We start from the raw sequence: 385,025 nt of genomic DNA, 5'->3' as shown, positions 1-385,025 counted from the left end.
GAGCTTAATATCTAAAAGTAATAGTTAATCAACCAAAAAAGACCGTAAAAAAGGTCAACCTATTTCAGTATAATACATAACCAAGAGGCTATTTCATAAATCGAAAAAACTGATTACTAAATTGATTTTTTTTAAAGCACAAAACGAATAAATTTGAATAAACAGCTATTATGCAATTGAAGGCAATTTTAATTTTGACAATTCTTTTAATCAGTAAAAACCTTTACTCTCAAGAAAATAATAGAGAAAAAATCTTCTTTACATCTGATAGTCTATCTTTTATCCATTTATTTTCAAATCAAAAATTTGGTTTTATTTCATACAAAGGAGATTCACCATTATCATATTATAACGATAAAAATCAAATAAAAGGACATATAGATGGACCATATTTTATAATCAATGAATTTGGTTCAGGAGAATATTCGATTCAAAACAAAAAAATTCAATTGAATTTCATTAAGCCGAAACACCCAATTGACAGCATTTCAATAAAAGAATCTGAAAACTTAACTGATTCCATAAAAATCAAAATATCTTTCAAATCCTATGTGAATTCTAAAAACAATGACGGAATTGGAATTGGAAGTACTATAAAATCAAAGGATAGTTTAATCAACATAAATACGATGTTTGAAAGCTTCACAACATTTGGAGTTAAAAAAAATGAACTTCCTTTAAAATTAACAATTAATGAAAAGTATGATTTAGAAATAGTAAGTGACAAGAATCATAATATTACTCTTTTTGTAAATGATTTTAAAAAATTCACGACTGACAATATTGAAAACAAAGTATTTGAATTAAATACTTTAACTGAACAAACGAATGAATAAAAAACGGAGTACAACAATGTATAACCGCAATTACGGCTGATTCGACTACGTCCGAATCCACTCGGAATTGCTAACGTCTGTGCTTAACCGAAAAATTTGCGTACTTTAACCCGTTACTGACGCTTACACAAAACCGTTGAAAGGCTTCAAATAGGCTTTAAACGGAATCATTAATTGACTACATTACTGATTTTATTTTTGTTTTCTGGATCGATGATAAATATATGAATCCATTTGTTTATAGCTAATTGGTTCAAATGCTGATGCTTGTCTAAGATTTGCTGAACCATTTGTTTTGGCGCGTTGATGTATACCGATAAACGCAAGGGGTGATGATAATAATTTTTATCATTCTGGAATAGAGATTGTTGAGGTAACCCACGTTTTAAATCTCCCATATTACCTTCGATAACACCAAATTTTCCTGTAATGTTATGAAATATCTTTGATCCACCACCTAGATTCTCATTATCTACGGTAGAGAAATAATAATGGTTGTTTATCCATTGGGTAACTACCATAGGGCCCAGTAGAATATTCTCAAGTGCTTTGGCTTCTATGTCAAGTTTGTAATCGTAAGAATGTAAAAACACCTCAGTACCCAAATCTATTTGTTGACTTAAAGATCGTGGTCCGATTAGAAATCCTGCATTTTTGGCTAAACCCCATTCTGGTCGTACTTCGGCCCAATTTAATCCCTTTTTGCTAGCGAGTTTTTTAAGGTTGTTTTCATTTCCTAGGCGTTCGCTCAAGCAGGATTGCTGTACTTGCTCTAAATAGGCTTCTATTTCTTTAATACGTTTTAATTGCTTACTATTTTCTGTATGATAATAGAGTTCAATTTTTTCTGTGGTGGTATTGTGTTGGGCACCTATAAATAAGGTGTCTTCTGGGATATTAATATTGTATTGTTCTCTAAGCCCTTTTCTCACCTCAAAAGAATTGGCCAATTTAGCCAAAAGTCTAGCATTGGGTCCACCAGCATGCGCCGCACAGGCACCGCAATCTAAACTAGAAGCAAACGGATTGTTGGTACTCGTACTGCCGTGCCCAGCAAAAATTACTAATGGAGCAAATTTTTTCCACCCCATCATTTCAAAAGCGTTTTTTACAATTTCAATTTTTGTATTAAGTGCAACTGGCTGGTTGCTATCAAATAGTTCAGGTTCTGCAATTTGTTCTTTTTTTACAATTGGTTTTCCCAGCTTATAACGGTGAGCTGGTGTTACCGTGCTTTTAATTAAATGAAATCCGTAAAGTAAGCCAGCACCTTCAACAAATCCAAATGCAGCTGGTAACATATTTTTTAATCGCTTGAGAAAGTAATCGTAAAACCCGATGGATTCTTTTTGTTTTTTGTAGCGTTTGAATTTTTTATCCTGGTTTTTTAAGGGTGTTTCCTTTGCCGTGAATGCAGGATCTAAAATGGGCGGACAAGCATTATAGGTTTGCTGAGTATCTGGACATTTATATTTCATGGCAAGACCAAAAAAACCTGCATAACCAAAGGTTTCATTTCGTTGGTTACTTTCAATAATACGACGAATTCGTTCAGATCGCGTATCAATGCAAAACACCCATTGAGCATCTAAATCTTTAGTAGTTTGGCTGTCTAGCTCATTATTTTGGGTAAGGCCATTCTTAATTTTTTCCTCAAAAGCTATTTGCCAAGACTGTTCCCAGGCGTTTAACCAAATATGACTTAGGCTTGAAGTCTTGTTTTGATGTGAATCAGATGTTACTTCAGCTTTAAAGAGTAAATCATAATCTATAGCATAAGCTAATCCTAGTCGAACCGCTAAAAAATCTAAAGGGGTTATGGGGTATTCTTTTTGCCAATCTGGTTTATTTTTTTCTCGGTGTTTAATGTACCCCAACCAGCCTGGAAGCGCTAATAATTGAGATTTAAGAATAATTTTTTGCTTTTCTTTCGGATATCGATTTAGAACAAACAATATATTTTCCTCAGCGGTTTTAGGCAACTCAGTTATTTTGCCTTTACGGATTTGTTTATCGGTTGCAGCTAATTTTTTCCAGGCAGCGTAAAAGCCTTTTTCTCTAAAAGGCATAGCCCATTCGGCCACCCCCTCATCTAGAAAACTACTCAGCCATTTTATATGTAATTGATCTAATGCATCATATTTTTTTTGCAGAGTTTCAGATTCCTTAGCCAATTGCTCAAAACAAGCTTCAGGATGATCAACGATTCCGTTTTGTAGCAATAACTGTTTTAATATATCTTTACTGATCTCAGCATTTTCGTAAGCTCTTTTAAACTGATCTGCATTAGGGTAGGGGTTAATCTGTAATTCTTTTTTAGCACTTAATACCGCATCTTCAAAGGGCAAATGCTGGTAACCTGAAAGTTGATTTGAAGTAACAAAAGCATATAGCGGTTGAGTATCTGCGATTTTGTTAAGTAAATTTGCTATCTCATTTTTGATGGATGAATCGGACATAAGCTAAAAATTAAGATTTAGAGGAGCTGGGTTTAGGTTGAGATAAGTTTAATAACATTACGTAAAGCCAAGGTAATTTTTTATATAAGCCTAATTTCATTATAAAAAATCCAAGTAAAAACACACCGGCTACAAAAAGATGTACAAAACCGATTGGTTCAGGTTGTGCGGTAAAAGGCATATCTTTCATAAAATAGCTTACAAGGGCATACAATACGGCATAAGAAGAAATACCAAAAATGAAAATCCAAAAGGCAGAAAATATTTTTTTTAGCCAACTAACATTTCTGTATTTTAAGATGTTATAGGTGCTTTGTGCTACCGTAATAGCTACAATTATGGTTAAAAAAATTGCGCTATTGGTAAAACTTGTTTTGGCGGTTAATAAAGAAAAAAAGCTACCCCCTGCAAGTGCAAATATGACCACCCAAATCACTTGCATTGTGTTTATTTTTAAATGCTCTATTTTAGGAATATTTAGTTGTTTAATTTCACTGCCTGCAGATAAAAACAAATAAGCCTTGTAAAAGCCATGCAAAATTAAATGGGCTACTGCCGCATTGTAAAAACCTAAACCACATTGCATTAACATAAAGCCCATTTGAGCAATGGTAGAGCAAGCTAGTTTTTGTTTAACATTGGTTTGTATGAGTTTGTTGAACTGTGCGATAATGGCTGTTATACCTCCTATAACAAACAAAAAATAGTGACTTGTTGTAAATACCATTAAAGGGGCAAGTAAAGCCAATAAAATACCTGCGCCGTTTACAAAACCTGCGTGCATTAACGCCGAAGCAGGGGTAGGGGCAGTCATGGCATTTAGCAGCCAAGATTGAAAGGGATAAATAGCCGACTGAATGAAACATACCAACAGTATACCTATAACAGCGAAGTTTAATACCAAACTAGGCGCTTCTTGAAAATGATTTAAAATGCCCGGTAGTGTGAATTGCTGCGTATAATAAGCTAAAGAGAATAATGAGATGAATAGTATTAGGCTTGATATACTAAAGTAGATTAAGGCTATTTTAGCCGACTTTTGGGCTTGCCACCAATTTTTTTGTAAACCAATTAATCGGCTCATAAAAAATCCCATACCCAACCAACTTAAACATAAAATCAATAAATGATGGGCGGTAACCAACGAGATTACACTAAGCAAAAATAGGAAGCTATTGATATAAAAATTTTTAGCATATTGAAACCCCTGTAAATAATACGTAGCATAGTGGGTTACAATTGCTCCAAATAGTAAAACAACAGAAGCAATAAGTAAGCTAAAGGAATTAATATGATAAATCTCGCCAAAAATTAAATTGATGGGTGTAAATGCACTAAATGTTGCCGCCAAAAGAACGCAGAAAAAAAATGTCCACAAGAAATAGGAGTAAAGACGTTCAGGCATTTTCCTTTGTGTGTTAACAATTTCACCAGTTGCCATAAATCTATTTTTTATTTTTTTCTATACTAATATGAAGTTCTCCTTTAAGCTCAAAATCAGTATGGTTTTCTTCGTTCTGTTCAATAAATTGTTTTAGTAGTTTTCTTTCCTTTTCCAATTCGGCAATTCTTGCTTTAAAAGGTGAAAGATCTGTTTGGTGATTTTTTTCCCAACTTTGAAAACTTTTTAGTTCGTGAAAACTGATTTTTTTATTGATTAGGGCGAGAATGATTTCTCTTGCCTCATTAGCCGTGAAGGTTCCATCAACTAATTTGATGCTTAAGTTACTTTTGGCCTCCTGTTCCATAGTTTACTTTTATTTGGAGGCAAAGATTTAAAAAATGATTAATAAATTTTTATTTATATTTGTTATGTAAGACATTAATAATATTTATGAACTATACCTTGCATCAATTAAACATTTTCTTAGAAATATCTAGAACAAAGAGTATTACACAAACAGCCGAAAAACTTTTTCTCACCCAGCCGGCTGTTTCTATTCAATTAAAAAAATTTCAGGAACAATTTTCTATTCCCTTAACGGAATTAGTAGGCAGGCAATTGTATATAACCGATTTTGGTTATGAAATTGCCGCGGCAGCTAGCAAAATTATCAATGAGGTACACGCCATCAATTATAAAACCTTAGCCCACGCAGGTAAATTAACTGGGAAATTAAAAATATCGGTTGCTTCAACAGGTAAATACGTGATGCCCTATTTTTTATCTGGTTTTTTACAACAACATCCAGGAATAGATTTGGTTATGGATGTAACCAATAAAACCAAAGTAGTGCGCAGTATGGAGTTGAATCAAGTCGATTTTTCTCTAGTGTCAACGCTACCAGATAAACTTAGTCTACACTCTATAAAACTTATGTCGAATCAATTATATTTAATCGGTAACCAACAAATTGAGATTGATTCAAATGCACCTTTAAAGGAGTCATTAAAAGCGCACACTCTAATTCATCGAGAACCCGGATCGGCTACGAGAGATGCTATGGATGTTTTTCTAAAACAACATGATTATATAGTCGCAAAAAAATTAGAACTCACTTCGAATGAAGCCGTAAAACAGGCGGTTATTGCAGGTTTAGGGCTTTCAATTATGCCCTTGATAGGAATTAAAAACGAATTGCAAAGCAGAGAGCTGCAAATTATCCCTATTCAAGGACTCCCAATAACTACCCAGTGGAGATTAATTTATAGAAAAGCAAAAAAACTATCTCCTGCGGCCCAGGCCTTTTTAGAGTTTATAGAATTGGAGCATAAAGAGATAATTGCAAATAAATTTGCGTGGATTAAAGATTACGCTAAAGCGGAAAAAAATAAATTTTAATTTTTTATTTCTTTTTGATTAAAGTTTTAACCCCTTGAACGATTAAGAAAACCGCAATTCCTGCTATTAAACCATAAATCATTTCTTTTAAAATACTAGGAATTGAAGGTAAGAAATCATTCAAAGCATGAAATTCATGCGTAAAAATTCCTCCCGAAACCATAAGAAGCGCAATGGTACCGATTACCGATAGAGACTTTACCACTTTTGGTAAACTGTTTACTAAAAGTTCACCTAGTTTATATCTGAAACCAGACTCTTCTTCCTGGTTTTGCATCAAGGCAAAACCTGCATCATCCATTCTAACAATCAAGGCTACAATACCATAAACACCCACCGTAGCCAAAAGTGCTATAATGCTTACGACTAAAATTTGAATGCTAATACTTTCATTTTCAACGGTACCTAAGGCGATAATTATGATTTCTACAGATAAGATGAAATCGGTAATTATAGCCGACTTGATTCTTTCTTTTTCTATCGATAAAACCTCTGCCTCCGATTGGGCTTGTTTAAGATTTTCTTTTTTAGTTTTTTTATTTGGCTTTAAAAAATGTATTATTTTTTCTGCGCCTTCATATGCCAGATAAAAACCTCCAATCAGTAAAATAATTCCTATAACTACAGGAACAAAAGCGCTTAATAAAAATGCCAGCGGTAGTATAATAAGCTTATTTATAAAAGATCCTTTTGTGATTTTCCATAAAACGGGAATTTCGCGTGAAGACACAAAGCCCGAAGCTTTTTCTGCATTAACTGCCAAGTCATCTCCTAAAATTCCTGCTGTTTTCTTGGCAGCCACTTTACTCATTACCGCTACGTCATCCATTAAAGCGGCGATGTCATCTAATATTGCAAAAATTCCTGAAGCCATGATTAGGTTTTAGTTTTAAATGAACCAAAAATAAAAGAATTAACTCAATTCAGGTAAAAGTAGAATGAATAATTGACAGATTATTGATCGTCTAAAATTATAAAGCGCTCTTCAACGGCCATAGTCTTTAGGTTCTGACCTATATGCTTAGTCATTTCTGCAGGACCGCAAACGCAGAAGTATTGCTGTTTGTTTTGAATTTTATGTCTTAAAAAATCTAAGTCTAAGTAAGCTTTTTTATACTCACTTCTATCTTCTTTTGTAAGTATAAATTGCATTCTCTCTTCTAGTAATATACTCAATCCATTTTCTGGTATTTTATCTTTTGAAGTTTTGTTTGCGTAAAGTAATTTTATGTTCTCTAATTTATTTTTCTGCTCTAGCATTCTAAAAATGGCTAAAAATGGAGTAATTGCCGTACTTCCGGCAATAAATAATCCTAGTCCCTTATAGGTTAATTTACCATAAGGTTCTTCTAATTACAGTTGTTCTCCCGGTTTTAAATCATTTAATGCTTTAGTAACTCCGTTATGTTCAGGATAGATTTTTATGATCAGTTATAAGCTGTGATCATCGGTTAAACTTGTGATTGTAAACGCTCGTTTTTTATCTTGCCATTCTGGCTTATTTATCGCCACGTTGGTAGCTTGCCCAGAAATAAAATTGTAATTATTTGGTTTAGATATTTTAAAACGTTTAACATTATGCGTTGATGTTTCAATGGATAGGATATCAAGTTTATATGCCATAAATGTGCCATTTTAAGTGAATATTAAAAATCAAGATAAAGACCTGGCTTAAATGAAACCCCACTCATCTTGCTCACCTGTTTTGGGTTGAATATTTTTAACCCAAGGAGCAAACAAATTTTTAAACTGTTCAATTTCAAGGTTTAAAACCTTTCTTTGATTTTCGATTGCAAATCCGCTTAATTCTAAACTTTTTATATCGTTTTTTAGTTCTCTTATAGCTTTTCGAACCAGCCAGGCGCTTTCCATTTTATAGCAATAGGAGTCTATTTGTTGAGCACTAGTAAGTTTGGCTAAAAGTACGTTTGCGTTTTTGCGCATATAATGCAGGCTATCTTCAAGTAGGTTTTTACGGTAAACCGATTTTGAATTTTCATTTTGACGACTGCGGTATTCTAGTTCATTTATCATTTGATGAATTTGATAATGAATAATCCTAGCCTGTTTAATCAATGGTTTTTTAGTATCACTAGTTATCATGACTTTAAAATTTGTGTTAATTTAATTAAAAATACACAAATAAAAAGTGATGCTAGTAATTATTTAACAGCATTTATAAGAAGCGTTGCAGTTGCTGGATTACTGGCCAGTGGTACATCGTGCACATCGCAAATGCGTAGCAGCATCAATACATCTGGTTCATGTGGGTGTTTCTCTAAGGGGTCTCTAAAAAAGAGAACCATATTACATTTGCCCTCGGCTACTCGGGCAGCGATTTGGGCATCTCCACCAAGAGGACCAGAAAGTAAGCGCAATACTTCAAATCCTGCCCTTTTAACTTTTTTACCGGTAGTACCAGTAGAAACCAAACTGATGTGTTCTTGATGGAAAAAATCGGCATGTTCATTAAGAAATTGAACCATTTCGGCTTTTTTTCCGTCGTGTGCTATTATCGCTATTTCCATATTATTTTATAATTAGCTTTTTTATAGTGTGGTTTTTTAATCCGCGAAAGCGTAAAAAATAGAGTCCAGTAGCAAATGACCTAAAATTAACTTGTAACGTATTGGTCTTATGTTTTGGAATGTAGCTCTTTAGCAGGTTTCCATTAATATCTAATAAATCTATCTTTTTAAGAAGTAAATTGCTAGACCATTCTATTTTAGTAGAATCTTGAGTTGGATTGGGACTTACAATAATTTTACTTTCTATTTTGGGTTCTTTAATGTCTAAACTTGAATTTGGTAGACTTAAGGCTACAGGTCTGTGGTCACTTAGGTTCTGATCATATTCTTGCCATCCGTTACTTAAATAATTTTCTAAAAGTAGGGTACTGCAATTGGCTTGTGGGTTTTGAAAACTGGCGAACAAGGGTTGCGTAATTGCGATATGATCTAGATGCGAAGGCCAGTTAGGGTAAGACCACTGGCTGCTTGAACCATTTGCAATTGCTAAATCGTTGAATAGGTACAAGTTAGCATTATTTAAAAATGGGGCAAAAACATTATTGGCTGGAGCATCTGTAAGCACATCATTAAAATCACCTAACAGAATTACCTTTTTTCCCATTAAGTTGCCTGTTATGTATTGATCAATAAGAGTACTGGCCTGCAATCTTCTGTTTTCTTCGTCATTGTTGTCGTTTTGATTTAAGTTGCCATCTCCGCAGCATTTAAAATGATTGTTTATAATATAAATTTCTTCGCCTAAATAATCGATTTTTAAAATTAATGGAGCTCTTGGAAAAGCTTGCCAGTATTGATTGGAGGTGTAAATTTCATAAACATCTAACACTTGAATTACGTTAGCATTATACAAAAATGCCAATCCCGCAAAATCTGAAGAGTAGGTAACAGCATTATATTTAATTAAATTATTTGCCACTTGATTAAAAGCACCAATATCATCTATTTCTTGGAAAGCAATAAGGTCTGCATCAAGCTCATCAACAAACTCTGTTAAATAGTTTATGGATTTGTATCCGTTTTTAGGAAACCATTCAGTATTCCATGTAAGTACCTCAAAGCTTTGGCTACTGCCATAGTTTATGGGTTGCACGTATTGCGCAAATAGCGCTTGAGAACATAAATATAAAACTAAGGTTATAAAACTTAGGCGATGTTTAATCATATTTAGCAGCTTTCTTGGGGGCACTCGTTTTTAATATAAATTCTCTTAAATCTTGAGTAGATTGAATTAAATCTTGCTCACGTAGGTACATCATGTGTCCGCTCAAGTAGGTTTTAAATTCAATTCTATCTTTTAAATTTCCACTAGGATCTAATTGACGCATACTATATTTAGAATGAAAGTAGGTAGTAGCACCATCATAAATACCGGTTTGATAAAGCACATGCAAATACGGATTTTGAGCCATGGCTTTTCGCAATTGTTCGCGGATTTGATTGTTATTTCGGTCCCAAGGATGAACTGGTCCGAACATATTATATTTATAGTTGGTTTTAAACTGTAATTCTTCTTGCATATAATAATTAATTGCTGGAGTAAAGGCTTGCAGCCAAGCGATTAATTCTGAATTGTAATCGGGTTTTTCTCCAGCGGTATATTTGTCTAGACCTTTATATCTGCTATCTAACCTACCTACACTCAATTCGGGTTGGTTTTTTAAAAGTTTTTTCCAAAATGCCTGGCTTGGCAATGCAAGTTCATAGGCCAAAAATTCTTCTTTGTCTATTCCTGTAAAATTAGCCAGTTGTTGTGCAATCTCATCTTTTTTGTTTTTACTTAAGGCATTTCCTATGGCTAATGCAGGTAAAAGGTTCTGCATGGCATAGTCTTCTACAACTGGAAGTAAATCTTCTAATTTTTTCTCTTGCAGATTGGCAGGCAATTGGTTGTGATACCAAGCGGTGGCCGTATAATAAGGTAAAAATAAGGCTTTTGAAAGTGGCGTGTCTGACTCAAAACTTAAATAGTCTGCAGGAGAAACGAGAATCACACCATTTAGGTACATCCATTGTTTTTGTTGCAGTGCATAAGCCAATCCAGACACTCGTGTACCACCATAGCTTTCTCCAATTAGGTATTTGGGCGCGATCCATTTATTTTTGCGCGTAACAAATGTATTAAGCCAATCGGCTAGGTAATTTATATCGGCATTAATTCCAAAAAATAAATCGCGATTGGGAGAAGCATCCTTAGTTTTAATTATTCTAGAATATCCCGTATTTACAGGGTTTACGTAAACTATATCGGCAATATCCAGCAGGGTGTGCGGATTGTCTTTAATCCCGTAGGGTTGAATAGGGTATCCTTCTTTATCAATCTGCAATAATTTAGGACCGGTAAAAGCTAGATGCATCCAAGCTGATGCAGATCCAGGGCCACCATTAAAAGAAATAAGAAGAGGTCTGTTTTGTTTTTCTTGTTTTCCTTTTTTACCTATATTCTTATAATAATAAGTATAGTGTAGACTTGCCAAAGCCTTACCTTCTGAGTCATAAACCGGGAGCATTCCTACTTCTGCTGTATAAGAAAGCGTCTTATTTTGGGTTTTTATTTGATGTTGGGTGGTTATAAGCGTGTCTGTGGCCAATTTTAAATCTTGAGCAAAAGTATTCAATGATAAAAAAAAGAGCCCTAAAGTAACTAGTTTATTAAAATTCATATTCTTTAATTGTGCATTTTAATTTAAAAATCGGTTTTTATATTGAAATTAGTACTTTTTAATCCGTTTTTTATTGTAGTTACGTTTTGCTATTAATTTATCTGTGGGATAGTGAAAATCTTTAAAAAATGCTCAAAACTATTCTTTGCCCCTACAATTACTTCATCGTGGTTCAAGGCAGCTTCATTTTCTTTTAAGAATCGTGTAAATTTGTTCCAATCTTTAATAGCTGATTTATCGGTGCTAAAAAAGTAAGCTGGTAAAAAAGGTTTTAATTCGGGACAATCTAGCATCTGCTTAGCAATAAACGAACCGCCAAGGCTTGAGCCCTTGATAACGTATTGAGCACCTATACTCTGGTCTTTGTTCTTTAAATTAAATGAAGAATTTAAGGTTTCTATGTTGGCATTAGCTTGCTTTAAATCTTTAAGTAAAAGTTCAAATTTTATAGGCTTGTACTTTTCTTCATGCTTTAATATAGCCTTTTCAACACTGCTATATGCTGCATAGTTTTGTTTCAACAAATTAAGGTATTCTTTAGCAGAAATAGTATGATTTATAATTTTATAGGCTAGATTCTCGTTTTCAACGGCTTGATGTAGTTCTTTAGTTTCTTCTTTAAGACGAGTGGTTATCATTTACTTTTTCTATTTCTTCTTTTATTTTGTTGATGTTTGATTTATGATTTGTATTATCTGATTTTAATTCTTCTAGATAATCGTAGATTTTATTAATCGCAATTTTCTGATTTCTTTGTCGTTCCCTAAGTTCTACTTTCGCTTCCATATTAAATAACAAACGCTTGAACAACGGAGCTAATTTCTCACTCAAATAAGGTAAATGCTTTTTTAAAATATAGCCATCGGCTCCAGCCAAAATAGTTTCTGCGGCCAGTTCTTCATCGTTTATAGTTCCGGTTAAAAAATAAAATGGTATATCAGAATCGATTTCTTGAGTTTTTCTCAGTACGTCTAAACCGGTACAATCTGGTAGGTTGTAATCAGAAAAAACTATATCGGGGACAAATTCTTTAAGACTTCTTTCAAATTCTTTCAAATTATCGGTATGTACCAATTGAAAGTCAGATAAAACTTTTTCCAATTGAAATTTAAATAATTCAATATCGGTAGGATTATCCTCAATTAAGACTATTCTAAAAGATTCATTTATCATTTAAAAACAAATTATAAACAAATATAAAGTAATATTAGCTAGCTTGGTAGTTGTATATAAAAAATGCTATACTTATCTAGCTCGGAATCGATGAATATTTTGCCATTATGCTTTTTTACTATTTTCTTTACAAGAGCTAAACCAATTCCTTCCCCTTCAAAATTTTTGAGCGCCGCACTAGAACGCTGAAATAATTTAAAAATTTTCTTTTGCGCCGAAGGGTGAATCCCAATACCATTGTCTTTTACGAAGTAGGCGTTTTTTTGTGGTGAATAACCAATAACTATTTTGGCATCTTTTTTATGCTGGGTATATTTTAACGCATTATCAATTAAATTGGTAAAGACTTGTTTAATTAAAATGAAATCTCCAGTAAGGTCTGGAATTTCCTCTTCAATCTGAATGCGGATGCCTTCTTGATTTGAGAAATTGATCTCTTCTAGGTACCCCAGCACTAAATCGCGCACCTTGATGTTTTGCCCTTTGATTTCCTTCAAGTTGAGGGTGGCCAATTTCAAAATGCCATCGATGAGATTGTTCATTGAATCAACAGAGTGCAGTATTTTATTTCCGATTTGTTTTGTAGACGCATCAATTTTGGGTTTTTCTAAAAGCATATTAGTAAAACCTTCAATCCCCCTTAGAGGGGAGCGCAAATCGTGAGAGACGCTATAACTAAATGCCTTGAGATCCTTGTTGTTTTGCTTTAACCTTTTATTGAGCGTTCTAATTTTATTTTGCTGCTGTTGGAGCAAATGATTTTGCAATAGCTCTTTGATGATTTTGATTGATTTCAAATTCTCTTCACTCCATTCTTCGCTATGGCCTTTAACCTGTTTTGACCATTTTGCGAAAGAAGTTCTAGGGTTTAAGTAAGCAATACCATCAATAATTTTTTCGGGTTTCTTGGGTTTACCACCCCAGTTGACTTGTTGTATTTTTTCTTTTCGAAGCCAAACGATAGTATTGTTTTGCTCCCCATTCAAATTTAATGATAAAAGTCCAGCCCAAGAATCAGCCGCTGTAAAATATTTTGGATAATCTAAACTCAATTTAGAAGAAACAATTCTACCCGATTTTTGATGCTTTAAAAATTGTGAAATTCTAATTTGAAAATCTTTATTGATTTTTTCACCAATGATTTGAGTTCTATTTTTTTGCAGGATGATTAGAGCTTGGGCATTGAATAGATCTAACAAATTATCAGCTTGACTCAAAAAAGCATTTGACCAATCTTTTTCCTGGTCTATTTGAAATTTTAATTGCTCTACAATTTTACTTCTTTCTTGGTTGGCCTTTATAGCGGCTTTGTAATTGAGGCTATTAATTTTATTCGTAAATATTTCTACCAATATACTGCACAATTGCCTTTGTGTACGGTTTATAGATTTAGGAGCACTGTGATGACAAGTTATAAGTCCCCATAATTTTCCTTCGATAATTATAGAGGTAGTAAGCGATGCATTTACCCCCATATTTTTTAAGTATTGTAGATGTACTGGAGAAACCCCTCTGAGTTCTGAATTACTGAGATCTACTATTTTTTGATCTGTAGGGTTTAATTGGGGCGTAATGGCAATGGGCTGATAGTCTACATCTGCAATTATGCGTATTTTTTGTTTTAAAAATAAAGCCCTTGCTGGTTGAGGAATATCGGTGGCAGGATAATGTAATCCTAGCCAGCTTGTTTGGTTTTTTTGTTTGCATTCTGCTATGACTTCACCATTCCAATCTTTATTAAAGCGGTACACTAATACACGATCGTAATTAAATATTTTACTAACTATGTTTGCGGCATTTTGGCATGCTTCAAGTGCAGAATCTGAAGAACCCAAAGCTTCTGTTATGGTAGTTAATTGATCTTGAAGCTCAATAGGGTCTGAAATGGTAAATCGTTCTACTTCAAGTAAAATGCCTTGTTTGGTTTTATAAGCAACAAAAGAAAATTGGGTAGCATTAACTTTTCCACTAAATTCAAGACGATTTTTACTGCCAAGATTAAAATTTGCAATGCTTTGCTCTAGTTCTTTTCCTATTAAGAAGCTAATTTTTTTACCGATAAATGATTCCATAAAGGCTAAGTATTCCGATGCATTTTTTGCGCATTGAATTACCTTTAAGGATTCTTTATCAAGAACTAACAGCGTGCCAAAAGGCTGAATGTGATTGATTAAATGTATAGGCTCACGATCACAATTGGATAAAATAATGTCTTTGTCCTTTTTCAATTACTTTTCTTTCAATTTAAAATAAAATGTACTACCTGCACCTGGTTGAGAATCTACCCAAATACTACCTTTATGCAAGCTAATGATTTTTTCTACGTGAGCTAATCCTACGCCGGTTCCTTCGTATTTTTCTTCTGTAGGCACACGGTTGAAAATATCAAAAATTTGTTTTTGATTTTCTTTAGGTATACCAATTCCATTATCTGTAATTGAAAAGACGTGGTATTTACCATCTTGATAAGAAGAAATTCTAATTTCTGGGTCGCGATTTTTATCTTTATATTTTATCGCATTACTTAACAAATTTTGAAAAAGTAGGCGTAGCTCTACCTCATAGCCCTTAATTTTTGGTAAGTCACCTACAAATACCTTAGCCTTTGTTTCTTTAATACGCTTGCTCAAATCATATTTTACAATTTCGACCAGTTCTTGGGTATCTATAAGTTTTTTTTCAGAATTTCTACCAATTCGAGAATGTTCTAACAATGCTTTGATCTGCTCTGAAAGTCGGTCGCAAGCTTGATCGATATAGGTAATATAGGTTTTTGCTTTTTCATCTAATTCTTTAGCGTACACTTTGTTTATAACATCGCTAGCAAACTTAATTGTGGCTAAAGGCTCTTGTAAGTCATGTGAGCAAATAGACACAAATTGCTCTAAATCTTTATTTGTACGTTCTAGGTTTTTCTTTTGTTTGCTTAAGGCTTTTTGTGTTTTTTTAAGTTCGGTTATATCTATACAAGTAAATCGGTTAAGAATAGGCTTATCGAATTCATCATATTCTACCGTAAAATTAAGCATTATTGGAATGGTTTTTCCTGTTTTTGAACATATTTCAAGCTCAACATTTTTAAGCTGGCTTTCTTCTTTAAATAGTTTTTCAAATTTAAGCGCCTTGAGTTGTTGCTTATTCTTGTAAAGATTAAAGAAATTGATGTTTTTTAATTCTTCCTTACTAGCATATTCTAAGGTTTCTGCAGCTTCTTGATTACAATGAATTATTTTTGATGTAACTGGGTCTACACTAAAATGCATTACCGGGTCTTCTTCGTAAAATGATTTAAATCTTTTTTCGCTAAGCATTAGTTTGCGTTTAGCTTCTTCTAAAGACTCTATGTTAATATAAGTAATTACTACACCATTTTTATTACCATTAGAATCAAAGAATGGAGAAACCCGTTGTAGATAATTTGTCTCATCTTGTGTTAATATTTTTTTCTCGATTACACCACCGTTTTTCAACACGTGTTTACACTTTTCTACAATTCTATTTTTGAATCGTTTGTTAAAAGCACCAGTAAAATGATGAATAGGACGTCCAATATCACCTTCTATAAAATTAAAATGTTTATTAATTGCAGGTGTGAATTTACGGATACATAACTCTTTGTCTAAAAAAATGGTACCTATATTGGTGCTTTCTAGTAAATTGTTCATATCTGAATTTAGTTGCTCGAGATCATCAACCCTTTGTAAATTTTCTGCATTTACCGTATTAATTTCCTCGTTAACGCTTTGCAATTCTTCATTGGTACTTTGCAATTCCTCATTAGAAGCCAATAGTTCTTCGTTCGCGGCTTGAAGCTCTTCATTACTAATCTCTAAATTAGATAAAGATGTTTGAAGCTCAAGTTTTACATCTTTTAATTCTTCCTCTAACTGCTTTATATATTCTTGTTCAACAGTTTGGTTGCTGACTTCAATTCTAGTAGCCTTTTGATTTTTATCAAATTCCTCTTCAGCAAAGCAGATAATAAAATGAGTAGAGGAGTTACCTTCTAGATTTTCTATAGGTTTAATGATTAATTTCACCGTTTTATCCTCGGTTAAATCTCCTACTTTCAATTGAGAAAATAGCTGCATTTCTCTGGTTTTTCTAGCTTTATACACCCCAGATTTTATTAACTTTTTAAGACTATCATTCAACATATCTAATAGGTTGACGCTAAATCCTTTTTTGGGTAATTGAGCATATCGCTTAAAATCTCCTATGCCTTGAAGGATAGTAAATTCATCATCGATATATACGGCGGCTGAGTTGAATTGTTCTAAAATCAACTCATTGAAAAGATCTAAAAACTGTAAATTATTTTTAGTTTTATTACGTGTTGAATGCTGAATTATAGAAGTATCACTTTTGGGCGTGGTTTTAATCATTTTTTGAGTATTGTTCCTAAGATCAGGGGTGTTTTGTAATCTTCCTGTTGGATTTTGATTTTGAAAAATTCTTAATTTGCGATCAACATATTTAAAGTGTTCATTATGAGAATGAAGGGTTTCACTTGTGCCTAAGATTAAAAACCCCTCTTTATTTAAACAATAATGAATAATATCTAGGCTTTGATTTTGTATTTTATTCTGGAAATAGATAAGTAAATTTCTACAGAAAACCATTTCCATTTGCCCGAAAGGGGGATTTTTTAAAAGATTATGTTGAGAGAAAATTATGTGATTTCTAATTTTTTCAATCACTCTATAACCTTGATGTGTATGCGTAAAATATTTATTCAATAAATAAGGGTCAATTCCGGCGGCAATGCTTTCGGGATAAACACCTGTACTAGCAATATTTAAAAATTCCTGAGATACATCTGTAGCGAAAATTTTAACTTTGACATCTTTTTCTTGGTGCTCAATCTCCTCGTTTATGAGCATAGCAATCGAATAGGTTTCTTCTCCAGTGCTGCAAGCTATGTCCCAAATTTTTAAAGTGTCTTGTGGTTTTAGTTTTGCAACCACCATAGGTATAATTTCATCTTGCAATTTTACCCACACTTCTTCGTCTCTAAAAAATTCCGTCACTCCAATCAAGAATTCTCTAGCGAGTAAATGTAACTCCTCTTGGTTTTCTTCTACATAATTTAGGTACTCATGAAATGACTTGCACTTGCAAACTTGGAACCTTCTAATGAGCCTTCTTGAAAGCGTTGCATATTTATAATTAGAAAAATCTAAATGTGTTTTTTGATCTACCAAATGTAGAATTTCTTTTATAGCTTCCTTGTCGTATTCAACTTCTTGATATTTCAATAAGGGGTTTGCAAAACTGTTTTGAATGAAATGCCTAAGCTCTTGTCCCATTTGATCTACTGGTAGAATAAAATCAGCTAAGCCAGTCTTTATAGCACTTCTTGGCATGCCATCGAATTTAGCTTCTTCAGGATCTTGAACCATAATTAATCCTTCACCTTCTTTTATGGATTTAAGGCCACGTGTGCCATCACTACCCGTTCCACTTAGGATAATTCCAATTGCTTTTTCTTTTTTGTACTTCGCGAGGGAGTTAAAAAAAATGTCTATTGGGAAATTCATGGTATTTCCCTTCGGTTTAGCTAAAAGCTTAAAACAACCGTTTATAATCTCTGCGTTATTTTGTGGAGGGATGAGGTAAATATGCTTAGGCTTTATACATTCTTTATCTTCAATTTTTTTTATTGTAAGATGGGTGAATTTTTCTAGCAACTCTGCCATCATACTTTCAAAATTGGGGGAGAGATGCTGAATTATTACATAGGCGTTTATATCAGATTTCGGAAGATTTCTAAAGAAATTTTGTAGCGTTTCGAGACCACCGGCACTGGCTCCTATAGCTATAATTTGCGGCTTTAAAGGCTCGGCATAACTTGTAAAAGTTGATTCCATCAAATACAGGCATTTTATAACTCACAAAGTACGAATTATTTTGTTTTGAGCCTCTTTTCTGTATTTATTTAACCTATTAAATTTAGGAGCTAATTTTTTAATGGGGAATATACTTATTCACCATTTCAATATACTTTAATTTAGCTTGATTGGGTTCTAAATTTTCAACCTGAAATAGAGCGTTCATTTTAAATGCAGTAATCAATTTTTCTTGATGCTCATCTTTATGGTTAAAACGCTTGCTACCACTGGTGGCTTTTTTATAATAGGCATAAAACTCTAGCATCAAGTCGGGAGGGAAGCGCAACTTGGTCTTTCGAGCTTTATTGTAAGCTTCCATAAAAGACTTGTCTAGCTCTTCTTGAGACATTTTCTGGGTCATATCCAGTTAAATTTTAGCTATTATAGATTCTCCTCCGCGTACCTTTTCGTTTAATTCGACATGTATAGGTGTTCCCAAGGGTAAAAATAAATCAACTCGTGAGCCAAATTTTATAAATCCGCTATCGCTTCCTTGTTTCGCTGTATCTCCTTCTTTAGCATAATTTACAATTCGTTTTGCCAGTGCCCCAGCTATCTGTCTATATAAAACCTCACCTATGTTTTGGTTTTTTACGACTACTGTGGTTCTTTCATTTTCTTCTGAAGATTTTGGATGCCAAGCAACAAGAAACTTTCCCGGATGATATTTGCTAAAAACCACTTTTCCGCCTATAGGGTAACGAGTCACGTGAACGTTAATTGGCGACATAAATACCGAAACCTGAATTCTTTTTTCTTTAAAATATTCTTTTTCGTAAACCTCCTCAATTACTACTACTTTACCATCTACGGGAGAAACAACGGTACTACTATCTATAGAGGTATTTCTTTTGGGATTTCTAAAAAACTGAGCGACTATAATGAAAAAAAACAGCGATACGAGAAAAATAAGCAATTTTACCCACGTGGTTGAGAGGAGTGTCAAGCTCGCGATATTAATCGCTAAAAATAGGGCAGCGCTTACACCCAGAATTTTAAAACCTTCTTTATGAAACATATTTTATAAAATATAAATAGGTATATGCAAATGTAGCAGTATAAAGTATACTATCCAAACGATCTAAAATGCCGCCGTGGCCTGGCATTAAATTTCCACTATCTTTAACACCAGCTTGCCGTTTTAGTTTTGATTGGATCAAATCTCCCCAAGTCCCGAATATTGAAGATAGGGCACCTAAAATCATCCATTGTGCTGAAGTTAGTAGTGGTAAATAATTGGCTAGAATAATAGCTGCAATAAGCGTAAAAATAAATCCGCCAAGGAAACCTTCGACTGTTTTCTTAGGCGAAATGCGTTCAAATAACTTGCGTTTACCTATGCTTTTACCCACTAAATAAGCAAATGTATCGTTGGTCCAAATCATTATAAAAATTCCAAGAAGCAGTAAAGGTTCATAATCACCGTTAAAAAAAGGAATACGCGTAATAAAAATAAACGATGAGATTAGGTAAAAAATAACCACTAGGTATTTTTTTTCCTCAAAAAGAGGTATTCTACTCACAATAACTAAATCTCTTAATAAGAGCGATTTAATAAGTAGGGTAAGTACTAACAGGGTGTTGAGTATAAGCGTACTGCTTGGTAGATATGTACCACTATCCAGCACAGAGAAAAACAAGTAAAATACAACAAAAATCAGGTAGGATAAATAGCTTTTTAATCCTAGTAGTTTTTGCAATTCATATACGCCAAATAACCCAAAAATGAAAAACAATCCTTTAAAGAGATAGGGGTCTGGCAGCCATAAAACTACCAATAAAAGTATAACATATAATGCACCAGACAAGGCGCGGGTGAGGGTCTCTTTCATGCGATTTACAAATCTTCTACAAGCAGCAAATATAGGTTTTTAGATGTACTTCCGTAATTCAGGAAATCGTTTTCTTGATTTTCGCCAAAGGTTTTTATAGTGGTGATATTGGTAGGAATCCGGTTTTTACTTTTATTCTTTATGCCAGATAAGCCTTCGCCAATACTATTAATCAATTGGCTTGTGCGTGCAATAATTATGAAGTTATTGGGTAAACTTGCAAGTTTCTTTTCTTTTATTTGGTTTGATGATATAAGTAAGGCACCAGTATTGCCAATTAAGTACTCACATCCCGATATAAAGAAGGTGGCTTCTTTTTGATTAGTGTAGTTTAAATTAAAGTGTGTTAATTTGTTTTGGAGCTCTTGGTCAAAGCAAATAACCTCTTCTTCATGCCAATTATTCTCTTTTAAAATTAATCCAAAAGTTTCTTGCATTTCTTGCTCATCTGTACAATAAAGAAACTTACCGCCATTTTCTTTAAACTTAATCATAAAGCTTTCGTCGGTGGGAAGTTCTTCCTCCGGCATGAATTTGCTTTGGTTTTTGTTGTGTTTTTGATCTTCTTCTGTTTTGGCAGAAGTCACATAACCAATAAGTTTACGAAATAAGTTCATATACGTGTTAACAAACGTTTAATAGCATCTCGTTCAAAGATAAAAAAACTTGATTTATACACGTGATAAATCAAGTTTTTTTGTGTTTATAGAAGCATAAAATCAGTCTATTTACTTAGTAGACTCTTCTTTTTGCTCTTTATAGAATTCTTCGGAGGGTTTTTCAACAACTTTGCTATCTTTTTTAGCAAAGGGTCTTTCCCCAAAAATCTTCTCTAGATCATCTTTAAAGATCACTTCTTTTTCTAATAGTATTTCGGCTAGTTCGCTTAGTTTCTCCTTGTGTTGCTCTAGCAAATCAATAGCTCGTTGGTATTGAACTTCAATAATATTAGAAATTTCTTTATCGATTAATTCTGAGGTTTTTTCGCTGTATGGTTTTGTAAAGGTGTACTCAGATTGTCCACTGGAATCGTAATAGGTTAGATTACCTATTTTTTCATTTAATCCGTACACGGTAACCATGGCTTTGGCTTGTTTAGTCACTTTTTCAAGGTCGCTTAAAGCTCCGGTAGAAATTTTATTAAATATTACTTTCTCGGCTGCACGACCACCCATAGTTGCACACATTTCATCAAGCATTTGTTCTGGTCTAACTATTAGGCGTTCTTCTGGGAGATACCAAGCCGCTCCAAGAGATTGGCCTCTAGGAACAATGGTAACTTTAACCAAAGGAGCTGCGTGCTCTAGCATCCAACTTACTGTGGCGTGTCCTGCTTCATGATAAGCGATGGTCTTTTTCTCTTCTGGTGTAATAATTTTATTCTTTTTCTCTAGCCCGCCTACTATTCGATCTACAGCATCTAAGAAATCTTGTTTACCTACCGCTTTTTTTCCTTTTCTAGCAGCAATAAGCGCAGCTTCATTACAAACGTTGGCAATATCTGCTCCAGAGAAGCCTGGTGTTTGTTTGGCTAGGAATTCAATATCTAATTCATCATCTAGACGTTTTAATGGTCTAAGATGTACTTCGAAAATTTCTTTACGCTCTCTTAAGTCGGGTAGGTCTACGTAGATTTGCCTATCAAATCGACCAGCTCGCATAAGAGCTTTGTCAAGAACATCTGCTCGGTTGGTTGCGGCTAGAACAATAACATTGGTATTGGTGCCAAAACCATCCATTTCAGTAAGCAATTGGTTCAGGGTGTTTTCTCTTTCGTCATTAGAACCAGAAAAATTGTTTTTACCTCTTGCCCTACCAATGGCATCAATTTCGTCTATGAAAATGATTGAAGGTGATTTTTCTTTTGCTTGCTTGAACAAATCTCGCACACGTGAAGCTCCAACCCCTACAAACATCTCAACAAAATCAGATCCAGATAAAGAGTAAAACGGCACTTTGGCTTCTCCTGCCACTGCCTTAGCCAATAAAGTTTTACCTGTTCCTGGAGGACCAACCAAAAGGGCACCCTTAGGTATTTTGCCTCCTAATGATGTATATTTTTCTGGCTGCTTTAAAAAGTCAACAATTTCTTGCACTTCTTCTTTTGCTCCTTCTAGACCGGCTACATCTTTAAAAGACACCTTTACATCTGTATTTTGGTCAAATAATTTTGCTTTAGATTTACCGATGTTAAAAATCTGACCACCAGGGCCACCGGCTCCACCTCCGCTCATTCGTCTCATTATAAAAATCCACAACCCGATGATAAGAATAAAGGGCAGGAGTGTCCATAATAACTCCCCCCAAATATTGCTTTCGGTTTCAAAGGAAATATTTGCTTCGACATCATATTCTTTTTCAATTCTTTCAATATCCTCCTGAAATTTTTCAAGACTTCCAAAGTTTACTGTGTAGTGTGGGGTTTCCCCTACAGCCAATACACCAGGGTTATCTTTGCCTTTTTTTGCTAGCGATTCTTCCGCCTCGGGTGTAAGGTATACATTAGCTTTTTGAACATTCCGAATAACCACCAATTTCTTGATATTTCCATTCTTAAGGATTTCTTCAAATTTAGCCGGACTTATTTTTTCGGGTTCATTAAAGCCCCCTCCGCTAAAAAAGTTAATACCCAAAAATATAAGAATAATACCTATATAAATCCAATAAGAATTAAATTTAGGTTTTTTGCCTTGTGGCTGATTTTTTTGCTGTTGTTGTTTAGCCATTATTTATTGTACTAATTTTTTAATAATTGGTCTCAATTGCAGTAGTTTTAGCATCGCCCCAAAGACTCTCTATGTCATAAAACTCCCTGGTTTGTTTCTGGAAAACGTGCACGACAATATCCACGTAATCCATAAGAATCCATTCGGCATTGTCTGTGCCTTCAATGTGCCAAGGTTTATCTTTCAAACTTTTACTAACTACTTTTTGTATAGAATTTACTATTGCATTGGCCTGGGTGTTTGAGTTACCACTGCAAATTACAAAGTAATCACAAACTGTATTTTCTATTTCTCTCAAATCCATTAAAACAATATCATTTCCTTTAACGTCTTCAATCCCTTTAATTATGTGGGTCAGTAATAAGTCTGTGTTGCTATTATTTTTTGTCATTCAATTAATTTTCAAATTTTGGCAAAGTTATAACTTTTAATGCTCTTTTAGCATAGTTAACAAAAAGTTATATTTACTTTAGTGCTTTATTTTACATATGCAAATAATCAAAGTTCATACCACCCCTTCAACCAATACTTATCTCAAAGAATTTTATCGAGCCTACAAACAAGACGATCCTGTTTTGGTAAGTTGTCGAAATCAGACGCAAGGAAGAGGGCAGCTGGGCGCAAAATGGGAATCTATTGCTCATAAGAACCTAGCATTTAGTTTGTTAATGCCCAATTTAAATTTACCGATTAAAGATAGTTTTAAAATAAGTATGGTTGCAGCAATAGCTATTCATTCGGTTTTACAGGAAGTAGTTAATGCTAACTGGAAGATAAAATGGCCAAACGACATTTTGGCAGATAGTAAAAAAATTGCGGGAATTTTAATTGAAAATATTATTGTAGGTAAACAAATTAAAGGAAGTGTTATAGGTGTGGGGGTGAATGTAAATCAATCTGATTTTGGAGACTTACCCAAAGCTAGCTCATTGTGTTTGCTTAAACATAAACTATTTAATCTAGATGTTTTAGAAACGAAATTGGCGAACCATCTAAAAAATGAAATGGAAAAATCTTTAAATGAATCATTTGATTTGTTAAGCGCAAAATATCACCAAACCCTGTTTAAAAGAAATGAGGTTGCTGTTTTTGAATTTCCAGATGGAGAAAAGACCACAGGCATAATAAAAAGCGTCTCTCCAGAAGGCCTTTTACAAGTACTTTTAGAGGACGCCAGAATTCGTGAGTTTAACCTGAAGGAGGTAAAATTACTTTATTAGAGTTTGCTTAAATTTTCGGCAAGTGTATTAATAAAGTTTTTAAGTGGTGATTTTATCATCATACTCATCATGGGGTTAAAATTCCCTTCAAATTGAAGCTGTACATAACTTTTATTTTTGGCTTGACCATCTTCCTCGATTAAAGCAATTAATGAAAAAGGTAGTTTTTCACTTTTTGCTCCTAGCGTTATTTTATCATAAGCTTGCTTTTCTTTAATCAGTAATTTAATTTCTGGCATTCCCTTTAACTGAAAAAGAAAGCTTTCGTCTCCAGTGGTTTCAAATTTTTGAATAGAAGAAGGCATGATTTTTTCAAAATTATCTACTTTTAATAAAAATTGAAATAGCTCTTCTTGGCTTTTATTTACTTGTACTTTATCTGTCTCTAGCTGCATGATTTTATTTATTTGGGTTCCACTCTGCGGGGTTGGTGCGCCAAGTTTTTAAGGTTTCTAATTCTTTGTTGTTTAAATAATTGGTTTCGTAAGCTTGCTCAATAAGATTTTCATAATTACTTAAAACGTGCACATTTAGGTTTTTTTCTAAGAAATTTTGGTGAGCTACATCAAATCCGTAACTAAAAATAGCGAACATTCCCTTTATGGTTGCGCCACCATTTTCTAAGGCTTGAACAGCGTTTAAACTACTCTTACCTGTGCTAATTAAATCTTCAATAACTACAACTTTAGCACCTTTTTCTAATTGGCCTTCAATTTGATTTTGCCTCCCATGTTTTTTTGCTTCTGGTCTAACATAAACAAAAGGCAAACCTAAGTATTCTGCTACAAGCATACCAATACCTATAGCTCCAGTAGCAACTCCTGCAATTACGTCTGGTAAACCATAGTGCTGCTCTAATTGTTTAGCTATATTTTCTCTTATATAATTTCTGATGGGAGGATAAGACAAAATTATCCGGTTGTCACAATAAATTGGCGATTTCCATCCGCTTGCCCACGTAAAAGGTTCTTGTGGTTCTAATTTAATTGCTTTTATTTGTAAAAGTAATTCGGCTGTTTTTTTGGCCGTGTCTTTATCTAAAATCATAATGATGTATAAAATATTTGTAAATGATCATCCTATTTTGCTGTCGGCAAATCCAGAAATGGAATCTCCCTATACTTCTATTCCTATTCAAGCCGCTAAGATAAAACGTATTATTAAAAAAGTAGACAAAGGCGAACTAAAATATGTGAATCTTTATCATAAAAGCGATAAGAAGGCATTAAACTACTTTAAAAAAAAGCTAAAAACAATTAAAGCCGGGGGAGGGGTAGTAACCAATAAAAAACAAGAGATTCTATTTATTTACAGAAATAAAAAGTGGGATTTGCCCAAGGGAAAAGCCGAAAAAAATGAGACTATGGAATTGACAGCCTTAAGAGAGGTTGAAGAGGAAACAATGGTGGAAGGCTTAAAAATAGATCATTTTCTTACTAAAACGTATCATATTTTAAAACGAACTGGCACTTATAAGTTAAAAGAAACCTTTTGGTATAAAATGAGTACTGATTATGATGGAGCTTTATATCCTCAATTAAATGAAGGTATTACCAAGGTGAAGTGGAAAAATGCAGAGAAAACACAAAAGGCACTACAAAAATCTTATGCCAATATTGTTGAATTACTCGGTCAAAAAAAAGTTTTACTCCAATCTGAAAATAGGGTAAAGTAAATGAGCTTTCTCATAGTGTTTAGATTGCTTGTGTAGCCAGTCTAATTGTTGATAGGCACTAGCTTTAAAATCTGGGTTAGCTGCTTTTTTTGCCTCAAAGGCTCTTTTTAAATCGGGATTTTTTCTTAGTAGTTTAGCTGCTGTTTGATCAAAAACATAAGAAGAGAAATGTTCTTTTTGCTGTAAGATACTATCAAAGAAATTCCAATTAAAAAATGAATCTGGAGCCGTTGGCTCTAAAGTTTCTAAAATATAATTTATGCCAGGTTGTCTTGCAGGTACCCAAATATCTCCTTTTCTTACTTGCTTTAAAATTTTCTTTTTATGGATTTTTGTTTCGTAATGCAAATAATGCCCTTCAAATGGCTTGTTGAGTGTTTTAAAGTCTATTACTCTATATGCTGTTACTTCTAATAGAGTGTCTTTTTGGGCAGGTTTAAGAATTATTTCATTCGCTTTAAGTCTTGCAATTACACCTTGCCAAGCTTGAGGGATTAAATAAGCCTTGGGCACGCGTATACTGTCTTTAGCGATATAATGGTTATAGAATGGTATTTCTTTCGTGTAAGGTTGAGAATCATCATAGTACAATTGATCTAACCCAGTTACCTCACTTTTTTGGATATAACTTTTAAATCCTTTAAATAATAAAGTTGAAGAAATTGATTTATCTGACTTAAAATTGGTTTTATGCCATTTTTTATTTTGATGAAATTCTGTATTCTTTTCTTTTAACCTGTTTATCTGTTGAGGGTATTCTTCGCTGATTTCTAGGCAAGATAGCATATAATCATACGTGGCTTGAACCCTTTTTTTGTAATCTTTAAGCATATGGGTTTCCACCGTTATTCCCAAAGTGTTGAAGAGGCTAGCATAACCTACCGAATACCTGGGGAGGTCGAGAAATTGATCAAAACCTTGTTCTGGGGTTTTTCCAAATATATTTACATATGGAGTCACATCCCAATTTTTAGACCCTAACTTTGTCTTTATTTCTTGTTGAAATTCATTTTTTAAAAACCTGCCCAAGGGGCCATCTAATTTTTGTTCTTGCGTGATTAAATGCGTTAAGGTGTATTGGTAATTTGCTCCGTTGGTTACATGGTTGTCTATAAAAATAGCTGGATCTAGATAGTGAAATATTTTAGTAAAACCCAACGCGTTTCTACTGTCGGCTTTGATGAAATCTCTGTTTAGATCGTAATTTTTAGCGTTTCCTCTAAAACCATAGGCTTCTGGACCGTTCTGATTGGTTCGGCTGTATTTATTTCTATTTAATGCCCCTCCGATATTGTAAATTGGTATGGTGGCTACAATTGTATTTTTTGGGGTGTCAATTTTATTTTGCGCAAGATCTCTAAAAAGCATCATGCTGGCATCAATCCCGTCTGTCTCACCCGGATGAATACCATTATTGATAAGTATAACTTGTTTTTCTTGAAATGCTGATGGGGTAAATTCCGCGTTCGGGTTATAAAGGACTAGGTGCAAAGGTTTACCACTATCAGAAAATCCCATTTCGCGTATGGAAACCGATGGAAATTGTTGAGCAAGATTTTGATAAAATGTTATTACTTCTTGATAGGTTGCTGTTTTTGAGCCATTTGATTTTTCGAAAGTTGTATTGAAATCAAATTTTTTTTCTGCTTTGATATATTTTGAGAAATCACAACTAATAAAGCTCGACAGCCCAAATATTAGAAAGATTAAATAAAACGTATTTTTGCTTTTCATTGCTTTTTGTTTATTCGTACGGCATTTGGTACTAAAACGGTGTAATCTCCATTATTTCGAATGACATCCCGGACTATAGAGGAAGAGATGTAGCTTTTTCCACTTGATGTAAGTAGAAATAAAGTTTCTATACTAGATAATTTTCTGTTGGTGTGTGCTATTGCTTTTTCAAATTCAAAATCGGCCGGATTCCTTAAGCCTCTTAAAATAAAATCTGCATTTTGTGCTTTGCAAAAATCGATGGTTAAACCTTTGTAGGGCATTACCTTGATTTTTTTCTCGTGCTCGAAGGTTTTATTTAGAAATTCAATACGCTCATCTAGACTGAACATGTATTTTTTTTCGGCATTTACGCCAATAGCCAGAATGATTTCGTCAAAAAGTGTAAGACCGCGTTCTATTATATCGTAATGTCCAAGAGTTATAGGGTCAAACGACCCTGGAAATACTGCTCTACGCATATTTTTTAGTATAAAGTTAATAAAATATTATCGATTGCTAATGGCTCTTTCTATACAAGCACCAAATACTTCTTTCAGGCTTAAATTGGCTGCCTTTATTTGTTGTGGTAGAATACTAGCTTCGCTCAATCCTGGGCAGGTATTTACTTCAATAAAATGAGGTTCGCCCTGGTGGAATATAAATTCGGCTCTACTTAAGCCTTTTAATTTAAGTTTCTTGTAGACTTTAATAGCCAATTCCTGAACTTTTTGGGTGTCTTTATCTCCAATTCTTGCAGGGGTAATCTCTTGGGACTCCCCCAAATACTTAGCCTTAAAATCAAAAAATTCATTTTCACTTACAATTTCGGTGATGGGTAGGGCTATAATCTCACCTTGGTATTGTATTACGCCTACTGAAACTTCTGTACCCGATAAATACGATTCAATAATAACTTCATCGTCTTGTTTCAAAGCGTGATTGATAGCCGATTCAATTTCTGATTTCTCTTTTACCTTAGTAATTCCAAAACTACTTCCCGCCTTATTGGCCTTTATAAAGCAAGGCAAGCCAACCTTTTTGATTATCTCTTCTTCATCAATAGAATCACCATCATTATAAAAATAATTTTTTGCTGTGGGTATTTGGTATGCATTTAAAACACTAATACAGTCCCTCTTATTAAAACTAAGGGCTGCCGGATAATAATCACAGCTGGTTTGTGGAATATTGACTGTTTGCAAATAGGCGGCAAAAAGGCCATCCTCGCCTGGAGTTCCATGAATGATATTAAAAACCGCATCAAATTGTGTTTTGACTCCATCCTTGATGAAAGAGAAATCTCTTTTGTCGATAGGATACTTTTCACCATCGGGCATAACCACTTCCCAAGCATTGGTTGTGATGTGTACAGCAAAAGGGGTGTAGTGGTTTTTATCGAGATGTTTTATAACTAAGGAGCCACTATTGATAGAAATTTGAGCCTCGTTGGAATAACCGCCCATGGCGACAGCAATTTTTTTTTTCATAAACCAAATTTATAACTAACACAAAAATACGGGTGTTTTTATATCTTTGCCTAATAATTTAATAGAATAATGAAATTATTTCGATTCCTATTTAGTAAGCTCTTTGTTTACCAGTTGCTTATAGCCTTATTGGTTGTTTTTATAATTGTGTTTGCTGCTTTAAGTTGGTTAGATAGCACCACTAATCACGATCAGCGTATAGAGGTGCCAGATCTTTCAAAACTTTCTTTAGAGGTGGTAGAAGAGGAACTAAAGGCTTATGGTTTGCGCTATGTAGTTGTTGACAGTTCAAATTATAATCCAGATTATCCAATTTATTCGGTTATAGAGCAAAACCCTAAACCTGGTAAAAATGTGAAAGAAAATAGGAAAATATATCTTACTCTTAATCCTTCGGGGTACGCTAAAATTGAAATTCCCGAGATTGAGGGAAGAACAAAAAGGCAAGTGATTCCTACTTTGAAATCAATTGGCTTTGAAATAGGAGAGATTACCTATAAGCCCAATTTAGCAAAAGATGCCGTTATTGGTTTGCGACACAAAGGAAAAGCCGTAAAAGCGGGAGAACGTTTACCAAAAACATCTGTAATTGATTTGGTTTTAGGAGATGGGAGTAGAAATTATAATAGCGAGGAATAATGACACAAGATCCTACAGGAATAGATAATGGTAATGACGATTTGTATGAGCATTACGCTTTTACAGCTTCAAAGGGGCAAGATCCTTTAAGGGTGGATAAGTTCTTAATGAATTTTATTGAAAATGCCACTAGAAACAAAATACAACAAGCCGCACGTGACGGTAGTGTTTTTGTAAATGGCGAACCAGTCAAACAAAATTATAAGGTTAAAGCAGGCGATGAGGTAAAAGTTTTACTATCCCATCCGCCTTATGAATTTTTACTCACTCCAGAGAATATCGCTTTAGATATTGTATATGAAGATGAAACGCTTTTAGTTGTAAATAAGCCTGCGGGAATGGTAGTTCATCCTGGACATGGCAACTATTCAGGTACTTTAATTAACGCTTTGGTGCATCATTTTGACAATTTGCCCAATAATAGTAGTGAAAGACCAGGTTTGGTACATCGCATCGATAAAGATACTAGCGGTTTATTAGTTGTTGCGAAAACTGAACAAGCTATGGCGCATTTGTCGAATCAATTTTTTCATAAAACCAGCGAACGTAAATATATAGCTTTAGTTTGGGGTAATATAGAGGAAGATCAAGGTACGATAGAAGGCAATATAGGTAGGCATCCCAAAAATCGTTTACAGAATATGGTTTTTGAAGGAGATGATTCCGAAAAGGGAAAACCAGCGATTACTCATTTTAAAGTTTTAGAAAGATTGGGGTATGTTACTTTAGTCGAGTGTCAATTAGAAACAGGAAGAACACACCAAATTCGTGTGCATATGAAGCATATTGGTCATACCCTGTTTAATGATGAACGTTACGGAGGAGAGCGCATATTAAAAGGGACTTCTTTTACAAAATATAAACAGTTTGTAGATAATTGCTTTAAAGTGTTACCACGTCAAGCCTTGCATGCGAAAACTTTGGGGTTTGAGCATCCCGTTACCAAAAAATGGATGAGTTTTGATTCTGAAGTGCCGCAAGACATTAAAGATTGTGTTGAGCGATGGCGAAAATATTCAAAAAATCAGAAGGAACTATTGTGATTTTTAGCTAGAAATAATTTAAGTTTGTCGCTTTTTTTAATTGAGTTATGACAAATATTAGATTAAGTTTTACCGTTAATTTTGCTATATTAATTTTTGTATTTACAGTCTTGTGCATCAGCAATGACCTTTATGCCCAGGAAAAAGACACCATTAATTTAAATGAGGTTGTTCTTAAAACCCATTTAGGAAGAACTTTTAAAGAAGAAGGTAAGCTTACGCGCTTAATTACTCGTTCAGAAATAGAATCCTTACCCGTTCAAACATTAAGTGAAACACTTGATTTGCTACCTGCTCTAGATCTTAGACAACGTGGAATGTCAGATTTGCAGACCGATATCTCGATTCGTGGAGGTACTTTCAATCAGAACATGGTTTTGCTTAACGGCATAAATGTTACCAATCCGCATACCGGGCATAACACGCTTAGTCTACCCGTTTCCTTTTTTGGAGTAGATCAAATTGAGGTTTTAAAGGGGGCTGGAGGTAAGCTTTACGGATATAATGCCTTTAGTGGTGCCATCAACTTCACTACAGGTTTAAATAAAAGTCCGTTACAGGTAGAACTTATGGGGGGAGATTTCGGATTTAAATCCGCGCAAGCGAAAACCTATTTCGCAACGGGAAGTGAGTTCGAACATCATCTAATGGCGGGATACCAAGAAGGAGATGGACACCAAGAAAATACAGATTTTGAAAGTCTAAATTTATTTTATCACGGTAAATATCAACAAAATAAGACCCAATTTGACTGGATGGCAGGGTATGCCAATAAAGGATTTGGTGCTTTTAATTTTTATACACCCCGATATTCAAATCAATTTGAAGAGGTGACCACCCAATTTGCAGCAATTAAATGGAATCAAGACTTAGGTAAATTGCAATTGAATGCAAATATATACGGACTGCGTAGCAATGATAGGTTTGAGCTTTTTAGAGAAAACCCACCTACTTGGTATACCCAACACAATAAACACCAAACCGATGTTGTGGCCGCACAGATAAGGGCTAATTATACTAGCGCATTAGGTAAAACTAGTTTGCATAGCGAATGGAGGCGAGAACTCATCAATAGTAATGTGTTAGGTGAACCACAAACTTCTGTAAAAGAAGATGAAAATTTACTTTATACCGCTACCAAAGAAGCTGAATTCAATCATTTTTTTGCTCGCAATATTCTGGATGTAACATTGGCTCATCAATACAATTGGAAAGATTTGACACTGAATATAGGGCTTAAAAGTTTACATGTTGAGGGAGTGACTAAATTTTACCCAGGAGCAGATTTAGGGTATAAGATAAATCGAAGCAACTACGTGGTGGCCTCGGTGAACAAATCGATGCGTTTACCTACGTTTACCGATCTTTTTTATAAAGGACCTACCCAAATAAGCAACCCTAATTTAAGAGCTGAAGAAGCTTTAACTTATGATCTTACTTATGCTTTCAAAAACTATAGCTTGAAGGCTCAAGCAGCTATATTTTATCGCGATGCGAAAAATTTAATTGATTGGACTTTACAGCCAGGAGATGAGGTTTTTAGATCAATGAATATTGCTGAATTGGGAAGTTTTGGGGTAGAAGTAGAAACTGATTTTAACCTGGCAGTAATTTTTAATACTAAGTTTTTAAATAATCTAAGATTAGGTTATAGTTACTTAGATAATGCAGACGCTAATGAAGATTTCGAATCTACTTATGCTTTTGATTTTCTAAAACATAAACTTACTGCCAATTTGGTAATTAGCCCTTTAGAGAACATGCAATGGAGTATAGGTGGGTTTTATCAAAAACGCAACGGGGGTTACCAACGTTTTGTCAATGAGGAAGCCATTGGTTTTGTGCCTTACGACGATGTGATTACTTTGAATACGAAAATATCTTATAAGTATAAAAAACTTACTTTTTTACTTGATGTTTTTAATATTTTAGACCAAGACGCCTTTGATTATGGCAATATCTTACTGCCAGGCAGGTGGGCCAAATTTGGTGTTAGTTTTAGTTTATAACTTAGATTTATGGTAAGATTGTTTTAAATTACTGACTTTGTAAATCTAAAATCAGCCATTATCGTAAATTAGGAAAAAATTAAATTATGAAGATAGTAATTTCACCGGCTAAATCTTTGAATGAAAGCCAAAATTGGCCTATACAAAAATCATCACAGCCTGTATTTCTGGAAGAAGCAGCTCAAATTAACAGAAAGCTGGCTCGTTTTTCGAAAAAAGAATTAGCCGATTTAATGAATATCAGCGACCAATTGGCAGATTTAAATTACACGCGTAACCAAGATTTTGAAGCTAAACCTACAGCTAAAAATGCTAAACCGGCTATTTATATGTTTGATGGTGATGTTTATTCTGGATTAGAGGCAAATACAATAGAAGAAAAACAAGCCGATTTATTGCAAAATAGTTTGCGTATTTTATCTGGACTTTATGGAATTCTTAAACCATTTGATTTAATACAGCCTTACCGACTTGAAATGGGAACAAAGTTAAGTATCGAGCGCAACAAAGACCTTTATGCATTTTGGAAAACCAAGATTACAAAGCAATTGAATGAAGAGTTACAAGAAAACGAACTTTTTGTTAACCTGGCTAGCAACGAATACTTTAAGGTGATAGATAAAACCAAATTAAAAAGTCAAATAGTAACGCCTATATTTAAAGATTTTAAAGGAGATAAGCTTAAAACTATTGCATTTTATGCTAAAAAAGCCCGCGGTGCTATGGCGCGTTACTTAATTGACCATCAGGTGAGTAAATTTGAAGATTTACTGGGCTTTACTGGGATGGATTATACTTACAGCGAGGAACATACTGATAGTTCAAATAAACCAGTTTTCATTCGATAATAGGAGTATAGGTTAATTTACGTAAATCAGATTCTATAGAGTAAACCATCTTTTTTTATTTTGAAACGGTAGTCTTTAATACTTCAAAAGAAATTATTCCTATATCTAAAATAGCTTTATGCAAGTTGCCATTTACATAATGGTATTCTGAATCATTTTTGGAGGATTTAATATATTTGTGACGCGATTCTTGTTGCAAAGTAAGAAATTTACCTTGTTCTTCAGAATAAATTTCTTTGACTCCAGCGGGCTCTTCAAAAAGAAGCTGTACACTAGAATAGTTTATGGCGCGATTAATTTTATGACTCTTATTACTATCATCTGTAAAAATATAAGTGTTTTCTTTTTTACGGGTGAAGCTATGCGTTCTAGTTTTGCCATTGACTACTATGGCAACTTCTGCAAAAAGCAATTGTTTGTTGAGATCTGTTTTAACTAAATAATTGTATTCAACGCTAAGCGGAGTAATTATTCTTGTCTTAATGCTTGTATTGCTTATATAAAATAAGGTGTCGTCTTTTTTGTAGTGCTGTGCAGTAAGTTTACCTAGGTTTTTATCTTTATATACAAGCTCAAAAACCAATTTTTGGGCTTGCCCCGAGCTTAATATTGGAAATATAAGAAAAAGAAAAACAAGAATTAATAGGTGATTTTTATTAGGATGCATAGGGCTAGGTTATCCCACAAATATAAAGTTATCTCTATAATAAAAAAATAAGAATAAGTATTTGATTATCAAAAAATAATAACTAGTTTTGCAATCCGTTTGGCAGCATTTGGAAAATCAAGCGGAATAAATTTTTATTTTTAAACAATCTTCTGTGCACCAGCTGTTTAAATTTCCAGGGTGTGTAGAATACAAATGAATAGATCAGCAATGGCTGAAGAAAAAAACAATCTAGAGATTCAAGAAGTAGCCGGGATGGACGCTTCTTCTCAACCAGCTCCTAGCGAGCAACAACAAAATCCAGAACAATTTTTAAAGGAGTTTAACTGGCACAATTATGAAGAGGGTATCGACCCAATTGATGATGGTAAGTTAGATGAGTTTGAGAGACTTGTAGAGGAAAACTTTGTAGATACACTTGATGATGAAGTTGTTGAAGGTACGGTAATTAATATCACAGATCGTGATGCAATTATTGATATCAACGCTAAGAGTGAAGGGGTAATCTCATTAAATGAATTTAGATACAATCCTAACTTAGCTGTAGGCGATAAAGTTGAGGTTTTAATCGATGTACGTGAAGACGCTACAGGACAATTAATTCTTTCTCACCGTAAAGCCCGTGTAATTAAAGCTTGGGATCGTGTAAATAAAGCGCACGAAGAAGGTACCATTGTAAACGGTTTTGTGAAATGCCGTACAAAAGGTGGTATGATTGTAGACGTATTTGGTATCGAAGCTTTCTTACCTGGTTCGCAAATAGATGTGAAGCCAATAAGAGATTACGATGCTTACGTAAACAAAACTATGGAGTTTAAAGTGGTGAAAATTAACCACGAATTTAAGAACGTAGTAGTTTCTCATAAAGCGCTTATCGAAGCTGATATCGAAGAGCAGAAAAAAGAAATTATTGGTCAATTAGAAAAAGGACAAGTGTTAGAAGGTGTGGTTAAAAACATCACTTCTTACGGTGTGTTCGTTGACCTTGGTGGTGTAGACGGTTTGGTTCACATTACTGATTTATCTTGGTCTAGAATCAATCATCCAAACGAGATTGTAGAATTAGATCAGAAATTAAACGTGGTAATCTTAGACTTTGATGAGGCTAAAACTAGAATCCAGTTAGGTCTTAAGCAATTGAACAAGCACCCTTGGGAGGCACTTGATGCCGACTTGAAAGTAGGTGATAAAGTTAAAGGTAAAGTAGTTGTTATTGCAGACTACGGTGCGTTTATCGAAGTTGCTGAAGGTGTTGAAGGATTAATCCACGTTTCTGAAATGTCTTGGTCTACTCACTTAAGATCTGCACAAGATTTTGTAAATGTAGGCGATGAAGTTGAAGCACAAATTTTAACTTTAGATAGAGAAGAGCGTAAAATGTCTCTAGGTATTAAGCAATTAACACCAGATCCATGGACAGACATTACGACTAAATACCCTGTTGGTTCAAGACATACCGGAATTGTAAGAAACTTTACAAACTTTGGTGTTTTTGTTGAATTAGAAGAAGGTATCGATGGTCTTATTTATATCTCAGATCTTTCTTGGACTAAGAAAATTAAGCATCCATCAGAATTCTGTAATGTAGGTGATAAGTTAGATGTTGTTGTTCTTGAACTTGATGTTGAGGGACGCAAATTGAGCTTAGGTCACAAGCAAACAGAAGAAAACCCTTGGGATAAATATGAGAAAGATTTCGCAGTAGGTACTAAGCATACAGCAACAATTGCAGATGTTGTAAGCAAAGGAGCTACTATTGAGTTTAATGAAGATATTACTGCTTTTGTTCCTACTCGTCACTTAGAAAAAGAAGACGGTACCAAGTTAGGTAAAGGAGATGAAGCTGAATTTGTAATCATCGAGTTCAATAAAGAATTTAAACGTGTCGTTGCTTCTCATATGTCTATTCACAAAGAGGAAGAGGCTAAGATAGTTACACAAGCAGCTAAAAAAGCTCAAGAAGAGAATAAGCCTACTATTGGTGATGCTAACGCAGATCTTCAAGCTTTAAAAGATAAAATGGAAGGTAAAAACTAATTTTACTTAAATATTTTATTGTCCTTATATTTTAAGACCCTCAAGCTTTCGCTTGAGGGTCTTTTTTGTAAGCAAATTTTTTTTCTTTTATAAGTTTAATTCATTTTTTGAATTACCCAAATTCAAATTTTTCATATTTGAATATTCGATTAGGCTATTATTTTATTTAATTATAGGTATGGGGAGCATTCTAAACCTTTTTTTTTAGGCTTTTAATGACAATGCACTTTATAAGGTTATTGGAAGTAGAGTCGATGTACTTTAGCTTATATATTGCTAAATCATATTTTACTAGTTAAGTCAACTTCGCTGCTAATGGCCTCAAAAGACTTTTACGGAAGTAGGACATAATGCAAAAAACCTTTTCCTGTCTGAATATAAAAAACAATCAAACAGAAAAAGGTTTGTAATAAAATGAAAAAATAGAAGCTGTTATTGCCCTTGCATTTCTAATTGCTTCATTTGCATTTCTTGAATATATTCAAAGTACTCGTTAATTCCGCCTAAAGAAACGATGAAGGCAATGCTAGAGATTAAAACTAATAAGCCTATAATTAAGCCAATAATTGCAATAATTTTGGCAGTTTTTACTTGGCCATAGTTGTCGAAACCATCAGGATTTTGACGGTATAAGCGTGTGTCTTTATTGGCTAAATAAAACGCTACGCCAGATAATATCACGCCGCCTAATCCTGCACTAAAGCAACAGGCTATAAAAGATAATATACCTAAAATTAAAGATAGAGTAGCATTGGGTAATTTACGATTTTCTAATTCCATTTTTTAAAATTTGAGTTAAGTATTTAGTTGATAAATATTAAAGTTAAAAATATAAATGATAAAGTTTATAACCGTAGCTAACAACGATAGTTATCGTTGTTAGAAAAGCTAAAGGTGTTATCCATTTATGGTAGTTTTTAAAAGGGTAAATCCTGTTTACAAGTAAAAGTAATAAAAAAATCAATAAAGGATAAAGACCAGGATACATCAAAAAGCTCTCTTTAAGGTTGCCTTCACTTAGTAATAATACAGCCCGCTGACCGCCGCAACCTGGACATGGGAAAGCGAAAAACTTTTTGGTATAACAAGTAAGTAGATAATCTTCCAAAATATCTATTTGTTGTAAATGCTCACTTTATGGGTAAATGCGTTTTGATTCTCATCTACAATTTGTACAATATAAATTCCTGCCGCTAGGTTTTGGGTTGAGAAGCTATAATTAGAATTGCTTCCTAGATGGTTTTTAAAAAGAATTCGCTTACCCATCATGTCAAAAACACGTATTGCCGTTATGCTAGCGTTATTGGGGTTGCCAATATTTAACGTCTGCAAACTGTTATTTTGGGTAATAATAAAATTGCTTCCTTCTAATTCGTCAATACCCAAGCGTTGATCTTTAAAAGCTAAATAAAATCTGTTGTGATGATTCCCTGCTGGTAAATTGATATTAAAATACTTGCCGTCATTTATCTTATTATACATTTTATATTGGGAATCGTAAATGTAAATATGTTCTAAATCAATGTTTTCTTGATTATTGATTTTAAAAGTAATCTCTTTATCTTCATTCAAAGAAATATAGAGTGGTATATGCTCGTTCTTGTCGAAGGGGCGAATATCAATTACATAATTTCGGTTGTTATTAAAAATACCGGCATCAGAATTTACGGCGTCTATATTGGCCGCATCCATCGCCATGTCAACACCAGTTGTGGCGGCATCATTAAAGACCACGGCAACTTGACGTGTATACAGGTTATCAAACACAAAATTAAGACGTATTAGGGGTATGCTGTCTGTGGGGCTAGAGCTGGTCACTGTCTTTCGTCTATCAAATTTAGTATTGTCTTTCCCTTCGGGTTGGTAAACGCGATGGGAGTTGTTGAATCTAATCGCTTCTAAAGTGCCAGTATCGGGTGCTTGTACAAAAAAGCCTTGAGCAATGGGTATAAACTTTCTATTTAAAGTGAGACTGCTTGTTCCGTTACCACTACCAATAGGATTACCGCTAGCGTCATAATTGTAAAACACCGCATTGGTATAGGTCCCTGCACCTATACAACTGCCATTGGGAGAGAATGTCGCATAACCACCGTTGTAATCTCTAAGATTGTGCGATTGTACACTGGGGTCACTGTCCCAGAAATAAGCCACACCAGTGGTAGCATTTCGCTGTGAGGTGCTCAAGTTACAATCAGTATTAGGGGACGTTCCAGTTGAATTTTCAATTAAAAACTTAGATAGAAAGATCGCAGAAGGGTAGGGATTACCTAGTAAGGCAATGTCATTAGTAGAAGTAAAGGTGGTTACTTCAATGTCTCCGTTGTTGGGTCTACCTCTAAAATCATAACGTTGCGCAGAACCGGGGTTGTTTTGTACGCCATAAAGTGTAAAATTGTCGTTTCCGCCAACCCCTTTCATAGTAAAACCTTCACCTGGGTTAATATTATTTGCATCTTGGACAGATATCCAGTTAGAGTATGCGTTGCCTGTTTGATTGATGTATTTAAAAATCCAATATTTAGCCAAATTTAAAACAGCAGCCGAGTTATTTGCAGTCGTATTAGTCGTCGTACTGTTGTATCCCGAAATTATATTTACACCAGAACTTTTTAATCTAGAATTGGGAGTACTCAATTCATTAATTCCAAAAGATAAATTTCCCACAGGATTAGCACCGCTAACTAGGCCAACGGGTGCACCCCAATAATTATAGGCATACTGGTCGGCAGCTCCTTCTTGAAAAACAGATAAAGTACCATTTCCTTCATTGTCTACATTATCTTCTTGTATAAACTGAGCGTTATTCCGTAAATAAATGTTGGCAATTTCTGTATCTGAGTTGCGGGTAAGTAGCAGTTTCCCGGTACTAAAGAGATAACCTCCTTCAACGTAAATAAAGTTTGTAGGACTTTCGGTATTATCATCCCCCCCCTTTACGGATATTTGAGCAGAGATAAATCCGTACATAAATAAACAAAAAACAAATATTATTGGCCGCATGACTAGGTATTTTATTCAAAAATAATATATTTGATTTGAAATTAGATAGAAATTAATCAATTAAAATTTTTATTCCAAAAATTAACTGTTATGCTAAAGCTGAAATACATTTTGCTTTTTTTAGCCTTAATCGTTTTGGTGAGTAATTTGTTTATAGAAAAGTATAACGTTTTTCTTAATATTGCTGGCATTATTTTATTGATGTTGGCTTTGTACCAAATTAATATTGGCTTGAGCAGTAATAACAAAGAAAAACAGCCTTATGAATTTTAAGCCAGGAGATGCAGTTGAACTTATAGATGAAAATCTTAGCGGTTGGGTAGAGGATGTTTCTGGCAGTAGTTTAACCATTCAAACGTCAGATGGTTTTATTTTACAGGTAGAATCTGATGAAGTAATAATATTAGAAAACGCAAGTTTAAAGGTTACCGAGGCAGAATTACGACAAGCTTTAAAAGAAAAGCAACCCAGTAAACGGAAACAAGTTATAGCCAAAAGAAGGGAGAAAACTATTCCTGCTATAGAAATTGATTTGCATATTGAAAAATTGACTCGGCGTGTAGATCGATTGGACAAGTACGATATACTTAATCTTCAGATTGATACGGCTAGGCATCAATTAGAAAAGGCGATAAAAAATAGGAATCAACGCTTGGTTTTTATTCATGGTGTTGGAGAAGGAGTCTTAAAACAAGAGCTTAGAACCTTATTTAGCCGATATAACCAAGTGGCATATGAAGATGCAGACAGCACCAAGTATGGTTTTGACGCGGCCACAGCCGTACATATTTATCAAAAACCAATTCCCTAGCCTGGGTTGATCTCGGTGGTTACGTTGGCGCTTTCTTCAAAACTTCCAAGAATTAGCTCTTCAATACTTATGCTTTCATTGGCGTTTAAATTTTTGAACGTAAAGTTTTTCGCTGTTACAACGGTTTTAAATCTTCTAAGAATAGTATTATCCTTATAAAGATTTAGAATTAATTCACCCTGGTCTGCGAGATCCAAATAATTAGGGATTCCATTATTGTTGGTGTCATCGTCGGTAGGGTTTAAAATTACGTCCTCACCGGCTTCCGCATTGAGATCCTCATTACGTGTTAAAATACCATCATTATCATCATCTTCGTCCAAATAATTAGGGATACCATCTTCATCTGTATCCGGAAAATTTAAATTGTCTAACGGTTGCCCGATTAGGGAAATTTCTATCGAAGTGCTTACGTTGTCATTATCGTCATCTATATCAAGATAATCGGGTATGCCATCACCATCGGTATCTTGGTTACTGCTTCTTCCTTCTTGATTATCAGGTATGCCATCACCATCTGAGTCTTCGGTTAAAATTGCTTGTGTAATAAAATCAACACTTCCTCCATTGTCAGCTTCATATTCTTGAGTGATATTATTATTTGCTGGTGGTACGCTATTACAGAAATAAGAAGCGCTTATAGGTTGAGAAAATGCCCTGTAGGTTAATATATTGCTAGAACTTATAGGGTAACTCTGAGTGCGTTGCTCACTTAGATCGCTTATAATAGGACTAAAATTTGAATCATTAAACTTAAAAAATATACTTTCATCGGGACTGGTATTAATACTAAAGGCCACCGTTGTATTGTTGTTTTGACAATAAACAAGCTTATTATTTTCATCAAATAAAAAGTTGGTCACAATGAGGTCTCCGTCGTCGCAGGCTTGTAATACCACTGCAAAAGCTAAAAGTAGGATTATTTTTTTCATAACCACAAATTTAATTATTTGAGTAATTTAAAAGGTGTAAAAAGAATTTTAAATACTTATTTTCGCAAAAAAAATATTTTCGCCCTATGAGAAGTGTATATTTAGATAGTGCCGCAACGACACAAGTTAGACCCGAAGTAATTAAGGAAATGACTAACGTACTTGAAGATAGTTTTGGTAATCCGTCTTCAACGCACGCTTTTGGTAGGAAAGCCAAGGCTTATATGGAGAAAGCAAGGAAGGCCATCGCCAAACATTTAAACGTTACAGCTGCAGAGATCATTTTTACTTCTGGAGGGACCGAAGCCGATAACCTAGCCTTGAATAGTGCTGTTCGTGATTTAGGCGTTAAAAGAATAATTACCAGTAAGGTAGAGCATCACGCTGTCTTATATACGGTTGAACAGCTTAAGCATTGCTATGATATTCAAGTAGAATATGTAGATATTAAACCTTGCGGTCAAGTAGATCTTGATCAATTAGAGGAATTGCTAAAACAAGATAGCCCAAAGACTCTGGTAAGCTTAATGCATATTAATAATGAGATAGGAACTATTTTACCTTTAGAGAAAGTAGGGCAAATGTGTAAAGCTCACGGCGCTTTATTTCACAGTGACACCGTACAAAGTATTGGGCATTTCGATATAGATTTAAATGCATTACCAGTAGATTTTACCGCGGTAAGTGCTCACAAATTTCACGGCCCTAAAGGAGTAGGTTTTGCTTATGTGCGAAAAAATTCAGGTTTAAAACCTTTAATTTTTGGTGGCGCTCAAGAGCGCGGTGTTAGAGCCGGGACAGAAAGTGTTCATAATATAGTAGGAATGCAAAAAGCTCTAGATTTGGCATATGAACATCTAGAGGAAGAGAAACAATACATTGAACAACTAAAAAAAGATTTTATCAACTCCTTAAAAGAAAATGTGCCTGGCGTGAAGTTTAACGGCAGTTGTTCGGACTTTAATAAAAGTACTTACACCCTAGTAAATGTATGTTTACCTGTAGTTCAAGAAAAAGCAGCGCTGCTTTTGTTTCAATTAGATTTAAACGGAATTGCTTGTTCTAAAGGAAGTGCCTGTCAAAGTGGAAGCACTAAAGGTTCACACGTACTTTCTCAAGTTTTAAGCGATGAAGACCTTGAAAAACCCTCCATTCGTTTCTCCTTCTCGGCATATAACACCAAAGAAGAATTAGATTACGTAGTTGAGGTGCTTAGAAAATTTGTAGTTGAACACCAGTAAAAATCACTACCTAAAAAATTATTGAAAACCGACTAAATTTTACTAGTCGGTTTTTTTTTTTACGGATTTACTCAGCGCTAAAAAATAACTTGTCTTCATACGTTTTGGCGATTGCAAAAAACAAATAGAGTAAACAAAGCATTTAATCAAATTTAAAAACGCATACTCATTCTAAGGTTGAATACTCTAGGCGTTAAATAATTAGGGACCGAATATAATCGTTTGGAATAGACATCACGAACATAGGTATTAGTAATTGAGTTTTGACGATCAAAAATGTTGAAAATTTCAAAACCGATACTTAAATCCTTAAAAGATTTGAGCCAATTGGGTCCTTCTTCTTTTTCCTTTTTAGAAGAATCTACTAAAACGTATGAGAAACCAGCGTCTACTCGATGATAATCATCTAATCGAACTTGGTAAATATAGGGGTCGGCATAATTGGGTACACCTCCGGGTAAGCCTGTGTTATACACCATGTTTAAGTATAACTTAAGTTTTGGAATATTAGGCACATAATCTTGAAAAAGAATGGCGAATTTTAGGCGTTGATCGGTTGGTCTTGAAATATAGCCTCTATTTTCAATATTTTCTTCTGTTTTTAAATAGCCGACACTCACCCAGCTTTCGGTTCCTAAAACAAACTCACCATTTAAACGAAGATCGGCACCGTAAGCATAAGCTTTTGCATTGTTTTGCGCGGCATAACGAATACGAACATTTTCTAGGGTGTAGGGGTTTACATCGCTTAAATTTTTATAATAAGCCTCGGTAATTAACTTGAAAGGTCTATTTCCTAGCTTAAAACTGTAATCATTTCCAGCAACAATATGAATAGCTTGTTGTGCCTTTACTTTTGGATTTACCGAACCCGTTTCACCGCGAAGTTCTCTGTAAAATGGAGGTTGGTAATAAAATCCGCCCGAAAGGCGAAAGAGCATATCTTTTTCCCAGTTGGGTTTTAAAGCTACTTGTGCTCTAGGGCTTATTACATTGTAGGCTTGTTTGTTAATGCCTTTTCCTTGTACTTGCCAATAGTGGCTTCTTACACCTCCATTTAGCCAAAAGTCGGCCTCCTTTATTTTAGTTTTATAGCTGTATTGTGCAAAAGCCTGAATTCGATTAATTTGGGTTTCGTTATAGGAGCGAATGGAGTAGTAGGGGGCCAAAGGGGCTTCAAAAGCTTCGTAAGGCTGATTATTTTCAAAACCTTCTAGTGGCGGACGAATGGAATAGCCAGCGGAGTCTATGATTTCATATTCCTGAATACGATCACGAATATTTTCGTGTGTATATTTTAAACCGTAGCTAATTTCACTATTTTCTATGGTAATTTTACCTTTATGTTGAAAATTAACAATAAGCGCGTCTAAATCATTACGTGCGTGGGTTAATTGACCGCCAACGCCTTCTGTAAACTCAACTTCACCTAAATCGTCACTACCAATATTTGTATTGGGCTGTCCTAATCTGTACTCGGCCAAAATGTCAAAGTATTCTTGCTCTTGGGTGTTATAGATCGATCCGATGAAACTGGTCTCAAAATTGGCATTAAGCTGGTAATCTGCCTTTAAGGCTGCCAGGTAAGTTGTATATCGATCTTCTTCTTGACCTTCGTAAAATACTTGAAGTGCCTGAGCTTCTTGTATAGTACCAAATTTTGTCTCCTTGAATTTAGGTTCATAGCGGTATTCATTAAGCGAAATATTACCCAAAAAGCTTAAGCTGAATTTTTTTGAAAATTGATAAGTAAGATAAGTTTGTGCATCTGCAAAAATGGGATTAAAGTCTACCTCTGTTTCTTTACTGTTTACAAACAATCCATTGTTGCGATAACGTAAACCTAATATAGCAGTTAATTTTTTATCTTTAGAAATGCCTTCAACACTGGCACTAGCACCCAACATGCTCAAATCAAGTGATGCACCAAAATTAGTTGGCCTACGATAAGTAATATCTAGGACAGAGGATAATTTATCGCCATATTTAGCTTGGAAACCTCCCGCCGAAAAATTGACATTTCTAACCAAATCGGTATTTACAAAACTAAGACCTTCCTGCTGCCCAGATCGTATCAAAAACGGTCGATAGACTTCGATTCCGTTTACATACACAAGATTTTCATCATAATTTCCTCCTCTTACAGCATATTGGGTACTAAGCTCATTATTAGAGGAAACACCGGGTAATGTCTTTAGTAGGTTTTCTACCCCAGCATTGGCACCAGGGATTCTTCGAATTGTTTCCGGTTCAATTGAGGTAATGCCTTCAATCTTGTTGCGGCTAACTCCCGTTATAACCACACTTCCAATCTGCTCAACATCTGTTTTAAGTACCGGATTAAATTCTTTGGTCTCACCAGCTTTGAGTTTAAATTGCACCTGCATAGGTGCTAAACCTAAATAGCTAAATTTAACAGTGGTAATTTTATTGGCCGGTAAGGTTAAGGTATAAAATCCATTTATATTACTTTGGGTTCCGTTGGTTGGTGTGCTGATGTTCGCCCCCACAACAGGTACGTTGTTTTCATCTAAAATTACACCTTGTAATTGTGCTTCTTGCCCCAAGGAAATAAATCCGTAAAGGAAAAAGAGCCATAAGAAAAAATTCTTCAAAAGATTAAGATTTAGTTTTCCTGTAAAATATGCCTTCAAAGGTAGTGCTATTTCCTACATTATCTATAACAATTAATTGTAAATGGTTTTCAGTATCTACAACGGCACCATCTTCAAAATAGTGTGTAAGCATATTGGTTTTGTAGTCATACTCCATTAAAATAAATTTACCGTTGACCGTAGCGCGGTAAGCTTGGATGTTTGTCAATTCATCTTCAATTTTAAATTGAAGTACTTTTTCTTTACTCATCCATTTTTTATTTACAAAATTTACCGGTTCTATTTTTGGGCCTTCCCAGTCTTGCTTTAAAGTATACTTACCAAAAGTTCGGGTTCTTATGGTGAAACGATTTGGTTTTTTATAGGTTTTAACATAATAGGCTTTCCCCCAGTCTGTTAATCGGGCGATATACATTTTTTCTTTGTCTTCTGTTTTATAACCACTCACGTCAATACCAAGAGTGAAGTTCTTATGAAGTGGTGTCTTGTCGTTATGAATTTTAATGTAATCTTCCTCTGCTTTTATATCGAGGTAAGTATCATCATAGAGAGCGTTTTTTGGAATGTATATATCATAAATGCCCTCCTCAAAAGCGATGGCATGATTGGCCTTAACTAAATAATTTGTTTTAAGAGGGGTAGGGGTTTTTATTTCTTTTTTATCTCTTTTTTTAGCTTGAATAGGTAGTGTGATTTCGGTGGTGTTATTGGCGAAATCGGTAATTATTATTTTATAGTTGTAGTCCAGTTCTTCTTCTAAATTTATCAACCCATTATTGCCGGCGTGTTCTAGCAAACTGAGTGGGTTATTTTTTTCGATAAAAAGTTTTTGAATCTTTTTTTTATCGCTTTTGTAAAATTCATAGTCGATAAAACGATTGATGTATCTGCTTTCTGCAAACGAAAAAATATCGAAGCTTGCCGTAAAAATTTTTTCTCCGTTTAAATAAGTTTGTATTTTATAAATACCGTTTTTATTGTAGGCATTATTGAGTAAATCGCGACTTATCACTCCAAATCCAATCTTTCCATACGCCTGAAGTGGTTCAGTGGTGTAGCGGTGATTTCCTTTGTGTATTGGCCTTAGCTGAATTCTACCTTGTTGACTTTCTATATGGCTATTTTCATCTAAAGTATAAGCATAAAGCCCTTCTAGAAGTGGGGCATGATTATCGGGAACTGTAAATCCGAATTTTAAAGCATTCATTGGTTTTTGTGCTTCATCACGGATTTCAAAATGCAAATGGGGCCCCCCACTACCGCCGCTATTTCCGCTAAGAGCGATAAGTTCTCCTTGTTCAACGGGCAGTTCATTGGCCTTTGGAAAAACTTCTACTTCATACTGTTCTTTTTTATACTGTACTTTACGGATGTATTTTTGAATATGCGGAGCAAATTTATTTAAATGGCCGTAAACGGTCGTCAGACCATTAGGATGTTTTATGTAAATGGCTTTACCATATCCAAAATGAGAAATTTTAATACGACTTACGTAACCTGAAGCACTGGCTAAAACATTTAAACCAATACGTTGATGTGTTTTTAAATCTAAACCACTATGAAAATGATTGCTTCTAAGTTCACCAAAAGTTCCTGATAAAATTAACGGAATTTCTAGTGGGCTTTCAAAGTAATTCTCTTTACCGGCACTTCCAGTTGATTGTGCCTTTGTGTTTAGGCAAAAAAACAATGTGAGTGAAAAAAAGAAAATGCTATAAAATATACGCATAGTTTGAATGAGTAAAAGTGTTGATTTTCAAATTTAAAAAATATAACCGTAGTAAATTACAAAGCTTGAAATTAAAAATATAAAGAAAATCTATTGAGGTTTCAATTAGGAATATTAACTTTGTACAAGAAGCAATAAGTACTTTGTAGATGACAAAATTGATTGATGTTGTTGAAAGCCTGCGTGTTAAAGTTAGTCGCTTAATACAAAAAAATCAATTGTTGGAGCAGAAAAACGAAGCCTTAAGAGAGGCCTTAGCTAAAAAAAAGCAAGAGGTGACTTTGTTAGAAACAGATTTGATCCAACTAAAGCAAAAAAATGCTACTTTAAAATCTGCAAATGCCTTGCTTGGCAGTAAAGAATATAAAAGAGAGACAAAACTCAAAATAAATAGCTTGATAAAGGAGATAGATGATTGTATTTATCATCTATCAGAATAGAAAAGGAGTATGAATGATAAGCTGAAAATTAAACTTTCTATAGCCGATAGGGTTTACCCCTTAAGCATAAAACCCGAGCAAGAAGAGGGTTTACGCAAAGCGGCTAAAAGTATAGAGGGGGTGATCAAGCAATTTGAGCAAAGTTATGCGGTTCGAGATAAGCAAGATGTACTCGCAATGTGCGCCTTACAATTTGCAGCAAAACTCGAACAGCAATCAATAAATAGTGATAAAGAGATAGAGTGGTCTAAAGAAAAGTTGGTTGAATTAGAAAACAAAATAGACCTACATTTATCTGAACGTTCTTAAAAATAATTTTTTTTACTGCCTGTATTGGTTATTTATATTTGATAAACTCAACACTTATTCTTTTAAAAAGGGTGAGTCTAAGTTGTAAAAGCGCGCCGTCTAGAGCGGATTATTGATCAGCTTGTTAGCCCTAAACTTGTTTAAAGGAGTTTATACAAAATCTTTGCCGATACAGGCTTTTTTTATTTATATATATAACAATTATGGAAATATTAAGTATTATTATTGGCGCCCTGGGGGGTGTTATCATAGGTGCAATTGCGGTTTATTTTTGGTTAAAGTCAAATCAAGAAAAAGATGCTAATTCGATTGTCGCCGAAGCAAAAAAAGAAGCTCTTGCCATTGTAAAAGAGGCAAATGCCGAGGGTGAAAGTAAAAAGAAAGATAAAATACTTCAGGCTAAAGAGAAATTTATTGAGCTAAAAGCCGAACACGAAAAAGTAATCTTATCTCGTGATAAAAAAATAGCCGACGCAGAAAAAAGAACACGTGATAAAGAATCTCAAGTATCTAATGAACTTTCAAAAAACAAGAAGTTAAATAAAGATTTAGAAGCTAAGCTTAAGGATTACGACTACAGAACTTCTTATTTAGAAAAAAAGCAAGAGGAAATAGACAAGATTCACCAAAGTACGGTAAAACAATTAGAGGTGATTAGTGGATTAAGCGCAGAAGATGCCAAAGCTCAACTCATCGAATCACTAAAAGAGTCGGCAAAAACCGATGCGATGGCTATTATACAAGACACTATAGAGGAAGCTAAGATGACAGCTCAACAAGAAGCCAAAAAAGTGGTTATTAGTACTATACAGCGTATAGGAACCGAGGAAGCTATAGATAATTGCGTTTCTGTTTTTAACTTAGAGAGCGACGATGTTAAAGGGCGAATTATTGGTAGAGAAGGAAGAAATATACGAGCCTTAGAAGCCGCTACTGGAGTAGAGATTATTGTAGATGATACCCCAGAAGCTATTATTCTATCTTGCTTTGATTCGGTTAGAAGAGAAATTGCTAGACTTTCGTTGCATAAATTAGTGACCGATGGTCGAATTCATCCGGCCCGTATAGAAGAAGTGGTTAAAAAGACCAAAAAACAAATTGAAGAAGAAATCATTGATATAGGAAAACGTACTGTAATCGATTTAGGAATTCACGGTTTACACCCAGAATTGATCAAAACGGTGGGCCGAATGAAGTATCGATCTTCTTATGGGCAGAATCTACTACAACACTCAAGAGAAGTGGCTAAACTTTGTGGTGTTATGGCCTCTGAGTTAGGGTTAAATCCTAAATTGGCTAAAAGAGCCGGACTTTTACATGATATTGGTAAAGTGCCCGAAACCGAAACAGAAACACCACACGCTATTTTAGGAATGCAGTGGGCAGAAAAATATGGTGAAAAACCAGATGTTTGTAATGCTATAGGAGCTCATCACGATGAAATAGAAATGACTTCTTTATTGTCGCCAATCATACAAGTGTGTGATGCTATTAGCGGAGCAAGACCAGGAGCTAGAAGACAGGTCCTAGATTCATATATTCAACGTTTAAAGGATCTTGAGAATATTGCTTTTGGATTTAATGGCGTGAAAAAAGCCTATGCTATTCAAGCTGGTCGAGAATTACGTGTAATTGTTGAGAGTGAGAAAGTGAATGACGAGAAGGCTTCAAATTTGTCTTTCGAAATTTCACAAAAAATTCAAACAGATATGACTTATCCTGGTCAGGTAAAAGTTACCGTAATACGAGAAACCCGCGCAGTCAATATTGCAAAATAAACTAAGGATTTTCAAATAAATCAATCCACTTTAAATGTATTTTAAAGTGGATTTTTTGTTTAGAAAATTCAATAAAACAACGCGGTTAAAGTTTTTGCGAAATAAGAAATAGAAAGTAATTACTTAAAATAGAAAGATTAAATTTAATTGCTTAATATATGCCAATATAGCGACTTACTTGATTTTATATCCACAAAAAATAAAGTATCTTTATCCTTAAAAAGTAAAATGAAAGCAACAACAGGAATAGGTATAGCCATTTTAATTTTATTTAGTGCTTGCCAAGAAAATTCTCAACAACCTAAAAAAGATAAAGACACCCCGATCAAGCAGTGCTTTTAAATGACTGGGAAGGGCCTTATGAAGGTGTACCGGCTTTTGATAAAATGAAGGTGAACCAAATCAAACCTGCTATCAAGCAGGGTATGGTTTTGCACTTAGAAGAATTGGATAGCATAAGCAATCTAGAAAGCGAACCGAATTTTGAAAACACTATTGTAGCCATAGAAAAGGCGGGTAAGGCTTTAGATAGGGCCTTTACATACTATGGTATATATAGCAGCAATAAATCTTCAGAAGAATTTAGAGCAGTACAAAAAGATTTAGCCCCTCAAATAGCCGAGTATCAGTCTAGTATTCTTCAAAATGAAAAATTGTTCAAAAGAATTAAGCAAGTTTATGATAACGCACAAAAAAATCCGCTTGACGAGCAAAAACAACGCACACTAAATTTAATTTATGAGCGATTCACTATGAATGGTGCCAATTTATCTAAAGAAGATAAAAAACGTTATGCCCAAATTCAAAAAGAGTTATCTGCGCTATATACCGATTTTTCAAACAACGTATTAGCCGATGAAGAAAATTATGTTACATTTTTAAATAAAGATCAGTTAGATGGTCTTCCTGATTCATTTGTAAAAGCGGCCGCCACTACGGCAGAAAAGCAAGGAAAACCAGGAGCCTATGCTATAGTGAATACAAGATCGTCAATAGATCCTTTTTTAACTTATTCAGATCATCGGGATTTAAGAGAGAAGGTTTGGAAGAATTATTATTCTCGTGGCGACAACAATGATGCCTATGATAACAAAAATATAATTGCTCAAATTTTAAAATTAAGAGATGAACGGGTGGCATTATTAGGGTTTGATAATTATGCATCTTGGAGGTTGCAAAATAGAATGGCAAAAACACCTGAAGCAGCGATGAATTTAATGCTTAATGTTTGGCCAAGGGCAGTAGATAGAGCTAAAGAGGAAGTTGCCGATATGCAAAAACTAGCCGATAAGTTAGGACACGAAATTCAAATAAAGCCTTGGGATTATCGTTACTATGCCGAAAAAGTAAGAAAAGAAAAATATGATTTAGATGGTGAAGAAATCAAACAATATTTAGTGCTTGATAACCTTAAAGATGCTCTGTTTTTTACGGCTGAAAAATTGTTTGGTTATCAATTTGAGCCAGTGAAAGAAGGCAGTGTTCCTGTTTTTCATGAAGATGTCGAAGTTTATGAAGTGCGCCAAAAAGATAGTAATAAGTTAGTTGGGCTTTGGTACTTAGATCCATATGCAAGACAAGGAAAACGCTCGGGAGCTTGGGCTACTACTTATCGAAGTAGAACCAAGCTAGAAGGTAATAAGCCTGTTTTAGCATCGAATAATTCTAACTTTATTAAACCTGCGCCAGGTGAACCTGTTTTGATTTCTTGGGATGATGCCGAAACCTTTTTTCACGAATTTGGCCACGCACTTCACTTTTTATCGGCCAAAGTAGATTACCCAACTTTAAATGGAGGGGTTCGTGATTATACCGAATTTCAATCGCAGTTATTAGAGCGTTGGCTATCTACAGATGAGGTTATAAATAGATTCTTGCGTCACTATAAAACAGATAAAGTTATACCTCAAGAATTAGTGGTCAAAATTAAACAAGCCGCAACCTTTAACCAAGGCTTTGCCACAACAGAATTCTTGGCATCGGCACTGATAGATATGAAACTGCATATGACAGACCCTACCGATATAGATGTTGCTGATTTTGAAAAAAAGACATTAGATAGCCTCGGATTACCAGAACAAATAGTTATGCGTCATCGCACGCCGCATTTTGGGCATATATTTTCTGGTGAGGGCTATGCTGCCGGCTATTATGGTTATTTGTGGGCAGATGTGCTTACATCAGATGCGGCAGAGGCTTTTGCCGAATCTCCAGGCGGATTTTATGATGAGCAACTAGCAGATAAATTGGTTAATTATTTATTTGCTCCTAGAAATGCTATCGATCCTGTCGAAGCTTATCAGTTATTTAGAGGAAAAGAGGCCGATGTAAAAGCGCTTTTGCGTGACCGCGGATTTGCTAAAAAAACCAAAAAATAAAAATTGATTTTAAGAAAAAAATATTTGCTTATTCTGTGCGGAATTCTATTTTCAAGTATACTCTATAGCCAGAACAATAAAATTCCGCCCGAATTTGCTTATATAGATGAGCATGTAGATTTAATAATCTTAGACATTAGATACGCGGGTAAGCATAACTTTGTAGGGCGACCCATCAAAGGTTATAAGCAACCACAAGCGATAATGTCTAAAAAAGCCATAAAGCAATTAAAACAGGCTAGTGAATATTTTTTAGCCAAAGGATATATATTTAAGGTGTTCGATGCATATCGCCCGCAGCGAGCCGTAAATCAGTTTTTTAATTGGTCAAAAAAAAGCGAAGATACCTTGATGAAGAGCGAATTTTACCCAGATTTGGATAAGAAAAAGCTATTTGCTATGGGTTATATCGCAACAAAATCTGGGCATTCAAGAGGTAGTACCATCGATTTGACACTGGTAGATTTAAAAACTGGTAAAGAATTAGATATGGGTAGCCCCTATGATCTTTTTGATGAAATTTCTCATCATAATGCCATAGGGTTAACCAAAATACAGAAGATGAACAGAAAAATGCTAAAAGACGGAATGAGAAAATTTGGTTTTTTATCTTATGCAAAAGAATGGTGGCATTATACGCTTAAAAACGAGCCTTTTCCTTCTACTTATTTTAACTTTATCGTGAGATAAGCCCGATTACCCAATAATTTTTAAACTACTGTACCCCTGACCGTTTTGATTGATTTGTATTTGTGTTGATATACGCTCTTTTAAACTGGTTACGTGGCTTATAATACCAATCATTTTATTTGATTTGGCTTGTAACAATTCAAGCGTGTCTAGGGTTTGATCTAAAGTTTCGGGATCAAGCGTTCCAAAGCCTTCATCAATAAAAAGGCTGTTTATTTCTACTTTGTGTGAAGCTAAATCAGACAAGGCTAAAGCCAAAGCCAAACTCATTAAAAAGGTTTCTCCGCCCGATAGCGTTTTAATTGATCTGCGTTGACCACCCATATGCTGGTCTATGGCGATTAAACTATCGTCTTCTTGAGGAAGGGGTTTATCCATTTTATATCTATCCGTCAAATGCGTTAAGCGTTTGTTAGCTAAAATTAATAATTGACTTAAAGTTAAGTCTTGAGCATAGTCATTGAATTTATTTCCAGTAGCATCACCAATTAAATCTCGCATTGTCTTCCAGCGTTTATTATTCTTGGTTTGATCGTTTATTTCTGTTTTTAGTTTATTTATTTTATCAGTAAAATTAGCTTGATTTCTGAGTATTCGATTTAATTCGATTAATGCCTCGTCATTTGCTTGCAGGGCATTTTGATGCGTTTTAAGTAATTTTGCTAATTCGTCAAGGCTTAAAGCACTAACCTCTGCTTTAAGCTCATTATTTTGATTCCGTAAGTCTTTTAAACTTGTTTTTAATGCTAAAATAGCATTCTTCAAGTTTGTCTGTTTTTCTTGATATTCTATAAATTTAGAATGCTCTAAAATATCTTTTCTAGCTGCATTAATGGTAGAATAGCCTAATTTTGATAATTGCGGGTCTAGCACTTTTACTAAATTTTCGTGCTTTTCAGCTATCGCATTATATTCCTTTTTAAGATTCTTTTGGGTTGATGTTAATTGTAAAAGTTCTAGGTTTAACTTATCATATTGTTTTTCGGTTTGATCAATTTCTTTTTCAAAATTTTCACCCTTGAAATGTTGATTCATTTCCTCTTTAATAGTTTTTCCTTGTTTCAATAAACTAACTAAATAGGTTATATCTTCAATTAACTTTTTAAGCGCTTTTTGCTGTTGTTTTATTGACTTGTACCTTTTTAATTTTTCTTGTCTTTCCTCCAGTAAATTTATTGAATTAGTCAAATCGTTTGCACGGATTTGATGGATGTCTTTTGAAAATAATTGCTCAAATTTTTGCCTTTCAGCATTGAGTTCCTTTTGCTTGGTTTGAATTGTAGTATCTATAGCTTTTAATTCCTCTTTTGCAACCTTTAACTCTGTTTGTTGTTCTGTTAATTGTTGCTGCTGATCTTTAATTTTCTCCTTTAAAGTCGCAATTACTTTTTCTTCTGTTTTTTGTACAGGGGTATGATTGGCAAAGGGATGATCTAAACTTCCGCATAAAGGGCAAGGCTCACCGGTTTGCAACTCTTCGCGGTAATGACTTAGTTTTTTTTGTAAAAAGGCAATTTTTTCCTGTTTTTCTTCAATGTCTAATTGCAGTTCAAGCTTTTCGATTTCGTTTTTAGCGATAGTAATGGTTTGAGGACTCGAGGCTATGCTTTTTTCTTTTATTAACTTCTCTTTTTGTTTCTGTTTAATGTCTTTTTGAATATCGAGAAAACGTAAGTAATTTAATTCCCCTTGACGGATTTTATTTAAGCGAAGCGTGATTTGATGGTCTTCGTGATCCAAATCATTTATTGTGTCAAAGCCAAATTTCTGCTCGAGAGCTTTTAATTCAACTTGATTTTTACCAAAAAAATCTTCAGTTTCTGCTTTGGTTAGCTGAGGGTTTTTGGTTTTTAGCGCAATAGGAAAGGGCTCTAGATTAAACGTAATTTGATTGACCAGGCTTTTAAAGTCATTCAAGGTTTTTTGCCGATTTGACTCCAATTTACGGATGTGCTCTTTATACTGTTGGAGTTGATTTCCAAAATCTGAGGATGAGCTGTTTAGGTTGAAAATTGTTTGAAAATGATTCTGATTTTCTACCCTTTTTTCCTGATTTTGTTGAATACTATTTTGAATGTCATTTATCTTGTCATTGTATTCTTTTATTCGATCAAAAAGGTTTTTCTCTTCGTTGATTTTTGCTGCCGTTTCCTGCAGAGCCAAGTGTTTTTCTAGCGTTAAACCTTCCTCTTTATTGAAGTTTTCAAGATTAAGATTGTGCTCTTTTAATTTTTTTTCAGTTTCATTTAAATTTTTAAGAATCGCTTGACTTTTTTCTTTAATTCTTTTTTGCTCTTTTAAAATATCTATTTTTTCAGTTAATTTCTCTTTATAAATCTTCTTTTGGGCGGCCTCTTCCTGTTTGAGTTTAAATTCGTCATCAGCAATTAATTGTTCGCTTAAGGTATTGATTTTATTTTTTTGCTGCTGTATTTCTTTTTCTAATTCACCGTATTTTCTATAAGCTAATTGACCTAATTGTCTATATATTCCTGTACCAGTTATTTTTTCTAAAAGCGCACCACGTTCTTTTTTATCAACCTGTAAGAACTTAGCAAATTCACCTTGTGCTAAGACTACAGATTTAATGAATTGTTCATAATTTAGTCCTATTAATTTCTCGTTACAGTGAGGCACTTCACTTTTTTTGAGATCTAGGGTTTTGTCCTCCTTAACAGAGATAATGCGCATTTCATAATCACGCAAGTTACCTGTTCTTGCGGTTGAAATCTCCCACCGAGAAGCGAAAATTCCCTTTTCACAAGAATATGAAACTTGCGCATAAGCATCTGTTTGATTGCGAGTAAGAATAGCGCCTTTTTTGATAACTTCTGAAGTACTTAATTTGCCCAATCGTGGAACCTGATTAAAAAGTGCCAGAGAGATCGCATCTAATAAACTTGTTTTCCCACTACCAGTTGGCCCAGTTATGGCAAATAAGTTGTTTTGAATAAAGGGCGACTGGGTAAAATCGATATGGTGTTCGCCTTTGAGCGAATTAATATTTTTAAAGCTTAGCTGTAAGATTTTCATAGCTTATAGATCAATCGTTGGTATTTAATAGTTCATACAATTCATCAAAAGTCTGTCTTAATTCAACCCGTTCTTCGGGTAAATAGCTCTCTTGATTTAATAAGGAATCAAATACTTCTTTAGGTTTGAGATCTTTAAGGCTTTGCCTGTTAGAAAACACATCTCCCGTTTGCAATTGTTGATTGCTAAATTGAGCACGATGCTTTATAATTTCAAAATTTGGTAAACTAAAATCACTTATAAGCGCATCGAGTTCAGTTAACTTTTGAAGACTATAATTTTCTTCTCGTAGCTCTATTTCAATTAAGGTGGTTAAGGTACCCTGCCAGATTAATTTGGCTAGTTTGTCTTTAATTTGTTCAAGCGTACCAGTAATTTTTTTTAGGTTTCTAAACTTTGGGATGGTGAGACTTTTTGGAGTAAAACCATTTTTAGTATCGATAATTAATACGCGTTTCTCATCTTGGCGTTCACTAAAGGAAAGTTGTATGGGTGCCCCGCTATAATAAGTAGGCACTGTTGCATGAACTTGTTGGGGCTGGTGAATATGCCCCAAAGCTATGTATTTAAAATAGGTGTTAAACTGTTCGGCCTTAAAGGCAGCTTGATTACCAATTTGAATATCTCTTTCACTTTCAGATGTACTTACGCCAGCTGCATATAAGTGGCCCATAGCAATTGCAGGAATTCCATTGTAATTTTTTTCACACCAATTGGCCGCTGCATCAAACTTTGATTGAATACCTTTTCTTATCGCTATTAAGCGATCTTCATAAGTGTTGCCATCGCTTGCTTGTCTTATATCTGCATCACGCAAAAAGGGTAGGGCGGCTACAACAATTTCTGGATTTTTAGAGTTGGGTAAAGTAATAATGCAGTCTTCAATTTGTTCTGGTAAACCTCCAATTACATTTAAGTCTAAAGCGTTAAGCAGTTCTTTGGGTGCATCTAGCATACTAGGGGAGTCATGATTACCTCCTGTAATAATAATCTTACAGTTTAAATTCTTTATAGCTAACAAAGCTTGATAATATTGCTTTCTAGCTTCTGCGGAAGGATTTGCCAAGTCAAAAACATCACCAGAAACAAGAACTAGCTCTATTTTTTCATCTAAAATAATATCGCACAACCAACCTATGAATAAATCAAAATCTTGGTATAGGTAATGTTTATGTAAGCGTTTACCAATATGCCAGTCTGCAGTATGTAAAATTCTCATAATTTAATTTGACCATAAAAGGGAAGTTAAACTTTTTATTTTAGTTAATAAAATCTGTAGGTTTATAAATCGGCTTTTCCCTTAACCCCTTTAAAAAATAATTGTAAGCGATTCAAATCTTGCTCTAGTTTTCCTGATGGGTAAAAGGTAGTACCTATTCTAACTACCTTTCTTTTGTAATCAAAAGCCACAGGTATAATTGGTATGTTCGCTTTTAAGGCAATAAAATAAAAACCAGTCTTCCACTGGCTTACTTTCTTTCGGGTTCCTTCTGGAGCCAAGGCCAGTCTAAACTCATTTTCTTCTTTAAACATTTTAGCGATAGCATCAACCTTTTTTTGTCCTGGTGTGCGATCTAATGCATGGCCTCCCATTTTTTTAAAATAAGCACCAAATGGCCATTTAAAAAGTTCTTTTTTGGCAATAAAATGAATGGGTATATTTATTATTCCGCGCGTAAGAACGCCAATATAGAAATCGTGCCAACTGGTATGAGGAACAACAATTATGATTGATTTTTTAACTTTGGGATCAAAACTTCCCTCAATTTGCCAGCCAAGTAATTTAGTAAAAATAAATTTATACATAAAGGAAAATGAAAAGAAACAAAAATACCATAAAAATAAAATAGCAGGTGAAAAACCACCTGCTATTATTAAAAATATGATAAATACTATTAAGCGTTATTTCTAAAGACCAATTGGTCGTCAAACGCATCGATTAATATAATACTCTCTGGGCTTATTTTGCCTGCCAAAATCTCTTTTGATAGGGTATTTAAAACCTCTTTTTGAATGGTTCTCTTCACCGGTCTTGCTCCAAATTGCGGGTCAAAACCTTTTTGAGCTAGCAAATTAATTGCCTCATCTGTAGCATCAATGGTAATGTTTTGCTGCGCCAGCATTTTACTTAGGCCTTTTAATTGTAAGTCAACAATAGCTTTGATGTTTTGTTCAGTCAACGGTGTAAACATAACAATATCATCAATTCGATTTAAAAACTCAGGTCTTACTTGCTGTTTAAGAAGGCCAAGAACTTCAATTTTAGCAGCTTCTGTTGCAGATTCTATATTCTGGGTAGCTTCAAATTTTTCTTGAATAATTTGACTACCCATATTAGATGTCATTATAATTATAGTATTTCTAAAATCTGCTAACCTTCCTTTATTATCAGTCAAACGGCCCTCATCCAGTACTTGCAATAAAATATTGAATGTATCAGGATGTGCTTTTTCGATCTCATCTAATAAAACCACAGAGTATGGTTTACGCCTTACCGCTTCTGTAAGTTGGCCTCCTTCATCATAGCCTACATAGCCTGGAGGTGCCCCAACCAATCTACTCACGGCGTGTCTTTCTTGGTATTCGCTCATATCTATTCTAGTCATGGCAGCCTCGTCATTAAATAAATACTCGGCCAAAGCCTTGGCTAACTCTGTTTTACCAACCCCTGTGGTACCTAAGAAAAGGAAGCTCCCGATAGGCCTTTTTTGATCTTGTAAACCGGCTCTGCTTCTTCTTATAGCATCACTAACTGCTTGAATAGCTTCTTCTTGCCCAACTACTCTTTTATGAAGTTCTTCTTCAAGTAATAATAGTTTTTCGCGTTCACTTTGGAGCATTTTTGTAACTGGAATTCCAGTCCATTTGGCAACTACTTCTGCAATATCCTCGTTGGTAACCTCTTCTTGTATTAGAGATTTGGCTCCTCGTGCCTTTTGTTCGGCCATTTCTTTTTGCAGTTTATCAAGCTGTTCTTGTGCCTGTTTAATTTTTCCATAGCGTATCTCGGCAACTTTTCCGTAGTCACCTTCACGTTCCGCTCGTTCTGCTTCTAATTTAAAATTCTCAATATCGGTTTTAGCTTGTTGAATGTTATCTACAATTCCTTTCTCGTTTTGCCATTTAGCGTTTAGTTCGCTACGTTCTTCTTTAAGATTGGCTAAATCCGCTTTAAGCGATTTTAATTTTTCTTCATCTTTCTCGCGTTTAATGGCCTCTATTTCAATTTCTAGTTGCATGATTTTACGATCAAGTACATCTAACTCTTCTGGTTTAGAATTGATTTCCATTCTAAGCTTAGAGGCTGCTTCATCCATCAAATCAATAGCTTTATCGGGTAAAAATCTATTGGTGATATAGCGTTGAGACAATTCAACCGCGGCTATAATAGCTTCGTCTTTAATTCTTACTTTATGGTGTGTTTCATACTTTTCTTTTATACCCCGTAGTATTGAGATAGCACTTTCTGTATCGGGTTCGTCTACTGTAACGCGTTGAAACCTTCTTTCTAATGCTTTGTCTTGCTCAAAATATTTTTGGTATTCATCTAGAGTGGTTGCCCCTATAGCTCTTAATTCGCCTCGTGCTAAAGCTGGTTTTAAGATGTTGGCAGCGTCCATAGCACCTTGGCCTCCACCAGCTCCTACTAAGGTGTGAATTTCGTCTATGAACAACACAATGTTTCCATCGCTAGAAGTTACTTCTTTAATCACTGCCTTGAGTCGCTCTTCAAATTCTCCTTTATACTTGGCTCCGGCTATTAAGGCGCCCATATCTAAAGAATAAATAATTTTATTTTTTAGATTTTCTGGTACATCGCCTGCTACAATTCGATGTGCTAAACCTTCGGCAATGGCCGTTTTACCAGTACCAGGCTCTCCCACTAGCATCGGATTATTTTTAGTTCTTCTGGAAAGAATTTGCAAAATTCTGCGAATTTCCTCATCGCGCCCAATAACGGGATCTAATTTTCCTGTTTCGGCTAACTCATTGAGATTTTTTGCGAATTTATTAAGCGAATTATAGGTTTCTTCGGCACTTTGTGAAGTTACGCGTCCACCTTGGCGTAATTCTTCTATGGCAGATTTTAAACCTTTTTCTGAAGCTCCTTGGTCTTTTAAAATTTGTGCAATTTTAGAATTCGACTTGAAAATGGCTAAAATAAGGTGCTCTATAGATACATACTCGTCGTTCATTTTCTTCGCCAAACTCTGGGCTTCAGTCAAACTTCTAGAGGCCTCTCGCGATAGCATAATATCGCCACCGCTTACCTTGGCAAAACTTTCTAGAATTTTGTTTAATAATTGGTTAAACAGCACCAAGTTAATTCCTAGCTTTTTTAGAATAAAGGGTGTAACATTTTCATCAACAGTAGAAATTCCTTTAAATATATGCTCGTTTTCAATTTGTTGATGACCCAATTGATGTGCAAGTTGCTGTGCCTGTTGTATGGCTTCTTGCGATTTTATTGTAAAATTGTTTAGATTCATAATTTTAATTTTTATTTGAATTTACAAATTTCATGCCTTAACGAAATCAAGACAAAAAGTCAGTTTTTTATTTTGATTTAATGACAAAATGACGTAAATATACCCGGTTATGGGTATGGTAAACCAACCGCTTTGTTACTAATTTAGCAAAAAAAGTTGTATGTCTCTTGTTAAGGTTATGCTTGTTTTGCTTATTGTTGTGCTAAACTTATCTGTTTCTACAAATAAGATTATCAAAAAATTAGATGGTGAGTCAATAAATAATGTAGTTGAGCAAATCAAACAAACCGAAAGCTGTTTAATAGTTTATTATCGTACTTCTGTTTATACTAGTGTTGATTTAAGAAGGGCAGTGTTAAGAAAGCCCTAAAATTTATGCATGGTTCTTTTTCTTAGCGCAACTACAACTTCTCTTATTTATTTTGTAAATTTACCTTTAAAATTTAACTATGGGATTTTTCGATAAATTTTTAAAAGCGGATGAAGATACCTCAAAAACACCTAAAAAATCTATAGATTGGCTAGAGGTAAAGAAAGTAAATGATGTAGAAACTATACTAGAGACATCTAAAAGGCAAACGGCAATTGTTTTTAAACATTCAACAAGGTGTCCTGTAAGTAGGATGGCTTTGAACCGTTTTGAAGCTGAAGCTGATTTTGACAACAGTCAAGTTGCTTTCTTTTTTTTAGATTTAATTCAATACCGTGAAGTCTCTAATCTAATCGCAGAAAAGTTTCAAGTCACCCATCAATCTCCCCAAATTATCATACTCCAGAATCAAAAAATTATAGGACACTTCTCCCATCATGAAATTCAAGCTGAAGTTGTTGCTGATTTAATTAATTAAACCGATTTTGCCTTATTATGCTAGCTAACCTTTCTTTGATATTGGTAGCTGCATCAAAAAGCATTTGCTCTGACGTAGGGAAACCCACAAAATTATTTTGAGTTAGCGCCAATTGCTCTTTACTAAGTGCACGCTTGTCCCCATTAAATCTTGTGAAAATGTTTTCAAAAATAAATTCGGTGTCTAAAGGAAACGATTGAATTACTTGATTGGTTTGGGTATCTAAATAATCCACCCTTCCCTTAACATAAATAGCTTTAAACTGATTGGTAGTTAGTAGTTTAGCTTTAACATTTCTTGTTTGGTTCAATTCGATTTTATTTCCTTCGTCGTCCAAGATATAGTTCCCATTTCTATCTTTTTGATACCCCTTATGTATTGTGATTTCTTTTTGTATTACTTCTTCTCTTTCATTTAATTTCTCGGGACTTACTTCAATAGTTTTAAAATCTAAATGAATTCCGTAGTCGTAGTTAATTTCTGGATTAATGTATGCATGGTAACTTTGCCAAAAATTATCTAAATCATATCCGCTAAAGTTAAGAATATCTTTTTCTAGAGCTTTAGGGATTACCTTATCGCTATGATTTTCAACACTCAAATAAATAAAATCGGTACCTTTAATATGGGCTTGATTCAATAATTCAATGGTATTTTTATAATTTGGGGCCAATTGATTAATTAACTGTAATTTTTCAAAAGCCAGTCGCGCCGATTCTTTTGGCCTTTCATTTAGCAATTCCTCCGACTGTCTGTATAAATTGGCTATGTATTCGTTTTTAGCCTTAATGATATCATTAGTATAATCTTTGAAGTAGAATTTTGCCGTCTTTCCGTTTTGAAAATATAATGGAGTTAGCGCCTTAATTTTATTTTGTATAGCGTTCAATTGTGCGTAACTGTCATAAATCTCTTCCTTATGATTGCCTAATCTATCTTTTTCTAAAAATTTTAATCGAGCTTCTTTCTCCTGAACAAACTTTTTATGCGCCTGTTCTAATAACTTTATGTAAGCTTCATTCGATTTTTTTTCTTTATTTCTTTGCAATTTAGAAGTGGCAATATAAATGGCTTGCTCATAATTACCACTGTTTAAGGCTTTTTCGGTTTTTTTTAAGCCACTACAACTCATTATGATAAGGCTTGCAAGTAAATATATAAAATAGTTGATTTTCATTTTATGTTTTTTTATTGAAGAACGAATAATAATTTAGTGTTTAAATTTATAAATAATCCGCGTTTAGTAACGAATTTTGGGCCAAAATAGCGAAAAAAGATTTTTTAGCTCTACCTAAGTTTTTGATAGACTATTCGCATTTGTGATTCAACTGTTTTCACACTTATATTTAATTCTTTAGCAATATCCATATAGCTTGCACGGCTCATCCGTAATTGTAGATTTTTATACAGGCCGGGGTCAATTTAGAAATACTATACTGTAGCGCTTTGCTTTTTAGACCGATCTGCTCGTTGTAGTAGTAATCCTGATTTTCTATGGTCTCAAATTTTAGAAAGTCAAAAGTGCTAACCTCTTTTTTGTGTTTGCGTTGGTGCATCATATATTCATTGAAGGTCATTTTTACAAACTTGATATAACGCTTTTTTTAATTTTTATTAGATCTTTCTTTTGCCATAATTTCACAAATACATCTTGATTGAAGTCTTTAATAGTATATAAATCAATAGTAACTTGTGTTAAATTGTAGCCCAAGTCTGGGTAGGAATAGGAAACTTGGTTTTTGAACTCAGGCCAACACCAAGTACAATGTCGACTGCAATTTGAATTGAGCAAATCTCCATTTAACTTTATAGCCTCAAGAGATATAATACATCAATCAAATATTAGAGGTCTCTTTAAAAATGACTTGATGCAAAAGATCAAGCAATTGCATTTAGTCAACTTTCAAAGACTACAGGCTTTTAATTGTTAAATTCGCAAATTTTGGCGCTTATTCTTGAATTTATTGTATAATAATTGTTTTATAGTTTATTTCGTTAATAATAATTTGTTTTTTTCAATCATTTTTAATATACTATTCGTGTAGAAGAACAATATTATCGAAAGATTTTTTAAAATTAATTTATTAAAAAACGGGCAGTTTCTGTCTTAAATAAAAATTACTATATGATGAAAAATAAAAGAGTAGGAATTATTGGTGCAGGGCCAAGTGGATTAGCCCAATTAAGAGCATTTGAAGCCCTTGAAAAGAATGGAGTAGAGGTACCCGAAATTATTTGTTTTGAAAAGCAAGAAAATTGGGGAGGAATGTGGAATTACTCTTGGCGCACTGGTGTTGGCCGTTATGGTGAGCCTGTTCACGGCTCTATGTATAAATATCTTTGGTCTAATGGTCCAAAAGAATGCTTAGAGTTTTCTGATTATACTTTTGATGAGCATTTTAAGAAGCCCATATCATCTTATCCTCCTAGACCTGTTCTTTTTGATTATATAGAAGGGCGTATTAAGAAAAGTAATGCAAAAAAATACATTCGTTTCAACACTACGGCACGCTGGGTAGATTATGATGAAACCAGTCAAAAATTCACCTTGGTCTTAGATAATTTAAAAGAAAATAAAACCTATAGTGAAGAATTTGATTATCTGGTGGTAGCCTCTGGTCATTTCTCTACGCCAAACATGCCTTATTTTAAGGGAATTGAAGATTTTCCAGGAGGTGTAATGCACGCTCATGACTTTAGAGGGGCAGACCAATTTAAAAACCAAAATTTATTATTAATTGGTAGCAGCTATTCTGCCGAAGATATAGGGGTGCAATGTTACAAACACGGAGCTAAATCGGTAACTTTAAGTTATAGAAGTAACCCTATAGGAGTAGAGTGGCCAGAAGGAATTAAGGAGGTTCCTTTACTTACTCATTTTGAGGGAGATACTGCCCATTTTGCCGATGGTACATCAGAAAAATATGATGCTGTGGTAATGTGTACAGGATACCAGCATAAATTTCCTTTTTTACCAGATGAATTAAGACTAAAGACTAAAAACAACTTATACCCAGATCAAGTGTATAAAGGTATTTTCTTCAATGATTTACCTCAATTAATTTATCTAGGGATGCAAGATCAATATTATACTTTTAATATGTTTGATGCCCAAGCTTGGGTGGCCAGAGATTTTATGATGGGTGAATTAGAACTTCCTGAAAAAGATCAACGTAGAAAAGATATGAATGTTTGGTTGGACAGATTAAACACTTTAGAAGGCTGTTACGACTCAGTCGACTTTCAATCAGATTATATTAAAGATCTCCTGAGCCTTTCTGATTATCCTGAATTTAATGTAGATAAGGTAGCCGAAATGTTTAAAGAATGGTTACGCGATAAAGAAGAAAATATACTGACGTATAGAGATAAAACATTTACTAGTGTATTAACAGGAACTAAGGCAGAAGAACATCATACTGAATGGATGGACGAACTCGACGACAGTAAAGAACGCTATTTAGCATTTCAAAATAAAGTAGATAGCGTACTAGAAAAAGCTGAATAATTTTACAAAATTTAGTTTTAAAAGCTCAAAATGTTGATAAACGTTTTGAGCTTTTTTTTTGAAAATCATTTAGCTCTTTAATATTAAGCAGGAACGTTTATCATAGATTTTAGTCTAATAAATTAATAATTACAATTACCTTTGTGGCATCAATTAAAAACAAAATAAATGCCCACATTGTTTAAAAATAAGTGGTTTTTACTGAGTATAATGGCTCTTACTTGGGGTAGCTCTTTTATTCTAATTAAGAAATCTTTACTTGTTTTTACACCTTTTCAAATTGGTGCATTTCGGGTTGCTTTAAGCGGATTGATTTTAGCTTCTTTAGGAATACCCGCAATGCGTAAAATGTCTAAAAGAGATCTATTATGGGTAATTCTTGCAGGTTTTTTTGGCAATTTCTTGCCCATGTTTTTATTCCCTATCGCTCAAACTAAAGTAAGTAGCTCTTTGGCTGGTATAATCAACAGCCTCGAGCCAATTTTTGTTTTAATGTTAGGCTATTTACTATTTAAAATAAAAAGTCAACCAACTCAGGTAATGGGAGCGGTCATTGGCTTTTTGGGGGCAGCTACCTTATTATATTTTTCAGAAGTAAGTACGCAAGAAAGTCAAATTGGTTTTACTCTGCTTATGGTTTTTGCTTCTGCTTCTTATGCTTTATCAGCTCTTATCATAAAATTAAAGCTACAGCACGTAAAATCAATTCAGGTGTCCAGTAGTGTTTTTACCTTCTGGATGATGCCTTCAATAATTATCTTATTGTTTACCGATTTTTTTAATGTTTCGTTTTCTTCAGAAGCACTTGAGGCATTAGGGTATTTAAGTTTCTTAAGTATTTTTGGCACTGCGATAGGAATTGTGCTATTTTATAAGTTAATTCAAGATACCTCTGCTGTTTTTGCCAGCACGGTATCTTATTTGCTTCCTATTGTTGCGGTAATCTGGGGAGTGATAGATGGTGAGCAATTTAATTTTTATTATCTATTAGGGGCAGTTTTAATATTAATAGGAATTTATCTGATACGCGAGAAAAAGAAAAAACCAATTGTCACAATCCGTTAAGCAAACAGAAAATATCCCAATTAAAAGTAAGCTAATAGTCTAAACGGCAATTTTATTGATTAGCTTTTAGCAAACCATCAATTTCTGTAAAACCTGATTTCTGGGTGTGCTCTTATGCTGTTGCTCTATTTTTATCAGCGATATTAATATCGCAACCAGCTTCAATAAGCATTTTCACTATTTCAATGTATTTTTGAGATCCATCGCCTAGGATAACTGTTTCTAAAAGCGCTGTCCACCCTAAATTGTTGATATGGTCTATAGGAAAGTTTTCAATTTTAAGTAACCGTTTTATAATTTTTACGTGTACTCTTTCACAGGTTAGAATTAAGACCGTACCGCTGTAACGATTAAGTTATAAAAAAATCACGCTATCGGTTGTTTAGCAGCAAGCATTTAATACTTCGTAATAATCAGCGGCAGCTACAAGAAGAAAAGACGTTTCTATTCGATTGTCATGTGCATTTACATCGGCTCCCAGTTTTATTAAAAGTTTAGCGACCCCAAAATTATTATTGTAGGTTGCCGCCATTAGCGGATTTTATTGCCGTTCATTTTTTTGGTCTCTTGAGATATTTTGTTCGATCAGCTCTTTAATTTTTTGCAGCTTTAAAAATTGATTGCATATTACAGAGAAAAAAATAGCCTGCTATAAGCAGGCTTGATTTTTATTAGTATTAAAAAAATATTATAAATGAGACAAAATTTTAGTACCACATTCGCCGAAACCAATTCTAACATCTTTGTTTTCACAAAAGCCTTTCAAAATAACCGTATCATTGTCTTGTATAAATTTGCGATCATTTCCATTATTCAATTTAATCGGTTTTTCACCATTTTCACTTAATTCTAGCATAGAACCAAAAGTGCCTTCTCTAGAACCTGAAATAGTACCGCTTGCTAACATATCTCCACTATTTATAGGGCAACCGTTTATAGTGTGGTGCGCCAATTGCTCACTCATATTCCAATACAAATATTTGAAATTTGATTCGCTAACTAAAGTAGGGTCATCATTTTCTGGTTGAATAAAAACCTCTAATTTGATATCAAAAGTTTTCTTTCCTTCAGTTTTTAAGTAATCTAAAAGTTTATATTCTGATTTTTTAGTAGGACCCTCTGTTCTAAAAGGCTCAAGTGCATCTAAGGTAACAATCCAAGGGGAAATAGAGCTTGCAAAATTTTTACCTAAAAAAGGACCTAAAGGCACATACTCCCAGCGCTGAATGTCTCTCGCACTCCAATCATTAAAGAGAACCATTCCAAATATGTGATCTTCAGCTTCTTTCGCGGGTATAGATTCACCAATATTGTTGGCGTCTGTAGTTATAAAAGCCATTTCAAGTTCAAAATCTAAGGCACGTGTAGGACCAAAAATTGGGGTTTTGGCTCCTTTTGGCATTTTTTGCCCCAAAGGTCTATTAATGGGAATATCACTTGGAATTATAGATGAGCTTCTACCATGATAAGCAATAGGCATGTGGTACCAATTGGGTACCATAGCATTTTCTTTGCCACGAAACATTTCACCAACATTGCGTGCGTGTTCCTCACTAGAGTAAAAATCGGTATAATCACCAATTTGTACAGGAAGTTGCATTTCTATCTCATCTATGGTAAAGAGAATAACACGTTGATGCTCTTGGTTATTTTGTAGTGTAGTGTTGTTAACATCAAAGATTTCTGCGATGCGATTGCGCACAGTTCGCCAAGTTTTCCTACCATCAGCTATAAAATCATTTAGTGTATCTTGTAAAAAGATATCATCCGTTAAGGGAATACCCTTGAAATAACCCAATTGATGTAGTGCTCCTAAGTCTATTGCATAGTTACCAATTCGTGTTCCTATGGTAATAATATCATCTCGCGTAAGAAATACTCCGAAAGGAATATTTTGGATAGGAAAATCAGAATTTTCTGGCACCTCTAGCCAAGTTTTTCTTTTTGGATCATTTGCTGTTATATGCATTTTTTTTAATTCTAAGATGGTTAAAATAAAGCTATTCAAATATATTATTTTCCATGTATTAACCGAATGAATTTCTTATTTTTGGTAAAATTTTTAACGAAATATAAAATCATGTATAAAGATAAAGAGATTTTTGATCTTATTCAACGTGAGGAAGAAAGACAATTAAATGGTTTAGAGTTAATTGCAAGTGAAAACTTTGTAAGTAAAGATGTGTTAGCCGCCGCAGGATCTGTGCTTACTAATAAATATGCAGAAGGCTATCCCGGGAAACGCTATTATGGAGGGTGTGAAGTGGTAGACGAGGTAGAACAATTGGCCATTAATAGAGCCAAAGAATTGTTTAATGCAGAATATGTTAATGTTCAACCGCACTCAGGTTCACAAGCAAATACTGCTGTTTTCTCTGTTTGTTTAAAACCAGGAGATACGATTTTAGGATTTGACTTATCACACGGGGGGCATTTAACACACGGTTCGCCTGTAAATTTTTCGGGAAAACTTTATAACCCTGTTTTTTATGGAGTTGAAAAAGAAACGGGGCTAATAAACTATGAGCATGTTAAAGAAATGGCGCATAAAGAGAAACCTAAGCTAATCATAGCCGGAGCCTCAGCTTATAGTAGAGAAATTGACTATAAAAAATTTAGAGCAATAGCCGATGAAGTAGGGGCCATTCTATTGGCCGATATGGCTCATCCTGCCGGATTAATAGCTAAAGGTTTAATTCAAGACCCTTTACCTCACTGCCATATTGTTACCACAACTACACATAAAACCTTACGCGGACCAAGAGGTGGCATGATTTTAATGGGGAAAGATTTTGAAAATCCATTTGGTTTAAAATTGAAAAGTGGTAAACCCAAAATGATGTCTTCTCTTTTAAATAGTGGTGTGTTTCCAGGAAATCAAGGCGGACCTTTAGAACATATCATTGCAGCCAAAGCAGTGGCTTTTAAAGAGGCTCTTTCTGATGAGTTTTTGCATTATATGGTTCAGGTTAAAAAGAATGCTAAGGCTATGGCAGATGCTTTTGTTGAAAAAGGCTATGATGTTATTTCTGGTGGTACAGATAATCACATGATGCTTATAGATTTAAGAAATAAAGGCGTAACAGGAAAACAAGCCGAAGAAACATTGGTGAAAGCCGAAATTACAGTGAACAAAAATATGGTTCCTTTTGATACACAATCTCCTTTTGTTACTTCTGGAATTCGCGTGGGTACACCGGCGATAACGACTAGAGGATTAAAAGAAGAAGATATGCCAAAAGTGGTGACGTTTATCGACCAAGTAATCTCAAACATTGAAAATGAGGCCGTGATTAAGGAAACAAAAGAAAAAATTAAAGAAATGATGAGCGAAAAGCCGTTGTTTAAAATATAATTATGAAAAAATCAATTTTATTTCAAGTATTTTTACTGCTATTAGTAATCTTGCCTGTGTCTAAGCTTCACTCCCAAGAGTCAATCGATTCAGGACTTCGTAAGTTAATAGAAGCTCAAAGTGGCAATATGATAGAGAATGCATTATCTCAAATAATTGTCAATATTCCCGAAGAAAATAGAGAAGCTTTTAAAGCTGAAGTAAAAAATATGTTCGACGCAATGTACACCGATGTTATCGCGGTATATAAAGAGCATTGTACAGAAGCCGATTTAAAGAAGTTACTCGCCTTTTATGAAACACCTGCTGGTAAAAGAATTTTAGGAAAGACTTCTGAAATTATGATGGAATCGCAAGCCATCGGGCAACAAATGGGAGTAAATAAACTTTACCCATTGATGCAGAAATTCATGGCCGAACAACCAGTTGTTGAAGAGGATTAAGCCATAATTTATTTCTACAATAACTAAAAAGAGGCTGCTTTGTGATTTGCAGCCTCTTTTTTTAATACTCTGTTACAGACCCCCAGTTTTCACCGTTTTTTATTCTGTACAATTGCATTTCAGAAATTCCAAACTGTTTAGCAATCATTTTCATACGAGTCCTTCTATTAGGATCATTAATTTTTCGCTTGATTAATTTTACTTTAGATTCTGTTAGTTTAGCGTGAGAGGGTATTTTTCGCTTAATATTCTTAAATTCGGGGTTGGTGAATTGATGACGTTCTTTTTCCTTTTTCGTAGCCCATTTTAGATTATCCACCTGATTGTTTTTCTTGTCGTAATCGATATGAATTACATATTGGTCATCTTCTTTTTTTTCTAGAAAATGTTGGGCCACTAATTTGTGAACATAACGACTGGTCTTTTTACCATTGCTTTTTTGAACTACGGGTAAGTTTTGGTAACCATTGATAAAGTATTTTTTAACCAATACCTCTTCTGGCCCTTTGCAATTTAGAATTCGACCATAATTGGAGATTTTATATTTCTCTTTCTCAGATATTTTTTCGTCGAATTCAATTACTTTCCACGTTTCGTTTTTTAAATTTCTAATCATAGTCATGATCTTCGAGTCTTGCTTTAATTGAAAATAATTGGCTTTTAGTTAGATTAAATCTCTAACCATTACGGGTAACTATTCTCAAATTTAAAACAAACTTCGCTTCGACAAGCGTTGTTAAGAAACTTTAACGAAATAATAGCTAATTGTTAATTTTTAATCTTTTTTTATTACTCAAAGTCTGTTAAAGCCTCAAATTAATCACTAAAAGATGTACTTTCATATGCACCGCTGTCGGGTAAATTGACATCTCTGGGTATTCCTAAAAGATCTAAATTGCCTGCAGTTACGGGGTTGGCTAAAGCGTTTGCTGCAGATTCCTCTCCAATCTCCATTTGATTTAGAGAAGAGTCCTTAAAATCAGGATCTTCGTTTAATTTAATTTGGGTGTACAAATTAGAATCGGTAAAATCATAAAAAGGATCATCTGCATACTTATTTTGGTAGTCTCTAAATTTAATTAAGGTGTTTTCAAATTTAAAGTTGAAATCAGTATCTGGATGAGCATTGAATAATAGTTCTCGGCTCTCATTACCATAAATGATACAATTAGTGAAATCTGCTTTTTCTAATGGTGCTAAAAATAACTGACTGGGTGTTTCAAAGACATTTTCTATAAATACAGCAGGAAATTGCCGAAATCCTTGTCGCCAATAATTAGCAAAAGTACAATTGTTGAATTGGTAATTTCCGCCCAGGCTTAAATTTAAAGCCATTTGGCCACAATTATTTATAACTAAATTTTCTGCTGTAACATAGCCCGTTCTAGCTAATAAACCAATATTAGATACATTATAGATTTGGGTGTTGTTCACCTTTAGAGTGGGTGTATTAGATCCATCATTTCCATCTACACGTATTCCTACGCTGGCATTTTTAATGGTAGTATGTTCTATTATATTGTTTGTGCTTCCTTGGGTAAACCACAACGCCCCCCATTGTCCTGGTACTTCACTAAACTCGGGTTCAAGACGGTTTCCTTCCATAATGATTTCATTCTCCATTTTTTTTAAATCAGAGCTTAATAAACCCTTGGCTTGTAGTGAAGCTTGATTACCAACTAAAATTCCGCTTTGTTGATGAAAATGAAGTCTTGCGCCGGCATCAATATTCAATGTTTTTTGAGGGGGTACGGCAGCATATCCGTAAATTACGTATGGCTTTTCATTGGTGAAATTTAACTCGGTATCATCTAAAAAAAAGCCCGAAATTAATATTTCATTTCCTTCATCATCAAAACCGAATGATAGTGTTTCTGTACTGCCATCGGCAAATTTCTCGGGATATAGGAAGTGTGCATCTTGAATTAGAGTTACCAGTTCTACACTTTGCTCTTTCTCGGTACCCGAAAAAACGAGGGCATCGGTATACAAAAATTGGTTTGCACTATTGGTGAAATCTTTTATGGCTGCGGTGGTTTCAATAAAAACAAAAATACTGTCTTTGGCATAAATAGGAATATTGCTAAACTTTTTCCCAGGGAGGCCATCTACGTTAAGTCTATATTTAGATGCTTCACCTTGAGCTAATTTTATTTCGGGTATATGAATATCTTCTTTTGAACGATTGTAAACCGTTAATCTGTAGGTGCTAGATGCGGTTTGGGTGAAAACAGTGTCTAGGTAAACAGTATCTTTAGAGAAGCTTAAATTCCCCGAGCTTGGTATGGTGTCAAAATCTTTTCTGCATGAACTCCAAAAAATCAAGCTTAAAAACAATAGAATCCCATATACCTTTTTCATTTCTGCTATGTTTAAATTAATTTTAATTACCTTTCTTCAATTTCAATTTCAAAAAGAGTATCCCAATGTTTACCCGTTACAAATAGAGTATTTGTGTTGTTGTTAAAGGCTATACCATTTAAAACTAAATCTTCATTATTTAATTGTGCTGCATTTCCATTTTCTTTTTTCAACCCGCGCAAATCAATTAAGCCTTCAATGGCTCCAGATTCTGGATTAATAATTGCAATACCGTCTTTTTGCCAAGTATTGGCATAAATTTTTCCGTTTACCCATTCTAACTCATTTAATCGTGTACTCAAACTTTTGTGTGTTACAGGCTGTATGTAGCTCTTTTCTTCAAGCGTTTTACCGTCTAACATCCAAATTTTTGCGGTACCATCGCTTTTATAAAAGTTTTTTCCGTCATTGCAAATTCCCCAGCCTTCTTTACTGGCACCATATTTAAAAGTACCTAGTTTTTCGAGTTGGTTTACATCATATATAAAACCTTGACCAGCATGCCAAGTAAGTTGGTAAACTTTATTGTCTAGTATACTTATACCTTCGCCAAAATAACGTTTATCTATCTCAATTTTTTTTAGCACCTTTCCCGTTTTATAATCTACCTTACGTAAACTAGAGAACCCATTGCGCCCAGTGCCTTCGTAGAGAGTATCTTTATAAAACTCTAAACCTTGTGTAAATGCTAAGTTATCGTGCGGATATTTGTTTTTGATTTTGTAGGTGTAAATCTTTGGAGGCTTGTTGTTATGTAGCACAATTTCTTGTGTAACAGCATATTTCTCGCCAGCTGAATATATTTCAGCTTTAAGCTCATTTTTTCCTAGCGGAGTTGTGAGTTTAGAAGATAATTGATTGGTTTTTGAGGAACCTAAATATTTATTCGAATAGTAAAATTGTATACTATCAAAACTAGTGTTTGTAGGATTATTGAGGGTGAATTTTACCGGATTATCACGTTGTAATAAGTCGTTTTCAGCTTTAACTTGAATACTCATTTTAGCAATTTCTTCTTTTTTTGAACTCGAACAAGAAAATAGGCTTGTGGCTAATAAAATGAATGTCAGGTTTTTAAATGTTTTCACGAGATTTTGCTTTAAATTTGTTAGCGAATTTAGTCAAATCTATTAAAAAAATCCTTGCGAAAATAGATAAACCTTGTATATTTGCAGCGGCAAGTCCCACACAACCAGCTCCTGTTGAATCCTCCAGGGCGGGAACGCAGCAAAGGTAAACGGTCGTAGCGGTGTGATGTGGGTAGCTTGCCATTTTTTCATGACTTAAGTCAAAGTTTTTCTTCCATTTATTTTATTCTAATTCTTTAATTTTTCTCTTAAAAAAGTAGATATTTGCCCTCTATTATTTTAAATATGAGCAAGCAAGTTGTATTGATTACAGGAGCGTCTTCAGGAATAGGAAAATCTATAGGTATGTTTCTAGTGCAGAAAGGGTACCTGGTTTACGGAACGAGTCGTAATCCTAAAGAAAATGAATTTGATGACATTAAGTTTTTAAAACTCGATGTTACCCAACCAGAAAGTATAAAATTAGCAGTTCAAGAGCTAATCAAAAAAGAGGGCCAAATAGATTATTTGATTAATAATGCAGGAATGGGAATTACGGGTCCTTTAGAAGAAACGCCAGATCATGAGATAAAAAAAGTATTCGATACAAATTATTTTGGAGCTTTACGGGTGATTAAAGCCGTTTTACCGCATATGCGTTCTGAACAAAGTGGTTTTATAATCAACATAACCTCTATTGCAGGATATATGGGTTTACCCTTTCGGGGGATTTATTCGGCCACAAAGGGAGCGCTTGAGCTGACTACCGAGGCCTACCGGATGGAACTAAAAACTTTTAATATTAAAATGACCAATATCGCACCAGGTGATTTTGCTACCAATATTGCTGCAGGCAGATACCACGCGCCAGTAATTCCTGGTTCGCCCTATGAAAAAAAATATAAGGAAACCTTAGCCTTGATGGATGAACACGTAGATAAAGGTCAAGACCCCATATTTATGGCGAAAAAGGTTTATGCTGTTATGCAAGAAAAGAATCCTACGATACACTATAAGGTAGGCGATTGGCTGCAAAAATTTAGCATTGCTCTCAAACATATTTTACCAGATAAATGGTATGAAAAAATGTTAATGAAACATTATAAAATGTAAATTTGTAAAAATTAAAAAACAACACAACATGAAATTTTTTATAGACACAGCAAACTTAAATCAAATAAAAGAAGCTCAGGACTTAGGCGTTCTTGATGGGGTTACTACCAACCCTTCTTTAATGGCTAAAGAGGGTATTACAGGAGAAGATAACATTAAAAAGCATTACCAAGCCATCTGTGAAATTGTAACAGGCGATGTAAGTGCAGAAGTTATTGCGACAGATTATGACAATATTATTAAAGAGGGGGAAGAACTAGCCGCATTACATGATCAAATTGTGGTCAAAGTTCCTATGATAAAAGACGGCATTAAGGCTATACGTTATTTTAGTCAAAAAGGAATTAAAACCAATTGTACGCTTGTTTTTTCGGCAGGACAAGCATTACTAGCAGCAAAAGCAGGAGCAACTTACGTTTCTCCGTTTATAGGAAGATTAGATGACATCTCAACAGACGGTCTTAATTTGATAGCCGAGATAAGACATATTTATGATAACTACGCATTTGATACCGAAATTCTAGCGGCATCGGTAAGACATACCATGCACGTAATTGATTGTGCAAAAATTGGTGCCGATGTTATGACAGGACCCCTTTCTTCTATTGATGGACTCCTTAAGCACCCTTTAACCGATATTGGTTTAGAAAAGTTTCTAGCAGACTATAAAAAAGGCAATCAATAAAAGTTTTTTTTAAAGAAATAAGAAAATCAGTCAAATTTTGGCTGATTTTTTTTTGCATTCTAACTCATTTAAAAAACTTATTAACACCGGTTAAAAAGTTTTTTAGCCAAGCTGAGATATCTTGTTTACTTTTGAGCATCTAAATTGAAGAAGAGCGAAGTTTTTTAAACTCAAGTACATTAGGGGAATCGTGTGAAAATCACGAACTGTTGCGCAACTGTAAGCAGGATTAAACCTGTCAAGTCAGATTACCTAACTTCTTCAAAGAGGATTTGTTTTCGCATAAAAAGCAAATTCCGTTGTCTTTTGTTTCAAGGTAATTCAGCCAAAAGCAGATAACGTATATTTTGTTTTTTGTGTTTTTGTTTCACTTAAATAAATATACACAATGAGCATTTTTGACAAAAGAGTAAATTACAAACCATTTGAATACCCAGAGGTAATAGAATTTACAGAGGCGATTAACAAATCGTTTTGGGTGCACACCGAGGTAGATTTCACCGCAGACGTACAAGACTTTCAGGCTCAACTTACCTTAAATGAAAAACAAGTTTTAAAAAAGAGTTTACTGGCAATTGCTCAAATTGAAGTGGCTGTAAAATCATTTTGGGGAGATTTGTATCACCACTTGCCCAAACCAGAATTTAATGGCTTGGGGAGCACTTTTGCAGAATGTGAATTTAGACATTCAGAAGCCTACTCGCGTTTGTTGTCGGTTTTAGGCTATAATCAAGCCTTTGAAGAGCTAATGAATGTTCCTGTTATCAAAAAACGGTTTGAATATCTATCTCAGGCACTTCAATTTACACAAGAAAAAGACAAAAAGAAATACCTTTTCTCCTTAATCTTATTTGCCATTTTAATAGAAAATGTTTCCTTATTTAGTCAGTTCGCCATCATTCTCTCATTTTCACGATTTAGAGGCTTAATGAAAAATGTAAGTAATATCATTGCCTGGACTTCTATAGACGAACAAATTCATGCCAATGCGGGTATATTTATTATCAACAAGATCAAAGAAGAGTTTCCCGATTTCTTTACGGAAGAAACCAAACAAGAAATTACTGATATTGTTAAAAAATCAATTGAAGTCGAGGCAGAAATTCTCAACTGGATTTTTGCAGAAGGTGCAGTAACGCATTTAAACCAATCAGATTTACTAAATTTCATGAAATTTAGGACAGACGATAGCCTAAAAAAAATAGGAATAAACCCCATTTTTAATATAACCGCACAAGAATATCTCCCAATGCAATGGTTTGAAGAAGAGATATTTGCAAATTCTTTAGATGATTTCTTTGCAAAGCGACCGGTAGATTATACCAAGCACGATAAGCGTATTAGCGCATTAGATTTATTTTAAACATCACATAAATCCGTAAAGAAAAACAGATGAAAAATTTAAAAGAACGCATTTATAAATCAAGAACGCAGCTGTTTAAAGTAGTTTTTCCCAATACCACCAACCACTATGATACGCTTTTTGGAGGTACTGCCATGCATTTAATGGATGAGGTTGCTTTTATAACGGCTACCCGGTTCAGTCGAAAAAAAATGGTGACCATTTCTTCTAGTCAAATAGATTTTAATGAACCTATTCCTGCCGATACTATTATTGAACTAGTTGGAGAAGTTGTTCGCGTTGGCCGAACAAGTATAAAGGTAAACGTTACCATTTATCAAGAAGAGATGTATGAAGAAAATACTCGAAAAAAATCAATAGAAGGCCTGTTTACTTTAGTGGCCATAGATGAAAATAAAAAACCAACTCCTATACTGGATTAATTATTAACGATATGAAAAATATATGGTGGCTCAACGAGGAAAGTGAGCAAATATTAAATAGAGGCTATTTGCTAAAAGGAGAAACGGTATCTGGAGCCTTAGAACGTATAGCTTCAGCAGCGGCCAAACGATTAAAAAAGCCAGAATTAAAAAAAGAATTCATCAATATAATAGAGAAGGGCTGGATGAGCCTAAGCTCACCAATATGGGCTAATATGGGTACCGAGCGTGGCTTGCCTATTTCTTGCTTTAATGTACATATGCCAGATAACATTGAAGGGATTACCCATAAATTGGGAGAAGTTATTATGCAAACCAAAATAGGAGGTGGTACTTCTGGCTATTTTGGTTCACTACGAGGTAGAGGTAGCACTGTAACTGATAATGGAAGAAGTAGTGGTGCTGTTTCTTTTATGAAGCTTTTTGATACGGCCATGGATACCATTTCGCAAGGTGGGGTAAGAAGAGGAGCCTTTGCGGCGTATCTTGACGTAGACCACCCCGATATTCTCGAATTTTTGCAAATAAAAGATATCGGTAATCCACTGCAAAATTTATTTTATGGCGTTTGTGTTCCCGATTATTGGATGCAAGAAATGATTGACGGAGATATGCAAAAAAGAGAAATATGGGCTAAGGTGTTAGCGTCTAGACAGCAAAAAGGTTTACCCTATCTCTTTTTTACAGATAACGTAAATAGAAGCAAGCCTCAGGTATATAAAGATAAAAACTATTCAATAAATGCTAGTAATCTATGCTCTGAAATTATGCTACCTAGTACGCCTGAAGAATCTTTTATCTGTTGCCTTTCCTCTTTAAATTTAGAACGTTATGAGGAGTGGAAAAATACAAATACCATAGAATTAGCGGTATATTTTTTAGATGCTGTCTTAGAAGAATTTATAGTAAAAACTAAAGAGAATCATTACCTAAAGGCTGCTCACAATTTCGCTAAGAGGCATCGTGCTTTAGGCTTAGGAGCAATGGGTTGGCATTCTTATTTACAAAAAAACAATATTGCTTTTGAAAGCTTAGAGGCTAAGCAAATAAATTACAAAATTTTTGAGCATATTAGCAAGAAAGCCAAAGCTGCTTCACAAGAGTTGGCTGCTATTTTTGGAGAACCGGAACTACTAAAAGGTTACGGATTGCGCAATACAACTTTAATGGCAATTGCCCCAACTACCTCCTCATCGGCTATTTTAGGACAGGTTTCTCCGGGTATAGAACCTTACAGCAGTAATTATTATAAAGCTGGTTTATCAAAAGGAAACTTTATGCGTAAAAACCGTTATTTAAAGACATTACTAGAAAAAAAAGGCATTGATAATGAAGAGATTTGGAGAAGCATAATGTTAAATCACGGCAGTGTGCAACATCTAGACGAATTAACTGCCCACGAGAAAGAGGTGTTTAAAACTTTTAAAGAAATTAGTCAATTAGAAATAATACAACAAGCTTCTATTAGGCAAAAATTTATTGATCAAGCCCAAAGTTTAAATATTAACATTCCGGCGAGCTTACCTATTAAAGAGGTAAATAAATTGATAATTGAAGCCTGGAAATTAGGTGTTAAAACCTTGTATTACCAAAGAAGCCAAAGTGTTTCTAAAGAATTTGTAGGTAACCTAGTGAATTGTGCTAGTTGTGAAGGTTAAAGAGTGAAAGAATTTTAAACGAGAAGTTACTAAACTTCTCGTTTAAAATGCATTACATTTTTTAATTGAGCTATAAATTTAAAAATTCTAAAACATAATTTTCAAAATCTGGATCATTTATTTGAATGTCACCCCTTACAATTTCCCCCTTTTTATTCACAAAAAGTAATTTATTAAGATAGTTATTGTATAAGCTTTTATCGCACTTTAATTCTTTGATTTGGTATTCAAAATCTTGATTGTAATCAAAGTTTTTAATTGTCTTTTTCCAAATAGTAGGTTCTGTTGCGTCTATATTTACTCCTATAAAATCAATTTCGGGGTACTTATTTCTTAACTCATTAATTGTATGATGTAGTTCTTTATGATGGTTGGATGAATAAACCGACCAGTAAAATATGATACTATTTCTTTTTACAATTTCCTGGTAACTTTTGTTTTGATTTTTAGGGGTAATAAGTTCTTTGTCTTTTATGTTTTCACCGATGAAAAAAGAGCGATGAACCTTACCCAGTGCCTTGAGCTGATTGATTAAATCATTAGAGAAGCCTAAGGTTTCAACCAGACTAAGCGTGCCACTTATTTGCGTGTCATTTTCAGAAAATATAATCTGGTTTTTTGCAAATTTTTTAATAAAGTGTTTCCTTAAATTTTCATTCTTAAAAAGCGAATCGGCAAGCTTAAGTCTTCTCTCTAAATTTTCTACATTGCTTAAACTAAAACAAGGTTTACCTAAATTGTGCTTAATACAATATTCTAAAGATCTATTTTTTAAATAATTATCAAGAAATCGCTGGTAAATGTAATGACTCGTTAAATCTTCATCATTAAAATTCACCTGTTTTCTGTAATCAAAGAAGTCTTGAGGTATTTTTTTTCTAAATTCTGTGAAGTATTTATTTATTAAAAAAGCGTAGCGTTCCCGCAAGTCATAATATTCATAATCAATTCCTTTTTTTGCAACATTGAGAAAAGCATCAGAGAACTCATGAACCTCATTTAGCGCATTCAATTTAGCCAAGCGTTCTTGATGTATAGAATCTGTTTTTTTTAAAAATTCTTGCGGACTAATTTTATAGTAAGATAAAATAAGATCATTATTTTGTTCATTTTGCAAGAACATTTCCATCAATAAATTATTCTTTTCAGCTCCTTTGCCAGAGTACATTAAAGACTCATCAAACTCAAGCGTATTTAATCTAAGTAAGATGCTGTCATTTTCTTCAACAAATAAAATTTGACTTTCAGGCTGATGCCTAATGGTAAGCAGGCCTAAATCATTATTTTTAAAAACGTACTTAAACCGATTTCTCTTATCTAGAAAGATAGTATCAATAAGCTCTCCTTTGCGCTCAAGGGTCAAAAAATCTTGATTTGGGTTTACAATTTCACCACCCAAATAGCTACCCGTAATCTCACTTGTTTTTGTATTGTCTTGACAACTAGCAACTAATATAGCTACTAACAAAACGCGATAAAAATAATGCCACATAATTTACATACTAACTAAGCCTTCAAATATAATGTCTTCGTTAAAAGTGCTTTGTTAAGCTGACGTTAAATACAAAACTTAAAAGTTAATTTTTCTTTTCCTAGCTTTATTTACCTACTTTTGCAAAAATTTTACAATCATTATGTTATCAGTATCTAATCTATCGGTTCAGTTTGGTAAGCGTGTATTATTCGATGAAGTGAATACCGCTTTTACCCAAGGAAACTGTTACGGAATCATTGGCGCAAACGGAGCGGGAAAATCTACTTTTTTAAAAATACTTTCTGGAAAAACAGAACCTACTTCGGGCCATGTACACTTAGAACCAGGTAAGAGAATGTCTGTTTTAGAACAAAATCATAATTTGTTTGATGAATACTCGGTTTTAGAAACAGTTTTGCGAGGAAACAAACCTTTGTTTGATATTAAATCTGAGATAGATGCGCTTTACGCAGACTATACCGATGAGAATGCAGAACGAATAGGTGAACTTCAAGTGGCATTTGAAGAGATGGATGGCTGGAATGCAGAAAGCAATGCGGCCGCGCTACTTTCAAATTTAGGTATACCAGCCGATTTGCACTACACCTTAATGAAAGATCTAGATGGTAAACAAAAAGTACGTGTACTTTTGGCGCAGGCTCTATTTGGGAACCCAGATGTATTAATTATGGATGAGCCTACCAATGATTTAGATTATGAAACCATTTCCTGGTTAGAGCATTTCCTAGCCAATTATGATAATACAGTTATAGTAGTATCTCACGATAGGCACTTTTTAGATGCGGTTTGTACGCATATTTCTGATATTGATTTCGGAAAGATTAACCACTATAGCGGTAACTATTCTTTCTGGTATGAATCTTCACAACTGGCAGCTAGACAACGCGCCCAGCAAAATAAAAAAGCCGAAGAAAAGAAAAAGGAATTACAAGAATTCATTCAACGTTTTAGCGCCAATGTAGCCAAATCAAAACAAGCTACTTCGCGTAAAAAGATGATTGAAAAATTAAACATAGAAGAAATTAAACCTTCAAGTCGTCGCTATCCTGCTATTATATTTGAGCGTGAACGCGAAGCAGGAGATCAAATTTTAAACATTGAGAATCTAGAGGCTTCTATAGATGGAGAAACGCTGTTTAAAAATATTAATCTTAACCTTAGTAAAGGAGACAAGGTTGTTGTTTTTTCAAGAGACTCTAGAGCAACTACGGCATTTTATGAAATTATTAATGGTAATCGCGAAGCCGTTAACGGGAAATATGAATGGGGAATTACCACCTTACAATCTTATTTGCCTTTAGACAATGCTTCGTTTTTCGAAAATGAATTGTCTTTAGTAGATTGGTTAAGACAGTATGCTAAGACAGAGGAGGAGCGAGAAGAAGTTTTTATTCGCGGATTTTTAGGTAAAATGTTATTTAGTGGCGAAGAGGCATTAAAAACTTCAAATGTTTTGTCTGGAGGAGAAAAAGTGCGCTGTATGTTAAGCCGAATGATGATGATGAGAGCCAATGTCTTGATGCTAGATGAGCCAACCAACCACTTAGATCTAGAATCGATTACCGCTTTTAATAATTCATTAAAGAACTTTAAAGGCACGGTTTTATTCACGACTCATGATCACGAATTTGCTCAAACAGTTGCCAATAGGGTAGTAGAGTTAACACCAAATGGGGTAATAGATCGTTACTTAACATTTGATGAATATATGAGTGATGCAAAAATTAAAGAGCAACGCAATAAACTTTATCAAAAATAATTGGGGTGCAACCCGCTGGTAATTAGTTACCAGCGGGTCGGGTCATCCGCTATATCTTTTTGGCAAGAAAAGCCAAAAAGGATGCCGCTGCTACCCCTTGCACAATAAAAATCCTTTCTTGTTAAATAAAGAAAGGATTTTTTTATTTTAGGCAAATCAAAATAGCGCTATGAAACACTTCCCTAAAGGACATAAAAAATTATTGCGGGCTTGGGCATTTTATGATTGGGCTAATTCTGTTTACAGCTTGGTAATCTCATCGGCCATTTTTCCCATATTTTATGGAGCCCTTACTTTAGTAAAAGACGAACAAGGAAACATTTTAAATGATCAAATTGATTTTCTTGGTTTTACTTGGAATAATGATACCCTTATAAGCTATGTTACTGCATTAGCTTTTTTAACCATATCCATTTTAAGTCCGTTGCTTAGCGGTATAGCCGATTATCTCGGCAATAAAAAACGTTTTATGCGTTTTTTTAATTATCTAGGCGCCTTCTCGTGTATTGGCTTATTTTGGTTTAATCTAGAAATACTTTGGTTTGGTTTATTTTGCTATTATTTGGCCTTAATCGGGTTTTGGGGTAGTATAGTTTTTTACAATTCTTACCTTCCAGATATTGCTTTTCCTAAACAACAAGATCAAGTAAGTGCTAAAGGATATGCCATGGGATATATTGGTAGTGTTATTCTCTTAATCATTTGTTTAGTACTCATAATGTTTTACGAATTATGGGGTTTTGAAAGCAAGGATTTTCCTACACGCCTGTCGTTTATTTTAACCGGTGTTTGGTGGATCGGCTTTAGCCAATATACCTATTTGTACTTGCCACAAGGCAATAAAAAAGCATACACCCGAAAGAAAGATGTTTTTTTAAACGGATTTAGAGAGTTAAAATTAATTGCAGTTAAAATTAAACAAAACCTTAGCTTGCGCCGTTATCTCTATGCGTTTTTTCTTTATAGCATGGCGGTGCAAACCATTATGTTAATTGCTACTTATTTTGGAATAGAAGAATTAGACTGGGGAGGGCAAGATGCTACCGTAGGATTAATTATTAGCATTTTACTAATTCAATTAGTCGCTGTTCTAGGAGCGCTCTTAACCAGTAGGCTATCCCGTAAATATGGAAATATACAGGTTTTAATGGGTATAAACTTTATTTGGGTTGCAATATGCGTTTATGCTTATTTTATTAATACACCGCAACAATTTTACGTTGCCGCTGCATGTGTAGGATTGGTTATGGGGGGTATTCAATCGCTTTCAAGAAGTACTTATTCTAAATTTATCCCAGAAAAAGCAAAAGATACTGCGTCTTACTTTAGTTTTTATGATGTTTCCGAAAAGATAGGAATTGTTATTGGTATGCTTTCTTACGGTTTTGTAGCTCAAGTAACCGGTAGCATACGCTCGGCGATATTATTTTTAATTCTATTCTTTATTTTAGGGATAATACTGCTAACAAGAGTTCCTAGAAAATAACAAAATATTAAGAAATTTTATTTATGTTTGTTTTACCATAAAACTCAACTTAATGAAAAAAATAAACCTACTTTTAAAATCTTTATTTATTGTAACACTTTGTTTAGGTTTTTCTTCTTGTGAAACTGAACCTTTAGAGGGAGAATTCGGTAAATTAAACCCACCAAACAACACTAATTCTGGAAGCTTTTCAGCAGAGATAGATGGGGTTCCTTATACTGCTACATTTGCTAAAGCTTGGAGTATACCTACTCTAACTACGCCTCCGGGTGAAGTCGTGCAAATAAATGCAAATGATGGACGCATTTCTAATTCGATGACTTTTATGATAGTGGTAGAGGATGTAAATATGGTTCAGTTGAGCTCCTACCCATTAAGTATAACTGGTTTAGGTAATAATGATTTTTGGGCAACAGGAGCAGTTACTTTTACAGAAGATATGCAGAGTTTTGAAACGCCTGTAACTTGGGCGACAAATGAAACTTATGGTGGTACTTTGACCATTACAGAAATTGATAGAACCAATGAGATAATTAAAGGAACTTTTGAATTTAATGCTGAATTAGAATTTGAAGACGATGATAGCCCAAAACTAATTAGTGTTACCAAAGGTAAATTCAATATCCCATATGAACAGGGTCAATAAATTTTTAAAGCTATTTTAAAAATTATAAAAGCGCTTTTTTAGATGTCTCGCTATTCATCAAAAAGCGCTTTTACCATGGTAAGAATTCCTCTGAACATTAAAAATACAGATCCGGCGCAAGCCAAAATACCTAAAAGGAGAACGGGTATGTAAAAATCGTTTTCTTGATTATTAAAGGCAGAGTAAATAACCGAAGGTCCTATAAAGGCTAGCGGTAACGCAAAGGCTAAATAGCGTACGCCGCGCATTAAAGTGGTTTTATTGGTTCTTTTTGTCATAAACTATTTTTTTTGGATTGCTTCAATTGCTTGGCGCACATTTTTGAATTTTTTTAAAACTTCATCGGCTTTTGTTGGAGAAACATTAGTTGCATCACAAATCATTTTTATAGCACGCTTTTTTAACTTGGTATTGCTTAATTGCATATCTACCATCTTATTTCCTTGAACTCTTCCCATTTGAATCATAACACTGGTGGTTAACATATTTAAAACCATTTTTTGGGCGGTTCCGGCTTTCATTCTTGAGCTTCCTGTTAAAAATTCAGGACCAACTTTAACGGTAATAGGAAAATTGACTATTTTACTAATCGGGCTGTTGGGATTACAGCTTATAGCTCCCGTCTTAATTTTATTTTCATTACAAAATTCAAGTCCGCCAACTACATAAGGAGTTGTCCCTGAAGCCGCAATACCAACTACAATATCTTTTGCGGTGATATTAAATTTTTGAAGATCTTTAGCCGCCTGTTGCGTATCATCTTCGGCTCCCTCTACAGCATTTCTTATAGCTTCATCACCACCAGCAATGATACCTATAACTAGTTGGGCAGATACACCAAATGTGGGCGGACATTCACTAGCGTCTAAAATACCTAGTCTACCGCTGGTGCCAGCACCTATATAAAACAATCGGCCACCCTCTTGTAATTGTTTATTAATTTGAAGGGCAAGACGCTCAATAGATTCTAATTCTTGTTCAACCGCTAGAGCTACTTTTTGATCTTCCCGATTAATATTTTTTAAAATATCTGCTAGCGGCATTTTTTCTAAATTATCGTACAAACTAGCCGATTCGGTTAATTTTTCAAATTCATTCATTAGGGATGATAAAATCTAATTCATATTCTTGTGAAATAGAAAAAAAGCCTAAAGCCCTTTTCTCTGGATTATCCTGGTTTACAAAATTACCATTTATTTTTGAAGGAGGCGAAGAAAAGGGATTACCGCCTGCTCCTGAATTAGACTGTTGCAATAAAATATTTAAAAAACGTTTATAATCTTGGCTTATTCCTTGAATTTTGAAGGTAACGGTGTCTGTAGCCTTCAATTCTTCGCTATAATATACGGCAGTGGTATTGCCATTAAAAAGTTCATCATCTGTAACGCTAACCTCATTGAGTTGGTTGGTAGCCGAAGTAAGAAATAAATAGCAATCTCCCGCTGTATCAGGATCTGTAAAAAAAGCATTGAGAGCAATATTATCATCTGTAAAGCTTCTTTCTGTAAGTTGAATGGAATCAATTGGTACAGTTTTGAATAGTTTTGTACGAGCCGAATAAGTTTGCGCTTGATAGTTTACTATAAGCTCATACTCTGTATTTTCATAAAAGGCAATGGGTAGGGAGTAAAGGCCGTCATTTTTAAAAGGCACGTTTTGAGCAGAATTATTCACTTGCAATATTATTTCGGCATCATTAACAGGAATTGTTAACTCATCATAGAAATTATTTGTCAAGCTTAATTTAACGCGTAAAGTACCGTTTGCTTTGTTGGCATACTGTATAGCATTAGCTTCGATCACTAATTCTTGCTTGGCTTGTGGCAGTGCTAAATCAACCACATCTTCACAAGACAGGAGTAATAGCGCTAATGCCATTAGGAATAATTTTTTGAGCTTCATAATTAGAATTTAAATTGATAAGCTATAGCCGGAACTATTCCGAATATAGATAGTTGAACGGCTTCATTACGTCTAGAGTCTTCATTTTCTCTGAAGCTAATGTTAGCTGCATTTTTTCTTCCGTAGATGTTATAAATGCTAAAGACCCAAGAACTTTTAAAAGCTCTATCTCTGTTTTTTTTAGGAGTTAAGGTAGCCGAAAAATCGAGATGATGAAAGTCAGGTAAACGGTTGGCATTTCGAGTATCGTAATTAGGTACCAATAAACCTAAATATTCATATTTTCCTGTTGGGTAGGTAGTAGGCCGGCCAGTTTGGTATACAAAGCTTGCATTGAATTTCCAGCGTTCATTGAGATTATAATTAGCAACTACCGAAAGATCGTGTGTTTTATCCCAACCTGTGTTGTACCATTTACCATTATTTACCCCGGTCTCTGTTGGTGTTCTTCCTGGTGTTCTCTGCTCAGATTTTGATAAAGTGTAGGCTACCCATCCTTGCCATTTACCTTTAGTTTTTTTGAAAAGCAATTCCCAACCGTAGCTGCGTGCTTCGCCAGTTAAAATTACACGCTCAATCTGGTCATTGATAATTAAATTTGCGCCGTCTATATAATCGACTCTATTTTTAACTTGCTTATAAAACAATTCGGTTTCTAAACTAAAATCATTCCAAAGCTTAATGAAGCCTCCAGCCCATTGATCGCTTTTTTGTGGTTGAAGATATCTGCCGCTTGGTGCCCAAATATCGAGTGGAGTAGGAGCATCATTATTGCTTATAAGATGAAGATGCTGGTTGATGCGCTGGTAACTAACTTTAATCGATTCTGTTTCGCTTAAGCGATAGCTGGCCGAAAATCTAGGTTCTAAATGAAAAAAACTTTTTACAATTTCGTTTTTTTTCTGTTTTTGGTAAGCTGTTATCGGAGCCCCTTCATATATTCCAAAGTCTTCATTAAATATAAGCGGATTGTTATTAGCGTATAAAGCCACTTGGTCTTGACCCAATCGATGAAAAGTATTTAGTCTTGCTCCATATTCTAAAGTGAGTTTTTTACCGATTTTTTGGTTGCTGGCTAGATAAATAGCATTTTGCCAAGCATATTTGTTGACTAAATCTGTGGTGTTAAAGCCAGCATCTGGCCTAGAGGCTTCCAAAAAACCTGGATTAAAACGATAATAATTGCTTTGCAAACCATATTCTAAGCTAAATTTTTCATTAAGTCGATGGCTTAGATCGTAACCCAAGCCAAATTCTGTAATACCGTTTTTATAATTAAAGCCAATCACATCTAAATTTAAATCGTATACATAATCAGAGAAATAGGTTCTTAGATTGCCTTTGAGAGTATCGCTCCACGTAGATAAAAGGTTGAAGCTAATTACAGAATTACCAAAAATATTTTTAAAAGAATTATTTATATTAAATACATCTCTACCAAAATACGAGCTTATTGAAAGTTGATGTCGAGTATTAAAAATATGGGTTAATTGCGTATTGATATCATAAAAATAAGCACTATTTGGATTATCGGCAAGTTTTAAAAACAAGTGCGCATAAGAACTTCTACCTCCAATTAAAAAACTGGTTTTGTCTTTTTTTATAGGACCATTAATAAGTATTTTGCTGCTCACCAATCCTAAACTACCCTCGGTTTGTAATGTTTTGAAATTACCTTCTTTTTGTGTAATGTTTAAAATAGACGAAACGCGATTCCCGAATTTTGAAGGAATCCCACCTTTATACAAGGTAAGGCTTTGGATGGCATCAGGCTGTAGTACAGAGAAAAACCCGAAAAGGTGAGAGTCATTGTAAAGTGTGGCGCCATCAAGAAGAACTAAGTTCTGATCGGCAGCACCGCCGCGGACATTAAAACCGCCCGCGCCTTCTCCGGTATTACTAACCCCTGGAAGTAAAATTAAGGACTTTAAGAAATCTTTTTCACCCAATACCACAGGAATAGATTCTAGGTCTTCTGCTTGTAAACTGTTTACGCTCATTTGAGCTTGTTCTAATTTTGATTGTCGAACATCTTGGGTAATAACAATTTCTCCTAATTCTTGAGTGTTCTCTGTTAATTCTATATTAAGATTGACCGATTGATTTAAGTTTAAGTCTAAATATTTTGTGTCGAACCCTAAACAAGAAATTTTTAATTTATAATTTCCTTTAGGAAGGCTAAAGGAAAACTGTCCTTCAAAATCGGTTACATCGCCTTTAGACGTATTTTCAGGTCTTATATTTACGCCCAAAATTGGTTCTTGTGTGGAAGCGGCAATAACTTTACCAGAAATTTGATAACTCTTTTGGTTGTTCTGGGCAAAACAATTAAGATGAAAATAGAATAAAAGTAGAGATAGGAGGATTTTCAATTTTTTAGCGTAAATATACTTTGTTTTAAACTAAAACAAGCGTTAATATTTAGATATAGATGAAAAATTTTTAGTGGTAATTAGGCTTGCATTTAATCACATAAAAAGTCAAAACACTGAAAATCAATATGTTAAAATTGTATTAAATATTAAATTAACCTATGTGACTTATCAGTAATTTTGTTATATCTTTGCACGGCAAAAATAGAAGGCGGTTTATGGTTTTCATAGATAGTAAAAGTCCTTCTGAAACTTTAAGATTTGAAGAAAAAGATGATAAAATTAACCACGGTAGCTATTTTGGGTGCTGTGTTATTTTTAAGTTTTTCAACAAAGAAAGAGGCAATCCGTTTAACGGCTTCAACCGATAATCTTCCAGATTATTACACGGTAAAATCTTCTCAAGAATTGTTAGCCCAAGGAAAAATAAATTATCCCATTTTAGGAAAGGGTTATTTAGGATTTAAAGAAGCAGTTGCATTTAAAGAATCTGGGGGCGACTATTCGGTAATTAATCAGTTTGGTTATTTAGGAAAATATCAATTTGGGTCTGGTACTTTAAAACTGGTAGGGGTTTATGATAGCGTTGGCTTCTTAAATTCTCCAGCTATGCAAGAAGCTGCATTTTATGCTAATGCTTCGCGCAATAAGTGGATTCTTCGTAGAGAGATAAAAAATTATGTAGGAAAAAAGGTTAACCAAGTACATATAACCGAATCGGGTATTTTAGCTGCGGCTCATTTGGCTGGGCCAGGGAATGTAAAAAAGTTTTTACGGTCTCAAGGTAAAAATAGTTTCTCAGATGCTTTTGGATCTAGTATTTCTTTTTATATGAAAAAGTTTGCTGGGTATGATACTAGTTTTGTGAAACCCGATAGAAAGGCAAAGGTAGATCTAAAACAATTAGACGTAGACTTTACCGCTTACATTAATTAAAATGTTCTTTTTGAAATATAAAAATAGTGGGCTTTTTATGAAGGTCCACTTTTTGTTTTGACCATTCTTTTACGGGTAAGGTTTTTATAAACTCTTCGCTGGTGCTGATATTGCAAGCGATACAAAGTTGAGTGTTAGGGTTTAAACTACTTAATAATTGGTCTAAAAATTTGTTGTTTCTATAGGGAGTCTCAATAAAAATTTGAGCCTGCTGATGCTCAAAAGAATGTTTTTCTAATCGTTTAATGGCCGCTTTTTTTTCACCTTTATCAATGGGTAAATATCCATTGAAAGCGAAATTTTGGCCGTTTAAACCACTAGCCATCATGGCTAATAGGATGGAAGACGGACCAACTAACGGAATTACCTGAATGTTTTTCTGGTGCGCCAGTTTAACAATTTGTGCACCTGGATCTGCTACACCTGGGCATCCTGCTTCACTCATAAGCCCCATAGGTTCGCCGCTAAGGCAAGCCTCTAAAAAATAAGGTATATCTAAGGAATCGGTAAATTTATTTAAAACTTTAAATTTTAATTCTGCTTGAGTTTTATTAGGAGCAATTTGCTTAATGAATCTTCGTGCTGTTTTCTCGTTTTCGGCAATAAAATGAGTAATTCTGTTAACTTGCTCAATTACTAGTGGAGATAGTACATTGATTAAATCGTCATTGCCTAAACCAGTAGGAATCAAATATAAACCTGCCGCTGATTTTGTCATCAAAAATCCTTATTTATTTTCTTTACAATCTCATCTGTAGCCTCATCCAATAAAGAGTAAACATGCTGGAAGCCATGATCTCCGCCATAATAAGGATCTGGTACATCAGCATTTTCACCCACAAACAACTCGTTTAAAATTAAGTGTACTTTTTCCTGATCTTCATTTGTTCTTGCTAGCTTAACTATATCTTTATAATTAGAGTTATCCATAACATAGATAAGATCAAAGCGGTCAAAATCCTTTACTTTAAATTGTCTTCCACGCTGTTGACTAATATCTAAATTGTGTTTTCTGGCAATGGCTATAGATCGTTTATCTGGCGCATCATTAACGTGGTAATTTGAGGTACCAGCAGAGTCTACAAAAACTTTATTAGAATCTACTTTGCTTTTAAGTAAGCCTTCGGCTAGAGGTGACCTACATATATTTCCTAAGCAAACCATTAAAACACGCATCATCTTATATAGTTAATCGTTTATCAAGCTCTTCTACAAATTTCTTAAATTGCTTATCTGTAGTCGATAAATTATTTACCGTTTTACACGCGTGAAGTACGGTGGCATGATCGCGTCTACCAATTTGCGAGCCTATACTAGCTAAACTAGCTTTGGTTAATTTTTTTGCAAAAAACATGGCCAATTGTCTAGCTTGAACAATATGTCTTTTTCTGGTTTTTGATTGTAAAGTAGCTACATCCATTTGAAAATAATCACTAACCACCTTTTGTATGTAATCTATAGAGAGTTCTTTTTTGGTGTGTTTTACGTAATTTTCAACAATTTTACGTGCCAAATCTATGGTGATTTCTTTTTTGTTAAAAGAAGAGTGAGCAATTAAAGAAATAATGGCTCCTTCTAATTCACGAATATTGGTTTGTATATTGTTGGCTAAATATTCAATTATATCCTGAGGCATTTCTACACCGTCACGATACAGTTTGTTTTCAATTATTTTTACGCGGGTTTTAAAATCTGGATTTTGTAATTCCGCCGAAAGGCCCCATTTAAAACGCGATAATAAACGTTGTTCAATATCTTGCATATCAACCGGTGCTTTATCACTGGTTAGAATTACTTGCTTTCCATTTTGATGCAGGTGGTTGAAAATGTGAAAGAAAACATCTTGCGTCCCCGATTTACCCGATAACAATTGAATATCATCTACAATAAGAACATCTATAATCTGGTAAAAATGGATAAAATCATTTCTGTTGTTTTTACGAACAGATTCTATATGTTGTTGGGTGAATTTTTCGGCAGAAATATATAATACAGTTTTTTCAGGATACTTTTCTTTTACCTCTACCCCTATAGCATGGGCCAAGTGCGTTTTTCCTAAACCTACACCACCAAATATTAAAAGAGGGTTGAAAGATGTTCCTCCAGGTTTGTTTGAAACGGCCATTCCAGCATTTCTAGCTAGGCGGTTAGATTCTCCTTCTAAAAAATTCTCGAAACTATAATTAGCATTTAGCTGCGAGTCTATTTTAAGGTTGCGAATACCCGGAATGACAAAAGGGTTTTTAAGCTCTGGCTTTTTGCTTTTTGTGGGGCGATCTATTTCTTGTGGAGAAACAGTTGAACGCTGAGCACTAGGAATCTTCTCGGTAAACGGACTTTTATTGCCGTAAGTATTCTCCATCTTGATAACATAGACCAGTTTGGCTTGCTTACCTAATTCTTTTGTGAGAGAAACTTTTAATATGTTTACATAATGCTCTTCTAACCATTCGTAAAAAAACTTAGAGGGTACCTGTATGCTCAAGGCATTATCTGTTAATTTGATCGCTTTTATCGGCTCAAACCATGTTTTGTATGCTTGAGGTGTAATGTTGTCTTGTATAAAAGCCAAGCAATTATTCCAAACTGATTGCGCAGTTTTACCCATTCTTGTTATTTTTATTTTAGGTTAGTACTTAAATTAATGCTAATAAGTAAATTACAGGAAAACCCCTTTTACTTATTTGGGAAAACAAATATGTGAACAAAAAAGCTAATAAAAAAACCATTATGCTATTGAATATTTGGTTTTTTTTCGCCATACTTAAAAAGAGAAATGATAAACAAATTTATTACTATTGTATTTTATGAAAAAATCATTAAGTAGCTTCAAAGTACGCTATGCCGAAACCGATCAAATGGGGGTAGTGCACCACGCTAATTATGCATTATACTTGGAGGCAGCGCGATTAGACTGGTTAAATCAATTTGGTATTTCTTATAAAAAAATGGAAGAGGAGGGCATATTTTTACCCGTTTACGAATTGTCTTCAAAGTTTATAAAATCTGCCTTTTTTGACGATGAAATCACGGTAGAAACACGTTTACGTGAGAAGCCAGGTGTGAAGATTATTTTTGACTATACTATATGTAATAATCTTAAAGAAATTATTCACGAAGCAAATATAACGTTGGTCTTTATGGATGCTAAAACCAAACGCCCCATAAAGTGTCCAGATGCTATTTTAAAGGCTATGGGGTTTTAAATTTTATTCGTTTATTTTTTTGATTTTAACACCATAAACCTTGTTGAATTTTTCAAACACTTTTTCACTCTCCGTTTTTCTTACACTAAAAGTAATTTTACAAGCAATAAGAAACTCTTGTGTAAGGGGTTCAATTTGTTCCTCCTTTAAAATGCGCATAACTTGGTTCATTAAGGGATATTCAAAATTAATTTGAAAGCTGGTTTTTATGGTTTTCTTTATAATTTTTGAAGCTTCTAAAGCCATTTGCGCACTTGTTTTATACGCACTAATCAATCCGCCTACACCTAATTTGGTGCCTCCAAAATAACGAACAACAACTACTAATACTTGGGTAACATTAAAAGCCTGTAATTGACCGTAAATGGGCATACCCGCCGAGTTATTTGGTTCTCCATCGTCGTTAGCTCGGTAATTTTCGTAGCGTATACCAAGTTGCCAAGCATAACACCAATGACGAGCCTTATGATGTCTAGTTTTTAAATCGGTTAAGATTTCTTGAATTTGCGCTTCATTTTGTACAGGGAAAGCATAACCGTAAAATTTACTTCCCTTTTCTTTATATAAGGTTTCTTTTCCAGGCTCTAGCAAAGTTAGGTAAGCGTCTTCTTTCAAATCTATTGGTTTGTAAAGGTGATTAAAATTAAACTAATTATGGCCAAGAGAATTCCCCACCAGTTTTTACGTATGAGTTTCTCTTTAAAAAAGATGATGCCAATAAGTGTTGATAATAGCACAATGATAACATTGTTTACAATAAATACCATTGAAGCGTCTTTAAAACTCCTTAAAGCGAGCACAAAAAAGTACACCGAAAAATAATTAGGAATTCCCAGTGCAATTCCTCCAAATAAGTCTTTCTTTTTAAAAGGTATGGCTTTTCTTTTGTATTGTATTGTTCCGGCAATACTACCTATTATTGCTGCAAAGAAAAATATACTCATCGAGAATAGGGCAACATCACTATTGGCTACTTGATGCTCTTCTACAAATTTTATTAGGGTTTCAATTATTCCGCTTCCAAAGAAAACCCCTAGTGGAAATATCAGGGTTTTTAACCTTATATTTTTTACTTTGTTTGATTTTAAAGCACTAAAATAAACCGCAACTAGAGCAGAAATAATCCCTATTACCTTTAGTAAGTTTAAAGATTCTTGATAGTAAATAATAACAAACACCACCGGAATGGCTAGACTCATCTTACTGGCTACAGAAACGGCAGATAAACCGCTTATACGTGTAGTTTCTGCCATAAGTTTAAAAACGCTTATGAATAAAACCCCAAGTAACAGCGCGCTTAAAAAGAAGGATTGTTGTAGCCAATCTGTTACCTTAAAATCTCTTTCTAATAAAAGATAACCTGCAAAAAATGCCGTGTAATAATTAATCACAATAGCGTATAGCGTATTGATATTAAATTTACCAAAAAGTTTAAATACGGTATAAATTAAACTTGAACTTATAATACTTAAAAGCAAATAGATCAAAATAAGTCGGCTTTTATATTGAATAGTTCGGTGACATCTTCTTTTGCTCTATCCAATAACCAGGTTTGGTAACCTAGTTGCTCTGCTGTGGCGATATTTTCTGGTAAATCGTCAATAAATAAAGCTTTCTTTGGATTAATCTGATGTTTTTGTTGTATGTGTAAAAATATATCTTCATTAGGTTTACGCAGATTTATAAGATGGGAAAGATAAAATCCGTGAAAACAGCCTTTAAAGTCAGTATAATTCGGTTCATTATTTTTAATGAAATCGATATGAAGTTCATTGGTGTTACTTAGCAAGATTAACTCAAATTGATTATCGTTATATAAGGCTTGAATAAATCGAAGACGATGATTGGGTATATCTTGTAAAATTTGGTTCCACGCGGTTTTAAATTGATATGGTGATAGCCCCTTGAAATTACTCAGATAAAAGGCGGTAAAATCTTTGGTGCTTATTTGCCCGGTTTCGTATAAGTGATTAATTCGATTTATTTCGCTAAGACTAGCTTTGCAAGGATATTGGCTTAAAGCATCGTGAGTAGCCATTTTGTTTAGGTTAATGAAGACATCTCCAAAGTCAAATACAATATGCTTAATCATTCGTATATAATTTTATACGATTATCTGCCAATTTAAATTCTTTCTTTAAATTACCTTTTACAATAGGTGAGGCAATACCAGATTTAAAGTTTTTAGCTCCAATAATTTCAAAAGTTTCATCCCAAAGGTTATGTGAAATAAATGAGTTGATTGTTTGCGTGCCACCTTCGACAATTAAAGATTGTATATTGTTAGCGTGTAATATGCTAGTAATTTGCTCGGGAACATTTTTTTTAAAATCAATTTTAAAATATTCAATGTGCTTCTGGGTATTACCTTTTTTAGGATCTTCGGTAAAAACCATAACTTTTTGATTGTCTTTAAAGATTTCCGAAGTCAAATCTACTTTAAGTTTGGCATCAATTAAAACTTTAATTGGGTGTTCGCCAGACCACAACCGTGTAGATAAACTAGGATTGTCTTTTAAGGCAGTATTTGTTCCCACCAAGATAGCCTGCTCTCTAGCTCTTAAACGGTGAGCCCACTGTTTGCTAAACGCATTGCTAATCCATACAGGTTTTTTTTGATTTTGATTTATAGGAGCAATAAAATTATCTTTTGTTCGCGCAAATTTTATAATTATGTATGGGCGCTGCTTTTGGTGAAAGGTAAAAAATCTTTTATTAAGCTCTTGACATTCTTTTTCTAATACGCCAACGGTAACATTACAACCCGCTTCCATAAGCTTTTTTATACCATTACCAGCCACTTTAGCGAATGGATCAACAGTACCTATTACTACATTTTTAATACCTTTGGCGATAATTAAATCGCTGCAAGGGGGTGTCTTACCAAAGTGACTACAAGGCTCAAGACTAACGTAAATTGTCGATTTAGAGAGTAACTCTTCATTCTTAACTTGATGTATTGCCCGCACTTCTGCGTGGGCATCACCAGCTTTTTGATGCCAACCTTCTCCAATTATTTTTCCTTCGTGTACCACTACACTTCCTACCATTGGGTTCGGATAGGTTTGACCTATGCCATTTTTTGCCAGTTGTATGCAGCGTTTTATATATTTTTCGTGTACATTCACGGTCTAAAATTACTAAGTTTTTTTGGAATGAGCTCAATAAATATTAGAAGGATACAGGAAAGTGATAATGAGGTTGTGGCTCAGATTATTCGAAATTGTTTAAAAGAAAATAAAGCTGATTTGCCTGGTACTGCTTTCGCGGATTCAAGCCTAGATTCTTTATATGACTTTTACCAAGATTCAAATTCTTGCTATTTTGTAGCCACCAAGGGTAAAAATGTTGTTGGAGGTGTCGGAATCGCCCCTTTACCCAATGCAGTAGATGTGTGTGAACTTCAAAAAATGTACATTAGTAAAACTATGCGAAGGCAAGGTGCTGCAAAAATGTTAATTGAGGCTTGTTTGTCATTTGCCGAAAATGCACCGTTTAAACAATGTTATATAGAAACCATGCCGCAAATGCTACCTGCTCAAAACTTGTACAGACAATACGGCTTTGACTTTATAGACCAAGCGATGGGTGCAACCGGGCATCACGCATGTACGGTTTATATGCTTAAAGAATTATAAAATATGCAATTAAATAAGTACAAGAATTATTTTTTTAATCAGTTAAACGCTATTTATCCTGAAACTGAAATTTCGAGTTTTTGGAGCTGGTTAACCGAATTCTATTTGAACAAAACAAGAATAGAACTTGCTTTAAATCCGCATCAGCTAACAGATGAAATGAAACAAAATTTTGATGCTGCTTTAAACCGGCTTAAAAATCAAGAACCTATACAGTACATTCTTGGTGAAACATATTTTATGGATTATCCTTTTTCTGTGTCTCAAGAAGTGCTCATACCACGACCAGAAACCGAAGACCTAGTGCGATGGATTATAGAAGATTATAGAGAAGTTGACGGATATATATTAGACATTGGTACGGGTAGTGGCTGCATTGCTATTGCCTTAGAGCTTAGTTTGGGCAATGCTCGAGTAACAGCTTTAGATGTCTCTGAGAAAGCTTTAAAAATTGCTAAAGAAAATGCAAAAAGAAACCAAGCCAAGGTAAATTTTATAAAACAAGATATATTGTCGACTCAAGCGTTAAATCAAAATTACCAGGTCATTGTATCCAATCCGCCTTATGTGCGCGAATTAGAGCGGTCAAAAATGCAGAAAAATGTATTGAATTATGAACCTGATTTAGCCCTATTTGTAACCGACGATTCTCCGCTTTTATTTTATGACAAAATAGGTCGGTTAGCCTTTAGGCATCTTAAGAAAAACGGTAGCTTATATTTTGAGATCAATGAATATTTAGCAAAAGAGACGCTAGATTTACTTCATAAAATCGGGTTTAAAGACGTTGAATTAAAAAAAGACCTCTACGGTAAGGACCGAATGATAAAAGCAAGTTTATGATTAAAAATTATAGCCCAAATAAACTTAAAAGTATTGCTGTATTTTGTGGTAGCAATACAGGAAGTGTAGAAAAAATAATTAAAAAAAGTTACGCGCTAGGGGTTCATCTCGCACAAAACGATATTAAGTTGGTTTTTGGCGGCAGCAAACTAGGTTTAATGGGGCAGGTAGCAAATGGAGCGCTAGAGCATGGCGGTTTAGTGTATGGGGTAATTCCGCAATTTCTTAAAAGCAAAGAGATAGTTCACACTCAACTTACAAAACTGATAACAACTAAAGATATGCACGAGAGAAAGTTAAAAATGCAAGAATTGAGTGATGGCTTTATTATGCTTCCTGGAGGGTTTGGTACTTTAGAAGAGTTTTTCGAAATTTTAACTTGGGCACAATTGGGTTTACATCAAAAGCCAATAGGTATCTTGAATACCGAAGGGTATTTTGATGATCTCTTGAAAATGATAAAAGCTATGGTTGAATCTGGTTTTTTGAAGCAAGAGAATTTAAATTTAATAGTTGTCGCTAAAAATGAAGCCTCGTTATTAGAAAAGATGCACCTTTTTGTACCACCCAATAAACCCAAATGGATCACTAAAAACCAAACCTAAATATAGATAAATGAATAATACAAAAGAACAAAAATTAGAGGCCTTTGGCCGCTTATTGGATATTATGGATGACTTGCGAGAGCAATGTCCTTGGGATAAAAAGCAAACTTTAGAAAGTCTAAGACATTTAACTATTGAGGAGGTTTATGAACTAGGAGATGCGATTTTAGATAATAATTTAGACGAGCTAAAAAAAGAATTGGGAGATGTTTTACTACACATTGTTTTTTATGCTAAAATAGGAAGTGAAAAAAATAGCTTTGATATTGCCGATGTAGCGCATGCCATTTCAGATAAATTAGTAGCGCGTCATCCTCATATTTATGGAGATGTAAAGGTTAAAAACGAAGAAGAGGTTAAACAAAATTGGGAGAAACTTAAGTTAAAAGAGGGGAATAAAGGTGTACTTTCTGGGGTTCCTAAAACATTGCCGGCATTGGTCAAAGCAAATCGTATTCAAGATAAAGTAGCTGGAGTGGGATTTGACTGGGAAACGCCTGAACAAGTTTTTGAAAAAGTAAAAGAAGAATTACAAGAATTAGAGGATGCAAAAAATAACAAGTCGCAGAAGGAGATAGAAAATGAACTTGGCGATGTTTTTTTCTCTTTGGTGAACTATGCTCGTTTTTTGAAAGTAAATCCAGAAAATGCACTAGAGAGAACCAATAAAAAATTTATCAAACGCTTTGGTTATATAGAAAATAAGGCTAAAGAAAATAAAAGAAGTCTACATCAAATGAGCTTAAATGAAATGGATGTATTTTGGGAAGAAGCTAAACAAAATGACTAAAAGACCCGCAAACTAGGAATTAAACCATATTTTATTTATTTTCATCTGTCTTTAAGAATAATTTTACTACAAATGAGAGAAAATTTTATTTTATTAATAATATTTTTAAGTTGCTTTAATCTTTTAGCGCAAAACGATCTAGATTTAGAAATTTGCAAGGCAGAAAGGTTAGCCGCAAAAAAGCATATAAATTTTAAAGCCAGTGGAAATACGGGTAACTACGATATTAATTACCACATGCTAGATTTAGATCTAGATCCAAATATATCCTACATCTCGGGAGAAATTACCACTCAGCTAACCGCTACTTCAAATACAATGCAAATTATATTTGATTTAGCCGCAAATATGCAAGTGAACGCGGTAAACCTTACTAATGGAGCTTCGTTGAGTTTTTCTAGAGTGGGAGATGAATTAATTGTTCAACTTCCCAATTTACTTATGGCGGGTCAAAGTATAAGTTTGACGGTCGATTATGAAGGTAATCCAATAAGTTCGGGTTTTGGTTCTTTTGCTCAAACCACTCATAATAATCGAGGTATAATATGGACGCTATCAGAGCCATATGGTGCTAAAGCTTGGTGGCCTTGTAAACAAGATTTAAACGATAAAATAGACAGTTTAGATGTTTACCTTAATGTGCCCAAATTTAATACCTTTAATGAAGAAAATATAGCTGTAACCAATGGGGTGGAGCAAAGTAGTGTAGTTAATAACGGTATAAAAACAACACATTTTAAACATAAATACCCTATCCCAGCCTATCTAATTGCGGTAGCGGTAACCAATTATAGCACAATTTCAAATAACTATAGCCATAACGGGATTACTTTCCCGTTAATAGATTATGTTTATCCAGAAAATTTGGCTTCTGCAACTGTAGAGTTACAGCAGACGCCTCTTATTATGGATTTGTTTTCGAATAAGTTTGGAAGTTATCCTTTTTCAAACGAAAATTATGGCCACGCTCAATTTGGGTGGGGAGGTGGCATGGAACATACTACCATATCTTTTATGGGTAATTTTAGCCGTAGATTAATAGCCCACGAACTAGCTCACCAATGGTTTGGAAACCAAATAACCTGTGGTAGTTGGCAAGATATATGGCTAAATGAAGGTTTTGCGACTTACTTGTCGGGTATGGTTATAGAAGATTTTGATGGAAGTGCCGATTTTAATAATTGGAAATCTTCAAAAGTCAATCAAATTACAAGTGCCCCCGATGGTAGTGTTTACATACCGGCCCAAGACACCCTAAGTGTTAATCGGGTTTTTAGCAGTAGGTTAAGTTATGGTAAAGGCGCAATGGTATTGCATATGCTAAGAAAGAAATTAGGTGATACCGATTTTTTTGGCGCGTTAAATGCTTATTTAAATGATCCAAATTTACAATATAACTACGCAAAAACCGATGATTTTAAACAAGTTGTAGAGCAATTCACGGGTCAAAATTTAACCGAGTTTTTTAATGATTGGGTTTATGGAGAGGGGTATCCTAGCTTTAGCATAAATGCCACTCAAAATGCTAATCAAGTACAACTTAGCCTAAGTCAGTCCCAAAGCCATAGCAGTGTTAGTTTTTTCGAAGCACAAGTTCCTATACGTTTTAAAGGTAGTAATAATCAGGTACTAGATGTGGTAGCAGATCATCAACAAAATAATCAAATGTTTACGTTTAATGTTCCGTTTACAGTTACTCAAATTGAAATAAATCCAGAGTTTGATTTAATTGCAAAAAATAATACCGCAAATCTATCGGTAAGCAAAGTAGAGAAAGAAGAAATAAAGGTTTTTCCCAATCCGGTAAAAGAAATTTTATATGTTACAAATCCGCAAAAGCTTAAAAAATTAAAGTTGTATGATTTGTCGGGTAGAGTATTGGTGAAAACTTCATCAGCTTCTGTAGATGTAAAACATTTACCAGTTGGAGTATATATTCTTCAAGTTCATTTAAAAACAGGTGAGGTTATGCAGGAGCAAATTCGTAAAGAATAATGCTGTTATTTACCGTGGAGTTCCTTCAGTAATTCAGGATTCATAACATGTTTACCATCAAAAGCGTGAATACTTAATTTTTTACCGAATAGCGCTCTCGCTTTTTGTAATTGTAAATTAAGTTTTTCTTTGGTAAGGTATTGGTCTTGTCTGCCATAAATCAAGAAAACTTTTGTTTCTGCACTCAAGTGTGAAAACGCTTTGACGTCAAGTTCCGCTGGTATGCTCCCTGAATGAATAAAAATTTGCTTCGGATTTAATTTTCGTTTAGCTATCCAACGCAGCGCTATAGAAACCCCTTGAGAATATCCTAAAATATTTAAAGGCAACTCACTTTGTTTATTTTCAACTCTATGAACGGCATCTAAATACTGAAATAAGTTTTCTAATTCTAGCCAAGTATTTTCTTTTGTGAGCCAACTGGCACCAACATGTTTAAAGTCTGATTTTTGATAATATTTTGAAGGGGCTTGCGGAACAATAAAGTAATTCTTTTGCTGATCAAATGAATTAAAGTAACGAGCAAAGTATTTGCTGAGGTAACCCATACCATGGAAGCAATACCAAAACTGCTCAGTCTGATGTCCTAAAAGGTTGAGGGTAGAATAGGTGTTGGTGTGTTGGTAAGAAACTTTTTTTTCATGACTACTCATATCTTATCCATTTTGTATTTTTACCTTTTCAAAATGCGAATTAAACGTATTTTAATTACATAAAAAAATGAAAATAGATACAACAAAGTTATTGGCAGAATTAAACGCTCGATGCGAAAATACTTTGATGGAAACACTAAGTATTGTTTACACAGCAATTGGGGATGATTTCTTAGAAGCCGAAATGCCGGTAAACTCAAAAGTTTATCAACCTGACGGTGTCTTACACGGTGGGGCAATGGTGGCTTTAGCCGAAAGTGTAGGAAGTGCGGCCAGTATGATTTTCCTAGATAAGGAAAATTATTATATAAGAGGGATAGAAATCTCGGCCAATCATGTTAAAAGTATTCGCGAAGGGCTAGTCAAAGCTAAAGCTAAGTTCTTACATAAGGGCCGCACCACTCAAGTTTGGGATATAAAATTAACCAATGAGCACGGTCAATTAATTTCTGCAGTTAAATTGACAACTCTAGCTATTCCTAAAAAATAACTTATGGAAAGTAACCTTTTCTTTAATTCTATAACCAAGCATTTAAAGGCTCAAAAACCTTTGGTTGTATATCGAAAACCAGGTCAGTCCCTTGTGACCGCTCAATTACAACAGAAGTTAGCAAAGCAAACTTTTAAGCGGCATCAACAAGAAGGTTTTATTTTTGCACCATTTTATAAAGATGAAGCCAGCTACTTTTTTTCAATTAGAGATGCCGAAATTTTGAAGTTAACTAGTTTTGATAAATCTTCAATAGATTATGTAGAGCCCACAGTCTTGCCAGTAGAACAAGAACTTTTGTTTCAAAAGCAGCAGCATATAAAACTTGTTTCTGCAGCGATTGATGAAATTAAGCAGGGTGGTTGCCAAAAAATCGTAGTTTCACGAATCGCAAAATATGCGGCTAAAGGTGAAGCATTAACCTATTTTAAACGTTTGCTTTATAAGTATGACTCAGCCTTTGTATATATGTGGTACCACCCCGACGAAGGGCTATGGTTAGGCGCTACCCCTGAAGTTTTAGTTAGAACGCATAGAAATAAATTAAAAACAATGGCCTTGGCAGGAACTCAAAGTGCCAATGAAACTCAAACAACTTTTGTATGGGGAGAAAAGGAGAAAAAAGAGCAAGCCTTTGTTACTTCTTTTATAAAAGATAACTTAAATACTATCGATGGAGTTGAGCAAATTGAAATTTCAAATCTAAAAACGCAGGTTGCGGGAAAAGTTGCGCATTTAAAAACTGATATCAGTGCTAAGTTTAATCCAGAAAAAATGAAAGAAATTATAAAGCAATTGCATCCTACACCTGCGGTTTGTGGAACACCAAAAGATGAAGCTAGTTGTTTCTTAGCCGAAAACGAAAATTATAAACGCAGTTATTATGCAGGATATTTAGGAGAAATAAATAAACCGGTTACCCAAGACCGCAATCCGCGAAAGCGTAACGTAGAAAATTCAGCTTTTAGAAGCTTGAGTAAAGAAACTGATTTATATGTAAATTTACGTTGTATGAAATTAAATGAAGGTTGTGTTCATCTGTATTTAGGAGGAGGAATCACAGATGAATCAGTTCCAGAAATGGAGTGGGAAGAGACTTTAAAAAAAGCCAGTACTCTAGCCTCTATTTTATAGTAAGCTTTGCAATTATTAATCTTTTTATACAGGGTATTTTACTAATTTTGAAATAAAATTTAATTTATGCAAATTTCGAGCATTCCATTAGCTCAGTCGGTTGTCTTGTTATGCTTGTCAAAGGGTATTAATCATATTGTGATATCTCCCGGTTCAAGAAATGCCCCGCTTACTATAAGTTTTTCAAATCATCCTGAAATTAAAGCTTTTAGTGTTGTAGATGAAAGATCTGCTGCTTTTGTAGCTCTGGGGATGGCACAACAAATAAAAAAGCCTGTAGCGTTATTGTGCACTTCTGGTAGTGCTTTACTAAATTACTATCCTGCTATAGCTGAAGCTTTTTATAGCGATGTACCTTTGGTGGTAATTTCTGCAGACAGACCCGTAGAGCGTATAGATATTGGTGATGGGCAAACCATTAGACAAAAAAATGTCTTTAGCAATCACATTTTATACGAAGCCAATTTACATTCTGAGGTGGTTACAGATGTATACCCTAACGATGAGAAAATTCAGCAAAAATTTGGAGAGGCGAAGTTGCATAATCAGCGTGAAATTAATTTAGCTTTAAATACGGCTATTGAGAAGAATGGACCGGTTCATATCAATGTACCTTTTTATGAGCCGTTATATGGTCTGGTAGATCAACCTACAGTCGCTCCTTTGATAATTGAACCCAACTTAGCTAGTAAAAAGTTAGAGATGCAGGAGGTGAAACCTTTTGCAGATAAATGGAGCAAAGCCAAGCGTAAACTAATTATTGTTGGCGTTTTGCCGCCTAATAGCATAGAGCAGCAATATTTAGAAATTTTGGCGAAAGATTCGTCGGTGCTTATTTTTACTGAAACTACATCAAACTGGCACCACCCAAATTTAATCTCTCGCATAGATAAGCTAATTGCACCACTTGAAAATATACCTAATCCAGCTGAAGCTTTTGAAAAATTACAACCAGATATTTTAATTAGTTTAGGCGGTCTTATTATTTCAAAGAAAGTAAAAGCATTTCTAAGAAACTATAAACCTAAAGAGCATTGGCATGTAGGAACCAACCAAGCCTTGAATACCTACTTTTGTTTAAATAAACATTTTGATGTGACCATAAATCATTTTTTTAGTGTTTTTTTTCCAATGGTTAAAGAAGTAGAAAGTGATTATCAAGCGTTTTGGATAAATAAAAAGAATCAAAGGGATACTCACCATAAGGAATATATGAAAAATTTACCTTTTTCAGATTTGAAAGCTTTTGAGTTATTGGTACAAACTTTACCCGAAAAACAGCTGGTTCATTTTTCTAATAGCAGTATCATTCGATACGCCCAACTTTTTAAATTTAAACCTCATCAATATATTTATTGTAATCGGGGAACAAGCGGTATTGATGGAAGCAGTTCTACTGCGATTGGCGCCGCCATTGTTAGTGGTTATCCTACGACCCTAGTCACAGGTGATCTCAGTTTTTTTTATGATTCTAATGCTTTGTGGAATAATTATATTCCGCATAATTTTAAAATTATTTTAATCAATAACGGTGGAGGCGGAATTTTTAAAATTTTACCAGGAGCACAAGAAAATCCTACTTTTAAAACATTTTTTGAAACCAAACATCAATTAAATGCATCTCACCTTTGTAAAATGTTTGGTTTTGAATACCATCCGGTGCACGAAGAAACAACATTGACAGACTGCTTGTATAATGTTTTTCAACAAAATGATAAACCCCAATTGGTTGAAATTTTCACAGGGAATGAGCCCAATGATGTTTTGTTAAAAAATTATTTTAAATACAAAACGAATAATTTGAAAAAAACTTGATTAAAAAGAAAAATAAATTTATCTTGAGCATTATATTAAAATACTAACAAATAAAATTATGAGTAAATTTGATGAAAAGATGGGTGATTACATCAAACACCTAGACGAAATAGAAGGTAATCACGACATCGACCTATTACGTAAAGTGGCAAAGGGTTTAGGACCATCTATTTATAATAGAGATGCTTCGACAGTATCAGGATCAGACGATAAAGAATTACAAACCGTTAAAAATAACTTCTTAATTAAAAAGTTAGGTTTGCCTGATTCTGATGATTTGATGGATGCTATAAACAAGGTTATAGATGCCTACGGACGTTCAAAACCAAATAAATATAGAGCTGTTGTATACTACTTGTTAACGAAACATTTTAACAAAGAATCTGTTTACAATTAATTTTGTTTAAATCATAGAAGAACGAAAAGAACCTTTTTTAGGTTCTTTTTTTGTTTAATGAAATTTACCAAAATCATTATGTGTACATTTGTACAAAATTTATAGCTATGCTTGCAATTGGGCAAACACACAAACTTATTATAGATCGCGATACCCCTCCTGGGCTTTTTTTAAGAGATGATTCTGGGTTAAAAGAAAACGAAGTATTACTTCCTAACAAATACAAGCCAGAAGATTTTGAAATTGGTGATGAAATAGAGGTTTTTGTTTATTTAGATCACGAAGAGCGGCCAGTAGCAACTACTTTGACTCCTTATGTAGCCTTAGATGAATTTGCTTATTTAAAATGTGTAGAAGTAAATAAACTAGGTGCGTTTCTAGACTGGGGATTAGAAAAACATTTATTTGTACCTTTTAAAGAGCAAGCCTATCCTATGAAAGAAGAAGATTGGTATCTTGTTTTTTGTTACTTAGATGAAACTTCAGAAAGGTTGGTTGCTTCAAGTAAAGTATTACATTTTTTAGATAATTCATCTTTAACTGTAGCTCCTTTTGAGCAGGTAGACCTGTGGATAGCCAATAAAACGGAATTAGGGTTTAATGTAATTGTAAATGATATACATCAAGGCTTAGTTTATCATGATGATGTTTTCCAAGATTTAAAAACTGGAGATAAGCTTAAAGGTTGGGTTAAAAAAACAAGGAAAGACAATAAAATTGATATTGTACTCAAACGACCAGGCTATAGAAGCATAGAGCCTAATGCCGATAAGATTATACACGAATTACAGCTTCAAAATGGCTTCTTGCCTTTGCATGATAAATCAGAACCTGAGCAAATAAAAAAGTTTTTAGCTATGAGTAAGAAAAGCTTCAAACGCGCAATAGGTACGCTTTATAAAAAACGAATGATAGAAATAAAGCCAGAAGGAATTTATCTTATAGAGAATTAAGCCATCGGCGTAAATCTTCATTGGTTTTTTTAAGAAATTTAGGAGCATCAAATCGGTAACCAATAACTACAGAAAAGTAGCGCACAGCGTCATCAACTTTCGCGTGTGAACTACTTGATTGATTTTGAACTTGGGTATAAGCCCGAATACCAGAGTAAAAAGCATCTGTTGTATACCCCAAACTTAGGTCTAAACTACTAGTAGTGAGTAGATGCGTAGAACTACTCGCCCTGTCACTAGTGTGAAAGGCTCCTAAGCCTAACGAAAATCCGCCGGCAACTAAAAAGTGTTCATTAATAACCCAATTATAGTGATAAGCTGGATTTATAGCTATGGTGTAAAAATTTGCATTTTCTATTTGATCTAAAACCCGAATTTTACGTAGTGCTGTAAACGAGTAAGAAATGGCTGGTATAAAACTACCAGCACTAATCATTTGTCTTTGATTTTCGAAATTTTTAGCCCGAAAAGAAAAATTAGGATTAAAATTAAATCCGGTTTTACCTTTTATTTTTAGCGAACTGGCATTTGGTAAATGAGAAGAAGCGTTGTCTACTGCCCGTACCTTAAAACCATTTTGTTTATAGAAATCAATCTCTTGAATCCACGGTCCTGGATATAAATTTAAAGAAAAGGAAAAAATTTGTCCATCTTCCTTATCTCGGTTACTATTAAATATTTTTGGTGCGAAGCCAAAACTAAATGCTAATAAATCATAATTAAAAGACAGACCTAAAGTTGTTTTTCTATTTGGTATAACCTCAATATTAGTTTTTAATTTTTCATTATATAAAGAAAATTCATTACTCGTATTAATCAGATTGGTTCTAATTAAAACCTTATCTGGGTATTGCCTAAAGTATTGAGTTTGGGATAGACTGTCCTGTGCACGAATACAGAATATAGTTGAACATGCTAAAACTAGAATACAAAGTAAATCTCGTTGAAACATAATTAATTAAGATAAAAATTGAAATTTCTACCTCTTGCATTTTTGTTGCCCATATAATTTCCTCTATAAAAATATCCATATGGATTTCGAATAAAGGGCCTACTCATATCTTCGTAAGCTTCATTTTTAATACCTCCGTCTCTAGTTTTTCTAGGATCTGTGTCTACACTAAATTCCGTTTGACGTTTAAAATTGCTTCTTGAGTCATAATAGACTTCAACCCTTTGTTTAATTTGCTCTAGCTGTCTAGTAGGCAATTGCATAGAGTAGTTTGCCTTATTTTTATTATAGTGTTTTTCTTCAGCTAAAGCAAGCATATCAATCTTTTTAAAAGTAGAAAATTGATGCATTTTTATTGGCGGTATACTAAAGTTACGTTCTTTTGATTCTATAGCGCTTAAAAAAGTGCCTAATGCAAGGCTATGGTTTTTCAAGCGCAAGGGCAATTCTAAGTTGTAATTTGCCTGTGGAATCTTTTGTGCTTGTTTTAGCTCTTGCCCGTTTACAAACATGGCTATTGACATAAAAAGAAGTAATAAAAATTTTTTCATAATCAGCTTTTCGCGGAATAATTTTAAAGCAAAAACTATGCTAAAGATATTAATAATAGAGTAACTGTACTTAATTATTAGCTATTTTTGCTATTTATCTAGTCTTTATGAAATTGTTATTACTTTTAAGACATTTGTAAATTGATATTAGAATTAATAAAATTAAATCTTATAAAAAAATTTAAGCATGAGTAAAATAAATTGGCAGACCGCAAAAACATATGAAGATATAACTTATAAGAAAAGTAACGGGGTAGCTCGAATTGCATTTAACCGACCCGAGGTTAGAAATGCGTTTAGACCCAAAACTACATCAGAACTTTTAGATGCATTTCACGATGCACAAGAAGATACGAGTATTGGTGTAGTTTTACTGTCTGCAGAAGGGCCATCACCCAAAGATGGTGTGTATAGCTTTTGTAGTGGCGGAGACCAAAAAGCACGAGGGCATCAAGGTTATGTTGGGGAGGACGGGTACCATAGATTAAATATTCTTGAAGTACAACGCCTCATTCGTTTTATGCCAAAAGCAGTGATTTGTGTGGTACCCGGCTGGGCAGTAGGAGGTGGACATAGCTTACATGTGGTATGTGATATGACTTTAGCTAGTAAAGAACACGCAATTTTTAAACAAACAGACGCAGATGTAACCAGTTTTGACGCAGGTTATGGCTCAGCTTACTTAGCGAAATTGGTAGGACAAAAAAAGGCACGCGAAATATTCTTTTTAGGGCGTAATTATTCGGCTCAAGAAGCCTTTGAAATGGGAATGGTGAATGCCGTAGTACCGCATGATGAATTAGAAGATACCGCCTATGAATGGGCACAGGAAATTCTAGCAAAAAGTCCAACCTCTATTAAAATGTTAAAATTCGCAATGAATTTAACCGATGATGGAATGGTAGGTCAACAAGTTTTTGCAGGGGAAGCAACTCGATTGGCTTATATGACAGATGAAGCCAAAGAGGGTAGAGATGCTTTTCTAGAAAAAAGAAAACCAAACTTTGATAAAAAATGGTTGCCTTAAATAATGAAAGATTTTGTAAATAATTCAATTGACCTAGATGATTTACCTGATTTTGAATCGGTTTATTTAAAAGGGAGTGTAAAAACTTATTTTAAAAAGATGGTCTTGCAATGGGCCATCTTTTGCCTCGTTTATAGCTTGATTTTATTAGCCCTTGTTAATTTAAATTGGGGCATTCCTATATGGGTTTTCAAGATAAGCAGTCTTTTTGCTTTTTTCCTTGTTTTATTAGGTGTCTTTTTAAGTTTTAAACGCTATAGGAGTATAGGTTATGCTTTAAGACAGAAAGATGTGATTTTTCAAAGGGGTTGGTTGATGAAAAAAACTACTGTCATTCCCTTTAACCGTATACAACACGTGGCATCAAAGCAAAGCTTTTTAGATAAAAAACTGGGGCTGGCTGTGCTTAGGATATATACCGCAGGAGGTTCAGGTAGTGATATTAGTATTGTAGGTCTTTTGCCTGAAGAAGCCTTAAAAATTAAAGAATTTATAATTCAGTTAATCGATGCCGAAGAAAGAACAGAATAAGCTCTTTGCTATACCACAGAACCAAAATAAACTGGGTATTTTGTTTGTTTTTCTTTATTCTTTATACAAATTTACTCGGGGCCTTATTGCCATTTTTCTTTATAGTGCACTCACCCAAAAGCTAAGTAATTACTGGTTTTATGTCACTTTGGGTTTAAGTTTATTATTCTTAATAGTGTTGGTTTTTAGTTACTTATCTTATAAGAATTTTAAATTTCATATTGATTATAAAAATTATAGGTTTGTTCTCAAACAGGGTGTTTTTTCCACGAATACCCTAGATATTTCCTTACAAAGAATACAACAAGTTTATGTTAAAAGGTCGATTATTCACCGAATTATAGGGGTTTGTAGTTTGGTTGTAGAGTCTGCCGGTAGTTCAGATAAAGAAATTGAAATCAAGGCATTATCAGAAGATAAAGCATTGGCCTTACAACAAGAATTATTAGCGCTTAAAGCGGAAGAATCTTCTGTAAATAAAGAATTAAGTAATGACTTGTTAAAGGAAGATTTAAATGAAAATGATTTTGAACAGGCCGAGGATTCTTTATTAAAGAATAATGTCGAGTGGACTTATAAATTAGGTCTTAAGAAGTTATTATTATTGGGATTAACCAGCAACTACTTCAGAGGTCTAGGATTAATCATAGTGTTTATAAGTACCGTATATGGTCAATTTTCTCAATTTGTTGATGATAATGCATATTGGAAAGGGGCAGAGGAGTATTTGGAAAAAGAGTATACTAGTGTATTTGAAATAACTTTGGTATTGGTTCTCAGTTTTTTCATATTATTTGGCTTAAGTATCCTAGTAAGTATTATAGAAACTATTTTAAAATATTTTGAGCTTAAGATCACCAAGAAAAAAGAATCTTTAGAAGTTGAAATGGGTTTAAAAACCAATACAAAATGGAGTTTAAATCCGAATCGAGTTCAAATAGTAACCCATAGCTCGAATCCATTACAAAGTCGGTTCGATTTACATCGGCTTCAATTAGCACTAATTGGCAGTGATGATCAGGTAAAAAAAAATAGTCTTATTATTCCTGGTTTAACTTTAAATAAGTTGCTGCAAATTCAAAACTTTTTGTTTTCAGTAAAATTAGAAAAAGGAGAATTCGTTAGAATGAATCCTATTTGGCTGGTTAAGCGATTAGTTATAATTTCACTACTAACTGGGGGTGCATTCTTTTTAAATTATTTTGTAGGTTGGTTTAGAATAGAATTGCTGGCCCTAATTCTAATTCCTGTTGGATTTATTCTGTTAATACTACAAATTTTTATTTTTCAGCGTTCTAAATTGGCTATTACTCCAAATTTTATAATAAAAAGCGAAGGTGTTTGGTTTAAAAAAAGAAAATATATTGAGCTTTTCAAGATACAAGCTATTAGCGTTCATGAACCTATTTTCTTAAGGAAAAGAGAGTTGGTTCATATTACTTTTCATACCGCTGCTGGAGATTTACGTTTTAATTATCTTCCCAAGAGTTATTGTGCTCAATTGAATTATTTGCTCTATCGTGTAGAATCATCGCAACAGGCTTGGATGTAAAAAAGCCTTCAGTTTAACTGAAGGCTTTTTAATTTATAATATCCGTTTTAAACTATAGCATAGATGGAAATTGTTTTGGATTTACTTCATTAAAAATTGAATATACTTTATCAAAAACATCATCAACAGAAGGCTTAGAAAAGTAGTCCCCATCTGTACCGTAAGCAGGTCTATGTGCTTTGGCGGTCAAGGTTTGCGGTTTACTATCTAAGTGAACATAAGCATTTTGTTTTTCTACTATTTGCTGAAGTATATAAGAAGAAGCTCCGCCTGGAACATCTTCATCGATAACCAATAACCTGTTTGTTTTAGCCACACTTTTTACAATATCGTGATTTAAATCAAAAGGTAGTAGCGATTGTACATCTATAATTTCACAATCTATACCTATTTCACTTAATAATTCCGCAGCGTCTTCAATTATCCTTAATGTTGATCCGTATGAAACAAGGGTAATATCTTTTCCTTCTCTAATGGTTTCAACTACACCAATAGGTGTTTTAAACTCTCCAAGATTATTAGGTAACTTTTCTTTTAAGCGGTAACCGTTAAGACATTCAACAATTAGAGCCGGTTCATCACTGGCTAGCATAGTATTGTAAAATCCTGCAGCTTTGGTCATGTTTCGGGGTACCAATATGTGAATTCCTCTTAAAAGGTGAATAATACCTCCCATAGGTGATCCGCTATGCCATATACCTTCTAATCGATGGCCTCTTGTTCGTACAATTAGTGGCGCTTTTTGTTTTCCTTTTGTTCTATATTGCAAAGTTGCCAAATCATCGCTCATTATCTGCAGAGCATACAATAAGTAATCTAAGTATTGAATTTCTGCAATAGGTCTTAATCCGCGCATAGCCATACCAATTCCTTGTCCAAGAATTGTTGCTTCGCGAATACCCGCATCGGCCACTCGTAATTCGCCATACTTTTCTTGCAAACCTTCTAAGCCTTGGTTAACGTCACCAATGTTTCCGCTATCCTCCCCAAAAATTAGGGTTTCTGGTTTACTACCAAAAATAGCATCAAAATTATCTCGAATTACTATTCTGGCATCAACAAGCTCTGCCTCCTCATCATAAGTTGGTTCTACACCTTCAATATTTAATGCTGTTGAAGCGCTCTCACTATACAAATGACTACTATAGTCCAATTGGGTTTTAGAACTAAACTCTTTTGTCCAATTTAATAAAGTCGATTTTTGTGAAGGGTTTTCTTTTATTATCAAACGTAAAACATTTCTGGCTGCCTGTAAAACCTGGTGTTTTTCAGGGTTTTTATGAGAGGCTAATTTTTTTGTAACCGCTTCAATTTTTTGCTTTGCTTGTGATGCTGGAGCTAATTGATTTAAAATATCAATCAATTGCTTTTGAGCAGTTTTAGCGGGCTCAATAACTTTCTCCCAAGCAGCTTTTTTGCCTTCACGCACAGTTTTTTTCGCCTCTTTTTCTATGGCTTCTAACTCTTCTTCATTCGCAAAATTATTAGCAATAATCCATTGACGCATTTGTGCGTTGCAATCAAATTCCTTTTCCCATTCTAAACGCTCTTTTGATTTGTAACGCTCGTGAGACCCTGAAGTAGAGTGCCCCTGAGGTTGCGTGAGTTCGCGTACGTGAATTAAAACAGGAACATGCTCTTCTCTTGCAATTTTATCGGCTCTTTGATAAGCTTCAATTAATTCTGGGTAGTTCCAACCGTTAACGCAAATTATTTCATATCCCTCGCCTTTTTCATCGCGTTGAAAGCCTTTTAATATTTCAGAGATGTTTTGTTTTGTAGTTTGATGTTTTGCATGAACAGAAATACCATATTCGTCATCCCAGACACTTATTACCATAGGAACTTGTAAAACGCCGGCGGCATTTATGGTTTCCCAAAAAAGACCCTCACTTGTACTAGCATTTCCTATGGTTCCCCAAGCGATTTCATTGCCTTTATTAGAAAACAATTCTTGATCTATACCTTCAACATTTCTGTAAATTTTAGAAGCTTGAGCTAATCCTAGTAAGCGAGGCATTTGGCCTGCAGTAGGTGAAATATCTGCACTTGAATTGGCTTGATTAACTATAGGTTTCCATTGGCCATCCTCTTGCAAACTATGGGTTCCGAAATGTCCACCCATTTGACGCCCTCCCGACATTGGTTCTTGTTCAATATCGGTATTTCCGTAAAGTCCTGCAAAAAACTCTTCTACAGATAATAGGTTTAACGCCATCATAAAGGTTTGATCACGGTAATAACCCGATCTAAAGTCACCATTTTTAAATGCCTTAGCCATGGCCAGTTGAGGCACTTCTTTACCATCACCAAATATCCCAAACTTGGCTTTTCCTGTTAAAACTTCTCTACGACCGAGTAAACTGCATTCGCGGCTTATTACGGCTGTTTTATAGTCTTTTAAAACTTCTAACTTAAAGTCTTCAAAGGAAAGGTCTATATTTTCTTTTACTTCTTTCTGCATGCTTAAATCTTTTTGAGAACGGCACGAAGATAAGAAATTAGAATCAGATTTTCAATAGAAAATGATTTGAGGTATTAATAATAATTTCTAATAAAGGCTTTTTGATTAAAATTATCATAAAAAAACAATTTAAAAAGCCTTAATTGTTGCGTAATTCTAAAAATCGCAAATATTTGTTAGCATTTTCACACTACTAATTTTTCTAATTATTTTGATTTGTTATGTGTAACTTGGGCGCGTAAAACTTAATACCAACGTCTTTTAAAAAGGCTTACAAGTGTTTTTAAATCTAAGGCAACAATAAACCGTATTTTTTGATCGTAATTGTATTGACTGGGTTCCCAACCTAAACTCGATTGCAGTGGGAAGAACACCTCAAAATAATCTTGGACTAGACTAAGCCTTATACCAGAATCATATAGAAATTTGGCATCTTTATTTTTATTTTTGACTATGCCGGCATCGGCGTAAGCGTGAATCCAATTCCAAATACTAAAACTTCCATTAATTGTGCTTATCCATTGGTTGGCAAAACCTGGTTGAATTTTTGACTTGAAGCCGCCTTCGGCCGCAATAAACTGCTGACTAAATAGACCGCTGGTTTCACTTCTGCCGTAATAATTGTAGTCAAACATATAATCTGACGGGCGGTCAAGGGCAAAGCTAAAGTAATCTTCATTACGGGTATCATTAAACAAGAACGCCCCGGCAAACACACGTAGTTCTAACTGCCTATTGTTTAAAAATAATTTACGCCACTTTGTTGTTACTGAGATTTTACTGAATTTCTTAGCCACTTGGTAATCAAAATTTGCAGTAAAATAATCGGCAAAGTTTCTATCGCTATAATTGTACTGTAAATTCATTACACTATAATCAGGATTTTGATTGGTGGCAAATAAGCTCTGGTCTTTACGAACATTTACACTTCGAATGCTTAACGATTGTCTTTGGTTACTGCGTAAATAAGGATTTCTAAAATTTAAACTAAAGTAAGGTACAACACGGTAATAAAAAGCATCTGGAGCATAAGACATTCTGGTACCACTTATCCCCAGCCGAATGGCATGTAATTCTTGGTTTTGAAAAAATGTATTGCTAGAGACACCAATAGAACCAATTAATGCATTACTATTTAAACCGATTTTTGGAGAAATATTAAAATTAAAATTTTGAGGTAAAACAGCACGATTATGCAATTTAGGACCTATAATGAAGCCATCATATAAATTATAATCAAATTCTGGAATTAAAAAAAGCTGCTTGTAATAGGGGTCTTCAATATCCATAAGCAACCTTACTTGGGGTGGCTTATTAAAAACTCCTTTAAGACTTTTATAATTGTTTCTCTGATTATATTCAGGTATAATTTGTTCATGATTTAAACCTACCCGGTCTATAGCGTCTTTAGAAATATGAATCTTACCTTCTCCGTTTTTAATTTTTAACCAACGTTTGCTAACTATTTTCTTGCCATTTAATCCGTACACGGGAACGGGTAAATTTTTATGATTTTTACTAATTACGGCTACTTGTAAAGAATCGTTTTTAATAGTTATCTTTTTTATTTTAAAGTCAATGGGTAGATTAGTTTCAATATACTCATTAAAAAACCAATCGATTGGCTTTTTTGTATATGTTTTAAATGCACTCTTTAGTTGGGAAAGGGCCAAAGAGTCTTTTTGTTTATTTTGATAAAATGCCGATATTGATTTTTTGAACGTTTCTTCATTGGCCAGATAATCTTTTAAATAATTTAATCCTAAACCAGCTTTGTAGGGCGTTGCAATATTTTTATTAAATTTTAATAATGAATCTTGAGTGGTGGTTATGGCTTGATCAAGATTAATGCGTGCCATATTTTGGTACAACAATGCATACCGCTTATTAAAATCTAATTCGGAGGCATGGAACCAACGAATACCTATAAGTTCACTAAAAGCGCCTAAAAGCTTGGTGTCTTCATAATAGGTTTCTACATAATTCATCATTAAATGCACCAATAAAGCTTCTTTAATCCAATTTTCTTTTCTAGGCTCTAAATTTAATTGTCCTTTAAACAGTTTATTGGTAATGGTTTTAAACATTTTAATATCATATTGAAAACCATCGGGGAAGGGGCGTATGAATTTTGGGAGTTGATTTAAACCATATACAGGGTTATCGGCATAATCGGTTCTCGTAACCAATAATTTATCTTGATTTAAAGGGCCCAGATTTTTATTTAGGTAATGTAAAATGCGGTGTACAATAATATTTCGAAAAGGCTGGGGTACCTCGTCATCTTCTATATTAGAAATCACCTGCATTAAATCGGTATCGAAATACTCATAATCTGGGTTAGTGGTAAGATGAATATCTAATTGTCTGAGGTTTTTTCCGCTAAGGCGGATATTTTTAGTTTGTGCTAAGTGATTATTATGTACCTCTTTTAAATGAGAAAAAATATAATAATTTTCGGGCACCTTAAAATCAACGGTTAAATCTATAGGCGCCATATAAAAATCATCTACATTTTTATGGCTATAAACCTTCCAACTTTGAGTATATACTGCAGGGGTAAGCAACCAATATCGTAAAATAAAATCTGAATCTTTATAGCCATAGCGAGTGAATTTACTGTGGGGTATTTTCAAATTATATTCGAGATTAATCGAAATTTGCTTTTGCGGAGGCAATTTTTTTTCTAATTGAATAACCAAGAGGTCAGGTTGATTTTTGGGTCGAAACCAATTCAAATTAGAATCAAAATTTCGTATACTTAAAATTTTTGTATTACCTCTTTCTGAAGCTTTAGCGTAGTGAAAATTACGCTGATAGTCTTCTCTAAATCTATAGGCAAGAGGTGTTTGTTTATTTTTAAAAGCATTTATCCAATCATTAAGATAAATTACCTCGAGACTATCTTTTGAATTGTTTTTAAAAGTTAAGTTTTGCGAAACTCTCATTTTCTTTTCTGCAGTATGAAGTGTAACTTGAGCAGTTATTTCGTGCTGGGCAAAAATAGAAGAGCCTTTAATTAAAATAAGAAAAAAAAAGAGGTGCTTGTGCATAAAAGAAAACAATGGGTACTTACTTATAACAAGCAAGTACCAGAAATTTTTTTTAGAAATTCGGACTTAAGTTAAATTCATCGTAGAACTTATTGAGTATTTCAATAACCTCTTCTTCGGTGTCAACCAATTGTATTAAATCCATGTCGCCTGCGCTGATATTATTAAAAGAGTCTAACAATGTCTTTTTGACCCAGTCAAATAAACCGCCCCAAAATTCGCGTCCAACTAAGATGATCGGAAATTTATCGATTTTATGGGTTTGTATTAGCGTGATGGCTTCGAATAATTCATCTAATGTGCCAAAACCACCTGGCATTACTACAAAACCTTGAGAATATTTTACAAACATTACTTTACGAACAAAGAAGTAGTCAAAATTTAAGTTTTTATCTTTATCGATATAAGGATTATCATGCTGCTCAAAAGGCAAATCTATGTTTAAACCAACCGAAACGCCCCCCGCTTGGTGCGCGCCTTTATTTCCAGCTTCCATAATACCGGGTCCACCTCCTGTAATGACACCGTAGCCGTGTTCTACAATTTTGGCAGCAACGCTTTGTGCCAATTGGTAATATTTGTGATCTTCTTTAGTACGTGCCGATCCAAATATTGAAACACAAGGACCAATTCGGCTCATTTTTTCATAGCCTTCAACAAATTCACCCATTATTTTAAAAATGGCCCAACTATCATTGGTTTTAATCTCATTCCATCCCTTGTGTCTTTTTTCGTTTCTCATATTCATTTACTTAATAAAGTTATTTTAATTTGTTAGCTTTAAGCTCTTTTGCCAAGAATTGGGCAGTATAGCTTTTACTTTGTTTTACTATCTCTTCTGGAGTACCTGTAGCTACAATTTCACCACCGTTTTTACCTCCTTCAAAACCTATGTCAATAATATGATCTGCCAATTTAATTACATCCATATTATGCTCTATAATCAATACAGTATTCCCTTTATTCACCAATTTATTCAGCACCTTCATCAATACATTTACATCTTCAAAATGCAGTCCAGTGGTGGGTTCGTCTAGAATGTAAAAGGTATTACCAGTGTCTCTTTTTGATAATTCTGTAGCCAATTTTATACGTTGCGCTTCGCCACCCGATAGGGTAGTACTTTGTTGTCCTAAACTGATATATCCTAGACCTACATCTTGAATGGTTTTGAGTTTCCTGTAAATCTTAGGAACCGGTTCAAAAAAATCTGTAGCTTCATCGATGGTCATCTCTAAAACATCGTTAATAGATTTTCCTTTGTATCGAATTTCGAGTGTTTCTCTATTAAACCGTTTGCCTTGGCAGGTTTCGCATTCCACAAAAACATCGGGTAAAAAATTCATTTCGATAACTCGTAAACCTGCTCCGCGACAAGTTTCGCACCTTCCTCCTTTTACGTTAAAGCTAAACCTTCCTGGCTTATAACCTCTTATTTGGGCTTCGGGCGTTTTAGCAAATAAACTTCTAATTTCAGAAAATACTCCTGTATAAGTCGCAGGATTTGATCGTGGTGTCCTGCCTATTGGAGACTGATTAATGTCTATAACCTTATCTATATGTTCAAGCCCCTTTATGTTTTTATAGTGTTTTGGTTCTTTAACCCCATTAAAATAATGCGCATTCATGATGGGGTACAGCGTTTCATTAATAAGGGTTGATTTACCACTTCCTGAAACACCGGTAACTACAATCATTTTTCCTAGGGGGAATGTAGCTGTAATATTTTTTAAATTATTACCCGTGGCGCCTTTAAGGATTATTTTTTTGCCGTTACCATCTCTCCTTTTTTCTGGTATTTCAATCGCAACCTTTCCATTTAAATAAGATGCCGTTAGGGTATTCTGTTTTAATAATTGTTTGGGACTTCCTTCGCTTATAATTTTACCGCCATTTCTACCTGCCTTAGGACCTATGTCAATAACATAATCAGCACGTTCAATCATATCCTTATCGTGCTCAACTACAATTACAGAGTTACCTACGTCTCGTAAATTGAGTAAAGAATTGATTAATTTTTCATTGTCACGTTGGTGCAAGCCTATACTAGGTTCATCTAATATATAGAGTACCCCGACCAATTGCGAGCCTATTTGAGTTGCCAAACGTATACGTTGTGCCTCACCACCAGATAGACTTTTCGCACTTCGGTTAAGATTAAGATAATCTAGCCCTACATCAAGTAAAAACTGTAGGCGGGTTTGAATTTCTTTAATAATTTCTTCGGCAATTTGAATTTGTTTTTTACTAAGCTGTTGTTTTATTTCAGCAAACCATAGGCTTAGGCTAGCGATATCCTTTTGGGCTAGCTCAGCGATGTTTAAATGATTGACTTTAAAATATAAACTCTCCTTACGCAACCTAGTTCCTGCGCAAGTGGTACAACCAATTCTATCCATAAAAGCCTTGGCCCATCTTTTTAATTTCCTAGAATCGTTGTCGTTAAAAGTTTTATCTATAAAAGGTATTACACCTTCAAAATCTATTTTATGTGATCGTTTAACACCTAAATCCTTAGAAATTGAGGTGAATTTTTCTTTACCTCCATGCAATATCAAATTGAGTGCTTCTTGAGGTATTTTTTTTATGGGATCGTTAAGTTTAAAATCATAGCGTTGCGCTATAAGTTCTAACTGTTTAAAAGCCCAGTTTTTTTTGTAAGCACCATAAGGTATTAAGCCGCCTGCTTGAATAGACTTCTTATTGTCTGGAATTATTTTTTCTTGGTTTACTTGATACAACTCGCCTATACCATTGCAAACAGGACAGGCTCCTTTAGGTGAATTAAATGAAAAGTTATTAGGCTCTGGATTAGGGTAAGAAATACCCGTAGTAGGGCACATTAGAGTCCTACTAAAATAACGCTCTTTTTTATCTCCCTGTTTAATAATCATGAGTACATCCTCTCCCTGGTCTAAGGCAGTGAGTATACTATTGTATAGTCTTTTTTGCGTATTTTCTGTTTCGTCGATAGCTAATCGATCTATGACAATCTCAATATCATGGGTTTTATACCGATCTAGCTTCATGCCTTTTTCTATATCGACAATCTCACCATCGACGCGTACCTTTACAAAACCCTGTTTAGCAATTTGTTCAAACAATTCACGATAATGCCCTTTACGGGAACGGATAACTGGAGCAAGAATGTTAATACGTTGCCCTAGATAATTTTTAGTAATTAGTTCTTGAATCTGTTCATCACTATAACTTACCATTTTCTCTCCCGTTTCATAACTATACGCATCAGAAGCTCGCGCATATAAAAGTCGTAGGAAATCGTAAATTTCGGTAATTGTACCAACAGTACTTCGGGGACTTTTACTCGTGGTCTTTTGTTCTATAGCAATGACAGGAGAAAGCCCTTCAATTTTATCTACATCAGGTCTTTCAAGACCACCTAAAAATTGTCTGGCATAAGCCGAAAACGTTTCTATATACCTACGTTGGCCTTCTGCATATATGGTATCAAATGCCAAGGATGACTTACCCGAACCGCTGAGACCGGTTATTACCACCAATTGATCTCGCGGAATCTTGACATCAATATTTTTTAAATTATGCACTCGAGCGCCCAGTACTTCTATAAAATCTTCAGAGTTCTTCATAACAAATTTTGCAGACCGCTAATTTAGCCAATATTAGCTTATAGTGAAAATACCAATCTTAAACCTTTAATAAAATTTTTCATTTATTCCCTCAGGATATTCTTTATCTAAAAGTGCCAGCTTTTCTTGGGAGTGCTGTATTAAATCCGTAAAGAAAATTTTAAACTCATTCTGCATAGGTAAATAATGATTTTGCATAATGGGAACGGCTTCTGATAATGGTGCCTTGGTAGGAATGCGACGTGACATTTGATCTAGTATTTGAGTAATTCCCGATATACTTTGGTAACTTTTGAGCCAATTTTGCTTAATCATAATAGGGTAAAACTGATTCACTTTTTGCGGTAAAACCGATTTATGTTGGTCAAGTAAAATATAAAAATTCTCAATAAAATCATCTAGGTTAACAATGCTATACTCGGCCCAATTAACGGCTAAGAAGTGGTCGTACAGCACATCGTTAATCACCTTATTATAGTGTCTAAATTTGTTAAAAAACCTATGAGCACTTTGATATACAACAGGATGACTATCAGTAAAACTATCTATAGAACGATGAAGTAAAATTCCTTTTTTAATAGCGGTGCTATAATTTTGATAGTCATTACCTTTTACCGAATCTGCCATAAAATTGCCTAAAGCCACCATTGGCCTTGCTTGAGATAGATAAATATGTGCCAAATAATTCATAGGCACAAGATAGGTGAAAGGCTTTGTTTAAACAAGTATTTTGCAAGCTTACAATACAACAGTATATTTGTTTTTTTAATTAATACAAAATCGATGACACTTATAAAATCAATTTCAGGAATAAGAGGTACAATTGGTGGTAGGGTAGGAGATAATCTTACCCCCATAGATGCCGTAAAATATGCCGCTGCTTATGGTACCTGGCTAAAAGAAGATAGGAATAAAGAAACTTATAGAGTTGTAATTGGCCGAGATGCCAGAATATCTGGGGCTATGATTCAGCAATTGGTCATGAATACTTTAGTAGGATTGGGGATACAAGTAATAGATCTAGATTTATCAACTACTCCAACCGTAGAAATGGCGGTAAAATTAGAACATGCAGACGGTGGCATAATTCTTACAGCAAGTCATAACCCAAAACAATGGAATGCCCTAAAATTACTAAATTATAAAGGTGAATTTTTAAATGCAACTGATGGTAAACGAATTTTAGAGATTGCCGAAGATGAATCATTTACTTTTGCCTTAGTTGAAGAATTAGGGAAAATTACCAAAAATCAAGCTTATATAGATTTGCATATCGATGAGATTTTAGCCTTAGATTGGGTAGATGTAGAAACTATTAAAGCCGCAGATTTCAGAGTTGTAGTAGATGGGGTAAACTCTACAGGAGGTATAGCGGTACCTCGCTTACTTGATCGCCTAGGGGTTGATACGGTTAAATTGTTTTGTGAACCTACAGGGGAGTTTCCGCATAACCCAGAGCCATTAAAAGAACACTTGACAGACCTTAGCGAAAGGGTGGTTCAAGAAAATGCAGATATGGGAATTGTTGTTGATCCAGATGTCGACCGGTTAGCTTTTATTGATGAAAATGGTGCTATGTTTGGTGAAGAATACACCCTAGTAGCTGTAGCGGATTATGTTTTAGGTAAACAAAAAGGTAATACGGTAAGTAATTTATCTTCTTCTAGGGCATTGCGTGATATTACTCAAAAACACGGGGGATCGTATTTTGCCAGTGCCGTTGGTGAAGTAAACGTTGTAGCTTTGATGAAAGAAAAACAAGCGGTTATAGGAGGAGAAGGCAACGGAGGGATTATTTTACCAAATTTGCATTATGGTAGGGATAGCCTTGTAGGTATTGCCCTTTTCTTATCTCATTTGGCCAATAAAAAACTTAGTCTTTCGGAGCTTAGAAAAACCTATCCGAGCTATTATATGAGCAAGAATAAAGCGCAGCTCACACCTGAATTAAATGTTGATGCTTTACTTGATACGATGGCTAAGCAATATAGCGGAGAAGAGGTGAGTACCATAGATGGGGTGAAAATTGATTTTGAAGAAAGTTGGGTACACCTTAGAAAATCAAATACAGAACCAATTATTCGAATTTACACCGAAGCCAAAACGCAGAAAGAAGCCGATCAATTGGCAGTGCGTTTTATAAAAGAGTTGGAAAGCTTAAATTAGTAATACTATTTAAGATGGAAAAAGCCTTTCGGGATCATTTCGAAAGGCTTTTTTTTGAATAATAAGTTAGTTGATTAATTCACAATCGCGGGACTAATTGGATTGTTACTTTGTACTACGACAAAGGTGTTGGTGGCATAAAAAGCGTCACCATTAGCACCGTTGTTGGTCCAGTTTTCATAATCATATTCAAAATTAAAGGACTGACCAGCCCAGGTACTTTCCATTTCATCAATTCTTATGGGAACCTCCATACCAGGGCACCAACCAGCGCGATCAGGTTTCCAGTTTCCTGGCTCTTGATTACTTACAGGGTTTTGTGCACAACCAATGGGTCCCATATCGTGCGTATATTTTTGAGTACCATTTATTTTTATATAATGGGTTCTGTAGCACCATTCTGCACAACCTCTTCCGCCACTATCATAAGGTGTCGCATGTCCCCAACCAGAAATAGTAGAGCGCAAATGTATTTTTTCGGCTTCATTAGGTATACTTACCGACTTATCGAGATCAAAATTATGTGCTTTTCCGTAAGGAACTCCCGAAGATGACCAATCATCATAAGCAATAATCGGTACTATGGCTGAATATTTATAATCAGGTGTACCATAAATAAAATCGAACTCAACCGATACTAGGTAACCTTTACTATTCCAACATTCTGTACGAATACGCAATTCATTATTTCCGGTAAGTAAAGATTTAAAATCGGTAACATCATATTCAAAACCACGAGGAAGTTGGCTGTTGTCATTCCAGTAAGGGGTTATAAACCTGCCCATTTCATAAAATTCACCAGTTGCAGGGTCTTTTACCTTTACATTAGCAAAAACATCCCATTCATCACAGCCACCGGCTGGACATCTTAATTTTACAAACATTTTAATTTGGGAAACTTTATCAATATCGGTAGGAAAATCAAAACTCTGAACCGCTGATTGGTCGTGCCCATTACCAAAAGCTACCCGCTTATCTGAAAAGGTGCTCATCGTTATGGTTTTCTCTTTCCCTTTTGCTTGCAAAGTGATAATTTTTTCGAATTCATCACCATTCACAATTTTTAACTCACTGTTTTGTATGCCAGTTTGGGTAGGTGTAAATTGTACGTAAATAGTTTTTGTAGTTTCTTTATCTTCATTTGAAATATCAATGCTTTGCGATAAATTTTCAAGATCAAATCCAATTTTGAAATCTCCCATCGTTGTAATTTTAATAGGAGTGTTGAGGTTTGCATATTGCAATGAAAAATTTCGATTACTATTACTTCCCAATTCAGTGTCTTCAAAAGTTAAACTGTTAATATTAGTTGAAATTACCAATGTTTTATCTTCTTCGGTAACAGAGGAAGATTCATCATCACTACAAGAGAATAATACAGCAGTAAAGCCCAGAAAACAAAAAAATAGCGTTTTCCAAATGTGGTTTTTAAAAATCATTTTAGTTCAAGTTTAGTTGTTGTCGAATGTAAAAATTTTTAACTTAATAGTAAAAATTTATGCAGGATTTTTAGCATCAAGTTCATTTAATTTGTGTTTCCATCTTTTGTGTGTCCATAAGTAATAAGCAGGATTTTCGTTAATTTGTTTTTCGAGCAAATCGTAATAGATATCCGTTAATTTAAAATCTTCGTATTGGTAAGGGGTATAAGTTATAGGTTGTAATCGAGCCTCATATTTTCCTCTTTTGGTTTTATTAACGTGGAGATAAACTACGCTAAGATTTAATTTTTTTGCAAGATATTCTGGTCCCACAAAAGAGGGGACTTTATGATTGAAAAAGTTTACATAGTGTTTTGCTTTCTTGGGACGAGGAGATTGATCGGCAACCATACCATAACTGCTTAGGGTTTGATTTTTTTTATTTTTCAAAATTATTTTAGGAACTATTTTGCTAGGCAGCATGTGGGTGTTGTATTTTCCTCTAATTTTGCGAATGAGCTTGTCAAAATGTTTATTTTTAATAGGCTTATAAACACCGTAGGCTTTAAAAGTAATAGCATGAAAATGCAAAGCGTGAACCCACTCATAACTGGCATAATGACCCATTAATAAAATGTAACTTTTTTTCTGAGCTTCTATTTCTTTGAGCACTTCTGGATTTAAAATCTTAAATCGGGTTTTTAATTGTTTGTCGCTCATTTTTAAGGTTTTAATCATTTCTAAAAATGAATCGCAAAAATGATGATAAAATTCTTTGCGGATTTTATTTCTTTCCCTGACTGATAATTTTGGGAAAGCTAACGCAAGATTATAATCTACCACTTTTCTTCTATACCTAATAATGTGATAAACCCAAAAGTATACAAAGTCAGAAATCAAATAAAGTAATGGAAATGGTAATATGGCTAGAACCCATAAAAAAGGGTAACTAAAAACAAAAATCAATCGTTGCATGTAGGCGCATTTTGTTGCAAAGATATGCTATCTTTGAACACAAACCAATGTTACATGAATAGTATAGAATTAGTTACCCTATTATTTATTGCCATCAACGTAATTGTATCTTTTAAAGGCTTTCAAGATGCCAATTTTTTTAATCGTTATAAATTTATGATAGGGCCTTTACAAAATGGAGAACGCATTCGTTTCTTAAGTTCTGGGTTTTTACACGTTGATCCTACACACCTCCTGGTGAATATGCTTACCCTATATTTCTTTGCTAATGTGGTAATTTATGATCTTGGTGTATTTGCTTTTATTATAATATATTTAGGTAGTTTAATTGCGGGTAACTTATTCTCGTTTATAATGCATAAAAATAACAGCTATTATAGTGCCGTAGGTGCAAGTGGAGCGGTTATGGGAGTGCTATATTCGGCTATTTTATTGCGTCCAGATATGATGTTGGGCTTATTTTTTATTATACCCATTCCGGCATATGTTTTTGGAATAGGGTACTTACTCTACACCCTTTACGGAATGAAGGCCCAAAATGATTTAATAGGGCATGATGCGCATTTTGGTGGAGCTATGGCAGGTTACTTTATTAGTCTTGTTTTAGCACCAAGCCTATTACAAACCAATTTACTTATGGCTATATTGTTATTAATTCCTTTAATTCTGTTATTTTTTCTTAAAAGAATAGGTAAACTATAATCTTCTGTTTATTTTAGATAAGTAACTAAATGTTTTGAATTATGAAATCTAACAGTTTATTATTATTTATTTTAATTGCTCTTTTGTTTTCTTGCAAAACAGATCAAAAAAATTCTCGTGTTGAAGATGCCCGTATTGAGGGGGTCGAGCCTGAAGAGCAAGAACCAGAAGTGACTATCGATGAGCATACCAGTCGTAATTCATTAGATTGGGCTGCCACCTACGAAGGGGTTTTACCCTGTGCAGATTGTGGCGGGATAGAAACGACAATTATTCTAAATGAAGATATGACCTATCAAAAGCAAGAAATTTATTTAGATGAAAATGAAGAACCATTTATTTCTTCAGGTAAGTTTGTTTGGAATAAAGATGGAAATGAAATTGAACTTAAGGAAGAAGACGGACCCACTTATTATAGGGTTTTAGAAAATAAGCTTATTCAGTTGAACCAAGCTAAAGAGGAAATTGAAGGAGATCTTGCTGCTTTTTACTATTTGATGAAAAAGTAAGATTTTTTAATACCATAACAAAAAATGTTTAAACCTACTGTTTCCAGCCTCCTAATTTTAGTTCTCTTTTGTGCAGGCTGCACAAAAGAAGATGAAAATATTACAGAATTTGATGGTTTATTCAATAGAAGCGCAGAGCCTGTATTTGAAAGTTCTTTTGGCTTAGCAGCCGATCATTCTGTCCTTATGGAGATACACTTTTTATGTATTTCACCGCAGAAGGCGGAATTGCAGTAGTCTATTCAATAGATAATGGTAAATCATGGGTGAATCCCAGTAACAATATTACTGATGATTATCTGGCGCTTAAAAAAAGATCCTCAGCATGGGATAATACCTTAGAAACTCCCGATGTGGTAAAAGTGGATAACTTGTTTTATATGTACTATACAGGTTATAGGGAAGGAGAGTCTGATAATGAACATGTTCAAAATTATGAAATAGGATTGGCAACTTCTCAAAACGGATTCGACTTTGATAGAGTTTCATCGTCTGAGGATGGTCCTGTAATTAATAGAAATATTACAGACCCTTCAGCTTTTGATCATCATGCTTTAACTAGTCTAGGTGTTATTTTTGAAGAAGGATTATTTTACATGGTATATGCCGATTGGAATGTTTCACAAAACTGGACGGCTACAAATGCTGGTATAAGAATTTTAGGAGCAACATCAAGTGATGGTAGGGTATGGACTAAAATAGGAGAGCCACTTTTAACTAGTGCAGATATTGGTTTTAGCCCAGATGTTAATGAAGCAAGTTTGCTAAAATCAAAAATAGATGGGTATTGGTTAATTCCCTTCTCTACAGATAGAAGTATAGGATTAGCTAGGTCTAAAACTTTTTTTGGAGATTTTGAAGTGTACCCCAATGCTGTTATAAAACCTGAATTTTATTGGGATAATGAAGTAACAGCTCCAGATGGTATTATTCAAGATGGGAAATTGCGTTTATGGTTTCACGGCGTTAAAGAGCCCAATTACTGGCCTTGGGTGATCGGCTATGCAGAGCAAGATTATCCCTTTTTGTGATAGCTTAAAGGTCATAAAATAAAAAGGCGCTTGAAGTAACAAGCGCCTTTTTATTTAAATAGTATTTCAACAAATTATTCACCTAATAATTCTGCAACTTTATTTTCTAAAGCCTGGCCTCTTAAATTTTTGGCGACAATTTTGCCATCCTTATCTAAGAGAAAGGTAGAAGGTATAGATCGTACTTGATACATTTTAGCAATAGGGTCATTCCAATATTTTAAATTAGAAACATGGTACCAGTCAAGTTGGTCATCTTCAATAGCTTTCACCCAAGCATCTTTAGTTTTATCTAATGAAACTCCAATAATATTTAAACCTTTATCGTGGTATTTATTATACATTTTTACCACGTTCGGATTTTCCATTCTACAGGGTTTACACCAAGCCGCCCAAAAATCAATCAGGGTAACTTCACCCATTGCATCTTTTAAACTAAGGTCTTCGCCTTCTGGTGTTTTAGCGGTGAAATCAGGAGCCATACTTCCTTCAGAGGTAGCTTCATTAGTTTTTATAAAAGTTGCTATGCGTTTACCGGCTGGTGTGCTTTGGGCCTTGTCTGAAAGCCCTTCATATAAACTTTTGATTTCTGGAAGGCTAGAACGGTTCATATTGAGCATATCAGAAAGTATCATTACAGATACCAATGAATTAGGGTTATTCTTTATAAGCTCTTTTCTAAACTTACTTTCCTTTTCAATAAATGCATCACGCTCTTCATTTAACTGACTCGCTAATGCTGGATTTTCCTGTAATTCTGGGTTTCTAAACTTTTCAGATAGAGCTTTACCAGCTTTTTGTTGCTTATTAAGAAAATGCATATACTCTTGTAGCAAATCCTGGTTATCACCTCCTTTTAAGTCAGTTTTACTTAAACTATCGGCATGTATTTCACCCTCAATTTTCTCATTTTCATAAACAAATAATACGTTCCCATTGGCATTATTTTCTAGCTTTAATATCCCTAGGCCTTGATAATCAGTTTTAGGGAGAGCTAAATTAATCTTTCCATCTTTAACCAGTACAGTGTCTTTTGGCTCAGGCGAACCGTTATCATTTAAGGTAGAGAAATATACAGCAGAACCCTCTTCAGCATCTATACTAGCCATCAAAGTATTATCGTTATCATTATTTTTAGAACCACAAGCTATAAGGCCTAAACTTGTGAAGAGTAGAAATAGTTTTTTCATTGTTGTAAAATTTTTATTCTTGCAAATATATTTACTTTAAAGTACAATATAAATTTGACGATATAAATTCTTGTTAATTTTAAACGCTTATTTTTGTAATCTCTTTTAAGAGCTTTAATTTTAAATATGGTAGGTAATTTGAGACAAAAAACAAAAGAAGATTTTCCATTTTCTATTCAAGTTGGTTTTAAAAAGGTTATAGACGCATATAAGGCTCGGTTAACAACCGAGAAGAAACCTTTGGCTAAAAAATATTTAAAGGAATTACTTGATTATATTGAGGATTTTCCGGAGTTGGAAACGGGCGTTGAAGACTTGGAGCGACTATCTGATTATGAGCAACCTATTATTACCTTATTAGACGATTTGTTTCCAGATCTTTTAACCGAAAATGAAATTAAAGCCGCAGCGGTTCCTAAAACCGACATTTTCTTAGCTATTTCTGCTCGGTTCGAACGAATATTGAATGAGGCCGGTAAAAATTTTGAATTAACACCCAGAAATTTTGATAAGCAGTTAGATTATGTAAGTGGTTGTGTACTTATCTTAAATACTTTTTATAACTATAAAATAGATTTTAGTCGACCAATCTATTATGATATACCAAATAAAGAAGGGATTATAAAAACCTACCGCTTATCTGTAAATGCAGACTTTATTCAGTTTCATAAAACCGATAGCGCTCCAAAAATTACCGATGCCGATGTAGATGAGTTGTTATTGAACCCAGATGATCTCAAGATTTGGAAAGAAAAATTCCCGCCAAATAGTTATATTTTTAAGGGTTTTACCTTATTGAATCTTACAGATATAACCATTGATGACGGTATTTCAGATTTGAAATCTGAATTGCTGAATAAGAAATTGCCAGAATCTACAATGGCGAGCCTAATAGAGATTTTTAGATCTATTTTTAAAATACCAGATTTACAAATAGGCTTTACTTTATATGACCAAGCAAACAATAAGTTTGTAAGAATGAGCCAAGATAAAAGCTCTTATATCAATAGTTTTATTTTAGATCAGGATGATTGTGTCAATTGTCCAAAAGCTTTATGTCAGCAAGGAATAGACCAGTTGATAGAAAAAAAAGAAAATTTTGTCATCGCAAATGTTGAGCAATACGCTACCAAAACCCAACATAATTTACTTGCCGAAAATTTACTGGCTAAAGGTATAAAAAGTAGCATTTTTGCACCTGTAGCACGAGGTAATGACTTAATGGGAGTGCTTGAACTAGGCTCGTTGCGTAAAAATGAGCTAAACCGTATTAATGCCTCAAAACTAGACGATATACTACCTTATATTGTAATGGCTGTTGAACGGAATAAAGCAGAATTTGAAAATAGGGTTAAAGCAGTAATACAATCGGAGTGTACTAGTATTCACCCAAGTGTTCTTTGGGTATTTGAGCAAGAAGCTGAGCGCTATATTAGTGATTTAGAAAAAGATGGTATCGCTTCATTCAGAGACATCGGATTCAAAGATATTTATCCGTTATACGGACAAATCGATATTGTAGGATCATCTGATGAACGAAATAATGCTATCCAAAGAGACCTATTGAGTCAATTGCAAATCATTACTAAATTGGTAGAAAAAGCTTTTGAAATAGAATCAATACCTATTTATGAGCAAATTATTTTTAGGATTAATGAATTTAAAAAAGAATTAAAAGAAAATTTAAATGCATCAAGTGAACAGCGCATTATGAATTTTATTTATGATGAGTTAGATCCTTTGATAGAACACATTTATAACAATGAAGAAAGTTTAAGATCAGAAATAGATGAGTATAAAGAAGATTTAAACTCTCAATCTGGGGTTATATATAACCATAGAAAAAATTATGATGATACTGTACAGCGCATTAATCGCAGTTTATCGCGCTATTTAGACAGGCAACAGCAAGAAGCCCAAAAAATGTATCCTCACTATTTTGAGCGTTATAAAACTGATGGTGTAGAGCATAATATGTACATTGGAGCCGCTATGGTAAATAATAAGCCATTTCATAAAGTTTATCTTTATAATTTGAGGCTTTGGCAGTTACAAACCATGTGCGAGATGGAGAATAAATTTTATTCTATTCAAGAAGGTTTGCCATTAAAACTAGACGCCGCATCACTCATTCTGGTTTTTAGTTCAACCTTATCGATCAAATACAGAATGGATGAGAAAAAATTTGATGTTGACGGTACCTACAACGCCAGATATGAAATAATCAAAAAGCGAATAGATAAAGCATTTATTAAAAACACCGAAGAGCGTATAACACAGAAGGGTAAAATTGCCATAATTTACTCGCAAAAGGCTGATGAGTTAGAGTACCTACGATATATCAATTATTTACAAAAAAAGGGTTATCTAGGCGAAGAAATAGAAAAACTAGAACTTGAAGACGTGCAAGGAGTAATTGGTTTAAAAGCTTTACGCGTTAGAGTTTTGTATCATCTACCAGATGAACCCAACCAAATTAAGTTCACCTATGAAGATATGATGAACGAAATAAATCCGTAAAGTAAACTAAATAACCAATTTAATCATAAAGCTTGATTATTTAAATACTAAGTAAACTTATTTTCTATTTGCTAGATTGAAGCTAATTTTAAATTGTGCTAAAAGCTAAGGTAAAGGCTATAACCGATATGATTATACCAGTCATAAATATGGTATAAGTCCATCGTAATAGCTTATATTTTCTATTTAAAACTATTCCTAAAAGATAGAGATCCTTGGTTAGAGCCTCGTAGATATAATCATTATCTTTTAGAATTTCGTCAATCGCCCATTTATATTGGTCAAATTGCATTTTATGAAAGTTACCAAAAAACAGGATGTTTACCTCCCTGTTTTTTACTTGCTCTTTGGTGAATTCTCCTGTACCAACATTGGGCCGAGTAGACATTATTGATAAAATCATGGAAGCGACACTAAAACAAACCAAAACCAAAGTAGGCATCATTAAGTGGCGGTTTGAAGCTGCATCTAATTTGGGTATAATATTGGCAAGAGCTAATGAAATTATAATGGCATTTACAGAAAGCAAAATGTTAGCTTTTGTGTCTGCAATATCACTTAATTTTATATGATTGCGCAATGCCGTGCGGTATAGGGTTTGAATTCCGCGGTCTGGATTGTTACTTTTATATTTGGCTTTTAATTTTGCTTTAACTCTTTCTTTGTCTAATTTCTTTTTAAGCTTTTGCTGACTTTGAAGCAGATTTAAAAGGTTTTCTTCTTTTTGTATTTTCCAGTTTTTAACGGCATATGGGGTATAAAACTGGTGTTTCATTGTAAAAAGCTCGATGTTTTCTGCAATCCATTCTGTTGGCGAACAGTTCTTGATATTTAATAATTTGAGCTCTTGCCTTAATAATTCGCTTATATCTTCAAAATAGTCTTTTGCTAGATGAGAATAATCGGCATCTTTTATAATTTTATCTCCTAGTTTTTTAGGTTCAAGATGGCTTTTTGTTTGTTCTATATAATGACAAACGCTTTCTATTAAGTCTGGATCTGCCTTTACCTTAGTTAAAAACTCCCGAGCAATTTTGATACTTTCATCCTCGTGTTGTTTATAAGTCTGGGTGTAACCAGTGTCATGTAGCCAAGCAGCTAAGATAAGAGGCTGATGCTCTTTAACATGAATTTCAGAATTTTCAATTAATTCTTTGGTACTTTTAACAACGCGCTTTGTATGATTGAAATTGTGATAAACAAATGTATTAGGTAATTTTGTAGCGAATAAATCAAAAACAAAAGTTTCTGTTTGTGCTATTAAATCTTTCATAAGATGCCTCGTTTATGTAAGCAAAGTACAAAAAAAGTAAACTATATTTATATTTATGAATAAAAATAACATACTTCTAACAATTTCCGTATTATTTCTTTTTGGTTGTGCCTCTTATGAACCAAAATATAGAAACCAACAAGAATTTTTAGACACCAGCTATCCGGCTCATAAAGAACTGGCGCATCGCTTTTTACTTGTTGGCGATGCTGGCTATGCCGAAGAAAATGGGAAATCTGATGGTATGAAAGTTTTTGGCCAAGCTTTAGAAGCATTTAATGTAAAAAATTCACATACTTTATTTTTAGGGGATAACATATACCCAGACGGAATGCCAGAAGTAGGAGATCCTGGTAGAGATGAGGCTGAATATCGTATGGGAGTTCAAATTGAGGCGAGTACACCAAGTCTTGGAGAGGTAGTATTCATACCAGGAAATCACGATTGGTATCATAACAGAATTCATAGCCTAAAAGAACAGCGTGATTTTATTGCCAAACATATGCCCAATAAAAAAGATACTTGGGCACCCAAAACAGGATGTGGTTTTGAGGTGCGGGATATTTCAGATGATGTGGCCTTAATTATTTTAGATACGCAATGGTATTTAGAAAACTGGGATAAAAGCCCTACTATTAATGATAATTGCCCAGAAATTAAAACAAGAGAGGCTTTCTTGCAAGAATTTGAATCAGAATTAAAGAAAAATCAAAATAAGAATGTTGTTGTGGCTACACACCACCCGCTTTATACTAACGGTGTACATGGCGGTACTTATCCAATTGAAAGGCATCTTTATCCTTCACAAAAAACCATACCATTACCCATTCTAGGTTCTTTAGCTGCGTTGATACGCACAACTGGCGGAGTAAGTATTCAGGACGCTCAAAACGAGCGTTATAAATCTATGGTTGATCGTTTATCTACTATTGCTCACGAATACGAGAATGTAATTTTTGTTTCGGGGCATGAGCACAATTTGCAGTACAATATTTTTGAGGGAGTACATCAAATAGTTTCTGGATCTGGTTCTAAATTATCTTATGCCAACTTAAGAAATACAGGGCTATTTGCCTATCCTGGTCAAGGCATAGCGGTATATGATATTTTTAAAGATGGTTCTACCTTTGTTCGATTTTATAATTTAAAAGAAGGAAAGTTAAATGAAATTTATCGAAAAGAAGTTTTTCCACCCAGAAAAAGTCCAGATCGGTTTATAAAAGATTTTACAAAATATAAACAAAAATTCATCAAAGCATCAATCTATAAAAACGCAGACCAAGAAAAAGAAAAAAACAAATTATTCACCAGTATTTGGGGGAATCATTACAGAGATCTCTATTACCAGGAGATTCAAGTGCCAGTTGCTTTTCTAGATACACTCTACGGCGGATTAAAAGTTGTTCGTGCAGGAGGTGGCCATCAGACTAAATCTTTGCGATTGGAGGATAAACAAGGAAGGGATTATAATTTACGAGCATTAAAAAAGAATGCACTTCAATTTTTACAAACGGTCGCCTTTAAGGATAAAAAAATTAAAGATGATTTCAAAAATACTTTAGCTCAAGAAGCTATTGAAGATTTTTATACGGCTGCACATCCTTATGGATTTCTTGTTGTGCCTACACTGGCTAAAGCTATTGGTGTAGCTCATACCAATCCTAAATTGTTTTACATTCCAAAACAAGCCACTTTAGGGAACTATAATGACGAGTATGGCGATGAAATATATATGCTTGTTGAAAGGCCTGAAGATGATTGGGTAGGTTCTGGTAAATTCAACAATCCGAATAAAGATATTCAAAGCAGTTCAGGTTTATTTGAGCACCTTAGAAGGGATGAAGAGTATAAATTAGACGAGTCTGCTTATATACGCGCCAGATTGTTTGATATGCTTTTGGGCGATTGGGATAGGCACCAAGATCAATGGAGATGGGGTGAAAATAAAATGCCAAATGGTGATAAAGTTTTTTATCCTATACCACGAGATCGCGATCAAGTATTTTCTAATTACGATGGTGCTTTTTTTGCCACGGTTAGAGGAATAGCGGGTTTTGCCAATCAATTTGGGACTTATGAGCCCATGATTAAAGATTTAGCTTGGTTTAATTCGGCTGCAGCCGGATTAGACCGTACTTTAATTCAAAATCAAGGAAAAGGAGCTTGGATTCAACAATCTAAATTTATTCAACAAAATTTGAAAGATGAAGACATCGAAATAGCTTTTAAAAGACTTCCTAAAGAAATATATCAACACGAATCAACTAAGTATATACTAGAAACCTTAAAGAAAAGAAGAGATAATATAGCCGAAATAGCCATTAATTATTATGCTTTTATAGCCAAACTGGCAATCGTGACCGCCACAGATAAAGATGATTTTATTGATATTACTAGGCTAAAGAATGGAGATACGCGTATTGCTGTTTACAGAAACATAAAGGGAAAAAGAAAATACTTGGTTAGCGATAAGGTTTATAGAAAAAGCGAGACAAATGAAATATGGGTTTATGGTTTAGATGATGACGATGAGTTTTTAATTGATGGGAAGGGGCGAAACCCAATTCATTTAAAAATTATTGGAGGCCAAAATAATGATATTTACAAGGTCTATAATAAATATAATTTAAAGATCTATGATCATAAGTCTTTACCTAATACCTTTGATGAAGCCATAAATGCAAAAATTAGATTAACGGATAGTTATGAAATAAATAATTTTGATAAGGATAAACGTATATATAACGCATCTACCATATTACCCGCCTTGGGCTATAACCCAGATGACGGTGCAATCATAGGCCTGCAAGGTACCTATACCATCAATAAATTTAAACGTAACCCATACTCTTCTCAATACAAATTAAAAGCCGGATATTATTTTGCTACAAAGGGATTTGATTTAGAAGGGAGAGGAGAATGGGCGAATATCTTTGGAAACTATAATTTATGGGCCAAAGGCCGAATTACCAGTCATAATTTTGCCGTAAATTATTTTGGTTTAGGAAATAATACGCAAAACCAAGAGTACACACAAGATAAAAGTTTTGACTTTAATAGAGTTAAGTTAAGTCGGAGAGAAGTAGAGGTCGGAGCTATAAATAGAACTCCTTTCGGCAGTATCTTTGAAGGTAGTTTAGGTTTTGAAACCGTAGAATTAGATGACTCACCTAATCGTTATATTTCTGAAATAGCTTCACTAAGCGATCCTAATTTATTTGAACGGAAATACTTTGCAAAATTCGATGCCAGTTATACCTATGAGAGTTATGATAATTATTTAAACCCATCACGAGGAATGAAGTTTAAATTAAATCTAGGTGCTACCCTTAATACCAAAAATACAGAAAGGTATTTTGGGAGAATAGAACCCTCCATTTTATTTTATAATGCTATTTCTACCAATAGAAAACTGGTATTAAAAACTCATTTAAATTCAAAAGTCCTTCTTGGTGATGATTTTGAATTTTATCAAGGAGCGCAACTAGGTGGCGACAATGGATTAAGAGGGTATAGAAATGAACGGTTTACAGGAGAATCTTTTTTAGTTACCGGTGCAGATTTGCGGTATAGTTTTAATCAATTTACAACACGATTTTTGCCATTTCAAATTGGGGTGTTCGGTGGTGCCGATTTAGGTAGAGTATGGTTAGATGGAGAAGAAAGTAGTAAGTGGCATCCAGATTATGGTGGTGGTGTTTTTATTACCTCGGCCAACGCTGTAAACGGTACTTTAAATCTATTTCACGGAGATGAAGGTTGGCGCTTTAGTTTCGGTTTTGGAGTTAGTTTCTAAATAAAAAAGAGTCAGGCATAAACAAGTGCCTGACTCTTTTTTTGATATTAAATAAATTCTATGTTTTTTGCTGAAAAGATATAGTTTCAGATCTGAATTTGTTTTTGCCAAAATCTAATGTTCTTATAGGGAAAGGTATATTGATGTCATTTTCATCAAAAGCTTTCTTAAGCGCTACAATAGCCTTATGCTTAGCAAAAAGAACATCCCGTTGTTTAGAGACATCGGTCCAAAAACGAATTATGAAATTAATGGAGCTATCACCAAATTCTGTATAAGCCAATTCAACTTCTTCTAAGTTTTCCTGACTAAATAATTCAGCGATTGTCGATTTAGCGATTTTCTCAACACTTTCTAAATCGGATTCATAACCTACTCCGCAAGTCAGTGAAACACGTGATCTTTTGGTGTTAGAGAAATTTTTAAAAGGATTTTCAACAATTTTCACATTAGGTATAACCACCAAATTATTATCTGATTGCTTAATGACAACATTACGTAAATTTACTTCTATAACCTCACCTGCAAAACCATTTGACTCAATCCAATCTCCAACTTCTAATTCTGGTCTAAAACTAAGTATAACTCCAGAGAATGTATTATGTAGGGTGCCTTGAAGGGCCAAACCTATGGCTAGACCAACTACCCCAGCACCAGCTAACACAGAGGTTAAAACTTTGTTTAAATCTAAAACGCCCAAGGCCACGAAAAAACCAATAGAAATTACAATGACTTTAACAACACTTGTTGAAATGTTAATGATAGAGCGTGCTACATTTTTATGCTCTAACAGTCGTTTAATTATTTTAACGATGTATTTTGCCAAAAAGTAAAAGACGATTAATACTAAAATTGCCAAAATTATATTTGGCAATTTTAGTATTAGGGCATCCAACCATCCGCCTAATTTATTCCATAAATCGGCTACGGCATCTGTAATGTTAAAAACCGAGTCTAATTTCATCTAAGGAGATTTATGCATCAATAGCTTTATGGGTGTCTTCGGTTTTCATTGACCAAGCATCTAGCATCCAACTGGTTTTTTCTAATTCACCAATATATGCTCCAATCATATCAATTGTACCTTCATCTTCGGCTTCATCAGCTTTCTCAACTACCAAACGCATTTGCTTTAAAATCTTACCATGATCCTCTAAAAGTTCTTTTACCATAGCTTTATCAGTTTTTTTAGAAGTCGATTCTTTAATGTTTGACAAATCTAAATATTCTGAATAGTTACTGGAGGGTTGGTATCTAAGGGTTAAAATACGTTCTGCAATTTCATCAATTTTTTCCTTTGCATCGTTATACATATCTTCAAACTGCTCGTGTAAATAGAAAAAACTAGTACCCACAATATTCCAATGAAAGTTTCTTAACTTTTGGTAATACATATGGTAATCGGCCAGCAAAACATCCAACTGTTTCACTGTTTTACTTGTCTTTTCGTTGTTTAGATTTAAGTAGCTCATATTTTCATTTTTAATTTTAAACAAATATAGTATAAATAAAAGTTATTGATATATTATTTAATATAAGATTAACTTATTGTGTTAGCGTTTTAATTTATCAAGAAGTTCTTGAGAGATTTGGCCGCTATAGGTGCCATAGGCATCCGTCAATAATCCTTTTTTGCCATTTTTGGTTGTTATAGCGTAAAGTATAGAATTATCTGAAGGGTTAGACATTCCTTCAAATCTATATACTTTGTCTATTTCAAATTCATTTGGTTTATAATTCTCTTTGTCTTTTTTATTTTCGATGTGCTCATCCAACAAATTAAAATCATAGGTATACCCTTTTTCCTTTAATTGATTCATCGCTTGTGATAATGTTTTATATTCCATAATTTTTTTGTTTGAATTTAGTATAAAGCTCAAAGAATTCAAATTTAATCGTACTGTTTAGTATAAATTTAACGCAAAAAAAAGGCAATGAAATTCATTGCCTTTAATAATATTATGTGATGCTATTTTTAGTTGTTGAGCATTACTGGCATTACAAGCATGGTTACGTGTTCACCTTCATCAAGACCATCCTTAGGGGTTAGAATTCCTGCTCTATTGGGTAAACTCATTTCTAACATTACTTCTTTGGCATTTAAGTTATTCAACATTTCGGTTAAAAATCTTGAATTAAATCCAATTTGCATATCGTCTCCTTGGTAATCACAAGTAAGTCTTTCTTCTGCTTTGTTGCTATAATCAACATCTTCTGCAGAAATATTTAATTCTGCACCAGCAATTTTAAGCTTTACCTGATGCGTTGTTTTATTTGAAAAAATTGAAACCCGTTTTACAGAATTTAAAAATTGGGTGCGATCAATTATGAGTTTGTTCGGATTTTCTTTAGGTATTACAGCTTCATAATTAGGGTATTTACCATCGATTAATCGGCAGACCAATTCAGTTTCATCTAAAATAAATCTGGCGTTAGATTCGTCGTAAGACAATAAAACATCACTATCACTATTCCCCAAAATACTTTTAAGTAAATTTAATGGCTTTTTAGGCATAATATAAGATGCTTCTGTTTGTGCAGATACATCTTCTCGCTTATACTTTACTAATTTATGCGCATCTGTAGCTACAAAAGTTAGGCCTTCTGGTGAAAACTGAAAATAAACTCCACTCATGACAGGTCTTAAATCATCGTTACCAGATGCAAATAAGGTTTTGCTTATGGCTGTTGCTAAAACCTCTGCAGGAACCTTGGTGCTATTGGGTTGATCTAGTTCTACAGCTTTTGGAAATTCATCACCATCGGCATAAGCCAAGGCATATTTACCGTGGCTAGAGCTAAGCTCTAACGTATTGTTTTCTGCTACGAAAGTAAGTGGCTGTTCAGGAAAAGTTTTTAGTGTATCCAATAATAGTTTAGCTGGTATAGCTATTTTTCCTTCGGCATTAGAATCTACTTCAAGTTTGGCAGACATAGTAGTTTCTAAATCTGAAGCCGATACTACAAGCTCAGATTGATTAAGCTCAAATAAAAAATTATCTAAAATCGGTAAAGTATTGTTATTGTTTATTACACCACCTAAAACTTGTAATTGTTTTAATAGGTAAGAACTAGAGACTATAAATTTCATATTTTCAATCATTCAAAAGATTTATCTATTACAAATATATCTTATTCTATTAATTAAACTCTAGATAGCAGAAGTATTTATTAACAGAGATTTTCACAATTACATAAGGTTAGATAATTTAATTTTATGAACGCTAGGAGTTAATCTAAAAAATAAATTTAACTACATTTGCTCTAATTATAAGATTAATCACACCAATGAGTCAAAGAATTCTTTTAAATGCTAAAGAAATTGAAATAATCTTACAGCGTTTAGCTTGTCAATTACTTGAGAAACACGCAAAATTTAACAATTGTGTGCTTATCGGGATTCAACCTAGAGGTATATATCTGGCCGAGCGTATTGCTGCAATTTTAGAAAAACAATATGGCATTGAAACTTTACAATTGGGCCAATTAGATATAACTTTTTACCGAGATGACTTTAGGAGAGGGGAGAAACCTCTTGAAGCCAATAAAACGCATATTGATTTTTTAGTAGAAGACAAAAATGTAATTTTTATTGACGACGTTTTGTATACGGGAAGAAGTATCCGCGCGGCTCTTACGGCCATTCAATCATTTGGTAGACCAAAAGAAATAGAACTTCTTACTCTTATTGATAGACGATTCAGTAGGCACTTACCCATTCAACCAGATTATAACGGGGTACAAGTAGATGCTATTAATCAAGAGCGTGTTGAGGTAAACTGGAAAGAGAATAATGGGGAAGATAGTGTATATATAGTAAAAAATAAAATATGAGTGAGCTTAGTGTAAATCACTTATTGGGTATTAAATACCTAAAAAAAGAAGATATAGAGTTAATTTTTAAAACGGCTAAGCATTTTAAAGAGGTTATCAATAGGCCTATAAAAAAAGTACCTTCGCTTAGAGATGTTACAATTGCTAATTTGTTTTTTGAAAATAGCACAAGAACAAGATTATCGTTTGAATTAGCAGAGAAGCGGTTAAGTGCAGATGTAGTTAACTTTTCGGCAGCTTCTTCATCGGTTAAAAAAGGGGAAACTCTAGTAGATACTGTAAATAATATTTTAGCAATGAAAGTAGATATGGTGGTTATGCGTCACCCTAACCCTGGAGCCGGTATCTTTCTTTCAAAGCAAGTAGATGCCAGTATTATTAATGCTGGAGATGGCGCTCACGAACACCCTACACAAGCCTTATTAGATGCCTTTTCAATACAAGAGGAACTGGGTGATATTGGCGGCAAAAGAGTACTGATTGTTGGGGATATACTTCATAGCCGCGTTGCTTTAAGTAATATCTACGCACTAAAAAAAATGGATGCAAAGGTAATGGTTTGCGGACCAAAAACGCTAATCCCAAAGCATTTACATAAACTAGGTGTAAAAGTTGAAACAAATCTAGATAAGGCTTTGGCTTGGTGTGATGTGGCTAATATGTTGAGGGTTCAAAATGAACGTATGGACGTTAATTACTTTCCGAGTACCAAAGAATATGTAAAACAATTCGGCCTCACAAAAAAGCGACTGGAAAAGCTAAATAAAGAACTTGTGATTATGCATCCGGGACCCATTAATAGGGGGGTAGAATTATCTAGTGAATTAGCTGATTCTGATCAAGCTATTATCCTTGACCAAGTTGAAAATGGTGTGGCTGTTAGGATGGCAGTAATTTACCTATTGGCAGCTAAAATAAAACAATTATGATTGTAGAAAATAAAGAGAACTATTCATTGTTGCGCGATGAAAAAAATGATATCAGGTCTTTTGTAAGTTACCTGAAGAATTGCATACCCAAAGATTTTAGCAATAAGAACTTGGTTGTTGATATTCTAAAATACGGAACCTTAGAGCTTGAAGAATTACTTCTATTTTTAAGTATATCTAATCAACACAGAAAACAAAAATGCTCTTTTGTTTTAGTGAATGATACTATAATGATTGATCGGGTGCCAGAAGAATTAATTGTTGTTCCAACCTTAAAGGAAGCCGCGGATGTGATTCAAATGGAAGAAATAGAACGTGATCTAGACGCATTTTAATACACTATTTATGCAGCTTACTGTACTGGGTTGTTATTCGGCAACCCCAAGAACTTTTAATCATACTACATCACAGGTTTTGCAAATCAAAAACCATCTATTTTTAATAGATTGTGGTGAAGGCACTCAAGTACAGTTAAGAAAAAACAAAGTAAAATTTTCACGTATAAAACATATATTTATATCCCATCTACATGGTGACCATTTTTTTGGTTTGATAGGACTTATTTCTACCTTTAATTTATTGGGCCGAAAAACAGATTTACATATATATGGCCCTAAAGGAATTAAAGAAATAATTGTTCTACAATTAAAATATTCAAAATCTTGGACTTGTTATAATTTATATTTTCACGAACTTGAATCCGAGGAACCTCAGGTACTTTTAGAAGATGATAAAGTAATTGTTGAGACTATACCTCTAAATCATCGTGTTTATACTAACGGTTTCTTATTTAAAGAAAAGCCGGGCGATCGAAAGCTTCTGATGAATGAGGTTTTAAATTATGAAATAGATAAAGCCTATTATAAAAGTATCGTAAAAGGCAAAGATATACTTCTTGAAAATGGCGATTTAATTCCCAATGAAAAATTAACCGCACCACCTAAACCTACAAAAAGTTATGCATTTTGCAGTGATACGGCATACTACCCTATAATAGTTGAACAAATAAAAAATGCAACCGCTTTATACCACGAAGCAACTTTTCTAGAAAGCCACGCCTATCTTTGTGCTTCTACAATGCATTCTACGGCCAAACAAGCAGCCATAATCGCCAAAAAGGCACAGGTTCAACAATTGATTCTAGGGCATTATTCTACCCGCTATGATGACATTAATAATTTTAAAATTGAAGCGCAGGAGTTTTTTGAGAATGTGATTTGTGCTCAAGATGGTCTAACTATTACTTTTGATTAAATTTGTTTTTCCTTAACTGATAATCTTGTAAATTGCAGTATGGAAAATAAACTACACGACTACCGAAAATCCTATGAAAAATTTTCTTTAGATCTCGATAAAGAAAATAAGGATCCTATGTTGCTCTTTGCGGAGTGGTTCAAAGAGATTGATCAAAATAGTTTAGCAGACGAAGTGAACGCGGTTAACTTAACAACCATAGAAACAGATGGTTTTCCTAAATCACGAGTTGTTTTACTAAAATCTTTTTCTAAAAATGGCTTTGTTTTTTACACTAATTATAATAGCAATAAAGGGCAGGCCATAGCCGAAAACAATAAGGTGAGTCTTAGCTTTTTTTGGCCTCAAGCTGAACGTCAAGTGATAATTAAGGGTTTGGCCCAAAAAGTAGATGCCATAGAATCTGATGCCTATTTTTATTCTAGGCCCAAGGGAAGTCAAATGGGCGCAATTGTATCTAATCAAAGTCACGAAATTCCTAATAGAGAGTATTTGGAGGCTAAGTTAAGTGCTTTAGAAAAAGAGGTTACAGAAAATAATAAAGAAATAAAACGTCCAGATCACTGGGGAGGTTACTTAATAAAGCCTACAGAAATAGAATTTTGGCAAGGTAGAGCCAATCGTTTGCATGATAGATTTTTATTTAGCAAAAATGGAGAGAACAATTGGAGTAAAAAACGCTTAGCCCCTTAAATTTATGAAAAGTTTAATTCTTGTTCGTCACGGTAAATCTTCGTGGAAAGAAAATTTGCCAGATAAAATGCGCCCCCTAAAGAAACGGGCTTTTAGAGATGCAAATTTAGTTTTGGATGCACTAAAACCCAATTTAAAGGTCACAAGTAAAATGCTAGTGCTAAGTAGTACAGCCACTAGAGCCATAACAACAGCTCAATTGTTCAAACAAGGATTGAATGTCTCGGAAAGTGAATTTAAAAGACTAGATGCGTTGTACACTTTTAACCATGAAAATCTAATTGATATAATTCAGCAACAGCATAATAAATACAATACTATTATTTTATTTGGTCATAATCCAGCGTTTACAAATCTTGTTAATCTTTGGGGTGATAAGTCAATTATTAATATTCCTACGACAGGTTTAGTTAAAATAGATTTTCCAGACACAGAAGATTGGAGTAAATTAAAACAGGGTAGTGTAGATTATTGCTTATATCCTAAAAACCTTCGAAATGAGTAAAAAGACTGATTTTAAGTACACCAATAGAGAAATTAGTTGGCTTCAATTTAATGCCCGCGTTTTGCAAGAAGCGGCCGATAAAAGTGTGCCGTTAATTGAGCGATTAAGGTTTTTAGGTATTTTTTCTAACAATTTAGACGAATTTTTCAAAGTACGCTACGCTACGGTCAAGAGAATTATGCAAGCGGGTAAAGGAGCCAAGAAAGCTTTAGGCGGAATTAGTGCAAAGAAATTATTAAAACAAATCACTCAAATAGTTATTGAGCAACAAGCCCAGAGTTTAGAAATATTAAAAGCAATTCAAGAAGAACTAGAGGTCAATAACATATTTATCATCCGTGAAAACGAAGTAAATCAAGAACAAGCAGCTTTTTTAAAAGATTATTTTCTACAAAAGGTAAGTCCAGCTTTAGTTACAATAATTTTAGATGATCTTGAAGAAATGCCTAGTTTAAAAGGTAGTGCGGCCTACTTAGCTATTACTATGCATTTAAAAAACCCCGATGAGGTAAATAGAACCAAGCGTTATGTGCTAATTGAAATTCCTAGGGGTATAGATAGATTTGTTGAGTTGCCTTCTAATGACGACCGGAAATATTTAATTATTCTAGATGATATAATACGTTATAATCTAAAAAATTTACTGAATATTTTTGACTTTAAAAGTATAACGGCACATATGATTAAAATTACCCGCGATGCAGAATTGGATATGGCGGGTGATTTAGATAAAAGTTATATTGAAAAATTGTTAAGCAGTATAAAAGATAGGATTATAGGTGAGCCGGTGCGCTTTGTTTATGATAAAACCATACCGCGTGAAACGCTGAAGTATTTACTTACTAAAATGGGCTTAGATCATTCAGATAGTATTATCCCTGGGGGGCGTTATCACAATAGGCGGGATTACATGAAGTTTCCTAGCCTAGGAGCGAAACATTTATTATATAAAAAGGTACCCGCTTTACCCATTAAAGATTTGCCACTACAAGAAAGTCTTTTAAAAGCTATTGCACAAAAAGACTATCTGCAATATACGCCTTACCATACCTTTTCTTATACGGTTAAATTCCTGCGAGAAGCAGCAATCGATCCTAAGGTGAAGTCTATTAAAATTACTATATATAGACTCGCAGAAGTTTCTCATATCGCCAGTTCTTTGGTAAATGCTGTGAAAAATGGAAAAAAAGTAACAGTATCAATTGAGTTAAGAGCGCGTTTTGACGAGGCCAACAACATCCGTTATGCTGAACAGATGCAGCGTGAGGGGGTAAATTTAATATTTGGAGTTCCTGGTTTAAAAGTACATGCAAAGGCCTGTGTTGTAGAACGTATAGAAGGAAAAAAGAAAAAGAGGTACGGATTTATTAGTACGGGAAATTTTAATGAAAATACGGCGAAAATTTATACAGATTTCACGCTGTTTACTTGTAATCAAGATATCTTAAAAGAGGTGAATCAAGTCTTCGATTTTTTTGAAACCAATTACAAGGTTTCTAAATACAAACATCTTATAGTTTCACCGCATTACTCTCGCAATACATTCACAAGGTTAATTCAACAAGAGATAGATAATGCAAGACAAGGCTTGCCTAGTGGAATTCAATTAAAACTGAATAGTTTATCGGATTATAAGTTGATTGACAAGCTATACGAAGCCAGTAATGAAGGAGTTAAAATTAAATTAATTGTTAGAGGTATTTGCTGCTTAATTCCTGGAGTGCCTGGAATGAGCGAAAATATTGAAGCCATAAGTATTGTAGATAAATATTTAGAGCATCCTAGATTATTTATCTTTAATAATGCCAATCTGCCTAAAGTTTATATATCGTCGGCAGACTGGATGACTAGAAATTTAGATTATCGGGTTGAAATTTCTTGTCCCGTTTATCAAGAAAACCTTCAGAGGGAGCTTATCGAGACCTTTGAGATTTGTTGGAAAGATAATGTAAAAGCCAGGAAATTCTCTGCACAAGAAAACAACCTTTATGTACCGCAGCAAGAGCCTGCAGTACGCAGTCAATTTGCAACTTATGACTACTATTTAGAAAAGATAAATTAAAAAAACTACATTGTTATGCTTAGCATAAAGAAATACGCCGCAATAGACATTGGATCAAATGCAGTACGTTTGCTTATTGCAACCATAACTGAACCCCACGAACAACCCCCGATCTTTAAAAAAACTTCATTGGTTCGGGTTCCTATTCGTTTGGGTGAAGATGTTTTTTTAAAGGGAAAAGTTTCAGAGTCAAATAAAAAGAGAATGCGTGACACCATGCAAGCCTTTTCATTATTAATGAAATCTCATAAAGTTATTCAATACAAAGCTTGTGCTACTTCGGCGATGCGTGATGCAGAAAACGGCCAAGAATTGGCACAAGATATTAAAGCCGAAACAGGTATAGATATCGAAATTATAGATGGTGACCACGAGGCTGCCATGATTGCCACTACAGACTTGAGAAATCTAATTCAAAATGATAAAAACTACTTGTATGTCGACGTAGGCGGAGGAAGCACCGAGCTCAGTTTCTTTACGGAAGGAGAAAAATTGGCTTCAAAATCTTTTAAAATAGGAACAGTGCGTTTACTCAATGACAGAGTTGAAGAAAGTTTGTGGAATGAAATGAAATTATGGATACAGAATGTAACGAAAGGATATACAAAGATTTCCTTAATTGGTTCTGGAGGTAATATCAACAATATATTTAAGAGCAGTGGTAAAAAAATAGGCAAACCTTTGAGTTACTTTTATTTAAGTTCTTATTATCAACTGCTAACCTCCTTAACCTATGAAGAGCGAATTGTTAAGCTTAATCAGAACGAAGATCGTGCCGATGTGATAATACCAGCGACTAAAATTTATTTGTCTACTATGAAATGGAGTAGGGCACGTAAAGTTTATGTGCCTAAAATTGGTTTAGCCGATGGTATTATTAAATATATGTACAATGAAGAACAGCAACAAACTATATTTTAATCTTTAGGAGGTATTTTCCTAAAACGCAAATAAAAAATAGTCAGCATCATTAATAAACCAAATCCTCTAAAATAGAATCCTTCTATATGCCAAGTGAATAAATTCGCTACGAAAAGAAAGAGGCAAAACAGTAATAATAACAGCGAGGTTTTTTTAGTCATTCTGATTTTATTTTTTTTGAAAAATACATATAGTGAAATTTTGGTTTTTTTGGCTGGGTGTTTGATGATCTTCTTCAAAAAAATCAATAAGCTTAAAGTTGTTTCCAAAAATTTTTTTTAAAGAGTCTTGGTTATGTTGTTTAACCGGTAAGCCACTACATTTTTCTGGACCATTTTTACTAAAGCTAGCAATGGCCAGATAGCCATTCTCAGCTACATACTCAGCAGCTCGTTTAGCATATTCATCAATTTGATTTTCGTCGTTAAGAAAATGAAAAGCTGCCCGATCATACCACAAATCAAATCTATTTGATGTTTCAAAATTTGTTATATCGCTAATTATCCAATTGATTTTATTAGCATTTGCATTTAATCTTTTTTTCGCTCTTTCAATCGCCTTTTTGGATATGTCGAGAACATTTGCATTTTTAAACCCATTTTCAATAAGAAAATCGGCAACAAAACTATCGCCGCCTCCTATGTCAATTATGACCGAATTTGCATTCAACTTTACACGCTGAGCTACCTTTTTAAAAGTATCTACATTGGGCTGGTACCAACTAACGGTATTCAAGGGTTTGTTTTTATAGACGTCTTCCCAATGTTGTTGCATTTTGTTATCCATGAATGCTATGTGTTTTACCAAGTTTTTTCATTATTTCTGCTTCATACTCCAAAAGTTCGTTCCACTTTTTATTTACGGTTTCTAAATCACCATATTTTCTGGCAAATTTTAAAAACATAGTATAGTGGTTAGCTTCACTAATCATTAATTTTTTATAGAATAAGCGCAAATCTTTATCTTTTAATTGCTCAGATAGTAACTTGAATCTTTCACAACTTCTAGCTTCTATTAGTGCAGCATAAAGCAAACGATGTACCATTTGGTTTATTCGGCTTCCTCCCTTTGGGAAAAATTTAAGTAATTCTATAACATATTCGTCCTTTCGATCTCTTCCTAAAGCGAAACCTCGTTCTAAAATAAGATCGTGAACCATTTTAAAATGACTCATTTCTTCTTGAACTAGACTTATCATTTCTTTAACTAAATCTTTATATTCAGGAAAACTAACAATTAATGAAATAGCCGTAGACGCTGCTTTTTGCTCGCAAAATGCATGATCTATTAAAATTTCCTCTATATTTTTTTCGGCTATATTCACCCATCTTGGGTCTGTTGGTAATTTAAGTCCTAACATATTATTTTATATCTAAATCAAACAATTTTCTTAGTTTTTCTAGGTTGGAATTCTTTTGCACTAATTTGTCAAATTTTTCACGGCTTGTGAATGCATATTTTTTGGCGACCTCTTCATTAACCGCAATTGATAAATCTACAAACGAGTTTTTTACCTGATTACGAATATAACTAATTAGCGGTCCTTGTGCTCTTTCTAGTTCAACCTTCATTGTACTGTTGGGAAGTGTGATATGTAAGGTTTTATCTTTAAGACTAGGCCTATCGGTTTCTAGAATTGAGGCTAGAATTTTTTCCCCTTTCTTTTTTAATTTTAGAACATATTCATCCCATGCCAATAGGGCTTCGCTCTCCGTAAAACTTTCATTTAATTTTTTGGGCTGGTTTTCTTCTCGTTGCAGTTTTTTCTGCTTCAGTTCCTTTTTCTTGTCGATACTCTTTAAAGATAAACCAGAAACGGATTTTGGTTTAGTTTTGCTATTAACTTTATTTAAGTTAGAAGCGGGTGGTGGGTTGTGATCTTGCTTGTAAGGTGTTTTTTGATCTTTTACATTATCAACTTTAGCGTGGACGTGTTCTTGTGTTTCAATAACCTGTTTTTGTTCTTTTTTAACCGAAACAAAGTTACTGGCAGGAATTATGTAGGGTTCAGCGTTTTTTTTTTACCTTCTGTAATCGAAGCGAGTTGCATTAAGCATAATTCTACCAAAAGTCTCTGGTTCTGCGCTCCCTTATACTTGAGATCACAGGAATTTGCTAATTCAATTGCTTCTTTTAAAAAATCAGTGTTCGCTAGTTGGGCTTGTTCAAAATATTTCTTTTTAATTTGCTCCCCTACTTCTAAAAGTGCAATTGTGCTTTGTTCTTTACAAATAAATAAATCTCTAAAATGGGCAGCTAAACCTGCAATATAATGTTGACCGTCAAAGCCCTTAGCTAGCACCGAATTAAATTGCAAAAGAAGTTGCGGTATATTTTGGTTAAGGATGTGCGTGGTTGCCTCAAAATAAACATCATAGTCTAAAACGTTTAAATTTTCGGCCACAGCTTGCCTAGTCAAATTTGAACCACTAAAACTAACAACCCTATCATATATTGAAAGTGCATCGCGCATGGCCCCATCTGCTTTTTGGGCAATTATGTGTAAAGCATCATCTTCGGCCTGTATTCCTTCTTGTTGAGCTATTTTAGCCAAATGATTTTTAGCATCTAAAACACTTATTCGCTTAAAATCGAATATTTGACAGCGCGATAAAATTGTTGGAATAATTTTATGTTTTTCGGTAGTCGCTAAAATAAAAATGGCGTGGTTTGGAGGTTCTTCTAAAGTTTTTAAAAACGCATTAAAAGCACTAGTAGAAAGCATATGTACCTCATCAATAATATAAACCTTATACTTTCCCGTTTGAGGGGGAATGCGTACTTGATCGGTTAGAGAACGAATATCATCAACAGAGTTGTTTGAAGCCGCATCAAGTTCAAAAATGTTAAATGCAAAATCTTGCTCTATTTCGTTTTGCGCTTGTTGATTGATTTTCTTTGCTAAAATTCGAGCACAAGTAGTTTTACCAACACCTCGAGGCCCTGTAAAAAGAAGTGCTTGAGCTAAATGGTTGTTATTAATCGCGTTTTGCAATGTATTGGTAATTGCGCGCTGACCTACCACATCCTCAAAAGATTCTGGTCTATATTTTCTTGCTGATACTATAAAATGTTCCATCATCGCAAATATAGCAGATTATTTTAAAATTATGCTTTCTCAAAATGACTTAAATTTAGAAGCATAAAAAGTAAATTTGAGCTGTCTAGGTTAGCTTTTAAATTAAATATTATCTTTGCAAAAAAGTAGGCCGTCTTATCGCTTTTAATTTATTAAAAGAGGAAAGTCCGGACACCACAGAGCAGTATAATGGTTAACGGCCATCAATTGTGAAATTAGGACAAGTGCAACAGAAAGAATGTACAGGTTATGCTGTAGTGAAATCAGGTAAACTCTATACGGTGCAATGTCATGTAAACCGACTTTAAGACTTGCTCGGTCATTGTTGGAGGGTAGACAGCTAGAGGTTTTTGGTAACAAAAACTCCAGATAAATGATAAGATTTTCTTTTTAGAAAAACAGAATCCGGCTTATAGGCCTACTTTATTTTTTAAAAAAACTAAAAACAGATCCGCCATAGCGCCGTTCGTCTATGAAATTGGCTAAACTTGATAAAGGCGTGGTTTTTGGATGCTCTATTATAAGTATTCCTTCGTCTTTAAGGTGTTGTTGGTTAAATACTAACTGTACAAGTTCTTCAAATTGGTCTGTGGTAAAATCGTAAGGAGGGTCTGCAAAAATTAAATCAAAAGTTTGATTAGCGATTTTTAAATAGGTGTAAACATCTTTTTTTATAGTATTAATTTGAATTCCTAAAGATGCGCTGGTTTCATTTATAAATTTTATGCAATTATAGTGCTTGTCAACTGCCGTGATTTCAGTGCAACCTCTTGAAGCAAATTCGTAGCAAATATTACCAGAACCAGCAAATAAATCCAGTACGATTAATTCTGTAAAATTATAAGTATTATTTAAAATATTAAACAGGCCTTCCTTGGCGATATCGGTTGTTGGCCGAATAGGCAATTTCTTAGGAGCTATTATGCGTTTACTTTTAAACTTTCCTGAAATGATTCTCATAACTTTATGAATATAAATGAATGAAGCTCTGTTTTGTTTCTAGATTTTTAGTATCTGTTATTTCTTTTTGTATTTTAACGTTTACAAAATATTTATACATTAATTTGTATAAAGCACTTTCTTGGTTAAGAGGAGATAAGAATTGCAATGGAATTTCTTGTGGTGAGATACTCAATTGTTCAAATACAAAAAGCGTATAGTACAAAAAGTCTTCATTTGAAATATAAGGGTACACATTACACAATTTTAATTTATCTCCCTGATATATGCACAGAAAAAAATAATCTGTAAAAGCAGTAACTGTTGTAGTGAAATCTTGCGCTATATTTTTTTTTGCTATCTCGTGTGTTTTTTCTATTATATTTGAGGCCAGATGATTAAAGTTGAAATCGCCAAAATTTTCTATAAAAAAGTTGTTAATTGCTGTAAAGGGTATAAAAATTAAACTTAGATCTAGAGGTTTAATAGTATCTGAATATACCTCGTCTGTAGCTAGAATTTTAATATTATATTGTAAATATTGAGCGGCGCTTAATTTGGTATAGTAGGGGGTAGGGACTACAGTAAAAAGTCTGTTAGCGTAAGTCACCTTGAGTTGTTTAATAGCTTCTCTGAAATCTTTTATTTGAGGAAGGAATTCCTGCTCGAGAAGTTTTAGTATTTCTGCTATACTTAAGCTGTTTGTTGACCATTTCTCTTTTTGAAAAAGAATACCATTTTGATCTTTCACAAAAAAAGAAAATCCATCTTGAGCAATCAAGATGGATAAACTATAATTTATTTTAGTAGGTGTATTATTCACTAGATCCGTATACTTTTGGCCAGTTTCCATTGGTATTAACTTCAGTCATTGAACCAATCTTAAGGTATTCACCGTTTACACCATCTACAGAAATCACTTGCTTTTCCTGCATTACTAAATCAGGATCTTGATCGGCTAAAATTTTATCTTTAGCTACTTTCACCTCAAATACCGGAATAATAGCATTTCTTTTCTTTATTTTCCCCGCCTCAATTTCAAATGTTACAGAATTATCGGTGGTGGGTACATATTTTAAATTCTTGTAATCTTTTTGCTTAAACAAAGAATCTTTAACCGGTACATAACCTAAAGTATCTATAAGCGTAATACTTTTATACTGGTCTACACCATATGTTTTTTTGTACTCTTCATCTAGAACGGTAGTGTCTCTACGCTGAGTTACTGTAAATTTTGCGGTGTCTATAAATTTTACCAACCCATCAAAATCATCAGAGAAAACACCAGTAACTTGTTTATGTGCCAATTGTGCTTCTCGAATATCTTTTAATTTATTAATTACCTGTTGATAACGCTTTTCTTTAATTTTGTTAAACTGAATGGGGTCATAAATTGAATTAAAGGTTAGGTAACCTAAAAACCCAATTACCACCCATAAAATTAATTGAATAACAAGTTTCATATGATTTCTTTTTATTTACTAAACGTGTATGTGCACAAATCTACAATTTTTTTTTGTTCGCAAAAGTTTCATTGGTTAAAAATGCGTTTTTTATCTTTGAAAATTTAAGCCTCATTTATGACAGCCCCAGAATTTTTTAAACTTCTAATTAAATCTTTTTCTCATTCCCCTAATTTAAAACAAGAAAGCGCCCTCCAAAAATTAAGCCATTTTCTTGTTTCTAAAGATAATGAATTAATGTTTGTGCTAAAGGGGTATGCAGGTACAGGAAAAACAAGTTTAATTGGTACTATAGTCAAAAGCTTATGGCATATCAATGCTACTCCTATCCTTATGGCCCCAACGGGAAGAGCGGCCAAGGTTATGGGTAATTATTCAAATTACCCAGCACAAACCATTCATCGTAAAATTTATTACCCTAAAAAATCGAGTGGAGGTAAAATAAGTTTTACATTACAAAAAAATAAGCATAAGAACGCGGTTTTTATTGTAGATGAAGCCAGTATGATATCTGATTCAACATTAAGTAATACGGGTCTATTAGATGCTTCACTGCTTGATGATTTAATTGAATATGTTTATAATGGTCAAAATTGTAAGCTCCTATTTATTGGAGATACCGCACAGCTTCCGCCAGTACATCATAACCTTAGTCCGGCATTAGATGCCGAAACACTCTCTAGACAGTACCATAAAACGGTAGACGAAATAGAATTGACTCAAGTGATGCGCCAAGAAGAACTGTCTCTTATTCTTGAGAATGCAACCGCTTTACGAGAGCAAATAAAAGATGGTGATTTCGCTAATTTCCAGTTTAATAAAACAGGAAAAGATTTTATTCGCCTTGTAGATGGTTATGAGATTATGGATGCTATTAACGCCTCATATGATAACAAGGGGCATGAAGAAACTGCCATCGTAGTTATGTCTAATAAAAGAGCCAATATTTACAACGAACAAATTCGATCTCGAATTTTATTCCGCGAAAGCGAAATTGCTGCAGGAGATTTTTTAATGGTGGTAAAAAATAACTACTTCTGGCTTAAACCTAATTCTGAAGCAGGCTTTATTGCCAATGGTGATATCATTGAAATTCTCGAGATTTTTGCCGTGAAAGAATTGTATGGTTTTAGATTTGCCGAAGTTAAGGTGCAAATGGTTGACTACCCTAAAATGAAGCCATTTGAAACGGTTATTATGTTAGATACTTTGCAAATTAATGCAGCTTCTTTACCCTACGGGCAGGCCAATACATTGTATAATGAAGTGATGAAAGATTATGCCGATGAATCTACAAAATACAAGAAATTTCTTAAGGTTAAAAACAACCCCTATTTCAATGCTTTACAAGTAAAATTTAGTTATGCTATGACTTGCCATAAAGCACAAGGAGGACAGTGGGATACTGTTTTTATAGAACAACCTTTTGTAAGGGATGAAGTAGATAAGGAATACTTAAGATGGCTATACACCGCTTGTACGCGTGCCAAAAAGCAAGTTTATCTTATTGGCTTTAAAAATAGTTTCTTTACGGATTAAAAAGCGTAAATTTCGCCAAAAATAGTTAAAGTATGAAAGTAATAGCGATGATTCCGGCGCGCTACGACGCCAGTCGTTTTCCAGGTAAATTAATGCAAGATCTTTGTGGGGCTAGTGTTATTTTACGTACCTACCAAGCCACTTGTAATACCAATCTTTTTGATGATGTGATTGTGGTTACCGATAGCGATATAATATTTAACGAGATTATAACTAATGGAGGTAAAGCGTTTAAGAGTATTAAAGAGCATGCCTGCGGAAGCGACAGAATTGCCGAGGCCGTTGCTCATATTGATGCCGATATAGTAGTGAATGTACAAGGAGATGAGCCTTTTACCTCTTCTTCTATACTGGCGGCGCTTCTTGAAGTATTTAAAAATGATTCGAGACAACAGGTAGATTTAGCTTCTTTAATGACTCCGCTGCACGATAAACAGGATATTGAAAATCCTAACAATGTTAAAGTGATTGTAGACAGAGAACAAAAAGCGCTTTATTTTTCAAGATCTGTAATCCCTTTTGTTAGAGATGAGGATAAAAAGATTACACATTACAAACATATAGGGATTTATGCTTTTAGAAAACAAGCATTACTAGACTTTGCCAAGCTACCTATGCTCGATTTAGAAGCCGCGGAGAAAATTGAATGTCTTCGTTATTTAGAATATGGTAAAACTATAAAAATGGTAATTACCGATAAACCTGTAATTGGTATTGATATACCAGAAGATCTCGAAAAGGCAAGAAAAAAATGGGCTAACTAATTTTTTACTTTTTAGTTATAGGGATAAGGTAGCTTAAAGAATAACCGTAACCAACCCCTATAGAACTATTGGCGTTAACGCGATGAAAACCTGGAATATAGAGATTTCCAAAACCATCTGGTTCTTTTTGGTTTAGCAATACTTTTAATTGAAGATGTATGCCAAGAAATAAATTGTTTAAAATTTCGGCTTTTGCGCCACCCTGTATTTCAACCCAATGAGCAGAGAGATTTTTAAATTCACGATTTACTGTTCTTAGGTCTCTTGGAAAAAATAAATCTGTATTGTAAATTTCAAAAGCATCTAATTGCTGAGTAAAATTGGCATAGCCATACCTAAAGCCGGCATAAATTTCATTTTGCATATTACCCCAGTTCTCATAGGCATTATAATTTACACCTAATTTAATATACTGGCCTTGTGTATTTCCGTATAGGTAATCCTCGTCGTAAACCTTTTTTTCATTTCCTATTTCCCCAGCCAAAAATAATTTTTTGCCAATTCTATAATCAGTGGTAATTTCGACCCCTTCATAGTCATCATCTAAAAAACTTCGGGTTATTTTTGCTAGATCTAATCCAACACGTATACCAAATTTGTCTTGTGTTTTGCTAGTGGTAAGAGAGTCAGTTTGTTGTGCAAAACCTAACAAGCTACAAAAACAAATATTAATGATAAATATAAAGGTGAGTTTCTTGTTCATTTAGAATGTTATTGGGTTGTATAACTTCAATATTTTTAATCCAGTTTTCATCTTGATTTTCTTGGGTTAAAAATGCTTCTAATTCATAAAAGACTACTTTAAAACCGCAAGCTCTATTCACATATTCTTCTACTGGCGCGTAGGTGAATTGTAAGCTATCAGCATTAGCGTTGTCAATCCCCTCGGGATTGGCCGGAATATCTTTTTTAAAAATAAATTTGGTATTGTTTTGCCCGGTTTGAAGTGGAATTTTTACGATAGAATCAGTAACAGGTGCATCAAATAAAGGGTTGAAATTTAATTGGTCATAAACTTGAAGCCGATTAACTGTTTTGGCTTCAATAGGGTTTTCGATGTCTAAAAACTTAATGACTAATAAAGGTGTAGTAGGGGTAGCCCCGGAGCAAATATCATCTTTTTGACATCCGTAAAAACTGATTATCACCAATAATAAAATACCTATAATTGATCTATTTCTCATCGCAATTCAAGTTGTACAACGTTTTCAACGTGATGGGTTTGAGGAAACATATCTACGGCTTGTGTTTTTGTAACTTGGTATAAGGCATCTAACATTTGTAAATCTCGAGCTTGAGTGGCCGCATTACAGCTTACATATACAATACGCTGGGGTTTTATATTAATAATTTGCTCAACCACATCTTTATGCATACCCTCTCTAGGCGGATCGGTAATTATAACATCGGGTGTTCCATTTTGTGCAATAAAGTCTTTTGTAAAGACTTTACGCATATCGCCTACAAAAAAATTGGTATTTTTTATATTGTTATTTTTGGCATTCGCCTTGGCATCTTCGATGGCTTCGGGAACCACTTCAACGCCAACAACTTTTTTAGCTTCTTTAGCAACAAACTGTGCAATAGTACCCGTACCGGTATATAAATCATAAACCAATTCATTTCCCGTTAACTCAGCAAAATTACGCGTTATTTTATAGAGTTCATAGGCTTGAGCAGAGTTGGTTTGGTAAAAAGATTTTGCTGTAATCTTAAACTGCAAGCCTTCCATTGCCTCGATAATATAATCGCGACCAGCAAAGCACAAAACCTCTTGATCATAAATAGTGTCATTTCCTTTTTCATTAATGACGTATAAAAGCGATGTGATTTCTGGAAAATTATTTTTTAAATAATTTAAAATTAGATTTATTTTCTCTTCATCTCTATAATAGAATTGTACCAAAACCATCACTTCACCTGTAGAGGAGGTCCTTATCATTAAAGTGCGTAAAAGACCCTCTTGCTTGCGCGGATTGAAAAAGCTGACGCCCTGCTCACTGGCAAAACTTTTCACCCCATTCCTTATAGCGTTGCTAGGGTCTTGTTGAAGGTGACATTTTTTAATATCTAGAATTTTATCCCACATGCCAGGAATATGAAAACCAAGCGCATTCCTGTCTTGAATTTCTTTTTCGCTATTTATTTCATCCAAGGTCAACCAACGGCTGTCGCTAAATGAAAACTCCATTTTATTTCGATAAAAATATTTTTTTTGGCTCCCTAAAATGGGAATAATCTCTAATGGTTCTACTTTGCCAATGCGGGTAAGCTGATTGAACACCTCTTTTTCTTTGAAATGTAATTGAGATTCATAATTCATATGTTGCCACTTACAACCTCCGCAAGTACCAAAATGTTGACACTCTGGTTCGGTTCTTCTGTCAGATAATTTTGCGAATTCCGTTGCTTTGGCGAAATAATAAGCTTTTCTTTTCTTGAAAGTTTGCACTGTAGCGATATCGCCGGGAACGGCATTATCTATAAAAATAACTTTACCATCGGGTGCTTTTGCAACTGCTTTCCCTTTTGCTCCTGCCTCGGTAACTGTTACATTTTCAAATATCTTGTTTTTATTTCTTCTTGCCATAGCTCAAAAATACTAAGTTTTGTGATGAAGAGGTTTAGATTATCCTAAACATTTAGTATTTTGCAAACATATCAAAAAAATGGGTGATTTCTCCCCAATAAGCAGGAATCAAATTAAGTTTAAGAAAGAAAAAAGAAAAAAGCATGTCAGTTGTAACAATTAAATCATCTCAACAAGCAATTGAGTTAGAAGAAAAACACGGTGCCCATAATTATCATCCATTACCTGCCGTATTAAAGAAAGGTGAAGGAGTTTTTATGTGGGATGTAGAAGATAAAAAATATTATGATTTTTTATCGGCCTATTCAGCGGTGAATCAAGGTCATTGTCATCCAAAAATTATTGGGGCTATGACTAAACAAGCTGAAACTTTGACGCTTACCTCACGTGCATTTCATAATGATGTACTTGGTAAATATGAGAAATTTGCAACCGAATATTTTGGTTTTGATAAGTTACTCCCAATGAATACAGGTGCAGAAGCGGTTGAAACTGCTATTAAAATTTGTAGAAAGTGGGCTTACGAAAAGAAAGGGATTCATGAAAATGAGGCGCAAATAATTGTAGCTGAAAATAATTTTCACGGTAGAACAACAACTGTAATTTCTTTTAGTAATGACGAGGGTGCACGAAAGAACTTTGGGCCTTACACGCCTGGTTTTTTAAAGGTGGGTTATGATAATTTGGAACAACTGGAAGAGGCACTAAAAAATACACCGAACGTAGCCGGTTTTTTGGTCGAGCCTATACAAGGTGAAGCTGGGGTATTTGTTCCAAGCGAAGACTATCTAAGTGAAGCGCGAAAACTATGTAAAAAGTATGGTGTATTATTTATCGCCGATGAAATACAAACTGGTATTGCCAGAACGGGATCTTTATTAGCTGTTTGCGGTAATTGTACTTGCCAGAATAAATGTGAGCAACAATCTGAAACTTATGTAAGACCAGATATTTTAATTTTAGGAAAAGCGTTGTCGGGTGGAGTGTATCCTGTTTCTGCAGTTTTAGCCGATAATGAAGTTATGGATGTAATACAGCCTGGGCAACACGGTTCTACCTTTGGAGGGAACCCTGTGGCTTGTGAAACTGCTATCGCGGCACTTGAAGTGGTATACGATGAAAATTTAATTCAGAATGCACGCAAGCTCGGAGATTATTTTAGAGCCGAAATGAATAAATATATCGCAAATTCTAAAGTAGTTAACTTGGTAAGAGGTAAAGGTTTATTGAATGCAATTGTTATTAACGACACAGAAGAAAGTAGTACTGCTTGGAATATATGTGTTGATTTAAAAGAAAACGGTTTGCTGGCAAAGCCTACACACGGTAATATTATTCGCTTTGCTCCCCCTTTGGTTATTACCAAAGAACAACTGGATGAGTGTATAGCTATTATTACCAAAACCTTGTCTAAGTTTGAAGGCCAAATTTAATGAGTAATAATATAAAGAATAAAAAAGGGTGTTATTAAAACACCCTTTTTTATATCAGCTAGTTATCAATAGTTCTAAGTTTTTTTAACTTGGCTTCCCAAGTACCTAGCTCTTGTTTTTTTCTTTCTATATTTTTTAAAACCTCTTTAAATAGCGGATTGCTCTCATCTGCATTTGAAAAGAACTGCATATTATTTTCTAGCTGTATAATCTCTTGATCGGTTTCTTCGATACGTTTTCTTATAAAAAATTCTTCTTTTCTCAACTTATCTGCACTATCAGCGTGATCTAAAGATTGTAGTTTATTTTCATACTTTAACAGCTCTGATTCTCGTTTTGAGATATCTAACTGTTTAAATAGTTGATCTAGGGCTTTATTGAATTTACCTTCAATGTACTTCATTTTAAAAGGAACGTGTCCTAAATCTTTCCAAATGTTAATTTGCTCTTTTATAAGTACAAGAGCTTCTTGGTGGTCTTGAGGAAGAGTTAAGTTTTTTACCTTTTCAAGCAACTCTTTTTTCTTTTCAAAAGCCTGCATTTCATCTTTATTTTCTTCATTTTGTTTTTCGTGAAGTCTATTGAAATAATGGTTGCAAGCTTTTTTAAATCTTTTCCATATTTTATCACTATCTTTTCTTGGGACGTGTCCAATTTTTTTCCACTCACTTTGAATACGTTTCATTAGGGGAGTGGTTATCTTAAACTCTAGATTATCCTTATTTTCTTCGGCTATTTGAACCAGTTCAAGCTTTTTATTCAAATTTTCATATTGTTCTTTTTTTAAATTTTTATAAAAAGCATTTTTCTTTCGGTTAAAAGCCCTAACGTTTTCCTTAAAGCGTTTCCAGCTTTCATCTGCATTTTTCTTGGGTACTTTACCCGCTTTAAAAAACTCCTCGCGTAAGGATTCAATTTTTTTGATGTTGGCTTGCGCTTGTTTGTGAGAGGCGATTTCTTCTTGGGCAATATTTTTTATATTGTCAATTATTTCATTCTTTTTTTCAAGATTCTTCTCGCGTCCTTTGTCTAGTTCTTCAAAATAAGCTTGCCTGTTTTCGTGAATTTTTTTTGTTGCTGCACTAAACCTTTCCCAAATATCCTCTCTATATTCTTTGGCAACCGGTCCTACTTCTTCTTTCCACATTTTATGTAACATTTGTAGCTCTCTAAAAGCTCTATTAATGTTAGTCTCTTGTGTAAGTTCTTCCGCTCTAGCGATCATTTTTAACTTTTGATCTAAGTTGTGTTTAAAGTCTAAATCTCTAAACTCACGGTCTAAATGTAAAAAATCATAAAACACCTCAACGTGGTGGTGGTAAGTTCTCCAAATATCTTTATAATCTTCTCTAGGTACTGGTCCGGCTTTTTTCCAACGCTCTTGTAATTGTTTGAATTTGGCGAAGCTATTATTCATGTCGGCACTGTCGCCAATCATTCCTTTTAGCTCTTCGATAATGGCTAAGCGCTCTTTAAGATTTTGATTTAAGTTTTTCCTTAATTCTTCAAAATGTTTGTTGCGCTGTTCTTTATATTTAAAGTAGACTTCGTTAAAACGCTTTTTAGTAGGACTTGAATAATGAAAATCTATAATATTACCGCCTTCTTCTAAGAAATCTTCCTTTTTCTGCTCCATTTCTTCATCAAATTTGCTATCAAATTCTAATTTGATTTCTTGAACGTGGTCGCGTATTGCTTGAATTTTCTCAGATTTTAAAAGCTCATCCAGCTCCATGACCAACTCATTCATAGTCATGGCGTGATAGTCTTTCATTTCAATTTCATGGCGTTTTTGTAAATCCTCATCTTCACTCTCTTCGGCCAAAGTCTCATCTAACTCATCATGTATTTTATCTGAATCTTGTTTTGGTTCTGGATTATGGTCTGATGTAGCACTGGCGTTAGTCTGGGCGTCAGTTATTTGCTTCTCCACTTCTTCTGTATCGTTACCAGATGGTTGCACATTTTGCTGAGAGTTTTTAGAATTTTCTATGTTTTCTTGATTCTCAGTACTTTTTCGATTTGCTTCTTTATCAGACATATTTTTCAATGTTTAGGTTCGTAAATAATGTGGAAAGATACTATTAAAGGCTTGTTTCTGCAAAAAAAATGTAATTTTAAAGACCTTAGGTTGTTTATCACTTAAAGCTTAAGAAATGAGCATATCTAAAAGAGGTGAAATTATTCCTGCCAAATAGACCAAGATCGATTAGCTTGATGCAGTAGCATCGCTTGACCATTAGCAATTTTTGCTCCTCTTATTTTACCTTTTGCTAGAAACTCCGTTAATGTAGGGTTGTATACCAAATCGTATAAGAGATGAGTTTTACTTAAGGCATCATAGGGTATTTTAGGAGATTGTTTGATATCTGGATAAGTGCCTAGTGGTGTTGCATTAATTATAAGTTTATGGTCATCAATATCATTTTCATTTAAATCCTCATAATTCAACTGGTCTTCTTTAGGCGTTCTACCTACAAACTTATATTCAATCCCCATAGCTTCAAGAGCGTAGGCTACCGCTTTTGATGCACCTCCTGTACCTAATATTAAAGCTCGCGAATGATTGCTTTCTAATATAGGAAATAAAGCTTTCATAAATCCGAAGGCATCGGTGTTGTAGCCAATTTTTTTATGATCTATTACTTTAACGGTATTTACTGCTTTTATTTTAGAGGCTTCATCAGATAATTCATCTAAGTAGGGAATAATACTTTCTTTAAAAGGTATGGTAACATTAAATCCGTCAAGGTTGTTTTTTGTTAATAAATTGGGCAATTCATTTATTTCATTTAGCTCAAAATTATTATAAGTTGCATCAACATTTTCTTGGATAAACTTATCCTGAAAAAAAGTTTTAGATTTTGAGTACCCTATATTCTTACCAATTAATCCGTATTTTTTCATCATTTTTATTTTTTGGTTTTTGTTCCGTAAAGACCTAAACCGTACACCAATAATATCCCTAAAAGGATAAAAATTAAAGCGATATAATTCTGAGTATCTTGAAAATTAGGAAGATATCTGTCATAGTTATCTATGATAAAATTTCCATTTGCATCTGTTAACCGTTGCCCTTGCATATCCAATTTATAGACTTTTTCTTTCCATGGCCAAACAACACCTAAAGAACCTGTTATAAACCCTATTATTGTAGCAAAAGTTATATTTTTATAATGCTTTAGTACATAGCCAAGTAGGTGCGAGAGTGTGACTAACCCAACTACAGATCCTGCAGTAAAACTAGTTAATATTTTTAATAAATGCATTCGTTTTTGATCTTCAGTAAAACTAAAGTCTAGCGATGCAAAATCTTTTAAAGTATCAAAAAGCGCATTTACAGAATCAACTAAAAGCAGTACATAATTGCCTACTAATATAAGGATAAATGACCCAGAAAGACCTGGTAAAGTCATTCCCGAAACCCCAATAACACCACAAAAAAAGACAAACCAAAGGTTGTCATTCTCAGTTGCGGGTTCTAAAAGACTAATGCCGCCTCCTAATAATAATCCTAAAGTAATAAAGAGCACATGCCGAAGAGATTTAATTTTAAAATCTTTTGCAATGTAAAAAATGGATCCGATTATCATACCAAAAAAACCCGACCAAACGTATAACTCATAATGAAGTAAAAAGTAATCTAATAATTTAGAAACCGAAAAATAACTGATAACCATTCCTAGAACCAAAAGACCTAGAAAAGAGGCGTTTATATAGTTTAAAAAACTTTTATAGCGTTTCTTGTAGAGTAAGAGTAGGGCTTTTCGATTAAATTTTTGGAGCGAGTAGATAAATTCTTCATAAAATCCTGCTACAAAGGCAACAATGCCACCAGAAACACCAGGTACTTTATTAGCTGCACCCATAGCCAATCCTTTTAAAACGAGAAAGACTTTATCTTTAAAACTTCGCTTATTTTGCATTTTTGGTTTGTTTTTTAGCGGCTATTCTTTCTAAAAACAAGATACTAAAAAAACCAAGAAGCATTAACAAAATACAACTCCATGTTTTTGGCTCTCCGATAAAGTTATTTGGCAATACAGATTGTTCTGCTAAAACAATTGTTTTTTCTCTTATGGTAATTGAATCTATGGTGTTTTTCCAGGGCCAAATTTTGTTCAAGGATCCTGCAATGAATCCCGTTAACAAGGCCAAGGTTAAATTCTTATAATTTTTAAAAAGCCATTTTAGTACTCTTGAAAAACTTAGCAATCCCATTATAGCCCCTAGGGCTACCGCTAGTATCCGTTTAAAATCAAAATCGTGAACTGCCTGCGTGATGGTTTGATAGCTACCTAATAATACTAAAATAAATGCACCGCTTATACCTGGTAAAATCATTGCACAAACAGCAAAAGCGCCAGACAAAAACAAATACCAATAACTAGAATTCTGTGTGGCTGGAGGTAAAATGGTTATTCCGTAAGCGATAGCTGCACCTATAATTAATGTTATAAGGGTAGCACCTCGCCAATTATTTATTTCTCTGCCAACCAAAATTATACTCGCTAGAACCAAGCCAAAAAAGAATGACCATACCAATAGAGGTTCTGTTTTTAAAAGAAAATTAGCCAGTCGCATAAAGCTAAAAATGCTAATTAAAATTCCTGTTAAGAGGGCTAGAAGAAATCCACCATTTAATTTTTTCCAAAAAGACCAAAAACCTTCCGTTTGCCACACTTGAAAAAGCCTAAAATTAACATTGGAAATACTAGAAACAAGTTCTTCATAAATTCCAGTGATAAATGCAATTGTACCTCCAGAGACACCGGGAATTGTATCTGCAATTCCCATAGCGATTCCCTTAAGACTAATTTTAATGTAGTCTTTAGTATTTCTACTCATAATTTGATAATTTACTGCGATGGAAAATTAGTATGGCTTATTGGTAAGATTTAATAATATCTTGAATACTAGGTCTGTCAAATATCGTTTTAAACAGCGGATATATTACAGTTAAAAATTCTTTGTTAATTTCAAGCGCTTTTACCAAGTATTTATAGCCTAGAGTACCTTTATTGTTTAAAAAGTAAAGTGCCGCTAACCTATAAATCACTTCTTCTGATTCCGGATAAAACTCTTCTGCCTTTTTCATCACGCTTAAAGCGGATTCTACCTCCCCAATTTCAATTAAAACGTTAGCGTGAGCAATCCAAGTTTCTAATTCGTAATTGCCTAGTTCTATACTTTGTTTATAACCTTTTTCTGCTTCTTCTAGAAAATTTAATTTATGATTGATTTTTGCATAAAGTTTCCAGTACCTTACATTTTCTTGATCAATTTCAATTGCTTTTTCTATAAAATATAGTGCTTTACGGTAGTTTTTTTGTTTATAGAAAAAATCAGTAATAGCTAGCCAAGCTTTATCTAGTAAAGGGTCTTCGGTAGTAGCTTTTTGTAAATAATGTAAAGCCACATCTAAAATTTCAAGTTTTTCATAACATTTACCTATGCGTAAATAAGCATAAGCAGAAGGGTCTTCTAGCTCTAAGGTTATTTGATAATTTCTTATTGCTTCTTGAATTCTATTCATTTTTTCAAGCACCTTTCCCTTTTCAAAGTAAGCACCCATAAAATATTCATCGGCCAATAAAGCATAATCAAAAGCTTCTAAAGCTTTATTTAAATTACCTTCTTTATTATAAGCCTTTCCCAATTGATGCCAAGCAACCTCACAATACGGATTTTTATCTAGGTAGTTTAATAAAAATTCGATGGCTTGTTTATTTTCACCTAAAACATCAAAACAATATATTACATTATGCAAAGAAGCATAATCTTCTGGGTCATCTTTTAAGCAAGCCATATAATGTATTTTAGCATTATCAAAGTCTTCCTCAAACATATATTCCATAGCTAATAGGGCGTGAACATCTGATAAATCTTTTGACAAATGAAGGGCTTTTTTTAGTAACTGTATAGCGGTTTTATGGTCGTCTCTTTTAGAATAGATATTAGCTTTTTGAATATAAATCTCTTCGTTAGAAGGCTCAATTTGTTCAAGCTTATTTAATATTTGATTGGCATCACCCAGCTTATTCTCCATAATGCTAACCTCTACTTTAAATAATAAAAGTTGCGTAGATTGCGGGTGCTGGTCAAGACCTAAACGAATAGCTTTTTTGGCTAAAGAAAGCTTGCCTAAGTCAAGATAATGATGAATAATATTTTCAAATTCTATGGAATCAAAAAACAAAATATCATTTGTTTTGAGCATCGATTCAAATCGATTGATAGAGAAATTGGGTTCTTCGTTATGATTCAAAAACATAGTTCAAAGCTTGTTAAACATAAAGTTAAGTTCAAAAAATAATAAAATAAAGGGTTTTAAGTTATTCTTGTTAACAAAGTAATTAACAAAACTTATACCAGATCATCTAAAATACCTAAGATAATTTTACATCCTTTTTCAATATCTTTATGGTTAATTGTTAGTGGTGGAGTTATTCGTACGGCGCGTTTTTCGAATAAAAGCCAAAATAAAATTAAATATTCTTTTTTCGCTCTTAAAATCAATTCATTAGCCGTTTCTTCATCTTTCATAATTAAGGCTAACATTAGGCCGGTGCCACGTATCTCTTGTATTAATTGATGCTGCAACAGCTTCTTGAAGAGTTTTTCTTTTTCTATAACTGCCTTTAGAAATTCTGGTTTTTCCACAACTTTTAAGGTAGCCAAGGATGCTGCCGCTATTAGCGGATTACCTCCAAAAGTGGTGATGTGCCCCATTTTGGGATTATCGCTTAGTAAATTCATCAATTTACGTTGCGCAACAAAAGCGCCAACGGGTAGGCCGCCAGCCATTCCTTTCCCGATTACTAAAATATCGGGTATCACATTATATTTTTGAAAAGCAAATAAAAATCCTGTTCTTCCGAAACCTGGCTGTATTTCATCTAAAATCAATAAAGCCCCAACTTCTTCACAACGACTTTTAACTTTTTTGAGATAATTGTTTGTGGGCTCTATAACACCCGCTCCTCCTTGAATGGTTTCCAATATAACGGCAGCTGTGTCGGAGGATATTTGATTAAGTTGATCGGTTTTATTAAAAGCAATATGCTTAATTTCTGGTATTAGTGGGTAAAATGGTGCCTTTCGCTCTTCAAAATCCATTAAACTTAATGCGCCCATAGTATTACCGTGATAAGCGTTTTTGGCTGCGATAATTTCTTTTCGCCCGGTCGCTCTTCGCGCCAATTTAATAGCACCTTCTATGGCTTCTGTTCCACTGTTAACTAAATAGGTTGAAGCTTGCGGAATAGGTAATAGTTGTGCTAAATGTTTAGTGTAATCTACAGCCGGCTTTTGGGCATACTCTCCATATACCATCACATGCAAATATTTATCTGCTTGTGTTTTTATAGCTTTTATTACTTCGGGATGACAATGCCCTATACTACAGGCTGAAACTCCTGCAACAAAATCTAAATGGGCTTCATTATTGGTGGTGTAAATGTAACTTCCTTTGGCATAGCTTATTTCTAATCCAAGCGGGTGAGGAGTGGTTTGAGCTTGATATTTTAAAAAATCTAACTTCACTAATAAACAATTATAAATTGATTAATTTTCTTCGGGTTCAGTTTCGTAAATCATTTTATCCTCCTCACGAGGGGCGAGCAATTCTTTATTCAACCGGGAACTTTCATGAATTTTTTCTTTTATCTTTTCACCTTTTTGATTATTGAAGAAATTGGGTTCTTCATTAGATGGTAAAGGTATTCCTTCTATTTTTGTTAGGGTGGGAGTAGGTTTATCTTTAAAAAGGTCATTTTTTGATTGTAAACGCTCTTCTCCTCGCCAATTAAAACCTTTTAGCTTACGAGCATTTTTAGGAAGGTCTCCTTCTCTATAAAGGATTTGTTTCGGATTTTTGTAATAATAAATCTTAGTAATTTCTTGGTCTTGAAATTCTATTTTAATTGAAGAAGAAATAACGGTATTTATCCCGATGAGTTGTTGCTTATCATCTCTACTGTAAAATATGGTTTCTGTGTTTTTGATAAAGTTAACTTCTTTTAGTTCATCGTTTTCAAATAATCCGAACATTTCTTTTCCCTTGACTTGATTGTATCCGCCAAGGCTATCTTTTTGAATCATAAAAGCGTTATAAAAGACTTTTAAACTATCGAGTTTGTTGGTTTTTGGATGGTTGAGTAGGTGAATGGTGTCTCCTGTTAATTGATTTTCACCAGAAAAGACAACTGGTTTTCCCAAAAGTTTTGAAATACCTAATTGCTCATTTACAACAATAGAATCACATTTCCCGTTCATATCCTTTTTATAAAAACGAGTATCTCTAAATCCGCGAATAAGTCGCTGTTTAGTAGGTCCGGTAATCATTAAGGTATCGCTATGCACAAATAAAGTGTCATTTTCTTGTTTTATTGCACCCAATGCTCTTTTTGTTATAAAAACGGAGTCTTTTTCGCGGTACACCTCTGCATAATGTCCCGTGAGTACAGAGTGATTAATGGTATCTGTCACCCGAATGTTATTAGTAGCCGAAGCAAAATTTTTACTTCGGTTAAAATAAATGCTGTCTCCCTCTAATTTTCTATTCTTATAATTTACGGTAGAATTTTTTACAAAATAGCCTTCATCTCTTTGGGTATCATAAAAACCACGCTCACAATAAATTTGGGTTTCTTTTCCAGTAATGGTAGAAGGACCATACAAATAGGCATGTTTGCTTTGTGTAAAGTAGTTTAGCTGACTAGAATTAATAGTGTATTCTGGATTTTTAACCAGAACATCGTGCAAAAAGCTTAATTTTTCTTGCTCTAGAAAATAACGACCTACCTTACTGGTTATTGTAGTTGCCGAATCCCTAACAGTTCCTCCACTTCTATAAAAAACTTGTTGCACATCACGTTTAAAAAATAACGTATCTGTTGTGAGTCTGCTGGTTTTTGTTTGTAGATTAACTTGATTGCTGGCAAATGCAAATTGCGTTTCCCCGTCATACTCGGCATATTTACTAGTTAATGTAATGGAGTCGCCTTGCTTCATCTTTACATTTCCTAGCGCCTTGAAAAACTGATCTTTTTCATAAAAAATGGCTTGATCACACCAAACATTAATTCCTTCGTGAGTGAAAAATACCTGATTGTCTACTTTACTAAAGAGTAGGGCGCCGGGGTATTTATCCTCATCGGTTATGGTTCTATCGCTGGTATAATCAATTTTGTTTTCTTGCGCATAGCCAATGGTAATGCACGCAAATAAAATTAAAAAGAGAGATGAATTTTTCAAGCTTTAAAGTGTTTCAAAAATTTTCTATTGGCAAAAAACGCTCCAATTTTTATTTGAAGCGTTTTTTATATTCTAGCGTATAATAGTTTGTTTTCTATCTGGTCCTACCGAAACAATTTTTATAGGGACTTGTATAAAATCTTCTATATACTCGATATACCTTTTAAAATTATCTGGAAAATCATCTTCCTTATTTATTTGTGTTAAATCTTCTTCCCAGCCTGGTAATGTTTCATAAATTGGTTCAAGACTCTCATCCTCAATGGTGTAGGGGAAATGTTGAATTTTTTCACCTTGATACGTATATGCGGTACAAATTTTTAGTTCCTCAAACCCACTCAATACATCGCCCTTCATCATCATGAGTTGGGTAACCCCATTAACTTGTACGGCATATTTTAAAGCTATTAAATCTAACCAACCACATCTTCTTGGGCGACCAGTAGTAGCTCCAAATTCCCTACCTACTTTTGCCATTTTTTCTCCATTTTCATCAAATAATTCTGTGGGAAAAGGGCCACTACCAACACGGGTGGTATAGGCTTTAAAAATACCCATAACTTCTTGAATTTTGTTAGGAGCCACGCCTAGACCGGTGCAAGCACCAGCAGCAGTTGTATTGCTTGAGGTGACAAATGGATAGGTGCCAAAATCAATATCTAATAGGGAACCTTGAGCACCTTCGGCCAAGATAGTTTTACCAGATTGTTGAGCTTGATAAATATATTCTTCAGAATCGATGAACTGCAGTTCTTTTAGTCGTTCTACGGCTGTAAAAAATTCGGTTTCTAGCTCTTCTAAATTATATTGAATGTCCACATCATAAAACGAAATCATCGCTTCGTGCTTATCGGCCAATTGTCTATATTTTTCTTTCCAGTTATTGAGTTCTAAATCACCTATACGTAAACCGTTTCTCCCGGTTTTATCCATATAAGTTGGTCCAATTCCTTTTAATGTAGAACCAATTTTAGCCTTACCCTTAGCGGTTTCTGAAGCCGCGTCAAGCAAACGATGTGTTGGCAAAATGATATGTGCTTTTCTCGAAATCAGTAAACTTTTTTTAAGTTCTAGATCAAACTGATTTAAATTGTCAAGCTCTTTTTTAAAAATCACAGGGTCAATCACTACACCGTTACCCACTAAATTTATAGTATTGGGGTGAAATATACCAGAAGGTATAGTGTGTAAAACGTGCTTAATACCATCAAACTCTAAAGTATGCCCTGCATTTGGCCCACCTTGAAAGCGAGCAATGATATCATAATTTGAGGTAAGTACGTCAACAATTTTTCCTTTACCTTCATCTCCCCATTGGAGTCCTAATAGCAAGTCTACTGCCATAAAATATGTTATTTAGGTGTTTTTTTTGTTCCGTAGAAATAGAGTGAATGGTTATTTATCTCTATATCGAAAACTTCTTCTATTGTTTGTTTAATTGATTGTATTCGTGGATCGCAAAACTCAATCACTTCACCGGTATCGGTGAGTATTACATGATCATGTTGTTTGTCAAAATATGATTTTTCGTATTGAGCCTGATTTTTTCCAAATTGATGCTTTCTAACCAGTCCGCATTCCAATAAAAGCTCTATTGTGTTATATAGCGTAGCTCTACTTACCCGATAATTCTTATTCTTCATGGTAATGTACAGCGATTCGATATCAAAATGATCTTCACTTGCATATATTTCTTGAAGAATAGCAAAACGCTCGGGGGTTTTACGGTGCTTCTTTTCCTCTAAATACTTAGTAAAGACATTTTTTACAATGGCTTGATGATTTTCTTTTGACTGATTTGCTTCCATAATTAAAAATGCAAATTTAAGCTTTTATTCACGGGTTACTTTGTTTATTCCCTTAATTTTTTTCAAGCGCTCCATTAATTTCTTCAAAATGGTTTTATTTTTCACGATCACGGTGATTTTTCCTTCAAAAACCGAGTGATTACTTTTAAAGCTGATCTCCTGCATATTAACGTGAAGGTTGTTTGATATTTCCTTAGTGATGTGACTCACTAACCCCAAATCATCTAAACCGGTTAACTTTATTACAGCTTTAAATTCTTCTTGAGTAGAGTCTATCCATTTCGCACTTATAATACGGTAAGCGTAATTACTTTGTAATTGGATGGCGTTAGGGCAATCTTTTTTATGAACTTTTATCCCTTCTGTGGTGGTCAAAAATCCGAAAACATCATCACCAGGTATTGGGTTACAGCAATGTGCAAGTTTGTAAGGTAATTTGTCGTTATCTTTGCCAAAGACCAGTAGGTCATATTGGGTAGTAATTTCTTCCTTATGTATATCTTCTGGTATACTGGGTTTTCTTATCTTGTTTTTAAAATAATTTACAAATGCATTACTACGAGAGGCACTAAATTCTTTTAGGGCCACGTTGTCAATGGAGCCAATACCTACTCGATAAAATAAATCTAAACTGGTTTTTAATTTAAAATACCTTACCAGCTGGGTAATAGTTTGCTCGTTAAAGGGAATTTTTAAAGATCTTAGTTTTCTTCTTAAAGCGGCCTTGCCGTTCTCGGCTAAGATTTTTCTATCTTCTTTTAAAGCCGATTTAATTTTAGAACGCGCTCTTCCCGTGGTGGCATAATCAAGCCAATTTTTATTGGGCTTAATATTCTCTGAAGTAATTATCTCTACTTGATCTCCACTTTTTAAAACGTGACTTAAAGGTACTAATTTGCCATTCACTTTAGCTCCTCTAGTTTTTAAGCCAACATCAGTGTGAATGCTAAAAGCAAAATCAAGCGGAGAAGCTCCTTTAGGTAAAGATTTAATTTGACCTTGAGGGGTGAAAACAAAAATTTCCTTCGAGTATAAATTTAACTTAAATTCTTCGACAAAATCTACAGCATTACCCTCGCTATTTTCTAGTGCCTCCTGCAGTTTGTTGAGCCATTGTTCTAGATTTTCATCCTCTTGCTCGGCTCCATGCTTGTATTTGTAATGGGCAGCATAACCTTTCTCTGCAATTTCATTCATACGCTCGCTGCGTATTTGAACTTCTACCCAGCGCCCTTTTGGCCCCATAACGGTGATATGCAGTGCTTCGTAGCCAGTTGATTTTGGTGAAGAAATCCAGTCGCGTAATCGAGTAGGGTTAGGTCTAAAAAAATCTGTAACTATAGAATAAATTTTCCAAGCCAAAAACTTTTCCTGATCTGGGGTGCTTTTATATATAATGCGAATAGCAAATTTGTCATAAATCTCCTCAAAGGCAATGTTTTGTTTGATAATTTTCTTACGAATCGAAAAAATAGATTTGGGTCTTCCTTTTATTTCAAATTCAATTGCTTCTTTTTCTAAAGCATTAGAAATAATGTTTGAAAATTCTTGAATGTAGAGATCCTGGTCTTCTTTACTTTCTTTCATTTTATCAAGTATTTCTTGATAAACTTCGGGTTCGGTGTATTTAAGACTTAAATCTTCTAATTCGGTTTTAATATTGTAGAGGCCAATTCGATGTGCTAAAGGGGCATAGATATACAATGTTTCTGATGCTATTTTAACTTGTTTGTCATCACGCATCGACTCCATTGTCTGCATATTGTGCAACCTATCTGCAATTTTTATAATGATAACCCGAATGTCATCATTCAGCGTAAGCAACATCTTTCTAAAATTTTCGGCTTGCAGCGAGATATCTTTTTCGGGCTTAAGATTGGTTATTTTAGTAAGACCCTCAACAATCTTAGCTACCACGTCGCCAAACATCTCGGCAATGTCTTCTTTGGTATAGGCCGTATCTTCAACAACATCGTGTAGCAAGGCTGCTGCAATTGACGTGGCATCTAAACCAATTTCTGATGCAACAATTTTGGCTACCGCAATTGGATGAAAAATATAAGCTTCGCCAGATTTTCTACGTTGCTCTTTATGTGCATCTACCGCAACATCGAAAGCCTTACGAATGAGTTTTTTATCTTCATCACTCAACTGTCGATAGCTTATACGCAATAGCTCCTTGTATTCTTGGGCTATTTTCTTGTTTTCTAGTTCTAATTCTTGTTCACTTATCATAAATCTAAGATACTAAAAGTCTATGATTTTTCTAAATTATTAATTCGTTGTAAAAGGCTTGGGTGCGAATAATATATAAAAACGTAGTAGGGGTGGGGCGTTAAATTGCTAAAACTACTACTGGATAATTTTTTTAATGCAGATATTAAGGGTTGTGCTCCATAAGTTTGTTGAGCATAATCATCGGCTTGATATTCAAATTTTCTACTTAACATATTCATCAATAAACCGGTTACCACAGAAATTGGAGTGTAAAGAATACCAAATGCAATAAGACCAACGTGAAAACTGGGCTGACTTACACCTAGCGCTTCAGAAAACAATGGATTTCCTACAAAAAGCGAGAACAACCACAAAGTAAATCCTGTGGTGAGCAAAGAAATAAAGAGGTTAAATAAAATATGCCGCTTTTTATAATGCCCCACTTCGTGTGCTAAAACCGCCACGATTTCTTCTTCGGTTAAGTTATTAACAAGAGTATCATACAAGGTGATTCTTTTTTCTTTTCCAAATCCTGAAAAATAAGCATTGGCTTTTGTACTTCTTTTAGAGCCATCTATAATATAAATATTAGACAAAACAAAACCTACCTGCCTGGCATAGATTTCGATTTTATCACGTAAACTACCTGGATTTAACGGCGTTTGTTTATTGAATAAAGGCACAATAAGTTTACTGTAAAACATATTGATGAATATAGAAAAAATGCCTATCAAAATCCACGCATAAATCCAGAAATTCTCGCCGGTAATTTGATATAGTTTTATAATTAGGGCTAGCATAACCCCACCTAAAATACCTGTCAAAACCCAAGCCTTTAACTTATCTATAAAAAAGGTTTTTTTGGTAGTTTTATTAAACCCGTAGCGCTCTTCAATAACAAAGGTACTATAATAGCTAAAGGGAGTAGTTAGTAGATCGTTTACCAACATAATTACTCCAAAAAATATTAGCGCCACAATTATAGGATGCTCGCTAAAATTTCTGGCAAAAGAATCAACCCATGCAAAACCATCTAAGAAGAAAAAAGCCAAAGTAATTAGCAGCGAGAAACTTGCGGTAAGTACACCAAATTTATAACGTGTTTTTTTATATTCTTGTGAGCTTGAATAGGCTTTGTCATTATAAATATCCTGTAGTTTTGGCGGTAATTTATCCTTAAAATGTTTTGCGTTTAGAACACCCAATATTTGATCGAATACAAAATGAAAAATCAAAATACCAATGAGTAAATAAAACAAAATGCTTGGGTTCATAAAATAATATATGATTTATGGTGCAATATATTTAGTAATATAAGAATAACCAAGGTTTGTTTTAAGTGGTTATATGATAATTGTCAACTAAAAATTTTATTGTTAAGCATTGCTGTAAAATCCATTAAAACCGATGTCTTTTCGCTTAAGCGGATAATTATTTAAAGTCGCGTTGACGCTTTGCTTCAAAGATTAATATTCCGGCAGCGACCGAGACATTCATGGAGTCAATTTTTCCTTGCATAGGGATATGAATGTTTTTTGTTGCCGCTTTTCGCCAGGCTTCACTTAAGCCTTTGTCTTCTGTACCTACTACCAATGCAGTTGAATTCGTAAAATTTTGTTTGGTATAGATTGATGAATCTTGTAAAATTGCCGTGTAAATAGCAATTTCACTGTCTTTTAAATAGTTTATAATCTCAGTTGTAGTTCCGCTAGCAATCTGATTGGTAAATACACAGCCTACACTTGACCGAATTATATTAGGGTTATAAATATCGGTTTTAGGATTGGCTATACAAACCGCATCTACATTAGCGGCATCTGCAGTACGTAACAACGCACCAATATTCCCTGGTTTTTCAGGCGCTTCGGCGACTAGTAAAAGCGGATTTTCCCGTTTAAATTCTAAATCTGCAAGCAGATGTGGTTTAGATGCAGCCACCGCAATTAACCCTTCTGTGCTTCCACGATAAGCGATTTTTTTATATACCTCTAAACTAATTTCAATTTTTTCAAATGCCTCAAATTTTAAGCTTAAATCTTTATCATTTCCTAGTATTTGGTTACAATAATACAGCTCTAATAATTGGTAGCCAGCCTGCACCGCAAGTTCAATCTCACGAGCACCTTCAATTACAAATTTACCTTCTTTTAGTCTTGTTCTCGACTTTTCCTGTAATTGAATTAAACGCTTAATACTCTTGTTTTGGGTGCTGGCTATACTTTTATGATTCATAAGCGAGTCGTAGACTATTTTTTATATTTATTTTTATAACGATCGTAAAGCTTGGTTTGGTGTGTTTCTAAACTTACCGCTCGGCCATCAATAAATGCATGCGTTAATTTGTTTCCGCGTATATCTAGAGCATCACCTTCGCTTATAAACAAAGTAGCCGATTTGCCTACTTCTAGTGATCCATAAATGTTATTAATGCCTAATATTTGCGCATTGTTATAGGTTATGAGCTGTAATGCTTCTTCTTTTGAGAGTCCATAAGCGGCACAAGTACCTGCATAGAAGGGAAGATTTCTGGCATTCATTCGCTCCATATCACCACTAGGTTCAAGTCCAACTAGAAGTCCGGCTTTCATTAATTGAGTGGCCAATTTAAAAGGAGCATCATAATCCTCATCGTCTTGTCTTGGCAAGCTATGCGGACGATTAACTAATACTGGAATTTGAGCTTTTTTAAGTTCGCTAGCAAAACTTAAAGCTTCATAACCACCCACCACTACAATTTTAGGAATTTGTAATTCTTCTTTGAATAAAAGAATATCTGTGATTTGCTGTTTTGTGTTGGCGTGAATGTATAAGGTTTTTTCCTTGCTAAAAACAGGTTTAACCGCTTCAAATGCAATGCTTTTTGTGGTTATATCTTTTGGCTTATAACTCTTTGCTTGATTAAAGTATAGTTTAAGCTTGTTGATTTCTTTGGTGTAATTGTTTAAATCTTTTGTAATTTTTTTCTTTTTATCTAAGTGACTAATTCTTTTATATACAGATGGCCAATTAAGATGTATTCCATGGTCTTTATTTATATAAGCATCTTCCCAGTTCCAAGCATCAAGTTGAACAACCGATGATGTACCCGATATACGTCCGCCTCTAGGTGTAATTTCGGCAATAAGAACACCGTTTGGACGCATAGATTCAACCACTTTACTTTCGGTGTTGTATGCGATTAAACTACGTATATGGGGTAAAAAACTACCGGTTTCATTTTCATCTTTAGAAGCTTTTACTGCATCAATCTCTACCAATCCTAAAGTGCTATTAGGTACAACAAAACCTGGATAAATATGTTGGTTATTGGCTTTAATTATTTTTGTTTCAGAATCTAATGGATGATTTTCATTATTTTGACCGATGTATGTAATCTTGCCATTATTAAAGTCTATACGAGAATCTTGAATAACGCCTCCTTTACCATTGTGTAGAGTGGCCCCTTGTATGCTAATGGCTTTTTTTTGTATTGCTCCAGGGGTTTGTTGTGCTTTTACGATTATTGTAAATAACAACAAAATTATTAGTAGGCTATTGGAATAGAATGATTTCATAATTTTAAATTCTTTCTTCTAAAGTGTCGCAATGCATTAGTATTTTTTCATCTTCAACAACATCTTGCGTTTCTAACCCGCTTTGATTGGCATCTAAAGTTTTTTGTATCAATTTATTTTTCAAGGTATTGTTTTGAGCACGAAGTAATTTGTCTTTCTCTAAATCAAAATACAATTTACCATCTACAAAAGTTTTTTCCGCTTTAGCGTAGATAGATAAAGGATGATCACTCCATAATACCAAATCGGCGTGTTTCCCTTCTTTTATACTTCCCACATAATTATCAATATGTAATAATTTGGCGGGGTTAAGCGTTACTGTTTTCCAGGCTTCTTCCTCACTTAAACCTCCGTATTTAATAGTTTTGGCAGCTTCTTGATTTAGCCTTCGGCTCATTTCGGCATCATCAGAGTTAATGGCAGTTACAACGCCTTGATTGTGTAAAATAGCGGCATTAAACGGTATGGCATCATTTACTTCATACTTATAAGCCCACCAATCAGAAAAAGTTGAGGCACCTGCTCCATGTTTCTTCATCTTATCGGCAACTTTATATCCTTCTAAAATATGGGTGAATGTATTTACGGTAAAACCGAATTGTTCGGCCACTTTCATAAGCATATTGATTTCACTTTGAACATACGAGTGACACGAGATAAAACGCTTAGAGCGAATAATCTCTAACAAAGTCTCTAATTCGATATCTTTTCGATAGGTTGGATTGTTGTTTTTCTCATGCTCGTAGGCTAAAGCCTGATTAAAGTAATCTATATAAACTTGTTCGACCCCCATACGGGTTTGCGGAAATCGATAACCGTTTCCCCAATTGGATTGTTTCACGTTCTCACCCAATGCAAACTTGATAAATTTAGGGGCTTGTTTAAAGATAAGCTCATCGGGTTGATGCCCCCAGCGTAATTTTAGTATAGCCGATTGACCACCAATTGGATTGGCCGAACCGTGTAATAACTGGATAGTAGTTACGCCACCAGCTAAGTTTCTGTAAATGTTTATATCTGTAGGATCTATAACATCTTCCATTTGCACTTCTGCGGTTGAATTATGACCAGCTTCATTAACAGCAGAGGCTGCAATATGTGAATGTTCGTCGATAATTCCTGAAGTTAAGTGTTTGCCCTTCGCATCTATTATAATGGCATTACGACTTGATAAATCTTGTCCTATTTTATGAATTAAACCGTCTTTAATTAAAACATCATAGTTTTCGATAATTCCCAGCTCCTCATTGGTCCATAGGGTAGCGTTTTTAATCAAATATTTTTTGGTTTCTGGTAAGGTTTTAAATCCATAGGCCATATTAGGAAAAGAAATAGAAGCAAAGTTTGGTTCGTTTTCTGGTTTCTGCTCTTTCTTTTCTTGCTCCTCATTAAATTCTGCATTATGCATAGCAGTTAATTTATGTTGCTTCCCATTTGGAGTGTTTAACCATAAATTTAAATGCTGTTTTTGGTTAGGCGCTTTAATTAGTAACCTATACATGCCCACTTCAGTGGATTGCGGAATTTCAAAAATTATAGTGTGATCATTAGCTAGTTGCTTGTGCTTAAAATCTATTTTTTCTTCATTCCATAGCAATTTAGTGGGTTGTTTTTTTTCAGGTCCATAAACTAACGAAAGCGGAAAGTCTTTATGATTAACGCTATACTTGCCAATTATGTTAATCGTTTCAAGCGCGTTTAAGTTATGAAGCTCTCCTTGTACAACATGGGCTAATACATTGCTATTTTTATTGAAATAGGGTGTATCTGTGATGAAAAAGTTAGCTAACTTCTCTGTATGCAAGCTTCCTATTTTATTATTTTGCTGAAGCAATTTGGCGGGCAAGCTTGTTAATGAAGCCAAAGCAACCTCTTGAGGTAGGCCGTATTTTATAGCCAACAATAAATTGCTTTTAAATAAACTGAGATCATCTAATCCGTAGGTTGTTATGGTAAATGGAATTTCATTTTTATGCAGTAGCATTAAATTTGCCGGTGCTTGATCCCATCTTTTCAGTTTCTTGAGACTAATTTTTTCTGCAACGTGTGGATGACTAATTGTGTATGGTTTAGGAAAGTCAAGGGGTGCAATTATCGTATTCCCCATTTTTCTTAACGTACTTAAATTTTCAAACTCAAACCCGTTACCCTTGACTAAATATTTTTTACCAAACTCTTCGCCTATTTTTATAGCCCGGAGTTCATCTAAACCATTGTCGGTAATAAAAATTTGAGGTAAATTTTCTTGTTTTATCAAAGCCTCTAGTGCTAAATCTTGATAATCTGAAATATTGTTTTTATACCAATTGGCATCTAAATAAGTTTGTCTAATTAATGCCATTGCTCCCATAGTAGAGGTAGGATACATTTGATTAGAGAGAACGCTTTTATCAAAAGAAAGAACTGTACTTGCTTTTTTCTTTATTATACTTTGTATTGCGCCTTGGTTTTTAACTAAGCTTACAAGACTAGAGGTGCCGCGCATAATTCCATCGGGATAATGTGTATTAACTACACCAAAACCAATTTGCAGAAGTTTCTTAGCTTCCTCTTCTTCATATTTAAAAAACTGGCTGGCATTAGTCTCTGGTCGTATATGGTCATTCCAATAATGGCCTGCCCTAGTGGCATCATAACCGTTACCTTTTTTAGCCTGTTTTTTTGTAGGCTTTTTGATACCAAATTCACTGGTTAAATCAATAAAAGAGGGATATAGGTGTTTACCATCTAAGTTTAAGGAAATATAATTGTCTTCAACAGTAATTTGTTTTGCTATTTTCACAATCTTGCCCTTAAAAACAAGTAAATCTCCTTTAAAAGGTTTTTCATTCGGATTGTGAATAATTCCATTTTGATATAAGGTATAGGCATCGTACCTGCTTTTTACCCCATCGTTTTTAGGGAAATATTCTTGGGCTTGCGCTGTAGTAAATAGAAGCAATACCCCAAAATAGGTTAAAAGATTCCTCATTCTCTTTAAATTAAAGGCCTAAAAATAATAAAATAAATTAACCTAGCTCTTTTGAATTCTTCCATTAAATACGCTCGATTCATTAATTAGGAACGAGATCGTTTTACTTAACAAGCGAAGGTTTAATAAGTAGAAGGAGTTTTATTCTGATAAAAATCATTAACCAATAAAGCAACGACATAATTATAACTTTTCATTCCCATTGGTTGATTGTTGGCTTTTAAAAATTGATTATAAAATGACTTAAAAAGTGGTTCCAACGGATTTTTATGCGCCTGCCAGAAATCACTTACATCTCGGTAATTTTGGAGTACACCAGCATTAAGCAAACCAATTAAATTATCGGCTTGACAGGGGTCTTTTTGCATAAGATCGCCTAAGCAATATTGCAAAGCAAAAGCATAACCAGCATAACGTATGGCAGTATTGTTATGATTCATACTTACTTTGCAAGCCATAAAATTAGCCTCATTTTCTTTAGCATACCCAATTTGATGGCCCATCTCATGACTGGTAGTGGTGGGTAGCTTAAATAAAGGTATTTGCATATTAACTTGCGCCTCGTTAGTTAATGGATTTAAATAACCATTAAACCCCATATAGCTTAAGGGAATACTTAGTAATGAGGGCTTTATACTGGGATTTTCATAAATGAAATTTGCATTGGTTTTGGCCAAATGCTGGTAGCCTTCTGTCATTAATCGCCCAACCTCAAATTTATGAAAATAAAATACTACTGGTTCGTTTTCATTTTGGGTGAGTTGTAACTGAAGTTCATTTGTTTTTTCAATTAAATGCTCGGTATAATTTTTTAATTCGGGTAAATTATAATCTGCTTTAAGCTGAAGGCTGTGGTGCAAAGGTTGCCTATAAAAATTATATCCCCAAAATAAATGGAAAAAAAATATTAGGATAGAAAAGAAAGCTAATAACTCTACTGCCCATTTGCTAAATGCACGAAATTTATTTTTAATACGCTTATAAATCCAGCGAAGACTGATAAAAATAAGCACCCCATATAAAACATCACCTACAGAAAAGGGTATAAAACCAAAAGCCAAACGAAGTAAACTGGCGAGATAAGGATAAATACCTTGACTGTAATATTGTTCTACCCATTGTGGTTGTGTTTTTAACAACTGCAATAACATAATTTGAATGGGTAAGAAAATTGCAAAAGCAATGAGAACTTTTCTTTTCAAATTTTTTATTTCAAATGTAAAGAAAAACCAATAAAAACGGGTATATTTTTATTCTTCTTACAGAAACAATACCTTTGTGAAATATATAAAAATACAGAGCATGAACGAAGAAATAAGAAATTTAGAACCTAAAGCGATTTGGAATAATTTTGCCGATTTGAATGCTGTCCCAAGGCCTTCAAAAAAAGAGGAAAGGGTGATTGCCTTTATGAAAGCTTTTGGTGAAAAATTAAATTTACCAACACAAGTTGATAAAATTGGAAATGTAGTGATAAAAAAGCCAGCTACACCAGGATATGAGGACAGACAAACTATTGTATTGCAGTCTCACCTTGATATGGTTCATCAAAAAAATAACGACACCGAGTTTGATTTTGATACGCAAGGAATAGAAATGTACGTTGAAGGAGACTGGGTGAAGGCAAAAGGAACTACCCTAGGAGCCGATAATGGCTTAGGAGTAGCAACTATTATGGCTATTCTTGAAAGCGATACCATCGAGCATCCGGCAATTGAGGCTTTATTTACCATTGATGAAGAAACCGGAATGACGGGAGCAAAAGAATTAGATGACAGTATTCTCGAAGGCACTATTTTACTTAATCTAGATACCGAAGAAGATGATGAAATTGGTATTGGGTGTGCCGGTGGTATAGATCTTACTGCTACGCGAAATTATGATCAAGAAAATTCGCCAGCAGATTCTACAACTTTTAAAATTATTGTGAATGGTTTAAATGGAGGTCATTCGGGTATGGATATCATTAAAGGCTTAGGAAATGCTAATAAATTAATGAATAGAATTTTATTGGCTACTCAAGAAAATGGACTTCGTGTTGCCCAGATTCAAGGGGGTGGCCTTAGAAATGCTATTCCTAGAGAAAGTGTTGCAAAGGTAGTTGTAGCCAATGATCAATTAGACGCATTTAAAGCAAGCTTTAATGATATTGCACAGGCCATCAAGGCCGAATATAATGGATTAGAGGAAGAATTAAATATACAATTTGAAGAGATCGAAAGCATTAAAGAAGTAATGGCTGTTGCCGATCAAAAATTGGTATTAAATAGTTTAGCCGCGGCACATAATGGAGTGTTTAGAATGAGTCCTGCCGTTGAAGGTTTGGTTGAAACTTCAAATAATATCGCTAAGGTAAGTTTAAGTGCCGGTAAAATTAAAATACTCTGCTTGACGCGTTCTTCTGTTGAATCTTCGAAGCATAATTTGGTGTCTGGCTTAAAAGCTAGTTTTGAATTAGGCGGTTTTAAGGTGGATTTAAGTGGGGATTATCCGGGTTGGGCCCCTAATCCAAATTCGCAAATGGTGAAAAATCTTGCAGAATTATATGTAAGGCAGAATGGCGAAGAAGCCAATGTAGCCGCATGTCACGCAGGATTAGAATGTGGAATCATAGGTAGCCACTATCCAAAAATGGACATGGTTTCTTTTGGGCCTACAATAAGAGGTGCACATTCACCTGATGAGCGGGCGAGTATTTCATCTACACAGAAATTTTGGAAATTTTTATTAGAAGCATTAAAAGAAATACCAAAAAAATAAAAACTAATTAAAAAAAGCTTAGCATTTCGCTAAGCTTTTTTTTGTAAAAATTTTTCGCCGTAGATATTACTATAAGGATTGCCTGTAGTTACAAAAAATTCACCATTAACGTATCGATAGTGATTGTCTTAATTTTTAATTTTTTCTAAGTCTTCGTGGTCTAAATTTATAGTTACGCTATTTAAATTCTCTTTTAACCGCTTAACATTGGTAGACTTGAGTATAACTGCATTTCCTCGTTGTACAGGTTAATTAATCAATACCTGTGCGGCATTTGCTCGTTGCTGGTCAGCTATTGAGAGGGTAGTTTCGTTCTCTAATAGGGAAGGTTCGTTTTCGGCCTTTATTTCTGGTATTCGGTTTTGACTTCATAAAGGTGAGTATGCCATCAATAAAATATTATTTTCTGTACAAAATTTATGTAATTCATTTTGTTATAAATAGGGGTGGAGTTCTACTTGATTCATTTCCGGGATAAACCTCTGTTTTATCCAGTAAATCTTTTAATTTCTTTATACTAAAATTTGAAACCCCAATATGTTTAACCAGGCCTTGCTTTTTTGCCTCAAACATAGCTTCCCAAGTTTTGATTATAGGAGCTTCTTTTAAAGAAAGATAATCATTTTTATTTTAAAGGTAAGAACTAGTCCGTAAAGGCAAAGTAAAAAAGTTAAGTTTAATATTTAGTTCGTGGATGATAATTTTCCATTACGGTTTTTAAATGTGATCTATCTAAATGCATATATACCTCTGTAGTGGTAATGCTTTCGTGGCCTAACATTTGCTGGATGCTGCGAAGATCTGCGCCATTTTCAAGAAGGTGAGTGGCAAAAGAATGTCTAAAGGTATGCGGACTTATATTTTTTTTGATGCCAGCAAGTTTGCAGAAATTTTTAACGAGGGTAAATATCATAGCTCGGGTAAGCTGCCTGCCTCTTCTGTTTAAAAACAATATGTCAACGCTTTCTTCTTTTACCGGATCTAAAACTCTTATTTCTTTTATGTAGTAAATTATGTAGGTAATAAGACTTTCTGTTACTGGAACCAAACGTTGTTTGTTACCTTTTCCTGTAACTCTTATAAAACCTTCTTCAAAAAATAAATCTGATAACTTGAGGTTTATTAGCTCAGAAACTCGCAGACCGCAACCATATAAGGTCTCTAAAATAGTGCGATTCCGTTCACCCTGTGGATGACTCAGATCAATGGCAGAAATAATAGCATCTATTTCTTGAACACTCAGTGTGTCGGGTAATCTTCGACCAATCTTAGGTGTTTCTACTAATTCCATCGGGTTATCTGTTCGATAATTTTCGTGCACCAAAAATTCAAAAAAGCTCTTTAATCCAGAAATTATACGGGCTTGAGAACGTGCATTAACAACTTTGTTTAACTCAAATAAAAAACTATGAATGGTGGTATTTTTAACCTCAACGAGTGATTCCGATAAATTATCTTGTTCTAAAAATTTGGTTAATTTAACAATATCTAACTCATAATTAATGATAGAATTATAGGATAAACCGCGTTCTAACTTGAGGTAAGTCTTGTAGTTTTGAATGAGTTGGCCAGATTTCATACCGTAAAAATAAACATTTAATGGGTATTTTAGATATTAGGGAAACTTTAGTGAGTACTTAATATATCTTTAAGATACTGCGCTGTAAGTTTGCTATAAATCTTTAAAAAATAAATTATGAAAAAATTAGTTTTAACTGCCATAGTTGCAGCAGCAGGAATTTTTGGCGCTCAAGCTCAAGCCAATTCAGATTTGGTTAAATTAGGTGTAAAAGGGGGAGTAAACCTGGCTACAGTAACTGGAGATGATTTTGATAGCCCAGATTCTAGAACGAGTTTTAATGCTGGTTTTGTAGCAGAAGTTCCTTTTTCTGAGCGCTTTTCTGTACAAGGTGAAGTGTTATACTCTGGTCAAGGTTTTGATGCAGTTCGTGTAGATCAAGATAATTTTTTAGATAATGATGAAAATATCGAAGTGCAATTAGATTATATTCAAATTCCTCTTCTTGCAAAAATATATTTGGTTGAAGGTTTAAGCGTAAGTGCAGGACCACAAATTGGTTTCTTAGTAAATAACGAAATAGATTATAAACCTAATAGCGACGGTGGCGACATTGATCTTGATGGAGCTTTAGAACCAGAAGATATTGACATTAGTTTAGCAGCTGGTCTTGAGTATGCTTTTGATAACGGATTTTTTATAAGTGGGCGCTATAACTACGGGTTTAGTGAAATTATAAAAGATGTAGATGTACACAACTCTGTTTTGCAATTCGGTATTGGGTATACTTTTAAATAATATGAATTTATAGAATGAAAAAAAAGCGATTGAGTTACTCAATCGCTTTTTTTAATGGCTTAAATTTTTTAAAACTTATAAATAAGTCCAAAATTTATATCATTTGTATCAATACCAAAATCAAAACGTTTGGTAGCTTCGGCTCCATCACTATCCGGTTTAGCCGAACTATAACCTAGGATTCCAACACTTGCCTCAATAGCAAAGTTGCTTGATAAAAAGTAACTAACACCAGGCATAACCCCAACATTTAAACCGTTTACTTTATTGTCAAAAATATCTTTGGTGTGCCCATATCCCAAATTTAATTCACCATAAGGGGTAAAACGTTTACCAGGTAAAAGATAATATCTACCAAATACTCCTACTTCAAAAGTAGAATTATCTACGGTATCACGACCTCTTGCATCTTCTGCGGTACTTTTACTATACCCCAATTGTGCACCTACTGCAAAGAAGTCATTTACAAAATATCCAAAACGTGGGATAATATTAAAATTACTGGTTTTAGAGTCATCTGGATTTTTTGTGGTGCTGTAACCTACAGAACCAGAAATAAACATGTCTCCAGAATTAAATCCTGGATTTTCTCCAGTTTCTTGAGCTTGAGCAAAAGTCAAGCTAAATACTGCCATTGCGCTAAAAATAAACTTTTTCATCTTTTGTGTAGTTTTAAATTTAGCGCAAAGTTAAACACCATATTTTAAATTTTATTTATAGAAATTGTGTTCATTTAATTCAAATTAAAGGCTAATTGATTTAAAAATTTATGTTTTTGGGGATGAAAGGAAATTTTGGAGCGTAACAATTATCAAAAATTGATTTTTTTAAGAGATTTTAGGAATATGAAATTTAACAAAAAATTAAACTATAAAAAAACTTGATAAACTTTGTATAGGCTTAGACTGCAAAGCTTAATAAATAAAGGCTTACAGAAAAAGATTACAATTTCTTTTGTACATTCGCTTAAAATTTAAATTAATCTAAAATGAAGAAATTATTTTTAGCTTTATTAGTTTTTATGGCTGGGCTAAGCATTTCTTATGCGCAATCAATGCAAGCTGGAATTACAGGAGGTTATTTAAACGTTGAAAGCAACAATAAAGATGAAAAAGGGTTCTACGCAGGTTTGTATATTGAGGCACCCTTAAGTAATAGTTTTGCTTTAAAACCCAGTTTGCTATACGGAAATGTTAGCGACAATAATTTACTCTATTTTCCTGTTGTTTTAAAATATTATTTATTATCAAATTTAAATGTGCAAGCGGGTCCGCAAGCTACTTACATTTTTGATATACCTAACAGTGATTTTAAAGATAGATTGGGCTTAGATTTAAGTATAGGAGCAGGCTTGAAACTTTTAAAAGATTTTACAGTGAGCTTAGATTATGGTTTTAAAATTGCAAAAAACAGTGAAACCTTTCAGTCAAGCGATTTTAATAGTTTAATGATAGGCTTATCTCTAGACTTATAAATCGAATAAAATGAAAATTCTTATCATAAACGGACCCAATTTAAATTTACTGGGAACACGTGAACCTCAGATTTACGGAACTTCAAATTTCGAGAATTATTTAGATAAATTACGTCAAGAATTTAAAGAGATAAATATTGATTATCTTCAATCTAATTACGAAGGTGATTTAATTGATGCATTGCAAATTGCAGCAGAAAAGGTAGATGCTATTATTCTCAACGCAGCTGCCTATTCGCATACCTCTATCGCATTGGCAGACACTGTAAAGGCCATACAAACACCAGTTGTCGAGGTGCATATTTCAAATATTTATGCGCGCGAATCTTTTCGTCACCATTCTTATTTAAGCCCGGTTTGTAAGGCCAGCTTGTCTGGCTTCGGACTTAGAGGCTATGCTATGGCGATATACTATTTAAAGCATGAAAACAACTAAAGCTTATTTAAATTGGAGCTCAGGTAAAGATGCCTGCTTAGCTCTTTATAAACTACAACAGTCTAAATCCTTAAGCGTTAACCTTTTACTAACAACCTATAACGCAGACCTAAATCGGGTAACCATGCACGGTGTACCTATCTCATTGGTAGAAGAGCAAGCTAAATCCCTTGGTTTACCTTTAGATTTTCTTAGCTTAAAAGGAGATGTTTCAATGACCACCTATAATGCAGCGGTTAAAAAAAAAGTTACTTCGCTTAAAGCGGAAGGATTCACAGCGAGTGTTTTTGGAGATATCGCATTAAAAGATTTAAAAGAGTATAGAGAAAAACAATATCGACCATTAGGGGTTGAACCGATTTTTCCGCTATGGGAAGAAGACACACAAAACCTAGCCAATTATTTTATCGATTTAGGATTTAAAGCAATAGTAATAGCAGTAAGTGCTAAAAAGTTAGATGCTTCTTTTTGCGGTAGAATTTATGACAGGGAATTTCTAAACAATCTACCAAAAGAAGTTGATCCTTGTGGAGAAAATGGGGAGTTCCATACTTTTGTTTATGACGGACCCAATTTTAAATTTCCTCTACCCTTTGAATTAGGAGATAAAATCATGCAAAGCTATCAGCCTAGTAAACGTAACGATAAAGACGATTGCTTTAAAAACCAAAGCTTTTGGGATAATCAATTTTGGTTTCAAGAATTAAAACAAATTGATTCATAACTTAACTTAAAAGTTTACTTTATTATTTTAGAATACCAATCGTTATTATAAGAAAGTTTTAAGAAGGCTTTTAAAAAAATTAAGTTTTGTATTAACCATATTTGTTCATAATTTAAAAACAAAAATATTATGCGAAACAAACTTTTATTTCTACCCCTTTTAATCTTTAGCTTATTTTTTAGCGCTTGCAGCGATGACGATGTAATAGATAGAATTAGAACCATTAATGATATCCCAGTAAGTGTTAATAAAACAGTTGACTATTTACCAATTAATGCATTCAACTTCCCAATTGAAACTAGCATTAATCTGCGTGCAGAGTTAGAAAAAGAGCTAGGAACAGATGAGGCTATAAATCAAGTTGAAGAAATAGAACTCGACGATATCGATATTGTTTTGGTTAGCGCCGATGACCAGAATAATTTTGATTTTGTAGACTCTGTGACTTTGAGCGTTCGTAAAGATGGACTGGATATTATGCAGGTGGCCAGTTTAGATAATGTGCCAAAGGGAGTCGAGCGAATTAGTTTAAATACCACAGATGCTTATTTAGACGAATATATAAGCTCCGAAGATTTAAAATTAATTGTACAATTTACAAGTACAGAAGATGCAAATAATATTACGGTTACTTTAGATATGGAATTTGATGCTAAAGTAAACCCATCTTTATAGTTTAAAATAAGTGAATCAAAAAAAGCCGAGAAGTTTTAAACTTCTCGGCTTTTTTTCTTTATAAACCTAGATTATAAATGAATAACTTCATCATAAGCATCTGCTGTAGCCTCCATTACCGCTTCACTCATAGTAGGGTGAGGGTGAACGGCCTTTAAAACTTCGTGCCCGGTAGTTTCTAATTTTCTACCCAATACAGCTTCGGCAATCATATCGGTAACACCAGCACCAATCATATGGCAACCCAACCATTCGCCATATTTAGCATCATAAATCACTTTTACAAAACCATCTTTCTTACCTGAAGCGCTAGCTTTTCCTGAGGCAGAGAAAGGGAATTTACCCACCTTAATTTCGTAACCTTGTTCTTTTGCTTGCTTTTCAGTTAATCCTACGCTGGCAATTTCGGGTGAAGCATAAGTACAGCCAGGAATATTGCCGTAATCTAAGGCTTCAACCTTCATTCCTTTTATTTTTTCAACACAAAGAATTCCTTCAGCGGAAGCTACGTGAGCTAAAGCTTGGCCTGGAGTAACATCACCAATAGCATAATAACCCGGAACATTTGTTTGGTACCATTCATTTACCTGAATTTTATCTTTATCGACTTGAATACCAACTTCTTCCAATCCTATATTTTCAATGTTCGTTTTAATTCCTACGGCACTTAAAACGATATCTGCTTCTAAAATTTCTTCTCCTTTTTTGGTTTTAACTGTAGCTTTTACACCTTCTCCAGAGGTATCTACTTTCTCAACAGAAGCATTGGTCATAACCTTTATACCTGATTTCTTGAATGATTTTTCAAATTGCTTTGAAACATCAATATCTTCAACTGGTACAAGATTTGGTAAATATTCTACAATAGTAACCTCGGTTCCCATGGCATTATAGAAATGGGCAAATTCAACACCTATAGCACCAGAACCTACTACAATCATTTTTTTAGGTTGCTTTTTTAAGGTCATAGCTTGGCGGTATCCAATTACTTTTTCACCGTCTTGCGGTAGGTTTGGTAATTCTCTAGATCTTGCACCCGTAGCAACAATAATATGATCTGCTTCGTAGGTTTTAGTTTGGTCATCTTTCGCAACCTCTACTTTTTTACCTTTCAATAACTTTCCGAAACCTTCAATGACATCAATTTTATTCTTTTTCATTAAAAATTGAACACCCTTACTCATCCCGTTGGCCACATCACGGCTTCTTTTTACCACGGCATCAAAATCTTTATCGGCTTCTTTAACTTTTAAACCATAATCTTCTGCATGCTTTAAATAGTTAAAAACCTCGGCACTTTTAAGCAGTGCTTTTGTAGGGATACAACCCCAGTTAAGGCAAACCCCTCCTAGACTTTCTTTTTCTATTACAGCGGTTTTAAAGCCTAATTGAGAAGCTCTAATTGCGGTAACATATCCACCCGGACCGCTTCCAAGTACAATGACATCATATTTACTCATAGTATTGTTTTTTATCTGTAGTAATGTGCTGCGAATTTAAACAATAATCCCCATAACCAAAAGAGTAGACTTTAATATCTACCACATGTTATAGGGATTTTTTTTATGCCTCACCTAAAACTCTTTCAGACTTAGCTTTTCAGATTCGAGTGCACGAGTTAATAGATCATAAGTTGATAGATCTTTTTTAGGGTCTTTTGCAAAGTCTGAAGGTAATACAACAAAGCGAAAAACTTGATTATCTGTAAAACCAAAATCAAGGTTACTTAAATCAAAATTACCATCTATTAGCAATTCAACATCTAAATCGGTGTGGTTGTAAACATATTGAATAGTCCCCTCTGGTAAAAAAAAATTTTGTGGGATAAGACTCCACGTTTCAACACTATTTCCGTTAACATTTTGCACTTCTAAACGATAAACCAGTATAGCATCAGACGGCTCTACAATAATTTCTGGCGGTATATCCAGTATACGTGTAAAAAGATTAGCATTGAAATCATAATTAAAGTCTACGTTTTCATACTCAAAGGTTTGCCCTAGAATATTGGTTCCGTCTATGCCTGGTGGACCCATAGGTCCTCGATCGCCTTCGCAACTCCATAAAATAGGAAAGGCTAATAATAATAGTAATTTTTTCATTCTTCTTCTTCTTTAAAATTTATACTTATTGAGTTTACGCAATATCTTTTTCCCGTTTGGGTAGGGCCATCATCAAAAACATGACCTAAATGACTGCCGCAAGAAGCACACAGTATTTCAGTTCTTATCATTCCTAAAGAGGTGTCTTTTTTATATTCTATACTTCCCTCAATGGCTTTGTCAAAACTAGGCCAACCACAATGAGCGTCAAATTTAGTGTCACTTTCAAACAATAAAGCATCACAGGCTTTGCAATGGTATTCACCAGATTCAAAATGCAAATTATACTCTCCTGTATGCGGTCTTTCTGTTCCTTTTTGTCGCAAAATTCGATATTCTTCTGGCGTCAAAATAGATTGCCATTCCTTTTCAGTTTTTTGTACTGAATAATTTACCTCTTTATTCATGATTTTTTTATCAATTTTATTATTTTCATTTTGTTTTTGGGCTTGAGAAGTACAACTTACAAATAATATTGTAAACCCGATAAAAATTAAATTTTTCATATTTTTTCTTTTAGAAGAAACAAGTTTCGTGCCGTTTTATACATACTCTTATGGAGTATTTATTGTTAAAACATTAATAAAGGAAAAACGAATATTGTCATATTTTTCTATATTGGAACAAAATTTAAATTACCATGAAAAACAAATTTGTAATTTTTTTAAGTTTTATTTTTCTGATTTTGAGTGGCTGTAGCCAAAATCCGTTTACGGGAAAAAAAACATTGGCGTTAGTGCCTAATGCACAAATTTTACCAATGGCCTTTCAACAATACGACCAGTTTTTACAAGAAAATCAGGTTGTTAACAATACCTCAGAATCTAGGATGGTTAAAACAGTTGGACAAAAAATTGCTACCGCTGCGCAACGTTGGCTGAATGCCAATGGTTATCAAGGATATCTAGAAGGTTACCAATGGGAGTATAATTTGGTTAAAGATGATCAAGTAAATGCTTGGTGTATGCCAGGAGGTAAAATAGTGGTTTACACAGGAATTTTACCCATAACTAAAAGCGAGGCAGGTTTGGCTGTAGTAATGGGCCACGAAGTAGCACATGCTTTAGCCAATCATGGTCAACAGCGTATGAGTGCGAGCCAATTACAACAATTAGGCGCTGTGGCTACCGCCGTTGGATCTCAAGCAGCGGGTGTAAGCGAAGAAAATGCTGCTTTACTTAATCAAGCTTATGGTATAGGTACACAAGTAGGTTTAATGTTACCTTATAGTAGGAGTCACGAAACAGAAGCTGATAAAATAGGACTTACATTGATGGCTGTAGCAGGTTATGATCCTCACGAAGCAGCCGATTTGTGGCGACGCATGAAGGCTCAAGGCGGACAAGCTCCTCCAGAGATTTTATCAACTCACCCTTCTAACGATACGAGAATTAATAATCTTGAGGTATGGGCCGATGAAGCTATGGCTGAAGCCAAAAAATTTGGAGTCACCACATTTAAAAGATAGATAAAAAAACCTTCTGAAGCTTCAGAAGGTTTTTTTTATTCAGGAAAAGTAGCTCGAACAATCTTTTTTGCCTCTGACTCGTGGGCCTTTGGGACAAATAGTTGTACCTGATTAATATCGCCGCCATAGAAACCAGCTCTTAATCCAGATTCATAATTATTTTTTTTAATACTATTGATGCCAGCTTTTTCCAGAATATTCTGTATATATTGAATGTTGACATCGCTTCCAGTATATATCAAAGTTAAGATTGTGTCCATTTTTTATTTGTAAAATACAATAATTTTATGATTCTGGCAATGGTTGTAAAAGTTGTTTATCGATTAAATCCTCAAATTTTTCTCTTTCACGTATAAGGAAAAGCTCTTCTTTATAAAGCATCACTTCGGCTGGCCTTAATCTAGAATTATAATTACTTGCCATTGAAAAGCAATAAGCTCCAGCATTCTTAAAGGCTAGATAATCACCTTCGTTGATTTCACTTATTTGTTGGTTATTAGCAAAAGTGTCCGTCTCACAGATATATCCTACAACCGAATAAAAGCGTTTGTGGTTCTTGGGTTGAGAGATATTTATAATTTCGTGTTTTGCTCCATAAAGCATCGGTCTAATTAAGTGATTAAAGCCAGAATCAACTTGAGCAAAAACGGTCGAAGTGGTTTGTTTAATTGCATTGGTTTTTACAACAAAATAACCTGCCTCGCTTACCAAAAACTTTCCAGGTTCAAAAGTAAGGGCAAGTTTTTTGCCATAAGACTCACAGAAATCCATAAATCGTTTGCTTAGCTGTTCTCCTAAGTTTTCAATATCTGTTTCTATATCATTTGGTCCGTAAGCCACCTTGAAACCACTACCAAAATCAAGAAATGATAAATTTTTAAAATGTCTGGCGGTATCAAATAAGATTTCGGCTGCTCGAAGAAACACTCCAATATCTAAAATATCGCTACCCGTGTGCATATGGAGCCCGTTTATATTCATTTTAGTATTGGCAACTATGCGTAAAATATGCGGTAATTGGTGGATAGAAATTCCAAATTTAGAGTCTATATGGCCTACAGAGATATTAGTGTTTCCGCCAGCCATAATATGTGGATTTATACGTAAACAAACCGGTACTTCGGGATAGATATTTCCAAATTTTTCTAATACATTTAAATTGTCAATATTTATCTGAACGCCTAGCCTTACGGCTTCTTCTAACTCTGTAAAACATACTCCATTTGGCGTGAAAATAATCTTTTTCGGATCAAATCCTGCGTGTAACCCTAATTTAATCTCTTCTATGGATACGGTATCTAATCCGCTCCCACATTTCTTTAAAATGTTGAGAATATTTAAATTGGATAATGCTTTTACAGCATACCTAATTTCTAATCGTTCAATAGAATTGAAGGCATTTTTTAGGCGGTAAAATTGTTGCTGAATCTTTTGCGTATCATAAACATAAAGGGGAGTGCCAAACCTCTCGGCTGCCTTGATTAAATGTGAATTTTTCATTTTTATTGGGGTATAAACTAGATTTTATTTCAATCAAAGCCTAAACCGCAAAAAAGTGGTCTTTTTTAAAATTTAATAATATTAAAGGGTATAAGAAATGGTGTTTATTCTTATAAAAATTAAGATTTTTTATTTTTAAAAAGCACTAATATTGGGGTATTAAGCTAATTAATTCAGTTCTTTTTATCTCAACTGGGCGTCAAGTTCTTTAGCCAGTTGTCTTTGTAATTTATTCATTACTTTATCTATTTGTTTATCAGTCAAAGTTTTATTTTTATCTAAAAAAGTAAAACTTACTGCATAACTCTTTTTGTTTTCTGGTAATTCTTTTCCTTGATAAACATCAAATAAATCAACAGACTGCAAACATTTTTTCTCCGTTTTTAAAGCCAGCTCGTAAATTTGCTTGAATTTTACAGATTCATCCACCAAAAGGGCAAAATCTCTTCTTGAAGAAGGATATTTAGGAATAGGTTCATACTTAACATTTGTTTTGCTAATTAATTCTATTATCGCATCCCAATTAAAACTAGCCGTTAGTACCTCTTGTTCTATATCAAATTCTCTTAAAATTGACTTTTTAACAACTCCAAAACTTACAAATTTGATATTCTTTATACTATAAGTTAATCCTTCTGATAGATCATTAGAATCAGTAGGGGTAGTATTGAATTTGGTTATGTTTAGTCGAGACAATAAGCACTCTACTATACCCTTTAAGTAGAAGAAATCGGTTGGTTTCGTTGTCTCAACCCAATTATCTTCTTTTCTGTTTCCTGTAACAATTAGTTGTAATTGCTTATTTTCTTTGTATCCTTTTTTATTTTGATAAATCTTCCCGAATTCAAAAAATTTAAGATCGGTATTCTGTCGATTTATATTATAGGCGATAGCTTCCAATCCGCTAAATAGCATAGATTGGCGCATTACACTTAGTTCTTGACTTAGTGGATTTAGGATTTCTACATTTTCTTCTTTTACCAGATCTTTATTTAGAGCGGTATAATCTTTGGTTAGTGAATTGGCCATCATTTCATGATAACCTTGGGCCACTAATTGTTGAGCGATAAGATTTTGTATTTTAAAATCTTCATATCGGTTAGTGTTGGCTATGGTTGCATTTAGTTTTTCGCTAAATTCAATATTGTTATACCCATAAACCCTTAAAATTTCTTCAATTACATCAACCTCTCTTTGCACGTCTACACGATAGGCAGGAATTGTAAGGCCTAAACCGGTTTCTGTAACGTTATTGACGCGAATATCTAAAGATGCCAAAATAGACTTGATTATGCTAGGATCTAATTCTTGCCCTACTAAGGAGTTTATTTTTTTAAACGTTAAAAATACTTGAAAATCATTTATTTTTTTTGGGTATATATCATCTAAATCACTAGAAACAAAGCCTCCTGCAATTTCTTGAATTAAGAGCGCTGCTCGTTTTAAGGCATATTCTGTAATGTGAGGATCTACACCGCGCTCAAATCGAAACGAAGCATCAGTGTTTATAGCATGTCTTTTAGCTGATTTTCTCACGCTTACCGGATTAAAGTACGCGCTTTCTAAAAATATGGTAGTAGTTTTTTCAGTTACCCCAGAATTTAAACCTCCCATAATCCCTGCCATACAAATAGGGCCGTCTGCGTCACAAATCATAAGATCTTCTTCGTGAAGCTCACGCTCTACACCATCTAGCGTCGTAAATTTTGTTTTCGCAGCAAGCGTTTTAACCTCAATCTTTTTACCTTTAATAGCTTTAGCATCAAAAGCGTGAAGGGGTTGACCAAGCTCATGCATTACATAATTGGTGGCATCAACAATATTGTTTTTCGGTGTGATTCCTATTGCTTTTAATTTGTCTTGTATCCATGTGGGAGATGCTTTTACTTCAACATCAGAAAGGGTAATACCGCAATAACGAGGAGTTAATTGATAATCTTGAACTTCAATTTGTACGCGGTGACTACGTTTCTCTACGTAAAAACTGCTTACCGAGGGTGTATTTAGCGAACCGTTGATGTCGTGTCTTAGCAAACCAGCTTTTATATCTCTTGCGACACCAAAATGACTCATAGCATCAGCGCGATTAGGGGTAAGGCCAATCTCAAAAACCTTATCATAGGTTATTTCAAAAACCTGATTTAAAGGTGTGCCTGGTTTTAATTTACTATCTAGCACTAAAATCCCTTCATGACTTTGTCCTAATCCTAATTCATCTTCGGCGCATATCATTCCAAAGCTATGTTCACCTCTTATTTTACCTTTCTTTATTTTCCAAGCCTCTCCTTTATCATCATACAATTGGGTCCCAATGGTAGCCACTGGCACCTTTTGACCTGCGGCAACATTAGGGGCACCACAAACAATTTGTAAGTTTTCCTTTTCACCGATATTAACTTGGGTAAGCTTTAATTTATCGGCGTTGGGATGCTGGATACAAGAAATGACTTCGCCTACTACAATTCCTTCTAAACCGCCTTTTACAGACTCATAATAATCAATACCTTCTACCTCAAGACCTAGGTCTGTAAGTAAAACCTCCATTTTTTCTGCACTCCAATCTGTTTTAATAAATTCTTTAATCCAGTTATATGAAATTTTCATAGGTAATCATCTTGTTTTATGGGGAGCAAATATAAAATTTATTTTCTCATTAAAGCTTTAAAAATACATTGGCTTCGGTAGAATTATACAATATTATAAATTATTGTTTAACTGATATATTTCCAATTTTTTTTGTTTTTGGTAATATTCAAATAGGTGTTTTTTACCCGGGTATGTTCAGTGAGTTCTAATCGAGCATCTTTTTCAATAATTTTCTTTGCCCATTGACGGACTTGTTGTAAAATATCTTGATCTTGAACAATATCTGCAATTTTCATTTGTAGTATACCACTTTGTTGGGTGCCCATTAAATCTCCAGGTCCACGCAGTTTTAAATCAACTTCAGATAGTTTAAAACCGTCGTTAGTTTGAGTCATTGCTTCTAACCTGGTTTTGCTATCATTAGATAGTTTTTGCCCTGTAATTAAAATACAAAAGCTTTGTTCTGCGCCACGGCCCACCCGTCCTCTTAACTGGTGTAGCTGCGATAAGCCAAAGCGCTCTGCACTTTCAATCACCATTACACTTGCATTGGGTACGTTAACACCCACTTCTATAACTGTTGTGGCTACCATAATTTGGGTTTCTCCTTTTACAAAACGATTCATCTCAAACTCCTTGTCAGCTGGTTTCATTTGACCGTGAACCACCGAAATTTGATATTCTGGCATAGGAAAATCTCTAGCAATACTTTCATATCCATCCATCAAGTCTTTATAATCCATATGTTCACTTTCTTGAATCAATGGGTAAACAATATAAACTTGTCTACCTTTTTTAATTTCTTTTTTGAGAAAATGAAATACTTTTAACCTATTATTATCATAACGATGAACTGTTGTGATAGGCTTTCTACCGGGTGGAAGTTCATCAATTATAGAGATATCTAAATCGCCATAAAGACTCATAGCAAGGGTTCTTGGTATTGGCGTAGCGGTCATGACCAAAATGTGAGGTGGTAATTGATTTTTGGTCCATAATTTTGCACGTTGAGCAACTCCAAATCGGTGCTGTTCATCAATAATAGCTAAGCCCAAATTTTTAAAAATCACCTTATCCTCCAAAAGTGCATGAGTACCAATAAGTATTTTAAGCTCTCCAGACTCCAGACTTTCATGAATTTTTTTGCGGTCTTTTTTCTTAGTTGATCCAGTTAACAACTCTATTTCTATATTCATAGGTGCGCAAAGTTCTAGTAACCCCTGATAATGCTGAGTGGCTAGAATTTCTGTTGGCGCCATTATACAAGCTTGAAAATCATTATCTAAAGCCAATAAAGAAGATAAAAAAGCTACCATTGTTTTTCCAGAACCAACATCACCTTGTAAAAGTCTATTCATTTGAGCACCAGTGCCCATATCGTTTCTAATCTCTTTTACTACTCGTTTTTGAGCGTTAGTTAGTGTAAAGGGTAAATGTTGCTCATAAAACTCTGTAAATAGGCTACCTACTTTTGTGAAGTCATAGCCTTTAATCTTTTGTTTTCTTATTTTATTCTTTAGTATGAGTTGCAGTTGTACATAAAATAACTCTTCAAATTTTAGTCTATATTTTGCTTGAGCTAATAACTCAGCGTTTTTTGGAAAGTGTATATATAAAAGGGCCTTTGCCTTAGGCATCATATTTAGCTCTTTTAGAAGGTAATCGGGTAAAGTTTCAGAAAATTGCTTGTAAGATAACTTAATTAGATTCTCTATGGCTTTAGAAATAACCTTATTACTCACGCCACGCTTACTTAATTTTTCTGTACTAGGGTAAATGGGCTGCATCAAGCCACTTAGACTTTTTTTCTGTTCTTCAAGGCTTTTAAGGTCTGGATGGGGTATAGAAAATTGCCCGTTGAACCAATTAATTTTACCAAATATAACATATGCTGTGTTTAATTTTAGCGATTCTCTTATCCATTTAATGCCCTTAAACCAAACCAATTCTAGGCTACCGGTATTGTCTGTAAAACTAGCAACCAAGCGTTTGGTTTTACCATGGTCAATAGTCTTTAAATGCGTTATTTTACCTACAATTTGCACTTCTGCATCATTTCTTTGTAGCTCGTTTATTTTGTAATATTTAATTCTGTCAATATACCGGTTAGGAAAGAAATTCAATAAATCTGAATACGTATAAATACCCAGTTCTTCCTTTAATAGTTTAGCCCGATTTGGACCAATTCCTTTGAGGTAATCTATTGGAGTTAATAAATAAGATGAATTCATAAGGCTAAGATAGTTTTTGTAAAAAGTTTTCGCAACTACAATGCCCTTAAAATAGGTTAATTTAAACCAATTAATTTTGTATTTTTCAACACCAAAACGCTTTTATGAAAAAGATTTATTTGTTGCTTCTTCCTCTTTTCTTTACGGAATTGATTTATGCCCAAAATCAGCCGCATTTAGATATTAAAAATATAAATGCTTTTTTAAAAATTAAACCCGTTAAAAAGCAGGTTGTAGGTGAGGTAGAACTTCAATTTATGCTAAATCAAGCATGCGATTCTATCTTTTTAGATGCTAAAAATATGGAAGAAGTAGTTTTGAAAACCTCGAAAATATCAGTAAAAACTACATCTGAAAAAATATGGTTTTATAATGATTTTAAAGCAGATAGTTTATATTCTATTCAATTTAAATATCTGGCAAAACCCCAACAAACTTTATATTTTAATAACTGGGATATCCCAGAAAAAGCTCAAGTTTTTTCGCAAGGACAAGGCAAATATACCTCTCATTGGTTACCTAGTTTAGATGACATGAACGATAAAATAGAGTTTGATCTAAGTTTTGAGGCACCTCGAGAGTATACTTTAATTAGTAACGGAAAATTGATAAGCAAGAGTGTTTTTGAAAAGGTGTCGCGCTGGACGTATGATATGCAAAAACCGATGAGCAGTTACCTTGTAATGGTTGCTTTAGGGAGATTTGATTTTGAAAAAATTCAGAGTAAATCGGGTGTACCTATATACTTGTATTTTGCCCCCAGGTATCATAAGTTGGTTGAGCCTACATACCGATATACCAAAGAAATATTCGATTTTTTAGAGTCAAGTATTGGGGTAGCTTATCCTTGGCAAAATTACAAACAAGTACCTGTTAAAGACTTTTTATATGCCGGAATGGAAAATACAGGAGCCACCGTTTTTTCAGAACAATTTTTAACCGACTCAATAGGTTTTATCGATCAAAATTATGTCAATGTAAATGCTCATGAATTGGCTCATCAATGGTTTGGCAATTTAATTACCGAAACCAGCTCAACCCATCATTGGCTTCATGAGGGGTTTGCTACCTATTATGCGTTGAAAGCAGAGCGAGAAATATTTGGGGACAATTATTTCTTTTATTCTATGTACCAAACCGCCGAACGATTATCTGAAGCGAGTGAATCGGGTAGAGGAGAAGCGCTTCTAAATACAAAAGCGAGCTCACTCACCTATTACCAAAAGGGAGCGTGGGCGCTATTTTTTTTAGAAAATAAATTAGGCGAGTCAGTTTTTAAAAAGATAGTGAAAAGTTTTTTAGAAAAATATGCTTACCAGAATGTAAGAACCGAAGATTTTATAAAAGTAGCCGAAGAAATCTCAGGCAAGGATTTAAGTGGGTTTGAGAAAAAGTGGCTATTAGCAAATACATTTCCTTCTTATGAGGCAATGAGACTTTTAAGCACCATTGAATTTATGCAAAAATATTTAGCGTTAAATGCATTAAGAGAACTACCACTTGAGCAGAAAGTTGAAGATTTAAAGGATGCATTAAGCGCTCCTGTAAACGATTATTTGGGTCAAGAGGCAGTAATTCAATTGAGTTTAGAAAATATCCATTCACCCGTAGTGGTTGCTTTACTTAAAATGGCGCTTAAAAGCGAATCTTTACTGGTAAAACAGAGTGTAGCACTGCATATTGATAAAATTCCGTCCACTTTGAAAAAAGAATATGAGCAATTATTACACGAGAAATCATATACTACACAAGAAGCGGCTCTTTTAAATTTATGGATCAATTTTCAGAGCAACCGAGCAAATTACCTAGAGCTATTAAAAGATAAGCAAGGTTTTTACAATAAAAGTTTACGCCACCTTTGGCTTGGGTTGCATTTGGCAACTCCCGCTTATAAACCGGAAAATAAAACGGTAATTTTTCAAGAATTGAATCAGTATACCAATGCTATTTATGATATTAGTATTAGAAGAAGTGCCTTTTCTATAATAAGGCAAATTAATTTATGGTCAGATGAAAGCTTACTCAATTTAATAAAAGCTACTCAGCATTATAATTACCGTTTTTATAGCTTTGCACGTAATATGATTAAAGAATTAGCAAAAAATGGAGCGTTAAAAAAACAGATAAATGCTCTAAGCCAACAAGTAGAATTTAGAAATAAACAATTTTTAAAAACAATTTTAGATTAATGAAGGCATTGGTTATCTCGGGTGGGGGTAGTAAAGGCGCCTATGCAGGTGGTGTAGCTGAATTTTTAATTCGTACACAAAATAAGAAATATTCTATTTTTGTTGGTTCATCTACGGGTAGTTTATTAATTCCTCACTTAGCTATCGGTAAACTAGATAAGCTGTACAATACTTATACACAGGTCACGCAATCTAGTATTTTTAGTATTAATCCTTTTACCATTAAGAAAAAAGAGAATAGAGAGTATGTAGGCATTAACTTCATTAATACGCTAATTCAGTTCATAAAAAATAAACGTACGTTTGGAGAAAGTAAAAATCTACACAAACTCATACGTCAAAAAATCACACCAGAAGAATTTCGATTGATTAAAGAAAGTGTAACCGATGTAGTAGTTACCGTTTCAAACCTTACCAAAAACAAGGTGGAATATAAATCAATTAAAAATTTTAACTATGATGAATTTTGCGAATGGATCTGGATTTCTTGCAACTACACGCCATTTATGAGTTTGGTGAAGAAAAATGGTTGTGAGTATGCCGATGGAGGTTTTGGTTCACTAGTGCCTATTCGTGAAGCAATACGGCGTGGTGCTACAGAAATTGATGCAATTGTGCTAGAATCTGAAAATATGGAGCATAATAAAGTACTGGGGAACAACCCTTTCTCGCTTATGGTAAACCTTTTCGGATTTATGCTCGATCAAGTCGAACGCAGTAATATAATTGAAGGAAAGTTAGCAGCCATAAATAATAATGTCACCTTAAATCTTTATTACACGCCTAGTAAATTAACAGAAAACTCATTAATTTTTGATAAAAAACTAATGTCAGAATGGTGGCAGCAAGGTTATTTATATGCACAAAAAAAAGCAGCCCATTCAGATGAGAATGAGCTACGATAAAAATTTTTTGTTTTAAAATTTAATGGCTTACCAAAGCCCCTTAACTTCTTGTTTAATGTAGGCCAAACCAGTTTGACTAGGTGAACTTTTTTCCATCATTTCAGATAAAATAATTTCTCTTAACTTAGTGGGAGAGTCAACACTCTCGCTCATATTGGTTTTTCGAATAAGGGCAATGGTTGCGTTTTTGGTAGCTCTAATCGCATTCCAGCAACCTTCACTTACATAAATCTGTTGCGAGATATTGTGTTCAAATTCCTGTTCTATGTGCTGTATGAGTAAATTTTCATATTCATTTTTGTCTTCACTAGTTGGTTTTATTCTAATGAGTAAACTTCCTGGGTCTATGCGCTCTAACAAAAGTGTTAAACGCTCTAAAGCCTGTAGTCTTACGGGTAAGGTTTGTTTGCTGTTTTGTTTGCGTATTTCAAATAATTGTTTTTTACTTTCAGCCCTAAAATAGCTGTTAAAGAAATAATAATTAATTAAGGCAACTAAAATTGCTGGTAAAAGATAAAAGGCTAATTGTATTAAGTTTTCTTCCATAATTAATATCGTACAGTGTCTTTTTTAACGTCTTCTTCAGATTTTTCTTTTTGATAATTTCCGCCTAAGTAAGGGCAATTTTGAATTGCCTCCATACCCTTAAAATCAACCTTAGTTTTATGGTATTCGTAAGCATCGGCTAGTGTCTTTGTAAAATCTTGATCGCTAAGGTTAATGTTTACATCATCCATAGTAAACTCACAAGGGTGCTCATATCCACAAGCGTGTGTAATTTCTAAAACTTCTTTTCTAAAGTTTTTAAAATAAAAAAGATTTCGTTTGGCTTTGTCTTTTACATCAATACCTCGTTGCAACCATTTGTTTTGTGTAGCAATACCAGTAGGACAGGTGTTGTTATGACAGGATTGGGCCTGTATACACCCTATACTAATCATAGCTTCGCGAGCAACGTTTATACAATCTGCTCCCATGGCAAAAGCCATAATAGCCGAGGAGGGAAAACCTAATTTACCACTACCTATAAAGAAAATATCTTTGGTGAGATCATAATCTTTAAATATTCTATACACACTTTTAAATCCATAGGCCCAAGGCACAGCAACGTGATCGGCAAAACTAGGAGGTGCAGCACCTGTACCTCCTTCACCGCCATCAATACTTATAAAATCTGGTCCTTTTCCTGTTTCTTTCATCAATTCAGCCAATTGCTTCCAACCTTTAGTTTTACCAATTGCGGCTTTTACACCAACTGGTAGGCCTGTTTTGTCTGCAATGTCTTCGATGAAATCAACCATTGAAGGAACATCGGTGAAAGCCGAATGATATGGGGGTGAGATAACATCCTTATTTAAGGGGACATGTCTAATTTCTGAAATCTCTTTGGTAATTTTAGAAGCTGGTAAAACACCTCCTTTACCGGGTTTAGCTCCTTGTGATAGTTTAATTTCTATTGCCCTAATTTGAGGGTTGTCTTCGCACAGTTTAACGAGTTTATCCATACTAAAATTTCCTTCATCGTCACGAATTCCGAAATAACCCGTTCCTATCTGTAGCATTAAATCGCCGCCTTTTTTATGGTATGGGGATACACCACCTTCCCCTGTGTTGTGAAAAGCATTGGCCATTTTTACCCCTCGGTTTAGAGATTCAATAGCTTTAGCCGATAAACTTCCAAAACTCATAGCAGAAACATTGATTGCCGAAGCAGGCCTATAAGGTCTTCTTCGATTTTTCGAAAGTCCCATTACTTTAGCACATGGTAAAAAATAAGGGTCCTTTACATTTGGATGGTTCTCGGGCAATCGGTAGGGCATCATCGCATTATTGATAAAAATATAATTAGTTGCGTAAATGTCACGATCACTTCCAAAACCCTCGTAATTATTCTGATTTTTCGCCGAAGCGTAAATCCAACCGCGTTGAATCCTATCAAAAGGCAATTCTTCACGGTTGTTTGCTACAATATATTGACGAAGCTCGGGACCAATACTTTCTAACATATATCTGAAGTGTCCGACCACGGGAAAATTCCGTGTGATAATATGCTTTTTATTAAAAAACAAATCTCTTATCGCAACTATAAGCACAACAACAAGAAGCCATTGCCACCAGGCAAGGTTACCTAAAAAATCTAGAATAGCATCCATTAAATTTGAATTAAAGCAAAATTTTATTTTTTGGACTAAGGTATTTAATTTATTCGGTAAACTAAAAAGTTTTTATTTTAATATCTCTAGAACATTTATGAGTTTAATTTTTAATTTTTTGATAAATTCACGCCTCAAAAAAAATGCATTGTGAATAAATTTATAGAAGGACTTAATGAAGCGCAAAGAGCTCCTGTTTTACAAAAAGACGGAGCAATGATTGTTATTGCTGGTGCTGGATCTGGAAAAACTCGTGTACTTACATTTAGAATAGCACACCTTATGCAACAAGGGGTAGACCCTTTTAATATTCTTGCTCTTACTTTTACTAACAAGGCAGCTAGAGAAATGAAGGCTCGAATTGCGAAAATTGTAGGTGCAAGTGAAGCTAAAAATTTATGGATGGGTACATTTCACTCTATCTTTGCTCGTTTGCTCCGTATTGAAGCCGATAAGCTGGGGTACCCTTCTAATTTTACAATCTATGATTCCGAAGATTCCCAAAGATTAATTAGAACTATAATTAAAGAGAAGAACTTAGATAAAGACATTTATAAGTACAAGCAAGTATTTTCTAGAATTTCTTCTTTTAAAAACAGTTTAATTACTGTTAAAGCATATTATGCCAATCCCGATTTGCAAGAAGCCGATGCTATGGCGAAAAGGCCACGACTAGGCGAAATTTATGATGAGTATGTAAAGAGATGTTTTAAGGCCGGAGCAATGGATTTTGACGACCTCTTGCTCAAAACTAATGAATTATTAACTCGTTTTCCTCGTGTTTTAGCTAAATATCAAGATAGGTTTAGGTATATTTTAGTTGATGAGTACCAAGATACCAATCATTCGCAGTATCTAATCGTTAGGGCGTTGAGTGATAAATTTCAAAATATTTGCGTTGTGGGCGATGACGCTCAAAGTATATATGCCTTTCGTGGAGCTAATATCAATAACATCTTGAATTTTCAAAAAGATTATGAAGACGTTAGAACCTATCGCTTAGAACAAAATTACCGCTCTACTAAAAATATAGTCAATGCAGCCAACTCGGTAATAGACAAAAATAAAGTAAAGCTAGAAAAAGTGGTGTGGACTGATAATGATGATGGTCCTAAAATTCAAGTCAACCGACTTCTAAACGATGGGGAAGAGGGTCGATTTGTTGCTAGCTCTATATTTGAAAACAGAATGAATAACCACCTGAGTAATGGCGACTTTGCCGTACTTTACAGAACCAACGCACAAAGTAGAGCTATAGAAGATGCGTTAAGAAAGCGCGATATTCCTTACCGTATTTACGGAGGAACTTCATTTTATCAAAGAAAAGAAATCAAAGACGTTTTGGCTTATCTAAGGGTTATAGTGAACCCGAATGACGAAGAGGCCTTAAAAAGAATTATCAATTATCCCGCTAGGGGTATTGGGGCGACTACTCTAGATCGTTTAATTCTAGCAGCAAACTCATATGATAAATCTATATTTCAAATCATTGAGCATTTACACGAACTCAATACCGGAATCAACTCCCGCACAAGAGGTAAATTAACCCAATTTGCTACGATGATAAAGAGTTTTCAGGTTACAGCAAAAAATTCTGATGCTTTTGTGCTTACCGAAATGGTAGCTAAAAAAACGGGATTGGTTCAAGAACTAAAAAAAGACGGGACGCCAGAGGGAGTTGCGCGTATTGAAAACGTTGAAGAATTGCTTAATGGGTTAAAAGATTTTGTCGAAGAACAGAAAGAACTCGCTGATGCTACGGGTAATATTTCTGAATTTCTTGAAGATGTCGCCCTAGCTACCGACTTGGATAATGCAACAGACGATGAAAATAAAGTAGCGCTAATGACCATCCATTTAGCAAAGGGCTTGGAGTTCCCATATGTTTATATTGTAGGTTTAGAAGAAGATCTATTCCCTTCAGGGATGAGTATGAATACGCGATCTGAACTTGAAGAAGAGCGAAGGTTATTTTATGTGGCTTTAACTAGGGCAGAGAAAAAAGCTTATTTAACCTACACGCTGTCTCGTTATCGGTGGGGAAAACTTATAGATGCCGAACCTAGCCGTTTTATAGAAGAAATCGACGAGCAATATAAAGAATATCTTATGCCACCCGATGAACTAAGAGGTAATTCATTTGTAAATCCTGATTTGTTCGGTGAGGTCGATAAAAGTAAATTAAGGCAAAATAAGCCAACTCCAGGAGTTCCCCCTCCTGCTCATAAGCCTAGTGAAGAGCAACTTCGAAAATTAAGAAAAATAAGACCTCAAAATAGCCAGAGCGCTGCAAGAATTGATAAAGAAGTACTTCAATTAGAAGTAGGTACATTGGTCGAACACTTACGTTTTGGGCGGGGCAAGGTAGTAGGATTAGAAGGGGGTGGTCAAGATAAAAAAGCAGAGATAAATTTTGAAAATGGAGGACTCAAAAAATTATTACTTCGCTTTGCCAAGCTTAAGGTTTTAGATTAGGTGTTAATTATTTTCTAAAACAATATAGAGTTTTTTAAATTTTAAAAAAATATAATACTTCAAACAGACTAAAAATCTTATTTTGATTAAAATTTAGAAGTTGATAATTTTTCGTCTTTTGTCTATAAAATTAATTTAGTGTTATGAAAATGTGAAATTTTAAAGATTTTCTTATTGATAAGAAAATTTTAATAGTATTACTACTATATTTGCAAGTAAAGATAACTTTATGAAAAAACTGGTTAATCAATTACATTTTGTCATACCACCAGTTATTTACCTTAAAAATCCGTTAGAAACTGCTCTAGGACGTAAGATCATTAAGCATAGTATTGAACTAATGCAAGAAGGAGGTTTAGACGGTTTTACATTTAAGAAACTTGCTAATCAAATAGGATCTAATGAAAGCTCTATATACCGTTATTTTGAAAACAAACACAAGCTTTTACTATATTTAATATCTTATTATTGGCGTTGGGTTGAATACAATCTTGTCTTAGAAACCCAAAGTTTAACGGAGCCTACCGCAGTCCTTTATAAAACAATAGAAGTTATAACTGGGTCACCCCAAGATTTACCACATCATGATACCATTTCTATCAAAAAATTACAGGCGATAGTGGTAGAAGAATATGCAAAAGCATTTCAAGTTCGCGAAGTAGATGCAGAAAATAAAGCCGGGAATTTTAGAGTGTACAAGGAATTAGTAGAACGCATAAGCACCATTATTCAGACAGCTTTACCTGAATATTCGTTTAAAAAGTCTTTAGCTCATCAACTTGTACAAGGTACCCTAAAGCAACAATTTTTGCGAAAGCATTTCCCTAATTCAATTGAAGGTGAAGACAAAAATAGGGTGCAAGATTTTTTTATGGATTTATTTAATGATAAAGTAACGCTCTATGGAAAAAAATAGAATTCCAGCTTTAAAGAAAATAGTTGATTTGTTAGCCCTAGATAGAAAAGATATTTTTCAAATATTATACTATGCTATTTTCGCTGGGATTATCAGTTTAAGTTTACCGCTAGGTATTCAGGCTATTATCAATTTATTACAAGGTGCTCAAATTAGTAGTTCTTGGATTATATTAGTCATCATTGTAACTTTGGGTGTAGGTTTTGCAGGAGGTCTTCAAATACTACAGCTAGATATTATAGAAAATATACAGCAAAAACTATTTGTACGCACCTCATTTGACCTGATTTACAGGATTCCTAAAATAAGGGTAAGAGAACTTATTGATAAATATCCCCCAGAATTAGCCAATCGTTTTTTTGATGTTATAAACTTACAAAAAGGATTGCAAAAATTACTTTTAGATGTACCTGCAGCAGTTTTACAAATATTGTTAGGATTATTACTATTAAGTTTATACCACCCATTCTTTATTGTGTTTGGATTTCTATTGGTCATTTTGTTTTATATTTTGTTACGTTTTACCTTTGATAAAGCATTAGTTTCTAGTCTACAGGAGTCAAAAAGTAAGTATAAAGTAGCTTATTGGGTTCAACAAGTAGCCAAAAACTACATAAGTTTAAAAATTGCCTCCAATAATATAGAATTAAATAAGAACAATCAATTAGTTGAATCATACCTGAAGCATCGGCAAAATCATTTTTCTATTTTAAAAAGCCAATTTAAAATAATGGTTGTTTTTAAAGTTACGGTAACTGCTGGTTTACTAATTATAGGAGGATTACTGGTGCTTAACCAGCAGATGAATATCGGACAGTTTGTGGCAGCAGAAATCATTATTTTGTTATTGATTAATTCTGTCGAAAAACTAGTATTGGGTCTTGAAACAATTTATGATGTTTCTACAGCCATTGAAAAATTAGAAGAAATAGGTGAAAAAAAATTAGATTTTAACACCGATACTTTAAGTCCAGAGATTAGCCTTTTTCCATTACATATTTTTAGGCTACATAGCAGTAAATTGAGCGTAGCTGATTTAGTCATAAACCGTGGGGACCAAATTAATGTGGTAGGGAACGATTTAAAAACCCGAGATCTTTTCTATTACCTTACCGGAGTTAAAAAGTCGAAAGATGGGAAAATATATTTTGACGGACGTGAAATCTATACAGTGTCATTAAAAAATTACCGTAATTATCTTGGCTTAGTTTTACGCGATGACCAGATTTTTGAAGGTACTTTATGGGAAAATCTAACCTTAAATAGGAAAGGCATTAAAGAAAAAGACGTTTTTTCAATACTTACATATTTCAGTTTAATAGATGAAATACAGACTTTACCATTTGGCTTGCAGCAATATATTGTACCCAATGGTGATGTGATAACCTTTAAATTGGAACAGCTTATTTTTCTACTAAGAGCACTACTTAAAAAGCCCAAGATGCTTTTTGTTGAGCACGAATTTGCAAATCCTGATTCGTATTTAGAAAAATTAGTTACTTATACTCGAGAAAATGAAATTACTTTAGTCATATCAAGTAACCAAAAACTTTCGAGCCAATTGAAAATTGTTGAGATTAAAGAATAGAAGCTATGCGTAATTTTAATGACGATGCCTTTGATGCCAAAAAAGAATTGGCCAGTTTTAGTGCCTACCAGCTCTTATTTAAAAATAAACATAGCGGCTACCTTACCAAAATTTTACTTTTTAGTTTTTTACTGCTATTTGTATTTATGTTTTTACCCTGGACACAAACCATTTCAGGTAGCGGCTATGTTACTACTTTAGAGCCAAATCAGCGTCCGCAGACTATACAATCTATTATACCGGGTAGTATTGAAAAATGGTATGTAAGAGAGGGAGATTTTGTAGAGGTAGGCGACACCATTTTAAAGATTAACGAAATTAAAGAAGCTTATTTTGATACCTTGCTTTTAAAGCGAACAAGTGAGCAAATTGACGCTAAATCTGGTGCGGTTATAGCGTATCAAGATAAAATCACCGCTTTAAACAATCAATTGAGAGCTTTACAACAAGAAAGGAGACTAAAGACCGAGCAAAACGAAAATAAAATTAAACAAATTCAACTTAAGTATAAAAGCGACAGTATTGCTTTAGAGGCAGCTAAAATTGATTTAGCGATTGCTAAAAAACAATACGAACGAAATGAAGAACTCGAAAAAGAAGGACTTAAGTCTTTACAGGACGTAGAGGAAAAGCTTTCTAAGTTTCAAAAAAATCAAGCCTATGTCATTGAACTCGAAAATAAATTACTTACCTATAGTAACGAATTATTAAATGCGCAGATTGAAGCCAACAGAATTCAAGCTGAATTCGACGATAAAATTAGTAAAGTGCAGAGCAATATATCTAGCACATCAAGCACACAGTTTGAAGCTAAGGCACAGGTTAGTAAATTAGAAAATACCCTAAGCAATTACCAAGTGCGTCAAAATCTCTATTATGTAACTTCTCCAATAGCTGGATTTATTAATAAGACCATAAAAACTGGTAGAGGGGAGGCTTTAAAGGCAGGTGAAAAAATAGTAAATATTATGCCTCATAACCCAAATTTAGCAGTAGAAACTTATATAGAACCTCTAGATTTACCATTGGTTAGGTTAGGAAGCGAGGTGAGAATACAATTTGATGGGTGGCCAACAATTATTTTTAGCGGATGGCCGAATGCTTCTTATGGTACTTTTGGAGCAACGGTGGTCGCAATAGATAATAACATTAGTCCTAATGGTAAATACCGCTTGTTATTAGCACCAAAAGAAGATGAATCTTGGCCAGATGCGCTACGCGTAGGTTCTGGAGCTCGAACCCTTGCTTTATTAAAAAACGTGCCGGTGTGGTACGAAATTTGGCGAAATTTAAATGGTTTTCCTCCAGATTACTATGTTTCTGATAATAAATCCGTAAAGAAATAAATGAAAGCAATTAATTTTATTTGTTTTATGTTACTATTTGTCCTTACGCCAATTAAGGTAACAGGTCAAGAAGAAATTTTTGGTATAGACGAGTATTTAGCACTTATAAAAAAACATCATCCAGTTATAAAACAGGCCAATCTTAAATTGTCTCAAGCCGAAGAAAAACTATTAAAGGCGAGAGGCTTGTTCGATCCTAAACTTGGTGGTAAGGTAAAACAAAAAGATTTTAAAGGTACAGGGTATTATGATTTGTGGCAAGGTGAAATCAAAATACCAACTTGGTTTGGTGTTGAGCTTCAATCGCAATATAATTTAGCCGAAGGTTATTATGTAAATCCCCAAAACATAACCCCAGAAGAAGGCTTATGGTCGGTAGGGGTTAGCCTTCCTTTAGCTAAAGACTTGTTGTATGATGACCGTAGAAATGCACTAAAACAGGCAAAAATATTTCAAGATTCAGAAAGAATACAGCGCGATATCAAAACCAATGAAATTTTAACTAAAGCCTTGAAGGCCTATTCTTATTGGATACTTTATTATGAAAATAAACAGGTTTATAAAACTTTTTTAGAAAATGCCATTATAAGAAATCAAGGAGTGGTTAAAAAGGCTTTAGCGGGAGATATCCCCACAATAGATACCCTTGAAACTCATTTATTTGTAAAAAATCAAGAATTGGCTTTTAACGAAGCCAAACTACAAGAACAAAAAGCTAAATTGGTAATATCTAATTTTTTATGGGTAGAAAATGTTCCCTTAGCCATAACAGAAGAATTAGTTCCAGAATCTAATATAAAGATGGCTCAACTTGTACCCAATCTTATCGGTTTAAATAACTTTCAAGCAAACCAGCATCCTCAAGTTCAATTGCTAGAGAATGACCTTACTGCACAAGACTATAACCTGCGCTTAAAACGAAATAATTTATTACCCGATTTACGCATCAAATATAATTTTTTAACCGAGCATTGGAGCGACCAACCTGTTTTTAATGAAAAAGATTACACTTTTGGTGTAGCTTTTAAATTTCCCTTATTCTTAAGAAAAGAGCGGGCAGATGTACGCATAGCAAAATATGAGATCGAAAAAATAAGCTATGAAAAATCTGCACTTGCTTATCGTTTAGAAAATGATATTAAGGCCCAACGAGTGTTAATCAATACACAGATAAAACAGCTAGAAATTCTACAAGAAATAGTAGATGGTAGTGAAACACTAGTAAAAGCGGAGCAACGTTTGTTTGCCCTAGGAGAAAGCTCTATATTTTTAATCAATAGCCGAGACAATAAATTTATAGAGAACAGAATTAAACTAAATAAAGTTAAAAATAAATTAAATTTAGCCTACGCGGAATTGATTAGCCTTTTACAACCAAAAATTGATTAGCTTTAAGGTATCTTTAAAATAGCAAATTTTTAAAATTCAAAATTATGGCAGAATTGATAAAAATCTACGAAGAAAATCCATCACCTAAGGCTATTAAACAAGCAGTTGATATTTTAAGGAATGGAGGTTTGATTATTTATCCCACAGATACCGTTTACGGTCTAGGTTGTGATATTACCAATACGGCAGCTTTAGAAAAAATAGCACGCATAAAAGGAGTAAAATTAGAGAAGTCGAACTTTTCTTTTATAGTTGAAGATTTAAGCAATCTTTCGGAGTATGCAACGCTAAACAATCAAAATTTTAAACTTTTAAAAAGAAATTTACCAGGACCTTATACTTTTATTTTGCCTGGATCTAGTAAACTACCCGCAGTTTTTAAAAAGAAAAAAACGGTTGGTATTCGTGTGCCCAATAACGCTATAGCTAAAGCTATTGTAAATGAATTGGGTAATCCTATTGTTTCTACTTCTATAAAGGATGAAGATGAATTATTGGAGTATACTACAGACCCATCTCTTATATTTGAAAAATGGGAAAAATTAGTAGATGCTGTGATAGATGGGGGTTATGGAGATAATCAAGCGAGTACTGTAATTGATTTAACAGGCGAACAGCCCGAAGTTATTCGAGAAGGAAAAGGTAGCTTAGAAATTTTTTAAACAAAAAATTAAAAATAAAAGGCAACTTAAAATGAGTTGCCTTTTATTCTATAGTGCGGCTTTTTTAATTTCATCTACAATTTCAGGATTTACCAAAGTTGAGATATCACCCATATTTTCTGTTTCTTTAGAGGCTATTTTACGCAAAATTCTTCGCATAATTTTTCCGCTTCTTGTTTTGGGTAACCCCGATACAAATTGAATTTTATCAGGTTTGGCTATCGCTCCAACATTTTTTACAATTTCATCAATAATTTCCTGTTTAAGCGCTTCACTTTTCTCTATCCCATCGTATAATATAACAAAAGCATATAATGCGTTACCTTTAATATCGTGGGGAATCCCAACAATGGCACTTTCAGAAACAGCTTCGTGTTCTCCGATTGCATTTTCTATGGGTGCAGAACCTAAATTGTGACCAGAAACTATTACCACATCATCTACCCGCCCTGTGATTCTATAGTTGCCTGTCGCATCGCGATAGGCGCCGTCTCCAGTAAAATAATAATTAGGGTAAGTGCTAAAATAGGTTTCTTTAAATCTTTGGTGATCATTCCAAATAGTACGCGCCATTGCGGGCCAAGCCGACTTGATGACCAAGTGACCCTCTGCCTTTTGTCCGTTAAATTCGATTTCCTCTCCTTGCTCATTCATCAATGCAGGCTCAACTCCTGGTAAGGGTAAAGTAGCAAAGGCTGGTCTTGTGGCAGTAACACCCGCCAATGGGGCTATCATAATGCTTCCTGTTTCTGTTTGCCACCAAGTATCAACAATAGGGCAATTTGTTTTACCTATATTATCGTTAAACCAATGCCAAGCTTCTTCATTGATAGGTTCTCCTACACTTCCTAAAACTTTTAAAGAGCTTAAATTATGTTCTTCAACGTGCCGCAAAGGCTGTTTTGCTAGTGCACGAATTGCTGTTGGCGCAGTATAAAAATGGGTGATTTTAAACTTCTCTATGATTTCCCAGAACCGATTATAATCTGGGTAACTGGGTACTCCTTCAAACATAAGACTTGTAGCTCCAGACGCTAGCGGGCCATAAATAATATAAGAATGTCCCGTAATCCAACCTATATCGGCGGTACACCAATAGATCGCGTCAGCAGCGGTTTGAAATACATTTTGAAAGGTGTAACTGGTTCCAACCATATAACCTGCTGTTGTATGTACCATTCCCTTTGGTCTTCCAGTTGAACCCGACGTATACAAAATAAATAAAGGATCTTCAGCATTAACGGGAGTGGCTTCACAATCTAAGCCAACTTGTTGCATTTCATCAAACCAGAAAGTATCGCGATTGGGATGCATTTGGGTAGGGTTGATGGTTCTGCGATATACAATTACATTTTCAATGCTAGGTGTGTCTTTTAAAGCCTCATCACAGATTTCCTTTAACGGAATTGATTTTGTGCCACGAAAGTATTCATTGGCCGTAATTAATAACTTACAGGAGCTATCGTTAATCCGGCTGGATAAAGCCTTACTTGAAAATCCTGCAAAAACGATAGAGTGAATAGCCCCTATGCGTGCACAGGCGAGCATAGCTATAGCCAATTCAGGAATCATTGGCATATATATGCAAACACGATCTCCTTTTTGTATTCCTTTGCGTTTTAAAACGTTAGCGAATTGCTTTACTTTAACTAGCAACTGTTTGTAGGTTATAATTCTAGATTCCTCATTAGGGTCATTCGGCTCCCAGATAATTGCATTTTTATTGGGTTGAGATTCAGCATATCTGTCCAAACAGTTCTCGGTTATATTTAGTTCGCCATCTTCAAACCATTTAATATTCGGTTCTTCAAAATCTGCTTTTAAAACTTTTGAATAGGGCTTTCTCCATATGAAGTCTTTTGCAATAGCATCCCAAAACGTTTCGGGGTCTTGAATACTTGCTTTGTAAGCTTTTTTATAAGCGGCGAAAGATTTTATTTGATGATTCATAACAAAGAATTATATTTAAAATTTAGGAAAGTCTTTATAATTTAAAATTTCTTGATCTTTCCAAACAGAAGGGAAAAATTTCCGCTGCTGGTATTTAGGATGAAGATACTTCATCCATTCAGATCCTCCCGTAGCAGCCTTAGCTTCACCTTTTTTATTTAAATAATGTTGAGCAGTATTAAGGTGTACTATAGGCCAAAGCACATTATAGGCATTATCAAATTCTCTTACAGCTTCGAGTAAAGAATCTTGTACAACACCATATTTATCAAGACGTTCAGCCAAGGTGTTTCCTTTTACGCTATCGGCTAAAGTAATAAAATCGGCTAAATATTTTTCCTCAAACTGTCTTAAAGTTAAAGATTTTTTGCCCGTTTTACGGTTGTGTCCGGCATCTTTCCAGTAAATGTGTTCAAAATAATCTTTTGTGGTAGGATTATTAGGTAAACGTTCACGCCCCTTAGCATTTATTAGATTGATTAGGGGGGTACAATATATTTCTAATAATCTAAATTGTGCACTTTGAAACCCACTTGCCGGTGTTAAGGTTGCTCTAAAAACATTATAATCGTCGTAATCCATTCCAAAGCGCATTACATCAAAAGAAGTCATTAACATTCCCGTATACCGATTTAATCGCTCTAGTTTTTCTTTGAAAATTTCTTGTTCGGGTAAATCACCATGAACCAGTTGCTTAATTTCATGAATCATTAGTTTTAAAACCAATTCGGTAATTTGATGATACATGATAAAGATCTCTTCATCTTTAAAATCTGTTCTTGGCTTTTGTAGGGTTAAAAGGGTGTCTACTTGAATATAATCCCAATAATTTATAGGTTTGGCTTGTAGCAATCCATTCAAATAATTCTCGGGGTTTTCTCCCAAATTATTATATTTTTCTTCAATTTGCTGAATCACTTTATCCTGGGTACTCATAGGGTTTTTATTAATGGTTAAAAGATAAAATTAATTTTAAATTGCTAGAACTTATCGAGCAATAAAAATTCTTCATTAATTTAATTCTGAAATGTAAGGCTTTCTTGTTATTTTTACCAAGAAATTTGAAAATTATGGCAGAGGAAAATAAAATAGAAAGAATAAAATGCTTAATTATTGGCTCAGGACCCGCAGGTTATACGGCTGCGATTTATGCCGCAAGAGCAGATATGAAACCTGTGGTATACACAGGTATGGAACCTGGAGGCCAATTAACCACTACAACAGAAGTAGATAATTTCCCTGGTTATCCCGAAGGAATCGATGGTCCAACTATGATGGTGCAATTGCAACAACAGGCAGAACGTTTTGGTACCGAAGTAAGAATAGGTATGATTACCGAAGTGAAATTAAGCCAAGAAATTGGAGGTGTTCACAAAGCTTGTGTAGACAACAAAACTTGGATAGAGGCACAAACAATTATTATTTCTACCGGTGCAACGGCAAAATATTTAGGTTTGCCTAGTGAACAGCGTCTACGTGGAGGTGGTGTTTCGGCTTGTGCGGTTTGCGATGGTTTCTTTTATAAAAATCAAGATGTGGCTATTGTAGGTGGTGGTGATACAGCAGCAGAAGAAGCTACTTACCTAGCAAATATATGCAATAAAGTAACCATGTTGGTAAGAAAAGACGAAATGCGTGCCTCTAAAGCTATGCAACACCGTGTTACTTCGACAAAAAATATAGATTTGCGTTATAATACAGAAGTAGATGAGGTTTTAGGAGACCAAGTAGTTGAAGGTTTGCGTATCGTTAATAATCAAACTGGAGAAAAAGAAGAAATAAAAATAACAGGTCTATTTATTGCTATTGGTCATAAGCCTAATACCGCTATTTTTAAAGATCAATTAGAGATGGATGACTCGGGTTACTTAATCACAAAGGGAAAAACTACAAGAACCAATATACCTGGTGTTTTTGCTAGTGGTGATGTTCAAGATAAAGACTACAGACAAGCCATTACAGCAGCAGGAACAGGTTGTATGGCAGCTCTAGATGCCGAGCGTTACTTGGCCACAGTTGCAACACTAGAAGAAGAGGTTTCGGCTTCTTAGGTTAGGGGTTGAATAATTTTAAAGAATTTTAGAGAAAATCCGTAAAATTAACTTTACGGATTTTTTTATGCCTTTATAATATCATAGTATTCAATAAAAAAATGTTCTAAAGCCAACATATTCTTATTGAAAAAAGGAATTACAATTTCCCAAGAATTTTTGTTATGAATACTAACTTTTTCTTCTAATGGAATATAAATATAACCGATATATTTACCCGGCATCACCTCGTAATTTATATCAAAAATAAAATCAGGGCTAACCTCATCTAGTAATAGTTGCTTTAAACTTATAAATTTATTCCAATAGATTTCTTGCTGGCTAGAATCAACTGCATCTATCTTAATTCCGAGATTTGCCCCTTTTGTATCAAAATTAAACTTTAGATCAATCGCTTTAATTTTTGTATCATATAATATCCATTTTTTCGGACTTTGTTTTCCAAATTGGGTCCAAAATTCTTCTCTAATTTTTTTTGATTCCGACTTGCTAAACATTGATTATAAAAAATAAGCTGTAACAATCCCAACCAAGATAGCTAAAACCTTAGATAGATTGAATTGATGGTTTTTAGATGATTCAAATAAAATAGTAGTAGAAACGTGCAATAAAATACCAATAACAACTGCCTCAATATATATATTAAACTTTGCAAATCCTGTGAAATATTGCTGGGTTAAGCTTCCTAATGGTGTCATTAAAGCAAATATAAAAAGGAACAAAAAAACTTTTATGCGAGAAAGCGAAGAGTAAAGTAAAAAAGAACTAATTATTATTGCAATTGGAATTTTATGAATTACCACACCCCATAATAAGTGATTATGTCCGTGTAAAGGATAGCCTTCTAAAAAAGAATGTAAACATAAGCTAATAAAGAGCAAAATAGGGAAGTTAGTTTCACTTTTATCAATATGAATATGCCCGTGTTCGGCTCCCTTAGACAAAAATTCTAAAAACAATTGCAATAAAATACCCAACATTGTACATACACCTACTAATTTGTTATAGTCTTGGTAAACATGTGGTATAAACTCAAATACAGTAATCGCCAACAAAAAAGCACCACTAAAAGATAATAGTAATTTTATCGCATTGGCATTGTATTTTATAAGCCTAGCTATTAATACACCTATTAAAACAGCTAGAATGGGTAAGAAACTACTCATCTGCGAGATTTACAATTAATATCATTCTTGGTGATTCGGTTACGTCAAAAGTATTTAATTGGTAATCGCCAAAAACATTGACTAAATTAAGCCCTAGCTTATTAAAAAAATGTTTAAAATCAACTAACTCAAATGCTCTTACTCGCTCAGTAAAATGAAAATATTGCCCCTCAGACTCAAAGCTGATATCTTTATATATAAATTTAGAATCTATTCTTCGTTTTATATGAAAAATAATCTCTTCAACCCGTTTAGTTTCTTCTTTAATCAGATTTTTTTGAACGTGATTTTTATTCACAAAATCGATAACGGCACAAGCCTTTGGTTTAAGTTGCTCTTTAAAAGCTTTTAAAACCATTTCATTATCTTCATCATCTTCAAAATAACCGAAACTCGTAAACAAATTAAAAATGGCATCAAACTTGGCAGGCAGCGCCAAGCGCATATCTTGTCTTTTAAAATGCAAAGATTCATTGGCATATTGCTCAGCAAATGCTATATTATTGTAAGAAAGGTCTATAGCCGTTACTTCAAGCCCTATTTTATTTAAAAAATTGGCGTGTCTTCCTCTACCACAAGCCACATCTAAAATATGTGTACCACGTTTTAAACCTAGGTATTCAACCAGATTATTCATAAAAAAAGCAGCCTCTTTTTCATCTCTATGCTTATAGAGTTTATGGTAATGAGGGGTATCAAACCAATGTGCGTACCATTTTTTATCGTCAATTCTCATAGCCCACAAAAATAATGTATTTTTGCCGTAAGAGAATTTATATATGCAAAATAATTTTGAAATGGTGGCCAAAACCCTATACGGATTAGAGGAGGTTTTGGAAACTGAGTTAAAGAACTTAGGCGCGATTAACGTTAAAAAGGGTGTTCGAAATGTTAGGTTCGAGGGAGACAAAGGTTTTATGTATAAGGCAAATTTAAGCCTGAGAACCGCAATTAAAATTTTAAAACCCATTAAGCAGTTTAAAATATTTAATGAAGACGATTTATATAAAAAAATATACGCTGTAAAGTGGGAGAATTTTATAGATAATAATGGAACATTGGCGGTTGACGCAACTGTGCACTCAAGCCGATTCACCCATAGTAAATTTATAGCGCTTAAAACTAAAGACGCAATAGTTGATCGGTTTAGAGATCAGAGCTCAAAAAGACCTAATATTGATTTAGATTATCCAGATTTAAGAATAAACATCCATATTGAAGAAAGTCTTTGTACAGTTTCACTAGATAGTTCTGGGCAATCGCTTCACAAGCGCGGATATAAAACGGCAACTAATATTGCCCCAATAAATGAGGTACTGGCAGCCGGTATGCTTTTACTGAGCGGGTGGGACGGTCAATCACATTTCTTAGACCCAATGTGTGGTAGTGGTACATTATTAATAGAAGCTGCAATGATTGCGTGTAATATACCACCCAACTTAAATAAAAAAGAATTCGGTTTTGAACGTTGGAAAGATTGGGATGTTGATTTATTTGAAAAGATAGAAGAGTCGGTTTTAAATAAAATACGTGGTTTTGAGTATACTATTATTGGATACGATAAAGCCCCTTCTGCAGTGCGAAAGGCACAAGATAACGTTAAAAATGCAAACTTAGAAGAGTTTATAAAAATTGAACAATTAGATTTTTTTAACAGCGAAAAACCAGTAGATGGCCATTTACACATGGTATTTAATCCCCCTTACGGGGAAAGGTTATCGATTGATATACCTCGCTTTTACTCTAGCTTAGGAGATACTTTAAAACAAAATTATCCAGATACTCAAGCTTGGTTTATAGTATCTGATTTTGAAGCGATAAAAAATGTAGGTCTACGACCTTCTCGAAAAATAAAACTATTCAATGCAAAGTTAGAAGCCAGGCTTTTGAAATATGAGATTTATTCTGGAACAAAAAAAGTGCATAAGATTAAGCAATAAGAACGATTAAAAGTATATAAAGCGGCTAATTCTTAACAGCCGCTTTATATACTTTTAAGCACCTCTCACGAGCTTCTTTATGTTCTACCACTGGAGAAATATAGTTTCCTGTTTCCAGTTCAGGTATCCATTTTTTAATGTAATTTTTATCCTTATCAAATTTTTCTAATTGGCTATGCGGATTAAAAATTCTAAAATAAGGCGCAGCATCAACACCACAACCCGCAACCCATTGCCAATTACCTACGTTAGAAGACATTTCATAGTCAAGAAGTTTTTCGGCAAAATATGCTTCGCCCCATCGCCAATCAATTAACAGATGTTTGCATAAAAAACTACCTACCACCATTCGTACTCTATTGTGCATTAACCCTGTTTGGTTCAATTGCCGCATGCCAGCATCAACCATTGGATAACCGGTTTTTCCCTCTTTCCATTTTTTAAACTCTTCTTCATTATTTCGCCAAGCGATATTATCGTATTTTTTCTTAAAGGCATTGGTTGCTGTCTCAGGAAAATGATACAAAATCTGCATAAAAAACTCTCTCCATATCAATTCTTTTAGAAAGGTATCATCTTTAGCTTGCAGCGCCTTCTTTAGTATTTTTCTTAACCCGACACTTCCAAAGCGTAAATGCGGACTTAGGTTTGAAGTAGCCCTCTTTGCCGGTAAATCTCTATTTTCTGGGTATTCATTTAGGGTAGTAGGGGTTACATCATATTCAGGAAAAGATATTGAAGATTTTTCAAAGCCAATATCCGAAAGGCTTAAATTGGGTAGCCGGGAGTTCTTATAATAATTATCTGTGTATGAGTTGGAATAAAAAGGTTCTGCCATCTCCTTCTTAAATGCGGAGCGCCATTTTTTCATGTAAGGGGTGTACACCAAATAAGGTTCGCCATTGTCTTTTACAATTTCCTCCTTTTCAAAAATTACCTGATCTTTATGTGTAATAAAATCTATTTTATGAACTTGGAGTAACTCTTCTATTTTTTTATCTCGCGAAATTGCATAAGGCTCATAATCCCGATTGGTAAATACTTGCTTTACATCATACTCTTTTATTATTTGCTTAAAAATGGTGAGTGGTTCTCCATAAAATATTGCAATTGAACTACTATATTCATCCTGTAAAACAGACCGCATAGATTGTAACCTTTCATAAATAAAAGTGACTCTGGGGTCTTGTTTAGGTAAGTCACTTAAAATTTGCGAATCGAAAATAAATATAGGCAATACAGGGTAATCAGACTTTAATGCTTCTAACAAACCTTTGTTATCATCAAGTCTTAGATCTCGTCTAAACCAAAAAAAATTTATTTCTTTTGACATATTTAAAGTTTTACCGAAGACAGACCACCATCTACCTTCATAATTTGGCCAGTAATCCAACTGCTATCTTCACCTAGTAGAAATTTAACCATTGCCGCAATATCACCAGGTTTGCCGATACGCTTCAAAGGATGTCGCTCATTCATACTTTCTAACTTCTTTTCGCTATTTAGCATTTTATCGGCTAGACCTGTATCGGTTAAAGATGGCGCAATAGCATTGACGCGAAGGGTAGGGGCATTCTCGGCAGCCAAAGCACGCGTAAAACCTTCAACAGCTCCTTTTGATGCTGCTACGCTGGTATGAAATGGCATACCCAATTGTACCGCTACTGTGCTGAAGTATACAATGCTAGGATGATTTCCTTTTTTTAGTTTAGGTAAAAGTTCTTTAGTAATGTTTACTAATGAAAGAAAATTCTTTTGTAAATCTTCCTCGAAATCATCGGTTTTAAGTCGGTTAAAGGGTTTTAGGTTTATAGTTCCTGGGCAATAAACCAGTCCGTCAAGATTATCAGGTAAATTAAGTGTGTTGATGTCATCCTGAAAGGCATCAAACTCTAAATGTTTTGCTTTGGTTTCTGATAATTTACCTTCGCTACGTGAGGCGACAAGAACATTATGCGTATCGTGTAGCAATTTTACAGATTCAAATCCTATACCTTTACTACCTCCAATAAATAAAATTGTTTTTTCCATAATAATTAAAATTTACCAAATAGTTTTTCCAACTTTTGGGTTCTGTAACTAAAAATCTCTTCTAATTTTGGCTGAACCAATATCGGATGAACCAATTGTCCAAGAATTCCTAAGGGTAATTTGTAATGCACAATATCTTCCATTTCTACACCTCCGGGAATTTCGTTTATAAAATGCTTGTGATGCCATAGTGAATATGGGCCAAACCTTTGTTCGTCGACAAAATATTTACCTTTTTCAACATGAGTGATTTCTGTGACCCATTTGGTTTTAATGCCAGCAATAGGCGTTACGATATACTCAATGATTTGTCCTGCATACATCGGTCGATCTGCTCCTGATTGAATATGAAACCCCATATAATCTGGAGTGATAATTTTAAGATTTTTAGGATCTGATAAAAAATTCCAAGCTTGCTCTACCGAAATGGGAAAACGCTGTTTACTTTGTAAAGTATAAATTTTCATATCTCAAAAGTACAGTTTTTATTGTTTAATAAAATATCTAAATAGTTAAACAAAAGTTATTTTATTATGCGGTTGTTTTTCTTAAATATTGTCTATTTTTGATAAAAAAACATGCGTTTACTGTACTTATTTTTGATTAGTAGTTTATTCATCGGCTGTAAAACATCACAAATATCATCAAAACAACCTAGTGCAATTAAGTCTATTAATTGGCTATCTGGGTGTATGGAAGAAAGTGCTTGTGAAGCCGAAATAATGGGTAATAAAAAAATGATTCTTTTAAAAGATGAGGTAAGTAACCAAATTTATCCGCAATTTGTAGCCGATAGTAGTAAGCAAATCATAAAACTTACTAGCCGAATTAATGCCGACAAGATGCATCTAGACCAACATTATTTTGAGGATATATATATCGAGCTTCCTAATAAGTATTATCCCATTAAGGCCATCAATATTGAGCTACTTCAGTACAAGGTTTTGTTACACAAATCTTGTTACTGTAGAGGAGAAGCTGGCTATTATGCTATACGAAATGGTGAACTAAAAATCAATCAGAAAAATTTAATTCTTTCTTTTGATGTTCCAGAAACCAATATTCGTTTGAATAGTATCCAAATTGAATTTGATTCTAATCATTAATTGGCTGGTTCAAATTAGGTCTGTTCTCACGATTGACTAAGGACCACGCGGTATGAAATATTAATTTTGTGCGTAAGGCAAGAAGTTCATAATTTATTTTGTCTGGCGTATCGCTAATGCGATGATAATCTTCGTGAGTCCCGTTAAAATAAAAGATTACAGGGATATTATTTTTAGCAAAATTATAATGATCACTTCTGTAATAAAACCGGTTGGGGTCATTGTCATCATTAAAAGTATAATCTAGATTTATTTGCGTGTATTTTTTATTGGCTTCCTCTGATATGTCGTGCAAGTCAATACTCAATTTATCGCTACCAATTAAATAGAGATAATTAGGATTATTTTTATGAGCTTCGTCAATTCTTCCTATCATATCAATATTTAAATTGGCAATGGTATTACTTAATGGGAAAACAGGATTTTCAACATAATAACGAGAACCTAATAATCCCTTTTCTTCTCCAGTAACATGTAAAAATAAAATAGAACGTTTGGGACCGTGCCCTTGCTCTTGAGCTAATTTAAATGCTTTGGCGATTTCTAATATGGCCACCGTACCAGAACCGTCATCATCTGCACCGTTAAAAACATTACCATTTTCATCTATACCTTCGTGATCTAAATGTGCCGAAATAACTAATACTTCCTCTGGTTTTTCGCTTCCGCGGATAAATGCCAATACATTTTCAGAATCTTTAAATTTATAGTCGAAAAATGAAGTAGGGATAAATTGAAAATATTCTTCATTTCCCCAAGCTGATGGAATATTTAATTCTTGATAAACCTTTTTTAAATACTGAACCGCCTTTTTTTGGCCTGGTTCTCCGGTTTCTCTACCTTCGAATTTATCTGAAGCATATATATATAAATGCTTTTTAAGGTTTTCTTCATCTATAGTATTTGCGTACTTCTCTTCTGTAGATATTTCTGTTGCGGTGTTATGATCTTTTATTTTACAAGATTGTAAACAAAAAACAAAAAAAATAAAAAGTAAGAGTGGTTGCTTAACGAGTTGAGCCATATCGATTTATTGTTTAAAAGCAACGAATTTACAATTAAAGGAGCTAAAAAAAAATTCTTTTTTCTTGAATATATTTTTGAGAAACCAAAAAAGCGTTTATATTTGCAACCGCAATCGGGTGTTAAGCTCGGTAGACGCTCAGGAGAAATGGCAGAGTGGTCGAATGCACCGGTCTTGAAAACCGGCGAGGGTCACACCTCCGGGGGTTCGAATCCCTCTTTCTCCGCAAAAGAAAACCCACAGTTTTTACTGTGGGTTTTTTGTTTCTTGCATTTTTAATTTCATTTTAAAATTGCTCATTATATTCTTAGGGTCATAATAGAAAAATGTTTTGGGCTTGCAGTGCTGTTCTTACTTTAGGAGACCAAATGCTGCTTTGAACTTCGCCTATATGCTTTTTATTCAATAGAAACATGGCTACACGAGACTGCCCTATACCGCCGCCCATACTAGGCATCAATAAATCGTTGAGTAACAATTGATGAAAATAATAATCTTTCTTATATAATTGATCTCGTTTTTCCAATTGCTGCAATAATGTTTTTGAATCAACCCTGATACCCATTGAAGATAATTCAAAGGCTTGTTGTAATACGGGATTCCATACCAAAATATCGCCGTTTAAACCATTGTATTTAGCACAAGTAGGGGTAGACCAATCATCGTAATCTGCCGCTCTGCCATCGTGCGTCTCGCCATTGCTTAAGGAACCACCAATACCAATTAAAAATACAGCACCATATTCTTTTGCTACTTTATCTTCTCTTTGCTTGGCTGGTAGGTGTGGGTAGCGTTGTAGTAAGTCTTCGGTGTGAATAAACGTTATTTCTTGCGGTAGTTTAGTTTTTATTTTAAAACGATCTTCAACTTTTTTTTCGGCTTTAAGCAGGGCTTTATAAATCTTTTTTACGGTTTTTTTGAGGGTTTTTAAGTTGCGGTCTTCTTTTTCAATTACTTTTTCCCAATCCCATTGATCAACGTAAATAGAGTGAATTGGACTATAATCTTCATCGGGTCGTATTGCACGCATGTCTGTGATTATGCCCGTGTTTGGTTTAAAATCTAGTTCTTTTAACCTGTGCCTTTTCCATTTTGCTAATGAATTTACCACAACAGCCTTTTCATCGTTTAGGGCTTTAATAGGAAATTGAACACATCTTTCAATCCCATTCAGGTCATCGTTTATTCCAGTATTTTCAATAACAGCCAATGGCGCCGATACGGGCGTTAGCTTTAACTTTTTTTCCAATTGCTTCTTGAAAGTTTTTTTTAAGAAATGCAATTGTGTTTCTGTTTTTAGAATGTCTGTTTTCATAATTTATTGGATTTAGATTAGTTTATAAACAAAAAAAGCCTGCTAAAAGTAGCAGGCTAGATGATTAAATAATAATACACAATACCGCTACCCAGAGGCAGTTAAATTATTATTGTTATTATTATTTAGAAAGTACATCTTTAAGTAGTATTTTAGTTGTAGTTGGTTGTAATAATAATCAAATATAGAAAATATTTTTAAAAAGTTATAAGATTTGATATTTTTTTTATCATTAAATATTACATAAACACACGCACATCCCTAAACCAATGCTTTATTAAAACGCTCAATATTCTCAGGATTTCCATTTATGAAGACTAAATCGTGCTGCATAATTTTCTCTTCTGGGCCAACATTGTCTATCATAATTCCCTTGCGTTTGATGGCCAATATATTGACACCAAAGTTTTCACGTAAATTTAGTTGAGATAAGGGTTTTTGAATTAATTTTCCACTATCTCGAATAACGCGCACGCAAGTTATATTAAATTCTGGATGGGTCGGTTTTGGATTATAAGTGCGTATCAATTCTTTTTTATTTTGTAATAATTCGTAATTATCGGCACGAATGTATTCAACAAAATGATGGATATCTTCTTCGGGAATCAAGAAGTTATGCATTACCCGAGAGAAAATTTCAACAGAGGTTTCAAACTCTTCAGGTATAACTTCATCTGCCCCTAATGAAATTAATTGGTTGATCTGTTTTATGTATCGAGTTCTTACAATTAAATGCACAGATTTAGATAAACTTCGTATGGTGCCAATTATAGCTTTGGTCGCTTTATCATCAGAGATGGCAATCACGACTGTCCTTGCATGAACCACATTAACTTTTTCTAATATATGCGAATGACTTGCATCTCCATAAATAATAGGAATATTATTCTTTTTTTCTCTTTTTACCGTTTCGGCATTATACTCAATTACAACAAAAGGAATATTACACTGATAAGCCGCTTTTGCTAGATTAGAACCATTAATACCATAGCCAATAATGACCAAATGATTTTTTAATTCTTTATCATCAGTTTCTAATTCTTCTTCATGCTGTTGCGGATTTTTTTGTAGAGCGCGAACTAGTTTGTTGCCTAGAACTGAATCCGTAAAACGGCTTGCATACAGAATCACAAAGGGTGAAATCATCATAGACACTATTGAAATAGCTAGGAAATACTGGTTTGTAGTGGTTGAGAGTAAATTATTTTCTATGCCCACCTTAGAAAGTATAAATGCAAATTCCCCAACTTGAAAAAGTGCAAATCCAGTTAAAATAGCAGTTCGCATTTGATACCCTAATAACCTAATACACAAGGCAATTAAAGAAGATTTTATAAGCAACAAGGCTAATACAACCAATATAATTATTAAGAAATTCTCAAGAAAAAAATTAATATCGAGCAGCATACCAATTGAGATAAAGAAAAAACTCGTAAACAGCTCTTTAAACGGTAATATAATATTGGTAGCTTGGTGACTAAATTCCGATTCAGATATAATAAGTCCCGCTAGAAAAGCACCCAAAGCTAGCGATAATCCAGTCTCAGAGGTAAGGAAAGCTACTGCAAAACAAATGGTTATGGTGGTAAGTAAAAATAGTTCTTTGCTTCTTGTTTTAGCCACGGCATATAACAGTTTGGGAACCACATATTTTGCGCTTATTATGGTTATAATAACCACGACAGCTGTCTTAAGCAACAATAGCAATATACTTTGGGTAACATTGTCCGATTGACCGGCAATGATAGGTGTAAACAGCATCATGGGTACTACAATGATATCCTGAAATATCAAAATAGCCAGCGTGTTTTTACCGTAATTGGTGTTTATTTCATTTCGATCTTGGAGTACGCTCAATACAATTGCTGTGCTGGAAAGCGAGAATAAAAATCCAACAAAAATTGATTCCTCCCAAGAAAACCCCAAAAAATAATAAAAACTTCCTGCAATTAGAATACTCAGTAAAACCTGAAGCCCCCCACCTATAAAGACTGTTTTTTTTATTGAGGCCAATTGTTTTATCGAAAGCTCCATTCCAATGACAAAAAGAAGCATAATAACGCCAATTTCAGAAATTATTTCTATTTGTTCAACGGCAGTAACCAGACTGAGTACACTGGGGCCAATTATGATACCAGTAAACAAAAAACCGATAATTGAAGGTATTTTAAGGCGTTGAAGTAAAAAAACAATAATTACCGAAAACCCCAGTAAAATCAAAATGTCTTGTAAAATAGGGATATGCATAAAGTTCTGTAAGAGCTAAAAAATTGTAGACGCAAAAAACTATTTTTTGCGCATAATTAGTGTTAAAATTTACAGAATTTTTAATTATACAAACGCCTATTTATCCTTTTTAATTCGATAAATAATTTTGACTATTTCATTTGCAAGCAATGGAATTAGTCCCAATGTTAAAACAATGCCCCAATCGTTTAAACTCAAAGAACTCAATTTAAAAGCTTCGCGTAAGAATGGAACTTCAAGTAAAACCAATTGTAAAACAACTCCTAAAACAATAGCTGCACTAAGAATTTTGTTGGAAAAGAGCCCCAGGCTGAAGATTGACTTTTGATAATGTCTAAAAGCCAAAGCATAAAATAGCTGCGCAGTTATAATACTCATAAATGCCATACTGCGAGCATAATCTATAACGGTTTGAGGAACGCTCGAGTCAAAAGGAGAATAGCCCTTTATCGAGTAAGCATAAGTATAGGCCGTAAGTGTAACCAAAGCAATTAGGCAACCACCTGCCAATACTCTAAGCCCTTGCTTATGCGCAAAAAAACTTTCTTTAGGAGGTCTAGGTTTATGTTGCATCACCGAGGGGTCATCGGGATCCATTCCTAAGGCTATAGCTGGGAGTGAGTCAGTTAATAAATTGATCCAAAGCAATTGAGTAGCTATTAAAGGAACAGGCATACCTAGTACAATACTTACCAACATAGCTATAACCTCTCCTAAGTTACTCGTAAGTAAAAATAAAACCGATTTTTTAATATTGCTGTAAATATTTCTTCCCTGCTCTACAGCACTTACTATAGTAGTAAAATTATCATCGGTTAGAATAATATCCGATGCGTTTTTTGCCACATCTGTTCCCGTTATTCCCATGGCTACGCCAATGTTGGCGTGGCTTAATGAAGGGGCATCATTTACGCCATCTCCAGTCATAGAGACTATGTGCCCTGTTTCTTGAAGCCGTTTAACAACATTAACTTTATGTTGCGGAGAAACTCTTGCAAACACGCGTAAAGAATTTATTTTTTCTTGCTGTTCTTTTGAGCTTAAAGAATCCCATTCGTGACCTGTTATAGCTTGATCATCGGTTTGAAGAATACCCAAGTCTTTTGCTATAGCAGTAGCTGTTTGTTTGTGATCTCCAGTAATCATAAAGGTTGCTATACCTGCTTGATGAGCTTTTGCTATAGCTTTTTTGGCTTCTTTTCTAGGTGGATCTATCATACCCACAAAGCCAACAAAAATGAGTTCTTTTTCCCAATTCTCTTTTTCTATTTTTTTAGGGTAAGGCTTATATGCTGCTGCTAAAGTACGTAAGGCTTTTGCAGACATTTGTTCGCTTGATTTTAAGATTTCTTGTTTCTTCGTCTCCGTGAGCTCTTTCACTTCTGTACCAATTTGTATATGCGAACAAGATGGTAATATTTGATCAATTGCTCCCTTTACCAATAATTCGGTTTTTGCATGATTGGTAACGATTACCGACATCATTTTGCGATCGGAATCAAATGGATATTCATCTATTCGTTGGTAATTTAAATTAATTTGTTCACGATTGATGTTTAATTGATCTGCAAAGTCGAGTAGGGCAATCTCGGTGGGGTCTCCGGTTTGCTGATGCTTAGTTAAAGTTGCATCATTACACAATTGCATTATTTTACTTAACTGAAGTAAATCAGCTTTTGCTGAAGTATTTATCCTAGATACAAAACCAGAATTAAAAGTGTAAGCTTGCATTACCTTCATTTGATTCATGGTTAAAGTACCGGTTTTATCACTGCAAATAATATTAACAGAGCCTAAAGTCTCCACCGCCGGTAAGCGCTTTATAATGGCGTTCTTTTTAGACATTTTGGTTACTCCAATAGATAAAACAATGGCAACAATGGCTGCTAAACCTTCTGGAATAGAAGCAACAGCCAAAGAAACCGCAGTCAAAAAAAGATCTGCTAAAGGTCTACCTTGCCAAAAACCAATTATAAAAAATAAAAAACATACGCCTAAGGCAATTTTACCTAAAGTTTTTCCCAACTCAGATAAACGAATTTCTAAAGGAGTTTTTGTTTCTGTAGTATTAATATTCTCGGCAATTTTACCTACTTCTGTTTTTCTTCCAGTAGCTACAACAACACCTAATCCACGCCCATAGTTAATTAATGTTGACATGAAAACCATGTTTTTTTGTTCACCTAAAACAACGTGATTACCAGAAGGTAAAGTTTTAGCATCTTTATAAACAGGAACAGATTCCCCCGTAAGGGCTGCTTCTTCAACTTGTAAATTTACACTAGTTATTAACCTTATATCGGCGGGTATGATTTGCCCTGTTTCTAGCACCACGATATCGCCAGGTACCAAAGTGAACGTATCTACAATTTGTCTAATGCCTTCACGTATAACGGTAGCTTTTAAAGCTGCTAATTTTTGTAGTGCTTGTATAGCTTTCCCCGCTTTTACCTCTTGATAAACCCCTAAACCTGCATTGATTAAAATAACCCCCGAAATGATTATAGCGTCAATATATTCGCCCATATATGCGGTAATAGCTATGGCTACCAACAGCACATATATTAATGCATCCTGTAATTGTGCTAGAAAAAGGCTCAACAAACTTTTTGATTCGTGAGTACGCCATTTATTATAGCCGTGAGTTTTTATTCTAGATTCAACCTCTGCTTTACTTAAGCCTTGTTTTTTATCTACATTAAATTTTTTTAAAATAGCGTTTATTTCTTCTTGATAAAACAACATAGATTTACTGAGATTAAAGAGCAAATTTAATAGTTTAAGTTTACTTTTTTACTGATATAAATCAATGCTGGCCAAAATCATTTCTTTTGTTTCTGGCTTCAATTGTAAAGACTTATCATTTAATAAAACATCTTGATGGTATAGGTTAAGATGGGTTTTTATGTTACATTTTAAAGCTTTGAGGCTTTGCAAAAAAGAACGCATCGCCATCTCACCACGTGGTTCTTTTGGAGTAAAAGTTATGGGGAGTACTTTTTTTTGGTAAAACTCACCCGATGCCGTACACCATTCTAATATATTTTTGAGTGCTGCAGGTATATTATGAAGATATTCTGGAGTACATATGATAACCAACTGTGCCTGGTCTATATTTTCTTTTAGTTGTTGAATTTGCTTTTGCGGATTTTCTAGGCGTTTTAAACTAAATAGCGGAATATTATTAATTTGATTCTCAATAGTGAAGGTTGTTGGGTTTTCTACTGCAATCCCTATAGCACGCAATAACTTATGGTTGGTCCCTTCCTCTTGAGTTGACCCAGATATTCCTAAAATACGCATGAGCAAAAAAGTTTTTTCTGAATTGCTTAAATTAGCAAAAAATAAATTTATGGGCGTATCTAAACAAATTAAAAATTCTTTTTTATTGCTGAGTTTATTTTCAACTTTTGTCTTACAAGGTCAAAAGCTAACTGCTTTTAAAATTTATAATGAAAAAGGCAAAAAGGTAACCTTTAAAAGGATGATAAAAGACCTATCAAAGCAGGAGATTGTTTTGTTTGGGGAATTGCACAATAACCCTATCGCTCATTGGATACAATTGGAGTTGATCAAAGAGCTTGATAAGAAAAGAGATTTAACCTTAGGTGCCGAAATGCTCGAAACCGATAATCAGTCTCAATTAAATCAATATTTAGCTCAAGAAATTGACCAAAGTGGTTTAGATAGCCTCGCCCGATTGTGGAATAATTATCATACCGATTATAAACCTCTAGTTGATTTTGCCAAAGAAAACAAAATAACATTTGTGGCAACAAATATACCCAGGCGTTACGCCAGGATGGTATACCGCAAGGGTTTTGAGGTGTTAGACTCTTTGCCAAGTAAAGAAAAACAATTTATAGCACCTTTACCTATTGCATATGATCCTGAACTTCCTGGATATAAGAAAATGATGAAAATGATGCGAGGTCATAGCAATCCAAATTTTCCTAAAGCACAAGCAATTAAAGATGCTACTATGGCACATTTCATTTTAAAAAAATATTATCGTCCTAATTTGTTTATACACTTTAATGGGGCTTACCATAGTGATTTTTATGATGGCATTTATTGGTACTTAATCCAGCAAAATAAGAATTTAAAAATTAAAACTATTAGTACAACAACAGAAGCAGAGGTAAAAAAACTAGAAGATATACACCAAAAAAGAGCTTCTTATACTATAGTTGTGGATGAAGATATGACTACAAGCTATTAAATGAGCTCTCTAAGATTTTAAAAAACTTAGAGAGCTTTTTAAGGTCTAGGCCGATAAAAATTCTCGCAGTACATACTGTAAAATTCCACCGTGTTTTAAATACTCAATTTCAATTTTAGAGTCCAATCGAAGTTCAACTTCAAATTGCGTGTTCTTGCCTTTTTCATCTGTAGCAGTTACAGACAGAATTTTTCCTGGGGTTAATCCGTTTTCTATACCTGTAATGGTATATTTTTCTTTTCCGTTTAGTCCTAATTTATTTGCATTTTCACCACTTTTAAATTTTAAAGGTAATACACCCATACCAACTAGATTTGAACGATGTATTCTCTCAAAAGAACTAGCTATTACCGCCTTAACACCTAATAAGTTGGTGCCCTTAGCAGCCCAATCACGAGAAGAGCCAGAACCGTACTGTGTACCAGCTAACACAATTAATGGTGTTTTGTTGGCTTTGTATTTCATAGCTGCCTTATAGATACTCATTTCTTCGTTTTCGGGAAAATAATTTGTGTATCCACCTTTACGCTGAGCAATCTCATTATTCATGCGCACATTAGCAAAAGTACCACGCATCATCACTTCATGATTTCCTCTACGAGAACCGTATGAGTTAAACATTTTTCTATCTATTCCTTTTTTAAGCAAATATTCACCCGCTTCACTTCTGTCAGAAAAAAGCCCGGCAGGAGAAATATGATCGGTAGTAACCGAATCACCAACTTTAACTAGAACCCGAGCATTTGTTATATTGGACAAAGGTTTTGCTTTTTCACTTATATCTTTAAAGAAAGGAATCTCTTTGATATAAGTAGAATCTTCTCGCCATTCATAATTTAAACCTGAAGGCGCTTTAAGCTGTTTCCACTGCTCTTCACCGTCAAAAATAACAGCATACTCTTGTTTATAGTCTTCTTGCGTAGTAGCCGATTTAATCGCATCTTGAATTTCTTCCTCATCGGGCCATATATCCTTTAAATAAACCGGATTTCCGTTGGCATCTCGGGTTAAAACATCTTCCAATAAGTTGATATCAACACGTCCAGCAATTGCATAAGCCACGACAAGCATAGGTGAGGCTAAAAAATTCATTTCCACCTTATTATGTATTCTAGCTTCAAAGTTCCTATTTCCACTTAAAACTGAAGCTACTAATAAATCGTTCTCGTCTATAGCCTTTTCAATATGGGGAGGTAGGGGACCTGAGTTTCCTATACAGGTAGTGCAGCCATAACCAACAACATGAAAACGCAAGGCTTCTAAATCCTCTAAAAGTCCGGCTCGCTTTAAATAATTAGTAACAACTTTTGAACCGGGGGCTAGAGAGGTTTTTACCCAAGGTTTTACATCTATACCTTTTTCTATGGCTTTTCTAGCCATTAAACCTGCACCCAGCATAACAGAGGGGTTAGAAGTATTGGTGCAAGATGTGATAGCCGCAATTACAATAGATCCATCACTTAAAGTATATTGTTCATAATCTTGTTTGATTTTTACCGCATGTAATTTATCATCCTTTTTAACCTTTATGTCGGGGTTTGCAGGATCTTTTTTTATTTTTTTACTGAATTGAGTCCCAGAACCGCCTTCGGCATACCAAGTTTCTCTCTTTTCTAAATCTAAGTAGTCGCGCCCGTGGGCATCGGCCAGTATCTCACTAAATTTATTTTTTAACTCACTAACGGGTATTTTTTGTTGAGGTAATTTTGGCCCCGCAACACTAGGCTCTAATTGAGAGAGATCTACTTCAATTACATCACTATAGTTGCTTTGTTCTAATCCTTCTCTCCAAAATCCATTTTCTTTGCAATACGTTTCTACCAAATCAATCTGTTCTTTACTTCTATTGGTAGCTGTCATATATTCAAGCGTACGTTGATCTATAGGGAAGTAGGTCACTGTACAACCAAATTCTGGAGACATATTGGCTATAGTTGCTCGGTCTGGAACCGTAAGATGATCAAGACCTGAACCAAATACTTCAACAAAATCGCCTACAACCCCGTAATTCCGTAAAGTTTCAGTTATTTTTAAAACCATATCGGTAGAAGTTACTCCTTTTGGTTTTTGCCCTATAAGTTTTAAACCAATAACCTTAGGACTCGAAAAATAAATGGGTTGCCCTAGTAATGCTGCTTCGGCATCTATACCGCCAACACCCCAGCCCAAAACGCCTATTCCGTTAACCATTGGTGTATGTGAATCTGTACCTACTAGCGTATCTGGAAATGCCCAACCATCACGTTCAACAATTCCTTTAGCCAAATATTCTAAATTCACTTGATGACAAATACCCATTCCTGGGGGTACTACGGTAAAATTATCAAACGCATTTTGCGCCCATTTTAATAACTCATAACGTTCTTTGTTTCGTTTATACTCGTAGGCAACATTCTTTTTATAAGCATAGTCGGTTCCAAAAAAATCAACTTGAACAGAATGATCGATAACTAAATCTACAGGGACCTTAGGATTTATTTTAGCCCCATCTTTTCCTTTACGGATTGCCTCAGAACGTATGGCGGCAATATCAACTACGGCAGGTACGCCGGTGAAATCTTGCATAAGAACTCGAGCAGGCTTAAAGGGAATAGGGTTTTTACTCCCCGAAGGATTCCAATTGATTAAATCAAGTATGTGCTTTTCATCCACCAGAAAATCATCGTAATTACGCAATGCATTTTCCAATAAAATCCTAATTGAAAAGGGTAGCTTTTTAATTTGCTCGTATTCTTTTTCAAGTTCTTTTAAGCTGATGTAATTAAGCTCTTTACTGTTGATTTTCAACTTGTTTGTTATAGATCTAATTTTCTCTTTCATGGTTCTGGTTTTAACGGTTAATATGTCAAATGCTTAAAATCTAAAGCCTAGGCTAAATAAAAATCGGTTATCTTCGTCGCTCATATAGTAACCCAAATTCGCGGTTAAGGCATTAAAGCCGTTAATAAAGATAGAGCCTCCATAGCTGGTATGCCATTTATCTGAGCGATCATCTTCTAACCATACTCGACCGTAGTCAAAGCCTGCTGAAACGCCTACGCGTATAGGAATAAAGTTGGTTTTAAATTTGGTTAATCCTACTCGTAAGTCGGTAGTTTGGTAAAAGCTTGTTTTTCCAGTAAACCGCTGGTTTCTAAATCCTCTTAAACTTGTATCTCCGCCTACGGTAGCAGCGTGATAAAAATTATAATTGTCTCCTAAGATTAAATTGGCTTCGGCTTTGGTGGCCAAAGTTGCCGCACCACTTTCATGAATAGGATAAACAAATGATAATAAGGGATTAAGATACGCAAATTTATTGTTAAAATCTTTATTTATAGAAGATTTATAACCGGCTGTCAAACCTAGTTCCATACCTCTTCTTGGGTACCCTATAAGACTTCCTTTATTATTGTAGTTAATAGCCAACTCTCCGCCGGCATATATTTGGTTTTCAAAAATAGGGTTATCCTCATTAAAGTTCGCACCGGTAAATCGATTGCTGTTAAAACTAACTTCATTAGCTTCTAGAATAGCTTTTATGCTTGCTCTTAGTGCATTTCCTTTTGTATAAATAAGGGATGGTGCTAGATGCCATTGCTTCATATTAACACGGTTGTAATCTAAGGTTACTTGATCTGAGTCATAATTACTCGAATTACCCATACCAAAATAATTTGTGGCAAAATTATTTCCAGTAATTCTTGCATCTATACCAAGATTCCAATTGTAAATTACGTGTGCGAACTCGGCATCATAATTGAATTCAAGCCCCTGGGTTGCGCCATAATAATCAATACTTAAGGTATGCTGACTACTAAAAGGGTTGCGTAACAAGTCATAACGGGTGTACACATTGGATATTCCTGCTTTGAAACCAGCATCTCTATTATAACCTAAACGAGGTAGAACTACATTTGAATCGTAAATTTTCTTTTTAGGATCATAGTTGTTTATATCGTAAGAATTGGTGAGTCTTTTACCACCAACATTTTTAAAGGTATTATCTTTAGATTTGTAATCGTAGACTTTAGTTCGTTTTTTATTCTCAAAATCATAAGTATCGTTTTCTTCACCGCCAAAAATTTTCAGTTTAATCAAGTTATCTCCATTCCCCGAAATGTGTATACGATCATCTCCGTCTAGCGTATAAAGCCAAATCTCTTTAGTATCCTTTTTATGGTAGGTAATGTTTTTAATTTCTACCCCTTCTTCTAAAATTTGAATTTGGGTTGCACCATCAGGTAATCGTTTTATAAAAACCTCATTATCTTCGTGCGTGGCGATAATAACTTCGTGTTTTTTAAAATAGTTATAATACTTTTTTGCAATCTCTAAAAGGTTATCGCGACGTTGCTTTAAGGTAGATTTTATTTGCTCAATGCTTTCATCTTGAACATCGGGAAGTAAATCCGCGAAAGCTTTATCAATTACCGAATCACTTAAGTTTTTTTGAATATATTTTACTTGATTTTCCCAGTCTTTCCAAGTTGCACGATTTATAAAAGCTTGGTCTAAATGGTATCCTGCATAATTCAACCATTTTAGATTTTTTGGTTCTGGTGTGTAGCTTTGCATAACGCGTAAATTAGGTATTCCTAATTTTAATAAAGCGATGATTGGTCCATCATACTTGGGAAAAGCTTGATCTCTATCTCTAGGTATAGCTTTGTATAAATCAATGCTATCGTTAGACTCAAATTTCGCCCATCGCCATTGGTCTGAATGCCTATCCCAGTCGCCTACCAGCATATCAAAAAGTCGAGATCTTATATAGGTGTTTTCATCAATCCTTGCGTTTTTATTATCTCTTAATTCGAGAAGCATATCTTTTGTACTGATAATATCATCGGCTTGACCAAAAGTTTTAAAAGCTTTATTTTCATCTCCTACGTGCTCTTCAAACATATATAACTTGTCACCATAGCTAGCGTTAAACCTACCAAGTCTTTTTTGTTTAGGAACATATACTATTTTAGGATTGGCATGGTAAATGTCTACTGCATCTAATAAGTGTCCTACAGCAAATGGAGCATAGGGGTGAGCCGTAGTGTAGTAGTCTTGCACAATTTCTTCTGCTATAGTATTTTTCATGTAATCTTTAACATAATGATCGGGAATGGATGACTGAATAAAGCGCACCGCACTTTTTCTAAGTTCCCTAATGTTATACTCATTTTCATTATCATCAATTAACCTTAAAGTTCTTGATTGATTCCCACCACCGGCTCTTAAGGCTCGAACATTATGAGGTAAATTTTCTAAGTTTAACACAGGAGCTTCGATTTTTCGACCATAAATAGAACGGTAATGTTCTCCCCAAGCCCAAACATAAAAGTCAGATTTATTAATTTCTTCTTGAGAGTAAATAGAAGCTTTATAGGTTTTCCCGAATTTTGAAATGGGGTGGTAATTTACCTCCTTAAGTGTTTTGCGCTTACTAGGAATAAGGTGAGAAAATACCAATTGAGAACTTCCGTTTCTCATTTCATAAATTGCAACTTTAGTGTCGCCATTTGCATAAGCAATTAGTTTGGCAAAACCAGGCTTTGAGCTACCAAAATGTCCATCATCAGTATCGGGTCTAGTTTTTTTACCAGATTTAAGCGATCCCGCAATTACTTGTGGTATACCATCATCGCTTAAAAATTGTAAATTGGTATGATTACCCGATACAAATATTACATCTTCAAATTGACTAGCAAGCGTTTCTAAGCGTCCCACCAATTCTTGCATTGGTTTACTATAATAATGCTGTTTAGAAAAGCCGCCCATTCTTCCTAAGAACCCTTTGCGTTGAGCGCTCAAAACCGGGTGATGTATAGCTACAATTACAGTTTTGTTTTGTTCATCTTTAAGCTCATCTTTAAACTGAGCAAAAAATTGCTCTCGCGTTTTTATTTCACATTTATTATTTATGTAAATATGATCATCCCAATTTTCAAGATACCATTGTGAGTCGACCATAACCAATTCTACTTGATCACTCAAGCTTTCGCGCTCTATAGGACAACCATCATTTGGCCAAAACTCGGCCTTACTGTTATCTTGCAAGAAAGACTCTAAATCGTCTATATTTTCGTGCCCATCTTTGTTCCATTCGTTTTTACCAGGGGTATAAATTATTTTACCTTCAAAACTTTTTAATGGTTTAATTAAATGATTCGTTAAAAAGTCTTTCTCTTTTTCACGTTTGTTCTCTTTCGGAGAAAATCCATTTTCACGAGTAATATTTCCTAAAGCCACAAAAACCGGGTTTATTGCGTTTTTTGCGTCTTGGGTTATAGCTTTTAAAACAGGCAGAGAATAAGTAGGATCTACATTTCCAGTATTTGCGGTAAAGTAAAGGGTATTTGCAACCTTGTTATTTTCTTGAGCAAAACTTGAGAAATGAATTGCCAGTAATAAACAAAAAATAGTCGAAGCCCGATGAAGCTTATTTAGTATTTTCATGAATTTTTAATTTGGTTGTATGCTCGTAAAAATCTTAAATTTTAATGAACCAAAAATTTTATTTAACCATTTATAACATTTTTTGTTAATAGTGTTAAAAGATTTTATCATTGACGCGCTTGTTTACTAACTTTAACTAAAATTAAACAACTCGACCTCTGCAAATATTCTGGGGCTAGACTAAATTTGCGCGAAAACTCTAAGAATTGACTCAACAAACAACTAATAAAGAAAAAGCTAAGCTAAATAAAAAAGGAAATACTGCTTTGTATAAGCGTATACTACGATTTATTGCCAAATTCTTTTTGGTGATTTTTATCTTATTTGTGCTTTTGCTTTTATTTATACGTTCACCTTGGGGTCAAAATATTATTGTTAATCGCGTAGTTGATTACGTGAGTGGCAAAACAAAAACCGTTGTTCAACTTGATAAACTCTTTATAACTTGGCAAGGAAATATTAATCTAGAAGGACTTTATTTAGAAGATAAGAAGGGAGATACATTGCTTTACACCCGGCAACTAGAAGCAGATATTCCTTTGTATCCTATTTTATCCAACAATAATCTAAACATTAACGCTCTAGAGTGGGATGGGGCCTTAGCCAATATAAAAAGAAAAGACACCTTGGCAGGGTTTAATTTTCAGTTTCTAATTGAGGCTTTCGCGGATTCAAATCAACCCCAAAAAAATATGCAGCCAGAAAATAAAAATGAACCACTTAAAATTAACTTAGGCGATTTTTATTTTTCAGATTTTAATTTTACTTATCAAGATGCAGTTTTGGGAAGTGATTTAAAAGTTAAATTTAATGCCTTAGATTTATCCATGCAGGAATTTGATCTTGAAAAACAAGATTATTTTATAGACAAATTGCACTTTCAAAAAGCATTGATTAATTATGTGCAGAGTGAGCCGCAATTTATGGTTCAAGATTCTACCCAAAGCGGTTTGCCGCATTTAAAAATGAACGAGATTCGACTAAAAGAAGTAAGGTTTAATTATTTAGATAAACCGAATCAGCTTAAAGCGGATGTGAATCTTATCAATTTTTTATTGTCCAATGGAAATTTAGATCTAAATCAACAAAAGATTCAAATTGACGAGCTCAGATTGGTTGACTCAAAATTAGACATTGATTCAAATAAGCCGAATAATCCAAAGAAAGAATCAAAGGAAGTTGATAACACTACCGATGCAAGTATATGGCCAGACTGGGAAGTGAGTTTAGCAAATATTGATTTTAAAAATAATCAAATAAGTTATCACGAAGCCAGTAAGCCAAGACAAGAAAATGTGTTTAATCCGCAAGCGATGACTTTTAAAGCTCTTTTTGTGAAAGCTAAAAATTTAAACCTTAAGAGAACCAAATCGGTGGGTTTGCAATTAGAAAGACTTGCATTTAAAGAATCTAGTGGTTTTAAAGTAAAAGAAGCTTCTTTTGTTGCCCAAATCACTGATGAAAAATTAAAGGTAAACCACATAAAACTGGGAACAAACACGTCTAATTTAAAGGCAAATATTCAAATTGACTATACCAATTTAGATGATTTTATAAACGATTATACTCAAGCAGATTTTAGAGTTAATGTAAGCCAACTAGAAACTCAATGGGTAGAAGCTTATTATTTTGCTCCAGAATTAAAACAAAACAAAGTTTTTTCTCAATTGGGTGAAAATCCGCTTCAAGCGAAACTAAAAGCCAATGGAAATTTAAATACTTTAAATGTAGAACAAGTAAAAGTGTATTGGGGAGATCAGTTTAACAGCAGTTTAGAAGGTGTTTTTTCTAATATAAACAATATTGATCAGTTAGAATTTGATTTACCTATTTTTGAAATTACCACCAGAAAATCAGCGATTGAGCAATTCATAAAACAAGAAGATTTAGGTTTTAATTTACCAGATAAAATTGAACTTAAAAGTACTGTAAAAGGTAGTACAAGTGCGGGAGAATTAGATGCGTTTTTAGATACGAGCTTAGGATCGGTGCAAGTTGAAGGAGAATTCAATCTTCATAAGGTTTATGGTTTTGAAGGAGAAATAAAAACAAACTCAATTCAACTTGCCCAATTATTAGATAATGAAGACTTTGGTAATTTAAGTTTTACAACACAAATCAAAGCGCAAGGCGAGCAATTGAACAACCTTGATGCCTTGCTTAAAACCAATTTTACTGAGTTAAGTTATGCTAATTATGATTTTTCGGCTTTAAGTTTAACGGCGAACATTAAAAAAGGTAAAGGCAATATTTTTGCAGTTTTTCAAGATGATAATTTGAACTTTGAAGCCCAAACTCAGATGGTTTTAGATTCGGTTAAAAGCCAAGTGAATTTTAATTTACATCTAGAGGGAGCCAATTTATATGCGCTTGGGTTAACCGATCGTGATATACGTACAAAATTTGATTTAAGCGGATATTTTAAAGGCAATATGCAAAAATATCAATCTGGTTTAAACTTAGATAACACCGTAGCAGTTTATGATAACCGACCCTATTATTTAGACGATTTAGCTGCTTATCTTGCCGTTGACCAAGACAATACGTTAATGAGTGTTGCTAGTAATTTTTTGCAAATTAATTTAGACGCAAACGATGACCCTAATGTTATAGATGCTGCGCTTCGCCAACACATTAATCAATACCGTGGAGATTCATTACAAGTTAGTGAAAATGAAACGCCCGTAAAGATTAATTTAACAGGTAGATTTAAACCCACACCTATTTTCAAAGACATTATTTTTGATGGTATTAAACAAATGGATAGTTTGCGTTTTTCGCTTGCTTTTAACGAAGAGAAAAACACCTTAAAAGGTAACATCAATTTACCTCATCTTAATTACAGCAATAATAAATTAAGTGATTTTAAATTAGTTATTGAAGGAAATGGAAAAACAGCCGATTTAGAGTTGGGGTTTGGAGCCATTGAGGCAGGGCCATTTCAAATAGGTAAAACAAAGCTTTTAGGTAATTACAAAGATGAGAAGCTGTACTTTGGTTTTCAAGCATTTCAAGAAGACAATTTAACCTATAACATTCAATCGGTATTTTTCCAAAAAGACGGTTATAAACATTTTAAAATTCTTCCTGAAGATTTAAAATTAGAAGGCAAGAATTGGCAGGTGCCAGCAGAAAATGAGGTGGTTTTTAATGACCAAGAAATTAATGTGCAGCAAATGCGTTTTAAGCATCAAGAGCAGGTATTTAAATTTTACACCGAACGTATCGAAAATGATTTTGCGTTAGCTCTCGATTGGAAGAGCTTTAAGATTGAGAATTTATTTCATTATTTAAACCCAAAGAATTCGGTTGCAACCGGATTGCTTGATGGAGAAGTGAAATTTATCAATCCGTTAAAAGAAAATGCGCTTACCGCCGATTTAGAGATTGCTAATTTACATATTCTTGAAAATGAAATAGGTAATTTGAAAGTCGATGCTCAAGCGAATGATTATAAAACTTACGATTTACTGGCCGAATTAAAAGGTGATCACATAGAAGCGCAACTAGAAGGAGACTACACTATTAAAGAAAATACGTCGCAGTATGATTTTAATTTGAATCTTGAACGTTTAGATCTTCAACTGGTGCAAAAGTTTGCAAACAGCAGTATTAAGGAAGCATCGGGAGAAGTTGCTGCACAAATCAAACTCTCCCAAGAGGAAAACCAACTAGCTTATAAAGGAAACATTAATTTCCTAAACGCTCAAGTGGTACCTCGCGCTTTAAACACCCCTTATAAACTTGGGAAAGAAAAAATAGGCATTACTAAAGAACAGATAGATTTTAATGCATTTACAATAAAAGATGAACGAGAAAATCAATTTGTAGTAAACGGACAAATTTTGACAAAATCTCTATTTAATCCTGAGTTCGACTTGAGTGTGAAAGCACAAGATTTCTTAGCATTAAATGCCAACGAAGAAGATAATGATTTATTTTTTGGTAAAGCAATTTTTGACCTTTATGCACAGGTAAAGGGAGACTTAAATTTTCCAAAAATTCAAGCCGATTTAAATGTGAAAGAAGGTACAGCCATTACTTATATTTATCCTAATGTAGCGGCCAATCGTGTGACGCAAGATGGGGTAGTGGTCTTTGTAAATAAACAAAATCCTGATAATATATTAACCCAAAACGCAAAAGCTGAAAAAAGCAGCCTTATCACAGGCTTAGAACTTAAAAGTAAGTTACTTGTGGAGTCAGGGGCTTCTTTTAAAGTCATTTTAGATGAACGAACTAATGACAATTTAGAAGTTGTAGGTCAAGGTGAACTGCTATTTAACATTTTTAAAAACGGTAGAACTACACTAACAGGAAGGTATAATATTAGCGACGGGCATTATGAAATGAACCTTTATAACCTGGTAAAACGCAGGTTTGATTTAGCCGATAATAGCAGTATCTCTTGGGTGGGAGATCCTACAGATGCGCAATTAGATGTTACAGCCATTTATGAGGTAAAAACATCCGCTTCAACGCTAATGGCCAGTCAAACTTCCAATGCCTCCTTAGAAGTCCAAAATCAGTTTAAGCAGCGCATTCCTTTTCAAGTATATTTAAATGTAGAAGGAGAATTACTCAAACCTAAACTTAATTTTAGATTAGGAATTCCTGAAGACCAAAGAGGAGCATTTGGCGGAGCTCTTTACGGAAGAATAAACCAACTCAATCAACAAGAAGACGCGCTAAACAAACAAATTTTTTCTTTATTGGTCTTAAATAGATTTTACCCCAGCTCTGGAAGCGATGGTAGTTCAGGCGGACCAGCCACCGTGGCAAGAGATAATATTAACGATGCATTATCAGACCAATTAAATGTATTTTCAGAAAAGCTGGTAGGCGATACAGGAATCGATTTAGATTTCGGTTTAAACTCGTATACCGATTATCAAGGATCGACCTCAGAAAGTCGAACCGATCTAAATATTTCGGCAAGTAAAAAGCTTTTTAATGACCGATTAATAGTACAAGCCGGTAGCCAAGTTGGCGTAGAAGGAGATGCTAGACCAGGAGAAGAAAATCCTGTTATTGGTAATGTAAGTATAGAATATTTAATATCACCTTCAGGAAGGTGGCGCTTACGCGGATTTAGAAAAAGCGAATATGAAAATGTGATAGACGGTCAAGTTTTTGTAAGTGGTATTGCTTTAATTTTTAATCGAGAGTTTAATCAATTTAGAGAATTATTTAAAAAAGAACTCAACAAAGAAAAAACATCAACGCCTGCACCCAAAAAAGAAAATGAACAAAAATCAAGTAAGCTCAAGGCTACAGAAACAATAAAAGAAGACCAAAATGACTAAAAGAAATTCTTCATACTTAGCGTTTTTAGGGTATATGTGTTTAGCATTGATGTTACAGGCGTGTTCGGTCAAGAAATTTATTCCACAAGGCAAAACGCTTTATACTGGAGCAGATATTAAACTCAATGATACGCTCTATGCTTCTTTCAACCAAGATAAAAATCTTAAAAACGCCTTGAATGCTGTGCTTTATCCAGAACCAAACACCAAATTTTTAGGTGGTTACCCTAATCTGTATTTTTATTATAAGGGACAAAAAGAAAATCCGGGATTTATTTATAAATTTTTAGCCAAAAAAAGAGGGGAAGAACCGGTTTATTTTGAAGATGAAAACGTTAATCAAACAGTTGAACTCATAAAAAACAGACTTGAAAACCACGGATATTACTATTACACGGTAAATTCTAAAGTAGATCAAGATACTACGGCAAAAACCACATCGGTAAATTATCAAATTGCGGCAAAACGCCCTTATACCATAGCAGATTATTTGGTAGAAGAAGACTCTATACATCCGCAGCAATTATACAAAGACATTAAGAGTAGCTTGCAAAATTCTTTAATCAAGAAGGGAATGCGATTTAATTTGCAACAATTCAAGGCAGAACGTGAGCGCATCGACAAGTTTTTAAAAGAAAAAGGCTATTATAATTTTAATAGTGATTTTTTGATATTTGAAGCCGATACCAATCGTTATGATAAACAAAAGTTCGACTTGTTTTTATCTTTAAAAAATAATACACCTAAAAGATCAAAATACCCCTATGTTTTAGATAGTGTTTTGGTTTTTCCTAATGAAGGCATCAAAAAAGAAAAAAGGAAGCTATTGCCCGAAGTTTATAATAACATTTATTATTATCAAGACACTCTCTTCTTTAAACCTAAACGTCTTGCTCCTTTTATAAAGATTAAACCAGGAGAAACTTATAGCCCAGATAAATCTAAAAGCACCAGCAGACGTTTGGCTTCGACGGGAGTGTATAAATTTGTAAATATTGTTTATAAAGAAAAAGACACGGTTTTAAACGAAAACAATCAATATGAATTGGTTGCCGAAATCAGGTTATCCCCATATAAGAAAAGGGCAATTCGAGCCAACCTGCAAACCGTAACTAAATCGAATTCTTTTGCAGGCCCGGGTATAGGCTTAGATTACATCAATAAAAACTGGCTAAAAGGCGGAGAGGTTCTAAAAACGGGTTCAACTTTTTCTTATGAAAGACAATTTGGTGGGCGACAAAAAGGTTTACAGAGTTTACAATTGGGCTTAGAAAGCCAAGTTAGCTTTCCTCGATTGTTATTCCCTTTTGATATCAACCATAGGTTTAAATATAGCACGCCAAAAACCAATATAAGAGTAGGTTATGATTATTTAAACAGAAGCAAACTTTATAGTTTAAACTCTATTTCTGCTTCATTTGGGTATTTTTGGCAGGCAAACAAATACGTAACTCACAGCTTGAACTTACTTAATTTAGATTACGTTAGATTAGGAAAAACTACGCCTGAATTTGAAGCCATTCTCGATGAAAATCCATTTTTAAGAGAAAGTTTTGAGCAACAGTTTATCTTAGGTTTAACGTATTCCTTTACCTATAATGAATTACTAAGCGAAAATAAAAAAAGTGGCATTTACTTTAATCTTAATTTTGATACCGCTGGTAATAGTTTGGGTTTATTTGGTAAACAAGAAAAAGGAGAGGAGGTAAAAAAGTTCTTGGGGCTAGCCTATGCACAATATGCCAAAACCGATATTGATGTTAGTTATCATCTAAATTTAAATAAAAATCAATTTCTCATAGGGCGGGTTTTTGCTGGTTTGGGTGTTCCATATGGCAATTCAAATACTTTACCTTTTGTAAAACAATATTTTTCTGGAGGTCCGTATAGCGTACGTGCCTTTAATATTCGTTCATTGGGTCCTGGAACTTACGAAAGCAGCAATGAAGAAGGATTTTTTGATCAGTCGGGTGATATACGTTTAGAAGCTAACTTAGAATTCAGATTTCCTTTGTTTAACTATGTAAATGGTGCTATTTTTGTTGACGCTGGTAATGTTTGGCTTATGAATGAAAATGAAAAATTACCCGGAGGTAAATTTACCAATGATTTTATAAATGAATTAGGAGTAGGCTCTGGAGTAGGGGTGCGAGTAGATATTCAAGGATTTGTATTAAGATTTGATCTCGCATCGCCTTTAAAGAAACCGGCCCAAAACTGGAAATTTAACTACTCCAAACCCGTATTTAACTTTGCTATTGGTTATCCTTTTTAATTATGAAAAAAAAATACTTTATTTCCCATGTTTTTGTTTTACTTTCCGGAGTTATACTGGCTCAAAACAAGTATGCATTTAATAGCATAGACAGTTTACAAGAACCTGTAAAAATAACTACTTGGGATTTAGCTAAATATGATGCTTCTCTCGCTTGGGGCGGATTCAAAAATGTTTTTGCGAGTCCGTTTAAATGGGATCAAGACGATTGGGCCACTGCTGCAGCAATTGGTATAGGGACAGCAGGTTTACATATTTTAGACGATGATGCCAGCCGGTATTTTAAACGTCAAGAAAAAGATATTCCTTCTATTATTCGCGATTTTGGTTGGTATTTTGGTAGTCCACAGAATAATTACGGAGTAAATGGAGGTATATATTTAGTAGGCCTATTTACTAAAAATGAAAAAATAAGAAGAACTGGAATATTAATGATTACTTCGGCAAGTGCCGCAGGTTTGGTGCAAACGGTTGCTAAAAAAGTCACAGGTAGAGCAAGACCATCAGATGGGGGAAAATTTACCTTTAAACCTTTTAAGCCCGGAGGCGGCTACCATTCTTTCCCTTCAGGACACACCATTTTGTCTTTTACCACTTTTTATTCTCTATCAAAACAATTTGATAATCCCTGGGTTAAAGGCGGACTCATTACAGCTGGTATGATTTCTCCCGTTTCACGACTCTGGGCGGGCGCACACTGGCTTACCGATGTAGCGCTTAGTGTAGCTCTTACTGTTGTGGTTGTAGATAGCGTAGACAATTACTTGGATAAGCAAATGAAAAGTGACACTGAATTAGAGCAAGCCAAAAGAAATCGTATTTCGTGGCGCTTGCAAATGGGTCCCAGCTCAATTGGTTTAAGAGGTACGTTTTGAATGCTTTTTTCACTATTAATTCTCTGTAATTGCTACAAGGCCCTATCTTGGTCTCGGTGAAAATATCCGCTTAAAGCTTTTGAGTTAAATTCAATAGTCCTTCTAAAACTTAAAGCTGCTATAATTAATTTAATGTAGATACTTTTGGTTAGTATCCTAATTTCTGCTTTTTTACTACTAATTTCCTTCAGTAAAATGACAAAACCTTAATATTATATCTTTGTTTTAAATAAATTGATTAAATTTTACCTTTCTATTAACAAACAATAGTAAATTTTACTAACTAAAACTAAATTATATGTTGGTTAAGGTATTTGGCAGCGCTGTTTTTGGCGTTGAGGCCACCACGGTGGTGGTAGAGGTAAATGTGGTAAGTGGTATTGGTTATCACCTAGTAGGTTTACCCGATAACGCAATCCGCGAAAGCAGTTTTAGAATTGCCGCCGCTTTACAAAACAATGCTTATAAGCTTCCTGGTAAAAAAATTACCATAAATATGGCTCCAGCCGATTTGAGAAAAGAGGGTAGTGCTTATGACCTAACTTTGGCCTTGGGTATATTGGCCGCCAGTGAACAAATCAAAGCCGATGAAATTGACAAATATTTAATTATGGGAGAACTTTCTTTAGACGGAAGTTTACAGCCCATTAAGGGCGCGCTACCCATTGCTATAAAGGCAAAGGAAGAAGGTTTTAAGGGTTTTATTTTGCCTAAACAAAATGCAGCTGAAGCAGCTATTGTAGACGGCTTAGAAGTGTACGGCGTTGAAAATATTACGCAGGTAATTGAATATTTTGACCAAGACATTCCTTTAGAGCGGACTATTGTTGATACCAAAAAACAGTTTTATGAGAGTCTAGAGCATCCAGAGTTTGATTTTGCCGATGTTAAAGGACAAGAATCGATTAAACGCTGTATGGAAATTGCTGCTGCTGGAGGGCATAATATTATTTTAATTGGTCCGCCAGGTTCAGGAAAAACTATGCTTGCCAAACGTTTACCTAGTATTTTGCCCCCTATGACGCTAGATGAGGCTTTAGAAACTACGAAAATTCATTCGGTAGTGGGTAAAACCAAAAACAGTAGCGGACTAATGGCTCAGCGCCCCTTTCGAAGTCCTCATCATACCATTTCAGATGTAGCGCTTGTAGGAGGCGGAAGTTATCCGCAGCCTGGAGAGATTTCATTGTCTCATAATGGGGTATTGTTTTTAGATGAATTACCAGAATTTAAACGCACGGTACTTGAAGTAATGAGACAACCTTTAGAAGACCGTGAAGTTACCATTTCAAGAGCTCGGTTTACGGTAACCTATCCTTCTAGTTTTATGCTAGTGGCTAGTATGAATCCGAGTCCTGGTGGTTATTTCAATGATCCCGATGCCCCAGTAGCTACCTCACCGGCCGAGATGAGTCGGTATTTGAGTAAAATTAGCGGTCCTTTATTAGACCGTATAGATATTCATATTGAAGTCACGCCCGTTCCGTTTGAAAAGCTAAGCGATGAACGTCGAGGAGAACCTAGTACAGCAATAAGGAAAAGGGTGACAGATGCTCGAGAATTACAAACCCAACGTTTTTCAGAAATACCCAACATTCATTACAATGCTCAGATGGGCGTAAAGCAAATTAGAGCGTTTTGTAAATTAAAACCAGATAGCAAGGAATTGCTAAAAACCGCTATGGAAAGGTTAAATTTATCCGCTAGAGCTTATGATCGCATATTAAAAGTTTCACGCACAATTGCCGATTTAGAGCAAAGCGTAGACATACAAAGTCATCACATTAGCGAGGCTATACAATACCGTAGTCTCGATCGTGATGGCTGGTTAGGGTAGATGACTAAGATTAACATTTTTTAAAACAAAATTGAATACTCCTTAATTATTTAAAAGCGATTTAATTAATATATTTAGACGCCATTTTAATCGTGTACTATGAGAAATTTAATAATAATTCTATGTTTACTGAGCTTTGTAGGGTGTAAACAAAAAGAATCTGAATTAACTACTTCTAAGGCTAAAGCCGAAACGATAGAAGACAGTAGTTTGGTAGATGAAATTAGTGAGAATTTATTACCTGATGAAGTAGTGATTTTAAATGAAAAACAGGCTAATGAACTTTTAAAAATGCCATTAAAATGCGTAGATCAAGAATTTCCTAATAAATTAAGTCAAACCTTAGGAAGTGAAAGTGATCTTAAAACTCCAAAAGCCTTACATCCTAGTTTTTACGGTTGTTTTGATTGGCATTCCTCGGTACACGGGCATTGGAGTATGGTTAGTTTACTTAAGCAATATCCACAAATTAAAAATTCATCGACCGCTCGAGCTTGGTTAAAGACCAATTTAACCAAACAAAATATAAAAGAAGAAGTAGCTTATTTTAATAAACCCATTAATAAGACTTATGAACGAACCTACGGTTGGGCTTGGCTATTAAAATTAAGCGAAGAATTATATACTTGGGAAGATTCTATCGCTCCTGTTTTACATCAAAATTTAGAGCCATTAACCCAAAAAATCGTACAGAATTATAAGGATTACTTACCCAATTTAAGTTATCCCATTCGAGTTGGAGAACATCAAAACACGGCTTTTGGTTTAAGTTTGGCATATGATTATGCCCTAAGCTTGGAAGATGAAGCGCTTCAAAAATTAATTGAAACTAAAGCTAAGGCCTTTTATTTAAATGATAATGCATGTCCATTAGCCTACGAGCCAAGTGGACACGATTTTTTTTCTCCGTGCTTAATGGAAGTCAACCTTATGCAAAAGGTTCTCGAAAAGGAAACTTTTAGGCTATGGCTGAAAGAATTTATGCCAGAGTTATTAGATAAATCATTTAGTTTAGAACCAGTGAGCGTAACCGATCGAACCGATGGAAAATTGGTTCATTTAGACGGACTAAATTTTAGCAGGGCTAGTGTTCTCTTTGAATTGGCAAATGCCTACGATGAGTTTAATTACCTAAAACCAATTGCAGAAAGGCATTTATCTGCTTCTTTCGATAATATAGCAGGAGACTCTTATGAGGGCGGACATTGGCTGGCGACCTTTGCTTTATACGCCATTAATCAAAGAGAGCAATAGATAGTATAAATCGCTACTATGGCGGTCTTAAAAAAAATAATCAGGGTAGGGTGGATTTGTTTTAGTTTATAATTATTACTAACAATTGAGTTATTTGATTTTAAAAGGAAACTCACTTATTTAAACAATCTGTTGAACGATTTTTAGATAAATGATACTTATATAGGTTTCCAAAAATTATATTTTAAAATAGAATTTATCTTCAATGGTTTTTATTTTTTCACTTCTCAATTTAAACTTTTTATAAATATATTTGAAAATTATAAGAATTTTAATTTTGGATTACAACCTCAGCTTTTCTATTATCGTTAATTTTTGCTAAAAAATTAGCGCTTATTGAACTTTTTATTCTCTGAGTTTAATTTTTTACCGTATTTAAATAAATACTTTAAATGATACTTCTAACACACTCAAATATAGAATATTAGATATAGTATATAGATTTTATCTATAGGGTATTTTTGATTATAATTTAGTTCAGATAATTAATAAATAGTATATCTTATTAGCTATCAAATTTTCGTCAAGTTCTTATCCAGGTTGTAAAAAATGGAGAACAATTTTATTTATACTTTTAAAAAAAATTCAAAATCCAGGTTAACCTGATAAACTTAATTTAAAACTTTAAAAAAATAACTTTTTAATTTTTTGTAGCCATTTTTCTTTTTCGAAATAAGGAGGATAGCGAAAAGGCGGATCCCAGTAATTTTTGCGAATAACCTGAGACTGTAAATGACTAAAACAAATAAAACTATTTTTGCCATGGTAATGCCCCAAACCGCTTTCGGCTATTCCGCCAAAGGGTAAGCGGTCGTTAACAAAATGAATCAACACATCGTTTATCACTAATCCGCCCGATAAAAAACTTTCTTCGATTAACCGAATGTTATCCTTGTTTCGAGAAAAAATGTAACCAGCTAGAGGGTTTTTATTCTTTTGAATCACCTTTTTAAGAGAAGCTATTTCTTCAAAACCTAAAATAGGAAGAATAGGCCCAAAGATTTCTTCATTCAAAATAGGGTGATTATTTGGCGGTTCGTCTACCAATGTTGGCGCAATAAAACGATAGGTTTCATCGTACTGTCCGCCATAAAGCACTTTTAAGTCTGCTAAATAATTTGTAAGTCGGTTAAAATGTTTTTCATTTATAATGTGGGCATAATCCTCAGATTCCGGGTTTAAATTTTGATAAAATTGCTTGAGGTGTTTGGTAATCGCTTCAATAAGTTTACCCTTCACTTTTTGCTGTACCAAAATATAATCGGGAGCTATACACGTTTGCCCGGCATTAATAAATTTCCCCCAAGCGATTCGTTTTGCACTCAGGTCTATATCGGCTGTTTCATCTACAATACAAGGGTTTTTCCCGCCTAGTTCTAGTACGCTGGGCGTAAGATTTTTGGCAGCTGCTTGTTGAATTATCCTTCCCACTTTTGTACTACCGGTAAAAAAAATAAAATTCCAGTTAAATTGTAAAAGTTTTTGCGCTACCTCTTGGTCGCCGATAACCACCTTCACGTGTAAGGGCGCAAAAACCTTTGCGATTATTGTTGCTAAAATATTTGATGTTGCGGCGCTATGTTCAGAGGGTTTTAACACCACTCTGTTTCCTGCAGCAATTGCTCCAATAAGCGGATTCATAGCTAATTGGAAAGGGTAATTCCAAGGAGAGATAATTAATACTTGCCCATAGGCTTTAGGAACAAGTTGAGCACGAGATGGAAAATTCAACCAACTTGATTTTACCTTCTTAGGTTTTGACCATTGTTCTAGTTTTTTGATAAAAAGGTTTATTTCTTTATAAACCACTAAAACTTCTGTCAGCATAGTTTCAAAGTATGGTTTATGAAAATCTTCTTTAAGGGCAGCTATTATACTTGATTCCTTTTTCTGAATCTCATTTTTTAAATTTTTTAAAAGCCTTATGCGTTCCTTTACGGAAATTGATTCGTTGCTAGCAATAGCTTCTGATTGATTTTTAAATACCTCGTTTAATTCCTGCTGATTCATAATTGTTATTTCAATTGTTGTAAAATAACAAATTAAAAAGTAGCAGCTATTTTTTTACGGATATTTAACTTAGATGCCGAACGGCGTTCCAGAGAGGATCTTGGGGTAGTGGGGCGTCAAAACTAATTTTCTCTTTTTTGACAGGGTGCATAATACTTAGCGTTTTAGCGTGTAAATGAATACTGGCATCTTTATTACTTCGATTGAAGCCATATTTTAAATCTCCTTTTATCGGGCAACCCATAGCAGAAAGCTGGCTCCTTATTTGGTGATGCCTACCGGTTTCCAAATCGATTTCCAATAAATTATAGTGATCTAATTTCTGTAAAAGCCGGTACCTTAATATTGCCTTTTTGCTATTGGGTACTTCGTTTTTGTGCGTATAAGATTTATTTTGTTTAGGGTTTCTAAGCATATAATGCACCAATTTGCCTGCTGTATTAAGTTCGCCTGGTTTTACGATAGCCCAATAGGTTTTTTTATTTTCTTTTTCGGCAAATTGTTTATTAAGCCGTGGTAAAGCTTTGGAGGTTTTGGCAAATAGTACTACTCCAGAAGTGGGCCGATCTAAACGATGCACCACACCCAAATAAACGTTTCCGGGTTTGTTGTATTTTTTTTTGAGGTAAGCTTTTACAATTTCGCTTAGCGGAATATCTTGGGTTTTATCGCCTTGTACTAAATCGCCTGCTTTTTTATTAATCACAATTAGGTGATTGTCCTCATAAATAACCTCTAGATTATCTATTGTCGAATGAATTTTCATGGCTTTTGCTTTTTAAACTTTTTTTTCAAAGCGTTTTCAACATGTATAACCAAATAAAGAATAGCTGCCAATAACGCGAATAGGCTCAAAGCTGTGGCTAAAACCTGTTGTTGTCTTAGCCAGAAATGCCCTAAAATTCCAATTATCAGTAAAAATAAGCCTATTTCTATGCTCCGTATTGCCGCACTTTTCTGAGCAAAATCCCAAGCTTCTTGGCTTTTCATAGATCGATTTGTTCTATAGCCGTAAAGCATATTTATTTTTTTAGGCGGTTTGTATTTTAGCAGTAAGCCAACCACCAAGAATATTATGCCTAGCAGCGCATCTAGACTTAAAAATATACTCATTTTTTAATATTGTTCATCTGAGTTGGGAAAGTCACCAGATTTTACATCATCATTGTACTGCTTGAAAGCCTGCGTCATTTCGGAGTATAAATCGAGATATCGTCTTAAAAATCTAGGATTAAACTCGTGGGTCATTCCAATCATGTCATGAACTACCAAAACTTGACCATCAACCCCTGCACCAGCACCAATACCAATCACGGGTATTGAAATGCTTTCGGCTACTTCTTTTGCCAAATGGGCGGGTACTTTTTCTAATACGACAGCAAAGCAACCTAGTTTTTCAAGCATTTTTGCATCGCTTTTTAGTTTTTCTGCTTCTGCCTCTTCTTTTGCTCGTACCGTGTAGGTACCAAATTTATAGATAGATTGCGGCGTGAGACCTAGATGTCCCATGACAGGTATACCAGCATTTAAAATTCGTTTAATTGAATCTTTTACCTCTTTACCACCTTCTAGTTTTACCGCATGTCCTCCGCTTTCTTTCATAATACGAATAGCCGATCGCAATGCTTCTTTAGGGTCGCTTTGATAGCTCCCAAAGGGTAGATCAACCACAACCAAAGACCTATCTATACCGCGAATTACAGAAGAAGCGTGGTAAATCATCTGATCAAGGGTTATTGGAAGTGTAGTTTCGTGCCCAGCCATAACATTTGAAGCAGAGTCGCCAACTAAAATAACATCTATTCCCGCACCATCTACTATTTTTGCCATGGTATAATCGTAGGCGGTTAACATCGATATTTTTTCTTTACGTTGCTTCATATCGACCAACGATTTTACCGTTACTCGTTTGTATTGTTTTTTGGCAGTTGACATAAGTTTGGTTTAAAATTCTGTGTAAAAATAAGCAATTAGTTTACCACAACCAATAATTGCATCCGTAAAGAAATAAAGCATTTATCACTTAGAACAAATCAATAAAGAGCAAATTTTCTTATTTTCGTTTTCTAAACACCTGGGTTATGAACTACATATTATTTGATGGCACCTTTAGAGATCAATTGTTGCCTTTTACTTTTACCAAGCCCGTAGCCGATTTGCGCATAGGCATTTTAAGCATACGCGAAAAATGGGAACGCTATTTACAGACTACAACTACCACCATTACGCAAGAATATTTAAGCGATAAATGGCCTATGGTTGAGCTTGAAGAAAATATATTGATTAATGCTGCCTTTTGTCCTTCGCTAAGTTTAGTAGAGCAAATAAAACAATTAAAGCCAAATGAAGTTTTAGTTCACGAAGAAGAATACATCGCTTTTTGGACCAAAGAAGATGAAGAGGTTATTCTTGAAGATCTTGAGCATGTGCAAGCCAAGGAAGAACCTTTATTTATTGCACATACTTGGGATATATTTAAAAAGAATGCAAAAGCCATTAGCGAAGATTTTAATTTGTTAACACAGGGCCGTACCTCAGAAAAGATACCGCACAGTGTTTACTGTGAAAATCCAGATTTGGTTTTTGTTGAAAAAGGAGCTCAGTTGCACAATGCTAGTTTAAATACTCAAAATGGTCCTATTTACATTGGTAAGAATGCCGAAATAATGGAGAATTCTGCTATAAGGGGACCTTTTGCTTTATGCGACAATGCCACTGTTAAAATGGGTAGTAAAATTTATGGAGCCACAACTATCGGTCCGCATTGTAAAGTAGGAGGGGAGGTAAACAATTCGGTAATGATGGGGTACTCTAATAAAGGTCACGATGGTTTTTTAGGTAACTCAGTATTGGGTGAATGGTGTAATTTGGGGGCAGACACCAACAATTCTAACCTTAAGAACAATTATGCCGAGGTGCGCCTATGGGATTATCAAACCGAGCGTTTTGCAAAAACCGGATTGCAGTTTTGCGGTTTAATGATGGGTGACCATTCTAAATGTGCGATAAATACTATGTTTAATACAGGAACGGTTGTTGGGGTAAGCAGTAATATTTTTGGTGCTGGTTTTCCTAGAAACTTTGTTCCTAGTTTTACTTGGGGAGGCAACCAAGGTACCACTACCTACCAAACCAAGAAAGCTTTTGAGGTCTGTGAGATTGTTATGCAAAGACGTAATATTGTCTTTACCGAAGAAGATAAAGCTATACTAGAAAATGTGTTTGAGCAAACCAAAAAATACAGACGCGACTAAAGCCACCTAAAATTAACCAAATGGCAGAACCTTTATTTTTTTCATTTAACTCAATACTATTCAAATTTTAAGTCTTAGTCGATAAACTCTATATCTAGAATATTCCGAAGCCGATGCAGACTTTCTCTAGCCAATAATCTAAAGGTTAAGGCTATAAACAAATAGCAAATGAATAAAATTTGCCCTATTGCAACCAAAAATAATATGAGCCAGTTATTTTCTGGCACAAGTAAAAGCTCTACAAAAAATCCGACTATTGGTAAAGTGTAAAATTAATAAAGCGCATATTTAAAAAACGGATGTATTTTCACCTTCACCGATCCTTCTTTTTCTTTTAAATTGCCTGTTAAAACACAAAATGCGCCCCTGCCTATGCTAGCTGATATCAGCTTAAAATGTGTGCTATTTACCTCACCGCGAAAGGATTTATCGGTGTATTGAGAATATAACCGCTTAGAATATTCTGTGCGTCGGTTTAAGCGGTTTATACTTCGCTCTTTCGTGTCAATTAAACGGAATTGCCATGAGATTTCGGGAAATATTTTCATCAAAGATCTATAAAAATAGCCAACATTTTGTACTAAGCCTTAGCGTTTAAACCTTAAAGTAAAATGAATCTATTAATTTAGATAAGCGTTGTGAATGACGATAAAGATACTTGTTGTACATCTATTATTTTGTAGTCTCGCCGCCCATTGCCGTAAACACGTGATCTACAGGCTCCCATAATTCAATTTTGTTTCCTTCGGCATCCATAATATGTACAAACTTGCCGTAGTCATAACTGGCAATTTCATCTAAAACTTGAATGCCATCAGCTTTAAGCTTGTCTACCATAGCCTCAATATTCTGAACCCGGTAATTGATCATAAACTCTTTTTTTGAAGGCTCAAAGTATTCGCTTCCTTTTTGAAAAGGACTCCATTGTAAATAATTGATTTCATCAGGCCTATTAGCATTCCTAAACTCAAAGCTAGAACCCCATTGGTTCACCTTTAATCCTAAATGTTGAGCATACCATTCTTTGGTTTTTTCTATGTTTTCTGAGAAGAAAAAAATACCCCCTATACCGGTTACCTTAGGTTCGAGTTCGTTTGGCTTTGCGCTTATATCTTTATCCATTTTTCGTTTTTTAGCAAATATACTTTTATTTTTTAAATGCGATAAGTCAACTAAAACTTAACTAATTTACCTTGGATAGCGAATTATTAGACTTTAAATAAGCAGATATCAAGAAAATATATCAACATAAAATTTCATTAATATAAGATGATTTTTTAAGTTAAGCATAAACTGCTGAGCTTAGGATTACAAACCCAGCAGTTTGCAACCATAAACCCAGCAGTTTGTAATGACAAGCACCGCAGTTTGTAAACATAAACCCAGCAGTTTGTAAAGACAAGCACTGCAGCTTTTTCCATTTCTTTAATTACCTTCAAAATATTGCTTTATGGGTTTTTAAATTTGGTTATGATTAAAATATCGTAGTTTTTTTATAAGAGAAGTTAGGGGGGGCGCTATATTTATAAGGGTAGATTATAGAATTATATATATAAATCAAATAACCAATTGATCGATTTAATTTTTCTTTACGGAAGCAAGTCGTTTACTCAAATGTGTAATAGCTAATTAAACTAAAACGCGTTAGGGATTGCAGTGAAAATACTTTTTGGCGTTTAGCCTAAAAGATTGTAACGAAAAGCCCGACCCGAAGGGAAACGCCCTAAAATAATTTTAATTAAATCTTTTGAGTGACTAATATAACTTTTTGATTTTCATGGTTGGTTATACAAAATATGTATATTTCTCCACCTTCCTGAATACTGAATTTTTTACGGATTTGAGCTACGCTTAACGGAAAATTGCGTGTACTAATATTGGCCTTTTTGATATTTAGTTTTTTAAAGGCTTTTTTATTAAAAGCCTCGCGTTGAATTACTTTAAATACTCTTCCTGGGAAATCGATTAAAGATTGACTCGTGTAAAGATGGGTATGTTGTGCTAACTTTTGTAGTTCTAAACCTTGACTTATGTGGTTAAAAAAACCAGCTTTTAATAGACTAACATTTGGCTCGTATAAATATTTTAAAACGGGACCTAGCCTTGCTTTGCTACCGCTTTCTTCGTCTAGATTGGCCTTATAAAATGCGGTGTGGGTTGAAAAGAAATTTACACAATGTACTTGAGGTAAGGTTGATTTTGCTATGTGTTCTTTTTTAAGTACCCAAAGCAATTCTTTAAGCTCATTGTTTACGGCCACGCAGTGTATATGTTGCACTCCTTTTAGTTCTTTTAAGCCTAACTTGATATCTAACAATGGCGATGTTTTGAGTAGAATACAATTGGTTTTAGAAAATAACAAATCAAGGTGTTCTATAATATTAGGGGTACACTCTGCTAGACTAAATACTTTTTGCCCTGCGTGGTCTCGGCGAGCAGGGTCTAAATACAGACAATCCCAAGTGTTTTGCGTTTGGTCTAAATAAGCTAAACTATCGGTAGTCAAGCTGCTTATATTGGGGGCACTTAGTTTCTGAAAATTGGCTTGCGCTATTTTGGCTAATTCTTCTTGCGTTTCAAAATGTGTTACTTTTTTAAAATACCGGCTAAAATAAAAGCTGTCGACGCCAAATCCGCCAGTCAAATCTGCTAGGCTATCCCCGTTTACGCATTGAGCCTTGTAATCGGCAGTAATTTCTGATGACGTTTGTGCTAAATTTAATTGTGGAGGAAAATATATGCCTGGGGTAGCATACCAAGTAGGTAATTTTAATTTTGCTTTTTTTCGTGCCGCTATTTGCTGTGCTATTTCTTGTATACTTACTTGCTTAAAAGGACTACCTTTAAGGATTAACTCTGGCAAATGGTCTTGTTCGTGTTCTTTGATAAAGCGTTGAATGTTCTCCTCAAAAATAGCTTGATTCATTATAGGTCTTTGGTTAATTTTTTTACAATCTTGTATTCACTCAGCGTTTCTTTAGCTATCACTTTAATTGCTGTGTAAACGGGAATGGCAATGACCATTCCCAAAATGCCAAATAATAATCCTGCGATAAGTATAATTAGAAAAATCTCTAAGGGGTGTGATCGCACACTTTTTCCGAATATAAGCGGCTGATTGATAAAGTTGTCAATAAGTTGAGCAATGGCATATCCTGCCATTACAAAACCAAGCTTGGGTAAAATTACAGCCGAAAAATCTGCCCCTAAATTACTCGAAATAACAAATAGTGCCATCAAAATACCAGCTACCATAGGGCCTAAATAGGGTACAATGTTTAAGAATGCACAAATTAAGGCAATGGCAACGGCGTTATCAACTTCGAAAGTGACCAATAAAACCGTATAAATAATAAACAATACTAAGATTTGTAAGGTTAAACCGATAAAATACCTTGAGAGCAATATTTTTATTTTTTCAAACATTAACTTAAACCGCGATTCTTCTCCTTTGTTTGAAAACACCAAAATGCTGTTTAATAACAACTTACTATCACTTAATAAGAAAAAGGAAATAAAAATGATAGAAAATACGCCAATAATACCATTACCTAAACCACTAAAAATATAATTAACGGAGTTTGGAATGAATTGAAAATCAAAATTCTTAATGAAATCGGTTTGTTTTAAACCCGTGAGAATATCAATTTCGTTAACTCCAAGATAGGCTTTAATTTGTAGATTTAAATCGTTTAGGTCTGCTTTGAAGGCATTAAAGTCAATACGACCTATATTTTCGCTTTGTTGGATTATGATAGGAATAAAAAGACTAACCACACCTATAATAATACATAAAACAGCACAGAGCACAAACACAACAGCTAAACGGTTTGGGAATTTCAGCTTCTTTGTAAGCAAGAATACCATAGGTCTGCCAATTAAAGAAATAACGGCAGCAATGGCAATAAAAGCAATTACCGATTGAATCTGGTATAAAAACCAAAGCAGTAGTATTATACCCACCAAAATAGCAACAGCTCTTAAAATTCCGTAAGTGATTGTTTTTGAATTCATAGTTGATTCATTTGTTTTGTAACTTCATACAATGTTATACTCAGCGCTTGTGACACATTCATACTAGAGTTTAAGCCAAACATAGGAATATGCACACAGTTATCACAAAGCCCAATCCACTCCTCAGCAAGACCATAACGCTCAGCTCCAAGAAGAATTAGTAGTTTTTGACCTGAATTGAGTTTAAAATTTTGTAAAGACTGACTGTCTTTAGTTATTTCTAGTCCTATTATCTTAAAACCTTTGTCTCGGTATTTTTGAATAAGCGCGGAGTTTAAGTCCACTGCCTGATAATTTAAATGTTGTTGAGTAGCTCTTGCGGTTCGTTTAAACCGATTGCTATTCATTAAATCATCACATTTTGAGAGTAAAATCTCCTCAATATTAAAAGCTTCGGCTGCTCTAAAAATACTTCCTAAGTTAGCCGGACTCGTGAGTTGATGAGCCACCAAAACAATTGGAAATTTTTTGGTTTCAAAACTGGTTTCCTCGTGAGTTAGTTGCTGCGGCATAATTAATTTTTAAAAGCATAATGTATAATATTGGCACCCATTTTTAATGCCTTTTCACGAACTTCTGCTGGATCGCCGTGCACAGCAGGACTTTCCCAACCATCGCCTAAATCAGATTCAAAAGTATATAGTAAAATTAATCTGTTTTGATCAAAGATACCCAGAGCCTGTGGGCGTTTACCATCATGCTCATGTATTTTGGGCAGCCCTTTAGAAAAATTAAAAGGTTGCTGGAAGAGTTTATGACTGGCGGGTAATTCTTGTAGTTCTTTTTCGGGGAATAATCGTTTTAATTGTGGTAACAGGTATTTATACATACCATAATTGTCATCTATATGTAAAAACCCACCGCCTAAAAGGTAACGTCTTAAATTTTCGATTCCTTTTTCACTAAAATAAACATTGCCGTGCCCCGTCATATGTATAAAAGCATAGGAAAATAGAGCAGGATCTGTTGGTTTTACTTGCCCAATTTCATTATCTATTTTTGTTCGGATGTTTTGATTGCAAAACTGAACTAGATTTGGTAAAGCCGTTGGATTACCATACCAGTCGCCACCACCATTATATTCCAAAACGGCTACTTTCTGTGCGTAGGTAAAGCTACAGCATATAAACCCTAAACAAAGAAATACAAATTTTCTCATAACTTTAATTATTCGTGTAAAAGCGCAAAAGTGTGTACGCCAACTACACCCGCAGTTTCGGTACGCAGCCTACTGTTTCCTAAACTAACAGGCTTAAAGCCTTGATTAACGGCTTGTTGCACTTCTGCCGTTGAAAAATCACCTTCGGGACCTATAAGCAGCAGGTAATCTTCTTCTAATTTTACCGATTGACTTAACAGGGCTTTTTCTTCATCATAACAATGGGCTATAAACTGATGAGTGGCCTTAGCCGATTGAATGAATTTACTAAATGGAACAAGTGCGCTTATCTCGGGGAGTTTATAATGCAAAGATTGCTTTAACGCACTCACCAAAACTCGTTGGTAACGTTCTAACTTAATTTTCTTGCGCTCGCTATGTTCACATAATATAAAACTAATTTTATCTATTCCTATTTCGGTAGCTTTTTCTAAAAACCACTCGATGCGGTCATTCATTTTAGTGGGAGCTATGGCTAGGTGCAAATTGTATTTTCTGGGCGGTGCTTGGGTTACGCTTAAAACTTTGGCTTTTGTTTTTTTACTGGCAATTTCAATCAATTCTGCTTTAAACATAAAGCCTTTTCCATTGGTTACATGAACTAGATCACCCTGGTTCTTTCGTAAAACGCGTACTAAATGCTTATGCTCTTCTTCATTAAAATAAAAATGAGTGTCTTGGGGTTGAATATGATCTAGATAAAATAATTGCATGTTATATGTGGTAACGTGCTTTAGCACTTGTTTTTACGTCGGTAAATTGGCCATTTAGAAATTTATAATAACCCACAATGCCAATCATTGCGGCATTGTCTGTGGTGTATTCAAATTTAGGTATATGGCAAATCCACTTTTTATTTTGCTCCTGTTTTTGAAGCATAGTACGAATTGCCGAGTTAGCCGAGACACCGCCTCCTATAGCTACCTCTCTTATTTGCGTTTGCTTTACTGCTTTTTCAAGTTTTTTCTGAATTATCTTAACTACAGTAAACTGAAAAGAAGCGCATAAATCATTCAAATTTTCTTTTATAAAATCTTGATTTTCTTTTTGCTTTTTTTCTAAAAAGTACATTACCGCAGTTTTTAATCCGCTAAAGCTAAAGTTTAATTCTTTTACATTAGGTACAGGAAATTCAAAAGCTTTCGGGTTTCCTTTTTGAGCAAGTTTATCAACTATAGGCCCAGCAGGATAATCTAGTCCAAACATTTTACCGCACTTATCATATGCCTCACCAACGGCATCATCTAAGGTTTCTCCAATTACCTCCATAGAGAAATAATCATCAACTTTTACAATTTGAGTATGCCCTCCACTTAAAGTGATTCCTAAAAAGGGAAAATTTGGTTTGCGGTGACTTGCATCATCTATAAAATGAGCCAATAAGTGCGCTTGCATATGGTTAACCTCAATGAGAGGAATATCTAATGCCAAAGCCAAAGATTTTGCAAAAGAAGTACCCACCAATAAACTACCCATTAACCCAGGACCGCGAGTAAAAGCTATCGCACTTAATTGTGATTGGTCTATTTTAGCCTTCTTTAAAGCCTGGTCTACCACGGGTACAATATTTTGCTGATGCGCTCTAGAGGCTAATTCGGGGACCACGCCTCCATATTCTTCGTGAATTTTTTGAGTAGCCACTACATTGCTTAAAATACCAGAATTTTCTAACACAGCCGCCGCCGTATCATCACAAGAAGATTCAATTGCTAAAATGTAGGTGTTTTCTAAAGACATTATTATATATTAGGCATAAAAATTGGTACAATTTAAATTAGGTATCCTATTTTTGTAATGGTTTTAGGGTTACAAATAGGAGCCGTAAACAAAGCTAGAGAAATCTTTTAAAATATTCTAAAAACTACCGCCTTATAAAACGAAAAATTAAAATATTAGCCAAGATATTACTCGGCTTGCTCCTGTTTTTTTTGTTGTTGGTTATGTTTTTTTCAATAGCCAGCGTACAAACTAAAACGGCGCAGTATTTAACCGATTTTCTTCAGGAGAAATACAATGCTAAAATTAAAGTGGCTAAATTACGACTTTCGTATGATGGTAGAGTGGTGTTGAACCAAGTTTTTATAGAAGATCATCACCAGGATACATTGGTAGTAGCCAAAGAATTAAGCACCTCATTGCTCAATATTCAGGGACTAGTCAGCGGTAATGATTTAGATTTTGAAAATACCCACGCTCGCCAATTAAAATTATACCTCAAGCGGTATGAAAATGAAGAAGAAGATAATTTTAGTGTTTTTATTCAAAAGTTTGATAGTGGGAAAAAGTCCAGCGAAGATTTTTCATTAACCATCGATGAGATAAATCTCACCGATAGTTATTTTTCTTACACCGATTTTAATCTTCAAGAGGAGCCTATTTTGGCTTTTGAAGAGCTCAATGTTCAAGCCAATAATTTGCTTATAGATAATAGTGATGTGTTTGTGCAAATCGCCAGCTTGCGCGGAATTGAAGCAAAGGGTATACAAGTAGATTTTTTACAAACTAATTTTGCCTATACCCAACAGCAAATGCGTTTAGATAATTTGGTGTTCAATACAGATAAATCTTCAATAGAGGCGTCTAGGGTTTATTTGAATTATGAGCAAGTTGAAGATTTATCTGATTTTGAAAATAAGGTTAATATAGATGCGCAGTTTGAAAATTCTTTAATACATACCCAAGATTTAAATAAGTTATACAACGAATTTAGCAAAGGTGACGAATTAAAATTCTCTGGAAATGTGTCTGGGGTTTTAAATAATTTACACCTTAATAATTGGAAAATGAGCGGAATGAATCGCACTAATTTATCGGGCGATTTAACCTTAAAAAATATATTAACAGGCAATGCCAATAGCATTCGTGTTATGGGTAATTATGATTATCTAAATACCAATTATTATGATGTGGTAAACTTGTTGCCTAATCTTTTAAAAAATAGAATACCTGAACGTCTACAGCAATTGGGGCAAGTTAAGCTTGAAGGGTATTTAGAAGCGGGTCCGCAGCAAGTGGTTACCAATGCTACGCTAAATAGCCAGTTGGGAGGCGGGCAGTTTGCCTTACGTATTAAAGAACTCGAAAATATAAACAACGCCTCCTACCAAGGAAATCTTGTTTTTACCGATTTTAACTTAGGCGCTTTACTTAACAATAAACAATTGGGCAAGGTGAGTATTGAAGTAGATGTAGATGGTAGCGGATTTTCAGCCAATCAATTGAATTCTAAGGTAAAGGGCAAAATTTCTTCTTTCTACTTTAACGGGTATCGGTATAAAAACATTCAATTATCAGGGACTTTAAAAAACCCTTATTTTAATGGAAAATTAATTAGTAATGATCCTAATTTAAAATTGAATTTTGAAGGACTTATTGACGCTTCCTCTACCACAAATATTATTGATTTTGATGCACAAATCGCTTACGCGGATTTAAGTGCGCTTAATTTTGTAAAAGACACGACTGCTATTTTTAGTGGCAATTTAAACCTAGATCTCAAAGGGAAAAATATAAATGATGCCGAAGGAGTAGTTCTATTGTCTGATGTGCGTTACCAAAATAATCAGGATAACTATGCTTTTAACCAGCTTCAATTACAAGCAAAAACCAATGAAAAAGAGCGAATTATCAAAATTACTTCACCAGATGTAGTCAACGGCGAAGTGCGTGGTAACTTTTTGATTGAAGAAATACCTAAACTTTTTAAAAATGCCATTGGTAGTATTTATACCAATTATGAACCCGAAAAAGTTACCCCCAATCAAGAGGTATCGTTTGAGTTTGACATTTTTAATAAAATAGTAGAAGTGGTGGTGCCAGGAACACAAATTTCTGCAAACACTTTTATAAGAGGAAATTTAACTTCAGAAGAGTCGGCCTTCAAGCTAAGTTTTAAATCGCCTCAAATCAATATCGAAAAAAATAACTTTTACCAAATAGATTTGCAGGTAGATAACGACAACCCACTGTTTAATACTTATTTAAGAGTAGATAGTATTCAAACAGGTTTATACACCGCCAGAGATTTTAATTTAATCAATGTTACCTTAAAAGACACTTTGTTTTTCAAGACCGCTTTCACCGGTGGAAATAGAAATGATGATAAATTTGATTTTAGTTTATACCACACTATTAATCAAGAAAATCAATCGGTTGTAGGCTTTAGAAAATCTGATTTCCAGTTTAAAAAGGCAAAATGGCTGTTAAATAAAGAAAACTTAAAAGATAAAAAATTAATATTTGACCATGACTTTAAAGGCTTCAGTTTAGACACCTTAAGCATTACCCATTTAAATGAAGAGATTCGCATAAGCGGTGAGCTTACCGATAGCACTTACAAAAATTTTGAATTGAAATTTAAAGATGTCGATTTACAAAAAATTACTCCAGATATAGATAGTCTTCAAATGAGAGGAACCGTAAACGGAAACTTGAATTTTCTCCAAAAAAAGGGAGTGTACTATCCTAAGAGTAAAATTAAAATAGAGAATGTAGCCTTAAACGATGTAAATTATGGAAATCTAATTCTAGACATCTCAGGTAATGAATCGCTTACTGACTACAGTATTTTAGCAGAATTGAAAACCAAAGAAAAAATGTATTTAAAGGCTAATGGAGGTATCAATGTTAGTCAGCAAAATGCGTATATTGATCTTCTTGTTGATGTAAACGATTTTGATCTAGAAGCTTTTAGTCCTATAGGCGGAGAGGTGCTTACCGATTTTCGCGGCACCGCAACAGGAGATGCGCATATTTTTGGCGATTACGCCAATCCAGATATTAATGGTAGCCTTACCTTATCGCAAGCCGGACTTAAAATACCTTATCTTAATGTTGATCTCGATTTTCAGCCGCAGGCAGAAGTTAATCTTCGTAAACAGCAATTTATATTTAATGACATTAGGCTTACCGATACCAAATACGATACTCAAGGTGTTTTAAATGGAAGTATTAGTCATAAAAACTTTCAAGATTGGGCGTTAAATTTACAACTAAACGCACCCAACCGTTTGCTGGTTTTAGATACCAAACAAACCGAAGAATCTTTATATTTTGGTACAGGTTTTATTAGTGGTAATGCTAGTATCACCGGACCTGTTGAAGAATTGTATATCGCAGTAAATGCAAAAACAGAGAAAGGCACTATTTTTAAAATACCGCTTAGCGATTCTGAAAGTATTGGTGATCATTCTTTTATTTATTTTTTAACTCCAGAACAAAAAAAGGCTAAAGAAGAAGGCACTCCCGTTATTATTAAACCCGTAAAAGGCCTTGAAATGGCATTTGAACTAGACGTTACCAAAGATGCCGAAGTTGAAGTAGTTGTTGATCAAGAGAGTGGCAGTACTTTAAAAGGGCGTGGGGCAGGAACTTTGTTGATTGAAATAAATACCAATGGTAAATTCAATATGTGGGGAGATTTTGTTGCCTACGAAGGGATTTATAATTTTAAATATGCTGGCCTTATTCAAAAAGAATTTGAAGTAGTGCCGGGTGGTAATATCACTTGGGACGGTAGCCCCACTCGAGCAAATTTGAATGTAAAGGCACTATACAAAACCAGTGCAAATCCTGCTATTTTATTAGAAAATCCTACCATAAACAGAAGCATACCAGTAGAAGTATACATCAATTTAAACGGTGAACTTACCTCGACCGATTTAAGTTTTGAAATTGATTATCCTAACTTGAGTAGTGTGGTGAAATCTGAATTAGAATACCGCATCAGCGATAGGCAAAATACAGAGATACAAGCCTTAAGTTTAATTTCGCAAGGTAGTTTTTTCGCTCAAGGCGGATCAGGTCAAAACGCACCAGGTAATTTACTAATTGAAAGGGCCTCAGGATTATTTGATGATATTTTTACCGATGAAGATGGAAAATTTAAAGTAGGAATAGATTATGTTCAAGGAGGAAGAACTCCAGATCAAGAAACAGCCGATCGGTTTGGGGTTACACTGTCTACCCAAATTAGCGAACGGGTTTTAATTAACGGTAGAGTAGGAGTGCCTATAGGCGGAGTAACAGAATCTGTAGTGGTAGGAGATGTTGAAATTGATTTCTTACTAAATGAAGACGGAAGTTTGCGCGCTAAATTATTCAATCGGGAAAACGATATTCAATATATTGGGGAAGAATTAGGCTACACACAAGGGGTAGGTTTATCTTATTCGGTAGATTTTGATACCTTTAAAGAGCTTATAAGAAAGATTCTAAACAAAGAATTAGAGAAAACCGAAACCAAAAAGCTTAGAAAGCGAAAAAATGAAAAAGAAAACAAGATCGAGCTACCAAGCTATATTGAATTTCCAGGCCGATAGATTATATTTAAAAAATTCGTTTTTATCTAAGTTAGCTTCTTCCAAAATTTTAAAATTATCAATCCGCACACCAAAGCGATTAAAAAACAGATAATACTATGTATTGGTTTTTGATAAATCAAGTAACCTGTACCAAATAAAATGGCATACACACCAACAACACCACTAAAAAAAGCCAGTATTTTATGTTTTAGGAAGTCAAATTTTTTACCGGCATCAAATACTTTTTCTTCAAATTTTTGTAGGGTTTTAGTGTCGGTTGGTCGGGTAAACAAACTTACCAATACCCAACAAGTGGTTGTAATAACCACCCCAACAACCAATTGATAATGGCTGGCCAATTCAAACCAAGGTGCTTCTAGTTTTGCGTTGATAAAAAATACTACCGCAATCAAGAATGAAACAAGCATGGCTGTGATTTCAGAATACGGGTTTATCCTGTACCAAAACCAACGTAAAATAAACAACAGCCCGGTGCCTGCACCTATTTGTAAAAGCAAATCAAATGCTTCTTTAGCTTCTTCTAAAAACAAACTCAATAAGGCGGCTAAAAGCATCATAATCACAGTCGAAATTCTTCCTAATCGTACTTTTTGTTTTTCAGTGGCTTTAGGGTTTACAAAACGTGCATAAAAATCATTAACCACATAACTGCTTCCCCAATTGAGATGGGTAGAAATAGTACTCATAAATGCTGCGATTAGAGAAGTAACTACAATTCCTAAGAGGCCAGAAGGTAGAAAACTCAACATGGCTGGATAGGCCAAATCATCTTTAATAAAATGCTTATCAAGACTAGGAAAAGCTTCTTGCAAACTAGCAGTACTGGGATAAATTATAATAGAAGCTAAGCCAATGATAATCCAAGGCCAAGGTCTTAATGCATAATGAGCTATGGTGAAAAATAAGGTAGCTCCTACTGCGTGTTTTTTATTTTTGGCGGCAAGCATACGCTGGGCAATATAACCGCCACCGCCTGGTTCTGCACCAGGGTACCAAACGCTCCACCATTGAACGGCTAAAGGTACAAGTAAAAGCGGCACATAAACTTCTGGCTTGGTAAAATCTGGAAAAAAAGGCATCTTTAGTTGTACCATCTGATTGTTAATCAGGGCATCTAAACCGCCTATTTCAGGTAAATTAATAATGTAAATGCTAGCCCAAATGCTACCGACCATTGCGATAAAAAACTGAATAAAATCTGTGATTAATACTCCCTTTAATCCGCCAAGAAGTGAGTAAACAACTGTTATTAAAGAAGACACCAAAAGGGTTTGTAAAGCAGAGAAGCCAAACATCACGTGGCCTATTTTAATGGCAGCTAAGCATACGCCAGCCATAATAACTATATTGAAAAATACGCCTAAATAAAGGGCACGAAAACCACGTAGAAATGCGGCACTTTTTCCGCTGTAGCGTAATTCATAAAATTCTAAATCGGTTGTGATATCACTCTTACGCCATAATTTGGCATAAAAGAAAACAGTTAGCATTCCGGTAAGTAAAAAACTCCACCAAACCCAATTACCAAACACCCCATCATTCCTTACTATTCCCGCAACTAGACCTGGTGTGTCGGCGGCAAAAGTGGTGGCCACCATAGAAACTCCCAAAAGCCACCATGGCATATTTTTACCAGATAAGAAATAACTATCTACGTTCTTTTGACCTTTGAAATAAACTAGAACACCAACGCCAAGGCTTATTATAAAAAATCCGATAATCAATAACCAATCTAGACCTGCTAGTTGCATAAATGAGATTATTTAATAGCTATAGCGCTAATTTCTACATTTACAAATTTGGGTAAATTAGCAACTTCAACTGTTTCACGGGCAGGTGCAGTCGATTCATCATAATAAGTGGCATACACCTCATTAATTATACTAAAGTTATGCATATCACTTATAAAAATGGAAGTTTTCACCACATTTTGAAGTGACATTCCAGCGGCCTTTAGAACGGCCTGTAGGTTTTTCATAACAAGATGCGTTTCCTTGCGTAGATCTTGGGTTTCTAGTTCTCCCGTTTCCGGATTTATAGCAATTTGTCCGCTTACATAAAGCGTGTCTTTTACCAAAATAGCCTGATTGTAAGGTCCTATAGGTTGTGGGGCATCTGGGGTTTTAATTATTTCTCTCATAATGATTCTTATTTTATAAGCGTCTATCTCTTTCTCTATTTTTATCGTATTTTAAATCTTGTAGCACATTAGCTTTAATACCTATAAAAAAGTACCAAGATTCGCGATCACCAAAAGGCGTCCAATTAAAAGATAGTCGCCAACTTTCTAAATCACGTTGAAAACGCAATTGAGTAAAAGTAAAACCCGGATTAACAAAATCGAAACCCGAGGAGGCACCAACCTTCCAACGAGGAGACAACTCTACATCTCCACTAAACATAATAGAGTGCCCCGAAATCTCGTTATTTCTTCTTAGGTTATCATAGGTCATACTATAAGCAATGCGTAAATTCCAAGGAATACTATAATTATAACGCTTAGTTTCATTTTCTACCACTTCTTCTTCCTCATCTTCATAGAGTTTTCCGTCAAAATCTGCCGATCTTCCAAATAAATCATCTGGTCTACCACCATTTCTAAACGATTCATTTTCAAGATCATCTGTTTGTTCATCTTGGTCCCGCTCAAAATCTTTATTTGAGAAACTATAACTAAAACTCGCCTGTGCCCTTGTTAATCTAAATAGACTACCACCATTATTGATATTCCACTTGTCGATTCTCTCATTACTATTGTTTAAAGCGTATGGATCTAAAGCACCGTTAAAATTTATGGTAAGTTTATCTTGTACGACAGGCAGTGAACCTCGAACTACAACTGGTTGTAGCTTTAAAGAATCGGCTGCCATATTGTAGGAAGTTCCTAAACTAAAATTTGAAAGCAACTTTCTTTTAATTGGTTCTGTTGCGGTGGTATCTCGTGAGGTTATCTTTGCTTCAAAATCATTGGTTACATTAAACCCAATACTACTAGCATATCGGTTTCCGGGCGCTCCAAATAAAGAGCCTTCAAATCTAGAATAACTTACATTTCTAGCCTCTAGGGTAGAAGTTGCTGGCACCAAATAAGTGTCGTAAAATTGATCAAAAGAGGGGGTGAGTGTATAACTTAAAGATGGTCTAATTACATGCCTAATAGCCTGAATTTTTTTATCTTTTCCAAAGTTTTTTTGGCCGTATACAGTTGTTCCAATACTAGAACTAAAATTATAGGTTCTAAAAGAATCAAATCCGTTAAGGGTATCGCGCACAACAGCTTGCGTATCTTGATCATAGCGCTGCTCAATAGTTTTAAAAACCCAATTTTCTTCAAAATTTGTTCCTGCACTTACACTAAAATGCTTAAACAGTTTAAAATTTGTGGCAATGGGTATACTATGCTTTATACCGCTTTGCATATCTCTAAACATTTGTGGCTTAAAGAAAAGAGAATCGGTCGTTTTTATTCTATTTTCACCTCGTAAACTGTACTGGAAATTAATATTTTCAAAAATACCTTTCTTGGTTCCATTTTTAGGAGCAAAAGGATAAATTCTAGACATACTTGCGTTTAAGCTGGGTAAGGTCATATTGATTTCCTGTGTATTGGTATTTTGATTGTGGGTGGCAGCAATGTTTAAATTAACCTCTGGGAAACCACTAAAGGTTTTACTGTAAGATACCGATGAACTCAGGTTGTTATTCAGAAAATTCGCGGTGTTGGTTTGATTGATACTTTCTTGATAATATTGGGAGCTTCCAAGGTTAACAGAGGCTTGAAATCTGCTTGACGGATTAGCTTTTGCGTCTTGTGAATGCGACCAGCGAATGTTATAAATAGAACTTTCTGAATAATCGGGAAAACCAGGTTCGCTATTGAGTAGTTTTTCATATCTAAAGCTAAAATTACCCCTAAATTTATACCGCAGCGCATAATTTGATTCGGCTCTAAAGCCAAAACTACCGTTGGTGTAATAATCACCTAAAACGGCTAAATCAACATATTCATTAATATTAAAATAATAACCACCATTTTGTAAAAAGTAACCTCTGTTTTGGTTATCTCCAAAAGAGGGTAAGATAATACCCGAAGAACGTTCATCGGTTAAGGGAAAGTAGCCAAAAGGCAACATTAACGGGGTAGGCACATCGGCGATGTACATGGTTACTAAACCCGTAATCACCTTTTTTTCGGGAACTAATTTAACCTGTCTTGCGTTAAAATAATATTCGGGGTTGTCTATATCTTTTGCGGTGGTAAACTTTACATTTTGCATAAAGTAAACCGAATCGTTTTCTTTTTTGGTTATAGCTCCTTTGACATTAAATTCGCCTTGCTGCGTGCGCGAATTGTAAACCAAAGCCTTTTGAGTGTCAAAATTGAATCGGATACTATCGGGTTCAACAATATTTTGACCCTGAGAAAAAACGGGTCGTTGCGTATAATTTCCTAGAGAATCTTTGATACCAAAAGCATAAACTTCATTGGTAGCATTATTTAATATTATTTTTCCAGCTTCAAGCGTGACATCACCATACACAATTTTGGCCTCGTTATAAAGATAAGCTTTTTTATTTTTAGCATCCAGCATCATATAATCTTTAGCCGTACTAATCACATTATCGGTTAAAAAAGATTTAGTTTTAGTACTGTCTTCTTGATTTATAGCATTATTAGAATTTACTACAGGCGTGGTTTTTAAAAGACTATCGCTTAAAGGGAATACCGCCTCTCGCTCTGCTGGAATGCGCAAGGTACGGGTGCTATCAATTTCTTGAGCTTGCGTCGAATTAAAAAACAAGAAAAGAAAAAAACAAGAGAAAAGTATATGGTATAAGTTTGTTTGCAATGCTTATAGTGCTATTTTTGTATTGTTTGGCTTGCTTTTTGAAAAGCCAAAATTACATATATTTTTTTAAGGGTTGTTCTTAATTTTTAAAAATAAACAAATCGGCAAATAAAAATTAGCTTAAGCTATTCATTATGAAAAAGTTTTCACTTTATTTCTTTCTCCTTTGCGGAATTTTATTGCTAAACCAGGAATTCGCTTGGTCGCAAAATAAAACCTTTGTAGTGGTCTTAGATGCAGGTCACGGAGGTAAAGATCCAGGAAATCGAGGAAACGGTTACAAAGAGAAAGATATTGCTTTAAAGGTGGTTCTGGAAGTAGGGAAGATCTTAAAAAAAGATAAAGATATAAAAGTACTTTACACAAGAACGACAGATACACTTGTAACCTTAGACGATAGAGCGAAGATTGCCAATGACGCTGATGCTGATTTATTTGTTTCTGTTCATTGCAATGCTCATAGTAGTAACGCACAAGGTACAGAAACTTTTGTTTTAGGTTTACATCGTAATGAAGACAACCTAAAGATTGCGATGAAAGAAAACTCTGTGATTTATTTAGAAGATGATTATGAAGTGGTTTATGATGGTTTCGATCCAAGTTCTCCTGCATCGTACATAGGTATGACCTTGATGCAAGAAGAATATTTAGATCAAAGCATCCTATTAGCTGATTATGTGCAAAAACAGTTTACAAACACTCTTAAACGTGTAAATCGTGGCGTAAAGCAAGCTGGTTTTTTGGTGCTTCGCAAGACCTTTATGCCCAGTGTATTAGTAGAAACTGGTTTTTTAACCAATAAACAAGAAGGTCGTTATTTAAATTCTCCTGCAGGCCAGGCCAAAATGGCTATTTCTATAGCCGAAGGAATAGTAGATTATAAAAACAGTATAAACCTTAGCGCTACAGAAGTAAACTATAAAAAAGAAAACCAAGGTAGAAAAGAAGAATACCCTTCTGTTACCTTTATGGTGCAAATTGCAGCGGGTAGCAAGCCACTTGAATTAGCTCCATATAATTTTAAAGGTTTAAAAGGTGTGTCGCGTAAATTAGAAGGCAAGCTCTATAAATATTACTATGGTAATACTAGCAATTATAAGGAGATTCAACAATTATTACAACAGGCCAAAAGCGCTGGATTCTCCAAAAGTTTTTTAGTTGCTTTTAAAGGAGGGGATAAAGTAAGCGTTAATGACGCGTTAAAAACTAAGCGGAAATAAAAGCATTTTCTATTTTTAATTCCTAAATTTGTTAATTCTTAAATCCGCTACAATTGAAAATATCTAAAGAAGTTAAAACAGCATTACTGGCCTTATTGGCTATAGCCCTATTGATATTTGGGTATAATTTTTTAAAAGGAAATAACTTACTAGAAAATAACAGAACATTTTACGCGGTATATGAAGATGTTGAAGGGCTCGCTCCTTCATCCCCAGTTACCATTAACGGATTGCAAGTGGGTACGGTTTCGGGCATTCGATTCTTAAATAAAACAGGAGCCATTTTGGTGAGTATGAATGTCCAAAATGAGTTTCAATTTTCAAAAACAAGTAAAGCTCAAATCTATGGTGGCGGTATTATAGGTGGAAAAAGTTTGGCCATTTTACCTGAATACGATGGCCCTATAGCTAAATCTGGAGACACTTTACCTGGAGAAATAGATGAAGGTTTATTAGAGCTAGTGAACGATAGACTTACGCCATTACAAAATAAAGTCGAAAAAGCCATCAGTAGTACAGATTCAGTTCTTTTTGCGTTTAATGATATATTAAACGCTGAAACACGAAAAAACCTTAAGCAAAGTCTTGCAAACTTTAATTCTATTTCAGAAAATTTCAAAAATATTACAGGGAGAACAGATAATATGCTTAAAAACAATGAAGATAAGCTTAGTAGAACTCTTAGTAATATTGATAAAACCACGGCTAATTTAAGCAAACTAAGCGATAGTCTTTCGCAAGTTGATATTGCACAAATTACACGTGATTTAGAAACCGCAATTCACGATTTTAAAAGTATTGCCAGTGAACTGAACCAAGGAAAAGGTACAGCTGGTAAACTTTTAAAAGACCCTACTATTTATGATAATATGGATCGTGCAACCCGACAATTAGAACAATTGCTACAGGATTTAAAACTAAATCCTAAACGATACGTACATTTTTCGTTATTCGGGAAAAAAAATAAAGCTTACGAAAAACCAAAAGACTCTCTTAAATAAATTTAAAATATGGCAATTATAGGACAAATACTATTTTTCATCGCCCTTGTATTGGGCGTTGGCTTTTTTACCCTAAATATCAAGAAGTTAATTCGCAATATTAAACTAGGTAAAACAGTTGATTGCACCGACCGAAAAGGTGATCGTTTTAAGCAAATGGCAAAAGTTGCTTTAGGACAATCAAAAATGGTGGTTCGGCCAATTGCCGGTATCTTACATATAATAGTATACGTTGGTTTTATTATTATAAATATTGAAGTTATAGAGATTATAATCGATGGTCTTTTTGGTACGCACCGGGTTTTGTCTTTTATGGGTGGTTTCTATAATTTTTTAATCGGTACTTTTGAAATATTAGCATTATTGGTATTTGTGGGGGTAGTGGTATTTTGGCTTAGAAGAAATGCCATAAAAATAACACGTTTCTGGGCCAACGAGATGAAAGGTTGGCCAAAAGATGATGCCAACTATATTCTTTATTTTGAGATGATACTTATGGGCTTGTTTTTATTAATGAATGCCGCAGATTACCAATTACAACTTTCTGGTGCTGCACATTATGCCCAACAAGACGGATCTATAGTCGGCGCTTTTCCTGTGAGTCAATATATAAGTCCGCTTCTAGCGGGATTATCAGAATCAAGCTTAATTTTAGTTGAGCGTTCGGCTTGGTGGTTACATATTTTCGGTATTTTGTTTTTCCTAAATTATTTATACTACTCAAAGCATTTACATATTTTGCTTGCCTTTCCTAATACCTATTTAGCTAAGTTACAACCCAAAGGGGAGATGGATAACTTAGAATCGGTAAAACAAGAGGTAGCCTTGATGATGGACCCTAACGCTGATCCATTTGCAGCTCCAAGTGGAGACGATGAAGCAGCAGAGCCCGAAAAATTTGGAGCAAGTGACGTATTTGATTTGAATCAGGTGCAATTGCTTAATGCCTACACCTGTACAGAATGCGGTAGGTGTACATCAGAATGTCCGGCCAACCAAACGGGTAAGAAATTATCTCCGCGTAAAATTATGATGGATACTCGTGATCGCTTGCAGGAAGTGAGTAAACAAATAGATGCTAAAAAAGACCCAAAGGAAGATGGTAAACAATTATTAGATGATTATATAACCCGAGAAGAGCTTTGGGCATGTACAACTTGTAATGCTTGTGTACAGGCTTGCCCTATTGGTATAGACCCTTTATCTATTATTTTAGATATGCGAAGGTATTTAGTTATGGAACAAAGTGCAGCGCCTAATGAATTAAATGTTGCCATGGGTAATATAGAGAATAATGGAGCACCTTGGCCTTATAATCAAATGGATCGATTAAACTGGGCTAACGAAAATTAAAATAGAATATAGCGATGAATACAGATAATATAAATACAGAGAAAATTAAAGTACCTACCATGGCCGAATATATGGCGCAAGGAAAAAAACCAGAAGTTCTTTTTTGGGTCGGTTGTGCGGGTAGTTTTGATGATCGTGCAAAAAAAATAACCAAAGCTTTCATAAAACTTTTAACCAAAGCAAAAGTCGACTATGCCGTATTAGGAACCGAAGAAAGTTGTACAGGAGATCCGGCTAAAAGGTCGGGGAATGAGTTTTTGTTCCAAATGCAAGCAGCGATGAATATTGAGGTGCTAAATGGCTATGAGGTTAAAAAAATTGTTACCGCTTGTCCGCATTGCTTTAATACCATAAAAAATGAATACCCAGAATTAGGCGGAAATTATGAAGTTGTACATCATACTCAATTTTTAAAAAGTTTGATGGAAGAAGGTCGCCTACGCGTAGAAGGCGGTAAATTTAAAGGAAAAAGAATAACTTTTCACGACCCTTGTTACTTAGGCCGTGCCAACAACGAATATGAAGCGCCACGTGACTTGCTTAGAAAGTTAGAAGTAGAGCTACTTGAGATGCGTAAGTGCAAAAGCCAAGGGCTATGTTGTGGTGCAGGTGGTGGCCAAATGTTTAAAGAACCAGAAAAAGGGAATAAAGATGTGAATGTATTAAGAACAGAACAAGCTTTAGAAACTAAACCTGAAGCCATTGCAGCCGGTTGTCCTTTTTGTAATACGATGATGACAGACGGAGTAAAAAACAAGAATAAAGAAAATGAAGTAGAAGTGCTTGATGTAGCCGAAATGATAGCACAAGCACAAGATCTGTAAATCAAAAATATGTGGGTAGAATTTAACGCATTAGCCGATGAATCAAAAATATGGATTTATCAGGCAAGTAGGTCTTTTACGGATGTAGAACTACAAGAATTAGAAATGTCGCTAAAAAACTTTGTAGATAACTGGGCCGCGCACGGCACTGGATTAAAAGCTAGTTTTTTGATAAAATACAAACGCTTTATCATTCTTGGCGTAGATGCCGCTAGTGCACAGGCTAGTGGATGCAGCATTGATACCTCTGTTCGATTTATTCAAGAACTTGAGACAAAATATGCTGTCGATTTACTCGATAAAATGAATGTTACCTTTAAACAAGGAGAATATTTGGCTTATAAACCATTAATTGATTTTAAAAAATTAGTGAAAAACAAGTCAGTTTCTGGTAAAACCATCGTGTTTAACAACTTAGTCAATATTAAAAAAGAATTAGAGACAGATTGGGAGATTCCATTAGAAGAAAGTTGGCACAATCGATTTTTATAACCGTTTAAAGAAGTTTCTACTATGCCCAGATATTTCTTAATTGCTTTCGCTACCCTTGTATGTATGCAATTTTCTTTAAATGCGCAGCAAAAAAATCCGCTTGAAGCTAAAAACCCAATTTTACAAAAAGCCTGGGTAGATTCTGTATACCAAAATTTAACGCTTGATGAAAAAATTGGACAATTGTTTATGGCTGATATTTTCTCAAGTAAGGGAAAACCAGCCGAAAATAATCTTGCTGCACTGATAAAAAACTATCATATTGGTGGTGTAATTTTTTCTAAAGGTGGGCCAGGACGGCAGGCAAAAATGCACAATCGGTTACAAGAAAAAGCTAAAGTACCTTTATTAATTGGCATGGATGCCGAATGGGGTCTGGCTATGCGCTTAGACTCTACTTATTCTTTTCCGTGGAATATGACTTTGGGTGCTATTCAAGATCCAGATTTAATTTATGAAGCAGGAAAACAAATCGCTAAGCATAACAAACGTTTAGGCGTTCATTTTAATTTTGCACCTGTAGTAGATGTAAACATAAACCCAGCAAACCCAATTATTGGTAATCGTTCTTTTGGTGAAAATGTGCAAAAAATCACCCAACAAGCTATTGCCTTTATGCAAGGGATGCATAGTGAAAATGTTTTGAGCAGCGCTAAACATTTTCCCGGACACGGCGATACCCATACCGATTCTCATAAAAGTTTGCCTTATCTAGATTTTACTAGACAGCGATTAGATAGTGTTGAATTATTCCCCTTTAGGGAATTAATAAAGAATGGTGTTTCAAGTATAATGGTTGGCCATTTAAATGTACCTGCTTTGCAAGAAGACAATATTCCCACCTCTTTAAGCAAGGCGGTTATAACCGATCTTTTAAAAACTAGATACCAGTATAAAGGTTTGATTTTTACCGATGCTTTAAATATGCGCGGAGTAGCTGACTTTGATGAACCGGGCGAAATAGACCTTGCAGCATTCAAAGCAGGAAATGATATATTATTGATCTCAGAAAATATTCCCGCAGCTCACCAACGATTAAAAGCAGCTTATGTTAAAAAAGAGATTACTGAAGAGCGTTTGGCACATTCAGTAAAAAAGATTTTAATGGCTAAATACAAAGCCGGTCTACATGAATATAAACCTATCAAATTAGAAGGTTTACACGAAGATTTGAATGCACACGAAAATGATGTGATTTATGAAGAATTGATAGAGAAAGCTATCACTTTAGTAAAGAATGATAAAGCCATTTTACCGATACAGGATTTAGAAAAAAAGAAAATTGCCTATGTAAAATTAGGTAAGGATTCTGGAGAAGCATTTTTGAAAACATTGAATAAATATACGCAAGTAGATGAAGTTAAGGCAGATAGCCTTAGTGAATTGCTAGAAAAACTTAAAGCTTATAATTTGGTAATCGTAGGGCATCATACAGATAATGCTAATCCTTGGAAATCATATAAATACACTTTAAACGAGAAGATTTGGCTGTATGAGATTGCCAGAAAAAATGAAGTAATTCTAGCTTCTTTTGCGCGCCCATATTCTATTATCGATTTGAAAACCACCATCAATATAAATGCTATTATTTTAGGATATCAAAACAGTAAACTGGCACAAGAAAAAGTAGCTCAAGCTATATTTGGCGGTCTAAGTATTCAAGGAAAATTGCCGGTAAGTTTAGGTAAAGAATTTCCAGAAGGTACAGGTTTTATATTGTCTAAGGTGCACAGACTTTCTTATGGTACACCAGAAAGTGTAGGTATGCGCAGTATCAATTTTAAGGAAATTGATAGCATACTAAACGATATGGTCAAAAAAAAAATGGCCCCCGGAGCGCAAGTACTCATTGCGCGAAAAGGAAGGGTGGTTTATGATAAAAATGTAGGTTTTCATACTTACGAAAAAAAAAAGCCTGTAACTAGCCAAAGCATCTACGATTTGGCATCGCTAACGAAAATTTTGGCCACCTTACCTTTGGTAATGGAGCAATATGAAAAAGGAATCTTGAATCTTGATACCACCTTGGCAGAGCTTATTAAAGATTTTAAAGATTCTAATAAGGCGAATATAGACGTAAAGAGCATGTTGAGTCATTATGCTCAATTGAAAGCCTGGATTCCATTCTATATAGGAACACTAGACAGCCTTACGAATAAGGCTTCAAAAATTTACTTTCGCAAAGAAAAAGATCTCTTGCATAATATTCAGGTAGCCGATAATATGTTTATGCGAACAGATTATGCCGATACCCTTTTTAATATCATTAAGGAAAGTCCGCTACGGGCTAAGAAAAATTACAAATACAGTGATTTACCTTATTATATTCTTAAACATTATCTCGAAGAATATTATGAACAGTCTTTAGCCGATTTAACTCAAAAGCATTTTTATGAGCCTTTAGGAGCTAATTTTACAGGTTATTTACCGCTCAATCGGTTTAATAAGCAACAAATTACTCCATCAGAAGATGATAATTATTGGCGAGAGCAGCGGGTGCAAGGTTATGTTCATGATCAAGGTGCTGCTATGCAAGGTGGCGTTGGAGGGCACGCAGGATTATTTAGTAACGCCAATGATGTAGCTAAACTTATGCAGGTTTATTTAAATGGGGGTACCTATGGCGGTAAACGTTTTTTTAAATCATCTACCATAAGCAGTTTTAATACCTGCTATTATTGCGATGAAGACGTACGTAGAGGAGTTGGTTTTGATAAACCTCAGTTAGGATCGGTAGGTCCAACCTGCGGCTGTCTATCAATGAACAGTTTTGGTCATAGTGGTTTTACCGGAACTTATGCTTGGGCAGACCCAGAAGAACAAATAGTTTACGTATTTTTATCGAATAGAACTTTTCCTGATGCAGGAAATCGTTTGTTGATTACAGAAGATGTACGCACAAAAATTCAAGCAATTATATATAAAGGAATTATTAACTAGAAATTGAATAAGTGAATATAGGTATAGTATGTTATCCAACCTTTGGTGGAAGTGGTGTTGTTGCAACCGAGTTAGGAATGGCTTTAGCAAAAAAAGGACATATTGTTCATTTTATCACCTATAAACAACCGGTTAGGCTCGAACAATTGTCTAGTAATATTCATTTTCACGAGGTGAATGTGCCCGAGTATCCGTTGTTTCATTACCAACCCTATGAATTAGCACTTTCGAGCAAGCTGGTAGATATGGTAAAATTACATAAAATAGACTTGTTGCATGTGCATTATGCTATTCCGCACGCATACGCGGGTTATATGGCCAAGCAGATGCTAGCACAAGAAGGTATTGAATTGCCAATGGTAACCACACTTCACGGAACAGATATTACTTTGGTGGGAAATCACCCTTATTACAAGCCAGCAGTTACATTCAGCATAAACAACAGCGATTATGTAACCACAGTGTCTGAAAGTTTAAAGTTAGACACCCTTAGATTATTTGATGTGACAAGTCCTATACAAGTAATTCCTAATTTTATAGATTCACAAAAGTATCTTAATCCAATTAATGAATGTCAACGTTCTTTAATGGCTCAAGATGATGAACGCATAATTACCCATGTTAGTAATTTTAGAAAAGTGAAAAGAATAGATGATGTGGTTAAAATATTTTACCACATACAAAAAGAAATGAAGGCTAAACTCATTATGGTAGGAGAAGGCCCCGAAGTACAACCCGCTAAAGAATTAGCTCATTCGTTAGGTATAAGAAATAAAATTTTATTTATGGGAGCTAGTAATGAAGTAGAAAAGATTTTGTGCCTTTCGGATTTGTTTTTACTACCATCTAAAAATGAAAGCTTTGGTTTAGCGGCTTTGGAAGCAATGATAAACAAAGTACCTGTAATTTCATCGAATACCGGTGGTATTCCTGAAGTGAATAAAAACGGTTTCTCAGGTTATCTTAGTGATGTTGGAGCGGTAGAGGATATGGCTAAAAAAGGAATCCATATCTTAAAAAATGATGAAAACCTGCAGACATTTAAGAAAAATGCATATCAGCAGGCTTTGGCGTTTGATCTTGAGAAAATTATCCCTCAATATGAAAGTGTATATCACAAGGCAATAAACCGTAAAAAGGCTTAAAATTGGTAACGTACACCTAAAGCGATATCCGGAATAAAGTTGTTCATTACATCGTAGTCATTAAAACCTATCTCAGGTCTAAAATCTAGCGAAATCATTAAAGGTATATCAAAGTTGTATTCAATGCCTATATCACCAGCTACAAATAGAAACATACCATCGTTTGGGCGGTAACCATTTTTAAAATAGCGATTATCTTCTACGCTGCCCAAGCCACCACCTACACCAGCATACCAGTTGAATCCGCCTTCAATATTCCAAACCCATTGATATAAACCAGTTAGTTTAAAAGCATCAAAATAGCTATCATTTCTCCAACCCAAATCGGCTTCAAGCCTGTTATTAGGCGACCCAATTTGCCTTTGATAACTTATTTCAGCACCAAACCCGTCGCCGCCACCTAAACGAAGACCTAGAGCATTTTTAGCGATTAAACCGCTATTCTGAGCATTAAGACCTGTAAATGAAAGAATCATTAAAAGAATTCCAGAGAAAACAAATCGTATCATACTTTTTTTTATTCAAATATATATATTTGGCTAATACTTAGTACTCATGAAAATTTTAAAAAAATCACAATTGTTAGGTTTGCAAAATACCTTAGAAGGTGAAATTTACACTGGTGATTTATACAAAAAAATATATGCTACCGATGCCTCTGTGTATAGAGAAATTCCCTTGGCTGTGGCCTTTCCTAAATGCGATGCCGATGTAGTTTTACTGATTAAATTTGCGCAAAAAAATAAAATTGCGGTAATACCTCGTGCTGCAGGTACATCCTTAGCGGGTCAAACAACAGGAAAAGGCATAGTAATTGACTGTTCCCGGTACCTTAATCGCGTTATAGAAATCAACGCTGAACAAAAAAAAGCCGTGGTGCAAGGTGGGGTAGTGCGAGATGAATTAAATCAGCTTTTAAAACCGTTTCAACTTTTTTTTGGTCCAAATACTAGTACCTCCAACCGTTGTACAATAGCCGGAATGATTGGTAATAATAGTAGTGGTACTACTTCAATTCAATATGGTACCACACGCGATAAACTGATTGCTTTAAAAGTAGTTTTACATACTGGACAAGTGATTCGTTTAACATCAAAAAATGTTAGCGAGCTCCAACACCTGCAACAGGACCAGACTTGGGAGGGTAATTTATATCGACAAATATTAAGTTTATTACAAAATTCAAATAACCAAAAGAATATTCGGGAAGTTTATCCACATCCTGAAATTCACAGGCGCAATACAGGATATGCCCTCGATATCTTGATGAATCAAAAGCCTTTTAATGAAAAGGGAGAATCTTTTAATTTAGCTAAATTAATTTGTGGTAGCGAGGGTACTTTAGCTTTTATTTTGGAAGCTGAATTGGCTTTAGATGATTTACCTCCCGCTAATGAGGCTATGCTTGCCGTACATTTTTATAATGTGACCGATGCGCTTGAGGCTGTAGAAACGGCCATGCAGTCGAATTTATACATGTGTGAATTGATGGACAAAACCATTTTAGATTGTACCAAAGGTCATCTTACTTATCAAACGAGTAGATTTTTTATACAAGGTGACCCTGGAGCCATATTGCTATGTGAGTTGCGAAGTGATTCATCAGAAGGCCTTCAAAAGCAATTGAATGTTTTACAAGAAAAACTTAACCAACATACAAAAGCTTATGCCTCGCCTGTTTTATATAACGAAGATATTCTCAAAGCAATTGAATTGCGAAAAGCCGGCTTAGGTTTATTGGCTAATCTAAAATTAAATAAGAAGGCAGTGGCTTGTATTGAAGATACAGCGGTACGCTTAACCGATCTAGCCTCCTATATTAAGGACTTCACTGCCATTATGAATAAATACCAGCAACAAGCTGTTTATTATGCTCACGCTGGAGCGGGAGAGTTACATTTAAGGCCAATATTAGATCTAAAGCAAAAAGAAGATATTGTGTTATTTGAAAAAATAACCCGCGAAGTAGCCTTGTTGGTAAAGCAATATCGTGGTTCCTTTAGTGGTGAACACGGAGATGGCAGAGTGCGTTCTCCATTTTTACCCGAAATTTTAGGACCTCAAGTAATGAATTTAATGCAACAGGTTAAAGAATGGTTCGATCCAGATAAAATCTTTAATCCACATAAGATCATTCAACCTAAAGCTATGACACAAAGTCTACGCTATGATGTTGAAAAAGCAAAACCTGCTGATTTACCTACAGCGTTTAATTTTGGGCGTGATTTCTTGAATGAAGTTGAGCAATGTAATGGGAGTGGTGACTGCCGAAAGGGAATAGGGGCAGGTGGAGTAATGTGCCCGAGCTATCGGGCTACGAAAAATGAACGAGATACCACACGCGCAAGGGCCAATTTGTTACGTGAGTTATTAACCTATCCAGACCAAAAGAATCCGTTAAACAATAAGATGGTTAAAGAAGTTTTAAGTTTATGTGTAAGTTGTAAAGCTTGCAAAAAAGAATGCCCATCGAATGTAGATATGGCGACTTATAAAAGTGAAGCTTTATTTCATTTTTATAAAAACAATTCCAGGCCATTATCAGATTACGTATTTGCCTACCAGCATAAATTACTTAAAGCCTCTCAAGCATTCAATTGGTTTATTCAGGTAAATTGGCTACAAAAATTACTAAAAAAAGGCTTAGCAATCGCTCCAGAACGGGAATTGCCTGTGACTGCTAAAAAATCGCTAAGGGCAATGCTTAAAAGTAGGCATAAGCAACAAATTTCAAATCAACAAGCAACGCCTGTTTATTTATTTATCGATGAATTTACAGATTTACTTGATCCTATGATAGGTTTTACAGCTTCGAAATTATTGGAAAGATTAGGATATGATGTGGTTGTAACTGCCCATAAAGCTAGTGGACGTGCATTTTTATCTAAGGGCTTTCTTAAACAAGCCAAAAAACTGGCTGTTTTTAATGTAAATCACTTTACAGAGATAATGCCTCACAATGCAGTATTAGTGGGTATAGAACCAAGTGCTATTTTAACTTTTAGAGATGAGTACATTAAATTGCATCCTAATCCAAAAAAAGCTAAGCAACTTGCCTTAAAAACTTTTTTATTAGAGGAATTTCTGGCAAAAGAAATCGATAGAGGACATATAAAGACTAATGCATTTTCTAGAGAAAAAAAGACGATTAAGATTCACACGCATTGCCATCAAAAAGCTTTAGGACAGTCTCAAGACACCTTTAAAATATTAAATTTACCCAAAAACTATTCCGTAAAGCTAATGGCTACGGGATGTTGTGGCATGGCGGGTTCATTTGGATATGAAAAAGAAAATTATGCCATAAGTCTAAAAATGGCCGAGCAAAACCTGATGGGAAAATTAAAAAATTTAGATGAAGAAACCCTAATTGTAGCTAACGGTACAAGTTGCCGAGAACAGATTAAACATTGCAGCCCTATAAAAGCAAAGCACCCCATCGAGGTGCTTTATAATGCTCTTTTATAATAATCTACTTGCTTTTACTTAAAGTAATAGTTTACTATAGTTTGAGAAGAACTTTGTGATCCGCTAGTAGGAAAACTAGGCGCTATTTGTCCTATTGCATCACTAAAATTATAATTTAAATCGCTTTCGCTAAAAATAAGACCAATGTCTTCTGCGAAGAAATTCACTTGGGTAAATACCTCTTGTTGGGGTAAGATATTTACGGGAATAAATAAATTGGCATCAATTTTCAATTCTAACACCAAAGATGTCTTCAAGATATCCTCATACGTAATACCGCCCGCATTAAATTGTTCGATAAAAGCATTCTGAATGGTTTTTAATTCTACATCAATAGTAATCGGTACAGAAGAGCCTTCGATTACAATGTTTTGGTCAAGTTGTTGTTTAACGCTTGATAAAACGCCTCCTGTAGATTTATTTTTATCGTAAATAATTAGGTTTTGTATGGGTATGTTCAAATCAGTACCGGTGTCTAATCCGTCAGGGCTAAAAGAAAAATTACCATTATAAATCAACTGCCCGTTAGATTTGATTAAGGTACCTTGACTTAAAATACCAGTGGCTAAACCTTGATTGATATCGCCTTCTAGGCTAGACGTAAAGCCAAAACGGTTATCTCCTAAGGCGTTAGCGGTTAATTCTTCTATAATTATATTTTCGGCAAGACCTGTACTTTCATCTGTATTCTTATTTTCATACTCCCAAACATAATTATTGGATAAAGGAAAATAGTTTCCAGAATTTACATCGTTTACGTTATCCTCGTCTGAAGAACAACTGGCTAAAGCTAGGCCTAAAAAACCAAGCAAAACAAATTTTAATCGCATCGTTTTATTTTTTATAAGTACAAATTTAATTAAAATTTACCGATAAACACCTAGTAGTAAACACTTCTTAATGAATGAGATTATTTTAGGTTTGAATTTTGGCATTAAAAAATTACATTTGTAAAAATTGACTATGGCAGGAAATACTTTTGGCAACTTGTTTAAATTAACCACTTTTGGCGAATCTCATGGTGAGGCGCTTGGCGGTATTCTAGAGGGTTGCCCTGCTGGTGTTAGTATAGATGAAAATTTTATTGCAGACGAACTTGCTCGACGCAAACCTGGTCAATCGGCCATAACTACCCAACGCAAAGAGCAGGATAAAGTTCATTTTTATTCGGGTATTTTTGAGGGGAAAACTACAGGTACGCCAATTGGTTTTGTTATTTATAACACCAACCAGAAGTCAAAAGATTACGATCATATAAAGACGGTTTATCGTCCCAGTCACGCTGATTTTACCTACGATAAAAAATATGGCATTCGCGATTATCGCGGAGGAGGTCGCTCAAGTGCCAGAGAGACGGCTTGTCGCGTGGTAGGCGGTGCTATTGCCAAGTTGTATTTAAAAAATATTTCATTTTTTGCCTATACCACTCAGATAGGATCCATTCAATTAGATGCAAACGAAGGCCTAAATATAGAGGAACGTGAAAAAAATCCGGTAAGGGTGCCTCACGCTCAAAAAGCAATTGAGATGGAGCGTCTAATTAAAAAAATACGTAAAGAGGGAGATACTATTGGGGGTGTTGTGGCTTGTGAAATTAAGGGGCTTCCGGCCGGGTTAGGCGAACCGGTTTTTGATAAACTGCACGCTCAATTGGGCAAAGCAATGCTATCAATCAATGCGGTAAAAGGCTTTGAAATAGGAAGTGGTTTTGCTGCGGCTACTATGCGCGGTTCAGAGCACAACGATCTTTTTAATACCGATTTAAGTACCCAAACCAATTATAGTGGCGGCGTACAAGGTGGCATTAGCAACGGTATGCCCATTTACTTTAGGGTTGCTTTTAAACCTGTTGCCACACTTATGCAAAAACAAAACACGGTTGATATTAACCAAAAAGCGGTGGTTATGCAAGGCAAAGGTAGACACGACCCTTGTGTGGTTCCGCGGGCCGTTCCTATAATTGAAGCGATGGCAGCATTGGTCGTTGCCGATTTTGATTTGTTACAAAAAAGATTTACTAAATAATAATTTATATTTAATGAAAAAACTTGCACTGCATTGGCAAATTATTATCGGTATGGTGGCCGGTGTGCTTTTTGCCTTAGTACTTAGTAATTTTGGTTGGGGACCCACTTTTATACAGGATTGGATAAAACCTTTTGGAAACATTTTTATCAATGCTTTGAAACTAATTGCGGTACCCTTAATATTAGCTTCTCTGATTAAAGGAGTATCAGATTTGAAAGATATATCAAAACTCTCCCAAATGGGCTTGCGTACTATTTTAACCTATGTGTTAACCACGGTTATAGCGGTAAGTATAGGTTTGGGTGCAGTGAATTTAATTAAGCCCGGACATAGCATCACCGAAGAAACTCGAGAAGAATTGATTGCCAATTATGATGGCGATGCCGAATTAAAACGTAAAGACGCACAAAAACAAAAAGAAGCGGGTCCGTTGCAAGCTCTTGAAGATATTGTACCCTCTAACATCGTAGGTGCGGCCGGGAAGAATGAAAATATGCTGCAGGTTATTTTCTTTGCCATCTTTTTTGGTATCGGACTCATTTTAATTCCTGAAAAACAAGCGCAACCCGTGAAAGATTTCTTTGACGGATTTAATGAGGTGATTCTTAAAATGATAGATATCATTATGCTTTTTGCTCCCTATGGAGTTTTTGCGCTATTAGCAGCCTTGGTAGTCGAGTCACCTAGCACCGATTTATTTGCCGCATTGGGTATGTATACGCTCACAGTAATCTTAGGCTTGCTGCTCATGATCTGTTTTTATATCCTCATTGTATGGTTATTCACCAAACGCTCGCCTAAGTTTTTTGTAGATGGCATCTCACCTGCACAATTATTGGCATTTTCAACCAGTTCTAGCGCGGCAACCTTACCGGTAACTATGGAGAGGGTAGAAGAGCACTTAGGAGTTGAAAAAGAGGTGAGTAGTTTTGTTTTGCCTATAGGAGCTACCATTAATATGGATGGTACAAGCTTATACCAAGCCGTTGCGGCTGTTTTTATTGCACAAGCTTTTGGTATGGATTTAAGTTTGGGTGCCCAATTAGGCATAATTGCTACCGCTACTTTGGCATCAATTGGCTCGGCTGCGGTGCCGGGTGCTGGTATGGTTATGCTGGTGATTGTTTTGGCTCAAGCGGGTATTCCAGAAGCTGGCTTAGCGCTTATTTTTGCGGTAGATAGACCCTTAGACATGTGCAGAACAACGGTAAATGTGACTGGAGATGCTTCGGTTTCTATGCTAGTAGCCAAAGCAGTAGGAAAATTAAAAGACCACCCCTTTGTAAAAAATTGGGATGATCATTATAAGAAATAACCGCTTAGCAAGAAGCATTTTCTTTATTAATTAATAAAATTTATATCTTTACAGCTGTAATTCAGGATTTATGAAAAAAATACTACCCTTTATTTTATGCAATCTGCTGGCTTTGGCAAGTTTTGCGCAAATAGGAATTAATACCGATAGTCCAAGCCCGGCGGCTGCACTTGAAATAAAAAGCAGTTACAATAATAAAAATTATGGCGGCTTGTTGATTCCTACAGTAGACGCTACCGAGCGCGATAAGATCTCGGACAAAGCCACCACTGCCGACGGAGGCATGCTTATTTATTATGTAGAAGGCAACACGCGTTGTTTACAAATCTATGATGGAATAAACGGCAGTTGGGCAGACGTATATTGTATGCCAACCAACTATGCTCCCATCGCGAGCAATGTGTTTATCTCAGGTATAATTGAAGACACCCAAATTTTAACGGCGAATTATACTTATAGTGATATTGAAAATGATGCAGAGGGAACTACCACTTTTGAATGGTTTATTGCCGATGACGCTCAAGGAACCAATACAACTTCTTTAGGGGTAACAACCACTGGTACCTACACCCTGCAAACGGCAGATGTAGGTAAATTTATCTTTGTACGCGTAACCCCTGTTGCCTCAGCAGGAGAATTTATTGGTAGCCCAGTAGATTCACCATTGCGTGGCCCTATAGAAGCTGCAGGCGGCGTAGCCAGCGATTTGTTTATATCTGAGTATGTAGAAGGAAGTAGTTACAATAAAATTATAGAAATTGCCAATTTCACTGGGCAAGATGTAAATTTAAGTGAATATCACCTTAGAATATTTAGACAGACTGGTAACCTCACAGGTCCAATTTCTCTAACATCTAACACGTTAATAGACGGTGATGTTTTTGTTATTGCTAATACTGCGAATGTTTTAGCCACTGGAGAGGTTGACACCCAAACAGGCAGTCTTAATTTCAATGGTGATGATTCGGTTTTATTGTATTATCAACCCCTAGGAGGAACAGAAACCTTAATTGATATTATAGGTCCAGATTCATTGGTAAACCCGCCTAGCAATAACCCAAATTTTGCTAAGGATGAAACCCTGCGCAGAAAACCTGGTCTTGGTCCAAGTACGACTTATGATAGTAATGACTTTGATAGCTTTTCTATAGACGAAGTATCAGATATCGGTTCACACACTTATTAATATGAAAAATTTTTATTACATCTTTATATTTTTATTGTGCCATATTGCCACGGCTCAAGTAGGTTTTAATACCGATAATCCTTCTACGGCCAGTACCCTGCATATAGAAGCAGAATACAGCGCTGGGGTATTTGGCGGTTTAAAGTTACCCGTAGTCACCCTAACTCAAAGAAATAATATTAGAGTCGATGCTGAAACTATGCGTGACGATGGTTTAATGGTGTATGTTCACGATGAAATTAGCAACACCTACTGCTGGCAAATTTATGATGCCAAAATAGGAGAGTGGCATAACATTCAATGCTTTACCAAAAATTGCGGTGGCGGAGCTTTGTTTACAGAAGATTTTGAAGCTTATGCTTTAGATACTGGAATTACTGGTACAAACTCTGCCAGTGGTGATTACCCTACTACCAATTTTATATTAACTAGTTTTACAGCTGGTACTAATACAGCGAACCATCCTGGAACGCTAGTTGATGCCGATGATTATGCTAAGGTTGCAGGTATTTCTAACGATAAATATTTATCTTTTAGAGATACTGGGGGGCCATTACGCTATACCACCCAACCAGCGATTGATATTGTGGGCTATGCTAATGTAAGCTTTAGTATAGACATTAGTTCAACCAACAGCCTAGAATACGATGATGCCAACCATACCGGTGATTTTAACTGTACCGGAGGCAATGATTATGTTGATGTAGAATATTCTCTTGACGGTGGTCTAACCTATATCGAAGTACCTAATTATAACGGTCAAGGTAACGCCAATCATACTTTTATAGGTGATATACCCCCAACAACCCTTAGCGTGAGTAATTTAGTAGGGAGTAGTTTAATTATAAGGGTACGGGTACAAAACAATGAGGATACAGAATATATTTCTATAGATAACGTGAGCGTTACTTGTGGAAATTAACTTTCTTTAGACAAAATCTGCTTGCGAATGCAAGCAGATTTTTTTTGAACTTATTTAAACTATTTATAAAAATTTAGCGGTTTCCTGTTCAGTAGGCAATCTGCAGGTATTTTTTTTCCCGAACCAACGGTATCGGTTTTTAGCTACAATATCATAAATCGTATTTCGAAAACCCGTAGGCAGAAATTTAAAATAGCTTATTACTTTCGGCCAACCTTTTAATTCGGCTGCTATTGCTAAGGCGGCATCAGATTTTATTTCATAAGTATTTCCTGGATCAATATATACAATAGAATCAATTTTTTGGGTATCTATTCCGCGCTCAGCGAGCATTTGCATTCCCAAATCGCTTTGTAGAGAAGCAAACCGAAAAACGTCTTTGGTATCCCGCTTTATAATAAAATCTACACTAGTGTTGCAAAGATTACAAACGCCATCAAACAAAATAATTTTTTTATTTACTGGTAATTCCTTTCTCATTTTTTTGCTTTTTGAACTAACTCTAATTGTTTTAGAGGAGTTTCGGTGGTAAACATTCCGTAATTTACCAATGCTTTTCCTTTTTCGATACGGTCTATTGTTCCAATAGAGCGACTACCTTCTAAACGCACCCGATCATTAATACCAAACGATGCCAATTGCTTTACCGTTTTCTCTTTTGCTTTTTTCTCTTCTTTCTTTTTTTCTTCTTTTTTCTTCTGTCTTATTTTCTCTATTTTTTGCTGTGCTTCTTGTGCCAATTTCTTTTTAGCTGTAGCCTGTTTTTGCTTTTCCTTTTTATTGGCTTTTTTGCGCTTAGAATTTTCTATAGCTACTAGTTTAAGAAATTCTGCTACCATTGCTTTTTTCTTCTTGTTTTCAAAGAATCCTTTGGCTAAGTCTTCAAATTTTTGACCTAAATATATCAACTTTTGGTTACCATCATACAACTCTTGAAAGCCTTCTAACTTTTCTTGAATCCGTTTGTTGGTCTCGTCTAGTTTTTGTTTTTCCTTTTGCGCTACAAGTTCTTTTTCTTTAAGAGAGGTTGTGGTTTTAACCAATTTTGAGCGTTCTTGTTGCAATTTAGCAATGCTTTTATCAAAACGCAATTTGCCGCGTTCAACCTTCTTTTTAGAGCGATTGATTAAACTAAAAGGGATACCATTTTTTTGTGCCACTTCAAAAGTAAAAGAACTTCCTGCTTCACCTAGATGCAGCTTAAACCGAGGTTCTAAGGTTTGGGCGTCAAAAAGCATATTAGCATTGCTAATGCCTGGCGTTTCCTGGGCCATACGTTTTAAGTTGGCATAATGCGTTGTGATAATACCGTATGACTTTTTCTCATAGAACACCTCTAAAAAGGTTTCGGCTAATGCACCACCTAATTCAGGATCACTTCCCGTTCCAAATTCATCGATTAAAAACAAAGTATGCGCATCGCATTGTTTTAAAAAATACCGCATATTTTTTAAACGATACGAGTAAGTACTCAAGTGGTTTTCAATACTTTGATTGTCGCCAATATCGGTTAAAACTTTATTAAAAAAGCACATACGCGAGTATTCGTGTACAGGTATTAACATACCCGCTTGTAGCATTATTTGTAAAAGCCCCACGGTTTTAAGGGTAATACTTTTACCGCCCGCATTGGGTCCAGAGATTACTACGATATGATTTTGTTCGTTTAATTGAATACTTTGCGGGTAGGTTTTGACTCCCTTAGCCTGATTACTAAGTAACAGCAACGGATGATACGCATCCTTTAAGTCTAATTCTTGATCTTCAGAAAGAATAGGCAAAACGCCATTCATACGCTTGGCATATTTAACCTTAGCCGCCGTTAAATCTATAAAACTTAAAAAATCTTGATAGGCCTTTAAAAGGTTTACATGTGGCCTTATGGTATTGGTTAAAGCCTTTAAGATGCGTCTGATTTCTTCTTTTTCTTCAAACACTAAATTCCCCAATTCACGTTCAAGATTCAAAGTGCGTTCGGGCTGAATATATATGATACTTCCCGTTTTAGAGCTTCCTAGCACGGCGCCTTTTACTTTTTTTCTATGCATGGCCGTTACTGCCAAAACCCGAATGTTATCGACTACACTTTCTTTAATATCGGCTAAAAAGCCCAAGGAATTATAATGCCCTAGTGCCGAATTAAAACTACTGTTTAATTGGCCTTGAACCGCTTGTATAGATCGCCTAACTTGTTGAAGCAGGCTAGAAGCCTCACTGCGCACCTCGCCATACTCATCAACAATAGCCGATATGTCTTGCTCAATTTGAGTAGTAAAATAAACCTCTTGACTGCGCTGATATAAATTAGGATAAAGTTCTTGGTATTTATGGAAATACCTAAGCTGAATATTTGTAGTTTGCGCCAAAGAAAAAATCTTTCGAAAACTCAGTAATTCAAGTACACTATTTTCTAATTTTAAAAGCTTGATTTCTTTGTCTACTGCATCAAAGCCGTGATTAGGAACGGGTTTTTCTTCAAAAGCAGAAGATTTATATTCTTGGGTTTGAAACAGCGATTGTTTACTAGCTTCAACGCTTGGGTATGGCTTTAGATTCAAAGCTAAATCTTTACCGTTGCTGGTAATACAAGCTTCGGCTAGTTGTTCGCCAATTTGATTAAATTCTAAATCTGTTAGTGTTTTTTCTGAAATCTTAATCATAGTTTTTCTACATTCGTAGTCGGTACAAATTTAAATAAATTATTGATGGAATTTACCTTAAGTGAGCAATGGACAAAGGTATTGGAAAAAGAATTTACAAAAGATTACTTTACGGATTTAACTTCATTTTTAAATGATGTTTACCGCAAAAAAACTTGTTACCCCTCTCCTGAATCTATTTTTAGAGCATTTAATTTGTGTGATTTTGATGAAACCAGAGTAGTTATTTTGGGGCAAGATCCTTATCACGGGCCTGGCCAAGCCGATGGATTAGCTTTTTCTGTACCCAATGGTATAAAGGCACCTCCTAGTTTGCGCAACATAATTAAAGAAATCGAGGAGGATTTACAAGTGAAACCTCATATCACAACCGATTTAAGTGCGTGGGCGCAGCAAGGTGTACTTTTGTTAAACGCAAGTTTAAGCGTAGAAGAGAAAAAACCTGGTAGCCACTTAAAAATGGGGTGGGAGCAATTTACAGATGCTTGTATACAAGCTATTTCTAGAGAAAAAAGTGGTGTAATTTTTATGCTCTGGGGCGGATTTGCTCAGAAAAAGAAAACATTAATAGATGTTGAAAAACACCATGTACTCCTTAGCGGGCATCCTTCTCCTTTAAGTGCCAATAGAGGCTATTGGTTTGGAAACAAGCATTTTAGTAAAGCTAACGAAATTTTAATCCGTAAAGGAGAAAATCCTATACAATGGTAGGTTATTCAACACCATACTTTTCTGAGTCTGGTTGATTTTCCAATTTATTTCTACTAAAAAGAAATAAAATTAAATTTAAAAACAACAATACTGCTAAAACAATTAAAAAAACAATCATAATCTCTGGCCTTTACTCACTAGATGCAAAAAAGGCGCAAAGGTTGCGTTAATTTTTAAACTACACAAATATCTTGGTGCTTTGAACGTGAATTTATTAAACCTAAGGCTAATAACTCTTTCTGAATTTCCTCTAATTCAGCCTCACTTAATTTATTTTGACTCCACTCCGTTTGGTTAAGCCATTTTTCAACATCCGTTTTATCGAGTTTATATTTTTCGGCAATTTCATCGACTAAATTGGTTTGTTCTTTCAAATCGGCTGATAGCTGATTAATAACGTTTAGAAGACTTTCAAGTAATTCTTTATTATTTAGTATAAATGCTTCTTTTGCTACCAATACAAAACATGGCCAAGGCGTTGGAATGTCTCCCAGGCGCCTAAAAATTTTTTGATCTACAAAAGGCTTAGTTGTAAAATGTTCCCATAAAAAATACTGGGCTTGATCTTGGGGTAGAGCTTTCAAGGCTCCGTTTAAATTCTTTACGTTTTCAAAAGTTAACTTTTCTAAATCCCAATTTTGTTGTTTGGCATGCACAAAAGCCATGAGATGACTACCCGAACCGCGCCGGCTTATGGCCGCTTTCTGACCCCGTAATTGTTCTACATTGGTAAAAGTAGAATTCTCAGCCACGTGAATTCCCCACATAAGTGGCGTATCAACAAATTTTTGTAAAATTAGAAAGGGGTAGTCTTGTTCTATAGCCTGTATAGCACTTTCTGTAAGCATAATTCCAATATCTATGCGATCATTGGCTAGGGATTTAATTAATTGGCCCGAACCACCATAAAAGTCTTCCCAAACCACCTTAATGTCTTTAGATTTAAATTTTCCCTGCTCCATTGCCTTGTGCCAAGGAAAGTTGAAATGCTCGGGCACACCACCTATTTTTATTTCTTTCATGCTTCGTGTTTTTCTTTTAAATAGGCATAAATTTCAACCTGTGAGCGTATTGGTTTTTCTCCTCTATCTTTGGTTACATACCTATTATTTTCCAAGTGATCTTGAATACGTGCTTTTTGATTATCTTGAAATTGCAAATTTAATATTATACGAAGCTCTTTAAAAATAGATTCGTCAATAATTGGTAAAAGTACTTCGATTCGTCTATCTAAATTACGTTCCATCCAATCTGCACTTCCCATATACATTTTAGGGTTTCCATTATTATGAAAAACATAAATTCTACCATGTTCTAAATAATTATCAAGAATACTGGTTATAAAAATATTTTCGCTAAGTCCTTTTACTCCTGCACGCAGACAAGTAAATCCGCGTACCAGCAACCTTATCTTAACACCGCTTTGACTCGCTCTATACAGTAAGTTAATAATTTCTTGATCTTCTAGTGAATTTAGTTTAGCTTCTATTTTGGCTTCATTACCCGCCCGTGCGTTATCAATTTCTTGCAATATTAATTGCGTAAAGGTTCTACGAGTGTTGAACGGAGATATGAGTAGGTGATTCGCCCGGGGTATAATCAATTCTCCTTCAAGAACTTTAAATAATCTATCCAATTCTTTTGTGGCTTTTTCGTGAGCGGTAAAAATGCCATGATCACAATAGATTTTACTGGTTTCGCTATTAAAATTGCCGGTACCTATGTAGGCATAGCGGCATTTCTCGCCATTTTCAATACGATTGATTAGAAAAACCTTAGAATGTACTTTAATTTTAGGATAGCTATAGATTACCTTGGCTCCTAATTTTTCAAATTTTCGCCCCCAAATGATATTGTTTTCTTCGTCAAAACGTGCTTTAGCTTCAATAAAAACCGTAACCGTTATGCCATTTTTAATTGCTTTAATCAAAGAGCTGGTTAGTTTAGATTCATCGGCAACACGGTAAAGAGATATTTTAATATCGGTAACCGATTGGTCCTGGGCGGCTTGCTCTAAGAATTCTTCAACTACAGCAAAATCCATATAAGGAAAATGAACCAAAACATCTTTGTTTTGCACCACTTTAAAGTAATCTTCTTTATTAATAAAAGCTCTGTGTTTTAAAGGCTTTAATTCCTCTTTTTTTAAATTTAGCTTATTTTCAGGAATAGGAAAATCAAAAAAATCACTAAAGTTATGGTAACGGCCACCAGGCATTAGGTCTACTTTACCTAATTGAAGATGCTTGCGCAAGGCTTTTAAGGGTTTTTGAGGAACGGTGGCATCGTAGAGTAGGCGGGTAGGTTGCCCATTGGTGCGTTGAGCTAAAGAATCATATATTTTTTCGGCTAATTCACCATCGTATTTATCTTCGATGTACAGTTCGGCATCACGCGACATTTTTATTTCGTAAATCCCTTCAATTTGTTCTCCAGGGAATACTTCATTCATCTTCAATCTTATAATATCATCGATAAACGTTATATAAAAACCTTTACTTTTATCATTAAAAACGTAAAACCTACCGAAATCTGGAAAGGGTATATTGACAAGACCTGCGTTATTATCTCCCTTAAAATTTACAAAGAAATATATGGTGTCATTTTCTAAGAAGACAGGCTTTTCATCGTTAAAGGAAATAATTTGAGTAACTAATTTAGGTTTAAGTACGTTTTGAAACAGTTGCTTTGCTTCATTAGTTTGTTTTGAATTATAATCTTTCTCATTTAACAGAAATATTCCATTTTGAGCTAAATCGGGTATTATTTCATCGTGAAAAACTTTTCCAAAATCGGCTTGCATGGTTTTAACCTTGGTTAAAATTTGCTTTACCTTTTTGTTGGGTTTAAAAACTAATTTTTTTCGTAAACTTTTCTCAACTTTTTTAATTTGGCGCAACTGAGAAACCCGAACTCTAAAATACTCATCTAAATTAGAGGAAAAAATCGCCAAAAACTTAATGCGTTCATATAACGGATTCACACGATCTTGAGCCTCTTGCAAGACGCGCTTATTAAAATTTAGCCAATCTAAGTCCCTGTGTTTATAATTTTCGTCGTGGCTTTCTTTCATTTTTTGAATTTGCTCAAAACTACTAATAAAAAGGAGGGGATGTTTTTAATAGTTTGTTAAATCAGTTTAGTTTTACCAATTGGTTAAGCGTGTATAAAATAAGCCTATCTACACTTTCTTTGGGTTGTTCACTAAAATTTCCCGTTGCTCTATTGGCTATTATTGCATTGATTGCCGCGGCTCTATGACCTAATATTTTACTTAGCCCAAATATGGCACTGGTTTCCATTTCTAGATTGGTGATTATTTTATTATCGCACTTAAATTCGACCAATTGGTCTATAAAGCTAGGGTCCTGCAATTTTGCGCGAAGCACACGACCCTGCGGACCGTAAAATCCTACATTTGACCCTGTGATTCCCAATTTAATACCTTGGCCTTCAGCTAAAAGCTTTACAACCTGCTCATCGCCATCAATAATATAAGGTTTAGGTTTACCCGGATGAATTTTTAAGTGATTTTGAATGGCTTCCGTAAAGCTAGAATTAATCGCCTTATCGCTTTCATAATAAAAAATCAAACCATCAAAACCCAATCCTTTTTCAGAAACAACAAACGAATCAACTGGTATACTCTTTTGTATAGATCCAGAAGTACCGATACGCACAAAAGTCAATTGCTTATGTTCTGATTTAGGAATACGCGTTTTTAAATTGATATTGGCAAGTGCATCTAGCTCATTGATTACTATATCTATATTATCTGTGCCTATACCAGTAGATATAACGGTAAATCGTTTTCCTTTGTATGTGCCTGTTTTGGTGTGAAATTCTCGTTTATCAACGCTGTGCTCAAGGTTATCAAAATGTTTTGCTACTCGGTCAACCCGATTAGGATCACCTACCGTTATTATGGTATCGGCTATTTGATGGGGTAGTAAATTGAGGTGATAAACGCTACCATCGGGATTTAAGATTAACTCACTTTCTTTAATTGCTTCCATTCTAATTATTTATTATCCGCCTACGCGCTTTACATTAAACCCCCTTTGTTTAAGTGATTCCATGATTTGAGGTCGGTAATCACCCTGTATAATAATTTCTTCATTTTTAAAAGAGCCACCTACACCCAGTTGAGTTTTTAGTTCTTTTGCTAATTGTTTAAAGTCTTCTTGTGCTCCAGTATACCCAGAGATAATGGTAACAGGTTTGCCTTTTCTTTTTTCATATTTACACAATAATGGCTCTTCTTGAAGCCACAAACCATCAGGCTCTTCTGTAGGCTCATCATTGTTTTCCTCGGGTTGATGATCGGGGAATAATTTTTTTAATTGATCTTCTAAATCCATATTTATTTTTTATCAATAAGACCAATTTCAACTAAGCGTTGGTGTAAAAACTCACCAGCGGTAATATCTTCGTACTGCTTAGGATTATCTTCATTCACACATTCTTCTAAGCAATTTAGCTTCATGCTACTTCTAGGATGCATAAAAAAGGGAATGGAGTATCTAGGATTATCCCATTCTTCTTTAGGCGGATTAATAACTCGGTGAATAGTTGAGCGCAACTTATTATTGGTATGGCGTTCTAGCATATCACCAACATTTATCACTAATTCATCCTCATTAGGTATTGCGTCTATCCATTGTCCATCTTTTCTTAAGACCTGCAAGCCTCCAGTAGAAGCACCCATTAACAACGTAATTAAGTTAATATCACCATGGGCACCTGCTCTTACTGCACCCTCTGGTTCACTCGTAATAGGCGGATAGTGAATAGGTCTTAAAATACTATTTCCATCTTGTACCCATTGGTCAAAATAATGCTCGTCTAACCCGATGTATAGAGCCAAAGCTCTAAGTACATAAATTCCAGTTTTTTCAAGCATTCTATAAGCTTCCATTCCGGTTTTATTAAAATCTTGTAGTTCTTTTACTTCTACATTTTCAGGATACTCTTCTTCCAACTGGTCAGGGTCTGTTGGCTCTTGCCCAAAATGCCAAAACTCTTTTAAATCGCCTTCTTTTTTACCTTTAGCATGCTCTTTACCAAAAGATATATACCCGCGTTGGCCGCCTAAACCTTCAATCTCATATTTCTGTTTTACCGCTAAAGGCAGATCAAAAAATGCTTTAACTTCTTTATAAAGTTCTTTTACTAAATTATCGCTAAGAAAATGATTACTTAAAGAAACAAAGCCTATTTCTTCATAAGCCTTACCTATTTCCTGAACAAATTTTTCTTTCCTTTTAGGATCATCACTGATGAAATCTGCCAAATTAACGCTAGGTATATTCGTGTATGCCATGATTATTTTATTAAAAAATGAATACACAAATATATTAAAATTATAAGTATAAAATGGCTTGATAATTAATTTGGAAGAAACCTAGCAACTTTCAAATATCTTTATAAATTTGAGATTGATTTTTTAAAGAGAATTTTACGAATTAATATATGGATTTTTCAAATCATAATCTCACTCCTGATGAGCTTAAGAAGCTTTATGTTAAAATGCTAAAGCCAAGGCTGATAGAGGAAAAAATGCTTATTTTATTAAGGCAAGGCAAAATATCAAAATGGTTTAGCGGTATTGGTCAAGAAGCCATCTCTGTTGGCGTTACCCTAAGTTTAAAGCAAGATGAGTATATTTTACCCATGCATAGAAATCTTGGCGTCTTTACTTCTAAAGAAGTGCCCTTAAAACGATTATTTGCACAATGGCAAGGTAAGGCTAGTGGGTTTACCAAAGGGAGAGATCGCAGTTTTCATTTTGGCACGCAAGAGTATAAAATTATTGGAATGATTTCTCATTTAGGGCCGCAATTAGGCGTAGCCGATGGTATTGCACTAGCACATAAAATAAGAAAAGAACAGAAAGTTACAGCCGTATTTACCGGAGAGGGAGCCACCAGTGAGGGTGATTTTCACGAAGCATTAAACATTGCCTCAGTTTGGAGTTTGCCCGTTTTGTTTTGTATAGAAAATAATGGTTACGGACTATCTACGCCTGTTGCAGAACAATATAATTGTAAAGATTTAGCTGACCGCGGAATAGGTTACGGAATGGAATCTCATATTATTGATGGAAACAATATTATTGAAGTTTATACGCAAGTTTCAGCTTTAGCTGAAAGCATTCGTAAAAACCCTAGACCAGTATTATTAGAATTTAAGACTTTTAGAATGCGTGGTCACGAGGAAGCTAGTGGAACCAAATACGTGCCAAAATCCTTAATGGATGCATGGTCTAAGAAAGATCCCATCGAGAACTTTAAAACCTATTTACTTAAAACTGGTGTTTTAAATCAACAAGAAATTGAACATCAAGAAGATCTTATTAAAGCCGAAATTAATCAGCATCTTGAAATTGCCAATGCAGAAGCGCCAATTCATTCAACAATTGATACTGAGTTAGCAGATGTCTATGCATCTCACGAGCCCAATATTATAGCACCCAAAACCAATATTAAAGAAGAAATGCGCTTTGTAGATGCCATTTCATTAGGTTTGAAACAAAGTATGCAAAAATTTGAAAACAGCATTATCATGGGGCAAGATATTGCCGATTATGGAGGTGTTTTTAAAATAACCGAAGGCTTTTTACAATTATTTGGTAAAGATCGGGTACGCAATACCCCTATTTGTGAGTCAGGAATTGTAAGTACGGCAATGGGATTATCTATAAATGGTTATAAGAGTATAGTTGAAATGCAATTTGCAGATTTTGTAAGTTCAGGATTTAATCCCATCGTAAATTATTTGGCTAAGGTTAATTATAGATGGCAACAAAATGCAGATGTTGTTATACGTATGCCCTGTGGCGCAGGTGTAGGTGCCGGACCCTTTCATAGCCAAACCAACGAAGCTTGGTTCACCAAAACCCCAGGTTTAAAGGTTATTTATCCGGCCTTCCCTTATGATGCCAAAGGTCTGCTGGCGGCGGCTATAGAAGACCCTAACCCGGTAATGTTTTTTGAGCACAAGGCGCTGTATCGCAGTATTCGTCAAGAAGTACCGACAGATTATTATAGCTTACCCATAGGAGAAGCCTCTGTTTTAAGAAATGGGGATGATGTAAGTATCATAACCTTTGGTGCTGGTGTTCACTGGGCTATTGAATGCTTAGATATAATGAAGAACCTTTCGGCGGATTTAATTGACTTACGTTGTTTGCAACCAATAGATTGGGAAACCATTTTTGATTCCGTAAAGAAAACAGGTAAAGTGCTAATTTTACAAGAAGACACTATGTTTGGAGGCATAGCATCAGATATTTCGGCAACAATAACAGAAAAATGCTTTGAATCTTTAGACGCTCCTATTTTTAGAGTAGCAAGCTTAGACACTCCGGTTCCGTTTGCAAGTGATTTAGAGAGAAATTTCTTAGCGAAGAAAAGGCTAGAGGAGAGCTTAGAAAAATTGATGGCATATTAATAGCATTTTAACAAATTATAGTTAAAAAATATTAATTTATTACAAGCCATTAGCAGCTTAAGGTATATTTGGATTGAACCAAATAAATATAAATATGAACAGAATTGTAATTTTGCTTATTTCTGCTTTACTTCTTCAAGCCTGTGGTACCACCAAGGTAGAACGTCAAGCAGAACGAACCTTTAAAGGAGATTGGACCTTAACTGATATCAGTTATCCAGGAAGTTCAGGATTTGTAGATGTCAACCTTTTTCAAGATGCCAAGGCCAACTGTTTTAGAGGCTCTAATTGGTCTTTTGTATCAAACAACAATCAGGGACAGTATAGTTTATCAGGAGCTAATTGCGAACAAGAGATTCGAGAAATAGTTTGGACGGTTGAAGAAACCGATGAAAATTCAGGACTTTACTATTTTACGCTAAAGGTTTTAAAGGACGGTCAAAAAGCAAGATTTGTTAAAACTGGATTTAAGCTTCGTCTAACCCAATTATCGGAAAGTAATATGACTTGGGAGCAGACGGTTTCCTTTGAAGGCAAACCTTTTGTAATTCGCATGGATTTTGTTAAAAATAATTATTAAAAAAACGTATTATGAAAAAATATAGAAATCAATCGCTTGCTATTTTATTGTCAACTGCATTTATTTTTACAGGATGTGACGCAATTCAAAACGCTAATAACACACAAAAAGGAGGTGCCGCTGGTGCTGCCGGTGGAGCTGTAATAGGTGGGATAATTGGAAATAACGTAGGAGATGGAAATAATACCGCACTAGGAGCCATAATTGGTGGTGTTGTAGGTGGCGCAGCTGGTGCATATATCGGAAATAGAATGGATAAGCAAGCTCAAGAGATTGAGCAACAAGTGCCAGGAGCAGAGGTTACCCGTGTAGGAGAGGGTATAAGTGTAACTTTTGATGAAAATAGCGGTGTTTATTTTGCTACCAATAAGAGTAACATCAATGAGAAGTCTAGAGAAACTCTAGCTAAGCTAACCGAAATATTTAAAGAATATCCTAACACTAATATTTTGGTTGAAGGACATACCGATAACACGGGAAGAGCAGAATACAATATGAGTCTATCTAAGGAAAGAGCTATGTCTGTTACCAATTATTTAACTTCTAAAGGCTTATCGTCTTCACGTTTTACTACAAAATGGTACGGAGAGGAGCAACCAAAATATGATAATTCTACTGTAGACGGGAGAGCTAAAAACAGACGGGTAGAAATAGCAATTGTTGCCAATGAAGAGTTAAAAGAAGAAGCTAAGAAACAAGCAGAATAATCTTGATTTATAACATAAAAAAGTCTTCGCAAATTGCGAAGACTTTTTTTTTATATCACTATATGCATTTAATGATGAGTTGCCATTTTTTCTTTCTTCTTTTGCAATTGCCTCTTTACATCATTCACACATTCGCTAATGGCCATTTCGAAATTTTCTTCATTTGCCGATGCAAAAATTAATGGTCCAGGTAAGCTGACTTTAATCTCGCAAATTCTACCTTTTTCATTTGTTGTTGAGTTTTCTGTTTTAAGATATACTTCGGCTCCAACAATAAAGTCAAATCTTGTTTTTAGTTTATCTAATTTGTCTTTTATAACTTGTTCTAATCTGTCGCTCGCTTTAACGTGAACATAATTGAAATTGATATCCATATTGCTTATTATTTTAAATTTACTCTAAGATACGTTTTACCTCAGAAATTTCCTATTTTTTAACTACTATTAATACTGATTTTTATCAGCATTTGCTATCGGTTCTCATTCGATTTTATAGCTTTTTTATCAAATCCCTTTGAATCAGAGCTAAAGAGTTTGGTAATATCCGCTGTTTTTGTGGCCTGTAGCGCTTGGTTACCACGAATAGCTATGGGATACACTAAAGTTTCAGGATGCTTATTCAAAATTTTAATTGCATCGTGCTGATCTAATTTAGGTTGAGAATCGCCATAGATTTCCTTAAAAACAGGATGCTGTTGGTTAATCATTTCTGGCAATGACTTATTTAAAAGTTTACTTACTTCAACCCATTCTGTATCCGATATATTATTTTTTTCAAGGTTTATGCTTAACACTTTTATTTCTGCTGCTTGTGCTGTAGCAAAACACTGTTTTCCTAATTCAATATCTGGATGATAAAGCAAGACCATTTGCCTGTCATCTCTTGCTAATAATGCCATAGTTTTATTTTTAAAGTTAATAGAATAGAAAGTAACTATTTTTAAACTTATTTACCTAATGCTTTATAATAGCTTTAAGAAAAATGATAGGTATTTTAACGCATTAAATAAATCTTGATATCAAGAAATTAATCTCTTATTGTCAAATAATTAAAATACCTTTGCAAAAAATTACAGATGGGAAATTTTAAGCAATTAGGAGTAAATAAAAATTTGGTACAAGCTTTATCGGAAATTAATATCAAAGAGCCTTCAGCAATTCAAGAAGCCAGTATCCCGGTTTTACTTGATGGTCCTACAGACTTTGTTGGCTTGGCTCCAACGGGTACCGGAAAAACAGCTGCTTACGGAATACCTCTATTGCAACAAATTGATACACATATGAAACAGATACAGGCTGTAATTTTATCTCCTACCAGAGAACTGGTTTTGCAAATAAAAAAACAACTCTTTAAATTCACGAAATACGCTGAGCCTAAAATATTTGTTGAAGCGGTTTACGGCGGTGAAAAAATCGAAATTCAAATCAAAAATCTAAGCCGACCAACTCATATTGTTGTAGCCACCCCAGGTCGATTAGTAGATTTAATAAAACGCAAAAAAATAGCTTTGAAAAACGTAAACCTTCTTGTTTTAGATGAAGCGGATGAGATGTTAAGTCTCGGATTTAAAGATGAACTAGATTTTGTTTTAAAGTCTACTCAAAATCAAGGGCAAAAGTGGCTGTTCTCGGCTACAATGCCTGGAGCTATACAGCAAATTGTAAAACAATACTTAAGCCCTAAAGCACCCCAGATAAGCACAATTAAAAAATCTGTGGTTAATGAAAACATTACCCATCAATATGTACCCGTTACTCGCGAAAATAAAAACGATGTACTTATTCAGTTATTAGATTACAAAAAAGATAAGAAAGGTATTGTTTTTACCAGAACAAAAAAACAGGCGCAACAAATTAATGAATTATTGAAAAAAGAGGGCTTTTCTATTGCTGCACTAGAAGGCAATATGCAACAAAAAGAAAGAGAGAAAGTAATGCGTGCTTTTAAAAACGATAGTCTTCAATTTTTAATTTCTACAGATGTTGCCGCACGCGGTATAGATGTGAAAGACTTAGATTTTGTATTACATTATCAATTACCCGACCAAGTGGTGTACTATACCCATCGTAGTGGAAGAACAGCGAGGGCTGGAAAAACTGGTTTTTCGATAGCTTTGATATTACCACACGAAATGCCCGAAATGAAGGAGATTTCACAAAAATTAAATTTTAGCTTTAAAAAATTAAAGTAAAACCTATGATTAGCGAGCAGAGGTAAAAATCTTTGCCTGCTGTATAAACGGGTAGGGAGCTTTGAAGCCGGTAAATTTACCTAAAATTTTTCCATCCTCAGTTAGATAAATAAGCGCGGGATAGGCTCTAACATTGAATTGTTGTGCTAAATAGCGACCTTCTTCTTTTTCTACATTGTATTTTAAATTTACAAAATGTTTATTGTAAAAATCGCCCACCTCTTTGTCTTTAAAAGTTTCCTTTTTCAGTTTTTTACAAACTCCACACCAAGAGGCATAAAATTCAATAAAAATTAATTTATCTTCTTTTTTTGCTACATCCATTGCTTCTTCTATATCTCCTTTAAAGAAATCGATTCCCTTTTTTAAATTAGAATCATCTGCACTTAATCCGTAAAGGAAGAATAAAAGAATCAAAACTTTATTCATAACTAAATTATTCATTTAAACTAAGGGTTAATTTTAAGATAGTTGAGTGCTAACCTAATTTGAACATAGGGAATTTTTCCCTCAAAAAAATCGAAATAGGGTCTTAGCTGCTCTGGGTTATTTAAAGCCTGCTTAGCAATTTTTATTTGTTTAATCGTAGATAAATCAACCCATTGTTTTAAATCTATGGCTTCACCTTCTTCAAATAGTTTTGCTAAATGCGAAAATATAGTGGTCTGGTTTAAACCACGGGTAATTGCAATTTCTTCAACTGTTTTGCCTTTTTTGTAAAGGGCTAAGGTTTTTATATAGGTACTTATCTTTTTCTTACTCTTTTTTTGATCTAGGAAAGTTTTAATCACCTCTATAAATTCAGGTCCATAGACTTCTAATTTGCGTTGACCAACGCCGCTAATACTCAATAAGTCTTCTTCTGTCTGCGGTCGTTCGCGATCCATTTCTCTTAGCGTTGCATCATTAAAAATAACATATGCCGGTACGTTTTCTGCTTGAGCTATTTGTAATCGCAGTGCTTTAAGCAAAGTAAACAAATCTTTGGGTTTGCTTGTTGTTTCTGAAATGACTTTACTAAACTGCTTTTTGTCTTCTTGAGGTTTACTTAGTTGTACAGGGTAGGTGTCAAACAACACTTTTTTAGAAAGTTGAGTTAACTTTAAATGGTTGTTTTGATGGAAAGCAATTTCACAAAATCCTTGGTTTATCAATTGAGTTAAATAGTACTGCCATTCTTGCCATGCTATGTCTTTTCCCGTTCCGTAGGTTTTTATTTTATAATAGCCTTTTTCTCGGATAGATTGATTTTGAGACCCTCTTAAGACATTAATCACCATTGAAGCGGGTTCTTGTTGTTTAAGTCTAGCAATACAAGACAGTATTTTTTGAGCCAATATTCGTCCATCAAAAAAAACAGGTGGGTTTTTACAATTATCACAATGACCGCAATCTTTCTCTATGAATTCACCAAAATAACTTAATAGGATACGACGCCTGCAATGCGTAGCTTCTGCAAATTCCTTCATTCTATCTAATTTGGCATTTTGCAACTCTTCATTTCCAGCTCCTTCGGTAAATTTACGCAATTGAATAATATCGGCGTAAGTATGAAACAACAACGCGGTTGATGCCGAACCGTCTCTTCCAGCACGCCCTATTTCTTGATAATAGCCTTCTATATTTTTGGGCATATTGTAATGAATAACATAGCGCACATTACTTTTATCTATGCCCATTCCAAAAGCTAGGGTAGCACATATAATCTTGGTTTTATCTCGAACAAAATTTTCTTGAATACGGTTACGCTCTTCAAAATTTAACCCCGCGTGATAAGCCTCGGCTTCATAGCCTTTATGTTGTAATTTAGCAGCTAAACCTTCTGTTCCTTTGCGACTTAAACAATAAATTATTCCGCTTTCGCCGGATTTATTCTCGATAAAATCAAAAATTTGCTGCACCCGATTAACCGCAGGTCTTGCCGTCAAAAAAATATTAGGTCTGTCAAATGAATTTAAAAATAAACGAGCTTGTGTTATATTTAGTTGATTGAGAATATCGGTTCGCGTAGCTTTATCGGCTGTAGCGGTTAAAGCTAAAATAGGAACTTTTGGAAGTTGATTTTTAAGAAAACCTAATTGTTGGTAACTAGGTCTAAAATCATGCCCCCAAGAAGAAATACAGTGAGCTTCGTCAATCGCTATTCCCGAAATATACTTGCTATTAAGTATAGGTTGTAGGCCCGGCAAACTTTCTGGCGCTACATACAACAACTTTATTTTTTTTTGTACAACTTGGTTTAAAACCTCTTGTTGGTCGGTTGCAGATTGACTGCTGTTAAAATAAGTTGCCTCTATACCATTCACATTTAAAGCATCAACTTGATCTTTCATTAAAGCAATTAGAGGCGAGATTACCAGCACTAAACCCTCAAATAACAATGCGGGTAATTGAAAACAAATTGATTTTCCCCCTCCGGTAGGCATAATTACAAGTCCGTCTTGGCCACTTAAAAAATGTTGAATTATTTCTTGCTGGTTTTCACGAAATTGATCATAACCAAAGTACTTTTTTAAAGCAGTATTAGCTTTTTCTTCTAAAACACTAGCAGTATGCATCTAAAATTATTTTAACTAGCAATATAATAGAATAAATATAAAATATAAAGAAAGCTCGGGCTTTTGAATGGGAACAACTTGTATTTACGGGTACATTTTTTAAGCTAATTTTAGTATTTTTTAATCGCCTGTTCTCAGAAAGCACTTGTACCTTTAGCCTAAATTTAAAGAATATGAAACAACCTATATTAGAACCTTTTGATTTAAAGGGCCTGCAACTGGCTAATCGAGTGGTAATGGCACCAATGACTAGAAGTCGAGCTAATAATGACAAATTAATTCCTACAACTGACTTGCATGGTAAATATTACGAACAGAGGGCTAGCGCAGGTCTTATTATTTCTGAAGGGGTTAATGTCTCTCCCCATGGGGCTGGCTATATTTATGTACCTGGTATTTACAATGATTCTCAAGTAAAAGCCTGGCAAAAAGTCACCCATAAAATTCACGAAGCTAAAGGTGTATTTTTCATGCAATTATGGCACGTAGGGCGTATTTCTCATCCCGATTTTTTAAACGGTGAAAAACCACTTGCGCCGTCAGCCATAAATCCTAACACACAATCATTTACTCCAGAAGGTTTCAAAGATACAGTTACGCCAAAAGCAATGTCGCTGGAAGAGATAGAACGCACAAAAAACGACTTTGTTCAAGCGGCCAAAAATGCATTTCGTGCTAATTGCGATGGGATAGAGATTCATTCTTCTAATGGTTACCTTTTTCACCAATTCTTTAATAAATGTTCCAATGTTCGTGACGATCAATATGGGGGAAGTATTGAGAATCGCGCACGATTTTTCTTTGAAGTTTTAGATGCTGTTATTCGAGAAGTGCCCGAAAATCGGGTAGGGGTAAGGTTTAACCCAAGCGCACATAACATTTTTGGTATTGAAATAGATGAAGAAACAATTCCTACCTTTGAGTACATCATTAAGCGATTAAATAATTATAATCTAGCCTACGTTCATTTATCTGAGCCTTTTACTGATGTTTCTGAAGTGTCTTATGCGGTTTCTAATATCGCCGAACATTTTCGGCCTTTATATCAAGGAAATTTAATAATTAACGGAGGATTTGATCTACAAAAAGGCAATGCATTTTTAGAAAAGAAATTAGCAGATTTAATTTGTTACGGTAAACCTTTTATTTCTAACCCAGACTTGGTAGAGCGATTTGAGGAAAAACTTCCACTAACCGATTGGGATCAAGAAACTTTTTATACTCAGGGCGCTCAAGGATATACAGACTATCCAATAGTTTCTAAAAAGCATTTTCTTAATAAATTGTAACAATTTTGAAAATACCGGATAAGAAAATACATATTATAGGATCGGGACTTAGCGGACTAGTGGCAGCTATAGTCCTAGAAAGATTTGGTTATCAACCGATTATTATTGAAAAAGAAAATCACATCGGTGGCCGTTTACAAACTAAAAAAATAAAAGGCTACCAAGTAGATGTAGGTTTTCAAGTATTGTTAGAGGCATATCCAAAATTACAAGAATATGCGAAATTGGATCAGTTGCAACTGAAATCATTTGAACCGGGCGCAAGCATTTACTTAAATTCTAAATGGGAAGTATTAGGTGACTTCACACGAAGTCCAAAACTTATTTTTAGAACTTTATCCTCATCTGTAGGCAGCATTAAAGACAAATTAAAAATTTTTAAGCTCAGTCAATCCTTAAAAAAGAAAAGCATTGGAGAAATTTTTAATTCTCCAGATTTAAAAACCATTGATTATTTAAAAGATTACGGTTTTTCAGAAGCTATAATTGACAGTTTTTTTATGCCTTTTTTTGGTGGTATCTTTTTAGAAGATGAACTAAAAACTAGTAGTAGAATGTTTGAGTTTATCTATAAAATGTTTTCTGAGGGTAAGGTGAGTATACCTAAAAATGGAATAGCTACACTTCCTAAACATTTAGCAGGTCAATTAAAAAACACCGAAATATGGATGAATACAGCCGTAAAAGAGGTGAAAAGCAATAAGATTCTTCTTGAAAATGATGAAGCAATACATTCGGATTATACGATTATTGCAACCGATGCCAGTAATTTAGTACCAAACCTTAAAAATCAAAAAACAAGTTGGCATTCTTGTGATAATTTATATTTTATCACTAGAGAAAAGAAGATAGATTCTAATTATATTGGATTACTTCCGCAAAAAGATGCTCTCATAAATAATATTGTATTTATAGAAGAAAAAAAAGCCAAGAAAGAAGGCCACTACTTACTATCGGTTACGATTGTAAAAAAACATGGTTTAAACCAAGAAGAATTAATTAAAAGAATTAAAAAAGAATTAATGAGTTATGTAGGAATTCAAGAACTAGAATTCCTCACTCATTTTTTTATACCAAAGGCATTGCCCATTTTACAACCTGTAGAATATGATATTATGCCAAGTGAAACCTTATTAAAAGATGGTATTTTCTTGGCAGGAGACCAAATGCTTAATGCATCTGTAAACGCAGCGATGTTAAGTGGCGAACGGGCAGCAATGGGAATAATCGAATTAGAAAAATTAAATTATTAAATTATGAGTATAGTAAAAGCTTATGGTGCACAGTCGCCAACTGCTGCTTTAGAGTTATTAGAAATTGAAAGAAGAGATTTAAAACACGATGATGTAAAAATTAAGATTTTATATTGCGGTGTCTGTCATAGTGATATTCATACCGTTAGAAATGACTGGAAAGGATCTAAATATCCTGTGGTTCCAGGACATGAAATTGTAGGAGAAGTGATTGCTATTGGTAACGGCGTAAAGAAATTTAAAATAGGTGATAAGGTAGGAGTAGGTTGTATGGTAGATTCATGCCAGAACTGCGAACCTTGCAAACAAGACCTAGAACAATTCTGCGAAAATGGTATGGTGGGGACTTATAATGGTAAAGACCAAAATCTAGGCGGCCATACATATGGTGGTTATTCTGAAAAAATTGTGGTCAAAGAAGATTTTGTTTTAAGCGTACCTGAGAATTTAGATTTAAAGGCTGTAGCACCACTATTGTGTGCAGGCATTACCACCTATTCACCACTTAGACATTGGAACGTAAAAAAAGGTGATCGAGTAGGAGTAATTGGTTTAGGAGGATTAGGACACATGGGGATAAAATTTGCAAAGGCCATGGGAGCCCACGTGGTAATGGTTACCACTTCACCAAACAAATCACAGGATGCCAAAAGGCTTGGAGCCGATGAAGTTTTAATTTCAAAAGATAAGCAAGCCATGGAAACAATGGCTAATAGTTTTGATTTACTGTTAAACACCATTCCTGTAAAACACGACATCAATCCGTATCTCAGATTACTAAAAATAGACGCTACTATGGTAATGGTGGGTGCAATTGAACCGCTAGAACCCGTTCACGGAGGAAATTTAATACTGGGAAGAAAACGTGTAGCTGGCTCACTTATTGGTGGAATTAAAGAAACACAAGAAATGCTTGATTTTTGTGGGGAACATAATGTGGTTAGTGATATTGAACTAATTGATATGCCCTACATAAATGAAGCCTATGAGCGGGTTATTAATGCCGATGTAAAATATAGATTTGTTATTGATCTCGAGAGTTTAAGAAATTAAATAGATACCACTAACTCAAATTTATAAAAACACGCTGCCAATTTATTTTGTAATTTTGCAGAAAATGTAAAACTATGCATATTCATCATTTACTTGATAATAACTCCGTACTCAACACCTTCATTTCAGAGCTACGTGACATAAACATACAAAAGGATAGTTTGCGCTTTAGAAGAAATATTGAGCGAGTAGGTGAAATTCTAGGCTATGAACTCAGTAAGAAACTAAGTTATACTCATCAAGAAATTCAAACTCCTTTAGGTTCTAAACAAGTAAATACTTTAAAAGATAAATTGGTGGTATGTTCAATTTTAAGAGCTGGACTTCCGCTTCATCAAGGTTTATTAAATTATTTTGATAAGGCCGAAAACTCCTTCATATCTGCTTACAGACACCACTTAAATCAAACTGATTTTGAAATACGGGTAGAATATATGGCTTCACCTGCAATTGATAAAAAGACTTTAATTATTGCCGATCCTATGTTAGCTACCGGCCGATCATTTGTTAATGTTTATAATGCCATAAAACAAATGGGTAACCCGAAGGAGATTCATTTAGTAGCAGTAATAGGTGCAAAAGCGGGAGTAGAGCTATTGCAAAAAGAGTTCCCCAACAATACCCATTTATGGATTGCTACAATCGATGAGAAATTGAATGATCAAGGATACATAGTCCCAGGTCTTGGCGATGCAGGCGATTTATGCTATGGAAAAAAAATGCAACATTAATCTATACTCTAAAACTTTTGAAAAAAACATTTGCTTTATTTATTCTCCTTAGCGGGTTCAATTGGTTACAAGCACAAAGATTTACAAGAGATCAAATAAATGATTCTATTAGAGAAATATCTTATTTTTCTAATCATTTAGACAATTACTTTATTGTTGGAGCACCCATAAATAAAAACATAAACAGCCAAACATCAAACGCTAAATATCAGGTTAGCTTTAAACAGATTTTAACCAAAGAGCCTTTACCGTTCGATACGTATGTTTTATTAACTTATACACAAAAAGCGTTTTGGAATATTTTTGAAGATTCGTTTCCTTTTCGGGATTTGAATTTTCACCCTTCTATAAGCCTAGGTAAGTTTGTATTTGATAAAAATGAACAATTACGAGGGATTGCAAGTATTTCAATAGAGCACGAGTCAAATGGTCGCGATAGTATATATAGCCGTAGTTGGAATAGGCTAAGCGCAGCTTATATTACACAATTGTCACCTCAAACTAACATAAGTTTAAAGATTTGGCTGCCATTTGTTAGTAAAGAAGGAAATCCAGACCTATTAGATTATGTAGGATTGGGTGAAATAAACCTCGAGCATAAATTAATTTCAAACAAACTTTCTTTAGCTCTGCGCGCTAGAAAAGGACTTGACTTTGAATATGGATCTTTGAGAACAAGAATTTATTTTAATCCGTTCAAACGAAATATTGCTAATCAGTTTTTAATGGTAGAATGGTATTTAGGTCAAGCCGAGAGTTTATTAGACTATAGACGCTCGCAAAGCATGATACGCATAGGCTTTGTAATAAAGGGTAAGGAATTCGCTTGGTTTTAATTCACATATTATTTTTCTAATTGCCCTAATTTTTTCATAATCTCATTAGCTTGAAAAGTTTTTTCGTCGCTTAACATCCTATTGGTAGAAGCTAATTTATGGGCTTCGCCCATAAGTTTTTCATATTGCGACTGTAGTTTTTCTTTTTCTGATTTTTTCTTAAATAATCCGAACATTTTTTTCTTTAAATCTAGTAGATTTTACTCATATGGAGAGATTTCCTCCTTAAAATTTATGATGATATTGCTAATTGTTCAAGTTCAAAAAACCTTATAATTTATATTATGTAAAATAGAAATTATTTAAAGTTAATTTTTAATTATTGAGTTTCCCCTCATATCCTATAGGATCCCGTAAATTTGAAAATAAATATAACCGAACAGCTCCATTATTCACCACTTCTAATTTGGCATTCCAGTTTTCATTATTTTCTTTATCTTCTATAATGAATTCGTAACGTGTTACTTTTTTATCCGCTAAATAGCGTTTTACTAAATCTTTTGGTTTACCCGATAACAGAATGCCGCTTTGCCCTATACGTAATCCTCGCTGAGATTCACCAAAATATGGCAAATTACTTTCAAAAATAGAATCCTTAAAACTAATTTTATACTGATCTTGACTCACATCAATTCGATTAGCTGTATGTCCTTGCATCATCATATTAGTTTTAGACAAAACCTGCTGTAAGGCTTGACCAGCCGTTGGTCTAACGGTTTTAATATGTGCCGTAAAATTGTTAATTTTTATAGGATTAGGAATTTCACTGGGAATAGCATCTAAAGAATTACAGCTCCAAAGTATTACCCCTAGAAAAGGCATAAATACTAAAAATATCTTTATTTTATCTCTATTGCTCATCTTCTTTAACTACCAGCATTGTTGCCTTAAAACCCGTGGCTAAATTCCATATATTTTTTGACAATACCACACCTTGATCGTTATACAGTCTAAATTCTGCGGTGTTGGGACCAGATAATCCTTGATTTAAAGCTAAAATATCTATCTTATTAAAACCTGGCTTTAAATTTACGTGTACTTCTGTAAAACTACCTTGTAATGTAATTCGAGGAACTTGAATTTCTCCATTTACAATTATTTGTACTTGATCGCCATCAACCGCCATATGGTCTCTACAAACTATCTTCACAAACTTACCTGAACTTTTAAATTCTCCGAAATTTTGATTTTTCTTAAACTTTTCGGGAGTTTTACTTCCCTCCTGTTTTGCCAGATATTTTGGATCAAAATCTTGGGTTTGGTCTATAAATTGCTCTTGTTTCTCCATACTAAATTGCGGTGACTCATCTTGCAACCATTTCTTACGGGTATTTTTATATAAAGTATTATTAGGATTAGTTAAACTAGGTGAACTTCGACTAAAACCACGCGTGTTCAAACTTTTTGAAGAAGTATTAAGTGATTCGCCAGAACGCACAGTATTTTCGTTATCAAACTGGCCATACACCGAAGTTAGACTTAAAAAGCACAATACAAAAAAAACTCTCATAAGACTACAATTTAAATTATTTAAAGATAATCAAAAATTAGTCCAATATTAATTTTATGTTGGCTTTCTTATTTTAACATAATTATAGCAGTTTGAAAATACGTTTCTTTAAACTTGTGGGTTATTTAAGTTATAAAACCAAAAATAAAAGCAATGAAAAAATTATTAAGTTTTACGTATTTAGGTTCAATTCTAATCCTGAGTTCTTGTGTTTCAAAAAAGAAATATACAGCACTTGAAACCGAATTAAATGATACTAAAAGTACTTTAATGCAGACTCGGGTAGATAAAGAGGACTGTGAAAACAAATTTGCCAAAATTGAAGCTAAGGTTAATGGGTATTACGCCAAGATTAATAGCTTGCAAGCAGAAAATGAAGAAAAACTTGATTTTGTTGAAGATTTAACGGTAATGTCTGAAAAGTCAAAACAAAATATGCGTTCTACTTTAAAACAAGTTGATCAAAAAGAATTAGCTCAAGCAAAAACGCTAGAAGATTCTATCAATTTAGCTATATCTCACAACCTTAAAAAGAATTTGGGCGGAGAGGAAGACGATATTGATATTAATGTAGATCAAACGGTTGTACAAATAAGTATATCAGATAAGCTATTATTTAAAAGCGGAAGTTACTGGGTAAATCCCAAGGCCTACCCCCTACTAAAACGCATTGCAAAAGTTGTAAATTCTGAGGAAGCTATGGAAGTTATGGTTGAAGGCCACACTGATTCTCAAACCATAAAAAAAGAATCTTATTTACAAGACAATTGGGATTTAAGCGTAAGGAGATCTACTTCTATTGTACGTTTACTTCAAGACAAATTTAATGTGGATGGTAAAAAACTAATTGCTGCAGGACGAAGTAGTTATTTACCATTAGCAGATAATTCAACGCGTGATGGTAGAGAAAAAAACAGAAGAACAAGAATTTTAATTTTACCAAATTTAGATAAGTTTTTAGCCATGCTTGAAGAATAATAGTATAGTTGAATTAAATTTTAAACAAAAAAAGCTCTTTAAGAGCTTTTTTTGTTTAAAACACCTGTCATAAAAACCTGAATAATTGTCATATTCAAATATATAATTCTACTATTTTATCCTTGGCATCACTTTTGAACAAATTTGCGTGAGTGGGTAAAATGCTCACCATTAGTAAAACAAGAAAAATAATTTTATGAGTCAAGTTAAACAAAATGACACGGTTAAAGTACATTACACAGGGAAATTAGAAGACGGTCAAATTTTTGACAGTTCGTTAGAGCGTGAGCCAATTGAGTTCACCTTAGGACAAGGTCAAATTATACCTGGTTTTGAAAACGGGTTAATTGACATGAAAGTAAACGAAAAGAAAACCATTAATATTGCACATACAGAGGCTTATGGAGAGGTTCGCGAAGAGCTTTTTCAAGAAGTACCTAAAAATCAATTACCGCAAGAAATAGAGCCTCAAGTGGGTATGGGATTAGTATCAAAAAATCCTGATGGAACTGAGCGCCAATTAAGAGTGGCCGAAGTAAAAGATGAGTCGATCATTGTAGACGCAAACCACCCATTGGCTGGTAAAAATTTAGTTTTTGATGTGGAAGTAATGGAAATTAAATAATTGCTCTCCAAATCAACATTTCTAAATAAATAAACGCAGCCTAAGGGCTGCGTTTTTTAAACCCGGGATATTCTTACAAAAAAAATTTGGAAATATCAAAAAAAAATTGTATAATGTCCTGTTTAATAAATCATTTAATACGTTTAGCATCATATGAGACAGCTTAAAATTACCAAGCAGGTTACTAATAGAGAGTCAAAATCTTTAGATAAATACTTGCAGGACATTAGTAAAGTAGATTTAATTACCGCCGAAGAAGAAGTAGAATTAGCACAGCGTATTCGTGAAGGTGATCAACGCGCGCTCGAAAAACTAACTAATGCCAATTTAAGATTTGTTGTTTCAGTAGCCAAACAATATCAAAATCAAGGTTTAAAACTTCCCGATTTAATTAATGAAGGAAATGTTGGTTTAGTTAAAGCCGCTAAGCGTTTTGATGAAACACGTGGTTTTAAATTCATTTCTTATGCGGTTTGGTGGATTCGTCAATCTATTCTTCAAGCATTAGCCGAACAATCACGAGTAGTACGCTTACCGCTGAATAAAATTGGGGTGATTAATAAAATAAATAAAGCATTTTCGCATCTAGAACAAAGCTTACAACGACCACCTAGTGCAGAAGAAATAGCGAAAGAGTTAGATATGTCGGTTAGCCAGGTAAAGACCGCCTTAAAAAATTCGGGACGCCATCTTTCTATGGATGCTCCTTTTAAAGATGGTGAAAATGACTCAAATTTGTATGATGTTTTAAGCTCTGGAGAATCTCCTAATCCTGATGATACTTTAATGCAAGATTCTTTAAGCATTGAAATTAATCGAGCATTAGACACATTATCAACTCGAGAAGCTGATGTCATTCGTCTTAATTATGGAATTGGCAATCAACCAGCGATGACCTTACAAGAAATTGGAGATACTTTTGACTTAAGCCGTGAACGGGTTAGACAAATTAGAGAAAAAGGAATTAGACGATTAAAACATCAGTCTAAAAATAAAATTTTGAAAAAATATTTAGGATAATCTAAAAAAAAGCTGTGCTTAAAAGCACAGCTTTTTTTATGCTTTGCTCCAATTATTCAAAATACTCATCTGTTCCTCACTCAATTTAAATGAAATAGCTTCTTTAAACGCCGACAATTGGCTTGTATTTGTAGCACTCGCGATTGGAGCTGAAATGACTGGTCGTTGCATAATCCAGCGCAAAGCTACCGCTGCTAAACCCACTTGATGTTCGTTCGCAATATTTTCCATTTGATTTAAAATACTTAAATTTTTGTGATTTAAATATTTTTGGGCAAACTGTTTTCTTTTAGTACCTTCAAAATCCATTTCGGTTTTATACTTTCCTGTTAGAAATCCGCTAGCAAGCGAAAAATAACTAATCACTCCTAATTTATGCTCCTTGCAAATCGCTTGTATTGATTTTTCAAATTCTTCACGATCAAGAAAGTTATATAGCGGTTGAAAAACTTCGTATTTGGGTAAATTTTCTGTCTGACTTACCTCTAAATTTTCCATTAATCGTTCGGGTGAAAGATTTGAAGCTCCAATATGTCTTACCTTCCCTTCTCTTATCAACTGCTCATAAGCACTTAAAGTTTCTGAAACTGGAGTTTTATTATCATCATAATGGGTGAAATAAAGATCGATGTAGTCTGTTTTTAGGCGGTTAAGTGAATCTTCTACCGCTTTTAAAATATATTTTTTTGAGATATTTTTTTCACCGCCAGGGCTCATATTGCTGCCTACTTTAGTAAAAAGACTGATTTTATCTCTGTTTTTATTCCGCTGCATCCACTCCCCTATGATAATTTCTGACTCACCACCTTGGTTTCCCGTAGCCCACCTTGAATAAACATCTGCAGTATCTATGGCATTAAAACCCAAGCTAACTAATTCATCTAATAATTTGAAGCTTTGGTATTTATCTACTGTCCAACCAAATACATTACCGCCAAACACTATTGGCGGTATTTTTATACTAGTGGTTCCTAAATTTTTTAACTCCATTTTGCCTTCTACTTTTTAGTTTGTGCTGGTCTTACTTCAATTTTACTAGGTAGAGTTCTTGGATGCATTTTAAATAAATTAACTACTATCTCACCTAAATCTTCTATTTGTATTTTCCAAGCTTCTTGTTCTTCATTAACATTAGGGTTATTCCCGTTAAAATGGGTAGAAACAGAACCAGGCATAATGGTTGATACCTTAATGCCTTTATCTCGTACATCAAGCATCATGGCTTGTGTAAAACCAGTAACTCCAAATTTACTAGCATTGTAAGCCGCCCCTCCTGCAAAAAAATTACATCCGGCTAAACTAGAAATACTTATAAAATATCCTTTTGTTTTACTCAAAGCATCAATACTTGCTTTAGCCGAATAAAATACTCCGCTTAAGTTGGTATCAATAGTTTCTTTCCACTGTTCTTCTGTCAATTCGAAAATGGGAGCAAAATGGCCTAAACCTGCGTTAGCTATTACATAATCTAATTGGCTAAACTGTTTTAAGGTTTGTTGTACGGCCTCCTGTTGTTCTTGAAAGTTACGTACATCTGCCTTTAGGCCTATTGCTTTTGCCTGATCGAATTTTGCATTTAATTTGGCTGCGGTTTCTTCAGCTTTGCTAAGCGACCTACTGGTTATAGCTACGTTTACGCCTTCCTTAAGTAAAGCTTCGGCTATTCCTAAACCAATTCCTTTTGATCCTCCAGTGATTAAAGCTGTTTTACCCTTTATTTTCATCATTTTTTAGATTTTATTTTAAATATAAGTTGACTAATTTGAAATGCCACAATCATTAGTTAGTTTAGTTTTTTTTTAACGAATTCAAAAATCCGTAATGGCTTTAAGTAAAAATAAAATATCTTATTGATTATATTGCTGTGTTAAACTCTGCAGAAAATTTATGTATATTTAAAGGCTAATCCAGTAATTTGTACTAAAAAACAAGCATGAAAGTTTGGTTAAAAAAAATATTATGGCTCTTTGCTGGCTTAGGCATTGTTTTTATAGCCTTTTATTTAAGCATATATTGGGGTGCGTTTGGAAAAATACCCTCAAAAGAGGAATTAAAAAATTTAAAACAAAGTGTCGCAACCGAAATAGTTGACGATCAAGGCTCTTTATTAGGCAAGGTATATATTTATGACCGGCAGGCTGTATCTTTTTCAGAATTTCCTCCTCATCTTGTAAATGCTTTAATTGCTACAGAAGATTCGCGATTTTATGATCACGATGGTATTGATGCTAAAAGCTTATTAAGGGTATTCTTTAAAACTATTTTATTATCCGATAAGTCTTCTGGTGGCGGTAGCACATTAACCTTACAATTGGCTAAAAATCTTTACGGAAGAGAGGCATACCCGGTTTTTAGCATTGTAATCAATAAACTTAAAGAAAGTATTGTTGCCCAACGTATTGAAGATTTATATTCAAAAGAAGAAATTATTGAACTGTATTTAAACACAGTTCCTTTCCCAGATAACACTTATGGTGTTGAAAGTGCTGCCTTTAAATTCTTTAATACCAAAACAAAAAATTTAACAGTGGCGCAATCCGCCACGCTAATAGGCAGTTTAAAGGCAAATCATAGCTATAATCCAAGATTATTTCCAGAACGTTCGCAGTTAAGGCGTGATGTGGTCTTGAAACAAATGAATAAATACAATTATTTAAGTACTAAAAAAACAAACCAATTAATTGCTCAAAAAATCAAGTTAGATTACCAATACTTTTCCCCCAACCAAGGTGTTGCGGGTTATTTTAGAGCAAAGGTTAGACAACAAACTGAGCAAATAATACAAAAACATAAACTTAAACAAGCTAATGGCGAACTGTATAATATTTTAACCGATGGTTTGCGAATAGAAACTACTTTGAACAAACCTATGCAATTAGTTGCCGAACGGGCTATGAAAAAACATATGTCGCGTTTACAAAGTCAATTTGAAAAAGGCTATGGTAAAAATGCACCTTGGCTTAGGAATAAGACAGCCTTCAACTGGGCACTGCAACAATTACCTTATTATAAAAAACTAAAAAGTCAGAATTTAAGTTTGACTGAGATTAAAGATTCCTTAAACAGAAAACAAAAGGTTAAGGTTTTTGATTGGAAGGAACCGACTGTCAAAAACCTTAGCATTTTAGATAGTATTGAGCATTATTCCAAATTTTTAAATTTGGGTTTTGTCGCCTTAGAACCAAATACTGGGGAAATTAAGTCTTATCTTGGAGGTATCGATTACACTTATTTTAAATACGATCATGTAAGTCAAAGCAAAAGACAAGTAGGATCTTTATTTAAACCGATTGTTTATACAGCCGCTATTGAAAACGGATTAGCCCCTTGCCACTACTACAACCCTAGTGCGGTAACTTATACCGATATGAAGAATTGGACCCCGAAAAATGCCTCTAAAAAAGATAAGGAGCCCGAACATATTAATTATTCTCTAGAAAGAGCTTTAAGCGAATCTATAAATACTATTGCCGTAAAAGTATTGCAAGAAGTGGGAATTGAAAAAACAATTGAACAGGCAAAAAAAATGGGGATTCAACAGGAGTTGCCAAAAGTACCCTCAATTGCATTAGGGGTTACCGATGTGAAACTTTTAGATATGGCTCGGGTTTATTCAACTTTTGTGAATGATGGAATGGCACCAGAACCTGTATTTATAAAAACAATTAAAAATAAAAGAGGAGAAATTATTTGGAGCCAAGAGCAACAAAATAAAAGCAATAAAAAAGAGGCTGCATTTTCAAACTTTACAAGACAAGTTATGCTTTCGTTTATGCAATCAACCGTAAACAAAGGAACTGCTAGACGATTGCGAACAACCTACAGATTAAATAATGCCATTGCCGGAAAAACAGGAACCACTCAAAATAATAAGGATGCTTGGTTCGCTGCAATTACACCAAAACTAGTTTGCTTAACTTGGGTAGGAAATGATAATGCCAAAATTAACTTTAGTTCTACCGCTATCGGTCAGGGGGCAAATGCTGCTCTACCAATGTTTGCTGAGTTTTATTCGGCTCTGTCAAAAATTAAAGAATTTGATGCGATAACCCAAGCGCGATTTGAACCAATATCAAAAGAAGTGAAAAAGGCCATTGAATGTGATGATGAAAAAAAAGATGGACTTCTAAAACGAATATTTGGAAAAAATAAGGATGAAAAAACCTTTCACGAAGATAAACAGAAAAAGAAAAAGGGAATTTTCTCTTGGTTTAAAAAGAATTAAAGTTTTTATTTCTTTTTGGTAGCCTTTTTGTTCTTTATTTCAACCCTATGAATGGTGGCTGGCTTCCACTCCCCCTCATTAGATAAAAATATTTTTCCATCTGGACTAAAAGTTATGCCCTCTGGTTGCGGATGCTGATCAGGATCTAAAACAATTAATTTTTCTGCTTCCCAGTTACGATTTAAAATCAAGAGCTTTGGGATTTTAGCATCTAACATATAAATATCTTTTGTTTGAGGATGAATGGCAATTTCTGATGTTCTAAAAATTTTTTTACTACCTACATCTTTAAGTTCTTTAAAAATGGGATTATCAAACTTCAATTTGAATATCGGTTCTTCTATAAACCTTTTCGAAGTTAGATCAAAAGCATAAACACCTTTATATTTTTCATCCTTGTGCCCATTTTGTTTTGCTGCCAGCCATAACTGATTTTTAGCAGGGTTATAGGTAAAACCTTCAATATCATGTTTTGGAGATAATTTAGTTTGGTAAGTATTGATATTAATAGAATCTGATAAATAGCTTTTAATTTCAAATATTTTACCAGCACTAGTTACGGTGTAAAGATCATTACCATTAAAAGCGATGCCTTCATAATCATCTTGCGGACCAAATTCAATGGTTTGTTCAACCTTACCAATTACTATATTGTACAAATAAATAAGCCCCATTTCATCTTGTACACAGGCTAATTGTTTATCGTTGAGATAAACAATTCCCGATACTTCTTCTAACTCTCTTGGTAATTTCCAAGTGTTTTTAATAATTACCTCAGAAGGATTATCGTAGTCAATTTTATAATGATCTTTAAAATTGAAATAAATAATTCCTACAAAAGCTAAGATACCGATGGTAATAAAAAACGGTGGACTTTTAAAATAAGATCCCATACACTAGCTAATTTTTTTTAGTTTTTCAGAAATCTCATAAAGCCATTTCATTTGTTCATAAATTAAAATAGCTTCTTGAATTTTTTCTGTTTCGTTTTGAGTCAAAGTTAATTTATTTAAAGAGTAACTTAAATCGTTATAAGCATTTTTTAACGATTCGGTTTCTTTTTTACTAACTAATCTAGTTGATTTTCCTTCTAAATTTTGGAGAGTGGTGGTTAAATTATCTGCTATAGAGGAAGCGATAAAATTAAAAGATTCTGACATTTGAGTTGTCTTATGCGTATTTATAAAATTACCTAGGCTTGCTAACGAAGATATAAAGGTTTGGTTTAAGGCAGTGTATTTGTATAATTTTTGATAAGCGTCTTGCTTAGACTTAGGTTCTTGCGCCATACGCTGTAACGCTGCGCTAAGATTTCCTTGCGTTATAAAAGCAAATTTTCTTGCCAGTTTATATTCATCGTCAACTTCATTTTTGGTTGAATATAATTTTCTAATTTGATTAAAATAAGCCAAACTACCTTTTATAGCTTCCTTAACCTCCTTTTGATAATTAGCGTGTTCCCAAGTGGGCCACAAAAAGAAATTTCCACAAAAAGCTAAAGATGCACCAATTACAGTATCTAATAACCTATATTGAATTACACTTAAAACATTGGGCTGCAAAAGAGCATAAAGAAAAACAACATTAAGCGTTATAAAAGCAGCAGCCCCTATATAATTTTTTTGAATTAAAGTGAATGCTATCACTAAACAAAGCATACTAAGTACCAAGAATAAAATTGGATCATGAAATAGATACACAATTAAAAAAGCGATAGCACCGCCAAGCAGCGTGCCCAAAATCCGTTTTACAGATCGTTCTTTTGTTAAACCGAAATTTGGTCTTAAAATAACCAGAGTAGTTAAAACAATCCAATAAGCATTCTGTAGAGCAAACCACTTGCCAACTATGACACCCAATACCATCAAAACAGCCAAACGTAAAGCATGTCTTAGTATAATATTTTTAAAACTCAGTTGATTTTTATAAACTTTAAAACTATAGTCTACCGGTGTAAGAAAACGATTTATGCTTTTAGAAGTTAATTTAGCTAACTTGTCTTTGCTTTTTAGGTTTAGTACTATACGTTCAATATGACTAAGTTTTTCATATATGCTAATTTCCTGATTAAACCATGTTTTAAGTGTCGCTTTTGATTCTATATCACTTTTTAAAGATGAATCATTTTGCAAAACATCTCTTAGTTTCTTGATTTTTAAACGTATACCATCTTTTTTATCAAGCTTTACTTCAGATAGGAAATAGGAAGAAAAATGTAATAGTCGTTTAGCTAAATCCGATTGCAATTCTGAAAATAATTTTATAATTTGAGGAGTAGTCTTTTTAAAATCTGTAAGCCAATTATAATCAATTGGATTGGCTAATGCTACTTCAAAAATATCAATAAGCTCTGTGAAAATTAATAAATTACGCCTATTGGTGTTTGACTGTCCATAGATTTTTCTATTGCTAATTAAGCTCTCGCGCAAACTCTCGTGCAGTTCATTTATTTCTATATGAAGTTGATTTTGTTTTTCTAAATACTTAGTTAGATTTTTTGGCTTTTCAATTATTTTCTGCCGTAAAACCAAAAATTGAGCGGTTTTATTTGCCAGGTTACCTAGCTGCCTTTTTATATAGCTATGGGGCCGAATGATAATATATAGCGTACTAACTAAAATATACCAGCAACATCCTAAACCTAAAAATAGAAGGTGCAAACCAAGACCTGTTTCTTTACTAAAATTGGCATAACTTAAAACGATTGCTAAAAGCCCAGAAAAACTAACTAAAGATGCTCTAAAACCATATACTGCGACACTCGCGGTAAAGAAAACAAAGAGAAAAAGACAAATTAAATTCAACGTTAAATTGAATTGGGTTATCTCTCCTATAAGCGAACCTAAAACAGCCAAAATTGCCGCTGAAACCATACCGTAAAACCGATGTTTCAAATTCCCCTGTATATCACTTGGAGCAATTAAAAACACTCCTAATGCCATGGCTATTCCATAAGGCATAGCATCAACCAAATAAAAGAAAAAAACCGGCACAAATATCGAAAATAATAACAGCCAGGCTTTTATAAAATCGGTATCATTGATAATATTTTTAAATCTTTTAAACATCGTTCCTAATCCAAAGAATTATATTTTTATTGGGTTTAATTGATGTCGCAAACTTATTATAAAATATTGGTTATGTACTTGTTTAGCGAGTAAAGTACTAGTATTTTTACATAAATTTAAAATTTAATGCAGTATAAAGAAACAGCGCGTTGGGCGTACCATTGGTTAAGGGATTACAATTGGACTGACGCTATGGCGCAATATGGTAATTTTACGTTCAATCTTATTCTTCTTTTAATTTTAGGTTATCTTTTTAACTTCTTAATCCGTAAAATTCTAATCACAAGTTTTGGTAAACTGGTGAGAAAAACCAAAACCGTTTTTGACGATTTTCTTTTTAAAAACAATGCACTTACCCACCTCACTCATTTGATTACGCTGTTGTTTTATCGCTCAATGTTACCTTATCTTTTAATCGATTTCCCTGCATTGAGAGATGAATCAATTATCTTATTAGATCTTGCTAGTATTATCATTAGCATTTGGTTCATACGCAGTGTCTTAAGAAGTTTAAGAGATTTTCTACGAACGCTAAATAGTTTTAAAGATAAGCCTATAGAAAGCTACATACAAGTGGTTATGATTTTTATTTGGCTTTTTGGAGGCATAATAATTTTCAGCTTGCTAACAGGAAAATCGGTTTGGCAATTTTTAACCGCATTAGGAGCTTTATCCGCCATAATTTTACTGATTTTTAAGGATACCATTCTAGGATTTGTAGCTAGCATTCAGGTAGCTGTAAATGACACTGTTCGAATTGGTGATTGGATCACTATGGAAAAGTATGGAGCAGATGGAGATGTTATAGAAATAAATTTATCATCTGTTAAAATAAGAAATTTTGATAAAACCATTACCAGTATACCTACATATTACTTGATATCTGATTCATTTAAAAACTGGCGAGGAATGAGTGTTTCGGGTGGTCGTCGAATTAAGCGCGCCGTAAATATCAAAACAAATTCTATCCGTTTTTTGAGTTCTGAAGATATAGAAGATTTAAAAAAAATTCAATTAATAGCCCCCTATTTAGATGAAAAATCTAAAGAAATAGAGCAATACAACACGCAATATAATATTAATAAATCGCATATAGTGAATGGGCGAAACCTCACCAATATTGGTGTTTTTAGGAGATATATAGAATTATACCTTGCCAACCATCCTAAAATAAATCATGAAATGATAGCAATGGTAAGACAGCTCCCCCCTACGGCACAAGGAACACCCTTAGAAGTATATGCCTTTTCGGCAGATAAGGTTTGGTTGAACTATGAAGGTATTGTCTCAGATATTTTTGATCATGTACTAGCAGCATTACCATACTTTAAATTAGAAGTTTACGAATTACCCAGTAGTTCAATTATGGAAAAGAACGAGAAAAACACTTTTGTTCCGCCCCAAAATCAATCTTAAAATCTATGTTTTAACTTGTAGAAGCTAATATTTGAACTTACCTTTGCAACTTTTAATATTTGCCTCAAATAAATGTCAAATAACAAGAATTTTAAGAAAAAGCCCCGTTGGAAATTACTGCACCAGTATTATTCATACACTGGATTTTACTCGTTTGTAGGAAAATCTCTGCTTAAAGCAGCCATTCCTATTGCCGTTTTTGTAGTTGGACTTATTGCTGTTCATTTTTTCGTAATAGATATCAATGATGTATTGGCTTATATTACTGCTAATTTTCCGCCCGTTGGGGTGTTAAGCGTTTTCTTTTTGTCTGAATCTATATTAGGACTCATCCCGCCTGAAATCTTTATTGCTTGGGCAGGAAAATCATTGCATCCTAATTGGTATTTGTTTACTTTGGCCTTATTGTCTTATTTAGGCGGAATAGTGTCTTATTTCGCTGGACGCGGAATTGCAAGTATTCCTTCGGTTTTTGTTTACCTTGAAGTAAAAATGGCCAAGCATATTAAAAATATGCGAAAATGGGGAGGATTTTTAATTGTGGTAGGAGCTCTACTACCTGTTCCGTTTGCTATTTCGAGTATAGCAGCCGGTATAATTAAATTCCCTTTTGGCAGTTATTTGCTTTTTGGTCTATTGCGCTTTTTACGCTTTTTCATTTATGGTGTAATGATTTTTGGCGCCCTAAACTAAATACTAATCGCATAGAAAACTTTAAAAACAAATTAAAAAATAAAAAACTAGCGGTTAATCCGCTAGTTTTTTATTTTTCTAAATGAGATTATTTGTTAATCGATAAATAATTCATTGATTCTAGAACGCAATTTTCGATTGTAATCCTCGTACAGCCAGTCACGGTAATTTTTAGTATTATTAATAATGCAGTAAGAATAGCGCTTCACTCGGTCTCTAATATCATCGGCTAATTCTCTTGCCAAAATTCTAGCGTCAAACACATCTTCACTATTCTCTATACACATTTTGGCATGCTGCTCTATTGAAGCTTCTAAAACCTTTTTTGATTTCTCGCCATTATTCACCGCCTTCTCATATGCTGCTTTTATATCAAACTCAATATCTTCTGAGTTTTTAAACATTTCCCTTACTTCAGCGGGCATCTTGTACTTAAACTCTCTTTCTATCTCCTCATCACCAGTAATATTCTCTAAGAAGTAGTCTGGATTTTTAAATATAAGCTGCCAATCTACTGGTGCATCCCAAAGCCCAAAACGCGCGGCATTGTTTCCCAAATCAATAACATTAAAAGTGTCTTTCCCTGGTAATTTACGAGAACCACGACCAATCATTTGGTAATAGAGCGTTAAAGATTTAGTAGCTCGATTTAAAATAATATTTTCAACAGTAGGCTCATCAAAACCGGTAGTTAAAATACTCACTGAGGTTAGGATAGCATCGGGTTTATTTTTAAACCACTTAAGAATTTCTTTTCTTTCTTTTTTAGAATGGGTGTTGTCTAAGTGTTTGATTTCATATCCAGCATCTTTAAAAGTTTGATAGACGTACCACGAAGTATTTATCCCGTTATTAAAAATTAGGGTCTTTTTACCTTTACAATGCTCCTCATAAGCCTGAACAAGCTTATTTTGCATTGACATATTTGTATAAAGATCTTCAGATGATTTTACGGTGTAATCTCCATTAATACCTACCTGTAACGAGGTTAAACCTACATCATAGCTATAAGTTTTTGCTCGCGCTAAGAATCCTTGCTGTATTAATGATGGAATGGAGTTACCAACTATTAGTTCTTGGTAGTTGTCTTTCATCGGCAACTTAATGTTAGAACTTAAAGGAGTTGCCGTAACACCTAAAATAAATGAGTCTTCAAAATACTTAAATAATTTTGTGAATGAATTATAATGCGCTTCATCTATAATCACTAAGCCAACATCGGCTACTTCTAATTTATCATCATTTAAGCGGTTATTCAAAGTTTCAACCATTGCAACAAAACATTGATAATCGTCTTGATCGGGAAGCTCTTTTACTTTTGAATTAATAATCTTGTTTTTTACCCCAAATCCTTTCAACATTTTTGAGGTCTGCTTACATAGCTCAATCCTGTGCGTTAAAATAACAACCTTTTTGTCTGTTTGATTAATATAACGCCGAACAATTTCCGAGAATATAACGGTTTTTCCTCCACCTGTTGGCAATTGATATAGCAAATTAAAGTTGTCTGGTGCTTCATCTAAGTAAGAAAATATTTTATTCAAATCTTCTTGTTGATAGCCATACAATTCTTTTTCGGTATTGCTTTTCTCAATTTTGTCTTTCGTATTCTCCACCATAATATCGGTCATTAAAGAAGTCTTAAATGTTAATCCTGTTAAAAATTTAATCCTGCAAAATTAAGCAGTTTTAAAGGAATTTGCAGCCTATTTTAAAAGAAATTATAGTTTTAAATTTATCGGTTTGTAAATCAAAACATTAATCTGTACCTAAAAAAAATTAGATGATAATTTTAAGTCTAGCTTGAACATTTTTAGACATAAACCCTTACTTTTGCATTTCTAATAACATTAAAAACTAGCTACATTGAATAATCCAAAAGCACAAAAACTTATAGCCAAAATTTTAGATGAGCTTAATCAAGTAGGAATCATTGCCAATACTCTAGTAGCCGACTTGAAAGAGCTACGTCCATTTGCGGTTGAAGAAAAAAGACCGGTTGTAGCCAAAGCTTTGCGTTTAGCTTATGAGCATATTGAAGAAACTTTTACTTTTGATATTCCTATTCCAGAAGAAGAGCCTATAGAGGTTTCGGAAGAAGATGAGCTAGAAGAAGAAACCATGGAAGCTTCTGAGACGGAGAGTGAATTTGATGCTGATCAAAGCATGATTTATTTCATTAATCTTATTAAAGATAGCGACAACAAATTGAATATAGAAGAAATTAGAGAGTATAACGAAGCTTTGCAAAATTACGAATTCTAGTAATTTTTTAAATTTATAAGATAAAGCCCGTTAGTTTAACGGGCTTTATCTTATAATTATATTTCATTTTTTTCGGCCTCGGCTAATCTTTTTTCCCAAGCCCAGGCGCTAGTTAAGGCTTCTTCAAGACTGTGTTTAGCCGTCCATCCCAGTTCTTGGTTTGCTTTTTTAGTATCTGCAAATGCTGCCTCTACATCTCCTGGTCTTCTACTTGTTAAAACATAATTTAAGGCTTGTCCCGTTACTTTTTCAAAAGCCCTTATGACCTCCATTACCGAGCTTCCTTTTCCTGTACCTATATTAAAAACCTCGTAGTTTTTAGCTTGTTTCCCTTTAATTAATCGTTCTAAAGCTACCATATGCGCTTCGGCTAAATCCATTACGTGAATATAATCTCGAATGGCTGTCCCATCTGCGGTATCGTAATCATCTCCAAAAACAGATAATTTCTCTCGTTTTCCTATAGCGGTTTGTGTTATAAAGGGTACTAAATTTTGTGGCACTCCCATAGGTAACTCTCCAATGCGCGCAGAAGGATGTGCCCCAATTGGGTTAAAGTAACGCAAAGCGATAGCTTTAAACTGTTTTTCACTTTTGCTAAAGTCTTTTATAATTTCTTCTCCTATCTGTTTAGTATTCCCATAAGGCGACTCTGCCGTTTTTACAGGAGCATTTTCGTTTATGGGTAATAAATCGGCTTGACCGTAAACGGTACAAGAAGAACTGAAAATAAAATTATTAAGATTTCTTCTTCGCATTTCCTGCAAAAGAAAAACAAGCGTATTGAGGTTGTTTTCATAATACAATAAAGGCTTCTCAACACTTTCGCCCACGGCCTTCGATGCTGCAAAATGAATTACACCCTGTATGTCTGGATGTTCATCAAAAAACTGCTGTACCTTTAAAGGATTTCTTAAATCTAATCTTGAAAATTTAGGAGATTTATTGGTTATACTACAAATTCCTTCTAAGGTTGTAAAGCTAGAATTTGATAAATTATCAATGATTATGACTTCATAGTTTTTTTGAAGTAATTGAACAACCGTATGTGATCCAATGTAACCAAGACCTCCTGTTACTAAAATTTTCATGTTTCTTATTTTAAACAAACATACTAAATTATGCGAGTAATTATTTAGTTTGTTATACTATTTATGCATATTGAATATTGTATCTTTGCATTAAAAAATTATGGATAGATTTATTCGGGTTTTCAGGTGGATAAGCATTTTAGAGGCTATATCTTTCTTAGTATTACTATTAATTGCAATGCCTTTAAAATATATGTTTAATAGTCCAGAAATGGTTAGCACAGTTGGTATGGCCCACGGCGTACTTTTTGTTTTATATGTAATGGGTGCATACTGGATGTATGAAAAACTAAACTGGTCATTAAAAACATTAGCTATTGTGATAATTTGCTCTATTTTACCCTTTGGCCCATTTTATGCCGATAAAAAATTTTTACCCAATACTAAATAATTATTTTTCTGTTTTAAGCCGATCTCGCACAAACTCGACCTTGCTTTTACCGTGAGGGATTGGCTTTCCATCTTGGCCTAAGTTAACCATGATTATCTGATCTACAACCAGAATAGTTTCTCTTGTCATCATGTTTCTGGCTTCGCTTCTTAGCGTTATAGAAGTTTTTCCAAACTTCACGACTTCAATACCTATTTCAATAATGTCTCCTTGTTTGGCAGAACTTTTAAAACTAATTTCGCTCATATAAGCGGTAACCGTTTTAGGGTTTTCTAGTTGTACTACTGTATAGAGCGCGGCCTCTTCGTCTATCCAACTTAAAAGTCTACCGCCAAAAAGGGTGGCATTAGGATTTAGGTCTTCTGGTTTAACCCATTTACGTGTGTGAAATCTCATTTTTTATATTTAATTTTAACATTGCGTCTTCTATAATTTGTTGGTGATCAAAGGCTAAAGAAAAATCTTGCCTTATGGGTAAAATCTCCCAGCTTACTTCTTTAGCATCATCGGCAGCTTTTGCTATGGGTCTTTGTGTTAATAAACAAGCAAAAGCGATACTGATAATTCTTTTTCTCGGGTCACGATCTACTTTATCATAAACCCCAATTTGCGTCCAATTTTTAATCTTTAATCCTGTTTCTTCTTTTAGTTCTCGTTCGCAAGCCTTTTTAAGGGTTTCTTCAGGTTCTAAGAAGCCCCCAGGTAATGCCCAGCTGTCTTTAAATGGCTGATTTTTTCTCTTAATTAACAAGACAGATATGCCTGAATTAGATTTGTAAAAAACCACAGCATCGGTTGTGACTGAAATCTCCTCTCTCATATTAATTCAATAGGATTTTTAATATTAATATGGTATTGCTTGTTTAATTTTTTAATAAAATAGGACAGTAATAGCTCTTTATTATCATTGTCACCTTGATGTATAAAAAAATATAATTTTTTAAGGCCTTTACAATACCAGTTTTCAATTTTATCTAACCACTCATTTATTCTCTCATAATCAATGGTATCATTCATAGCATTGAACCGAATAAACGCAGTTTTTGTGGTTAATCGCATATGTAAAACAGATCTTTCGCCTGGTGTATCGGTTATAACGCTACTTATATTATGGGCTAACAATAAATTATTCAATTGGTCAGCATAATCTTTTTCTTTAAACCATGAGCGATTTCTCAATTCTAATGCTAATGGTAATTCTAATGGCCAAAGTTTAATAAAATGTGCGAGTCGCAGTAAGTTGACTTCATTTGCTTGAAAATTCTCTGGCATTTGCAAAAACGTTACCCCTAAATTAGCGCTTAAATTGGCTATACCATCGATGAAGTAATTCAGTTCTAATTCACAATTATCAAGTCTTTTATAATGCGATATTTGCCGAGGTACTTTAGGGCAAAATTTAAAATTATCGTCTACTTGTTCTTGCCATTTTTGATATTGATTGGGCGACCAATTTCTATAAAAAGAGGCGTTTAGCTCTACAGCATTTAATTTTTCTTGATATTCTGATAGCTTTGTTTTTTTACCATTCGGCTTTAAGCTAGTCCAAGTTGAATCTCCGATTCGAATTTCTTCAAAAGACTGCGGTTTGTGCTTATGCAAAACATTTTGCGTTTGCTTATGATCTTTAGGAAGATATAATTTTTCAATTTCAGAAAATTTTATTTTACCAAATTTCATTTTACTTATTCTGGATATTCTATCCTAAGATGGTAAATATTCTTGAGCTTTCGTTTTAAAATCTTCTTAATATTTTGTATTTCTTTAAAAGTGATTTCGGCATTTAAAAATTGCCCTTGATCCATTTGTTTATTAATGATTTTTTCTACAAAATCATCAATAAGTTGTGCGGTGGGTTCTTTTAAACTCTTGCTAGCGGCTTCAACGCTGTCACTCATCATTAATATAGCTGTTTCTTTACTAAAGGGTTTAGGACCAGGGTATTTAAATTGCTCTGCCGCTACGCCTTTTAAATTGTTCTCAGCTTCTTTTTTGGCTTTTTGATAAAAATAATAAACCAATGTAGTACCGTGATGCGTTCTGATAAAATCAATTATTCGATCAGGTAAATTATGTTTTTTAGCGATCTCTATTCCGTAAACAACGTGGTTTATAATAATTTCTGCACTTTCAATTGGCGATAGTTCATCGTGTGGGTTTACCGAAGTAGTTTGGTTTTCAGTAAACATAGTAGGATTGGTCATTTTTCCTATATCGTGATAAAGTGCTCCTACCCTAACCAATAACGCATTTGCTCCAACTTCATTTGCCGCTGCCTCGGCTAAATTGGCCACATTTAAGCTATGGTGAAAAGTTCCGGGAGCCTTATTTGAAAGTTCTTTTAGTAAATTACTGTTGGTGTCTGATAATTCTAAAAGTGACATATCTGAAACCAATCCAAAAAATTTCTCGTAAGCGTAAATGAGAGGCTGAACGAATAAAGTAGCTAATCCACTTAATAGGAATACCAATAAAGTTTGGTAATCTATTTTACTTAAATCACCTTCTTGAATAATGGTAAATGCCGAATAAGCAAAAATATATACCGCGGTAATTTGCCCTACAGAAATAAATAAGTTAGCTCTCTTGTATAATTCAGAAATGGTTAGAATAGTTACAATACCAGCGATAATTTGCAAAAACATATACTCGTAACTATTGGGCACAATAAAACCAAGAATTAAAACTGTTATCACGTGAGTAAATAAACCCAGCCTGGCATCAAAAAAAGCCTTTAAGGTTAATGGAAGTATACAAAGAGGCACCACATAAATATAGTCTACATTTAAACGAAAGACAGTTACCGTTAGAAAAACACTAATTAAAATGTTTATGAAAATAAAGGTGACTTTGGTATTGCTCTCAAATATTTCTTCTCTATATTTTTTAATAAATAAAAATAACATCAATAAAGCTAAAGCCACCAATAAGGTATGGCCTATTAATACAATATAATAACTGGTAGCGCCCCAAAAATTAGATTCATATTCTTGACGTAATGAAACCAGTATCCTAAATTTATCCTGATCAATAACCTCCCCCTTTTCGATAATCTTACTTCCTTTTGAGATACTACCCTTGGTAAACGATAAAGCCTCTAATTTAGATTGCAAATCATGCTGAGTTAAATTTTCATTTAATCGAACATTGGGTTTAAGTATATTAAAAAATAACTCTTTATAATAAGGGCGGTAAGCTTCTAGTTTAGCTTTTTCTAATTGCACATCAAGAAAATCTCCCAAATTCTCTTGTTTTAAAATCTTTTTGTATGCCACCTCTTGCGCTTCATTGCCTTTTTTTAAATAAATAACACTATTGCTATTAAATCGGACGTTTTGAACAAGTATACCGTATCGATAGATTTTATTTAAAATTTGATTACCAGACTGTTGCAGAAACTTTTTCTTTACATTACCAATTGTATCTGGAAAAACCTTATCGAATTGTTGTGGAAAACTGTTATATACGCTTTGTGTAGCTATTGAATCATAATCGTAATAAGGAATATGATTCGTTCTAATTTCTTCTCTCTCAGCAGCAATCTCATCATCGGTTTTTAAAATTGCAAAATCAAAAGGAGCATAAAGATTTTCATACTGCCAAGGCTTACCCTTGATTAATTCATATTTAAATTTATTACCCTTAGGAAACAGATATACAATAAGAGCAACCGTAAAGAGGTACAAAAACAATTTATAAATCAGTGCCTGCTTCTTATATATTGTGTCAACTACTTTTTTCATTTTCAATACTTATCTTTCAAAAGTAATAAAAATAAGCTTGTATGCTTAAAAAGCATTGTGTTGTTGAACAGAAAATCGTTAAATTCGTGACTTGAAAATAAAATACAGGAATATGAGTAAAGAAGTTGTTATTGTAAGTGCGGTAAGAACCCCTATAGGTAGTTTTTTAGGAAGCTTGTCAAGCATTCCGGCCACACAATTAGGAGCGATTGCCATTAAAGGCGCTTTAGAAAAAATAAATTTAGACCCAAAGGAGGTGCAAGAAGTTTTAATGGGAAATGTTGTTCAAGCTGGTAACGGTCAAGCACCAGCTAGACAAGCTGCGTTAGCGGCCGGCATCTCAGAAAACGTACCTTGTACCACTGTAAATAAGGTTTGCGCTAGTGGAATGAAAACTGTTATGCAAGCTGCACAAAGTATCGCCCTAGGTGATGCCGAAGTAATTGTAGCTGGAGGTATGGAAAACATGAGTCAGATACCACATTATTTGCATTTAAGAAAAGGAACTAAATTTGGTCCTGCACAAATGATTGATGGAATGCAAAAAGACGGTTTGGTTGATGCATACGATCAAAATGCCATGGGAGTTTGTGCCGATTTGTGCGCTAACGAATATGAATTTTCTCGAGAGGATCAAGACCAGTTCGCTATAGAATCTTATGAGAGATCTAAAAAAGCTTGGGAAAGCGGAAAGTTTGACAATGAAATTGTACCTGTTGAAGTACCACAGCGCAAAGGCGAGCCCGTTATAGTTAAAGAAGATGAGGAGTATAAAAATGTTAGAATGGATAAAATAGCTGCGCTAAGACCTGCTTTTACCAAAGAAGGAACGGTAACTGCGGCTAATGCTTCAACTATAAATGACGGTGCAGGTGCGGTAATTTTAATGAGTAGAGAAAAAGCCGAAGCATTAGGTTTAAAACCCTTGGCCATCATAAAAGGCTATGCCGATGCAGCACAAGAACCTAAATGGTTTACAACAGCACCAGCTAAGGCGCTTCCAAAGGCTTTAACCAAAGCAGGTGTAAGTCAAGATGAAATTGATTATTTTGAATTTAACGAAGCTTTTTCTGTAGTTGGTTTAGCCAATATGAAAATTTTAGGTATACAAAACGATAAGGTTAATGTAAATGGCGGCGCGGTTTCTTTAGGACATCCTTTAGGCTGCAGCGGTGTAAGAATCCTTATCACTTTAATTAATGTTTTAGAACAAAATAATGCCAAACTAGGTGCAGCTGCGATTTGTAATGGTGGTGGTGGCGCCTCTGCTATGGTAATTGAAAGAAACGCTTAAGAATTTATAAATGCGTTACGGAATTTGTACTTTAAATAGTGTTGCTGTTAGGCTAGAACCTAGCGAAACCAGTGAAATGGTCACCCAACTTTTATATGGTGACCATTTTAAGCTTATTGAAATTAGAAGAAAGTGGGTGAAAATAAGAATTGCCTTTGACGGATATGAGGGATGGCTAGACATACTTCATTTTAATGAAATAAGCCAAGTGCAATTTGAAGAAATTGAAAAACAAAGTCCTGAATTTGCTGCCGACTTAATTGATTATATTCAAGATTCTTTTAAGCAACTAACTCCTATAACATTAGGGGCTAGCGTTAAAAACTTACACTGGTTTAAGAGTGAGTATGAAGGTCGAAGAATAGCAGGGGTTCAACCAAAGAAAAATCTGCTTTCCACCGCCACGTTATACTTGAATGCTCCTTATTTATGGGGTGGCAAAACACCTTTCGGGATTGATTGTAGTGGTTTTACACAAATGGTGTATAAATTAAATGGGTATACTTTAAAAAGAGATGCCTCTCAACAAGCTAAGCAAGGTGAAGCATTAAGTTTTGTGGAAGAAAGTGAACCTGGCGACCTTGCTTTTTTTGATAATCAAGAGGGTAATATTATACACGTGGGAATTATAATGCCCGATAATTATATTATTCACGCCCACGGGAAAGTACGAATTGACAGAATTGATCACACCGGAATATTTAATGTAAATACTAATAGGTATTCCCATAATCTAAGAGTTATAAAAAAGATTATATAAAAAAATCGGGTTATAAAACCCGATTTTTTTATGATTACTTCACAAATTTATTAGTCTTGTAAAGCTTTAGCTTTTTGGGTTTCCCCTAACAAACTATATATCTGTTTTAAGGTTTGGGTAGCCTGTTGACGTAAGCCAGTCCCCTTCTCTTCCTTTTCTAACACCTTTTCTAGATAAGGCACTGCCTTTTTGTATAACTCAAGGCGCTGTTCTTGTAATTTATTGTATTTTCTAGTGTCGGCATCAGACATTCCTAGTTTGTTCATTTCCTCAACAATTGGCTTCTCTTGATCAAGTATCGCTGAAGCAAGATTTACATAAGCATTAGTAAAGTCTGGGTCTAACTTAATAGCTTGCTTATAGTAATTAATGGCTTTTTGTGTAGCCCCCATACTCATTGAGCTTACACCAAGATTATAGTACAATACAGGATTGTTTGGTTCAATTTCAAGAACTCTTTCTACTGTTTCAGAATATTTATCCATCTTATCCATTTTGTGATAAATATCGGCTTCAGATAGCAATAATGCAGTATCATTCGGGCTTTCTTCTTTTGCCTTTGCAATAGCAGTCATAGCTTTTTCTTGATTGCCTTGCTCAACATAAATAAGGGCGATGTTTTTAATAATCTCTGGTCTTTTCGATTCAGATTGCTTTGTTTCAGGTTTGATATGAGTTCCTGATTTTAAATAAATATCTCGTTGATTTTTGTTAGCAAAAGATTCTACTTCATTAGTTTCTTTATTTACGGCTGTATAAATAGTACTAGTACCTTCATACCCCATTTCGTCAAGCTGTAGGTAATACTCTAATGCCTTGTCATAATCTTTTCCTGCCACAGCTAGACTAGCTGCATTATACAAGCTCAATGTATCGCTTTTGTCTAACTCATATAAGGCAATCAATTTTTTAGAACCTTCACTAAATTTTGAAGCTTTCTGATCTTCAACAGCAGAATTAATCATTTTAGCTTTAAGCAATGCTAATTTCTGTTCTGCATCTTTTTCACCTAAGTCAATTGCTTTTTTAAATGCCTTAGCAGCAATGACCAATTCTGATGTATTGTCTGTAGTGGCCTTTGGATCTCCCATAAAAGCATTTCCTTTTGCTAAGTAAAAGTCTGCTTTAACTTTATCTTTTTCAGTTGCCACCATGCTTTCCACAGATTGTAGTAAGTTTTTTGCTTCACTATATTTTCCTGCTTCGGTAGCCTTAAGCGCATTCTTTATCTCTTTTTTCTGAGCAAATGCGCCCACGGTTAAAAAAGCTAAACCTATAGTAATTATACTCTTTTTCATAATTAATAAATTGCTAATAAATTATTTTTCATCATCTGATTCAATAGTTGTGCCATTTTCATTGGCCCCATCTTGAGCTTCATTGTCAAGCCCAGATTCAATTGGGTTGATTTCCTCTAATGTTTCCTCTTCCTCTTCATTTGCCACCTTTGCCACCGCAGCAATAGAGTCATCACCTTTTAGGTTAATTAAACGAACTCCTTGAGTAGCCCTTCCCATAGTTCTTAAGTTTTTAACCTCAATACGAATGGCTAATCCAGATTTATTAATAATCATTAAATCGTCATTATCGGTCACGCTTTTTATGGTAACCAGCTCACCCGTTTTCTCGGTTATAGAAATGGTTTTAACCCCTTTTCCACCTCTATTGGTTACACGATAAATATCTTCACCATTCTCAGGATCTTGAATAAATGTTCGTTTACCATATCCGTTCTCTGAAACCACTAAAACAGTTTCTTCGTCAGGATTTTCAATGGTAATCATGCCAACCACTTCATCTTTATCATGACCCAAGGTAATTCCGCGTACACCGGAGGCATTTCGTCCCATAGGTCTGGTTTTATTTTCTTCGAATCGGATACATTTACCGCTTTTAAGAGCAAGCATTACATCACTGTCTCCATTAGTTAATTTTGCAGAAAGCAATTCATCACCTTCTTTAATAGTTATGGCATTAATACCATTGGCTCGAGGTCTTGAATATTGCTCTAATGATGTTTTCTTAACCTGACCTTTTTTAGTTGCCATTATGACATAATGTCCGTTTATGTAATCTTCATCTTTAAGGTCTTGCGTACAAATAAAGGCTTTTATTTTATCTTCTGGATCAATATTAATTAAGTTTTGGATAGCTCTACCTTTGGAGGATTTGCTACCTTCTGGTATTTCGTAAACACGCATCCAATAACATTTTCCTTTTTGGGTAAAAAACAACATATATTGATGGTTGGTCCCTACAAATAGATCTTCTAAGAAGTCCTCATTACGGGTAGTACTAGCTTTTGATCCTACACCACCTCTCTTTTGGGTTTTGTATTCAGATAAAGAAGTACGTTTAATGTAACCTGCATGAGAGATAGATATCACAACTTGTTCATCGGGGATCATATCTTCGATACTCAAATCGCCTCCAGCGAAATTAATCTCAGATCTGCGTTCATCTCCATATTTTTCTTTTACTTCAAGCAATTCTTCTTTAATAATCTCCATTCTCTTTTCCTTGCTAGCTAATATAGCTTTCAATTCCTCAATGGTTTTCATTAAATCTTCATATTCTGCCCTTAGTTTATCTTGCTCTAGACCAGTTAACTGTCTTAATCGCATTTCAACAATGGCCTTGGCTTGGAGTTCACTTAACTCAAAACGATCTATTAATTTTTGTCTCGCTTCCTCGGCATTTGATGAGCTTCTTATTAAAGCAATAACTTCATCAATATTATCTGATGCTATAATTAAGCCTTCTAAAATGTGAGCTCTATCTTGGGCCTTCTTTAATTCGAACTCGGTTCTTCTTACCACTACTTCGTGGCGGTGTTCTACGAAATACTGAATCATATCTTTTAAATTCAGCATTTGCGGTCTTCCCTTCACTAAAGCGATATTATTCACACTAAAAGTAGACTGTAGGGCCGTATGTTTATATAGTAAATTAAGGACTATATTAGGGATTGCATCACGTTTAAGTATATATACAATACGCATCCCATTTCTGTCAGACTCATCTCGAATTAACGAAATACCTTCTATTTTTTTGTCGTTAACCATGTCTGCAGTTTTCTTAATCATATCTGCTTTATTGACTTGGTAAGGAATTTCTGTAACCACTATACACTCACGTCCTTTAACCTCTTCAAAAGTAGCTTTGGCACGCATCACTACACGTCCTCTACCTGTTTTAAACGCTTCACGAACTCCATCATACCCATAAATAATACCACCTGTAGGAAAATCAGGAGCTTTTACATGTTCCATAAGTTCGTCTACTTCAATTTCAGGATTATCGATGTAGGCCACGGTCCCATCCACAACTTCGGTTAGGTTATGCGGTGGCATATTTGTAGCCATACCCACGGCAATACCACTTGCCCCATTCACCAATAAATTCGGAATTCGAGTAGGTAATACAGTAGGCTCTTTTAAGGTATCGTCAAAGTTTAAAGAATGATCAACCGTATCTTTATCAATATCGGCCAACATCTCTTCACTAATTTTTCGCATTCTTGCCTCTGTATAACGCATCGCAGCGGGGCTATCTCCATCTACAGAACCAAAGTTACCCTGACCATCTACCAACATATAACGTAAACTCCACTCTTGCGCCATACGCACCATAGTATCGTAAACTGAAGTATCTCCGTGAGGGTGATATTTACCTAACACCTCTCCCACAATTCTTGCTGATTTTTTATAGGCTCGGTTTGAGAGTACACCTAACTCATACATTCCAAACAAAACTCTACGGTGTACGGGCTTTAATCCGTCACGTACATCGGGTAAAGCACGGGAAACAATAACCGACATAGAATAATCTATGTAAGCCGATTTCATTTCTTCCTCAATATTAATAGGAATTAACTTTTCTCCTTCAGCCATAAATCTAGTATATTATAGTTTAATTTTTCTAACGTGCCAATGTAAGCAAATTTGGCTTGGTTTTAAAGCCTTTTGCCGCAAAATTATTAACAAAGTTTTATAGGCTTTCGAATGTAATTTTGTCACGTATTTTTTTGATTTCTGCCATTTATTTTGTCTCTTAGCATGTAGCCTAAAAAAAGGAATGCTTTTTGAAATAGGTAAATTGAATTTTTGAGAAAAGGAATATTTTGAATTATGGACGATAATTTTTCACCCCGAGTAAAAGATGTAATTACATACAGTAAAGAGGAAGCTCTGCGCTTAGGCCACGATTTCATAGGAACAGAGCACTTGGTGCTAGGATTAATTCGTGATGGAAACGGAAAAGCTATAGATATTTTAGAAGCATTAGAAATTGATTTAGATTTACTTCGGCGTAAGGTTGAGATTTTAAGTCCGGCAAACCCCGATAACGCATTTATAAGCAACGAGAAAAAAAACCTTCATCTTACAAGGCAAGCAGAACGCGCTTTGAAAACAACTTTTTTAGAAGCTAAACTTTTTCAAAGCTCAACAATTAACACCGCGCATTTATTGCTGTGTATTTTAAGAAATGAAAACGACCCGACCACCAAATTATTAAACAAATTGAAAATTGACTATGATAATGTGAAGGGAGAATTTAAAGCTATGATAACACAAGATAACGATTTTATAGACCCCACCCCCACTGCAAATTTCCCGAATGAGGGTGCCAGTGAAGGTGATAGTATGCGTAAAAACCCGTTTGACACAAATAGTGGATCAAAAACAGGTAAAGTAAATAAAAAATCGAAAACACCAGTTCTCGATAATTTCGGTCGCGATTTAACCGCTATGGCAGATGAAGGAAAATTAGACCCCGTAGTAGGTCGTGAAAAAGAAATAGAAAGAGTTTCGCAAATATTAAGTAGACGAAAAAAGAATAATCCGCTACTCATAGGTGAACCAGGAGTGGGTAAAAGTGCCATTGCAGAAGGTTTAGCTTTACGGATTGTACAACGTAAAGTTTCGAGAATTTTGTTTGATAAACGCGTGGTAACCTTAGATTTAGCAAGCTTAGTGGCGGGTACAAAGTACCGCGGTCAATTTGAAGAACGTATGAAAGCAGTGATGAATGAATTAGAAAAAAATGATGATATCATTCTTTTCATTGATGAAATTCATACCATTGTGGGAGCCGGTGGAGCAACAGGCAGTTTAGACGCTAGTAATATGTTTAAACCTGCATTAGCACGTGGTGAATTACAATGCATAGGGGCCACAACTTTAGACGAATACAGACAACACATAGAAAAAGATGGTGCATTAGAACGTAGATTCCAAAAAGTTATCATAGAACCTACTACGGTAAATGAAACCATAGAAATTCTAAATAACATTAAACCAAAATATGAGTCGCACCACAATGTGACCTATACTCCCGAAGCTATTGAGGCTTGTGTCAAATTAACAAATCGTTACATGACCGACAGGTTCTTACCCGATAAAGCCATAGATGCATTAGACGAGGCAGGATCGCGTGTACATATCACCAATATTGAGGTGCCTAAACGCATTTTAGATCTCGAACGCCAACTTGAAAAGGTGAGAGAAACTAAAACCTCTGTGGTAAAAAAACAGAAATATGAAGAGGCTGCTAAGCTCCGTGATGACGAAAAGAACTTAGAACAAGAACTACAGGTTGCACAAGAAAAATGGGAAGAAGAAAGTAAAAAACACAGAGAGCTTGTAAATGAAGAAAATGTAGCTGATGTGGTCTCAATGATGACCGGTATCCCTGTTAATCGTATTGCCCAAACCGAAAGCAATAAATTAGCCAATTTACCAGACCGAATCAAAGGAAAGGTTATTGGCCAAGATCAAGCAGTATCTAAAGTAGTTAAAGCCATACAACGTAACCGTGCAGGCTTAAAAGACCCTAACAAGCCTATTGGATCATTTATCTTTTTGGGACAAACAGGTGTAGGTAAGACTCAGTTAGCCAAAGTGCTAGCCAAAGAACTTTTTGATAATGAGGATACGCTTATTCGAATAGACATGAGTGAATATATGGAGAAATTTGCTATTTCACGTTTAGTTGGTGCTCCTCCAGGATATGTTGGTTACGAAGAAGGCGGTCAACTAACCGAAAAAGTACGAAGAAAACCTTATGCCGTTATTCTTCTTGATGAAGTTGAAAAAGCACATCCAGATGTATTTAATATGTTGCTTCAAGTTTTGGATGATGGTTATTTAACCGATAGTCTTGGACGTAAAATAGATTTTAGAAATACGATTATCATCATGACGTCAAATATCGGTGCGCGTAAATTAAAAGATTTTGGTCAAGGTGTTGGGTTTGGCACCAAAGCGAGAAAAGAGCAAGCCGATGCTAATACAAAAAGTATTATTGAAAATGCGCTAAAGAAAGCTTTTGCACCAGAATTTTTAAATCGAATCGATGATGTGGTTATTTTTAATGCCCTAGAGCGACAAGATATTCATAAGATTATAGATATTGAGCTTGCTAAACTATTTACTCGCGTTAAAGATTTAGGTTACAATCTAGAGCTCACAGAGAAAGCCAAAGATTATATCGCCGATAAAGGTTTTGATCAGCAATATGGTGCTAGACCGTTGAAAAGAGCAATTCAAAAATACGTTGAAGATGCCTTGGCGGAAGAAATTATAAATACCAAATTAAAAGAGGGAGACCATGTAGTTATGGATTTAAATGAAGACAACAAACAACTTGTTGTAAGAATCACTAAAAAAGAAACACCAGAACAACAGGAAGACTCTTAGTTTAAGGTATAATAAAATTAAAAAGCCTCAACTTTTAAAGTTGAGGCTTTTTAATTTTAAACCTTACATAACTAAACTTAATTCTTCTGTTTTTTATGGATTGTATAATCGGATTCTGTAAGTATAACTGTATTAATTTTATTATATAAAAATTCCTTCAGCTCCTCACCTCGTAAAATCCTAAATTTAATATTTTCTTTTAACTTTAAACTGTCTATATAATTATCAAATTGATAAAATTTATTATTATGATAAATTAGGATTTTAGAATTAACATTTTTTCTATTTTTCTCTACGAATATCATATTTCCTAAACTAGAGTTATCTATTAAAACCGCATTTTCTATCGATTTATTAAATATAAAAGATGTCTTGGTTGAGTCTATTTGAGAGAATAAATTGTAACTCACAAAGAAAAAGCCTAACATTAAAATAATTTTATTTTTCAAAATATATAATTTTACAATTAAGCTCTAAGTTAATGAATATTTTTAACTGCAAAACAACAAGTCTTCATCAATTGTAAACTGATTTATAAAGTCTACCGCTTTATGGATCTCATTTGCCATTACCTTATCTTGTTTAACCACGGGCACCTCAGTTCTAAACGCCGTGATTAATTGCTCTACAAATGGAGAAGATTTTAAAGGCGCTCTAAAATACAAGGCCTGAGAGGCGTTAAAAAGTTCAATTGCCAACACTGTAGCTAGATTATCAACCACTTTAATTAATTTTGTAGCTGAGTTAGCCCCCATACTTACGTGATCTTCTTGACCATTTGAAGAAACGATAGAATCTATACTTGCCGGGGTACAAAGTTGTTTATTTTGACTCACAATACTAGCTGCAGTATACTGCGGAATCATAAAACCGTTATTCAAGCCTGGGTCATTCACCAAAAACATAGGAAGCTGTCTTAAACCCGAAACCAATTGATAAATTCGTCTTTCAGAAATATTGGCTAATTCCGCGCAAGCAATAGCTAAATAATCCATTCCCAATGCTAATGGCTGTCCGTGAAAGTTGCCTCCTGAAATAATTTCATCTTCTTCAACAAAAATATTCGGATTATCGGTTACACTATTAATCTCAGTTTTTACTGTTTTGTGTACAAAACGCAAGGTATCTTTACTAGCTCCGTGAACTTGCGGGATGCATCGAAAAGAATAAGGATCTTGTACACTTTCTTTGGTTTGTTGTGCAATTTCACTTCCGTCAAGGAAATCAAGCATACGTTCGGCCGTTTTAATCTGTCCTCGATGTGGTCTCACATAATGAACCAACTCATTAAACGGTGATAAATTACAATCAAATCCGTCTAAGGAGGCAGCACTTATGGCATCTGCCATATAACTTAACTTATAGGTTTTTATTAAAGCATAAACAGCATGTGCACTCATAAACTGGGTTCCGTTTAGCAATGCTAGTCCTTCTTTTGACTGTAAAACCAGTGGTTCAAGATTATGTTTCTTTAAAATTTCTTCACCTGTTAATCGTTCGCCCTTATACCAAGCTTCTCCTTTACCTAAAAGAGGTAAACATAAATGCGCTAAAGGTGATAAATCTCCAGATGCCCCTAAAGATCCTTGTTCATATACAACGGGTAAGATATCATTATTAAAAAAAAACATCAATCGCTCTACGGTAGACATAGAAACACCTGAATGCCCATAGCTTAAAGATTGAATCTTCAGCAAAAGCATAATTTTCACTATTTCAGAATCAATAACATCACCGGTCCCGCACGCATGAGAAACTACTAAATTCTCCTGCAACTGAGCCAATTTTTCTTTTGAGATTTTCACGTTGCAGAGAGAACCAAATCCGGTATTAATTCCGTAAAAAGGTCTTTCGCTTTCAGCTAGTTTATTATCTAAGTATTTTCTAGCCTTATTTATAGCGCTTTTCGCTTCTTCACTAAGATCTATTTTATAAGATTGAGTTATAATTTGCTGTATTTTAGGTAGGTCTAAAATATCTTTACTGATGTAATGTGTTTGTTTCATTTTAAATTTTAAAATTAACCCATCGCTGGGTTGTAAGGTCAATTATTTTGAATTCTTTGTTTCTTGGGGTTTTTCAAACAGATAACGTAAGGCTTTACCTTGATGAGCAATTATGTCTGAGGCCAAAAGCGCATCTGGTATGGTATTTTGTATGGCTAAATCTCCTGCTAAAGCATGGATATAGACACCAAAAACACAACTAATGGCGGGGTCATAACCTTGGGCTAATAATCCCACTAAAATACCCGACAATACATCGCCACTTCCTGCTGTTGCCATGCCCGGGTTACCGTTAGTATTTATATAAACATGTTCACCGCTAACGGTCAAGGTGTAAGTACCTTTTATTACCACACTAACTCTGTATTTTTTTGAAAAAGCTTTAACTTTACGGATTTTATCAAAGTCATCATCCCATTCTCCAATTAAATTTAAAAGCTCCTTAGGATGTGGGGTTAATATAGATTTCTCTGGAATTAATTTTAATAGCTCAGGAGCTTTACCGAGCATATTGATACCATCTGCGTCTATTACTATAGGAGTTTTTACTTGATGTAGCAAGGTTGTAAACATCTCGATAGATTTCTCTTCTTGCCCTGCTCCTACACCAAAACAAATTCTATCCTTATTTGAGAACTCAAAATTATCCTCTACAAGATATTCGTCGTGTGCTACGGTTTTCACCATCACCTCTGGATTAGCCGTTTGTAAAGGTATATAAGCACAAGTAGGTACTACAGCAGTAACTTTTCCAGCTCCTATTCTTAAGGCTGCCTTTGTGGCTAAAATCACACTTCCAATCATACCATATTTACCACCAATTACATAAGCATGCCCATAATCTCCTTTATGAGAAAAACGCGATCTAGGTTGGTATAAAGCAGCCGCTTGTTCTTTAGTAATTAAGGTTGCAACCGCTTTTTGATTGTGTAAAAATTGCTGATCTAAACCAATATCTATAATTTGAATATTGCCAGCATAAGGTGCAGTTTCGGGTAGAAAAAATGGCAATTTTGCAGCTTGAAAAGTAAGGGTGTAATTAGCCCTTAAAATAGGTTGTTGTGAGATGTAACTATCTAATTGCATACCCGATGGCACATCTATAGCAAAGGTATAAGCGCCAGCTTCATTTATATGAGTTATAATATTATTTACCCAAGAAGCTAAGGGTCGGTTTAAGCCAATTCCAAAAATAGCATCAATTACCACATCATTGGCTTGAACGGTGGGAAGATCAGATTCTTCGTTCACCATCACAGGCCATTTATTCAATAGCTCTTTAATGGCATTATAATTAGATAAAAATCCTGCTGTTCTTTGTTCTGAATAATTTATGATAAACACCTGTACGGCGTATCCTTTTTCAATCAATTTTCTTGCTATGACTAAGCCATCTCCGCCATTATTTCCAACACCGCAAAAAACTTTGATTTGCACGGCAGCTTTTCCCAATCTAGCATGAATTTGTTCAAAAGCACTAGTACCAGCTCTTTCCATTAACTGTATCCCGTCAATTTCCTGGTTTTTCTGGGTGATTTCTTCGGCTTGATATAATTGTTTTGCACTAAAAATTTTCATAATCTGGTTTTGTACAAATATACTATTCTTTATAGGAATTCATATTTAATACTAAGCTAATAGGAGGAGCAAATGCCGATTTTTCTTAAAGCTAAATACTTGGTCATGCTGCTACAAACAACTACCTTTGCTAAAATTTTTTAAATCAATGAAAAAAACAGCTTTAAATTCAATACATAAAGATTTGGGGGCAAAAATGGTTCCCTATGCTGGTTTTGAGATGCCTGTATCTTATGCTGGAGTTAATGAAGAACATCAAAACGTACGCGAAAACTTAGGTGTTTTTGATGTATCTCATATGGGAGAATTTTTAATAAGCGGACCAAATGCGCTGACCCTAATACAAAAACTTACCACCAATGATGCTTCAAAGCTAGTAGATGGCAAAGCACAGTATTCTTGCTTGACAAACCACAAAGGCGGTATCATAGATGATTTGATTATTTATAGGTTTAATAGTGAAAAATATCTATTGGTTGTAAACGCGTCTAATATCGAAAAAGATTGGAACTGGATAGCAGAAAATAACACCGTAGATGCAGATATTAAAGATATTTCTAATGAGTATTCTTTATTGGCTATTCAAGGTCCTAAGTCTATTGAAGCGATGCAAGCACTTACCCCTATTGATTTAAGCGCTATAAAGTTTTATAATTTTGAAGTAGGTGAATTTGCCGACGCAGAAAATGTTATTATTTCGGCAACTGGATACACCGGAAGTGGTGGATTTGAAATTTATTTTAAAAACGAAGAGGCTCCCGAAATTTGGAAACGTGTTTTTGAGGCAGGAAAAGACTTTGGCATTCAGCCAATTGGTCTGGCTGCGCGAGATACCTTAAGATTAGAAATGGGTTTTTGTCTGTATGGTAATGATATAGATCAAGAGACAACCCCCATAGAAGCTGGTTTAGGTTGGATTACAAAATTCAATAAATCGTTTATAGGAGACGAAGTGCTTAAAAAGCAAAAAGAAGAAAAACCAAGTCGTAAATTAATTGGTTTTGTATTATCTGAAAAAGGTATACCGCGCAAAGGTTACAGCATAATTGATGAGCAAGGTGAAGAAATTGGAGTGGTAACTAGTGGTACCATGTCTCCTTCAACAGGTAAAGCAATAGGGATGGGATATGTAAAACTTGAACACGCCAAAGAAGGTACACCCATAAAAATTCAAATAAGAAAGAAAAGTGTGGCTGCTGAAATAACCAAGCCTCCTTTTTACAAGAAATAGTAGATAATTCATATTACAATCAAAGCTGTTTATTTTTTGTTTATGCCTTTGAATCTTCAAAGATTGCGCAAAGCAGAGATAAACAGCTTTTACATTAAGTAGACTTATAGTATTAATAACAACAAAAACATATTAATTTTAGGAGCTAGCGGCTTTATTGGTAGAACGCTTTACAAAGAACTATCCCCTTACTTTAACGTTTACGGTACTTATCGAACTCCAGCGCGCTATTACAATGAAAATCAACAATACATTCATTGGAATTTTCATTATGACCCAATACAAGATTTACTTCATAGCATTCAACCTAAAATAATAATACATTGTTTAAAAGGCGACTTTAAGGCTCTGCATGAAAACTATCAAGCTTTATTGCATTATATTAATAAAAACGAAACAAAATTCATTCAGTTTTCTACCGCAAACGTATTTGATGCATTTACTAATTACCCTAATTACGAATACGATAAAACTTTTTCTACCAGCATATACGGCAAGTTTCAAATACAAATAGAGAATGCTCTTTTTCACTTACCAACCTACAAGTATATAATAGCCAGAGTACCTATGCTTTACGGATTAAATTCGCCTAGAATCCAAGAAATTTTGAAAAACTATAAAAACAAGGAAGCTATAGAAGTATTTCCTAAGGTTATTATAAATGCGGCCAGTGTAAATATGCTAAGTTTACAAATTCATTTTATGATCAACCAGCATTATGGTGGAGTTTACCATTTGGGCAGTAAAAATTTAGTTCACCATGAAGATTTAATTTTAGAAATATGCGAGAAATTAGATTTAGACAATCCGTTACTAAGAAGAGTCTACAATTCAAATCAAGATAGGTATTTAGCCTTATTAACTAAAAACAAGTTACCGGAACATCTTCGATATGACTTAGATAAGGTGATAACAGATTCTACTAATAGTATAAAGTTTTAGTACAAATTTAATCTACGCTAATTATTTCCGCTTTAAGCGAAAGAAATAAAACCTATGTAAAACTATTTTTACACAAATTATAATGAATTTACCTATTTATAATGCTCATCCTTTCTTAATTTTAAGGCAAATAAAAAACCTGAAGCGATGAGAAAATTGAACGAACAAGAAATAAAAGATAAATTAAAAGATTTAGAGGGTTGGCAGCATCAAGAAAATGCGATACAAACCAAGTTTGAATTTGAGAACTTCAAAGAAACATTTTCTATAATGACTCGAATAGCTTTTGAAGCCGAAGCTTTAAATCACCATCCTGATTGGAGCAACGTTTATAACGAATTAAGTATTTCGCTCTCTACACACGACGCTGGCGGAGTAACAGAAAAGGATATACAATTAGCACAAATTATAGAAGCTATAATTGACACCGAGTAATTTTAAACAAAATTTACCTAGAATTTTTAGATTTTGTTAAATTTGCCGACTAGAACAATGGATACAAATTATGGGAAGAGCATTTGAATTTCGTAAAGCACGTAAAATGAAAAGATGGGCGGCAATGTCTAAAGCCTTTACACGTATAGGTAAAGATATTGTTATGGCCGTGAAAGAAGGCGGACCCGATCCCGATTCAAATGCCCGCTTGCGCGCTGTTATACAGAATGCAAAATCTGTAAACATGCCTAAAGACAATATTGAACGAGCAATTAAAAGGGCTAGCGATAAAAATCAAGGCGATTACAAAGAAGTTTTGTTTGAGGGCTATGCTCCACACGGAATTGCTATTCTGGTTGAAACAGCAACCGACAATAACACAAGAACGGTGGCTAACATCCGATCATACTTTAACAAATGTAACGGGAATTTAGGCACCTCTGGTTCTGTAGAGTTCTTGTTTGACCACACGTGCAATTTTAGAATTAAAGGAGACGGGTTAGATCCCGAGGAATTGGAGCTTGAATTTATTGACTTTGGTGCAGAAGAGGTTTTTGAAGATGAAGACGGTATTTTGATCTACGCTCCCTTTGAAAGTTTTGGTGCCATTCAAAAAGAATTAGAAGATCGCGGTATTGAAATTTTATCTTCTGGTTTTGAGCGAATTCCCACTACAACCAAAAGCCTTAGTCCAGAGGAACAAGCGGATGTAGAAAAACTAATAGAAAAAATAGAAGAAGATGATGATGTACAAAACGTATATCATACTATGGAAGAAAGCACCGAAAATTAATTGGTTATAATAAAAAAAGGAGTCAAAAATTGACTCCTTTTTTTATAACTAAATCTATTTAATACTATTGTAATTCTTTAAATATAGAGTGCATTAAGCGCTTCTTATCATTTAGACTCTCCTCCATTGAAATCATTGTTTCTGTACGATAAACTCCTTCAATATCATCAATCATAAAAATGATTTTTTTGGCATGTTCGGTATTTTTAGCTCTAATTTTACAGAAGATGTTAAATTTTCCTGTGGTAACGTGTGCTACCGTTACAAATGGTATTTCGTTTATGCGTTCTAATACAAACTTTGTTTGTGATGTTTTTTGTAAAAACACCCCCACATAAGCAATAAAAGAATAACCTAATTTTTTATAATCTAGCGATAACGACGAACCCGTAATTATACCTGCCTCTTCCATCTTTTTAACTCGTACATGAACCGTGCCTGCAGATATATCTAAACGTTTTGCAATATCTGTAAATGCAGTTCTAGAATTATCGATCAAAATATCTAATATTTGGTGATCGATATCGTCTAACTTAAACTTTGCCATAATTTTTCTTTTACGTAATATCTTAAATTTCTTCCACTAAAGAATATGCAAAAATAGTACTTTATTTTTGATAAATCATAAAGAAAAATTAAGTTTATGTTAAATTAAGTGAGAATAAACCATTTGCACCGTTTAAGAATTTCAATTCATCACCTACTTTGAGCAACTTTCCATTCAATACACTTAATTCGAGTTGCTTAGCGCAAATATACCTTAGCCCTTTTCTGCTTAATTTTAATCCTATTTCTGCTATAATAGGTGTAAAATGAATCTCCCCCTCTATTAAACGTTCTTCGTACTGTATACCTATTTGAAAACTTTTTGATTCTTGTTCTATATTATCAATTATCAAATCGTAAAATTGTTTTTCATTTTCAGGAATATTAAGATAGTTTTTCTCTGTAAATTTCTTGTAAGCATGGCTATTTATTAAATCTAAGCCTCTCCATAAAGCTTTAAAAACAAATTGTCGCACTTGTTCACGTTCATAATCATCAGGAAAATGTCCTGCTTCAAATAATATAGTAGGAATTCCCCTATTCATTAAAGTATCTCCTATACAATCTAAGTTAAAGGTGTCATCGTAGCGACCAATTCCGCCAGGTAAATCTTGACTTAGTTCTTTGTACATACCGGCTATAATTTGCATAGCCTTTAAACGCTGAGAATTCACCTCTCTAGCTTCATTGAATGCAGGGGCTAAAAAAGATAAAGTAGCTGGTTTATTAAATCCTTTTGTACCAAAAATAGTTCTTTGGTCATGTAAATTAAAACAAAAGTCTGGCGCATAATTGATGTATACATTCTTTAGAATTTGACTTTCTACTTGAGTTAAGTTTTGGGCATCTCTATTAAGATCTACCTGATTTGCATTTTGCCTGGTATAGGCTTTCAAGCCATCGGGATTTAACACAGGAATAACTAAAATATTCAAGTTCTCAAAAAATGCTGAAAATGTTTCTTTTCTTAATTTTTCAAATAGGTCAAAAACAGCTTTTGTGGTCGTACTTTCATTTCCATGCATTTGCGACCACATTAATACTTTAATTGGACCATTTCCAAGTTCAACTTGGTAGATTTTCTCATTTTTTTCAGAATGCCCTATAACCGATACCTTAAAATCTGTAGGTAAGTTTTGAAGGTATCCAATTAAATTGGCATAGGATAAATAACGCCCGGTTATTTTATTGTAATGTTCTAGGCTCATTTTGAAATTGCATTTTACTGTTTACAAAAGTAAACATTCTTTAATTTACATTTGTAAACAAGAATAATTTTAAAAAATGTTACAAATGTAAATCTATTATGCTGTGGGTTGCTTAGCTGATTGGAAAGTATCCTAATAGACTATTTTTATTTTCTAATTATCTATAATTTAGCTTATTAAATGTTTTTAATTAAAGTTTTGGTTTAATACGTATTGAGTAATTAACTTTAGGGTTTGATAGTATTATATTTATTTGTTACATTTGTAAACAATCAATTTTAAGTTAATTGTTTACAATGGTGAACGTAGAAAAGTTTACAAAACGACTCGATAAAATTTTAGAATATTACGACCTATCGGCCGCCGCCTTTGCCGAAGAAATTCAAGTAGGTCGTTCTTCCATATCTCATATTTTATCTGGCCGTAACAAACCTAGTTTAGAATTTGTATTAAAAGTAACCAATCGGTTTCCCGAAGTGAATCTGTATTGGCTGCTCAACGGAAAAGGAAATTTTCCAAGTAGTAAAGAATCAAATACTTCCACTCCCCCAACTTTAGAGCATAAAAATATACCTGAATTATTCCAAACGAATCAAAATTCAGAAGAAGCAAAGGAGTCAGACTTGAATACCCCTGAAAGCCTTCTAAAAAACAAATCTATCAGTCGGATTGTTATCTTTTATAAAGATGGAACTTTCGAAAGTTTTACTAATTAATTGGCGTTATATTGCTTAAATTAGCGGTTAAAAAAGTTCAATGAAAAATACATTTCTTTTACTGATATTTTTAGCTTTGGCTTCTTGTTACAGTCCTAATCGTAATTGCACCGATTTTAAAACGGGCAGTTTTGAGTTTGAAACCTATCTTAATGGAGAGTTGGTTAAAACCCGATTTGTGCGCAATGACAGTATTGAAATTGATTATTTTAAAAATGAAATAGATAGTAGTAGCATAAGATGGATCAATGATTGTGAGTACATACTTAAAAATTTAAATCCGAAAAATATGGCTGAAGAAAAGCCATTACATATGAAAATACTTACTACCAAAGGCAATACCTATACCTTTGAATATTCAATTGTAGGAGAAACCAAAAAGCAAAAAGGAACTGTTATAAAAGTAGATTAAATAGAATAATTTTCTTTTTATACAAAACGCTAGCGATTATCGTTTCTTTTATCTTTTAATAAAGCATTCTGTTCTTGTAAAAGTAATTTTAAATCACTTAATAGCTCTATATTCTTTGGGGTTGATACTTGCTTATTTCGTGTATCCTCTGCATTCTTACGAAGTTTATTAAAAACTCTAATCACTATAAAAACCGTAAATGAGATTATTAAGAAATTAAGTAGAACCGTAAGCAGCTCACCATACCCGATATAAACCTCTTCTTTAATTACATTGTCTCCTTTTTTAAGAGCATGACGTAATATTATTTTTTTGTCTATAAAATTTATGCCGTCGGTAAGTAATGACAAGGGTGGCATAATAACCTTTTTTACCATTACATCAATTACTTGGTTAAAAGCGCTTCCTATTATCACACCAACAGCAATATCAATCATATTGCCTTTTATGGCAAATTCTTTAAATTCTTCTAAAATATTTTTTCCTTTAAAGAGCATATTTTATTCTTTATTATTTTCTTCCTCGTCAAATAAACTGGCTTGTTTCTCTTCTTGTGCTTTAGTTTGTTTCTCTAACGTACCAATATCTAACTTGTTTTTTTGTAGATCATCCTTTAAAGAAGCATCTGCTTTTGATGAAGGAACAATAGGTTCAATTAATTGCAATTGAGTAACTTTTTCTGTGGTTAATTGGTTTCCTTGGGCTTTTATACCTTTTACGGCAATAAATTCCTCTAGGTTTACAACCTCATTTGGTCTTTGTTCTTTACCTCTTTGTTTCCTATATTTAATTTCTAATACTGGAATTAAATCTGTCGAGATTAATTCTAATTGTGATTTTTGATGATCTGTAATTATTAACTCTTCTTTTTCCTCATTCTCGATAAAAAATCGTTTAACATAATACCTTTCTTTCTCCCCTTCCCAGTAAACTGCAGTCAATGGAATTTCTGGATTCCATTTTTCTAGAACTACATAATTATCATCAAAGCGTGTAATCAATTCGGGTTTAATGGTAGAAACAACTCCCTTTTGAGTAACTAAAAGGATACGATCTTCTCCTTTAAATTCTCCTAACAATTCTCCTCTTTCTTCAACATTTAATCGTTTAATAGTTTCATCAAACCAAATTTTTCGTGGTTTTAAAGTAGATACGCCCTCTTCTTTAAGTTCAACTTTTTTAATTGGGTGTTTACTGACTAAATTACCTTTTGCCGTTCTTCCTTTAATTAATTGGTCGGCAAAATCTAATTCGAATCGTAATTTTTTAATCGCTCCTATTTGTCGAAGATAAATGGCTACCTTTTCTGCTTCTCCATTAGGATTAGCCGAAAAGTAAAGAATTTTTGTTCCTGGTTTTCCCTTACCAACACTGTACTCTTTATCTCTCGTTATAGAAGTAACCGCAAATCTTTTTACATAAGCGTTGCCACCTGTACCATTACGGTAAATTAAATTGTAAATTGTTCGTTTGTCTTTTTTCTTAAAAACAGCTACATGTATAATATTTTTACCGATGAAGATTTTGCTATCTACCCTTGTAACCTTCATAATGCCATCTTGTGTAAAGCAAATGATATCATCTATATCACTGCAATCACCTACATACTCATCCTTTTTTAGTGAGGTACCTATAAATCCTTCTTTCCGATTGACGTAAAGTTTTGTGTTTCTGATAACAACTTTTGTAGCTTCAATATCTTCAAAGAGGCGCAATTCTGTCTTACGCTCTTTGTCTTTTCCAAAGTTCTTTTTTAGACGATTAAAGTAATCAACAGCATAATCTATAAGGTTCGCTAAACTATGTTTTATTTTTGCTATTTCATCTTCTAATGCTTCTATCTTTTGTTGAGCTTTATCTAGGTCAAACTTAGATATGCGTTTAATTTTTATTTCGGTTAATCGTATTAAATCCTCTCGAGTCACCGCTCTTTTTAAATGTTGTATATGTGGCTCCAAACCATCATCTATAGCCTGAAGAACCCCTTCCCAGGTGTCTTCATTTTCTATATCGCGATAAATTCTTTTCTCTATAAAAATCCGCTCAAGCGAAGCAAAATGCCATTGTTCTTCGTGCTCATCAAGTTTTATTTCTAAATCTTTTTTAAGTAACTCAAGTGTATGGTTAGTACTTAACTTTAGAATTTCAGAAACACCTAAAAAATGAGGTTTATGGTCTATGATAATACAAGATAATGGTGATATTGAAATTTCGCAATTGGTAAAAGCGTAAAGCGCATCGATGGTTTTATCTGGAGAGATACTGTTAGGCAAGTGAATTAAAATTTCAACCTGCTCGGCAGTATTGTCTTCAATATGCTTTACTTTAATTTTACCTTTCTCATTGGCTTTAATGATAGATTCTATTAAAGTGCCCGTTGTGGTGCCATAAGGAATCTCATTTATTACTAAAGTATGCTTGTCTAATTGATTTATTTTAGCGCGTATTCGCACCTTACCTCCTCTAAGACCGTCGTTGTAATTGCTAACATCCATAATTCCCGCTGTAGGAAAATCTGGATATAATTTAAAGCGCTTACCTCTAAGGTGTTGAATGCTAGCATCTATCAACTCATTAAAATTATGAGGCAGTATTCTGGTACTTAAACCAACTGCAATTCCTTCTGCCCCTTGAGCCAACAGCAAAGGAAACATTACTGGCAAAGCAATAGGTTCTTTTCTTCTACCATCATAAGAGGCTTGCCAATTGGTAATTTTTGGATTATAAATTACTTCTAATGCAAATTTTGAGAGTCTTGCTTCAATATATCTTGGTGCTGCCGCCCGATCGCCAGTTAAAATGTTACCCCAGTTACCTTGTGTATCAATGAGCAAATCTTTTTGCCCTATTTGAACTAAAGCATCTGCGATACTAGCGTCGCCGTGAGGGTGGTATTGCATCGTGTGTCCCACAATATTAGCCACTTTATTGTACCTGCCATCATCTAAGTCTTTCATAGATTGCATAATACGTCTATGAACAGGTTTGAATCCATCTTCAAGCGCTGGTACTGCTCTTTCTAGAATTACGTAAGAGGCGTAATCAAGAAACCAGTCTTTATACATACCCGTAACCCGAGTTATTTCTTGATTATTATTGGTCTCAAAATTATTTTCTGGTGACTCTTTTTCGCTCATATTAATTGGCTTCAAATGTTTTGTTCTCTAAAATTCTGTGCAGTTCATTCTGCAAGTATCCAATTTTCTTTTTGCTTAAAAAGCTAATATTAAATTGAATAGCTCGCTTGCGTTTAGTTGTTTTTGAACAAATTTGTAATTCTAATATTTTAATAAAAAAATAGTTCTTTATTTTAAAATTATCTAGTTTCTGTTTAGGGAATTCGGCTTTTTTGTTTTTATAATTCCAATACTCCGACAAAAATCCTCCTCTATTGGTAAAACTTAAGGTTGCTCCTAATCCATCATATTCAAAATATTTTAAATTAAAATAGCAATAGATAATAAGCAACACGAAAAATAAATTTATACTGGTAAACCAATCCGTAAAGAGAAAATTTTGCAAACTAAAATAGAGTATGCAAACCGCAATGTACAACAACAGTATTAAAAAGTAAATCACTGGCACGTATCTGGTTAGCTTTAGATTATTAAAGCGCATATTTTTAGGCGGATTCTTCAATGGGATCTAACTCTACTTTTAAATTTTCAATTATAAAGTTTTGCCTATCGGCAGTGTTTTTACCCATATAAAAACTTAACATTTCTTCTATACCCATATCTTTATCAAGCATAACCGGGTCTAATCGAATATCTTCTCCTATAAAATTTTTAAACTCATCGGGAGAAATTTCACCTAAACCTTTAAACCTAGTTATTTCTGGATTTCCTTTTAGTTTATCAATAGCAGCTTGTTTCTCTTCTTCAGAATAGCAGTAAATAGTTTCTTTTTTATTGCGCACTCTAAACAAAGGAGTTTGTAGAATATACAAATGGCCTTCTTTTATTAATTCTGGAAAGAATTGTAAGAAGAAGGTAATTAACAGTAATCTAATATGCATACCGTCTACATCGGCATCTGTAGCAATTACAATATTATTGTAACGCAAATCTTCCATAGAATCTTCTATGTTCAAAGCGGCTTGAAGCAGATTAAATTCTTCATTTTCGTAAACAATTTTTTTAGTTAAACCGTAACTGTTTAAAGGTTTACCTTTTAGACTAAAAACGGCTTGCGTATTTACATCTCTAGACTTGGTAATACTACCACTTGCTGAGTCTCCCTCTGTAATAAACAAAGTTGTTTCTAAGTTACGTTCTTTTTTAACATCGCCTAGGTGTATTCTACAATCACGCAATTTTTTATTATGCAAACTAGCTTTTTTTGCTCTTTCACGAGCTAATTTACGAATACCCGATAAATCCTTTCGTTCTTTTTCGGCTTGCAAGATCTTCTTGTGTAATTTCTCTGCCGTTTCCGGATTTTTATGCAGATAATTATCAAATTTTCGTTTTACAAAATCTACAATATAGGTTCTCACTGTTGGCAGGTCACCACCCATTTCTGTACTACCCAATTTAGTCTTGGTCTGGCTCTCAAAAACAGGCTCCATCACTTTAATGCTTACCGCAGAAACGATACTTTTTCTAATATCACTGGCGTCAAAATTTTTGTTATAAAATTCACGAATAGTTTTGACTATAGCTTCTCTAAAAGCCGCCAAATGTGTACCTCCCTGTGTGGTATGTTGTCCGTTAACAAAAGAATGATACTCTTCGCTATACTGCGTCTTGTTGTAAGTAATCGCTACCTCAATATCATTACCTTTGAGGTGTGCAATAGGAAACAATCGATTTTCTTCATTTATATTCTCTGCTAATAAATCTTTTAACCCATTTTCAGAAAAGTACTTTTCACCATTGAAAACAATGGTTAAACCCGGATTTAAGTATACATAGTTTTTTAGCATTTTCGACACATACTCGTGTCGATACTTATAATTTTTAAAGATTTGCTCATCTGGTATAAAACTAACTTTTGTACCTTTTCTTCTTGAGGTCTCTTCTAAAAACTCTTGTTCAAGTAATTCTCCTTTCTCAAATTCGGCAGAAGCAGACTTCCCATCCCGGGTCGATTCTACTCGAAAATAGCTGGAGAGCGCATTTACTGCTTTAGTACCAACACCGTTAAGACCAACAGATTTTTTAAAAGCTTTGGTATCATATTTACCTCCAGTGTTCATTTTAGAAACTACATCTACTACCTTCCCTAAAGGTATACCCCTACCGTAATCTCGTACAATTACTCGGGTTCCTTGTATAGAAATTTCTATAGTTTTACCCGCACCCATGACATATTCATCAATAGAGTTATCTAAAACTTCTTTTAAAAGAATATAAATTCCATCATCGGCGCTAGAACCATCACCAAGCTTACCGATATACATACCAGGACGCATACGAATGTGTTCTTTCCAGTCTAAAGATCTAATATTGTCTTCGGTATACTTTGTTTCCTCCATAATTTACTTGCTTGATGCTAATATAGTAAGCTTTCCCTAAAAATGAAACCGTTTATTGAAGTTTTAAAACCTTAAAATAGAAGTTTTTTTACAGGTATTTCCGTAGTAAATCAATTAAGGTTTCTTTGTTAAAAGGTTTAATTAGAATATCTGTTATGCCAACTGTATCAGCTAGACTTTGAATTTCTTTTAATTCTGATGCAGTTACCGCAATAATTGGTATTTCTCGATTAGTTTTTCTTATTTCTCTGGTGATATCAAAACCGTTCATTCCCGGAATGTTAATATCTACCAAGAGTAAATCATATTTATTCTTATGAAAAAGCGCAAGACCTTGATTACCTTCTGATGCGATATCTAGTTCAACCTCTTGATTGGATAGAAATTTAGAAACAATCATTTTATTAATCTCATTGTCTTCTATTAATAAAATTCGTTTTTGTGGCAATCTCGAAACTTTCTTAGCCTTATTCTCACGCAAATCGGGTTGTACAGCAATTGGCGTTTCTAAATCGAAGTAAAAAGTAGTACCCTTACCTGTTTTACTATCTATATTTATTTTAGACCCTAAAAGCTCCACTAAATTTTTAACAATAGACAAACCTAAGCCTATCCCCTCTAAGCTTTTCTTCTCTGCAGATACCTGTGTAAATTCTGTAAAAATCTCTTGATGCTTTTCCTCTGGAATACCTGGGCCTTGATCAATAACTTTAAAACGTAATTTGGCTTTATCACTTATCTTTTCTTGCAGAGAAACTTCTAGTCTAACTTCTTGCTTTTGCTGACTAAATTTAATTGCATTTTCTATAAGATTGACTAAAATTTCAAATAGAATAACTTGATCTAATTTTAACAAATCAGGAACACCTTTTTCTAATTTCCATTTTACATCAACCCCTTTTTTATCTCCTATAAAGGATACCGACTGTATTACATTTTCTATAAACCCTTTTATTTTGGTTTCTCGTGGTCGTACCACAACTTTATTATTGTCTATTTTACTAATTAGCAAAACATTACTTATAAGACCCAATAAGTAATTACCCGAAAATTTTAAGGATTTTAAAAGCTTTTTATTACTGTTTGAGGTATTTTCATCTTCCAATAACAATGAAGTTATTCCTATTACCCCGTGTAAAGGAGTCCTTATTTCATGGCTTATACTGTTTATGAACTGGGTCTTTATCTTTGCAGCTTGTAAGGCTGCTTCGCGAGCTTCTTTTAATGCCCGGTTATTTTTAGCTAGACCAGAAATCAATTTCTTTTTAGCTATATTTTGCCTGTATATAATTACTGAAAAGACCAATAATACACTAAACGCAACTGCATAAATCACAATTAATTTTCTTCGATTATCCGCCAAAGAGCTAACCAGTAAATGTTCTCTTTCTGAATTGTTTAGGGCGCGTTCGTATTCTCCTATTTGAAGTTTCACTTTTTCGGCCCGTAAACTTTGAATGGCTTTATTATCTAAGAATAAATTATTATAAGCGATATATTTTTTAAGTTCTTCGTGGGCCCTTTCGTAATTTTCTTGAACTTCGTATAATTTAGTAGTTTGCCAGTGAATATCTCTTAAATGCTCTAAATTTTTAGTCTTTTTAGCATACCCAATACTTTTATTAAAATAAATTTCGGCTCGTTCAAAGTTATTTGTTTCTAAATAGTATCGACCCAATATATAACCACTAGTGGATTGAGTTAAAGTTTCTTCGCCATCTTGAGGAGGCCACTTTAAATAGTTATTTAGTTTTGAAAGATAAGGTTTTACCTGATTTGTTTTCTGTTGATCTAGAAAATTCCAACAAAGATTAATCGTTAAAGTTTTTATGAAAGGTGAGTTAATCTGTTCTGCAAAACTTAACGCCTCTGTATAATAGTTTTCAGCTTTTTGGTAATTACCATCCTTTAAGGCCGCTATTGAACCCAAACCATTGTACAGGTCAATAATAAAAAGCGTGTCCTTATTTCGGGTAGTAATGTCAAGAGCTTTTAGGTATTTTGTTTCGGCCTCTTGATAGTCACGAGAGGTTTCATCGATTAGTCCTAGAAAGTAATAAGCCTCCGCAATATATTCATCAGATTTTTTTTCACGCGCTCGCTCTAAAAGCAAAATTGCTTGCTTAACCCCATCTAAATAACGGTTTTCTTCAAGGTGCCCATAACAAATTTCTAATTGTTTCCGTAATGCTTCATTATCAACTTCATTTTGAGCTACTGCGGTACATATCAAAAAAAGAGTAGTAAAAAGAGTGAATGTTATTTTTTTTAACATCAAAAAAATTTAATCAGAAACCTTAATTTAGCCTTGTAAATATAGTAGTTTTAAACCTTTAATCGCAGTTCTTTTTAGAAATTGTACAAAAAAAGCTCAAATTAGAATAAAATTGAGCTTTTTTCACAGATTTATTTCGCTCTTTAAACATTAAACCTAAAGTGCATTACATCACCATCTTGTACAATATACTCCTTTCCTTCTACTTTTAATTTACCCGCTTCTTTTATTTTGGCCTCGCTACCATAGGTAACATAATCATCATAAGCAATTACTTCTGCTCTAATAAAGCCTTTTTCAAAATCTGTATGTATAACTCCTGCAGCTTGAGGTGCTGTAGCCCCTACGGGTATAGTCCAAGCTCTAACTTCTTTAACTCCAGCAGTAAAATAGGTTTGTTGATTTAATAGTTTATAGGCAGCTCGAATTAATTTGGCAGAACCCGCTTCATCTAAACCAATATCACTTAAAAACATCTGCCTCTCTTCATAATCATCCAACTCGGTAATATCTGCTTCAATACCTACCGCCAAAATTAAAACTTCGGCATTTTCGTCTTTCACAGTCTCCTTTACTTGATCGACGTACCTATTACCCGATACAGCCGAAGCTTCATCGACATTACATACATATAAAACAGGTTTGTCAGTAATCAACTGTAAGGGTGTAACATAATCATGGCGGTCATCTTCATTTACAACAATTCCCCTTACCGATTTGCCAGCCTCTAAGCCAGCTTTAAGTAGTAATAAAGTATCTTGCTCTTTAATAGCTTCTTTATTACCCGTCTTTGCCGCACGCTTAACCTTTTCTAATTTTTTTTCGACGGTTTCTAAATCTTTTAGTTGCAGCTCAATATCTATGGTTTCCTTATCTCTAATAGGATTAACATTGCCATCTACGTGCACTACATTATCATCATCAAAGCAGCGAAGTACGTGCAAAATAGCATCGGTTTCTCTTATATTTCCTAAAAATTGATTCCCTAGTCCTTCACCTTTACTTGCTCCCTTTACCAATCCCGCAATGTCTACTATCTCAACTGTAGCGGGCAAAACACGTTCGGGATTAACCAATGATTCTAATTTCTCTAAACGGTGGTCTGGTACATTAACCACTCCTATATTTGGCTCGATCGTACAAAAAGGAAAATTAGCACTCTGAGCTTTGGCATTGGATAAACAATTAAACAATGTCGACTTACCTACATTGGGTAAACCTACTATACCTGCTTTCATTTTTTAAAATTTTGAGTTGCAAATATATTAAATGATTTAAACATAAGCTTTAAAATAACCTTAGGCTTTACTTATTAATTATTAACATTTTTAAGTTGTATTTTTGAAGAAACAAAATAAAATTGCTATGAAAAAGATTTTAATAACCGCTTTATGTTTAAGTTTTTCTTTGGGAATTATGGCCCAAAAAGACCGATTAGAAAAAACGGTTACCACTAAAACAAAAGTTAAAACTAATAAAGGAGAAGAAGTAGCTATTAAAAAACAAAAAGTAAGTGAAAATCAAGACCTAAAACTCTCTGAAACTGGTGCAACCAACCAGATGCTTATGCGAGGTGATAAGGTGATACAATCTTCTACTCTATTTATTGAAAACGACATAAACTTTAGTATAGAACCAGATGACAAAGGCTATGTTATAAAAAAGCAATCTGATGGTAAGATGGTAAATTATGGAGTTATTAGAAAATTACCGAAAAAAGACCTTTATTTATTACACACCCCAAAATTTGACGCAGTGGGATATTTTGATTTATCGGGGAATTTTGTAGTGGGTAGTTACGATGACAATACCGATGAGGTGGTTCTTAAAAAATACAAACTAAAACGATAACTAAAAAGATTGAGGGAAAAAGAAAATTGAAAAAAAAACGGATAGTTATTTTACTATCCGTTTTTTATGAGATACAATTTAGCTCCCATGCATAAAACTCTGTTTTTCTAGAAGCTTTTCTTCACTTTCTACGTGATTCTCATCAGGAACACAACAATCTACAGGACAAACAGCGGCACATTGTGGTTCATCGTGAAACCCTTTACATTCTGTACATTTATTGGGTACAATATAATAGAATTCATCACTTATAGGTTCTTGGGTTTCTTCGGCATTAGCCTCTTTACCATCAGGTAAAACAATTTCTCCAGACAAGTCGGTTCCATCTGCATAGCGCCAATCATCTGCACCCTCATATATAGCGGTATTGGGACACTCTGGTTCACAGGCTCCACAATTTATGCATTCATCGGTGATTATAATAGCCATAATTAATAGTTTATATTACGTAACTTTGCACAAAAATAAAGCCATTGGCATAGATAACCAAATAAATATGGATTTAGAAACTCGAATAAACTCTTTTGTTGAACTGGGTAAATTCTTAAGTGATTACTTAAACGGTATAGCACAACATAAATTACATGAAAAATTAGATCAAACGGTAAGTTCAGCCATTCATCACAACGGCTGGTTTACAGAAGAAAATATAAAATTTGCTTTAAAGAATTGGGCCGACTTGTTAACGCAGGAAAAATTGAAACAATGGCTTGATTCTTACCAGTTAAATACTCCTACCCAACCTAAAACCATAGCGGTGATTATGGCAGGGAACATTCCGTTGGTTGGCTTTCATGATTTTTTGTGTGTGCTTTTAAGTGGAAATAACATTTTAGTGAAGCAATCAAGTAACGACCAAACATTACTTCCTGTTTTGTCTGAATTTCTTATTTCAAATAATGATAAGTGGAGTTCTAAAATTGAGTTCACAAAAGAAAAACTAGAATTTTTTGACGCCGTTATTGCCACAGGTAGCAACAATACGGCAAGATATTTTGAATACTATTTCTCTAAAAAACCAAATATAATTCGTAAAAACCGAAACAGTGTAGCCATAATTTCTCGTGATGATACCAAAGAAGAACTTAAAAAACTGGGAGAAGACATTTTTAGATACTACGGTTTAGGCTGCAGAAATGTTTCTAAAATTTATATTCCAGACGATTTTAAAATAGACCGTTTTTACGAGGCTATTTTTTCTTGGCAAAATTTGTTAGACAATCATAAATATGCCAATAATTACGATTACAATAAAGCTGTTTACTTGATGAGTGAATTTTCAATTTTTGATAATGGCTTTTTATTGTTAAAAGAAGATACAAATTTTTCTTCACCCATAGGCACACTGTTTTTTGAGCGTTACCACCGGCTTGAACAAGTAAAGGATTTATTAAACGAACATCAAGAAAAACTTCAATGCATCGTATCTAATCAATTAGAAGAAAACCACATAGCTTATGGCCAAACACAAAAACCATCGCTAAGCGATTACGCCGATAATGTAGATACACTAAATTTTCTAAAACAACTTTAATGACGCCTAAGCATAACTTTTGTGCAGGTCCCGCCAAGCTGCCAGATGTTGTTTTTCAACAAGCTAGTAAAGCTGTAGTAAACTATAACGAAAGCGGTTTATCTATTTTAGAAATATCGCACCGAAGCACAGCTTTTACAGCGATTATTGAAGAAGCCAGAGCATTGGTGCTCGAACTTTTAGGGCTAAATACTAAAGATTATGTCGCTTTATTTTTACACGGTGGGGCAAGCGCACAGTTTCACCAAATCCCTTTTAATTTTCTAAACAAACGAGCAGGTTATTTAAATACGGGCGTTTGGTCGCAAAAAGCCATTCACGAAGCTCGTTTCTTTGGCGAAATAGTTGATTTAGGCAGCTCAAAAGACCAGCATTTTTCCTATATCCCTGAAAATATTATTCAAAATAGAAATGATTTAGACTATATTCACTACACGAGCAATAACACCATTTACGGAACGCAAATTAAAAATTTCCCTAAACAAAAAGTCCCGGTAGTAGTCGATATGAGTAGCGATATTTTTTCTAGATCTTTAGACTTTTCCCAGTTTCAACTCATTTATGCCGGAGCGCAAAAAAATTTAGGCGCAGCGGGCACTACCCTAGTAATATTAAACAGAAAAGCCTTTTCTCAAGCAAATCGAAAAATACCCAGCCTTCTAAACTACGACTATTTAATCCAGAAAGAAAGTTTGGCTAACACGCCAACCGTTTTCTCTATTTATGTTTCTTTACTTAACTTACGTTGGCTTAAAGCTCAAGGCGGAATAAAATCCGTTGAAAAACGAAACGAAATAAAATCTAATTTACTGTATAATTATCTTGATGAATCAAATCTATTTATCCCTTTAGTTAGGAAAGATTCGCGATCAAAAATGAATATTACCTTCGCTTTAAATAAGCCCGATTTAACTTCTGTTTTTGATAGATTTTTAGAGCAACATAAAATGATTGGACTAAAGGGACACCGAAGTGTAGGTGATTATCGCGCCTCACTTTATAATGCCCTAGAATTAGATAGTGTTAAAGCTTTAGTGTCTTGTTTGCAACAATTTGAAGAAAATTATGAAAATATTAAATATTAAGGTTTTACAAGAAAACCATGAACGCTCACTACAGTCTTTAGGTATTGAAGTGGTTACCAAAACTATTGCCCATAATCAAATCGTGAAATATTGTGCCCATCATGATTTTGACGGCTTATTGGTTGACGCAAATTATAAGATTACTACTACACTACTCGACCAATTAAATTCTTTAAAATTTATTATCGTAGTGGGTAAAAGTTTAGCGCATATCCCTTTTGAATATGCAAAAAAAATAGGTATACAAATTTATATTACCGAGCAAGCCTATATTCAAACCGAGGCAGAGCTTATTATTGCTCACAGCCTTAGTTGTTTAAGGAATTTAAAAGATTGTAATAGAGAAATGCCTTTAGAAGGAGATATCCGTTTTACTCAAATGCGTAAACTATTTAGTCAAGGAGACACCTTATGGGGTCAAACCTGGGGCTTTTTAGGATTTGATGCGGTGGCAGAACGCGTGGTACAATTATTACAAAACTGGGGAGTAAAATTTATGGTCGCAGGCGAAGCTAAACCTTATACTATAAACAATTCTCAAGGGCAGAAGAAAGAATCTTCTATCGAGCCTAAATCTTGTTCTGAAGAAACGCTTTACCTTGAAGCGGATATTATAAGTGTTCACAAATATGATGATGACGAATATTTGATTGATGCATCAAGTTTAAATCTAATGAAAAAGACTGCAGGTATAATTAACACCTATCACCCTAGAGCTATAGATGAAGTTGCTCTGATTGATGCTTTAAATGATGAAAAAATTGGATTTGCCGCGCTCGATGTTTTTGAAAATCAACCCAAACCCGAAATCCAAGTACTTATGCAACCTAGAATATCGCTAAGCCCTAGTATAGCTAAACATTCTAAACAAGCAGATTACTTGGCTTCAAAAATGGCTACCCAACAAATTATTAATATATTTGAGGATTTAAAAAAGTAAAAATGAATAAAGTTTTAATTTTACTAAGTTTTTTGGTATTTGGCTTAACCTGTTTCGCACAAGTACAGACGGGAAAAGCTTCTTTTTATGCCGATAAATTTGAAGGAAGACGAACGGCCAACGGCGAAAAGTACACCCATACTAAAGCCACTGCTGCACATAGAAATTTACCCTTTGGTACACATTTGAAGGTAACTAATCTCGCCAATAATATGGCAATTGTTGTTAGAGTTAATGATAGAGGGCCTTTTGTTAAAGGTAGAATTATAGATTTATCTAAGTCTGCAGCAACACAATTGGGTTTTATAGATGAAGGTGTGACTGATGTAGCAATTGAGGTAATTAATCAACAAGATGCTGGGGTTACAGCACCTATTATTGCGAGTAATGATGAGCCTGTAAAAGAAGAAGAGATTGAGAGTGCAGCTACAAATACCTCTAAAGAAAATGACACCCCAAATAAGGTTGAGGACCTAGAATTTTACGAGCTAGCCATAAAAAAAGTTCAACCCGATTGGTATGGTGTGCAAATAGGAAGTTTTCAAGAACTAGCCAATCTGATAAGATTAGCCGATAATTTAAAAGCTAGTTATCAAAAAAATGTGGTTGTACAGGTAAAAACTATACAAGAAGTAAAGGTGTACACTTTGGTATTAGGCAAATTTTTGCAAAGAGATAAGGCTGAGCGATTTAGGAATAAAGTGCAGAAACAGTATCCTGGAAGTTTTATTGTAGATTTTAAAGCTTTTAACTAATGCGTAGATTGGTTTTTAGATTGAAGTTTTTACTTTTTTTGTCTTTATTTGCTTGTACATCATTAAATAAGTCAATCCAAGGTACTCAGTCAGCCAATCCAGATTTTAGTTATGAAGTTGTCATTAACGATTCCGAATTCAAGAAATGGATGCAAACGCAAACAAACTTTCAAAATAAGGAAGTGTCTTTTATGAGAACTGAGCTTCTGAAAAAATTATCTAATTATAGAATTTGGGTCAAATCAAATCCTGAAAAATCACAAAACATAAATTATTTCAAAAACAAAACTTACAGTCAAGAGGTAGATTCTGTGGTCTATCAATACTTGATTTATTTTGAAGAGAAGCATAACATTACATTATGAGAAAGCTGAAAGAGCATTGGGGAATTACTTCAAATTTTCAATTGGTAATTATTTTTATTGTTTTTGGACTTACTGGTTCGACTGCTGTGTATGTAGCCAAACCCATTTTAGATTTCTTAAACTTAAGCAGAGAGAATTTTCCAGACAATTTTATATGGGGTGGATTGCTTTATTATATTTTACGTATTTTACTAATTTTCCCAGTTTATCAAGTGTTGTTAATTGTTCTGGGCAGCCTATTCGGACAATTTAAGTTCTTTTGGGCTTTCGAGAAGAAAATGCTAAAGCGTTTGGGACTCGGCTTTTTATTTGAGAAAGAATAAAAAAAACATCCCGAGTTTTCGGGATGTTTTTTTATTGTCAATTCTGTTAATTAAGCGTGTTGAAGATCATGTTTTCCTTCCTTAATCTCTTCAATCACCTTAGCGTTAAAGGCTTCTAAGTCTCCAGGATTTCTAGAAGTTACAAGTGCTTCATCTACAACAACCTCTTTATCAACCCAAAGGGCACCTGCATTTTCTAAATCTTTTTTAATTGACTTGTAAGATGTCATTGTTCTACCCTCAACCACATCTGCATTAATTAAAGGCCAAGCTCCATGGCAGATAGCAGCGACAGGCTTGCTTTGTTTAAAGAAGTCTCGGATAAAGATAAGAGCATCCTCCTCTACTCTCAACAAATCTGGATTAATAACTCCACCTGGTAAAACCAAAGCATGATAATCTTTTGCACTAACTTCTTTTAATGGTTTATCTACATTAAAAGATTTGCCCCAATTTCCATCTTTCCAACTTTTGATACTTCCTTCTTCTAAGCTTACAATTTCCACATTAAAGCCCTCATTTTTCATGGCATTTAAAGGAGATTCCAACTCGCTTTCTTCAAATCCGTTTGTTGCTAAAATAGCTACTTTCTTTTCCATAATAATTTTTCTTTTTTCGATTCACTTCTAAATTAGAAAGAATGAATGAAAAAGGCTATTAAAGCTATTTTAAAAAATAAATCAAAGAAGTTAAATACTATTAAAATGAATAGTTATGCACTCGAATCTGACAAAACATCTAAATCTTTTTTGTTTTGTTCAATGATTCGCTTCTTTTCCTTCAATTCTTCCAATTCTTGATAATAGGCAGGTTCAGCAAATTTATTTGGTTGAATAGTATCGTTTTTAAACAAAGCGTATTGCACGGTAAATTCGGCTCCGAAAAACAAGATCAAACAAGAATAATAAATCCATAATAATATGAGTACTACAGAGGATGCGCCACCATAAATAGATGCAGGATTAGATTGACCAAAATAATAGCCTAGTGCATATTTACCTATCAAAAATAGCAAGGTAGTAAGCGAAGCTCCTATGAAAGTAGTCCGCCATTTAATAATAATATCAGGCAATAATCTAAATATACTAGCAAATAAAAATCCGATAAAGGCATAACTCAACAAAAAATTTAAAAGCTCTACCGTATAGTTAGTTAATTGCGGTGCAAACTGCCCCAAATACTCACTTAAATATGATATTGCAGAACTAAGAATTAAGGATACTAAAAGTAAAAAAGCAATAAAGAATACCATTCCCAATGAAATCACTCGATCTAAAATAATTCCTTTTAAATCATCATTTTTGGTTCGAACGCTCCAAATATTATTCATTGCCCTTTTAAGTTGAAAAAAAGCACCAGTAGCACCAAATAATAACATGCCTAAACTAATGATAATCATCAAAGTTTTATCTTGACTTAATTGTGCTTTTTCAATCATATCGGCTATAGCTTCTGCAGTATCGGCTCCTATAAAGTTGGCAATTTCATTTAATATTTTTTCTTTGGCATTTTCTCTATCAAAAAAATAACCAGTAACACTTATAACTATTACCAGCAAAGAGGGTAATGAAAATAACGCATAATAGGCTATAACCGCACTTTGTTCAAAAGGGTTATTGCCTATCCAACGCTGATAGGTTTGTTTTAACAAGGCTAATCTTTTCATTACCGTCACCTTCATATTACGCTATTTTACACGTTTAACAAAACTACCTTCTCGACGTTGTTTTTCTTCCATTAGTAAAGCATACTCTCTACCGGTTTGTCCAGCTACAGAGGTGTTCTCCTCTGCCCTTCTAATTAAATAAGGTATTACCTCACGAATAGGACCATAAGGCACTAGTTTCACTGTATTGTAACCGCTTAATGCCAAATTGTAAGAAATATGATCACTCATACCATATAATTGTGCAAACCAAATTCGCGGATCGTTCTTTTCTATTCCGCGTTCTTCCATTAATCGCATGGCAGAGTAGGTACTTACTTCGTTATGCGTACCAATATATAAGCTAATTTCATCTAGGTTTTGAATACCATAATAAAGCGCCGCATTAAAATTAACATCTGTAGCTTCTTTATCTTCGCATATTGGCGTAGGGTAATTCATTTTTGATGCTCTTATATTCTCTTTTTCCATATAAGCACCACGCACTAATTTAGCGCCAACCTTAAAACCTCTATTTTGAGCGCGCACGTGAAGATCTTTAATATACTGCAACCTGTCCCAACGATAACATTGCAGGGTATTAAAAACTATAGCTTTTTCTTTGTTATATTTAGCCATCATTTCTTCCATTAAATCATCTGCGGCATCTTGCATCCAAGACTCTTCGGCATCAGCCAGTATGACAACGTCCAATTCGTGTGCTAAAGCACAAATTTTATCTACTCTATTCTTTACACGCTCCCACTCTTCTTTTTCTTCTTGAGAAAGCTGCTCATTGGCCGAAACTTTTTCCCAAATTGCAAACCTCCCAATGCCAGTAGGTTTAAAAACGGCAAAAGGAAGTTCATCATTTTCTTTAGTAAAGGCTATAAGGTCTTTTTTAATTTCTAAATCCTTATCAAATTCGGCTTCTTCATCTTTACCTTCACTCGAATAATCTAAAATACTAAAAACATTCTTTTCATGCATTTTACGAATGGTAGGCAAGCAGTCTTCCTTGGTTATTCCTCCACAAAATTGCTCAAAAATAGTTTTCTTAATTAATCCCTCAATGGGTAAATGCAAAGCAAGTCCTAGTTTAGTTAATTTTGTGCCTACACTAACTAAGGCGGGTTGATTCATTAATTTAAAAATAAAGAGCGCTTTCTTTAAGTCTTTGTCACTTTTTAATGCAAAAGCCCTCTTGGTATTATTGAAGATTTTTGTAACCATTACAGATATTTAATTTTTGCAAATATAGGTTTCGATTTAGGAATAATATATTTTTCTCATTAATTTCGAACCATAATTAACATGCATTTATAATGAAAGCCATCCCCTCGGTAAATAACACAGTTTATTTTGTTGAAGAAGCCTATGAAAAACTAAACGATTGTCTGGCGACAAATTCCTTTTCTAAGGTTTTTATATTGGTAGATACACAGACCCAGATAAATTGTTTACCAAAATTTTTGCCTTTGCTACAAACCAATATAACTATTGAAGTGATTGAGATAGACAGTGGTGAACAAAATAAAACTTTGCAAACCTGCAAAGGAGTTTGGGAAGCTTTAGCCGATTTAGGGGCAGATAGAAAATCTATTTTAATTAATTTAGGTGGCGGTGTAGTCACCGACCTTGGCGGATTTGTTGCTTCTACCTATCAACGTGGTATAGCATATATTAATATACCAACTAGTTTATTAGCCATGGTTGATGCTTCTATAGGCGGTAAAACCGGAATTGATTTGGGAAATTTAAAGAATCAAATAGGTTTGATTAATGATGCTAAAATGGTGCTAATAGACCCAGAATTTCTAGCCACCTTGCCTGCTAACCAGATGCGTAGCGGTCTAGCCGAAATGCTCAAACACGGACTTATTGCTGATAAAGATTATTGGAAAAAAATGACCGATTTGTCTCAGTTAAATTTAACTCATTTAAATGAACTGATTTACCGAAGCATTGAAATAAAGAATAAGATAATAAGCGAAGATTTATTCGAAGATGGAATTCGCAAAACTTTAAATTTTGGTCATACTTTAGGCCACGCCATTGAAGCTTTTTATTTAAAGCGGCCTAATGTAAATTTACTACATGGTGAAGCCGTTGCTGCCGGTATGATAATGGCTGCCTTTTTATCGTTTAAGTTAACACAATTTCCAAAATATGAATTGGAAGAATTAAGTAAAGTGATTAAAAAATACTACGGCATTCTTGATATTAAAGAAGAAGACGTACCAGAAATCCTAGATCTTTTAAAGCACGATAAGAAAAACAGCCACGGAAAAGTTCTTTTTGTACTTTTAAACAATATTGCACAACCTCAAATTGATTGTGAAATCCCTGAAAACTTACTTAAAGAAGTTTTTGCCTATTACCAACAAGTTTAATTACAAGATCTGAGCTGCGTGATCTTTGGTTTTAACCTTATCAATAACATTTTCTATAATTCCATTCTCATCAATTATAAAAGTTTTTCGATGAATACCTTCATATTCTTTCCCCATAAATTTTTTGGGTCCCCATACACCAAAAGCATTAATTAAACTCTTATCTTCATCTGCAATAAGAGGAAATGGTAGCTCATGTTTTTGTTTAAAATTCTCTTGACGCCTAGCCGAATCAGCACTCACGCCCAATAAAGCGTAATTTTTATTTGTAAATTCTTCAAAATTATCGCGCAAATTACAAACCTCATTGGTACAGCCAGGAGTACTTGCCTTTGGGTAAAAGAAAACCACTAGTTTTTTACCGCTATAATCTTTTAATTCATGGGTATTACCACTTTGATCTTTAGCTTTAAAATCTGGAGCCTTATCTCCTACTTGTAATGTATTCATATTTATTATTTTTGTTTAAAAATAGACAAAATGAATAAGCAAGAAAAGGTAGAATTTGTTATAAATACGTTAAAGCAACTCTATCCAAATATTCCGGTTCCTTTAGATCACAAAGACCCTTACACCCTATTAATTGCGGTACTTCTCTCTGCCCAAAGCACCGATAAAAAAGTTAATGAAATAACCCCCCAACTATTTGCCTATGCAGATAACCCTTATGACATGGTTCGCTTATCTGTAGAACAAATTAGAGAAATTATTAAACCTGTAGGACTTTCTCCTATGAAGGCAAAAGGCATATATGGATTATCAAAAATTTTAATTGATGAATATCAAGGAATGGTGCCAAAGAGTATTAAGGCTTTAGAAAAATTACCTGCCGTAGGCCATAAAACGGCTAGTGTGGTAGTGGCTCAGGCATTTGGAATTCCTGCTTTTCCTGTAGATACACACATTCACCGGCTCATGTACAGGTGGAATCTAAGTACAGGAAAAAATGTTGTACAAACCGAACGTGATGCAAAACGCTTATTTCCTAAATCTTTATGGAATGATCTACACTTGCAAATTATTTGGTATGGTCGGGAATATTCTCCCGCACGCGGGTGGAAACTTGAAAAAGATATTATCACCAAAACGATAGGAAGAAAAAGTGTTATCCAGGCCTATTATAAAAAGAGCAGTAAAAAATAAATTTACTGCTCTTAATTTACTATAAACTCATACCTTTTATCATCCTTATCTAAAACCCTTAAGGCCTTAGAATAATTCAATAAAAAAGCTATTGTTTCTTTTTTTGGCTTACGAGAGCCCGTATTTTCGTTATTTTTTTTAGGATTATTTAGGTAAAGCTGCGCCATTTATCTTATTGGTTTTGTTCTAGATAAAAACGGCAATATTACTTCTTTATTATATTAATTGGTCAAAATAATATTATGGGCTTCTATAACCTTCCTAAGATTAATTAAAGCATAACGCATTCTTCCTAATGCTGTATTAATGCTAACATCAGTTTTTAATGCAATTTCTTTAAAACTCATATCCTTATAAATTCGCATAAGTAAAACCTCTTTTTGATCCTCAGGTAATTCAGCTATTAAATCAGTTACATCTTTTTCTATTTGATCTTTGATTAGTGCATTCTCAACGTCTAAACTTGAATCTTTTAAAACGTCAAAAATATCAAAATCTCCCGTTCCTTCGAACTTAGGCATTCGTTTGTTTTTCCTAAAATGATCTATAACTAAGTTGTGAGCAATACGCATAACCCAGGGTAAAAACTTTCCTTCTTCATTGTATTTACCTCGTTTTAAAGTGCGAATTACCTTAATAAAGGTATCTTGAAAAATATCCTCGGTTAAATCACGATCAAAAACTTTAGAGAAAATAAAATTGTAAATTCTAACTTGATGCCTTTCAATTAAACGAGACAAAGCCATCTCATCGCCATTAATATACTCCTTTACCAATACAGCATCACTGGTAGTATTATTCCTTTTCATACGTGTTACTTTAGTTATAAGCCATCAGAAGAAAGCTTATTTTGATTATTAAGTTATTATAGTTGTAAGTAACAGTATGCTATAGGCAAAAATTATTGGTTTATACTAGTGTAAATATATAAAAGAATTTTAATCCCACACATAAAAGATAATCTTTTTAACACTTTTTGAATGGAGTGCTTACTTTTTTTCTCGTTTAGGTTTAATTAACTTTGACCCTTTATTCAAATACGGCATGAAAAAATCAAACCAAGAAATAGACCCAAAGAAAAATATCATCATTAAAGGAGCCAAACTACATAATCTAAAAAATATTGATGTTGTAATTCCTAGAAACAAACTGGTGGTTATCACCGGTCTTTCTGGCTCTGGTAAATCAAGTTTGGCTTTTGACACCCTTTATGCAGAAGGTCAAAGAAGATATGTAGAGAGCTTATCTTCTTACGCGAGGCAATTTTTAGGCCGCTTAGATAAACCCAAAGTAGATGATATAAAAGGGATAGCACCCGCCATTGCAATAGAACAAAAGGTAAATGCTACCAACCCTCGTTCTACCGTAGGTACATCTACAGAAATTTACGATTACCTCAAACTGCTTTATGCTAGAATAGGCAAAACCTACTCTCCTATCTCTGGAAATGAAGTTAAAAAAGATTCGGTGGCTGATGTAGTTGAATATATTAAAGGGTTACAAGACCGCGAAAAATTACTTCTTCTAAGTCCTGTTTTTGTCGAAGAAGGCAGAAGCATTCAAGAGAAATTAAAAATTCTTCTACAACAGGGTTTTAGCCGAGTGAAAATAGATCAAGACGTATTGCGAATAGATGAAGTTGAGAATCTAAATTCAAAGACCAAAGTTGAATTGGTTGTAGACCGTGTGGTAAAAAAGGATGATGAAGATTTTTACAATCGACTAGCAGATGCGATTCAAACCGCATTTTATGAAGGAAAAGGAGAACTATTTGTAGAGCATGTCAAATCGAACAAACGTAGACAATTTAGCAATCGGTTTGAATTAGATGGGAAAACCTTTCTAGAGCCGAATATACACTTATTTAGTTTCAATAATCCATTCGGTGCCTGCCCTACTTGTGAAGGCTACGGTGATGTGATAGGTATAGATGAAGATTTAGTTATACCCAATACCTCCTTATCTATTTATGATAATGCAATTTTCCCGTGGCGCGGAGAAAGTTTAAGTTGGTATAGAGACCAACTAGTAAATAACGCAAGCAAGTTTAACTTCCCTATTCACAAACCATATTTTGAACTGTCAGATAAGCATAAAAAGTTAATTTGGGAGGGTAATAAGTATTTTGAGGGCCTAAATGATTTTTTTGCCCATTTAGAAGCCAAAGCTTATAAAATACAAAACAGGGTTTTATTGTCTCGCTATCGCGGAAAAACAAAATGCAAAACCTGCAATGGATTGCGTTTAAGACCAGAGGCTAATTATGTAAAGGTTAGCCACACTCCTATTTCGGAATTGATTGAACTTCCTTTAAACGAATTACGCGAATTTTTTGAAACTTTAAATCTTAGTACCAACGAAAAGAAAATTGCCAAGCGCCTTCTAAAAGAGATTCAAAACCGTTTAAATTTTTTATGTGATGTAGGGTTGAGTTATTTAAACTTAAATCGAAAATCAAATAGTCTTTCTGGGGGTGAATCGCAGCGAATCAACTTAGCCACCTCATTAGGAAGCAGCCTCGTAGGATCTATGTATATATTAGATGAACCCTCTATTGGTTTACATGCTAAAGACACAGAGCGTTTAATTGGTGTGTTACAAAAGCTACGCGATCTTGGTAATACCGTAATTGTTGTCGAACACGATGAAGATATTATGAAGGCTGCCGACGAAATTATCGATATTGGCCCAGAGGCTGGAACCCATGGCGGACAAGTGGTGGCAACCGGTAATTTTAAAAGCATTCTCAAAAGTGATTCGCTAACAGGTAAATATTTAAGTCAAAGACTGCAAATTGAGCTTCCAGAAAATCGACGTAAGTATAAAAATTATATCGATTTAAAAGGATGTAGGCATAATAACCTAAAAAATATAGATGTGCGCTTTCCATTAGGGGTTTTCACCTGCGTTACCGGAGTATCGGGCAGCGGAAAAAGTACCTTGGTTAAAAATTTACTATACCCAGCTATTTTAAAAGAAACCGGAGGATATGGAGCGAAAATTGGACAATTAACCGAGGTTTCGGGAAAATTTGAAAACATTAAAAATGTAGAATTTATTGACCAAAACCCTATTGGTCGCTCTTCTCGTTCAAATCCTGTAACCTATGTAAAAGCTTATGACGCCATTAGAAGTCTATTTGCAGATCTTCCTTTAGCGAAAGCTAGAAATCTTAAAACCAAACATTTTAGTTTTAATGTTGACGGAGGTCGATGCGAAACCTGTAAGGGAGAAGGCGAAGTTACCATTGAAATGCAATTCATGGCTGACGTTCAATTAGAATGTGAAACTTGTAAAGGAAAACGATTTAAGAGAGAAATTTTAGAAATAAAATTTGAGCAGCAAAATATTGACGATATACTCAATATGACCATTGATGATGCACTTGATTTTTTTACTTCAAAAAAACAAAGCAGAATCGCTAAAAAACTAAAACCTTTACAAGACGTAGGCTTGGGGTATGTCCGCCTAGGACAAAGTTCATCCACTTTATCAGGTGGAGAAGCACAACGAATAAAACTAGCCTCATTTTTGGGAAAAGCTACGAGTAAAGATAAAGTCCTGTTTATATTTGACGAACCTACAACAGGGTTACACTTTCATGATATTAAAAAATTACTCAAATCTTTTCAAGCATTGATTGAAAAGGGACATAGTATAGTAGTTATAGAGCATAATATAGATCTCATTAAATGTGCAGATTATATTATTGATCTAGGCCCAGAAGGGGGAAAAAATGGAGGCTACTTATTGGCAGCAGGTACACCTGAAGAAATAATTAAAAACAAAAAAGGATTTACCACTAAGTATTTAAAAGACAAACTAGTAATGGCATAGAAATTGTGTATTATAAATTATATTTTCATAATATTTTATTTAGTTGGTTATAGGAAACAAGTGCAATTTCAAGTGAAATCTGCACTTGTTTTTTTACCTTATGCACCCTATTGTTAAAATTTTGGCACGTTAATTGGATTTCTGTTAATGAATCATAAAATTACAAGCCATGAAAACACTTATTAAATTTACAATTGCATTTTTATTACCCATAGGCTTGGCTTTTGCTACAGACAAAGTTCATCCTAAATTCTATCACAATCAGGGTCCAATTATTTTTATCGAAAACAATATCGAATTTGCGGTATTTCAAGATGGGCAATTTGATTTTAATTACTTACCTAATAGAAGAAGATACAGCTATTTTAATCAGCACATTAATATAACCTATAACGGGGGCTATAACTACACGCCGCATATTCGGGTTAACCGGTACGGAAGTATAATTCAAATTAGAAACACACCTATTTTCTACGATTTCTATGGTCGAGTAACCCAAATTGGACAGATAAATTTAAAATATAATCGTTTCGGTTATTTAAAACGAATTGGCAATATGCACATTCGTTATAATAGGCATTTTAATCGTTATTACCTTAACGGATTTATAAATAGGTATAACAAAGGCTATACTTATAAACCTTGGCATCGAAACTTTAGAAGGCCAAAGTATGCTCATCATCCTGATTATAGACTACCAATTAGTGATCGTAGAACTAAGCATCCTAAATACAGAAAGCCGAGAATAAAGCGAGATAAAAGAAGAATTGCCAACCAGAACAATTACAGAGCAGAAAGACAAAAAAACCATAGGCGTGATGCTCAACCTAATAGAAGGCATTTGAATCGTCGTAAGGCACCAATTAAAAATTTAAGGGAAGATATAGATAATAAACCCAATACCGCACAGAAAAGAAGCTACCACCAAAAAAGACCTTTGGGTACTAGCACTAGAAGTAATCGCTAAAAAAAAGCTCCATTTAGGAGCTTTTTTTGTTTTGAAAATGCTTTAATTTAAATATAATCCCTTTAAGAAATAAGCTTAGTTCTTCTGATGGCTTTATAAATAAAATTCCTATAAAATAAACTATAGCCAAACTTATAGATTGAATAATAAGATTTATAAAAGGATTAAAGGGTAACGTAATAAACCTTGAACTAAACAATAATATAAAGATAAACACAATAACATAAAATGTTTTCCTGCTAAAGGGATGAAACTTGTAAAATTTATAAACCATAAAAATTTTTGCTAAATCGTACATTAAAAAAACAATGAGTGATGCAACAGCCGCTCCAGTTAAACCAAAGCGCGGAATAAGATAAATATTGAGTCCAATAGCTAATAAAATTACAAAGACCCCTGTGATTAAAAGCAATTTATAAAACCGAGAATTTAAAATGATGCTGTTAGAAATGCCTAAAAGATTATCTAATAATTTAATACTACTAAGCATACATAAAATCTCGAAAGCTAAGGTATAAACCGGTGGTAGTAACCGATATATTTCGCTTGCGTTTACCAAAATCAATAAAAAAATAAAACCACTTATAACCAATAAATTTATACTGCTTTTAGTATACAAGCTTTTTAAATTTTCATTTTGATTTTCGTTTAAGTACTTTGCTGTAAGCGGTAAGGTAATTTGATGCATTGCTCGTGAAGGTACGGCAATTACTGAGGCCATATATACACCAATTCCATAAATAGAAACTTGCTCAATAGGCATAAAATGTTCTATCATTACCTTATCTAAATCTAATAAAGCAGTAGCCACAAAACCAGCCAAAAGCATCAAAGCCGAATAGGTGAAAATTTTCTTATGATTTTTGGGTAAACGCAAATCAATTTTTGGAGGTAACAGGTAAAAAGCGTATAACTTAATTATTAGGGTGCGCAGCAAATAGACGATTGTTAAGGCATATAAAAACTGCGTAACATTGAGTAATTTTACATATACCATATACAATAAAACACTGATTAAAAAACGATGAAAAACCTCCTTCATAAAATTACCGAAAACGCTTTTTAATTTAAGCTTGCTCCAAGCAAAAAACAACTCAAAATAAGCGACAGCAAAAGCAATTATAAAAATTAACCAGAAATAAGGTTTTATCCAGTCATCGGTAATTAAAAGTATAAATTGATCCTTAAAAATAGCAGTAATAATCCCTAATATTAGGGCTACTCCCAAAGGATAAAACAATACCATACTTAACAATTGGTTTTGCTCATCACGCTTTTTAAAGGAAGAGTAAAATCGAATTATAGTATTGTTTAAACCAAACCCTATAAAGGGCCATAACAAAGTTCCGGCCGATAGCAAAAAAGTAACCAATCCGTAATATTGAGGGCTTAGAATTTTCGGATATAAAATTAATACATTAAAAGCCCCAATACCAAAACCTAAATAAGTTACAAGGGTGTTCTGTAAAGATTGTTTTAAAACCACTCCCATCACTCTTGTTCATTTAAAAAAGAAGCTAAATTTCGGGTAAGATTTCTGCGATGAAAATCTTCTATTTTGTTGGTAGAGTTAAAATTGGTTTTGCCCTGTAAAAAACCATTAAATTGATTGCGAATATAAGCTTTAATTTTAGCCTTCTCTGTGTATTCAAAGGCTGGCTCATACCCTACTTGTTCAAATATTTTATTAACATCCCAGTTTTGAGGTCCTATTGCCAAAATAGGTCGTTGGGCTTTTAAATAAGCAAATAATTTGCCCGGAATAATACTAGCATGTTGGGGAGAGTTAATTTCAATTAGAGTTAATAAGTGCGCTTCATACATAAATCTAAATGCTTTTTTTACAGACACATAACCCTTATTGATTAAACAATCGCTTAAACCTGATTCAACTATTGATTTTACTACCTCTTCGCTAACTTTACCACTTAATTGAAGTTCAAAATATTCTAAAAACTTATCGTTTTCTTGCCTCAATTCAGCTAAAGCTTGCCAAAGATTTTTAGGATTTCGATTGGTTAAGAGAGATCCTACATGGGCCAAAATAAATTTATCTTTTTTAAGCGTAATCTGTTTTTTTATATCCCCATCATAACCATTAGTAATAACCCGAATAGGACGCCTGCTTTTGTTTTTAAATTCTTCCGCAGTCCCATAACTCGTAGTAATAATAGCATCTGCCTGCTGCAATACAGTTGTTTCTAACCTTTCGTGTCTTTTTTGAGATGCGGGTAATAAAAATAAGTCTTTATGATACCCTATATGCGTCCAAGGATCTCTAAAATCGGCAAACCAGGTTATATTACATTTACGCTTTAAAGCTAAACCAATTAGATGCAAACTATGTGGCGGACCTGTAGTAATGACTTTTGAAATGTTATTTTCCTTTAGATAAGACTCGAGGAATTTGGTTGCTGGCTTCACCCAACCTACTCTTGCATCGGGAATAAATAGATTTCCACGGATGAATAGTAACAATTTTTCTATGAATCCCTGTTTATCTTTTTCTGAAATGATTCCACTGCTAAGGGTTTGCGTTTGGCGCTTATTGAATATCTTAGCCAAGGAATATGGTTCTCTAATAGGATATTTCACCACCTTAACTTGGTTTGGAACCTCTTTTAGTAACTCAGCATCTTGCAAGGGATAAAAAGGGTTTTCTGGTGCAAAAACAATGGGTTCATACCCAAAATCTGGCAGGTATTTTACAAACTTCAACCAACGTTGAACGCCAGGACCTCCAGCTGGTGGCCAATAATATAGTACAATGAGAACCTTAGTCAATTGAAGTACCTTTTTTCTTCATCCATTTAAAATAGATTCCGCCTAAAAGCAGAAGTAGAACAAACACACCGCTAATTAAAGTATAGGTACTACCCTTCTTAATAACTTGTGGTTCAAATTTAAAGATAAGCTCATGTTCACCTGCAGGAAGCTCTGCTGCTCTCAAGGTATAGTTTACTCTAAAATGCGGAATTAACTCTCCGTCTAAATAAGCGTTCCACCCGTGCGGATAGTAAATTTCAGAAAATACCGCCAATTGATCTTTATTGGTTTTATATTCATAAATCAATTCATTGGCTTTATAGCTCTTTAAATAAATTGTATCTTGAACCGAGGGCTGAAACGATTTTTGCTTCAATTGTGCTGCAAACTCTTTGTGAATCACAGCTGTATTCTTAGTATTCAGCGTGTCGAGCATACTTATCACAGCATCGGCATCTTGAGTCACTACCACTTTCTTAATGAACCAGGCGTTACCGTTTGCATCCGGATTTAGCTGTGCTAAATCTTCTCCTTGGTTATTCATCAAAATATATTTGGTATTAAGCATATTCAATACCTCCTGATTTCCTTTACTAATGTGATACTCAAATAAATCTTGCATTCTTTGAGGCTTGGCTGCGTGGTATCCGCCTATAGAATGATGAAAATAAGAAGCTATCGAGGAGTTGAATGGACTATTAGCAAGATCTAAGACACGGTAGTGTGTTTCATCCTGCAAAACTTGTTGATTAGCAGCATTAGGTTGGAATGGTTGCTCCATAAATCGCTTTGCTACAAAAGCATCGTTATTCACGTATCGTCTATCTACAGCTACCAAATCAAATACTATTATTATTCCGAGTATCAAAATACTAGTATTTTTTTGCAATTTCTGCTTTAAAAACAACCATATTGTTCCGGCAACGGCCAGAACTAAAATTAGGCTTCTTAAGCTGTCTTCAGTAAAAATACGCTTGCGATCTTCCTTTAAAGAACGAACAAAATCTGGTCCAAATTGTTCTATGAAAATTCTATCTTGAGCACCAGAAAAGTCAAAAAACAAGCCTTTGAGCAGTAAAAAACCTAAGGCTATACCACCTGTAATAAAAGTTGACTTTTTAAGAGCTTCAAGCATTTCTGTTCGGCGGTCTTTTGGTTTAAATAAAACCGAAAGGCCTATAATTCCCAAAACGGGGACACATAATTCAAGAAGCACTTGAATACTCGAAACGGCACGAAATTTATTGTACAAGGGTACATTATTTACAAAAAACTTTGTAATCGGAGCCAAGTTATCACCCCAAGAAAGTAGTAATGCTAAAATACTACCTCCTAACAACCACCATTTTAATCTACCTTTTACTAAATACAAGGCAAAGACAAATAGAAAAATTACGCTAGCACCAATATAGGCTGGTGCGCCGATATAAGTTTGATCTCCCCAATAGGTTGGTGCTCGTTTTACAAATTCTTTTGCTTGGGCAGGTGTAGCTCCCATCTGTAATAAACTATTGTAAGTAGCCGAATCAGTGCTGAGCTTTTCGGCACTAGCACCGCCCATAAAACGCGGAATAAACAGATTAAAACTCTCAAGAATTCCGTAACTATATTCAGTAATATAATCGTAATCTAAGCCCGAATTTTCTTTTTCGCTACCATCAGGATTTAAAGTTAATATAGATGGGCCTCGGGTACTAAAATCTGTATATTCTTTAGTGGCAAGCAAATTAGTGGTATTAGCTCCTATAGCTAGTAAAACAGGCACAATCATTATTCCTACCCGACTAAAGAAAGATTTAAGTTTATTTTTTTTATAAAAATCGATAAGGTAGGCCACTCCTAAAATTAAGGTCAAGGCTAACAAATAGTATGTCATTTGAAAGTGATTGGCATTAATTTCTAAAGCCATACCTGCAAATAAAAGTAAACTACCCCAAAAATACTTTTCTCTAAAGACTAGCATAATCCCAGCAAGCACCCAAGGCATATAAGCAATAGCGTGTGCCTTGGCGTTATGCCCTACCCCCAAAATAATAATCATATAAGTACTAAAACCGAAAGCAAGGGCACCCAAAATAGCCAATTTATAATCTATTTTTAACGCTAATAATAAAATATACAGACCAATAAAATATAAGAATAAATAGTCGGCAGGTCGAGGTAAAAATCGAATGAGACGGTCTATTTGTTTTACATAATTATAAGGATAATTAGCTCCAAGTTGGTAGGTTGGCATACCGCCAAATGCAGAATCTGTCCAGTAAGGCTCTTCATCAAAAGATTTGATGTGGTCTTTCTGTTGTTTAGCCATTCCAATATATTGCACAATATCACTTTGCTGAATAACCTTACCTTGTAATACTGGGTTAAAATAGGCCAAGGCCAATATTATAAACAGAGCCAAGGCACCTAAATGGGGTAAAAACCGCTTCATTGCTAAATTCATAAACTAATATTTTCGAGCTGACAAGCTAATCAATTTCTTCGTAATCGATATACTCTCCTACTTTCTTTTCAGACTTTTCTAAATTTTCCTTTTTTGTTTGTTGTGGACGATTAAAATCTGCTTGTTGTTTAAACTGATCCTGCATTTTCTGATTTACTTTGTTCAGTATATACTTCAGTAAAAACGGTTTAAGCCACTTAAAAATTATTTTAAGTCCAAAATAAACCAATAAAATAATTAATACAGTCTTCAATAAGCCCATAAATGATGCGTAAGCCATTTTTTTTGCTGCAAAATTAGGGATTGTTCTATTAAAGCCTATTTATTTAATTAAAAATTACCAAAAATATATACCTTTGGTCGTTTAACAAAATACTATGAAGCAACTATTTTTAACGATTAGCTTGAGCCTGTTATGTTTTCACGGATTTGCTCAGTATACAGAAACCATAAACTCAAACCGACCTGGAGCCTCTCAAGGAGCATTTTCTGTAGGTCACAAGGTCATACAGTTCGAGATGGGTGGCCTATATGAGCAAAACCAACACGATTTAACGCAGATTGATGCAACACAATGGGGTGTTGATTACGAGTTCCGTTTTGGGATCTTAATGGAGCAACTTGAACTCAATTTAAAAGGAAGATACTTAAGCACAACCGAAGAATATATTCAAGGTGGTCAGAATATAGAAAACAGTTATAGCAACTTTCAATCGAACACTTTGGCAATAAAATATCTGATTTATGACCCTTATAAAAAACGAGCATTTGAGAAACCGAATATTTACAGTTGGAAAGCTAATAATAGCTTTCAATGGCGTGATTTAATTCCTGCGGTTTCAATTTATGCCGGTGCCAATATACTTTTAGGAAAAAACAATCCTTATTTAGCGCCTGGTGTGGGCAAACTTACTCCTACCGCTGCTTTAGTTACCCAAAACAATTGGGGAAAATGGGTATTTGTTATGAACTTTATTGCAGATAGATTTACTAGCGATGATCCTTATTATTCAGGAATTTTCACAATGACGCATACCCTTAACGCCCAGTTCTCTGTATTTGCTGAGTACCAGGCTATAAAAAACGATTTCTACGCAGATGATTTAGTGCGCTTGGGTGGCGCCTATTTATTTTCTAAAGATTTGCAGCTAGACCTTTACGGATTAACTAATTTTAAAGACACTCCTATTCGTTGGCAAGTAGGTTTAGGTCTTTCTTACCGTTTGGATAGTAAACACGAAGATGAAATAATAATGGAAAAGAAGCAACCTAAGCAAAAGAAAAATAAAAAGGTGAAAAACAGTGAGCTAGTTGATCCCGAAAGCGAACTAGATTAATTACAGCATAAAAAAATCCGCTTAAAGCGGATTTTTTTCTTAATGAAATTCTGTTTATATTAATCACCCATTGCAGCAGCAACTCCTGCAGATAATCTTTTATAAGTACCATTTTCTAAACGCTCACGAATAGATGAAAAGGCTTCTAAAGTTTCTTCGATATCTTTCATAGTATGTGAAGCTGTAGGTATCATTCTAAGTAGTATTAAACCTTTTGGAATTACGGGGTATACTACAATACTGCAGAATACACCGTGATTTTCGCGTAAATCCTTAACCAAGGCCATTGCTTCGGGTATACTCCCTTTTAAATAAACTGGGGTTACACAACTTTGCGTAGTACCAATATCAAAACCTCTTTCTTTAAGTCCGTTTTGCAAGGCATTTACATTTTCCCATAGTTTCTCTTTCAATTCAGGCATGCTTCTCAGCATATCCAAACGCTTAAGCGCACCTACTACCAATTGCATTTGCAAAGATTTTGCAAACATTTGCGATCTTAAATTATATTTCAAATAATCTATCACCTCTTGATCGCCAGCTATAAATGCCCCTGTGCTTGCCATAGATTTTGCAAAAGTAGCAAAGTAAACGTCAATTTGATCTTGTACTCCTTGCTCTTCACCAGCACCAGCACCAGTCTTACCTAAGGTACCAAAACCATGCGCATCATCTACAAACAACCTAAAGTTGTACTTTTCTTTTAAAGCAACAATTTCTTTTAATTTTCCTTGTTCTCCACGCATACCGAATACACCTTCAGAAATCAGTAAAATTCCGCCACCGGTTTGTTGTGCAATTTTTTCGGCTCTTTGTAAGTTTTTCTCAATACTTGCTACATCATTGTGTTTGTAGGTAAATCGTTTACCCATATGTAAGCGTACCCCATCAATAATACAGGCGTGCGCATCTACATCATAAACAATTACATCATCTTTACCCACCAAAGCATCAATGGTACTCACCATACCTTGATACCCAAAATTCAATAAATAAGCCGCTTCTTTACTAACAAACTCGGCTAACTCATTTTGAAGTTGTTCATGCAAATTGGTATGACCACTCATCATTCTTGCTCCCATAGGATAAGCTGAGCCATACTGTTTAGCTGCCTCGGCATCTACCTTTCTAACTTCAGGGTGGTTTGCCAACCCTAAATAGTCATTCACACTCCAGGTAATTACTTCTTTACCCTGAAATTTCATTCGGTTACCTATTTCTCCTTCTAGTTTAGGGAATACAAAATAACCTTCAGCTTGGTCTGCCCATTTTCCTAATGGCCCTTTGTCTTTATATATTTTATCAAATAAATCTTTCATAGAATAATTTTTATAAAACAGAATGCAAAAATAATCAAATAAATATCAATTTGATTATTTAACAAGCAATTCGTGAATTTAACATATGGAATAAATTTAAAAGCATCCTTATCGGATGCTTTTAAATTACTTAATGTACTGAATTTTTTCAGCATCAACTAGATTTTCAGAATCTGAGAAACCTTGTTCTTGCATCCAATCGTCACTGTAGATTTTGCTCATATAACGAGAACCGTGATCGGGAAAGATAATAACTACTTTGCTATTGGCATCAAAAATTCCTTCATCGGCCAATTGCTTAACCCCTTGAAAAGCGGCACCACTAGTATACCCTACAAAGAGTCCCTCGGTCTTTGAAATCATTCTGGCTGTGTGGGCGCTCTCTTCATCAGAAACTTTAACAAAACGATCAATAACATCAAAATCTGTCGCTGTCGGGATTAAATTTTTACCTAAACCTTCAATACGGTACGGATAAATTTCATTTTCATCAAACTCACGCGTTTCGTGGTACTTTTTTAATACCGATCCGTAAGCATCTATACCTATAATTTGAATATCGGGATTTTGCTCTTTTAAAAATCTTGCGGTTCCAGAAATGGTTCCTCCTGTCCCACTACAAGCCACCAAATGGGTTATTTCTCCTTCAGTTTGTTTCCATATTTCTGGACCAGTGGTGTTGTAATGCGCATCAATATTTAATTCATTAAAATATTGATTGATATAAACAGAACCTTTAATTTCTTGATGTAATCTTTTTGCTACCTCATAATACGACCTTGGATCATCGGCACTTACGTGAGCTGGACAAACATATACTTTAGCTCCTAAGCTTTTAAGCATATCTATTTTATCTGCAGATGATTTTGAACTAACCGCCAAAATGCACTCATAACCTTTGATCACAGAAACCATTGCAATACTAAATCCTGTATTACCCGATGTGGTTTCAATAATGGTATCTCCTGGTTTTAATATCCCTTTGCGCTCGGCTTCTTCGATAATATAAAGGGCTATTCTGTCTTTTGTCGAGTGACCGGGATTAAATGCTTCTACTTTGGCATAAAAATCTCCAGTTAAATCTTTAGTTATTCGGTTTAATTTAATGAGTGGTGTATTTCCTACTAGCTGTAAAGCGTCATTATAAACCTTTAAGTCTTCTTTCATAAAATGTGAAGTTCTTATTAACTTTCCTTTCGTGTTTTGAATCCAAAAAATTAAGGAATTCTCAAAACAAGGCAAATTTACATGTTTTTTTTTAATTATTGGTTAATTCCTTCCAAGTCTAATAAAAATGTATAGTCCTCGGCTAGCTCTTTTAGGCTCTCAAATCGCCCTGAAGCACCACCGTGCCCTGTATCCATATTTGTATTTAAAAATAATTTGGTCGTATTACGTTTATGGGTTCTTAATTTAGCAACCCATTTGGCCGGTTCCCAATACTGCACCTGAGAATCATGGTACCCCGTAGTGATCAACATATGCGGATAGTCCTGTTCTTTCACATTATCATAGGGCGAATAATTTTTCATATAATCATAATACTCTTTTTTATTAGGGTTTCCCCACTCATCATACTCGCCAGTTGTTAATGGTATACTATCATCGAGCATTGTGGTTAATACATCTACAAAGGGTACCGCTGCAATAATACCGTGATACAATTTTGGAGCCATATTGGCCACGCCACCCATTAACATACCTCCTGCCGATCCGCCGTAAGCATACAGGTGTTTTTCCGAAGTGTATCTATTGGCGATTAAGTGTTTTGAAACCGAAATAAAATCGGTAAAGGTGTTCATTTTATGAAGCAGCTTACCATTTTCGTACCAATTACGCCCCATATACTCCCCGCCTCTAACATGGGCGATAGCATATACAAAACCACGATCTAATAAGCTTAAACGATTACTAGAAAAATAAGGGTCGGTGGTATGTCCATAACTTCCGTAAGCATATTGCAGCAGTGGTGTGCTGCCATCGCGTTTTAGACCTTTTTTATAAACTAGGGATATCGGAATTTTTGTCTCTTCATCGGCAATGGCCCAAATACGTTCTTCTATATAATTATCTTTATTAAAACTTTTATCCAACACAGCTTGTTCTTTCATTAAAGTAGTTGTCTTTGCTTGCATGTTAAAATCAAAAACAGCAGCTGGTGAGGTCAAACTAGAATAACTATATCGAAGTACAGGGGTGTCAAAGTCAGGATTTGCTCCAGTATTTGCAGTGTATGTTTCTCCTTTTAAAGGCACATAAAAATCTTCCTGCTCGTCCCATCGCATCACTCTCAATTTGTTTAAGCCTTGAAAACGCTCGGTCACCACTAAGTAATCTTTAAAAATATCTACATCTTCAAGCAAAACTTCTTCACGATGAGCAATAACTTCTTCCCAATAATCGTAACCTGTTTGTGTAATAGGTGTACGCATTAATTTAAAATTGTACGCCTGATCTTTATTGGTTAACAAATAAAAATGATCTTCAAAATGAGCCAAACCATATTCTACACCCCGTTTTCTTGGTGCGAATAGTTCAAAAGAATCATTAGGGGTATCGGCATTTAAAATACGGTACTCATCGCTTAAAGTGCTGCTACTCCCAATAACCAGATAGGCTTGTGATTTTGTTTTGTAGATATAAGTGTTAAAGGTCTCATCGTCTTCTTGATAAACCAAAGCATCGTTATTTGACGATTTACCTAATTCATGCTTGAAAATCTGATTTGATCGTAATGTTTTCTCATCTTTTCGGGTATAGTAAAGGGTTTTGTTGTCGTTGGCCCAAATTGAACCTCCTGTGGTAGATTCTATCTGACTGGGGTACACTTCTCCTGTAACTAAATCTTTAACGTATAGGGTGTATTTACGTCGGCTTACAGTGTCTACTCCATAAGCCACCAAGTTGTTATTCGGACTCACATTTATGCCTGTCAAATGAAAATAACTATTCCCTTTTGCCATTTCATTGCAATTAAAAAGTACCTCTTCATCTGCATCTAACTCGCCTAGCTTACGACAATATATTGGGTAATCACCTCCCTTCTCAAAGCGTACATAATACCAATATCCATTTTTTTTATACGGCACAGAAGCATCATCCTCTTTAATACGCGATTTCATTTCCTGAAATAATTTTTCTTGAAACGATGAAGTATGCTCTGTTTGCGTTTTATAGTACTCGTTTTCGGCTTCAAGATAAGCTAACACATCTGGATGATCTCGTTCATTCATCCAAAAATAATTATCAACACGTTCGTGCCCGTGAATACTTAAAGTTTTAGGTATTTGTTTCGCTCGTGGCGGATTTATTTTCGTTGAGATCATATGCTATTTTTTAAACGCCGCAAATTTAAACTATCCCACGTATTTTATTAAATTCTTAATCATATTATTAGGTTAAATTTATTAATTTGCACCACATAAAAAAAGTTAAGTTATGTTTGGAGATATGATGAATAAACTGCAAGAAACGCAGAAAAAAGTTGAAGAGACCAAGGAGCGTCTTAAAAATGTTAGTTTACAAGAGTCTACTACAGATGATTTATTAAAGATAACCATCTCTGCAGCTAGAGAAATTAAACATATCGAAATTGCTGATGAATTACTTGAAGACAAGGAGCAATTAGAAGATTATCTTATTCTTACGCTTAACAAGGCAATTCAAAAAGCAAACGATATGCACGAGGCCGAGATTGCTGCAGTAGCCAAAGAAGGTATGCCTAATATCCCAGGAATGGATATGTTCAAATAATTAACTAGAAAACAAAAAAAGAGGCGCTAAGCGCCTCTTCTTTTGTTTTAAACCCTTGTATTCAAACTTTCGATTTCTTGCAGAACAAACTCGTGCATCTCCTGTGTATAATCTAGGTGCGTTACTAGACGGAGTTTACCCTGGCCCATGGAACTAAGACCAATTTCTTTTTCTCTCATAGCTTGCAAAAAAGTTTGTTCAGGCATTGAGTTTTTTAGGTAAAAAATAACAATATTGGTTTCTACCGGTTCAACTTTAGCTACATAGCTAGCTTTTAACAGCAAAGCACCCAACTCTTTTGCTCGCCTATGGTCTTCTGCAAGTCGAGCTACGTGATGATCTAAAGCATAAGTTCCTGCAGCCGCCATATAACCTACCTGGCGCATACCTCCGCCTAAAACTTTACGTACTCGAATAGCATTTTTCATCCATTTTACATCGCCAACCAAAACCGAACCCATAGGCGCACCTAATCCTTTTGACAAACAAATTGATATGGTGTTGAACAATTTACCATACTCGGTTGGCTGTTGACCAGTGGCTACCAAGGCATTGAACAAGCGAGCACCATCTAAGTGTAAACCTAATTGATGTTGATCGCAAACTTTTCTAATTTTTTTTATTTCCTCTAGATCATAACAAGCACCTCCCCCTTTATTGGTAGTATTTTCAAGACAGACTAAAGAGCTAAGAGGGCTATGATAAAAATCGGGCGGATTTATGCTTTCTTCTACTTGCTTGGCAGTAATCATGCCGCGATCGCCATCTATTAATTTGCAGGAAACTCCACTATTGAAAGCAACCCCACCTCCTTCATAATTAAAAACGTGAGCCCATTTATCACAAATAAGCTGTTCTCCTGGATGAGTATGTAACTTAATTGCTGCTTGATTGGCCATAGTGCCAGTAGGAAAAAATAGAGCACAATCTTTATCAAAAAGTGCTGCCACTTTTTTTTCTAGCTCATTTACGCTGTAATCTTCTTTATATACATCATCTCCCACCCGAGCATTGAGCATGTGTTCTAACATATTCGGCGTTGGTCGAGTAACTGTATCGCTTTTCAAATCTATTCGCATCGCTATTTTTAGCTAAAAATAAGAATTGTGATGAAAACATTTTTAAAAAGCTTGGTAAATCTTAAATTTGAAAAAAAAATAAATCCGTAAAGTTATGCAAATTACCCAAGACAACATAAAAGAACTCAATACACGTGTAACTGCCTTAAACCAATATCTTTGACTTAGACGCCAAAAGAATTGAAATAAGCAACCAAGAAGAAAAAACCTTTGCACCAGATTTTTGGGATAAGCCTCAAGAAGCACAAAAAGTGGTTCGGGCTTTAAATCAAGAAAAAAAATGGGTACAAGATTTCGAAGAAATAAAAGAATTAACCGAAGAGTTAGAAATTTTATTTGAGTTTTATAAAGAAGGTGAAGCAAATCAAGATGAGTTGATTAAAAAATACGAATTGTGTCTTGATAAAATTGAAACCCTTGAGTTTAAAAATATGCTTTCTGATGAAGGCGACGATCTCACCGCTGTATTACAAATAACAGCAGGCGCGGGCGGAACAGAGAGTTGCGACTGGGCATCAATGCTCATGCGGATGTATATTATGTGGGCAGAAAAGCACGGGTACAAAGTTAAAGAACTCAACCATCAAGATGGCGATGTAGCCGGAATTAAAACAGTTACGCTAGAAATTGAAGGCGACTTCGCCTTTGGTTGGCTCAAAGGTGAGAATGGTGTACATCGTTTAGTTCGTATTTCTCCTTTTGATAGTAATGCGAAAAGACATACTTCTTTTGCATCGGTTTACGTTTACCCGTTGGTCGATGATTCTATTGAAATCACCATTAATCCCGCCGATATCGAAATTACGACAGCACGCTCTAGTGGCGCAGGTGGACAAAATGTAAATAAGGTAGAAACCAAGGTACAGCTAGTTCATCACCCTACCGGTATACAGATAAGTTGCTCAGAAACACGATCGCAACACGATAACCGCGAAAGAGCAATGCAAATGCTAAAATCACAATTGTATGAACTTGAATTACAAAAACAATTAGAGCAAAGAGAAGATATTGAGGCCAGCAAGAAAAAAATTGAATGGGGTTCGCAGATTCGTAATTATGTGATGCATCCTTACAAACTGGTGAAAGACGTGCGAACGGGAGAGGAAACAGGAAATGTTGATGCGGTGATGAACGGTAACCTTGATGCATTTTTAAAAGCATATCTTATGCTTATGGGGCAAAAAGAGGAATTGTAATAGAGCAGAATTCTTATTATATTTCCCCATACCAGTCTTAATAATTTATAAACAAAAAAAAATGATTAAAATTTACCATAACCCTAGATGCAGTAAATCTCGAGAAGGCTTGGCCATTTTACAAGAGTCTGGTCAAGATTTTCAAATTGTAAAATACCTAAATCAACCCCTTCGCGAGGAAGAAATTAAAGATCTTTTGCAAGCTCTAGATTGTGATCCTATCGACCTAGTAAGAACAAACGAAAAAATCTGGAAAGAAGAATTTAAAGGTAAAGAATTAAGTAGAGATCAAATCATCAAAGCAATGCATGAAAACCCGAAACTAATTCAACGCCCAATTATTATGCGAAAAGATAAAGCGATAATTGCCCGACCACCAGAAAAAATAAAAGAATTTTTATGATTATTTTAGTAGATTCTATAGACAAAACTTTTTAACTTTAAGCGTTAAATATTTAAAATGTTTATGATGAAAAAGTATGCATTTTTTCTATTTTTCGGTTTATTAAGTCTTGGCTTACAAGCCCAGCATCAACTTTTATTAATGGAGGCTACTCCCAAGATAGAAAAAAAGGCTGATTTTGAATCTAAAAAAATTGCTAAGCTCTTAGCTTTAGGTCC

The 385,025-nt window shown here is 34.4% G+C and carries 335 protein-coding genes, 1 tRNA gene, 3 other RNA genes, 1 pseudogene and 1 riboswitch (1 of these 341 only partly in view); of the genes and pseudogenes, 148 read left to right on the top strand and 192 right to left on the bottom strand.

Features of this window, described 5'->3' with window-relative positions; genetic code table 11:
- Positions 1 to 170: 170 nt before the first annotated feature.
- Entirely contained in the window at positions 171 to 836 is a 666-nt protein-coding gene (locus FT993_RS11660) for a hypothetical protein (RefSeq protein WP_147862714.1), read from the top strand.
- 170 nt (positions 837 to 1,006) lie between these two features.
- Here FT993_RS11660 and FT993_RS11655 read toward each other — a convergent pair whose 3' ends face one another.
- The 3 genes from FT993_RS11655 to FT993_RS11645 are packed head-to-tail and all read right to left on the bottom strand — an operon-like array spanning position 1,007 to position 5,043.
- On the bottom strand, positions 1,007 to 3,295 hold the full coding sequence (locus tag FT993_RS11655) for a DUF2309 domain-containing protein (RefSeq protein ID WP_147862713.1): 2,289 nt from the start codon (positions 3,293 to 3,295) through the stop codon (positions 1,007 to 1,009).
- Between the two features lie 10 nt (positions 3,296 to 3,305).
- Entirely contained in the window at positions 3,306 to 4,736 is a 1,431-nt protein-coding gene (locus tag FT993_RS11650) for a proton-conducting transporter membrane subunit (RefSeq protein ID WP_147862712.1), read from the bottom strand.
- A 4-nt stretch (positions 4,737 to 4,740) separates the two neighbouring features.
- Positions 4,741 to 5,043, bottom strand: coding sequence for a hypothetical protein (locus tag FT993_RS11645; RefSeq protein ID WP_147862711.1), 303 nt, complete (start codon positions 5,041 to 5,043; stop codon positions 4,741 to 4,743).
- 86 nt (positions 5,044 to 5,129) lie between these two features.
- Between FT993_RS11645 and FT993_RS11640 the strand changes: the two genes are divergently transcribed.
- Positions 5,130 to 6,077, top strand: a complete 948-nt coding sequence (locus FT993_RS11640) for a LysR family transcriptional regulator (RefSeq protein ID WP_147862710.1) — start codon at positions 5,130 to 5,132, stop codon at positions 6,075 to 6,077.
- Positions 6,078 to 6,081: 4 nt separating this feature from the next.
- On the opposite strand, the gene FT993_RS11635 is transcribed toward FT993_RS11640, so the two are convergent.
- The 17 genes from FT993_RS11635 to rsfS form a co-directional block, all read right to left on the bottom strand.
- Positions 6,082 to 6,951, bottom strand: a complete 870-nt coding sequence (locus FT993_RS11635) for a DUF808 domain-containing protein (RefSeq protein ID WP_147862709.1) — start codon at positions 6,949 to 6,951, stop codon at positions 6,082 to 6,084.
- 80 nt (positions 6,952 to 7,031) lie between these two features.
- Positions 7,032 to 7,382 carry a hypothetical protein gene (locus tag FT993_RS11630; protein ID WP_147862708.1) on the bottom strand — a complete coding sequence of 117 codons (351 nt, stop codon included), beginning with the start codon at positions 7,380 to 7,382 and terminating at the stop codon, positions 7,032 to 7,034.
- Between the two features lie 126 nt (positions 7,383 to 7,508).
- Positions 7,509 to 7,700 carry a hypothetical protein gene (locus FT993_RS11625; protein ID WP_147862707.1) on the bottom strand — a complete coding sequence of 64 codons (192 nt, stop codon included), beginning with the start codon at positions 7,698 to 7,700 and terminating at the stop codon, positions 7,509 to 7,511.
- A 48-nt stretch (positions 7,701 to 7,748) separates the two neighbouring features.
- Positions 7,749 to 8,180 (bottom strand): hypothetical protein, encoded by a 432-nt coding sequence (locus tag FT993_RS11620; RefSeq protein WP_147862706.1) that lies wholly within the window; start codon positions 8,178 to 8,180, stop codon positions 7,749 to 7,751.
- A gap of 59 nt (positions 8,181 to 8,239) precedes the next feature.
- Positions 8,240 to 8,605, bottom strand: a complete 366-nt coding sequence (locus tag FT993_RS11615; RefSeq protein WP_147862705.1) for a methylglyoxal synthase — start codon at positions 8,603 to 8,605, stop codon at positions 8,240 to 8,242.
- 1 nt (position 8,606) lies between these two features.
- The gene (locus FT993_RS11610) at positions 8,607 to 9,770 is read right to left on the bottom strand and encodes an endonuclease/exonuclease/phosphatase family protein (protein WP_147862704.1); all 1,164 of its coding nucleotides are present in this window, start codon (positions 9,768 to 9,770) and stop codon (positions 8,607 to 8,609) included.
- Positions 9,763 to 11,268, bottom strand: coding sequence for a S10 family peptidase (locus tag FT993_RS11605; RefSeq protein WP_147862703.1), 1,506 nt, complete (start codon positions 11,266 to 11,268; stop codon positions 9,763 to 9,765). Before FT993_RS11605 ends, FT993_RS11610 begins: the two co-directional genes overlap by 8 nt.
- A gap of 92 nt (positions 11,269 to 11,360) precedes the next feature.
- Positions 11,361 to 11,906: a biliverdin-producing heme oxygenase gene (locus tag FT993_RS11600; RefSeq protein WP_147862702.1), complete on the bottom strand. Its 546-nt coding sequence runs from the start codon at positions 11,904 to 11,906 to the stop codon at positions 11,361 to 11,363.
- A complete protein-coding gene (locus tag FT993_RS11595; RefSeq protein ID WP_147862701.1) occupies positions 11,887 to 12,441 on the bottom strand; it encodes a response regulator in 555 nt (184 codons plus the stop codon). Before FT993_RS11595 ends, FT993_RS11600 begins: the two co-directional genes overlap by 20 nt.
- Positions 12,442 to 12,479: 38 nt before the next feature.
- The gene (locus tag FT993_RS11590; RefSeq protein ID WP_147862700.1) at positions 12,480 to 14,669 is read right to left on the bottom strand and encodes an ATP-binding protein; all 2,190 of its coding nucleotides are present in this window, start codon (positions 14,667 to 14,669) and stop codon (positions 12,480 to 12,482) included.
- The gene (locus FT993_RS11585; RefSeq protein WP_147862699.1) at positions 14,670 to 18,311 is read right to left on the bottom strand and encodes a chemotaxis protein CheB; all 3,642 of its coding nucleotides are present in this window, start codon (positions 18,309 to 18,311) and stop codon (positions 14,670 to 14,672) included.
- A 97-nt stretch (positions 18,312 to 18,408) separates the two neighbouring features.
- On the bottom strand, positions 18,409 to 18,693 hold the full coding sequence (locus tag FT993_RS11580) for an acyl-CoA-binding protein (protein WP_255504490.1): 285 nt from the start codon (positions 18,691 to 18,693) through the stop codon (positions 18,409 to 18,411).
- Between the two features lie 6 nt (positions 18,694 to 18,699).
- A complete protein-coding gene (locus tag FT993_RS11575; protein WP_147862698.1) occupies positions 18,700 to 19,350 on the bottom strand; it encodes a phosphatidylserine decarboxylase family protein in 651 nt (216 codons plus the stop codon).
- A complete protein-coding gene (locus FT993_RS11570) occupies positions 19,340 to 20,164 on the bottom strand; it encodes a phosphatidate cytidylyltransferase (RefSeq protein WP_147862697.1) in 825 nt (274 codons plus the stop codon). Before FT993_RS11570 ends, FT993_RS11575 begins: the two co-directional genes overlap by 11 nt.
- A gap of 5 nt (positions 20,165 to 20,169) precedes the next feature.
- On the bottom strand, positions 20,170 to 20,781 hold the full coding sequence (locus FT993_RS11565) for an LUD domain-containing protein (RefSeq protein ID WP_147862696.1): 612 nt from the start codon (positions 20,779 to 20,781) through the stop codon (positions 20,170 to 20,172).
- A gap of 111 nt (positions 20,782 to 20,892) precedes the next feature.
- Complete coding sequence (gene ftsH / locus FT993_RS11560; protein WP_147862695.1) at positions 20,893 to 22,890, bottom strand: ATP-dependent zinc metalloprotease FtsH; 1,998 nt, start codon at positions 22,888 to 22,890, stop codon at positions 20,893 to 20,895.
- A 19-nt stretch (positions 22,891 to 22,909) separates the two neighbouring features.
- Entirely contained in the window at positions 22,910 to 23,281 is a 372-nt protein-coding gene (rsfS, locus tag FT993_RS11555) for a ribosome silencing factor (RefSeq protein ID WP_147862694.1), read from the bottom strand.
- A gap of 97 nt (positions 23,282 to 23,378) precedes the next feature.
- Between rsfS and FT993_RS11550 the strand changes: the two genes are divergently transcribed.
- Positions 23,379 to 24,110, top strand: coding sequence for a biotin--[acetyl-CoA-carboxylase] ligase (locus tag FT993_RS11550; protein WP_147862693.1), 732 nt, complete (start codon positions 23,379 to 23,381; stop codon positions 24,108 to 24,110).
- On the opposite strand, the gene FT993_RS11545 is transcribed toward FT993_RS11550, so the two are convergent.
- Complete coding sequence (locus tag FT993_RS11545; RefSeq protein WP_147862692.1) at positions 24,107 to 24,505, bottom strand: SRPBCC family protein; 399 nt, start codon at positions 24,503 to 24,505, stop codon at positions 24,107 to 24,109. The two genes, FT993_RS11550 and FT993_RS11545, sit on opposite strands and share 4 nt — an antisense overlap.
- A gap of 4 nt (positions 24,506 to 24,509) precedes the next feature.
- Complete coding sequence (gene pyrE / locus FT993_RS11540) at positions 24,510 to 25,157, bottom strand: orotate phosphoribosyltransferase (RefSeq protein WP_147862691.1); 648 nt, start codon at positions 25,155 to 25,157, stop codon at positions 24,510 to 24,512.
- A 1-nt stretch (position 25,158) separates the two neighbouring features.
- Between pyrE and FT993_RS11535 the strand changes: the two genes are divergently transcribed.
- Complete coding sequence (locus tag FT993_RS11535) at positions 25,159 to 25,785, top strand: NUDIX hydrolase (RefSeq protein ID WP_370450899.1); 627 nt, start codon at positions 25,159 to 25,161, stop codon at positions 25,783 to 25,785.
- Here FT993_RS11535 and FT993_RS11530 read toward each other — a convergent pair.
- Genes FT993_RS11530 through FT993_RS11520 form a run of 3 tightly spaced genes read right to left on the bottom strand, consistent with a single transcriptional unit; the run spans position 25,756 to position 28,988 of the window.
- Positions 25,756 to 27,519, bottom strand: a complete 1,764-nt coding sequence (locus FT993_RS11530) for a M14 family metallopeptidase (protein ID WP_147862689.1) — start codon at positions 27,517 to 27,519, stop codon at positions 25,756 to 25,758. The two genes, FT993_RS11535 and FT993_RS11530, sit on opposite strands and share 30 nt — an antisense overlap.
- Positions 27,516 to 27,980, bottom strand: coding sequence for a pantetheine-phosphate adenylyltransferase (gene coaD, locus FT993_RS11525; RefSeq protein WP_147862688.1), 465 nt, complete (start codon positions 27,978 to 27,980; stop codon positions 27,516 to 27,518). Before coaD ends, FT993_RS11530 begins: the two co-directional genes overlap by 4 nt.
- 27 nt (positions 27,981 to 28,007) lie before the next feature.
- Positions 28,008 to 28,988 (bottom strand): D-alanine--D-alanine ligase, encoded by a 981-nt coding sequence (locus FT993_RS11520; RefSeq protein WP_147862687.1) that lies wholly within the window; start codon positions 28,986 to 28,988, stop codon positions 28,008 to 28,010.
- Positions 28,989 to 29,057: 69 nt separating this feature from the next.
- Between FT993_RS11520 and FT993_RS11515 the strand changes: the two genes are divergently transcribed.
- The 4 genes from FT993_RS11515 to yaaA all read left to right on the top strand — a co-directional run bounded on the left by FT993_RS11515 (position 29,058) and on the right by yaaA (position 33,527).
- The gene (locus FT993_RS11515; protein WP_147862686.1) at positions 29,058 to 29,627 is read left to right on the top strand and encodes a PASTA domain-containing protein; all 570 of its coding nucleotides are present in this window, start codon (positions 29,058 to 29,060) and stop codon (positions 29,625 to 29,627) included.
- Positions 29,627 to 30,670 (top strand): RluA family pseudouridine synthase, encoded by a 1,044-nt coding sequence (locus tag FT993_RS11510; protein ID WP_147862685.1) that lies wholly within the window; start codon positions 29,627 to 29,629, stop codon positions 30,668 to 30,670. Before FT993_RS11515 ends, FT993_RS11510 begins: the two co-directional genes overlap by 1 nt.
- 47 nt (positions 30,671 to 30,717) lie before the next feature.
- Positions 30,718 to 32,679 (top strand): TonB-dependent siderophore receptor, encoded by a 1,962-nt coding sequence (locus tag FT993_RS11505; protein WP_147862684.1) that lies wholly within the window; start codon positions 30,718 to 30,720, stop codon positions 32,677 to 32,679.
- A gap of 86 nt (positions 32,680 to 32,765) precedes the next feature.
- On the top strand, positions 32,766 to 33,527 hold the full coding sequence (yaaA, locus tag FT993_RS11500; RefSeq protein WP_147862683.1) for a peroxide stress protein YaaA: 762 nt from the start codon (positions 32,766 to 32,768) through the stop codon (positions 33,525 to 33,527).
- A gap of 55 nt (positions 33,528 to 33,582) precedes the next feature.
- Here yaaA and FT993_RS11495 read toward each other — a convergent pair whose 3' ends face one another.
- Positions 33,583 to 34,194: a DUF6134 family protein gene (locus FT993_RS11495; protein WP_147862682.1), complete on the bottom strand. Its 612-nt coding sequence runs from the start codon at positions 34,192 to 34,194 to the stop codon at positions 33,583 to 33,585.
- Positions 34,195 to 34,404: 210 nt separating this feature from the next.
- Between FT993_RS11495 and rpsA the strand changes: the two genes are divergently transcribed.
- A complete protein-coding gene (rpsA, locus tag FT993_RS11490; protein ID WP_147862738.1) occupies positions 34,405 to 36,231 on the top strand; it encodes a 30S ribosomal protein S1 in 1,827 nt (608 codons plus the stop codon).
- Positions 36,232 to 36,663: 432 nt separating this feature from the next.
- On the opposite strand, the gene FT993_RS11485 is transcribed toward rpsA, so the two are convergent.
- The 3 genes from FT993_RS11485 to FT993_RS11475 are packed head-to-tail and all read right to left on the bottom strand — an operon-like array spanning position 36,664 to position 39,234.
- Positions 36,664 to 37,011 carry a CCC motif membrane protein gene (locus FT993_RS11485; protein WP_147862681.1) on the bottom strand — a complete coding sequence of 116 codons (348 nt, stop codon included), beginning with the start codon at positions 37,009 to 37,011 and terminating at the stop codon, positions 36,664 to 36,666.
- Positions 37,012 to 37,054: 43 nt separating this feature from the next.
- The gene (locus FT993_RS12610) at positions 37,055 to 37,339 is read right to left on the bottom strand and encodes a DUF2752 domain-containing protein (RefSeq protein ID WP_187240809.1); all 285 of its coding nucleotides are present in this window, start codon (positions 37,337 to 37,339) and stop codon (positions 37,055 to 37,057) included.
- 5 nt (positions 37,340 to 37,344) lie between these two features.
- Positions 37,345 to 39,234: a T9SS type A sorting domain-containing protein gene (locus tag FT993_RS11475; protein WP_147862680.1), complete on the bottom strand. Its 1,890-nt coding sequence runs from the start codon at positions 39,232 to 39,234 to the stop codon at positions 37,345 to 37,347.
- A gap of 90 nt (positions 39,235 to 39,324) precedes the next feature.
- On the opposite strand from FT993_RS11475, the gene FT993_RS11470 reads away from it, so the two are divergent.
- Positions 39,325 to 39,507, top strand: coding sequence for a hypothetical protein (locus FT993_RS11470; protein ID WP_147862679.1), 183 nt, complete (start codon positions 39,325 to 39,327; stop codon positions 39,505 to 39,507).
- Positions 39,497 to 40,045, top strand: coding sequence for a Smr/MutS family protein (locus tag FT993_RS11465; RefSeq protein WP_147862678.1), 549 nt, complete (start codon positions 39,497 to 39,499; stop codon positions 40,043 to 40,045). The genes FT993_RS11470 and FT993_RS11465 overlap by 11 nt, the downstream gene beginning before the upstream one ends.
- Here FT993_RS11465 and FT993_RS11460 read toward each other — a convergent pair.
- A complete protein-coding gene (locus FT993_RS11460) occupies positions 40,042 to 40,977 on the bottom strand; it encodes a hypothetical protein (RefSeq protein WP_147862677.1) in 936 nt (311 codons plus the stop codon). The two genes, FT993_RS11465 and FT993_RS11460, sit on opposite strands and share 4 nt — an antisense overlap.
- 86 nt (positions 40,978 to 41,063) lie before the next feature.
- Between FT993_RS11460 and FT993_RS11455 the strand changes: the two genes are divergently transcribed.
- Positions 41,064 to 42,218, top strand: a complete 1,155-nt coding sequence (locus tag FT993_RS11455; RefSeq protein WP_147862676.1) for a cysteine desulfurase family protein — start codon at positions 41,064 to 41,066, stop codon at positions 42,216 to 42,218.
- Between the two features lie 152 nt (positions 42,219 to 42,370).
- On the opposite strand, the gene FT993_RS11450 is transcribed toward FT993_RS11455, so the two are convergent.
- Together FT993_RS11450 and FT993_RS11445 are read right to left on the bottom strand one after the other, a co-directional pair.
- Entirely contained in the window at positions 42,371 to 44,833 is a 2,463-nt protein-coding gene (locus tag FT993_RS11450) for a TonB-dependent receptor (protein ID WP_147862675.1), read from the bottom strand.
- Positions 44,834 to 44,837: 4 nt separating this feature from the next.
- Positions 44,838 to 46,562: a M23 family metallopeptidase gene (locus FT993_RS11445; protein WP_147862674.1), complete on the bottom strand. Its 1,725-nt coding sequence runs from the start codon at positions 46,560 to 46,562 to the stop codon at positions 44,838 to 44,840.
- Between the two features lie 149 nt (positions 46,563 to 46,711).
- On the opposite strand from FT993_RS11445, the gene FT993_RS11440 reads away from it, so the two are divergent.
- The 6 genes and pseudogenes from FT993_RS11440 (at position 46,712) to FT993_RS11415 (ending at position 52,157) form a co-directional block, all read left to right on the top strand.
- Positions 46,712 to 47,002 carry a hypothetical protein gene (locus FT993_RS11440; RefSeq protein ID WP_147862673.1) on the top strand — a complete coding sequence of 97 codons (291 nt, stop codon included), beginning with the start codon at positions 46,712 to 46,714 and terminating at the stop codon, positions 47,000 to 47,002.
- 9 nt (positions 47,003 to 47,011) lie between these two features.
- Positions 47,012 to 47,311 carry a cell division protein ZapA gene (locus tag FT993_RS11435; protein WP_147862672.1) on the top strand — a complete coding sequence of 100 codons (300 nt, stop codon included), beginning with the start codon at positions 47,012 to 47,014 and terminating at the stop codon, positions 47,309 to 47,311.
- A gap of 45 nt (positions 47,312 to 47,356) precedes the next feature.
- Positions 47,357 to 47,463, top strand: a non-coding RNA gene (gene ssrS, locus FT993_RS11430) — 6S RNA.
- Between the two features lie 51 nt (positions 47,464 to 47,514).
- Positions 47,515 to 49,089: a ribonuclease Y gene (rny, locus tag FT993_RS11425; protein ID WP_147862671.1), complete on the top strand. Its 1,575-nt coding sequence runs from the start codon at positions 47,515 to 47,517 to the stop codon at positions 49,087 to 49,089.
- Between the two features lie 228 nt (positions 49,090 to 49,317).
- Positions 49,318 to 51,467 (top strand): annotated as a pseudogene (locus FT993_RS11420) (M3 family metallopeptidase).
- Between the two features lie 3 nt (positions 51,468 to 51,470).
- On the top strand, positions 51,471 to 52,157 hold the full coding sequence (locus tag FT993_RS11415; protein ID WP_255504489.1) for a M15 family metallopeptidase: 687 nt from the start codon (positions 51,471 to 51,473) through the stop codon (positions 52,155 to 52,157).
- 6 nt (positions 52,158 to 52,163) lie between these two features.
- Here FT993_RS11415 and FT993_RS11410 read toward each other — a convergent pair whose 3' ends face one another.
- The 4 genes from FT993_RS11410 to clpB form a co-directional block, all read right to left on the bottom strand.
- The gene (locus tag FT993_RS11410; protein ID WP_147862670.1) at positions 52,164 to 55,190 is read right to left on the bottom strand and encodes an AAA family ATPase; all 3,027 of its coding nucleotides are present in this window, start codon (positions 55,188 to 55,190) and stop codon (positions 52,164 to 52,166) included.
- 10 nt (positions 55,191 to 55,200) lie between these two features.
- Positions 55,201 to 56,409: an exonuclease SbcCD subunit D C-terminal domain-containing protein gene (locus FT993_RS11405; protein ID WP_147862669.1), complete on the bottom strand. Its 1,209-nt coding sequence runs from the start codon at positions 56,407 to 56,409 to the stop codon at positions 55,201 to 55,203.
- Between the two features lie 62 nt (positions 56,410 to 56,471).
- Positions 56,472 to 56,996 carry a 1-acyl-sn-glycerol-3-phosphate acyltransferase gene (locus FT993_RS11400; RefSeq protein WP_147862668.1) on the bottom strand — a complete coding sequence of 175 codons (525 nt, stop codon included), beginning with the start codon at positions 56,994 to 56,996 and terminating at the stop codon, positions 56,472 to 56,474.
- 89 nt (positions 56,997 to 57,085) lie between these two features.
- Positions 57,086 to 59,680, bottom strand: coding sequence for an ATP-dependent chaperone ClpB (gene clpB / locus FT993_RS11395; protein ID WP_147862667.1), 2,595 nt, complete (start codon positions 59,678 to 59,680; stop codon positions 57,086 to 57,088).
- 160 nt (positions 59,681 to 59,840) lie between these two features.
- On the opposite strand from clpB, the gene FT993_RS11390 reads away from it, so the two are divergent.
- Together FT993_RS11390 and ytxJ are read left to right on the top strand one after the other, a co-directional pair.
- Positions 59,841 to 60,050: a hypothetical protein gene (locus tag FT993_RS11390; RefSeq protein WP_147862666.1), complete on the top strand. Its 210-nt coding sequence runs from the start codon at positions 59,841 to 59,843 to the stop codon at positions 60,048 to 60,050.
- A 79-nt stretch (positions 60,051 to 60,129) separates the two neighbouring features.
- Positions 60,130 to 60,528 (top strand): bacillithiol system redox-active protein YtxJ, encoded by a 399-nt coding sequence (gene ytxJ / locus FT993_RS11385; RefSeq protein WP_147862665.1) that lies wholly within the window; start codon positions 60,130 to 60,132, stop codon positions 60,526 to 60,528.
- Here the strand turns inward: ytxJ and FT993_RS11380 are convergent.
- Complete coding sequence (locus FT993_RS11380) at positions 60,521 to 61,705, bottom strand: hypothetical protein (RefSeq protein ID WP_147862664.1); 1,185 nt, start codon at positions 61,703 to 61,705, stop codon at positions 60,521 to 60,523. The genes ytxJ and FT993_RS11380 overlap by 8 nt on opposite strands.
- 110 nt (positions 61,706 to 61,815) lie before the next feature.
- Positions 61,816 to 61,896: a LuxR C-terminal-related transcriptional regulator gene (locus FT993_RS11375; protein WP_255504495.1), complete on the bottom strand. Its 81-nt coding sequence runs from the start codon at positions 61,894 to 61,896 to the stop codon at positions 61,816 to 61,818.
- Between the two features lie 760 nt (positions 61,897 to 62,656).
- Here FT993_RS11375 and FT993_RS11370 point away from each other — a divergent pair.
- A complete protein-coding gene (locus FT993_RS11370; protein WP_147862735.1) occupies positions 62,657 to 64,036 on the top strand; it encodes an NAD(P)-binding domain-containing protein in 1,380 nt (459 codons plus the stop codon).
- A 168-nt stretch (positions 64,037 to 64,204) separates the two neighbouring features.
- Positions 64,205 to 65,101, top strand: a complete 897-nt coding sequence (locus FT993_RS11365; protein WP_147862662.1) for a DMT family transporter — start codon at positions 64,205 to 64,207, stop codon at positions 65,099 to 65,101.
- A gap of 112 nt (positions 65,102 to 65,213) precedes the next feature.
- On the opposite strand, the gene FT993_RS12605 is transcribed toward FT993_RS11365, so the two are convergent.
- The 3 genes from FT993_RS12605 to fahA all read right to left on the bottom strand — a co-directional run bounded on the left by FT993_RS12605 (position 65,214) and on the right by fahA (position 67,070).
- Positions 65,214 to 65,429 carry an ankyrin repeat domain-containing protein gene (locus tag FT993_RS12605; protein ID WP_147862734.1) on the bottom strand — a complete coding sequence of 72 codons (216 nt, stop codon included), beginning with the start codon at positions 65,427 to 65,429 and terminating at the stop codon, positions 65,214 to 65,216.
- Positions 65,430 to 65,483: 54 nt separating this feature from the next.
- Complete coding sequence (locus FT993_RS11355) at positions 65,484 to 65,633, bottom strand: ankyrin repeat domain-containing protein (RefSeq protein ID WP_147862661.1); 150 nt, start codon at positions 65,631 to 65,633, stop codon at positions 65,484 to 65,486.
- Between the two features lie 156 nt (positions 65,634 to 65,789).
- Positions 65,790 to 67,070: a fumarylacetoacetase gene (gene fahA, locus FT993_RS11350; protein ID WP_147862660.1), complete on the bottom strand. Its 1,281-nt coding sequence runs from the start codon at positions 67,068 to 67,070 to the stop codon at positions 65,790 to 65,792.
- 111 nt (positions 67,071 to 67,181) lie between these two features.
- On the opposite strand from fahA, the gene glyA reads away from it, so the two are divergent.
- Positions 67,182 to 68,456, top strand: a complete 1,275-nt coding sequence (glyA, locus tag FT993_RS11345; RefSeq protein WP_147862659.1) for a serine hydroxymethyltransferase — start codon at positions 67,182 to 67,184, stop codon at positions 68,454 to 68,456.
- A 2-nt stretch (positions 68,457 to 68,458) separates the two neighbouring features.
- Positions 68,459 to 68,899, top strand: coding sequence for a DUF2059 domain-containing protein (locus FT993_RS11340; RefSeq protein WP_147862658.1), 441 nt, complete (start codon positions 68,459 to 68,461; stop codon positions 68,897 to 68,899).
- A 61-nt stretch (positions 68,900 to 68,960) separates the two neighbouring features.
- Here FT993_RS11340 and FT993_RS11335 read toward each other — a convergent pair whose 3' ends face one another.
- The 3 genes from FT993_RS11335 to FT993_RS11325 all read right to left on the bottom strand — a co-directional run bounded on the left by FT993_RS11335 (position 68,961) and on the right by FT993_RS11325 (position 72,348).
- Positions 68,961 to 69,515, bottom strand: a complete 555-nt coding sequence (locus FT993_RS11335; RefSeq protein ID WP_147862657.1) for an HNH endonuclease — start codon at positions 69,513 to 69,515, stop codon at positions 68,961 to 68,963.
- 200 nt (positions 69,516 to 69,715) lie between these two features.
- The gene (locus tag FT993_RS11330; protein WP_147862656.1) at positions 69,716 to 71,260 is read right to left on the bottom strand and encodes a hypothetical protein; all 1,545 of its coding nucleotides are present in this window, start codon (positions 71,258 to 71,260) and stop codon (positions 69,716 to 69,718) included.
- Between the two features lie 26 nt (positions 71,261 to 71,286).
- Positions 71,287 to 72,348: a glutaminyl-peptide cyclotransferase gene (locus FT993_RS11325; protein ID WP_147862655.1), complete on the bottom strand. Its 1,062-nt coding sequence runs from the start codon at positions 72,346 to 72,348 to the stop codon at positions 71,287 to 71,289.
- An 87-nt stretch (positions 72,349 to 72,435) separates the two neighbouring features.
- Here FT993_RS11325 and ffs point away from each other — a divergent pair.
- The 6 genes from ffs (at position 72,436) to FT993_RS11295 (ending at position 77,568) form a co-directional block, all read left to right on the top strand.
- Positions 72,436 to 72,534: signal recognition particle sRNA small type (gene ffs, locus FT993_RS11320), an RNA gene on the top strand.
- A 99-nt stretch (positions 72,535 to 72,633) separates the two neighbouring features.
- Positions 72,634 to 73,440, top strand: a complete 807-nt coding sequence (locus FT993_RS11315) for an SDR family oxidoreductase (RefSeq protein WP_147862654.1) — start codon at positions 72,634 to 72,636, stop codon at positions 73,438 to 73,440.
- 28 nt (positions 73,441 to 73,468) lie between these two features.
- Complete coding sequence (gene fsa, locus FT993_RS11310; protein WP_147862653.1) at positions 73,469 to 74,125, top strand: fructose-6-phosphate aldolase; 657 nt, start codon at positions 73,469 to 73,471, stop codon at positions 74,123 to 74,125.
- Positions 74,126 to 74,266: 141 nt separating this feature from the next.
- Positions 74,267 to 74,400: riboswitch (cobalamin riboswitch) on the top strand.
- Positions 74,401 to 74,513: 113 nt separating this feature from the next.
- Complete coding sequence (locus FT993_RS11305) at positions 74,514 to 75,488, top strand: ribonucleotide-diphosphate reductase subunit beta (protein ID WP_147862652.1); 975 nt, start codon at positions 74,514 to 74,516, stop codon at positions 75,486 to 75,488.
- 29 nt (positions 75,489 to 75,517) lie between these two features.
- Complete coding sequence (locus FT993_RS11300; RefSeq protein WP_147862651.1) at positions 75,518 to 75,910, top strand: acyl-CoA thioesterase; 393 nt, start codon at positions 75,518 to 75,520, stop codon at positions 75,908 to 75,910.
- An 11-nt stretch (positions 75,911 to 75,921) separates the two neighbouring features.
- On the top strand, positions 75,922 to 77,568 hold the full coding sequence (locus FT993_RS11295) for a ribonucleoside-diphosphate reductase subunit alpha (protein ID WP_147862650.1): 1,647 nt from the start codon (positions 75,922 to 75,924) through the stop codon (positions 77,566 to 77,568).
- A 70-nt stretch (positions 77,569 to 77,638) separates the two neighbouring features.
- On the opposite strand, the gene FT993_RS11290 is transcribed toward FT993_RS11295, so the two are convergent.
- Positions 77,639 to 79,060 (bottom strand): hypothetical protein, encoded by a 1,422-nt coding sequence (locus FT993_RS11290; protein ID WP_147862649.1) that lies wholly within the window; start codon positions 79,058 to 79,060, stop codon positions 77,639 to 77,641.
- A gap of 142 nt (positions 79,061 to 79,202) precedes the next feature.
- Here FT993_RS11290 and FT993_RS11285 point away from each other — a divergent pair, with 142 nt between their 5' ends.
- From FT993_RS11285 to FT993_RS11275, 3 genes are all read left to right on the top strand, one after another.
- Entirely contained in the window at positions 79,203 to 80,822 is a 1,620-nt protein-coding gene (locus FT993_RS11285; protein WP_147862648.1) for an ABC-F family ATP-binding cassette domain-containing protein, read from the top strand.
- 169 nt (positions 80,823 to 80,991) lie between these two features.
- The gene (locus FT993_RS11280; protein ID WP_147862647.1) at positions 80,992 to 82,308 is read left to right on the top strand and encodes an MFS transporter; all 1,317 of its coding nucleotides are present in this window, start codon (positions 80,992 to 80,994) and stop codon (positions 82,306 to 82,308) included.
- A 52-nt stretch (positions 82,309 to 82,360) separates the two neighbouring features.
- Positions 82,361 to 82,954 (top strand): DUF6252 family protein, encoded by a 594-nt coding sequence (locus FT993_RS11275; RefSeq protein WP_147862646.1) that lies wholly within the window; start codon positions 82,361 to 82,363, stop codon positions 82,952 to 82,954.
- Between the two features lie 50 nt (positions 82,955 to 83,004).
- On the opposite strand, the gene FT993_RS11270 is transcribed toward FT993_RS11275, so the two are convergent.
- From FT993_RS11270 to FT993_RS11255, 4 genes are read right to left on the bottom strand one after another with little or no spacing between them, the layout of a single operon-like run.
- Positions 83,005 to 83,232, bottom strand: a complete 228-nt coding sequence (locus tag FT993_RS11270; RefSeq protein ID WP_147862645.1) for a DUF6095 family protein — start codon at positions 83,230 to 83,232, stop codon at positions 83,005 to 83,007.
- A gap of 3 nt (positions 83,233 to 83,235) precedes the next feature.
- On the bottom strand, positions 83,236 to 84,054 hold the full coding sequence (gene murQ / locus FT993_RS11265) for an N-acetylmuramic acid 6-phosphate etherase (protein ID WP_147862644.1): 819 nt from the start codon (positions 84,052 to 84,054) through the stop codon (positions 83,236 to 83,238).
- On the bottom strand, positions 84,047 to 84,832 hold the full coding sequence (locus FT993_RS11260; protein WP_187240808.1) for a DUF4249 family protein: 786 nt from the start codon (positions 84,830 to 84,832) through the stop codon (positions 84,047 to 84,049). Before FT993_RS11260 ends, murQ begins: the two co-directional genes overlap by 8 nt.
- Before the next feature lie 26 nt (positions 84,833 to 84,858).
- On the bottom strand, positions 84,859 to 87,228 hold the full coding sequence (locus FT993_RS11255) for a TonB-dependent receptor (RefSeq protein ID WP_255504487.1): 2,370 nt from the start codon (positions 87,226 to 87,228) through the stop codon (positions 84,859 to 84,861).
- Between the two features lie 273 nt (positions 87,229 to 87,501).
- Here FT993_RS11255 and FT993_RS11250 point away from each other — a divergent pair, with 273 nt between their 5' ends.
- A complete protein-coding gene (locus tag FT993_RS11250) occupies positions 87,502 to 88,164 on the top strand; it encodes a transglycosylase family protein (RefSeq protein WP_255504486.1) in 663 nt (220 codons plus the stop codon).
- On the opposite strand, the gene FT993_RS11245 is transcribed toward FT993_RS11250, so the two are convergent.
- The 3 genes from FT993_RS11245 to dnaA are packed head-to-tail and all read right to left on the bottom strand — an operon-like array spanning position 88,157 to position 90,772.
- Positions 88,157 to 88,882 (bottom strand): SAM-dependent methyltransferase, encoded by a 726-nt coding sequence (locus tag FT993_RS11245; RefSeq protein WP_147862733.1) that lies wholly within the window; start codon positions 88,880 to 88,882, stop codon positions 88,157 to 88,159. The two genes, FT993_RS11250 and FT993_RS11245, sit on opposite strands and share 8 nt — an antisense overlap.
- Positions 88,882 to 89,343 (bottom strand): low molecular weight protein-tyrosine-phosphatase, encoded by a 462-nt coding sequence (locus FT993_RS11240; protein WP_147862640.1) that lies wholly within the window; start codon positions 89,341 to 89,343, stop codon positions 88,882 to 88,884. The genes FT993_RS11245 and FT993_RS11240 overlap by 1 nt, the downstream gene beginning before the upstream one ends.
- A 1-nt stretch (position 89,344) precedes the next feature.
- Complete coding sequence (dnaA, locus tag FT993_RS11235) at positions 89,345 to 90,772, bottom strand: chromosomal replication initiator protein DnaA (protein ID WP_147862639.1); 1,428 nt, start codon at positions 90,770 to 90,772, stop codon at positions 89,345 to 89,347.
- A gap of 199 nt (positions 90,773 to 90,971) precedes the next feature.
- On the opposite strand from dnaA, the gene FT993_RS11230 reads away from it, so the two are divergent.
- A complete protein-coding gene (locus tag FT993_RS11230) occupies positions 90,972 to 91,370 on the top strand; it encodes a thioesterase family protein (RefSeq protein WP_147862638.1) in 399 nt (132 codons plus the stop codon).
- A gap of 3 nt (positions 91,371 to 91,373) precedes the next feature.
- Here the strand turns inward: FT993_RS11230 and FT993_RS11225 are convergent, their stop codons facing one another.
- From FT993_RS11225 to ribD, 4 genes are read right to left on the bottom strand one after another with little or no spacing between them, the layout of a single operon-like run.
- Positions 91,374 to 91,985 (bottom strand): YigZ family protein, encoded by a 612-nt coding sequence (locus tag FT993_RS11225; protein ID WP_255504485.1) that lies wholly within the window; start codon positions 91,983 to 91,985, stop codon positions 91,374 to 91,376.
- 2 nt (positions 91,986 to 91,987) lie between these two features.
- Positions 91,988 to 92,857: an EamA family transporter gene (locus tag FT993_RS11220; protein WP_147862636.1), complete on the bottom strand. Its 870-nt coding sequence runs from the start codon at positions 92,855 to 92,857 to the stop codon at positions 91,988 to 91,990.
- Positions 92,854 to 93,462 (bottom strand): HAD-IA family hydrolase, encoded by a 609-nt coding sequence (locus FT993_RS11215; protein ID WP_147862635.1) that lies wholly within the window; start codon positions 93,460 to 93,462, stop codon positions 92,854 to 92,856. Before FT993_RS11215 ends, FT993_RS11220 begins: the two co-directional genes overlap by 4 nt.
- Positions 93,455 to 94,498, bottom strand: a complete 1,044-nt coding sequence (gene ribD / locus FT993_RS11210; protein ID WP_147862634.1) for a bifunctional diaminohydroxyphosphoribosylaminopyrimidine deaminase/5-amino-6-(5-phosphoribosylamino)uracil reductase RibD — start codon at positions 94,496 to 94,498, stop codon at positions 93,455 to 93,457. The genes FT993_RS11215 and ribD overlap by 8 nt, the downstream gene beginning before the upstream one ends.
- A 27-nt stretch (positions 94,499 to 94,525) precedes the next feature.
- Here ribD and FT993_RS11205 point away from each other — a divergent pair, with 27 nt between their 5' ends.
- From FT993_RS11205 to FT993_RS11185, 5 genes are all read left to right on the top strand, one after another.
- Positions 94,526 to 95,008: a GNAT family N-acetyltransferase gene (locus tag FT993_RS11205; RefSeq protein ID WP_147862633.1), complete on the top strand. Its 483-nt coding sequence runs from the start codon at positions 94,526 to 94,528 to the stop codon at positions 95,006 to 95,008.
- Between the two features lie 3 nt (positions 95,009 to 95,011).
- Entirely contained in the window at positions 95,012 to 95,851 is an 840-nt protein-coding gene (gene prmC, locus FT993_RS11200; RefSeq protein WP_147862632.1) for a peptide chain release factor N(5)-glutamine methyltransferase, read from the top strand.
- On the top strand, positions 95,848 to 96,456 hold the full coding sequence (locus tag FT993_RS11195) for a TIGR00730 family Rossman fold protein (RefSeq protein ID WP_147862631.1): 609 nt from the start codon (positions 95,848 to 95,850) through the stop codon (positions 96,454 to 96,456). The genes prmC and FT993_RS11195 overlap by 4 nt, the downstream gene beginning before the upstream one ends.
- A gap of 10 nt (positions 96,457 to 96,466) precedes the next feature.
- Positions 96,467 to 97,246 carry a nucleoside triphosphate pyrophosphohydrolase gene (mazG, locus tag FT993_RS11190; RefSeq protein WP_147862630.1) on the top strand — a complete coding sequence of 260 codons (780 nt, stop codon included), beginning with the start codon at positions 96,467 to 96,469 and terminating at the stop codon, positions 97,244 to 97,246.
- Positions 97,247 to 97,318: 72 nt separating this feature from the next.
- Complete coding sequence (locus FT993_RS11185) at positions 97,319 to 99,241, top strand: M1 family aminopeptidase (RefSeq protein ID WP_147862629.1); 1,923 nt, start codon at positions 97,319 to 97,321, stop codon at positions 99,239 to 99,241.
- Positions 99,242 to 99,246: 5 nt separating this feature from the next.
- Here the strand turns inward: FT993_RS11185 and FT993_RS11180 are convergent, their stop codons facing one another.
- Complete coding sequence (locus tag FT993_RS11180) at positions 99,247 to 99,894, bottom strand: alpha/beta hydrolase (protein ID WP_147862628.1); 648 nt, start codon at positions 99,892 to 99,894, stop codon at positions 99,247 to 99,249.
- Between the two features lie 67 nt (positions 99,895 to 99,961).
- Here FT993_RS11180 and FT993_RS11175 point away from each other — a divergent pair, with 67 nt between their 5' ends.
- The 5 genes from FT993_RS11175 (at position 99,962) to FT993_RS11155 (ending at position 104,683) form a co-directional block, all read left to right on the top strand.
- Entirely contained in the window at positions 99,962 to 100,384 is a 423-nt protein-coding gene (locus FT993_RS11175; RefSeq protein ID WP_147862627.1) for a hotdog fold thioesterase, read from the top strand.
- A 3-nt stretch (positions 100,385 to 100,387) separates the two neighbouring features.
- On the top strand, positions 100,388 to 101,518 hold the full coding sequence (locus FT993_RS11170; RefSeq protein WP_147862626.1) for a chorismate-binding protein: 1,131 nt from the start codon (positions 100,388 to 100,390) through the stop codon (positions 101,516 to 101,518).
- 66 nt (positions 101,519 to 101,584) lie between these two features.
- Entirely contained in the window at positions 101,585 to 103,333 is a 1,749-nt protein-coding gene (menD, locus tag FT993_RS11165; RefSeq protein ID WP_147862625.1) for a 2-succinyl-5-enolpyruvyl-6-hydroxy-3-cyclohexene-1-carboxylic-acid synthase, read from the top strand.
- Positions 103,334 to 103,391: 58 nt separating this feature from the next.
- The gene (locus tag FT993_RS11160; protein WP_147862624.1) at positions 103,392 to 103,730 is read left to right on the top strand and encodes a DUF2853 family protein; all 339 of its coding nucleotides are present in this window, start codon (positions 103,392 to 103,394) and stop codon (positions 103,728 to 103,730) included.
- A gap of 107 nt (positions 103,731 to 103,837) precedes the next feature.
- Positions 103,838 to 104,683 (top strand): S1 RNA-binding domain-containing protein, encoded by an 846-nt coding sequence (locus FT993_RS11155; protein WP_147862623.1) that lies wholly within the window; start codon positions 103,838 to 103,840, stop codon positions 104,681 to 104,683.
- On the opposite strand, the gene FT993_RS11150 is transcribed toward FT993_RS11155, so the two are convergent.
- On the bottom strand, positions 104,670 to 105,635 hold the full coding sequence (locus FT993_RS11150; RefSeq protein ID WP_147862622.1) for a DUF4421 family protein: 966 nt from the start codon (positions 105,633 to 105,635) through the stop codon (positions 104,670 to 104,672). The two genes, FT993_RS11155 and FT993_RS11150, sit on opposite strands and share 14 nt — an antisense overlap.
- 2 nt (positions 105,636 to 105,637) lie before the next feature.
- A complete protein-coding gene (locus FT993_RS11145; RefSeq protein WP_147862621.1) occupies positions 105,638 to 106,186 on the bottom strand; it encodes a hypothetical protein in 549 nt (182 codons plus the stop codon).
- A 187-nt stretch (positions 106,187 to 106,373) separates the two neighbouring features.
- Here FT993_RS11145 and FT993_RS11140 point away from each other — a divergent pair, with 187 nt between their 5' ends.
- Genes FT993_RS11140 through FT993_RS11130 form a run of 3 tightly spaced genes read left to right on the top strand, consistent with a single transcriptional unit; the run spans position 106,374 to position 109,296 of the window.
- The gene (locus FT993_RS11140) at positions 106,374 to 107,213 is read left to right on the top strand and encodes a 1,4-dihydroxy-2-naphthoyl-CoA synthase (RefSeq protein ID WP_147862620.1); all 840 of its coding nucleotides are present in this window, start codon (positions 106,374 to 106,376) and stop codon (positions 107,211 to 107,213) included.
- A 3-nt stretch (positions 107,214 to 107,216) separates the two neighbouring features.
- On the top strand, positions 107,217 to 107,744 hold the full coding sequence (locus FT993_RS11135; RefSeq protein WP_147862619.1) for a PH domain-containing protein: 528 nt from the start codon (positions 107,217 to 107,219) through the stop codon (positions 107,742 to 107,744).
- The gene (locus FT993_RS11130; protein ID WP_147862618.1) at positions 107,722 to 109,296 is read left to right on the top strand and encodes a PH domain-containing protein; all 1,575 of its coding nucleotides are present in this window, start codon (positions 107,722 to 107,724) and stop codon (positions 109,294 to 109,296) included. Before FT993_RS11135 ends, FT993_RS11130 begins: the two co-directional genes overlap by 23 nt.
- 52 nt (positions 109,297 to 109,348) lie before the next feature.
- On the opposite strand, the gene FT993_RS11125 is transcribed toward FT993_RS11130, so the two are convergent.
- The 5 genes from FT993_RS11125 to FT993_RS11105 form a co-directional block, all read right to left on the bottom strand.
- Complete coding sequence (locus tag FT993_RS11125) at positions 109,349 to 111,760, bottom strand: thiamine pyrophosphate-dependent enzyme (RefSeq protein ID WP_147862617.1); 2,412 nt, start codon at positions 111,758 to 111,760, stop codon at positions 109,349 to 109,351.
- A gap of 245 nt (positions 111,761 to 112,005) precedes the next feature.
- On the bottom strand, positions 112,006 to 114,708 hold the full coding sequence (locus tag FT993_RS11120) for a metalloprotease (RefSeq protein ID WP_255504484.1): 2,703 nt from the start codon (positions 114,706 to 114,708) through the stop codon (positions 112,006 to 112,008).
- Between the two features lie 157 nt (positions 114,709 to 114,865).
- The gene (locus FT993_RS11115; RefSeq protein ID WP_147862615.1) at positions 114,866 to 115,555 is read right to left on the bottom strand and encodes a TIGR00730 family Rossman fold protein; all 690 of its coding nucleotides are present in this window, start codon (positions 115,553 to 115,555) and stop codon (positions 114,866 to 114,868) included.
- Between the two features lie 19 nt (positions 115,556 to 115,574).
- Positions 115,575 to 118,421, bottom strand: a complete 2,847-nt coding sequence (uvrA, locus tag FT993_RS11110) for an excinuclease ABC subunit UvrA (protein ID WP_147862614.1) — start codon at positions 118,419 to 118,421, stop codon at positions 115,575 to 115,577.
- A 66-nt stretch (positions 118,422 to 118,487) separates the two neighbouring features.
- Positions 118,488 to 119,111, bottom strand: a complete 624-nt coding sequence (locus FT993_RS11105; protein ID WP_147862613.1) for an ACP phosphodiesterase — start codon at positions 119,109 to 119,111, stop codon at positions 118,488 to 118,490.
- A gap of 93 nt (positions 119,112 to 119,204) precedes the next feature.
- Between FT993_RS11105 and glmM the strand changes: the two genes are divergently transcribed.
- Positions 119,205 to 120,587 carry a phosphoglucosamine mutase gene (glmM, locus tag FT993_RS11100; protein ID WP_147862612.1) on the top strand — a complete coding sequence of 461 codons (1,383 nt, stop codon included), beginning with the start codon at positions 119,205 to 119,207 and terminating at the stop codon, positions 120,585 to 120,587.
- Between the two features lie 74 nt (positions 120,588 to 120,661).
- On the opposite strand, the gene FT993_RS11095 is transcribed toward glmM, so the two are convergent.
- Complete coding sequence (locus tag FT993_RS11095) at positions 120,662 to 122,026, bottom strand: peptide-N-glycosidase F-related protein (protein WP_222708312.1); 1,365 nt, start codon at positions 122,024 to 122,026, stop codon at positions 120,662 to 120,664.
- Positions 122,027 to 122,083: 57 nt separating this feature from the next.
- On the bottom strand, positions 122,084 to 123,007 hold the full coding sequence (locus tag FT993_RS11090) for a lysophospholipid acyltransferase family protein (RefSeq protein ID WP_255504494.1): 924 nt from the start codon (positions 123,005 to 123,007) through the stop codon (positions 122,084 to 122,086).
- A 30-nt stretch (positions 123,008 to 123,037) separates the two neighbouring features.
- Here FT993_RS11090 and FT993_RS11085 point away from each other — a divergent pair, with 30 nt between their 5' ends.
- From FT993_RS11085 to FT993_RS11075, 3 genes are all read left to right on the top strand, one after another.
- Complete coding sequence (locus tag FT993_RS11085; protein ID WP_147862610.1) at positions 123,038 to 123,685, top strand: rhomboid family intramembrane serine protease; 648 nt, start codon at positions 123,038 to 123,040, stop codon at positions 123,683 to 123,685.
- 41 nt (positions 123,686 to 123,726) lie between these two features.
- Positions 123,727 to 124,194: a copper resistance protein NlpE gene (locus FT993_RS11080; protein WP_147862609.1), complete on the top strand. Its 468-nt coding sequence runs from the start codon at positions 123,727 to 123,729 to the stop codon at positions 124,192 to 124,194.
- Between the two features lie 203 nt (positions 124,195 to 124,397).
- Positions 124,398 to 125,225, top strand: a complete 828-nt coding sequence (locus FT993_RS11075) for a hypothetical protein (protein ID WP_147862608.1) — start codon at positions 124,398 to 124,400, stop codon at positions 125,223 to 125,225.
- Between the two features lie 74 nt (positions 125,226 to 125,299).
- Here FT993_RS11075 and FT993_RS11070 read toward each other — a convergent pair whose 3' ends face one another.
- A complete protein-coding gene (locus tag FT993_RS11070) occupies positions 125,300 to 126,415 on the bottom strand; it encodes a TlpA disulfide reductase family protein (protein ID WP_147862607.1) in 1,116 nt (371 codons plus the stop codon).
- A gap of 138 nt (positions 126,416 to 126,553) precedes the next feature.
- On the opposite strand from FT993_RS11070, the gene FT993_RS11065 reads away from it, so the two are divergent.
- The gene (locus FT993_RS11065; RefSeq protein WP_255504483.1) at positions 126,554 to 128,935 is read left to right on the top strand and encodes a GAF domain-containing protein; all 2,382 of its coding nucleotides are present in this window, start codon (positions 126,554 to 126,556) and stop codon (positions 128,933 to 128,935) included.
- An 88-nt stretch (positions 128,936 to 129,023) separates the two neighbouring features.
- Here the strand turns inward: FT993_RS11065 and FT993_RS11060 are convergent, their stop codons facing one another.
- Entirely contained in the window at positions 129,024 to 130,208 is a 1,185-nt protein-coding gene (locus FT993_RS11060) for a Pycsar system effector family protein (RefSeq protein ID WP_147862605.1), read from the bottom strand.
- 55 nt (positions 130,209 to 130,263) lie between these two features.
- Between FT993_RS11060 and FT993_RS11055 the strand changes: the two genes are divergently transcribed.
- On the top strand, positions 130,264 to 134,004 hold the full coding sequence (locus FT993_RS11055) for a BamA/TamA family outer membrane protein (RefSeq protein ID WP_147862604.1): 3,741 nt from the start codon (positions 130,264 to 130,266) through the stop codon (positions 134,002 to 134,004).
- Positions 134,005 to 134,062: 58 nt separating this feature from the next.
- On the opposite strand, the gene FT993_RS11050 is transcribed toward FT993_RS11055, so the two are convergent.
- The 4 genes from FT993_RS11050 to dnaN form a co-directional block, all read right to left on the bottom strand.
- On the bottom strand, positions 134,063 to 134,968 hold the full coding sequence (locus FT993_RS11050) for a mechanosensitive ion channel family protein (RefSeq protein ID WP_147862603.1): 906 nt from the start codon (positions 134,966 to 134,968) through the stop codon (positions 134,063 to 134,065).
- 10 nt (positions 134,969 to 134,978) lie between these two features.
- Complete coding sequence (locus FT993_RS11045) at positions 134,979 to 135,476, bottom strand: Dps family protein (protein WP_147862602.1); 498 nt, start codon at positions 135,474 to 135,476, stop codon at positions 134,979 to 134,981.
- Between the two features lie 81 nt (positions 135,477 to 135,557).
- Complete coding sequence (locus tag FT993_RS11040) at positions 135,558 to 135,851, bottom strand: phosphoribosylpyrophosphate synthetase (RefSeq protein WP_187240807.1); 294 nt, start codon at positions 135,849 to 135,851, stop codon at positions 135,558 to 135,560.
- A gap of 128 nt (positions 135,852 to 135,979) precedes the next feature.
- Positions 135,980 to 137,095, bottom strand: coding sequence for a DNA polymerase III subunit beta (dnaN, locus tag FT993_RS11035; RefSeq protein ID WP_147862601.1), 1,116 nt, complete (start codon positions 137,093 to 137,095; stop codon positions 135,980 to 135,982).
- A 197-nt stretch (positions 137,096 to 137,292) separates the two neighbouring features.
- On the opposite strand from dnaN, the gene pyrR reads away from it, so the two are divergent.
- Genes pyrR through FT993_RS10995 form a run of 8 tightly spaced genes read left to right on the top strand, consistent with a single transcriptional unit; the run spans position 137,293 to position 144,202 of the window.
- Complete coding sequence (gene pyrR, locus FT993_RS11030; RefSeq protein ID WP_147862600.1) at positions 137,293 to 137,838, top strand: bifunctional pyr operon transcriptional regulator/uracil phosphoribosyltransferase PyrR; 546 nt, start codon at positions 137,293 to 137,295, stop codon at positions 137,836 to 137,838.
- Positions 137,835 to 138,767: an aspartate carbamoyltransferase catalytic subunit gene (locus FT993_RS11025; protein ID WP_147862599.1), complete on the top strand. Its 933-nt coding sequence runs from the start codon at positions 137,835 to 137,837 to the stop codon at positions 138,765 to 138,767. Before pyrR ends, FT993_RS11025 begins: the two co-directional genes overlap by 4 nt.
- Positions 138,764 to 139,102: a ribonuclease Z gene (locus tag FT993_RS11020; RefSeq protein ID WP_147862598.1), complete on the top strand. Its 339-nt coding sequence runs from the start codon at positions 138,764 to 138,766 to the stop codon at positions 139,100 to 139,102. The genes FT993_RS11025 and FT993_RS11020 overlap by 4 nt, the downstream gene beginning before the upstream one ends.
- Positions 139,103 to 139,112: 10 nt before the next feature.
- Positions 139,113 to 140,021, top strand: coding sequence for a ribonuclease Z (locus FT993_RS11015; RefSeq protein WP_147862597.1), 909 nt, complete (start codon positions 139,113 to 139,115; stop codon positions 140,019 to 140,021).
- A gap of 39 nt (positions 140,022 to 140,060) precedes the next feature.
- A complete protein-coding gene (pdxH, locus tag FT993_RS11010; protein WP_147862596.1) occupies positions 140,061 to 140,714 on the top strand; it encodes a pyridoxamine 5'-phosphate oxidase in 654 nt (217 codons plus the stop codon).
- 4 nt (positions 140,715 to 140,718) lie between these two features.
- The gene (locus tag FT993_RS11005) at positions 140,719 to 141,219 is read left to right on the top strand and encodes a histidine phosphatase family protein (RefSeq protein WP_147862595.1); all 501 of its coding nucleotides are present in this window, start codon (positions 140,719 to 140,721) and stop codon (positions 141,217 to 141,219) included.
- Positions 141,212 to 143,281: a polyphosphate kinase 1 gene (ppk1, locus tag FT993_RS11000; protein ID WP_147862594.1), complete on the top strand. Its 2,070-nt coding sequence runs from the start codon at positions 141,212 to 141,214 to the stop codon at positions 143,279 to 143,281. The genes FT993_RS11005 and ppk1 (FT993_RS11000) overlap by 8 nt, the downstream gene beginning before the upstream one ends.
- 15 nt (positions 143,282 to 143,296) lie before the next feature.
- Positions 143,297 to 144,202, top strand: coding sequence for an exopolyphosphatase (locus FT993_RS10995; RefSeq protein WP_147862593.1), 906 nt, complete (start codon positions 143,297 to 143,299; stop codon positions 144,200 to 144,202).
- A 168-nt stretch (positions 144,203 to 144,370) separates the two neighbouring features.
- On the opposite strand, the gene FT993_RS10990 is transcribed toward FT993_RS10995, so the two are convergent.
- From FT993_RS10990 to dnaX, 4 genes are all read right to left on the bottom strand, one after another.
- The gene (locus tag FT993_RS10990; protein ID WP_147862592.1) at positions 144,371 to 144,988 is read right to left on the bottom strand and encodes a trans-aconitate 2-methyltransferase; all 618 of its coding nucleotides are present in this window, start codon (positions 144,986 to 144,988) and stop codon (positions 144,371 to 144,373) included.
- Positions 144,981 to 145,562 (bottom strand): tRNA-(ms[2]io[6]A)-hydroxylase, encoded by a 582-nt coding sequence (locus FT993_RS10985; protein WP_147862591.1) that lies wholly within the window; start codon positions 145,560 to 145,562, stop codon positions 144,981 to 144,983. The genes FT993_RS10990 and FT993_RS10985 overlap by 8 nt, the downstream gene beginning before the upstream one ends.
- A gap of 1 nt (position 145,563) precedes the next feature.
- Complete coding sequence (locus FT993_RS12600; RefSeq protein ID WP_187240806.1) at positions 145,564 to 145,899, bottom strand: hypothetical protein; 336 nt, start codon at positions 145,897 to 145,899, stop codon at positions 145,564 to 145,566.
- A 299-nt stretch (positions 145,900 to 146,198) separates the two neighbouring features.
- Positions 146,199 to 147,284, bottom strand: a complete 1,086-nt coding sequence (gene dnaX / locus FT993_RS12595) for a DNA polymerase III subunit gamma/tau (RefSeq protein ID WP_370450898.1) — start codon at positions 147,282 to 147,284, stop codon at positions 146,199 to 146,201.
- Between the two features lie 119 nt (positions 147,285 to 147,403).
- Between dnaX and rnpB the strand changes: the two genes are divergently transcribed.
- An RNA gene (rnpB, locus tag FT993_RS10975) (RNase P RNA component class A) lies at positions 147,404 to 147,710 on the top strand.
- Here the strand turns inward: rnpB and FT993_RS10970 are convergent.
- The 3 genes from FT993_RS10970 to FT993_RS10960 are packed head-to-tail and all read right to left on the bottom strand — an operon-like array spanning position 147,705 to position 149,683.
- Complete coding sequence (locus tag FT993_RS10970; protein ID WP_147862590.1) at positions 147,705 to 148,241, bottom strand: RsmD family RNA methyltransferase; 537 nt, start codon at positions 148,239 to 148,241, stop codon at positions 147,705 to 147,707. The two genes, rnpB and FT993_RS10970, sit on opposite strands and share 6 nt — an antisense overlap.
- 4 nt (positions 148,242 to 148,245) lie before the next feature.
- On the bottom strand, positions 148,246 to 149,073 hold the full coding sequence (locus FT993_RS10965) for a DUF3822 family protein (RefSeq protein WP_147862589.1): 828 nt from the start codon (positions 149,071 to 149,073) through the stop codon (positions 148,246 to 148,248).
- The gene (locus tag FT993_RS10960) at positions 149,036 to 149,683 is read right to left on the bottom strand and encodes a hypothetical protein (protein ID WP_147862588.1); all 648 of its coding nucleotides are present in this window, start codon (positions 149,681 to 149,683) and stop codon (positions 149,036 to 149,038) included. Before FT993_RS10960 ends, FT993_RS10965 begins: the two co-directional genes overlap by 38 nt.
- A 117-nt stretch (positions 149,684 to 149,800) precedes the next feature.
- Between FT993_RS10960 and FT993_RS10955 the strand changes: the two genes are divergently transcribed.
- On the top strand, positions 149,801 to 151,222 hold the full coding sequence (locus FT993_RS10955; RefSeq protein ID WP_147862587.1) for an ATP-dependent RecD-like DNA helicase: 1,422 nt from the start codon (positions 149,801 to 149,803) through the stop codon (positions 151,220 to 151,222).
- Between the two features lie 32 nt (positions 151,223 to 151,254).
- Positions 151,255 to 151,986: a 3-deoxy-manno-octulosonate cytidylyltransferase gene (gene kdsB, locus FT993_RS10950; protein WP_147862586.1), complete on the top strand. Its 732-nt coding sequence runs from the start codon at positions 151,255 to 151,257 to the stop codon at positions 151,984 to 151,986.
- Between the two features lie 4 nt (positions 151,987 to 151,990).
- On the opposite strand, the gene FT993_RS10945 is transcribed toward kdsB, so the two are convergent.
- From FT993_RS10945 to rlmD, 3 genes are read right to left on the bottom strand one after another with little or no spacing between them, the layout of a single operon-like run.
- Positions 151,991 to 152,689, bottom strand: coding sequence for a DUF6048 family protein (locus FT993_RS10945; RefSeq protein WP_222708311.1), 699 nt, complete (start codon positions 152,687 to 152,689; stop codon positions 151,991 to 151,993).
- On the bottom strand, positions 152,655 to 153,170 hold the full coding sequence (locus FT993_RS10940; protein WP_147862585.1) for a DUF6452 family protein: 516 nt from the start codon (positions 153,168 to 153,170) through the stop codon (positions 152,655 to 152,657). Before FT993_RS10940 ends, FT993_RS10945 begins: the two co-directional genes overlap by 35 nt.
- A complete protein-coding gene (gene rlmD / locus FT993_RS10935; protein WP_147862584.1) occupies positions 153,167 to 154,576 on the bottom strand; it encodes a 23S rRNA (uracil(1939)-C(5))-methyltransferase RlmD in 1,410 nt (469 codons plus the stop codon). Before rlmD ends, FT993_RS10940 begins: the two co-directional genes overlap by 4 nt.
- A gap of 143 nt (positions 154,577 to 154,719) precedes the next feature.
- Between rlmD and rocD the strand changes: the two genes are divergently transcribed.
- Complete coding sequence (rocD, locus tag FT993_RS10930) at positions 154,720 to 156,009, top strand: ornithine--oxo-acid transaminase (protein WP_147862583.1); 1,290 nt, start codon at positions 154,720 to 154,722, stop codon at positions 156,007 to 156,009.
- Positions 156,010 to 156,067: 58 nt separating this feature from the next.
- Here rocD and FT993_RS10925 read toward each other — a convergent pair whose 3' ends face one another.
- The 15 genes from FT993_RS10925 to FT993_RS10855 all read right to left on the bottom strand — a co-directional run bounded on the left by FT993_RS10925 (position 156,068) and on the right by FT993_RS10855 (position 177,019).
- Complete coding sequence (locus FT993_RS10925) at positions 156,068 to 158,050, bottom strand: DUF349 domain-containing protein (protein ID WP_147862582.1); 1,983 nt, start codon at positions 158,048 to 158,050, stop codon at positions 156,068 to 156,070.
- 140 nt (positions 158,051 to 158,190) lie between these two features.
- On the bottom strand, positions 158,191 to 158,919 hold the full coding sequence (locus FT993_RS10920; RefSeq protein WP_370450897.1) for a shikimate dehydrogenase: 729 nt from the start codon (positions 158,917 to 158,919) through the stop codon (positions 158,191 to 158,193).
- A 2-nt stretch (positions 158,920 to 158,921) separates the two neighbouring features.
- Positions 158,922 to 159,935, bottom strand: coding sequence for a DUF368 domain-containing protein (locus tag FT993_RS10915; RefSeq protein ID WP_147862581.1), 1,014 nt, complete (start codon positions 159,933 to 159,935; stop codon positions 158,922 to 158,924).
- Positions 159,925 to 160,857: a DUF368 domain-containing protein gene (locus FT993_RS10910; RefSeq protein WP_147862580.1), complete on the bottom strand. Its 933-nt coding sequence runs from the start codon at positions 160,855 to 160,857 to the stop codon at positions 159,925 to 159,927. The genes FT993_RS10915 and FT993_RS10910 overlap by 11 nt, the downstream gene beginning before the upstream one ends.
- A 37-nt stretch (positions 160,858 to 160,894) precedes the next feature.
- Positions 160,895 to 162,283: a lipopolysaccharide assembly protein LapB gene (locus FT993_RS10905; protein ID WP_147862579.1), complete on the bottom strand. Its 1,389-nt coding sequence runs from the start codon at positions 162,281 to 162,283 to the stop codon at positions 160,895 to 160,897.
- 92 nt (positions 162,284 to 162,375) lie between these two features.
- Positions 162,376 to 163,554, bottom strand: coding sequence for an aspartate aminotransferase family protein (locus FT993_RS10900; protein WP_147862578.1), 1,179 nt, complete (start codon positions 163,552 to 163,554; stop codon positions 162,376 to 162,378).
- A 21-nt stretch (positions 163,555 to 163,575) separates the two neighbouring features.
- A complete protein-coding gene (locus tag FT993_RS10895; protein ID WP_147862577.1) occupies positions 163,576 to 165,267 on the bottom strand; it encodes an OstA-like protein in 1,692 nt (563 codons plus the stop codon).
- 72 nt (positions 165,268 to 165,339) lie between these two features.
- Positions 165,340 to 166,611: an adenylosuccinate synthase gene (locus tag FT993_RS10890; RefSeq protein ID WP_147862576.1), complete on the bottom strand. Its 1,272-nt coding sequence runs from the start codon at positions 166,609 to 166,611 to the stop codon at positions 165,340 to 165,342.
- 8 nt (positions 166,612 to 166,619) lie between these two features.
- Positions 166,620 to 167,075, bottom strand: a complete 456-nt coding sequence (locus FT993_RS10885) for a Fur family transcriptional regulator (RefSeq protein ID WP_147862575.1) — start codon at positions 167,073 to 167,075, stop codon at positions 166,620 to 166,622.
- A 24-nt stretch (positions 167,076 to 167,099) separates the two neighbouring features.
- Complete coding sequence (locus tag FT993_RS10880) at positions 167,100 to 169,310, bottom strand: bifunctional (p)ppGpp synthetase/guanosine-3',5'-bis(diphosphate) 3'-pyrophosphohydrolase (protein ID WP_370450896.1); 2,211 nt, start codon at positions 169,308 to 169,310, stop codon at positions 167,100 to 167,102.
- A gap of 20 nt (positions 169,311 to 169,330) precedes the next feature.
- Positions 169,331 to 170,566, bottom strand: coding sequence for a M48 family metallopeptidase (locus tag FT993_RS10875; RefSeq protein WP_147862574.1), 1,236 nt, complete (start codon positions 170,564 to 170,566; stop codon positions 169,331 to 169,333).
- A gap of 157 nt (positions 170,567 to 170,723) precedes the next feature.
- On the bottom strand, positions 170,724 to 171,524 hold the full coding sequence (locus FT993_RS10870) for an RNA methyltransferase (RefSeq protein WP_147862573.1): 801 nt from the start codon (positions 171,522 to 171,524) through the stop codon (positions 170,724 to 170,726).
- A 14-nt stretch (positions 171,525 to 171,538) separates the two neighbouring features.
- Entirely contained in the window at positions 171,539 to 172,846 is a 1,308-nt protein-coding gene (locus FT993_RS10865; RefSeq protein ID WP_147862572.1) for an amidohydrolase family protein, read from the bottom strand.
- Between the two features lie 4 nt (positions 172,847 to 172,850).
- On the bottom strand, positions 172,851 to 175,817 hold the full coding sequence (locus FT993_RS10860; protein WP_147862571.1) for an amidohydrolase family protein: 2,967 nt from the start codon (positions 175,815 to 175,817) through the stop codon (positions 172,851 to 172,853).
- 122 nt (positions 175,818 to 175,939) lie between these two features.
- The gene (locus tag FT993_RS10855) at positions 175,940 to 177,019 is read right to left on the bottom strand and encodes a DUF3810 domain-containing protein (RefSeq protein WP_255504480.1); all 1,080 of its coding nucleotides are present in this window, start codon (positions 177,017 to 177,019) and stop codon (positions 175,940 to 175,942) included.
- Between the two features lie 100 nt (positions 177,020 to 177,119).
- Between FT993_RS10855 and FT993_RS10850 the strand changes: the two genes are divergently transcribed.
- A complete protein-coding gene (locus tag FT993_RS10850; protein WP_147862570.1) occupies positions 177,120 to 178,577 on the top strand; it encodes an aminoacyl-histidine dipeptidase in 1,458 nt (485 codons plus the stop codon).
- A gap of 426 nt (positions 178,578 to 179,003) precedes the next feature.
- On the opposite strand, the gene FT993_RS12520 is transcribed toward FT993_RS10850, so the two are convergent.
- Both FT993_RS12520 and xerD read right to left on the bottom strand, forming a co-directional pair.
- On the bottom strand, positions 179,004 to 179,150 hold the full coding sequence (locus tag FT993_RS12520) for an aldo/keto reductase (RefSeq protein ID WP_255504479.1): 147 nt from the start codon (positions 179,148 to 179,150) through the stop codon (positions 179,004 to 179,006).
- A 103-nt stretch (positions 179,151 to 179,253) separates the two neighbouring features.
- Entirely contained in the window at positions 179,254 to 180,156 is a 903-nt protein-coding gene (gene xerD / locus FT993_RS10840) for a site-specific tyrosine recombinase XerD (protein ID WP_147862569.1), read from the bottom strand.
- 117 nt (positions 180,157 to 180,273) lie between these two features.
- On the opposite strand from xerD, the gene FT993_RS10835 reads away from it, so the two are divergent.
- On the top strand, positions 180,274 to 180,894 hold the full coding sequence (locus FT993_RS10835) for a porin family protein (protein ID WP_147862568.1): 621 nt from the start codon (positions 180,274 to 180,276) through the stop codon (positions 180,892 to 180,894).
- A 68-nt stretch (positions 180,895 to 180,962) separates the two neighbouring features.
- On the opposite strand, the gene FT993_RS10830 is transcribed toward FT993_RS10835, so the two are convergent.
- Complete coding sequence (locus FT993_RS10830; RefSeq protein ID WP_147862567.1) at positions 180,963 to 181,553, bottom strand: porin family protein; 591 nt, start codon at positions 181,551 to 181,553, stop codon at positions 180,963 to 180,965.
- A gap of 329 nt (positions 181,554 to 181,882) precedes the next feature.
- Between FT993_RS10830 and FT993_RS10825 the strand changes: the two genes are divergently transcribed.
- The 4 genes from FT993_RS10825 to FT993_RS10810 all read left to right on the top strand — a co-directional run bounded on the left by FT993_RS10825 (position 181,883) and on the right by FT993_RS10810 (position 184,203).
- Entirely contained in the window at positions 181,883 to 182,368 is a 486-nt protein-coding gene (locus FT993_RS10825; protein ID WP_147862566.1) for an outer membrane beta-barrel protein, read from the top strand.
- Positions 182,369 to 182,378: 10 nt separating this feature from the next.
- On the top strand, positions 182,379 to 182,804 hold the full coding sequence (aroQ, locus tag FT993_RS10820; protein ID WP_147862565.1) for a type II 3-dehydroquinate dehydratase: 426 nt from the start codon (positions 182,379 to 182,381) through the stop codon (positions 182,802 to 182,804).
- Positions 182,791 to 183,528: a diphthine--ammonia ligase gene (locus FT993_RS10815; RefSeq protein WP_147862564.1), complete on the top strand. Its 738-nt coding sequence runs from the start codon at positions 182,791 to 182,793 to the stop codon at positions 183,526 to 183,528. Before aroQ ends, FT993_RS10815 begins: the two co-directional genes overlap by 14 nt.
- 129 nt (positions 183,529 to 183,657) lie before the next feature.
- A complete protein-coding gene (locus FT993_RS10810) occupies positions 183,658 to 184,203 on the top strand; it encodes a hypothetical protein (RefSeq protein ID WP_147862563.1) in 546 nt (181 codons plus the stop codon).
- A 71-nt stretch (positions 184,204 to 184,274) separates the two neighbouring features.
- On the opposite strand, the gene lpdA is transcribed toward FT993_RS10810, so the two are convergent.
- From lpdA to msrB, 3 genes are all read right to left on the bottom strand, one after another.
- Positions 184,275 to 185,663, bottom strand: coding sequence for a dihydrolipoyl dehydrogenase (lpdA, locus tag FT993_RS10805; protein WP_147862562.1), 1,389 nt, complete (start codon positions 185,661 to 185,663; stop codon positions 184,275 to 184,277).
- A 114-nt stretch (positions 185,664 to 185,777) separates the two neighbouring features.
- Positions 185,778 to 186,305: a collagen-like protein gene (locus FT993_RS10800; RefSeq protein WP_147862561.1), complete on the bottom strand. Its 528-nt coding sequence runs from the start codon at positions 186,303 to 186,305 to the stop codon at positions 185,778 to 185,780.
- A complete protein-coding gene (gene msrB, locus FT993_RS10795; RefSeq protein ID WP_370450895.1) occupies positions 186,302 to 186,811 on the bottom strand; it encodes a peptide-methionine (R)-S-oxide reductase MsrB in 510 nt (169 codons plus the stop codon). Before msrB ends, FT993_RS10800 begins: the two co-directional genes overlap by 4 nt.
- A 134-nt stretch (positions 186,812 to 186,945) precedes the next feature.
- On the opposite strand from msrB, the gene FT993_RS10790 reads away from it, so the two are divergent.
- On the top strand, positions 186,946 to 187,773 hold the full coding sequence (locus FT993_RS10790; protein WP_147862560.1) for a M48 family metallopeptidase: 828 nt from the start codon (positions 186,946 to 186,948) through the stop codon (positions 187,771 to 187,773).
- A 35-nt stretch (positions 187,774 to 187,808) separates the two neighbouring features.
- On the opposite strand, the gene FT993_RS10785 is transcribed toward FT993_RS10790, so the two are convergent.
- The 4 genes from FT993_RS10785 to recG all read right to left on the bottom strand — a co-directional run bounded on the left by FT993_RS10785 (position 187,809) and on the right by recG (position 194,090).
- On the bottom strand, positions 187,809 to 188,033 hold the full coding sequence (locus FT993_RS10785) for a DUF2007 domain-containing protein (protein WP_147862559.1): 225 nt from the start codon (positions 188,031 to 188,033) through the stop codon (positions 187,809 to 187,811).
- 25 nt (positions 188,034 to 188,058) lie between these two features.
- Positions 188,059 to 189,273, bottom strand: coding sequence for a diaminopimelate decarboxylase (lysA, locus tag FT993_RS10780; RefSeq protein ID WP_147862558.1), 1,215 nt, complete (start codon positions 189,271 to 189,273; stop codon positions 188,059 to 188,061).
- Positions 189,274 to 189,456: 183 nt separating this feature from the next.
- Positions 189,457 to 191,877: a phenylalanine--tRNA ligase subunit beta gene (gene pheT / locus FT993_RS10775; protein ID WP_147862557.1), complete on the bottom strand. Its 2,421-nt coding sequence runs from the start codon at positions 191,875 to 191,877 to the stop codon at positions 189,457 to 189,459.
- A gap of 107 nt (positions 191,878 to 191,984) precedes the next feature.
- On the bottom strand, positions 191,985 to 194,090 hold the full coding sequence (gene recG, locus FT993_RS10770) for an ATP-dependent DNA helicase RecG (protein WP_147862556.1): 2,106 nt from the start codon (positions 194,088 to 194,090) through the stop codon (positions 191,985 to 191,987).
- 104 nt (positions 194,091 to 194,194) lie between these two features.
- Between recG and FT993_RS10765 the strand changes: the two genes are divergently transcribed.
- Complete coding sequence (locus FT993_RS10765) at positions 194,195 to 196,279, top strand: M1 family aminopeptidase (protein WP_147862555.1); 2,085 nt, start codon at positions 194,195 to 194,197, stop codon at positions 196,277 to 196,279.
- Positions 196,279 to 197,184 (top strand): patatin family protein, encoded by a 906-nt coding sequence (locus tag FT993_RS10760; protein ID WP_147862554.1) that lies wholly within the window; start codon positions 196,279 to 196,281, stop codon positions 197,182 to 197,184. Before FT993_RS10765 ends, FT993_RS10760 begins: the two co-directional genes overlap by 1 nt.
- Before the next feature lie 27 nt (positions 197,185 to 197,211).
- Here the strand turns inward: FT993_RS10760 and FT993_RS10755 are convergent, their stop codons facing one another.
- Together FT993_RS10755 and FT993_RS10750 are read right to left on the bottom strand one after the other, a co-directional pair.
- Complete coding sequence (locus FT993_RS10755; protein ID WP_147862553.1) at positions 197,212 to 197,730, bottom strand: hypothetical protein; 519 nt, start codon at positions 197,728 to 197,730, stop codon at positions 197,212 to 197,214.
- Between the two features lie 2 nt (positions 197,731 to 197,732).
- Positions 197,733 to 199,337, bottom strand: coding sequence for an FMN-binding glutamate synthase family protein (locus FT993_RS10750; RefSeq protein WP_147862552.1), 1,605 nt, complete (start codon positions 199,335 to 199,337; stop codon positions 197,733 to 197,735).
- A 150-nt stretch (positions 199,338 to 199,487) separates the two neighbouring features.
- Here FT993_RS10750 and FT993_RS10745 point away from each other — a divergent pair, with 150 nt between their 5' ends.
- The 6 genes from FT993_RS10745 (at position 199,488) to FT993_RS10720 (ending at position 207,713) form a co-directional block, all read left to right on the top strand.
- Complete coding sequence (locus FT993_RS10745; RefSeq protein ID WP_147862551.1) at positions 199,488 to 201,812, top strand: ATP-dependent helicase; 2,325 nt, start codon at positions 199,488 to 199,490, stop codon at positions 201,810 to 201,812.
- A 229-nt stretch (positions 201,813 to 202,041) separates the two neighbouring features.
- Positions 202,042 to 202,728, top strand: a complete 687-nt coding sequence (locus tag FT993_RS10740) for a TetR/AcrR family transcriptional regulator (RefSeq protein WP_147862550.1) — start codon at positions 202,042 to 202,044, stop codon at positions 202,726 to 202,728.
- Entirely contained in the window at positions 202,715 to 204,316 is a 1,602-nt protein-coding gene (locus tag FT993_RS10735) for an ABC transporter ATP-binding protein (protein WP_147862549.1), read from the top strand. Before FT993_RS10740 ends, FT993_RS10735 begins: the two co-directional genes overlap by 14 nt.
- Before the next feature lie 5 nt (positions 204,317 to 204,321).
- Positions 204,322 to 205,662 carry an HlyD family secretion protein gene (locus tag FT993_RS10730; RefSeq protein WP_147862548.1) on the top strand — a complete coding sequence of 447 codons (1,341 nt, stop codon included), beginning with the start codon at positions 204,322 to 204,324 and terminating at the stop codon, positions 205,660 to 205,662.
- Positions 205,663 to 207,051 carry a TolC family protein gene (locus FT993_RS10725; RefSeq protein WP_147862547.1) on the top strand — a complete coding sequence of 463 codons (1,389 nt, stop codon included), beginning with the start codon at positions 205,663 to 205,665 and terminating at the stop codon, positions 207,049 to 207,051.
- A gap of 44 nt (positions 207,052 to 207,095) precedes the next feature.
- Complete coding sequence (locus tag FT993_RS10720; RefSeq protein ID WP_147862546.1) at positions 207,096 to 207,713, top strand: L-threonylcarbamoyladenylate synthase; 618 nt, start codon at positions 207,096 to 207,098, stop codon at positions 207,711 to 207,713.
- Between the two features lie 48 nt (positions 207,714 to 207,761).
- Here the strand turns inward: FT993_RS10720 and acs are convergent, their stop codons facing one another.
- Entirely contained in the window at positions 207,762 to 209,663 is a 1,902-nt protein-coding gene (gene acs / locus FT993_RS10715; protein ID WP_147862545.1) for an acetate--CoA ligase, read from the bottom strand.
- A 15-nt stretch (positions 209,664 to 209,678) separates the two neighbouring features.
- Positions 209,679 to 210,599 carry a tryptophan 2,3-dioxygenase family protein gene (locus FT993_RS10710; protein ID WP_147862544.1) on the bottom strand — a complete coding sequence of 307 codons (921 nt, stop codon included), beginning with the start codon at positions 210,597 to 210,599 and terminating at the stop codon, positions 209,679 to 209,681.
- A 134-nt stretch (positions 210,600 to 210,733) separates the two neighbouring features.
- Here FT993_RS10710 and trxB point away from each other — a divergent pair, with 134 nt between their 5' ends.
- A complete protein-coding gene (gene trxB, locus FT993_RS10705) occupies positions 210,734 to 211,714 on the top strand; it encodes a thioredoxin-disulfide reductase (RefSeq protein ID WP_147862543.1) in 981 nt (326 codons plus the stop codon).
- Between the two features lie 65 nt (positions 211,715 to 211,779).
- On the opposite strand, the gene FT993_RS10700 is transcribed toward trxB, so the two are convergent.
- The 3 genes from FT993_RS10700 to FT993_RS10690 are packed head-to-tail and all read right to left on the bottom strand — an operon-like array spanning position 211,780 to position 213,616.
- Positions 211,780 to 212,211 (bottom strand): DUF4268 domain-containing protein, encoded by a 432-nt coding sequence (locus tag FT993_RS10700; protein WP_147862542.1) that lies wholly within the window; start codon positions 212,209 to 212,211, stop codon positions 211,780 to 211,782.
- Between the two features lie 3 nt (positions 212,212 to 212,214).
- Positions 212,215 to 212,880, bottom strand: coding sequence for a ZIP family metal transporter (locus tag FT993_RS10695; RefSeq protein WP_147862541.1), 666 nt, complete (start codon positions 212,878 to 212,880; stop codon positions 212,215 to 212,217).
- Positions 212,873 to 213,616, bottom strand: a complete 744-nt coding sequence (locus tag FT993_RS10690; protein ID WP_147862540.1) for a cyclopropane-fatty-acyl-phospholipid synthase family protein — start codon at positions 213,614 to 213,616, stop codon at positions 212,873 to 212,875. Before FT993_RS10690 ends, FT993_RS10695 begins: the two co-directional genes overlap by 8 nt.
- A 43-nt stretch (positions 213,617 to 213,659) precedes the next feature.
- Between FT993_RS10690 and FT993_RS10685 the strand changes: the two genes are divergently transcribed.
- Positions 213,660 to 214,820 (top strand): class I SAM-dependent RNA methyltransferase, encoded by a 1,161-nt coding sequence (locus FT993_RS10685; RefSeq protein WP_147862539.1) that lies wholly within the window; start codon positions 213,660 to 213,662, stop codon positions 214,818 to 214,820.
- 25 nt (positions 214,821 to 214,845) lie between these two features.
- Here the strand turns inward: FT993_RS10685 and FT993_RS10680 are convergent, their stop codons facing one another.
- From FT993_RS10680 to FT993_RS10670, 3 genes are read right to left on the bottom strand one after another with little or no spacing between them, the layout of a single operon-like run.
- Positions 214,846 to 216,153, bottom strand: coding sequence for a deoxyribodipyrimidine photo-lyase (locus FT993_RS10680; RefSeq protein ID WP_147862538.1), 1,308 nt, complete (start codon positions 216,151 to 216,153; stop codon positions 214,846 to 214,848).
- 2 nt (positions 216,154 to 216,155) lie between these two features.
- Entirely contained in the window at positions 216,156 to 216,851 is a 696-nt protein-coding gene (locus FT993_RS10675) for an SDR family NAD(P)-dependent oxidoreductase (protein ID WP_147862537.1), read from the bottom strand.
- 5 nt (positions 216,852 to 216,856) lie between these two features.
- Positions 216,857 to 217,318, bottom strand: a complete 462-nt coding sequence (locus FT993_RS10670) for an SRPBCC family protein (RefSeq protein ID WP_147862536.1) — start codon at positions 217,316 to 217,318, stop codon at positions 216,857 to 216,859.
- 111 nt (positions 217,319 to 217,429) lie between these two features.
- On the opposite strand from FT993_RS10670, the gene FT993_RS10665 reads away from it, so the two are divergent.
- Entirely contained in the window at positions 217,430 to 217,957 is a 528-nt protein-coding gene (locus FT993_RS10665; protein WP_147862535.1) for a hypothetical protein, read from the top strand.
- Here FT993_RS10665 and FT993_RS10660 read toward each other — a convergent pair.
- Positions 217,947 to 218,981 carry a M28 family metallopeptidase gene (locus FT993_RS10660; protein ID WP_147862534.1) on the bottom strand — a complete coding sequence of 345 codons (1,035 nt, stop codon included), beginning with the start codon at positions 218,979 to 218,981 and terminating at the stop codon, positions 217,947 to 217,949. The two genes, FT993_RS10665 and FT993_RS10660, sit on opposite strands and share 11 nt — an antisense overlap.
- Positions 218,982 to 219,122: 141 nt before the next feature.
- Between FT993_RS10660 and FT993_RS10655 the strand changes: the two genes are divergently transcribed.
- A tRNA-Ser gene (locus FT993_RS10655) sits at positions 219,123 to 219,207 on the top strand.
- Positions 219,208 to 219,294: 87 nt separating this feature from the next.
- Here the strand turns inward: FT993_RS10655 and asnA are convergent.
- The 4 genes from asnA to FT993_RS10635 form a co-directional block, all read right to left on the bottom strand.
- On the bottom strand, positions 219,295 to 220,299 hold the full coding sequence (asnA, locus tag FT993_RS10650) for an aspartate--ammonia ligase (protein WP_147862533.1): 1,005 nt from the start codon (positions 220,297 to 220,299) through the stop codon (positions 219,295 to 219,297).
- A 258-nt stretch (positions 220,300 to 220,557) separates the two neighbouring features.
- Positions 220,558 to 222,543, bottom strand: a complete 1,986-nt coding sequence (locus tag FT993_RS10645; RefSeq protein ID WP_147862532.1) for a monovalent cation:proton antiporter family protein — start codon at positions 222,541 to 222,543, stop codon at positions 220,558 to 220,560.
- Between the two features lie 96 nt (positions 222,544 to 222,639).
- The gene (locus tag FT993_RS10640) at positions 222,640 to 225,312 is read right to left on the bottom strand and encodes a cation-translocating P-type ATPase (RefSeq protein WP_255504476.1); all 2,673 of its coding nucleotides are present in this window, start codon (positions 225,310 to 225,312) and stop codon (positions 222,640 to 222,642) included.
- Positions 225,313 to 225,336: 24 nt separating this feature from the next.
- Positions 225,337 to 225,846, bottom strand: coding sequence for an NAD(P)H-dependent oxidoreductase (locus FT993_RS10635; protein ID WP_147862531.1), 510 nt, complete (start codon positions 225,844 to 225,846; stop codon positions 225,337 to 225,339).
- A 49-nt stretch (positions 225,847 to 225,895) separates the two neighbouring features.
- Between FT993_RS10635 and FT993_RS10630 the strand changes: the two genes are divergently transcribed.
- On the top strand, positions 225,896 to 226,765 hold the full coding sequence (locus FT993_RS10630) for a ChaN family lipoprotein (RefSeq protein ID WP_147862724.1): 870 nt from the start codon (positions 225,896 to 225,898) through the stop codon (positions 226,763 to 226,765).
- 45 nt (positions 226,766 to 226,810) lie between these two features.
- On the opposite strand, the gene acnA is transcribed toward FT993_RS10630, so the two are convergent.
- The gene (gene acnA / locus FT993_RS10625) at positions 226,811 to 229,585 is read right to left on the bottom strand and encodes an aconitate hydratase AcnA (RefSeq protein ID WP_147862530.1); all 2,775 of its coding nucleotides are present in this window, start codon (positions 229,583 to 229,585) and stop codon (positions 226,811 to 226,813) included.
- 33 nt (positions 229,586 to 229,618) lie between these two features.
- Positions 229,619 to 233,197 (bottom strand): metallophosphatase, encoded by a 3,579-nt coding sequence (locus FT993_RS10620; RefSeq protein WP_147862529.1) that lies wholly within the window; start codon positions 233,195 to 233,197, stop codon positions 229,619 to 229,621.
- A 206-nt stretch (positions 233,198 to 233,403) separates the two neighbouring features.
- On the opposite strand from FT993_RS10620, the gene FT993_RS10615 reads away from it, so the two are divergent.
- From FT993_RS10615 to FT993_RS10595, 5 genes are all read left to right on the top strand, one after another.
- On the top strand, positions 233,404 to 238,503 hold the full coding sequence (locus FT993_RS10615; RefSeq protein WP_147862528.1) for a translocation/assembly module TamB domain-containing protein: 5,100 nt from the start codon (positions 233,404 to 233,406) through the stop codon (positions 238,501 to 238,503).
- Positions 238,496 to 240,778: a BamA/TamA family outer membrane protein gene (locus FT993_RS10610; protein ID WP_147862527.1), complete on the top strand. Its 2,283-nt coding sequence runs from the start codon at positions 238,496 to 238,498 to the stop codon at positions 240,776 to 240,778. Before FT993_RS10615 ends, FT993_RS10610 begins: the two co-directional genes overlap by 8 nt.
- A gap of 2 nt (positions 240,779 to 240,780) precedes the next feature.
- The gene (locus FT993_RS10605; protein ID WP_147862526.1) at positions 240,781 to 241,653 is read left to right on the top strand and encodes a phosphatase PAP2 family protein; all 873 of its coding nucleotides are present in this window, start codon (positions 240,781 to 240,783) and stop codon (positions 241,651 to 241,653) included.
- A gap of 298 nt (positions 241,654 to 241,951) precedes the next feature.
- Entirely contained in the window at positions 241,952 to 243,490 is a 1,539-nt protein-coding gene (locus tag FT993_RS10600) for a YifB family Mg chelatase-like AAA ATPase (RefSeq protein ID WP_147862525.1), read from the top strand.
- Between the two features lie 99 nt (positions 243,491 to 243,589).
- Positions 243,590 to 244,744, top strand: a complete 1,155-nt coding sequence (locus FT993_RS10595; RefSeq protein WP_147862524.1) for a DUF2891 domain-containing protein — start codon at positions 243,590 to 243,592, stop codon at positions 244,742 to 244,744.
- Positions 244,745 to 245,368: 624 nt separating this feature from the next.
- On the opposite strand, the gene FT993_RS10590 is transcribed toward FT993_RS10595, so the two are convergent.
- The 4 genes from FT993_RS10590 to panB form a co-directional block, all read right to left on the bottom strand.
- Positions 245,369 to 246,754 (bottom strand): aldehyde dehydrogenase family protein, encoded by a 1,386-nt coding sequence (locus FT993_RS10590; protein WP_147862523.1) that lies wholly within the window; start codon positions 246,752 to 246,754, stop codon positions 245,369 to 245,371.
- Positions 246,755 to 246,818: 64 nt separating this feature from the next.
- Positions 246,819 to 247,520 carry an RluA family pseudouridine synthase gene (locus FT993_RS10585; protein WP_147862522.1) on the bottom strand — a complete coding sequence of 234 codons (702 nt, stop codon included), beginning with the start codon at positions 247,518 to 247,520 and terminating at the stop codon, positions 246,819 to 246,821.
- Complete coding sequence (locus FT993_RS10580) at positions 247,517 to 247,867, bottom strand: SdpI family protein (RefSeq protein WP_147862521.1); 351 nt, start codon at positions 247,865 to 247,867, stop codon at positions 247,517 to 247,519. Before FT993_RS10580 ends, FT993_RS10585 begins: the two co-directional genes overlap by 4 nt.
- 3 nt (positions 247,868 to 247,870) lie before the next feature.
- Positions 247,871 to 248,689: a 3-methyl-2-oxobutanoate hydroxymethyltransferase gene (panB, locus tag FT993_RS10575; protein WP_147862520.1), complete on the bottom strand. Its 819-nt coding sequence runs from the start codon at positions 248,687 to 248,689 to the stop codon at positions 247,871 to 247,873.
- Positions 248,690 to 248,835: 146 nt separating this feature from the next.
- Here panB and FT993_RS10570 point away from each other — a divergent pair, with 146 nt between their 5' ends.
- Entirely contained in the window at positions 248,836 to 250,008 is a 1,173-nt protein-coding gene (locus FT993_RS10570) for a GlmU family protein (RefSeq protein ID WP_147862519.1), read from the top strand.
- 272 nt (positions 250,009 to 250,280) lie between these two features.
- Here FT993_RS10570 and FT993_RS12360 read toward each other — a convergent pair whose 3' ends face one another.
- The 8 genes from FT993_RS12360 to tsaD all read right to left on the bottom strand — a co-directional run bounded on the left by FT993_RS12360 (position 250,281) and on the right by tsaD (position 256,918).
- A complete protein-coding gene (locus FT993_RS12360) occupies positions 250,281 to 250,556 on the bottom strand; it encodes a hypothetical protein (RefSeq protein WP_187240804.1) in 276 nt (91 codons plus the stop codon).
- A gap of 124 nt (positions 250,557 to 250,680) precedes the next feature.
- Positions 250,681 to 251,130: a VOC family protein gene (locus FT993_RS10565; RefSeq protein ID WP_147862518.1), complete on the bottom strand. Its 450-nt coding sequence runs from the start codon at positions 251,128 to 251,130 to the stop codon at positions 250,681 to 250,683.
- Between the two features lie 616 nt (positions 251,131 to 251,746).
- Positions 251,747 to 252,934, bottom strand: a complete 1,188-nt coding sequence (locus FT993_RS10560) for an RsmD family RNA methyltransferase (protein ID WP_147862517.1) — start codon at positions 252,932 to 252,934, stop codon at positions 251,747 to 251,749.
- Positions 252,934 to 254,022 (bottom strand): AI-2E family transporter, encoded by a 1,089-nt coding sequence (locus tag FT993_RS10555; protein ID WP_147862516.1) that lies wholly within the window; start codon positions 254,020 to 254,022, stop codon positions 252,934 to 252,936. Before FT993_RS10555 ends, FT993_RS10560 begins: the two co-directional genes overlap by 1 nt.
- Positions 254,019 to 254,534 (bottom strand): TrmH family RNA methyltransferase, encoded by a 516-nt coding sequence (locus FT993_RS10550; protein ID WP_147862515.1) that lies wholly within the window; start codon positions 254,532 to 254,534, stop codon positions 254,019 to 254,021. Before FT993_RS10550 ends, FT993_RS10555 begins: the two co-directional genes overlap by 4 nt.
- Before the next feature lie 2 nt (positions 254,535 to 254,536).
- Positions 254,537 to 255,181: a DUF4159 domain-containing protein gene (locus FT993_RS10545; RefSeq protein WP_147862514.1), complete on the bottom strand. Its 645-nt coding sequence runs from the start codon at positions 255,179 to 255,181 to the stop codon at positions 254,537 to 254,539.
- Between the two features lie 8 nt (positions 255,182 to 255,189).
- On the bottom strand, positions 255,190 to 255,894 hold the full coding sequence (locus FT993_RS10540; protein WP_147862513.1) for a 16S rRNA (uracil(1498)-N(3))-methyltransferase: 705 nt from the start codon (positions 255,892 to 255,894) through the stop codon (positions 255,190 to 255,192).
- Between the two features lies 1 nt (position 255,895).
- A complete protein-coding gene (tsaD, locus tag FT993_RS10535; RefSeq protein ID WP_147862512.1) occupies positions 255,896 to 256,918 on the bottom strand; it encodes a tRNA (adenosine(37)-N6)-threonylcarbamoyltransferase complex transferase subunit TsaD in 1,023 nt (340 codons plus the stop codon).
- A gap of 203 nt (positions 256,919 to 257,121) precedes the next feature.
- On the opposite strand from tsaD, the gene FT993_RS10530 reads away from it, so the two are divergent.
- Entirely contained in the window at positions 257,122 to 261,501 is a 4,380-nt protein-coding gene (locus tag FT993_RS10530) for a translocation/assembly module TamB domain-containing protein (protein ID WP_255504473.1), read from the top strand.
- 26 nt (positions 261,502 to 261,527) lie between these two features.
- On the opposite strand, the gene FT993_RS10525 is transcribed toward FT993_RS10530, so the two are convergent.
- The 3 genes from FT993_RS10525 to FT993_RS10515 are packed head-to-tail and all read right to left on the bottom strand — an operon-like array spanning position 261,528 to position 266,354.
- On the bottom strand, positions 261,528 to 263,255 hold the full coding sequence (locus tag FT993_RS10525) for a sodium:solute symporter family protein (RefSeq protein ID WP_147862511.1): 1,728 nt from the start codon (positions 263,253 to 263,255) through the stop codon (positions 261,528 to 261,530).
- Positions 263,256 to 263,263: 8 nt separating this feature from the next.
- Complete coding sequence (locus FT993_RS10520) at positions 263,264 to 263,644, bottom strand: Rid family detoxifying hydrolase (RefSeq protein WP_147862510.1); 381 nt, start codon at positions 263,642 to 263,644, stop codon at positions 263,264 to 263,266.
- Between the two features lie 13 nt (positions 263,645 to 263,657).
- Positions 263,658 to 266,354, bottom strand: a complete 2,697-nt coding sequence (locus FT993_RS10515) for a putative LPS assembly protein LptD (RefSeq protein ID WP_147862509.1) — start codon at positions 266,352 to 266,354, stop codon at positions 263,658 to 263,660.
- Positions 266,355 to 266,488: 134 nt separating this feature from the next.
- On the opposite strand from FT993_RS10515, the gene FT993_RS10510 reads away from it, so the two are divergent.
- Genes FT993_RS10510 through bshA form a run of 7 tightly spaced genes read left to right on the top strand, consistent with a single transcriptional unit; the run spans position 266,489 to position 275,329 of the window.
- Complete coding sequence (locus FT993_RS10510) at positions 266,489 to 267,574, top strand: N-acetylmuramoyl-L-alanine amidase (RefSeq protein WP_147862508.1); 1,086 nt, start codon at positions 266,489 to 266,491, stop codon at positions 267,572 to 267,574.
- 53 nt (positions 267,575 to 267,627) lie between these two features.
- Complete coding sequence (locus FT993_RS10505; protein WP_147862507.1) at positions 267,628 to 268,575, top strand: MlaD family protein; 948 nt, start codon at positions 267,628 to 267,630, stop codon at positions 268,573 to 268,575.
- Between the two features lie 9 nt (positions 268,576 to 268,584).
- Positions 268,585 to 269,928, top strand: coding sequence for a (Fe-S)-binding protein (locus FT993_RS10500; RefSeq protein ID WP_147862506.1), 1,344 nt, complete (start codon positions 268,585 to 268,587; stop codon positions 269,926 to 269,928).
- A 14-nt stretch (positions 269,929 to 269,942) separates the two neighbouring features.
- Entirely contained in the window at positions 269,943 to 270,752 is an 810-nt protein-coding gene (locus tag FT993_RS10495; RefSeq protein WP_147862505.1) for a (Fe-S)-binding protein, read from the top strand.
- 9 nt (positions 270,753 to 270,761) lie between these two features.
- Positions 270,762 to 271,244, top strand: a complete 483-nt coding sequence (locus FT993_RS10490) for an ABC transporter ATPase (RefSeq protein ID WP_147862504.1) — start codon at positions 270,762 to 270,764, stop codon at positions 271,242 to 271,244.
- Positions 271,245 to 271,265: 21 nt separating this feature from the next.
- The gene (locus tag FT993_RS10485; RefSeq protein WP_147862503.1) at positions 271,266 to 274,184 is read left to right on the top strand and encodes a glycoside hydrolase family 3 N-terminal domain-containing protein; all 2,919 of its coding nucleotides are present in this window, start codon (positions 271,266 to 271,268) and stop codon (positions 274,182 to 274,184) included.
- An 11-nt stretch (positions 274,185 to 274,195) separates the two neighbouring features.
- Positions 274,196 to 275,329, top strand: coding sequence for an N-acetyl-alpha-D-glucosaminyl L-malate synthase BshA (gene bshA, locus FT993_RS10480; RefSeq protein ID WP_147862502.1), 1,134 nt, complete (start codon positions 274,196 to 274,198; stop codon positions 275,327 to 275,329).
- Here the strand turns inward: bshA and FT993_RS10475 are convergent.
- A complete protein-coding gene (locus tag FT993_RS10475) occupies positions 275,326 to 275,838 on the bottom strand; it encodes a hypothetical protein (RefSeq protein WP_147862501.1) in 513 nt (170 codons plus the stop codon). The two genes, bshA and FT993_RS10475, sit on opposite strands and share 4 nt — an antisense overlap.
- A 46-nt stretch (positions 275,839 to 275,884) precedes the next feature.
- Between FT993_RS10475 and FT993_RS10470 the strand changes: the two genes are divergently transcribed.
- Entirely contained in the window at positions 275,885 to 278,797 is a 2,913-nt protein-coding gene (locus FT993_RS10470; RefSeq protein WP_147862500.1) for an FAD-binding and (Fe-S)-binding domain-containing protein, read from the top strand.
- A 14-nt stretch (positions 278,798 to 278,811) separates the two neighbouring features.
- Here the strand turns inward: FT993_RS10470 and FT993_RS10465 are convergent, their stop codons facing one another.
- Positions 278,812 to 279,627 carry a hypothetical protein gene (locus FT993_RS10465; RefSeq protein WP_147862499.1) on the bottom strand — a complete coding sequence of 272 codons (816 nt, stop codon included), beginning with the start codon at positions 279,625 to 279,627 and terminating at the stop codon, positions 278,812 to 278,814.
- Positions 279,628 to 279,760: 133 nt separating this feature from the next.
- Here FT993_RS10465 and aroC point away from each other — a divergent pair, with 133 nt between their 5' ends.
- The 4 genes from aroC to FT993_RS10445 all read left to right on the top strand — a co-directional run bounded on the left by aroC (position 279,761) and on the right by FT993_RS10445 (position 284,248).
- Positions 279,761 to 280,822 carry a chorismate synthase gene (gene aroC, locus FT993_RS10460; protein ID WP_147862498.1) on the top strand — a complete coding sequence of 354 codons (1,062 nt, stop codon included), beginning with the start codon at positions 279,761 to 279,763 and terminating at the stop codon, positions 280,820 to 280,822.
- A gap of 13 nt (positions 280,823 to 280,835) precedes the next feature.
- Positions 280,836 to 282,140, top strand: a complete 1,305-nt coding sequence (locus FT993_RS10455; RefSeq protein WP_147862497.1) for a dicarboxylate/amino acid:cation symporter — start codon at positions 280,836 to 280,838, stop codon at positions 282,138 to 282,140.
- Positions 282,141 to 282,210: 70 nt separating this feature from the next.
- Positions 282,211 to 283,326: a lamin tail domain-containing protein gene (locus FT993_RS10450; protein ID WP_147862496.1), complete on the top strand. Its 1,116-nt coding sequence runs from the start codon at positions 282,211 to 282,213 to the stop codon at positions 283,324 to 283,326.
- 1 nt (position 283,327) lies between these two features.
- Complete coding sequence (locus tag FT993_RS10445; RefSeq protein ID WP_147862495.1) at positions 283,328 to 284,248, top strand: hypothetical protein; 921 nt, start codon at positions 283,328 to 283,330, stop codon at positions 284,246 to 284,248.
- Between the two features lie 63 nt (positions 284,249 to 284,311).
- On the opposite strand, the gene FT993_RS10440 is transcribed toward FT993_RS10445, so the two are convergent.
- Together FT993_RS10440 and FT993_RS10435 are read right to left on the bottom strand one after the other, a co-directional pair.
- Positions 284,312 to 284,728: a thiol-disulfide oxidoreductase DCC family protein gene (locus FT993_RS10440; RefSeq protein WP_147862494.1), complete on the bottom strand. Its 417-nt coding sequence runs from the start codon at positions 284,726 to 284,728 to the stop codon at positions 284,312 to 284,314.
- Positions 284,725 to 286,908, bottom strand: coding sequence for a DNA mismatch repair protein MutS (locus tag FT993_RS10435; RefSeq protein ID WP_147862493.1), 2,184 nt, complete (start codon positions 286,906 to 286,908; stop codon positions 284,725 to 284,727). The genes FT993_RS10440 and FT993_RS10435 overlap by 4 nt, the downstream gene beginning before the upstream one ends.
- A 45-nt stretch (positions 286,909 to 286,953) precedes the next feature.
- On the opposite strand from FT993_RS10435, the gene FT993_RS10430 reads away from it, so the two are divergent.
- On the top strand, positions 286,954 to 287,619 hold the full coding sequence (locus FT993_RS10430) for a uracil-DNA glycosylase (protein ID WP_147862492.1): 666 nt from the start codon (positions 286,954 to 286,956) through the stop codon (positions 287,617 to 287,619).
- Between the two features lie 173 nt (positions 287,620 to 287,792).
- On the opposite strand, the gene FT993_RS10425 is transcribed toward FT993_RS10430, so the two are convergent.
- The 5 genes from FT993_RS10425 to FT993_RS10405 all read right to left on the bottom strand — a co-directional run bounded on the left by FT993_RS10425 (position 287,793) and on the right by FT993_RS10405 (position 292,942).
- Positions 287,793 to 288,641: a substrate-binding domain-containing protein gene (locus FT993_RS10425; protein ID WP_147862491.1), complete on the bottom strand. Its 849-nt coding sequence runs from the start codon at positions 288,639 to 288,641 to the stop codon at positions 287,793 to 287,795.
- Complete coding sequence (gene ppk1 / locus FT993_RS10420) at positions 288,638 to 290,692, bottom strand: polyphosphate kinase 1 (RefSeq protein ID WP_147862490.1); 2,055 nt, start codon at positions 290,690 to 290,692, stop codon at positions 288,638 to 288,640. The genes FT993_RS10425 and ppk1 (FT993_RS10420) overlap by 4 nt, the downstream gene beginning before the upstream one ends.
- A 61-nt stretch (positions 290,693 to 290,753) precedes the next feature.
- Complete coding sequence (locus tag FT993_RS10415; RefSeq protein WP_147862489.1) at positions 290,754 to 291,635, bottom strand: nucleoside phosphorylase; 882 nt, start codon at positions 291,633 to 291,635, stop codon at positions 290,754 to 290,756.
- Between the two features lie 12 nt (positions 291,636 to 291,647).
- Positions 291,648 to 291,980 (bottom strand): translation initiation factor, encoded by a 333-nt coding sequence (locus FT993_RS10410; RefSeq protein WP_147862488.1) that lies wholly within the window; start codon positions 291,978 to 291,980, stop codon positions 291,648 to 291,650.
- 2 nt (positions 291,981 to 291,982) lie between these two features.
- Positions 291,983 to 292,942: an isopenicillin N synthase family oxygenase gene (locus FT993_RS10405; protein WP_147862487.1), complete on the bottom strand. Its 960-nt coding sequence runs from the start codon at positions 292,940 to 292,942 to the stop codon at positions 291,983 to 291,985.
- 149 nt (positions 292,943 to 293,091) lie between these two features.
- Here FT993_RS10405 and FT993_RS10400 point away from each other — a divergent pair, with 149 nt between their 5' ends.
- From FT993_RS10400 to FT993_RS10390, 3 genes are all read left to right on the top strand, one after another.
- Entirely contained in the window at positions 293,092 to 295,071 is a 1,980-nt protein-coding gene (locus tag FT993_RS10400) for a thiamine pyrophosphate-dependent enzyme (RefSeq protein ID WP_147862486.1), read from the top strand.
- A 94-nt stretch (positions 295,072 to 295,165) separates the two neighbouring features.
- Positions 295,166 to 295,651, top strand: a complete 486-nt coding sequence (locus tag FT993_RS10395; RefSeq protein WP_147862485.1) for a lipocalin family protein — start codon at positions 295,166 to 295,168, stop codon at positions 295,649 to 295,651.
- 11 nt (positions 295,652 to 295,662) lie between these two features.
- Complete coding sequence (locus tag FT993_RS10390) at positions 295,663 to 296,358, top strand: OmpA family protein (protein WP_147862484.1); 696 nt, start codon at positions 295,663 to 295,665, stop codon at positions 296,356 to 296,358.
- Between the two features lie 68 nt (positions 296,359 to 296,426).
- Here FT993_RS10390 and hpf read toward each other — a convergent pair whose 3' ends face one another.
- Positions 296,427 to 296,732 carry a ribosome hibernation-promoting factor, HPF/YfiA family gene (gene hpf / locus FT993_RS10385; protein WP_147862483.1) on the bottom strand — a complete coding sequence of 102 codons (306 nt, stop codon included), beginning with the start codon at positions 296,730 to 296,732 and terminating at the stop codon, positions 296,427 to 296,429.
- Between the two features lie 95 nt (positions 296,733 to 296,827).
- Positions 296,828 to 297,256: an arsenate reductase family protein gene (locus FT993_RS10380; RefSeq protein ID WP_147862482.1), complete on the bottom strand. Its 429-nt coding sequence runs from the start codon at positions 297,254 to 297,256 to the stop codon at positions 296,828 to 296,830.
- A 177-nt stretch (positions 297,257 to 297,433) separates the two neighbouring features.
- Here FT993_RS10380 and FT993_RS10375 point away from each other — a divergent pair, with 177 nt between their 5' ends.
- Positions 297,434 to 298,549: a DEAD/DEAH box helicase gene (locus FT993_RS10375; protein WP_147862481.1), complete on the top strand. Its 1,116-nt coding sequence runs from the start codon at positions 297,434 to 297,436 to the stop codon at positions 298,547 to 298,549.
- Positions 298,550 to 298,558: 9 nt separating this feature from the next.
- Here the strand turns inward: FT993_RS10375 and FT993_RS10370 are convergent, their stop codons facing one another.
- Both FT993_RS10370 and recQ read right to left on the bottom strand, forming a co-directional pair.
- On the bottom strand, positions 298,559 to 298,993 hold the full coding sequence (locus FT993_RS10370) for a thioredoxin family protein (protein ID WP_147862480.1): 435 nt from the start codon (positions 298,991 to 298,993) through the stop codon (positions 298,559 to 298,561).
- A 5-nt stretch (positions 298,994 to 298,998) separates the two neighbouring features.
- Complete coding sequence (gene recQ, locus FT993_RS10365) at positions 298,999 to 301,107, bottom strand: DNA helicase RecQ (protein ID WP_147862479.1); 2,109 nt, start codon at positions 301,105 to 301,107, stop codon at positions 298,999 to 299,001.
- A gap of 173 nt (positions 301,108 to 301,280) precedes the next feature.
- Here recQ and FT993_RS10360 point away from each other — a divergent pair, with 173 nt between their 5' ends.
- The 5 genes from FT993_RS10360 (at position 301,281) to FT993_RS10340 (ending at position 306,269) form a co-directional block, all read left to right on the top strand.
- The gene (locus FT993_RS10360; RefSeq protein WP_147862478.1) at positions 301,281 to 302,396 is read left to right on the top strand and encodes an alkene reductase; all 1,116 of its coding nucleotides are present in this window, start codon (positions 301,281 to 301,283) and stop codon (positions 302,394 to 302,396) included.
- A 5-nt stretch (positions 302,397 to 302,401) separates the two neighbouring features.
- Entirely contained in the window at positions 302,402 to 303,649 is a 1,248-nt protein-coding gene (locus FT993_RS10355) for an NAD(P)/FAD-dependent oxidoreductase (protein ID WP_370450893.1), read from the top strand.
- Positions 303,650 to 303,652: 3 nt separating this feature from the next.
- Positions 303,653 to 304,702 (top strand): NAD(P)-dependent alcohol dehydrogenase, encoded by a 1,050-nt coding sequence (locus tag FT993_RS10350; RefSeq protein WP_147862477.1) that lies wholly within the window; start codon positions 303,653 to 303,655, stop codon positions 304,700 to 304,702.
- Between the two features lie 74 nt (positions 304,703 to 304,776).
- A complete protein-coding gene (gene upp / locus FT993_RS10345; RefSeq protein ID WP_147862476.1) occupies positions 304,777 to 305,433 on the top strand; it encodes a uracil phosphoribosyltransferase in 657 nt (218 codons plus the stop codon).
- A gap of 17 nt (positions 305,434 to 305,450) precedes the next feature.
- A complete protein-coding gene (locus FT993_RS10340) occupies positions 305,451 to 306,269 on the top strand; it encodes a phospholipase A (RefSeq protein ID WP_255504471.1) in 819 nt (272 codons plus the stop codon).
- 8 nt (positions 306,270 to 306,277) lie between these two features.
- Here FT993_RS10340 and FT993_RS10335 read toward each other — a convergent pair whose 3' ends face one another.
- The 3 genes from FT993_RS10335 to FT993_RS10325 all read right to left on the bottom strand — a co-directional run bounded on the left by FT993_RS10335 (position 306,278) and on the right by FT993_RS10325 (position 307,779).
- Complete coding sequence (locus FT993_RS10335) at positions 306,278 to 306,445, bottom strand: Lacal_2735 family protein (protein WP_147862474.1); 168 nt, start codon at positions 306,443 to 306,445, stop codon at positions 306,278 to 306,280.
- A 139-nt stretch (positions 306,446 to 306,584) separates the two neighbouring features.
- Complete coding sequence (locus FT993_RS10330) at positions 306,585 to 307,130, bottom strand: DUF4251 domain-containing protein (RefSeq protein WP_147862473.1); 546 nt, start codon at positions 307,128 to 307,130, stop codon at positions 306,585 to 306,587.
- Positions 307,120 to 307,779, bottom strand: a complete 660-nt coding sequence (locus FT993_RS10325; protein ID WP_147862472.1) for a hypothetical protein — start codon at positions 307,777 to 307,779, stop codon at positions 307,120 to 307,122. Before FT993_RS10325 ends, FT993_RS10330 begins: the two co-directional genes overlap by 11 nt.
- Positions 307,780 to 307,932: 153 nt before the next feature.
- Between FT993_RS10325 and FT993_RS10320 the strand changes: the two genes are divergently transcribed.
- From FT993_RS10320 to FT993_RS10310, 3 genes are all read left to right on the top strand, one after another.
- Positions 307,933 to 308,757, top strand: coding sequence for an OmpA family protein (locus FT993_RS10320; RefSeq protein WP_147862471.1), 825 nt, complete (start codon positions 307,933 to 307,935; stop codon positions 308,755 to 308,757).
- A 196-nt stretch (positions 308,758 to 308,953) separates the two neighbouring features.
- A complete protein-coding gene (locus FT993_RS10315; RefSeq protein WP_147862470.1) occupies positions 308,954 to 309,382 on the top strand; it encodes a peptidylprolyl isomerase in 429 nt (142 codons plus the stop codon).
- Positions 309,383 to 309,535: 153 nt separating this feature from the next.
- The gene (locus FT993_RS10310) at positions 309,536 to 310,402 is read left to right on the top strand and encodes an RNA polymerase sigma factor RpoD/SigA (protein ID WP_147862469.1); all 867 of its coding nucleotides are present in this window, start codon (positions 309,536 to 309,538) and stop codon (positions 310,400 to 310,402) included.
- 36 nt (positions 310,403 to 310,438) lie between these two features.
- Here FT993_RS10310 and FT993_RS10305 read toward each other — a convergent pair whose 3' ends face one another.
- Both FT993_RS10305 and FT993_RS10300 read right to left on the bottom strand, forming a co-directional pair.
- Positions 310,439 to 311,392, bottom strand: a complete 954-nt coding sequence (locus FT993_RS10305) for an aldo/keto reductase (protein ID WP_147862468.1) — start codon at positions 311,390 to 311,392, stop codon at positions 310,439 to 310,441.
- Positions 311,393 to 311,400: 8 nt separating this feature from the next.
- Entirely contained in the window at positions 311,401 to 312,129 is a 729-nt protein-coding gene (locus tag FT993_RS10300) for an SDR family oxidoreductase (protein ID WP_187240803.1), read from the bottom strand.
- A gap of 206 nt (positions 312,130 to 312,335) precedes the next feature.
- Here FT993_RS10300 and FT993_RS10295 point away from each other — a divergent pair, with 206 nt between their 5' ends.
- The gene (locus FT993_RS10295) at positions 312,336 to 314,627 is read left to right on the top strand and encodes a transglycosylase domain-containing protein (RefSeq protein WP_147862467.1); all 2,292 of its coding nucleotides are present in this window, start codon (positions 312,336 to 312,338) and stop codon (positions 314,625 to 314,627) included.
- A 5-nt stretch (positions 314,628 to 314,632) separates the two neighbouring features.
- On the opposite strand, the gene FT993_RS10290 is transcribed toward FT993_RS10295, so the two are convergent.
- The gene (locus FT993_RS10290; RefSeq protein ID WP_147862466.1) at positions 314,633 to 315,520 is read right to left on the bottom strand and encodes an SdiA-regulated domain-containing protein; all 888 of its coding nucleotides are present in this window, start codon (positions 315,518 to 315,520) and stop codon (positions 314,633 to 314,635) included.
- Between the two features lie 3 nt (positions 315,521 to 315,523).
- Positions 315,524 to 317,695 (bottom strand): FUSC family protein, encoded by a 2,172-nt coding sequence (locus FT993_RS10285; protein WP_147862465.1) that lies wholly within the window; start codon positions 317,693 to 317,695, stop codon positions 315,524 to 315,526.
- Between the two features lie 126 nt (positions 317,696 to 317,821).
- On the opposite strand from FT993_RS10285, the gene FT993_RS10280 reads away from it, so the two are divergent.
- Together FT993_RS10280 and FT993_RS10275 are read left to right on the top strand one after the other, a co-directional pair.
- Positions 317,822 to 319,111, top strand: a complete 1,290-nt coding sequence (locus FT993_RS10280; protein WP_147862464.1) for a mechanosensitive ion channel family protein — start codon at positions 317,822 to 317,824, stop codon at positions 319,109 to 319,111.
- A 72-nt stretch (positions 319,112 to 319,183) separates the two neighbouring features.
- Entirely contained in the window at positions 319,184 to 319,804 is a 621-nt protein-coding gene (locus FT993_RS10275) for a YqaA family protein (protein WP_147862463.1), read from the top strand.
- 95 nt (positions 319,805 to 319,899) lie between these two features.
- Here FT993_RS10275 and FT993_RS10270 read toward each other — a convergent pair whose 3' ends face one another.
- A complete protein-coding gene (locus tag FT993_RS10270; protein ID WP_147862720.1) occupies positions 319,900 to 321,423 on the bottom strand; it encodes a DEAD/DEAH box helicase in 1,524 nt (507 codons plus the stop codon).
- A 247-nt stretch (positions 321,424 to 321,670) separates the two neighbouring features.
- On the opposite strand from FT993_RS10270, the gene FT993_RS10265 reads away from it, so the two are divergent.
- A complete protein-coding gene (locus tag FT993_RS10265) occupies positions 321,671 to 322,069 on the top strand; it encodes a hypothetical protein (RefSeq protein WP_147862462.1) in 399 nt (132 codons plus the stop codon).
- A gap of 56 nt (positions 322,070 to 322,125) precedes the next feature.
- Here FT993_RS10265 and galE read toward each other — a convergent pair whose 3' ends face one another.
- Positions 322,126 to 323,160: a UDP-glucose 4-epimerase GalE gene (galE, locus tag FT993_RS10260; RefSeq protein WP_147862461.1), complete on the bottom strand. Its 1,035-nt coding sequence runs from the start codon at positions 323,158 to 323,160 to the stop codon at positions 322,126 to 322,128.
- A gap of 100 nt (positions 323,161 to 323,260) precedes the next feature.
- Between galE and FT993_RS10255 the strand changes: the two genes are divergently transcribed.
- A complete protein-coding gene (locus FT993_RS10255; protein ID WP_147862460.1) occupies positions 323,261 to 323,551 on the top strand; it encodes a DUF3817 domain-containing protein in 291 nt (96 codons plus the stop codon).
- Here FT993_RS10255 and FT993_RS10250 read toward each other — a convergent pair whose 3' ends face one another.
- Genes FT993_RS10250 through FT993_RS10235 form a run of 4 tightly spaced genes read right to left on the bottom strand, consistent with a single transcriptional unit; the run spans position 323,552 to position 327,294 of the window.
- Positions 323,552 to 323,947 (bottom strand): acyl-CoA thioesterase, encoded by a 396-nt coding sequence (locus FT993_RS10250; RefSeq protein WP_147862459.1) that lies wholly within the window; start codon positions 323,945 to 323,947, stop codon positions 323,552 to 323,554.
- A complete protein-coding gene (locus tag FT993_RS10245) occupies positions 323,928 to 324,371 on the bottom strand; it encodes an NUDIX hydrolase (RefSeq protein WP_147862458.1) in 444 nt (147 codons plus the stop codon). Before FT993_RS10245 ends, FT993_RS10250 begins: the two co-directional genes overlap by 20 nt.
- Complete coding sequence (locus tag FT993_RS10240) at positions 324,368 to 325,231, bottom strand: DUF72 domain-containing protein (protein WP_147862457.1); 864 nt, start codon at positions 325,229 to 325,231, stop codon at positions 324,368 to 324,370. Before FT993_RS10240 ends, FT993_RS10245 begins: the two co-directional genes overlap by 4 nt.
- 5 nt (positions 325,232 to 325,236) lie before the next feature.
- Positions 325,237 to 327,294 carry an HD family phosphohydrolase gene (locus FT993_RS10235; protein ID WP_147862456.1) on the bottom strand — a complete coding sequence of 686 codons (2,058 nt, stop codon included), beginning with the start codon at positions 327,292 to 327,294 and terminating at the stop codon, positions 325,237 to 325,239.
- A gap of 112 nt (positions 327,295 to 327,406) precedes the next feature.
- Between FT993_RS10235 and FT993_RS10230 the strand changes: the two genes are divergently transcribed.
- Positions 327,407 to 328,588 carry an acetyl-CoA C-acyltransferase gene (locus tag FT993_RS10230; protein WP_147862455.1) on the top strand — a complete coding sequence of 394 codons (1,182 nt, stop codon included), beginning with the start codon at positions 327,407 to 327,409 and terminating at the stop codon, positions 328,586 to 328,588.
- Between the two features lie 10 nt (positions 328,589 to 328,598).
- Positions 328,599 to 329,348, top strand: coding sequence for a C40 family peptidase (locus FT993_RS10225; RefSeq protein WP_147862454.1), 750 nt, complete (start codon positions 328,599 to 328,601; stop codon positions 329,346 to 329,348).
- Positions 329,349 to 329,398: 50 nt separating this feature from the next.
- Here FT993_RS10225 and FT993_RS10220 read toward each other — a convergent pair whose 3' ends face one another.
- Together FT993_RS10220 and gyrA are read right to left on the bottom strand one after the other, a co-directional pair.
- Complete coding sequence (locus FT993_RS10220; RefSeq protein WP_147862453.1) at positions 329,399 to 330,646, bottom strand: tetratricopeptide repeat protein; 1,248 nt, start codon at positions 330,644 to 330,646, stop codon at positions 329,399 to 329,401.
- A 21-nt stretch (positions 330,647 to 330,667) separates the two neighbouring features.
- Positions 330,668 to 333,241, bottom strand: a complete 2,574-nt coding sequence (gene gyrA, locus FT993_RS10215) for a DNA gyrase subunit A (RefSeq protein ID WP_147862452.1) — start codon at positions 333,239 to 333,241, stop codon at positions 330,668 to 330,670.
- Positions 333,242 to 333,478: 237 nt separating this feature from the next.
- Between gyrA and FT993_RS10210 the strand changes: the two genes are divergently transcribed.
- A complete protein-coding gene (locus tag FT993_RS10210) occupies positions 333,479 to 336,049 on the top strand; it encodes an ATP-dependent Clp protease ATP-binding subunit (protein ID WP_147862451.1) in 2,571 nt (856 codons plus the stop codon).
- Positions 336,050 to 336,126: 77 nt separating this feature from the next.
- Here the strand turns inward: FT993_RS10210 and FT993_RS10205 are convergent, their stop codons facing one another.
- From FT993_RS10205 to FT993_RS10195, 3 genes are read right to left on the bottom strand one after another with little or no spacing between them, the layout of a single operon-like run.
- Complete coding sequence (locus FT993_RS10205) at positions 336,127 to 336,498, bottom strand: hypothetical protein (RefSeq protein WP_147862450.1); 372 nt, start codon at positions 336,496 to 336,498, stop codon at positions 336,127 to 336,129.
- 42 nt (positions 336,499 to 336,540) lie between these two features.
- Complete coding sequence (gene hutH / locus FT993_RS10200) at positions 336,541 to 338,055, bottom strand: histidine ammonia-lyase (protein WP_147862449.1); 1,515 nt, start codon at positions 338,053 to 338,055, stop codon at positions 336,541 to 336,543.
- A gap of 42 nt (positions 338,056 to 338,097) precedes the next feature.
- On the bottom strand, positions 338,098 to 339,633 hold the full coding sequence (locus tag FT993_RS10195; RefSeq protein WP_147862448.1) for an NAD(P)H-hydrate dehydratase: 1,536 nt from the start codon (positions 339,631 to 339,633) through the stop codon (positions 338,098 to 338,100).
- Between the two features lie 148 nt (positions 339,634 to 339,781).
- Here FT993_RS10195 and gcvT point away from each other — a divergent pair, with 148 nt between their 5' ends.
- The 4 genes from gcvT to FT993_RS10175 all read left to right on the top strand — a co-directional run bounded on the left by gcvT (position 339,782) and on the right by FT993_RS10175 (position 343,034).
- Complete coding sequence (gene gcvT, locus FT993_RS10190; RefSeq protein ID WP_147862447.1) at positions 339,782 to 340,864, top strand: glycine cleavage system aminomethyltransferase GcvT; 1,083 nt, start codon at positions 339,782 to 339,784, stop codon at positions 340,862 to 340,864.
- A gap of 111 nt (positions 340,865 to 340,975) precedes the next feature.
- Complete coding sequence (locus FT993_RS10185; RefSeq protein ID WP_147862446.1) at positions 340,976 to 341,806, top strand: sugar nucleotide-binding protein; 831 nt, start codon at positions 340,976 to 340,978, stop codon at positions 341,804 to 341,806.
- 147 nt (positions 341,807 to 341,953) lie between these two features.
- Complete coding sequence (locus tag FT993_RS10180) at positions 341,954 to 342,241, top strand: 4a-hydroxytetrahydrobiopterin dehydratase (RefSeq protein ID WP_147862445.1); 288 nt, start codon at positions 341,954 to 341,956, stop codon at positions 342,239 to 342,241.
- A gap of 70 nt (positions 342,242 to 342,311) precedes the next feature.
- Positions 342,312 to 343,034, top strand: coding sequence for a YebC/PmpR family DNA-binding transcriptional regulator (locus FT993_RS10175; RefSeq protein WP_147862444.1), 723 nt, complete (start codon positions 342,312 to 342,314; stop codon positions 343,032 to 343,034).
- Between the two features lie 64 nt (positions 343,035 to 343,098).
- Here the strand turns inward: FT993_RS10175 and FT993_RS10170 are convergent, their stop codons facing one another.
- Together FT993_RS10170 and FT993_RS10165 are read right to left on the bottom strand one after the other, a co-directional pair.
- The gene (locus FT993_RS10170) at positions 343,099 to 343,581 is read right to left on the bottom strand and encodes an Lrp/AsnC family transcriptional regulator (protein ID WP_147862443.1); all 483 of its coding nucleotides are present in this window, start codon (positions 343,579 to 343,581) and stop codon (positions 343,099 to 343,101) included.
- Positions 343,582 to 343,675: 94 nt separating this feature from the next.
- Positions 343,676 to 344,788, bottom strand: a complete 1,113-nt coding sequence (locus FT993_RS10165) for a M14 family zinc carboxypeptidase (protein WP_147862442.1) — start codon at positions 344,786 to 344,788, stop codon at positions 343,676 to 343,678.
- Positions 344,789 to 345,084: 296 nt separating this feature from the next.
- Between FT993_RS10165 and FT993_RS10160 the strand changes: the two genes are divergently transcribed.
- The gene (locus FT993_RS10160) at positions 345,085 to 345,504 is read left to right on the top strand and encodes a helix-turn-helix transcriptional regulator (RefSeq protein WP_147862441.1); all 420 of its coding nucleotides are present in this window, start codon (positions 345,085 to 345,087) and stop codon (positions 345,502 to 345,504) included.
- Between the two features lie 40 nt (positions 345,505 to 345,544).
- Positions 345,545 to 345,916: a DNA topoisomerase IV gene (locus tag FT993_RS10155; protein ID WP_147862440.1), complete on the top strand. Its 372-nt coding sequence runs from the start codon at positions 345,545 to 345,547 to the stop codon at positions 345,914 to 345,916.
- 29 nt (positions 345,917 to 345,945) lie between these two features.
- On the opposite strand, the gene mscL is transcribed toward FT993_RS10155, so the two are convergent.
- The 6 genes from mscL to ychF form a co-directional block, all read right to left on the bottom strand.
- On the bottom strand, positions 345,946 to 346,413 hold the full coding sequence (gene mscL, locus FT993_RS10150; protein WP_147862439.1) for a large conductance mechanosensitive channel protein MscL: 468 nt from the start codon (positions 346,411 to 346,413) through the stop codon (positions 345,946 to 345,948).
- A gap of 3 nt (positions 346,414 to 346,416) precedes the next feature.
- Positions 346,417 to 349,053 carry a DNA gyrase/topoisomerase IV subunit A gene (locus FT993_RS10145; RefSeq protein ID WP_147862438.1) on the bottom strand — a complete coding sequence of 879 codons (2,637 nt, stop codon included), beginning with the start codon at positions 349,051 to 349,053 and terminating at the stop codon, positions 346,417 to 346,419.
- A 1-nt stretch (position 349,054) separates the two neighbouring features.
- Complete coding sequence (locus FT993_RS10140; RefSeq protein ID WP_147862437.1) at positions 349,055 to 349,534, bottom strand: hypothetical protein; 480 nt, start codon at positions 349,532 to 349,534, stop codon at positions 349,055 to 349,057.
- Positions 349,535 to 349,538: 4 nt separating this feature from the next.
- Positions 349,539 to 351,398, bottom strand: coding sequence for a DNA topoisomerase IV subunit B (locus tag FT993_RS10135; RefSeq protein ID WP_147862436.1), 1,860 nt, complete (start codon positions 351,396 to 351,398; stop codon positions 349,539 to 349,541).
- A gap of 85 nt (positions 351,399 to 351,483) precedes the next feature.
- Entirely contained in the window at positions 351,484 to 353,670 is a 2,187-nt protein-coding gene (locus tag FT993_RS10130; protein WP_147862435.1) for an ATP-binding protein, read from the bottom strand.
- A 143-nt stretch (positions 353,671 to 353,813) separates the two neighbouring features.
- Entirely contained in the window at positions 353,814 to 354,908 is a 1,095-nt protein-coding gene (gene ychF / locus FT993_RS10125) for a redox-regulated ATPase YchF (RefSeq protein ID WP_147862434.1), read from the bottom strand.
- 127 nt (positions 354,909 to 355,035) lie between these two features.
- Between ychF and FT993_RS10120 the strand changes: the two genes are divergently transcribed.
- Entirely contained in the window at positions 355,036 to 355,521 is a 486-nt protein-coding gene (locus FT993_RS10120) for a hypothetical protein (protein ID WP_147862433.1), read from the top strand.
- A 78-nt stretch (positions 355,522 to 355,599) separates the two neighbouring features.
- Here the strand turns inward: FT993_RS10120 and FT993_RS10115 are convergent, their stop codons facing one another.
- On the bottom strand, positions 355,600 to 355,950 hold the full coding sequence (locus FT993_RS10115) for a 4Fe-4S dicluster domain-containing protein (RefSeq protein WP_147862432.1): 351 nt from the start codon (positions 355,948 to 355,950) through the stop codon (positions 355,600 to 355,602).
- Positions 355,951 to 356,017: 67 nt separating this feature from the next.
- On the opposite strand from FT993_RS10115, the gene FT993_RS10110 reads away from it, so the two are divergent.
- From FT993_RS10110 to FT993_RS10085, 6 genes are read left to right on the top strand one after another with little or no spacing between them, the layout of a single operon-like run.
- Positions 356,018 to 357,055: an acyl-CoA reductase gene (locus tag FT993_RS10110; protein WP_147862431.1), complete on the top strand. Its 1,038-nt coding sequence runs from the start codon at positions 356,018 to 356,020 to the stop codon at positions 357,053 to 357,055.
- Positions 357,055 to 358,140: a 3-phosphoserine/phosphohydroxythreonine transaminase gene (gene serC / locus FT993_RS10105; protein WP_147862430.1), complete on the top strand. Its 1,086-nt coding sequence runs from the start codon at positions 357,055 to 357,057 to the stop codon at positions 358,138 to 358,140. The genes FT993_RS10110 and serC overlap by 1 nt, the downstream gene beginning before the upstream one ends.
- A complete protein-coding gene (locus FT993_RS10100) occupies positions 358,121 to 359,080 on the top strand; it encodes an NAD(P)-dependent oxidoreductase (protein ID WP_147862429.1) in 960 nt (319 codons plus the stop codon). Before serC ends, FT993_RS10100 begins: the two co-directional genes overlap by 20 nt.
- A 2-nt stretch (positions 359,081 to 359,082) precedes the next feature.
- The gene (locus FT993_RS10095; protein ID WP_147862428.1) at positions 359,083 to 359,835 is read left to right on the top strand and encodes a septal ring lytic transglycosylase RlpA family protein; all 753 of its coding nucleotides are present in this window, start codon (positions 359,083 to 359,085) and stop codon (positions 359,833 to 359,835) included.
- Positions 359,835 to 360,200 (top strand): hypothetical protein, encoded by a 366-nt coding sequence (locus FT993_RS10090; protein ID WP_147862427.1) that lies wholly within the window; start codon positions 359,835 to 359,837, stop codon positions 360,198 to 360,200. The genes FT993_RS10095 and FT993_RS10090 overlap by 1 nt, the downstream gene beginning before the upstream one ends.
- Positions 360,197 to 360,523, top strand: a complete 327-nt coding sequence (locus FT993_RS10085; protein WP_147862426.1) for a DUF6787 family protein — start codon at positions 360,197 to 360,199, stop codon at positions 360,521 to 360,523. The genes FT993_RS10090 and FT993_RS10085 overlap by 4 nt, the downstream gene beginning before the upstream one ends.
- Before the next feature lie 50 nt (positions 360,524 to 360,573).
- Here FT993_RS10085 and FT993_RS10080 read toward each other — a convergent pair whose 3' ends face one another.
- The 3 genes from FT993_RS10080 to FT993_RS10070 all read right to left on the bottom strand — a co-directional run bounded on the left by FT993_RS10080 (position 360,574) and on the right by FT993_RS10070 (position 363,401).
- Positions 360,574 to 361,122 (bottom strand): type 1 glutamine amidotransferase domain-containing protein, encoded by a 549-nt coding sequence (locus tag FT993_RS10080; RefSeq protein WP_147862425.1) that lies wholly within the window; start codon positions 361,120 to 361,122, stop codon positions 360,574 to 360,576.
- 113 nt (positions 361,123 to 361,235) lie between these two features.
- Positions 361,236 to 362,204: a YihY/virulence factor BrkB family protein gene (locus FT993_RS10075; RefSeq protein WP_147862424.1), complete on the bottom strand. Its 969-nt coding sequence runs from the start codon at positions 362,202 to 362,204 to the stop codon at positions 361,236 to 361,238.
- A 6-nt stretch (positions 362,205 to 362,210) separates the two neighbouring features.
- Entirely contained in the window at positions 362,211 to 363,401 is a 1,191-nt protein-coding gene (locus FT993_RS10070) for a proline dehydrogenase family protein (protein ID WP_147862423.1), read from the bottom strand.
- Positions 363,402 to 363,493: 92 nt separating this feature from the next.
- Between FT993_RS10070 and aroB the strand changes: the two genes are divergently transcribed.
- Positions 363,494 to 364,561 carry a 3-dehydroquinate synthase gene (gene aroB / locus FT993_RS10065; protein ID WP_147862422.1) on the top strand — a complete coding sequence of 356 codons (1,068 nt, stop codon included), beginning with the start codon at positions 363,494 to 363,496 and terminating at the stop codon, positions 364,559 to 364,561.
- Here the strand turns inward: aroB and bcp are convergent, their stop codons facing one another.
- The gene (gene bcp / locus FT993_RS10060) at positions 364,562 to 365,011 is read right to left on the bottom strand and encodes a thioredoxin-dependent thiol peroxidase (RefSeq protein ID WP_147862421.1); all 450 of its coding nucleotides are present in this window, start codon (positions 365,009 to 365,011) and stop codon (positions 364,562 to 364,564) included.
- A gap of 30 nt (positions 365,012 to 365,041) precedes the next feature.
- Between bcp and nth the strand changes: the two genes are divergently transcribed.
- The gene (nth, locus tag FT993_RS10055) at positions 365,042 to 365,704 is read left to right on the top strand and encodes an endonuclease III (protein ID WP_147862420.1); all 663 of its coding nucleotides are present in this window, start codon (positions 365,042 to 365,044) and stop codon (positions 365,702 to 365,704) included.
- A 221-nt stretch (positions 365,705 to 365,925) separates the two neighbouring features.
- On the opposite strand, the gene FT993_RS10050 is transcribed toward nth, so the two are convergent.
- A complete protein-coding gene (locus FT993_RS10050) occupies positions 365,926 to 366,513 on the bottom strand; it encodes an RNA polymerase sigma factor (RefSeq protein ID WP_147862419.1) in 588 nt (195 codons plus the stop codon).
- 235 nt (positions 366,514 to 366,748) lie between these two features.
- Between FT993_RS10050 and uvrA (FT993_RS10045) the strand changes: the two genes are divergently transcribed.
- A complete protein-coding gene (gene uvrA, locus FT993_RS10045; protein WP_147862418.1) occupies positions 366,749 to 369,541 on the top strand; it encodes an excinuclease ABC subunit UvrA in 2,793 nt (930 codons plus the stop codon).
- Positions 369,542 to 369,710: 169 nt separating this feature from the next.
- Complete coding sequence (locus FT993_RS10040) at positions 369,711 to 370,508, top strand: hypothetical protein (protein WP_147862417.1); 798 nt, start codon at positions 369,711 to 369,713, stop codon at positions 370,506 to 370,508.
- A 13-nt stretch (positions 370,509 to 370,521) separates the two neighbouring features.
- Here the strand turns inward: FT993_RS10040 and FT993_RS10035 are convergent, their stop codons facing one another.
- Genes FT993_RS10035 through FT993_RS10020 form a run of 4 tightly spaced genes read right to left on the bottom strand, consistent with a single transcriptional unit; the run spans position 370,522 to position 376,000 of the window.
- Positions 370,522 to 372,000, bottom strand: a complete 1,479-nt coding sequence (locus FT993_RS10035) for a polysaccharide biosynthesis C-terminal domain-containing protein (protein WP_255504491.1) — start codon at positions 371,998 to 372,000, stop codon at positions 370,522 to 370,524.
- Positions 372,000 to 373,292 carry a glycosyltransferase family 4 protein gene (locus FT993_RS10030; RefSeq protein ID WP_147862415.1) on the bottom strand — a complete coding sequence of 431 codons (1,293 nt, stop codon included), beginning with the start codon at positions 373,290 to 373,292 and terminating at the stop codon, positions 372,000 to 372,002. The genes FT993_RS10035 and FT993_RS10030 overlap by 1 nt, the downstream gene beginning before the upstream one ends.
- Positions 373,285 to 375,720, bottom strand: a complete 2,436-nt coding sequence (locus FT993_RS10025) for a YfhO family protein (RefSeq protein WP_147862414.1) — start codon at positions 375,718 to 375,720, stop codon at positions 373,285 to 373,287. The genes FT993_RS10030 and FT993_RS10025 overlap by 8 nt, the downstream gene beginning before the upstream one ends.
- Before the next feature lie 25 nt (positions 375,721 to 375,745).
- Positions 375,746 to 376,000, bottom strand: a complete 255-nt coding sequence (locus FT993_RS10020) for a DUF4834 family protein (RefSeq protein WP_255504468.1) — start codon at positions 375,998 to 376,000, stop codon at positions 375,746 to 375,748.
- Between the two features lie 97 nt (positions 376,001 to 376,097).
- Here FT993_RS10020 and FT993_RS10015 point away from each other — a divergent pair, with 97 nt between their 5' ends.
- Entirely contained in the window at positions 376,098 to 377,057 is a 960-nt protein-coding gene (locus FT993_RS10015; RefSeq protein WP_147862413.1) for a transporter, read from the top strand.
- A 59-nt stretch (positions 377,058 to 377,116) separates the two neighbouring features.
- Here FT993_RS10015 and FT993_RS10010 read toward each other — a convergent pair whose 3' ends face one another.
- From FT993_RS10010 to FT993_RS10000, 3 genes are all read right to left on the bottom strand, one after another.
- Positions 377,117 to 378,376 (bottom strand): aminotransferase class I/II-fold pyridoxal phosphate-dependent enzyme, encoded by a 1,260-nt coding sequence (locus FT993_RS10010; protein WP_147862412.1) that lies wholly within the window; start codon positions 378,374 to 378,376, stop codon positions 377,117 to 377,119.
- 126 nt (positions 378,377 to 378,502) lie between these two features.
- Entirely contained in the window at positions 378,503 to 379,543 is a 1,041-nt protein-coding gene (locus FT993_RS10005; protein WP_147862411.1) for a PLP-dependent cysteine synthase family protein, read from the bottom strand.
- A 95-nt stretch (positions 379,544 to 379,638) separates the two neighbouring features.
- Entirely contained in the window at positions 379,639 to 381,702 is a 2,064-nt protein-coding gene (locus FT993_RS10000) for a S9 family peptidase (RefSeq protein WP_147862410.1), read from the bottom strand.
- Between the two features lie 112 nt (positions 381,703 to 381,814).
- Between FT993_RS10000 and FT993_RS09995 the strand changes: the two genes are divergently transcribed.
- Positions 381,815 to 382,129 (top strand): YbaB/EbfC family nucleoid-associated protein, encoded by a 315-nt coding sequence (locus tag FT993_RS09995; RefSeq protein ID WP_147862409.1) that lies wholly within the window; start codon positions 381,815 to 381,817, stop codon positions 382,127 to 382,129.
- Positions 382,130 to 382,176: 47 nt separating this feature from the next.
- Here FT993_RS09995 and FT993_RS09990 read toward each other — a convergent pair whose 3' ends face one another.
- On the bottom strand, positions 382,177 to 383,208 hold the full coding sequence (locus FT993_RS09990) for a low specificity L-threonine aldolase (protein ID WP_147862408.1): 1,032 nt from the start codon (positions 383,206 to 383,208) through the stop codon (positions 382,177 to 382,179).
- 94 nt (positions 383,209 to 383,302) lie between these two features.
- Between FT993_RS09990 and prfB the strand changes: the two genes are divergently transcribed.
- The 3 genes from prfB to FT993_RS09975 form a co-directional block, all read left to right on the top strand.
- Positions 383,303 to 384,404 (top strand): peptide chain release factor 2 gene (gene prfB / locus FT993_RS09985; protein WP_147862407.1). Its coding sequence is split into 2 segments (ribosomal slippage): positions 383,303 to 383,368 and positions 383,370 to 384,404, totalling 1,101 coding nucleotides; the frame shifts between segments, so codons are not numbered across the junction.
- Positions 384,405 to 384,465: 61 nt separating this feature from the next.
- Positions 384,466 to 384,807 (top strand): arsenate reductase (glutaredoxin), encoded by a 342-nt coding sequence (gene arsC, locus FT993_RS09980; RefSeq protein WP_147862406.1) that lies wholly within the window; start codon positions 384,466 to 384,468, stop codon positions 384,805 to 384,807.
- Positions 384,808 to 384,870: 63 nt separating this feature from the next.
- Positions 384,871 to 385,025: the 5' end (the start) of a hypothetical protein gene (locus tag FT993_RS09975; RefSeq protein WP_147862405.1), read on the top strand. Its footprint extends 271 nt past the window's final position; only the first 155 of its 426 coding nucleotides appear in the window; the start codon lies at positions 384,871 to 384,873; its stop codon lies off the right edge, out of view.

The organism is Mesonia sp. HuA40 (assembly GCF_008017835.1).
Classification (GTDB): domain Bacteria; phylum Bacteroidota; class Bacteroidia; order Flavobacteriales; family Flavobacteriaceae; genus Mesonia.
The sequence above is the reverse complement of the archived record's forward strand: the minus strand, read 5'-3'. Positions and strand labels throughout refer to the sequence as shown.

Coding starts and splice junctions, on each gene's coding strand:
- FT993_RS10285 (WP_147862465.1), bottom strand. CDS start 317,695: ATGTTTAAAAGATTTAAAAATATTATCAATGATACCGATTTTATAAAA.
- FT993_RS10130 (WP_147862435.1), bottom strand. CDS start 353,670: ATGTTAAAAAAAATAACATTCACTCTTTTTACTACTCTTTTTTTGATA.
- FT993_RS10890 (WP_147862576.1), bottom strand. CDS start 166,611: ATGGCAGTAGACTTGCTATTAGGACTCCAATGGGGAGATGAAGGTAAA.
- FT993_RS10940 (WP_147862585.1), bottom strand. CDS start 153,170: ATGAGAAATAGATCAATTATAGGTATTTTATTATTGGTGATAATCAGT.
- FT993_RS10000 (WP_147862410.1), bottom strand. CDS start 381,702: ATGATCTCAACGAAAATAAATCCGCCACGAGCGAAACAAATACCTAAA.
- FT993_RS10025 (WP_147862414.1), bottom strand. CDS start 375,720: ATGAATTTAGCAATGAAGCGGTTTTTACCCCATTTAGGTGCCTTGGCT.
- acs (WP_147862545.1), bottom strand. CDS start 209,663: ATGAATCATCAAATAAAATCTTTCGCCGCTTATAAAAAAGCTTACAAA.
- FT993_RS10090 (WP_147862427.1), top strand. CDS start 359,835: ATGCGTAGATTGGTTTTTAGATTGAAGTTTTTACTTTTTTTGTCTTTA.
- FT993_RS10485 (WP_147862503.1), top strand. CDS start 271,266: ATGCCCAGATATTTCTTAATTGCTTTCGCTACCCTTGTATGTATGCAA.
- FT993_RS10595 (WP_147862524.1), top strand. CDS start 243,590: ATGAGAAATTTAATAATAATTCTATGTTTACTGAGCTTTGTAGGGTGT.
- FT993_RS11205 (WP_147862633.1), top strand. CDS start 94,526: ATGAGCTCAATAAATATTAGAAGGATACAGGAAAGTGATAATGAGGTT.
- FT993_RS10510 (WP_147862508.1), top strand. CDS start 266,489: ATGAAAAAGTTTTCACTTTATTTCTTTCTCCTTTGCGGAATTTTATTG.
- FT993_RS11515 (WP_147862686.1), top strand. CDS start 29,058: ATGAAATTATTTCGATTCCTATTTAGTAAGCTCTTTGTTTACCAGTTG.
- FT993_RS10445 (WP_147862495.1), top strand. CDS start 283,328: ATGAAAAATTTTTATTACATCTTTATATTTTTATTGTGCCATATTGCC.
- FT993_RS10080 (WP_147862425.1), bottom strand. CDS start 361,122: ATGGAAAAGAAAGTAGCTATTTTAGCAACAAACGGATTTGAAGAAAGC.
- FT993_RS11250 (WP_255504486.1), top strand. CDS start 87,502: ATGATAAAATTAACCACGGTAGCTATTTTGGGTGCTGTGTTATTTTTA.
- FT993_RS11115 (WP_147862615.1), bottom strand. CDS start 115,555: ATGAGAAACGAAAAAAGACACAAGGGATGGAATGAGATTAAAACCAAT.
- FT993_RS11575 (WP_147862698.1), bottom strand. CDS start 19,350: ATGTTTCATAAAGAAGGTTTTAAAATTCTGGGTGTAAGCGCTGCCCTA.
- FT993_RS11655 (WP_147862713.1), bottom strand. CDS start 3,295: ATGTCCGATTCATCCATCAAAAATGAGATAGCAAATTTACTTAACAAA.
- FT993_RS10675 (WP_147862537.1), bottom strand. CDS start 216,851: ATGGAAAAAACAATTTTATTTATTGGAGGTAGTAAAGGTATAGGATTT.
- FT993_RS10990 (WP_147862592.1), bottom strand. CDS start 144,988: ATGGATAACAAAATGCAACAACATTGGGAAGACGTCTATAAAAACAAA.
- FT993_RS11455 (WP_147862676.1), top strand. CDS start 41,064: ATGAGAAGTGTATATTTAGATAGTGCCGCAACGACACAAGTTAGACCC.
- FT993_RS11125 (WP_147862617.1), bottom strand. CDS start 111,760: ATGCAGAAAGAAGTAAAAGAAAATATAGACCTTTCCTTTGAAGACTTT.
- FT993_RS10635 (WP_147862531.1), bottom strand. CDS start 225,846: ATGCGTATTTTAGGAATATCTGGGTCAACTCAAGAGGAAGGGACCAAC.
- FT993_RS10960 (WP_147862588.1), bottom strand. CDS start 149,683: ATGAAACTTGTTATTCAATTAATTTTATGGGTGGTAATTGGGTTTTTA.
- mazG (WP_147862630.1), top strand. CDS start 96,467: ATGAATAATACAAAAGAACAAAAATTAGAGGCCTTTGGCCGCTTATTG.
- FT993_RS11185 (WP_147862629.1), top strand. CDS start 97,319: ATGAGAGAAAATTTTATTTTATTAATAATATTTTTAAGTTGCTTTAAT.
- FT993_RS10815 (WP_147862564.1), top strand. CDS start 182,791: ATGAAAACAACTAAAGCTTATTTAAATTGGAGCTCAGGTAAAGATGCC.
- FT993_RS11315 (WP_147862654.1), top strand. CDS start 72,634: ATGAGCAAGCAAGTTGTATTGATTACAGGAGCGTCTTCAGGAATAGGA.
- FT993_RS11625 (WP_147862707.1), bottom strand. CDS start 7,700: ATGGCATATAAACTTGATATCCTATCCATTGAAACATCAACGCATAAT.
- FT993_RS10880 (WP_370450896.1), bottom strand. CDS start 169,310: ATGATAAGTGAACAAGAATTAGAACTAGAAAACAAGAAAATAGCCCAA.
- FT993_RS11145 (WP_147862621.1), bottom strand. CDS start 106,186: ATGAAAAAATTTTTATTACTTCTTTTTATGTCAATAGCCATGTTTGTA.
- FT993_RS11245 (WP_147862733.1), bottom strand. CDS start 88,882: ATGACAAAATCAGCGGCAGGTTTATATTTGATTCCTACTGGTTTAGGC.
- FT993_RS10310 (WP_147862469.1), top strand. CDS start 309,536: ATGAGACAGCTTAAAATTACCAAGCAGGTTACTAATAGAGAGTCAAAA.
- FT993_RS10630 (WP_147862724.1), top strand. CDS start 225,896: ATGGGCGTATCTAAACAAATTAAAAATTCTTTTTTATTGCTGAGTTTA.
- FT993_RS11075 (WP_147862608.1), top strand. CDS start 124,398: ATGTATTTCACCGCAGAAGGCGGAATTGCAGTAGTCTATTCAATAGAT.
- FT993_RS10230 (WP_147862455.1), top strand. CDS start 327,407: ATGAGTAAAGAAGTTGTTATTGTAAGTGCGGTAAGAACCCCTATAGGT.
- uvrA (WP_147862418.1), top strand. CDS start 366,749: ATGAAAAAATCAAACCAAGAAATAGACCCAAAGAAAAATATCATCATT.
- FT993_RS10865 (WP_147862572.1), bottom strand. CDS start 172,846: ATGAAATCATTCTATTCCAATAGCCTACTAATAATTTTGTTGTTATTT.
- FT993_RS11275 (WP_147862646.1), top strand. CDS start 82,361: ATGAAAAAAATAAACCTACTTTTAAAATCTTTATTTATTGTAACACTT.
- FT993_RS10555 (WP_147862516.1), bottom strand. CDS start 254,022: ATGAATTCAAAAACAATCACTTACGGAATTTTAAGAGCTGTTGCTATT.
- menD (WP_147862625.1), top strand. CDS start 101,585: ATGCAAATTTCGAGCATTCCATTAGCTCAGTCGGTTGTCTTGTTATGC.
- FT993_RS11400 (WP_147862668.1), bottom strand. CDS start 56,996: ATGTATAAATTTATTTTTACTAAATTACTTGGCTGGCAAATTGAGGGA.
- FT993_RS10610 (WP_147862527.1), top strand. CDS start 238,496: ATGACTAAAAGAAATTCTTCATACTTAGCGTTTTTAGGGTATATGTGT.
- rocD (WP_147862583.1), top strand. CDS start 154,720: ATGTCAGTTGTAACAATTAAATCATCTCAACAAGCAATTGAGTTAGAA.
- FT993_RS11570 (WP_147862697.1), bottom strand. CDS start 20,164: ATGAAAGAGACCCTCACCCGCGCCTTGTCTGGTGCATTATATGTTATA.
- FT993_RS10330 (WP_147862473.1), bottom strand. CDS start 307,130: ATGAGCAATAGAGATAAAATAAAGATATTTTTAGTATTTATGCCTTTT.
- kdsB (WP_147862586.1), top strand. CDS start 151,255: ATGAAAGTAATAGCGATGATTCCGGCGCGCTACGACGCCAGTCGTTTT.
- FT993_RS11545 (WP_147862692.1), bottom strand. CDS start 24,505: ATGCAGCTAGAGACAGATAAAGTACAAGTAAATAAAAGCCAAGAAGAG.
- FT993_RS11170 (WP_147862626.1), top strand. CDS start 100,388: ATGGAAAGTAACCTTTTCTTTAATTCTATAACCAAGCATTTAAAGGCT.
- FT993_RS10395 (WP_147862485.1), top strand. CDS start 295,166: ATGAACAGAATTGTAATTTTGCTTATTTCTGCTTTACTTCTTCAAGCC.
- ppk1 (WP_147862594.1), top strand. CDS start 141,212: ATGAGTAAAAAGACTGATTTTAAGTACACCAATAGAGAAATTAGTTGG.
- FT993_RS10585 (WP_147862522.1), bottom strand. CDS start 247,520: ATGAAAATTCATTCGACAATAGATAATCTAGAGGTTATTTATGAGGAC.
- upp (WP_147862476.1), top strand. CDS start 304,777: ATGCATATTCATCATTTACTTGATAATAACTCCGTACTCAACACCTTC.
- FT993_RS11445 (WP_147862674.1), bottom strand. CDS start 46,562: ATGCGTATATTTTATAGCATTTTCTTTTTTTCACTCACATTGTTTTTT.
- FT993_RS11580 (WP_255504490.1), bottom strand. CDS start 18,693: ATGACCCAGAAAATGTCTCAAGAAGAGCTAGACAAGTCTTTTATGGAA.
- FT993_RS10415 (WP_147862489.1), bottom strand. CDS start 291,635: ATGGAAGCAATTAAAGAAAGTGAGTTAATCTTAAATCCCGATGGTAGC.
- FT993_RS10735 (WP_147862549.1), top strand. CDS start 202,715: ATGGAAAAAAATAGAATTCCAGCTTTAAAGAAAATAGTTGATTTGTTA.
- FT993_RS11645 (WP_147862711.1), bottom strand. CDS start 5,043: ATGGAACAGGAGGCCAAAAGTAACTTAAGCATCAAATTAGTTGATGGA.
- FT993_RS10325 (WP_147862472.1), bottom strand. CDS start 307,779: ATGAGAGTTTTTTTTGTATTGTGCTTTTTAAGTCTAACTTCGGTGTAT.
- recQ (WP_147862479.1), bottom strand. CDS start 301,107: ATGCATACTGCTAGTGTTTTAGAAGAAAAAGCTAATACTGCTTTAAAA.
- FT993_RS10070 (WP_147862423.1), bottom strand. CDS start 363,401: ATGGTTACAAAAATCTTCAATAATACCAAGAGGGCTTTTGCATTAAAA.
- FT993_RS10375 (WP_147862481.1), top strand. CDS start 297,434: ATGGGAAATTTTAAGCAATTAGGAGTAAATAAAAATTTGGTACAAGCT.
- FT993_RS10440 (WP_147862494.1), bottom strand. CDS start 284,728: ATGAGAAAGGAATTACCAGTAAATAAAAAAATTATTTTGTTTGATGGC.
- FT993_RS10730 (WP_147862548.1), top strand. CDS start 204,322: ATGCGTAATTTTAATGACGATGCCTTTGATGCCAAAAAAGAATTGGCC.
- FT993_RS10075 (WP_147862424.1), bottom strand. CDS start 362,204: ATGAAGGTGACGGTAATGAAAAGATTAGCCTTGTTAAAACAAACCTAT.
- nth (WP_147862420.1), top strand. CDS start 365,042: ATGAATAAGCAAGAAAAGGTAGAATTTGTTATAAATACGTTAAAGCAA.
- FT993_RS10545 (WP_147862514.1), bottom strand. CDS start 255,181: ATGAGAAAATTTGTATTTCTTTGTTTAGGGTTTATATGCTGTAGCTTT.
- aroC (WP_147862498.1), top strand. CDS start 279,761: ATGGCAGGAAATACTTTTGGCAACTTGTTTAAATTAACCACTTTTGGC.
- FT993_RS11600 (WP_147862702.1), bottom strand. CDS start 11,906: ATGATAACCACTCGTCTTAAAGAAGAAACTAAAGAACTACATCAAGCC.
- FT993_RS10400 (WP_147862486.1), top strand. CDS start 293,092: ATGGATTTTTCAAATCATAATCTCACTCCTGATGAGCTTAAGAAGCTT.
- FT993_RS10495 (WP_147862505.1), top strand. CDS start 269,943: ATGAATACAGATAATATAAATACAGAGAAAATTAAAGTACCTACCATG.
- FT993_RS11140 (WP_147862620.1), top strand. CDS start 106,374: ATGAGTAAAATAAATTGGCAGACCGCAAAAACATATGAAGATATAACT.
- FT993_RS10700 (WP_147862542.1), bottom strand. CDS start 212,211: ATGTTTAGCAAGTCGGAATCAAAAAAAATTAGAGAAGAATTTTGGACC.
- FT993_RS11105 (WP_147862613.1), bottom strand. CDS start 119,111: ATGAATTATTTGGCACATATTTATCTATCTCAAGCAAGGCCAATGGTG.
- FT993_RS11290 (WP_147862649.1), bottom strand. CDS start 79,060: ATGTGGCATTATTTTTATCGCGTTTTGTTAGTAGCTATATTAGTTGCT.
- FT993_RS10390 (WP_147862484.1), top strand. CDS start 295,663: ATGAAAAAATATAGAAATCAATCGCTTGCTATTTTATTGTCAACTGCA.
- FT993_RS11365 (WP_147862662.1), top strand. CDS start 64,205: ATGCCCACATTGTTTAAAAATAAGTGGTTTTTACTGAGTATAATGGCT.
- FT993_RS10810 (WP_147862563.1), top strand. CDS start 183,658: ATGCGAAACAAACTTTTATTTCTACCCCTTTTAATCTTTAGCTTATTT.
- FT993_RS11535 (WP_370450899.1), top strand. CDS start 25,159: ATGATGTATAAAATATTTGTAAATGATCATCCTATTTTGCTGTCGGCA.
- FT993_RS10005 (WP_147862411.1), bottom strand. CDS start 379,543: ATGAAAGAAGACTTAAAGGTTTATAATGACGCTTTACAGCTAGTAGGA.
- FT993_RS10405 (WP_147862487.1), bottom strand. CDS start 292,942: ATGGCATACACGAATATACCTAGCGTTAATTTGGCAGATTTCATCAGT.
- FT993_RS10095 (WP_147862428.1), top strand. CDS start 359,083: ATGAATAAAGTTTTAATTTTACTAAGTTTTTTGGTATTTGGCTTAACC.
- FT993_RS10665 (WP_147862535.1), top strand. CDS start 217,430: ATGCGTTTACTGTACTTATTTTTGATTAGTAGTTTATTCATCGGCTGT.
- FT993_RS11355 (WP_147862661.1), bottom strand. CDS start 65,633: ATGGCGGCAACCTACAATAATAATTTTGGGGTCGCTAAACTTTTAATA.
- FT993_RS11305 (WP_147862652.1), top strand. CDS start 74,514: ATGAGCATTTTTGACAAAAGAGTAAATTACAAACCATTTGAATACCCA.
- FT993_RS11550 (WP_147862693.1), top strand. CDS start 23,379: ATGCAAATAATCAAAGTTCATACCACCCCTTCAACCAATACTTATCTC.
- ychF (WP_147862434.1), bottom strand. CDS start 354,908: ATGAAAGCAGGTATAGTAGGTTTACCCAATGTAGGTAAGTCGACATTG.
- FT993_RS10590 (WP_147862523.1), bottom strand. CDS start 246,754: ATGAATCAGCAGGAATTAAACGAGGTATTTAAAAATCAATCAGAAGCT.
- FT993_RS10455 (WP_147862497.1), top strand. CDS start 280,836: ATGAAAAAACTTGCACTGCATTGGCAAATTATTATCGGTATGGTGGCC.
- pyrR (WP_147862600.1), top strand. CDS start 137,293: ATGAGTCAAAGAATTCTTTTAAATGCTAAAGAAATTGAAATAATCTTA.
- FT993_RS10860 (WP_147862571.1), bottom strand. CDS start 175,817: ATGAGGAATCTTTTAACCTATTTTGGGGTATTGCTTCTATTTACTACA.
- FT993_RS10360 (WP_147862478.1), top strand. CDS start 301,281: ATGAAACAACCTATATTAGAACCTTTTGATTTAAAGGGCCTGCAACTG.
- rny (WP_147862671.1), top strand. CDS start 47,515: ATGGAAATATTAAGTATTATTATTGGCGCCCTGGGGGGTGTTATCATA.
- FT993_RS10425 (WP_147862491.1), bottom strand. CDS start 288,641: ATGAAAGAAATAAAAATAGGTGGTGTGCCCGAGCATTTCAACTTTCCT.
- FT993_RS11085 (WP_147862610.1), top strand. CDS start 123,038: ATGAATAGTATAGAATTAGTTACCCTATTATTTATTGCCATCAACGTA.
- FT993_RS10255 (WP_147862460.1), top strand. CDS start 323,261: ATGGATAGATTTATTCGGGTTTTCAGGTGGATAAGCATTTTAGAGGCT.
- FT993_RS10280 (WP_147862464.1), top strand. CDS start 317,822: ATGCAGTATAAAGAAACAGCGCGTTGGGCGTACCATTGGTTAAGGGAT.
- FT993_RS10690 (WP_147862540.1), bottom strand. CDS start 213,616: ATGAGAATTGACGATAAAAAATGGTACGCACATTGGTTTGATACCCCT.
- FT993_RS10560 (WP_147862517.1), bottom strand. CDS start 252,934: ATGAATCAAGCTATTTTTGAGGAGAACATTCAACGCTTTATCAAAGAA.
- FT993_RS11495 (WP_147862682.1), bottom strand. CDS start 34,194: ATGCATCCTAATAAAAATCACCTATTAATTCTTGTTTTTCTTTTTCTT.
- FT993_RS11260 (WP_187240808.1), bottom strand. CDS start 84,832: ATGGCATTAGCGCTATTACTCCTGTCTTGTGAAGATGTGGTTGATTTA.
- FT993_RS11605 (WP_147862703.1), bottom strand. CDS start 11,268: ATGAATTTTAATAAACTAGTTACTTTAGGGCTCTTTTTTTTATCATTG.
- aroB (WP_147862422.1), top strand. CDS start 363,494: ATGAAAGCCATCCCCTCGGTAAATAACACAGTTTATTTTGTTGAAGAA.
- FT993_RS10830 (WP_147862567.1), bottom strand. CDS start 181,553: ATGAAAAAGTTTATTTTTAGCGCAATGGCAGTATTTAGCTTGACTTTT.
- FT993_RS11620 (WP_147862706.1), bottom strand. CDS start 8,180: ATGATAACTAGTGATACTAAAAAACCATTGATTAAACAGGCTAGGATT.
- prmC (WP_147862632.1), top strand. CDS start 95,012: ATGCAATTAAATAAGTACAAGAATTATTTTTTTAATCAGTTAAACGCT.
- FT993_RS11615 (WP_147862705.1), bottom strand. CDS start 8,605: ATGGAAATAGCGATAATAGCACACGACGGAAAAAAAGCCGAAATGGTT.
- FT993_RS10695 (WP_147862541.1), bottom strand. CDS start 212,880: ATGAGTAGTTTCTTACCCATTCTAGCTGTTTTAATAGGTGTATTAATA.
- FT993_RS11195 (WP_147862631.1), top strand. CDS start 95,848: ATGATTAAAAATTATAGCCCAAATAAACTTAAAAGTATTGCTGTATTT.
- FT993_RS11020 (WP_147862598.1), top strand. CDS start 138,764: ATGATTGTAGAAAATAAAGAGAACTATTCATTGTTGCGCGATGAAAAA.
- FT993_RS10250 (WP_147862459.1), bottom strand. CDS start 323,947: ATGAGATTTCACACACGTAAATGGGTTAAACCAGAAGACCTAAATCCT.
- FT993_RS11650 (WP_147862712.1), bottom strand. CDS start 4,736: ATGGCAACTGGTGAAATTGTTAACACACAAAGGAAAATGCCTGAACGT.
- FT993_RS11070 (WP_147862607.1), bottom strand. CDS start 126,415: ATGAAAAAACTATTTCTACTCTTCACAAGTTTAGGCCTTATAGCTTGT.
- FT993_RS11130 (WP_147862618.1), top strand. CDS start 107,722: ATGCCGAAGAAAGAACAGAATAAGCTCTTTGCTATACCACAGAACCAA.
- FT993_RS11470 (WP_147862679.1), top strand. CDS start 39,325: ATGCTAAAGCTGAAATACATTTTGCTTTTTTTAGCCTTAATCGTTTTG.
- FT993_RS10450 (WP_147862496.1), top strand. CDS start 282,211: ATGAAAAAAATACTACCCTTTATTTTATGCAATCTGCTGGCTTTGGCA.
- FT993_RS10140 (WP_147862437.1), bottom strand. CDS start 349,534: ATGCGCTTTAATAATCTAAAGCTAACCAGATACGTGCCAGTGATTTAC.
- clpB (WP_147862667.1), bottom strand. CDS start 59,680: ATGAATCTAAACAATTTTACAATAAAATCGCAAGAAGCCATACAACAG.
- FT993_RS10760 (WP_147862554.1), top strand. CDS start 196,279: ATGAAGGCATTGGTTATCTCGGGTGGGGGTAGTAAAGGCGCCTATGCA.
- FT993_RS11410 (WP_147862670.1), bottom strand. CDS start 55,190: ATGAAAATCTTACAGCTAAGCTTTAAAAATATTAATTCGCTCAAAGGC.
- pheT (WP_147862557.1), bottom strand. CDS start 191,877: ATGAAAATTTCATATAACTGGATTAAAGAATTTATTAAAACAGATTGG.
- FT993_RS11465 (WP_147862678.1), top strand. CDS start 39,497: ATGAATTTTAAGCCAGGAGATGCAGTTGAACTTATAGATGAAAATCTT.
- FT993_RS12360 (WP_187240804.1), bottom strand. CDS start 250,556: ATGAAAATATTTCCCGAAATCTCATGGCAATTCCGTTTAATTGACACG.
- FT993_RS11505 (WP_147862684.1), top strand. CDS start 30,718: ATGACAAATATTAGATTAAGTTTTACCGTTAATTTTGCTATATTAATT.
- FT993_RS10475 (WP_147862501.1), bottom strand. CDS start 275,838: ATGATACGATTTGTTTTCTCTGGAATTCTTTTAATGATTCTTTCATTT.
- FT993_RS11015 (WP_147862597.1), top strand. CDS start 139,113: ATGCAGCTTACTGTACTGGGTTGTTATTCGGCAACCCCAAGAACTTTT.
- FT993_RS10235 (WP_147862456.1), bottom strand. CDS start 327,294: ATGAAAAAAGTAGTTGACACAATATATAAGAAGCAGGCACTGATTTAT.
- FT993_RS10380 (WP_147862482.1), bottom strand. CDS start 297,256: ATGGCATTATTAGCAAGAGATGACAGGCAAATGGTCTTGCTTTATCAT.
- FT993_RS10620 (WP_147862529.1), bottom strand. CDS start 233,197: ATGAAAATACTAAATAAGCTTCATCGGGCTTCGACTATTTTTTGTTTA.
- FT993_RS10410 (WP_147862488.1), bottom strand. CDS start 291,980: ATGGATTTAGAAGATCAATTAAAAAAATTATTCCCCGATCATCAACCC.
- FT993_RS11280 (WP_147862647.1), top strand. CDS start 80,992: ATGAAACACTTCCCTAAAGGACATAAAAAATTATTGCGGGCTTGGGCA.
- FT993_RS11045 (WP_147862602.1), bottom strand. CDS start 135,476: ATGAGCTACTTAAATCTAAACAACGAAAAGACAAGTAAAACAGTGAAA.
- FT993_RS10850 (WP_147862570.1), top strand. CDS start 177,120: ATGAACGAAGAAATAAGAAATTTAGAACCTAAAGCGATTTGGAATAAT.
- ytxJ (WP_147862665.1), top strand. CDS start 60,130: ATGGGATTTTTCGATAAATTTTTAAAAGCGGATGAAGATACCTCAAAA.
- FT993_RS11595 (WP_147862701.1), bottom strand. CDS start 12,441: ATGATAAATGAATCTTTTAGAATAGTCTTAATTGAGGATAATCCTACC.
- lpdA (WP_147862562.1), bottom strand. CDS start 185,663: ATGAGTAAATATGATGTCATTGTACTTGGAAGCGGTCCGGGTGGATAT.
- FT993_RS10110 (WP_147862431.1), top strand. CDS start 356,018: ATGGATTTAGAAACTCGAATAAACTCTTTTGTTGAACTGGGTAAATTC.
- dnaN (WP_147862601.1), bottom strand. CDS start 137,095: ATGAAATTTATAGTCTCTAGTTCTTACCTATTAAAACAATTACAAGTT.
- uvrA (WP_147862614.1), bottom strand. CDS start 118,421: ATGAAGAACTCTGAAGATTTTATAGAAGTACTGGGCGCTCGAGTGCAT.
- FT993_RS10550 (WP_147862515.1), bottom strand. CDS start 254,534: ATGCCGCAGCAACTAACTCACGAGGAAACCAGTTTTGAAACCAAAAAA.
- FT993_RS10910 (WP_147862580.1), bottom strand. CDS start 160,857: ATGAGTAGAAATACTAAAGACTACATTAAAATTAGTCTTAAGGGAATC.
- FT993_RS10995 (WP_147862593.1), top strand. CDS start 143,297: ATGCTTAGCATAAAGAAATACGCCGCAATAGACATTGGATCAAATGCA.
- FT993_RS10540 (WP_147862513.1), bottom strand. CDS start 255,894: ATGCAATTATTTTATCTAGATCATATTCAACCCCAAGACACTCATTTT.
- FT993_RS11390 (WP_147862666.1), top strand. CDS start 59,841: ATGTCTCTTGTTAAGGTTATGCTTGTTTTGCTTATTGTTGTGCTAAAC.
- aroQ (WP_147862565.1), top strand. CDS start 182,379: ATGAAAATTCTTATCATAAACGGACCCAATTTAAATTTACTGGGAACA.
- FT993_RS11025 (WP_147862599.1), top strand. CDS start 137,835: ATGAGTGAGCTTAGTGTAAATCACTTATTGGGTATTAAATACCTAAAA.
- FT993_RS10600 (WP_147862525.1), top strand. CDS start 241,952: ATGTTGGTTAAGGTATTTGGCAGCGCTGTTTTTGGCGTTGAGGCCACC.
- FT993_RS11215 (WP_147862635.1), bottom strand. CDS start 93,462: ATGATTAAGCATATTGTATTTGACTTTGGAGATGTCTTCATTAACCTA.
- ppk1 (WP_147862490.1), bottom strand. CDS start 290,692: ATGAAAGAAAGCCACGACGAAAATTATAAACACAGGGACTTAGATTGG.
- FT993_RS11005 (WP_147862595.1), top strand. CDS start 140,719: ATGAAAAGTTTAATTCTTGTTCGTCACGGTAAATCTTCGTGGAAAGAA.
- FT993_RS11520 (WP_147862687.1), bottom strand. CDS start 28,988: ATGAAAAAAAAAATTGCTGTCGCCATGGGCGGTTATTCCAACGAGGCT.
- FT993_RS10965 (WP_147862589.1), bottom strand. CDS start 149,073: ATGGAAACTGGCCAAAAGTATACGGATCTAGTGAATAATACACCTACT.
- FT993_RS11440 (WP_147862673.1), top strand. CDS start 46,712: ATGACAAAATTGATTGATGTTGTTGAAAGCCTGCGTGTTAAAGTTAGT.
- gcvT (WP_147862447.1), top strand. CDS start 339,782: ATGAAAAAAACAGCTTTAAATTCAATACATAAAGATTTGGGGGCAAAA.
- FT993_RS10915 (WP_147862581.1), bottom strand. CDS start 159,935: ATGCAAAATAAGCGAAGTTTTAAAGATAAAGTCTTTCTCGTTTTAAAA.
- FT993_RS11040 (WP_187240807.1), bottom strand. CDS start 135,851: ATGGAATATAAAACATTATCACAAGCGATGAATCAATTAAAGGAAAAA.
- FT993_RS10725 (WP_147862547.1), top strand. CDS start 205,663: ATGAAAGCAATTAATTTTATTTGTTTTATGTTACTATTTGTCCTTACG.
- FT993_RS11330 (WP_147862656.1), bottom strand. CDS start 71,260: ATGAAAAAGGTATATGGGATTCTATTGTTTTTAAGCTTGATTTTTTGG.
- FT993_RS11660 (WP_147862714.1), top strand. CDS start 171: ATGCAATTGAAGGCAATTTTAATTTTGACAATTCTTTTAATCAGTAAA.
- FT993_RS10165 (WP_147862442.1), bottom strand. CDS start 344,788: ATGAGCCTAGAACATTACAATAAAATAACCGGGCGTTATTTATCCTAT.
- FT993_RS10245 (WP_147862458.1), bottom strand. CDS start 324,371: ATGAGAGAGGAGATTTCAGTCACAACCGATGCTGTGGTTTTTTACAAA.
- FT993_RS10520 (WP_147862510.1), bottom strand. CDS start 263,644: ATGAGAGAAATAATTAAAACCCCAGATGCCCCACAACCTATAGGACCT.
- xerD (WP_147862569.1), bottom strand. CDS start 180,156: ATGAAATCTGGCCAACTCATTCAAAACTACAAGACTTACCTCAAGTTA.
- FT993_RS11610 (WP_147862704.1), bottom strand. CDS start 9,770: ATGATTAAACATCGCCTAAGTTTTATAACCTTAGTTTTATATTTATGT.
- FT993_RS10220 (WP_147862453.1), bottom strand. CDS start 330,646: ATGAAAAAGAGTATAATTACTATAGGTTTAGCTTTTTTAACCGTGGGC.
- FT993_RS11640 (WP_147862710.1), top strand. CDS start 5,130: ATGAACTATACCTTGCATCAATTAAACATTTTCTTAGAAATATCTAGA.
- FT993_RS10825 (WP_147862566.1), top strand. CDS start 181,883: ATGAAGAAATTATTTTTAGCTTTATTAGTTTTTATGGCTGGGCTAAGC.
- FT993_RS10945 (WP_222708311.1), bottom strand. CDS start 152,689: ATGAACAAGAAACTCACCTTTATATTTATCATTAATATTTGTTTTTGT.
- FT993_RS11460 (WP_147862677.1), bottom strand. CDS start 40,977: ATGAAAAAAATAATCCTACTTTTAGCTTTTGCAGTGGTATTACAAGCC.
- yaaA (WP_147862683.1), top strand. CDS start 32,766: ATGAAGATAGTAATTTCACCGGCTAAATCTTTGAATGAAAGCCAAAAT.
- pyrE (WP_147862691.1), bottom strand. CDS start 25,157: ATGATTTTAGATAAAGACACGGCCAAAAAAACAGCCGAATTACTTTTA.
- FT993_RS10685 (WP_147862539.1), top strand. CDS start 213,660: ATGCAAAATAATTTTGAAATGGTGGCCAAAACCCTATACGGATTAGAG.
- gyrA (WP_147862452.1), bottom strand. CDS start 333,241: ATGGCTGAAGGAGAAAAGTTAATTCCTATTAATATTGAGGAAGAAATG.
- coaD (WP_147862688.1), bottom strand. CDS start 27,980: ATGCGTAGAGCAGTATTTCCAGGGTCGTTTGACCCTATAACTCTTGGA.
- FT993_RS10925 (WP_147862582.1), bottom strand. CDS start 158,050: ATGTCTGATAAAGAAGCAAATCGAAAAAGTACTGAGAATCAAGAAAAC.
- FT993_RS10270 (WP_147862720.1), bottom strand. CDS start 321,423: ATGGTGGAGAATACGAAAGACAAAATTGAGAAAAGCAATACCGAAAAA.
- FT993_RS10040 (WP_147862417.1), top strand. CDS start 369,711: ATGAAAACACTTATTAAATTTACAATTGCATTTTTATTACCCATAGGC.
- FT993_RS11270 (WP_147862645.1), bottom strand. CDS start 83,232: ATGACAAAAAGAACCAATAAAACCACTTTAATGCGCGGCGTACGCTAT.
- FT993_RS10120 (WP_147862433.1), top strand. CDS start 355,036: ATGAAAAAGATTTTAATAACCGCTTTATGTTTAAGTTTTTCTTTGGGA.
- FT993_RS10305 (WP_147862468.1), bottom strand. CDS start 311,392: ATGGAGTTAAAAAATTTAGGAACCACTAGTATAAAAATACCGCCAATA.
- FT993_RS10115 (WP_147862432.1), bottom strand. CDS start 355,950: ATGGCTATTATAATCACCGATGAATGCATAAATTGTGGAGCCTGTGAA.
- FT993_RS10710 (WP_147862544.1), bottom strand. CDS start 210,599: ATGAGTACCCAGGATAAAGTGATTCAGCAAATTGAAGAAAAATATAAT.
- FT993_RS10500 (WP_147862506.1), top strand. CDS start 268,585: ATGGCAATTATAGGACAAATACTATTTTTCATCGCCCTTGTATTGGGC.
- FT993_RS10790 (WP_147862560.1), top strand. CDS start 186,946: ATGAAAAACAAATTTGTAATTTTTTTAAGTTTTATTTTTCTGATTTTG.
- FT993_RS11375 (WP_255504495.1), bottom strand. CDS start 61,896: ATGGATATTGCTAAAGAATTAAATATAAGTGTGAAAACAGTTGAATCA.
- FT993_RS10335 (WP_147862474.1), bottom strand. CDS start 306,445: ATGTTCGGATTATTTAAGAAAAAATCAGAAAAAGAAAAACTACAGTCG.
- FT993_RS10145 (WP_147862438.1), bottom strand. CDS start 349,053: ATGAGCGAAAAAGAGTCACCAGAAAATAATTTTGAGACCAATAATAAT.
- bcp (WP_147862421.1), bottom strand. CDS start 365,011: ATGAATACATTACAAGTAGGAGATAAGGCTCCAGATTTTAAAGCTAAA.
- FT993_RS11335 (WP_147862657.1), bottom strand. CDS start 69,515: ATGATTAGAAATTTAAAAAACGAAACGTGGAAAGTAATTGAATTCGAC.
- FT993_RS11055 (WP_147862604.1), top strand. CDS start 130,264: ATGAATAAAAATAACATACTTCTAACAATTTCCGTATTATTTCTTTTT.
- FT993_RS09990 (WP_147862408.1), bottom strand. CDS start 383,208: ATGCGAATAGATTTGAAAAGCGATACAGTTACTCGACCAACGCCGAAT.
- FT993_RS10740 (WP_147862550.1), top strand. CDS start 202,042: ATGAAAAAACTGGTTAATCAATTACATTTTGTCATACCACCAGTTATT.
- FT993_RS10985 (WP_147862591.1), bottom strand. CDS start 145,562: ATGTTAGGACTTAAATTACCAACAGACCCAAGATGGGTGAATATAGCC.
- FT993_RS11060 (WP_147862605.1), bottom strand. CDS start 130,208: ATGAAAGATTTAATAGCACAAACAGAAACTTTTGTTTTTGATTTATTC.
- galE (WP_147862461.1), bottom strand. CDS start 323,160: ATGAAAATTTTAGTAACAGGAGGTCTTGGTTACATTGGATCACATACG.
- FT993_RS11380 (WP_147862664.1), bottom strand. CDS start 61,705: ATGAAAATCAACTATTTTATATATTTACTTGCAAGCCTTATCATAATG.
- FT993_RS10490 (WP_147862504.1), top strand. CDS start 270,762: ATGTGGGTAGAATTTAACGCATTAGCCGATGAATCAAAAATATGGATT.
- FT993_RS11300 (WP_147862651.1), top strand. CDS start 75,518: ATGAAAAATTTAAAAGAACGCATTTATAAATCAAGAACGCAGCTGTTT.
- FT993_RS10170 (WP_147862443.1), bottom strand. CDS start 343,581: ATGGCAAAGTTTAAGTTAGACGATATCGATCACCAAATATTAGATATT.
- mscL (WP_147862439.1), bottom strand. CDS start 346,413: ATGCTCTTTAAAGGAAAAAATATTTTAGAAGAATTTAAAGAATTTGCC.
- lysA (WP_147862558.1), bottom strand. CDS start 189,273: ATGAAAAATTCACATTTAATCAAGGCAGCCGAGAGGTTTGGCACTCCC.
- FT993_RS10100 (WP_147862429.1), top strand. CDS start 358,121: ATGAAAATATTAAATATTAAGGTTTTACAAGAAAACCATGAACGCTCA.
- FT993_RS11340 (WP_147862658.1), top strand. CDS start 68,459: ATGAAAAAATCAATTTTATTTCAAGTATTTTTACTGCTATTAGTAATC.
- FT993_RS10905 (WP_147862579.1), bottom strand. CDS start 162,283: ATGTTTTTGAATCATAACGAAGAACCCAATTTCTCTATCAATCGATTT.
- FT993_RS11405 (WP_147862669.1), bottom strand. CDS start 56,409: ATGAGAATTTTACATACTGCAGACTGGCATATTGGTAAACGCTTACAT.
- FT993_RS10680 (WP_147862538.1), bottom strand. CDS start 216,153: ATGTCAAAAGAAATAAATTTTTTTTGGTTTAGACGAGATCTAAGACTT.
- FT993_RS10275 (WP_147862463.1), top strand. CDS start 319,184: ATGTCAAATAACAAGAATTTTAAGAAAAAGCCCCGTTGGAAATTACTG.
- FT993_RS10160 (WP_147862441.1), top strand. CDS start 345,085: ATGGTGAACGTAGAAAAGTTTACAAAACGACTCGATAAAATTTTAGAA.
- fsa (WP_147862653.1), top strand. CDS start 73,469: ATGAAATTTTTTATAGACACAGCAAACTTAAATCAAATAAAAGAAGCT.
- FT993_RS11585 (WP_147862699.1), bottom strand. CDS start 18,311: ATGGAATCAACTTTTACAAGTTATGCCGAGCCTTTAAAGCCGCAAATT.
- FT993_RS11050 (WP_147862603.1), bottom strand. CDS start 134,968: ATGAAATTAGACTCGGTTTTTAACATTACAGATGCCGTAGCCGATTTA.
- FT993_RS10870 (WP_147862573.1), bottom strand. CDS start 171,524: ATGAATCATAAAAGTATAGCCAGCACCCAAAACAAGAGTATTAAGCGT.
- FT993_RS10565 (WP_147862518.1), bottom strand. CDS start 251,130: ATGGATAAAGATATAAGCGCAAAGCCAAACGAACTCGAACCTAAGGTA.
- FT993_RS11435 (WP_147862672.1), top strand. CDS start 47,012: ATGAATGATAAGCTGAAAATTAAACTTTCTATAGCCGATAGGGTTTAC.
- FT993_RS12520 (WP_255504479.1), bottom strand. CDS start 179,150: ATGTTTGAGGCAAAAAAGCAAGGCCTGGTTAAACATATTGGGGTTTCA.
- hutH (WP_147862449.1), bottom strand. CDS start 338,055: ATGAAACAAACACATTACATCAGTAAAGATATTTTAGACCTACCTAAA.
- FT993_RS11295 (WP_147862650.1), top strand. CDS start 75,922: ATGAAAAATATATGGTGGCTCAACGAGGAAAGTGAGCAAATATTAAAT.
- FT993_RS10470 (WP_147862500.1), top strand. CDS start 275,885: ATGAAAATTTTAAAAAAATCACAATTGTTAGGTTTGCAAAATACCTTA.
- rsfS (WP_147862694.1), bottom strand. CDS start 23,281: ATGACAAAAAATAATAGCAACACAGACTTATTACTGACCCACATAATT.
- FT993_RS11135 (WP_147862619.1), top strand. CDS start 107,217: ATGAAAGATTTTGTAAATAATTCAATTGACCTAGATGATTTACCTGAT.
- FT993_RS11150 (WP_147862622.1), bottom strand. CDS start 105,635: ATGTTTCAACGAGATTTACTTTGTATTCTAGTTTTAGCATGTTCAACT.
- FT993_RS11095 (WP_222708312.1), bottom strand. CDS start 122,026: ATGATTTTTAAAAACCACATTTGGAAAACGCTATTTTTTTGTTTTCTG.
- FT993_RS10010 (WP_147862412.1), bottom strand. CDS start 378,376: ATGAAAGATTTATTTGATAAAATATATAAAGACAAAGGGCCATTAGGA.
- FT993_RS10875 (WP_147862574.1), bottom strand. CDS start 170,566: ATGAACCCAAGCATTTTGTTTTATTTACTCATTGGTATTTTGATTTTT.
- FT993_RS10300 (WP_187240803.1), bottom strand. CDS start 312,129: ATGATGAAAATAAAGGGTAAAACAGCTTTAATCACTGGAGGATCAAAA.
- FT993_RS10320 (WP_147862471.1), top strand. CDS start 307,933: ATGAAAAAATTATTAAGTTTTACGTATTTAGGTTCAATTCTAATCCTG.
- rpsA (WP_147862738.1), top strand. CDS start 34,405: ATGGCTGAAGAAAAAAACAATCTAGAGATTCAAGAAGTAGCCGGGATG.
- FT993_RS11475 (WP_147862680.1), bottom strand. CDS start 39,234: ATGCGGCCAATAATATTTGTTTTTTGTTTATTTATGTACGGATTTATC.
- FT993_RS10580 (WP_147862521.1), bottom strand. CDS start 247,867: ATGAGTATATTTTTAAGTCTAGATGCGCTGCTAGGCATAATATTCTTG.
- tsaD (WP_147862512.1), bottom strand. CDS start 256,918: ATGTCTTTAGAAAACACCTACATTTTAGCAATTGAATCTTCTTGTGAT.
- dnaX (WP_370450898.1), bottom strand. CDS start 147,284: ATGATGGAACATTTTATAGTATCAGCAAGAAAATATAGACCAGAATCT.
- FT993_RS10035 (WP_255504491.1), bottom strand. CDS start 372,000: ATGGGAGTGGTTTTAAAACAATCTTTACAGAACACCCTTGTAACTTAT.
- FT993_RS11160 (WP_147862624.1), top strand. CDS start 103,392: ATGAGTAAATTTGATGAAAAGATGGGTGATTACATCAAACACCTAGAC.
- FT993_RS11530 (WP_147862689.1), bottom strand. CDS start 27,519: ATGAAAAGCAAAAATACGTTTTATTTAATCTTTCTAATATTTGGGCTG.
- ftsH (WP_147862695.1), bottom strand. CDS start 22,890: ATGGCTAAACAACAACAGCAAAAAAATCAGCCACAAGGCAAAAAACCT.
- FT993_RS10605 (WP_147862526.1), top strand. CDS start 240,781: ATGAAAAAAAAATACTTTATTTCCCATGTTTTTGTTTTACTTTCCGGA.
- serC (WP_147862430.1), top strand. CDS start 357,055: ATGACGCCTAAGCATAACTTTTGTGCAGGTCCCGCCAAGCTGCCAGAT.
- FT993_RS10020 (WP_255504468.1), bottom strand. CDS start 376,000: ATGGCTTACGCATCATTTATGGGCTTATTGAAGACTGTATTAATTATT.
- FT993_RS11180 (WP_147862628.1), bottom strand. CDS start 99,894: ATGAGTAGTCATGAAAAAAAAGTTTCTTACCAACACACCAACACCTAT.
- pdxH (WP_147862596.1), top strand. CDS start 140,061: ATGGAAAATAAACTACACGACTACCGAAAATCCTATGAAAAATTTTCT.
- FT993_RS10525 (WP_147862511.1), bottom strand. CDS start 263,255: ATGCAACTAGCAGGTCTAGATTGGTTATTGATTATCGGATTTTTTATA.
- FT993_RS10210 (WP_147862451.1), top strand. CDS start 333,479: ATGGACGATAATTTTTCACCCCGAGTAAAAGATGTAATTACATACAGT.
- FT993_RS11510 (WP_147862685.1), top strand. CDS start 29,627: ATGACACAAGATCCTACAGGAATAGATAATGGTAATGACGATTTGTAT.
- FT993_RS10970 (WP_147862590.1), bottom strand. CDS start 148,241: ATGAGAATCATTTCAGGAAAGTTTAAAAGTAAACGCATAATAGCTCCT.
- murQ (WP_147862644.1), bottom strand. CDS start 84,054: ATGAATGAATTTGAAAAATTAACCGAATCGGCTAGTTTGTACGATAAT.
- FT993_RS10175 (WP_147862444.1), top strand. CDS start 342,312: ATGGGAAGAGCATTTGAATTTCGTAAAGCACGTAAAATGAAAAGATGG.
- recG (WP_147862556.1), bottom strand. CDS start 194,090: ATGAATTCATCTTATTTATTAACTCCAATAGATTACCTCAAAGGAATT.
- fahA (WP_147862660.1), bottom strand. CDS start 67,070: ATGCATATAACAGCAAATGATCCAAAAAGAAAAACTTGGCTAGAGGTG.
- FT993_RS10765 (WP_147862555.1), top strand. CDS start 194,195: ATGAAAAAGATTTATTTGTTGCTTCTTCCTCTTTTCTTTACGGAATTG.
- dnaA (WP_147862639.1), bottom strand. CDS start 90,772: ATGGGTAAAACTGCGCAATCAGTTTGGAATAATTGCTTGGCTTTTATA.
- FT993_RS10465 (WP_147862499.1), bottom strand. CDS start 279,627: ATGCGATTAAAATTTGTTTTGCTTGGTTTTTTAGGCCTAGCTTTAGCC.
- panB (WP_147862520.1), bottom strand. CDS start 248,689: ATGTCAACTGCCAAAAAACAATACAAACGAGTAACGGTAAAATCGTTG.
- hpf (WP_147862483.1), bottom strand. CDS start 296,732: ATGGATATCAATTTCAATTATGTTCACGTTAAAGCGAGCGACAGATTA.
- FT993_RS10180 (WP_147862445.1), top strand. CDS start 341,954: ATGAGAAAATTGAACGAACAAGAAATAAAAGATAAATTAAAAGATTTA.
- FT993_RS10955 (WP_147862587.1), top strand. CDS start 149,801: ATGACAGCCCCAGAATTTTTTAAACTTCTAATTAAATCTTTTTCTCAT.
- FT993_RS11155 (WP_147862623.1), top strand. CDS start 103,838: ATGCTTGCAATTGGGCAAACACACAAACTTATTATAGATCGCGATACC.
- FT993_RS11285 (WP_147862648.1), top strand. CDS start 79,203: ATGTTATCAGTATCTAATCTATCGGTTCAGTTTGGTAAGCGTGTATTA.
- FT993_RS11635 (WP_147862709.1), bottom strand. CDS start 6,951: ATGGCTTCAGGAATTTTTGCAATATTAGATGACATCGCCGCTTTAATG.
- FT993_RS10660 (WP_147862534.1), bottom strand. CDS start 218,981: ATGGCTCAACTCGTTAAGCAACCACTCTTACTTTTTATTTTTTTTGTT.
- FT993_RS11565 (WP_147862696.1), bottom strand. CDS start 20,781: ATGAACTTATTTCGTAAACTTATTGGTTATGTGACTTCTGCCAAAACA.
- rlmD (WP_147862584.1), bottom strand. CDS start 154,576: ATGGCAAGAAGAAATAAAAACAAGATATTTGAAAATGTAACAGTTACC.
- FT993_RS10530 (WP_255504473.1), top strand. CDS start 257,122: ATGTTTTTTTCAATAGCCAGCGTACAAACTAAAACGGCGCAGTATTTA.
- FT993_RS10295 (WP_147862467.1), top strand. CDS start 312,336: ATGAAAGTTTGGTTAAAAAAAATATTATGGCTCTTTGCTGGCTTAGGC.
- FT993_RS11120 (WP_255504484.1), bottom strand. CDS start 114,708: ATGAGAGTTTCGCAAAACTTAACTTTTAAAAACAATTCAAAAGATAGT.
- FT993_RS11230 (WP_147862638.1), top strand. CDS start 90,972: ATGAAAAAATCATTAAGTAGCTTCAAAGTACGCTATGCCGAAACCGAT.
- msrB (WP_370450895.1), bottom strand. CDS start 186,811: ATGAAAAATTTAATTTTTATCGGGTTTACAATATTATTTGTAAGTTGT.
- FT993_RS10290 (WP_147862466.1), bottom strand. CDS start 315,520: ATGGGATCTTATTTTAAAAGTCCACCGTTTTTTATTACCATCGGTATC.
- FT993_RS10570 (WP_147862519.1), top strand. CDS start 248,836: ATGAACTACATATTATTTGATGGCACCTTTAGAGATCAATTGTTGCCT.
- FT993_RS10435 (WP_147862493.1), bottom strand. CDS start 286,908: ATGATTAAGATTTCAGAAAAAACACTAACAGATTTAGAATTTAATCAA.
- FT993_RS10085 (WP_147862426.1), top strand. CDS start 360,197: ATGAGAAAGCTGAAAGAGCATTGGGGAATTACTTCAAATTTTCAATTG.
- FT993_RS11240 (WP_147862640.1), bottom strand. CDS start 89,343: ATGATGCGTGTTTTAATGGTTTGCTTAGGAAATATATGTAGGTCACCT.
- FT993_RS10885 (WP_147862575.1), bottom strand. CDS start 167,075: ATGGAAGCAAATCAGTCAAAAGAAAATCATCAAGCCATTGTAAAAAAT.
- FT993_RS10225 (WP_147862454.1), top strand. CDS start 328,599: ATGCGTTACGGAATTTGTACTTTAAATAGTGTTGCTGTTAGGCTAGAA.
- FT993_RS10755 (WP_147862553.1), bottom strand. CDS start 197,730: ATGGAAGAAAACTTAATACAATTAGCCTTTTATCTTTTACCAGCAATT.
- arsC (WP_147862406.1), top strand. CDS start 384,466: ATGATTAAAATTTACCATAACCCTAGATGCAGTAAATCTCGAGAAGGC.
- FT993_RS11080 (WP_147862609.1), top strand. CDS start 123,727: ATGAAATCTAACAGTTTATTATTATTTATTTTAATTGCTCTTTTGTTT.
- FT993_RS10800 (WP_147862561.1), bottom strand. CDS start 186,305: ATGAAAAAATTACTATTATTATTAGCCTTTCCTATTTTATGGAGTTGC.
- FT993_RS09995 (WP_147862409.1), top strand. CDS start 381,815: ATGTTTGGAGATATGATGAATAAACTGCAAGAAACGCAGAAAAAAGTT.
- FT993_RS11485 (WP_147862681.1), bottom strand. CDS start 37,011: ATGGAATTAGAAAATCGTAAATTACCCAATGCTACTCTATCTTTAATT.
- FT993_RS11370 (WP_147862735.1), top strand. CDS start 62,657: ATGAAAAATAAAAGAGTAGGAATTATTGGTGCAGGGCCAAGTGGATTA.
- FT993_RS10430 (WP_147862492.1), top strand. CDS start 286,954: ATGGAATTTACCTTAAGTGAGCAATGGACAAAGGTATTGGAAAAAGAA.
- FT993_RS10370 (WP_147862480.1), bottom strand. CDS start 298,993: ATGAATAATTTAGTTATGAATAAAGTTTTGATTCTTTTATTCTTCCTT.
- FT993_RS10720 (WP_147862546.1), top strand. CDS start 207,096: ATGGCAGAATTGATAAAAATCTACGAAGAAAATCCATCACCTAAGGCT.
- FT993_RS10240 (WP_147862457.1), bottom strand. CDS start 325,231: ATGAAATTTGGTAAAATAAAATTTTCTGAAATTGAAAAATTATATCTT.
- FT993_RS10670 (WP_147862536.1), bottom strand. CDS start 217,318: ATGAAAATTTATACTTTACAAAGTAAACAGCGTTTTCCCATTTCGGTA.
- FT993_RS10750 (WP_147862552.1), bottom strand. CDS start 199,337: ATGGATGCTATTCTAGATTTTTTAGGTAACCTTGCCTGGTGGCAATGG.
- FT993_RS10195 (WP_147862448.1), bottom strand. CDS start 339,633: ATGAAAATTTTTAGTGCAAAACAATTATATCAAGCCGAAGAAATCACC.
- acnA (WP_147862530.1), bottom strand. CDS start 229,585: ATGAAAGAGAAAATTAGATCTATAACAAACAAGTTGAAAATCAACAGT.
- glyA (WP_147862659.1), top strand. CDS start 67,182: ATGTATAAAGATAAAGAGATTTTTGATCTTATTCAACGTGAGGAAGAA.
- FT993_RS10920 (WP_370450897.1), bottom strand. CDS start 158,919: ATGATGAAAAAATACGGATTAATTGGTAAGAATATAGGGTACTCAAAA.
- FT993_RS11175 (WP_147862627.1), top strand. CDS start 99,962: ATGAAAATAGATACAACAAAGTTATTGGCAGAATTAAACGCTCGATGC.
- FT993_RS10015 (WP_147862413.1), top strand. CDS start 376,098: ATGAAGCAACTATTTTTAACGATTAGCTTGAGCCTGTTATGTTTTCAC.
- FT993_RS10155 (WP_147862440.1), top strand. CDS start 345,545: ATGAAAAATACATTTCTTTTACTGATATTTTTAGCTTTGGCTTCTTGT.
- FT993_RS10050 (WP_147862419.1), bottom strand. CDS start 366,513: ATGAAAAGGAATAATACTACCAGTGATGCTGTATTGGTAAAGGAGTAT.
- trxB (WP_147862543.1), top strand. CDS start 210,734: ATGGCAGAGGAAAATAAAATAGAAAGAATAAAATGCTTAATTATTGGC.
- FT993_RS10835 (WP_147862568.1), top strand. CDS start 180,274: ATGAAAAAATTAGTTTTAACTGCCATAGTTGCAGCAGCAGGAATTTTT.
- FT993_RS10350 (WP_147862477.1), top strand. CDS start 303,653: ATGAGTATAGTAAAAGCTTATGGTGCACAGTCGCCAACTGCTGCTTTA.
- FT993_RS10785 (WP_147862559.1), bottom strand. CDS start 188,033: ATGGACACAATCTTAACTTTGATATATACTGGAAGCGATGTCAACATT.
- FT993_RS10315 (WP_147862470.1), top strand. CDS start 308,954: ATGAGTCAAGTTAAACAAAATGACACGGTTAAAGTACATTACACAGGG.
- FT993_RS10645 (WP_147862532.1), bottom strand. CDS start 222,543: ATGCATATCCCTATTTTACAAGACATTTTGATTTTACTGGGGTTTTCG.
- glmM (WP_147862612.1), top strand. CDS start 119,205: ATGACACTTATAAAATCAATTTCAGGAATAAGAGGTACAATTGGTGGT.